Source organism: Hymenobacter telluris (genome assembly GCF_017313265.1).
Taxonomy (GTDB): Bacteria; Bacteroidota; Bacteroidia; order Cytophagales; family Hymenobacteraceae; genus Hymenobacter; species Hymenobacter telluris.
In genome coordinates this window covers 230,686-663,320 of the sequence record NZ_JAFLQZ010000001.1, presented here as the reverse complement: position 1 = coordinate 663,320, position 432,635 = coordinate 230,686, and the positions used below count along the sequence as shown (strand labels likewise).

The 432,635-nt window shown below is 58.8% G+C and carries 286 protein-coding genes, 3 tRNA genes, 1 other RNA gene, 2 pseudogenes and 2 riboswitches; of the genes and pseudogenes, 169 read left to right on the top strand and 123 right to left on the bottom strand.

The features are described from left to right. Positions 1-1,520, bottom strand: a 1,520-nt coding sequence (locus J0X19_RS02405; protein WP_242581844.1) for a HAMP domain-containing protein, incomplete at its 3' end; no start/stop codon positions are given. 313 nt (positions 1,521-1,833) lie between these two features. Here J0X19_RS02405 and topA point away from each other — a divergent pair. The 6 genes from topA to J0X19_RS02375 all read left to right on the top strand — a co-directional run bounded on the left by topA (position 1,834) and on the right by J0X19_RS02375 (position 11,797). Then, positions 1,834-4,338, top strand: a complete 2,505-nt coding sequence (gene topA / locus J0X19_RS02400; RefSeq protein WP_206980430.1) for a type I DNA topoisomerase — start codon at positions 1,834-1,836, stop codon at positions 4,336-4,338. Positions 4,339-4,706: 368 nt separating this feature from the next. Next, positions 4,707-5,432, top strand: coding sequence for a DUF4846 domain-containing protein (locus J0X19_RS02395; protein WP_206980428.1), 726 nt, complete (start codon positions 4,707-4,709; stop codon positions 5,430-5,432). A gap of 108 nt (positions 5,433-5,540) precedes the next feature. Then, a complete protein-coding gene (locus J0X19_RS02390) occupies positions 5,541-6,239 on the top strand; it encodes an SIR2 family NAD-dependent protein deacylase (RefSeq protein WP_206980426.1) in 699 nt (232 codons plus the stop codon). A 42-nt stretch (positions 6,240-6,281) separates the two neighbouring features. Then, on the top strand, positions 6,282-6,821 hold the full coding sequence (locus tag J0X19_RS25205; protein WP_206980423.1) for a metal-dependent hydrolase: 540 nt from the start codon (positions 6,282-6,284) through the stop codon (positions 6,819-6,821). A 95-nt stretch (positions 6,822-6,916) separates the two neighbouring features. Then, the gene (locus J0X19_RS02380; RefSeq protein ID WP_206980421.1) at positions 6,917-10,648 is read left to right on the top strand and encodes a hypothetical protein; all 3,732 of its coding nucleotides are present in this window, start codon (positions 6,917-6,919) and stop codon (positions 10,646-10,648) included. 117 nt (positions 10,649-10,765) lie between these two features. Next, complete coding sequence (locus J0X19_RS02375; protein ID WP_317194732.1) at positions 10,766-11,797, top strand: Ppx/GppA phosphatase family protein; 1,032 nt, start codon at positions 10,766-10,768, stop codon at positions 11,795-11,797. A 97-nt stretch (positions 11,798-11,894) separates the two neighbouring features. Here the strand turns inward: J0X19_RS02375 and ppk1 are convergent, their stop codons facing one another. The 3 genes from ppk1 to J0X19_RS02360 form a co-directional block, all read right to left on the bottom strand. After that, positions 11,895-14,228 (bottom strand): polyphosphate kinase 1, encoded by a 2,334-nt coding sequence (gene ppk1 / locus J0X19_RS02370; protein ID WP_242581842.1) that lies wholly within the window; start codon positions 14,226-14,228, stop codon positions 11,895-11,897. A gap of 236 nt (positions 14,229-14,464) precedes the next feature. After that, complete coding sequence (gene gyrB / locus J0X19_RS02365) at positions 14,465-16,447, bottom strand: DNA topoisomerase (ATP-hydrolyzing) subunit B (RefSeq protein WP_206980420.1); 1,983 nt, start codon at positions 16,445-16,447, stop codon at positions 14,465-14,467. A gap of 484 nt (positions 16,448-16,931) precedes the next feature. After that, positions 16,932-18,329 carry a T9SS type A sorting domain-containing protein gene (locus tag J0X19_RS02360; RefSeq protein WP_206980418.1) on the bottom strand — a complete coding sequence of 466 codons (1,398 nt, stop codon included), beginning with the start codon at positions 18,327-18,329 and terminating at the stop codon, positions 16,932-16,934. Positions 18,330-19,508: 1,179 nt separating this feature from the next. On the opposite strand from J0X19_RS02360, the gene J0X19_RS02355 reads away from it, so the two are divergent. The 4 genes from J0X19_RS02355 (at position 19,509) to J0X19_RS02340 (ending at position 25,651) form a co-directional block, all read left to right on the top strand. Then, positions 19,509-19,814 carry a hypothetical protein gene (locus J0X19_RS02355; protein WP_206980409.1) on the top strand — a complete coding sequence of 102 codons (306 nt, stop codon included), beginning with the start codon at positions 19,509-19,511 and terminating at the stop codon, positions 19,812-19,814. Between the two features lie 399 nt (positions 19,815-20,213). Further along, positions 20,214-21,158 carry a helix-turn-helix domain-containing protein gene (locus tag J0X19_RS02350; protein WP_206980400.1) on the top strand — a complete coding sequence of 315 codons (945 nt, stop codon included), beginning with the start codon at positions 20,214-20,216 and terminating at the stop codon, positions 21,156-21,158. 92 nt (positions 21,159-21,250) lie between these two features. Next, entirely contained in the window at positions 21,251-22,003 is a 753-nt protein-coding gene (locus J0X19_RS02345; protein WP_206980398.1) for an SDR family NAD(P)-dependent oxidoreductase, read from the top strand. 1,023 nt (positions 22,004-23,026) lie between these two features. Next, a complete protein-coding gene (locus tag J0X19_RS02340; RefSeq protein ID WP_206980396.1) occupies positions 23,027-25,651 on the top strand; it encodes an endo-1,4-beta-xylanase in 2,625 nt (874 codons plus the stop codon). A gap of 103 nt (positions 25,652-25,754) precedes the next feature. On the opposite strand, the gene J0X19_RS02335 is transcribed toward J0X19_RS02340, so the two are convergent. Continuing rightward, the gene (locus J0X19_RS02335; RefSeq protein ID WP_206980394.1) at positions 25,755-29,921 is read right to left on the bottom strand and encodes a hybrid sensor histidine kinase/response regulator transcription factor; all 4,167 of its coding nucleotides are present in this window, start codon (positions 29,919-29,921) and stop codon (positions 25,755-25,757) included. Positions 29,922-30,899: 978 nt separating this feature from the next. Between J0X19_RS02335 and J0X19_RS02330 the strand changes: the two genes are divergently transcribed. The 12 genes from J0X19_RS02330 to J0X19_RS02275 all read left to right on the top strand — a co-directional run bounded on the left by J0X19_RS02330 (position 30,900) and on the right by J0X19_RS02275 (position 54,425). Continuing rightward, positions 30,900-34,034: a SusC/RagA family TonB-linked outer membrane protein gene (locus J0X19_RS02330; RefSeq protein ID WP_206980392.1), complete on the top strand. Its 3,135-nt coding sequence runs from the start codon at positions 30,900-30,902 to the stop codon at positions 34,032-34,034. Positions 34,035-34,199: 165 nt separating this feature from the next. Continuing rightward, positions 34,200-35,999, top strand: coding sequence for a RagB/SusD family nutrient uptake outer membrane protein (locus J0X19_RS02325; protein ID WP_242581840.1), 1,800 nt, complete (start codon positions 34,200-34,202; stop codon positions 35,997-35,999). Between the two features lie 444 nt (positions 36,000-36,443). Further along, on the top strand, positions 36,444-37,565 hold the full coding sequence (locus tag J0X19_RS02320) for an endo-1,4-beta-xylanase (RefSeq protein ID WP_206980388.1): 1,122 nt from the start codon (positions 36,444-36,446) through the stop codon (positions 37,563-37,565). A 147-nt stretch (positions 37,566-37,712) separates the two neighbouring features. Next, a complete protein-coding gene (locus J0X19_RS02315; protein ID WP_206980386.1) occupies positions 37,713-39,401 on the top strand; it encodes a glycoside hydrolase family 43 protein in 1,689 nt (562 codons plus the stop codon). Between the two features lie 155 nt (positions 39,402-39,556). Further along, on the top strand, positions 39,557-41,989 hold the full coding sequence (locus J0X19_RS02310) for a glycoside hydrolase family 95 protein (protein ID WP_317194731.1): 2,433 nt from the start codon (positions 39,557-39,559) through the stop codon (positions 41,987-41,989). Between the two features lie 46 nt (positions 41,990-42,035). Beyond that, on the top strand, positions 42,036-43,001 hold the full coding sequence (locus J0X19_RS02305; RefSeq protein ID WP_206980382.1) for a glycoside hydrolase family 43 protein: 966 nt from the start codon (positions 42,036-42,038) through the stop codon (positions 42,999-43,001). 44 nt (positions 43,002-43,045) lie between these two features. Next, positions 43,046-45,133 carry an alpha-glucuronidase gene (locus J0X19_RS02300; protein WP_206980380.1) on the top strand — a complete coding sequence of 696 codons (2,088 nt, stop codon included), beginning with the start codon at positions 43,046-43,048 and terminating at the stop codon, positions 45,131-45,133. Positions 45,134-45,197: 64 nt separating this feature from the next. Beyond that, entirely contained in the window at positions 45,198-46,490 is a 1,293-nt protein-coding gene (locus tag J0X19_RS02295) for a glycosyl hydrolase family 8 (protein ID WP_206980378.1), read from the top strand. Between the two features lie 16 nt (positions 46,491-46,506). Beyond that, positions 46,507-48,081, top strand: a complete 1,575-nt coding sequence (locus J0X19_RS02290) for a glycoside hydrolase family 43 protein (protein ID WP_206980376.1) — start codon at positions 46,507-46,509, stop codon at positions 48,079-48,081. Positions 48,082-48,235: 154 nt separating this feature from the next. Further along, the gene (locus J0X19_RS02285; RefSeq protein WP_206980374.1) at positions 48,236-49,585 is read left to right on the top strand and encodes a family 43 glycosylhydrolase; all 1,350 of its coding nucleotides are present in this window, start codon (positions 48,236-48,238) and stop codon (positions 49,583-49,585) included. Positions 49,586-49,717: 132 nt separating this feature from the next. Next, positions 49,718-52,381: a glycoside hydrolase family 3 C-terminal domain-containing protein gene (locus J0X19_RS02280; protein ID WP_206980372.1), complete on the top strand. Its 2,664-nt coding sequence runs from the start codon at positions 49,718-49,720 to the stop codon at positions 52,379-52,381. Between the two features lie 109 nt (positions 52,382-52,490). Further along, positions 52,491-54,425, top strand: coding sequence for an alpha/beta hydrolase-fold protein (locus J0X19_RS02275; RefSeq protein ID WP_206980370.1), 1,935 nt, complete (start codon positions 52,491-52,493; stop codon positions 54,423-54,425). Positions 54,426-54,914: 489 nt separating this feature from the next. On the opposite strand, the gene J0X19_RS02270 is transcribed toward J0X19_RS02275, so the two are convergent. The 3 genes from J0X19_RS02270 to J0X19_RS02260 form a co-directional block, all read right to left on the bottom strand. Then, a tRNA-Arg gene (locus tag J0X19_RS02270) sits at positions 54,915-54,988 on the bottom strand. Between the two features lie 41 nt (positions 54,989-55,029). After that, positions 55,030-55,103 (bottom strand) — tRNA-Pro (locus tag J0X19_RS02265). Positions 55,104-55,182: 79 nt separating this feature from the next. Beyond that, positions 55,183-55,270, bottom strand: a tRNA-Ser gene (locus tag J0X19_RS02260). A gap of 200 nt (positions 55,271-55,470) precedes the next feature. Between J0X19_RS02260 and J0X19_RS02255 the strand changes: the two genes are divergently transcribed. From J0X19_RS02255 to J0X19_RS02230, 6 genes are all read left to right on the top strand, one after another. Further along, positions 55,471-56,442 carry a vWA domain-containing protein gene (locus tag J0X19_RS02255; RefSeq protein ID WP_206980368.1) on the top strand — a complete coding sequence of 324 codons (972 nt, stop codon included), beginning with the start codon at positions 55,471-55,473 and terminating at the stop codon, positions 56,440-56,442. Then, positions 56,439-57,434 carry a tetratricopeptide repeat protein gene (locus J0X19_RS02250; RefSeq protein ID WP_206980365.1) on the top strand — a complete coding sequence of 332 codons (996 nt, stop codon included), beginning with the start codon at positions 56,439-56,441 and terminating at the stop codon, positions 57,432-57,434. The genes J0X19_RS02255 and J0X19_RS02250 overlap by 4 nt, the downstream gene beginning before the upstream one ends. A gap of 129 nt (positions 57,435-57,563) precedes the next feature. After that, positions 57,564-58,748, top strand: a complete 1,185-nt coding sequence (locus J0X19_RS02245; RefSeq protein WP_242581838.1) for an acetyl-CoA C-acyltransferase — start codon at positions 57,564-57,566, stop codon at positions 58,746-58,748. Between the two features lie 255 nt (positions 58,749-59,003). After that, the gene (gltB, locus tag J0X19_RS02240; protein ID WP_242581837.1) at positions 59,004-63,530 is read left to right on the top strand and encodes a glutamate synthase large subunit; all 4,527 of its coding nucleotides are present in this window, start codon (positions 59,004-59,006) and stop codon (positions 63,528-63,530) included. Between the two features lie 134 nt (positions 63,531-63,664). Further along, positions 63,665-65,134 (top strand): glutamate synthase subunit beta, encoded by a 1,470-nt coding sequence (locus J0X19_RS02235; RefSeq protein WP_206980363.1) that lies wholly within the window; start codon positions 63,665-63,667, stop codon positions 65,132-65,134. Between the two features lie 198 nt (positions 65,135-65,332). Continuing rightward, positions 65,333-66,781, top strand: coding sequence for a toxin-antitoxin system YwqK family antitoxin (locus tag J0X19_RS02230; protein WP_206980361.1), 1,449 nt, complete (start codon positions 65,333-65,335; stop codon positions 66,779-66,781). Between the two features lie 159 nt (positions 66,782-66,940). Here J0X19_RS02230 and J0X19_RS02225 read toward each other — a convergent pair whose 3' ends face one another. The 6 genes from J0X19_RS02225 to J0X19_RS02200 form a co-directional block, all read right to left on the bottom strand. Then, on the bottom strand, positions 66,941-68,239 hold the full coding sequence (locus tag J0X19_RS02225; protein WP_206980359.1) for a sensor histidine kinase: 1,299 nt from the start codon (positions 68,237-68,239) through the stop codon (positions 66,941-66,943). Between the two features lie 200 nt (positions 68,240-68,439). Then, positions 68,440-69,822, bottom strand: a complete 1,383-nt coding sequence (locus tag J0X19_RS02220) for a sigma-54-dependent transcriptional regulator (protein WP_206980358.1) — start codon at positions 69,820-69,822, stop codon at positions 68,440-68,442. Positions 69,823-70,014: 192 nt separating this feature from the next. Then, positions 70,015-71,208, bottom strand: a complete 1,194-nt coding sequence (locus J0X19_RS02215; protein WP_206980356.1) for an ABC transporter permease — start codon at positions 71,206-71,208, stop codon at positions 70,015-70,017. A 107-nt stretch (positions 71,209-71,315) separates the two neighbouring features. Then, on the bottom strand, positions 71,316-72,566 hold the full coding sequence (locus J0X19_RS02210) for an ABC transporter permease (RefSeq protein WP_206980347.1): 1,251 nt from the start codon (positions 72,564-72,566) through the stop codon (positions 71,316-71,318). After that, positions 72,556-73,170, bottom strand: a complete 615-nt coding sequence (locus tag J0X19_RS02205; RefSeq protein ID WP_206980336.1) for an RNA polymerase sigma factor — start codon at positions 73,168-73,170, stop codon at positions 72,556-72,558. Before J0X19_RS02205 ends, J0X19_RS02210 begins: the two co-directional genes overlap by 11 nt. A gap of 101 nt (positions 73,171-73,271) precedes the next feature. Then, positions 73,272-74,018, bottom strand: coding sequence for an ABC transporter ATP-binding protein (locus J0X19_RS02200; protein WP_206980335.1), 747 nt, complete (start codon positions 74,016-74,018; stop codon positions 73,272-73,274). A 509-nt stretch (positions 74,019-74,527) separates the two neighbouring features. On the opposite strand from J0X19_RS02200, the gene J0X19_RS02195 reads away from it, so the two are divergent. After that, positions 74,528-74,899 (top strand): hypothetical protein, encoded by a 372-nt coding sequence (locus J0X19_RS02195; RefSeq protein WP_206980333.1) that lies wholly within the window; start codon positions 74,528-74,530, stop codon positions 74,897-74,899. Positions 74,900-74,907: 8 nt separating this feature from the next. Here J0X19_RS02195 and J0X19_RS02190 read toward each other — a convergent pair whose 3' ends face one another. From J0X19_RS02190 to J0X19_RS02175, 4 genes are all read right to left on the bottom strand, one after another. After that, positions 74,908-76,356, bottom strand: a complete 1,449-nt coding sequence (locus tag J0X19_RS02190) for a TolC family protein (protein WP_206980331.1) — start codon at positions 76,354-76,356, stop codon at positions 74,908-74,910. Positions 76,357-76,367: 11 nt separating this feature from the next. Next, on the bottom strand, positions 76,368-77,615 hold the full coding sequence (locus J0X19_RS02185) for an efflux RND transporter periplasmic adaptor subunit (protein WP_206980329.1): 1,248 nt from the start codon (positions 77,613-77,615) through the stop codon (positions 76,368-76,370). 277 nt (positions 77,616-77,892) lie between these two features. Then, on the bottom strand, positions 77,893-79,452 hold the full coding sequence (locus J0X19_RS25085; protein ID WP_317194728.1) for a family 43 glycosylhydrolase: 1,560 nt from the start codon (positions 79,450-79,452) through the stop codon (positions 77,893-77,895). A gap of 145 nt (positions 79,453-79,597) precedes the next feature. Continuing rightward, positions 79,598-79,744: a hypothetical protein gene (locus J0X19_RS02175; protein WP_206980327.1), complete on the bottom strand. Its 147-nt coding sequence runs from the start codon at positions 79,742-79,744 to the stop codon at positions 79,598-79,600. Positions 79,745-80,782: 1,038 nt separating this feature from the next. Here J0X19_RS02175 and J0X19_RS02170 point away from each other — a divergent pair. The 7 genes from J0X19_RS02170 to J0X19_RS02140 all read left to right on the top strand — a co-directional run bounded on the left by J0X19_RS02170 (position 80,783) and on the right by J0X19_RS02140 (position 92,901). Then, positions 80,783-83,302: a TonB-dependent receptor domain-containing protein gene (locus J0X19_RS02170; protein ID WP_206980326.1), complete on the top strand. Its 2,520-nt coding sequence runs from the start codon at positions 80,783-80,785 to the stop codon at positions 83,300-83,302. A 473-nt stretch (positions 83,303-83,775) separates the two neighbouring features. After that, positions 83,776-84,156: a hypothetical protein gene (locus J0X19_RS02165; protein WP_206980317.1), complete on the top strand. Its 381-nt coding sequence runs from the start codon at positions 83,776-83,778 to the stop codon at positions 84,154-84,156. A 416-nt stretch (positions 84,157-84,572) separates the two neighbouring features. Further along, positions 84,573-84,923, top strand: coding sequence for an STAS domain-containing protein (locus J0X19_RS02160; protein WP_206980315.1), 351 nt, complete (start codon positions 84,573-84,575; stop codon positions 84,921-84,923). Positions 84,924-85,054: 131 nt separating this feature from the next. Next, on the top strand, positions 85,055-86,476 hold the full coding sequence (hisS, locus tag J0X19_RS02155) for a histidine--tRNA ligase (RefSeq protein ID WP_206980299.1): 1,422 nt from the start codon (positions 85,055-85,057) through the stop codon (positions 86,474-86,476). 125 nt (positions 86,477-86,601) lie between these two features. Next, positions 86,602-88,098 (top strand): histidine ammonia-lyase, encoded by a 1,497-nt coding sequence (hutH, locus tag J0X19_RS02150; protein ID WP_206980297.1) that lies wholly within the window; start codon positions 86,602-86,604, stop codon positions 88,096-88,098. Positions 88,099-88,224: 126 nt separating this feature from the next. Beyond that, positions 88,225-90,177: a T9SS type B sorting domain-containing protein gene (locus J0X19_RS02145; protein ID WP_206980295.1), complete on the top strand. Its 1,953-nt coding sequence runs from the start codon at positions 88,225-88,227 to the stop codon at positions 90,175-90,177. A gap of 321 nt (positions 90,178-90,498) precedes the next feature. Beyond that, the gene (locus J0X19_RS02140; protein ID WP_206980293.1) at positions 90,499-92,901 is read left to right on the top strand and encodes a PAS domain-containing hybrid sensor histidine kinase/response regulator; all 2,403 of its coding nucleotides are present in this window, start codon (positions 90,499-90,501) and stop codon (positions 92,899-92,901) included. Positions 92,902-93,020: 119 nt separating this feature from the next. On the opposite strand, the gene J0X19_RS02135 is transcribed toward J0X19_RS02140, so the two are convergent. Then, positions 93,021-94,253, bottom strand: coding sequence for an isocitrate dehydrogenase (NADP(+)) (locus tag J0X19_RS02135; RefSeq protein ID WP_206980283.1), 1,233 nt, complete (start codon positions 94,251-94,253; stop codon positions 93,021-93,023). A gap of 327 nt (positions 94,254-94,580) precedes the next feature. Here J0X19_RS02135 and J0X19_RS02130 point away from each other — a divergent pair, with 327 nt between their 5' ends. Then, complete coding sequence (locus tag J0X19_RS02130; RefSeq protein WP_022822788.1) at positions 94,581-94,910, top strand: YbaB/EbfC family nucleoid-associated protein; 330 nt, start codon at positions 94,581-94,583, stop codon at positions 94,908-94,910. Beyond that, positions 94,900-95,982 (top strand): glycosyltransferase family 2 protein, encoded by a 1,083-nt coding sequence (locus tag J0X19_RS02125; RefSeq protein WP_242581835.1) that lies wholly within the window; start codon positions 94,900-94,902, stop codon positions 95,980-95,982. The genes J0X19_RS02130 and J0X19_RS02125 overlap by 11 nt, the downstream gene beginning before the upstream one ends. 107 nt (positions 95,983-96,089) lie before the next feature. On the opposite strand, the gene J0X19_RS02120 is transcribed toward J0X19_RS02125, so the two are convergent. Beyond that, entirely contained in the window at positions 96,090-96,308 is a 219-nt protein-coding gene (locus tag J0X19_RS02120) for a PspC domain-containing protein (protein WP_206980281.1), read from the bottom strand. 153 nt (positions 96,309-96,461) lie between these two features. Here J0X19_RS02120 and J0X19_RS02115 point away from each other — a divergent pair, with 153 nt between their 5' ends. The 10 genes from J0X19_RS02115 (at position 96,462) to J0X19_RS02070 (ending at position 109,441) form a co-directional block, all read left to right on the top strand. Beyond that, complete coding sequence (locus J0X19_RS02115; protein WP_206980279.1) at positions 96,462-98,270, top strand: tetratricopeptide repeat protein; 1,809 nt, start codon at positions 96,462-96,464, stop codon at positions 98,268-98,270. A gap of 203 nt (positions 98,271-98,473) precedes the next feature. Then, entirely contained in the window at positions 98,474-99,148 is a 675-nt protein-coding gene (locus tag J0X19_RS02110; RefSeq protein ID WP_206980277.1) for a response regulator transcription factor, read from the top strand. 65 nt (positions 99,149-99,213) lie between these two features. Then, positions 99,214-100,596: a sensor histidine kinase gene (locus J0X19_RS02105; RefSeq protein ID WP_206980276.1), complete on the top strand. Its 1,383-nt coding sequence runs from the start codon at positions 99,214-99,216 to the stop codon at positions 100,594-100,596. Between the two features lie 188 nt (positions 100,597-100,784). Then, a complete protein-coding gene (locus J0X19_RS02100; RefSeq protein WP_206980274.1) occupies positions 100,785-101,018 on the top strand; it encodes a hypothetical protein in 234 nt (77 codons plus the stop codon). 116 nt (positions 101,019-101,134) lie between these two features. After that, entirely contained in the window at positions 101,135-102,226 is a 1,092-nt protein-coding gene (locus J0X19_RS02095) for an efflux RND transporter periplasmic adaptor subunit (RefSeq protein ID WP_317194727.1), read from the top strand. A 119-nt stretch (positions 102,227-102,345) separates the two neighbouring features. Continuing rightward, positions 102,346-105,519 (top strand): efflux RND transporter permease subunit, encoded by a 3,174-nt coding sequence (locus tag J0X19_RS02090; RefSeq protein ID WP_206980269.1) that lies wholly within the window; start codon positions 102,346-102,348, stop codon positions 105,517-105,519. Positions 105,520-105,573: 54 nt separating this feature from the next. Continuing rightward, positions 105,574-107,034 carry an efflux transporter outer membrane subunit gene (locus tag J0X19_RS02085; protein ID WP_206980260.1) on the top strand — a complete coding sequence of 487 codons (1,461 nt, stop codon included), beginning with the start codon at positions 105,574-105,576 and terminating at the stop codon, positions 107,032-107,034. Positions 107,035-107,376: 342 nt separating this feature from the next. Then, a complete protein-coding gene (rnk, locus tag J0X19_RS02080; protein WP_206980258.1) occupies positions 107,377-107,781 on the top strand; it encodes a nucleoside diphosphate kinase regulator in 405 nt (134 codons plus the stop codon). 135 nt (positions 107,782-107,916) lie between these two features. Further along, positions 107,917-108,678 carry a TerC family protein gene (locus J0X19_RS02075; RefSeq protein WP_206980256.1) on the top strand — a complete coding sequence of 254 codons (762 nt, stop codon included), beginning with the start codon at positions 107,917-107,919 and terminating at the stop codon, positions 108,676-108,678. A gap of 286 nt (positions 108,679-108,964) precedes the next feature. Next, a complete protein-coding gene (locus tag J0X19_RS02070) occupies positions 108,965-109,441 on the top strand; it encodes a DUF4199 domain-containing protein (protein WP_206980254.1) in 477 nt (158 codons plus the stop codon). A 71-nt stretch (positions 109,442-109,512) separates the two neighbouring features. On the opposite strand, the pseudogene J0X19_RS02065 reads toward J0X19_RS02070, so the two are convergent. Next, positions 109,513-110,029, bottom strand: a pseudogene (locus J0X19_RS02065) (IS1595 family transposase); the annotation flags it as partial. Positions 110,030-110,441: 412 nt separating this feature from the next. Here J0X19_RS02065 and J0X19_RS02060 point away from each other — a divergent pair. The 8 genes from J0X19_RS02060 (at position 110,442) to J0X19_RS02025 (ending at position 124,375) form a co-directional block, all read left to right on the top strand. Further along, entirely contained in the window at positions 110,442-111,056 is a 615-nt protein-coding gene (locus J0X19_RS02060; protein WP_206980250.1) for an RNA polymerase sigma factor, read from the top strand. 106 nt (positions 111,057-111,162) lie between these two features. Next, the gene (locus J0X19_RS02055) at positions 111,163-112,227 is read left to right on the top strand and encodes a FecR family protein (protein WP_206980248.1); all 1,065 of its coding nucleotides are present in this window, start codon (positions 111,163-111,165) and stop codon (positions 112,225-112,227) included. 53 nt (positions 112,228-112,280) lie between these two features. Continuing rightward, positions 112,281-115,739 (top strand): SusC/RagA family TonB-linked outer membrane protein, encoded by a 3,459-nt coding sequence (locus tag J0X19_RS02050; protein ID WP_206980247.1) that lies wholly within the window; start codon positions 112,281-112,283, stop codon positions 115,737-115,739. A 26-nt stretch (positions 115,740-115,765) separates the two neighbouring features. Then, positions 115,766-117,376, top strand: coding sequence for a RagB/SusD family nutrient uptake outer membrane protein (locus tag J0X19_RS02045; protein WP_206980244.1), 1,611 nt, complete (start codon positions 115,766-115,768; stop codon positions 117,374-117,376). 49 nt (positions 117,377-117,425) lie between these two features. Continuing rightward, positions 117,426-118,568, top strand: a complete 1,143-nt coding sequence (locus J0X19_RS02040) for a SusE domain-containing protein (RefSeq protein WP_206980241.1) — start codon at positions 117,426-117,428, stop codon at positions 118,566-118,568. A 182-nt stretch (positions 118,569-118,750) separates the two neighbouring features. Continuing rightward, the gene (locus tag J0X19_RS02035) at positions 118,751-119,911 is read left to right on the top strand and encodes a glycoside hydrolase family 76 protein (RefSeq protein ID WP_206980240.1); all 1,161 of its coding nucleotides are present in this window, start codon (positions 118,751-118,753) and stop codon (positions 119,909-119,911) included. A gap of 450 nt (positions 119,912-120,361) precedes the next feature. Beyond that, positions 120,362-121,621 carry an L-fucose:H+ symporter permease gene (fucP, locus tag J0X19_RS02030; RefSeq protein ID WP_206980238.1) on the top strand — a complete coding sequence of 420 codons (1,260 nt, stop codon included), beginning with the start codon at positions 120,362-120,364 and terminating at the stop codon, positions 121,619-121,621. Positions 121,622-121,882: 261 nt separating this feature from the next. Then, positions 121,883-124,375, top strand: coding sequence for a glutaminase family protein (locus tag J0X19_RS02025; RefSeq protein ID WP_206980509.1), 2,493 nt, complete (start codon positions 121,883-121,885; stop codon positions 124,373-124,375). A gap of 150 nt (positions 124,376-124,525) precedes the next feature. Here J0X19_RS02025 and J0X19_RS02020 read toward each other — a convergent pair whose 3' ends face one another. After that, entirely contained in the window at positions 124,526-125,377 is an 852-nt protein-coding gene (locus tag J0X19_RS02020; protein ID WP_206980236.1) for an N-acetylglucosamine kinase, read from the bottom strand. A gap of 274 nt (positions 125,378-125,651) precedes the next feature. On the opposite strand from J0X19_RS02020, the gene J0X19_RS02015 reads away from it, so the two are divergent. The 9 genes and pseudogenes from J0X19_RS02015 (at position 125,652) to J0X19_RS01975 (ending at position 136,418) form a co-directional block, all read left to right on the top strand. After that, positions 125,652-127,427, top strand: coding sequence for a class I mannose-6-phosphate isomerase (locus tag J0X19_RS02015; protein ID WP_206980234.1), 1,776 nt, complete (start codon positions 125,652-125,654; stop codon positions 127,425-127,427). Between the two features lie 63 nt (positions 127,428-127,490). Then, positions 127,491-128,294 (top strand): DeoR/GlpR family DNA-binding transcription regulator, encoded by an 804-nt coding sequence (locus J0X19_RS02010; protein ID WP_206980232.1) that lies wholly within the window; start codon positions 127,491-127,493, stop codon positions 128,292-128,294. A gap of 153 nt (positions 128,295-128,447) precedes the next feature. Continuing rightward, on the top strand, positions 128,448-129,848 hold the full coding sequence (locus J0X19_RS02005) for a sugar porter family MFS transporter (RefSeq protein ID WP_206980230.1): 1,401 nt from the start codon (positions 128,448-128,450) through the stop codon (positions 129,846-129,848). Positions 129,849-129,950: 102 nt separating this feature from the next. Further along, positions 129,951-130,502 (top strand): RNA polymerase sigma factor, encoded by a 552-nt coding sequence (locus J0X19_RS02000; RefSeq protein ID WP_206980228.1) that lies wholly within the window; start codon positions 129,951-129,953, stop codon positions 130,500-130,502. Positions 130,503-130,803: 301 nt separating this feature from the next. Then, positions 130,804-131,958: a glycoside hydrolase family 76 protein gene (locus J0X19_RS01995; RefSeq protein WP_206980226.1), complete on the top strand. Its 1,155-nt coding sequence runs from the start codon at positions 130,804-130,806 to the stop codon at positions 131,956-131,958. A 156-nt stretch (positions 131,959-132,114) separates the two neighbouring features. Beyond that, positions 132,115-134,535 carry a GH92 family glycosyl hydrolase gene (locus J0X19_RS01990; RefSeq protein WP_242581831.1) on the top strand — a complete coding sequence of 807 codons (2,421 nt, stop codon included), beginning with the start codon at positions 132,115-132,117 and terminating at the stop codon, positions 134,533-134,535. Between the two features lie 136 nt (positions 134,536-134,671). Then, positions 134,672-134,905: pseudogene (locus tag J0X19_RS01985) on the top strand (TPR end-of-group domain-containing protein); the annotation flags it as partial. A 2-nt stretch (positions 134,906-134,907) separates the two neighbouring features. Beyond that, complete coding sequence (locus J0X19_RS01980; protein ID WP_206980217.1) at positions 134,908-135,333, top strand: hypothetical protein; 426 nt, start codon at positions 134,908-134,910, stop codon at positions 135,331-135,333. Positions 135,334-135,434: 101 nt separating this feature from the next. Further along, on the top strand, positions 135,435-136,418 hold the full coding sequence (locus J0X19_RS01975; RefSeq protein WP_022822783.1) for a pyruvate dehydrogenase complex E1 component subunit beta: 984 nt from the start codon (positions 135,435-135,437) through the stop codon (positions 136,416-136,418). A gap of 147 nt (positions 136,419-136,565) precedes the next feature. On the opposite strand, the gene J0X19_RS01970 is transcribed toward J0X19_RS01975, so the two are convergent. Continuing rightward, positions 136,566-137,966 carry a hypothetical protein gene (locus J0X19_RS01970; RefSeq protein WP_206980215.1) on the bottom strand — a complete coding sequence of 467 codons (1,401 nt, stop codon included), beginning with the start codon at positions 137,964-137,966 and terminating at the stop codon, positions 136,566-136,568. Between the two features lie 199 nt (positions 137,967-138,165). After that, positions 138,166-139,614: a hypothetical protein gene (locus J0X19_RS01965; RefSeq protein ID WP_206980213.1), complete on the bottom strand. Its 1,449-nt coding sequence runs from the start codon at positions 139,612-139,614 to the stop codon at positions 138,166-138,168. Between the two features lie 142 nt (positions 139,615-139,756). On the opposite strand from J0X19_RS01965, the gene J0X19_RS01960 reads away from it, so the two are divergent. Continuing rightward, entirely contained in the window at positions 139,757-140,305 is a 549-nt protein-coding gene (locus tag J0X19_RS01960; protein WP_206980211.1) for a DinB family protein, read from the top strand. Between the two features lie 74 nt (positions 140,306-140,379). On the opposite strand, the gene J0X19_RS01955 is transcribed toward J0X19_RS01960, so the two are convergent. After that, positions 140,380-140,829: an acyl-CoA thioesterase gene (locus J0X19_RS01955; RefSeq protein ID WP_206980209.1), complete on the bottom strand. Its 450-nt coding sequence runs from the start codon at positions 140,827-140,829 to the stop codon at positions 140,380-140,382. A 108-nt stretch (positions 140,830-140,937) separates the two neighbouring features. Further along, positions 140,938-141,663 carry a class I SAM-dependent methyltransferase gene (locus J0X19_RS01950; RefSeq protein WP_206980206.1) on the bottom strand — a complete coding sequence of 242 codons (726 nt, stop codon included), beginning with the start codon at positions 141,661-141,663 and terminating at the stop codon, positions 140,938-140,940. Positions 141,664-141,896: 233 nt separating this feature from the next. On the opposite strand from J0X19_RS01950, the gene J0X19_RS01945 reads away from it, so the two are divergent. The 16 genes from J0X19_RS01945 (at position 141,897) to J0X19_RS01865 (ending at position 171,801) form a co-directional block, all read left to right on the top strand. Further along, positions 141,897-142,289 (top strand): hypothetical protein, encoded by a 393-nt coding sequence (locus J0X19_RS01945; protein ID WP_206980203.1) that lies wholly within the window; start codon positions 141,897-141,899, stop codon positions 142,287-142,289. Between the two features lie 518 nt (positions 142,290-142,807). Continuing rightward, positions 142,808-145,627, top strand: coding sequence for a family 78 glycoside hydrolase catalytic domain (locus tag J0X19_RS01940; protein WP_206980201.1), 2,820 nt, complete (start codon positions 142,808-142,810; stop codon positions 145,625-145,627). A gap of 131 nt (positions 145,628-145,758) precedes the next feature. Further along, positions 145,759-146,901, top strand: a complete 1,143-nt coding sequence (locus tag J0X19_RS01935) for a glycoside hydrolase family protein (protein ID WP_206980192.1) — start codon at positions 145,759-145,761, stop codon at positions 146,899-146,901. A gap of 166 nt (positions 146,902-147,067) precedes the next feature. Beyond that, positions 147,068-149,491, top strand: coding sequence for a beta-galactosidase GalB (gene galB, locus J0X19_RS01930; RefSeq protein ID WP_206980191.1), 2,424 nt, complete (start codon positions 147,068-147,070; stop codon positions 149,489-149,491). A gap of 224 nt (positions 149,492-149,715) precedes the next feature. Further along, positions 149,716-153,033 carry a glycoside hydrolase family 2 TIM barrel-domain containing protein gene (locus J0X19_RS01925; RefSeq protein ID WP_317194726.1) on the top strand — a complete coding sequence of 1,106 codons (3,318 nt, stop codon included), beginning with the start codon at positions 149,716-149,718 and terminating at the stop codon, positions 153,031-153,033. A 167-nt stretch (positions 153,034-153,200) separates the two neighbouring features. Then, on the top strand, positions 153,201-154,361 hold the full coding sequence (locus J0X19_RS01920; RefSeq protein WP_206980187.1) for an ABC transporter substrate-binding protein: 1,161 nt from the start codon (positions 153,201-153,203) through the stop codon (positions 154,359-154,361). 153 nt (positions 154,362-154,514) lie between these two features. Further along, entirely contained in the window at positions 154,515-156,959 is a 2,445-nt protein-coding gene (locus J0X19_RS24725; RefSeq protein WP_242581827.1) for a CaiB/BaiF CoA transferase family protein, read from the top strand. Next, positions 156,949-158,190, top strand: a complete 1,242-nt coding sequence (locus J0X19_RS01905) for an ABC transporter substrate-binding protein (RefSeq protein WP_206980184.1) — start codon at positions 156,949-156,951, stop codon at positions 158,188-158,190. The genes J0X19_RS24725 and J0X19_RS01905 overlap by 11 nt, the downstream gene beginning before the upstream one ends. After that, positions 158,183-159,268: a Gfo/Idh/MocA family protein gene (locus tag J0X19_RS01900; RefSeq protein ID WP_206980182.1), complete on the top strand. Its 1,086-nt coding sequence runs from the start codon at positions 158,183-158,185 to the stop codon at positions 159,266-159,268. The genes J0X19_RS01905 and J0X19_RS01900 overlap by 8 nt, the downstream gene beginning before the upstream one ends. Positions 159,269-159,520: 252 nt before the next feature. Continuing rightward, positions 159,521-159,973 (top strand): MaoC/PaaZ C-terminal domain-containing protein, encoded by a 453-nt coding sequence (locus J0X19_RS01895; RefSeq protein ID WP_206980181.1) that lies wholly within the window; start codon positions 159,521-159,523, stop codon positions 159,971-159,973. A gap of 143 nt (positions 159,974-160,116) precedes the next feature. Next, complete coding sequence (gene fucP / locus J0X19_RS01890; RefSeq protein ID WP_206980180.1) at positions 160,117-161,415, top strand: L-fucose:H+ symporter permease; 1,299 nt, start codon at positions 160,117-160,119, stop codon at positions 161,413-161,415. 188 nt (positions 161,416-161,603) lie between these two features. Next, positions 161,604-165,113, top strand: a complete 3,510-nt coding sequence (locus J0X19_RS01885) for a glycosyl hydrolase (protein WP_206980179.1) — start codon at positions 161,604-161,606, stop codon at positions 165,111-165,113. Between the two features lie 6 nt (positions 165,114-165,119). Further along, positions 165,120-167,297: an aceric acid hydrolase gene (locus J0X19_RS01880; RefSeq protein ID WP_242581825.1), complete on the top strand. Its 2,178-nt coding sequence runs from the start codon at positions 165,120-165,122 to the stop codon at positions 167,295-167,297. Positions 167,298-167,538: 241 nt separating this feature from the next. Then, positions 167,539-168,963, top strand: a complete 1,425-nt coding sequence (locus tag J0X19_RS01875; protein ID WP_317194725.1) for a sialate O-acetylesterase — start codon at positions 167,539-167,541, stop codon at positions 168,961-168,963. 140 nt (positions 168,964-169,103) lie between these two features. Further along, on the top strand, positions 169,104-171,428 hold the full coding sequence (locus J0X19_RS01870; RefSeq protein WP_206980178.1) for a DUF5703 domain-containing protein: 2,325 nt from the start codon (positions 169,104-169,106) through the stop codon (positions 171,426-171,428). Between the two features lie 103 nt (positions 171,429-171,531). After that, a complete protein-coding gene (locus J0X19_RS01865) occupies positions 171,532-171,801 on the top strand; it encodes a hypothetical protein (protein ID WP_206980177.1) in 270 nt (89 codons plus the stop codon). A 10-nt stretch (positions 171,802-171,811) separates the two neighbouring features. Here the strand turns inward: J0X19_RS01865 and J0X19_RS01860 are convergent, their stop codons facing one another. The 22 genes from J0X19_RS01860 to J0X19_RS01755 form a co-directional block, all read right to left on the bottom strand. Then, positions 171,812-173,401, bottom strand: a complete 1,590-nt coding sequence (locus J0X19_RS01860; RefSeq protein WP_206980176.1) for a sodium:solute symporter family transporter — start codon at positions 173,399-173,401, stop codon at positions 171,812-171,814. Between the two features lie 269 nt (positions 173,402-173,670). Further along, positions 173,671-174,735 carry a Gfo/Idh/MocA family protein gene (locus J0X19_RS01855; protein ID WP_206980175.1) on the bottom strand — a complete coding sequence of 355 codons (1,065 nt, stop codon included), beginning with the start codon at positions 174,733-174,735 and terminating at the stop codon, positions 173,671-173,673. Beyond that, on the bottom strand, positions 174,736-175,494 hold the full coding sequence (locus tag J0X19_RS01850; protein WP_206980174.1) for an L-rhamnose mutarotase: 759 nt from the start codon (positions 175,492-175,494) through the stop codon (positions 174,736-174,738). It abuts the gene before it with no gap. 65 nt (positions 175,495-175,559) lie between these two features. Continuing rightward, positions 175,560-177,803, bottom strand: a complete 2,244-nt coding sequence (locus tag J0X19_RS01845) for an alpha-L-rhamnosidase-related protein (RefSeq protein WP_206980173.1) — start codon at positions 177,801-177,803, stop codon at positions 175,560-175,562. Between the two features lie 78 nt (positions 177,804-177,881). Next, positions 177,882-179,759: a right-handed parallel beta-helix repeat-containing protein gene (locus J0X19_RS01840; RefSeq protein WP_206980172.1), complete on the bottom strand. Its 1,878-nt coding sequence runs from the start codon at positions 179,757-179,759 to the stop codon at positions 177,882-177,884. A gap of 199 nt (positions 179,760-179,958) precedes the next feature. Continuing rightward, positions 179,959-181,377, bottom strand: coding sequence for an alpha/beta hydrolase family protein (locus J0X19_RS01835; RefSeq protein WP_206980171.1), 1,419 nt, complete (start codon positions 181,375-181,377; stop codon positions 179,959-179,961). A gap of 157 nt (positions 181,378-181,534) precedes the next feature. Beyond that, positions 181,535-182,689: a sialidase family protein gene (locus J0X19_RS01830; protein ID WP_206980170.1), complete on the bottom strand. Its 1,155-nt coding sequence runs from the start codon at positions 182,687-182,689 to the stop codon at positions 181,535-181,537. Between the two features lie 197 nt (positions 182,690-182,886). Beyond that, positions 182,887-185,610 carry an alpha-L-rhamnosidase gene (locus tag J0X19_RS01825; protein ID WP_242581822.1) on the bottom strand — a complete coding sequence of 908 codons (2,724 nt, stop codon included), beginning with the start codon at positions 185,608-185,610 and terminating at the stop codon, positions 182,887-182,889. 317 nt (positions 185,611-185,927) lie between these two features. Next, on the bottom strand, positions 185,928-186,863 hold the full coding sequence (locus J0X19_RS01820; RefSeq protein WP_206980168.1) for a hypothetical protein: 936 nt from the start codon (positions 186,861-186,863) through the stop codon (positions 185,928-185,930). A gap of 67 nt (positions 186,864-186,930) precedes the next feature. Further along, positions 186,931-187,077 carry a hypothetical protein gene (locus tag J0X19_RS01815; RefSeq protein ID WP_206980167.1) on the bottom strand — a complete coding sequence of 49 codons (147 nt, stop codon included), beginning with the start codon at positions 187,075-187,077 and terminating at the stop codon, positions 186,931-186,933. A gap of 57 nt (positions 187,078-187,134) precedes the next feature. Continuing rightward, positions 187,135-187,641 (bottom strand): hypothetical protein, encoded by a 507-nt coding sequence (locus J0X19_RS01810; RefSeq protein ID WP_206980166.1) that lies wholly within the window; start codon positions 187,639-187,641, stop codon positions 187,135-187,137. After that, entirely contained in the window at positions 187,631-187,822 is a 192-nt protein-coding gene (locus J0X19_RS01805) for a hypothetical protein (protein WP_206980165.1), read from the bottom strand. The genes J0X19_RS01810 and J0X19_RS01805 overlap by 11 nt, the downstream gene beginning before the upstream one ends. A gap of 120 nt (positions 187,823-187,942) precedes the next feature. After that, positions 187,943-188,296: a DUF5713 family protein gene (locus J0X19_RS01800; protein WP_206980164.1), complete on the bottom strand. Its 354-nt coding sequence runs from the start codon at positions 188,294-188,296 to the stop codon at positions 187,943-187,945. A gap of 120 nt (positions 188,297-188,416) precedes the next feature. Continuing rightward, positions 188,417-191,239 (bottom strand): glycoside hydrolase family 2 protein, encoded by a 2,823-nt coding sequence (locus tag J0X19_RS01795; RefSeq protein WP_206980163.1) that lies wholly within the window; start codon positions 191,237-191,239, stop codon positions 188,417-188,419. 101 nt (positions 191,240-191,340) lie between these two features. Further along, positions 191,341-191,772 (bottom strand): endonuclease domain-containing protein, encoded by a 432-nt coding sequence (locus J0X19_RS01790; protein ID WP_242581816.1) that lies wholly within the window; start codon positions 191,770-191,772, stop codon positions 191,341-191,343. Between the two features lie 208 nt (positions 191,773-191,980). After that, a complete protein-coding gene (locus J0X19_RS01785; RefSeq protein ID WP_242581814.1) occupies positions 191,981-193,966 on the bottom strand; it encodes an exo-alpha-sialidase in 1,986 nt (661 codons plus the stop codon). Further along, positions 193,959-194,927 carry a glycoside hydrolase family 43 protein gene (locus J0X19_RS01780; RefSeq protein ID WP_206980162.1) on the bottom strand — a complete coding sequence of 323 codons (969 nt, stop codon included), beginning with the start codon at positions 194,925-194,927 and terminating at the stop codon, positions 193,959-193,961. Before J0X19_RS01780 ends, J0X19_RS01785 begins: the two co-directional genes overlap by 8 nt. A 198-nt stretch (positions 194,928-195,125) precedes the next feature. Then, positions 195,126-196,484, bottom strand: coding sequence for a glycoside hydrolase family 140 protein (locus J0X19_RS01775; RefSeq protein ID WP_242581812.1), 1,359 nt, complete (start codon positions 196,482-196,484; stop codon positions 195,126-195,128). Positions 196,485-196,708: 224 nt separating this feature from the next. Further along, positions 196,709-198,364: a pectate lyase family protein gene (locus J0X19_RS01770; RefSeq protein WP_206980160.1), complete on the bottom strand. Its 1,656-nt coding sequence runs from the start codon at positions 198,362-198,364 to the stop codon at positions 196,709-196,711. A 164-nt stretch (positions 198,365-198,528) separates the two neighbouring features. Next, a complete protein-coding gene (locus tag J0X19_RS01765) occupies positions 198,529-200,268 on the bottom strand; it encodes a RagB/SusD family nutrient uptake outer membrane protein (protein WP_206980159.1) in 1,740 nt (579 codons plus the stop codon). A 15-nt stretch (positions 200,269-200,283) separates the two neighbouring features. Next, positions 200,284-203,277 carry a SusC/RagA family TonB-linked outer membrane protein gene (locus J0X19_RS01760; protein WP_206980158.1) on the bottom strand — a complete coding sequence of 998 codons (2,994 nt, stop codon included), beginning with the start codon at positions 203,275-203,277 and terminating at the stop codon, positions 200,284-200,286. A 53-nt stretch (positions 203,278-203,330) separates the two neighbouring features. Further along, positions 203,331-204,998, bottom strand: coding sequence for a fucose isomerase (locus tag J0X19_RS01755; RefSeq protein ID WP_206980157.1), 1,668 nt, complete (start codon positions 204,996-204,998; stop codon positions 203,331-203,333). 639 nt (positions 204,999-205,637) lie between these two features. On the opposite strand from J0X19_RS01755, the gene J0X19_RS01750 reads away from it, so the two are divergent. Next, complete coding sequence (locus J0X19_RS01750; protein WP_206980156.1) at positions 205,638-206,531, top strand: AraC family transcriptional regulator; 894 nt, start codon at positions 205,638-205,640, stop codon at positions 206,529-206,531. A gap of 181 nt (positions 206,532-206,712) precedes the next feature. On the opposite strand, the gene J0X19_RS01745 is transcribed toward J0X19_RS01750, so the two are convergent. The 7 genes from J0X19_RS01745 to J0X19_RS01715 all read right to left on the bottom strand — a co-directional run bounded on the left by J0X19_RS01745 (position 206,713) and on the right by J0X19_RS01715 (position 222,813). Continuing rightward, positions 206,713-207,642, bottom strand: coding sequence for a dihydrodipicolinate synthase family protein (locus J0X19_RS01745; RefSeq protein WP_206980155.1), 930 nt, complete (start codon positions 207,640-207,642; stop codon positions 206,713-206,715). Positions 207,643-207,824: 182 nt separating this feature from the next. After that, positions 207,825-209,420 (bottom strand): sodium:solute symporter, encoded by a 1,596-nt coding sequence (locus J0X19_RS01740; RefSeq protein WP_206980154.1) that lies wholly within the window; start codon positions 209,418-209,420, stop codon positions 207,825-207,827. Positions 209,421-209,761: 341 nt separating this feature from the next. Further along, positions 209,762-213,391, bottom strand: coding sequence for a malectin domain-containing carbohydrate-binding protein (locus J0X19_RS01735; protein WP_206980153.1), 3,630 nt, complete (start codon positions 213,389-213,391; stop codon positions 209,762-209,764). A 151-nt stretch (positions 213,392-213,542) separates the two neighbouring features. Then, positions 213,543-216,368 carry a glycoside hydrolase family 95 protein gene (locus tag J0X19_RS01730; RefSeq protein ID WP_206980152.1) on the bottom strand — a complete coding sequence of 942 codons (2,826 nt, stop codon included), beginning with the start codon at positions 216,366-216,368 and terminating at the stop codon, positions 213,543-213,545. 166 nt (positions 216,369-216,534) lie between these two features. Next, complete coding sequence (locus J0X19_RS01725) at positions 216,535-218,088, bottom strand: glycoside hydrolase family 28 protein (RefSeq protein WP_206980151.1); 1,554 nt, start codon at positions 218,086-218,088, stop codon at positions 216,535-216,537. A 173-nt stretch (positions 218,089-218,261) separates the two neighbouring features. Then, entirely contained in the window at positions 218,262-219,827 is a 1,566-nt protein-coding gene (locus tag J0X19_RS01720; protein WP_206980150.1) for an MGH1-like glycoside hydrolase domain-containing protein, read from the bottom strand. A 205-nt stretch (positions 219,828-220,032) separates the two neighbouring features. Beyond that, a complete protein-coding gene (locus tag J0X19_RS01715) occupies positions 220,033-222,813 on the bottom strand; it encodes an alpha-d-galacturonidase (protein WP_206980149.1) in 2,781 nt (926 codons plus the stop codon). A 452-nt stretch (positions 222,814-223,265) separates the two neighbouring features. Between J0X19_RS01715 and J0X19_RS01710 the strand changes: the two genes are divergently transcribed. The 8 genes from J0X19_RS01710 (at position 223,266) to J0X19_RS01675 (ending at position 237,688) form a co-directional block, all read left to right on the top strand. Continuing rightward, positions 223,266-224,903, top strand: coding sequence for a pectate lyase family protein (locus J0X19_RS01710; protein WP_206980148.1), 1,638 nt, complete (start codon positions 223,266-223,268; stop codon positions 224,901-224,903). A 245-nt stretch (positions 224,904-225,148) separates the two neighbouring features. Continuing rightward, positions 225,149-228,295 (top strand): DUF6298 domain-containing protein, encoded by a 3,147-nt coding sequence (locus tag J0X19_RS01705; RefSeq protein WP_206980147.1) that lies wholly within the window; start codon positions 225,149-225,151, stop codon positions 228,293-228,295. A 118-nt stretch (positions 228,296-228,413) separates the two neighbouring features. Next, entirely contained in the window at positions 228,414-229,883 is a 1,470-nt protein-coding gene (locus J0X19_RS01700) for a sialate O-acetylesterase (protein ID WP_206980146.1), read from the top strand. 88 nt (positions 229,884-229,971) lie between these two features. Beyond that, positions 229,972-230,874 (top strand): sugar phosphate isomerase/epimerase family protein, encoded by a 903-nt coding sequence (locus tag J0X19_RS01695; RefSeq protein ID WP_206980145.1) that lies wholly within the window; start codon positions 229,972-229,974, stop codon positions 230,872-230,874. Positions 230,875-231,142: 268 nt separating this feature from the next. Continuing rightward, positions 231,143-231,841, top strand: coding sequence for a DUF3826 domain-containing protein (locus J0X19_RS01690; RefSeq protein WP_206980144.1), 699 nt, complete (start codon positions 231,143-231,145; stop codon positions 231,839-231,841). Between the two features lie 43 nt (positions 231,842-231,884). Beyond that, complete coding sequence (locus tag J0X19_RS01685; protein ID WP_206980143.1) at positions 231,885-235,127, top strand: SusC/RagA family TonB-linked outer membrane protein; 3,243 nt, start codon at positions 231,885-231,887, stop codon at positions 235,125-235,127. Between the two features lie 14 nt (positions 235,128-235,141). Continuing rightward, positions 235,142-236,950 carry a RagB/SusD family nutrient uptake outer membrane protein gene (locus J0X19_RS01680; RefSeq protein WP_206980142.1) on the top strand — a complete coding sequence of 603 codons (1,809 nt, stop codon included), beginning with the start codon at positions 235,142-235,144 and terminating at the stop codon, positions 236,948-236,950. 144 nt (positions 236,951-237,094) lie between these two features. Next, positions 237,095-237,688 (top strand): glutathione peroxidase, encoded by a 594-nt coding sequence (locus J0X19_RS01675; RefSeq protein ID WP_242581809.1) that lies wholly within the window; start codon positions 237,095-237,097, stop codon positions 237,686-237,688. Positions 237,689-237,898: 210 nt separating this feature from the next. Here J0X19_RS01675 and J0X19_RS01670 read toward each other — a convergent pair whose 3' ends face one another. Beyond that, positions 237,899-238,624, bottom strand: a complete 726-nt coding sequence (locus tag J0X19_RS01670; protein WP_206980141.1) for a DUF92 domain-containing protein — start codon at positions 238,622-238,624, stop codon at positions 237,899-237,901. Between the two features lie 83 nt (positions 238,625-238,707). Further along, positions 238,708-239,925: a DUF4861 domain-containing protein gene (locus J0X19_RS01665; RefSeq protein ID WP_206980140.1), complete on the bottom strand. Its 1,218-nt coding sequence runs from the start codon at positions 239,923-239,925 to the stop codon at positions 238,708-238,710. A gap of 513 nt (positions 239,926-240,438) precedes the next feature. Between J0X19_RS01665 and J0X19_RS25080 the strand changes: the two genes are divergently transcribed. Beyond that, positions 240,439-242,955 (top strand): T9SS type A sorting domain-containing protein, encoded by a 2,517-nt coding sequence (locus J0X19_RS25080; RefSeq protein WP_206980139.1) that lies wholly within the window; start codon positions 240,439-240,441, stop codon positions 242,953-242,955. A 37-nt stretch (positions 242,956-242,992) separates the two neighbouring features. On the opposite strand, the gene J0X19_RS01655 is transcribed toward J0X19_RS25080, so the two are convergent. Continuing rightward, positions 242,993-244,291, bottom strand: a complete 1,299-nt coding sequence (locus J0X19_RS01655) for a sensor histidine kinase (protein ID WP_206980138.1) — start codon at positions 244,289-244,291, stop codon at positions 242,993-242,995. Positions 244,292-244,311: 20 nt separating this feature from the next. Continuing rightward, positions 244,312-244,995, bottom strand: a complete 684-nt coding sequence (locus tag J0X19_RS01650; protein ID WP_206980137.1) for a response regulator transcription factor — start codon at positions 244,993-244,995, stop codon at positions 244,312-244,314. A gap of 253 nt (positions 244,996-245,248) precedes the next feature. Between J0X19_RS01650 and J0X19_RS01645 the strand changes: the two genes are divergently transcribed. From J0X19_RS01645 to J0X19_RS01615, 7 genes are all read left to right on the top strand, one after another. After that, complete coding sequence (locus tag J0X19_RS01645) at positions 245,249-246,544, top strand: CitMHS family transporter (protein ID WP_206980136.1); 1,296 nt, start codon at positions 245,249-245,251, stop codon at positions 246,542-246,544. 105 nt (positions 246,545-246,649) lie between these two features. Further along, positions 246,650-247,372: a DUF2490 domain-containing protein gene (locus J0X19_RS01640; RefSeq protein WP_206980135.1), complete on the top strand. Its 723-nt coding sequence runs from the start codon at positions 246,650-246,652 to the stop codon at positions 247,370-247,372. Between the two features lie 18 nt (positions 247,373-247,390). Further along, positions 247,391-248,152 carry a DUF475 domain-containing protein gene (locus J0X19_RS01635; RefSeq protein ID WP_206980134.1) on the top strand — a complete coding sequence of 254 codons (762 nt, stop codon included), beginning with the start codon at positions 247,391-247,393 and terminating at the stop codon, positions 248,150-248,152. 698 nt (positions 248,153-248,850) lie between these two features. Beyond that, complete coding sequence (locus J0X19_RS01630; RefSeq protein WP_206980133.1) at positions 248,851-249,906, top strand: glycoside hydrolase family 43 protein; 1,056 nt, start codon at positions 248,851-248,853, stop codon at positions 249,904-249,906. A 94-nt stretch (positions 249,907-250,000) separates the two neighbouring features. Continuing rightward, complete coding sequence (locus J0X19_RS01625; RefSeq protein ID WP_206980132.1) at positions 250,001-252,364, top strand: glycoside hydrolase family 127 protein; 2,364 nt, start codon at positions 250,001-250,003, stop codon at positions 252,362-252,364. 263 nt (positions 252,365-252,627) lie between these two features. Continuing rightward, positions 252,628-254,703, top strand: coding sequence for a glycoside hydrolase family 43 protein (locus J0X19_RS01620; RefSeq protein WP_206980131.1), 2,076 nt, complete (start codon positions 252,628-252,630; stop codon positions 254,701-254,703). Between the two features lie 18 nt (positions 254,704-254,721). Beyond that, positions 254,722-258,381, top strand: coding sequence for a family 78 glycoside hydrolase catalytic domain (locus J0X19_RS01615; protein WP_242581804.1), 3,660 nt, complete (start codon positions 254,722-254,724; stop codon positions 258,379-258,381). A gap of 127 nt (positions 258,382-258,508) precedes the next feature. On the opposite strand, the gene J0X19_RS01610 is transcribed toward J0X19_RS01615, so the two are convergent. Both J0X19_RS01610 and J0X19_RS01605 read right to left on the bottom strand, forming a co-directional pair. Further along, positions 258,509-258,844, bottom strand: a complete 336-nt coding sequence (locus tag J0X19_RS01610; RefSeq protein ID WP_242581802.1) for a Dabb family protein — start codon at positions 258,842-258,844, stop codon at positions 258,509-258,511. Between the two features lie 500 nt (positions 258,845-259,344). Continuing rightward, positions 259,345-261,231, bottom strand: coding sequence for a CHRD domain-containing protein (locus J0X19_RS01605; RefSeq protein ID WP_206980129.1), 1,887 nt, complete (start codon positions 261,229-261,231; stop codon positions 259,345-259,347). A gap of 215 nt (positions 261,232-261,446) precedes the next feature. Here J0X19_RS01605 and J0X19_RS01600 point away from each other — a divergent pair, with 215 nt between their 5' ends. Beyond that, on the top strand, positions 261,447-261,923 hold the full coding sequence (locus J0X19_RS01600; protein ID WP_206980128.1) for a nucleoside deaminase: 477 nt from the start codon (positions 261,447-261,449) through the stop codon (positions 261,921-261,923). Positions 261,924-262,278: 355 nt separating this feature from the next. Beyond that, positions 262,279-266,472: an Ig-like domain-containing protein gene (locus J0X19_RS01595; protein ID WP_206980127.1), complete on the top strand. Its 4,194-nt coding sequence runs from the start codon at positions 262,279-262,281 to the stop codon at positions 266,470-266,472. 156 nt (positions 266,473-266,628) lie between these two features. Here the strand turns inward: J0X19_RS01595 and ffh are convergent, their stop codons facing one another. Then, entirely contained in the window at positions 266,629-267,987 is a 1,359-nt protein-coding gene (gene ffh / locus J0X19_RS01590) for a signal recognition particle protein (RefSeq protein ID WP_206980126.1), read from the bottom strand. A gap of 50 nt (positions 267,988-268,037) precedes the next feature. Beyond that, positions 268,038-268,484 carry a hypothetical protein gene (locus J0X19_RS01585; RefSeq protein ID WP_206980125.1) on the bottom strand — a complete coding sequence of 149 codons (447 nt, stop codon included), beginning with the start codon at positions 268,482-268,484 and terminating at the stop codon, positions 268,038-268,040. 108 nt (positions 268,485-268,592) lie between these two features. Between J0X19_RS01585 and J0X19_RS01580 the strand changes: the two genes are divergently transcribed. Together J0X19_RS01580 and pseB are read left to right on the top strand one after the other, a co-directional pair. Beyond that, entirely contained in the window at positions 268,593-269,906 is a 1,314-nt protein-coding gene (locus J0X19_RS01580; protein ID WP_317194723.1) for a glycosyltransferase family 4 protein, read from the top strand. A 144-nt stretch (positions 269,907-270,050) separates the two neighbouring features. After that, positions 270,051-271,070 carry a UDP-N-acetylglucosamine 4,6-dehydratase (inverting) gene (pseB, locus tag J0X19_RS01575; RefSeq protein ID WP_206980124.1) on the top strand — a complete coding sequence of 340 codons (1,020 nt, stop codon included), beginning with the start codon at positions 270,051-270,053 and terminating at the stop codon, positions 271,068-271,070. Between the two features lie 84 nt (positions 271,071-271,154). On the opposite strand, the gene J0X19_RS01570 is transcribed toward pseB, so the two are convergent. Next, complete coding sequence (locus J0X19_RS01570; RefSeq protein ID WP_206980123.1) at positions 271,155-272,666, bottom strand: T9SS type B sorting domain-containing protein; 1,512 nt, start codon at positions 272,664-272,666, stop codon at positions 271,155-271,157. A gap of 723 nt (positions 272,667-273,389) precedes the next feature. Here J0X19_RS01570 and pseC point away from each other — a divergent pair. The 18 genes from pseC (at position 273,390) to J0X19_RS25075 (ending at position 297,108) form a co-directional block, all read left to right on the top strand. Further along, positions 273,390-274,556 carry a UDP-4-amino-4,6-dideoxy-N-acetyl-beta-L-altrosamine transaminase gene (pseC, locus tag J0X19_RS01565; RefSeq protein WP_206980122.1) on the top strand — a complete coding sequence of 389 codons (1,167 nt, stop codon included), beginning with the start codon at positions 273,390-273,392 and terminating at the stop codon, positions 274,554-274,556. Continuing rightward, a complete protein-coding gene (locus J0X19_RS01560; RefSeq protein ID WP_206980121.1) occupies positions 274,549-275,289 on the top strand; it encodes a cytidylyltransferase domain-containing protein in 741 nt (246 codons plus the stop codon). The genes pseC and J0X19_RS01560 overlap by 8 nt, the downstream gene beginning before the upstream one ends. Before the next feature lie 11 nt (positions 275,290-275,300). Further along, positions 275,301-276,317, top strand: a complete 1,017-nt coding sequence (gene pseG, locus J0X19_RS01555) for a UDP-2,4-diacetamido-2,4,6-trideoxy-beta-L-altropyranose hydrolase (RefSeq protein WP_206980120.1) — start codon at positions 275,301-275,303, stop codon at positions 276,315-276,317. 107 nt (positions 276,318-276,424) lie between these two features. Next, the gene (gene pseH / locus J0X19_RS01550) at positions 276,425-276,970 is read left to right on the top strand and encodes a UDP-4-amino-4,6-dideoxy-N-acetyl-beta-L-altrosamine N-acetyltransferase (protein WP_206980119.1); all 546 of its coding nucleotides are present in this window, start codon (positions 276,425-276,427) and stop codon (positions 276,968-276,970) included. Positions 276,971-276,983: 13 nt separating this feature from the next. After that, positions 276,984-277,382, top strand: a complete 399-nt coding sequence (locus tag J0X19_RS01545) for a MaoC family dehydratase (RefSeq protein ID WP_206980118.1) — start codon at positions 276,984-276,986, stop codon at positions 277,380-277,382. A 135-nt stretch (positions 277,383-277,517) separates the two neighbouring features. Further along, on the top strand, positions 277,518-278,216 hold the full coding sequence (locus J0X19_RS01540) for a DUF4328 domain-containing protein (RefSeq protein ID WP_206980117.1): 699 nt from the start codon (positions 277,518-277,520) through the stop codon (positions 278,214-278,216). Between the two features lie 30 nt (positions 278,217-278,246). Further along, complete coding sequence (gene pseI / locus J0X19_RS01535) at positions 278,247-279,281, top strand: pseudaminic acid synthase (protein ID WP_206980116.1); 1,035 nt, start codon at positions 278,247-278,249, stop codon at positions 279,279-279,281. A gap of 7 nt (positions 279,282-279,288) precedes the next feature. Beyond that, complete coding sequence (locus tag J0X19_RS01530; protein ID WP_242581800.1) at positions 279,289-280,593, top strand: glycosyltransferase family protein; 1,305 nt, start codon at positions 279,289-279,291, stop codon at positions 280,591-280,593. Positions 280,594-280,624: 31 nt separating this feature from the next. Beyond that, positions 280,625-281,995 carry a DUF7033 domain-containing protein gene (locus J0X19_RS01525; RefSeq protein WP_206980115.1) on the top strand — a complete coding sequence of 457 codons (1,371 nt, stop codon included), beginning with the start codon at positions 280,625-280,627 and terminating at the stop codon, positions 281,993-281,995. Positions 281,996-282,096: 101 nt separating this feature from the next. Then, on the top strand, positions 282,097-283,587 hold the full coding sequence (locus tag J0X19_RS01520; protein WP_206980114.1) for a lipopolysaccharide biosynthesis protein: 1,491 nt from the start codon (positions 282,097-282,099) through the stop codon (positions 283,585-283,587). A gap of 322 nt (positions 283,588-283,909) precedes the next feature. Further along, positions 283,910-284,001: riboswitch (SAM riboswitch) on the top strand. Between the two features lie 323 nt (positions 284,002-284,324). Then, on the top strand, positions 284,325-285,098 hold the full coding sequence (locus J0X19_RS01515; RefSeq protein WP_206980113.1) for a phosphoadenylyl-sulfate reductase: 774 nt from the start codon (positions 284,325-284,327) through the stop codon (positions 285,096-285,098). A 126-nt stretch (positions 285,099-285,224) separates the two neighbouring features. Further along, on the top strand, positions 285,225-286,136 hold the full coding sequence (gene cysD, locus J0X19_RS01510) for a sulfate adenylyltransferase subunit CysD (RefSeq protein ID WP_206980112.1): 912 nt from the start codon (positions 285,225-285,227) through the stop codon (positions 286,134-286,136). 139 nt (positions 286,137-286,275) lie between these two features. Further along, positions 286,276-287,565 (top strand): sulfate adenylyltransferase subunit 1, encoded by a 1,290-nt coding sequence (locus tag J0X19_RS01505; protein WP_206980111.1) that lies wholly within the window; start codon positions 286,276-286,278, stop codon positions 287,563-287,565. Positions 287,566-287,656: 91 nt separating this feature from the next. Further along, entirely contained in the window at positions 287,657-288,460 is an 804-nt protein-coding gene (cobA, locus tag J0X19_RS01500; protein WP_206980110.1) for a uroporphyrinogen-III C-methyltransferase, read from the top strand. 132 nt (positions 288,461-288,592) lie between these two features. Further along, entirely contained in the window at positions 288,593-290,503 is a 1,911-nt protein-coding gene (locus J0X19_RS01495) for an assimilatory sulfite reductase (NADPH) flavoprotein subunit (protein WP_206980109.1), read from the top strand. A gap of 224 nt (positions 290,504-290,727) precedes the next feature. Beyond that, positions 290,728-293,637 carry a TonB-dependent receptor gene (locus J0X19_RS01490; protein WP_206980108.1) on the top strand — a complete coding sequence of 970 codons (2,910 nt, stop codon included), beginning with the start codon at positions 290,728-290,730 and terminating at the stop codon, positions 293,635-293,637. Between the two features lie 120 nt (positions 293,638-293,757). Next, positions 293,758-295,470 carry an NADPH-dependent assimilatory sulfite reductase hemoprotein subunit gene (locus J0X19_RS01485; protein ID WP_206980107.1) on the top strand — a complete coding sequence of 571 codons (1,713 nt, stop codon included), beginning with the start codon at positions 293,758-293,760 and terminating at the stop codon, positions 295,468-295,470. A gap of 126 nt (positions 295,471-295,596) precedes the next feature. Beyond that, positions 295,597-297,108 (top strand): TSUP family transporter, encoded by a 1,512-nt coding sequence (locus J0X19_RS25075; RefSeq protein ID WP_206980106.1) that lies wholly within the window; start codon positions 295,597-295,599, stop codon positions 297,106-297,108. 223 nt (positions 297,109-297,331) lie between these two features. Here the strand turns inward: J0X19_RS25075 and J0X19_RS01475 are convergent, their stop codons facing one another. The 9 genes from J0X19_RS01475 to J0X19_RS01435 form a co-directional block, all read right to left on the bottom strand. Next, complete coding sequence (locus tag J0X19_RS01475; RefSeq protein WP_206980105.1) at positions 297,332-298,777, bottom strand: amino acid permease; 1,446 nt, start codon at positions 298,775-298,777, stop codon at positions 297,332-297,334. A gap of 297 nt (positions 298,778-299,074) precedes the next feature. Further along, positions 299,075-299,166, bottom strand: a riboswitch (SAM riboswitch). 223 nt (positions 299,167-299,389) lie between these two features. Beyond that, complete coding sequence (locus J0X19_RS01470) at positions 299,390-300,139, bottom strand: EcsC family protein (protein ID WP_206980104.1); 750 nt, start codon at positions 300,137-300,139, stop codon at positions 299,390-299,392. 159 nt (positions 300,140-300,298) lie between these two features. Then, positions 300,299-301,159: an SDR family oxidoreductase gene (locus J0X19_RS01465; RefSeq protein ID WP_206980103.1), complete on the bottom strand. Its 861-nt coding sequence runs from the start codon at positions 301,157-301,159 to the stop codon at positions 300,299-300,301. Between the two features lie 153 nt (positions 301,160-301,312). Then, entirely contained in the window at positions 301,313-302,200 is an 888-nt protein-coding gene (locus tag J0X19_RS01460) for an AraC family transcriptional regulator (RefSeq protein ID WP_206980102.1), read from the bottom strand. A gap of 115 nt (positions 302,201-302,315) precedes the next feature. Continuing rightward, positions 302,316-302,729: a type II toxin-antitoxin system VapC family toxin gene (locus tag J0X19_RS01455; RefSeq protein WP_206980101.1), complete on the bottom strand. Its 414-nt coding sequence runs from the start codon at positions 302,727-302,729 to the stop codon at positions 302,316-302,318. Continuing rightward, positions 302,722-302,928 (bottom strand): hypothetical protein, encoded by a 207-nt coding sequence (locus tag J0X19_RS01450; protein WP_206980100.1) that lies wholly within the window; start codon positions 302,926-302,928, stop codon positions 302,722-302,724. The genes J0X19_RS01455 and J0X19_RS01450 overlap by 8 nt, the downstream gene beginning before the upstream one ends. A gap of 365 nt (positions 302,929-303,293) precedes the next feature. Then, a complete protein-coding gene (locus J0X19_RS01445; RefSeq protein ID WP_242581798.1) occupies positions 303,294-304,319 on the bottom strand; it encodes a Gfo/Idh/MocA family protein in 1,026 nt (341 codons plus the stop codon). A gap of 159 nt (positions 304,320-304,478) precedes the next feature. Further along, a complete protein-coding gene (locus J0X19_RS01440) occupies positions 304,479-305,285 on the bottom strand; it encodes a M48 family metalloprotease (RefSeq protein ID WP_206980099.1) in 807 nt (268 codons plus the stop codon). A 146-nt stretch (positions 305,286-305,431) separates the two neighbouring features. Continuing rightward, positions 305,432-306,589: a DegT/DnrJ/EryC1/StrS family aminotransferase gene (locus J0X19_RS01435; protein ID WP_317194722.1), complete on the bottom strand. Its 1,158-nt coding sequence runs from the start codon at positions 306,587-306,589 to the stop codon at positions 305,432-305,434. A 161-nt stretch (positions 306,590-306,750) separates the two neighbouring features. On the opposite strand from J0X19_RS01435, the gene J0X19_RS01430 reads away from it, so the two are divergent. Next, positions 306,751-307,671 (top strand): hypothetical protein, encoded by a 921-nt coding sequence (locus J0X19_RS01430; protein ID WP_206980097.1) that lies wholly within the window; start codon positions 306,751-306,753, stop codon positions 307,669-307,671. 58 nt (positions 307,672-307,729) lie between these two features. Here the strand turns inward: J0X19_RS01430 and J0X19_RS01425 are convergent, their stop codons facing one another. The 6 genes from J0X19_RS01425 to J0X19_RS01400 all read right to left on the bottom strand — a co-directional run bounded on the left by J0X19_RS01425 (position 307,730) and on the right by J0X19_RS01400 (position 311,362). Next, a complete protein-coding gene (locus tag J0X19_RS01425) occupies positions 307,730-308,653 on the bottom strand; it encodes a glycosyltransferase family 2 protein (protein ID WP_206980096.1) in 924 nt (307 codons plus the stop codon). Positions 308,654-308,705: 52 nt separating this feature from the next. After that, on the bottom strand, positions 308,706-309,398 hold the full coding sequence (locus J0X19_RS01420) for a cell division ATP-binding protein FtsE (protein WP_206980095.1): 693 nt from the start codon (positions 309,396-309,398) through the stop codon (positions 308,706-308,708). A gap of 113 nt (positions 309,399-309,511) precedes the next feature. Beyond that, positions 309,512-309,715, bottom strand: a complete 204-nt coding sequence (locus tag J0X19_RS01415; RefSeq protein ID WP_206980094.1) for a fructose-6-phosphate aldolase — start codon at positions 309,713-309,715, stop codon at positions 309,512-309,514. A gap of 112 nt (positions 309,716-309,827) precedes the next feature. Next, positions 309,828-310,484: a fructose-6-phosphate aldolase gene (fsa, locus tag J0X19_RS01410; RefSeq protein ID WP_206980093.1), complete on the bottom strand. Its 657-nt coding sequence runs from the start codon at positions 310,482-310,484 to the stop codon at positions 309,828-309,830. Positions 310,485-310,699: 215 nt separating this feature from the next. After that, an RNA gene (ffs, locus tag J0X19_RS01405) (signal recognition particle sRNA small type) lies at positions 310,700-310,796 on the bottom strand. Between the two features lie 212 nt (positions 310,797-311,008). Beyond that, complete coding sequence (locus J0X19_RS01400; RefSeq protein WP_206980092.1) at positions 311,009-311,362, bottom strand: carboxypeptidase-like regulatory domain-containing protein; 354 nt, start codon at positions 311,360-311,362, stop codon at positions 311,009-311,011. Positions 311,363-311,730: 368 nt separating this feature from the next. Between J0X19_RS01400 and guaA the strand changes: the two genes are divergently transcribed. Continuing rightward, positions 311,731-313,263: a glutamine-hydrolyzing GMP synthase gene (gene guaA, locus J0X19_RS01395; protein WP_206980091.1), complete on the top strand. Its 1,533-nt coding sequence runs from the start codon at positions 311,731-311,733 to the stop codon at positions 313,261-313,263. 70 nt (positions 313,264-313,333) lie between these two features. Here guaA and J0X19_RS01390 read toward each other — a convergent pair whose 3' ends face one another. Beyond that, on the bottom strand, positions 313,334-315,211 hold the full coding sequence (locus tag J0X19_RS01390) for a DUF4153 domain-containing protein (protein ID WP_206980090.1): 1,878 nt from the start codon (positions 315,209-315,211) through the stop codon (positions 313,334-313,336). Positions 315,212-315,435: 224 nt separating this feature from the next. After that, positions 315,436-315,759 (bottom strand): DUF6686 family protein, encoded by a 324-nt coding sequence (locus tag J0X19_RS01385; RefSeq protein WP_206980089.1) that lies wholly within the window; start codon positions 315,757-315,759, stop codon positions 315,436-315,438. 201 nt (positions 315,760-315,960) lie between these two features. Between J0X19_RS01385 and J0X19_RS01380 the strand changes: the two genes are divergently transcribed. Both J0X19_RS01380 and J0X19_RS01375 read left to right on the top strand, forming a co-directional pair. After that, positions 315,961-319,191: an AsmA-like C-terminal region-containing protein gene (locus tag J0X19_RS01380; RefSeq protein ID WP_206980088.1), complete on the top strand. Its 3,231-nt coding sequence runs from the start codon at positions 315,961-315,963 to the stop codon at positions 319,189-319,191. 149 nt (positions 319,192-319,340) lie between these two features. Beyond that, the gene (locus J0X19_RS01375; RefSeq protein WP_206980087.1) at positions 319,341-320,054 is read left to right on the top strand and encodes a GAF domain-containing protein; all 714 of its coding nucleotides are present in this window, start codon (positions 319,341-319,343) and stop codon (positions 320,052-320,054) included. Between the two features lie 41 nt (positions 320,055-320,095). Here the strand turns inward: J0X19_RS01375 and J0X19_RS01370 are convergent, their stop codons facing one another. From J0X19_RS01370 to J0X19_RS01355, 4 genes are all read right to left on the bottom strand, one after another. Next, positions 320,096-322,195 (bottom strand): tetratricopeptide repeat protein, encoded by a 2,100-nt coding sequence (locus J0X19_RS01370; RefSeq protein WP_206980086.1) that lies wholly within the window; start codon positions 322,193-322,195, stop codon positions 320,096-320,098. A gap of 88 nt (positions 322,196-322,283) precedes the next feature. After that, positions 322,284-323,696 carry a dGTP triphosphohydrolase gene (dgt, locus tag J0X19_RS01365; RefSeq protein WP_206980085.1) on the bottom strand — a complete coding sequence of 471 codons (1,413 nt, stop codon included), beginning with the start codon at positions 323,694-323,696 and terminating at the stop codon, positions 322,284-322,286. A 116-nt stretch (positions 323,697-323,812) separates the two neighbouring features. Beyond that, complete coding sequence (locus tag J0X19_RS01360; protein ID WP_206980084.1) at positions 323,813-324,496, bottom strand: DUF1361 domain-containing protein; 684 nt, start codon at positions 324,494-324,496, stop codon at positions 323,813-323,815. Between the two features lie 132 nt (positions 324,497-324,628). Then, positions 324,629-324,769 carry a hypothetical protein gene (locus J0X19_RS01355; protein ID WP_206980083.1) on the bottom strand — a complete coding sequence of 47 codons (141 nt, stop codon included), beginning with the start codon at positions 324,767-324,769 and terminating at the stop codon, positions 324,629-324,631. 325 nt (positions 324,770-325,094) lie between these two features. Between J0X19_RS01355 and J0X19_RS01350 the strand changes: the two genes are divergently transcribed. Both J0X19_RS01350 and hemL read left to right on the top strand, forming a co-directional pair. Further along, positions 325,095-327,107, top strand: a complete 2,013-nt coding sequence (locus J0X19_RS01350; protein WP_206980082.1) for an ABC transporter substrate-binding protein — start codon at positions 325,095-325,097, stop codon at positions 327,105-327,107. A 106-nt stretch (positions 327,108-327,213) separates the two neighbouring features. Next, positions 327,214-328,539 (top strand): glutamate-1-semialdehyde 2,1-aminomutase, encoded by a 1,326-nt coding sequence (gene hemL, locus J0X19_RS01345; RefSeq protein WP_206980081.1) that lies wholly within the window; start codon positions 327,214-327,216, stop codon positions 328,537-328,539. An 80-nt stretch (positions 328,540-328,619) separates the two neighbouring features. On the opposite strand, the gene J0X19_RS01340 is transcribed toward hemL, so the two are convergent. After that, positions 328,620-333,728, bottom strand: coding sequence for a cellulose binding domain-containing protein (locus J0X19_RS01340; RefSeq protein ID WP_206980080.1), 5,109 nt, complete (start codon positions 333,726-333,728; stop codon positions 328,620-328,622). Between the two features lie 52 nt (positions 333,729-333,780). Then, complete coding sequence (locus J0X19_RS01335) at positions 333,781-335,061, bottom strand: DNA/RNA non-specific endonuclease (protein ID WP_242581794.1); 1,281 nt, start codon at positions 335,059-335,061, stop codon at positions 333,781-333,783. A 733-nt stretch (positions 335,062-335,794) separates the two neighbouring features. Between J0X19_RS01335 and J0X19_RS01330 the strand changes: the two genes are divergently transcribed. The 3 genes from J0X19_RS01330 to J0X19_RS01320 all read left to right on the top strand — a co-directional run bounded on the left by J0X19_RS01330 (position 335,795) and on the right by J0X19_RS01320 (position 337,926). After that, positions 335,795-336,598, top strand: coding sequence for a hypothetical protein (locus J0X19_RS01330; RefSeq protein ID WP_206980079.1), 804 nt, complete (start codon positions 335,795-335,797; stop codon positions 336,596-336,598). A 19-nt stretch (positions 336,599-336,617) separates the two neighbouring features. Further along, entirely contained in the window at positions 336,618-337,154 is a 537-nt protein-coding gene (gene dcd / locus J0X19_RS01325) for a dCTP deaminase (protein ID WP_206980078.1), read from the top strand. Between the two features lie 235 nt (positions 337,155-337,389). Beyond that, positions 337,390-337,926 carry a hypothetical protein gene (locus tag J0X19_RS01320; protein WP_206980077.1) on the top strand — a complete coding sequence of 179 codons (537 nt, stop codon included), beginning with the start codon at positions 337,390-337,392 and terminating at the stop codon, positions 337,924-337,926. Between the two features lie 80 nt (positions 337,927-338,006). On the opposite strand, the gene gldC is transcribed toward J0X19_RS01320, so the two are convergent. From gldC to J0X19_RS01280, 8 genes are all read right to left on the bottom strand, one after another. Beyond that, complete coding sequence (gene gldC, locus J0X19_RS01315; RefSeq protein WP_206980076.1) at positions 338,007-338,345, bottom strand: gliding motility protein GldC; 339 nt, start codon at positions 338,343-338,345, stop codon at positions 338,007-338,009. Between the two features lie 134 nt (positions 338,346-338,479). Next, positions 338,480-339,604: a DNA polymerase III subunit beta gene (dnaN, locus tag J0X19_RS01310; protein WP_022823582.1), complete on the bottom strand. Its 1,125-nt coding sequence runs from the start codon at positions 339,602-339,604 to the stop codon at positions 338,480-338,482. Positions 339,605-340,037: 433 nt separating this feature from the next. Further along, the gene (gene gldG / locus J0X19_RS01305) at positions 340,038-341,735 is read right to left on the bottom strand and encodes a gliding motility-associated ABC transporter substrate-binding protein GldG (RefSeq protein WP_206980075.1); all 1,698 of its coding nucleotides are present in this window, start codon (positions 341,733-341,735) and stop codon (positions 340,038-340,040) included. A 21-nt stretch (positions 341,736-341,756) separates the two neighbouring features. Then, positions 341,757-342,482 (bottom strand): gliding motility-associated ABC transporter permease subunit GldF, encoded by a 726-nt coding sequence (gene gldF, locus J0X19_RS01300; RefSeq protein ID WP_206980074.1) that lies wholly within the window; start codon positions 342,480-342,482, stop codon positions 341,757-341,759. Positions 342,483-342,491: 9 nt separating this feature from the next. Beyond that, a complete protein-coding gene (locus tag J0X19_RS01295; protein WP_206980073.1) occupies positions 342,492-342,839 on the bottom strand; it encodes a hypothetical protein in 348 nt (115 codons plus the stop codon). A gap of 9 nt (positions 342,840-342,848) precedes the next feature. Then, the gene (gldA, locus tag J0X19_RS01290; RefSeq protein WP_206980462.1) at positions 342,849-343,760 is read right to left on the bottom strand and encodes a gliding motility-associated ABC transporter ATP-binding subunit GldA; all 912 of its coding nucleotides are present in this window, start codon (positions 343,758-343,760) and stop codon (positions 342,849-342,851) included. A 47-nt stretch (positions 343,761-343,807) separates the two neighbouring features. Next, positions 343,808-344,179 carry a four helix bundle protein gene (locus J0X19_RS01285; RefSeq protein WP_206980461.1) on the bottom strand — a complete coding sequence of 124 codons (372 nt, stop codon included), beginning with the start codon at positions 344,177-344,179 and terminating at the stop codon, positions 343,808-343,810. Positions 344,180-344,248: 69 nt separating this feature from the next. Further along, the gene (locus tag J0X19_RS01280; protein WP_206980072.1) at positions 344,249-344,941 is read right to left on the bottom strand and encodes an SDR family oxidoreductase; all 693 of its coding nucleotides are present in this window, start codon (positions 344,939-344,941) and stop codon (positions 344,249-344,251) included. A gap of 66 nt (positions 344,942-345,007) precedes the next feature. Between J0X19_RS01280 and J0X19_RS01275 the strand changes: the two genes are divergently transcribed. After that, on the top strand, positions 345,008-345,727 hold the full coding sequence (locus tag J0X19_RS01275; protein WP_206980071.1) for a GIN domain-containing protein: 720 nt from the start codon (positions 345,008-345,010) through the stop codon (positions 345,725-345,727). 102 nt (positions 345,728-345,829) lie between these two features. Here J0X19_RS01275 and J0X19_RS01270 read toward each other — a convergent pair whose 3' ends face one another. Next, complete coding sequence (locus J0X19_RS01270) at positions 345,830-346,543, bottom strand: SDR family oxidoreductase (RefSeq protein WP_206980070.1); 714 nt, start codon at positions 346,541-346,543, stop codon at positions 345,830-345,832. A 103-nt stretch (positions 346,544-346,646) separates the two neighbouring features. Between J0X19_RS01270 and J0X19_RS01265 the strand changes: the two genes are divergently transcribed. Both J0X19_RS01265 and J0X19_RS01260 read left to right on the top strand, forming a co-directional pair. Next, complete coding sequence (locus J0X19_RS01265) at positions 346,647-347,378, top strand: MlaE family ABC transporter permease (protein ID WP_206980069.1); 732 nt, start codon at positions 346,647-346,649, stop codon at positions 347,376-347,378. Positions 347,379-347,508: 130 nt separating this feature from the next. After that, complete coding sequence (locus tag J0X19_RS01260; protein ID WP_206980068.1) at positions 347,509-348,318, top strand: ABC transporter ATP-binding protein; 810 nt, start codon at positions 347,509-347,511, stop codon at positions 348,316-348,318. Between the two features lie 134 nt (positions 348,319-348,452). Here J0X19_RS01260 and J0X19_RS01255 read toward each other — a convergent pair whose 3' ends face one another. The 4 genes from J0X19_RS01255 to J0X19_RS01240 form a co-directional block, all read right to left on the bottom strand. Beyond that, entirely contained in the window at positions 348,453-348,995 is a 543-nt protein-coding gene (locus J0X19_RS01255) for a YfiT family bacillithiol transferase (RefSeq protein WP_206980067.1), read from the bottom strand. Positions 348,996-349,181: 186 nt separating this feature from the next. Then, a complete protein-coding gene (locus tag J0X19_RS01250) occupies positions 349,182-349,805 on the bottom strand; it encodes a bifunctional nuclease family protein (RefSeq protein ID WP_206980066.1) in 624 nt (207 codons plus the stop codon). Positions 349,806-349,963: 158 nt separating this feature from the next. Then, entirely contained in the window at positions 349,964-350,941 is a 978-nt protein-coding gene (locus J0X19_RS01245) for an electron transfer flavoprotein subunit alpha/FixB family protein (protein WP_206980065.1), read from the bottom strand. Between the two features lie 105 nt (positions 350,942-351,046). Continuing rightward, entirely contained in the window at positions 351,047-351,787 is a 741-nt protein-coding gene (locus tag J0X19_RS01240; RefSeq protein WP_206980064.1) for an electron transfer flavoprotein subunit beta/FixA family protein, read from the bottom strand. A gap of 84 nt (positions 351,788-351,871) precedes the next feature. Here J0X19_RS01240 and J0X19_RS01235 point away from each other — a divergent pair, with 84 nt between their 5' ends. The 7 genes from J0X19_RS01235 to J0X19_RS01205 all read left to right on the top strand — a co-directional run bounded on the left by J0X19_RS01235 (position 351,872) and on the right by J0X19_RS01205 (position 361,814). Beyond that, a complete protein-coding gene (locus J0X19_RS01235) occupies positions 351,872-352,210 on the top strand; it encodes a tetratricopeptide repeat protein (protein ID WP_206980063.1) in 339 nt (112 codons plus the stop codon). A gap of 170 nt (positions 352,211-352,380) precedes the next feature. After that, on the top strand, positions 352,381-353,055 hold the full coding sequence (locus tag J0X19_RS01230; protein WP_206980062.1) for a response regulator: 675 nt from the start codon (positions 352,381-352,383) through the stop codon (positions 353,053-353,055). A 74-nt stretch (positions 353,056-353,129) separates the two neighbouring features. After that, positions 353,130-354,479 (top strand): sensor histidine kinase, encoded by a 1,350-nt coding sequence (locus J0X19_RS01225; protein ID WP_206980061.1) that lies wholly within the window; start codon positions 353,130-353,132, stop codon positions 354,477-354,479. A 121-nt stretch (positions 354,480-354,600) separates the two neighbouring features. Continuing rightward, on the top strand, positions 354,601-355,692 hold the full coding sequence (locus tag J0X19_RS01220) for an efflux RND transporter periplasmic adaptor subunit (protein ID WP_206980060.1): 1,092 nt from the start codon (positions 354,601-354,603) through the stop codon (positions 355,690-355,692). A gap of 235 nt (positions 355,693-355,927) precedes the next feature. Beyond that, entirely contained in the window at positions 355,928-357,205 is a 1,278-nt protein-coding gene (locus tag J0X19_RS01215; RefSeq protein WP_206980059.1) for a TolC family protein, read from the top strand. 120 nt (positions 357,206-357,325) lie between these two features. Next, a complete protein-coding gene (locus tag J0X19_RS01210) occupies positions 357,326-358,429 on the top strand; it encodes an efflux RND transporter periplasmic adaptor subunit (protein WP_206980058.1) in 1,104 nt (367 codons plus the stop codon). Between the two features lie 220 nt (positions 358,430-358,649). Further along, the gene (locus J0X19_RS01205) at positions 358,650-361,814 is read left to right on the top strand and encodes an efflux RND transporter permease subunit (protein WP_206980057.1); all 3,165 of its coding nucleotides are present in this window, start codon (positions 358,650-358,652) and stop codon (positions 361,812-361,814) included. Between the two features lie 134 nt (positions 361,815-361,948). On the opposite strand, the gene J0X19_RS01200 is transcribed toward J0X19_RS01205, so the two are convergent. Next, on the bottom strand, positions 361,949-362,821 hold the full coding sequence (locus tag J0X19_RS01200; protein ID WP_206980056.1) for an alpha/beta hydrolase: 873 nt from the start codon (positions 362,819-362,821) through the stop codon (positions 361,949-361,951). 710 nt (positions 362,822-363,531) lie between these two features. Between J0X19_RS01200 and J0X19_RS01195 the strand changes: the two genes are divergently transcribed. Further along, positions 363,532-365,445 (top strand): ATP-binding protein, encoded by a 1,914-nt coding sequence (locus J0X19_RS01195; protein WP_206980055.1) that lies wholly within the window; start codon positions 363,532-363,534, stop codon positions 365,443-365,445. Between the two features lie 36 nt (positions 365,446-365,481). On the opposite strand, the gene J0X19_RS01190 is transcribed toward J0X19_RS01195, so the two are convergent. Further along, on the bottom strand, positions 365,482-366,840 hold the full coding sequence (locus J0X19_RS01190; protein WP_206980054.1) for a M20/M25/M40 family metallo-hydrolase: 1,359 nt from the start codon (positions 366,838-366,840) through the stop codon (positions 365,482-365,484). Positions 366,841-366,927: 87 nt separating this feature from the next. Here J0X19_RS01190 and J0X19_RS01185 point away from each other — a divergent pair, with 87 nt between their 5' ends. Continuing rightward, positions 366,928-367,392: an META domain-containing protein gene (locus tag J0X19_RS01185; RefSeq protein WP_206980053.1), complete on the top strand. Its 465-nt coding sequence runs from the start codon at positions 366,928-366,930 to the stop codon at positions 367,390-367,392. Positions 367,393-367,531: 139 nt separating this feature from the next. On the opposite strand, the gene J0X19_RS01180 is transcribed toward J0X19_RS01185, so the two are convergent. Next, positions 367,532-368,263 carry a hypothetical protein gene (locus J0X19_RS01180; protein ID WP_206980052.1) on the bottom strand — a complete coding sequence of 244 codons (732 nt, stop codon included), beginning with the start codon at positions 368,261-368,263 and terminating at the stop codon, positions 367,532-367,534. Positions 368,264-368,371: 108 nt separating this feature from the next. Continuing rightward, positions 368,372-371,821: a pyruvate carboxylase gene (locus tag J0X19_RS01175; RefSeq protein WP_206980051.1), complete on the bottom strand. Its 3,450-nt coding sequence runs from the start codon at positions 371,819-371,821 to the stop codon at positions 368,372-368,374. Between the two features lie 273 nt (positions 371,822-372,094). Between J0X19_RS01175 and J0X19_RS01170 the strand changes: the two genes are divergently transcribed. The 5 genes from J0X19_RS01170 (at position 372,095) to J0X19_RS01150 (ending at position 377,470) form a co-directional block, all read left to right on the top strand. Then, complete coding sequence (locus J0X19_RS01170; protein ID WP_206980050.1) at positions 372,095-372,808, top strand: SDR family NAD(P)-dependent oxidoreductase; 714 nt, start codon at positions 372,095-372,097, stop codon at positions 372,806-372,808. A 125-nt stretch (positions 372,809-372,933) separates the two neighbouring features. After that, positions 372,934-374,256 (top strand): cryptochrome/photolyase family protein, encoded by a 1,323-nt coding sequence (locus J0X19_RS01165; protein ID WP_206980049.1) that lies wholly within the window; start codon positions 372,934-372,936, stop codon positions 374,254-374,256. A gap of 93 nt (positions 374,257-374,349) precedes the next feature. After that, positions 374,350-375,033 carry a TetR/AcrR family transcriptional regulator gene (locus tag J0X19_RS01160; RefSeq protein WP_206980048.1) on the top strand — a complete coding sequence of 228 codons (684 nt, stop codon included), beginning with the start codon at positions 374,350-374,352 and terminating at the stop codon, positions 375,031-375,033. A 135-nt stretch (positions 375,034-375,168) separates the two neighbouring features. Further along, complete coding sequence (locus tag J0X19_RS01155) at positions 375,169-376,485, top strand: ABC1 kinase family protein (protein ID WP_206980047.1); 1,317 nt, start codon at positions 375,169-375,171, stop codon at positions 376,483-376,485. Positions 376,486-376,606: 121 nt separating this feature from the next. Beyond that, on the top strand, positions 376,607-377,470 hold the full coding sequence (locus J0X19_RS01150; protein ID WP_206980046.1) for a dienelactone hydrolase family protein: 864 nt from the start codon (positions 376,607-376,609) through the stop codon (positions 377,468-377,470). A gap of 244 nt (positions 377,471-377,714) precedes the next feature. Here the strand turns inward: J0X19_RS01150 and J0X19_RS01145 are convergent, their stop codons facing one another. The 13 genes from J0X19_RS01145 to J0X19_RS01085 form a co-directional block, all read right to left on the bottom strand. Further along, entirely contained in the window at positions 377,715-378,479 is a 765-nt protein-coding gene (locus J0X19_RS01145; RefSeq protein ID WP_206980045.1) for a phenylalanine 4-monooxygenase, read from the bottom strand. Between the two features lie 394 nt (positions 378,480-378,873). Then, a complete protein-coding gene (locus tag J0X19_RS01140) occupies positions 378,874-379,923 on the bottom strand; it encodes a DoxX family protein (protein WP_206980044.1) in 1,050 nt (349 codons plus the stop codon). 48 nt (positions 379,924-379,971) lie between these two features. Next, positions 379,972-380,358, bottom strand: a complete 387-nt coding sequence (locus J0X19_RS01135) for a hypothetical protein (RefSeq protein WP_206980043.1) — start codon at positions 380,356-380,358, stop codon at positions 379,972-379,974. 93 nt (positions 380,359-380,451) lie between these two features. Further along, a complete protein-coding gene (locus J0X19_RS01130; RefSeq protein ID WP_206980042.1) occupies positions 380,452-381,759 on the bottom strand; it encodes a helix-turn-helix domain-containing protein in 1,308 nt (435 codons plus the stop codon). Positions 381,760-381,879: 120 nt separating this feature from the next. Next, complete coding sequence (aroF, locus tag J0X19_RS01125; RefSeq protein ID WP_206980041.1) at positions 381,880-382,893, bottom strand: 3-deoxy-7-phosphoheptulonate synthase; 1,014 nt, start codon at positions 382,891-382,893, stop codon at positions 381,880-381,882. Between the two features lie 66 nt (positions 382,894-382,959). Next, positions 382,960-383,736 carry a tryptophan synthase subunit alpha gene (trpA, locus tag J0X19_RS01120; RefSeq protein ID WP_206980040.1) on the bottom strand — a complete coding sequence of 259 codons (777 nt, stop codon included), beginning with the start codon at positions 383,734-383,736 and terminating at the stop codon, positions 382,960-382,962. 101 nt (positions 383,737-383,837) lie between these two features. Beyond that, the gene (trpB, locus tag J0X19_RS01115) at positions 383,838-385,037 is read right to left on the bottom strand and encodes a tryptophan synthase subunit beta (protein ID WP_206980039.1); all 1,200 of its coding nucleotides are present in this window, start codon (positions 385,035-385,037) and stop codon (positions 383,838-383,840) included. A gap of 109 nt (positions 385,038-385,146) precedes the next feature. Then, entirely contained in the window at positions 385,147-385,785 is a 639-nt protein-coding gene (locus J0X19_RS01110; RefSeq protein ID WP_206980038.1) for a phosphoribosylanthranilate isomerase, read from the bottom strand. Between the two features lie 42 nt (positions 385,786-385,827). Further along, complete coding sequence (gene trpC / locus J0X19_RS01105) at positions 385,828-386,643, bottom strand: indole-3-glycerol phosphate synthase TrpC (RefSeq protein WP_206980037.1); 816 nt, start codon at positions 386,641-386,643, stop codon at positions 385,828-385,830. Between the two features lie 147 nt (positions 386,644-386,790). After that, complete coding sequence (gene trpD, locus J0X19_RS01100; RefSeq protein ID WP_206980036.1) at positions 386,791-387,804, bottom strand: anthranilate phosphoribosyltransferase; 1,014 nt, start codon at positions 387,802-387,804, stop codon at positions 386,791-386,793. A gap of 159 nt (positions 387,805-387,963) precedes the next feature. Further along, on the bottom strand, positions 387,964-388,530 hold the full coding sequence (locus J0X19_RS01095) for an anthranilate synthase component II (protein WP_206980035.1): 567 nt from the start codon (positions 388,528-388,530) through the stop codon (positions 387,964-387,966). 74 nt (positions 388,531-388,604) lie between these two features. Beyond that, positions 388,605-390,020, bottom strand: a complete 1,416-nt coding sequence (locus J0X19_RS01090; RefSeq protein WP_206980034.1) for an anthranilate synthase component I family protein — start codon at positions 390,018-390,020, stop codon at positions 388,605-388,607. Between the two features lie 323 nt (positions 390,021-390,343). Further along, positions 390,344-391,531 carry an alpha/beta hydrolase-fold protein gene (locus J0X19_RS01085; RefSeq protein ID WP_206980033.1) on the bottom strand — a complete coding sequence of 396 codons (1,188 nt, stop codon included), beginning with the start codon at positions 391,529-391,531 and terminating at the stop codon, positions 390,344-390,346. 671 nt (positions 391,532-392,202) lie between these two features. Here J0X19_RS01085 and J0X19_RS01080 point away from each other — a divergent pair. The 7 genes from J0X19_RS01080 (at position 392,203) to J0X19_RS01050 (ending at position 405,498) form a co-directional block, all read left to right on the top strand. Next, positions 392,203-394,824, top strand: coding sequence for a cellulase family glycosylhydrolase (locus tag J0X19_RS01080; RefSeq protein WP_206980032.1), 2,622 nt, complete (start codon positions 392,203-392,205; stop codon positions 394,822-394,824). A 58-nt stretch (positions 394,825-394,882) separates the two neighbouring features. After that, complete coding sequence (locus J0X19_RS01075; RefSeq protein WP_206980031.1) at positions 394,883-396,628, top strand: glycosyl hydrolase 53 family protein; 1,746 nt, start codon at positions 394,883-394,885, stop codon at positions 396,626-396,628. Between the two features lie 180 nt (positions 396,629-396,808). Next, positions 396,809-397,909 (top strand): T9SS type A sorting domain-containing protein, encoded by a 1,101-nt coding sequence (locus J0X19_RS01070; protein WP_206980030.1) that lies wholly within the window; start codon positions 396,809-396,811, stop codon positions 397,907-397,909. Positions 397,910-398,889: 980 nt separating this feature from the next. Then, the gene (locus J0X19_RS01065) at positions 398,890-401,934 is read left to right on the top strand and encodes a SusC/RagA family TonB-linked outer membrane protein (RefSeq protein ID WP_206980029.1); all 3,045 of its coding nucleotides are present in this window, start codon (positions 398,890-398,892) and stop codon (positions 401,932-401,934) included. A gap of 19 nt (positions 401,935-401,953) precedes the next feature. After that, entirely contained in the window at positions 401,954-403,567 is a 1,614-nt protein-coding gene (locus tag J0X19_RS01060; protein ID WP_206980028.1) for a RagB/SusD family nutrient uptake outer membrane protein, read from the top strand. A gap of 97 nt (positions 403,568-403,664) precedes the next feature. Then, the gene (locus J0X19_RS01055; protein ID WP_206980027.1) at positions 403,665-404,459 is read left to right on the top strand and encodes a SusE domain-containing protein; all 795 of its coding nucleotides are present in this window, start codon (positions 403,665-403,667) and stop codon (positions 404,457-404,459) included. Positions 404,460-404,649: 190 nt separating this feature from the next. Then, the gene (locus J0X19_RS01050; protein WP_206980026.1) at positions 404,650-405,498 is read left to right on the top strand and encodes an N-acetylglucosamine kinase; all 849 of its coding nucleotides are present in this window, start codon (positions 404,650-404,652) and stop codon (positions 405,496-405,498) included. Positions 405,499-405,755: 257 nt separating this feature from the next. Here the strand turns inward: J0X19_RS01050 and J0X19_RS01045 are convergent, their stop codons facing one another. Beyond that, a complete protein-coding gene (locus J0X19_RS01045; protein ID WP_206980025.1) occupies positions 405,756-408,584 on the bottom strand; it encodes a DUF4961 domain-containing protein in 2,829 nt (942 codons plus the stop codon). Between the two features lie 179 nt (positions 408,585-408,763). Between J0X19_RS01045 and J0X19_RS01040 the strand changes: the two genes are divergently transcribed. From J0X19_RS01040 to J0X19_RS01015, 6 genes are all read left to right on the top strand, one after another. Then, positions 408,764-409,714 (top strand): DUF2279 domain-containing protein, encoded by a 951-nt coding sequence (locus J0X19_RS01040; protein ID WP_242581787.1) that lies wholly within the window; start codon positions 408,764-408,766, stop codon positions 409,712-409,714. A gap of 205 nt (positions 409,715-409,919) precedes the next feature. Next, a complete protein-coding gene (locus J0X19_RS01035) occupies positions 409,920-411,029 on the top strand; it encodes a Smr/MutS family protein (protein ID WP_206980024.1) in 1,110 nt (369 codons plus the stop codon). Between the two features lie 180 nt (positions 411,030-411,209). Next, complete coding sequence (locus J0X19_RS01030) at positions 411,210-412,124, top strand: metallophosphoesterase (protein WP_206980023.1); 915 nt, start codon at positions 411,210-411,212, stop codon at positions 412,122-412,124. 151 nt (positions 412,125-412,275) lie between these two features. Continuing rightward, positions 412,276-414,147: a M1 family metallopeptidase gene (locus J0X19_RS01025; protein WP_206980022.1), complete on the top strand. Its 1,872-nt coding sequence runs from the start codon at positions 412,276-412,278 to the stop codon at positions 414,145-414,147. Positions 414,148-414,309: 162 nt separating this feature from the next. Beyond that, positions 414,310-414,801 (top strand): MarR family winged helix-turn-helix transcriptional regulator, encoded by a 492-nt coding sequence (locus J0X19_RS01020; protein WP_206980021.1) that lies wholly within the window; start codon positions 414,310-414,312, stop codon positions 414,799-414,801. A gap of 237 nt (positions 414,802-415,038) precedes the next feature. Then, the gene (locus tag J0X19_RS01015) at positions 415,039-417,531 is read left to right on the top strand and encodes a TonB-dependent receptor (protein ID WP_206980020.1); all 2,493 of its coding nucleotides are present in this window, start codon (positions 415,039-415,041) and stop codon (positions 417,529-417,531) included. 120 nt (positions 417,532-417,651) lie between these two features. On the opposite strand, the gene J0X19_RS01010 is transcribed toward J0X19_RS01015, so the two are convergent. Continuing rightward, positions 417,652-418,134, bottom strand: coding sequence for a hypothetical protein (locus tag J0X19_RS01010; RefSeq protein WP_206980019.1), 483 nt, complete (start codon positions 418,132-418,134; stop codon positions 417,652-417,654). A gap of 139 nt (positions 418,135-418,273) precedes the next feature. Next, a complete protein-coding gene (gene porX / locus J0X19_RS01005) occupies positions 418,274-419,842 on the bottom strand; it encodes a T9SS response regulator signal transducer PorX (RefSeq protein ID WP_206980018.1) in 1,569 nt (522 codons plus the stop codon). A 711-nt stretch (positions 419,843-420,553) separates the two neighbouring features. Here porX and J0X19_RS01000 point away from each other — a divergent pair. From J0X19_RS01000 to J0X19_RS00970, 7 genes are all read left to right on the top strand, one after another. Continuing rightward, positions 420,554-421,783, top strand: coding sequence for an HD domain-containing protein (locus J0X19_RS01000; RefSeq protein WP_206980017.1), 1,230 nt, complete (start codon positions 420,554-420,556; stop codon positions 421,781-421,783). A gap of 158 nt (positions 421,784-421,941) precedes the next feature. Then, positions 421,942-422,982, top strand: coding sequence for a UDP-3-O-(3-hydroxymyristoyl)glucosamine N-acyltransferase (gene lpxD, locus J0X19_RS00995; RefSeq protein ID WP_206980016.1), 1,041 nt, complete (start codon positions 421,942-421,944; stop codon positions 422,980-422,982). Between the two features lie 136 nt (positions 422,983-423,118). After that, positions 423,119-424,513, top strand: a complete 1,395-nt coding sequence (locus J0X19_RS00990; RefSeq protein WP_206980015.1) for a bifunctional UDP-3-O-[3-hydroxymyristoyl] N-acetylglucosamine deacetylase/3-hydroxyacyl-ACP dehydratase — start codon at positions 423,119-423,121, stop codon at positions 424,511-424,513. 107 nt (positions 424,514-424,620) lie between these two features. Continuing rightward, on the top strand, positions 424,621-425,418 hold the full coding sequence (gene lpxA / locus J0X19_RS00985; RefSeq protein WP_206980014.1) for an acyl-ACP--UDP-N-acetylglucosamine O-acyltransferase: 798 nt from the start codon (positions 424,621-424,623) through the stop codon (positions 425,416-425,418). Further along, the gene (locus tag J0X19_RS00980) at positions 425,408-426,040 is read left to right on the top strand and encodes an ABC transporter ATP-binding protein (RefSeq protein ID WP_206980013.1); all 633 of its coding nucleotides are present in this window, start codon (positions 425,408-425,410) and stop codon (positions 426,038-426,040) included. Before lpxA ends, J0X19_RS00980 begins: the two co-directional genes overlap by 11 nt. Positions 426,041-426,087: 47 nt before the next feature. Beyond that, complete coding sequence (locus J0X19_RS00975; RefSeq protein WP_206980012.1) at positions 426,088-426,663, top strand: Uma2 family endonuclease; 576 nt, start codon at positions 426,088-426,090, stop codon at positions 426,661-426,663. Positions 426,664-426,792: 129 nt separating this feature from the next. Then, positions 426,793-427,140 (top strand): hypothetical protein, encoded by a 348-nt coding sequence (locus J0X19_RS00970; RefSeq protein ID WP_206980011.1) that lies wholly within the window; start codon positions 426,793-426,795, stop codon positions 427,138-427,140. A 195-nt stretch (positions 427,141-427,335) separates the two neighbouring features. Here J0X19_RS00970 and J0X19_RS00965 read toward each other — a convergent pair whose 3' ends face one another. Beyond that, positions 427,336-428,094 (bottom strand): DUF4197 domain-containing protein, encoded by a 759-nt coding sequence (locus J0X19_RS00965; protein ID WP_206980010.1) that lies wholly within the window; start codon positions 428,092-428,094, stop codon positions 427,336-427,338. A 132-nt stretch (positions 428,095-428,226) separates the two neighbouring features. Further along, positions 428,227-429,057 carry a DUF4197 domain-containing protein gene (locus J0X19_RS00960; RefSeq protein WP_206980009.1) on the bottom strand — a complete coding sequence of 277 codons (831 nt, stop codon included), beginning with the start codon at positions 429,055-429,057 and terminating at the stop codon, positions 428,227-428,229. Between the two features lie 97 nt (positions 429,058-429,154). On the opposite strand from J0X19_RS00960, the gene J0X19_RS00955 reads away from it, so the two are divergent. Continuing rightward, positions 429,155-430,423, top strand: a complete 1,269-nt coding sequence (locus J0X19_RS00955; protein WP_206980008.1) for a competence/damage-inducible protein A — start codon at positions 429,155-429,157, stop codon at positions 430,421-430,423. Between the two features lie 161 nt (positions 430,424-430,584). Next, positions 430,585-432,024 (top strand): dihydrolipoamide acetyltransferase family protein, encoded by a 1,440-nt coding sequence (locus J0X19_RS00950; RefSeq protein WP_206980007.1) that lies wholly within the window; start codon positions 430,585-430,587, stop codon positions 432,022-432,024. Between the two features lie 140 nt (positions 432,025-432,164). Here the strand turns inward: J0X19_RS00950 and J0X19_RS00945 are convergent, their stop codons facing one another. Beyond that, on the bottom strand, positions 432,165-432,584 hold the full coding sequence (locus tag J0X19_RS00945; RefSeq protein WP_206980006.1) for a hypothetical protein: 420 nt from the start codon (positions 432,582-432,584) through the stop codon (positions 432,165-432,167). Positions 432,585-432,635: the final 51 nt, after the last annotated feature.

Genomic DNA, 432,635 nt, shown 5'->3' with positions numbered 1-432,635 from the left:
CCACCCAACTTACCTTCGGTACCTACCTCCAGGGCCACGCGGGTTACTTCGCCAGCAAACAGGTTCAGCGAGTCCACCATCTGGTTCAGGTTCTGCTTCAAGTCCAGCAGTTCCCCTTTCAACTCCACCGTCACTTTCTGGCTTAAGTCGCCTTTAGCTACGGCGGTAGCCACGTTGGCAATGTCGCGCACCTGCAACGTGAGGCTGGACGCCATGAAGTTCACGTTGTCGGTCAGGTCCTTCCACACGCCGGCCACATTCGGCACAGACGCCTGACCACCCAACTTACCTTCGGTACCTACCTCCAGGGCCACGCGGGTTACTTCGCCAGCAAACAGGTTCAGCGAGTCCACCATCTGGTTCAGGTTCTGCTTCAAGTCCAGCAACTCGCCGCGTACGTCCACGGTCATCTTCTGGGTCAGGTCGCCTTTAGCTACGGCGTTGGCTACGTTGGCAATGTCGCGCACCTGACTGGTCAGGTTCGACGCCATGTAGTTCACGTTGTCGGTCAGGTCTTTCCAAGTGCCGCGCACGTTGGGCACGGAGGCCTGGCCCCCGAGTTTGCCTTCGGTGCCTACTTCCAAAGCCACACGGGTTACTTCGTCGCCGAAGATGTTGAGCGAGTCCACCATCTGATTGAGGATGTTCTTCAGCTCCAGCACCTCGCCCTTCACGTCCACGGTCATCTTCTGGCTCAGGTCGCCTTTGGCTACGGCGGTAGCCACGTTGGCAATGTCACGCACCTGCGAGGTCAGGTTCGAGGCCATGGTATTCACGTTGTCGGTCAGGTCTTTCCACACCCCGCCGACGTTCGGTACCGACGCCTGGCCGCCCAATTTGCCTTCGGTACCTACTTCCTGCGCCACGCGGGTTACTTCGCCGGCAAACAGGTTGAGGTTGTCGATGGTCTTGTTGATAGTTTCGGCCATCACCTTGAAGTCGCCAGAAACCGGAATCTGGAAGGTTTCGTCGAGGTTGCCTTTGCTGATGTTCTTGAGCACCTTGCCCACTTCCAGCACCGGCACAGCAATGCTGTCCACGAGGCCATTGATATTATTAATCATGTCGCGCCAGAAACCGGCGGCGTTGTCGGCCGAGGCCCGGGCTTTCAGGTTGCCTTCCACCCCGGCCACTTTCGAAATGCGCGACACTTCGCCCCCTACCCCGCCTATCATCTCCACCATCGAGTTGTAGGCTTCGGCTATTTCGGCGAAAATATCGTCGGTTTGCTTGGTGAGCCGCACCGACACGTCGCCTTTTTTGAAGGCATCCAACGCAAACAGCACCCGGTTGAGTTGGTCGTTTACATAGGCCGGGTTTTGCACAGCCTCGTTGCGGCGGCTGCTCCGGCTAGCGGCGCTTTTGCGGCTACTTTCTCCGTTGGGTGCAGTTGTGGTAACCTGGTCAGGCTCAGCAGCAGCGGTGGAAGTATCTGCGGGTGTGGCGCGACGGGCGGATGGGGTGGTGGTCTTACCTGATGCCAGAAAGTAGGAGTAGCGAGGCCCGTGGAAAGTGGGCAAAGCAAACAAGAGCGGGCCAAAAAGGGGCTTACCCTTACTTGGCAAAGGTAACGAATACGGTTGTTTCGCCGCACAGGATTATGGCCTTGGTGAAGCAGGAAGAAAAGATTTATGTGAACCTCTTCACTTTAATCCGTTGTTGCCATCGAACCGTATTACTAAGGAGATGTGGCAGAGTTATTGTGCGCCAGAGAATGGGACACCAGATTATTCCATCATCTTTGCGGCAAAATTCAACTTCCCACTCGCCGAATCGTTTTCTAATTAAGTTTTCTCTTAGTTAGCTGTCTACTGCTGCCACTACTACCGCCCAATGGTTAAAAATTTAGTCATCGTCGAATCACCCGCCAAAGCCAAAACCATTGAAGGGTATTTGGGTAAGGACTATATCGTAAAAAGCTCTTTCGGCCACGTACGTGACCTTCCGAAAGACAATAATGCCATTGATATTGCCAACGGCTTCAAGCCTACCTATGTAGTATCGGCGGATAAGCGCGAAATAATTGCGCAGCTGAAAAAGCTGTCGAAGGAAGCGGAAACGGTATGGTTGGCAAGTGACGATGACCGGGAAGGAGAAGCCATTTCGTGGCACTTGGCGGAAACGCTCAACCTAAGTGGCAGCGACAAAACCCGCCGCATCGTGTTCCGGGAAATCACCAAAAGCGCCATCCTCACGGCCATCGACAACCCGCGCGAAATCGACCTGAACCTGGTAAATGCCCAGCAGGCCCGCCGCGTCCTCGACCGGTTGGTGGGTTTCGAGCTGAGCCCGGTGCTCTGGAAGAAAGTGAAAGCCGGCCTCTCGGCGGGCCGGGTGCAAAGCGTAGCGGTGCGGATTGTGGTGGAGCGGGAGCGGGAAATCAACCAGTTTAAAGTTTCGTCGGCGTACCGCATTACCGCTCGTTTCGATGCCGGCCGCGGGGCGGTGCTGGAAGCGGAGCTGCCGAAGCGCTTCACGGCGCGGGAAGATGCCGAGGCATTTCTGACGCGGTGCGTAGGCGCGGAGTACCGGATTGAGAACCTCGAAAAGAAACCCGGTAAGCGCAGCCCTGCGCCGCCATTCACTACCTCTACGCTGCAACAGGAAGCGTCGCGCAAGTTGGGCTTCTCGGTGGCGCAGACCATGAGCGTGGCGCAGAAGCTTTACGAAGCCGGTAAAATCAGCTACATGCGGACCGACTCGGTGAACCTGTCGCAGGATGCCTTGGCCGCTGCCAAAGACGAAATCAGCCGGGCTTATGGCCCCGAGTACGCTCAAACCCGGGTGTACAAAACCAAATCGGCCTCGGCGCAGGAGGCGCACGAAGCCATTCGGCCTACCGATTTCGCGCTGGTGAAAGCCGGCTCCGACTCGCAGGAGCAGCGCCTCTACGACCTGATTCGGAAGCGGGCTATGGGCTCTCAGATGGCCGACGCGGTAATTGAGCGCACGGTAGCTACTATTGGCATCAGCACCCAGCCCGGCGTCACGCTGACGGCTACGGGGGAGGTCATTACCTTCGAAGGCTTTCTAAAGGCGTATGCCGAGAGCAAAGACGAGGAAGAGCAGGACGAAGCAACCAACGCGGATTCGTCGTTTTCGCGGGGGCTGCCGCCGCTTACAGTGGGCCAGCAGTTGCCGTTGCAGCTGTTGCGCGCCCTGGAGCGGTTTGCGTCGCCGCCGGCGCGCTACACGGAGGCTTCGTTGGTGAAGAAACTGGAAGAAATGGGCATCGGCCGGCCTTCCACTTACGCCCCTACCATCAGCACTATTCAGAAGCGCGGCTACGTGGAAAAAGACTCTCGCGAAGGCAAGGAACGCAAGTTTCATGTGCTGACGCTGGAGGGCAGCGAGGTGAAAACGGAAGTGAAAACCGAAACCTACGGGGCCGACAAAGCCAAGCTCTTCCCAACGGATACTGCTATGGTAGTCAACGACTTCCTGGTGGAGCACTTCCCGGTTATCGTGGATTTCCAGTTCACGGCCAAAGTGGAAGACGAATTCGACCAGATTGCCAACGGCCACGAACAGTGGACCGATATGCTGGCGGGCTTCTACGGCACTTTCCACGAAACCGTGGAGCGCGGCCAGGACATCGAGCGGAGTACGCTCAGTAGCACCCGCGTGATTGGGGTGCATCCGGAAACCGGCCAGAAACTAACGGCCCGCTTGGGCCGCTATGGCCCGTACGTGCAGATCGAGCCGAAAGAAGGGGCGCCCGAAGACGAAAAAGCGGTGTACGCCAGCTTGCGCAAAGGCCAGTTCATCGAGAATATCACGCTGGAAGAAGCCCTCGACCTGTTCAAGCTGCCGCGTATTGTCGGTGAGTTCGAGGACAAGTCGATGACGGCGGCGCTGGGTCGTTTCGGGCCGTACATCCGCCACGACAGCAAGTTCTATTCGCTCACTAAGGAGCAGGACCCGCACACCATTACGGCTCAGGAAGCCATTGACCTGATTGAGAACAAGCGCAAAACCGATGCCGAGCGCCTCATTAAGGAGTTCCCGGAAAACCCGGATGTTCAGGTACTGAATGGTCGGTTTGGGCCCTACATTGTGGCCGGCAAAAAGAACGTGAAGATTCCGAAAGGTGAAGAACCCGCCGGCCTCACGCTGGAACGCTGCCTGGAACTAGCCGCCGCCACCCCCGACAAGCCTGCTAAAGGCGGCCGTTTCGCCAAGAAAGCCGCTCCGGCAGCCGACGCAGAAGCAACGGCTGATAAGCCCGCTAAGAAAAAACCGGCCGCAACTACCAAGAAGCCGGCAGCTAAAAAGCCAGCGGCCAAGAAGGCTGCCGGCACCACTGCCACTAAAAAGGCAACCGCCAAGGCGAAATAACCTTTCTGCACATCCTTACAATAAGCCAAGCGGCCCACCGGACATACTCGGTGGGCCGCTTGCTTTTAAGTGAGGCCGTAGCTGGAATTTGCGCTGGGGCATGGTGTAGCAACACAAAATCAGTGGGCTTTTGCGCTACTGCTTGCATACTGAGGGCGGCGCATACAGCGTTAATGAATTTCTAGCCGCCGCTGTATATGCTAACTTGTTTTCCGCTTGCTGTAGCGGCCTTGCTGTCTGCTTTTCACTGCACGCCCCCTGTTGCTACAACCCAGAAGCCTGCCAATAACCAGCAAGGAACCCCTGCTCCGTCGGGCCCAAACCGCTACGCTTGGCTACCGGCTGGCTCCTATAAAACTCAACACAGCTTGGCCGCACGGTTTGCGCCGCCGCCGGGTTGCCGCCGGGTAGCACTTACTCCGGGCTCTTTCGGGCACTGGCTGCGTTATTTGCCGCTGCTGCCGGCTGGCACGGCAGTCCATCTGTTTAATGGCCGGCTGAAAGACCCGCAAAACGTACATGCGGCCGTGCTGAACATTGACGTGGGCAGCCGGGATTTGCAGCAGTGTGCCGACGCCGTAATTCGGTTACGCGGCGAGTACGAGTATTCCCGCCAGCCCAATCAAGTGCATTTCCACCTGACCAGTGGCGACGATATTCGGTTTGCTGACTGGTACCGCGGCCGAGGGTTCCAGGTGCGCGACAACGCAGTAGTTGCCGCCCCCAAAGCCGTGGAACAGCCCACCCACACCGTATTCCGCCGCTACCTCGACCAGATTTTCACGTACGCTGGCACCTTGTCATTGGCCCGTGAGCTGACCCCGACCCCGTTGGCCAGCGTGCAGCCCGGCGACGTATTCATCCGGGGCGGCTCGCCGGGCCACGCGGTGTTGGTGCTGGATGTAGCCGAACTGCCGGCTACGGGCCAGCGCTACGTGCTGCTGGCCCAAAGCTATATGCCGGCCCAGCAAATACACGTGCTACGGGATGCGGCGGCAGCAAGAGGCGTATGGTTTGCCGTGAATCCGAACAATGCGCGGTTTGATACGCCGGAATGGACGTTTGGTAGGGAGGAACTGCGGCGGTTCGATTAATGCGTAACCAAGGCAACTTGCGCGTTATTTCGCCGGTTACCCCATTGTGAATCTGTGGTTTCAGCAGCAGCTTTGCGTGAGTTATTGCACCCTATCGACCGTACTATCATGACTAATAAAAAGAAACTAGTAGCCCTCACCGGGGCGGGCATCAGCGCCGAAAGTGGCTTGGCAACCTTTCGGGGCTCCGATGGACTGTGGGAAGGACACCGGGTGGAAGACGTAGCCTCGCCGGAAGGCTGGGCCCGCAACCCCGAGCTAGTGCTGGATTTCTACAACCAACGGCGTACGGCGGCGCGGGCCGCGCAGCCCAATGCAGGCCATCTGGCTTTGGCGGCGCTGGAGCAGGATTTCGACGTGGTTATCGTAACGCAGAACGTGGATGATTTGCACGAGCGGGCAGGCTCCACAAACGTCATGCACCTGCACGGCAAGCTGTTTGAGTCGCGCAGCTCGTTGCATGAGGAACTGGTATACCCCATGGATTCAGACCGGATTGAACTGGGCGAACTGTGCGAAAAAGGCCACCAACTCCGCCCGAACATTGTGTGGTTTGGGGAGCAGGTGCCCTTGATGGAACTGGCCATGGATGAAGCTGCCACGGCCGATATTTTTCTGGTTGTGGGCACGTCGTTGCAAGTGTACCCGGCTGCTAATCTGGTGCATTACGCCCCTGGCGCCTGCCCCATTTACGTCATCGACCCGCAGCAACCCCCGCTCCTACGCCGGCCGAACTTGCACTTCATCACCGAGCCTGCCAGCACGGGCGTACCGCGGGTGGCAGCCGAGCTTATCAGAGCGTTGTAGCGAATCGTATAGCGGCTTAGAACTAGAACTTTCGGCCTACCTATGGCTTCTGTATTCGGACACACGTTGCTAGGGGCCACGATAGGCGCCGTGATACTGCCAGAGCGACGGTATTGGCGCTGGTGGTTGCTAGCGGCGGCGTGTGCCTTTCTGCCCGATGCCGATGTTATCGGCTTCAAATTTCATGTGTCATACGCCAGCCTCTGGGGTCACCGGGGTCTTACCCATTCGATACTAGCGGCGGCCGTAGTGGCCACGGCGCTTGTTGGTGTGGCCAGGCTACTGCGCTCTGGCCACCGGCCGCCACTGGCGCGGCTATGGCTGTTGTTATTCCTGGCTACAACCTCGCATGGTGTGCTTGATGCCATGACTACGGGCGGGCTGGGCGTAGCATTTTTCAGCCCCTTCAACCAGCACCGCTACTTTTTTTCGTTCCGCCCAATTCAGGTTTCCCCCATCGGAATCCGAAATTTTATAGGGGTAAGAGGCTTGCGCGTACTCGGCAGTGAGGCCTTGTGGGTAGGGTTGCCGTGCCTCTGCGTTTGGTTGACACACCGGGCACTGCGTCGTCGCTCCTATTGACTAGGGCGCATCGGAACGTAGGAACAATAACAAGATTAATTTTAATTTAATCTTGTTATTCAATACTGCGTAAGCAGGTACCTAGCTCGTATTATATGCCCTCACCTTTCCGCAGCCTGTTGCTAGCCACACTTGGCCTAGCTACTTCTCCCCTTCTGGCTCAGACCACTTCCTCCCCAGCCACCCACACGGTTTACCTGCTCGGCAACACCGCCACCGCCGACTTACCCACTGCGCACCTAAAAGCCTTGCGCAAGAGCCTGGAAGCGCAGCCCGGCACGTTCACGGTAGTACACTTAGGTGATATTGTAGGTCCGCAGGGCCTGGGCACCAAAAACGACTCAACCAGGGGCAACGAAACGGCCCGCGTGGATGCTCTGCTGGCGCTGGTGCAGGGCCTGCCCAATGGCAAAATCTACTTTGTGCCCGGCGACCGGGACTGGGCTAACTCCGGCCGGGACGGGCTCAAGCGCGTGCGGCGGCTGGAAGACTATATCGAGAAGCGTCTGCCGGGCCAGAATGCGTTTGTGCCCACCGGCGGCTGCCCCGGCCCCGAAGTGGTGGACGTAGCACCCAACGTGCGCCTGGTCGCCCTTAACTCGCCGTGGTTTACGCACCCCTTCCGCCGCCCCGAGGCCCCCGACACCGACTGCAAAACCCTGACGCAGCAGGAGTTCCGGGAGCAGCTGCAAGACCTGCTCGACGATACCAAAGACAAGAACGTGCTGCTACTGGGGCATCAGCCGGTTATCAGCAACGGCGTGTACGGCGGCAAGCAGCCCCTGAGCCGCCACCTGCTGCCGCCGGTGTTCGGCACGATATACGCCGCCTACCGCCAGAACGTGGGCACCCCGCGCGACCTGGCCAATCCGGCGTATCAGGAGTTCAGCAAGGAGTTGCTCAACACCCTGCGCGACCATCCCGGCGCCGTGTACGCCGCCGCCCACGACTACAGCCTGCAACTCAACCGCCGCGACGACAACTACCACCTTATTGCCGGCTCCTTCGCTGAAAAGCAGCACGTAGGCGCGGGCGGCAAGGCGTTGTACAACAAGTCGGAAGAAGGCTTTTCCAAGCTCGAATACTTTGCCGACGGCACCGTAAAGGCCCATTTCTACACGTTCGATGCGGCCGGCACCACGGCGCAGGAGTCGTACGCGGGCACTCTGTTTCAGTCGGCGTGCCAGCAGCCGCGGCTGCCGGGCGTACCCGTCAACAGCTTCATTCCCGAGTGTCCTTCGGCGCCGAAAGGCGTGGCTGAGTTCAAGCCCGATGCGCCTTTTCAGGCCACCCAAACGGTAGCGGCCGGGCCGCAGTATGGCGGCTCAGCTTCTTCGCGGTTTTTTCTGGGGCCGGTGTACCGCACCTCCTGGACCCAGCCGGTGCGGGTGCGCACGCTCAACCTCGCCACCGAGAAAGGCGGGCTCCGGCCGTTTGGGCGCGGCGGCGGCCGCCAAACCACTTCACTCAAGGTTATTGCCGCCGACTCGTCGGAGTACGTGTTTCGCTCGGTTGACAAAGACGTAACCAAGATTCTGCCGCCGGAGCTGCAAAAGTCGGTGGCGGCCGACGTGCTGCGCGGTATTACGCCCACGGCGCACCCATATTCGGCGTTGGTTATCAGCTCAATGCTCGACAAAACCGACATTCTGCACGCCCGGCCGCGCCTGTTTGCGCTGCCCGACAACAACCAGCTAGGCGCCTACCGCGCCGATTATTCCGGCATGCTGGGCACCCTCGAAGACAGCCCCAAAGACCCTAAACCCAACCTGCCCGGTTTTGGAGGGGCCGATGAGGTGCGCCGCTCGTTCAGCTTTTTCCGCCAGCTCTACAAGGATAACGACAACCGCATTGATGCCGAGGCCTTTGGGCGGGCCCGCGCCTTTGATATGCTGGTGGCCGACTTCGGCAAGCACGAAGACAACTGGAAATGGGCCGGCTACAAGCAAGGCAAGAAAACCATCTACAAACCCATTCCGCGCGACCGGGACCAGGCCTTCACGCTTTGGAACGGCCTGCTGACTTACCTGGCCAACCGCGAATGGGCGGTGGGCAGCATCGAGGACTTTCAAACGGAATTTCACGACCTCAAAAGCCTGAACTGGCCCGCCAAAGACCTGGACCGGTTTCTGCTGCAAAGCCTGACGCGGGAGCAGTGGCAGGAAATTGGGCGCTACCTCCAGCAGCGCATCACGCCGGCCGCCATTGATGAAGCCACGGCCCAGCTTCCGCCCGAGCTGATGCCGCTGTCAGGCAACGAACTGAACCGCAAGCTCAAAGCCCGCATTCAGGAGCTGCCCAAAGTGCTGGACGAGTACTACCTCATGCTGGCGAAGCGCGTGGACGTGGTGGGCTCCAACAAGAACGAGGTGTTTGAAGTGACCCGCCTGGCCGACGGTAACGTGCGGGTGCAGCTATTCAAGAAAGACAAGGAAGACGGTACTGCCAAAGGGGAACCGCTGTTTGAGCGCACGTTCAAGCGCGACGAAACTGAGGAAATCTGCCTGTATGGGCTCGACGGCAAAGACGTGTTCAACGTAACGGGCACGGCCGGCAAGAGCGTGCTGGTGCGCATTATCGGGGGCGAGGGCAAAGACCAGATAACCGACAACTCCCGCGCCGGGGGCTTGCGGGCCCTCACCAAAATCTACGACGTGCCGGATACCCAGCTCCAGCTCGGCCCCGAAAGTGACAACCGCACGTCTCTGCGCCCCGATGTAAACCGCTACGAACGGGAATCCTTTCAGTACAACGGCTACACCCCAAGCGCCACCTTAATCTACAACCGCAACGACGGTTTTGGAGCGGGCGTAGGCATCAACTTCAACCGCCAGGGCTTCCGCAAACCGGGCTACCGCAACCTCTACACGTTCAATCTGCGCGGCTCCACGGGCGGCAATTTTCAGGTAGGGCTGGCCTCTCGGTACCGGTATGCCTTTGGGCGCTGGGACGTGGGCGCGGCCATAGACTACGGCGCCTATTTCCCGTTTTACAACTTCTTCGGCCTCGGCAACGACACCCAGAAAGACGAAGCCCGCTTCGACAACAACTATTACCGCGCCCGCTACAAAGGCTACACCATAAACGTGTTTACCGAGCGGGTTTTCCTGCGGCGCAGCGTGTTGCGCGTGGGTCCGTCGTTCGAGCAGTACACGTCGGACTTTGCGGGCAACAGCTACCTGGGAGAACTGCTAAACGGCCAGCTACCCGGCACCGACGACCGGCGCCCCAACACCAGCAAGCAGCAGTTGCTAGGCTTAAACGGATTATTCGACCTCGATTTGCGCGACCGGCAGAACTTTGCGCGGCGCGGCGTGCGCCTAGTGGCTCGCCACAACACGTATTATCAGCTCAACCAGGGCCAAGAGTTGTTTGGGCTCACCCAGGGCTTCGCAGAGTACTACGGCACGGCCCGCCTGGGCATTCCGGTTACGCTGGTGGTGAAAGGTGGCGGCGGCAAAAACTACGGCCCCGACGACGAAATACCGTTCTACAAATTCACCAGCCTGGGCCTCAACGAAAACCTGCGCGGCTACTACCGCAACCGCTTCACCGGCGACGCCAGCCTCTACCTGAACACGGAGCTGCGCCTGGCGCTGGGCCGGGTACAAAAGGCATTTCTGCCCTTTTCCTACGGCGTATTCGGGTTCTACGACCGGGGCCGGGTGTACTATAAAGGCTCGTCGCCGGGCGGCTGGCACGAGGGCTATGGCGCGGGCTTCTACCTGGCCCCGGTTTCCGACCAGTACGCCTTGTCTTTCTCCTACCAACAGTCGCCGGAAAACGGCCTGATTCGGTTTGGCGTGGGCTTCCGGATTGACAACTAACCTGCTCTCTTCGACTCTGCCAGCCAAGTGAAGTTGACGACTTTGCTTGGCTGGCTGGCAGTAGTACGTGGGTGGTTTCTTACTAAAAGCTAGTCCAGTCTGCGCAAACGGCTATCTTTGGCCGAAATCTCAACTTTACCTGCCTTCCTGATGGAGTATCCGCTACTGAAACTGGCCGCTATTGATATAGGCTCTAACGCCGTCCGTTGCCAGATTTCAGCAGTGCTCCACTACGGCGACCGGTACCGCCTCAAGCGGGTGGAATATGTGCGCTACCCCTTGCGGCTGGGCGAAGATGTGTTTGCCACCGGCACCATTTCCGACAAAAAGCAGGAGAAGTTCATCAAGTTTCTGCACGCCCTCAAGCTGCTGATGGAAGTGCATGATGTGGCCCCCAACCACTATTTGGTTTGCGCCACCTCGGCGATGCGCACTGCCGCTAATGGCGCCGAAGTAGCGGCCCGTATTGAACGGGAGCTGGGCATGAAGGTGCTGGTAATTGATGGCCAGGATGAAGCCGCCTACATCAACCGCGTAATCGAGCATTTGCTGGAAGACAAAAAGCACTACCTGCACATTGATGTAGGCGGCGGCAGCACCGAGTTCAACATCTACCACGACCGGCGCAAAGTAGCTTCACAGTCGTTTGAAATCGGCTCGATTCGGCGGATGCAGCAAGAAGAAAGCGGCCTGGCATCTACTGCGGCCCAGAACGACCTGTGGCAGCGCATGGAGGAATGGGTGAAAGAAAACGCCCGTCGCTACCACGTGACGCGCGCCATTGGCACCGGCGGCAACATCAACAAGCTCTACAGCATTGCGCAGCCGCAGCAACTCGATAAGTCGGTGACGCGCCGCCGCATTGCCACCGTGCTGCACAACCTCACCAGCATGAGCATGGATGAGCGGGTGAACGTGGCCATGCTCAACCCCGACCGCGCCGACGTCATTGTGCCGGCTGGCCACATCTACCTATCAGCTATGGAATGGGCCAACGTGCACCAGATGATTGTGCCCGATATCGGCCTGAAAGACGGCATGCTCCAAACGCTGTTCGAGGAACATTTCGATGAAATCCGGGCCCGCGAAGACCATTCGCTTACGGTACCCTTCCCCACCCCGCAAAGCCGCCCAACGGAAGTAGAATAGCAGTACACCTGAAAAACAAAGTAGGGAGTAAGGACCAGATAGTCTGGTTCTTACTCCCCACTTTGTTTACCTGCTTTTCCAGTGGTCAGCTGGCTTTTTACACGTTAGGCAAGCTGGCTTCGCCTTCGTATTTCTCTATAACTGCGGCCGGATAAGCAAACTGTTCTTCCCCTTCGGCTGCTTCGCTACCCGTGGCATCCGCTTCACTGCCGAGCACTTCACCTTCCAGTTCCGCGCTACCTGGCTCATCGTCAACCACTGGCACGTCGGATACTTCGCTCCGAGAGGTTTGCTTGCTTAGCAGTGCCAGTAGCTTCTCGGGCGTAGCCGCCGCCAGGCGCTCTTCGTCGCGGCGGTAGAAGTCCCGGTGCACGTTTACGATGGGTTCGTCGGGCGTGGGCTGCCGCCGGATGTAGGCGCCATCTTCACGCATGATGTAGGCGTTCTGGTTGTCCAGCAGGTTAAGCATCAGAATGCTGATGGCCTCCCGCTTCAGCTGCGGATTCACAATCAGGAACAGCGCCTCAATACGCCGGTCGAAGGAGCGCACCATTACGTCGGCCGAGCCGGCGTACACTTTGGGCTGGCCGGCTTGGTGGAAATAGAACAGCCGGGAGTGTTCCAGCAGGTCGCCCACGATGCTGCGCACCTCGATGTTCTCGCTCAGCCCTGGCCGGCCCGGCCGCAGGCAGCAAATGCCGCGCACAATAAAGCGGATGGGCACGCCGGCCTTGGAAGCCCGGTACATCTCGTCAATCATCTCCTTGTCTTCCAAGGAGTTCATTTTCATGATGATGCCACTTGGCAAGCCTTTTTTGGCATTGCGCACTTCCTCCCGAATCAGGTGGATCAGCTGCTGGCGCATGTCTTTGGGCGCCGTAATCAAATACTCGTAGTCGTCGGGCTGCGAGTGGCCGGTGATGACGTTGAAGAATTCCGACACGTCGTGGCCGTACACGTCGTTGGTGGTGAGCATGCTCACGTCGGTGTAGAGCTTGCTGGTTTGCTCGTTGTAGTTGCCCGAGCCGATGTGCACGTAGCGCGTTACCTTTTCGCCTTCCTTGCGGATAATCATTAGCATCTTGGTGTGTGTCTTGTACTTGCTCACCCCATAGATGACAAAGCAGCCGGCCTTTTCCAGCCGCGCCCCCTCCCGAATATTGCGCTCCTCATCGAAACGGGCCTTGATTTCAAACAGCACCGATACGTGCTTGCCGTTTTCCGCCGCCTTCAGCAACGCCGCCGACACCCGCGAATCTTCGGCCAGGCGGTAGATGGTTTGCTTGATCCCCAGCACCTGCGGGTCCTCGGCGGCCTGTTCCAGCAGGCGCACCATGGGCTCGATGCTGTTGTAGGGGTGGTGCAGCAGCACGTCGTGGTGCTTGAGGTACTCGAACAGGTTTTCGTCGGCCCCTTCCGGCAAGCTTAGCGGCGCCACCGGCGAAGGCAGCTTCGACCCCCTACCCCGGAAATTCGGGTGTTTCAGAATTTGCAGCAGCCCTTTCAAATCCACCAACGAGCTGATAACAAACACATTGCCGTTATCAATCTTCCACCGCTCTTTCAGCACCGCCATGAGCAGCGGCGAGGCATCGGGCTCCACTTCCAGCCGCACCACCCGGCCCCGCTTACGGGTTTTAAGGCCCTGCTGAAGCTCCTTAATAAAGTCGGTATCAATATCTTCCGACTCTTCCAGCGTGAAGTCACCGTTGCGGGTGATGCGGAACAGGTTGGCCGATTCGATGCTGACGTTGCGGAACAGCTTCGGCAGGTTTTCGCGCACAATGTCCTCAATGGGCACGAACATTACCTTGTCTTTGCGGCTTAGCTCAAAGAAGCGCGACAGGTTCTGCGGAATCTGCACGAACGTAATGCGCTCCTGCCCTTTCTCGGTTTCCAGGTCGCCGCTACCAGTGCGCGTCACCACGCCCAGCACCAGCATCTGGTTGACCATCAGTGGGAAACCGTGGTACGAATCGTACACCATGGGCGTGAGCAGCGGGAAGATGGTGTTCTTGAAATAGCCATCCACCTTCTTCAGCTCCACTTCCGTCAAATCACTCACCTTCAATATATTGAAGCCGTTCTTCTCGAACAGGGGCTTCAGTTCGTTGAGGTAGGTCATCGACTGGTCATTCACGAAGCGGTGCGCGAAGTCGAGCAGTTTGCGCCGGAAGGGCATCTCCCGCAACCCCGAGTAGTCCACCCGCTCCTTGCCGTAGTCGAGGTAGTTGTATAACGACCCCACCCGAATCATGAAGAACTCGTCGAGGTTGGACGAGGTAATGCTCAGGAACCGCATCCGGTCAAACAGCGTCCGGCCGGGGTCTTTGGCTTGGTCGAGGACGCGGTAATTGAAGCGCAGCCAGCTTAAGTCGCGGCTGATGTACTTGCTTTTACGGATGAGGTCGGCAGATTTGAAGAGTTTCATAGGGCAAGGCAGCAAAGCGCGGATACGCCGGCTTACGCTGATTTAGGCAACGGGTGGCAGTAGACGGGCAAGATAGTGGCTTAACGCGGTTCAGTGAGAATTACCTAGTAAAAGATAACGCCCTTGTAACGCAGAAATGATACGTTTTACCGCGCAAGACGGACCGTTATGTCAGCAATTCATACAACAAAAAAGCCCGCATGCAGCGGGCTTTTTTGTTGTGGTAGGAAACGGAGCTAAACGTCCAGCTTAGCGTACTTAGCGTTTTTCTCGATAAAGTCGCGGCGAGGCGGTACTTCGTCACCCATCAGCATCGAGAACAGGTGGTCGGCTTCGGCGGCCGATTCCACGTCTACGCGCTTGAGGGAGCGGGTCATGGGTTGCATGGTAGTGGTCCAGAGCTGCTCGGCGTTCATCTCGCCCAGTCCTTTGTAGCGCTGCACATTCACGGTTTCCGGCTTGCCGCGGCCCATTTCGTCCTGGGCCTGCTGGCGTTCGGCTTCGGTCCAGCAGTAGCGCTCCTCTTTGCCACGCTTCACGAGGTAGAGCGGTGGCAAGGCAATGTAGATGTAGCCTTTGTCCACCAAATCCCGCATGTAGCGGAAGAAGAACGTCAAAATCAGGGTCCGGATGTGCGAGCCGTCGATGTCGGCGTCGGTCATGATGATGATTTTGTGGTAGCGGAGCTTGTCCAGATTCAGGAACCGGCTGCTGCTGCCGTCTTCGTCGTCGGTGCGGGTTTCGAAGCTCACGCCGAGGGCCGTAATCATGTTCCGGATTTCCTCGTTCTCGTAGATGCGGTGCTCCTGCGCCTTCTCCACGTTCAGAATCTTACCCCGCAGCGGCAGAATGGCCTGGAACGCGCGGTTACGGCCTTGCTTGGCCGTTCCGCCCGCCGAGTCACCTTCCACCAGGTACAGCTCACAGATGGAGGGGTCTGATTCCGAGCAGTCGGCCAGCTTACCGGGCAACGAGTTGGACCCCAGCACCGACTTGCGCTGCACCATTTCGCGGGCTTTGCGGGCGGCTACCCGGGCTTTGGCCGCCAGAATCACCTTATCAACGATGACGCGGGCCTCCTTGGGGTTTTCCTCCAGGTATTGGTTCAGGATTTCGCCTACCACCTGGTTTACAGCGCCGCTTACTTCGGAGTTACCGAGCTTGCCTTTGGTCTGGCCTTCAAACTTGGGCTCAGCCACTTTCACCGAAATAATGGCGGTGAGGCCTTCCCGGAAGTCGTCGCCCTGGATTTCCACCTTGGCTTTGGCCACTTCCCCCGACTTTTCGGCGTAGGCTTTCAGCACCCGCGTAATAGCCGAGCGGAAACCGGCTACGTGCGTGCCGCCCTCGTGGGTGTTGATGTTGTTGACGTAGGAGAAAATGTGCTCCTGATACGAATCGTTGTACTGGAAGGCCACTTCCACCGGAATACCGCGCTCCGTAGCCACGTACACGGGCGTAGTCATCAATACGGTACGGCTGTTGTCGAGGTACTGCACGTATTCGGCCAGACCGCCTTGCGAGTAAAACTCTTCCCGGGTAGCGCCTTCGCCATTCTCATCGGCTTCGCGCAAATCGGTGAGGACAATGCGCACACCGCGGTTCAGGTAGGACAGCTCGCGCAGACGCGTAGCAATCCGCTCGAAGGAATACTCGGTGGTTTCGTCGAAAATGGTGGCGTCGGGCTGGAACCACACGCGGGTGCCCCGCTCGGTGGTGTCGCCCACCTGGCGCACGTCGTACTGCGGCACCCCGATGGTGTACTCCTGCTCGTAGATGTGGCCGTCGCGCTTGACGGTTACGTGGGTGTGGGTGCTAAGCGCATTCACGCAGGACACGCCCACGCCGTGCAGACCACCGGAGGTTTTGTAGCTGTTTTTATCGAATTTGCCGCCCGCGTGAAGCATGGTCAGGGCAATTTCGAGGGCTGATTTGCCGAATTTCTGGTTGATGCCCACGGGGATTCCGCGGCCGTTGTCTTGTACGGATATGGCGTTGCCGGGATGGATGTAGACCTCAATATGGTCGCACTGCCCGGCAAGGGCTTCGTCAATGGAATTGTCCACTACTTCCCACACCAAGTGGTGCAGGCCTTTTACACCGGTGTCGCCGATGTACATGGAAGGGCGCTTGCGCACAGCTTCCAATCCTTCCAGTACCTGAATGCTATCGGCAGAGTACTGTTCTTCGGCGGCTATTTTCTCTTTCGTTTCGCTCATGTTTCGGGCGTAGATTTAGCGGTTGTGCTATCCTACAAAAGTACCGATTTTTCTGCGTTTTTGCCAGCTTTCACCTAAATCATCCTAGGCAAGTGCCCATTAAAATCGCACATTTTTCCGGGCCCGAAAAAGCCCTCTTTTCACACTGAAAAGAGGGCTTTTTTACAAGTTTTTCCGCTTGATTTTCGGCGACTTACTGTACTACCAGTTTCTGGCGGGCTGGGCCTTCCGTGGTGCTTAGTTCCAGCACGTATATTTCCGCTGGCCGGCCATGCAAATCTACCTGTAGCGGGGATGCTGCCGGGCTTGGCCACCCCTGTTGCAGCACTGTCCTTTTGCCAGGGTTACATCCACTCAGTAGCACGATCTTGCGCTACATAGCCTTTTGCTATTCAATCAGTTACCCGCTACGCCGTCCAGGATGGCAGTATGCAAAAAAAGCCCTCATCTTTCCAGATGAGGGCTTTTTTAATTACAAAACAAACTATTCTACAACCAGCTTCTGCTGTGCCACACCAGCTTCGGTGCGCAGTTCCAAGGTGTAGATACCAGCCTTCTCTTTGCTCAGGTCGATGGTTGTTGACTTGGCGGCAAGAGCTGTGGCGTTCAGTTGCTGCGACGCAACCTGACGGCCTACTACGTCAACTACCCGCACCGTAGCCCCTGATTTCAGGCCCGAAGCCAGCTGCACCGTGAAGACACCGTTGCTGCTTGGGTTAGGATATACGGCCAGTGTTTTTTGCAACTCAGCGTTGCGGTTAGACAGGATGTTAGCCCCCGTGTACTTGCCGATACCGCCGCCGCCAGCCGTGCCAGAGAAGCCCCCAGCCCAGCCTACTGTACCCGAAGCAAAGCTAACCGACAGGTATTGCGCACGGTTATCGATGGTCGTCCAGGTAGCGCCATAGTCGCGGCTGATAGAAGTTCCGATGTCGGCAGCAGTTGGAGAAGCTACCCGAGCATCCAAACCAACAGCTACGTACGTGTTGCCGCCAGGTATAGACGTTACATCAGAATCACGGAAAGGCGTGGTGTACGACTGGGTGGCCCAGGAGGTACCGCCGTTGGTGGTAACGCTGACGTTCTCGGCGTTCCAGAGCAAGCCGTTGTTAGCGTTGGCAAATACAATGCCCGACACTCGGTTAGGTATGTTGCTGGCCGAGTTGGTCCAGGTCAGGCCACGGTCAGTGGATTTGAATACGCGCGCCGACGACAGGATGGTTTCCGGGTCATACAGAGTGGAAAACCAGATGGTATTACCCACCACATGATATTGGTTGGTTACACCGTATTCGTTGCCGTTGCTAATCAAACCAGAAGTACGCGGGGTGCGCGTCCAGGTGGTACCACCATTGGTGGTAGTATAAATCTCAAAGAACGATACCGAACTGGTTGAGGTCCGGTTTGGGTCGCCCATGCAAACGCCATTGTTGGCATCCCAGAAATACACCCAGTTAGCGAAGCCAGCAGGCGCTGCAAACTGGTAAGCGCCCGTTGTGGAAGGATCGGTTTGTGCCGTCCAGGTAGAACCACCGTTGGTGGTTTTAACAATAATACCATTGCTGGCACCAGCACTGAACATAGCAGCCCAGGCTGTGGTAGCATTCAATGCAAACAGGTTGCCGGCTACGTAGCCTGTGAAGCCCGAAGGCGCAATAATGCCGTTGGTCCAGGTAGTGCCGCCATTGGTAGTGCGCAGGTAAGTGTTGGCGTCAATACTTGTGCCCGCCGCATTCAGCGTACCCGACAGCCCCCAGGCCGTGTTAGCATCAATAGCCTGAATACCAACAATACGATAGTCAGGAGCCAGAGAATTAGTTTGGGCCGTAAAGGAAGTAATGGCAGGTGTACCCTGACTATATCCTTGTAAACCAAGACCCATTAAAAAAGAAAGAGCGAGTAAGCTTTTTTTCATGTGGAAAGCACTTAGAAGTTTGGGTGACGGGTGACAAAACTGGGTTTTCAGACGCCAATGTAATATTTTTCCTACGTTTCCGGCAAGTGTAGCCAAAAAAAGTCCTGTTTAGCCTTTTATTGTACAAGCCAACGTAGCTAAGTATTACATGCTGCTACAGCATTAGCTGCCTTGCGAAAGGCCTGTATCCTGCATTGCAGAGTGCCCACTTACCATAGCAAGGGGTGTGCGTTTTCTCTGCCGCTCGTTTCTACTCAACAGGGCCCGTTTCGGTTACGCTATCCAACTGATTTATCTGGCAGTTACGCAAAGCATTACCACCGCTGTCGGCGCTGGCTTATTAGAAGCACTGTAATAAAGAGCAGTAGCAATAACCAAAAAGCGCCAACAAGCAGGTACAGCATAACCCAAGTAGTAAAAGATTAACTTCTAACTACATAGACAGGCGCTTATCTGAAAAGGCTTCTTCAAGGCAGTAGCCTCATTGCGTATTTCCAGGCAATCTGCGCACAGCCAGTTCTTGCCCGCGCCTTTTTTACGCCCTTATCCTTTTGCCCGCGCCTTGTTTTGGCTGGTGGCGCAGCCATTTACAATGGTGTCCATAATTTAATTATGTTAATTTTTAGCCTCATCTATCAAGAATACAGCAATTTTTTCCTTAAAAAGTAACCTTTTTGTGAGGACTCTTGTCTGGCGTTCTGGATACTGCAAGCCAGTTTTTCTGCTGGTGTAAGTATCATCTGTTCTGCTCCCCGCTCCTGCCCACCTCCGTCAATTCCCATGTTGCTTACGTACTCACAGTTCCAAAAGCTGGCCTATAGTCAGCAAGACCAGTTTGTGCGCATATATGGCCAACTAGTGGCCCAACGCTGGCACGAAAACTATAGCATCGAATTATATGATTTAGGCGTATTCTATTGCGAGCTATGGTTGGAACAAGAGTGCTTGCAATGGCCTTGCTACTACGCCTTTGCCACCAATGCTTGCCTGGAGCAATACACCACGCAAGCACAACCAGCTCATTATTAACCAACTGATTCAACCTCTCTGAGTTTGCTCAGCCTAAAGCAAGACAAAACGTTGCTTTTGTTAAAGCAAATTCGCCCAACCAATCAGATAGGTTGTTACCGGCTAATTTTTACTCCCATGACGGAAACCGAAAAACAAGAAATCCTGCGCAGTTTCAGCGTAGTAATCGACTACCTAACTCAGCAGCGCGACACTGAAGAAACCGACGCTATTCAAAATACTTTACTGTATAATCTTACCTCAGCCTCGGCCGATGGCTTTAGTATGCCGGTGATGCCCTTTCCCTATGTAGCACCTTCTACTATTGCAGAGCGGGAAACTCAACTCACCCACCTTACGCAAACGGCTGAATACGTTAGCAATACGGAGGCATCTGCGTTGACGGACGAAAGTATCCGCAGTTTCGCTCAGGCCTTGCAGTAGGTTGTTAAGCACCTACTTGTTTCTTTTTGTCAGCGCTATAGCAGCCTTGTATTAAAGAAGTCTTTGCTTGATTTGCTACTTATATAACGCCTTGTGCGCTATATCCTATTAGCCTATATAATCCTTGAAAACCGGATGAGTAGGATAAGCTTATGGCTGGGCCCACCTTATGCTTGGCGTGGGTACCAGCTGCTACCTGCATACTCTTACAGTATGCTTTCTTATTAGTTATTTGTAAGCTGCCTCTGTTCGATGCCCGGCGCCCACTTTGCAGTGATACTCTAGAAGGGCCGGCGTTTTATTTTACCGGTTTGCCCTGCGAATATCGGCTCCGTACTAACAAACATTTTCACTCTGTAGCAGGTTGCCGTGGCTTTGAATTCTACAAGCAACGCTGCCATGACCACCACCACGCTGACTGACCTTTATCAAGAGCTAGCTCCCTGCACCGGGCTCGATCTGAGTGCGTTGCTTCCGGTGGGCATCCAGCGCGAAGTCGGCCATTTCAACGTGTTTGACTTAACTGACCTTTGGGATTCCACCCAGCTGCAACCTGCTACGCCTTACCCCTGCCGTTCCTTCTACAAAATCAGCTTGTTGCGCAGCCGCAGCCGCACCGAATACGCCCGCCAAACTATTGCTATTGAACCCGATGCTCTGGTGTTTTCGACGCCCAAGGTGCCGTTTCAGTGGTTGCCCGACGAGCCACAGCGGGGGTACTTTTGTCTTTTCACGGCCGAGTTTCTGCTGCCGGTTCTCGGCGGCCTTACCCCCGACGAGCTGCCCCTGTTTCAGGCCGATGGCTACCCTGTTTTCCAACTGACTCCTGCTGAAGCCGCGCAGGCGGAAACTATTTTCGCCAAGATGCACGGGGAACTACCCTCCGACTACGCCCATAAGTACGACCTACTGCGGGCTTACGTGTTGGAGCTGTTGCACCTGGGCCAGAAGCGGCAGCCAACCACCACCCTCCACCCCGCCCATTCGGCAGCGGCCCGGCTTTCGTCGCGCTTCGTAGAGCTGCTGGAACGGCAGTTTCCGCTCACCACGCCCCAGCAGCGCGTGCCGTTGCGCACGGCCAAGGCCTTTGCCGACCACCTAGCCGTGCACGTCAACCATCTCAACAAAGTGCTTAAGGACAGCACCGGCCGCACCACTACCGACCTTATTGGGGGGCGGCTGGCGCAGGAGGCCAAGGTGCTGCTGCGCCAGACCGACTGGACCCTTTGGGAAATTGCCGACAGCCTGGGCTTCGTGGATGTGGCCCATTTCTCGCACTTCTTCCGGCGCTACGCTCCTATCAGCCCCGGCGCGTTCCGCACCCTGGACACGGTACCGGTTTGATTTCTACAACAAGTGGATTGGCGGCTACAACACCGCGGCCAGCCAGCCGAAGGACCTTTGTCGTGTTCAATTAACACACAAACGCACTTCGTATGAGTACTTCCAAAATAGCCCTGGTCACTGGCGGCAGCCGGGGCCTGGGCAAAGACATGGCTCTCAAACTAGCCCAGCAAGGCCTCGACGTTATCCTGACCTACCGCAGCCAGCAAACCGAAGCCGCCGCCGTAGTAGCTGAAATTGAAGCCCTGGGGCGCCGGGCCGTGGCCCTGCCGCTCAATGCCGCTGACCTGAGCACGTTCGACACGTTCTTCGACCAGGTAATAACAGCGCTGCACGATACCTTCAGCACCGACCGTTTCGAGTTTTTGGTTAACAACGCTGGCACCAGCCTGAATGCGTCCATTGCCGAAACCACCGAGGCGCAGTTTGATGAAATGCTCAACATCCATTTCAAAGGCGTGTATTTCCTCACCCAGAAAGCGCTGCCCCTACTGCGCGACGGGGGCCGCATCATCAACGTTTCCTCGGCTACCACGCGCAGTTCGTTTGCGGGCGCATCAGCTTATGCCACCATGAAAGGTGCGGTGGAAGTATTCACGCGCTATTTGGCCCTGGAGCTAGGCCCGAGGGGTATTGCGGCCAACGTGGTGGCGCCCGGTGCCGTGTTTGGCGGTGGCGCCATGACCGACTCACCCGAAATCCGGACCTGGGTGGCCCAGATGACGGCCCTGGGCCGCGTGGCGGAGCCCGACGACATCGGCGGCATTGTGGCCTTCCTCTGCACCGACGCCGCCCGCTGGCTCAATGGCCAGCGCATTGAGGCAACTGGCGGCATGGGTTTATAAGAATACTGACAAGCACTTTAGCCTATTTACGCGCAGGAAGCCCGGCCAGTAGCCGGGCTTCTTTTTTTTGGTGTGGTACAGCGTAGTCAAGAGTAAGTATACTTCAGGAACGACGGCCCCGCCCGCTACTGCGGCGCCGAAACGAACGAGCAATGGCTGGTGCCCGGCTCCAAGCCTCGCCTTGGCACCATTACCGTCGAAACCTGGTAGGCCAATCAGCCCCAGCCCGCTTAGGCAAGCCACTTTACGTACAAAAGCACTTCATCAAATCCGGCAAGCAAACCGTCGTATGAACGGTGCCTACCCAACCCGCCAAAGTTGGTTTCGACCCGCGCAATCTGTTAATCGACTGGAAGCTTACTGGTAATCACAAAGCGTGAAGCCAGAAGAGTAAGCCATTTAGTCTGGAATACTTAGTTACTGCTATGCTCCTTCGACAGGTCAGTTATCAGCACACTATCAACTAACTGTCACGACCTAAATTAGATTATCCAAATTTCTAAGCCGCCTTCCATTCAATTAGCGGAAGGTACAAGAACAAAGTCTCCACATACAGAAAACATATAAGTTTTTTGACGATAAATCATATAACAATCGTTTGTGCAAACGATTACGATACTATTTCTTCTTTCTATCACAATACTTGTGCTTGCTCTGTTTTAAGACGCTGTTATATTCAAAATAAAGGCTTTCTGACGCGAACAATCGTATGCGTGAAAAAATAAAGGTGCATTTGCAGTTGGCAAGCTTACGATTGAACTATTCTTATAATTCACTCTGGCCATAACATCATGCATCAATGCCAGTTACGTGGCTTTGTAAATGCTAGGGTCAGCAATATTCTAGCTACTCCACTGGCACTTTACGCCGTCTGGGTAGGCTGTTCTTCACACAACCGCTGACTCTACAAACGGCCGGATAATCGGCAGCTAGCCTGTATGCTACCACAACTGGTTTGCCTGGCTTTGCCCATACTTGATTTCAGTTCTTTTCCGCTTATCTACCAAACCCACTTGTAAGCCTATGAAAAACAGTAGACTCATCCTTTTAGGACTGGGGCTGGGGCTCTGCAGCTTCACGCTGCAAGCCCAGGACCTACCCATTCCGCAACAGGCCGAAACGGGCACCATAGGTGCCGATTGGAACACGCTCGACGACACGGGCGTGCGCTACGTTTCGATTAAGCCAACCAGCACCATCAACTCGCAGAACCCGGGCACGCCGGCGCGGATTATCACCTACTCCATTACATTTCCTGCGGCGGGTAGCTACAGCCTCTACGCTCGGGTGCGGGTAGGGCCGGCTGGCGCCAACGACGACAGTTTCTATTATGGTAACGGCTTCGGGACAAAATCACCCACCAACGACAACGACTGGATTACAGTTAATGGCCTCAACGTGGCGGGCTTCACGGCGCCCACTGACGTAGTAACCGGAGCCGGAACAGCCACAACCGGGGTCTGGAAGTGGATCAACCTTTCGCGGCTCAACTTAGTGAACAGTGGCAGCGAATCACCCATCCGGTTTACAGTAAACGCCAATGCCCTCACGCAGACCATCCAGATTGGTGCCCGTGAGGACGGCCTCGACATCGATCAGCTTGCTTTTGGCACTTCAAACACCACGTTTACCGTTGAGAACCTAAACCTAGGGCAAGCCGGCATTACGCCGCCCCCACCCCCGCCCTACACGCCCACCGGGCCACCGCTGGCTACTGGCAAGTCCAAGTATTTTGGGGGTATCTGGAGCCCGGCGCAACTCACCAACTTCACAAACTACTGGAACATGGTGGTGCCGAGCAACGTGGGCAAGTGGGGCTCAGTGGAAGGCACCCGCGACGTATTCAACTGGACCAGCTTGGATGCGGCGTATCGGTTGGCCAAGGACAACGGCTTCCCTTTCCGCCTGCACGTGCTGATTTGGGGCAACCAGCAGCCGACCTGGATTGAAACCTTGCCTCCGGCCGAGCAGCTGGAGGAAATCAAAGAATGGTTTGCGGCCGTGGCGCAGCGCTATCCGGACATCGACATGCTGGAAGTGGTGAACGAGCCGCTGCATGACCCACCCGGAACCCCCGGCAACGGCGGCGGCAACTACGTTAACGCCCTGGGTGGCAATGGCGTAACTGGCTGGGATTGGGTGATCAATGCCTTCAAGCTAGCGCGGGAGTATTTCCCCAATACTCGGCTTATGCTCAACGATTACAGCGTGGAAAACTCGGTGGCCAATGCCACCAGCTACCGCAACATCATCACGCTGCTGCAACAGCGGCAGCTCATTGATGCCATCGGCATTCAGGGGCACTCGTTTTCCACCCGCCCTACTTCTTCGGCAGTGCTGAGAAGCAGCCTGGACGTGCTAGCCGCCACTGGCCTGCCGCTTTACATCACGGAGCTCGACGTGAATGGCACGGAGGATGACACGCAACTATCGGAGTACCAGCGGATTTTCCCCATCTTCTGGGAGCACCCCGCCGTGAAGGGTGTATCGCACTTTGGTTGGCTGCCGGGCGCTGATGCCGAAGCCTATCTGGCTTATTCCAACGGGGCCGAGCGGCCGGCGTTGGTGTGGCTGAAAAACTACGTGCGCAACACGGTACTGCCCTGCAACGTGAGCACCACCGCCCGCATTACCAACTCGCTGGCATGTAAGGGCAATGACGGCGTTATCAACCTGACGGCGCAGGGCGGCGGCACGGCCACCTACACCTATAGCTGGACCGGCCCGAATAATTTCACAGCCACGACGGAAGACCTGGTAGGCGTGGCTCCCGGCACCTACACGGTAACGGTAACGGCCCCGAGCAGCAGTTGCAGCACCACAAGCTCGTACACCGTTGGCAGCGAAGCCGATACGCAGGCTCCTAGCATCTTGGCGGCGGGCTTTATTGTTGGTTTGGAAGCCAATGGCACGCGCACCATCGAGGCCGCCGACATCGACTACGGCAGCACCGATAACTGCGGTATTGCCTCCATGACCATTAGCCCGCGCACGTTTACCTGCGCCAACATCGGCCCTAATCAAGTGACTATCACCGTAACTGATAATGCCGGCAACGTAGCCACCCAAACTGTAACCGTGCTGGTAGTGGATAACACCGCGCCGATGGTAATGGCGGCAGGCTTTGCCGTCACTCTAAACAACGGCACGCGCACGATTGAGGCCAACGACGTGGACTACGGCAGCACCGACAATTGCGGCATTGCCTCCATGACCATCAGCCCGCGTACGTTTACCTGCGCCAACATCGGCCCGAACCCCGTAACGCTCACCGTGCGCGACAACGCGGGCAACGTGACCACGCAAACCGTAACGGTAGTAGTGTCTGGCGACGCCAGCTGCACCACGGCGCGTAGCGCCAGCAACAACCGCGCAGGCAGCGCCCAGGTAGCAGAGCTGCAAGCCTACCCAAACCCAGCCACCGATCAGGCTACGCTGAACTTCCGAACGGCCGCCGCCGGCTTGGCGCAAGTGCGGGTATATAACTCGCTCGGCCGCCTGGTAGCCACCATCTATGATGGGCCGGTTATGGCCGGCGGGCAGTACCAAGCCACCCTCGACAGCCACAAGCTGGTGGCCGGCGTGTACACCTGCCAGCTGCTCGCTCCCGGCACGGCCGTTACTACGCGGCTCATCATCACCAAGTAAGCGGTAAAATGCTGATTGTCTGTTAAAAAGGAGCCCCCGCCTGGTGCCAGGCGGGGGCTCCTTTTTTGCAAGGTAGCTGAAGGACTCGCCTTGGTCAACTACCTCACGGCTTCTTGCTCTTTCGATAGTCGGAAGGCAAGATATTGAACTTGGCTTTGAAGGACTTGGTGAAATAGTGCGGAGTGGCAAAGCCAGCCTGGTAGGCCACTTCCGAGATGGTCAGGTCACTTTCCTGCAAGAGCACGGCGGCCCGGTCTAGCTTGAGGGAACGGATGAATTCCACGGGCGGCATGCCCGTCAGCTCCAGGATCTTGTTGTACATCGACCCCCGGCTCATTCCAAATTGCTCGCTCAGTTCCTCCACCGAGAAGTTGGTGTTTTTGAGGTTCCGCTCGATGTAGAGTACCACGTTGTTGAGAAACTTCTCACTGCTCGACTCGATTTCCACCGGGCTCGGCACCACCTGTAGCTGCTTGGTGTAGGTTGTTTTCAGGGTGCGGTTCAGCTCCAGCAGGTTCTTGATCCTGACGTGCAGAATATCGAAGTTGAAGGGTTTGGAGAGGTAGTCGTTGGCCCCGGATTCCAGCCCTTTCAGGTGCTCTTCCTCGCGGGTCAGGCCCGTGAGCAGGATGATGGGGATGTGGCTGGTGCGCTTGTCGGATTTCAGCTTGCGGCTGAGCGCAATACCATCCATGTAGGGCATGGTGATGTCACTAACAATCAGGTCGGGGTGGCAGGAAAGGGCTTTGTACCAGCCGTCTTTGCCGTTGAGCACATCCGTAATTTTGTAGTGGTCCTTGAGGTTGTCTTTCAGGTAGTAGCGGAAATCGTCATCGTCTTCCACAATCAGCAAGTGCGGCAACTCTCCGGCTTTCGGCTTTTTCGGCGGCTTCGGCGGCTTTTTGCGGTCCTGAACTGTCGGCCGCGTTTCAGAATCGTCGGTGCTGCCGTTTTCGGTGAGTGGTGCATACAACTCCAGCGGCAGCAGCACCGTGAACCTTGCCCCCTTGCCCAGCTCACTTTCCACCGCAATGGAGCCGCCGTGCAACTCCACAAATTCCTTGGTGATGGACAGCCCGATGCCGTTACTCTGGTTGAGCACGGAAGAGAGTTCGTGGCCCTGGAAGAACCGCTCGAAAATGAGTTCCTGCTGGCTAGCCTCAATTCCGCTGCCGGTATCAGCAATGCGGAGGCGGATTATTTTTTCCGGCGCATCAGGCACGGCGGAATGAGCGGAGAGTTCCACGCTGACTTTCCCGCCTTCGGGAGTGAATTTGAAGGCGTTGGACAACAGGTTGACCATGATGCGCTCCACCTTGTCGTAGTCGAAACGCACGTACAGCTTCTCGGGCGCGAGCTGGATGGACAGGTCGATTTTCTTGATTTCCGCTAAATCCTGAAAAGAAGAGGCCACTTCCTGCACGAAGCCGGTCAGCTCGCCCGCCGACAATTGCAGGTGCAGTTCGTGCTCCTCCATTTTCCGCGAATCCAGCAGCTGATTAACCAAGTGCAGCAGCCGGTGCGCATTGCGCCGAATCACCCGCAACTGCCCCGCGCTCTGCGGATCTTTCTGCTGGGCGAGCAGCTTGGCCGTCGGGGCCAGAATCAGGGAAATAGGCGTGCGGAATTCGTGACTAAGGTTGGTCAAGAACTTGATTTTCAGCAAATCCAACTTGCGGATTCGCTCGGCTTCCTCGCGCTCCTGCTGCTGCTCGAACTCCTCTTTCAGCTTCCTGATGCCACGGTAGCGACTGTAGAACAGCGCGGCACCCACCACGCCCGCGTACAGGACATAGGCGTAGATAGTTTTCCAGAACGGCGGCTGAATGATAATCCGGACGCGGGTGCCGGTGGTGTTCCAGATACCATCGTTGTTGCTGGCTTTCACCACAAAGTCGTACTCCCCAGGGTCGAGGTTGGTGTAGTACGCGCTGGTGGCGGTGCCCACGTAGTTCCAATCCTTATCGAAGCCCACCAGCTTGTAGGCATAGTGGTTTTTCTGGGGAAGCGTGTAGTTCAGCGCGGCATACGACAACGCGAAGTTCTGCTTGTAATTCAGATGGATTTCCTTGGCAACAGTTATGTGCTGCCGCAACGGCGACTGTTCGCCTAGCACCACGGGCTTGTTGTCCACCCGCAGGTCGGTAAGCACAACCGGGGGCACGTTACGGTTGATTTTCAGGCGCGACGGTGAGAAGTAGTTGAAGCCTTCAATCCCCCCAAAAAACAGGGTTCCGTCGGCGGCTTTAATGCCCGAGTTGTTCAGAAAAGCCTTGTTCTGGAGCCCGTTTTCCTGCGAGTAATTCGTGAATTTTCCTTGCTTGGTATCCAGGCGGCTGATGCCCCGGTTGGTGCTTATCCAGATAGCGCCGGTGTTGTCTTCCAGAATCTTATGGATGTAGCCATCCGGCAGTTTTTCCCGGCTCGATAACGTGGCGAATTTCTTGGTGCGCGCATCGAATTGGTACAAGCCATTCCCGATGGTTCCCATCCACATCGTGCCCCGCCGGTCCTTGGCAATGGTGGTGATATGGTCGAGGTTCAGCCCGGTTTTCGCAAAATTATAAACGGTGAATTGCTTGCTGCCAGGGTGGTAAACCGCAATTCCGCCGCCAACGGACCCAATCCAGATATTGCCGGCCGCGTCTTCTTCGAGGCCCCGGATGTAGTTGTTGATTGGCAATTTCTTGTCCGCAGAATCTTTCGGCGCATCAGTAAACTTGGTAATTACGCCGGTCTTGGGGTCGTACATATTCACTCCGCCCCCGTTGGTACCAATCCAGATGTGGCCGGCGCGGTCTTCTTTCAGGCAATAGATTTGGTTGTTATTCAGCTGTCGTTTGCCCGGCCCCCGAAGCCGCTGCTCGTAGGCGCCCGTTTTGGTGTCAAGCACGAAAAGTCCGTGGTCGAAGGTGCCCATCCATAGCTGCTCGTGCCGGTCCAGCAGCAAACTCTGGATGGGCAGCCCGGCCAGATTGACGCGCTTCTTGCTCTTGATGTCGAGGTGGCTGAACAAGCCCGTTTTCACGTGATACACGTTCAGGCCGCCCCCGTCCGTACCTACGTACAGGTCGCCGTTGCGCTTTTCGGCGAAGGATGTTACCAAGGGTGAGTTGAGCCCCAACGGGTCCAGCTCGTTGTTGCGCCGACTGTCGAACAAGGTCAGGTTCTGGTCGTGCTTGCTGACGCCGCCCTTGTACGTTCCTATCCAGTTGATGCCCTGCGGGTCGAGCAGGATACTACGCACCGACTTGCTGTTCAGGCTGTATGCGTCGCGACTGTTGTGCGCGTAGCGCGTAGCCTGCCCCGATTGCACATTGATAATGTCGAGGCCGCCTTCCGTGCCCACCCACACCGTGCCATCGCGCCCCGCAGCCAGCGTAAAGATGAAATTGCTGCCAATGGTGTGCGGGTCGTTGTACTTGAATTTGAAGGTATCGAAGCCGCGTTCATCGGTTGCCAGCCGGCTCAGGCCATTGGTGGTGCCTACCCACAGCTGGCCGTTTCGGTCCTGGGTTATGGCATTGATGGTGTCGCCGGCCAGGCCCTGCGGACCCGCTTTTCCCGGCGCAAACGGCTCCAGCATGCGCGTAGCCGGGTTATAGCGGAATAAGCCACTATTTGTACCCAGCCAGGTGCGCTGTTTCTTGTCGGTGTAGATGCACTGCGGAGCTATCGAGCGCGCCGGGCCGCCCGCTTGCGCAAAGGGCACGGGCGTAACGCGGGCCGTCTTGGGGTTTATGCGCCTGACTTCACCCGCAGCCACTGTCCAGATGTTACCCAGCGCATCGCTGCTTACCTGCTTGATGAATCTGTTGTCCTGCATGCCCGCCGCGAGGCGTCCATCATACGCCACGAAGGTATCGAGGGCCCGGTTGTAGAGGTGGAGTCCCCGGCCCATTGTGCCTACCCACAGCCGGCCGGCCTGGTCTTCGTGCAGGGATGAAATATCAACGGCCTGGAAATTCGAGGTTTTACGAGGCCCTAAATGGTACAAGCTGAACCGGTAGCCGTCGTACTTCCGCAATCCTTCATCCGAAGCAATCCAGAGCAGCCCATACCGGTCTTTGAGAATAGCATAAACGGTGTTGGAAGCTAGGCCATCTTTGGAAGCCAAAGCGGTGAACTTGACATCCGATGGTTGCGCCGCGGCTGATTTGCCTACTATCAGCAAGCCGCAAAGCAGCAGCACAACAGCCACGCCCCGGTTAATAACCGCGTACCTAGTGAGCTGGCCCGCACTGCGCAGGGCAACAATCAGGCTGTACATGGCCTTCTGCTTCGGGCATGGTTACCATCAAATTGTTTTGTACTGAACAAGTAGCCCAGCCGTGGGGTGCTTGCATCAGGCCATGTATGTGGCGGCAAATACTGTGCGGTAGTCATATTGCAATCTGGAAAGTTTGGGTGGGAGGCGGAGCAGTTGCGGTTATAGGTACTAGGAACTACTCAGCGAGCATTGGTTCCAAAGGAAGTCGAGGGTTCGGCAGTATAGCGAAAAGTCAGGCCACTTAGAAGAGCAGTCGCGCATGCAATTCAGGCGCAGCCTTCTACAATGCCGCCATTCTCACCATAAAAAGTAGCCCCCATTGTAACCTCACAAATCTGAAACGTTTGCGATACATCAATATCGTTCGCACAAATGATTCTGCAAGTTTTTCTCACGATATGTGGTACAATATCCATGATGGAATAGATAATTCAACGCCATTATAGACTTCAACCGAAAGCCAACTTATGTGCAATACAGTACAACTAATGTATGCAAATAATGCCATTAAAGCCATTTACAATCAGTTTCTAGCAATGCAAACCCCGTCCGTGCCCTTGACATCTGTTGTAATAATATGCGCATTCCTGCGCTTCACATCCCAATACCTTTGGATTATCAGCATTACTAGGTTTGGCTGGTAGTTGGGCCTGTATACACAAACGATTAAGTGGTTAGACAGCCTGACTTAAAGCAACCTGTCTCATCGATTATTCCTGTCCAATTACTGCTCCCATATCTCTGCTATCGGCCTTACCGCAACAGCAAAATCAAGAGGCACTTGTATTCTATGTGCAGGCAACAAAAAGCAAGCAGGTATACAAGCAATGATGAAGCAGAACAGCGGTTCTAGCATTTCACCCGTTCCCACGCAAGCCAGTCAACTTGCATTAATCAATGATTAGTACAATGACTCTTGCCTTGGGCATCACGATTTTTCAGAGTACGCATTCATACCCATTCAAATTCCTACACTCTATGAACACACCACTACGCAAAACGGCCTTGGGCCTGAGCTTGCCGCTGTTTGCGGCAGTAGGGCTGCCCAGCGCCAGCCTGTTCTTACCAACCACACAAGCGCTGGCGCAAGCTGCGCAAACGATTTCCGGTCGGGTTGTCAGCGCAGAAGGCAACGAGGGTCTGCCGGGCGTCACGGTGCTCGTAAAAGGCACCACCAACGGGGTTTCAACCAACGGTGACGGCGGATTTACGTTGTCGGCCCCGGTGGGGAGCACGCTGGTATTCAGCGCTATTGGCTTCGTTAGCCAAGAGGTAGTTGTTTCTGGCACTGCGGTAAACGTCAGGCTGGCTACCAACACCAAGGCCCTGGATGAGGTAGTGGTGGTGGGCTACGGCACGCAGCGGGCCGAAGCGGTGACGGGTTCGGTAGCTTCTATTAGTGGCGAGACTTTGCGCGAAGTACCTACGGCGAACATCTCGCAGGCCCTGCAAGGCCGGTTGCCGGGGGTACAAATTTCCCAAACCTCCTCCCAGCCTGGTGCCACCACCCAAATCCGCATCCGCGGCACCCGCTCTCTTAACGCCTCCAACGACCCCCTAATCGTGCTGGACGGGATTCCCTTCCCAGGTTCCATCGGCGACATCAACCCCAACGATATCCAGAGCGTCGACATCCTGAAAGATGCCTCGGCTACGGCCATCTACGGGTCGCGGGGAGCCAATGGAGTGGTGCTGGTAACCACCAAAGGGGGTAAGAAAGGGCAAAAGGCCCAACTGACCTACGATGGGTTTGTGGGCGCGAAAACCCTTTTCGCCCCCTACCCCATGATGAACGGGCCAGAGTTTGCGGCGCTTCGCAAAGCAACGGGCTTATATAATAATGGGCAGCCCTTGTACAGTAACACTCTAGACGAATCCGATGACGTCGATACCGATTGGCAGAAGCAATTGTACCGAACCGGCATTCAATCCAACCACAACGTAGGGGTAACTGGTGGTACGGAGAACGGGCGGTACAATTTCAACGCGGGGTATTATCAGGAAGAGGGCGTAATTCCTACCCAGCAGTACACCCGCTATTCGGTTCGTGGCTCGCTTGACCAGGGCGTTGGTAAATATGTCCGCTTGGGCTTCACAACCAACAACACCTATAGCCTAACGGAAGGCTCCAACGTGGGGGTGTATGGTGCCTTAACTTCCTCACCACTCGCCAGCCCGTACAATGCGGATGGGACGCTGAGAAGAACCATCAGAATGCCCTTGGATGAGCAGTGGGTAGCTACCAAGGCTGTGGTAGAAGATAATGCAGACAGATGGCTGAGTCAATCGAGAAACTTTGCCAGCTACAACTCGCTCTTCGGTGAATTCAGTATGCCCGGAGTCGAGGGGTTGAAATACCGCCTCAACCTGGGGGTAAATTATCGGCAGGGCCAGGGTGGTAGCTACACGGGAGAGGGCATCAACTCGGCTCTCGCTACTAATCCTTCTACGGCCTCCACCAGCAACTCGCTGACCACGGACTACACCGTTGAAAACATCTTGTCCTACGACCGTACCTTAGGCGGGAAGCACAATATCAATGCGTTAGCCTTGTATTCTGCCTCCAGCAACACGTTCAATCGGTCGCAGATTAATGCCCGGGATATTCCGGCCGACGCCTTCCAGTTCTATAATCTGGGCCGGGCAGCCGGCGAAATCATCGTAAACCCCAACGACCAGCAGTATACAAAAACCGGGCTGTTGTCGTACATGGGCCGGTTGATGTACTCCTACGATGACCGGTACCTGCTCTCCGCTACGGTCCGTTCGGACGGCTCCTCCCGGCTGGCCCCCGGCTACCAATGGAATACCTACCCGGCCGTTTCGGTCGGCTGGAATATCGCCAAAGAATCATTCATGCAGAGTGTTTCGGCCGTAAACATGATGAAGCTGCGGGTTGGCTACGGTATAACGTCAAACCAAGCCGTTGCCCCCTATTCTACCCTGGGCCGCCTGGACGCCCGACCCTACAATTTCGGCCCTACCGGCTACCAGACGGGCTTATTTGTGAGTGTGGCGCCCAACCCTACCCTGGGCTGGGAATTCTCTAAAACCTGGAACTACGCGTTGGATTTCGCGGTCCTGAAAAACCGTCTTTCGGGTACCGTGGAGTATTACGTCACCAACACCGAAGACCTGCTGCTGGGCGTGGCCTTGCCTCCCACTACCGGGGTGGGTAGCTTCACCAACAACATTGGCTCTACGCAAAACAAAGGCATAGAGCTTTCTTTGAACGGGTTGATTTTGGACAATGTCAACGGCTGGACCTGGGAAGCGGGCTTCAACTTGTATGCCAACCGCAACAAGATTACGTCACTGGCAGGGGAGCAAGACCGGGACGAAGGAAGCTGGTGGTTTGTGGGCAAACCGATCAATGTAGTCTTCGATTACGAAAGAATAGGGCTGTGGCAAGAAGAAGACCCCTACAGAGCCATTCTGGAGCCATCTACCAACCCTAATTCCACCATTGGGATGATTAAGGTGAAATACACCGGTACGTACAACGATGATGGTACCCCCACCCGCCCCATTGGCGTGCAGGACCGTCAGATTCTGGACGTAAACCCCGACTTCCTAGGCGGTTTGAACACCCGGGTGGCCTACAAAGGCTTTGACCTGTCCGTCGTAGGAGCCTTCCAAAGCGGTGGCCTGCTCAACAGTACGATTTACGGTTCGGGCGGTTACCTCAACTTGCTGAATGGCCGTCGGGGGAACGTAAAAGTGGATTACTGGACGCCGGAAAACACGGATGCCAAATACCCCCGGCCAGGTTCCCTGGCGAGCGGCGACAACCCAAAGTACGCCTCTACACTGGGCTATTTCGATGCTTCCTACCTGAAGGTTCGCTCCATTTCGCTAGGCTATAATTTCAACAATATGGCGTGGTTGAAGAATGTCGGCGTTAACCGCCTGCGGCTGTACGCAACGGCACAAAACCCCTTTGTCTTTTTCTCGCCTTACAAAAAGGAATCGGGCATGGACCCGGAGACTAACTCGTTTGGCGACCAAAACGCGGCTGTGCCCCTGTCCGGCAGCCTTAGTCGCATCCTGACGCTGGGCACCAACGCCCCGGCAACCCGCGCCTTCATCGCAGGGCTCAACCTTACCTTCTAAGAAAAGATCAACATGAAAGCCTTTAACATAAAATTCTTTATTGGAGCGGCCGTCATCTCTATGTCTGCCGCGGGGTGCACGGATCTTTTAGAGGAAGAACCCCGAGGCCTTTACACACCCAGCTACTTTCAAACCGAAAGAGGGGTTGCTGGGGGGTTAACCTCGATGTATGCGCACTTGCGCAACATCTACGGCAACGCGTACTACTATAATGCGACGCTGACCGGAACCGACGAGGCAACCTACGGCCGGGATGCCGATGAGAACTTTCTGGCCATGGACCTCTCCGGCCGAGCGCCGCTCAACGCCAATAACAGCCGGGCCGATGCGCTGTGGGGAGCGGCTTTTCCGAATATCAACACGGCCAGTGGTATTATCGAGAATGCCACCGCCGTCGGCACCATTTCGCCGGCGTTGATTGCCGAGGCGAGATTCTTCCGCGCCTTCGATTACTTCATGCTGGTCCAAACGTTTGGCGGAGTGCCCCTGGATTTGGGCTCGGGAGAGTTGAAGTTCAACATCAATGCTATCAGAACCTCGGTCCGCAACACGGTGCCTGAGGTGTATACCAAAGCCGTTTTTCCTGATCTGCTGCAAGCCATTACGGATTTGCCGGCTCAACCACGGGTGGTCGGAGGTGCTACCAAAACGCTGGCCCGCCTGTATCTGGCCAAAGCGTACCTGACCTACGCCTGGTGGCTGGAGAACCCCAATAACATTCCCACCTATCCGGCGGCGCAAAGAACAGACCCGGCCGGCCGTACCGCTCAGTATTATTATCAGCAGGCCTACGATGTGGCCACGGCCGGTATTGATAGCCCAGGTCCGTTCCGTTTGCAGCCCACGTACTACGATGTAAACGTAGGCACGAATGACCGCAACTCGGAAATGCTGATGTTCGCGGACCACACTGAATCCAGCGAATTATACAATGGCGGCAGCATCAGCTTTGGTAGTGGTGGTGCCCCTGACAACTTTGCCGGCTGGATGATGACGTGGAACTATACCAACATCCGAAGCTACACCAATGCGAATGGCACAGGGGGCGTAAATTCAGTGCAGCGGGAAGCCGTTCAGGCGTTGGGCCGTCCTTGGAACCGGATGGCTCCGACCATTGGGGCCGTTGAGAACACCTTTGCCGACAAAACCAATGATTCGCGCTACGATGGCACTTTTACCACTACGTACCGTGGCAACTGGCCTAAGGCAGGAGTCACTAACGCCACCTTATACAACGCCAACAACCTGCCGGTGACCCCAGGTGGTGCCATTCTGACGTTCCTGGATACAGAACCTGCGACTGCCATTACGTACCCCGCCGGAGTTGGCGCGAGCAACGTAGGAGCAGGTACATTGCCCGGCAGAGCGGACTATGTGATTTCGCCGCGCGGGATAAGCCGGATTGTGTATCCGGGCCTGTGGAAGCTTGGTCCTTACCGGACGGATAACGGTACGGGCTTAGGCCAGCCGAATGCCGGCAGCACGCGGCCATTCAACGTGGCCAAGTTCTCGGAGCTGTACTTCGTGGCGGCTGAAGCCGCCGTAAAAGGAGCCACTACTAAATCTGGTCAGAGTGCCCGGGAATTAATTAATGTCATTCGGGCCCGGGCCGGTAAGTGGCGTTTCGACCAGAACGGCAATGTGGCCAAAGTGCAGGATAACAGCGCGGCCATGGTTGCGGCCACGCCGACCACTATTGACATCAACTACATTCTGGCCGAACGTTCGCGCGAATACTACGCGGAAGGGTATCGTTGGTTTGACTTGGTGCGCACTCAAAAATGGAACGAGTTAGCCGCTACCTATCGTATCGGGGGCACTAACTACGGAGACCATACTCCGCTAACCGTTACGCGCACCATCCAACCGTACCACTACCTGCGTCCTATCCCGCAGTTCCAGCTCGAGCGTTTGGATGTGTCCGCGGATGTGAAAGCCACTTATCAGAACCCCGGCTACCAATAGGCTAATAAGAAAGGACCAAGAGAGTGGCGGTGTAGTACGAGCAGCCACTCTCGCTCCGCTTTTTCACACAATTCACGGAACTCAGTATCCTTATTTGAACAGTAAACAACCAACCCGGCTGGTCTTTACAGGGCGTAGGAACCCTCGGAATGAGACCAGCTGGGAAGGTTTTGCTGCGTAAAAACAAGTGGAAAATTATACACCAGACGAGACGCTTAATCGAGCAATAAAACCGACCCAGCTGGCCTGAGCAAGGTGTGGGAACCTAATGGGGAGGGCCAGTTGGGAAGGTTTTATTGCTCGATTAAATTATTGTCCGGCACGCCCTTTTGCAGCAGGTACGTATTCTGCTAGCCTTGTGAAAAGCCGGAAAGCAAGCCTGCTTCTGACGCCTGCCCCCACCTACTCCTCTCCCGTCTCCTTTTCTGAACTAATCCTCTTCTTTTGAAAATTCAAACTAAAAAAGCACTGCTCTACCTCGCTTTGGCTAGCGTGGTGGCTGGCTTCGGGCAGAAAGCTGAGCCCACGCTGAAGGCTACATTCAAGAGGGATTTTTACGTTGGAGCAGCCCTCAATTACCAACAAAGCAGTGGCCAGGATGCAAAATCAACTGCTCTTATCACGCAGCAGTTCAATACCATCAGCCCCGAAAATCTGCTGAAGTGGGGACCGGTACACCCACGTCCGGACGCCTACAACTTCAAACCCGCCGACGAATACGTGGCCTTCGGGCAGCAGCACAAGATGTTTATTATAGGGCACACGCTGCTCTGGCACCAGCAAACGCCCAAGTGGGTGTTTGAGGATGCCGCCGGCCAGCCGGTTAGCCGTGAGGTGTTGCTCAAGCGCCTGCAAGACCATATCAACACGGTAGTAGGCCGCTACAAAGGCAAAATTGGCGGTTGGGACGTGGTGAATGAAGCCATTGACGACCAGCAGGGCGACCTGCGCAAAACCAAGTGGCTGGAGATTCTGGGGGAAGACTTTGCGGCCAAAGCCTTCGAATACGCCCACCAGGCCGACCCCCAAGCCGAGCTTTATTACAACGACTACAGCCTCTACCGCCCCGAGAAGCGCGAAGGAGTGATTAAGCTCGTGAAAAGCTTGCAGGCCAAGGGCATTAACGTAACGGCCGTGGGCATGCAGGGCCACTACGGTCTTACCAAGCCGAGTCTGGCAGAAGTGGAAGCCAGTATCGTGGCGTTTTCCAAGCTGGGCGTACACGTCAACTTCACGGAACTTGATATCGACGTGCTGCCCAACCCCAGCCGCCGCCAGGGCGCCGACATTGCCGAAACGTTCGGCGCCGATGCCAAATACAATATCTACAAGGCCGGCCTACCCGACTCGGTGCAGCAAAAGCTGGCCAAGCGTTACGCCGACTTGTTTGCCCTGTTTCATAAGCACCGCGACGTTATCGACCGGGTAACCCTGTGGGGCGTCACCGACGCCGACTCCTGGCTCAACAACTGGCCCATCAGAGGCCGCACGAGCTACCCGCTACTCTTCGGCCGCGACTACCAGCCGAAGCCCGCTTTCCGGGCCGTAGTACAAGCCGCGAAGTGAAGGCCATAACGAAGGGCAGAAAAACGCCTGATGGACGGTGGTTATCTTGGTGGCGGCCCGCTCGGGGTCCCGCAGCCAGGATTTTCCCGTGTTGATGGTTCCCGTTTCCGGCTGGTGTATTGAAGACCTCCATTTATTTCGATTTGCATGAAAGTAACACGCGTAAGCTCAACCCTCGTCCTCTTCACCACCTTGTTGCTGCAACACACAACCGGGCTATTTGCGCAATCAATTGAGCTGGTCAACCCCATCATGACCGGCTTCTACCCCGACCCCAGCATTGTGAAAGTGGGGCCGGACTATTACCTGGTCAATTCCACGTTTTCCTACTTCCCCGGCATCCCGGTGATGCACAGCCGGGACCTGAAAAACTGGAAGCAGGTAGGCAATGTCATCAGCCGGCCTTCGCAAATGACTTTCATGGGCGACCGGATGACTCGGGGCTTGTTTGCGCCCGCCATTGAGTACCACAACGGCACGTATTACGTCACGTGCACGCTCATCGACCACAAAGGCAACTTCGTGGTGACGGCCAAAAACCCCGCCGGCCCCTGGAGCGACCCCACGTTCCTGCCCCAGGTGCGCGGCATCGACCCTTCGCTGTACTTCGAGGGCGACAAGGCCTACGTCATCTACAACAGCGACCCGCCCGACAACAAGCCGCTTTACGATGGCCACCGCTCCATCAAGATGATTGAGCTGAACCCGCAAACGCTGCAAACCGTGGGTGAAGCCAAAATTGTGGTGAATGGCGGCGTGGACCTCAGCAAGAAGCCAGTCTGGATTGAGGGCCCGCACCTGATGAAGCGCAACGACTGGTACTACCTCTACGCGGCCGAAGGTGGCACATCGGTCAACCATACGGAGGTGGTGTTCCGCAGCAAGGAGCCGCTGGGGCCGTTTGTGCCCTACGAGAAAAACCCCATTCTCTCGCAGCGCGAACTGCCCAAAGACCGCAAAGATCCCATCACCTCGGCGGGGCACGCGCAGTTTGTGGAAGGCCCCGATGGCAAGACCTACGCTATTTTCCTGGCGGTGCGGCCCTACGAGGGCAACTTCTACAACACCGGCCGCGAGACGTTCATCGTGCCCGTAACCTGGAAAGACGAGTGGCCGGTGATGGAGCCGGGGCCCAACGGAGTGCAGTACAGCTACAAGGCCAATTTCCCGGAGGTGAAGCAGCCCGGCGCCCGGCCCCAAAGCGGCAACTTCAGCTACACCCTCACCTTCGAGAAGCAGCTCGACCCTGCACTGCTATTTCTGCGCACCGTGGATAGCAGCAACTTCTCGCTCAGCAAAGCCAAGGGCCTCACCCTGAAGCTGAAGCCCGAAACGGTGGCGGAAACCGGCAACCCGGCTTTCATTGGCAAGCGCCAGCAGCACATGTACTGCACCACCGAAACCGAGCTGACCTTCGCGCCGAAAACGGCCAACGAGAAGGCGGGCTTAGTTATTTTCCAGGACGAGAAGCACTTCTACTACCTCTGCAAGTCCGTGGAAAACGGCAAGCCGCTGCTCCAACTCTTCAAGAGCACTGCCGATGTAAAGCAGCCGGAACTGCTAGCCCAAGCGCCGCTTAAGTTGGCAACGGCCAGCGTGCAGCTGCGCATTCAGGCCCAAGGCGACACCTACAGCTTCCACTTCTCGGAGAACGGCAAAACCTGGACGGTGCTCAAGGACAAAGTGGATGGCAAGTTCCTGAGCACGCAGGTGGCCGGGGGTTTCATCGGCTGTTTGTTCGGCATGTATGCCACATCCTCGGGCCAGCCCACTACCAACACGGCCGCTTTCAAGTGGCTGAAATACGAGGGCAACGACCCCATGTATAAGAAATAAAGCGCCGCTCGGCATTCCGGCTCTCCATTGCCCTGCTGCTGGCACAGTCACGCGTCGCCACCCCGACTATCCTGCCAGCTGTGTTGCCCGCCCCCTCACGCATGCGTCATTGTCTCGTTAGATTTTGCTTATTCCTGCTCTGCTGGCCGAGCACCGTGGCCAGTTATGGTGCTGATAAACCCAAGCCTACGCCCCTGCGGCTGTGGTATGACCGCCCCGCAACTAATTGGAACGAGGCGCTGCCCCTCGGCAACGGCCGCCTGGGGGTTATGGTGTTTGGCGCGCCAGAACGGGAGCGGCTTCAGCTAAATGAAGAAACCATTTGGGCCGGCGGCCCCAATAACAACGTGAAGCCCAACGCCCTGCCGGTGGTGCAACAGTTGCGCACGCAGCTGTTGGCCGGCCAGTTGGTAGAAGCCCAGGCCCTGGCACAAACCCAGATGCAGCCCGCCGGCAACAGCGGCATGCCCTACCAGATGGCGGCCAACGTGTACCTGCGCTTTCCCGGCCACGAGCAGGCCACCAACTACCAGCGCGACCTGGACATCAGCCGCGCCGTGGCCTCGGTCAGCTACCAGCTTGGGGGCGTGCGCTACCTGCGCGAGGTGTTCAGCTCCCTGACCGACCAAGTAATTATTGTGCGCCTCACGGCCAGCCAGCCCGGCCGGATCAGCTGCCAGCTCAGCCAGGAAAGTTTGATGCAGCACACCCAGCGCACCGAAAACAACCAGCTGGTGCTCGATGGCCGCGGCAGTGAGCACGAAGGCCAACCCGGCCAGATTCGCTTTCAGCTGCGGGGCCAGGCTGTAACCGACGGCGGCACCGTGCAAACTACCGCCGCGGGCATCCGGATTGAAAAGGCCAACAGCGCCACGCTCTACTTTTCGATTGGCACCAACTTCGTTAACTACCACGACGTGAGTGGTAACGCTGCGGCGCGGGCCATGGCCTATCTAAACCAGGCCGTGGGGAAGAAGTACGAAACAGCTCGGGCGGGTCACACGACGGCTTACCAGCGCTACTTCAACCGCGTGACCCTGAACCTAGGCGTGACGCCTGCCGCTGAGTTGCCCACCAATAAGCGCCTCGAAAACTTTGCCAACGGCCACGACCCGGCCCTGGCGGCCTTGTATTTCCAGTACGGGCGCTACCTGCTCATTTCCTGCTCGCAGCCGGGTGGGCAGCCGGCCAACCTGCAAGGCATCTGGAACGAGCACCTCAAGGGCCCCTGGGACAGCAAGTACACGGTGAACATCAACACCGAAATGAACTACTGGCCGGCCGAAGTCACCAACCTGACCGAGTTGCACGAACCGTTGTTCGGGATGATAAAGGACCTGAGCGTAACCGGGCAGCAAAGCGCCCGCCAGCTATACGGCGCCCGCGGCTGGATGCTGCACCACAACACCGACATCTGGCGCATTACGGGGCAGGTTGATCCGCCGCAGTACGGGCTCTGGCCCATGGGCGGCGCCTGGCTCGCGCAGCACCTCTGGGACCATTACCAGTTCACCGGCGACCAGCAGTTTCTGCGCGAGTATTACCCGGTGCTGAAAGGCGCGGCTACTTACCTTGTAGATGCCTTAGAGGAAGAGCCTACCCATCAGTGGTTGGTGGTAGCGCCCTCCGTGTCGCCCGAAAACACCTATTCGCTTCAGGGTAAAAACATTGCCATCGTGGCCGGCACTACGATGGATAATCAGCTGGTGTTCGACCTGTTCTCGAAAACCATCCGGGCTGCCGAGCTTCTTCAGCTTGATAAGCCCTTTGCGGATAGCCTGCGCACCCTGCGTGAGCGGCTCCCCCCCATGCAGATTGGCCAGTATGGGCAGTTGCAGGAGTGGCTGCAAGACGTAGACAACCCCACAGACCAGCACCGCCACATCTCGCACCTCTACGGACTGTACCCGAGCGGCCAGATTTCACCGTACCGCACGCCGGCTTTGTTCGAGGCTGCCCGTACCACCCTCACCCAGCGCGGCGACGTGTCCACGGGCTGGTCGATGGGCTGGAAGGTGAACTTCTGGGCCCGCATGCAGGACGGCAACCACGCCTACCAGCTACTCACCGAGCAATTGCACCTCCGCTCCGGCGCGGGCGGCAACTCAGGTGAAGGCGGCGGTACCTACCCCAACCTGCTGGATGCACACCCCCCGTTTCAGATTGACGGCAACTTTGGCTGCACAGCGGGTTTGGCCGAACTGCTTGTGCAGAGCTATGATGGTGCCATTGACCTGCTGCCGGCCCTACCCGACGCCTGGCCAACGGGCGAGGTAACCGGCCTGGTGGCCCGCGGCGGCTACGTGGTGGACCTAGCCTGGAAGCAAGGCAACATCACGCGCGTGCGTATTACCTCGCGGCTCGGGGGCAACTGCCGGGTGCGGGTACACAGCCCCATGGTGGCCGCCGGCCGCCTCAGGTTGCGCCCGGCCCAGGGCAACAATAGTAACCCGTTCTTTGAAACCCCGGTGGTGCCGCCGCCGCTGGTGTCTGCCCAAGCAGCCGCTAAGCAGCCCACGCTGGCTCCATCGGTGGTCTATGACTTCCCGACCACAGCCGGTAAGACTTACGAATTGAAAGCGCAGTAATTTCTGTGCTTCCCCGCTCCTGCTTCTATCTGCCAAGATCAACTACATGAAAAACAGCTTTTTCACCCTGCTCGTAGCGCTGGCCGCCTGGGGAACTGACACCGACTTGCGGGCTCAGAACCCGATTATCAAGGATGTATTCACGGCTGACCCGGCGCCCCTGGTGTACCGCGACACGCTGTTTCTCTACACCGGGCACGACACGGCTTCGGTGCAGGAAACCAACTACAAAATGCCCGACTGGCGCATCTATTCCACCACCGATATGGTGCACTGGAAAGACTACGGCACCCGCCTCTCCCCCAAAACCTTTGCATGGGCCACCGGGGATGCCTACGCGGCGCAGTGCGTCTACCACAAAGGCAAGTTCTACTGGTTTGTGTCCACGTTTCACAAGAAAAACGACCAGAGCCAGGGCGGCGCGGCCATTGGCGTGGCCGTGTCGGATAGGCCTACCGGGCCGTTCAGGGATGCTATTGGCAAGGCGCTCATCGTCAACGAAATGACCAAAGACAAGCCGCACGCCTGGGACGACATCGACCCGACAGTTTTCGTGGACGACGACAAGCAGGTGTACCTGTACTGGGGCAACTTAAGCTGCCGCTACGTAAAGCTCAAAGACAACCTGACCGAGCTGGCTGGCCCCATCACGGTGCTGAATATCAAAAACTACATTGAAGGCCCCTGGGTGTACAAGCGCAAAAAGCTGTACTACTTGGTGTACGCCAGCGCCGGTACCAAGCCTGAAATGATAGAGTACTGCACCGCGCCCAGCGCCGCCGGGCCGTGGACCTACCGCGGCATCATTCAGGAAAACGTGCCCAACAGCTTCACCACCCACCCCGGCATCATCGACTACAAGGGCAAGAGCTACTTCTTCTACCACAACGGCGCCTTGCCCACTGGCGGCAGCTACCGGCGCTCCATCTGCGTGGACGAGATGTACTACAATCCCGACGGCACCATCAAACCTATCGTGCAGACCACCAAGGGTGTCGCTCCGGTGAAGTAACCGCTGAGGTGCCTATCAGCCAAAATATCCCACCCATCCCACCCATGAAGCAACTTCTCATCCCGATATTTTTCCTGAGCACAAGTTTGGGGCTGCGCGCCGAAGACGGCCACCAGCTCTGGTTGCGGCCGCACGCCGCGGTGCCGGTTACGGTGGTGGCGCCTGCCAAAAATTCGGTTCTGCTCGCTACGGCCAAGCAGGAATTGCAGCAGGGCTGGCAGGGCACCGCCGGGGCCACCGTTACGCTGACGCTCAAAAAGAACAAGGCCATCAAGTACGACGGGTTTCAACTGAGTGCACAAGGAGTGCAAGCATCTACTGAGCGAGGCATCTTGTACGGAGTGTTCGAGCTGTTGCGGCGCCAGCAAACCGGCCAACCGACAACCAATGAAGTTTCCAATCCCTCGTACGAGCTTCGCTTGCTCAACCACTGGGACAATCCCGATGGGTCGGTGGAGCGCGGATACGCCGGCAAATCCATCTTCTGGCGCAAAGACAGCGCCTTGGTGGTGACCAGCCGCGACAAGCAGCTGTGGCAGGAATATGCCCGGGCTAATGCGTCTATCGGCATCAACAGCAGCGTGCTCAACAACGTGAATGCCTCACCGATGATACTCTCCACTGAGTACCTGGGCCGGGTGAAAGCCATTGCCGACGTGCTGCGGCCTTATGGGGTAAAGACCTACCTCTCGGTGAAGTTTTCCTCGCCGGTGCTGCTGGGTGGCCTCAAAACCGCCGACCCACTGGACCCGGCCGTGGTGAAATGGTGGCGCGGCAAGGTGCAGGAAATCTACCGGCAGGTGCCGGACTTTGGCGGCTTTTTGGTGAAAGCCAGCAGCGAAGGGCAGCCCGGCCCGCAGGACTACGGCCGCACCCACGCCGACGGGGCCAATATGCTGGCCGATGCCCTTAAGCCCTACGGCGGCCTGGTGATGTGGCGCGCCTTCGTGTACAGCCCCAACGATAAGGACCGCGCCAAGCAAGCCTACAACGAGTTTGTGCCGCTCGACGGCAAATTCCGCAACAACGTCATCATTCAGGTGAAAAACGGGCCGGTTGACTTTCAGCCCCGGGAGCCGTTTAGCCCGCTGTTTGGGGCGCTGAAAAAGACGGCCGTCATGCCTGAGTTTCAGATAACCCAGGAGTACCTCGGGCACAACATCGACCTGGCGTATCTGGCGCCGATGTGGGAAGAGTGCCTGCAAAGTGACACCTACCAGGCCGGCCCTGGCAGCACCGTGGCCCGCTGCACCAACGGCAGCGTGTACCGCCAGGCGCACTCGGCCATGGCCGGCGTCTCCAACGTGGGCCTCGATACCAACTGGACCGGCCACGACTTTGCGCAAGCCAACTGGTACGCCTTCGGGCGGCTGGCCTGGAACAGCAGCGCCAAAAGCGCCCAGCTGGCCGATGAGTGGCTGAAATTGACTTTCCAGAACGCCGCCGGTGGCGCCACGCAACCAGCCGCCGCAGCCGATTGGAACGCCAAGTTTCTGGCCCCGGTAACGCAATTGATGCTGGCCAGCCGCGAGGCTATTGTTGATTACTCCATGCCCTTAGGCTTGCACCACATTATGTCGGCCACGCACGACCACTACGGCCCCGGCCCGTGGTGGGCACCGCCCAAAATGCGCGCCGACTGGACCCCGCCTTACTACCACCAAGCCGCGGCCAACGGTGTAGGCTTCGACCGCACAAAAACGGGCAGCGACGCCGTGAGCCAGTACAACGAGCCGCTGGCTTCGCAGCTCAACAACCCCGCCACCTGCCCCGACGAGTACCTCCTGTGGTTTCATCACCTGCCCTGGACTTTCCAGATGAAAAGCGGCCGCACCCTCTGGGACGAGCTGGCTTTGCACTACGACCAGGGCGTGCAGCAAGTGCGGCAGTTTCAGCGCACCTGGGACCAGGCCCGGCCCTACGTGGACGCCGAGCGGTTTGGGGCCGTGCAAAACAAGCTGCGCACCCAAAGCGGCAACGCGGTGCTCTGGAAAGACGCCTGCCTGCTGTACTTCCAGCAGTTCAGCCACCTGCCCATTCCGGCCGCCGTGGAGCCGCCCATGCACACGCTGGAGGCCATCATTACATACGACACGCCGCCGCGGCCGCCGCGTGCACCCCGGCAGCCTTAGGTGCTTTTGCTTACCTGGGCGGCCATTCAAGGCTGCTTGCTTTATCGTTTTTCACCTTGCATGTATGCGTAAGTCCTTTCTCCGCGTGTTCCTATTCTCGGCAGCACTTGGGCTAACCGCCACCGCATTGCCTAGCTATGGCCAGCGCCCTAGTCCCTCGAAGAAGCCAACAAGCACCGCGGCTTTTTACACCAACAAGTACCCCAACCTGCTGCGGGAAGCCGGCTACCGCCAGGCCGACATCGACCGGAAAGTAGCCCAGGCGTACCACGACGTGTTTGAGGGCCCCAGCAAGGTGTACTTCGCGGTAGGCGACTCGATGGCCTACGTGTCGGATGTGAAAAACGAGGATGCCCGCACCGAAGGCATGTCCTACGGCATGATGGTGGCCGTGCAGCTCAACAAAAAGGAGGTGTTTGACCGGCTGTGGCGCTGGTCGAAGAAGTACTTGCAGCACCAAAGCGGCCCGCTGGAAGGCTATTTCGCCTGGAGCATCAACACGGCCACCATGAAGCGCAACTCGGAAGGGCCGGCCTCGGATGGCGAGCTGTACTTCGTGACCAGCCTGCTGTTTGCCTCGAACCGCTGGGGCAACACCGCCGGCATCAACTACTACCAGGAAGCGCGCCGCATTCTGGATGCCTCCTGGAAAAAAGACGGTACCGGCGGCGTGCATAACCTTTTCAACACCCAGCACAAGCAGATAAGCTTCGTGCCGACCGGCGACATGTACACCTGGACCGACCCTTCGTACCACGTGCCGGCGTTTCTGGAGGTGTGGGCCGAGTACGCCAAGGACGGGCACGAGCAGTTCTACCGCGCCTGCGCCGATACCTCGCGCGTGTTTCTGCGCCGCGCCTGCGCCGCCCCCACCGGCCTCAACTACGACTACACCGAGTTCAGCGGCCAGCCCCACGCCACCCGCTGGGCGCCCGCCGCGTTTCGCTACGACTCCTGGCGCGTGCCCATGAACCTGGCCATGGACTACGTGTGGTTCGGCAAGGACCGGGCCTGGCAGCAGCAGTACGCCCAGCGCTTCCAGGGCTTTCTGCGCAGCAAAGGCCTGAATACCTTCGAAGACCAGTTCAACGTGGATGGCTCACGGCCCGACTTTATTCTGCCGGCCGGCAAGGTGAAGAAGCTGCGCCACTCGCTGGGCTTGGTGGCTACGTCGGCGGCGGCCTCGCTCATGCGCCCGGCCCCGCCGCAGCTGGATTTCGTGCACGCCCTCTGGAATGCCAAGCTGGCGCCCTACGACGACGGTTATTTCGACCCGTACTATGACGGCCTGCTGTACCTGTTTAGCTTGATGCACCTGAGCGGCAAGTACCAGGCCATCAAGCCCCAAACCCACTAAGCGCCAAGGCTATCCTATGAAAACGTATTTATTGCTGCTGCTAACCGGGCTGAGTGTGTTGGGGCTGCGGCCGGCAGCTCGGGCCCAGGCCCGCAACCCCGTAGTGCATGCCGATGTGCCCGACCTGTCCATGATTCGGGTGGGCAAAACCTACTACATGAGCAGCACCACCATGCACATGAGCCCCGGCGTGCCCATCATGAAATCGACGGATTTGGTGAACTGGCAGCTGGTAAGCTACGCCTACGACACCCTGGCCAGCAACGACGCCATGACGCTTGCCAACGGCAAAAGCACCTACGGGCGCGGCTCCTGGGCCAGCAGCTTGCGCTACCACCAGGGCACGTACTACGTCAGCACGTTTGCCCAAACTACCGGCAAAACTCACGTCTACTCCACCAAGAACATCGAGAAAGGCCCTTGGAAAGCGGTGTCCTTCCGGCCGAGCCTGCACGACCACTCGTTGTTTTTCGACGACGATGGCCGGGTGTACATGCTGTACGGGGCGGGCAAAATCCAGCTGGTGGAACTCACGGCCGACGTGTCGGGCCTGAAGCCCGGTACCGCGCCGCAAACCATCATCGAAAATGCCAGCGCCCCCGCCGGCCCGCCCAGCGCCATCAACCTGGTGGCCGAAGGCTCGCAGTTGTTCAAGGTGAAGGGCAAATATTACCTGTTCAACATCACCTGGCCCAAGGGCGGCATGCGCACCGTGGTGGTGCACCGCGCCGACAAAATAACCGGCCCCTACGAAGGCCGGGTGGCCCTGCAAGACCTGGGCGTGGCTCAGGGCGGCCTCATCGACACGCCCGACGGCCAGTGGTACGCCTACCTGTTCCGCGACTATGGCGCGGTGGGCCGCATTCCGTACCTGGTGCCGGTGCAGTGGGCCGACGGCTGGCCGGTGCTGGGCAGCCCGGCGGGTAAGGTACCCGAAACGCTGCCCCTGCCCGCCAACAAAAGCCTGATTCCAAGCCTGGTGGCGTCCGACGAGTTTACGCGCCGCAAGGGCGAGCCGGCCCTGCCGCTGGTGTGGCAGTGGAACCACAACCCCGACAACAAGCTGTGGTCGGTGAGTGAGCGTCCCGGCTACCTGCGCCTCACCACCGGCCGGGTCGATACGTCGTTTCTGCTGGCCCGCAACACCCTCACGCAGCGCACCATCGGGCCGGTGTGCGCCGGTACCACGGCCCTGGACGTGTCGCATTTGAAAACGGGTGATTTTGCCGGGCTTGGAGTATTGCAGCGGCGCTACGGGCTGGTGGGCGTGCAGGCCACCGCGGGCGGCAAAGCCATTGTGATGGTCAGCGCCGAATCGGAGAAACCGGTGGAATTGCAGCGCCTGCCCCTGGCGCAGGACAAGGTGTACTTTAAAATCGAGTGCAACTTCCAGGACCGCAAGGACGTGGCCACCTTCTTCTATAGCCTCGATGGCAACACCTGGCAGCCCGTAGGCAAGCCCCTCAAAATGGCCTATACCCTGCCACACTTCATGGGCTACCGGTTTAGCCTGTTCAACTACGCCACCCAAACCGCGGGCGGCTACGCCGATTTCGACTACTTCCGCATCACCGACAAGCCAACTAAGTAGCTTTTCAACGAGGCGCCTCCCCCCCGGCCCCTCTCCGAAAAGGAGAGGGGAGCCAGTCGACAAATAGTGCCCACAGCTATTCGTCTCCCCCTCTCCCCTAGGAGAGGGGGCCGGGGGGTGAGGCCCCACCAGCACGAATACCATTGCCCATCCTATGATACAGAACCTGAAACCCTGGCTACCAGCAGCACTTCTCCTCGTTGGCCTTGCGCCCGCTCACGCCCAAAACCCCTTCATTACTAATCAGTTCACCGCCGACCCCACGGCCCGCGTGTTCAACAACCGGGTGTACGTGTACCCCTCGCACGATATTCCGGCTGCCCCAGGGCGCGGGCGGGCCGGCTGGTTTGTGATGGAAGACTATCACGTTTTCTCCTCCGCCAACCTCACCGACTGGACCGACCACGGCGTCATCGTCACCCAAAACAAGGTGCCCTGGGTGAAGCCCAACAGCTACAGCATGTGGGCGCCCGACTGCGTTGAGCGCAACGGCAAGTACTACTTCTACTTCCCCACCACCCCCAAAGACACAACCGTTAGCAAGGGCTTCACCATCGGGGTGGCCGTGGCCGACAAACCCACCGGTCCGTTTGTGCCGCAACCACTGCCCATCAAGGGCGTACGCGGCATCGACCCCAACGTGCTCCTCGACAAAGACGGGCAGGCTTACCTCTATTGGTCGCAGGGCAACATCTACGGGGCCAAGCTGAAAAGCAACCTGCTGGAGCTAGCCGAAGAGCCCAAAACCCTCGGCGAGCTGCCTACCAAAGGCCTGAAGGAAGGCCCGTACGTGTTTGAGCGCAAGGGCATTTATTACCTCACGTATCCGCACGTCGAGAACAAGACCGAGCGCCTCGAATACGCCACCAGCACCAGCCCGCTCGGGCCGTTTACCGTGAAGGGCGTGATTATGGACGAGTCGCCGACCGGCTGCTGGACCAACCACCACTCCCTGCTGCAACTCAACAACCAGTGGTACCTATTCTACCACCACAACGATTTGTCGCCGAAGTTCGACAAGAACCGCTCCGTCCGAATCGACAGCTTATCGTTTGCCGCCGACGGGTCCATCAACAAAGTGAAACCTACCCTGCGCGGCGTGGGCCTGACCGATGCCCGGCAGAAAATCCAGCTGGACCGCTACAGCCACCTGAGCAAGCAGGGCGCGGCCATTGCCTTCCTGGACACGGCCAACACGTTCCAGGGCTGGAAAACCGTTTTCACAAGCGGCGCGGGTTGGGTGCAATACAACGGGGTAGCTTTCGGGAAGCAAAAGCCGAAATCCGTTACGCTCCGCGGAACATCTACTGCGGGGGCCACGGTGCAAATTCGGCTCGATAACGCTACGGGGCCAGTGGTGGCGGAAGTTGCCGTGCCGAAAGGCTCCGCCTGGCAGGACGTGAAAGCCCCGGTTCTGGCCTTCAAACCCGGCACGCACGCGCTGTATGTCATGCCAAAGTCTTCTGCGGCGGCCGTAGAAGTGGACTGGGTGCGCTTCGAATAACGATGTAGCGGCGGGGCTTGTCCCCGCCCGGACGCTGGCGCCGTCCCAACGATTCCGTTCAACGACGGGCAGGGGCAAGCCCTGCCCCTACATCGCTCAGATGTAATTACAACTTCACTTTGCCAATATATTATGAAGCTTGCTACTGCTTTACTAGGTCTGCTCTTACTTACCAGCGGGGCGCAGCCGGCGGCCACCACCTCGGCTCCGGTTGCAGAATTCCCCTTCCAGAATCCCGACCTGCCCATCGACCAGCGGGTCAATGACTTGGTGGGCCGCCTGACTTTGCCCGAGAAGGTGTCGCAGATGCTCAACGCCTCCCCGGCCATCGACCGGCTGGGTATTCCGGCCTACAACTGGTGGAACGAGGCCCTGCACGGCGTGGCCCGCACCAGCCTGAAAACCACGGTGTTTCCGCAGGCCATCGGCATGGCCGCCACCTTCAACACCGACGCCATGCTGCAAATGGCCACCATCACCTCCGACGAGGCGCGGGCGGTGCACCAGGAGTTTGTGCGGCGCGGCGAGCGGGGCATCTACCAGGGCCTCACGTTCTGGACGCCCAACATCAACATCTTCCGTGACCCGCGCTGGGGCCGCGGCCAGGAAACCTACGGCGAAGACCCCTACCTGACCGGCCAGTTGGGCGCGGCGCTGGTAAAAGGCTTCCAGGGCGACGACCCGAAATACCTGAAAATCACGGCCTGCGCCAAGCACTTCGCCGTGCACAGCGGCCCCGAGTCGTCGCGCCACGAGTTCAACGCCCAAATCAGCGACTACGACCTCTGGGACACCTACTTACCCGCTTTTCGCGACCTGATTGTGGATGCTAAAGTGGCCGGGGTGATGTGCGCCTACAACGCCTACGCCGGCCAGCCCTGCTGTGGTAGTGACAAGCTGATGAACGAGATTCTCTACGACAAGTGGAAGTTCAAAGGCTACGTCACCTCCGACTGCGACGGCATCAACGACTTCTGGCAGCACCACAAAACCGACCCCGACGCCGCCACCGCCGCCGCCAACGCCGTGCTGCACGGCACCGATATCGAGTGCGCCACTGGCAAGCTCTTCACCTATAACTCACTGCTGGAATCGGTGCAGAAAAAGCTGATTACCGAGCAGCAGCTTGATGTATCGGTGAAGCGGCTGTATAAAATCCGCTTCCAGCTGGGCATGTTCGACCCGGTGGAGCGCGTGAAATACGCCCGGATTCCGCTGAGCGTGGTGGAAAGCGCCCCGCATAAAGCCCACGCCCTACGCATGGCCCGCGAGTCGGTGGTGCTGCTCAAAAACGAGAAGAACACCTTGCCGCTGCGCAAAAACCTGAAGAAGATTGTGGTGCTCGGCCCCAACGCCGACAACGAAAGCGTGCAGCTCGGCAACTACAACGGCTTCCCCACCGACATCGTGACGCCGCTCGAAGGCATCCGGGCCAAGGTGGGCCAAGGCACCGAGGTGGTGTACATGCAGGGCGTGGACTACGCCAGCAACACTGTGTACGAGCCACTCGATATCAACAAGCAGCTGGCCTACAATGGCAAGCCGGGCTTCCAGGCCGAATATTTCAAGGGCACCAACCTGGAGGGCGCGCCCGTAGTTACCCGCCAGGAAGAGGGGCTGGACCGCTACCTGGCCAACGTGAAAATGGAGGTGGCCCCCGGCCTGCCCGCCGAGAACTTCTCGGCCCGCTACCAGGCCACGTTCACGCCCACCAAAACCGAAGAGCTGGCCCTGCAAATCAACGGCGACGACGGCTACCGGCTGTTTGTCGACGACAAGCTGGTGCTGGACGCCTGGGCCGGGCGCGGCTTCTCCACCAAGCAGCACGTGCTGAACGTAACGGCGGGCCAGCCGCTAAAGCTGCGCCTGGAATACCTGCAAACCGACCGCCGCACCATCCTCAAATTCACCGGCGCGAAAGTGGTGCCCATGAACGCCGCCAACATCTTGGCCAAGGTGAAGGACGCCGACGCCATTGTGTTTGTGGGCGGCATTTCGCCCAAGCTGGAAGGCGAGGAAATGAACGTGAAAGTGCCCGGCTTCAGCGGCGGCGACCGGACCACCATTGGTCTGCCCCAGGTGCAAACCGAGTTGCTGAAGGTGCTGCACAGCTCCGGCAAGCCGGTGGTCTTTACCATGATGTCGGGCAGCGCGCTAGCTACTCCGTGGGAAGCCGCCAACCTACCGGCCCTGCTCACCACCTGGTACGGCGGCCAATCGGCCGGCACCGCCCTGGCCGACGTGCTCTTTGGCGACTACAACCCCGCCGGCCGCCTGCCCGTGACGTTCTACAAGTCGGAAACCCAGCTGCCCGCCTTCGACGACTACAGCATGGCCGGCCGCACCTACCGCTACTTCACCGGCGAGCCGCTGTATCCGTTCGGCCACGGCCTGAGCTACACCACCTTCCAGTACAGCAACGCCAAGGTGCTGTCGAAACCCGTTACCGGGCAGCCCATCAGCGTGAGCGTGCAGGTGCAGAACACCGGCCAGCGCCCCGGCGACGAAGTGGTGCAGCTGTATGTGCGCCACCCCGGCGCCTCGGGCCGCGTGGCGCAGCACGCCCTGGAAGGCTTCCGACGCGTAAATCTGAAAGCCGGTGAGAAGAAAACGGTGACGTTCACCCTGACGCCACGGCAACTCTCGCGCCTCGATGCGCAAGCCCGCCGCGTAGAGCAAGCCGGCAAAGTGCAGGTGTTTGTGGGCGGCGGCCAGCCCCTGGCGGCGGCGGTGAAAGCCGGCCGCGTGCAGCAAACCGACCTTGTGCTGACCGGCGCCACCAAAACGATTGACTAGCCTTGTGTGTGCGCTGATGTGCTGACACTTAGACGGTCATGCTGAGCGCAGTCGAAGCATGACCGTTCTTTTCTACTTCAACGATTACAAACCCACCCATTCTCGACTTATGAGAAAAATATTCCCTTTGCTGACCAGCCTCGTGCTGCTGGCCACTGCTACTTTGCAGGCCCAGCCCACGGTGAAGGAAGCTCCCAAAGGATTCGACCAGCCCAAAGCGGGCATTGCCACCGGCCGGCTCGACAGCATCAGCTACCCCTCCGCCACCGTGGGCACAACCCGGAAGGCGCTGGTATACACCCCGCCGGGCTACTCTAAAGGCAAAAAGTACCCGGTGCTGTACTTGCTGCACGGCATTGGCGGCGACGAAAAAGAGTGGCTGAAGGGCGGCCGGCCGCAAGTAATTCTGGATAACCTCTACGCCGAGGGCAAACTCAAACCCATGCTGGTGGTGATGCCCAACGGCCGGGCCCTGAAAGACGACCGGGCGGTGGGCAACATCTACAGCCCCGAGAAAGTGGCCGGCTTTGCCAACTTCGAAAAAGACTTGCTGACCGACCTGATTCCCTTCATCGAGAAGAAATACAAGGTGCTGAAAGACCGGGACAACCGGGCCATTGCGGGCCTCTCGATGGGCGGCGGCCAGTCGTTGAACTTCGGGCTGGGCAACCTGGACAAGTTTGCCTGGGTGGGCGGGTTTTCCTCGGCGCCCAACACCAAAAAGCCTGAAGAGCTGGTGCCCGACCCCGCCAAAGCCACCAGGCAGCTCAAGCTACTCTGGATTTCGTGCGGCGACGCCGACGGCCTGCTCTCCGTCAGTCAGCGCACCCACGATTACCTGTACCAGCAGGGCGTACCGCACATCTACTACCTCGAAGCGGGCGGCCACGACTTCAAGGTCTGGAAGAATGGGCTGTATATGTTCTCGCAGTTCCTGTTCAAGCCCGTCAATACAGCCTCGTTCCCGACGTACACCGTGCTCGGCACGCCGGCCACTACCAACGTGCGCAACGCCAAATACCCCCAGATTCTGCCCGACAACCGGGTGGTGTTCCGCCTGAAAGCCCCCGCCGCCCAGCAAGTACAGGTGGACCTGGGCCGCAAATACGACCTGCAGAAAGACAGCAGCGGCACCTGGACCGTCACGACGGATACCATTAGCCGGGGCATCCACTACTACTCCCTGCTCCTCGACGGGCTGCCCGTGGCCGACCCCGCCAGCGACACCTTCTACGGCATGGGCCGCATGGCCAGCGGTATCGAAATCCCCAACCGCAACGGTGGCTTTTACGCCATGAAGAACGTACCTCACGGCGACATCCGGCTGAAGCGCTACTACTCCAACGTCACCAACACCTGGCGGCAGGCCTACATCTACGCGCCGCCCGGCTACGACGCCGCCAACTCCACCGAGAAGTACCCGGTGCTGTACCTGCTGCACGGCGGCGGCGAAGACGAAAGCGGCTGGGCCAAGCAAGGCAAAACCGATTTGATACTGGATAATCTGCTGGCTGAAAAGAAGATAAAACCCATGCTGGTGGTGATGCTGGACGGCAACATGGGCGGCCCCGGCGGTATAGCCGGCTTCTCGGAGAATACCTTGCAAACCTTCGAGCGGGAGCTAAAGCAAACGGTTATTCCATTCGTGGAAAGCAATTTTCGGGTGGCCCCCGGTGCCAACAACCGCGCGTTGGCGGGCCTCTCGATGGGCGGGCTGCAAACGCTGTATGCCGGCGTCCGCAACACCGATATGTTTTCGTCTTTGGGGGTGTTCAGCTCAGGCTTTTTCGCCAACAACGCCAAGCTGTCGGACCCGCAGTATAGCTACATGCAGCAGAACGCCGGTACCATCAACCAGAACCTGAAACACCTATGGCTATCCATGGGCGGGCCGGAAGACATTGCCCACGCCAACAACAAAATCATGCGCGCCAAATTCGACGAGTTGGGCATCAAGTACGCCTACAGCGAATACCCCGGCGGCCACACCTGGCCCGTATGGCGGCACGACCTGTATCTGTTTGCGCCGCTGTTGTTCCGGTAATGAGGTAGCGCGTGTCCATAAGAAGCTGTTTCCTTACGCCCGCAACTGCTCTGCTATGTCCGTAAGCTCACCAGTGGTAATTGATGCGGAACAGCTGGCAGTGCTCGATAATGCCGCCGCAGTAGATGCCTGGCTTCCGGTCGGCTGGCCAGGTAGTATTCCGCTTGAAAGCTGAAGCCTATAGTTGCCGAGATGTTGACAAGATGACCAGCCAACCACTCCGCACGGTGGCCTGAGTGCTGAACAGGATGCGTAACCAACTGCAACAGATGCTGCGGCCGCTGCTGGAGATGTGAGACTAACGCAAAAGGCCCGCTCTTATCAGACGGATAAGGGTAGGCCTTTATCATTCCTGGGCAAGCTGGCCGCCACTCTGGGGTGGCAAATCCAAGTAAAAAAACAGCCCGCAGAGAAGAGCAAGCAACTAGTTGTTAGCCCCGAACATAAAAAAACCACTTAGCAATTACGCTAAGTGGTTGATTCTGAGAGTGGCCCCGATGTGATTCGAACACATGACCGGCTGCTTAGAAGGCAGCTGCTCTATCCAGCTGAGCTACGGGGTCTGAAGCCATGGGCTCCGGCCCGGCGGCTGGGGTTACTTATGTCGGGGTGGCAAGATTCGAACTTGCGGCCTCCTGCTCCCAAAGCAGGCGCGATACCGGGCTACGCTACACCCCGAAAAAATAAATTTCAAATGTTGAAGGCTAGGTGATGGTCAGGTAACCTTCAACACTTGAAATTCAACAGACTGAAAAAGTAGAGAGAGGGGGATTCGAACCCCCGGTAACCTTTAGAGCTACGGCAGTTTAGCAAACTACTGGTTTAAGCCACTCACCCATCTCTCTTTTTCTGCTCCCTTCCGGCTGAAGAGTGTGCAAATATACAAGTCAATTCTACATACAACCGCTTTTTAGTAAAAATTTATTGGTTGGCGGCCTGTCAGAAGCCGTATGCCACCGCCGGGCCAGACCGTATATTTGTCGCCTGCCGACGACTGCCAAATCCGTTTCTATATGATTCTCATTTCGTTGCCTTATCTGATTCTATGCTGAACTGGGCTTATCCCGTAGCCTGGCCCGAGCTATTGGCACTGAGTTTTTTTTTCGTGCTGTACGTGGGATTCGCGCTGCGGACCCGCCGACTGGCCGCGCCGCTGGGCCAGCGGGGCTGGCGCTTGGGCTGGAAGCTGGCCTTGCGCCTGCTGTATTTCGGCTTGCTGGGTGTGGCGCTGCTTGGACCGGCGTACGGCGTGACGCAACGCCCGGTCCGGACTACGGGCAAGGATGTGTGGTTGCTAGTGGATGTGTCGCGCTCCATGGATGCGCCTGATGTGGCTCCTACGCGGCTGCAAAAAGCCAAAGCTGAGTTGGCTACTCTTATCAACCGGTTTCAGGCCGACCGAATTGGGTTGATTGTATTCGGGGCCGACGCTTACGTACAGTGCCCGCTCACCTATGACCAAGGCGCGCTTCAGCTTTTCCTGAGCACTTTGCAAACCAGCTTACTGCCGCCGGGAGCTACCGATTTTGCGCCGCCTTTGGAAATTGCCCTCGACCGGCTGGCGAAGCTCCCTCCTACGGCTACGCCGCGCGCCACGGCGCTGGTAGTGGTGAGCGACGGAGAAGATTTTGGCGAAAACCTGGAGCCGACTTTGCGGATACTGGCGCGGTCGGGGGTGCGGCTATTTGCGCTGGGCGTTGGCACGCTGGAAGGCAGCCGCTTACCGAAACCCAGAGGCGGCTACCTGCGCGACGCCCGGGGCCGCGACGCCGTGACCCGCCTCACTCCCGCTCCGCTTCAGCGGCTGGCAGAGCAAACCGGCGGGCAGTATTTCGAGTTATCGGAGCGGCGCGACGAATTTGCTTTGCTGGTAAACGCCCTGAACCGTTTGGAGGGACAAACCGAGCAAGTTCGGTCGGTATCAGTGGCTGATAACCGCTACCGATACCCGCTGGCGCTGGCACTGGCGCTATTGGTGTTCGACATTATTGTTACGGTACGAGTAATCAAACCATGAAAACGGGCTTCTTACTTATTTTCCTGGCTTTTTGGGGCGGCTGGCACGGCTTGAGTGGCATTCATGACCGGAATGAGTCTATCCGGAAAGCCCAAGCGGCGTATCAGCAGGGCAATTACCTGGTAGCAGCTACTTATTACAAGGAGGCTGTAGAAAAGCTGGGCGCTACCGATGAAGCCGTGCTGCTAAACTGGGGCCATGCCAGTGTACGGGCAGGCCAGCCAGGCACCGCCCGTACCGCTTATGGCCGGCTGCTGACCAGCCGCCAACCACAGATGCGCAGCGTAGCCCGGCAGCAATTGGGAGTATTGGCAGCAAGCAAAGGCGAGTATGCCCAAGCTTTACGCTTGCTGAAGCAGGCGCTGGTAGCCAATCCGGCGAATGCCGTAGCCCGCTACGACTATGAGCTGATTAGTGACTATTTAAGGCGGCGGCGCGACGACCCGAGCGTGCCACCCCCAGTACCGGCCGGGGCACCACCCACCCCGGAAAACCGCAAAGACCAGCAGCAGGACCCCGCCAGCCAGCCCCCACCCCGTCCTGGCCAGGATAAAGAAGGCGAGCTAAACGACCCAAAGCAGCCCGACAACCCGCAGAACCCGCCGCAAAACCGCCCCGACCAGAACGGTCAGCGTGACCCAAACCGCCCGTCGGGGACGCCGGGCAGTACGGCCAACGGTAGCCTGCAACCGGGCCAAGGGCAGGAACGCAATATGGCGCAGGGCTCAGAACCAGGCACCACACACGGGCTGAGCAACGACGAAACTGGTACGGAGGCAAGCACTGGAACTAGTAAACGGGCGGGCACCGAAACCGCTGCGCTAGACGAAACCCAGATGCAAACCCAACGGGCCCGGCTGCAACAAATGAACCTGAGCACCGGACAGGCCAAGCAGGTATTGCAGGCGCTGGATGCCGCCGAGCAACAATACTTGCAGCAGCTACCACGCAAGAGCACCCGCAAACCTGACTCCGGTAAGCCAACTTGGTAGCTTCTTAGCCCTCGGTCCACTCTCAGCCTAGCCAGCCGCCAAGCTGCCCTGGCAACAACCGGCGGCAGTTCACAACTTCACCCGTTACCTTTACCTCACAAATTCCACCACATTCCCACCCCTGCATTTATGCAAATCAAAGAAGTAGTAATAGTAGCCGCCGTTCGTACTCCTATCGGCTCGTTTGGCGGCAGTTTGGCCTCGTTGTCGGCCACGGAACTGGGAGCCATTGCTTTGAAAGGCGCGCTGGAAAAAGCGGGCGTTGCTCCTGAAGAAGTGGACCAGGTAATTATGGGCAACGTTATTTCAGCCAACTTGGGCCAGGCCCCGGCCCGGCAAGCGGCTAAGAAAGCGGGCCTGCCCGACACCGTGGAGTGTACCACCGTCAACAAAGTATGCGCCTCGGGTACCAAGGCCATTATGTTCGGGGCCCAGGCCATCATGCTTGGGCAAGCCGAGGTGATTTTGGCTGGTGGCATGGAAAGCATGAGCAATGTGCCCTATTACCTCGACAAAGCCCGTTTCGGCGCGAAATACGGCCACGGCCAGATGATTGACGGTCTGGTGCGCGACGGCCTCTGGGACCCTTACCACGACTACGCCATGGGCAACGCGGCCGAGAATACGGCCAAGGAAATGGGCATCACTCGCGAGCAGCAGGATGCTTTTGCCATTGAATCATACACCCGGAGTGCTGCCGCTGCCAAGGCGGGCAAGAAGAAAGATGAAATAGTGCCCGTAACCATCGAAAGCCGCGGCAAAGTGACGGTGATTGAAGACGACGAAGAATATCTGAAGGTGGATTTCGCCAAAGTGCCGGGCCTCAAGCCGGCCTTCCTGAAAGATGGCGGCACCGTAACGGCGGCCAACGCCTCTACCCTCAACGATGGCGCCGCCGCCGTGCTGCTGATGAGCCGCGAAAAAGCCGATGCGTTGGGCATCAAGCCGCTGGCGCTTATCCGGGGCTTTGCCGATGCCGAGCAGGCGCCCGAGTGGTTCACGACTTCGCCGGCCCTGGCCATTCCGAAGGCGTTGAAACATGCCGGTCTGGAAGCCAAGGATGTGGATTTCTACGAAATCAATGAGGCGTTTTCGGTGGTATCGTTGGCAAACAACAAGCTGCTAAGCCTGGAGGGTACCAAGGTAAACGTGTACGGCGGCGCCGTATCGTTGGGGCACCCGCTGGGCGCTTCGGGCGCGCGCATCATCACTACGCTGGTGAACGTGCTGCACAACGAAGGCGGCAAAATTGGGGTAGCCGGCATCTGCAATGGGGGTGGCGGCGCCAGCAGCATTGTGGTAGAAAAGCTGTAGGACAGTTTTTAGAAATAATTTTGAGCGCAGCTTTTTCAGAAGACGAAAAGCCGTTTTAAAGCACGTAGGCGCGCTTTTCTCCTTTCAGCAGCAGAAGTTAGAAATAACGAGTGAAGCTCCGGTCCTTTTTTGGGCCGGAGCTTTTTATTTGATATTACAACCTCTGCCCAATTGGTATTGCCACTGCCTATACCGTTGGCTTGGCCTCTCTACTGACCATCGTGCTACGCGCCGTTGGTTCTCACTCTCTTCGCTATGGACATGTTAACTTCCGGTCAACCCGTGGGCCTCTACCGCCCCGAGTTCGAGCACGACTCCTGCGGCACGGGCTTCGTCACCAGCATCCACGGCCGCCGCTCGCATCAAACCATTCCTGATGCGCTGACTATTCTGGAAAATATGGAACACCGCGGCGCCTGCGGCTGCGACGCCGACTCCGGCGACGGTGCGGGCATTCTGTTCCAGATTCCGCACGAATTCTTCATGGAGGAATGCCTGACCCTGGAAACGCACCTGCCCGAACCCGGCTACTACGGTGTGGGCATGGCCTTCCTGCCCAAGCGCATTGCCGCCAAAGCCGCCTGCCACACGCTCATCAATAAAGCTGCCGAGCAGCTGGGGCTGCGCGTGCTGGGGTACCGCCGCGTGCCCGTCAACCAAACGGGTATTGGGGCTACGGCGCTGGCTGGCGAGCCGGACATCGAGCAGGTGTTTGTGGCCAAGCCGGCGGGCATGGCCGTGGGCGAAGACTTTGAGCGCAAGCTGTTTGTGCTGCGCCGGCTCATCACTAAAACCGCCAAGGAAACCCTCAAAGACGAAGGACAGGAGTTCTACTTCGCCTCGCTTTCCAGCCGCGTTATCGTGTACAAGGGCCAGCTCACCTCGATGCAGGTGCGCGGCTACTTCCCCGATTTAAGCGACGAACGGGTGAAATCGGCCTTTGGCATGGTGCACTCGCGCTTTTCCACCAACACGTTTCCGAGCTGGAAGCTGGCCCAGCCGTTTCGGATGCTGGCGCACAACGGTGAAATCAACACCCTGACCGGCAACCTGAACTGGTTTTACTCGGGCCTCCGCTCCTACGCTTCGCCGTATTTCACGGCCGAGGAAATGGAAATGTTGCTGCCCGTTATCGACGATGGGCAGTCGGATTCGGCGTGCCTCGACAACATCATTGAGGTGCTGGTGCATTCGGGCCGCTCGTTGCCGCACGTGATGATGATGCTGGTACCCGAAGCCTGGGACGGCAACGAGCAGATGGATCCGCTCAAAAAGGCGTTCTACGAGTTCCATGCCACGTTCATGGCACCCTGGGACGGCCCCGCGGCCCTCACTTTCACCGATGGCCGCATCATTGGGGCCATGCTGGACCGTAACGGACTGCGGCCCCTGCGCTACGTCATCACCGACGACGGGCGCGTGATTATGGCCTCCGAGGCGGGCGTGCTGGCCATTCCCGAGAAAACCGTATTGCAGAAAGGCCGCTTGCAACCCGGCAAGATGTTCTTGGTGGACACCGTGGCCGGCCAAATCATCACCGACGAGGAAATCAAGGCCGATTTGGCGGGCCGGCAACCATATGGGCAGTGGCTGGAAAACTACAAGATTCGGCTGGAGGAGCTGCCCGAGCCGCGGCAGGTATTCACCGACCTCGCCGCCGATTCGGTGTTCAAGTACCAGCAGGTATTCGGCTACTCCCGCGAAGACATCGAAACCATTCTGAAGCCGATGGCGCTGGAAGGCAAGGAGCCAGTGGGCTCGATGGGTACCGACGTGCCCCTGGCCGTGCTGTCCGACCAGCCGCAGCACCTGAGCAGCTACTTCAAGCAGTTCTTCGCGCAAGTCACCAACCCGCCCATCGACCCGATTCGGGAGCGGCTGGTGATGAGCCTGGCCACGTTTATCGGCAACAGCGGCAACACCTTCGACGAAAACAAGATGCACTGCCACTGCGTGGCGCTGCGCCAGCCGGTGCTTACCAACCACGAGCTGGAAAAGCTTCGTAGCATCGATACGGGCCTGTTTCACGCCAAAACTCTGCAAACTTATTTCAAGGCCGATGGGCAGCCGGGCTCGTTGCAGAACGGCCTGGAGCGCCTGTGCCGCTACGCCGAAGATGCGGTGTACGACAAGTTCGAGGTGCTGATTCTGTCGGACCGCGCCATTGATTCCGAGCACGCCCCGATTCCGTCGTTGCTGGCCGCTTCGGCGGTGCATCACCACCTGGTGAAGAAGGGGTTGCGAGGCGAAGTAGGGCTGGTGGTAGAAGCCGGCGACGTGTGGGAAGTGCACCATTTTGCGTGCTTACTGGCATTTGGGGCCACGGCCATCAACCCGTATCTGGCGCTGGCCAGCTTGCGCACCATGCACGAAGCCGGCAAGATGGAAACCCACCTGGACTACGCGGCCCTCACCAAAAACTACCTGAAAGCGGTGTGCGACGGGCTGCTGAAGATCTTCTCGAAGATGGGCATTTCCACGTTGCAGTCGTACCACGGGGCGCAGGTGTTCGAGATACTGGGCATCAACCAAAGCGTGGTGAGCCGCTACTTCACTGGCGCCGTGACGCGCATTGGCGGGCTGGGCCTCGATGAAATTGCCCGCGAAACACTCTACAAGCACTTCAAAGGCTTCGGCAGCACCAAAAACGACGCGCCGCTGCTGCCCGAGGGCGGCGTGTATCAGTGGAAGCGGCGGGGCGAGGCGCACTTGTTCAACCCTGAAACGGTGCATTTGCTGCAACTGGCTACCCGCACCAGCAACTACGCCACCTACCAGCGCTACGCCCGCCTCGTAAACGAGCAGGCCGATAAGCTGTTCACCATCCGGGGGCTGCTCACGTTTGCCCGCCACCGCGAAGCCGTGCCGCTGGAAGAAGTGGAGCCGGCCAGCAGCATCATGAAGCGGTTTGCCACCGGCGCTATGTCGTTTGGCTCGATTTCGCACGAGGCGCACAGCACCCTGGCCATTGCCATGAACCGCATCGGGGGCAAGAGCAACACCGGCGAAGGCGGCGAAGACCCGTTGCGCTACGAGAAAATGGCCAACGGCGACTCCATGCGCTCGGCCATCAAACAGGTAGCTTCCGCCCGCTTCGGCGTAACAGCCAATTACTTAACCAACGCCGACGAGCTGCAAATCAAGATGGCGCAGGGTGCCAAGCCGGGTGAAGGCGGGCAGCTGCCAGGCCACAAAGTGGACGAGTGGATTGCGAAAGTGCGCCACGCCACGCCCGGCGTCGGTCTTATTTCGCCCCCACCCCACCACGACATCTACTCGATTGAAGACCTCGCGCAGCTGATTTTCGACCTAAAAAACGCCAACCGCACCGCCCGCATCAACGTGAAGCTGGTGAGCAAGGCTGGCGTGGGCACCATTGCAGCCGGGGTAGCCAAAGCCCACGCCGACGTGATTCTGGTGGCGGGCTTCGATGGTGGCACCGGCGCGTCGCCGCTCAGCTCCATCAAGCACGCGGGGTTGCCCTGGGAGTTGGGCTTGGCCGAAGCGCACCAGACGCTGGTGCGCAACGGCCTGCGTAGCCGCGTGATTCTGCAAACCGATGGGCAAATGAAAACCGGCAAGGACCTGGCCGTAGCGGCCTTGCTGGGGGCCGAAGAATGGGGCGTAGCCACGGCGGCCCTCATTGCGGGCGGCTGCATTATGATGCGCAAATGCCACCTCAACACCTGCCCCGTGGGCGTGGCCACCCAAGACCCCGAGCTGCGCAAGCTGTTCAGCGGGCAGCCCGAGCACATTGTGGCGCTGTTCCAGTTCATGGCCGAAGACCTGCGCGAAATCATGGCGCAGCTGGGTTTCCGGACTGTAAATGAAATGATTGGCAAGGCCCAGTTCCTGAAGGTGCGCGAAGACGTGCAGCACTGGAAAGCCAGCCACGTTGACCTAAGCGGCATGCTGCACCCTGCGCCTATTGCGGCCGGCACTACGGCCTACAACAGCGAGGAGCAGGACCACGGCCTAAGCAACGTGCTGGACTGGCAGCTGCTGGCCGCCGCCCAACCGGCCTTGGAAGAAGCCACCACGGTTTCCGGGCGCTTCGAGGTGCAAAACACCGACCGTAGCATTGGCGCGCTGCTGTCCAACGAAATCTGCAAGAAGTACGGCGCGCCCGGCCTGCCCGACAACACCATCAACTACCACTTCCGCGGCTCGGCGGGCCAGAGCTTCGGCGCGTTCTGCGCCAACGGCCTGACCTTTAGCCTGGAAGGTGAGGCCAACGACTACGTGGGCAAAGGCCTGTCGGGGGCGAAGCTGGTTATTTTTCCGGCCGCTGAAAGCCGCTACGAGCCCGACCAGAACATCATCATCGGCAACGTGGCCTTATACGGGGCTACCTCCGGCGAGCTGTTTGTGCGGGGGCAGGCCGGCGAACGGTTTGCGGTGCGCAATTCCGGGGCTACGGCCGTGGTAGAAGGCATCGGCGACCATGGCTGCGAGTACATGACCGGCGGCCGCACCCTGATTTTGGGCGAAACGGGCCGCAACTTCGCGGCTGGTATGAGCGGCGGCCTGGCCTGGGTGTACGACCCGCACGGCACGTTCCCAATGAATTGCAACCAGGAAATGGTGGAGTTGGAAGGGCTGGAGGAAGAGGATGAAACCGTTATCCGGCAGCTGCTGCACCGTCACGCGCAGCTTACGCAAAGCCGCCGGGCCAGCTTCCTGCTCGACAACTGGGCCACCGAAGCCGGCAAGTTCGTCAAGGTTTTCCCCATTGAATACAAGCGGGTGCTGCAAGCCGCGCAGAAGGTGGCCGTGCAGTAACGATGCCGCCAACTATGTAGAGACGCGACACTTCGCGTCTCGCGGCGGGGCGACCAATACCGCGCAGTCATAACAACATCAGCAACGCGGAGACGCGAAGTATCGCGTCTCTACAGTAATAGCACTTTCAAGTCATGGCCCACATAACTGGATTCAAACAATTCGAGCGGGAGCTGCCGGCCAAGGCGGATCCGCAGGAGCGCGTAACCCACAACCACGAGTTTGTGCAGATGTACGGCGAGGAGCAGCTGCAAAAACAGGCCGCCCGGTGTATGGACTGCGGCATCCCGTTCTGTCATTCGGGCTGCCCGCTGGGCAACATCATCCCCGAGTTCAACGACGCGGTGTATGCGCAGCAGTGGGAGGAAGCCTATCATATCCTGAGTTCAACCAACAATTTCCCGGAGTTTACCGGCCGGATTTGCCCCGCCCCCTGCGAGTCGGCGTGCGTGCTCAGCATCCATAGCTCGCCGGTGGCCATCGAGGAAATCGAGAAGCACATCATTGAAATTGCCTTCAGCAAGGGCTACGTACAGCCCGCGGCTCCGCTGTTAAAATCGGGTAAAACGGTGGCAGTGGTGGGCTCGGGGCCGGCGGGGCTGGCGGCGGCAGCCCAGCTGGCCAAGGCCGGGCACGCCGTTACGGTGTTTGAGCGCGACGACCGGCCCGGCGGCCTGCTTCGCTACGGCATTCCTGATTTCAAGCTCGATAAGTGGGTAATCGACCGGCGCCTCAAGCTGCTGGAAGAAGACGGGATTGTGTTCCGCTGCAACGTGGAAGTGGGCAAAGACATTCCGGCCCAGGAGCTAACCGCTTCGTTTGATGCGGTGGTACTGGCCGGCGGCGCCACCGTACCGCGCGACCTGCCCATTCCGGGCCGGGACCTGCCAGGCATCCATTTCGCCATGGATTACCTCACCCAGCACAACCGCCGGGTGAGCGAGCTGCCCATTCCGGATGATGCCATTTGGGTGGCCGGCGAAGACGTGGTAGTAATCGGGGGCGGCGACACCGGTTCCGACTGCGTGGGCACGGCCAACCGCCAGCAGGCTCGGTCCGTTACGCAGTTTGCCCTCATGCATCAGCCTTCGGCCGAGCGGCCCGCCTACGCCCCCTGGCCCCACTACCCCACCGTGTTCCGGACCAGCACCTCGCACGAAGAAGGCTGCCACCGCTACTGGGGCATTAATACCAAGGAGTTTCTGGCCGATGAGAACGGCCAGTTGCGCGCCCTGCTCGTAACCGACGTAACCTGGGAAACCGACGTGCTGGGTCGCCGCATCAAGTTCGAGGAGGTGCCGGATTCTGCCCGCGAAATTCCGTGCCAGCGGGTGATGCTGGCGTTGGGCTTCACCTCGCCTCAGTACGAAGGCCTGCTCAAGCAGCTGGGCGTAGCGCTGGATGAGCGCGGCAACGTGCGCGCCACCGACCACGCCTATCAAACCACGGTGCCCAACGTTTTCGTGGCCGGCGACATGCGCCGCGGGCAGTCGTTGGTGGTGTGGGCCATTTCGGAAGGCCGGGAAGCCGCCCGCAAAGTGGACCTGCTGCTGTCGGGCAAAACCGCTCTTCCTAGTAAAGACGCCGAAAAGATGTTTGTGTAAGTGTGGGGTGACACGCAGTTGTAGAGCGAAGCCTTTGCTTCGCGTATGGTTGAACGACTGGCGCATGCTGCGGCCATCAGCAACGAGACGCGAAGCAAAGGCTTCACGCTACAGCGAGCGTATCAATCCGAAGACGGTTCTATCATAGATGACATAGGCTGCTTGCACTATCCGGCGGTTTCCTGCGTTCTTGCCGTCATGAAACGAATTACGCTTGCCCTGCTCCTGCTTTCCACCGCTACGCATGCCCAAAAGCTGCGGCGCTTCACCACCTACTTCGACTCCACCAACACGCACAAGCGCGAAATATATTCGGCGGTGGTAGCGGGTGATACCGTGATGGAAGGCCCGTACAAGCGGTTTTACTACTCCGGCAAGCTGGAAGCTCAAACCCGCTACGCGGCCGGTAAGCGCGACTCGCTGTACGTGGAGTTCCACCCCAACGGCGGGCGGCGGCTGGAAGTGACCTACAACCAGGGCGTGCGCCAGGGCCCGTTCAAAACCTACTACGACACCGGCAAACCCGCCCAAGAAGGCACCTACGAAAACGACCAGCCCACCGGCACCCTGCGTTATTTCCACCCCGATGGCAAGGTGAAGCTGGAAACGACGCTTACCAACGGCCAACCCGTAGGCGCCGTGCGGGAAGTGTACCCATCGGGCAAAACCAAGGCGGAAATCACCTACCTGAATGGCCAAGCCAACGGTCCGGTGAAGACCTTCTACGAAAACGGCCAGGTGCAAAGTGAGGCCACCTTTGCCAAGGGCCTGCTGGCCGGCCCCTACAAAACCTACTACGACAACGGCCAGGTGGAAACCGAGGTACTGGCCGACAAAACCGGCAAAGGCAGCTACCGCAGCTACTACCGCTCCGGCAAGCTGCGCACCGAAGGCACCTACGTGGCGGCCAATTTCACGGGCCGCGCCGTGAAAAACCCGCTCGGCGACGACCTTACCAAGCAGGCCCGCAACCTCACCGGCGGCAGCTCCAACCTTGAAGGCCCCGCCAAAGCCTACTACGAAAGCGGCGCCCTGAAAAGCAAGATGAACTACCGCCAGGGCGTACTAACGGGCACCCAGGAGGATTTCTACGAATCAGGGAAGCCAGAGCAGAAAACCGAGTACGCCAACCAGGCCCGCGACCGGAAAGTGACCAGCTACTTCGAGGACGGCCTAGTGCGCGAAGAACAGCAGTTCAAGAACAACCAGCCGACGGGCGTGTGGCGCAAGTTTCACGCGGGCAGCAAGCAGCCCGCCAGCCAGGAAACCTACGTAAATGGCCGCCTGGCCGGCGAGAAACTGACCTACTCCCCCACCGGCACGGTACTCAGCAAGGTGCTCTACGAGAACGGCAAACCCACCGGCCTCGGCCAGGACTTCTACCCCTCAGGCAAGCTAAAAGCGGAAACCACCTACGTCAAAGGCCTGAAAACCGGCACCTTCCGGCAGCTTCACGAAGACGGCACGCCCGAAGTCACCGGATTCTTCCGTAACGGCAAGGAGTCGGGCGTGTGGACCTACTTCGAGGCCGATGGCAAGACCGTAAAGGAGAAAAAGACCTTCCGCAACGGCCAAGTAGTAGCGGAAGGCGCCGCTGCCCCCGCCAGCAAACCCGCCCCGGTCCGCAAGCCACCGGTGAAGAAGTAGTAGGTACTGCTAAAAAAGCTAAAAACTAGTTCCCCTCCTTTTTAAGGAGGGGTTAGGGGTGGTTAACTAGAGCTAGTTATCGTTCTGCCAGTTTTACCACCCCTAGCCCCTCTTTAAAAAAGGAGGGGAACTAGTTTTTAGCTTTTTTTAGCTTTCTAACTAAAACCGGATAGTAAACGCGGTGCGGCCGTTTTCCTGGGTGGCTAGGCTGAACGTGAAATGGTGTTGCAGCAGAATGTCGCGGATGAGGGTGAGGCCGATGCCTTGGCCGTCGCGCTTGGTGCTGAAGAAAGGCGTGAACAGGCGGCGCTGCACGTCGGGGGCAATGGCCGGGCCGTCGTTTTCAATAACGAGCTGCGGCGGATTCTGGCTGGTGCGCACCCAGATGTTGCCGTTTTCGCCAATGGCTTCGAGGGCGTTTTTGCAGATGTTGAGCAGGGCTTGTTCCAGTTGTTGCGCGTCCAGATCTATCAGCAAAGTACCGGGCGCAAGTTCCTGATGCCACTGAATCTGGCGGCGGGTGGCCTGCACGTGTAATAGCCGCTCGGTGGTGCGCAGCAGTTCGTGCACGTCGGTGGGCTGGCGCGCGGGGGCTGGCAGGCGCACCAGATTGGCGAAGTTGGCAATGAAGTTGGCCAAATGAGTGTTGCGGCCGATGGATACGTCGAGAGCTTCGGTGAAGTCGGGCTGGTCGTCGGGGGTGAGTTGGGGGGCGTAGTAGTGGAAGCTTTGCAGGATGGAGTTGATGGCACCGATGGAGTTGTTGATTTCGTGCGACATCATGCGGATCAGCTTCTCGTAGGCCTGCTTTTCCTGCCGAATGAGGTCCTGCGTCAATTCTTCCAGCACAATAAAATGGCGCGTGAAGCCCCGGTCTACGAAGTGTGAGCAATGCGCCCGATACGTTTGGATGCCGGAGAGGCGCACCACCTGCGGCTCCTGCTTGGAAAGGTTGCTAAGCGTCAGGCCCCAGTCGCCGGGCAAATCCAGGGGTTTGGTGCCCAATAGTTGCCCCGAAGTCAGCCCCAGCATCCGTTCGGCGGCGGGGTTCACACCTTCAATATGGCCCTCAAACGAAAGCAGCAGCACCCCGGCCGGCGACGCCTGAATCAGGCTTTCCAGCAGGTAGCTTTTCTCGTGCTGTGTAACTCGCTCCTTGCGTAGCTCGTCAATCATGTGGTTGTACACGTCAATCAGCTGGTCCATTTCGCGCTGCCCCACCGGCACAAACTTCATAGAGAAGTCCTTGGCCCGAATGGCCTCAGTGCCCGCCGCAATGAGGTGAAACGGCCGTACGAAGCCCTTGTAGAGCTGCACCGTAAGAACAACACTCACCAGCAACAGCCCTTCCAGCCCTACAAACAACGGCGCGTTGGTGCGCACCACCTGCGCCGCCAGCACTATTAGCACGGCGTGGATGATGACCACAAACAGAATAAACTTGACGCGCAGGGACATGCAGAAGAGGTAGTGAATTAGCGTCTAAGCTAAAACTAGAAACTAAAAGCTCCCCTCCTTTTTTCAAGGAGGGGTGGCCGCAGGCCGGGGTGGTTTACTAGAACTAGAGAACTAAAGCTAGTTATCGTTCTGACGGTTTTACCACCCCTAGCCCCTCCTTGAAAAGAGGGGAGTTAATTTTTTAGCTTCTAGCCCCTCTTCTACTCGGCATCAAACGGAATGGCGTATTTCTCCAGGCGGCGGTAGAGGGCGCCGCGGCTGAGGCCCAGAGCTTTAGCCACGCGGCTAATGTTGCCGTTGTAGTGCTCCAAGGTGCGCCGGATCATTTGGGCTTCCAGCTCGTCGAGGGTCATGGTGCCGGGCTCGGGCAGTTCGCCGGTTTCGGCGGGGCGCGGGGGTAGGCGCTGGGACTGGGCCTGGAAGTCCTCGGGGCCTAGCTCGTCTTTGCCCGATACCAGCACGGCCCGCTCCACCAGGTTTTTCAGCTCCCGGATGTTGCCCGGCAGCAATTGCTCCTGTAGCCAATGTTGGGCGCGGGTACCCACTTTCAAAGCGGGGCGGTTGTAGGTGGTGCGCAGGCCATCCACGAAGTGCTGCACCAGCAGCGGAATATCCTGGGGCCGCTCGCGCAGGGCGGGCAGGCGCACGGTAATCAGGTTGATGCGGTAAAACAAATCCTCCCGGAAGCGGCCCTGCTGCACCATCTCGGCCAGGTTGCGGTTGGTGGCGCAAATCACCCGGATGTCGAGGCGGCGCGGCTTACTGTCGCCGAGCACCTCGTAGGTACGGTCTTGCAGCACGCGGAGTAGTTTCACCTGGCTGCCGAGGTCCAGCTCCCCAATTTCGTCGAGGAAGATGGTGCCGCCGTTGGCCAGCTCGAAGCGGCCGACCCGGTCGGTTTTGGCGTCGGTGAAGGAGCCGCGGCGGTGCCCGAACATCTCACTCTCGAACAACGACGTGGACACGCCCCCCAGGTTCACCTTCACGAAGGGCTGGCGGCGGCGGTGGCTGTTCTGGTGCACGGCTTCGGCAATCAGCTCCTTGCCGGTGCCGCTTTCGCCCTCAATCAGCACCGAGGCATCGGTAGCAGCCACTTGGCCCACGTTGCGCAGCACGTGCAGCAGGCGCGCATCCTGGCCCACTATGCCCTGGAAGTTGTACTGCTTATCGAGCTGGCGGCGGGTGAGCGTACCAGCTTCCGCCTCGGGTTCCGGCTCCTGCAAGCTGAGGATGGTGCGTACCGTTTGCAGCAGGGCGTCGTTGTTCCAGGGCTTGGTCACGAACTCCGCGGCGCCGGCTTTCATGCCTTCCACCGCCAGCGTGATGGAGCCCCAGCCGGTAATCAGGATGACGGGCACTTGCGGGGCCATCTGCTTCACCTGGCCCAGCAGGCGCAGCCCATCCTGCCCGGACGTGTCCAGCGAATAGTTCATGTCCATCAGCAGCAGGCGTGGCGGGGTTTCCTGCACAATGCGCAAGGCGTCTTCGGGCGTGGCTACGCTTTTGGTGGGGTAGCCGGCCTGTTTCAGCAGCAGCCCCAGCGATGTGCGCACGGCTATATCGTCGTCAATAATGAGAATCATAGGGAATAGAAACAACGAAGGTAAGCGGGTTCTGCCGGGAGACCTCACCCCCTAACCCCCTCTCCAAAAGAGAGGGGGAACTAGTTCTAGCTGCCAAACTTCTAAAGTTGTTCGATGAGCTAGTTCTAAAATCTAAAAACTAGTCCCCCCTCTCTTTCGGAAAGGGGCTAGGGGGTGAGGTCCCCCGTATACCTACTCCTCCCGCAGGGCCACGGCGGGCCGGACGCTGGCGGCCAACTGACTGGGATACAGGGCGCAAATGGCAGTCAGCACGTAAATCAGTACGGTGGCCAGGCCCATGCTAGCCAGATATACCGGCAGCCGGATGCCCATCACGCCCAGCAGCGGGAACTGTGCCGCCACCAGCAGCCCGAAGGCCAGCCCGAACGTGGTAACCACCATTACTTCGCCCAGAAACTGCGCGCTGATGCGGCTGCCGGTGGCGCCAATGGCCCGGCGCAACCCAATTTCGGCGCGGCGCTGGCTGATGTTGTACCACAGCACCCCGAACAGCCCAAGGGCTACGTTGAAAATCAGGAAGCCGCACACCAGCGCCATGCCGCCCATAGGCGCCAGCGCAAATTTCATGCGGGTGGTGCGCTGCTCGGGCAGGGTGGTAACGGTGGTTTTCCAGCCGCCCGTCACGGCTGCAATTTCCTTGGTCATCCGCTGTTCCAGCTCGGCGGTGGCGGTAGGCTGCACCCGAATCAGCAGCCGGGGCCGGTCGAAGTTGGCGGAATCCTTGGGGTCTACCAGGCTTTCACTGCGCTGAAAAATGGCGGGTTCAAGCTCCTGAAATTCGCCCCGGCCCCGGTAAGACGACGCCAGCACGCCGACTATCTGGAATTCCTTGTCGTCCATGGTCCGCACGATTTTACCCACGGCTGGCCCATCGGCAAATAAGGCCTGGCGGGCCTCCTGCGAGATAACCAGCGGGGGCCGCGCAGCCGCTTCGTCGTGCCGGTTGAACCAGCGGCCTTCCGCCAGCTCCAGGCTCAGCACGTCCTGCATGTCGTCGCCGGCGCTGTAAATGTCGCTGCCGGTTGATTTGCTGCCGGCTTTAAATTCTGTGCTACTGTCGCTGAAGGAGAAGGGCGTATTGGAGCGGGTGGAAGCCACGCTACGCACGCCGGGCACGGATTTGAGGTGCTGAATCAGGCGCTCAAACGTGGCATCCTGCCGGCTGATGGGCTGGCCATTGGGGTCCATATCTACCTGCCACACATACTCGTAGCTGTAGCCCAGCGGGGCAGTGTATTTACGGTAGCTGTCAACCAGCAAGCTGCCCAGCACGAACAGCACCACGAAGGCAAAGAATATTTCGGCAACCAGCAGAAAGTTAGCCCGCTTGCGGTTCCAGATCAGGGTAAACAGATGGCGTATCATAAGGTTGAGGCAGCAGCGCGAAGCCTTTGCCTCGCGGGTTGATGGTAGTTAGTGGTGTGGGCGCGAAGCAAAGGCTTCGCGCTACCTGAGTTTGGCAGGCCGGTGCTCTAATTACGGCCGCCTTTCAAGGCCTGCACGGCCTGAAGCTTCGACATTTTGTAGGCCGGATACACGCCCGACAGCACCCCGAACAGCAAGCTCAGCAGCAGCCCACCCGCGAAAATGCGGGGGTTGAGCGTGAGCGTAGTATAGGGAATGAAGCCGCTGCTATCAATAATATGCAGCACCACGCTAGCCAGCACCAGCCCCAGCACCCCGCCCAGTAAGGTCAGAAACACATTCTCCACCAGAAACTGCCGGATAAGTGTGCCCGAGGTGGCACCAAACGCCTTCCGCACCCCGATTTCCGAAGAGCGCTCCAGAATGCGGCTCACGTTCACATTAATAAGATTGAGGGCCGGCAGCAGCATAAACAGCAGGGTTACGAGGGCCACTTTGCCCATGAGGGCAGCCACGCCGTCGTCGGGTTTGCTGTTGTTGTTGAACCAGCGCACCGTGGAGGACAGCAGGGTGCCGGCGTACACGTGTACTTTCGCGTGCTTTTTGGGGTCGGGCACGGGCACTTGGTCCACTACCCGGCTGAACTCGGCCTGCACGGCAGGTAGATCAGCGGGGGTGCGAGCCTGTATAATGGCCATACAGTCGCCGAAGTAGCCGGGGTCTTTGGCGTCCTGGGTGCTGGTGCTGATGGGCACCCACATATCGGCGTAGGAGTTGAAGCGCATACCGGGCACGTCCTTCACCACCCCTATCACTTGGTAGCGCACCCGGTCGGTTTCGATGGTTTTGCCGAGCACGCCGCTGGTGGCACCAAAATAGGCGCGGCAGGTTCGCTCGTTGAGTACGGCTACGTGGGCGCCGCTTTGCACCTCGCTCAGGGTGTAGGGCCGGCCTTCCACGAAGTCGAAATCCAGCACTTGCCAGAACTGGCCGTCGGTGTATTTCAGGTCCACATCCAGCTTCTGGTTGCCCACGTAGGCCGCAGTGGAGCTGAAATACGTGCTGATGGAAATTTTTTCGGGGGTGCGCAAGGGCCGCACATAGCGCTCCAGGAAACTGTAGCTGATGGTGCCGTTGTTGCTGCCATTGCCCTCTTTATAGGATACGGTGGCGCGGTTGACGAACAGCAGCCGATCCACCTTTTTCTCGGGCGTGTGCGGCCCCACGGTGTGGTCGTAGAAGGCATACACCACCAGCAGAATCATCAGGGTGAAGCTGATGCCGAACAGGCTGATGAAGGTGAAGAACTTGCGGCGCAGCAGGACTTTCCAGGCAATTTTGAGGTAGCTAAGCAACATGAGCGTGGGCGTAGGAAGACGATGAATAAGAAGAATGCAGGGCTATTACCTGCCGCTGCAATACGGCGCGGGCCTTGCTGAGCTGCGACTTGCTGGTTCCTTCCGATATGCCCAGCAGCCCGGCCACCTCAGGGTGCGAATAGCCTTCCAGCGCGCACAGGTTGAACACGGCCCGGTAGCCCGCCGGCAAGTCCTGCACCAGCCGGAGCAAATCGGCGGCTTGCAGCTCCACGTCGGCGGCGGGCAGGTCGGCGGCCAGGTGGCCGGTGTAGCAGTCCTCGATGCTGAGCGTGAGTGATTCCCGGCGGCGCAGCACACTCAGGGACTCATGCACCATGATGCGGCGCACCCACCCTTCCAGGCTGCCCTTGCCCTCGAACTGATGCAGGCAGCGGAACACCTTCACGAAGCCACGAGCCAGGGCATCCTCGGCGTCGAACTCGTGGCGCATATAGCGCAAACACAAGGCCAGCATCTTGGGGGCAAAGCGGCTATACAGTTGCTCCTGGGCAGCAGCGTTGCCTTGGCGGCAGGCGGCAACTAAAGCAGCATCAGTGGTTTTAGTGCTTGGTGCATAGTGCTTGGTGCTTAGTAGGTAAGGCATAGGGTTTCGAGCAATTGATAAATGAGCGTAACAGGATGCGAGTATTAGGTAACTAGGCCCTATGCACTAAGCACTGTGCACTGTGCACTAAGCACCAAGCACTAACTAACCTGGCTGCCATCGAAGAAGCGGATGAGGCGCTGCGTTTTCAGGGCCTGCTGCTCGTCGTGCGTGACCATTACAATGGTGGTTCCCTCCTGCCGGTTGAGGCCCAGCAGCAAGTCCATAATTTCCTCTCCCATCACCGAGTCGAGGTTGCCGGTGGGCTCATCGGCCAGAATGATTTCGGGGCGGCCGGCCAGGGCGCGGGCAATAGCTACGCGCTGGCGCTGCCCGCCGGAAAGCTGACTGGGGAAGTGGTTGGTGCGGGCCCCGAGTCCTACTTTTTCGAGGGCGGCATAGGCCCGCTCGCGCCGCTCTTTGCCCCCTACGCCGGGCCGGTAAAGTAGCGGCAGCTCCACGTTGTCGAGCACCGAGAGGTCGTTGATGAGGTGGTAGCTCTGGAAAACGAACCCGATTTTGTGGTTGCGCAACGAAGCCAGCTCCTTATCGGAGTACGACTGCACCGGCCGGCCATCCAGCGCTATCGTGCCGCCCGTGGGCTCGTCGAGCAGCCCCATGATGCTGAGCAGCGTGGACTTCCCGCAGCCCGAAGGCCCCATAATCGACACGAACTCGCCCTTGTTGATGGTCAGGTTCACGCGGTTCAGGGCTACGGTTTCGATGGTTTTGGTTTGGTACACCTTCTCGATGTCGCGCAGCTGAATAACGGGCTGGCTGGCGGCGGCGCGTGCTGCTTCGGTGGTTGCCTGGGGCCGGGCGGTAGTTTGGGTGAGGATGTTTTCCATGAGAAGTTGAAAGCAGAATAGGAAGGATGACGAAGGAAGTGTCCGGTTTCAAGCAGTCCGGCGCTGGGTTCCTGGCAGTATAGCCAAGCGCCGTGCCATATTCATATCAATTTGAAAAACAGATACTTATCAAACAAAACCGGTTTACACCAGCTATAAATCCTGTCCGAAAACGGACAGTGTGTTCGGTAATAAATGATGAATGGACACGTTAGTATTTAGAGTAGTATTCGCAGCAACTGATGCTATCTTGCTTTGCATCTACCAGCCAGGCATCTATGCCAATGAAATTAATTCTGCTACTGTGGCTGCTATGCCCGTTTCCGCTGCTGGCCGACTCCTGGCCCCTACCCCGTACAAAACGGTACTACTCTCCTGACAGCACCTACTTCGCGGAGATAGTGCCACTAAAAATCCCAACGAAATACGCTGCCTGGAGAGACGCTAAACCGAAGAGAAAACACAAGTTCTCGGCCGCCGATACAACCCTGGTCCCATGCCACGCCATTATGTTCCGGATTATCAATCAGGATACCATCAAGGTTTGGGAAGCCCCGCTTAGCAACTGGACGGCCCCCACAACTGCTGTGGTTACTAATGGCGGCAGCTATCTGGTTACCCTCGATAATTGGGCGAGCCTGGGCTACGGCGACAACGTTTTCGTTGTGTATAGCCAGCAAGGACACTTGCTCAAGCAGTATGCGCTAGCTGATTTTTCGCCGTTTCCAATCGACGCCTACCGCCGAAGCATCTCGTCCTTGTGGTGGTGCTGTGGCATTAAACCAACCACTTCGCAGCAAATCCAGCTCTGTTTCTACGACGAAGAGAAGAATCAGAAGACCGGACGCTACAATCTAAGCACGTTGCAATTTGAATTCTAGGGTCGTTGCTACTTTGCTGCCAGCGGCGTCTGGCGCTCGAAGTCGTAGAGTGTGAGGGCGCGCAGGCGGTAATGGGCCACCCAGGCGGCGCGCAAGGCCAGAATATAGGCGCGGCGGGCCTGGTCTTTTTCGGCTACGGCAATGGTGAGGTCGGTGAGGCTGATGCGGCCGACTTTGTAGGTGGCCTGCGCAATGGCATAGCGCTGCTGGGCCAGAGAGTCGCCTAGCGCTGCTAATGACAGTTGCTCGGCGAGGGTGCTGAGTTGGCCGGCTTGTACCTGTACGGTTTGCTCGAAGGTTACTTCTTCCTGGCTGACATCTACTTGCACTTGGCGGCGGGTTAGCTCGGCGGTTTTCACAATGGCCTTCTGGCGGCCCCAGTCCACGAGGGGCAGCGCAAACGTAAGCTGCACCTGCTGCTGGTTTTGCAAGGCCGCGTAGGTGTCCCAGAGGTTGGGGGCCTGGTTTACGTAGCCCAGGTTGGCCGAAAGCGTAGCCTGGAAGCCAGTGGTCCCGCGCGCCTTGGCCACCACTTGCTCGGCCTCCAACAGGCGGCGGCTGAATGCCAGCACCGCGCTGCGGTTTTGCCGGGCTTCTGCCAGAGCCTGCCCCGCTGGCACCACGAGGCGCGGCGCGGCGGCCGGCACGGTCAGGCGGAGCGTTTGGGGGCGCACGCCGGTGTAGCTCTGCAAGCTGACCGCCGCATTCTGGGCATCGAGCTGGCCTTGGGCCAATGCTTGGCGGGCGTTGAGCAGGTTCAGCTCCAGCCGCAGCAAGTCGCTCTGGGAAAGCTGGCCGAGTTGGTACCGCTCCTTGCCGAGGCGTAGCAGCTCCTGGTTGGCTTGCACGTTCTGGTTGGCTACTTCGGCGTTTACCTGCTGCTGCAACACATCAAAATACAGCTCCGTGATGCGTTGGGCAATGGTTTCGCGTTCTTCTACGTACAGCCGCTGGCTTTCCTGATAGCGCAACGGCTCTATGCGCCGCGCCCAGCGTAACGCGTTGAACCGGCCAATCGGCTGGGTGAGGCCAATGGCCACGGGCTGGTTGTTGTAGCGCTTCAAGCTGCGGTTGAAATCATCGAAGCGCTGCACTTCGGAGGCAATGAATACCTGCCCGCCCGTCAGGCCGATGTTCTGGCTGGCAGTCAGGGCCAGGTTGGAGTTGTTGATGCGCACGGCCCGGAAATCGGTGGTACCGTCGGGCTGCACAACCGGCGTTACGGCCCGGCTGAAACCGGGCACCACCCCTTGCAAACCCAGTTGCGGCTTGTAGTCGGCTTGGTAGCTGCGCCACTGCCAGTAGCTTTGGTCGCGGCTGGTTTGGGTTTGCCGGGCCACCGCCGACTGCGCCAAGGCCAGCTCAATTACTTGGTTCAGGGTCAGGCTGCTGGTTTGGGTTTGTGCCACGGCGGGGCCGCCGGCCAGCAACAGCAGGAAGGAAAATATCCGTTTCATGGGCTTGGCGGCTAGTTGTTGAGGGTGAGTTCGGGCGTTTCGAGGTGCTCCTTCATATCCGACACCACTACCTCTTCGCCGGGGCGCAGGCCCCCAATGATTTCCACGAAATCCAGGTTACTGTCGCCGAACTGCACCACGCGCCGCATGGCCTTGCCGCCCTGCACCACAAACACCGGCTGCTCTTTACCGCCCTGGTAGAACGGCCCGTTCTTCACGCGCACCACGTTATGATGCGCTTTCGTCACCACAAACACATCGGCCCGCAGGTTGGAGCGCAGGGCCGGGTGGTGGTCCTCGGCCAAAGTAGCGTAGAAGGTTACCACGCCTTTATCCACGGCGGGGCTGATGGTGCTCACGGTGCCGCGCAAATCGGTGTCGTTGATGCGGATTACCACCGGGTCGCCGAGGTGCAGGGCGTCGGCGTAAGCGTCGGAAATGGTGGCCCGCACCCGGAAGCGGCTCAGGTCGGCTACGCGGGCCAGCGGGTCGCCGGCCTGCACGGTGGAGCCGAGGTCCTCGTTCACCCAGGTAAGCACGCCGGGCTGCTGGCTGCTGATGTTGGCCTGGGCCAGCTTGCCGGCCAGCTCGGTAATGTTGCGGTCCTGAATCTGCATGGTGAAGCCTAGCTCCCGCACGTCGGCGCCGTTGGCGGCGCGCTGGTTCCGGATTTGCTCGCCCAAGCGTTTCAATTCCAGCTGCGCAATTTTCAGGTTAAGCTCGGCCTGGCGCACACTTTCCGCGGTGCCGCCCCCAATCTTCAGCAAATACTGCTCGTCGCGTAGCGCCGACTGCAAGCTGCGCACCCGCACCAGCTGTACCTGCTCCTGCGAGCGAAGGTCGTTCAGGGCTTTTTCCAGGCTGAGCTGGAGCTGGCTGTTTTTGTTGCGGTTCTGCTGCTGCTCGTCTTGCAGCTTGGCCAGCGCCGAGGTGGTTTGTTCTTTGTCGAGTTCCAGAATGGTCTGGCCCGGCAGCACCTTGCTACCCACGGCCACCGTCACCTGCCGGATAGTGCTTTGGATGGGGCTGGTAATGACTGCCTCGTGCGCCGGAATCACCACTCCGGCCGCAGTGAGGGAGGCTTCCACGTCGCCCGTTTCCACTTTGGCAGTCAGGATGGCGTTGCGCTCCAACGTAGGCTTGAGCATGTTGCGGAATGCAAACAAGCAAGCGGCTAGCAGCAAAAGCGCCCCCGCACTCAGCAGCCACATGCGGCGCTGGCGGCGGTTCTGGGTGGATGTTGAAATAGCTCTGTCCATTTTCGTACAGCAAGGAATAGTAGGTCCCTACTGTCAGCCAATGGCCGTGCCACATTCATAAACTACTATCAATCATAAACTTACACCGAACACGCACCAGTTATCATAGAACTAATATGTCCACAAATGGACAACGTGTTCGGCTGTGAAAAGCAAAGAGCCCGGCAACATGTGTTGCCGGGCTCTTTACTGCTCTATAATGCCCTGATAATAATACGCCCTTGCCTACCAGTACGCCACCTATATCCTAACCTAATTACTCTTTTGAAACTCGTCGTTAGCGGTGGTTGCGAATGGTGAAGTGGTTGAAAGCCACCGTTGAAGTAGCGGGTCCCTGGGCCAGCAGCCCCACCCGGATGCCCCGGTCCCAAGGCGGCAGGTAGGTGCCGTTGAGCGCGAAGCTGTCGAGCACAACCGGCTGCCAGGTGCTGCCATCCACGTTATAAGTGAAGCGGAAACGCTGCCCGCCCCAGGCCTCGAGGCGCAGATGCAGGGTTTTGCCGGCTGGCAACTCCACCTTGGTGATGCACTCATGCTGCCCACCCTTCACCGACCATACCTGCACGGTACCGTCGCCGGCTACCAGGGCCAGGGCGTTGTTGGGGTCGCCAATGGCCGAAAGGCCGGCGAAAGTGGCGGGCGGCAACGAGTTCAACTCCACTGCGGTAGTTACCTTGTAAGTAGCTGTGAAGGTGCGCTGCGCTACCAACGAGCCTACGCCGTCGGGGCTGGCGGTGAGCAGCAGCTGCCCGTCGCTTACGCCCACCCGCGGCTGGCGGCCAATGGGCCATTGCCAGGTACCAGCCAGGCAGTTACCCTCGAAATTGTCGGCTACGTTTAGGATGCTTACATCGTGCAGCGCGGCAGCCTGGGGGCTTTTGCCTTCAAATTCCGGCCAGCCTTCCTCGTTCCAGGTGAACTCGCTCAGCATGCCTTGCCGACCCACAAACTCGTGGCTTTGCACATGGTAGGCGTGGTGTAGCAGGAACCAGCGGCCTTCAAACTCAGCTACGGTGCCGTGGCCGGGGCATTTCCAGGTGGTGTTTTTCTTGAGGATCGGGTTTTCCGGGCATTTCTCCCAAGGGCCCAGCAAACTCTTGGCGCGGGCTACGCCGGTGGCGTAGGTGCAGCACTTGCCGCAACAGCCGTTGCCGGCATAAAACATATAGAAGTAGCTGTTGTGCCGCACAATGGCCGAGCCTTCCACCAGGCAGCCTTCCCAAGGGGCATCGTTGCGGAACAGCTCCACTTGCTCCCCAAGCAGCGCGGTATGCGTGTCGTTGATGCGCTGGGCCCAAATGGGCGTCGGGGCCTGAAAAGCATTGCCGTCTTCCTTCCACACCAGATACAGGTCGCCGTGCTCGTCGCGCATTGGGAAGCCGTCGATGGAGCCGTGGGGCTGCGCTACCAGCGGGCCGTGGTCGGTGTAGGGGCCGGCGGGGTTGTCGGCGGAGGCTACGCCGATGGCCAGCGGGCCGCCTTTCTTACGCGCCGTGTAGTAAATGTAGGTTGTGCCGTTTTCGTGGAAAATCTCGGGGGCCCAGAAATTGGCTTCCGTCCATTCCGGCAGCGAATCATTAGTAGGGAAAACGTGGCTCACCAGCTGCCAATCCACCAGGTTAGTGGACTTAAACAACGGGAAAACCGGGCCCCACTCGGCCGAAGTAGCGCTGGCCCAGTACGTATCCCCGATTTTGGCAATCGTAGGGTCGGGAAAGTCGCCGGGCAGTACGACGTTGGCATAGGAGGTAACAGGAGCCGTGGCTACGGCCGGAGCCGCGCTGATTGCGGTATTGGTAGCGGAAGCCGGCGCGCAATCCGAGGAAGAATCAGCCACAGGAGCTACCGTCTGACCTGATGTTTCTGATTGAAGAACCACAACAGAAAATGCAAAGGGTGAAAGGAAGAGAAGTAGTAGACAGCTTGTAAGGAAGCCACTTGTTTCGCAGCTATTTCCTTGCGCCGGAGCAAAGAGTGTAGGATTAGGCCCAGGCCATGGCGGGCGCCCACACCGTATCGAGTGTGGAGGTTAGCAGGAACACGCCATTGGGGCGGGCTACTACGAAGAACTTGTTCACGCAAGTGAAAGCGCTCCAATTGATTTCGATTTCTTCTGCAATTCTAACCACGGCCGTAAAGTAAAAGTTAGATTTTTCCTCAAAACACCACGCAACCATTCCGGTACTCAGCCCTCGTCTTCAACCGCCTCGTTACTGATAGTCAAAGGTAGAGAATTACCCAGAATACCCTAATCAGTGCCTGTAGCAGCGTATTTACTTGTCACGAGCACCATTCAGCCTAAGCCGAAGCAGCACCCGGTAATCAACTTATAAAAAATTGTACTATTACTTATAAAATCATCCGTATACAGCCTTACTGTTGAGCTAGCACCCGGCTTTCTGTTAGAAGGCGAGGCATGTGAGCGGCAAAGGCACTTACTGAATGCAGGGAAGTAGCAAGTGAGAAGCCATTTATTCTAGGTGAATGAATAGCCACTACTACCGTTTCGGGGCGGCTTATATACTGTGCGCGTTGCTCCTCAAGGCGAACTACCAGAAGCTACAGTGAGCCTGCGGGCTGCCACTACAAGGGCTTCACAACCTACTCCCGATTATTTGGGGTTGCCAGGCAACGGTTTATTGTCCGGCTTCATCTGCCAGATAGGCCCGCAAAGGAACTCAACGCACCTGTTGTTGAAAGTCTATATAGAAAATTTCAATTCTGTTGCGAGGCACGAGTGCAATTTGCGGACTGTGAAAAACGGAATAAGGTGGCTTCTCAAACCAAAAAGTTCAATCAGTAGACTTCGCTAGCTTAGAAGGGATAAATATTTATCGAAGGTACCTTGCGTTACATAGTACCTTCTGTTACCTTTGGAACATCAACTAGAGAAACTCTCTGCCGCGCCGCTGCTCCCAACCGGGGAGTTGCCCCGGCCGACGCCAGACACCACCGCGCCAGCCGGGCCGGTTGCCGGGCAGCCCAGCACGAAACCAAGGTTTCGGCTTGCTGCTCACCGTGTTATGGCCGCTTGATGCGCTACTTTTAGGGTAGCGTCATCCGTGTTTTCTATGCCTGAATTTCTAGCAAACAGCCACCCAGCGGAACCGCGGCCGCCTGGAACGGCACCTCTTTGCCTGATTTGTTGATCTAACTCTCCTATCCCGATGACTTCCTTTCCAACCACTCAGGCCCTCCGGTGCCTGGGGCTCCTTGCCGCGTCTACACTTTCTTTGTCTGCCCTGGACTTACAGGCCCAGAACGCACTACCCCAAAGCGCAGCCAAAAGCATAGCCGCCGGCAGCATTTCCGGCACTTTACTGGACAGCAAAACCGGCCAGCCGCTTTCCTTTGCCAGTGTGGTGCTGCTCCGGGCCAATGCCGACAGCAGCTTTGTGGCCGGCGCTCAAACCGCCGAAAATGGTGCGTTTGAGCTGACGAAAGTAGCGGCCGGGCAGTATCTGCTGCGGGTTACGGTGCTGGGTTACAAACCTCTGCGGCAGGCCGTTACGCTTTCGGGTGCCGCTGGCACGGCGCGGCTAGGCGCTTTGCGGCTGACGCCTACTGCCACCCAGCTGGCTGGTGTAACGGTGCAGGGTGAGCGGGCGGCGGTGGAAGAAAGCCTTGATAAGAAGGTAATCAACGTGGAAAAGGACTTGAGCAGCGTGGGCGGTACGGCCGTAAACGTGCTGCAAAACGTGCCCTCCGTGGCGGTGTCGCCCGATGGCACGGTGAGCATGCGGGGCAGCAGCAACATCACCATTCTTATTGATGGCAAACCCAGCCAGGCGGCCAACAGCGGCGCCGGCGGCAACCGCCTGGAACAGATACCGGCCAGCGCTATTGAGAAGGTGGAAGTGGTAACCAACCCTTCGGCCCGCTACGATGCGGCTGGCAGCGGCGGGGTCATCAACATCATCCTGAAAAAGCAGAAAAAAGACGGCTGGAACGGGCAAGCCACCCTCAACCTGGGCACCCGCGACAAATACAACACCAGCCTGAGCTTGAACCGGCGCGCCGGCAAAATGAACTGGTTTGGCTCGTACGACTTCCGCGACGACCGGTACCGCAGCCGCATGAACACCCAGCAAACCACCCTGCTGGAAGGCCGGGAGCTGCGCCTTTTGCAGGACGGCACCAACCGGCGCCACAACGTTTCGCACTCGGCCCGCCTGGGCTTCGATTATACCATCTCGCCCGAGCAAAGCCTGACGGTGACCGTGGAACCCAACAAAAACAACGGTATCAATTCGGGTACGCAGCTGGCCACGCTCACGGCCCCCGACGGTACTACCCGCATTGGCAGCACGTTTCAGGTGCGCGAGAATGTGATGAACACCGAAGGCTCGGTGGATTACCGCCGCACCTGGGAAGCCCACAAAGGCCGTGAGTGGACTACCAGCGTGGCCTACACCAACCTGGACGCCAACGTGGTGATTGGGCAGCGCAACACCGAAGGCACCACCGACCTGCGCGAGTGGAAACAGGACCTGCACGTGGACTTGAACGCCGCCTCCTACCAAACCGACTACGTGCATCCGCTGGGTGAGAAAAGCCGCCTGGAAACGGGGCTGAAGGGCCAGCTGATGCTGAACGACGGCACCGACGACTTCCTCCGCCAAAACGCCGACGGCCCCAACTTCGAGCGCCAGGCCGACCGGTCGTTTGCCTACAACTTCCGCGAGTACACCCAGGCCGGCTACGCCACCGCCCAGCACGAGCTAGGCAAGTGGCGCGTGCAAGGCGGCCTCCGGGCCGAGTACACCAACACCAGCGGCCAGGTAGACGGCGGCACCGGCAAGTTCAAGCTCAGCTACCTGAACCTGTTTCCCTCGGCTACTGTCGTGAAAACGCTGCCTACTGCCGACCAGCGCGTGCAACTCAGCTACTCGCGCCGCCTCAACCGGCCGGGATTCATGCAGCTGCTGGCTTTCCCGCTCTACCAGGATCAGCGCAGCTACCGCATCGGCGACCCGACGCTGCGGCCCGAGTATATCAATGCCTTCGAGCTGGGCCACCAGGTAACGGTAGGTAAGGCCACCGTCAGCTCCACGTTGTTCTACCGCCAAACCACCAACGCCATTCAGCGGCTGGTGCGGGTAGATACCACCGCCACCCGCCTCTACGGCAACGGCGCCGTGGTGACGGCCACCTACGCCGACAACTTCGGGCAAGCTACCAGCCTCGGGGCCGAAGTATCCTTGAACCAGCAGCTTGCCAACTGGTGGCGGGTTGCGGCCAGCGGCTCGTTGTTCCAGAGCAGCGTAACGGCCGCCACCGGCAACGAATCCAGCCGGACTACGGTGTCGGGCACGGCGCGGCTGATGAACAGCTTCACGCCCACCCCCAAGCTGGATGTGCAGCTGACCGGCAACTACCGCGCCGCGGCCCTCACCACGCAGGGCCGGCTGGCCCCGGTGGGCTCGGTGGATGTGGCCTTGCGCCAGCGCCTCTTCAACGACCGGGCGGCCCTCACGCTCCGCGTCAGTGACTTGTTTAACACCCAGCGCAACCTCACCAACGTGTACACCACCGATGCCGCCGGCAACAACTTCCAGGCCCGCTACTACAATAAGTGGGAATCACGGGTGGGCTACCTGGGCTTCTCGTGGTACCTGGGCTCCAACAAGCCACCCAAGAAGCTCGACAGCCAGCCTCAGGGCGGCGGCGGGGGCTTCGGAGGCTAAGGAAATCAGGCACTTACCTGCAACCGAAAATAAATCCCCTGGTCTTTGTAACGTCTCCCCGGTAAGGCGGTATTCACTTCCGAAACCAGCCTTCTTGTTCACCTGCTGAGGCAGGAAACCACCGCAGCGCCCCCGAAATTATTGTTTCGTTATGCCTGCTGCCCTGCCTCCCGCCGCTCTGCACTATCCACTAGTTTTGCCCCCGCAAAGAAGCTAGCACTTTGCTTTCCGCTCCTGCTTCGCTAGGCGGCGACTTCCACTCGGGAAGTCAGGCCACCCGCCCACCGAAGATTCTTCGCCCAGCCGGGGCGGAGCGTTGTATCCGCCGCCCGGCGCGGCCTTTCGCCTCTCCTTTTCTGAATCCTGCTTTTTCCGGTAGCCCTTTGGCTTGCCTGCTGGCTACTGCCTTGTCTTCTCTTTCCGTCTTTTCCTTTCCATTCTTCTGTTTCTCACCTTCTTACTTATAACGCGTCATGAAATCTTCCCTGCTTTCCCGCCTCAGTGTTGCCTGCCTGTTCGTAGTTGCTTCCGTTACCGGGGCTATGGCTCAGAAAGAAGTGTACAGCGAGCAGCCCGTGGTGGCTACTTCCGGCTATTGGACCCTGGAAACCGATAAAAGCGTCCGCGACTATACCGTGGTAAGCTTCTACAACGACCAGCACGAACTGCTGTATCAGGAACGCCTAAACGGGGTTTGCCTTGCTCCTTGCAAAAGCGCCGCCTCCCACCGGCGCATGGCCCGCATGCTGGGCACCACGTTGCAGCAAGTGCAGCGGCTGCAAGCCAACTCCCTGGTATCAACCCGGCTGATGGCCTCGAACCGCGTGGTACAGCGTGCTTACGCCGCCCGATAACTACTCAAGGCCTAAGGCTTTACCTACTATCAATCCACGGGCTTAACTAAGCCGTTTCAGACTTCTCCGCTCTTAAACCCAAGAGGACGCACAAGCCACCGTAGGCTATGCGTCCTCTTGCGTTTTGTAGTGCAACTCATAGTCTACAGCCTGGCGTTTGAACAATCTCGGCAGCAGGAGATAAGCAATAAATAATATCCTATTTCTAATACGCTGAAAATTAAAATTGATTTGTGACGACAAAAAGTATAAATCCTATCAGAACCTTGCTGTATCAGACAACCTAACGCCTTCATACCCGGTAAAGTCCTTGCCGTAGCTTACAGCAACGGCAGTCAGCTGAAAACCCAGTTTCCCGGCTGATTCAATAAGCTGATTTTGCGTGGTCCTTACCGTAAGTCCTGTCTGCCCAGTTTATGCTCGATGTATACAGAGAAATATTGCCTGATGGGTTCTTATTAATTCTCTCTTCTGATATTGCCGATTTGAATGGCGAAGTGAACCTTTCCCGCGCCTTGCACCGAGCCAGCCGCAGCGAAAAACGAGCGGTACTGATTGATTGCAGCCTAGTGGAAAGCCTCTCCGACGAAGCCGTGGAGCTACTCCTGGCCTACTCCTTCATCTTGCGGGCCCAAAGCCGCCGGTTGGTACTCTGCCACGTTCCCAGCGCGGTGCGCTACCACTTTCTCGACCTCGACCCCGCCTCACAGCCTCTACTGGTATCGTCGTTGCTGGAAGCCGTTGACGAAATCAAAATTTCATATTAGAGTAGGTAGCGCGGGAATGATGCTTGCGCCGCACTTAATTGCTTGACACAACTTACCCTGTACTTTAAGTTGTAGCAGCGGCGTACGGGCGGGCCGTTGTACCTTCGCGGCATCATTCTGCATTGTTTCCGATGAGCGCCCAAAAACCCAGCATCCCGCAAGGCACCCGCGACTTTGGCCCGGCCGTAGTGGCTCGCCGCAACTATATCTTCGGCGTTATCCGCCGCACCTTCGAGAAATTCGGTTATGCCCCGCTCGAAACGCCGACTCTGGAGAACCTGTCGGTATTGACTGGCAAATACGGCGAAGAAGGCGACCAGCTACTGTTTAAAGTGTTGAACTCGGGTAACTTCCTGAAAAAACAGAAGGGCGAGGTTGTCAAGGACGAAGTAACGCCCGACGACCTGCAAGCGGGCCCGCGCGCCGTACTGCCTAAGATTGCCGAGAAAGGCTTGCGCTACGACCTGACCGTGCCGTTTGCGCGCTACGTAGTGATGAACCGCGGCACGCTCACCTTCCCGTTCAAACGCTACCAGATTCAGCCGGTATGGCGCGCCGACCGGCCCCAGCGCGGCCGGTACCGCGAGTTCTACCAGTGCGACGCCGACGTGGTAGGCACCGATTCGTTGCTGTGCGAGGCCGAAATCGTGCTGATGATGTGCGAGGTGCTCAACGGCATCGGCCTCACTGACTTCACCATCAAAATCAACCACCGCCGCGTATTGGGCGCCATTTACCAGGCCCTGGGCGGCGAGGGTACCGAAATGGATTTGTTCACCGCCATCGACAAGCTCGACAAGATTGGGCGCGACGGGGTGGAAAAGGAGCTGGCTGAACGGGGCTTCTCCCCCGATGCCACCGACAGGCTGTTTGCCCTGCTGGGCGTGGAAGGCAGCTTCGAGGAAAAGCTGGAGCGCCTGCTGGCCGGTTTCGTAACGGCCGGCGTGGACGCCGACAACGCCACCGCCGACGGCTACAAAGGCCTGCAAGACCTGCGCCGGGTGTACGAGTACCTCCAGGAATTCGGTTTCGCGCAGTTCGACCACCTCGATTTCGACGTGACGCTGGCCCGCGGCCTAAGCTACTACACCGGCTGCATCTTCGAAATCAAAATCAACAACGTGAACATGGGCAGCGTGAGCGGCGGTGGCCGCTACGACAACCTCACCGGCGCGTTCGGGCTGCCGGGCGTGTCGGGCGTGGGCTTCTCGTTCGGCGTGGACCGGCTCTACGACTGCCTGGAAGAGCTGAATTTGTTTCCGGCGGCCGTGGCCACCACCACCCGCTGCCTGGTGGCCAATTTCGATGCTGATGCCGAGCGGGCCGTGCTGCCGGTACTGCGCCAGCTGCGCGAAGCCGGGGTGGCCAGTGAGCTGTACCCGGAACCCGGCAAGCTGGCCCGGCAGTTCAAGTACGCCGACGCCAAGGGCATTCCGTTTGTGCTGCTGCAAGGCTCCGAAGAACGCGCCGCCGGTCAGTTCAAGCTGAAAACCCTGAGCACCGGCGAGGAACGGGTACTGTCGTTGGAGCAGGTACTGGCCGAGCTAGCGTAGTAGCCCCTTGTTGCTTGAAACAAAAAGACCATTATGCTTCCGCGTGATGGTCTTTTTGTTTCAAGCGGAAAAGTCTCACTTTTGGCGCTTCACCCCGGCCCCACCCGCCGCTTTGCCACCCTCCCATGTCCGACGATTTCGCCCTTACCCCGTCCATTCCGCTGAGCCTGACCACCCTGCGGAAACTGCTGCACCACAGCCCCCGCGTGGTACTCAGCCCCGAAGCCCGCCAGCGCATTGAGCACTGCCACCAGTACCTGCACGAGCGGCTCACCCACTCCGACGCGCCAGTGTACGGCATCAACACCGGCTTTGGGGCGCTCTGTGATACCAGCATTTCGCCCCAGGACCGGGGCCAGTTGCAAACCAACCTGATGATGTCGCACGCCTGCGGGACGGGCGCGGAGGTGCCGCCGGAGCTGGTGCGGCTGATGTTGCTGCTGAAGGCCCAAAGCTTAAGCTACGGCCACAGCGGCGTGCAACCGGCCACCGTGCAGCGCCTGCTGGATATGTTCAACCGCGACATGCTGCCCGTGGTGTACCAGCAGGGCTCATTGGGGGCCAGCGGCGACCTGGCCCCACTGGCGCACTTATGCTTGCCGCTGCTGGGGCTAGGCGAGGTGAACTACCAGGGCTACCGCCTGGCCGCCGCCGATGCCCTGAGCTTGTTTAGCTGGGCGCCCCTCACGCTGCAAGCCAAAGAAGGACTGGCGCTGCTCAACGGCACCCAGTTTATGCTGGCCTATGGGGTGCATTGCCTGTTGCGCGTACAGCAGCTCCTCGATGCGGCCGACGTCATCGGGGCGCTGTCGTTGGAGGCGTTTGACGGGCGTACCGAGCCGTTTGATGAGCGGCTGCACCGCATCCGGCCCCACGCCGGGCAGTTGTGGGTGGCGGCGCGTTTGCGCACCTTGCTGGCGGGCAGCGAGTTGCAGCAGCAACCCAAAACCGCCGTGCAGGACCCTTACTCGTTCCGCTGCATGCCCCAGGTGCACGGGGCCTCCCGCGACGCCGTGGCGTACGTGACCCAAACCGTGGAAATTGAGTGCAACGCCGTAACCGACAACCCCAACATCTTCCCCGACGACGACCTGATTCTGAGCGGCGGCAACTTCCACGGGCAGCCGTTGGCGCTGGCGCTGGATATGCTGGCTGTTGCCACCGCCGAAATTGGCAGCATCTCGCAGCAGCGTACCACCCAGCTCATTGGCGGTCAGCGCGGATTGCCGCCGTTTCTGGTGGCCGAGCCGGGGCTGAATTCCGGCTTTATGATTCCGCAATACACCGCCGCCGGCATCGTCAGCCAAAACAAGCAGCTCTGTACGCCAGCTTCGGTGGATAGCATTGTGAGCAGCAACGGGCAGGAAGACCACGTGAGCATGGGGGCCAACGCCGCTACCAAGGCGTTGCGGGTAGTGGAGAACGTAGAGCAGATTTTGGGCATCGAGCTGCTGAATGCGGTGCAGGCGCTGGCATTCCGGCGGCCCGCCCAAACCTCGCCGCAGCTAGAGCAAGTGGTAGCTGCTTTCCGTGAGAAAGTGAACTTCGTAAGCCGGGACCGGGTGCTCTACCCCGACCTGCACGCGGCAGCCGCTTTTGTACGCAGCTACGATTGGATGTAACTTGGCAGTTGAACGCAACAGCGGTAACCATCCGCTGATGTGCGATTTGCCTGCATTGCTTCGTTAAGACAACGTGACTTTGCTGCGTTGCTGCGCACCTTTTCGTATCCGCTTGCCACTACCTACATGCCTGCAAAAACGTTACTCTCCTGGTTGCTGCTGATTTTTGGGATGTTGCTGGCGAGCAATGGGCAGGCACAGGCTCAGCCCTGCCCCGTTACGCCCAACGCACCAGCCTGCACCTTCCGGGCTATTGATGTAGCAACCGGTACCCCTTCCGCCAAGCTCTGCGTTGGCCGGGCGGTACGTTTTGAATACTGTTCTAACCGCGACCCTGCCTTAACCTATACATACCTGGTAAACAATGGCAGCGGCGTGCTTCCGAATCCGTGTGGCCCCTTTCTACCAGCTACCACTACCTACACCCCTACCGCCGCCGGCTTTGTCACGGTAACTGAAAACGCAAGTTCTTCCAGACCTGGAGTTCTTCCTACCATCTATTTCATCACGTTTCAGGTGTACGACAGCCCAGCGCCGGCATTCACGCTGGCGGCTTGTGCGCCGGGTTCCGTGCAGGTGACCTTGCCCAGCGCCCCCTACGACAGCTACACCGTGCAGATTGGTACGGGGGCACCGGTTGCCGCGGCTTCCGGCCAGGTAGTAACGTACCCGGTACCCACGGGGGCTACCTCCGTAACGGTAGTTGGGCGCTACAACGACAACTCTTTATGCACTAATTCGGCCACGCAGCCACTGGCACAGCTGGCGCCACTTGGTCCGCTGGCTATTCAGCGCGTTGCTCTTAGCGGTACTACTACGCAACTGGATGTGGCACCACTGACTACCGGCTACCGCTACACCGTGGAGCGGGCCGATGCCAGCAACGTATACCAAACCGTACCAGCCGCCGTCCAAACCAGCACCACCTCGTTTACGGTCCCCAGCACAACGCCTAGCCGCTACCGCCTCCGGGCCACCGACGTGTGCGGCAACTCGTTCCCGCCTTCGGCGGCCGTGTCAACGCTCAGCCTTGCCGCCACGCCTGCCGAGCGGCGCAACGAGCTTTCCTGGCAGTTGTTCGACAACCCGGTTTCCTACGAGCTAACCCGCGACAATACTCCCTTGGCCGCACCGCTGGCCCCGTCGGCCCGCACCTACACCGATACATCGGTAGCGTGTGGGGTGCAGTACACCTACCGGCTCACGGCGCGTTATGCGGGCGGGGTTTCATCGGTTTCCGATGTGGTATCGGTGCGCGCTACGGCCACCCAGCCCCCCGCTACGCCACGCTTGTTTGCCACCTTCGATTTGCGCAACCGTGTGCAGCTAACGGCCAGCGTGGCCCGGTTTCCGGCCACCGGCCAGCTTACCTACCTCACCGGAGGCCGCATTCTGGCTGCCACCACCAGCCGCACCCTCACCGATTCAACTACCACCCGTTTCGTGCCGGGCACGGGGCCGTGCTACCAGGCCCGTTTCGTGGACGACTGCGCCAACCGCTCCGCCGATAGTGCGCCCTTCTGCCCCGCCGTACTGGCCGCCGAGCTGGCCGACAGCCGGGGCTCGTCGGTGCGCCTGACGTGGTCGGGCCTGCGCGGGGCGCCCACCACCGACACGCTCAGTTACCGCCTGCTGGTGCTCGATGCCGGCAATGCCGTACTGCGCAGCGTATCGGTGAGCAAGCAGACCACTTACCTCGACCTCACGCCCCCCGACACCCAGCAGCAGGTGCGCTACCGCCTAGAAGTGCGCGGCGGGGGCCTGCCGGGTTCCAGCTACTCCAATATTGCCACCGCTACCCGCCGCCTCGAAGCCTACGTACCCACTGCCTTCACCCCCAACGGCGACGGCCTGAATGATGTACTGGAAGTGAAGGGCCGTTTCCTGAAAACCTTTCGCTTCGTGATTGTGGACCGCAACGGCCAGGAAGTGTTCCGGGGCACCAACCGTAGCCAGACCTGGGACGGCCGCGTCCGGAACGAGCCACCGGTGCCCGGCGCTTTTGTCTGGCGCTTTGAGGCCGTGGATGATGCCGGCCAAACCGTAGTGCAGCACGGTACGGTTACCATCCTGAAGTAGGCCGGCTAAAAACCCGACACCGCTACTGCGCCGGCCACGCATCAGGTTCTTATAGCTTATAGTTTAGCTCAAGCAGAGCGGAGCCCGAAGCTTTTCAGCTGGGGCCCGCTCTGTTTGCTTAATCCCGATTATTATCTTGTTACTTCAACATTGAAAAGCTACCTCCCACACCGCGTAGGCTCCTGCCGGTGCCAGGGCTGCCTACCGTACCCCGGCAGCCAGTTGCTTTATGGTATATGACCTGCCAGCCGGGTGGTCCTGCTCGTCGGAAAATCCTTCGGTAGCCAATTCCTTTATAGTACATGAACCCGTTTGCGCTACATGCCTATCGATGATTTCCCACTCTTTTCGGAAGAGGCCGCCCGCCGTGCCGTAAGCGAAGCCCAGGCTGCGTTGGCGGCTGCCCAGGCGCGTGTTGCGGCGCTGGAGATGCAGCTAGCCGACCAGCATGCCTACGAAAGTTCAATTCGCGCCCTGGCTCTGATTCCGCAGCAAAACCCCAATGCCATTGTGCGGCTATCGGCGGCAGGCGAGGTACTGTATGCAAACCCAGCGGCGGCGGACATCCTGCGGGTTCTGGAAACCAATACCCCTGAGGCTACTGGCGGCTTCCGGGCTCAGTTGCTTGCGTTAGTACCCAAGGCGCTGCACACCAAGGAGCAACACCAGCAGGCCGTAACTGTGGCTGAACACCACTACCTGCTTACGGTTGTAGCCCAACCCGAAGAAGCCTACGCCACGCTGTACCTGACCAACATCACTGCGCGCCAGCAGGCCGAGCAGAAGCTCGCCGAGCAACGGCTTTTCTACGAAGACATCCTGGACCAGGTACCGATGGGCGTGGTAGTGCTCGATACCAACGCCCGCTATTTATTTGTGAACCCTGAATCAGAGCCCGACCCCACAGCCCGGACCTGGATGATAGGCAAGAACAATGCGGAAGCCGGGTTTCACCGCCAGATTCCGGCCGACGTAGTAGAGCGCCGAAAGCAGTTTTTCGATGAGGCACTCCGTGAGCAGCGGGAAGTAAGCTGGGAAGAGGCTACAACCAAAGACGGCCAGCAGCAATTCACTCTGTATCAGCTGCGGCCCATCATCGAGCCTGACGGCCAGATTCGGCGCCTCGTGGGGTCCCGCACCGACCTAACCGCCCGCAAGCAGGCCGAGGAGCGCCAGCGCCAAAGCGAGGCCCTGGTGCAGGAGCGCGACAACTTTATCCGCCTCATTGTAGATGCGCTGCCCAACGTAGTGTACGTAGCCGACGCCCACGACGTGGTATTGTTCCGGAACGCAGCATTTGAAGCCTTGGCGGCCCGCAGTGAGCACATGTATTCTGTACACAAAAGCCAAGCGGTGCAGGACCAGCTGCGTCAAATCAAAGCCTGGCGCCGACAAGTGCTGGCTACGGGCGCCCCTCTGACTGTGGAGCTGCCCCTAACCATGCACGCCAACGAAACCTGCCACTTGCACGTGCACATGCGCCCGTTGCGCCGGGCCAGCGGCCAGGTTGACGTGCTAATAGTGAGTACCGACATCACCGCTCTCAAGCAAGCACAGCAGCAGGCCGAAGAGAATGCACGCGCCAAAGAGGCATTCCTTTCCCGCATGAGCCATGAAATCCGCACGCCCCTCAACGGGGTACTGGGCCTGGCGCACCTCTTGGGAAAGACGCCGCTTGTTCCTTTGCAGCAAGAGTACTTGGCGGCTATGCAGCAGGCAGGCCAGCACTTGCTAGCCTTGGTAAACGATGTGCTCGATCTGGCCAAAATAACCACGCAGCCCCTCCAGCTCACCTGCGCGGCCTTCGACCTGAATTGCGCATTGCAGGAAGCTGGCAAAACAGTTGCCGCGCTGGCCACCCAGAAAGGGCTGCTGCTGACCATAGAACCGGCCACTACCTCTTTGCCGGTGTTAGGCGACGCCCACCGGCTGCATCAGGTACTGCTGAACCTGTTGGGTAACGCCCTCAAATTCACCGAATGTGGCTCCGTTCAGCTAGGCGTTGCTGTTGTACACCAAACTACCACCGATGTTACGCTCCGGTTCTGGGTGCAGGATACCGGCCCAGGTATTGCGGCGGCAGAGCAAGAGCGCATATTTGAGGCTTTCACCCAAGTTACCACCGATACCAATTCCTCGTTTGTTGGAACGGGCTTAGGCTTATCTATCAGTGAGCAGCTTGTTAGCCGTATGGGCGGGGTGCTGCGCGTGTGCAGCGAAGTTGGTCAGGGCACCACTTTCTCGTTCACTATAACGCTACCCTTAGCCCCCGACGCGCTAACGCCCGCGCCTAATACCCCCTCTGCGCTAACTGAGCTGAACTATGAAGAACTGCGGGGGTTGCGGGTGCTCCTTGCCGAAGACAACGCTGTAAATCAGTGGATTGCCACAGTGGTACTGCAACACTGGAACGTGGTAGTAGAGGCCGTGAGCAATGGCACCGACGCCTTAGCTGCCCTCACCACTACCACCTACGATGCTGCGCTGCTCGATATCAGAATGCCAGGTCTCAGTGGCGTGGAAGTTACGCGGGCCCTGCGCCAGCACCCTGACCCAAGCCGCGCGCAGCTGCCGGTTATTGCCTTAACTGCCAACGCTTTCGAGGCCGACCAAATCAGCTACCTGGCTGCCGGCCTGGATGCCTGCGTCAATAAACCGTTCGAGGAGGTGGACCTCTGCCGGACAATACTCCAGGTCATCCGCCGCAAGAACGGCACCCCGTAAGGCCTTCCATTTCCGCTACTACCTCAGCAGGTTAGCGTAGAACAGCAGGAAACAAACGCAAAAAGCCCCGTCCCTGAATCAGGGACGGGGCTTTTTTACGCTGGCTGAAACCTAGCAGACTATTTGCCTAGCTTGGCTTTCAGGTTTTCGTCCAGCGCTTCCAGGAACTCCTCGGTGTAGAGGTAGTCGCGGCCGTGCTCCACTTTGTTGCCGTGAATGCAAACGGCCAAATCTTTGGTCATTTTGCCGCTTTCTACGGTTTCCACGCACACTTCTTCCAAGGCTTTGCAGAAGTTGATAAGCTCCTGGTTGCCGTCGAGGATGCCGCGGAACTCCAGGCCGCGCGTCCACGCAAAGATGGAGGCAATGGGGTTGGTGCTCGTCGGCTTGCCTTTCTGATGGTCGCGGTAGTGGCGCGTTACGGTGCCGTGGGCGGCTTCGGCTTCCATCGTCTTGCCGTCGGGCGTTACCAGCGTAGAGGTCATCAAACCCAGCGAGCCGAAACCTTGGGCTACCGTGTCGCTCTGCACGTCGCCGTCGTAGTTTTTGCAGGCCCACACGAAGTTACCGTTCCACTTCAGCGCCGAGGCCACCATGTCGTCAATCAGACGGTGCTCGTAGGTGATGCCGGCGGCTTTGAACTTCTCAACGTAATCCTGCTCGTAAATCTCCTGGAAGATGTCCTTGAACCGGCCATCGTACTTCTTCAGGATGGTGTTTTTGGTGCTCAAATACAGCGGCCAGCCTTTCATCAGGGCCTGGTTGAAGCAGGCGTGCGCAAACCCCCGAATCGACTCGTCGGTGTTGTACATGGCCAGCGCCACCCCGTCGCTCTTGAAGTTGAACACCTCAAACGACTGCTCTTCGCCGCCGTCTTCGGGGGTGAAGGTAATTTTGAGCTTGCCTTTGCCTTTAGTTACGAAGTCGGTAGCGCGGTACTGGTCGCCGAAAGCGTGACGGCCGATGCAGATGGGGGCCGTCCAGTTGGGCACGAGGCGCGGCACGTTGCTGGTCACAATCGGCTCACGGAACACGGTGCCATCCAGGATGTTACGGATAGTGCCGTTCGGCGACTTCCACATTTGCTTGAGGTTGAACTCCTTCACGCGTTCCTCGTCGGGCGTGATGGTAGCGCACTTGATACCCACGCCGTACTGCTTGATGGCATTGGCGGCATCAATCGTTACCTGGTCGTTGGTTTCGTCGCGGTACTCGATGCCCAAGTCGTAATACTTGATGTCGAGTTCCAGGTACGGCGTGATGAGCTTGTCTTTGATGAATTTCCAGATGATGCGCGTCATTTCGTCGCCATCCAGCTCTACTACGGGGTTTGCTACTTTAATTTTTGCCATTACTGCTTGGGGGTTAGAGCGGTTGTGTGCATCAGACCCGGCACGCGCAGCCGCGTGCGGTGGGTTTGCGGACAACAGGCCGGGGCCGTTTCCGGCGCCAATGTTAAGCGAGTTTTGTTGATTTACGGCACTTTTTCCGCAGGATTGTACTACGTGCCCTAATTTTGCTCTTTGCGCAGCCCTGCCAGCGCGAACAATGAAGCCGCCGGCAGCTTTACGTAAGGGAGGTTGGCCGGCGCACCAATTCACAGGAATGCCAATGCCTCTACCGGCCGGCACCACCCAATTTTACACCTTGTTTAAACGCTCTCAGAGCACGTTTGGCTTATGTTCGATATGATGGGAATGATGGGCAAGATGAAGGAACTGCAAGAGAAAATGCAGAAAGCCCAGCAGGAAATGCAGTTTGTAACGGCCACCGGCGAAGCCGGCGGCGGCTTGGTGCGGGCTACGGCCAACGGCCAGCACCGCCTCGTAAAGCTGGAAATCGACGAGTCGCTGCTCTCGGACCAGGAGATGCTGTCGGACTTAGTGGTGGCCGCCGTGAACAAGGCCCTCACCGAAGCCGGCGAAAAGGCCAAGGAGGAGCTGAAAAGCAAAACCAGCGGCCTGATTCCCAACATTCCCGGCCTCGACCTCGGCGGTTTTGGCCTTTGATTTTAACGCCCCCCCTCTTAACGCCTGCGCCGATGTGGCGGTGGTTATTTTGAACTGGAACGGGGCGCTGTTTCTGCGGCAGTTTCTGCCCGCTGTGCTGGCCCACTCCACCGGCGCGCACGTGGTAGTGGTGGATAATGCGTCCTTCGACGATTCGGTGGCTGTAGTGGCCGCCGAATTTCCGACGGTGGAAATCATCCGGCACGCCACCAATCTTGGCTTCTGCGAGGGTTACAACCAAGCCCTGCGGCAGCTATCAGCTCGGTTTCGCTACTACGTGCTACTGAACTCCGATGTGGAAGTGACGCCGGGCTGGCTGCTACCGCTACGGCAACTGCTGGAGGAACGCTCTGAGGTGGCCGCTGTGCAGCCCAAAATCCGCCAATACAGCTCCGACCCGGCGCAGCGGCAGCTGTTTGAGTATGCCGGGGCCGGTGGCGGCTACCTCGACCGGCTGGGCTACCCCTTCTGCCGCGGCCGCCTATTCGACACCATCGAAGCAGACCACGGCCAGTACGACGACCCGCGGCCCGTGGCCTGGGCAACTGGCGCCTGCCTACTGGTGCGCGCCGAAGCCTGGCACGCTCTGGGCGGACTGGAAACGCGCTTTTTCGCCCACATGGAGGAAATAGACTTGTGCTGGCGGCTCTGGAACCACGGCCACGAAGTCTGGTACCACGGCGGCAGCACAGTGTTCCACGTAGGCGGCGGCACGCTGCACAAGTCCAACCCGCGCAAAACCTACCTTAACTTCCGCAACGGCTTGGCTTTGGTCTATAAAAACACCGCCGCGCCGGAACTGATGGGCGTACTTGGTACCCGCCTATTACTTGATTGGGTGGCGGCCCTGCGCCTGCTGCTGCAAGGCGAAACTGCTGATACCAAGGCCATTCTGCGGGCCCACCTGCACTTCTACCAGGAACTAGCTCATTGGAAGCAGGTGCGGCGGCAACACCCGCCCCGCCTGCTAGCGGCCCAGCGGCCCGGCGTGTACCAAGGCAGCCTCGTGTGGGCGTATTTCGCGAAAGGCCAGCGCAAGTTCTCGGAGTTAAAGGCTACTCTTCTACGTTAGCCCACTGCGAACCTCTGCGCTTTTCCTCTGCGGACCTCTGCGAGAAATACCGCATAAAAAAAGCCTGCCCTAAAAAGAGCAGGCGCTAAAGCATACAAAGCGTATTCTTACAAGTCCCAAACGGTACTGCGCTGCCGGCGCATGGCCCGCCGCACGTTCATCCAGAAAGCCAACGCGAAGTAAAGTACAATGGGTGAGCCAAACGTGAAAAACGAAGCGTACACGAAAGACAACCGGACACTGCCCGAAGAAAACCCCAGCCGATTGCCCACAGCATTGCAGACGCCGAAGCTCTGCTTTTCGATATAGTCGGTTAGTTTTTTCATAGCTATTTCCCGTTTCAATCTGTGGCTAACTCGGTACAAAATAACAAGATACAGTTGCGGAAGCAAGCCCAACCAGTACAAATCCCATCCAAGATACGTCGGTGGCGGCTGGTTTTTCGTTTGCTTGCTGAAATTCCCCCGCCCCTATTGCCTATGAGAAGCTCGCTGCCCCTGATTTCGTTTGCGTTGCTGGTTGCCGGAACCAGCGTATTATCCGGTTGTACGTTGCCCCGGATGCTGAAGGTTGCGCAGGCCGGCCAACAAATAAGCGTGCAGCCCTCGGTGCTGGAAACCAACGGCGAAAACGTGCTTTTCGAAGTAACGGCCCGTGTGCCCGCCAAGCACCTGAAAAAAGGCGCCGCCTTCAGCTTGAACATGCGCTACCGCTACGACAACGAGCTGCGCGAAGACACGCTGGGCCGCCTCTCGTTCCAGTCGGGCGAGTACACCTACGACGAAAACCAGAAAGATCAGCTGGTGATTACCAAGCAACTATCGTTTCCGTACGCGCCCAACAAGAGCCCCGGCGAGCTGCTGGCCCAGGCCGAAGTGCGCCAGCTAAAGCCCAACGGTAAGCGCCTGAAAGGCCAGGAAACCCGCGTGGCGCGCGGCATCGTGAGCACCGGCCAACTGGTGGTCCGTCAGGATTCCACTATTGCCCTGCTTCCCGAGGTGGCCGACAACAACATGAGCGGTACCCGCGTGTTGCCCTTCTACTTCGACAACGGCAAAGCCGAAATCCGCAATTTCCTGGGCACCAACGTAGCGGCGCTGGAAGATTTCATTGAGGCCAACCAGCACACCACCAAGGTGATGATAGTAGCCGGCCACTCCCCCGACTCCATCGACTCGCGCGACACCCGCCTGGCCAATAAGCGGGTGCAGGCGCTGCTCAAGTACTACAAAAAGCGCGTCGACACGGATTCTTACCTCAACAAAGTCAGCGCCATCGACTTCGAGACGGAAACCTACGTCCGCCGCTGGGACCTGTTTCTGAGCAAAGTACAGCAGTCGGCGCTGAAGCCCGCGCAGATTGATTCGGTGCTGCTGCTCGTCAACGACACACCGGGCAGCTACGCCCAAAAGGAAAAGAGCCTGCACCGGCTTTCGTATTTCGACTACCTGGAGCAGTACATCTACCCGGTGATGCGCTTCGGCACGGTGGCCGTGCAGTACACGGCCCCCAAGCGCTACGATTCCGAGATTTATCTGCTTTCGAAAAAGATAGTGGACAAGCAGCTGGAAACCGATGCCCTCACGCCCGAGGAGCTGCGCTACTCCGCCACGCTCACCCCACTACTGGCCGAAAAACAGCGCATCTACGAAACGGCCGTGGCGGCTACCGGCAACTGGGAGGCCTACCACAACCTGGCCGTAGTGCTGCTGCAACGCTCCGAGAAAGAAGTGAGCGACAAAGTGCGCCGGGCCTATCTGCGGCGCGCGGCCGTCAACTTCACGCTGGCGGCGCACCGCAACCCCACGGCCACCCTGTTTTACCGCGTGGCCACTGCCTACCACCGCGCCGGCGACAAGCTCGAAGCCCTTCAGAGCTACGATTACGCCATCAAGCTCGGTGGCCCGCGCCCGGTCCTCGACAAGGTATTTGCCGACAAAGCCGCCCTGGAAATCGAAGTCGGCCAGCTTGATGATGCGTTGAGCAGCCTCAGCTACAGCTCGAAAAGCTACCAGAACACCATGAACCGGGCCCTGATTTACCTGCTGAAAAGCAATTACGACGGAGCCGCCGGCATCTACCAGGAGGCCCTCACCCTCCAGCCCAACGACCCGCTGGCCTACTACTGCCTGGCCGTAGTGGCCGCCCGCCAGAAAGATGAAGCCCGCATGGGCGAAAACCTGCGCCGCGCCGTGCAGCTGGACCGCAAGTTCGCCCAACGTGCCGTTGAGGACCTGGAGTTCATGGACATGGCCCGCACCAAGACGTTTGTAGAAGTGCTGCGATAAGCCTGATTAACATATTAAAGCACACTGCCTTGGCACTGAAAAGGATTTGCCCCACGTGGGCCGGCCGCCTCGAAGATGGGCTGGCAGACAATCTACGAAGGCACCTAGCCGCTGGGAGTTCTACAACATCGACCATGATATGCTGGGCCTCTATCATGTCCTCAAACTGTGCGTTATTGTAGACCAACTCTATTCACTTTTGCATGAAAATTCTGCTCGTCGAGGATGATCCGCATGTGGCGTCTTTTGTCAGGAAAGGGTTCGAGCACGAAGGGTACGAGCTAACCATTGCCTACGATGGCCGCTCGGGCTGGTCACTGTACCAGCAACAACCCTACGACATGGTGATCCTCGACGTGAACCTGCCCTACCTCAACGGCGTGGAGCTGTGCCACCGCATCCGTGGGGCCGGGCCCCGTGTGCCCGTGCTGCTGCTCACCGCCCTCGACAGCCTCGCCGACAAGGAAATAGGCTTCGAGGCTGGGGCCGACGACTACCTGGTGAAGCCTTTTGCGTTTCGGGAACTGCTGCTGCGGGTGCGGGCCCTAACCAAGCGCTACGCAGAAACCAGCACCCCGCAGCTGCTGCAACTTGCCGACTTGCAGCTAAACCTGGACTCCAAGATTGTGACGCGCGCTGGCCAACGCATCGACTTAACCAGCCGGGAGTATTCGCTACTCGAACACCTGCTGCTTAATCAGGGCCGTATCGTCTCGCGGGTGGACATTGCCGAGCGGGTCTGGGAAGTGGATTTCGATACCACCACCAACATCATTGACGTGTACGTGGGCTACTTGCGCAAGAAAATAGACCGGGACTACTCGCCTAAGCTAATTCACACGGTGGTTGGAATGGGCTACGTGATGCGGGCCGAGTGAGTACCTTGCCTGGCTTCTAAAGTATTGCAAGCCCACAAAGCAGTGCCTAACCAGTTGATATATACATGCTGATTCGCAACAAGCTGACGCTTCGCTTTACGCTGCTGGTGCTTGGCATTCAACTCGGCTTCTCCGCGTTTATCTATTATTTCAGCGCCCACACCCGGGCCCAACGCTTCGAGTTTCGGCTGGCCAATAGCGGTACGGTGGCGGGGCGGGTGCTGATGCGTACCCATAAACTGGAGGCGGGCATGCTCGGCAGCTTGCGCCGCAGCGACCTACTAACGCTGCCCCGCGAGCAAATCAGCATCTACGGGCCCGACAACACGCTCCGCTACAGCTCGGCCGACAGCATCAACCAGATGGCAAACCGGGCACGGCTACGCAAGCTGGTGCCGGGTCGGCTGGTGTCCTTTCCTCGGGAAGGCCAGCGCGAAACCGTGGGACTGGTATTTTCGGAGCCCACCAGCCCCGACCAGTACCGCATTCTGGTGTCGGCGGAGGATCGGGCGGGCTGGGCGCAGTTGCGGCAGTTAGGGCTGCTGCTGGCGCTGAGCAATGTGGGGGCACTGGCCGTCACGGTGCTGGCGGGATGGTTGTTCGCGGGCTCGGCTTTGCGGCCCGTAGCGCGCATTAGCCGGCAAGCGGGGCGCATTTCGGCAACCAATCTGGGGCGGCGGCTGTCCGAGAGCAATGGGCGCGATGAACTCGCTCAGCTTGCCCAGGTCATCAATACCATGCTGGCCGGGCTAGAGCAGGCCTTTGAGGCGCAGAAAAGCTTTCTTTCGCACGCCTCCCACGAGCTACGCACGCCCCTTACCACGCTAACCGGCACCCTGGAAACGGCCCTCGCCTACGATACTACCTTACCTGAAGCCCGACAGAGCATTACCCAGAGTCTGGAGGCGGCCCGCCGCCTGACTGATCTTACCAACAGCTTGTTGAACCTGGCCAAGGTAGATGGGGCACTGCCCGCCTTTGTGCCCGTGCGCCTTGATGAGTGCGTAAACGAGGCCTTAATCCTGATGCGAAGCCGATACCCCGGCCGGGAGTGGCGCTTGGCATTTAAAGAAATACCCACCGATACCGAGGCCGACTTGTTTATGCTGGCTGGCAATGCCGATTTGCTGACCACCGCCTTACTCAACCTGCTCGACAACGCCGGCAAGTATTCCACGGGGCCAGTGCGCACGGAAATAACGTACGCGGCCAGCAACTGGCTGCAAATAAGCATCACCGACGCGGGGCCTGGCCTTTCGCCCGAGGAGCTGCACCAGATTTACGAGCCTTTGTACCGGGCGGCGGGAGCTATGGGCCGGCCAGGCTACGGCCTGGGGTTGCCGCTCACCCGGCGCATTGTGCTGCGCCATGGAGGCCGGCTGGAAATCACCTCGGCCCCTGGCCAGGGCACTACGGCCACGGTATTGCTGCCTGCCGCTCCTCTGTAGCACGCTTGCTTGAAACAAGATGAGAGGGCCGGTTACTGCTGTTTGCACGCGGTAATCGGCCCTCTCATCTGTTTTCATTCTATTCTCATCTCATTCTTAAGTCGGCGCAAGTCCTTTGTTGGACTTTCCACCTAGCTCCCGCTACCCCGACTTCCATGCGCTGGCATTCCCGTTCACCCTCCCTGCTCATGCTGCTGCTCGCCGTCGGCCTGGCGCTTTCGCTGGGGCTCAACGGGCTGCTGCTGACGTCCCGGCTGGAGTTCTTTCCGGCCGAGCACATCGAGGAGCTAGCCGAGGCAACGGCCGATTTGCACCTCACGCAGCAGCAGCTAGCCCATTGTCAGATCCAACAGCAGCAGCAAGATAGCCTGCTGCTGATCCTACGCCACCAAGAACGCAGCCAGGTGCTGGCTGACCGCTAATTCACCCCCTGTCCATGAGCCTATCATTTTTCAAGCCGCTCCCTAGGCTTCCATTCGTTTTTTCCCAAGGGGTACTGGGTGGCCCTTTGCGCCGGGCGTTGCTCGCCGCAACTTGCGTGGCAGGCGTCAGCGGCTGTTCGGTTGATGGCAAGGAACGGGGCCGTGTTGCCGCCCCGGACGTGCGGCCCGTAGTAGCGCTGAAACCCGTGGAGCAAGACCTGTTTCATGATTACGTAGCCGACGTGCAAGCCGTGCGCAACGTGGAAGTGCGGGCCCAGGTAGCGGGGTTTCTGGAGCGCATTTATGTGGATGAGGGCCGTCCGGTGAAGAAAGGCCAGCCGTTGTTTCAACTCAATGCCAGCGTCTACCGCAACCAACTCAGCCAGGCCCAGGCGGCCCTGGCCAGCGCGCAAGCCCAAGCCGGCGCGGCCGACGTGGAGCGTGAGCGGGTGCAATTGCTGGCCGACAAAAACATCGTGGCCAAAACCGAACTGACGCTGGCCGCCAACAAGGTGAAGGATGCCCGGGCCCAGATAGCCCAGGCGCAAGCCGGAGTGGCCGCGGCCCGCCTCAACTTAAGCTACACGCTGGTGCGGGCCCCCTTCGACGGCGTCATTGACCGTATCCCGCTGAAGATGGGCAGCCTGGTGGAAGAAGGCACCTTGCTGACCACCGTTTCCGATTTGCACGAAGTGTACGCCTACTTCAACGTGGGCGAGGGAGAATACTTGCAGTACCTGAAGGCCCGGCAGCAGTATCCCGACCGGCACTCCGATTCGGTGCAGCTGACGCTGGCCGACAACTCGTTGTACCCGCAGGCGGGCCACATCGAAACCACCGAAAGCGAGTTCAATCCCAACACTGGCTCGCTGGCGTTCCGGGCGCGGTTTGCCAACCCGCAGCGGACACTCAAGCACGGTGCCTCGGGCCGGATTCGCCTGACGACCACCCTGCCGGCGGCGCTGCTGCTGCCGCAAAGAGCGGTGTTTGAAATTCAGGACAAAAACTACGTGTACGTGGTGGACCAAGCCAATGCCGTGCACATGCGCAACTTCGTGCCCCAAACCCGAACCGGGGATTTTTACGTGGTGAAAGAAGGCTTGAAGCCCGGTGAGCGAATCGTGTACGAAGGCGCGAACAGCCTCAAGAACGGCCAGCAGATCAAGCCCCGCCCCGTTTCCCTCGACTCGCTGCTGGCGGCGCGCTAACGTCCCCGTTCGGTATGGGCTGGGAGGCTGCCAGCCGGCTTTTGCTGGTGCTGACCGCCCCGCCCGCCTACTCCTTTCCACCTATTTGCAGACCGCCTGGCGCGTCGGCTCGCTGCCTTATGTTCGATATCTTCATTCGCCGGCCCATCCTGTCGCTGGTTATTTCGGTGTTTCTGGTGCTGCTGGGCTTGCTGGCCCTCTTTACGCTGCCCATCACCCAATTTCCCGACATCGTGCCGCCCTCCGTAACCGTGACGGCCAAGTACACCGGCGCCAACGCCGAAGTGTGCGCTAAGGCCGTGGCCACGCCCCTGGAGCGCGCCATCAACGGCGTGCCGGGCATGACCTACATGAACTCGGTAAGCTCCAACAACGGCGTCACGCTGATTACCGTGTTTTTCCAGGTGGGCACCGACCCCGACCTGGCCGCCGTGGGCGTGCAGAACCGGGTAACCACCATTCTCGACGAGCTGCCGGAAGAAGTTATCAAGGCCGGCGTAACCACCGAGAAAGAGGTAAACTCGATGCTGCTTTACCTCAACATCACCAGCGACGACAAGGCGGCGGGCGAAAAGTTCATCTACAACTTCGCCGATATCAATGTATTGCAGGAGCTCAAACGCATTGATGGGGTGGGCTTCGCCGAAATCATGGGCTCCCGCGAGTACTCGATGCGGGTGTGGCTCAAGCCCGACCGCATGGCCGCCTACGAGGTAGGCACCGACGAAATTGTGGAGGCCATCCGCAGCCAGAACGTGGAGGCGGCCCCCGGCAAATCCGGCGAAAGCTCGGGCTCGAACACGCCCCACGCCATGCAGTACGTGCTGCGCTACTCCGGCAAGTTTTTCGAGCCCGAGCAGTACCGCAACCTGGTGGTGCGCGCCAACGCCGACGGCTCGGTGCTGCGCCTGCGCGAGGTGGCCGACGTGGAGTTTGGCTCGCTCACCTACAGCATGGCCTCGAAAACCGACGGCAAGCCCTCGGCGGCTATCATGCTCAAGCAGCGCCCCGGCTCCAACGCCTCCGAAGTAATTGCCAACGTGAAAACGCGCATGGCCGAGTTGCAGGAAACCAGCTTTCCGCCCGGCATGAAGTACAGCATCGCCTACGACGTGTCGCGCTTTCTCGACGCCAGTATCCACGAGGTGCTGCGCACTTTGGTGGAGGCTTTCCTGCTGGTATTCGTGATTGTGTACCTGTTTTTGCAGGACTGGCGCTCCACCCTTATTCCGGCCCTGGCCGTGCCCGTGGCGCTGATTGGCACGCTGTTTTTCATGCAGACTCTGGGCTTCAGCATCAACCTGCTCACGCTGTTTGCCTTGGTGCTGGCCATCGGCATTGTGGTCGATAACGCCATTGTGGTGGTGGAAGCCGTGCACGCCAAAATGCAGGAGAAGCACCTGCCGGCGCGAGCCGCCACGTTCGAGGCCATGGGCGAAATCAGCTCCTCGCTGATTGCCATTACCCTGGTGATGTCGGCGGTGTTCATCCCGGTTTCCTTCATGGACGGGCCAGTGGGCGTGTTTTACCGCCAGTTCTCCCTGACCCTGGCCATTGCCATTGTGATTTCGGGCGTAAATGCCGTGACGCTCACCCCGGCCTTGTGCGCGTTGCTGCTCAAGCACGATGCCAACGCTCCGCGCCAGGGGCTGCTGGGCCGCTTCTTCGCGGGCTTCAACCGCCGCTACGAGGCCCTGTCCGGCGGCTACCAACGCTTGCTTACGGTGGTGGCTGGGCGCCGCATGATTACGCTTTTGGTGTTGGCGGGCTTTTTCGCGGCCACCTGGGGCGTAAGCCGGGTGCTGCCCGCGGGCTTTATTCCAACCGAAGACCAGGGCATGGTGTACGTGAACGTCACAACCCCCGCCGGGGCCACCGTGGAGCGCACCGAAGCCGTGCTCGACGAAGTGCAGCGCATTGCCAGTGCCCTCAAACCCGTGGAATCGGTATCGACGCTGGCCGGCTATAGCCTCGTGAACGAGGTGGCGGGCGCTAGCTACGGCATGGGCATGATCAACCTCAAAGCCTGGGACGAACGAGAGCAGTCGGTGGCCAGCTTCATTGCCGAGCTGGAAGAGAAAACCAAGAACATCAGCGACGCCGACATTCAGTTTCTGCCGCCGCCTACGGTGCCCGGCTTCGGTAACTCCAGCGGCTTCGAGCTGCGCCTGCTCGACAAGTCGGGCACCGGCGACCTGCAAAAAACCGCCGAAGTGTCGCAAACCTTCCTGACGGCGCTGCGTGCGGATGCGGCCATTGGCGGGGCCTTCACCAGCTTCGACCCCAACTTCCCGCAGTACCTGATTCATGTGGACCAGGACATGGCGGCCAAGAAGGGCGTGACCATTGACAAGGCCATGAGCACGCTGCAAACCCTGATGGGCAGCTACTACGCCTCCAACTTCATCCGCTTCGGGCAGATGTACAAGGTGATGCTGCAAGCCGGCCCCGAGTACCGCGGGCGGCCCGAGGATTTGCTGGCCCTGCACGTGAAAAACGACCGGGGCGAGATGGTGCCTTTCTCCACCTTCGTGCGCCTGGAGCGGGTGTTCGGCCCCGACCAGCTGACCCGCTACAACATGTACACCTCAGCCATGCTCAACGGCGACTCGGCCCCCGGCTTCAGCTCCGGCGACGCCATTACGGCCATCGAGAAAGTGGCCGCCGAGGTGCTGCCCCGCGGCTACGACTACGAGTGGAGCGGCATGACCCGTGAGCAGATTCTGAGCGGTGACCAGGCCCTATACGTGTTCGGCGTGGTGCTGATTTTCGTGTACCTGTTGCTGGCCGCGCAGTATGAAAGTTTGCTGCTGCCGCTGCCCGTGCTGCTGAGTCTGCCCACCGGCATATTCGGCGCGTTTCTTAGTCTCAAGCTGCTGGGGCTGGAAAACAACATCTACGCGCAGGTGGCCCTGGTAATGTTGGTGGGCTTGCTGGGGAAGAACGCCATCCTGGTCATCGAGTTTGCTGAGCAGCGCCGCCGGGCCGGCGCTACGGTGCTGGCCGCCGCCGTGGAAGGCGCCGTCTCGCGTTTGCGCCCCATCCTGATGACCTCGTTTGCCTTCGTGGCGGGCTTGATTCCGCTGGTTGTGGCCAGTGGGGCCGGGGCGTTGGGCAACCGTTCCATCGGGACGGCGGCGGCGGGCGGTATGCTGGTGGGCACCTTGTTCGGCATGGTTCTGATTCCGGGCTTGTATGTGCTGTTCGCCTCGTTCGAGAAACCCAAAAACCTCGCGCCCGCGGAAAAACCAGTGCCTCCCAAGGCCAAGAAAGCGGAATTGGTGGCGCACTAGCGGCCCCTGATTCCGCCCGGTTTTCCCACGTCTTCATCTAACTTCTCCTCGCTTATGCGTTTGCTCTTGTATGTGCTGACTGGTACGCTGCTGCTGGCTACCAGCTGCCGCGTAGCCGCGCCCGACCAGCCCGCGGCCAGCCCGGCCCTGCCTTCTTCTTTCCATTCCTCCGCCAAGGTGAGTTCCCAACCCGCGCCCTCCGACACGCTCGACGCCGGGCGGCAGACCTGGCGGCAGTTCTTTCAGGACCCCGCCCTCACGGCGCTAATCGACACGGCCCTGCGGCAAAACCTGGATGTGCGGGTGGCGTTGCAACGGGTGGAAGTGGCACGCGCCCAGTACCTGGCCCGGCGCGGGGCGCTGCTGCCGGTTGTGTCGGGGGCGGCTTCGGCCGGAGTTGACCGGTTCGGCCGCTACACCCTCAACGGCGTGGGCAACTACGATACCAACCTCTCCCCCAACATCGAGGGCCGGCAGCGCATTCCGGGGCCCGTAACGCCGGACTTGTTTGTGGGTTTGCGCAGCTCCTGGGAGCTGGATATCTGGGGCAAGCTGCGCCAGCGCCGCCGGGCCGCGTACCTGCGGGTGCTCGGTTCCGAGCAGGGCCGTAACCTAGTGGCAACCACCGTGGTGGCCGAAGTAGCCCGCCTCTACTACGAACTCCTTACGGCCGACAACCAGCGGGCCGTGCTTGAGCGTAACCTGGCCTTGCAGCGCGAAGCCCTGGGGCTGATTCGGGTGCAGAAACAGGCCGGCCGGGCCACCGAGCTGGCCGTGCAGCAGTTTGCCGCGCAGCTGGAACGCACCGAAAGCCTTTCTTCCGAAGCCCGGCAGCGCGTAACGGAAGCAGAAACCAGCCTCAACCAGCTGCTCGGGCGCTACGCTCAACCCATTACCCGCGGGCGGGCCCTGCCGGCCCAAACGCTGCCTTCCCGGCTTGGGGCGGGCGTGCCGTCCACGGCCCTGCTGCGCCGCCCTGATGTGCGCGAAGCCGAGCTGACGCTGCAAGCCACCCGCGCCGACGTGGATGCCGCTCGGGCCGCCTTTCTGCCCTCGCTCACGCTCACGCCTTATGTTGGCTTTCACGCGTTCCGGCCCGAGGCGCTGTTCAACCCGGCCTCGCTGGCCTACGGGGCGCTGGCCGGCTTAACGGGGCCGCTGCTGAACCGGGCGCAATTCAAAGCCGAATACCGCCAAGCTGTAGCCGGTAATTACGAAGCGTACTACCGCTACCACCAAGCGTTGCAAACGGGTTTCCGCGAGGTAGTAACGGGCTTGCAGGGGCTGGAAAACTACCGCGCCGCCGCCGCCGCGCGCCAGCGGGAAGTGAATCTGCTGACGGGAGCCGTGGCTACTTCGCGGGAGTTGTTTGTGGCTGGCTACGCTACGTATTTGGAAGTAATTACCGCCCAACGCAGCGTGCTCGAGGCCGAGCTGAGTTTGGCCGAGGCCCGCCAGGCGCAGCTGCTGCAAAGCGTGGCGCTGTACCGCGCACTCGGCGGCGGCTGGCAGTAAGTTGAAACCAGCTGGCTCAGTTCCTGCCTGCGGCCTGCATTGGCAACGAAAACAGAAGCAGCGCCCTTGGTACCCCACGTGGACTGGACGGATTTAGCTGCGTCCGGTCCGCGTGGGGGCTTACGCCATTGCGGGTGTGCGGAAGGCAAGAACGGGCGCAGATGACTCGGGTAGTGGGACGCTCATCATTTCTCATTTCCTTCTCATCTCATTCTCATGCGCGGGTCGGTTCTTTACTAAACCCGAGCAGCATGGTGCTGCACGCCAGCGGAGTAGCAGCACGCTGCTTGCTTGATGCTGGTGCTCGGTTTCCGTTCCTTCCACCTTCTACCCCCTTTTGCCATGAACACGATTTGGGTAACCAACGCCGATTACGCCCGCTTGCACCTGCTGGTGCTTTCGCACCGCTTGCAGTTCGGCAATGGGCCGGTGGAAGCCTTAAACCACGAGCTGCGCCGGGCCGAACGGGTTGCCGCCACCGACATCCTGCCCGACGTGGTGACGATGAACTCCCGGGTGCGGCTGCGCGACTTGCACAGTGATGCCCAGCTGGAAATCACGCTGGTGTACCCGCAGTACGCCGACGTGAAGGCCGGCAAAATCTCGATTCTGGCTCCCGTAGCAACAGCTGTGCTCGGCTGCCGCGTCGGCGACAAGGTGACGTGGCCTCTACCCAAAGGAAAGGCCACGTACTGGCTAGAGGCCATCCTGTATCAGCCCGAAGCCATCGGCGACTTTTCCAGCTAACTACCAACACCTTATCGCCACCTACCACCGGTCTTAACGGGGGCAGCCGCGGCGCCCCCTTTTTAATTGCCGCGCTACGCCGGTTGCACTTGCTGCCGGCGCGCCAACTGTCTTTCACCTCTCCTCGTTTTCCCCATGTACGGTTTAGAAGCCTTTTCGCACGTCGACACCTGGGTTAGTCTGCTGACCCTGACGCTGATGGAAATCGTGTTGGGCATCGACAACATCATCTTCATCTCCATCATGGTCAACCGCCTGCCCGTGGCCGAGCAGAAACGGGGACGCACGATTGGGCTGCTGCTGGCCTTGGTGTTTCGTATTGGGTTGCTGCTGAGTATTTCCTGGATTGTAAGCCTGCGGGCCGCCCTGTTCACCCTGACGCTGCCGTGGCTGAGCGCCCCCTTCCCGGTCAGCGGCCGCGACTTGATTTTGCTGGCCGGCGGCCTATTCCTGATCTACAAGAGTACCACCGAGATTCACACCAAGCTGCAAGGCGAAGAGGAGCTGGCACAGATGGGGGGCAACGCCACCAAGGCCCTTTCGCAGGTGATTTTGCAAATCATCATCATCGATTTGGTGTTCAGCTTCGACTCCATTCTCACGGCCGTTGGTCTGGTGGATAACGTGCTGGTAATGATGATTGCCGTTGTGGTTTCGATGGGTATTATGCTGGCCTTCAGCGGCGTAGTGGCCGACTTCGTCAACCGCCACCCGACGGTTAAGATGCTGGCCCTCTCCTTTTTGATTATGATTGGGATGATGCTGGTGATGGAAGCGGCGCATCAGCACCTCGACAAAGGCTACCTCTACTTTGCCATGGCCTTTTCGCTGCTGGTCGAGATGCTCAACATCCGGCTGCGGCGCAAGGCCAAGGCCCCGCCGGTGCACGGGAGGTAGGTGGGGGTGGCCCCGTAGCGCAACGCTGTTTTTCGCTTGCCGCTGCTGCCCTCTTAATTGGCACTGGGTCCGGTAACCCGGCGTCGGCACCGTATTCCCCGGCCGACTATACTTACGGGGAGTGGCTGCGCCAAATAACTGACTACGCTTTCGGGGCCGGGCCGCCCGGTACCACCTCTGACATAGGTAAACAGAAAAGCCCGTACCAACTTGCCATGTTTACTGCGGCCCTCCCGTCCCTCGGTTTGCCCGCCAACTATTCTCCCAATTTACACTTCTGCACTCAATGACAACCGACGCTTCAGTTTCCAGGTTAAGCCTCTTGTACGGCATCCTTGCTTTCGCATGTATGTGCTTCTATTTCTTTCTAATCTACGCACTAGATTTACACAGAAGCCAGCTGGTGCGCTTTGGTAGTCATGCGTTTACGGTAGTGGTGGTTGTTCTGGCTGTGCGGGCTTTCAAAGCGCAAACAGATAACCCCATTTCCTATTTATCAGGGTTGAAGCTAGGTTTTTTGGTTTCCTTGGTTGGGTCGGTGCTCTTCGCGGCATTCATTTTCCTTTATGCCAGCTTTCTGCATCCAGCCTTTCACCGAGAGTTAAACAATGAAATTTATTTCAACCAACATCTCAGCCCCTTCGTGCTTGCCGGCTCGATTATCCTGCTCGGCACCATTATCGGCAGCCTGACCAGCGGCATCCTGATGATGTTGGATGGCACCGCTGGCAAGAGCCATAGTAGCCTGACCAGCAACAAGTAACCGCACTACTCACCATTGTCGCCTGCTTCAGGAAGAACGAGAATAACAAGGGGCTTAGGAAGTAAACCTAGCTAAAGGGGCTGTTGTCGGAGCAATTTAAGCAGGAGCTTGTAGAGGTTTTGGTGGCGGTGGTTGAAGCGAAATTCGCACTCTTTTAAGTGCAGTTCGACAGTGTATTTGGCCACGCCGCGGAAAGGCTGCAGACGAGCTTTGGCGAAGCGCCAAAAGGACTCGATGCCGTTGCTGTGGGACGCGCCCCGAACGAATTCATCCTGGCCGTGGCGCACGCGGAAGTGGCGGTCAACTCCCACATCCACCAGCCCGTTATACCCGCGCCAGCCATCGGTATTGACCATCGCTGCCACATCAGTTTTCCCCCGAATAATGGCCTGCAAGGTTTCTTTCTGGCAATTCAGGACGATTTCGGTGTAGACCTGGCCGTCCTGTTTGCCCAAGCCGAAGACGATGGTTTTGCCGCCCGCGCCACGGCCCCGCTTGCCGCGCACCCGGCCCGAAGTACAATTCATCTAACTCAGCGGCTCCCTGCAGGTCTGCTGGTGCGGGGCAGAGTTGCTGGAGCCAGCGGCGTAGGCGCAGGGACAAGCCGTTCAACCTCAAGTTTTAGACATCTTTGTTTGGCGGGACTCAGAGCTATGAAGTGCGAGTTGGCTCGCCATGGCACGTCACATGATATAGCAACTCAGTGCAGTTAATTGCCTTAATTGTTATATACTTGTCTTCCTGCCAAGCGCAGCTTAATCGTTTTGGCAATTCTGTATCCTCACCGTTACAGCGCAATCTGAAAACCTTGTATTAGCAGCACCCGCATAGTGCCAAATGATGCCGCAGTTTTGAGAGTGCCAGGCTTAACACTTAATCCGCACGTTGGCCGGAACGTTATCCGAACAGACCAGCCTCCACCAGTTGGAGGTAGTTTATACCAACTTCGGTATCGTAGATTGTTACTGTTTCTTCCGATTATCCTTCAACTAGCTCGTTTATGTCTTCGTCCAATGCCTCGCTGTGGGATGACTTCCGGGCAGGCAGTGAACAAGCATTCGAGCGCATTTTTCTGGCTTACTACGACGGCTTGTACAGCTACGGGATGCGGCTGAGCCGTGACGAGGAACTAACGAAAGACGCCATTCAAAACCTGTTTCAGCGCCTTTGGCAACGCCGGTCGCAGCTGGGGGCCGTAGCGGTACTGAAGCCCTACCTGTTTAAGGCGCTACGCCACCAGGTAACCGACGATCTGACGGCCGCGCAACGCCACAGCCAGCTGCCGGCCGACTACGAAGCCGAGTTCAAAATTCAGTATTCGCCCGAAGACTTCCTGGTTGCTCAACAGCTTTCGGGTGAGCGGCAGGAGCAGCTGATGACAGCCATTAGCCAACTCAACAACCGCCAGCGCGAAGCCTTGCACCTGAAGTTCTTCGATGGGTTTGCCTACGACCGGATTGCGGATATTATGGCCTTGCATCCGCAGTCGGTGCGCAACCTGATTCATCAGGCCATTACGCGGTTGCGGCAAGCCCTGCCCCCCTTGGCTGTAGTGGGGCTGGCAGGGCAGTGGGCATTTGCGCATAAGCTGGAAATACTAAAATTATTTCTCTGATAATCAGTTAATTACAAATAATTTTAAAAAAATCACAACTAAATACGAGTATAAAAAGGCCCGCCGGGAGTGGTTGAGATAAAGCAGACACTTTCTCCCCGAGGTTATGGATTTTATACGTTACGCTGTCGATGATTTCGTGCTCGATGAGTCGTTCCAAGAATTCGTGGCCGATGCTGACTCCGAAGCCGGAATCTTCTGGCAAGCCTGGCTAAAGGAGCACCCCCAGCAGCAAGAAGCTGCCCGCGAAGCCTACGCGCTGGTGAAGGGCCTGGGCCCGGCACAGCACAACCTGGTGCCGGCAGGTGTAAAGCAGCAGGAACTCATCCGGCTGCGCAAGCGCTTGCAGCATGCGCCAGTAGCGCGGCCCCGGTTGCGGAGCCAGCGGCGCGCTGGTTTGTTATGGCTCAGCACCCTGATGCTGGCCCTGCTTGCCGTAGTTGGGTGGTGGCAGTGGGTCGGGCCGGGCAAGGAAGCCGCCACAATGGTTCGCTACACAACCGCCAACGGACAGCGGCGCACCGTGGTGCTGCCCGACAATTCGGTTGTGACCCTCAACGCCAACTCCACCCTGACCACTACGGGCCAATGGACTGCCAGCACCCCGCGCGAAGTGTGGCTCACGGGCGAAGCCTATTTCCAGGTCACTCACCGGGCCGCGCAGCCGGTCAGCAACATTCAGGCGGCTCCGGCTCACGTCAAGTTTGTGGTACACGCCGGCGAGTTGGCAGTTTCGGTGGTAGGTACGCAGTTCGATGTAAACAGCCGGGCCGGGGCCACCAAAGTGGTGCTGCGGTCGGGCAAGGTGATAGTAGACCGGAAGGCGGGGCTGACCCGCGAAAATATGGCCATGCAGCCCGGCGACTTGGTTGAAACCAGCACGGCCCGCCCGGCCCTGACGCGACGCCGGGTGAAGCCCGACCTGTACTCAGCCTGGACCCAGGACCAGCTGCGGTTTCAGGATACGCCGGTTCGCGAAATCGTGCAGCTGCTGCGCCGCTCTTACCATTTGCAGGTAGAGGTCAGCGACCCTGCCATTCTGAACCAGGAAATCACGGGCGACGTGCCCGCCAACTCGCTTGATGTGCTATTGCCGGCGCTGGCGAAAGCGCTGGACATCCAAGTTACACGGACTGGAAACGTAGTGCGCTTTCGTTCAATAACGCGCTGATTAACAGAATTTTGCTGACAGACCTTACCTAAAATCCCACCTTCCTTTCTTTTATGGCAAACTTCACTCGTTATGTATGCCAAGCGTTGCTGCTAGGCGTTGTAACCGGCGGCGCAAGTCGAGCCCAGGGGGCCCTGGCCCTGGCTTCGCAAGACCCGGCCGGCCCCTCTCCCCGGGCCGTCAGGCACGCTAATATGGAAGCGCTGGACGATTTTTTGCAGGAGCTGAAAGCCACGTACAAAGTGACTTTCCTGTACCGCAGCCAGCTAACAGTTGGCAAAACGCTGCCCCGGTACGACCTAAGCGCGGCCCCGCTCGCTCGGGCGCTACGCCACGCTACCAAGCACAGCGGACTGCGCTTCGAGCAGCTCGAAGGGGGCGTTTACGTTATCGTTCCGGAAAGCGCAGCCAGTCAGGCCCTTGAGCCAGTACCGACGGCCGTCGCGGTTCCGCAATCGTTTCCGCAACCCACACTCCCGCGCCCAACCCGTGCCAATAGCTCGGCAGCGGCGGCCGACGTGCTAGTGTCTGGGCGGGTGACCAGCGACACGGGCGAAGGCCTGCCGGGCGTAACCATTGTTGTGAAGGGTACGAGCCAAGGGCAGAGCACCAACCCCGACGGCAGCTTCTCGCTGACGGTGCCGGAGGGCAGCGTGTTGGTATTCAGCTCGGTGGGCATGATTAACCGCGAAATAACCATCACGGGCCCGGTTGCGAATCTTGCCGTTCGCCTCGAAACCGATGCGAAAACCCTGAACGAGGTGGTGGTGGTGGCGTATGGCACGCAGCAGAAAGCCAACGTGACGGGCGCCATCAATACGGTATCGGCGGCGACGCTGGAAAACCGGCCGGTAACGACCGTGGCGCAGGCCTTGCAGGGCTCGGCCCCGAACCTGACCATTCAGCAGAGCAGTGCCGAGCCGGGGGCCGGGCTCAACATCAACATTAGGGGGGTCGGAACGTTGGGCAATGCCTCGCCACTCATCATTGTAGATGGCATTGCTGGGTCGCTCAATGCGCTCAACCCCAACGATATTGAGAGCATAACGGTCCTCAAGGATGCCTCGTCGGCTGCTATTTACGGCTCGCGCGGGGCCAACGGGGTGCTGCTGGTGACCACCAAGCAGGGTGCGCTGAACCAGAAGCCCGTGCTTAACTACAACACGCTCATCGGCGTGCAGGCGCCGAACTTCCAGCGCAAGCCGGTGAGCGGCCTGGAGTTTATGCAGCTCAAAAACGAGGCGCTGGTCAACTCCGGGCAGGCCCCACAGTTCTCGCCCCAGGCCATGCGCGACTTCGCTGAGCGCGGCGACTACGAGTGGCACCTGGACCGCGTGCTGCGGGAGGAAGCGTTGCAGCAAAACCACAACCTGAGCCTGAGCGGCAGTTCGGGCCAGACGCGCTACTTAATTTCGCTGGGCTACGTAGACCAAAACAGCCTGTTCTATGGTGACAACTACGGCTTCAAACGCCTCAACACCCGCCTCAACCTCACCACGCAGGTAACGGACCGGCTCAAGGTAGGCGGCATCTTCTCCTACGCCCACGTGGGAATCCGGGAACACGCCTACGATTCGCAGTGGATTATCAGCGACGCGGCCCGCATTCCGCGCATTTATCCGGTGCAGGACGAGAATGGCAACTTCGTGACGCCGGCTACCTCCACCAGCAACTCGGCCAACCGCCTGCTCAACGGCGGCCTGCGCACCAACTCCAACGACAACGGCTACGCCAACCTGAACGCCGAATTTGAGCTAGTGAAAGGCCTGAAGCTGCGCGGTTTGGCCGGGGGCGACCTGTGGAACTACCAGATGGACGAGTTCCGGCGCAGCCTGGAATACGTGACGCTCGACGGCTCGGCCACGGCCGGCGGCGACGGCAACAACGCCGTGCGCAACAACCACGAGCGCACGCTGCTCACCAACTACCAGGCCACGCTGAACTACGACCTGAACCTGTTTGAAAAACACGCGGTGCAGGCGTTGGTGGGGTATTCTTCGGAAGATTTCACCGTGGCGCGCGCCGGCATCAGCGTGTTGAACGTGCCAGGCAACAACTTCGGGGTGGTGAGCAACGGCACCGCTTTTGCCGGCAACGGCGTGTACGGCAACAACGAAGAGTGGGCCCTGAACTCGGCATTCGGACGCCTCAATTACGCTTTCGACGAAAAGTATCTGGTGGAAGCCAGCTTCCGCTACGATGGCTCGTCGCGCTTCGCCAAGGAAAGCCGCTGGGGCTTTTTCCCGTCGGTTTCATTGGGTTGGCGCCCGCTGCAAGAGAAGTTTCTCGACTTCATTCAGCCCGTATTCTCCGACCTGAAGCTGCGCGCTTCCATCGGGCAGCTGGGCAACCAGAACATCGGCCTGTACCGCTACCTGAGCACCATCAGCCTTGCGCCCGGCATCTACTCTTTCAACGGGCAGCCCGTACCCGGCAACTTCTTCAACACCGCCAACCGCGACATCACCTGGGAAACGTCTACGATGGGTAACGCCGGTATCGACGCCAGTTTCCTGCAGAACGCGCTGACGGTGAGCGTAGATGCTTTCGATAAGCGCACCAACGACATTCTTATTGACCTGCCCGTGGCCGGCGTTTTCGGGGCCGGGGCCCCCACGCAGAATGCAGCCAGCGTGCGCAACCAGGGCTGGGAAGTGTCCGTGACCTACCGGCAGCGCACCGAGCGTGGCTACAACCACAGCCTGACCCTGAACGCGGCCGACAGCCGCAACACCGTAACCAACACCCGGGGCGTGGAAACCATCCGCGGCGGCGATGCCACCAACATCATCCGTGAGGGTTTCCCCATCAACTCGTACTTCGGGTTGCGCTCCGACGGCCTTTACCAGACGCCCGAGGAAGTGGCCGCAGGACCTGTGCCCGACTTTGTGGCGCCCGGCTCGGTGCGGCCCGGCGACATTCGCTACGTGGACCGCAACGGCGACGGCCGCATCAATCAGGACGACCGGTTTATCCTCGGCAACCCGTTTCCGCGCTACACTTTCGGGGCCACCTATTCCGCCGACTACAAGGGCTTCGACCTGCTGGTGTTCGTGCAGGGCGTGGGCAAGCGCAGCCTCTACATTCGCGGCGAGGGCGTGGAAGCCTTCCACAACAACTGGGAGAATGTGTACACCCAGCACCTGGACCGCTGGACGCCCACCAACGCCGACGCCTCGTACCCTCGCCTGACCATCGGCACGGCCTCCACCAACAACATCCAGGGCTCCGATTACTGGTTGCGCGACGCGGCCTATGCCCGCCTCAAGAACGTGCAGCTCGGCTACTCGCTGCCCACCACCCTGACCCGCAAAGTGGGCATTCAGCGGCTGCGAATCTTTGCCTCGGGCCAGGATTTGTTCACCATCAGCCACTTAAAGAAAATTGGGTTCGACCCTGAAGTTTCGGAGTTCAGTGAAAGCATTGGCTTCGGTGGCGGTGGCGGCAGCAGCAGCGGCCGGGTGTATCCGGCCGTGCGGGTTGTGTCTGCCGGCCTCGACGTTTCCTTCTAACTCTCCATCCTCCCCCCCCTTCCGATATGAACCGTGTATTTCGCTACTCGCTGTGGCTGGGCTTAGGGTTGGGCTTCGGCCTGTCGGCCTGCCAGGAGCTGGACATAGCCCCCACCGACCGGCCCACCGACGCCTCGTTCTGGACCCAGCCGGCCGACGCCACCAACGTGCTGGCCACCGCCTACGAGAACCTCTACAACAGCGAGTACTTCTTCTTCAACGAAGTGCTGTCTGATAACGCCTTCAACGTCAGTGACGTGAACGGCTCAAATTCGCGCAACATTGCCCAGGGCGCCTACGGCACCAACCAGCAGCGCGTCACCAACGAGTGGGGATACCACTACACCGGTATCCGCAAGTCCAACGTGTTGCTGGCCAACATCGACAAGATCAGCAGCCTCGACGCCGCCCTCAAGGCGCGCTACATTGGCGAGGCCCGCGCCCTGCGCGCTTTCCACTACTTCCAGCTTTTGACCTGGTACGGCGACGTGCCGCTGGTAACCACTGAAATCGGGGTCAATGAGTCGCAGCAGATTGGGCGCACGCCCCGGGCCCAGGTGCTGGATTTCGTGCTGCAAGAGCTGGACGAAGCCGCGGCCGCGCTGCCCGTCAACACCGCTTACGACGCCGCCGACCGGGGGCGCTTCACCAAGGGCGCGGCCCTGGCCCTGAAGGCCCGGGTGCTCCTTTACGAGGGGCGCTGGACCGATGTGGCAGCCGTAACCGAGCAGATTATGGGCGGCACGGTGGGCACGTATAGCCTGTTTCCCAGCTACGCGGGCGTGTTTTCACCCAGCAACGAGGGCAATAGCGAGGTGATGCTGGACTTGCAATACCTGGTTCCGACCCGCACGCACTCCGAGCAGCGCCTGTTTATTCCGCGCACGGAGGGCAAGCTCATCACCGCCATAGCGCCCACGCAGGAGCTGGTGAACAGCTACGTGACAACAAATGGCCAGGCCATTACGGAGGCGGGCTCCGGCTACAGCGAAGCCACCCCCTACACCGGCCGCGACCCCCGCTTCGCGGCGACCATCGTGTACGATGGCTACGCGTGGCGGCGGCCCGATGGCTCCACCTTCACCATTCGCACGCTGCCCGGCACCGGCGACAACTCCGTGACCCGCTCCGATGCCAGCCCAACCGGCTATTACTCGGCCAAGTACTTCGACCCCACTGCCGATGCCAACCTCAACTCCGGCCTGAACCTGATTTTGATTCGCTACGCCGACGTGCTGCTCATGCACGCCGAAGCCAAAACCGAGTTGAACCAGCTTACGACGGCAGAATGGGACCGCACCATCGGGGCGCTGCGGCGCCGGGCCGGCTTCACCAACACCGCGGCGCTGACGTTTCCGGGCGGCAGCCAGACGAGCCTGCGCACCATTGTGCGGCGTGAGCGGCGTACTGAGCTGGCCATGGAAGGGTTGCACATCTTCGATATCCGCCGCTGGCGCACCGCCGAAACCGTGCTCAACGGCTTTGCGCACGGCATCAAGGCCGGGGACCCAAGCGTGGACAACGGCTACCTGCGTGTAGACCAGCGCACCTTCGACCCGGCCCGGCACTACCTCTGGCCGATACCCCAGCGCGAGCGTGACATCAACGCCAACCTCAGTCAAAATCCGGGCTGGTAGGCTGGCCCTGATTCTTTTCCCATCTCTTTACTTGTCCGCTTCTTTCCCAATGAAAAAGCTATTCCACCCCTTGCTGTTCTTGTGTATACTGGTTGGCACTTTGCTTTCTGGCTGCGAGAATGACGATGACGCCCTGGACGGCACCATCACGCCAGTATCAAATTACATCTCGCCCAACGACAACGCCTTCGTTCGGCTCGACCCCGCCTCCAACGCCGCTATTACGTTTGAGTGGAGCCAGGCCCGCGCGGCCGACGGCACGCTGGTGCTCTACGAAGTGGTGTTCGATAAGGAAAGCGGCGACTTCTCCGCCCCAATCTACACCAGCGTTTCGGGCACCAATGGCCAGGAAACCAAGCTGGTGCTAACCCACGGCGACCTTAACCGCATTGCCAACCTGGCCGGCATCGTGCCGCAGAGCCGGGGCAAGCTGAAGTGGACCGTGAATGCGTCTAAAGGCACCAACGTACTGCCCGCAACGGCCGTGCGCACCCTGGAAGTGGAGCGGCCAGCCGGCTTCTCCACCATCCCAGGCAACCTGTTCATCACCGGCTCGGGCACGGAAGCGGGCACCGACATGAGCAGAGCAATACCCTTTAAGCGCATCTCGGCGGGCATATTCGAGTTGTATACCCGCCTCAGCCCCGGCGAGGTGAAGCTGATTGACCAGACCACCGGTACGCCCACGGCCTACTACATCGACGGCGCCAACCTGCGCGAAGGGGCGCAGGCCACCAGTCCGGCCGCCACGCCCACAGTGTACCGCATTCAGCTCGACTTCAACAATTCCTCGGCTACGCTGAGTGAAGTGGTGTCGGTTGGGCTGTGGGTGGCAGCCGAAAACAGCGTAAAAGTGACGCTGCCCTACATCGGCCGTGGCGTTTGGAAAATACAGAACACGCCAATTGAGTTCTTCCAGGAAAGCTGGGGCCGCGATGAGCGCTACAAGTTTCAGCTAACGGAGAAGAATATGGCGGGCGTAACCAGCAGGCGCTACATGGGCAGCGTGAACGTGGACAACCAGCGCCCCACCTCCAGCAGCCCGCCGGCTTACTTCTACCTGGTACCCACCACCGACAACCGCTACGACAATACCTTCAAGTTTCAGTCGGATGCCGACCGGCGAAACGTGGACATCACGGTTCTGCTTCAGCCCGAAGCCCCGTACACACACCAGGTAAGAATAATCTAAGGTGTAGCACGGAACTCCTTTTCGCGACGAGCACAGCCGGGGCCACGGCGCTAGTAGCAGACGCTACTGCCTGAAACTGGCGGCGCTCGTTGTGAAAGGGAGTTCCGGCGTTCATCCAGCCAACTGAAAAAAGCAACTACTAAGCCACCATTAGCCCTTTGCGGCACTATTTGGTTTCCATCATGATTCACTCGAAAATCTCCCACAGCATGGGTGCGCTGCTGAGCCTGCTGCTGCTGTGCTCCTGCAAAGAGCCGGTAGACGATGCTATTACCAAGCCCCCTACGCCGCCGGTGGTGGCTGCCCCCGCCAACTGGGCCGCCCGAGCCGACTCGGCGCAGGCGGCGCTACGGCAGGGCTTCTTCACCGCTAGCCAGTACTACAGCAAGAACAACGCCGGCGATAATAGCTTCAATTACTGGTGGCAGGCGCACGGCCTCGATGTGCTGCTCGACGGCTACAAGCGCACCAATCATGCCGACTACCTGCAACAGGCGAATCAGCTGCAAGTAGGGGCCAAAGCCCAGAATGGCAACACCTACCTGAACGAGTACTACGATGATATGGAGTGGCAGGCGCTGGCGTGCTTGCGCGCTTTCGAGCTGACCCGCGACCCGGCCTACAAAGCCACCGCCACGCTGCTCTGGACCGACATCAAGACCGGGTGGAACGAGCAGCAGGGAGGCGGTATTGCCTGGAAGAAAACCCAGCGCGACTACAAAAACACGCCTGCTAATGCCCCGGCCGCCATCCTGGCGGCCCGCCTGTACCTGCTTGACCGCAACCCCGATGATTTGCTTTGGGCCGAGAAGATCTACCGCTGGCAGAAAGCAACGCTAGTGGACCCGAACACCGGTCTGGTGTGGGACGGCATCAACCGCACCGGCGACGGGCAGGTAGATAGAAACTGGCGCTTCACGTATTGCCAGGGCGTGTACATCGGCGCGGGTCTGGCGCTGTACCAAGCCACGAATCGGCAGGAGTACCTGACTGACGCCACCCGCACGGCCAACTTTGTGCTCGGCGACGCGGACATGGCACCCGGCGGCATACTTAAAAACGAGAATGCTGGCGACGGCGGCCTATTCAAGGGCATTCTGGTGCGCTACCTGGGCCTGCTGGCCGTGGAGCCCAACGTGAGTGCTACCAACCGCACGAGCTACATCAACTTTCTGAAATTCAACGGCGAAGCGGCTTGGAAGCGCGGTGCCCGCCGCCCACCGGGCCTCTTCAATACCAACTGGACCAGCCTGCCCCAGGGCCCGGTGGAATCGTCGACCCAGATGAGCGGCGTGATGCTGCTGGAAGTGCTGGCTTCTCTGCAAGTGCGCAACCTGCTGTAAACACGTTGCTCCATACAACTCTTCAGGCCCCGCCCGGCCTGGAGGTGGGAAGCGGACTTTGTGGGAATAGTCCGCTTGTGGTGCCCCGGCTCCGGGGCCGGGGTACCATTCCCTGCCGATACTGTACCTCAGCCCCCTTCGGTGGCTGAGTGCCGAGCAACTCTTTACTGGGGCCACCAACGAGCTGCGGCCTTCTTACAGCCCCCCGCAGACTACCGGGCTATGGGCCTGAAACCGATGGCCTATGCCCGCACCAGCCTGTGCAAGACGCCGAGTGGCATTGTGCCGGATGCAGGACGAAGACGGCGTGTCGATGATGCGGAATCAGTACCGCTTCCGCCAGAGTATTCGCGCGCCCAACCCAGGCTGTTCGGTGGCTGCTTGCCCTTGACAATTTCACGTCAACTGACTGACAAACCGGCATTTATTTCTTTCTCGCTACTTTCTCGCATGCCCGCTACTGCTCCTGTTGTCTCAGCTGCCCGGCCCGCTTTCACCGAGCGGCGCTTTGTACTTACGTTCGTCTTTGTGGCCTTGCTGTTTCTGCTTTGGGGAGTGGCTATTACGATGGGCGACGTGCTCAACCGCCACTTCCAGAGCGTACTGCACGTAAGCAAAGCCGACTCCGGCCTGGTCCAGTTTTCCATCTTCGGGGCCTACGCGCTGATGGGGGTTCCGGCGGGGCTGTTCATGCAGCGGTTCGGGTACAAAAGCGGGGTGCTGCTGGGGCTGGCGCTGTACGCGGCGGGGGCGTTTCTGTTTATTCCGGCCGCTGATGCCGGCTCTTTCCTGTTTTTCCGGGGGGCGCTATTTGTGCTAGCCTGTGGGTTAGCTACCCTCGAAACCGTTGCGCACCCGTTCATTGCCGCCCTCGGCGACCAGCGCAGCAGCGACCAGCGCATCAACTTTGCCCAATCCTTCAATGGGTTGGGGGCCGTTATCGGGCCGCTTATCGGCGGCTACTTTATTCTGCGGGCCAGCCAGGGCGGCGCACAGGAAGGCTTGCAGGCCGTTAAAACCCTGTATTTCGTTATTGGAAGCGTTATTCTGGCAGTGGCCGTAGGCTTTGCGCTGGTGCGGGTGCCGCCCCTGCCTACCGACCCGCACGCCGCCGAGCTAGCCCCCGGCGAGCTACCAGCGTTGGCTGCCGATACGCCCTCGCTCTTCAGCCGGCGCCACTTTCGCTGGGCCGTGGCGGCGCAGTTTTTCAACGCCGCCGCCCAAGGTGGCACCTGGGCTTTCTTCATCAACTACGGGGTCGAGAAAATGGGCTTGAGCGCCGAGCGGGCCGCGTATTTCTTTGCCTTCAGCATGGTGCTGATGATGGTGGGCCGCTTTATCGGCACGGCGCTGATGCGCGTGATTGCGCCGGCCCGCCTGCTGGCCATTGCGGCGGCGGCCAACATTGTGCTCTGCCTCATCATTGCCCAGGGCTGGGGGGCGGTATCGTTCGGGGCGCTTTTGCTGCTCAATTTCTTTTTCAGCATCATGTTCCCGACGGTTTTCAGCCTGGGCCTTAAAGACCTGGGGCCGCGCACCCAGCAGGGCTCCTCTTTCATCATCACGGGGGTGGTGGGCGCGGCGGTTTTCCCCTACCTTATGGGCCAGGTGGCCAACCACAACATTGCGGCGGCCTACTACCTGCCCATTATCTGCTACGCCGTGATTCTATTGTTCGGGGCCAAGTACTACAAAGTGCAGCCCCGCTAACTACCAAGCACCTTACCGGCTCCGCCAGTAACCGGGGCTTGCTCTCATCTGCGGAAACTGGCCCGCCGCAGAAGCTTCCGTGCTACCCTCCAAAGGCCGCCCCAAAGTTTGCTGCTGTGCCGGGCGGCCTTGCTTTCACTACTTTTAATGAGCTACCACCCGACCATTGACGCCGCGCCGGCCCCCCTGGCCCGCAATTCCTCAACCGCTCGTCGCCGCCTGAAGCAGTTGGGATTCCTCTTGTCGTTGAGCCTGGGCTGGATGAGTCTGGGAATCAGTAGCTCTCAGGCGCAGACGCTACGGCCGCCGGCCTACCCACTCATCACCCACGACCCTTACTTCAGCGTCTGGTCGTTGCAGGATACGCTCAGCGCCGGCCCTACCCGGCACTGGACCGGTGAGGCGCAGCCGCTGGAAGGCGTAGTGCGCGTTGATGGCCGGTCGTATCAATTGCTGGGGCAGTCTGCCGCGCCGCTGCGGGCCCTTATTCCCGTTGCGGCGGAAACACCTTATTCGGCCCGCTACACCTTCGGGGCACCAGCCGCAGGCTGGGAGCAACCTGTTTTCGGGCCCGCAGCCAGCTGGCAGACCGGCTTGGCCCCGTTCACCAACAACCCCAGCCAGGCCGGCACGCAATGGACCAGCCGCGACGTGTGGGTGCGCCGCAGTGTGAAGCTGAGCGGGCCACTGCCCACCAGTAAGCTGGTGTTGCTGCTGCTGCACGACGACGATGCCGAAGTGTACCTCAACGGGGTGCTCCTGCTGAAACAAACCGGCGCCAACGGCAGCTACCAGCGGTTTGCCTTACCCGACGCGGCCCGCGCCGCGTTGCGCCCCGGCGACAACCTGCTGGCCATGCACTGTGCTAATCCCCAGGGCGGCGCCCACCTCGATGCCGGCCTTTACGAGGCCACCCCGGCCCCGGCCCCGCTGCCGGTTGCTTCCCAAACCGGCATCACGCTCACGGCCACTCAAACCACTTATGCCTTTGAGGCGGGTCCGGTACGATTGACGGCGCAGTTCCTCTCGCCGCTGCTGCTCAACGACTTGGAAACCCTGGCCCGCCCCATCAGCTACCTCACTTTCCGGGCGCAGAGCACCGACGGCAAACCCCATCAGGTGCAGGTGCAACTGACGGCCAGCAGCTCGTTGGCTACCAACACGCCCTATCAGCGCGTGACTACGCAAGCCGGCGGAGCTGGGGCGCTGGCCTGGCAGGCCGTGGGCACCACCACGCAGGCAGTGCTGGGCCAGGCCGGCGATAATGCGCGCATCGACTGGGGACAGGCGTATCTGACTGTGCCCAGGGGCTCGGCTCGGGTTGGCGCCGGTACGCCGCAGGTGCTGCAAACCGCTTTCACGGAAACCGGCGCATTGCCCGCTGCCGGCGCTGCCCCGTCCGCGGCGGGCACGCCGGCCCAAAACACCGCGCTGGCCGCAGTACTGGAGTTAGGTCCGGTCAATCAGCCAACCGAGCGGCACCTGCTGCTGGCCTACGACGCGCCCTACGCCGTGCAGTACTTCGGCCAGAACCTGCGCCCGTGGTGGCGCCGCGCCCCGGCCATGACCATGGCCAAAGCCCTGCAAGCCGCCGAAGCCGACTACCCCCGCGTGCGCCAGCAGTGCGCGGCCTTCGATAAGAAACTGTACGCCGATGCCCAAGCCGCAGGAGGCCGGGAGTACGCCGACCTCTGCCAGCTGGCGTACCGCCAGGCCGTGGCGGCGCACGCCATCGTGGCGGGGCCGAAAGGTGAGCTGCTGCTGCTTTCGAAAGAGAACTTCTCGGGCGGCTTCATCGGGACCGTGGACGTGACGTATCCGTCGGCACCGCTGTTTTTGCTCTACAACAACGAGTTGGCCAAGGGGCTGCTGCGCGGCATTTTCGACTACAGCGAATCGGGCCGCTGGCAAAAGGATTTCCCCGCTCACGACCTGGGCGTGTACCCCCTGGCCAACGGCCAGAAGTACGGCGAAGACATGCCGGTGGAAGAAGCCGGCAACATGCTGATTCTGACGGCCGCTGTGGTGAAACGGGACGGCAAGCCCGATTTCGCCCGCCAGCATTGGCCCACACTCACTAAGTGGGTGGAATTCCTCAAGCGCGACGGTTTCGACCCGACCAACCAGCTCTGCACCGACGACTTTGCCGGCCACCTGGCCCGCAACGCCAACCTCTCGGTGAAAGCCATTATGGGCATTGCCTGCTACGGCCAGCTCGCCCAGCAGCTCGGCGACCAGCAAACGGCCACCGAATACACCACCCTGGCCCGTAACCTGGCCCAGCGCTGGCAGCATATGGCCCAGGACGGCAACCACTATGCCCTGACCTTCGACAAAACGCCGGGCTCGTGGAGCCAGAAGTACAACCTGGTTTGGGACAAGCTGCTGGAGCTGAACATATTTCCCCGGAACGTTGCGCAGCAGGAGCTGGCTTATTACCTCACCCGGCAGCAGCGCTACGGCCTGCCCCTGGACAGCCGCAAAACCTACACCAAATCGGACTGGATTATGTGGACGGCCACCCTGGCCGAGCGCGACGCCGATTTTCAAGCGTTGGTACACCCCCTTTGGCTGTATGCCAACGAAACCCCGAGCCGGGTGCCCCTCGGCGACTGGCACGAAACCACCGATGCGCGGCAGGTCGGCTTCCAGGCCCGCTCGGTCGTGGGCGGCTACTTCATCAAGATGCTGCAAAAGCAGCTGGCTGCTTCTCCCCAACCAGCGCCTGAAGGCCGTTCCACGCAACCCAAATAAAGGCCTGTTGGGTTTCCAGCCGATTCTTAAGCTCACAGGCTTCGTTTACTTGGATGGCCGCGCAGTTGCCACAGTGAGGCTTTTGCTTGGCGCGACATACCCAGCTGCGGCCTTGCAAACCAGCCGCCTAGTCCGGTGCTTGACTGATAGTCAAGCGGGGGACGTATCCAAATGGTAGGTAACCAGGTCGTCGATGGGCGAGCAAATGATTTTGCCGACCGTCATGCCGTGGGCCGTGGCTACCTGCGTCAGCGCCTCGCGAAAGTTATACGCCACCGACCCTACGCAATTGAAGGTGTGAGCCTGATAGTCAGGGTATTTTACGATGATGTTTCGGAAGAACAGCTCGAAAGCCTCCGCTACCAGCTGCTGGCAATAGCGCGCACTGTTGTGGTCGTAGGCAAACTTGGCGAAGCTGGCGATGAAGCGGTTGGGAAACGGCTTGTTGTATAGCTGGTCGAAAATAGCTTCCCGCTCCAGGCCGTAAGTGCTGAGGAAGCTGGCTTCCACCGCAGCGGGCATCTGGCCGCGCAGGTAGTCGCGCAGTAGCGCCTTGCCGATGAAGGCCCCGCTGCCTTCGTCGCCCAAAAAGTACCCCAGCGAATCCACGTTGTGCGCAACCTGTTCGCCATCGTACACGCACGAATTGGTGCCCGTGCCCAGAATGGCCGCAAACCCTGGCCGCCGGCCCAGCAGCGCCCGCGCCGCCGCCAGCAAATCGTGGCCCACGAACACGCGGGCTTGCGAAAACACGGCCTGCATGGCATCGGCAACGGTGGCAACCTGCGGTGGCGAAACCACACTCGCCCCGTAATAATACACCTCCGTAATAGCCGCCGTAACCAGCGTGCGGGGCAGGCTTTGCAGGAGCGAGGCAATAATGCCCGCCGAGTTGATGAATTCGGGATTGTAGCCTTCCGTGTGGAAAAGCGAGCGGGTGGCTTGGGCATCAACCAGGCACCATGTGGTCTTGGTCGAGCCGCCGTCGGCTATTAGAATCATGAGGATGGGATGGAAAAAGAACGAGTGCTGGCGTAAGCCAAGCTCGCATCTGACCGAAATGCGTGCGGTAATCACCAGCAAAGTAAGCTGCCGACCTAGGAAATATAAAAATTATTTTGCTCGTTTAAGCACTAAACAATCATTTTAATGTCAATATTTACCAAGCGAACGGTAAAATAGCTCGTTGACGGCGGGAGCCAGTGGGTGGCAATTTGGCTTATTCAGCTGGCAAAATATTGGCTTTCAGTTTATTATCTTCTCAGCTACCCCCTATATGCGCGCTTCCAATTACGACAAGTTTCCTTTCGTGCCGGTGACAGCGGACAACGATGCTTGCCAGGTAGGGTGGTCGGCCATTGCCGGCGCGCTGCGGGCGGCGCTGGCCACCCGGCCGGCCGCCGCCGGCCGGCCGCGGGTGTTGGCGGTGGAATGTTATCCGGGTACCGACCTCCGGCAGCTGCAGCACGAGCTGACGCAGGCCTTGCAGCCAGCCCGGTGTCTGGTAGCGGATGACCTGTATTATTCGGCTACCGAAATCGACCGGCTGGTAGCCGGCCCCCTCACCGACGACCCGGTTTTTGGCCGGTTCAATGGGCTGACGGTGGCTGATTTTTTCAACCCACAACGCCTACAGGCCACCCAGGCAGCACTGGCCACGGACGCTGGCCGGTTGGTCATACTTATAGGTACCGGGGCCACGCTCGTGTGCCCCACCCCTACGCTGGTTGTCTACGCTGACCTGGCCCGTTGGGAAATTCAGTTGCGGCAGCGGCGCGGCGAAATTGCCAACCTGGGCACCAACAATTTCCGCGAAAAAGCCAGCCTCAAGTACAAGCGCGCGTTTTTTGTGGACTGGAGGGCGGCTGACCGGCTCAAGAAGCAGGTGCTGCCCCGCGCCGACTTTCTACTGGATACCAACGACCCGGCCACCCCCAAGCTGGTCAGCGGCACTGATTTGCGGGCCGGGCTGGCCGCGGCCGTGCGCCGGCCGTTTCGGGTGGTACCGTTTTTCGACCCTGGCCCTTGGGGTGGACAGTGGATGCGCGAGGTGTGCGACCTGCCCGACGGCCCGCCCAACTACGCCTGGTGCTTCGACTGCGTGCCGGAAGAGAATAGCCTGCTGCTGGGCTTTGGTGCGGCGCGGGTCGAGGTTCCCAGCCTCGACCTGGTATTTGCTCATCCCCGCGAATTGCTCGGGGAGGCCGTGCACGGGCGTTTCGGCACGGAATTTCCCATTCGCTTCGACTTTCTTGATACCATGGGCGGCGGCAACCTCTCGCTGCAAGTACACCCGCTCACCGAGTACGCGCAGGACAAGTTCGGCCTAACTTACACCCAGGACGAGAGCTACTACCTGCTGGCCGCCGAACCGGGCGCGGTGGTGTACCTGGGGCTACAGGAAAACGCTGATTTTCCGGCTATGCTGGCCGACTTACAGCGCGCGCAGCACGACCCGGCGGCCCCGTTTCCGGCGGACCGATACATCAACGCGTTTCCGGCCCGGGCGCACGACCATTTTCTGATTCCGGCGGGTACCATTCACTGTTCCGGAGCGGGCAGTATGGTGCTGGAAATTTCGGCAACCCCCTACATTTTCACTTTCAAGCTCTGGGATTGGGAACGGCTCGGCCTCGATGGCCAGCCCCGGCCCATTCATCTGGCGCACGGCGCGGCCAACATTCAGCCGGACCGCACCACCAGCTGGGTAACCGCGCAACTCGTCAACCAAGTAACGCCCGTGGCCAGCGGCCCCGACTGGCGCGAAGAGCGCACCGGCCTGCACGAGCGCGAATTCATTGAAACCCGCCGCCACTGGTTTACGGGCACCGTGCCGCACAACACCCACGGCGGCGTGAACGTGCTCAACCTGGTGCAGGGCACCGAGGCCGTTGTGGAGAGCCCGACCGGAGCATTCGAGCCATTTGTGGTGCACTACGCCGAAACGTTTATCGTGCCGGCGGCCGTGGGGGATTATACCATCCGGCCCCACGGCCCGGCGGTGGGCACCGAGTGCGCTACCCTAAAAGCATACGTGCGCACCCAGCCGTAGCGCAAACCGGCCCCGTTTGGCAGCCAACTTTGCCGCTGAAATCAATCTCTAAAATGACAGCCCATGACACCTGACTTAGTAACTCCCGACAACGCGGCGGCGGTCCGCGCCCAAACCATCGTTGAAAAGCTGCTGCACACCGGCACCGTGGCCGTCGATGAACTGGCCGCCCAGTTCGGCGTATCGGTGGCCACCGTGCGGCGCGACCTGGTGGACCTGGAGCAGCGCGGGCGGCTGCGGCGCACCTACGGCGGGGCTGTACCCGTCGAGCCGCTGCTCTACGAGCCGTTCCGCTACGATTCCAGCTTTCACGAGCAGATAGACCGCAACCTAGCCGAAAAGCGCCGCATTGGGCTGGCCGCCGCCGCCCTCATTCAGCCGGGCGAAACCATCTCGCTGACGGCCGGCACCACCACCACCCAGGTAACGCGCAGCCTGCGGCCGGGCGCCAACGTGACCGTCGTGACCAACACGGTGAACGTGGCCATGGAGCTGAGCCACCGCACCGACGTGCGGGTGTTCGTGACGGGCGGCTTCCTGACGGGCGGCTGGTTTTCGCTGGTAGGGCCCGCCACGGCGCAGGCGCTAAGCCAGTTTTTCGTTGACAAAGTATTCATTGGGGTCAACGGCATCGACGCCGAGCGGGGCCTGACCTCGCTGCACCCCGAGGAAGCCGCCGTCATTCAGCTGATGCTGCGGCAAGCCAAGCGCCGCATTGTGGTAGCCGACCACACCAAACTCGGCGTGGTGGCTACCTCGCTCATCTGCCCCAGCGCCGAAGTGCACCAGCTCATTACAGACACCGGCGCCTCCGAAGCGCAGCTAGCCCCCTTCCGGCAACTAGGCATCGAGGTGCTGCTGGCCTGAAAATCCGGATTTCTACCATCCCGGCCCAATACCCCAATCAACCCGCTGATTAAGCCGGCCAAGCGAAACGGAGGCAGCGGAGCCTGGTTGACTTTCGCTCTGCCGTCGTCGCAGCAGCAGCAGCAGTTCTCACTTCTAACACTCCCACCCGTAATGCCCCCTTTCCGCGCCCCTGCCCCGCTGTTTCGCGAACCTGCCGGCTCGCCTACCGCCACTACGGCCCTTGCCCCGGACGGCAGCACGAGCTACGTGTATCTGATTGCAACGGTGGCGGCGCTGGGAGGGCTGTTGTTCGGCTTCGATACGGCCATCATCAATGGCGCCCTGATTTTCCTGAAGAAAGACTTCCAGCTCAGCGACTCCGAAACCGAGTGGGCGGCGAGCAGCATCCTGTTTGGGGCGGTAATCGGGGCGGCGTTGGCCGGCTGGCTCACCGACCGTTACGGCCGGCGGCGGCTGCTATTCGCGGCGGCGGCGCTGTTTACCGCCTCGGCGCTGGCAGCGGCAGTGCCGCGCACGCTCACCGAGTTTGTGCTGGCCCGGCTGGCGGGTGGCTTAGCCATCGGCCTGGCCTCACTGCTGGTCCCGCTCTACATTGCCGAAATCGCGCCGGCCCGCATCCGCGGCCGGCTCGTAACGCTCAATCAGCTCGCCATTGTCACGGGCATTCTCCTGGCTTACGTGGCCAGCTATTTCCTGGCCGATTTGGGGCTGAACTCGTGGCGCTGGATGTTTGCCTCGGCGGCGCTGCCCTCCTTGTTGTTTATGCTGACGTTGCTGCTGGTACCCGAAAGCCCGCGCTGGCAGTTGGGCCAGGGCCGCGAGGCCGCGGCGCGGCGCACCCTCACCCGCCTCAACGGCCCGGTCGCGGCCGCTGCTGAAGCCGAGGAGATTCAGGGCGCGCTGGCGGCCGAGCGCGGCGAGGAGGCCCGCCTGCGCCAGCCGCGCCTGCGCCAGCCGCTGCGCATTGCCGTGGTGCTGGCCGTGTTGCAGCAAATCACCGGCATCAACACCATTCTCTACTACGGCTCCATCATTTTCACCGAGCACAGCGGGCAAAGCGCCGCGTCGGCCATCGGGGCCAACGCCCTAATTGGGGGCATCAACTTCGTCGGCACCGTGGTGGCGTTGTTCGTAATCGACCGGATAGGGCGCAAGCCGCTGCTGCTGCTGGCTTCGGGCGGCATGGCCCTGGCGCTGGGGGCGCTGGTGGTGGCTTTGCAGCTGCACGCATCGGGCCCCTGGCTGCTAGGCCTGATTATGCTGTACGTGGCCTGTTTTGCGGTGGGGCTGGGGCCGGGGGTGTGGGTGGTCATCACCGAAATATTTCCCAATGCCGTGCGCGGCCGGGCCGCTTCACTGGCCACGGTGGCCCTATGGATAGCGTGCACGCTCATCTCGTTTACGTTTCTGTCGCTGGTGAAGGCGGCGGGGCTAAGCGGGGCGTTCGGGCTCTACGCGGGGTTGTCAGCGCTTACGTTCGTGTTTGTGTGGCGGGCTGTGCCCGAAACCAAGGAGCGCACTCTGGAGGAAATTGAGCGCACCTGGCAATAGTTGGGCCGGGCAGCGCCTTGCCGCCGGCTCAACCTGGTTGGCTGCTTGCCAACCTTTACTACCTGTTACACTTCCCACCCTTGTTATTTCTTTCCCCACCCTATGCCCGAGCTCAGTGCCTCTGTTTGGGATGAGTTTCGGGCGGGAAGCGAACGGGCTTTCGAACGCATTTTCCTGACCTATTACGACCCGCTCTATGGCTATGGAATGCGCTTGGCCAACAACCAGGAACTAGTCAAAGACTGCCTACAGTCACTATTTCACCGCTTGTGGCAGCGCCGGGACAAGCTGGGGGCCGTTGAGGAGGTGCGGCCCTACCTGTTCAAAGCCCTGCGCAACGAGGTGGCTGCGGAGCTACAGGCCCAGCGGCGGCGCACCGAGCTGCATCAAAGCAGCTCCCTGGAGTTTACCGTGCAGTTTTCGGTGGAAGACTTCCTGGTTGCGCAGCAACTCACGACGGAACAGCACGCCCACCTTCTGGCGGGCCTGAGCCAGCTCAACAACCGCCAGCGCGAGGCGGTCCACCTGCGGTTTTTCAATGGCTTTGCCTACGAGCGGATTGCCGAGATTATGGAGCTACAGCCCCAGTCCGTACGCAACCTGCTGCATCAGAGCATCAAGCGCCTGCGCTCGGCCTGGCCCCTGCCGGCGTAACGATTGCTCTGCCAGAAACCGGTTTATCGGTTCGGGGACAACCGGCAAGCCCTCGAAATCAATTAGCCTGTTTGTCAGCAGCTTATAAAATAATATCACAAAAACGCCTTCCTAAACGAGTATAAATTTCACAATCGGGCCTGGTAAAGATGATACTCTCATCCTGGCCCGCGGCACTGGTTTGCCAGGTGCGCCCTGCTCATGGGCCCCGTGGCCGCGCAGACCTGGCCGCGCACCTGCCCGTTTTGATTAGTAGAGGACCAAAGCTAAGCTCCTGCCCTTTCCCTTTAATCCCCCGCTCATGTTTTCCCTGCTTTTTCTCCGGAACGGCGCCGCCCTGCTTGGCGGGCTGCTGCTATCAGCCTGCCAAGAGCCAACCGACGACGCAGTAGCGCCCCCCAAACCCACCCCGCCCGTGGTAGCAGTAGCCAACTGGGCCGCCCGGGCTGACTCGGCGCAAGCGGCCCTGCAACAATACTACTGGGCACCCACGGGCCAGTACTACTGGCAGAATAATCTTGGCCGGCCCGATTTCAACTACTGGTGGCAGGCGCACGGGCTGGATATTCTGCTTGATGGCTATCAGCGGACCAACAAGGCCGAATTTCTGACGCGCATCCAGAATTTGCAGCAGGGCACCAAGGCCCGAAATGGCAACACCTGGCTCAACAACTGGTACGATGACATGGCCTGGCACGCGGTGGCCAACCTGCGCGCCTTCCAGCTCACGCAGGACCCAGCCTACAAGGCCATTGCCCTACTGCTCTGGGCTGACCTCAAAACCGGCTGGAATGAGCTCCAAGGCGGGGGTATTGCCTGGAAAAAAGACCAGCTGTACTACAAAACCACGCCCTCGACGGCCCCCTCGATTATTCTGGCGGCCCGGCTGTACCAGCTCGACCGCAACCCCGACGATTTAACTTGGGCCCGGAGAATGTACGACTGGCAGAAAAACACGCTGGTGGAACCCAACGGCATGGTCTGGGACGGCATCAACGACGAGGGCACCGGCAACAAGAAATACCACTTCAGCTACTCACAGGGCGTCTTTATCGGGGCCGGCCTGGAGATGTACCGCGCCACCCGGCAAACCAGCTACCTCGACGACGCGAACCGCACGGCCAGCTACGTGCTCAACGACAGCCAGCTTTCCCCGGGCGGCGTCGTTGGCAACGAGGGCGGCGGCGACGGCGGCCTGTTCAAGGGCATCCTGGTGCGCTACCTGAGTTTGCTGGCCACCGAGCCCGCCGTGAGTGCCAGCACCCGCGCCAGCTACGTCAACTTCCTCCGCTTCAACGGCGAGAGCCTGTACCGGCGCGGGACCAGCCGCCCCCAGTACCTGTTCAATACCAACTGGACCAGCCCGCCCGGCGCTACCGTGGATGGCTCAACCCAGATGAGCGGCGTGATGATGTTCGAGGTAATGGCCGACTTGCAGGCTCGCAAGCTTTTTTAAAAGATTCTGCGGGGAAACCTGCAAGTGGGAAGCAGACGAGGTGAGACGAGTCCGCAGGTAGTGCCCCAGCTTTCCAGTCTGGGCACTATTCTCCACTAATTGAATGGCAGCACCCGGCCAGCAGCAGTTGATTGACTGAAAAAATCACGAATTTCTATGAGAATACCTTTTCCGACCGTTGGCTTGTTGCTGGCCGCGCTGTGGAGCAGCGGCATGGCACAAGCCCAGCATTCCCCTAAATCCAGCGCCGCCCCGGCTACCGCAACTTCGGACGTACTGCGCTACGTCAACCCCAACATCGGCACGGCCCATAGCCGCTGGTTTTTCTATACCCCGGCCGCCGTGCCCTACGGCATGGCCAAGTTGGCACCCTCCACCAACGGGCACTACGGCAACCCCTCAGGCTGGGAAGCAGTGGGCTACGACACCCGCCAGAACTCCATCGAAGGCTTCGTGCATTTCCACGAGTGGCAGGTGGGCGGCGTGAGCTTCATGCCCACCACCGGCGAGTTGCGCGTCAAGCCCGGCGAACTAGACGGGCCAGCCACCGGCTACCGCTCGCGCTTCGACCGGAAAAACCAGGTGGCCGAGCCGGGCTACTACCGGGTGCTGCTCGACGACTACAACATCAGGGCTGAGCTCACGGCCACCAAGCGGGTCGGGTTCCACCGCTACACCTTCCCGCAGAGCGAGCAAGCGCACATTTTGCTTGACATTGGCAACAAGCAGGGCGAGAGCAGCGACGTTACCGATGCCAGCATCCGGATGCTCGACGCCACCCACTTCGAGGGCTACGTGAGCACCTACCCCAAGTACGTACAGACCTACGACCCCACGGGCAAGGTAAACATGTACTTTGCTGGCGAAATCAGCCGGCCCCCGGCCAGCGTCGGCGCATTCACGGCAGCCGGGGTGCAGCTCAATACGCAGTCGGCCCAGGGCAAAGGTGCCGGGCTGGTGCTGAACTATAAAACTGCTGCGAACGAGAAGATTGAGCTGAAAGTGGGCCTCTCCTACACCTCAACCGCCAATGCCCTGGCCAACCTGCGGGCCGAGGCGGCCACCCTTTCCTTCGACCAGGCCCGCGCCCAGGCCCAGGCCACTTGGCGCCGCGAGCTGGGCAAGCTGGCCGTGGAAGGTCCCGACGAAGCCAGCAAAACCAAGTTCTATACCGGTCTGTTTCACGCGCTGCTCGGCCGCGGCGTTGCCAGCGACGTGAGCGGCGCCTACCCCCGCCACGGCGGCCAGGTAGGCCAGCTGCCCCAGCCGACAACCGGGCAAGCCAGGGCCGAATTCATCAACACCGACGCCATCTGGGGCGGCTACTGGAACCTGACCCAGCTCTGGGCCCTGAGCTACCCCGAGTGGTACGGCAGCTTCGTGAACACCCAATTGCAGGTGTACAAAGACAAAGGATGGTTTGGCGACGGCCTGGCCAACAGCGAGTACGTATCGGGCGTGGGCACCAACATGGTAGGCCTCGCCGTAGCCGCCGCCTACCAGGCCGGCATCCGCAACTACGATGTAAACCTGGCCTACGAGGCTGTGCGGGCCAACGAGCTGAACTGGCGGAACCGTGCGTTTGGCTCGGGCAAGATGGACACCAAAGCGTTTGTGGAGCGCGGCTATGTACCGTTCCGCGACGAGTATAAGCAATACAAGGGCGAGTGGTTCAAAACCGACTCCACAGGCTCCTATTTTGCTAATTCTCACACGCTCGAATACAGCTTTAGCGCCTTTGCCGCGGCCCAGATGGCCAAGGCGCTCAACAAGCCGGCCGACTACGCCCAGCTGCTGAAGCTTTCCAACGGTTGGAAGCTGATTTACAACCCGCAAACCAAGCTCATGCAGCCCAAGCTGGCTGATGGCATGTTTGCTCCGAATTTCAATCCGTCCGAGCCCTGGCGCGGCTTTCAGGAAGGCAACGCCCTGCAGTACACGTTTTTCGTACCCCAAAACCCAGCCGGGCTGGTGGCCGCCCTTGGCAAGGCGCGGTTCAACAGCCGGCTGGACAGCATCTTCACCGTTTCCGAAAAGAACGGCTTCGGCGGGGGCAAGGAAATTGACGCTTTTGCCGGCATCAAGTCGATTTACAACCACGGCAACCAGCCCAACCTGCACATCAGCTGGCTGTTCAACTTCTCGGGCCAGCCCTGGCTGACGCAGAAGTGGACCCGGCGCATCTGCGACGAGTTCTATGGCACCGAGCCTATTCACGGCTACGGCTACGGGCAGGACGAAGACCAAGGCCAGCTCGGCTCCTGGTACGTCATTACGGCGCTGGGTTTGTTCGATGTAAAGGGATTCACCGACGCCCGACCCATTGTGCAGCTGAGCAGCCCGATTTTCCGGCGCGCTACCATTGCCCTGGCGGGCCATAAAAAACTGGTGATTGAGGCGCCCGCAGCTTCCAAAACCAACTGCTACATCCAGTCGGCCCAGTTTAACGGGAAGCCGCTGGCCAACTGCTGGCTCTACCGCGACGAGCTGATGCAGGGCGGCAAATTGGTTTTTGTGATGGGCAGCCAGCCCAATAAAGCCTGGGGTACCCAGGTGCCGCCGCCCTCGGCCCAGTAGGTGCGGCGGCACGCTGCCCCAAATCGAGCGTCAGTCGGCAGGTAGAGAAAGGCGTACCTTTCACTACCTGCCGACTGACAAATGAAAAAGGGACGATTCAGCGAGGCTTAGATGGTGGCCATTCTCCAACAGCAACTACGACGGAGCCGCCGGCATCTACCAGGAGGCCCTCACCCTCCAGCCCAACGACCCGCTGGCCTACTACTGCCTGGCCGTAGTGGCCGCCCGCCAGAAAGATGAAGCCCGCATGGGCGAAAACCTGCGCCGCGCCGTGCAGCTGGACCGCAAGTTCGCCCAACGTGCCGTTGAGGACCTGGAGTTCATGGACATGGCCCGCACCAAGACGTTTGTAGAAGTGCTGAAGCAATAGATATGGAACTTGTCAACTTTGCAATTGGAGGCAATTACATCGATTTAGAGTGGCCTAATGGTGGCTATGCCGACTTGCATAACGACTACGATTTCAGCCAGCTTACTTATGTACCAGCAGAAGCCAGACTAATTCTTTCTTGGCAAAAATCGTCGGGCGAATGGGCAAAAAATGCCTCTGTGCAAGCTTTACACCTGCTATTTGAGGGAGTCAGCTACATGCAAGTAAAGGCGCGGGACCCAGACTATCCAACTAGTGAAGATGACTGCCTACGGGATATTTGCCGCACGCCACCTGAAGAACGAGCCGATTTTGACAATCTATGGGAGGACAGGAGCCCTCCAACAGATTACGATTTGCAGCTAGTGTTCCAGAGCGAATGGGGCATCAAAGTCAACGCCGATACTGTGCGGCTGCAACTTGAATAACGAACCAGCTTGCCCAACCCGGCTTGCCGTTGTAGCTTTACGCGCCGGCCCGAGCCGGTTTTTGCTGTTTTCACTTTTCGATTTTCTGCTAATCAACATCTATGCGGACCATTCAATTCCGGGAAGCCCTGCGTGAAGCGCTGTCCGAAGAAATGCGGCGCGACCCACGCGTGTTTCTGATGGGCGAAGAAGTAGCCGAGTACAACGGGGCCTACAAAGTAAGCCAGGGCATGCTCGACGAATTCGGCCCGGAGCGTGTGATTGACACCCCGATTGCCGAGCTGGGTTTTGCCGGTATCGGCGTGGGCGCGGCCATCAACGGCCTGATTCCGGTTATCGAGTTCATGACCTTCAACTTCTCGTTGGTGGCTATCGACCAGGTTATCAACTCGGCCGCCAAGATTTATTCGATGTCGGGCGGGCAGTACTCCTGCCCCATCGTGTTCCGCGGGCCAACCGGCAGCGCCGGTATGCTTTCCAGCCAGCACTCGCAGAACTTCGAGAACTGGTACGCCAACACGCCCGGCCTGAAAGTGGTGGTTCCAAGTAACCCGTATGATGCCAAAGGCTTGCTGAAAGCCGCCATCCGCGACCCAGACCCAGTGATTTTTATGGAGTCGGAGCAGATGTACGGCGACAAGGGCGAGGTGCCCGAGGAAGAGTACCTGCTGGAAATCGGCAAAGCCAACGTGGTGCGCGAAGGCAAGTCGGTAACGCTGGTGAGCTTCGGCAAGATGATGAAAGTGGCGTTGGCCGCCGCCGACGAGCTGGCCAAAGACGGTATCGAAGCCGAGGTTATCGACCTGCGCTCAGTACGCCCAATCGACTACGATACGCTGGTGGCTTCGGTGAAAAAAACCAACCGCATGGTGGTAGTAGAAGAAGCCTGGCCACTGGCCAGCATCAGCTCGGAGCTGGCCTACATCGTGCAGCGCCGCGCCTTCGACTACATGGATGCGCCCGTAGTGCGCGTGACCTGCATGGACGTGCCGCTGCCCTACGCTCCTACCCTCATCGAAGCCTCGCTGCCGAACGTTGCCCGCACCGTACAGGCCGTGAAGGAAGTAACCTATCAGAAAGCCTAAATCACGGATTCTATAGATCATCAAAACACCCCGTCGGCAGATGCCGGCGGGGTGTTTTTTGTGGGTTACTACGCCGCAGAGAACAGTCATGCTGAGCTTGTTGAGGCATGATTGTTCATATATGTTTTTAAGAGGAATACAGACGCACTACCACAAAGCGCGGGGCCCAAATTCCAATGTGGCTTGCGCCGCCGCCGAAGCATAGAAGCACAGCGCCACAAACACGAGGTATGCAGTGGCCACAATCAGCAGTTGGCGGCGGCTGATGTTTCTGGGGCGCCACTGAGTGGGCCAGCCGAAGCAAAGCGTGGCGTAGAGCAGCAGGTGTAGCGGCAGCAGAAAGCGGCATTCCATGCTCATGGGTAGCATGGGCAGGCAGGGCACCAGCAGCACGGCCAGCACCAGCCACTGCCGTAGCGGCCAGCGCCGGAACCGGGCGCGCCCCATTACCAGCAGGGCCCCGAACCACACCGTATAGTTCAGCCAGGCCAGCCCCAGCGTGGAAACATAGATTTGGCGGATATAAGGTGTGGGATACTGTACATCGAGGCCGTTGAAAAGGCGCTGGGCGTACATCTTGCTGAAAAGAAACGGGTGGCGCAGCACCAGCCGGAAATAGTCGGCGTAGGAATCAAACCAGGTGATGTGCTCGTCGCGGATCAGCTGCTCGCCGGCCACGTCGCGGAAGATCATCATCGGGTCGGAGTAGCTACGGTCGAGGGTGGTTTCCAGCTTCTGGTGCAGCAGGCCCCACTTCATTTTTTCGCGGTAGAGGTTATTGGTTTTCAACACCTTAATATACGACAATACCATAGGCGTATTCTGCCCGAACTGGCGGCGGTTGATGGCCCACTGTGGAGCCAGCACCAGCGCCACACCCAAGGCCAGCGCCGCCGCACCCATGAGCCGCTGCCGGGCGTTACTGTAGGAAGTCAGCAGCTGAACTCCCAGAAAAAACGGCGCGGCAATCAGGTAGCTGGGGCGGATGTTGTAGGCGGCGGCCATGCACATTCCGGCCACTACCGTCCAGCCCAGCCCCCGGAACCGATGCAGCAGCAGCACCCCCAACCCCAGCGCCCACAGCGCCGGGAAATCGGAAAGGGTGAAGTTGAAATAGTCGCGCCACAGGGCGAAACCCAGCGCCGCAAAAGCCAGCCGGCGCGGCCAGGCCAAGGGCTCAGAGCAACCCCTTACCACCTGCCAAAGCGCCGGGCCCAGCCAGCCGAACCCCAGCGCCGCCGACGCGGCCCCGAGTATGCGCCCGAATACGATGGGCGGCACGTCGGTGTAGAACTGGATAATGCGGAATGGGAACAGCAGTAACGGCAGCAGGTAGCCCCGCAGGCTGTTGTGGTAGTTCAGTAGGGAAATACTGCCCTTGTGGTGGAAGTAGATGGAAATAAACCAGTAATCCAGCGCGTCATAGTACATCTTGGCGTAGCCTGAAAATGGCAGGTACACGAGATACACCACCAGAATCAACAGCGTCATCGGCCAGTAGGCGCGCAGGGAGTGGCCAGCCAGGCGCGGTGAACTAGATTGAAGCAAGGAGAAAACGTTTTGATAGAAGCTGCACGGCTTGGTAAGCAAATGAAGGTAGTAGGACTATCGAGAGCTATAAACACAAGCTTTGTCATGCCGACCGGCGGGAGGAATCTGAGTGAAATTTATTACGCATTCCAACCCAGATTCCTCCCGCCGGTCGGCATGACACGTTCTTATTCTATGATCTGCTCAGCTAGTTTTCCTAGTCGTCAACCAGGGTCTTGCCTCGGTCGGGCTGTAAGGTGCGGGCAGTGGTGTTTGATAGCCAGAAGCAGCCGCTCAGCCACAGTCCGGCCACCGTTACAATAGCTAATCGTTGCCAGGGCAGGCGCCAACGCATCAGCGTCTGACGGGGGCTGAATCGGAAAGCAGCTCCGGCCAGCAGCAGCAAATGCAGCGGCAGCAGAAAGCGCGTTTCCATAGCCGTAGGAATGGCAATCAGGCAGGGCAATAGCAGCGCCAGCAGCACCCAGGCGCGTGGCCAACTCAGCCAGCGTGCCGGGCGTGCCAGCAGCAATACACTCAGGCCCACCCCTAACGCAGTGTAGTTGAGCAGTTGCACCCAGAACCGGGCCGGACTATATTCCTGTAGCGGGTACGGCGCGGGCTGCCACACGTCGAGGCCGTTGAAGAGGTGCCGCACGTACCGCCAGCCGTAGTTGAATGGGTGGTGCAGGGCAATGCGCAGGAACTGGCCGTATGAAGTGTATTCCCTGACTCCTTCCTGATGCAGGACTGCCAAGCCGGCTGAATCGGCGTAGATGAGGCGCTGGTGCAGGTTGGTATCATAGCGCAGCACGCGGGTACCCCACGTGAGCTGTTTGAGGTAGAGCGGCGTGGTTTGCTGGCTGGATACGCGCGCCAATACCAACGGGCTGTTGCTGTTGAAATGCAGGCGGTTGATGGCCAGCTGCGGAGCCAATGCCACCCCAACACCCAGCCCCACTGCCAGCCACCGCACCCAAGTTATTTCTCTATGCTGTTTGCTGTACCAACCAGCTAGCAGCAACGCAGGCAATACGGCCGCCAGATACATAGGGCGGCTGTTCAGGGAGGCGGCCAAACTTAGCCCGGCCACCAGCCACCAGCCTATACCGGCCCGGCTTACGGCCCACAACGCCAGTAGCAGCAGGGCCAGCGCGGGCATGTCGGTGGTGGTAAAGCTGAAAAAGTCGCGCCAGAAGCTGAAGGCCAGCAGCACCAGCAGCAGCCACCGGCCACCGCTCACTTGCCGGCCGCTTACACTGCGCCACAGCTCCGGAATCAGGAAGGCGAAAAGCAATGTGGCCCAGCCGGTACCCGCCACTTTGGCGGCGGTGGGCATCGAGCAATGGGTAAGGAAACGCACCACCAGGGCCGGAAACTGAAGCAACGCCGCCAGGTAGCCACGGGTAGGATCGTGGAAGTTGAGCAACGAAAACGACTGGTGCTGCCTCTGAAACCCCACGGCCAATTCCCAATAATGCCCGGCGTCATAAGGCATCCGCTCACCCTGCAAGCCGCCGCCCAGCAGAAAGTACCCGCCATATAACCCCAGCACCACCAAGGCCCGCATCCATACCGGCCACGGCCGGGCCAGGGTGCGCTGCCCCTGCGCCGAGCGAGCAACGGGCGGAGTCAGCTGAGGATGGGAAGTGGAATGATTGGGCATTCAGAGCGGCTTGTGAACCAAAGAACAAACTAGGCACCAGAACCCTACGTCAGGCTCCGGCCCTCAGCCCGACCATAGGCTGGTATTCTACGTACCTTTCACCCAAAGCTACGCCGCTTCTCTCCCACCGCCACTTCTCTCCATGAATCATCGTTTGCACCTCCGCTTCGAGCAGCTCGAACGGGCCACCAACCACTTGTTGCAGAGCGCTGAAGCGTTGGGCAACCGGGCGCATCAGTCACCGGGCGCGGGGCAGTGGTCGGCAGCCCAGGTGGTGCATCACCTGCTGATATCCGAAACGGGCATCAACCACTACATCGACAAAAAGCTGCGGAGCACCGAGGAATTGCAGAAAGCCGGCCTGCCTCACAAGCTGAAATCGATGCTGCTGCGGGTATTGCTACGGTTGCCGGGCATCAAATTCAAGGCTCCGCCCAAGCTCAAAGCCCTTACGCCCGAGCAGATGCCGCCGCTACCCGAGTTGCGGCACGAATGGGAATCGGTGCGCCGCAGCCTGGAGCAAATCCTCAACGAGTACCCCGGCAATTTGCTGAACCGCGCCATCTTCAAGCACCCCCGGTCCGGCATGCTCACCATCTATCAAACGCTGGATTTCATGCTCGACCACATCCTGCACCACCAGCGCCAACTCAACCGGATTGCAAAAACCCTACGAGGAGTAACTGAGTAGCGGAGTAACGGAGTAATTGTTCTAACAGTGCAGCTAGGCAACCAGAACGATTACTCCGTTACTCCGCTACTCAGTTACTCTTTCCGCTCCCGGATGATGTCGGCGTAGCTGGTGTGGCGCGTGATGTCGTTGAAGGCCGCCGTGAGTTCGGCGGGTGGGATGGTGAGTTTGCGCTTGCTCAAATCCAGCCAGGCACCGTCTACGGCTACCACGGCGGCTTCCTGCCCATCGGCTTTGTAGATGGTGTGGATAATGCGCCAACGGGAGCCGTCTTCGTTCACGCCACCCAGCTCGGCCGTCACGCGGATGGTTTCGCTCAGGCCAATTTCCTTGAGAAACCGGGTGTCTTCGCGGAACAGAATCGGGCCGATGTTGAGGCGGGCAAACTCCTGCATGGGGTAGCCCCGGTCGGCCAGAAACTCCAGGCGCACCTGCGCGGCGTAGTCGGTGTAGGCGGAGTGGCGCATGTGGCGGTTGGGGTCCATGTCGGCCCAGCGGGCGGTGAAGGTCTTTTCGTAGGCCATGTTAAATTATATGATGATTGTTGAATTGTTAATTGTTGAATGGCTGCATTGTTAAATAGTGGATGGCAGTACACGAGCCAACTATTAAGCAATGCAGCCATTCAACAATCAACCCTTAAATGTCAGCCGCACCAAGTACTGTTGCTGCTCGTCTTCGCCCAAGAACTCCACCTCGTAGCCGGCTTGCTCGGCGTAGTCCTGTAGGATGCTGGCGTCGGCAAACAGCCAGTGAAATACGTGGCCGGTTTGGGTGCCGTAGCTCATGGTGTATTCCACCTCGCCGTAGTACGGGCCGTTCAGGTCGAACACCAGGGCCCCGTCCTCGTCTTCGTAGAGGTAGCTGATGTCGGAGGAGGTAGCCAGAATCTGGCCGCCGGGGGCCAGCAGGGTTTTGGCGTACGCCAGAAATTTCTCTAGGCCTTCCAGCGTACCCACCAGCCCCAAGCCGTTCATGAGCATGAGCAGCGTGTCGTACTTGCCAGCCTCGGGCTTCACCTCGAAGATGTTGTGCAGGGCTACTTCCCGCACACCACGGGCCTGCATCACCCGCACCGCTCCTTCCGATACGTCGATGGACTTCACCTGGAAGCCCCGCTGCTGCAACTCCAGCGCGTGGCACCCGGCGCCACCGCCTAAGTCGAGCACGTAGCCGCGGCACTCTTCCAGGGCCTCGCGCTCCAGCTCGGGCATCTCCCACAAGCTGCGGAAAAAGTAGCTGGCCGGCAGCGGCTCTTCTTCGGCCACGTTGCTGGAAACGGTAATGGTGGCATCAAGCCGGCCCTGCTGGTAATCAAGCAAAGCATGACCCAAGGGGTCGGGGTGGGAAACTGACATAAGCGAAATACAAACGGAAAGGCCAACACCGCGTCGGCGGCGCAAGGTACGGACGGTGAAATGGTGAGGTGGTGAAGTGGTGAGTTTGATGTTCTGAAAGTGCAAGGCTGCGCAAGTGGCGCAACCGAAACGTCAAACTCACCATTTCACCACCTCACCATTTCACCGCATGTATCCTTCCACGGCTGGGCTGCGTTGTGGGTTACAGACCACATCCTTTTCGCTCTGCCCTTATGTCCAGCAACCTCGACTACCTCAACCCCAGCCTGCAACCGCTCGAAGACAAAATAGCGTCTTACCTCGCCGCTGAAAAGGAGCTGCAACGCGCCGAAGTGCAGGTTTCCAACTTACCCGTGCAGGAAGCCGACGAAAAAGCATCGGCCGATTCTTTCGAGCAGCGCCCACCCACCGGCAGCTTCGAGCAGCACCCCGATGAGGTGCACAACGAGCTGCTTAACCTGCGCGACGACCTGACGCTGCTGCGCCGCGAAATTATTGCAATGCTGCCCGTGCGCGACGAATGGGTGAAAGTGAACCTGGGCTACGGCCCCAGCCGCGTGGGCGCGTTCCGCACCGCCGATTCTTCTGAGGCAGAGCCGGAATACGAGCTGCGCATCGTGCATTAGCCTGCCGCTCAACTCCTGACTACTTACTGAGGCCGACCCTAGCGTATGGGGTCGGCCTCGGTGCGTTAGCAGGGCCCGGCGGCAGTATCTAACCTGCGTTGCAGACTACCATCTTGCACCAGCTTCTGTAAGATATTAGCATAAGCTCCTACGGAAGCGGCCAGTGCATGACGGCAGCTTGCGCAGCATTATGGCTGGGCGCTGCGAGTTGGTGGCGCGGGAAATGCAGCAACCCAATGCGCCGGAATTTCGGGGTACGCTAAAAGTGGTTGTGCAGGGGCCGGAAACTGGCTTTCCTTGCGGCAGGTGCGGGTTTCTCGGGTTTTGGCGGCTATGCTAACATCCTACAACAACATGCCAAAGAGAAGGACAGCCACGCTAACAGGAACTCTAAATTTGCAGATACCACTACTTACTTGCCTTATCGCTCTGCTATTCCTCAACTAGTTCCAGCTATTCGCCGCTTACTTACGCCCGCCAACTACCACTTCCCACCCACTCCCACGAAACGTAAAGCAATGCAAATCAGTTGTTTTCTACGTTTTAGCAAGAGCCTCGCAGTATCGATAGTTGCGGCTATACTCGCAACGCATTACCAGCCGGCCAACGCCCAACGGCTAGCGGTAACCAACCTGAAGTGCGCGTACCAAGCGCAGCCGCTGGGTGTCCAAACCCAGAAGCCCACGCTTAGCTGGCAGCTGACTTCTGAGCAGCGCAACACCACCCAAACGGCCTATCGTATTCTGGTAGCCGACAGCGAGAAGAGCCTCGCCAAGAACGTTGGCACCATCTGGGATTCGCAGAAAGTAACGTCCGGCGCTTCCATTCAGGTGCCCTACGCCGGCCCGACTTTGCAGGCCACCAAACCTTACTATTGGAAGGTGATGACCTGGGACAACCACGGCCACGCCTCCACGTGGAGCCAGCCGGCCCGCTGGCAGATGGGCTTGCTCTCGGCCGCTGATTGGCAGGGGGCGAAGTGGATAGCCTACGAGGAACTGCCCGCCGAGCGGGTGAACGTGCTGCCCGTGGACGGCAAAAAGGACGACTACCTCGGCAACAACGTGTTGCCCCTGTTGCGCAAGGATTTCACGGTGCCCAGGAAGCTACAACGCGCTACGGCGTATGTATGCGGGCTGGGCCAGTTTGAGCTGCACCTGAACGGGCAGAAAGTCGGCAACCACTTCCTCGACCCGGCCTGGACTAAGTTCGACAAACAGGCCCAGTACGTAACCTTCGACGTAACCGAGCAGCTGCGCAAGGGCACCAACACGGTAGGTGTACTGCTGGGCAACGGCTTCTACTACGTGCCGCCGGTGAAAAACCGCTTCCGCAAGCTCAAATCCTCTTTCGGCTACCCCAAGCTGCTGTGCCGCGTGGTGCTTGATTACCGGGACGGCACCTCGGAAAGTGTAGTGAGTGACGCCAGTTGGAAAACCACCGCGGGCCCGGTCACTTTCAGCAGTATTTACGGCGGCGAGGACTACAACGCCAGCCTGGAACAGCCCGGCTGGGATGCCCCGCGCTTCAACGATACCGCCTGGAAACCAGTAGTGCTGACGAGTGGCCCTACCGAGCTGAACGCGCAAATGTCCGAGCCGCTGAAGGTGCACGAAACCTTCGCCAGCCAGACAATCACGCCGGCTCAGCCCGGCAAGTGGGTGTACGACTTCGGGCAAAACGCCTCGGGCATCATCGAGCTGCAAGTGCAGGGCCGCGCCGGCGACACGGTGCGCATCACGCCGGCCGAGCTGCTGGCTCCCGATGGCACCGTGAACCAGAAGAACAGCGGCCGGCCTTACTACTTCACCTACGTGCTGCGCGGCAGCGGCGTGGAAACCTGGCGGCCCCGCTTCAGCTACTATGGTTTCCGGTACGCCCAGCTGGAAGGCGGCGTACCGCAGGGCCAGGCCAACCCCACCAATCGGCCGGTGGTACTCAATCTCACCAGCCTGCACACCCGCAACGCCGCACCGTTTGTGGGGGATTTTGCGTGTTCCAACGACCTGTTCAACCGCACCAACACCCTGATTGACTGGTCGATTAAGAGCAACCTGGCCAGCGTATTTACCGACTGTCCGCACCGCGAGAAGTTGGGCTGGCTGGAGGAAACCCACCTGATGGGCGCCTCCATCCGCTACCGCTACGATATTGCCACGCTCTGCCGCAAAACCATTGCCGACATGCAGGCCTCGCAGCTACCCAACGGGCTGGTACCGGAAATTGCGCCCGAGTACGTGAAGTTTGAATGGGGCGGCGACATGTTCCGCGATTCGCCAGAGTGGGGCAGCGCCAGCATCATCTTGCCCTGGTACGTGTACCAATGGTACGGCGACCAGCAGGTACTCGAAAGCAGTTACCCCATGATGCAGCGCTACGTCGCCTACCTCGGCACCAAGGCCCAGGGCCACATCCTCAGCCAGGGCCTCGGCGACTGGTACGACCTGGGCCCCAAGCCGCCGGGCACCTCGCAGCAGACGCCCATGGGCGTAACCGGCACCGCCACCTACTACTACGACCTCACCATTCTGAGTGAAGTAGCGCGCCTGCTCGGCAAGCCCCAAGAGGCCGCTGCGTATGAGCAGCTGGCGGCTGAAGTCCGGACGGCGTTCAACCAGAAATTCTTCAACCCCAGCACCAAGCAGTACGCCACCGGCAGCCAGGCCGCCAACGCCATGGCCGTGTACATGGGCCTCGTAGAGCCCGCCCACAAGGCCGCCGTAGTGGAGAACATTGTGCAGGATATCCGCAGCCGCAACAACGCCCTCACGGCCGGCGACATTGGGTACCGCTACCTGCTGCGCGTGCTGGAAGACGCCGGCCGCTCCGACGTTGTCTTCGCCATGAACAACCGCACCGACGTGCCCGGCTACGGCTACCAGCTAACCCAGGGCGCCACGGCCCTCACCGAATCGTGGGCGGCACTGCCCACGGTATCCAACAACCACTTGATGCTGGGCCACTTGCAGGAATGGTTTTATGGGGCACTGGCGGGTATTCGGCCCGCTAAGGAAGCCGTGGCGTTCAACAAGATTGACGTTCGACCCGAGCCGGTGGGAGACGTGGCCAGCGCCAAAGCCAGCCATACCTCGCCCTACGGCTTGATTGCCAGCGAGTGGAAAAAAACCGCTACTAGCTTCGAGCTGACGACCACCATCCCAGCCAACACCACGGCTACCATCTACCTACCGGCCACGGCTGCCTCAACCATTCTGGAAGGCAAGCAGCCGCTGGCACGCTACCCAGAGCTTAAGTTGCTGAGCATTGAAAACGGCAAAGCCCGCATCCAAACGGGTTCGGGGACTTATCATTTCACGGTTACTCAACAGCTAGAATAGAACGTCATGCTGAGCTTGTCGAAGCATCTCTACCACAATACTATATGATTTACTTTGGCGGTAGAGATGCTTCGACAAGCTCAGCATGACAACCTTATTTACCCGACTTCAATCTTGCTTTCACTTCTCGCATGAAACTAAAATCCGCCTGCTACTTGCTGCTTGCCTGCCTCAGCCAGACATACGCCCAGGCGCAATCCGGCAGGCCCAAAGAGGTGCCGGCCGCCGTGATGCAGAAGGTGTACGAGGAAGTGAAAACCCCGCACAAGTACGGGCTGGTGCTGGTGACGGACGACAACAAGAAGAAGATGGACTGCCCGAGCGTATTTCGCAAAAACGGGCAGTGGTGGATGACCTACATCATCTACGATGGGCGCGGCTACGAAACCTGGCTGGCGCAAAGCAAGGACCTGCTGAAGTGGGAAACCAGAGGCAAAATCATGGCCTTCACCGACACCACCGACTGGGACACCAACCAGAAAGCCGGCTACGTGGCCCTCCAGGACTATAAATGGGGCGGCAGCTACGAGTGGCAGCCCTACCAGGGCAAATACTGGATGTCGTATTTCGGGGGCAAGTCGCGGGGCTACGAGAAGGGGCTGCTCTCCATTGGCATGGCCTACACCGACCAGGACCCGACCACCGTGCACCAGTGGCAGCGCCTGCCCCAGCCCGTGCTGCGCCCCGACGACAAGGACGTGCGCTGGTGGGAAAACCACACCATCTACAAAAGCTCCGTCATCTGGGACAAGAGCAAGCGCACCGGCCACCCTTTCGTGATGTACTACAATGCCAACGGCGACTCGCTGGACACCAAGCGGGGCGCGGAGCGCATCGGCATGGCCGTGTCGGACGACATGAAGAACTGGAGCCGCTACCTGCGCAACCCGGTGCTCAACCACCACAAAGGCATCACCGGCGACGCCTACATCCAGCAATTGGACCAAGTGGACAAGGGCCTGTATATAATGTTCTATTTCGGCGCCTTCTACCCCGGCGTATCGGGCGCCGTGAACCGCTTCGCCTGCTCCTACGACCTGCAAACCTGGACCGACTGGACCGGCGCCAACCTCATAGAGCCCTCCGAACCATACGACGAGCTGTTCGCCCATAAGTCGTTCGTGGTGAAGCACAAAGGCGTGGTGTATCACTATTACTGCGCCGTAAACAAGCCCGATCAGCGCGGCATTGCCGTGGCCACTTCCAAGGACCTGGGCAAAAGCAAGCTCACGTTCATCGCTCCACCCGTGAAGAAACCGAAAGAAGCGAAGTAGCGCAGACGAGGGGCCTCACCCCCCGGCCCCCTCTCCTAGGGGAGAGGGGGAGCCTGACGATTAGAACGAAGATTTCAATTAAAAGCCAGTACCCGCGCCGCCGTGGCTCCCCCTCTCCCCTAGGAGAGGGGGCCGGGGGGTGAGGCCCACCGCAAGAACGACCACCATGCCCCGTTTCCTCCCCTTCCTTCTGCTGCTGTTATTGCTCGGTACCCGGCCAGCGGCCGACGCCAAGCCGCGGCCAGCCGGGCGGGTGGTAGCGGAGTTCAACAAGGGCTGGAAGTTCTTGCTCGGCGACGAGGCGCAGGCCAAAGAAGCGGCCTTCAACGATGCCAGCTGGCGGCAGCTGACCTTGCCGCACGATTGGAGCATCGAGGGCAAATTCGATGAGAAGAACCCCGCCAAGCCCGAAGGCGGCGGCCTGCCCACCGGTATCGGCTGGTACCGCAAAACGTTCACGCTGCCCGCTACCAAGGACAAGCGCGTCTACATCGAGTTTGATGGGGTGTACCAGCACAGCGACGTGTGGGTGAATGGCCACCTGCTGGGGCACCGCCCCAACGGCTATATTTCCTTCCGCTACGACCTGACGCCCCACCTGCGCCCCGCCGGGCAGCCCAACGTGCTGGCCGTGCGCGTCGATAACTCGGCGCAGCCAAACTCGCGCTGGTACTCCGGCTCGGGCATCTACCGCAACGTGCGGCTGGTCACTACCAACGCCGTAGCCGTAGACCACTGGGGCACCTTCGTGACGACGCCGCAGATTAGCGCCGCCGCTGCCACGGTGGCCGTGCAAACCCAATTGCGCAACACCACGGGCACAACCCAACAGGTGACTTTGGAGACAGTACTACTGGATGCGCAGGGTAAGGAAGTGACCCGCGACCTACCAACCACCGTGCAGCTGCATGATTCTGTTACTACTGTTCCGCAAAAGCTCCATCTGTCGAATCCGCATCTTTGGTCGGTGACGCAGCCCTACCTGTACCGGGTGAAAACCACCGTTCGGCGCGGCAAAAAAGTGGTGGACACTTACGAAACGCCGCTGGGCGTGCGTACGGCCGTATTCGGGCCGCAGGGCTTTTTGCTGAACGGGCAAGTGCTGCGCATTCAGGGTGTCAATCAGCACCACGATTTGGGGGCGCTGGGGGCGGCTTTCAACGTGCGGGCTGCCGAGCGGCAACTGGAAATCCTGCGGGCTATGGGCTGCAACGCCATCCGGATGTCGCACAACCCGCCCGCGCCCGAACTGCTCGACCTGTGCGACCGGATGGGCTTTCTGGTTATGGATGAGGCCTTTGACATGTGGCAGAAAAAGAAGAACGGCAAAGACTACCACCTCGACTTCCCGCAGTGGCACCGCCGCGACCTGGAAGACCTGGTGCTCCGCGACCGGAACCACCCGAGCATCTTTATCTGGAGCATCGGCAACGAAATCCGGGAGCAGTTCGACAGCACCGGCACGCGCCTAGCCAAGGAGCTGACGGGCATTGTGAAACGCCTCGACTCCACCCGCCCCGTCACGTCGGCCCTCACGGAGCAGGAGCCCGACAAGAACTTTATCAGTCAGGCCGGCGTGCTCGACGTGCTGAGCTTCAACTACAAGCACGCGGAATACCCCAAGCTGCCCCAGCGTTTTCCCGGCCAAATCTTCCTGGCCACCGAAACCGCCGCCGCCTTCGAAACCCGCGGGCACTACGACCTGCCCTCCGACAGTGTCCGCGTCTGGCCCCTGGATGGCAAAACCAAGCTCACCACCGGCAACCCCGACTTCACGGCTTCCAGCTACGACAACGCCCGGCCCTACTGGGGCGCCACCCACGAGGCCGCCTGGGGCGCCCTCAAGCAGAACCCGCACCTCACCGGCACCTTCGTGTGGAGCGGCTTCGACTACCTCGGCGAGCCGCTGCCCTACCCCTGGCCGGCCCGCAGCTCCTATTTCGGGGTTATCGACCTGGCTGGCTTCCCCAAGGACGCTTACTACCTCTACCAGAGCGAGTGGACCACCCAGCCTGTGCTGCACCTGCTGCCCCACTGGAACTGGCGCCCCGGCCAAACCGTGGACGTGTGGGCCTACTACAACCAAGCCGATGAAGTGGAGCTGTTCTTGAACGGTAAGTCGCTCGGCACCAAAGAGAAAGTCCCCAACGACCTGCACGTACTGTGGCGTGTGCCCTACGCCCCCGGCACGCTCCAAGCCGTGTCGCGCAAAGCCGGCCAAACCGTACTAACACGCACCATCAGCACCGCCGGCCCCGCCGCCAAAATCGAGCTGACCGCCGACCGCACCAAGCTGCAAGCCGATGGCAAAGACCTTTCCTTCCTGACGGTGCGGGTGCTGGATGCCGCCGGCAACCTGGTGCCCGACGCCGCCAACCTGGTAAAGTTCGCCGTCAGCGGCCCCGGCTCGGTGGCGGGCGTGGACAACGGCTATCAGGCCAGCCTCGAACCCTTCAAAGCCGACTCCCGCAAAGCCTACAACGGCATGTGCCTGGCCATCATCCAAACCACCGAAAAAGGCGGCACCATTACCATCCAAGCCACGGCGGAGGGGCTGGCACCGGCTACCGTGACCCTGACGAGCCGGTAGTAGGGCACCTCACCTCCCGGCCCCCTCTCCTCAGGGAGAGGGGGAGCCTAACGAATTCAGAATTGAAAAAGAAAAAATAGATGAGCTTTCCTATAGAAAATAATACCACTACCCCGCGCCGTCAGGCTCCCCCTCTCCCCGAGGAGAGGGGGCCGGGGGATGAGGTCCGCCACTGTGGCTCCCCCTCTTCGTTGAGGAGAGGGGGCCAGCCCCGGAGGGGTCCCGTGAGGCCCCTCGTCTGGGCGTTTCTGCTGCTGTTTCCCACGTTGCTCCACGCCCAGGAAGCCAGCGTGTACTTCTTTCCCGGCGTTTCCAACCCGCCCAAAATATACGCGGGCCCCGAGGGCGACGCCTGGGAAATTCCGCAAATCACGGAGCTGAACCGGGACCGGACGCGGGCTACGGCCTACTCCTTCCCCACCGAGAAAGACGCTTTGCTTGGTGACCGGACTAAGACGCCGCGCCTGCTGAATTTGAACGGCAACTGGGACTTCAGCTTCGCCATCAAACCCGCTGATGCGCCCAAGGACTTTTACAAAAGCCGCGTGAATGGCTGGAAGCAACTGGCCGTGCCTGCCAACTGGGAGATGAACGGCTACGATTTGCCGATTTACAAAAGCGCCAAGTACCCGTTTCGGCCCGTGAATCCGCCTTTCGTGCCGCAGGACTACAACGGCGTGGGCTCTTACCAGCGCACCTTCACGGTGCCCGCCGGCTGGCAAAATCAGAACGTGACCTTGCACTTTGGCGGCGTTAGCTCGGCGTTTAAGGTGTGGGTGAATGGCAAGTTTCTTGGCTACGGCGAAGACAGCTGTTTGCCCTCCGAGTTCAACGTGACGCCCTACCTGCAAGCCGGCGAAAACGTGGTGTCGGTGCAGGTAATTCGCTGGTCGGATGGCTCGTACCTGGAAGACCAGGACCACTGGCGCCTCAGCGGCATCTACCGGGAAGTGCTGCTACTAGCTGAGCCGAAAATGCGCCTGGCCGATTTCCATTGGCAAGCCAGGCTCGACAAACAGTACAAGGACGCGGTGCTGAGTATCCGGCCGCGCCTGGAAAACCTGACCGGCAACAACGACCTGAGCGGCTACCAGGTAGCGGCCCAGCTCTACGATAAAACTGGCAAGGCAGTATTAGAAAAACCCTTGCAGCGCACCGCCGAAAGCATCATCAACGAGCCCTACCCGCGCCTCGACAACGCCAAGTTCGGGTTGCTGGAAACCACCGTGCGCAACCCGTTGAAGTGGAGCGACGAGGCGCCCAACCTCTATACGCTGGTGCTCACGCTCACCGACAAAACCGGCGCGGTACTGGAAGCTAAGAGCTGCAAAGTGGGCTTCCGCAGCATCGAGTTTTCCAAGGACAACGGCAAGCTGTTGATTAACGGCAAGCAAACCTACCTCTACGGCGTCAACCGCCACGACCACCACCCCACTAAGGGCATGGCCGTGTCGCGAGAGGATATTCGGGACGATGTACGCACGCTGAAGCAGTTCAATTTCAACTGCATCCGCACCAGCCACTACCCCAACGACCCGTATTTCTACGACCTCTGCGACGAGTATGGCATCCTAGTAATCGATGAAGCCAACCTGGAAACGCACGGCTTGGGCTCTAAACTCAGCAACGACCCAGCCTGGACGGCCGCCTATCAGGAACGCAGCATGCGCATGGCCCTGCGCGACAAAAACCACCCCAGCATCATCTTCTGGAGCCTCGGCAACGAGTCGGGGCGCGGACCGAACCACGCGGCCATGGCGGCCTGGCTGCACGATTTCGACATCACCCGGCCCATCCACTACGAGCCCGCCATGGGCGACCCGCACGTGGAAGGCTACATCGACCCCAACGACCCCGCCTACCCCAAAAACCACGCCTACCGCATCCAAACGCCCCGCGACCAGGCCTACGTGGACATGGTGAGCCGCATGTACCCCGGCTTGTTCACGGGCGAACTGCTGGCCAACCAGCAAAACGGCGACAACCGGCCCATTTTCTTCTGCGAATACGCCCACTCAATGGGCAACGCCACCGGCAACATGAAGGAGTTCTGGGACGGCTGGCGGGCCACCAAGCGCGTGATTGGCGGCTGCATCTGGGAGTTCAAGGACCAAGGCTTGCAGAAGCGCGACTCCACCGGCACCACCTTCTACGCCTACGGCGGCGACTTTCAGGAGAAATACTACGACGACTTCACCATCAAGGGCATTGTGGCTTCGGATGGCAAGCCCCACGCCGCCATTTACGAGTGCAAGCGGGTGTATCAGCCCCTGGAATGCACGCTGACTGATGCCGGCAGAAGCTTGATGAAAGTCGAGAACCGGCACGCCATGAAGTCGGCCGTTGACTACGCGGCGGCGCTGGTGGTGCGTGAAGATGGCCGGGTGGTGAGCACCAAGCAGCTGCCCCGGCTGCGGCTGGCCGCCGGCCGCGACACTGTCCTCAACCTCAAGCCCTACCTGCCGAAGATGAAGGCCGGCGCCGAGTATCTGGCCACGATTTCCTTCACTTTGCCCGAGGCCACCAACTGGGCTCCGAAAGACCACGAGGTAGCCAGCAACCAGTTCGCCCTGAGCGGTTTGGCCCAGCCGCAAATCAAAATCGCCAAGTACCCAGTCGTAGCGGTGCGCGACGAAGCCGCCGCCTACACGTTGAGCGGCAAGGATTTCCAGGTGACCATCGACAAGACCACCGGCGCGCTGACCTCCTACCGCCACCGCGGCACCGAGCAGCTAGCCACCCCGCTGCTGCCCCACTTCACCCGCCCCCTCACCGACAACGACCGGCGCGGCTGGAAGGCCGACAAGAAGCTCAAGGAGTGGTTTGCCACGGAACCCAAGCTGCAAAACCTGACCCTCGATAAGTCGAACCCCAGCCAGCCGAGCCTCACCAGCACCTACTCGCTCATCGACGGCAAAACCACGATGCGCGTGGCGTACACCGTGAACGGCGACGGCACTTTGAAAGTAGATTACGCCCTCACGCCCGCCGCCGGTCTGCCCAACATTCCGCGGGTGGGCATGCAGGTCGGCATCAAGCGCGCCTACGACAACATCAGTTTCTACGGCCGTGGGCCCCTGGAAAACTACATCGACCGGCGCTACGGCTTCGACGCGGGCATCTACAGCCAGCCACTCAGCGAGTTTGCCGATTCCTACGTGGTGCCCATGGAGTACGCCAACCGCACCGACGTGCGCTGGATGCACCTCGCCGACAAGCAAAACACCGGCCTGCTGGTAGTGGCCGACAGCCTGCTGAGCATGAGCGCCTGGCCCCACACCGAGCAGAACATCCAGAAAGCCCGCCACACCAACAAGCTCCAGGACGCCGGTTTCGTCACCCTCAACATCGACCTGGCCCAAATGGGCGTCGGGGGCAACACCAGTTGGGACGCCCAAGCCGCCCCCATCGACAAGTACCAACTGCCTGCCAAGCCCTATAGCTACAGCTTCTACCTGCTGCCCACCGTCGGCAGGAAAGACGCCTCCGCGCTGGCCCGCACCATCCGATTCAACAGTCAAGCGAAACGCAATACTCAGTAAATCAGACCGTCAGACCTCACCCCTGGCCCCTCTTCTCGGGGAGAGGGGTGCGTTCTAACGAATCATTCGAATGTCGTCTGGCACCCCTCTCCCCGAGGAGAGGGGCCGGGGGTGAGGTCCCACGGCTGCGCTCTGCATGACACTTTCTAAATAGAAGTTTACTACCAATGCCAACTGAACCCATTCACTTAAAAGGAATTACCTGGAACCACAGCCGCGGCTTCGTGCCGATGGCGGCTACTGCGCAACGCTTTTCGGAGCTGAACCCGCACGTGAGCATCAGCTGGGAGAAACGCTCGTTACAGCAGTTTGCCGACGAGTCGATTCAGCAGCTGGCCGAGCGGTTTGACTTGCTGGTGATTGACCATCCGTGGGCCGGTTTCGCGGCCCGCACCGGCTCTATCCTGCCTTTGGATGAACACCTGCCAGCCGAATTTCTGGCCGACCAGCAAGCCAACACCGTGGGCCATTCCTTCGAAAGCTACAGTTTCAACGGCCATCAGTGGGCTTTGCCCATCGACGCGGCCACGCCCGTAGCCGCCAGCCGCCCCGACCTGATGGCCCAGCACGGCCTGGCCTTCCCCGAAACCTTCGCCGACCTGCTGGCCCTGGCCGACCGCGGCCTGGTGGCCTTCTCGCTCATCCCCATCGACACGCTGATGAGCTTCTACATGTTCTGCTGCTCGCTGGGCGAAGACCCCTGCCAGCGCGAAGACGAGGTAGTGAGCGAAGTGGTGGGCGTGCAGGCGCTCCAGCTGTTCCGCCAACTCGCCAGCAAGGTAGACCCGGCCTGCTTTCACCGCAACCCCATTCAGGTGTACGAGGCCATGACCCAGACCGACACGCTGGCCTACTGCCCCTTCGCCTACGGTTACTCCAACTACGCTCGCCGCGGCTACGCCCGCCGCCTGCTGCACTTCCACGATATGGTGGCTCTCACGCCCGGTGGCACCCGCCTGCGCAGCACGCTCGGCGGCACCGGCCTAGCTATTTCCGCCAAGTGCACCCAAGTGGAAACCGCCGTCCGCTACGCCGAATTCGTGGCCTCGCCCGCCTGCCAGCAAACCCTGTATTTCGACAACGGCGGCCAGCCCGGCCACCTCACCGCCTGGCAGGACGAGCACGTCAATCAACAGAGCAGCCACTACTTCGCGGCTACGCTACCCGCTTTGCAGCGCGCTTTCCTGCGCCCCCGCTACCACGGCCACATGTTCTTCCAGGACCACGCCGGCGAGCCAGTGCGCCAGTACCTGATGACCGGCGGCGACGAAAAGGCCTTATTGCAGGAATTGAACACCTTGTATTTGAAATCCAGAGCAATGGCCTAGCCTAACGGGGTGCCTCACCCCTAGCCCCTCTCCGGAAAGGAGAGGGGAACTAGACTTAGATTCTAGATTTAGAAACTAGAAAGCTAGTTCCCCCTCTCTTTCGGAGAGGGGGCTAGGGGGTGAGGTCCCCCGCCAGAACAAACCCTACCCACCATGTCCCTTCCTCTATCCGGTCTTTTAGTAATCGAGTTTTGTCAGTTTCTGGCGGGGCCGTCGGCGGGCTTGCGGCTGGCCGATTTAGGGGCGCGCGTCATCAAGATTGAGCGGCCGGGCTCGGGTGAAGCGGGCCGGCAGATTGCCATCAAGAACCTATTTGTTGATGGCAGCAGCCTGGTATTCCACACCATCAACCGCAACAAAGAATCCTACGCCGCCGACCTCAAGAACCCCGCCGACCTGGCGTGCGTGAAGCAACTCCTGGCCCAGGCCGACGTGATGACCCACAACTTCCGGCCGGGCATCATGGAGAAAATCGGGCTGGATTACGACGCGGTGCGCGCCCTGAACCCGCGCATTGTGTACGGCGTGGTAACCGGCTACGGCCCCACCGGCCCCTGGGCCGCCAAGCCGGGCCAGGACCTACTCATCCAGTCGCTCTCGGGTCTGACCTACCTCTCCGGCAACCGCGACGCTGGCCCGACGCCCTTCGGCATTGCCGTGGCCGACATCATCTGCGGCTCCCATTTCACGCAGGGTATTCTGGCGGCGCTGCTCAAGCGCAACCAAACCAAGCAAAGCGTGCTGGTAGAAGTGAGCCTGCTGGAATCGGTGCTCGACATGCAATTCGAGCTGCTGACCACCCACTTCAACGACGGCGGCCAGCTCCCCCAGCGCAGCACTGCCCGCGGCACCGCCCACGCCTACCTGAGCGCCCCCTACGGCGTTTACCAAACCCAGGACGGCTACCTGGCCCTGGCCATGGGCAACCTCGACAAACTCGACGCCACCCTGAACTGCGGCATCCTAGCCGATTACCCCACCGCTAGCTCCTGGTTTGAAGGCCGCGACGATATTGCCGCCCGCCTCGCCTTTGCCCTGCGCGAAAAGCCCACCGCCACCTGGCTAACCGAGTTGGAACCCCAGGGCATCTGGTGCGCCGAAGTGCTCAACTACCAGCAAGCCACTACCAGCCCCGGCTACCAAGCGCTGGGCATGCAGCAGTTTGTGGAGCTGCCCACCGGCCAGCAACTTCCCACCACTCGCTGCCCCATCCGCATTGACGGCGAGAAGCTGTACTCCACTAAAGCCGCCCCCCGCCCTGGCCAGCACACAAGCGCCATTGCGGAGGAGTTTCGGCTGGATGCGCAGGCGGGGACCTCACCCCCTAGCCCCCTCTCCGAAAGAGAGGGGGAACTAGACTTAGATTCTAGCTCTAAAAAGCTAAAAACTAGTCCCCCCTCTCTTTTGGAGAGGGGGTTAGGGGGTGAGGTCCCCCGTCCGCTAGAAAACTACTTGGTCGTTGATTTCAGCCAGTTCCTCTCCGGCCCTTCCGCGGCCTTACGACTTGCCGATTTGGGGGCGCGCGTTATCAAGATTGAACGGCCCGAAACCGGTGACATCTGCCGGCACCTGTACACGTCGAACGTTATTATGAATGGCGAGTCGTCGGTGTTTCACGCCATCAACCGCAACAAGGAAAGCTTCGCCGCCGACCTCAAAAACGAGCTAGACCGGGAACAGGTGCGCGAGTTGGTACGGCAAGCCGATGTGGTGATGCACAATTACCGTCCCGGCGTGATGGAGCGCCTCGGCTTCGACTACGCCAGCGTGAAAGCGCTGAACCCCAACGTGGTGTACGGCGAAATATCCGGCTACGGCCCCGAAGGCCCCTGGCGCGACAAGCCCGGCCAGGACCTGCTGCTGCAATCCGTTTCGGGCCTAACGTGGCTGAGCGGCAACGCCGACGCCGGCCCGGTACCGATGGGCTTATCCATTGTGGATATGCTGGCGGGCGCGCATTTGGCGCAGGGCCTGCTGGCCTGCCTGGTGCGGCGCAGCACCAGCGGCGAAGGTGGGCTGGTGCAGGTGAGCATGCTGGAATCGGCGTTTGACTTCCAGTTCGAAACCATCACCACCTTCTTCAACGACGGCGGCCAGCTGCCTGAGCGCACCCAGCACAACAACGCCCACGCCTACCTCGGCGCGCCCTACGGCATCTACCAGACCCAAAACGGCTACCTGGCCCTGGCTATGGGCTCGATTCCGGTGCTGGGCAAGCTACTGAGCTGCGAGGCACTGCTGGCCTACCCCGAGCCGGCCCAGGCCTTCGCACAACGCGACGAAATCAAGGCTACGCTGGCCAACCACCTGCGAACCGACACCACCGAAGCCTGGCTGGCTGTCCTGGAACCCGCCGACATCTGGTGCGCCAACGTGCTGAGCTGGGACAAGTTAATGGCGCACGAAGGCTTCAAAGCCCTCGACATGGTGCAGGACGTGCGCATGGTGGACGGCTACCAATACCAAACCACCCGCTGCCCCATCCGGCTCGATGGTGAGCTGCTGACCTCTTCGAAAGGTTCACCCAAGCTGGGACAAGACAACGAGGCCATACTTCAGGAAATAGCCAACATAACTGCCTTCCGCCATGGCGTCTAACCCATCCACTTTCCGCATTGCGGTCCGCAAGTTCGGCCCCTTCGAAAGTGCCTTGGCGAAGCTATGGGCCAGCTACTGCCAGCACTCCGGCTGCCAGCTGGCCGTGGAAATGGTGCCCATGGATTTGCACGAGCTACACGCCAGCTTACTGACCGACAAGGGCTTGCTGCACGGCAACTGGGACGTGGCGCACATCAACACCGACTGGCTGCTGGAAGCACACAGCAGCGGCGCGCTGGAAAACCTGACGCCGTACATCGAAGCCAACCCGCCGGCTGCTTTTCCGCACGGCTGGAGTCCGTCGTTGCGGACGATGCAGCAGTACGGCGACGCGGTGGTGGGCTTGCCGTTTCATGACGGGCCCGAGTGCCTGATTTACCGCAAAGACCTGTTCGACAGCCCCCAAGAGCAAGCCGCCTTCCAGCAACAGCACGGCCGCCCGTTGCGGGTGCCCGAAACCTGGGAGGAGTTGCAGACCGTGGCGCGCTTCTTCCACCGCCCCACCGACAACCTCTACGGCCTCGTGGCGGCCGGCTACCCCGACGGGCACAACACGGTGTTCGATTTCTGCCTGCACCTCTGGACCCGCGGCGGCCAGCTCGTGGATGAAGCGGGCCGCGTGACCATCAACTCCCAGGCGGCCATCGACGGCCTGATCTACTACCGCGCGCTGCTCAACGACACCACGGCCGTGCACCCCCAGTCCGGGAGCTACGAATCGGTGGCGGCGGGGCAGGCGTTTGCGCGGGGCGAGGCGGCCATGACCATCAACTGGTTCGGGTTTGCGGCCGTCTGCGACGTGGACGCTGCCTGCCCGGTGCGCGGCAAGGTGGATATCACCGCCATTCCGCGGGGCGCGGGCGGGCAGTCTACTTCCCTGAATGTGTACTGGCTGTACGCCATCGGGGCCGGCAGCCGCCACAAGGACGTAGCCTACGACTTCATCCGCTTCGCTGTCAGTGCCCCCAACGACAAGCTGCTGACGCTGGAAGGCGGAATCGGCTGCCGCATTTCTACGTGGCACGATGCGGAAATCAACGCCTTGGTGCCCTACTACCACAAGCTGGAAATGCTGCATCAGCAAGCCAACAGCTTGCCGCAGAAAGCGAATTGGGCCGCCATTGCCGCCATCCTTGATGAGGTGGTGCTGCGGGCCATCCATTCCGATACGCCCGTGGCGGAACTGCTTGCCGAGGGCCAACGCCAACTCACTCTACTCGACCATGTTTAAAATTCAGGACACGCCCATTCCCTACCTGCCGGTGCTGCCCCAGCAACCGTTGCCCATCATCATTGTGGGCGCGGGCGGCATTGTGGGCGATGCGCACTTGCCGGCCTACCGCAAGGCGGGTTTTGAGGTGGTGGGCATCACCAACCGCACCCGCGCCCGGGCCGAGAAGCTGGCCGCCACCTGGGGCATTCCGCACGTCTACGATTCGGTGGCCGACGCCGTGGCCCACGCGCCCGCCAACGCCGTCTACGACATCACCATCATGCCCGAGCAGTTTGTGGAAACGCTCAACCAGCTGCCTGATGGCTGCGGGGTGCTGATTCAGAAGCCGATGGGCGACTATTTCTGGCAGAGCCAGGAAATACTGGCGGTGTGCCGCCGCAAAAACCTGACGGCCGCCATCAATTGCCAGCTGCGGTTTGCCCCCTATGTAAGCGCCGCCCGCGAGATGATTCAACAGGGCCTCATTGGCGAGCTGTACGATATGGAAGTGCGCGTGACGCTGGAAACGCCGTGGGAGCTGTTTCCGCACGTAATGGTGCACCCGCGCCTGGAAATCCAGTACCACAGCATCCACTACATCGACCTGATTCGCAGCTTCCTCGGCGACCCGAACAGTGTGCTGGCCAAGACGCTGAAGCACCCGGCCAAGGCGCTGTCGTCGTCGCGCTCCACCATCCTGTTCGACTACGGCGACACGCTGCACGCCGTCATCAACACCAACCACGACCACGCCTTCGGCCCCGAAAACCAGGAGAGCTTCATCAAATGGGAAGGCACGAAAGGCGCCATCAAAGCCCGCATGGGCCTGCTGATGAACTACCCCCACGGCGTCCCCGACAAGTTCGAGTATTGCCTGCTGCGCGACGGGGAGCAACCCACCTGGCACACTGTGGACCTGGAAGGCTCCTGGTTCCCCGATGCGTTTATGGGCACAATGGGCACCCTGATGCAATACAAAAACGGCGAAATCAGCACCTTGCCTACTAGCGTGGAAGACGTTATCAACACCATGGCCGTAGTGGAAGCCGCCTACGCGTCGAGTGACGGGGCCTCACCCCCCGGCCCCCTCTCCTAGGGGAGAGGGGGAGCCAGACGAGGCGCCGCCGCCGCCGCTTCGGCTACCGCCTCCGCAACTGCTACCAAGAAGCAGTAGACAGCAGGACACCTCCCGAACCACAAACCAGTTTCTTGAACTATCAATAACTCCTCAACCACCACCCGGTAGCATTGACGAAGGCGGCAGCCGAAGTAGATGCGCCGCTGACGCCAGGCTCCCCCTCTCCCCTAGGAGAGGGGGCCGGGGGGTGAGGCTCACTCAGAACAACTCATGTATTTTAAATCCACCTTCTTCGAAGACTACACCCTTGGCGAAAAGCGCGTGACCCTTGGCCGCACCATCACCGAAACGGACTTCGTGGTGCACGCCGGGCACACCGGCGACTTTTTCCCGCATCACTTGGATGCCGAGTGGTGCAAAACCCAGCCCTTCGGCCAGCGGATTGCGCACGGCACCATGATTTTCAGCATCGGCATCGGCCTCACGGCTTCCGAAATCAACCCCGAGGCGTTTTCCAAGGGCTACGACCGGCTGCGGTTCGTGAAGCCCGTGTTCATCGGCAACACCATCCACTCGGAAGTCACGATTTCCAATAAAGAGGAAGGCAAGAAGCCCGGCTACGGTACCGTGACCGAACACGTGGAAGTTGTCAACGAGCACGGTGAAGTGGTGCTGGCCTGCGACCATCTGCTGGTGGTGAAGCTGCGCGGCACCAATGGCTAAACCGTCATGCTTATCTGTCGTCCGCTTGCCGAAGCATCTCTACCGCCAAACTAACTTTCTGATGTGAGAACGAACCAGTAGAGATGCTTCGGCAAGCTCAGCATGACCGTTCTTTACTATATTATCTCTAACAAATCCCGCCCATGGCCCTCCCCACCACTGCTGCCCCCGTTGCCGTCGCTACTGCCGACCAGAACCGGAATTACTTGTTCCCGTTCATCCTGGTGGTGGGCGTATTCTTTCTGTGGGGCATGGCGCACAGCCTGGATTCCATCCTGATTCCGCACCTCCAGAAAGCCTGCCAGCTCAACAACCGGCAGTCAACGTTGGTGGATACGGCCGTGTTCCTGGCCTACTTCCTGATGGCCATTCCGGCCGGAATCCTGCTGAAGCGGCTGGGCTATAAGGCAACCATCATTCTGGGCCTGCTGGCTTTTGCGGGCGGGGCCTTCCTGTTCGTACCCGCCGCTGATGCCCGCTCCTACGGTTTGTTCCTGACCGCGCTGTTCATCATCGGCTGCGGCCTGACCACGCTGGAAACCGCCGCCAACCCCTACGCCGCCGTGCTCGGCCCGCCCGAATCCTCCACGAGCCGGCTGAACCTGGCCGCTTCGTTCAACGGGCTGGCCGTGTTCGTGGCGCCCATCATTGGGGCCAACATGATTTTGTCGGGCAAGGAATACAGCAAGGAGCAGCTGGCGGCTATGACCGACGCGGTGCGCATCGCCTACCTCAACCACGAAGCCGCCGCCGTGAAGCTGCCGTACATCGTGCTGGGGAGCGTGTTGGTGGCCGTAGCGGTACTGTTCTTTTTCAGCAAGCTGCCCGAAGTGAAGGCCGCCGAAGCCGAGCCCTCGGAAGGTGGTGGCTTCTTCGCGGTGCTGAAGCATAAGCACCTGACCTGGGCCGTGGTGGCGCAGTTTTTCTACGTGGGGGCGCAGGTATGCGTAACCAGCTTCTTTATCCGGATGGCCAAGCAGGGCGCCGGTGTTGATGAGAAAACGGCCGGTTACTACCTGGCCGTGTACGGGCTATTGTTCATGGTGGGGCGCTTCATTGGCACTGCCTTGCTGAAGTACATTGCCTCGCAAAAGCTGCTCTCCATTTACGCCATCATTGCTATGGCCTTATGCGCGGTGGCCGTGTTCGGCGACGGGGCCTACGTCATCTACGCGCTGGGCGGGCTGGGCTTCTTCATGAGCATCATGTTCCCCACCATCTTCGCCCTGGGCATTGCCGGCCTCGGCGACGACACCAAACCCGGCTCATCGTGGCTGGTGATGTCGATTGTGGGCGGCGCCATCATGCCCTATCTAATGGGCTCCCTCATCGACCTGCGCGGCGACAATATCCAAGTCGGCTACCTTGTCCCGCTGGTTTGCTACCTGGTGGTGCTGCTGTTTGGGCTGTACGGCTACCGAATCAAAGGGCGGCTGGTGTAAACCTCACGTGGGGCCTCACCCCCCGGCCCCCTCTCCGAAAAGGAGAGGGGGAGTCAGCCGCTAGGAACACTACTGCCAAAGCATAATCAAGAGAGAATACTGAATACCCACCTATACCCGCGCCGCCGTGGCTCCCCCTCTCCTTTTCGGAGAGGGGGCCGGGGGGTGAGGCGAACCGTCAGAACAACATGAAAACCCGCTTGCTTCCTAAGGCCCTCCTATTGCTCGCGCTGCCGTTTTGTGGCGGATTGCCGGCTCCGGTGTGCGCCCAGCAAGCACCTGCGGTTGACCTGCAAGCGGCTTTTCAGAACCCTCCCGAGGCCGCCAAGCCGTGGGTGTTCTGGTACTGGATGAACGCCGCCGTAACGCCCGAGGGCATTACCGCCGACCTGGAAGCCATGCGCGAGGCCGGCATCGGCGGCGCCTACCTCATGCCGATTAAGGGCGTGGAAAATCCGCCGGCCATTACACCGCCGGCCGTGCAACTCTCGCCGCGCTGGTGGCAGATGGTGAAGCACGCCATGACCGAAGCCGACCGCCTCCACCTGAAGCTGGCCATGCACGTCAGCGACGGGTTTGCGCTGGCCGGCGGCCCCTGGATTACGCCGGAGCTTTCCATGCAGAAGGTGGTGTACACCCAAACCCAGGTGCAAGGCGGCCGGCGCATCAGCCAGATGCTGCCGCAAGCCACCACCGTGCAGAATTACTACCGCGACATTGCGGTGTACGCCTACCCTACCCCAACTGGGGCAACTACCAGCGCCAAGCCGCAGGTGACGAGCAGTATAGCCGGCACTAAGCCGGAGCTGCTGGCCGTGGCGGGCAACAAGGAAGGCTTCAAAACCAGTGAGCCGGGCTGGATTCAGTACGCCTACGCCCAGCCGTTTACCTGCCGCTCCATCCGCATCCGGTCAACGGGCTATAACTACCAGGCCAACCGCCTGCGGGTGGAAGCCAGCACTGACGGCCGCACCTTCCGGCCCATCCTGCAATTGACGCCGCCCCGCAGCGGCTGGCAGGATAGCAGCGCCGTGACGCACGCCCTGCCGGCCACTACAGCGCGGTTTTTCCGCTTCGTGTACGACCCCGCCGGCTCGGAACCGGGTGCCGAGGACCTCGACGCGGCCAAGTGGAAACAGTCGTTGAAAGTGACGGAAATCCGGTTGTCGGGCGAGGCGCGCATCAACCACTACGAAGGCAAAAACGGCGAAGTGTGGCGCGTGAGTCCGCGCACCACCGCCCAGCAACTCCCCGATTCGCTGTGCGTGCCACTCAACAAGGTCGTTAACCTGACCGGCAAGATGGACACCAACGGCCGCCTAACCTGGCAGGCCCCGCCCGGCAACTGGACGGTGCTGCGCGTCGGGCACGGCTCCACGGGCCAAATCAATACCACCGGCGGCGGGGCCCGCGGCCTGGAGTGCGACAAGTTCAACCCCGCGGCCGTGAAGCTGCAATTCGACAGCTGGTTTGGCGAGGCCATCCGGCAGGGCGGGCCGGAGTTGGCGGCGCGGGTGCTGAAGATGTTCCATGTAGACAGCTGGGAGTGTGGCTCGCAGAACTGGTCGACCAACTTTGCCACCGAGTTCCGTCAGCGCCGCGGCTACGATTTGCTGCCCTACCTGCCGGTGCTGGCCGGGGTGCCGCTGCAAAGCGCCGACGTGTCGGAGCGGGTGCTGTTTGACGTGCGCCAAACCATTGCCGAGCTGGTGAACGACAAGTTCTACGTGACGCTGAAAGAGCAGGCGCACGCCAAAGGCTGCACGTTTTCGGCCGAGGCCATTGCCCCTACGATGGTGAGCGACGGCCTGCTGCACTACCAGCACGCCGACGTGCCGATGGGCGAATTCTGGCTGCGCAGCCCCACCCACGACAAGCCCAACGACATGCTCGACGCCGTTTCGGGCGCGCATATCTACGGCAAAAGCATCGTGCAGGCCGAGGCCTTTACCGAGCTGAAACTGGCCTGGGACGAGCACCCCGGTATGCTGAAGGCCTTGCAGGACCGCAACTACGCGCTGGGCGTCAACCGGATGGTGTACCACGTGTTCGTGCACAACCCCTGGCTAGACCGCCAGCCGGGCATGACGCTGAGCGGCATTGGCCTGTTCTTCCAGCGCGACCAAACCTGGTGGAAGCCCGGCCGCGCCTGGGTGGACTACGCCCGCCGCTGCCAGGCCCTGCTGCAACTCGGCCATCCCGTAACCGACGTTGCAGTATTTACCGGCGAGGAAACCCCGCGCCGCGCCATTCTGCCCAACAAGCTGGTTTCCGACCTGCCGGGCATTTTCGGGCCGCAGGCAGTGGCCGCCGAACAGCAGCGCCTCGCCAATGTGGGTTTGCCCATGCGTGAGCAGCCGGAAAAAGTCTCGGCTTCGGCCAACATGGAAACTGCCGATATGCTGGTAGACCCATTGCACGGCTACCAATACGATTCGTTCAATAAAGACGCGCTGCTGCGTTTGGCAAAGGTTAGCTATGGGGATATCACATTGCCAGGCGGAGCAAGATACCAGGTGCTTGTGGTACCAGGCGTTCAAAAAATGAGTCCTGATAATAGCGCTATGTCTCCTGAAGTGGCGAAGAAACTACGGGAGTTGGTACAGGCTGGGGCTACTATTCTAATCAACCGCCAGCCTAATCATTCACCTAGCTTGAGCGACTTTCCTAACGCTGACAAAATTGTGCAGCATGAGTCATACCAAATATTGAAGCTAGCTGGCTTGCCGACAGATTCAATGGTGACTAACCAACCCGTAGAACTTGTTTCTACCAGCAGGCATAGGCTTGAACCTTTCGTCAATCCTAATAAGATTAGGGTGATGCACGGCCCTTTCACTGCCGATTCATTTCAGGCATTGGGCTTAGAACGTGACTTCACAGCTAGCACGGCCAGCGGCCAGCGTGCTAATGGTGTTGCATGGTGCCATCGTACCGGAGGCAACTTCAATATTTACTTCGTTTCCAACCAATTAGACTCCGCGCGCACTATCAATCTGAGCTTTCGTATAAATGGTCGCCAGCCGGAACTGTGGGATGCCGTTACAGGCGAAACTCGTCTGGCTACAGAATGGAGGATTGAAAATGGCCGCACTCTGCTGCCGTTATATTTAGACCGCAATGGCTCGGTGTTCGTGGTATTCCGGGAGCCAACCGCGCAAACCGCTGCTTCAGCCGGTTCCAACTGGACGACGGTGAAGCCGGTGCAAACCGTAGCGGGGCCGTGGCAGGTCAGCTTCGACAGCAAGCAGCGCGGCCCGGCGCAGCCCGTCACGTTCAACCAGCTCACCGACTGGAGCCAGCATTCCAACGACGCCATCCGCCACTATTCCGGCACCGCCGAATACACCCACACCTTCCGCTGGAAGGGCAAGAAACGGCCCCAGCAGCGCGTGTGGTTGGAACTAGGCCAGGTGGCCAACCTGGCCGAAGTGCAGCTCAACGGCAAGCCCGTCGGTACCGCTTGGACTGCTCCCTACCGACTCGACATCACCGACGCCGTGCGCAAAGGCGACAACCAGCTCCGCATCCTCGCAACCAACACCTGGGCCAACCGCCTCACCGGCGACCAGGCCCTCCCCGCCGACCAACGTCCCACCTGGACGCCCGCACCCTCCCCCTCCCCCGCCGCCACCAAGCCCCTGCTGCCCGCCGGCCTGCTAGGCCCGGTGACCATCGGCGTTTCCACTGAAAAATAACTTAGTATGAAAAGTCTGCTCAGCTACCTGGCCCCATTCACCTCACCCCCCGCCCCTCTCTCCTCGGGGAGAGGGGGAGCCAGTCGTAAATTAATGCAGGTAGACGTCAGCAGACGTTCGGCTCCCCCTCTCCCCGAGGAGAGGGGGCCGGGGGGTGAGGTCCGCCGCCTCCTGACTCTGCTCCTTTTAGCCACTGCCGCTCCGGCAGTGGCTCAGCAAAAGGCCCTGACCAACACGTCCGCCAGCACCCATGCCAAGCTCAGCAGCGTGGACATGGGCGCCGCCACCTGGACCACCGGCTTCTGGGCCGAGCGGTTCGATGTGTGCCAGAAGTCCATGATTCCGACCATGTGGGAACTGTACCACTCCGACCGGAACCACGCGTACAAGAACTTTGAAATTGCGGCCGGCCTGGCGAAAGGCGAGCACAAAGGCCCACCCTTCCACGACGGCGACTTTTTCAAGCTGCTGGAAGCCCTAGCCGCTTCCTACGCCGTCACCCACGACCCCAAGCTCGATAAGCAGCTCGACGAGGCCATTGCATTGATTGCCAAGGTACAGCGGGCCGATGGGTACATCAGCACGCACAGCACCATTGCCGAGCTGAACAATCCAGGGCAGAAGGCGGCTTTCAAGGACCGGCTGAACTTCGAGACCTACAACCTGGGCCACCTGATGACGGCGGCCTGCGTGCACTACCGCGCCACCGGCAAGACCTCTATGCTGGACCTGGCGAAGAAGTCGACAGATTACCTCTACAACTTCTACAAAAGAGCCTCGCCGGAGCTGGCGCGCAATGCCATCTGCCCCGCGCACTACATGGGCGTGGTGGAAATGTACCGCACCACCCGCGACCCGCGCTACCTGGAACTGGCCCAGAGCCTGATTAATATCCGGGGCCTAGCGGCCGACATTGGCACCGATGACAACCAGGACCGGGTGCCGTTTCGGCAGATGCAGAAAGCCGGCGGCCACGCGGTACGGGCCAACTACCTCTTCGCGGGGGCGGCCGACGTGTACGCCGAAACCGGCGACAAAACCCTGCTCACTACCCTGGACCGGATGTGGGACGACGTGACCCAGCACAAACTATACGTCACCGGCGCCTGTGGAGCCCTTTACGACGGCGTATCGCCGGACGGCACGGCCTACAAGCCCGACACGGTGCAGAAAATCCACCAGGCTTACGGGCGCGACTACCAGTTGCCCAACCACACGGCCCACGGCGAAACCTGCGCTAACATCGGCAACGTGCTCTGGAACTGGCGGATGCTGCAAGTAACCGCCGACGCCAAGTACGCCGACGTGCTCGAAACGGCCCTCTACAACAGCGTGCTGTCGGGTATCAGTCTGGATGGGCAGCGGTTCCTGTACACCAACCCGCTGGCGTACTCGGCGGCGCTGCCGTTTTCGCAGCGGTGGTCGAAGGAGCGGGTGGACTACATCAGCCTCTCCAACTGCTGCCCGCCCAACGTGGTGCGCACCATTGCGGAGGTCAACAACTACCTCTACAGCGTGTCGGATAAAGGCTTGTGGCTGAACCTGTACGGCGGCAACAACCTCAACACCAAGCTCAAAGACGGTTCCCTCGTTAAGCTCACTGAGGAAACCAACTACCCCTGGGATGGCGCCGTGAAACTGACGCTAAGCGAGGCGCCGAAGAAACCGTTTTCGTTGTTCCTACGGGTACCGGGCTGGTGCGAAGGTGCTACGCTGCTCGTAAACGGCAAGCCGGAATCAGTAACGTTGAAGCCCAGCACTTACGCCGAAGTGAACCGCCGCTGGAAAGCCGGCGACAAGGTGGAGCTGAACCTTCCGATGCCCGCACAACTCGTTGAAACCAACCCGCTGGTAGAGGAAAACCGCAACCAGGTAGCCGTGAAGCGTGGCCCCGTGGTCTACTGCCTCGAAGCCAACGACCTGCCCGCTGGCAAACCCCTGAGCGGCCTGCTCATACCCGCCAACGCCACCCTCACCCCGCGCCACACAACAGTAGCCGGCTCCGATATCGTCTGGCTGGAAGGCCAGGGCGAGTTCGTGGACAACTCGGCTTGGAAAGGCCAGCTCTACCACCCCATTGCTAGAGAAAAGCCTGCCACCGTACCCTTCAAGCTGGTTCCCTACTACGCCTGGGGCAACCGCGGCTTAGGCGATATGCAGGTGTGGCTCCCGGTGAGCCGGTAGGGACCTCACCCCCCGGCCCCCTCTCCTCAGGGAGAGGGGGAGCCACAACGAACAAAATCTTTGAATTAAGAAAGAAATGACTCCATCTTCTATATATCTCAACACTACTTATCCAAATTATCAGGCTCCCCCTCTCCCTGAGGAGAGGGGGCCGGGGGGTGAGGTGTGCCGCCGTGTTACCCCCTCTCCTTTTCATGTCGCGCATCAAGCGAGTGTAGGGGGCCGGCCCCGGAGGGGTCCCGTGAGGCCTCTCGTCTGCACGATACTTCTTTTTCTCGCTCCGCTCCTGCTCTGGGCCGAAGTCAAGCTGCCTTCCCTTTTCACCGACAACATGGTGTTTCAGCAGCAGGCCGAATGCGCCGTGTGGGGCTGGGCCAAGGCGGGCAGCACCGTGACAGTGGCACCCAGTTGGGGCAAGCAGAAATACACTGCGAAGGTGGACGCGGCTGGTACGTGGCGGCTGAAGGTGAAGACCCCAACGGCTGGCGGGCCTTACGAGCTGACCGTTAGTGACGGTACGCCGGTGAAGCTGAAGAACGTGCTGGTAGGGGAAGTCTGGTTGTGCGGCGGGCAGTCGAACATGGAGATGCCTATGAAGGGCTTCAAGGGCCAGCCCATTCTGGGTTCCAACGAGGCCATTCTGCACTCGAAAAACGACCAGCTTCGCCTCTATACCGTGCCCCGCTCCTCGGTGACGGAGCCGCAGGAAAACAGCAAACCCTCGCCCTGGCGGCTGGCTGAGCCGGAGGCTGTATCCAATTTCAGCGCTACCGGCTACTACTTCGGGCGGCTGCTGCAGGAGCAGTTGCAGGTGCCAGTGGGTTTGATTCATTGCAGCTACAGCGGCTCCTACATTGAAGCCTGGATGGACGCCGAGAACCTGCGGCAGTTTGCGGGCGTGAAGATTCCAGCTAAAGGCGACACCATCAAGCAGGTCAGCCGCACGCCTACTACGCTCTACAACGGCATGTTGCACCCCATTGAAGGCTACGGCATTAAAGGCGCCATCTGGTACCAGGGCGAATCCAACTACGACCGGCCCGACGAGTACGCCAAGCTGTTTACGGCTATGGTGAAGCAGTGGCGCACCAAGTGGGGCATGGGTGACTTCCCGTTTTACTACGCCCAGATTGCGCCCTTCGACTACACCCGCACTTCCACCAACAAGGGCGGCAAGTACAACTCGGCTTTCATCCGGGATACGCAGCGCAAGTTGCAGGACCAGGTGCCCAACACCGCCATGGCCGTTCTGCTGGATATTGGCGAGGAAACCAGCATCCACCCGATGCGCAAAGAGCCCGGCGGCACCCGCCTGGCCTTGCTGGCCCTATCTCAAACCTATGGGCGAAAAGGCTTCGGTGCCCTAAGTCCAACCTACGAGTCGATGACGGTGAAGGACAATTCGGTAGCCGTCCGCTTCAAGAATTCGCCGAATGGCATGACTAGCTTCGGGCAGGAGCTAACCGGCTTTGAAGTAGCCGGCGACGACCAGAAGTTCTACCCCGCCAAAGCCACCATCAACGGCAGCAGCATCACCGTCTCATCCGACGCAGTGAAGGCACCCGTAGCCGTACGCTACGCCTTCCACGACTTCACCCGCGCCACGTTGTTCAGCACCGAGGGCCTGCCGGTTTCGTCGTTCCGCACCGACGATTGGGCGCAATGAGGATGTTCTACCGTGCGCCTCACGGGACCCCTCCGGGGCCGGCCCCCTCTCCCGTGGAGAGTGGGTGCCAGACGATTCAAAACCGCGCCGCCGTAGCTCCCCCTCTCCACGGGAGAGGGGGCCGGCCCCGGAGGGGTCCCGTGAGGCCCCTTGTCTGCACAATCCTGGCACTCCTCCCCTTCCTCACTACTGCCCAAAAGCCCACGGCTGAAAACCCCGAGCTAGCCACCAATAATATCATCTGGACCAGCCCGAGCAAACACAGCGGCGAATCGATGCCGTGCGGGGGCGGCGACATCGGGCTGAACGTGTGGAGCGAGGGCGGCGACGTGCTGTTTTACGTGGCCCGCAGTGGCACTTTCGATGAGAACAACAGCCTGCTGAAACTGGGCCGGGTGCGCTTGCGCCTGAGCCCAAATCCGTTCGAAGGCGGCCCCTTCAAGCAGCAGCTCAACCTGCAAACCGGCGACGTAACCCTAACCGGCACGGCCGGTAGCCGCTCGGCGCAGGTACACATTTGGGTGGATGTGTTTCGGCCGGTGGTGCACGTGGAAGTGAGCAGCACCGAGAAGCTGACGGCCACGGCCAGCTACGAAAGCTGGCGCTTTCAGGATCGGGTACTGAAAGGCAAGGAAAACAACCAGAACTCTTATAAGTGGGCGCCGCAGGGCGAGGTAAAAACCCGCCACGACAGCATCAGCTTCCGAAGCCAAACCGTCGAGTTTTTCCACCAGAACCGCCTGCAAACCGTCTTCGATGTAACGGTGCAGCAGCAGGGCTTAGCGGCGGTGAAAACGCAGCTGTTCAACCCGTTGCAAAACCTGATTTTTGGTGGGGCACTGCAAGGACCGAACATGGTGCCGGCCGGTACCACCGACGGCCAGTACCTGCGCACGCCCTACCGCAGCTGGGCGCTGAAAAGCCGCCAACCGGCCCGCTTTCACTCCCTCACACTGGCCCTGCACACCACCGTCGCCCCGGCGGTGGCGCAGTGGCAGCAGGAGCTACAGCAAACCCAGAAGGCAGCCCGGCAGAACCAGAAAGCGAACCGCACGCGCACCGTGGCGTGGTGGCGCGAGTTCTGGAGCCGCAGCTTCATCCACATTCAGCCCGAAAAAGCGGCGACCAACGCGCCCGAATGGCAGGCGGGCCGCAACTACCAGCTGATGCGCTACCTGCTGGGCTGCAACGCGTTTGGGCAGTATCCCACCAAGTTCAACGGCGGCCTGTTCACTTACGACCCCGCCCTGACCGACTCCACCCTCAAGTTCACGCCCGACTTCCGTAACTGGGGCGGCGGCACCCACACCGCCCAAAACCAGCGCCTCGTGTACTGGCCCCTGCTCAAAAGCGGCGACGCGGCCCTGCTGAAACCACAGTTCGATTTCTACCTCCGCCTCCTACGCAACGCTGAGCTGCGCACCCACACCTACTGGAACCACCCCGGCGCCTGCTTCACCGAGCAGCTCGAAAACTTCGGCCTACCCAACCCCGCCGAGTACAACTGGAAACGCCCTGCCGATTTCGATAAAGGCATGGAACACAACGCCTGGCTGGAATACGAATGGGACACCGTGCTGGAATTCTGTTTGATGATGCTCGACGCCGAGCAGTACGCCGGCCAGGATGCCACGCCGTATTTGCCCTTCATCGAAAGCTGCCTCACCTTCTTCGACCAGCACTACCAGTACCTCGCCCGCCAGCGCGGCGCCAAAGCCCTCGACGGGGAAGGCCACCTGGTGCTCTACCCCGGCTCGGGGGCCGAGACCTACAAGATGGCCTACAATTCCACCGCCACCATTGCCGGCCTGCGCACCATGCTAACCCGTCTGCTGGCCCTACCTAGCACATACGGTACGCCCGAGCAGCGCCAGCAATGGACTGCCATGCTGGGCCGGATTCCGGAAATCAGCCTGCGGACCGTGGAAGGCCACCAGCTGCTGGCCCCGGCCAAACTGTGGGAACGGGTCAACAACACGGAGAGTCCGCAGCTGTACCCGGTGTTTCCGTGGGGCATCTACGGCATCGGGAAGCCCGACCTGGCCACGGCCGTCAACACCTACCGCTACGACCCCGATGTGCAGAAATTCCGCAGCCACGTGGGCTGGAAGCAGCACAACATCTTCGCCGCCCGCCTCGGCCTCACCGAAGAAGCCGCCGAGCTGACGGTGAAGAAGCTGCAAGATTCCGGCCGCCGCTTCCCCGCGTTCTGGGGCCCCGGCTACGACTGGACGCCCGACCACAACTGGGGCGGCTCCGGCATGATTGGCTTGCAGGAAATGCTCCTGCAAACTGATGGTCGCCGCATCTTCCTGCTCCCCGCCTGGCCCCGCGACTGGGACGTGCATTTCAAGCTCCACGCCCCTTACCAAACCACTGTGGAAGCTGTGGTGAAAGATGGAAAAGTGCAGGTGCTGAAAGTAACGCCGGAGTCGCGGCGCAAGGATGTAGTGGTCGAGGAATAGATAATTTTCAAGCTCTTACAACCACACGTAGACAATAAGGATGCATCTATGTGTGACTGTAAGAGCTTTTGCTAGTTTGAATAGCTACCTTGAAAACTTGATTATGAACATTGACCTATCTAACGAATTCATTCAAGACGCTACGGGCTTTTTAGCTCTATTTACTCCAATAATTCTACTTGTAAGAAGCATTAATGCTGTTAGAGATAAGTCCCGTAGAACTCCCCATAAAGTACTCATCATTGGGCTGTTACTGATAGCTACGGTTATTATCTATACGATTGGACTTGAAATTCATCAGGCAATATTTCTAGGAATTATGTCTCTATTTATATTCGGTTTAGTGCTGATTATAGACTTGATTGATAAATAACAGTCGTTTCCTAATGCCCGTTGAACACGATGTACAGCCCAACCATCACCACGGCCAGCGCGGCCCACAGCAGGCGCACTCGCGGGGTGGGCTTGGCCAGCACGCCGTAGTCCACGGCTTGGCGGGCGGCCTGGCCGGCGGGGTCGGTGAGGGAAACCAGCACGGCGGCCACGAATAGTGCGGCGAAGACAAGGAACGACAGCACCAGATAATGCGGCCAGAAGCTGTACTCACTGGGTGGCAGCACCCACAAATACATCACGCCCACCCCCAGGCTAAACGCCGAGCCCACTGATAAAATCCCGTTCACGGCCCGCTGAGTGGTGCGCCGCCAGAACACCGTGAGCAAAAACACCACGGCCAGCGGCGGCGCAATAAACCCAAGCACCGCCTGAAATACATCGAACAGATTGAGGCCTTTCACCGAGTCGATAGCCAGGGCCACGAGCACGGCGAAGGCACAGCCCACCAGCACCGTCAGGCGGCCGACGCGCACCACGTCTTTCTCAGTGGCCTGGGGGTTGATGTTGCGGGCGTACACGTCCATGGCAAACACGGTGCTTAGCGCGTTCAATGACGAGCTGATGGTACCCACCAGCACCGCAATCAGCACCACGATAACCAAGCCTTTCATACCGGCCGGAAACAGGGTGGTGACCATGGTCATGTAGGCCTGGTCGGGGCTGGCGAGGTGGGGGAACAGCACGAAGCAGACAACGCCGGTGAGGATGAACAGCGGCAACGACAGGATTTTCAGCCAGCCGATGAAGTTCACGCCCAACTGCCCCTGCTCCAGGCTCTTGGCCCCCAGCACCGACTGCACCATGGCTTGGTCGGTGCAGAAAAACGCCACCGCCGACACCGGGTAGCCCAGCAGAATGGCGTACCACGGGTATTTCGGGTCGGAGGCGGGCTGCACGAGGTTCCAGTAGTGGCTCGGTACGCTGTGCCAGAGTGTGCTCAGGCCACCCACTTTCAGCACCCCAATAACGGTGAGCGTGAGCGAAACGCCGATAAGCAACAGCATCTGAAACACGTTCACCTTGGCAATGGCTTTCAGGCCGCCGGCAAACGTGAAGAAGCCCGCAAACAAGACCAGCACAATCACCGACTGCCACATGGGAATTCCCAGAATCTGGCGCACCAGCACCCCGCCTGAGAACAGGCCCAACGACAGCCACGAAATCAGAATCTTGATGAGGGCGTACCACGCTAAGATGTTTTGCGTGGAGTCGCCGAACTGCCGGCCCATAAAGCCGGGCATGGTACTGACGTTGGCAGCCAAATAGCGCGGCGCAAACACCACCGCCAGCAGAAACAAAAACACAAAAGCATACCACTCGAAATTCACCGCCACAATGCCCGTACTGTACCCAATACTGGCAAACGCCAGCAGCATCGACGGCCCCACATTCGTGCCCCACATATTGAACCCAATACTGGCCCACCCCAACGATTTATTCGCCAGAAACAACGATTCCTCGGTTTTCTCTTTCTTCGAGAAGCTAGCCCGGTAGCCAATGGCGAACAAAATAACGAGGTACGCCGCCACAATGGCGTAGTCCCAGATGGTAAGCCGGCCAAGTAGATTATTGCCCATATAAGTACGTTCTGACGTGTGCCTCACCCCCCGGCCCCCTCTCCTAGGGGAGAGGGGGAGCCAGACGATGCCGCGCAGCCGCTTTGGCTTGCGCCTGCATGACTGCTACCATGTTGTGAGAAATTGTGGTGGTTTTTGGAAGTATGCAGGCTGTTGAAAGTGGCTTTCATAGCCGCTCGGTAGCAGTTGCGGAGGCGCAAGCCAAAGCGGCTGCGCTACTTCGTCTGGCTCCCCCCCGCCCTTAGGAGAGGGGGCCGGGGGGTGAGGCCCTACAGCCCATTCTCAGCTAGAATATCCTGCACTTTCACGGGCTGGCCAGTGGTGAGGGCGCGGTCCATGGCTTGGAGCAGCGCCACGGTGCCGATGCCTTCGCGGATGTCGGGGTAGGCGGTGAAGTTCTGGTTGATGGAATCGGCGAAGTAGTCGAGGTAGTTTTGGTATTCGCCGGCGTGGTGGCTTTTGCCCTCGAAGCGGAAGTAGTGCTTCAACTTATGCTCCCAGGTGATGAGGCGCTCCTCCCCTGTTTTGTCGGTAATGGCGTAGCGCAGGTCCATGTAGTCGCCTTGGCTGGCGCCCTCGGTGCCGCGCAGGATGCAGCTCATTTCCGAGTCGCGCTGCACGGGCTGCACGGGGCCGGTGTAGCAGCCGCTCACGCGGGCCACGCGGCCGTCGGTGGCCTTGAAGATGAAGTGCATGGTGTCGGGGTTTTTGAGGCCGCCCTCCCGCCCGTTGGAGCTGAGCATGCCGTAGCCCATTACTTCCTCGATGTTGGGCAAGTACCAGCGGATAAAATCCACGGGGTGACTGAGGCCGCCGTAGAGCCATTTGAAGCTGTTTTCCAGGGACCAACCTTTGGCCAGAAACCAGCGGTGGTCGGCGTGGTAGTAGCTCTCGATGCTGATTAGCTCGCCAATCAGGCCCGCCTCGTAGTCGGCACGCTGGCGCTTCATCGGCTCGAAAAACCGGGAGCTTTGGCCGATAAATACCTTTTTGCCCGATTGCTCGGCCAGCGCCAACAGCTCGTTGGCCTTGGACAGGTCGTCGATAAACGGCTTGGTACAAACCACGTGCTTACCGGCGCGCAACGCCTGCGCCACGTGCTCGGCGTGCAGGTGGTCGGGCGTATAGATGGCCACGGCGTCGATTTCCGGGTCGTCGAGCATGTCTTGGTACTGCGCCGTGACCTGCCCCATAAACTGAAACTCGTCGACCCGCTGGCGGCACAATTCCTCGTTTCGGTCGCAAATCGTTTTGAGCGTCCAGTTGGGGCTGCTCAGCGCGGCCGACATGGTGCTACGGCCTTCGCCCAGGCCCAATATTCCTAGGTTCAACATCTATTTTTTGGTTTGTGGAATGGTCGTTTTGGTCCGGAGCTGCACGGCCGGCGCAACGGGCTGCAAGAATACCCAGGCCTCGCCGGGTTTGGTGCCGGGCAGGCCGGTTTGATATTGCTTCATCAGCGCGTTCCAGTCGTTGACCCGCGGGTTGTTCAGGGTCGTGCGGGGGTTCAACTCGTCGAGGCTCTGGCCTTTTGGGATGCTGATAACCAGCATCAGTTGCCGGCCCTGGCGGAACACAAGTAGCTGCTGGAATCTGGCATTGCAGAAGCCGGTGGCGACTTCCGGCCACTGCTCGAACTGGGTGGCGTGGTACTGCATGTACTCCTGCTGTTTGGCTTTGTCCTCCACCAGGTTGCAGGTCAGCAGGATGTTGTCCCACTGCTTGGCCGTGGCTTTGTTGGGGCAGCGGCTACGGTCGAATTTGTAGAACGGCGCGTCGTAGACCTTTATATTGGCGCTGGTGTAGGCTTTTTTCAGCACGGGCACCAACTGCCGGATTTGCGTCGTCGGGCCGTAGGCTACCAAGTGATTTTGCCAGCGGTATGCACCCACCCCGGCATAGGCTTTTTGCTGGCAGATGGCTTGCAGCTTGTTCGGCAACAGCTTCTGGCCCGTCAACTCCACTACCGAAGTGCTACCAGTTTGGGCTTTGACCGTAGTGCCCGCTAAGACAAGCAGCAACACCAGCAACGCCCGGTGTAGAGACGCATACTTGCGTCTCGTCGTCCGCGCCGCCTGGGCAAAATCGTTCAACGATGCGGATGACGAGACGCAAGTATGCGTCTCTACACCGTCCGAATAAATAAATACCGCCCCCATCACACTGCCTGATAAGTCACGACGTACTCACGGCCTTTTTCCAGCTGCAATTCGTACTGCCCGTTGCCTTTCGCCTGGATTTTTGCGCCTTTGCAGCTCGGCTTGGTCTTGCTGGCAAAACGCAGCGTACCGGTACCAACAGCGCCCTTCACTTTCAGCTGCTTGGGCGTGGCGCGCACCGAAATATCGCCCTGGGGCGTGGGTACGGCGCCTTCCATCCATTGCAGGCCGCCGAGGTTGGGCACCACTTCGTAGGTGGCATAGCCAGCCGACAGGGGCTTCACGCCGAGGTAGTATTTGCCCAGCAAATAAATCGGGCTGGCGCCCCAGGCGTGGCACAGGCTCTTGCCGAAGGGCCGGCCGTACATGCTCAGGTGCTCGGTGCCCTTCTTAGCGGGGTCGTATTCCTCCCAGAAAGACGTGGCGCCTTCATTCAGCATACCGCCCCAATAGCTCTTCATTTCCTTGAGCACGTAGGGCTGCTCGCCCAGCGCGCACAGGGCTTCCAGCTCATAAAAGCGCATGTAGGGCGTGGTGATTTTGGCCACCTGCGGGTTCAGCAGCACCGACTTCTTCACCTGCTGCTCCTGCTCGTTGTTGAGGTAGTCGAAGAAGATGGCGAACATGTTGGCGTAGCGCGTCACGTTGTCGGTGGGCTGGCCGTTCACGCAGCTGTGCACCAGCGCGCCTTTATTCTGGTTCCAGTAGGTAGCGAAGATTTTCGCCTTGAGGTCGGTGGCGAGCTGCTGGTACTTCTGGGCGCCGGCCTGGTCGTTTACCAGATTGGCGCACAGGGCCATGCTTTCCAAACTGCGGCACAGCAGCAACTGCTCGAAGCTTACTTCTCCCTTTTTGCTCAGGCCGTCGGCCCAGTCGATAAATACCCAGTCGCCGGCCAGGCCTTCCATCAGGCCGTCTTTGTTGCGGCGCGCGAGGCAGTAGTCCATCAGGCTTTGCATGCGCGGGTAGAGCTGGGTCACCACGGTTTTGTCGCCGGTGTACTGGTAGGCGTCGTAGATGCCGATAAACCAGTAGAAGGTGTAGTCCATGATGGTGTTGACGTGGCTGGTCACGGGGTCTTTGCCGCGCAGCGCGAAGGTGGTGCGGTTCACCGTGGGCGTATCGAAATACAGGTAGTAGTTCATCAGGTAGCTCTGGTAGGCGTCGCCCGACCATACCCACCGGTCCCGCTTGATGCCGTCGATGAAGAACTCCCGCGTGTTCAGGTGCATGGTGTAGGCCGCCACGTCCCAAATCTTGTTCAGCTGGTCATCGGAGCACCGAAACCGGCCCCGCTCCACCACCGGCGCGTACTCGTACAGCATCGACACCGAATCCAAGGTCACGCCCGCCTCCGGTTGGATGTTCACGAACCGAAACGCCTTCGACAGCGAAGTCAGCTTCTCGCCTTTCTGCGGCTGATTCACGTCCAGGCGCTCCAGCGTTTCGCAGCCCTCGGTGCTCAGTGCCTCCTCCTTGGATTCGCCGAAGTACAGCGTGGTTTGGCCCTTGCCTTGCAGCCCATGCAGGCGCACGTAGCCAAAGGTTTCGCGCCCGAAATCCACCAGCAGGCCGCCGCCCGCGGTGCGCGTGACGCTAGCCGCACGTTGCGGTTCGGTCCTGAGCTTGAAGGCGGAAGGCAACGCCTGCGCCTCATTGAAGTTCCAGCTACCAGCCGTCAGCCACGTCGTCCCCGACTGGTCCGACACCTTGCCCGACGCGTCAATCCACTCCTTGTCCTCATAGGTCACCAGCCAGCTGCCATCCGTGCCGATGGTTTTGCCGCGCACGAACACCGTCGGCACGTTGGCTTGGTTGTAGACCTTGATGTTGAGCCGGTGCTTGCCCGCCGGCACCGTCAGACGCGTAGGTGAGCCCGACAGCAGCTTGCCATCGAGTTTCACGTTGTACTGGCCCTCGGCGCGCAGCTCCACTTCCTCGGGCGCTTTCAGCTCGAAATCCTGGTGAAAATCGATAAGTGGATAATGGCTATCCAGCCGCCAGAACGGCGGGAAAAACGTGCCCCGCTCGGTGCGGCGGTTCTGCATCTGGTTGCTCAGCCAGATTTCGTAGTCGCCGGGATACCAAATCCAAGTGGCCTTGGCGGCTTGCTGGGCCTCGGCGGGGATGGTTAGAAGGAGCAGGAACGCCCAGACGAGGGGCCTCACCCCCCGGCCCCCTCTCCGAAAAGGAGAGGGGGTGCCAGGCGTATTTGTTACAGTATGGTTATTGTTTTCTTTCATAGAATCAAAGACTTACTTCTTTTTAGTCGTTTGGCTTCCCCTCTCCACGGGAGAGGGGGCCGGGGGGTGAGGCGCACGTCAGGGCTTCTCCCGCAACTCCCGATACTTTGGTTCCAGGCCGGCGGCTTGCTTGATGGCGTCGGACACCATCGGGCCGTTGTTTTTCCAGACGTTGCCGGGGCCGTTGGCATTGGCCAGGAACTTCTCGGCGGGGCACCAATTGTCTTGCACCGTAATGTTCGAGGAGCCCTCATCGAGGTAGAGGTAAAACCAATGGTCGGGGTCGTGGACGTAGGGCGCGTGGGCAATATCCTCCACCCGGTTTTCGGTGATGGTAGTGCCGGGCTGCGCCGAGAGGGTGTAGACGCCGGCCACGTCGTAGGTGTGCTGGGCGTAGTGGTGGATGTAGTTGGCCGTCACGCGGTTGTCGCGCATGGCGTTGGCCGTTTTGGTCCAGCCCCAGCCCACACTGATGCCGGTGTAGGGCACCTCACTTATTTCGTTGTGGCGGATGGTGGTCTGGCGCACGAAGCCGGCGGCAATGCCCACGGCACCCCAGTCCTCGTTGCCGCAGTCGGTAAGGAAGTTGTTTTCCAGCAATTCATTGGAGCAGATTTCCCGCTCGTCCTTGGGGTTGTAGGGCAGGTGCGTTTCCACGCTTTCATCGGAGAATTTGCCTATTTGAATACCATTCACGGCCACGTCGCGGAAGGTGCAACCGACTACCGCATCATCGTGGGTGCCGCTTTGGTAGTCCAGCGCCGTGGCGCCCATGTGCAGGAACTGGCACCGCTCGAAGCGGGTGTGGTGCGCGCCCTGCAGCTCCACCCCCGCCGGCGGCCGGCCAATCCAGGCCTGGTTTTCGAGGCCGGCTTTGTCGGGGGTGCCGGGTTTAGCCAGCGAATAGCCATCGAGCAGATACATACCGGCCTGCAACGGCACGTGGCCCTGCTGCGAGGGACGCAGCCAGGTGGTGTACGCGAAGGTCAGGCCCTTGAACTGCACGTGGCTCACGGGTTGGTCGAGGGTGCCTTCCACGCGCAGTACCGTTTCCAGTGCCGGCGCTACCACTTGGGCGGTGCTCAGGTTTTCGCCGGGGCGGGGCCAGTACAGCACCTGCCCGCGGGCGGCATCGTAGTACCACTCGCCGGGCTGGTCGAGTAGCTCGATGGCGTTGGTGAGGTAGAAGGCCGAGCTGCCGTTTTTGCCGTTGATGATGGGGCGCGGCCACGGGTGCTCGAACTGAATCCGGCTTTCGGGCTCCTGAAACGTCACGCGGACTTTGTCGGCTTGCACGGTCAGGGTTTTCACGCGCAGCACGTTCACGGCCCACATCTGGTGCAGCACCATTTCCAGCTGGCCGGGCTGCTTCACGCCGCTCAAAGCAGCGGCGGGTATCGTGGTTTCGCGCTTGTCGGTGTCCCAGGAAAGCAGGCGGGGCAGGTTGTCATTGTTGGGGGTGCGGGCGCGCACGGCTTTGCGGCCGTTCACCCACAGCTGGCGAAAATCCAGCTGCCGGCCACCTACCAGCGGCGCATCGGCCACCCATACCTGCCCCTGCGCCGCCCTGGGCAGCCCGGCCGGCGCGGCAGTCAGCTTGCGCCAGCCCTTCACCGACACGCCCCCACTCAGCACCGGCTGTTCGCCGGGCGCCGCCTCTACTATCGTCGGGCTTTCAGCCGTGCCGGAATCTTCGGGCCGAAAAAACCACGGTTCCGTTAGCCGGTACTCCCCCCCCCGCACCCAGATGTGCACGCCGTTATTCACCGAAGCATCGTGCAAGCGGCGCAGGTCACGGGCCTGCCGCAGGGCCATGTTCAGCGTGGCCAGCGGCTTGTCGGCGGTGCCGGGGTTGCGGTCCGAGCCATTGGGTGCCACCCAGATGTCAGCCGCCTGCGTGCTGGCCGCCAGCAGATTGAGCGCAAAGAGCAGAGCGTACGTACTTGATTTTCTCATCAACTGCTTTGAAGATTCTCGTCTTAGCTAGAAATCTAGTTTCCCTCCTTTTTTCAAGGAGGGGTGGCCGGAGGCCGGGGTGGTTAAGCTAGGGTTAGAAGACTAGAGCTAGTTGTCGTTCTGGCGGGTTTACCCCCCCGCCCTCCGGGCACCCCTCCTTGAAAAAGGAGGGGAACTAGAACTCTATAGTTTTTTAGCTCTAGTTTTTTGCTTCTCCTATAGGGGTGGCAGGTGCGGTTTTGTTGAATAGGGCCTGCAATTCCTCGAAGCTGTGCATGGCGTTGGCGGGCAGCAACTCGCCTTTGGCACCGAATACCTTTTGGGCTTCTTCCTTTTCGATAGTCACTTTCGATTCGTCCAGCTTGCCGGTGGCGTCTTCGGCGGCGGACAGGTTCAGGGCGAGGTGTTGGGCCAGGAATTTGTACATGGCTTGGCGCTTCGAGGGGCCGTAATCATGGCCTTCTTTCGGAAAATGGGCGTTTTGTACGAGGTCGGTTTTGCCGTAGTAGCCGTAGAGGTTTTGGAGGTAAGGATAGGCTACTTCAGGGGTTTGGGCGGTCCAGTCGCCGCCGTCGGTGATGGCTAGTTGGGGGCGCGGGGCGGCCATGGCGGCTAGTTCGGCGTTGTTGGTGCCGCCGCCGCAGAGGTGCACTGGCTGGCCACTTTCGCAGGGGCAGCCCCCGCTGTGGTAGGTGGAAAGCATCACCACTGGCACGCTCACTTTGATGCGGTCATCGAGGGCCGTGAGCAGCATGGTTTGGCTGCCGCCGCCCGAACCGCCGGTGATGGCCACGCGGGTTTTGTCGGCGTTTTTCAACGACAGCAAGTAGTCCAAAGCCCGCTCGCCGTTCAGGGCCTGCACCGTCATGGCGAGGCTGCGGCGGTGGTCCTCGCCCTTGAATTGCAGCAATGACTCGCCCCAGGCAAACAAATCGTAGCTGTACACCATGGCGCCCATGCGGGCCAGCGTGGCGCAGCGTTTCTGGGCATCGGCCCGGTAGCGCCCATCGCCAAAGTGCCCGTCGGGACTAATGATGACCGGCACTTTGCCTTTCGCTTTCAGCGGCTTGTACACCGAACCCGTCATATAGAGGCCGGGTAAGGTTTCCAGCGCCACGTTCTCCACGGTGTAGCCGTCATACTGCCGCTTGTTGGTGATGATGGGCTTGCTGGCGGGCTTAGCCGGCATGGGCGACAAGCGAAGCGCCTGCCACATGCAACTGCGCAATTCGGCTTTGCGCTTTTCCCAGGTGGCGGCGTCGTGGTACTGGCTGGCGAGGTAGGCTAGCTGCGCGGCACCTTCCTCGGGGGTTTTCAGGTGATATTGGAAAGTTTTGAGCTTGTAGGCTTTGTCGCCGGTTTTGGTGACTTGCAAATCGAACGGTGCCAGCACGTTTTTCAACGTCTCGTCCACATCCGGCCGGAAGCGCCACTCAGCATACGTCACCCACTTATCCTTCACCATGGCCGCGTCGGGCCTGATTTTCACGCCGTAGCGCTGCTGAATCTGGTCGAGCACCGTTTGCAGCGGCTCCCGGTACTGGTCGTCAGAGTTCTGCGCCCAGGCCGTGGTGGTTAGCAGCAGGAAAGCAAGAAGGATACGGAGGGTTCGGAGCATGGGTGGGTGGGTTTTCGTGCTGGTTGGGGGGACCTCACCCCCTAGCCCCCTCTCCTCAGGGAGAGGGGGAACTAGATTTAGACTTTAGCTTTCTAGAACTAGGAGCTAGTCTCCCCTCTCCCTGAGGAGAGGGGGCTAGGGGGTGAGGTTACGCCTTCTAATCCTGCGTAATCTCAGCCGTGGAGGATGGGGCTTTGTAGCCTTTTAGGGCGGGCCACTGGCCGTTTTCAATCTTCACCAGCTTCACCTTTTTCAGGTCTAGCACGGCGTGCTTGATACTCTTACGGCGCCAGGTGTACACGAAATGCACCTTGCCGTCCTTGGTTTGAATCACCGAGGGGTAGGAATACTGGCTGATGGGCGAGTCTTCCAGAATAGCCGCCGCGTACCACTCCTTGCCGTCCTTGGAAATCGAGACGTTCAGCGGGGTGCGCGGGCCTTTGGCCAGGGTGCCGGGCGGCAGCACGTGGTTGTAGACCAGCAGCTGGCGGCCGTCCTGTAAGGTCACGGCGTCGGTGCCGGAGTTGTTGCCGGGGAGGGTGGTTTTGGCCAGCGGCGTCCAGGTTTTGCCATGGTCCTCCGACCACGACTCCAGGATGGCCCGGTCGCGGCTGCGGCAGAGCAGTTGGAGCTTGCCGTCTTTGTGCTTCAGGATGCTGGGCTGAATGGCGCCTTTGGTGTCGCCGTTGGCAATTGGCCCGATCATGCTCCAGGTTTTGCCGAAGTCGGTGCTGGCTTCCAGATGCACGCGCCAGCCGTCGTTGCCCTCGGTGCTGGTGGGGCAGAGCAGGGTGCCGTTGGAAAGCAGCACCGGCTTGTTTTTTACCGGCCCAATGTAGCCCTCCGGCAAGGCCTGCGCTGCCGACCACGTCCGGCCATTGTCCGAGGAGCGGCGCATCCAGCCTTTCCAATCCGACGGCTTCGGCCCGATTTTATAGAACAGCAGCAGCTCACCGCCGGGCACCTGATACAGCACCGGGTTCCAGGTAGGATAGCGCAGGGTTTCGTTCACCACGCCGTTGGCCACTTCCACCGGCGCGGTCCACTTACCGTTTTCCTGCCGGCTCACCCAGATGCCCACGTCGGGGTTGCGTTCCTTGGTGCCGCCAAACCATGAGGCCACGAGGCCCGCGGGCGTTTCGGCCAGGGTAGCGGCGTGGCTTTCCGGGAAGGGCATCTTCTCCAAGATGAACTCGTTGGTAGTCACGGCACGCTGCCAGGGGTTGGGCTGAGGCTTGGCAGCCGGAGTTTGCGCTACTGAGCAGCCAGTAGTCAGGCAAGTGGCGAGTAAAAGGGCGAGGGTATGCTTCATATGCTTGAGGTGGTTCTCTGCTGTAGAGACGCGACACTTCGCGTCTCGTCGTTGCTGATGTTGTTTACTGCATATAGTTCGAGCGGCGCGGACGCTGAGACGCGAAGTGTCGCGTCTCTACATCGTTCTAGTAGTCTGACGTCAGCACGCGAGATGCTTCGGCTGCGCTCAGCATGACGTACTTTTTGATTCAGTTTCTATTTCACTTCAAAAGCATAGTCCCCGGAGCCGACCTCGAACACGGCTCGGTCGCCTTCCTGGCGCACGAAATTCACGCCGGTGGCGCTGCTGGCTTTCTTGCCGCTTTCCTGCACGTCTTTCGCATTTTTGGCGGGGATGTAGACGAGGGCCTTGGTGTTGCCGGGCACGGTGAGGTTCCAGGTGAAGCGCTTGGGCTCCTGTTTCCAGCTGCTTTTTACCAGGCCGCGCACCGAGCGGTACGACGCCTGCACCGAGGTGAGGCCGGGGGTGGGCGTGGGCTTCATTTCCAGGCGCTGGAAGCCGGGGGCGTCGGGGGCGGACTTGATGCCGGCCAGGTTTTCGTAGTACCACACCAGCAGGTCGCCGAGCAGCATCACGTGGTTTTGGGAGTTCATGGCGGGGTCGGCGGTGTTGCCGTTCCACAGCTCCCAGATAGTGGTAGCACCGTTGGCGGCCATGTAGCCCCAGCTTGGGTAGTCGCGGTTGGTGGCTAGGCGCAGAGCAATATCGGGGCGGCCGTGCTCGGTGAGGCCGCGCATCAGCCATTGCGTCCCGATGACGCCGGTGCTGATGTGGCCCTTGTTTTCCACCAGAATCTTGTCGGCAATGTTCTGGAACACCTTGCCCTGGTCTTCCTCGGGCACCATGCCGTAGGCCAGCGGCAGCAGGTTGGCCGTGACGGTGCCATTGCTGTACTGGCAGGTTTCCTTGTTCAGGAATTTCTGGTTGAAGGCGGTTTTCATCTCGGCAGCCAGCGCAGCAAACTCCTGCGCATCCTGCGGCTTATCGAGCACCTTGGCAAAGCCCTGCATCAAGCCCAGCAGGTGGTAGTAGGTGCTGCTGGCAATGAGGGCGCCGTCGGTATTGCGGGCGGGGTCTTTGGAGTGAATCAGTTCTTTCGACTCGGGTGGTACGCACCAGTCGCCGTACTTGTCTTTCGTGACAAGGCCGTTTTCCGAGTAGTTCTGGCGCATGTAGGTCAGCCAGCGCTTCATGGAGTCGTAGTGGCGGGTGAGCGGGGCGGCGTCGCCGTACTGCCGGTAGAGCATGTCGGCAATGGTGAGGTAAGTGCCGGGCCAGGTCACGTTGTCGCCGTAGTAGCGCCAGAACGCGGGAGCCACGTCGGGGATGCTGCCGTCCACTTTTTGGGCCTGCTCGATGTCGCGGAGCCACTTGGCGTAGAGGCGCGAATTGTCGAACACGAAACTTTCGCCGTAGGCCCCGGTGGTCCTATCCCCGAGCCAGGGCTGCCGCTCGTTGCGCTGCGGGCAGTCGATGGGCATGCCTTTGTAGTTGCCGCGGATGCCCCAGTAGGCGTTTTTGTACACCTGGTTGATGGTGGCGTCGGAGGTGGTGAATTCGCCGGTGGTGGCAATGTCGTCGTACACGATGCGGCCATCAAAATCGGCGACGGTGGGCGCGCTGCCGGGCCAGCCACTGATTTCCACGTAGCGGAAGCCGTGGAAAACGAAGGTTGGCTCCCAGGTTTCGCGCCCACCGCCTTTGAGCGTGTACACATCGGTTACGCGGGCGTCGCGCAGGTTGGCCACGTACAGCTCGCCGCTTTTCTGCAAGGTTTCGGCGAAGCGCAAGGTCACCTTCTGGCCTTTCGGGCCGCTGGTGCGCAGCCGCAGCCAGCCCACCATGTTCTGGCCCATGTCCAGGATGTACTTGCCGCCGGCCAGGGGCTTGATGGAAACCGGCTTGATGGTTTCCATCACCTTCATGTTTTCGTTCATCTGCGCCTCAAACGTGCCGCCGGGCTCCTGCACCATCTCGGCTTTCAACCACTTTTTGGCGTCGAAGCCGGCGGTGCTCCAACCGGGCATTTCCTTGGTGGCGTCGTATTCCTCGCCGTCGTACTCGTTGTTGGTGCGGATGGGGCCGTCGGCGGTGCCCTGCCAGGTTTCGTCGGTTTTGATGACGTCGCGGGTGCCGTCGGCGTAGGTTAATTCCAGTTGCATGAGCAGCTTGGGGTAGCCGAAGGTCTTGATTTTGTAGGGCTTGTAGTTCTGGCGCATGGCGTAGAACCGGCCGTTGCCGAGCACGGTGCCCAGCGCGTTGGGGCCCTGCTTGAGGAGCGGCGTCACGTCGTAGGTGTTGTACTTCACGCCCTTGGTATAGTCGGTGGGGCCGGGTGCCAGTACCTGCTCCCCTACCCGCTGCCCGTTCACGTACAGCTCGTACAGCCCCAGCCCGATGATGTAGGCCGTGGCTTGCTTGATGGGCTTTTCGGTTTTGAACTCCTTGCGGAAGTAGCGCGCCGACAGCCGGGCGTGGGTGGTCTCATCGTCCCAGGCAAAGGCCCGGTCGAAGCCAATCCAGCGGCCTTTCCAGTCGAGGTAGTTCAGCAAGCCCACGCTCCAGCGGGCCGGCGTGCTCCAGGCGGTTTCGCCCTGGTTGGTCCAGGTGCGTACTTTCCAATAGCACTGCGCCCGGCTCCGCAGCGGCGTGCCCGCATACGCCACGTGCACCGACTGCCCCGAATTCACCTTGCCCGAGTTCCACAGGTCGCCTTCGTCGGCGGCCAGCTTCTCCGGCGTGGAGGCCACCAGCACCTGGTAGGCGGTTTGTTCCAGGTTGCGCTCCGGGCTGCCAACCTCCCAGCTCAGCCGCGGCGCAGTTACGTCGATGCCTTCGGGGTTGGTGAGCAGCTCACAACGCAGGCGCTGAAGTTGCACGGCGGCGGGCCGGGGTTCCCGGAAGGCCGTGAGTAGCAAGATCGTACAAAGAAAGGCGAGCAGGCGGTTTGCGTTCATGGGGCAGGGCCTCACCCCCGGTTCCCGCCGTTTTCAGGAGCAGGAATGCCTACCGATTGGCAGGCGTGGGACGCGGGGTTGTGCAGAGTACTTTTGGCGTCCCATAGTTCACCAATTTTTCGGCCAGTTCATTCTACGATCTTAGCAAGATGCTTTAGGATTTGGGCATGGTGGGGAGTTTAAATAGAATTTGCTCCTTCTGCCCTCCGCTCAAGTTGACAAGCGTCACACTTTGAGCAACCAACTGGAAATATATTCGATATTAAAAATATAATCCTTTACTCGTAAGGATGCTGCCACTTAAGTAGCTCTGTCTTATTATAGATATTTAGCTTGTTATCAAATGAGTAATTATGGTAGTAAGTATATTCATCATTTTGGCGTAAAAGCACACCACTAACTCTTGTCATTACTTGCTCTGAAGAATAGTATAGAGCATTTTCAATTAGATGAGAAAAGCTTTTAATTGGCCCCACATGCTCAGTCGAAAGCCCGTACAGAGCTTGATATAGGTCGTCTTTTCTGAACCATGCATGAGTATCTATACAAATACAAACTATGTAAGGCAAGCCATACTTTTCGATAATAGAGGTGTATTTCTTAGCCTTATTTACTAAAGCGCTTTTTTCCGAACTCAGTCTTCGATAATCAAATTTTATAGCTCCTCCCTCCATGATTAGACAAGCATGACAGAGGTCCTCTTTAAGATAAACCAATACGATTTTTATGCTACCAAATAGAACGAGCACTCTATTTTCAACCGGATTATCTCTTAACCAATTTTCAATTAAAACTTTACAAGCATCAATATCAATATTATCTATATCAAGTAAATTCTTATCGTATTTAAAGTTTAAACAGCATCCGATTTCTATAGCTCTTATTTTACTTTCAAATTCATCACAGAAGTCAAGAAATCTTTGTTCCGCTACGGAAGGATTAAGTCTCAACACTTCTGCAATAATACTTTGACCGTTAAGCTCTATTGCCCAATCTGGCGTATAATTATCGTATATTTTCTCGTAACTTATTTGGCTATTCAAATTATCGAAAAAGAGTCCAAAATTGATTTCAGAAATCTTCGAAAGAAATTGGCTTTGGTTGTCTTCTTGAGAAAGTTGACTCAAAACTCTTAGCTGATGTTTGGCATCGAAGGCCTTGTATTGATTGTAAAGCTCAATCCTACCATCAAAAAACTTGTCAAAAAAAGTCATGTTACAGTTTATAATCTGATAGTAAGCACTACGAAATGCCAGCTTATCGCATTGACCTACAGTTAATCTATACCATCAATCTATTCACAGTAATAAGCTTTTCTCCTACCGCTGCAGGAGTTATCTGCTTACCAGTGAAATCGAAGTAGAGGGTGATTTCCTTGGCGTACGAGGGGTCTTTGCTGTAGTCGTAGTACATGTTGGTTTTGCCCATCGGGCCCATGTTCTCGGCTTTCTGCGACTTGGTGCCGATGGGCGTGATGCCGTATTCTTAAGTTTCGTCAGGTGTCCGCCTAGCCTTCAATTGGCTGATATCTACTACGTCCTTCGGCCTAGCGTTTGCTGCTTTATCAACGAGCAAATCATCGAAGCTGATGAACGGAATATCCACTTCGCTCAAAGCAATAGTTTCGCGGCTTCTAAAAGATGCACCAAACTTCAGTGGTGCTTTCAACTCCGGCAGAAGATCAAGCGTGAATTGCTCGAATTCGTATCTGAAGAAGGATTTTCTAGGATTTGGGGCCTGCTCTTCTTTGAACTTCGTGACATCTTGCCCCAACTCTTCTAATGCCTGTAGTAGTTTGAAGTAGTTAGTATAGGTCGGGTTATACCATATATCTAAATCGGGCTTATCCGCAATTGCGCCAGCTGCATTCATTGACTGTCTGTAGTAGCCGTGCAAAGCAACCGCAGTACCTCCAACAACGAGGTATTCAACACCGTGCTCGTTGAGAATGCAACAGACAGCGAGGATGCTACCCACCAGATTATCGTTCATCAGCAGATTGCACCTTCTTTTTGGCGGCTAGTTCACGTTGCAGAATCTTTACAAACTCCTCGAATTCCGCGTGTGCTTTGTCGCGCGCCGCTGGGGTTGCTTTAGCTTCCTCAGCATCCGACTTCAGCGCTTCGAAGCTTGTGAATCGTGTCAGCTTTGCCATGATATTATTTGCTTTCAATAGTTGGAAAGATAACAGCGGGGCTCACCAATTACTTTACACATGCTATCAGTACGTTAGCATGTGTAAAGGTGGTTCCCCTACCGCGGCATCTAGTTGTTGTTAGTCAAGAATGTCCTCTTACCACTCTCTGGTTGCTATCAACTCCTCCCCATCAGCTTCGAAGTCATAAGACTTTGCGATAAAATCAAAATCTGCTGCGATACATTCCCTAGCACCCGTTTCTATCTCACTTTCACCATCAAGAAATTCTTCCTGCAAGTCGTTGAACTTGTCGGTGGCGGCGTGCGTCAGTTCGTACAATTCATCTAACGATTCAGGCTGTTCCTGTTCGATTTTGAAGCACAAGTCTACCAAGATGGCTTTGCCCTTGTCTACCAGATTACTGGGGAAATACGAGTCTTCGTACATCTCTTTTAGGAAAGAATAGCTTCTAACCGATTCGTTTTTAAGGTCTTCTTGCTTTTTGGCCATCTTGATAGTTTTGAAATTTATAACTGTGTCCCAATAACGAGCTTCTACCCTCAGCACACAAACAGCGGGTAGCAAACCTCATTGGCTTACTACCCGCTGCTGCCTTCTAACGCTTCTCTCCTACCGCTTGCCTACCGCCGCAGGAGTAGCTTGCTGGCCGGTAAAATCGAAGTAGAGGGTGATTTCCTTGGCGTACGAGGGGTCTTTGCTGTAGTCATAGTACATGTTGGTTTTGCCCATCGGGCCCATGTTCTCGGCTTTCTGCGACTTGGTGCCGATGGGCGTGATGCCGTGCATGAAGGAGATGCTGCCATTCGGGAAAGCCGGGGCCGTGTTGTAGGGCGTGGCCGAGAAGCGCGGCGTGAACAGGCGCAGGTACACGTCTTCCTGGTCGCAGACTACCGTGAAGGGCTGGCCGGTGGTTTGGAGCGTGAGCCAGTAGAAGTTGGAGTAGTAGCCCTTGAACTCGGGGTACTCGGGGCCGCGGGTGCCTTCCATTTCGCCGGTGCTGGTGTTGTTGTAGGCCTTGGTCCAGACGCCGAGGTTGGTGCCCTTTATCCGGTCTTTCCACACGCGGTAGGGACCGTCGCCGCGCCACTGGGCGCCTTTTACCTCTTTTTCGGGGTAGGTGAAGCTCAGGCCGGCCAGCGCGAAATCGTAGTCTTTGGGGAAGTACTTGGCGCTCATGCGCACCCAGCCCGAGGGGTACACCGTCCACTGCAACGACTGGTAGCGGCTCTGCTTGGCGAACTTGGCTTCGATAACCACGTTCTGGCCGTCCTGGCGCTGGGTCAGGCCTTCAAACGCCGTTTCGCCCTCGGCCAGCACGGGGCCGTTGGTGAGCGGGATAACGCCTTTGGCGTTGCGCACGGTGCGCAACACGCCCGATTTACGGCCGAACGTCAGCTCCACACCGTTAGCGGCTACGGTGTACAGCGAGTCGGTTTCGGTGAGGCGGGCGGCGCTGGGGCCGTCCACTCGGATCAGCTGTTTCGCCACGGCGTCGGGGCGGGCAATGGGCCAGCTCCAGGTGTAGATTTCGCGGCCGGCGGGGTCCTGGGCGGTGATGTAGAGCACGTCGTGCTGCTGCCAGTCGGTGGGCAGATCGAGCTTGAGGGTGCCGTAGGTGCCGTTCGGTGTTACGGACGGAGCTGCCACGGGGCCGGTTTTAGTAACGGGTGCGGCTTTGCTGCCAGGGCCAGGCAGCTGCGCTAGCTTCCAGGTGAACTTACACTGGTTGAGGTTGGTGTAGTGGAAGCGGTTCTGCACCCGGAACGAGCCATCGAAGGCCGGCGTTATTTCGCGGCGCTCGAAGAATACGGGGCTCCACACTTCCTTGATGGTGAAGTAGCTGCCCTCCTTCTCGCGGTACGGCCCCAGGATGCCGTCGGCGCCGTGGTTGCCGTCGGTGTCGAGGATGCCGCCCTTGTCGGTGCGCACTACGCCGGCGTCGGAGAAGTCCCAGAGGAAACCGCCCGCCGAGCGGGGGTGCGCCCACATCTGCTCCCAGTAGTCTTCGAGGCCGGCGCCGTGGCCGCCGTCGTAGAGGCCGTGCAGAAACTCGGTGGGGAACACCACGTTGTGGCCCTGCAAGTGGGTGCCGTTGCCGTAGTCGTAGTTGATGTAGTGCTGGGTATCGGTGCCGCGGAACACCTGCCAGGCGTGAATGACGGGGCGCTTTTGCAGGTCCATCCGGTCGAGCACCGGGTCGAGGTCGAAGTTGTGGCCGCCTTCGTTGCCGTTCACCCACACCACAATGCTGGGGTGGGTTTCGTCTTTGCGTACCATTTCCTCGGTGAGCTTGGTGCCGGTGGGCGTGTCGTAGCTGCCGTGCCAGCCAGCCACTTCGTCGAGCACCATGAGGCCCAGGGAGTCGCAGGCGGCCAGGAAATGGTCGTCGGGCGGGTAGTGCGACATGCGCACGGCGTTCATGTTCATGTCCTTCATCAGGTTCACGTCCAGGATGCTGAGCGCCTTGCTGGTGGTGCGGCCCGAGGTCGGCCAGAACGAGTGCCGGTTGACGCCTTTGAACTTGATTTTGGCACCGTTGACGTAGATACCGTCCCGCTCGCGCAGCTCCACCGTCCGGAAACCAATGCGCTTGTCCACGGTATGTACCGGCTGCCCGCCCTTGCGCAACGTGAAAGCCACGCGGTACAGATTCGGGCTTTCGGGAGTCCAGAGCTTGGCCTGGCTGAGCGTGGTTTGCAGGCGCGTAGCCGCGCCGCCGGCCGCTACGGCGCTGCGGAATTCGGAGCCGGCTTTCTGCCCATCGAGGGTGTAGAGCTGGCCTACCACTTCATCGGCGGCGGTGCCCTGGGTGTACACATCGGCCTTGAAGCTGCCATCGGCTTTGGCGTCCACGGCTACGCGGTTGATGTGCGTGGTGGGCAGCGCCTCCAGAAACACCGGCCGGAAGATGCCGCCGAACAGCCAGAAGTCACCGCGCCGCTCGGCATCGTTGACGGATTCGTTGGCGGAATGCTTGGCTACGGTGGCTTCGAGCAGGTTGGTTTTGCCGGGCTTCAGCAGCCTGGTGATGTCGTACTTGAAGCGGTAGTAGGAGCCCTGGTGCATAGCCCCCGCCGACTGCCCGTTGATCTTCACCTCAGTATCCGACATCGAGCCGTCGAACACGATGTTCACCGTCTTGCCTTCCCAGTTCTTGGGCACTTTGAACTCGTACTTGTAGAGGCCCTTCTCCTTGCCGCGGTCCGGGTCTTTGTCGTGGCCGTAGTTGTACTTGCCGAAGCCTTGCAGCTCCCAGTTCGAGGGCACCGGAATGGTGGTCCACTTGCCGGAGTTGCGCCCGGCTGTGCAGTAGAACTTCCACTTCTTGGTGTGGTCTTTATCGGTGCCGGACAGGAATTGGGTTTCCGTTTGCTGGGCGTGAAGGCGGAGCGGAAGGAAGGCCAGAAGGGCGAGTAGGAGACGTTTAGGCATATTGTGCTGGCGGTAGACCTCACCCCCCGGCCCCCTCTCCTCAGGGAGAGGGGGAGCCACGGCGGCGCGGGCGCTATTGTGGTTGGAGTCGTGTAGTTGTGCTATCCTTTGGTTGGGAGGAGCGTATGTAGGTGCTTAGTAATGGTTTGTAGGACAGCTGATGTGCTGTGTAACACTTCTTCGTTGGTGAAGCGCAGAACCAGGAAACCGGCTTCCTGTAAATTATGGGTGCGCCCGCCGTCGTATTCCGCTTGGCTGGCGTCGGCATGGATGCTGCCATCTACCTCAATAATCAGCCATGCCTCCAGGCACACGAAATCCACAATAAACTGCTGAATGGCATGCTGGCGGCTGAATCGTACGCCCAGCCGATTATTGCGGAGTTCTTGCCACAGGTGATTTTCAGCTTCGGTAGGCTGCTTACGATTGGCACGAGCGTAGTCTTTCAGCGTCTTATTCCAGCGGGCTGCGTCGGTGGTGTACATGCGGTAGTCAACCTCACCCCCCGGCCCCCGCAAATGCTTGATGCGCATTACCTCAGGGAGAGGGGGAGCCTGACGATTCTCGTTTATTCCTTCTCCATCTGGATCAGGATGTGTATCAGTAGTATCAGTATTCACGAGAAGGAATAGTCAGCATCAGAACAATAGTGTATGCACCATGACGCGCCGCCGTGGCTCCCCCTCTCCCCGAGGTAATGCGCATCAAGCATTTGCGGGGGCCGGGGGGTGAGGTCCACCGTCAGGGCGTCACCACTCCCGGCACCGACGTTTTCAACGACTTCAGGTAGAACGTTGCCAGCGGCTCCGACTCGCCGGCTTTGGGCAGGTCGTAGGTCTGGTCGGCGGGGGTGTCGGGCGTGGGGAAGTGGCGGGCCGGGCCGGTGCGCAGCATGATCCGCTCGAAGGCGGCTACCGGGGCGTAGAAAATGAACGTGCTGGTTTTGCCGCCGTTTACTGCCACGGTGCAGGTGCGGTTGGGGGCGTCTAGGGTTACGCGCAGGTCGAGTTGCTGGCCGGCGGTGTACTTGGTGACGCCCTTGAAGCGGGCCCCGGCTTTGTAGCTGAGCGTGCCGGTAGAGTCGAAGGAAAGCTGCACGGCGGGTTGGCCTTTGGCATCCTGAAACTCGATTTGCAGCAGGCCGTGGTCGTTCTGGCCGGGTATCACCGACAGCTCGGCTACCAGCTGCTTGCTTTCGGGAATCACCCGCTCGGCCTTGCCGTAGTCGAACCGGTCGGAATCCTTGAACACGAGTCCTTTGGAGCCATCGGGCAGCTTACCGATTTCCACGGGGGCCTGCACCAAACTGTAGGTGTTCCACTGCTCTAGCTCCTGGCCGGCGGGGAGCTGGGCAAATACGTCGTTGGCGTGGCTGGCGGCGGTGGCGCGCACGGGCACGGGCACCGAGGCCACCCACAAATCCTCCTTGTTCACGCTGTAGCTCACCCACAGCTTTTTGTCGGGCGGCGTACCGTCACCTTCCTGGATGCCGCGCACGTACTGCGGACCGTAGCTCTTGTAGTTACCGCCGTAGCGCATGGGCGTAATTTCACCGTGCACCAGCCACAAATCGGTGTAGTCGAGGCCGTTCGGACTGGTGGAAATAGCCAGCGGCCAGCGGAATTCCGAGGGGTTATACACCGTGGCATAACGACCATCGGAGGTGCGCTGCCCCCAGATTTTGGCGTTACTGTTCACGAAGTGCGGCGCCCGAATCACGGGGTTGGGCCAGGTTTTGCCACCGTCGGGGCTGATGCTGGTAAGGGCGTGCTTCCAGAGGCCCACCACCCGATTACCATCAGGCAAGTGGTAGTAGCTGAAGGCCTTGTAGTCTTTCTTGATGGGAATCAACGGGTCGTTGCGGTCCTGCTCCTCCACCATTTGCTGCATCATCAGCGGCGAGGCCAGAATTTCCTCGCAGGCCGCCACGAAGCCTTTGTCTTTGCTGCTGGTATAAAACGGGTACGTGGACTTCGACTTATCCCACGTCGAGTTGTTCCGCAGAAAGTAAATCGGGCCGAATTTGCCGCCCGGCAGCACCTCCCGCACCACCCGGCCGATGCCCTGCCCGTCGTTGGGGTCGTCTTTGGCATCGAGGGCCACGCCGTAGTAGCCCAGGGTCAGCAGGCGGTTTTTCTTGGACACGTAGAAACCCACCCGCTGGTGCATCACGGCCTCCAGGTTCTTGGCCACCTTGCCGGGCTGGTCAGGCTTGGTGAAGCCGTCGGGCACCTTGTAAGGCGGGAAGATGACGGTGGGGTTGGTCCAGGTGTTGCCGTCCTTGCTGGTCAGCAGCAGCGTGCGGCCCGGCGGAATATGCTCGCCCGCCGGGTTGCTGAGGTACTGATAATAGAACTGACCGTTCCAGTAGGCCAGCATGGGCGCGTGGTTGTAGGTCCACCCCTCCCCGTTCGAGGCATCCGGATGCTCCCGGTTGGCCCGCAGCACCTGCCGCGCATGCGTCCCGATGGCCGGCCGCAGCTGCCCGTGGTGGTAGTCCACGTTGCTGAGCGTGGTGCCGGTGTAACGGATGGTTTCGGGAGTTGTTTGGGCGTGGGCTGCGAGGCTGAAGAGTAGGGCGGCGGCTATTGGCGTGAACGTGCGCCTCACCCCCCGGCCCCCTCTCCGAAAAGGAGAGGGGGTGCCAGACGTAAGAATTGTTGAACGCACCCCCTCTCCTTTTCGGAGAGGGGGCCGGGGGGTGAGGCCCTTCGTTGGCTTACTCATGAGTTCCGCTCGTTGAGGTTGCGGCAGTACCCGCCGGGGCGCTACGCAACAGGTTCTTCAATGTCTTGGCCGGCACCGTAAACACCGTGCCGTGCTTGTGCCCCTGCGGCACGCTGGTTTGCGCCGATACGTCGGTGAAGGTCTTGAAGTCCGAGGTTTTCATCACGCCGTAGCGCTTTTCCTTGTAGGCGTCGTAGTAAATCAGCCACTCCTTATGGGGCAGGGCCAGCACGCTCGGCCCCTCGGTGAAGTTGCCGGTAAACGGCTCCGACACGTTCGGGAACGGCCCTAGCGCCGTGGGCCCGAAGGCTACTTTGATGTTGCGGTTGGGCCGGGTGTTATCCTTCACCACCAGCACGTAATCCTGGGGCCCGCGCGGCACCACTACCGCGTCAATCGAGCTGAAACCGGGGTCGATGAACAGCTTGGCGGGCGTGAAGGTCTGAAAATCCTGGGTGGTGGTGTAGTACAACCGGTGGTTGTTGTCCTCATCTTCGATACCCCGCGCAAAGCGGAACGGGATGGTGCTGGCCCAGATGATGAGGTACTGCTTGGTGGGCGCATCGTAGAAGATTTCGGGGGCCCACACATTCACGGTGGTCGGTTCCTGGCTCATCACGTCGATGAAGCGCTGCGCCGACCAGTGCACCAAATCCTTGGAACTGGCGTAGCCGAAGCCCTTGTCGCCCTTCCAGCCGCAGGTCCAGACGAGGTGGTAGGTGCCATCCGGGCCGCGGGAAATGCTTGGGTCGCGCATCAGCTTGCTCGGCCCCACCTGCGGGGCCAGAAAGATGCGGTTCAGGTCCGTCCATTTGTAGCCGTCGTGGCTGTAGAGCAGCCGCAGCCCCTCGTTGGCCGGCTCATGAAACGACGTGAACATGTACACGTCCTTCGAGCACGAAGCCAGCAGCGCGGCACCAAGCAGCAGCGGCAAGAAGCGTATGGGTTTAGGTTTGAACATGAATTGAATGTTCTGGAACGTCATTCCGAGCTTGCGAGGAATCTCGCGTGCTGATGTTGCCAAGGTACATGTCATGCTGAGCGCAGCCGAAGCATCTCGCGTGCTGACTCAGGATTACTAACCCAACCTCAGCACGCGAGATGCTTCGGCTGCGCTCAGCATGACGTTCTTTTATTCTTATCTCTCGTTCATAAAGGGCTACACCGCATCCAGCACCAGCACCCAGTCGTTGCCGTCTTTCTGTTCGCCGGGTGGGTTGAAGTCTTGCGTGCCTTTGTTGGGGAAGGTGCCGATGGTGGTGGTTTTACCGTCGCGGGGGCTGAACCAGGCGGCTTTCACGTTGGCGCCGCTGATTTTGCCCATGTTCACCTTGATGTTGCGGCCGTTGTAGGTGTACACGAAAGCGTAGTTTTTGCCCCGCGTGCCGAACTGGCGGTTGTACTTCTCCCCCACTTCCCCGGCAATCAAACTCTGGTCCGGCACCCGCTCGAAAAACGGCCGGGAAAGCATCAGCTGCTTCAGATACTGCATCTGGGCCGCCCCCGGCGCATTAATGGCCGACGACCACAGCTCCGACGAACCATAGGCGCTGCCCTTGTCGAAGGAGCTGTGCATCTGCATCACCGAGTTCTGCCCGTAGGTGTAGCCAAACGCCCCCGCAAAAACCGACCAGTAGCCGTAGCGGCGCACGTCGGCATCGTTCCAGCGGGGCTGCGTAATGTCGTGCAAACCCTGCGGGATGCCTTCATAGGATGGCTCGCCATCTATTGAAGGCTTGGTGGGCGTCAGCTTGTTGTCTACCAGCTGGTAGCGCCAGTTGTCTTCGCCGTAGAGCTTCTTCTCGTTGCGCGAGGTATCCTGGGCGTAGCGCCGGTGTCCCGACTGATACATGTTGAAATCCAGCCACTTCGCTTGGTGAAACCAGTCGGAGGACTGCGTGCGGCCGCGCGGGTGGTACGTGACGAGGTGGTTGGGGTCAACGGCTTTGAGCGTGCTGCCAATCGTGTTCCACACCTTCAAGGAGTCGGAGCCGGCAATGTCGCCGCCGTTCAGCCAGATGATGTTTGGGCGGTTTTTGTAGCGCTCGGCCAGGAAGGTGGCGTAGGTTTTGGCTTGCTGATGGTTCACCTTGCCGGCCTTCACGTTGGTACCCCACACCGGCACCAGGCCCATGTAGAGGCCCTTTTTGGCCGCCAAGTCCACGATGTAGTCGACATGGTCCCAGAAGTCGTACTTGGCGGCGTCGGTGGGCGTGCTGCCGGGCGTGGTCAGGGGCCGGGCCACGTTGCCGCGCACCAGCGCCGAGTCGCCGTACACGTTAACGCTGGGCACTTGGTGCAGCACCATCACCTGAATGACGTTGAAGCCTTTTTTGCGCCGGTCTTCGAGGTAGGTTTCCGCTTCTTCGCGCTTCAACTTATTGAACAGCAGCCACCCGGTGTCGCCGAGCCAGAAGAACGGCTTGCCGCGCTCCGTCATCAGGTAGCGGCCATTATCCGACACCTTCAGCTTACCAGTAGGCTCCGCAGCCGGAGCCCAGGCCGCGAGTGACAGCAACAGAGGGAAAAGAAAATTCCGGGGCTTTATGAGCATTTAGTTAATAGTGTGTTTTGAAAAGAGCCTGCTTACGGAATGTGGCGTAGCAACCAAATCGTATGTCATGCTGAGCGGAGCCGAAGCATCTCGCGTGCTGACGCTGGATTAGTAACTCAACATCAGCACGCGAGATGCTTCGGCTCCGCTCAGCATGACGTTCCATTTGAGTGTTTATGCTGTGTGGCTCAGGACTTGCTTTTGCCAGCGGCGGGACGCACGTTTTGCAGCGGCACCACGCTGTTGAGGTATTCTTCGATGTTGGCATAGCCGTCTTTGTCCCGGTCCTGGGTGGCGTCGGCGGCGCTTTTGGGGTTCAGGCCGTGGGCTTTCTCCCAGGCATCGGGCATGCCGTCGTTGTCGGCGTCGGCGTAGGGCTTGCCGGCGTACACGGGGTAGCCTCCTACCTGCGCGGGGTCAGTGATGATGCCTTGCTTATAGGAATCGGCGGGCAGGCGGCGCTTGATGTAGGGGCTGGGCGGCGTCGGCTGGGCGTTTTTAGCGACGGTGATTTTACCGGTGCGCACGTCTCCTACGATGCGCGCATCCACGGCGTCGCGCTTGGGCAACGTACAGCCGGCGTTGGCAAGCACGTACTGAAAAGCCTCCTGGGCAGACAGCACCGTGCCCATGTTGGGCAGCGTGAACGGCTTGTCGGCTTTGATTCCGGCCACAATCTTATCGGCTTCGGGCACGTCTTCCACCTGCACGCCGCCGGCCCAGTTGTCCTGGGTTACTTTCTCGTTGCCGGCCACCACGTTGCCAGCCACATACGCCTTGCCGAATAGGTTTTTCGCGTCTTTGTCGCGGCCCGATTCGGGTTTCAGAATCCGGTAGCTGATGGGCTCCCCGACGGGCGTGATGGGGCCGGGCTTGTAGTAGTTGTTCACGAAGTTGTACTCCGACTTGTTGTCGCCGCCATCCGCCGAGCGGTTCCACCAGTTGAACACCACGTTGTTGGCGAAGTTGAAGTCGCCGTACATGCCCACCGAGGGGTTGCGGGCAATATTGTTGGCCCACAGGTTGCGCGTAAACAGGCTGTTGAGCCCGCCGATGGTGCTGCCAAACGCGTGGTTATAGGTGTCCAGCCCTTCCGAGAAAATCGAGTTCTGAATGGTCACGTTCACCGTCGGCAGCTTGTCGGCCTTGCCGGTTTCGGGGTTCTGGTACACGTGCCGGTAGATGGACATGTTCTCATCCAGCCCCCAGCTCGCCGACACGTGGTCGATGATGATGTTGCCCACCGGATTGCCGCCCAGGCCGTCGTCGCGGCGGGCTACGTCGGTGGCGCCGCGCCGGAAGCGCAGGTAGCGCACCACCACGTCATGGGTGTTAATCCAGATGGATTCACCGGCCACGCAGATACCGTCGCCGGGGGCCGTTTGGCCCGCAATAGTCACGTAGGGCGCCCGGATGATGATGGGGCTTTGCAGCTTGATGATGCCCGCCACGTTGAACACAATGATGCGGGCTCCTCCCTGCTCCAGCGCTTCCCGCAGGGTGCCGGGGCCGCTGTCGGCCAGACTCTTCACTACGTACACCTTGCCGCCCTGGCCCCCAAACACGTGCGCTCCGCCGCCTTCCGCACCCGGAAACGCCAGCCGGCTCGACTGCGGTAAATCCGAAGGCTTCGCCGCCCACGGCACGTAGGGCTTGCCGGCTTTGGCTTCGGCTTCGATGATGGGCAGGGCCTTTTTCCAGGCTTCGTCCGAACGTTTCTCGGCTTCGGCCAGCGCCGCATCGGCCTTGGCCTGCACTTCCGGCGGAATCTTGGGGTATTGCGCCAGCGCGGGCCGGGCGGCGGCAGAAGCAAGAACGGAAAGGAAAAGAAGGCGCTTGTTCATGTGTGCTTAGTGAAGGTTGTTCTGGCGTCGGGGCCTCACCCCCAGCCCCTCTCCGAAAAGGAGAGGGGTGCGTTCAATGATGCAGGCATCTGTTTTCCTGCAAATCATTAGGCTCCCCCTCTCCTTTTCGGAGAGGGGCCGGGGGTGAGGCCCCACACCAGAACTTAATACCCTGGATTCTGCGGGAAATCCGGCTTGTTGGTTACGGCGTCGATGTCGCTCTGCGGGATGGGGCGCAAGGCGTGGAAATCCTGGATGCTGGAGCGGGCGTCGGGGTTATAGAGGCGTACCCGCTCGGTGAGTTTACCAGTGCGCTTCAGGTCCAGCCAGCGCACTTGCTCGCCGGCCAGCTCGCGGGCCCGCTCATCCAGCACGAAGTCGAGGGTCATCTGGCTGGCCGTCACCTGCATGGCGGCAGTGCGGCCGGGCAGCGCGGCGCGGGTGCGCACCTGGTTCACGTAGTACGCCGCCGAATCGGGGCGGTTGAGGCGGACCTGGGCTTCGGCACCGATGAGCATAATGTCGCCGAGGCGCAGCATGAAGGCGTCGCGGGAGCTTTCCGTAACGGTAGCGGTGGCGCGGGTGGGGTCGTCGAACTTGCGCAACGAGGGGTAGTAGCGGCGCTCCCCTTTCAACGAACCATCGGCGTTGTAGAGGTCGTCGATGTCGTAGGTTTTGTAACGGTAGCGGCGGCTGTACTGCTGGTCGAAGTTCGGGATGCTGCGCTTGCTGGTGAATACGGCCGTGTCGCCAACCGCAAACTTAGGCTGGTTCAGGAACGGGGCCAACGCGGCATTCTGGGCTACTTCAGCAGCACTCCAGCGCGGAATGTTGGTGGCGCTATTGGCAATCCAGGCCTGCTTGAACGAGCCCAGGTAACGCGCGTCGTTCTGCTCGTTGTAGAGGTCGAGCAGGAAGCGGGTGGGCATGTAGCGCACACCGGGTAGGCCGTTGGCTACGTCGCGCACCATGCCGGGCTGGTCGTCGTACTTCATCAGAAACCACTGATGGCCGGTGTGGCTGCCCGCGTTGAAGGTCAGGTTGGTGGAGTAGTTCACCGCCCACAGCACCTCGGAGTTGCGCTGGTTGGCAATGTCCCAGAGACTGGCGTAGCTGGTCACCAGCCGGATGCCTTGCCCGGTGTACTGGGTGGTTACCTTACGGGCCAAGCTAGCCGCCCGCTGGTACTGCCCGCCCGACAAATACGCCTTGGCGGCAAAAGCCTCCGCCGCGGGCCGCGTGATGCGGCCGTAGTCGTTGGCTGTAACCGGGGCCGGATAGGTGGCCAGCGTTACCGGCAGGTTAGGCAAGGCGAAAGTCAGGTCGTCGAAAATCTGGGCGTACACTTCCTGCACCGGGGTGCGGGTAGAGGTGTTCACCACGCCTTCGGTGGGCTCCAGGCGCAGCGGCACCGGTCCGAAGCTTTCCACCAAGTGGTAGTAGTACCAAGCCCGCATGAAGCGCAGCTCGGCCTCGGCCGAAGCACGCCGCACCGACGACAGCCCGGCCGTATTGATGTATTTCAGGGCTTGGTTGATGAGGTTGATACCAGCGTAGCAGGGCGTCCAGAGGTTGTTTTTCACCCACACGTTGTCGGTGGTCAGGCCTTGGTAGTTCATCAATGGCGGCTGCGGAACCGTGTTACTGGCGGCCGTCTGACCGTTGCTCTGCGCGGCGGTCCAGATGTCGGTACCCATTTCCAGCAGCGCGTAGCCCGACTCCTTGCCGTAGATGGTGCGGTTGTAAGTGTAGGCGCCGTTGATGGCGGTTTCAAAGCCTTCGGGCGTGGTAAATACGGCTTCGGCGGTAGCGCCGCTGGGATTGTATTCTTCTAGGGTTTCCTCGCAGGCCGTGGCAGCTATGGTCAGCAGGGCCAGCGCAAGGGGACGAATGATTTTGTGCATGACGGTCTGGTCGAGTTAGAAGCCTACATTAATGCCTACCACGTAAGCACGGTTCAGCGGCCGGTCAATTACGCCCTCCCCCTCAGGGTCGAAGTCGTCGATGTTGCTGAGCGTGTAGAGGTTGCGGCCCGACACGTACACCCGCACGTTGTCGATTCTGGCCTTGCCCACCACGCTCTTCGGGATGGTGTAGCCCAGGGTCACGTTGCGGACTTTAGCCCACGAGGCCTCCCGCTCGGTAAGCGTGGTGATGTAGCTCAGTGCGCGGGTGGCATGGGGGCGTGGGTATTCGTTGGTGGGGTTTTCCGGCGTCCAGTAATCTACCACGGCGCCGTTGTTTTGGCCGGTGCGGGTGTACTTAGCGTAGTAGTCGGAGCTGATCCACTGGCCCACGCGGGCTACCAGCAACACGTTCAGGTCGAAGGCCTTGTAGCGCAGGTCGTTGCTGAGGCCACCCGTCCATTTCGGTACGCGTGAGCCGATAACCTGCCGGTCGGCGGCGGTGATGCGCCCATCAGGCACGCCATCGGGCCCCGAAATGTCAGCCACCTTGATGTCGCCGGGGATAAACTGGCCGGGCGTACCGTAGGAGGTGGCTTCGGCTTCCTCACCCAGCTGCCAAATTCCGATTTTCTTGTAGTCGTAGTACACCTGCGCCGGCTGGCCCACAATCAGCGAGTTGCGGTAGTCGTCGGCAATAACGTTGCCATTGGGCAGTTCCACAATGGTTTCCTTGTTACGAGCATACGTCAGCGTAGTCGACCACGTAAGGCTTTCCCCGCGCAGGTTCTGCGAGGTCAACGACACTTCCCAACCGCGGTTGCGGGTGCGCCCGATGTTGCGGTTCACGGTAGTTACCCCCGTAAAGGCCGGCAAGTTGTAGGGGAAGATCAGGTCGCTGGTTTTGGCATCGTAATAGTCCGCGGTGCCCGTCAGGCGGTTATCCAGCACCCCGAAATCCACGCCGAAGTCGGTGGTAGTGGTCCGCTCCCAGGTCAGGTTCTGGTTGCCAATAAGCGGCGACACGGTATAGGTTGGCGAGGCGTTGGTGTCGCCGTAGGAAAACTGAGTGGCCGTCAGCGAGTTCTGGGTAGCGTAGGGGTTGATGCCGTCGTTGCCCGATACGCCGTAGCTGCCACGTAGCTTCAACTCGGTCAGGAACTTCAGGTTTTGCATGAATGATTCCTCGATGATGCGCCAGCCCAAGCCGACCGAGGGGAATAAGCTCCATTTGTTGCCGGTGGCAAGCTTCGAAGAACCATCGTAGCGGCTGGTAGCCGTGAGCAGGTAGCGGCCTTTCCAACTGTAGTTGATGCGCCCGGCAAAGGACACCAGGTCGTTGCGTGAGTAGCCCGAGCCCAAGAAGATGTTTTGGTTGGCCGCGCCCAGGTTGTAGAACGACTGCGAAGGCAGTACCTGGTTCTGGCCGCCCGCAAAGCTGTTGGTATTCACGAACACCAAATGGCTGGCCACGCCGGTTACGGTCAACGAATGGTCACCAATATCCTTGCGGTACGTGAGCACATTTTCCCAGTTCAGGTTGCGGCTCTGGGTGTTGGTAATGGACGACTGGGAACGGTTGCCAGCCCCATCAATCGTGTTTATGCCGTAGAAGTTGCCGGCCTCGGCAGTGGCGTAGTTAGCCCCGAAGGTGGAGCGCAAGCTCAACCCATCGAGCGGCGTTATTTCCACGTAGGCGGCGGCACTGAGGCGGTTGGTTTTGGTGTTGCGGTCGTACACGCCGGGCTGCTCATCGGCCAGCGGGTTGATTTGGGTGCTGCCCAGCAACCGGAAGTTCAGCCGGCCCTCATCATCATACACGCGGCCCAGCGGTACGGCCTGAGAGGCCAGGTTGAATGGGTCGCGGCGGATATCGTTGTTGATGTACGCCAGCTGAGACTGCACGCCCACTTTCAGCCACTTGTTCACCGTCTGGTCGATGTTGGCGCGGGTGGTGTAGCGCTTGAACCGGTCCAGCTTCATCAAGCCTTTCTCATCGTAGTAGCCCAGCGAGAAATACACCTTGGTGTTCTCCGAGCCACCTGAAAGGCCCACTTGGTAGTTTTGCTGCATCCCGGTGTGCAGCAGCTGGTCGGGCCAGTTCACGTACTCTTGGTTGGCAATGGCCTCCCGTTGCGCCGGGTTGAAGGCCACGGCATCATCGGCGGGCGAGTTCCAGGTACCCGCGGCCCGGAAGGCTTCGCGGCGGAAATCAATCCACTGCGGCCCGCTCATAAACTCGCCGTAGCCCGCCACTTTCGTGATGCCGGAGTAGGCGTTGAAGTTGATTTTGGGCTTACCCGTGCTGCCGCGCTTGGTGGTGATGATAATTACGCCGTTGGCGCCCCGCGAACCATAGATAGAAGTCGAGGAAGCATCTTTCAGCACCTCAATGCTCTGCACGTCGTTCGGGTCGATGTCGGCGGCATTCACGTTTTGCACCCCATCCACAATGTAGAGCACGTTGTTAGACGAGCCGGGGTTGGCAATGGAACGGTTGCCGCGGATACGGATGGAGGCGCCCTGCCCCGCGTAGCCGTTGGCCCGGCTGATATCCGCCCCCGGAATCTTGCCCTGCAAGGCCTCGGTGATGGTAGTAACCGGCAGCTTGGTTACCTCCTCCCCTTTCACCGACGTAACGGCCCCGGTCAGGTCGCGCTTGCGCACCGTACCGTAGCCAATCACCACCACGTCGTCTAGTTCGGCGCTGGCCGGAGCCAGCTTCACCTCCAAGCGTGTTTGGTCGGGCTTAACCAATAGTTCCTGGTTGGTGTAGCCGATGTAGGACAGCACCAGCGTAACGTCCTGCTTGTCGGGAATTTGCAGCGTGAAGCGGCCTTCCACATCGGTAGAAGCACCGTTGGTGGTGCCTTTCACCAGCACGGTTACACCCGGCAGCGCCTCGGCTTTGCCACTGTCAACCACCTGGCCCGTAATGGTGCGCGTTTGGGCTTGGGCAGCCCCCGCGCACAGCAGCGTGGCAGTGAGGATAGGTAAGTAGGGTTTCATAGAAGGTGTGGGATTAGAAGGAACGGAGAGCAACGGTCGGCCACCAAGCGAGGCTAGCCGGGTAGCACGGCCTGTTTCATTTGGCTATGCACCGCATCGGGCACGAGGCCTTTCACGTCGCCGCAGAAGTGCACTTCGATGCCCAGCTCGGCCAGCGCCGCCGCCTTGATGCGGCAGGCCTGGTGGGCTTTGGCTTCGTAGGGCGCGTACACCACCTGGATGTGGTTGGCTTTGTGGCGGGCCATCATCTGGTTGCGATTCACGCCGCGCAATACAGCGTGCATGATGGGCCACTCGGGAGTAGTTTCCTGCCAGCGGCGCTGGGTTTCGGCGGCGGGCAGCGCCACGGCTTCGCCCACACCTAAGTCGCAGTGCAGCTTGCCGTCCATTACGTACACCCGGCTCCACACCAGGCAGCCCGGCCGGCTCACGCCCTTAAGGCTGCCGCCGCCCAAGCGGAAATACATAGGAGGCTGCCGCTCACTGCTAGCACCTTCGTAGCCACCCACAAAGTGCGCCGGCGGGGCTGCCCCGGAAATCAGAAATACCCACACAAACTCCTCGCCGTCACCGGTGTCGAACAGCTGCCCCCAGCGCAAATCGTGCAGGGTGGTTTCGCCGGATAGGCCCAGCTCGTTCCAGAGGCGGTAGGTCAGCAACGCATCCAGGCCGGCACACTCGTCTACTTCGTTGAAGTGCGGCAGCGCCTGACCGGCGTACAGTTCCTCGCCGGTTTTCGAGTAGACCGGGGGCCGGTCGGTGTTGTTGAGCAGACCTTCCACCAGGTCACTAGCAACGGTCAAATCCTTGAGGCCCTGCTGGTACTGAATGCCGATGGTGTCGCAGCCGAAATCGGCCGAGATGCGCACGGCGGCAATGTACATCTTGCACTGCTCCAGCGTCTGGTTCCTGGTGAGCTGGGTGGCTTCGTTGGTGCCCCAGTTGAACTTCATGCCGCGAGCCAGCAGCCAGTCGAGCACTTGCTGGGCTTCGGCGTCGGTTACGTCGCGCATGGCGGCGTAGAGGCTGGCCTGGCTGAGGCGCTCCTTGAAGATACCGGTGGCGTGCAGCAGCTCGTCGGGCACAATGGCGTTGTACATGCCCATGCAGCCTTCGTCGAACACGCCCATGATGGCCTTATTCTGCTGGAAACGTTTGCCGAAAGCCCGACCCGTTTGTTCGTCGGCGGCGGGCAGCGTGGCGGCGCTGAAGCTCTTAACGTGGCTGTAGTCCTGGGTGACGCGGCCTTCAGTGAGCCACTGGTGCAGGCCGGCCTCAAAAAAAGCATCGGTGAAATCCTCGCTCCACAGCGTGCTGTAGGCCACGCCGGCTTTGGTGAGGCAGCCGTTCAGATTCAGCATGCCCACCAGGCCGGGCCACTGCCCACTCCAGTTGGCCACCGTCAGAATCGGGCCTTGGTGGGTGGTGAGGCCGGCCAGCACGTGGTGCGAGTATTGCCACACGCTTTCGGCCACGATGAGCGGCTGGTGCGGGTCGAGGGTGCGGAACACGTCGATGCCCATCTTCTGCGAATCGAGGAAGCCGTGCTGCTTTTCGGGGTCGTAGGGGTGGGCGCGCTTCACGCGCCAGCCCTGCCGGGCCAGGGCCGCGCCCAATTGCTCTTCCATGGCGTGCTGGGCTGGCCAGCAGTTTTGGTTGGCGGCGAGGCGCAAATCCCCGCTGGCGAGTAACAATACTTCTCTGGTGGTGTCGGTAGTCACTGCTTGCTGCTGGTTATGAGGTTCACGGAAAAGCAGGTCTGGGTTGCCTCCCTCCGGCTCGGTGAGCACCCGCTTGGGGCGGCCAGCACCCGAAGGCGTTCGGCAGATGGATGCCAGAGGATATTCCTAAAGCAAATATGCCAGCGGATTGAGCCGGGTATCTATTTGTTATTGCCTACTTAGTATAGGATGTTAGCATAGGCACCCGCAAAGCTTTGCGGGCCTCTAATTCGCCATGAGGCATTATTTTACTCCTTATATTCTAACCGGTCTTGGATTCGTCCGAAATTTCCAGCTCAACCAGTAGACTACAGGAGAGTGCAATCGATGGCACAATCTAAATTGCTAGTCATATCCGGAAGTACTCCTACCGGTTTTCGTTTTGCGACAACCAGCCGTTAGGATAAGATCATATAGTTACAGCGCATCTGCTCCTTCCTCCTACCCTGCACCAGACGGGCGCAGGCCGTCCATTCAGCCTGCTGATTACTGGAACAATCCGGTGGCAGCCTGCATGTAACTAAGGCACTTTTTTAGGTGGAAAATGGTATACTGGTAGATTCCATTCAACCGTTTTCCGGCAGTTGAATGGATTTTCGCCCCTGCCCTTTTCTAATTCCCACTCTCACTCCTTCCCACATGAAAGCCCAGTTTCACAAAGTCCCGGTAAGCACGCAAAGCTCGTTCAGCATTCGCCACGACCGTAAGCCCAACTTCGGAACTGTCTGGCACTATCACCCGGAGTTGGAGCTGCACTATGTGATTAAGGGCGAAGGCGTACGCCTGGTGGGCGACAACATCAACAACTTCTCGTCGGGCGAGATTATCCTGCTTGGCGCCAACCTACCCCACACCTGGCGCTGCAACGAGCAGTACTTCCAAAACGACCCCGATATGGAAGTGGAAGCCATTGTGATTCAGTTCCTGCCCGAGTGCCTGGGCCGTTATCTGCTGGGGTTGCCTGAGGCCTATCTGATTCCGAAGCTGTTCGAGAGAGCCAAAAGCGGCCTCATCATTGAGGGGGAAGCTAAAGCACGCCTGGCCCCGCTGATGCACGCCGCCGTGCACGCCACCGACCTGGACCGCATCATCATCTTCCTGTCCATTCTGAAAATCATTTCCGAAACGTCGGAAATTCAAACGATTGCTGCCGAGCACCACGCCTTCAAGCAGTCCAACGAGTCGGACGTGCAGCGCATCAATAAGGTGTGCAACTACACGCTGTCCAACTACAAAAAGGAAATCACGCTCGATGAAATTGCCTCTATCAGCAACCTGAGCGTTACGTCGTTCTGCCGCTATTTCAAGCTCATTACCAAGAAAACGTATTACGATTTCCTGATTGAAATCCGCATCAGTCAGGCCTGCCGACTGCTCATCGAGGACAAGCTCCCCACCGAGGTTATCTGCTTTGAGTGCGGCTTCAACAACGTATCCAATTTCTACCGGCACTTCAAGAAAATCACCAAAATGACGCCGCTGGAATACAAGCGCAAGTACCTGCACAGCTACAAAGAACTAGTTGCCGCGTAGGTTAGCTGGGAGGTATGATACAAGCAAAACAAGGGGAAAAACTATAGTTCTTCCCCTCGTTTTGCTTGTATCATACCTCCCAATATTGTCATTCCGACGCAGGAGGAATCTGGGTAAAGTCGTTCAACGGTTTCATCCAGATTCCTCCTGCGTCGAAATGACAACACTGGTCGGATAGGGACTAAGCTGGCACTATCTCCAGGTGGTGGCTCAGCTTGCTGTAGTCGCCGTAGAGAGCTTCTACACCTTGGCGCACAGTGCTGGTGAAGGTCCCTACTTTACGGCGCGTGAAGGTGGAAATGTCCATGCCGCGCTGTTTGAGTGAGTACTTGGCCACGATGGGGTACACGTTGTGCATTACGTCCATGTTCTGGATGAAGAACTGCTGCACCTGCTGTACTTCATTGGCTAACAGCGGGTTGTCGTAGTTTTCGCACAGCCACACAATCAGTTCGGGGAAGAAGTTGCCCTGAATGCAGGAGAGTCCGGCCGCCCCCGCCCGCAACGACTCCACGGCGTGGCCCATGTAGGCATCGTAAAGGCCGAAGGAATGGCCGTGCGCAGCGGCTATTTTGTCTTGCACCTGTTTGATATCCAGGCAGGTGTCTTTGTGATACGTGACGCGGTCGGTAGCCACAAACTGCCCCAGCTGCTCGGCCGACAGCAGCCGCTTGTACGGCACCGGGCACTCGTAGAAGCCCAGCGGAATACCCGGCGTCCAGTCGATGAGGCGCATCACCCGCTCGTTGAACACGGCATCCGACTCTTCCTCGGCAGCCAGCAAGCCCGTAATGACGATGACAGCCTCGGTGCCGGCATCGTACACTTTCTTCACGAAGTTGGCTTGCTCGGTGAGGTTGCCGGCGAAGGTACCCGTGGCTACCACCGGCACCGCACCGCCCACCACATCTACCACGTGTTGAATGGTTTGCAGCCGTTCCTCGGCGCTCAGCTCGAACATCTCGCTGGACAGGCAGTTGGCGAAGAGGCCGGCCGCGCCTGCCTTTAAGTACAATTCGGTGAGGCGCGTGAGGGCGGGATAATCAACTTGCCCATCGTTCTGAAAGGGCATGAGCATCACGGGGATAAATCCCTTGGGCGAATTTTTCATTGGGCTCGGCGAGGTAGTTGTGTGGTGGGGAGCTAGAAGCTAGAAGTTGGAAGCTAGAAGACAGTAGGTAGAAGCTGGGAGCTAAAAGGGAAACGATAGAAACAGAAATCTTACAAGTACAATCATCTTATTTTCAATGCACTATCATCCTAGCTCCTAACTTCTAACTCCTATCTTCTTTACTAAGCTGTTTGCTGGACCTCATTGTGAGTTGCGCCCACAGCCAGGCGGTTGCGGCGCAGCCTGGTGAGCAGCAAGCCCAGCAGGAAAATGGTGAGCGTGCCCACCACGATAATCATGCTCTTGTGCAGCGGGTTACGCAGCACAACCAGGTTGTCGGGGAGACTGGCAGAAAACGTCATCCAAAGAATGACCAGCACCCCGATGATGGTAGCGGTAAGGGCCTCGTGGTTGCTGGTTTGGCGGCTGATAACGGCCAGCAAAAACAAGCCCAGCATACCCGCGGCAAAGATGCCCGACAGCTCCCACCATACATCCAGCACGCTCTTGATACCAATCATGGCAATGCCGGTGCCCATGCCCAGCAGCCCGACTACCACCGTGCCCAGGTGCAGGGCACGCATCATCTGGCGGCCGGTGAGCTTGGTGTTCCAGTACCGCTCGTAGATGTCGGCGGTGAAGACGGTGGCCGAGGCGTTCATGCCCGAGCTAATTGTGCTCATGGCCGCGGAGAGGATGGCCGACACGATGAGCCCCACAAACCCCGTCGGGATTTTGGTCACCATGAAGTGGGGCATCACCTTGTCGCCGTAATCGGAAGGCAGGAGTTGGGAGGCGGTTTGACTGATTTGGGCGGCAGTGGCCGTGAGCGGCAGCCGCTCGGCAGCCACTTTCAGCTTCACGGCCTCAATCAGCTCAGGGTGCACCTGGTAGTAGGCAAACAGCGCCGAACCAATGACAAAGAACAGCAACGAGGCCGGCAGATACAGCCATACGCACAGCCAGATAGACTTGGCCGCCTGCTTGGCCGAGGTGGCCGTGTGGTAGCGCTGCACGTAGTTTTGGTCGACGCCGAAGTTGTTGAGGTTGATGAAGAAGCCGTAGAGCAGTACCACCCAAAACGTGGATTGCGTGAAGTCGGGCGCGAAACCGCCAAGGCTGAACTTGCCATTTTGCTGCCCGATTTCCACCACCTTCCCTACCCCGCCGGGCATGTTCTCGATAATCAGATAGAGAATCAGCAGCGCGCCAAACGTCTTAATAACGCCTTGCACCACTTCGGTCCAGATAACGGCTTCGATGCCGCCCAGCACCGTGTAGATGATGATGCACACGCCAGTCACCAGCATAATCATCTCCATCGAGAAGCCCGTAAGGGCCTGCAAGGTGAGGGCAATACCGAAGAAAATGGAACCGATGCGGGCCAGTTGCGTCAGCAGAAAGCACACCACCGCATAGGTGCGGGCCCAGCTTCCGAACCGCTTTTCGAGGTGCGTGTAGGCTGATATTTCGCCGGTGCTACGGTAAAATGGTACAAAGTAGCGGGCCGCCACCCACGCCGCCAGCGGCATGGAAATACTAAACACAAAGGCGTTCCAGTTGGTCCCGAAGGCCTTGCCGGGCACGCCCAGGAAGGTGTTGCTGCTCAGAAACGTGGCGTAGATAGACAGGCCAATGGCCCACCCTGGAATGGTGCCGGAAGCACTGGAATACTGCTCGGGATTCTTGTTTTTGCGGGCAAAGTACACGCCCACGGCAATCATGGCTACCAGGTAGAGGGCAATAATGGCAAGGTCGAGAAGTCGCAAATTGTTCATGGGACAAACTTCACTGAAATGCCGCGAATCTTCGCCTACACCGGTAAGTTGAGTATGTACAAATTTACCTTCAGCCGGCCCCGCGTCCGTGTATGATTTTCCCTTCCTATTGTAGCATCTTGGCTTACGTCAGATTTCGGCCGGTTGATTACAACACACTAACAACTAAACGGTCATGCTGAGCTTGCCGAAGCATCTCTACCGCTTCGTCCTTATAGCAGGATATACTATTGCGGTAGAGATGCTTCGGCAAGCTCAGCATGACAGGTAGTTTGGCAACGGCGGTACGCGAGATGCTTCAGCTGCGCCTTTGTATGACGTTTTTTGTCAAATCAGTCACGTTACTGCACCTCCAGACCCGACACGCTGAGGCCGGCGGCATCTAGGGCGGTGAGCTTGACGGTGTAGCTGCCGGCGTTAATCATGGAGCCGGTTGAGGACGCTAGGTAGTTCCACTTGCCGGGCTTGGAGGGCACTAGCTCCACGGTTTCCTCTTTGAGTACGGTACCATCGCCCAGGGCCACGCTGAGCTTGGCGGTCAGGGGTTTGGTGAGTTGGTTGGCGTAGCGCATGGTGAGCGAATAGGTATCAGCTACACCAACTTGGATGGTCCATTCCACCGCACTGCCGGTGGGCTCCTTGAACGTGATACTCTCCTTGGTATTAACGGTTTCGCGCACCAGGCCGGGGCCGGAAGTTCGGGCGGTGGCGGGCTTGTAGCCGGTTATGGCCTTGAGGTCGTAAGCCGGCTCGATGGAGCTGGCGCGGTTAACCGCTACGATGTAAGGCCGCGTATTGGGCGTGCTGCTATTCGGGCCCAGTTGTACGGTAGCACCGGCCGCGAACCGCTGGCGGTACACCCGGAAAATGCGGCCCCCAGCCTCGTTGGTTTCGAGCGTGGTTTTGGTGTCTTCGTACTGCTTGAGCCAAGCAGGAGGCGCGGCCTTAGCATCAAGCCCTATATACACATCAGCTACTGTACTCACTTGGAAGGTGGCACGAGGTGGGACCTCACGGGACCCCTCAGGGGCCGACTCCCTCTCCAAAAGAGAGGGGGAGCCAGCCGACTTTTGTTTAGGCAGTTGAGGGTTGTTGGATGGCATTCGCAACCACTCGGCCCCATACAGCGCAGAAGGCAGGCTACTGAATGCAAACGGCGAATCGGTGTAGGGTTGGTTGCCGGTATCGAGCCACGTTTCAATTGTCCACTGCCGGGCCGCGGCTGCTTCGGCAACTTGCAGCCCGCTAATAACGGGCTGGGGTGCTGGGGCGGACTTGGCAGCAGCGTCGGAAGTAGCAATGGCAATAGCCGAAATTAAGGCCTGGCCGGAGGCTACGCGGGGGAAGGACACCTCCAGTTGGCCGCCGGTTACGTGCGCCTTCACCGTCTTTTTCAGGGCTTGGTCGTGGCCCACTTCCTTCCAAATGTCAAGGTCTTTGAGCACAGTAGCACCGTTGATGGCTACGTCGAACAGGCGCCAGCCGGTGCAGTCGAGGCCACCGCCGGTACCCAGCCAGGGTTCCGTGAAGTACAGCTCCACTTGGTAGTCGCCATCGGGCACCGGGAAGGTGTAGCGTAGCTTCTCGCGGCCGTAGCGGAAACTCTGGAACAGCGGCCAATCGGTGGTGCCCTGGATGGGGTCGAAGGTGCGGCGCTGGCTGGCAAAGAACGGCGAGACACCCGGAAACTCCCGCGTCCACGACTCAGAACCCCAGGTTTCGGGGCTGGTGCGGGGCTGGTCGGGGAGCCACTGGCTGCCGTGACGGTCCGTATAGGCGGGGCCGCCGCAGTTCACGCGGTACAGGTAGTTGAGGCCCGGCTGCGGCGCGGTAACAGGCTGGGCGCCAGCCAGCAGCTTCTCGAAGCCGGGGGCTTTGGGCAGATGGTGGAGCACGATGTAGTCCTTGGCCACCGCCTTGCCGCCCACGTAGCCCACGGCGTAGAGCACGTTGTACTGGATGTTGGCTTTGTCCCACTGGAAATGGGTGCCGATGCCGGCGCGGGTTTTGCGGCCCAGGGAAGTGGCATTTACGTCGTTGAACAGCTCCACTTCGTCGCAGTTCGAATACACCGCAATGCTGTCTTTGAGGCCAGGTTTCAGCCACCGGTCGGGCCAGGTGTGCGAGGCCAGGTACACCATTGGCTCCTTGTCCTTAGGAGCGTAGTTGGCGCGGAACATATAGAAGGCGTCGGTGGGCTCCTCCCAGGGCGTGAGCAGGCCTTTGTAGTTGACGGGGCCAATCCGGTCCAACTCGCGCTGGCCTTCCCCGCCCTGCACCCGGCCGGGGTTGTCGTGGGAAGTTAGCAGCCAGAAGAAATGGCCGGCGGTTTTGTCTTTGGCCGATTCCGCCAGCTTCACTTTCAGCTCCATGAGCTGGGTGAACCGATCCTCGCTGAAGGGGCCGCTGTTGAATACGGGCGGGCCTTCGGAATGCAAATCGAGGGTGCGCCAGGCGCCGTACTCCCCGATGAGCACCTGCCGTTCCACGTCGGCGCCGTAGGTGTTGGGGTCGCCGCCGTAGGTGCCGGTCCAGTTCTGGGGCACGTCCCAGTCGGTGCCTTTGCCGCCGTTGCAGGTCGTGACCTTGCGCTGCCGCGAGGCCGTGGGGTCGAGCTGACGGATGAGGGCGGTGCATTCCTTGGCGAAGTCTTCGGGCAGGGTGCTTTCGTTTTCCAGCCCCCACAGCACCACCGACGGGCTATTGCGCCGCTCCTTGATCCAATCAACCAGCAGCGTTTTGAAGTTCTGGCGAAACTGGGGCGTGTCGTACCACACGTGGGCCGCCAGCTGGGGCCACCACAGCCAACCCAGCGAGTCCCAGTTAGCCTGGTAACGCAGGTTGTGCGGCTGGTGGGCGTCGCGGAAGGCGTTGAAGCCAGCCGCTTTCATCTGTTGCACCCGCGTTTGAATCTGCTCCGGCGTGAAGGCGTGGCTCTGGCCCAGCAGATGTTCGTATTCGGCAATACCGTTGATGAATACCGGCTTATCGTTCAGCAGAAACTGTTTCTGCCCCGCCGCGGCAGCTGTACCAATCGGCCAGCTGATCCACCGAATGCCGTAGGGTGTTTCCAGCTCATCGAGCAGCTTGCTACCGGCCTGCACGCGGGTTACGAGGCGGTACAAGTACGGGTCCTGAACGGACCACAAATGCGGCTGCTTGAGTTGTGGCAGCTGCTGGTGCAGCTCCACCGTTCCGCTGGCCGCCAGCTTGCGCTTCATCTTGGTTTCGGCCACCACTTTTCCCTGCCGGTCCAGCAGTTGGTTGAGCACCGTCAGGGTTTGCGCCTTACGACTGTAGTTCTTGATTTCCGTGGCTACGTGCAGTTGTGCGGCCTGCGCCGTGAGCGTGGAGTCGGCCCAGATGTGCACGCCGAAGGGCTGGATGCGCACCGGGTTGGTAATCACCAGCTGCACCGGCCGGAAGATGCCCAGCGGCTGCGAGCCTTCGGAAAAGCCTCGCTCTTCGGAGCAGCCCCCGCACACCCACAGCAAATCCTGAATGCCGGCCGGGTGGTCGGCGCGCACGGCCAGCACGTTGGCGCGGCCATCCAGGCGAATAGCGTCGGTGACGTCCAGCGTGAACGTGGTGCGGCCGCCGGCGTGCTGGCCCACGGGCTTGCCGTTCAGCCACACGGTAGCATAAGAGCCAACCCCTTCAAAGAACAGGAAGTACTGCTGGCCGCTTTTCGGAGGCGTCACCGTGAAGGTTTTGCGGTACCAGGCGTAGCCGTGCAGGTTGCCGTGGCGCTGGCGGCGGTAGCCTTCGTAGGCGTCCCAGTTGTGCGGTACGGCCACCGCTTTCCAGGTTCGGTCGTTGAAATCCGCCTGCTCGAAGCCGGGGTGCGCCTGCTGGTTTTTCTCGTCTACGGTGGTGCGCCAGTTGTTCAGCAGCGGTATTTCCGTGCGGGTTTGGGCACGGGCGCTCAGCAGCGGGACTAGGCAGAGAAGCAGAAGAAGGACGTTTCGCATGGTATCGTGCTGGCGGGGAACCTCACCCCCTAGCCCCCTCTCCTCGGGGAGAGGGGGGACTAGTTTCTAATTTTTAATTCTAAATGTGTATTTGCTGCCTTTTGCTTTAGAAAGCTAAAAGCTAGTTCCCCCTCTCCCCGAGGAGAGGGGGCTAGGGGGTGAGGTCCCCCGTTAGCTTATACACCTTCCCCTTCTTAGCATTGATTTTCAATTCCTTACTTCCATACTTCACCACGCACTCGCCATCGGTTTCCGACTGGATTTCCACTTGCTGCAACTTGCGTTGCTGCCACATCAGGTTGACTACGAAGCCGCCGCGGGCGCGCAGGCCGCGCACCGAGCCGGTGGCCCAGGCAGTGGGCAGAGCCGGCAGCAGGTCGAGGGAGCCAGCGTGGCTTTGCAGCAGCATTTCGGCCATGCCGGCCGCGCCGCCGAAGTTGCCATCAATCTGGAAGGGCGGGTGGGCGTCGAACAGGTTGTTATAGACGCCACCCCGCTCACTGCCCGAGGCGCCTTCGGCGGAAGAAAGCAGCTTTTCGAGGATGCGCAGGGCATGGTCACCGTCGCGGAAACGAGCCCACAGGTTCACCTTCCAAGCTAAGCTCCACCCGGTGCCGTCGTCGCCGCGCTGGAGTAGCGAGGTGCGGGCGGCTTGCGTGGTTTTCGGGTCACTCCAGGGGATATCGGTGCCGGGGAACACGCCCCACAAGTGCGACACGTGGCGGTGGGTATCGGCGGGGTCGTCTTTATCTTCCAGCCACTCCTGCAACTGCCCGTGCTTACCGATTTGGTTGGGGGCTAGTTGCTGCGCTTTGGCGGTGAGTTCCTGCCGTAACTCGGCATCGACGCCCAATACCTGCGCGGCGGCGCTGGTCGTGCGGAACAACTCCCGAATGATTTGGTGGTCCATAGTGGGGCCGGCAACCAGGCCGCCGTGCTCGGGTGAGTTGGAAGGCGTGCTGATCAGCCAGCCAGTGCGCGGTTCCTTTACTAGAAAATCAAGGAAAAACTCCGCCGCCTGCTTCATCATCGGGTACTCACGGCGCAGAAACTCCCGGTCCTGGGTGAACTGGTAATGCTCCCAGATGTGCTGACTCAGCCACGCGCCCCCCGTCACCCAGATGCCGTGGTTGGAGGCGTTGATGGGGGCCGTACCGCGCCACAGGTCGGTGTTGTGGTGCAACACCCAGCCGCGGGCGTTGTAGTGCTGCTTGGCCGTGGTTTTGCCGGCCTCGGCGGCTTCATCAAGCAGTTGAAAAAACGGGGCAGTGCAGGCCGAGAGGTTCAGCAACTCCGCCGGCCAGTAGTTCATTTGCAGGTTGATGTTGGTGGTGTACTTGCTGCCCCACGACGGCGTCAACGACTCGTTCCAGAGGCCCTGTAGGTTGGCTGCCGGCCCACCCTGCCGCGACGACGAAATCAGCAAATACCGGCCATATTGCTGGTACAGCACCAGCAGCGCCGGGTCGGCGGCGGGGCTGAACTGCTTGATTCGCTCGTCGGTGGGCAACCGTTCGTTCGGCGTGTGGCCCAAGTCAACGGAGTAGGTATTGAACAGCTGCTGGTAGTCGCGCACGTGCTCTTTTTCCAGCGCCTCATACGACTTGCCGCTGACGTTGCGCAACGCCTGCGCCGCCAGCTTCTCCGGGTCAGCCGATACGTCCTGGTAGTTCTTGAAATTGGTAGCGGCCGTCAGGTAGAGCGTCGCCTCGTCGGCTCCTATTATCTGGATTTGGTTGTCGGTGACGGTCACTTTGCCGCCTTTGGTTTTCACCCGCAGGTAGCTTACGCCCCGCAGCACTCCGTCACGCACCTGCACGGCTAAAGCCAGCGTATGGTCGTCGAGGCGGTAGATTTTCTGGTTTTTGTGGGGGCTTTGCAGGCGGGCATTCAGGCTGATACGCCCCCCCATACCAGCACTCAACCGGCATACTACAGCGTTACGCGGAGCACTAGCAAAATAATCGCGCATGTACACCACCCCGTTTTGCACGTAATTCGTGTGAGCAACAGCACGGCTAATGTCTAGTTTGCGCAGATAGTAGGTCGCGGCATTCGTTTGCGCGAAATCCAGCAGCACGTCTCCAAATGGCTGATACGATGCCTGGTAGCTCGGGAACAGCGGCGGCTGGTCGTTTTGCACCCAGTACTGCCACGCCGGGTTCAGCGGCACGCCGGTAGCGGGGTCGGCGCCCTCGGGGTACACTACAAATACCGGCTGCTTTTCCTTCACCCCAATCAGGCCGCCTTTGTCGTAGTAGTTTATAACCTGAATGGCCAGCTCGTTGCGGCCGGGGCGCAGCACGGCGGCCGGCACCGTGTAGCGGCGCTTCTTGCTGATGCCCTCGTCGGTACCTACCTGCTGGCCGTTCACGAAGGTTACGTCCGCGTCGCGGATGCGGCCCAGGCTGAGCGTGAGGGGTTTGCCGGCCCAGGCTGCAGGCAACTCGAACGTCGTTTTGAACCACACCACGCCATCCAGACCGTCCAGGCCCAGTCCGGCGCTTTCCCAGCCGTTGGGCATGTTCAGCGTGAGCGGCTTCCAGGAGTTGCTGGCTGCCGTGGCCTGGGCCACCGTGACGGCCTGCACCTGCCGGAGCCAGGCGGCTTGCTCCGCTTTGTAGGTTTCTTCGTGGTCTTGCTGGCCCATGAAGTGCTGCGCGGCCAACGCTTCGGCCTCGGCCTGCTTGCCGGCGGCTAGCAGCTGCCGAATCTGGGGTAGATACTGCGCCGCGCCGGGGCGGGCGTAGGGGCGCGGCCGGCCGGTCCAGAGCGTTGCTTCGTTGAACTGAATTCGCTCCTGCTCCACCCCACCAAACACCATAGCCCCCAGCCGCCCGTTACCCAGTGGCAGCGCATCAGTCCATTTCTCGGCAGGCTTGGTGTACCAGAGCCGCAAGGGTTGCTGCTGCCCCACGCAGGCGCCGGCTGTGAGCCAGCTTAGCAGAAGAAACAGGATGAAGCGTGGGTGGAGCATGGGCGAAATTTTAGAAGCTAGTTCCCCTCCTTTTTTCAAGGAGGGGTGCCCGGAGGGCGGGGTGGTTCAACTAGAGTTAGAAAACTAGAGCTAGATGCCGTTCAACGATTTTACCACCCCTAACCCCTCCTTAAAAAGGAGGGGAACTAGCTCTAGCTTTTACAATCTAGTTCACTATCACCTTTTCCTTCACTTCCGCTTCTTGGCTAACTGGCGCTTTCACGTACTTGAAGTTGTTGTTCTGGAGCACGATGTTGCGGGTTTTGGCGCCTTTCAGCTTCAGGAAGTTCTCGGTGCCGGCGGCGGGGAAGGTGTTGTAGATGAAGGCGTCTTCGGTGTTGGTTAGCTCCACGAGCGGCGTGGTGGCCGTGGGCATGGTGCTACGGAGGCCGTCGAGGCGGAGCTGCTGCACGTTTTCGGCGCGCACGGCGGGGCCGATTTGCGGGTTCACCTGCACGTTGTGGAAGGCAATGTTGCGCGCTTCCTTCACCGTGAAGCCCTGCTTGGCGTCGATGTTGAGGTTGCTGAAGGTCACGTTTTCGATGGGCATTTCGGCCAGGCCGTTGAGGTAGCCGGCCTGGTTGCCCTCGGCGGTGATGTTGCTGAAATGGATGTTGCGGAAGCGCGGCGTGCGCTCCGACACGGGCTCTTCCTTGCTTTTGGCGTATTGCATGTCCAGCACAATCACCTGCTCACGGATGTTCTTCATCACCACGTTGTCCACCCGAATATCCTCTACTACCCCACCCCGCCCGCGGGCGGTTTTGATGCGGATGCCCCGGTCGGTGCCATCGAAGATGCAGTTGGAAATCGTGATTTTCTTCACCCCGCCCGACATCTCGCTGCCAATCACCACGCCGCCGTGCCCGCTGAGCATGGTGCAGTTGGTGATGGTGTAGTTCTCGGCCGGCACGTTCATCTGGCGCCCCGCCCGGTCCTTGCCCGACTTAATGGTAATGCAGTCGTCGCCGACGCTGATGTGGCAGTTGCTGATGTGCACGTTGCGGCACGATTCGGGGTTGATGCCGTCGGTGTTCGGCGACTTGGGGTTGTTGATAGTGACGCCCATGACGGTCACGTTTTCGCAGAACTCGGGGTTCACCGTCCAGAACGGGGAGTTGCGAATGGTGATGCCTTCGATGCGGACGTTTTTGCAGTACATCGGCTGGATGAACGGCGGGCGCATGAAGCCGCGCTCAATCACGCCGGGCTCGTCGGGCTTAATGATGTCTTTGTTGAGGCGGAAGAACTCCTGCTGCCACTTGGAATCCTGACTGGCCCGCGACTTACCTTCCGCAAAATCCCACCACTTTTTGCCCTGCCCGTCAATAATACCGCGGCCCTTGATGGTAATGTTCTCGGCCTTGTAGGCATAAAACAGCGGCGAGAAGCTGGTAATGTCGATGCCCTCGTAGCGGCTGGGCACCATGGGCAGGTAGTCGTCGAAGTTGTCGCTGAAGTAGAGGATGGCACCGGCGTCGATGTCGATGGTGATGTTGCTTTTCAGGTGGATGGCGCCAGTGCGGTACTTGCCCGCCGGGAAGTACACTGTGCCCCCGCCCGCCTTGCTAGCCGCCGCAATAGCCTTTTTGATTGCCTCAGTGGAAAGCTTCGTGCTGTCGTTGCGGGCCCCGTATTTGAGCACGTTGTAGTACTGCTGGGCCTGGGTGGCGGTGCTGAGCAGGAGGAAAATTCCCAGGAAGAACATTAAAACCTTCATACTTATAGCGAATTACCAGCGGCGGCTTGTAGAGACGCATACTTGCGTCTCAATCGTTGCTGAGGTTATTTATTCTGCGTTTTACTTGGGTTGGTGGTTCGACGCACACCGGCCGGAGCCAGCCGTTCAACAACAAGACGCAAGTATGCGTCTCTACACCGTTCGCCCCCCTGTTACAGCTTCGCCGTTACGCGCTTCAGTTCGTCGGCGTGGCCGATTTCCTTGCCGTCGGCGAAGATGCGCAGGCCCTGGCCTTTGTTGTACTTGGTGCCGGTTTTGTCCCAGAGCACGGTGAGCAGGCGGCCGTGGTAGCGCACCTGGTCGAGGCAGAAGTAGTCCCACTTGCCGGCGGGCACAAGGGGGAATACTTCTACCACGTTATCGGGGCGGGGCTTGAGGCCGACCAGGCCGGTGATGATGAGGTCGGCGAAACCGGAGTGGTTGTAGTAGCTGCTGCGCGGGTTGTCGCCTTTCAGCCACTCGCCGTTCTTTTCATCCTGGTACTCCCCGAGGTACGGCTCCCCGTTCTTCTGGTGCGAGGCGGCGTACTTGCGCAGCTCATCGTAGTAGATTTGAGCACTCATGCCATCCTGATTCCTGTACTCAGTGAGCAGGTTGGCGAGGCCTTTCAGGGTTTGGGTGGTGGCGTAGGGCCACACGGCACCATCCCACTCGCAGCCGTGGCCGGAGCCGTGCGTGCGGAAACCGGGGGCGCGCCGCTCGGCCGTGGTGATGCCCCAGGGCGCCTTGAAACCGGCTTCATCGGTGAGTTGAGTCCACTGGTTGGCGTACTTCGGCTCATCGGGGGGCAGCGAGAAGTACCACGGAATGTAGCCCAACTCCTCGCGCCACTCGCAGAGGCCGCCTTTCTCGTACTGCACTTTGTAGAAAGCGGCCTTGTTGTCCCAGAGCGTGGTGTTTACCAGCTGGCGGAGCTGCTCGGCTTTTTGGGCGTATTTGCGTTCCAGGGTGTCGTTTTTGGTGAGTTGGGCCATGGCTGCCAAAGCCTTGGCGTTGCCGTACATGTAGCTGTTGATGGTGGGGCGCACGTTCTTTTCCTTGCGCCCGCCGCTGATGGATTCCTCCATGGCGTCCTTCACATCATACTGCCAAAACATGCCGTTGGGTAGCATCCGCTCCTTTTCCCACAAGCGGTAGTCGGCGGTGAGGGCGGGCAGCACCTCCTGCACGAAGCCCTTGTCGGTCTGCACCTTGTACAGCTCATACACGGCGTCTTGCAGCCAGCTACTGAAGCCGTGCAGCTTGGGCGCGGTGCGTTTGGAGTCCACGTAGAGCCAGAATTTGGTGTACTGGTTCACGTACTGCGGGTCGTGGAGCCAGCGGCCTTCGTTGAGGTGGTGGCCGAGCGCGCTGCTGATGGTGTTGTGGGTGCCGGCGTGCTTCATCGGGGTGATAAACTCCGTAAACACATAGCCGTCAGGGGTTTGCTTGAGATGCTTGCGCATGGTCCACCACCGGTAGTAGTAGGTTTGCTGCAACACCGAATCAGGGCACTCAAACAGCGGTACTTGCGCGGCCATCCAGTCGGCCGTTTGGGCGTTGGGCACCAGGTTGATGACGTCTTCCTTATCCAGCGCGTTGAAACGGGCCACGCTGGCGCGGAGGCCATCGGTAGTTAAAACCGGACGGGCAGACGTGGTTTGGGTGGTTGGCTTCGTGGAGTTGCAGCCGCCCAGCAAGCCCAGCAGCACCAAAAAAGAAGGGATTCGCAGTTGCATAGTCAGTTGGATTTTGGAGGCACTTACGTCACGGCTGTTGTTCTAGCGGGGGGACCTCACCCCCTAGCCCCCTCTCCAAAAGAGAGGGGGAACTAGATTTAGACTTTAGTTTTCTTAAAGCTAGAAGCTAGTCTCCCCTCTCCCCGAGGAGAGGGGGCTAGGGGGTGAGGTCCCCCGCTAGAACAGCTTGGTTGTGTAGCATCTATTACTGAAACAGCCAGTCGATTTCCTTGGCTTGTTCGCCGCTGCTACCCAGGCCTGCGTTGTAGGCCGGCAACGGCTGGCTGGCGTCCACAAAGCCTAGAATCAGGCAGGCACCGCGGCTGAGGTTGAGGGTGTGCGTGCCGGCTTTAAAGGTATAGGCGTGCACATTCACGGGTGGCTGGCCGGCTACCACCAGGCCGTTGGCAATCTTCACGTCGGCCTGGCCGTAGTCGTTGGCGGTGGCGTCGATTTCCAGCTGCGGCGCGGGCAAGTAACGCGGACTTTTCTGGTTGAAATAGCCTACCAGTACCTGTACCGGCTTGGTGGTCGTGAAGCGTAGCTCCGTGCCGTTTTTGCGCTGCTGATTGGCACTCAGCCGCACACCCTTCAGGCCGGCCAGCTCCGGCGCGAGGGCCGTAATCTGCGCTGTGGTATCCGCGAAAACCGCCTGCCCGGCCACTACTGAGTAGGTGCCGGCTTTCGTGAGCAAGGTCACGGGGGCGTTGCGCAGCACTACCAACTTCTGCGAGGCGGGCAGCGCCTTCACGGCTTTCAAGGAGTCGATGCTGTGGCGCAGGTTGGTTAGCTCCCGCTGATACACGGGCAGCATCTCGGCCCAGGTGATGTAGGTGGCATCCACGCCACGCATCGGGATTTTGCGCTGGGCGGTTTGCATGCTGTTGGCGTAGAGGTAGGTGTCTTTGGTGAGGTCCACCATCTTCTGCCAGTGCTGCACGCTGCGTTCCAGCGCGGGCACGGCGGCTTCCAGGTCGGTTACGTTCTTGCTGTACTTGTAGCGCAGCACCTGCAAGGCGGCGCGCACTTTTTCGGCGTAGAAATCGGCCAGCACGGCCTGGCAGTACATGTCGTTTTTGACGCGCGCAAACTCCGCCTGGTTTTTGGTAACCGATGGGGCAGCGCGCTCAATGGCGGCCACAGCGGCTTTGCCGTGCGCCTGCACTTCGTCGGCCACTTGGGGCGGGGTTTCGCCGATGTGCTTCTGCCCTTTGGCTTCCTTTTCGGCATACTCGATAATCATCTCGCCCTCCGGCGCTTCCGACTCATAGAGCAGCGTGAACAGGCCGTAGCGCTTGGGGTTGATGAGCTGGCCCATGAGCATGCCCAAGGTCAGGGTTTGGCGGTTGCCGTCGGTGATGCCGTAGCGGCGCAGCAGTTTCGGCTCGATTTCGCCGGCTTGCTCGTAGGCTTCCAGCACTTGCTTGCCGGCGGCTTCATCGGTGCCGAACAGCTGGCCCAACTCCCGGCCCCAGTAGCTCACCTCGGCCGGCCGGGGGCGGTCGGCTTTCCAGGCGTAGCGCGACCAGGCCTTGTACCACATCCAGTCCCGGTCGATTTGCAGCAGGCGCTCCGGGGCTTTATCGGCCGTGTAGGGCCAGTCCCAGTACGAGGCTTGCGGGTACAAGTGCAGCCCATTGGCGCCGTAGATGCTGTGCATGGCCTGCACCGATTTCTGGATGAAATCGGCCGAACCGTAGCGGAACGGCTCCAGGTTGGCCAGAATGTGCACATTCTCGATGTGCACCGAGTTCATGCCGCTGAGCGTGCGGTGCAGCTCGGCCCAGGAGCCGCGCGGGGTGTAGGTGGTGAGGGCCTCGCCGTTGAACTTAGCTTCGGTGTAGAGGTTCTTATACAGCGGCAGCGCGGCGTTGATTACGCGGGGCGCGTCGGTGTCGTGGGCGCGCAGCACGATGGGCGGCAGCTCGGTTTGACCGGAAGCTTTCAGGCCGTCGAGCACGCCCGGAATGATGGTTTTGTTGAACCAGTCCACGTCATCCTGGCCCACGCCTTCCATGGCCTCGCCCAGCGCCACCATGAGGCCTACGTTGGGATATTTCTCCACGAAGGCGGCAATGGACTTGCGGGTGTAATCGGCAATGAGCGGCACGATGGGCCGGGCGCGGTCCTGGGTTTTGATGTTGTGGTGCTCGGCAAAGGGCTTGGACACGATGATGTTGTAGAACATCTGAATCACCCAGATACCGCGCTTATCGGCTTCCTCGGTCAGGAAGCGGTACATCTCCTCGTTCTTTTTGAAGGTGGCATCGTCCACTTCCACCGCGTAGGGGTAGTCCTTGAGGCGCACCAGGGAGGCAAACGGGTGGCCGTTCCAGAGGTAGAGCGAGTTCATGCGGTTGTCGGCCAGCATGTCGAGGTACTTCACCCACAGGGCTTTATCGTAGAGCCACGGGAACACCTCGGGCGTGTACGGGTACTCGTACACCGTGCGACCGGGCAGGTAATACGGCTTTTGAATGCCGATGCAGGCGCCGCGCATCACCATTTCGGGCTGCTCTTTCAAACTCAGCTTCTCCCCTATTTTGCCTTGGGCTTTCACTTGCTCGGCCAGCTCCAGGCAGCCGTAGAGCACGCCGGAATTATCGGTGCCGCTAATCAGCACGGTGTTTTTGTCGGCTGAGGTGATGGTGAAGCCTTCCTTGCCGGGTGCCTGGCCGGGCGTGGCGTGGTAGGCGGTGGCGGCCTGCGTCAGCAGCGCGTCGGTGGCGCGGCCGATGAGTATCTGGTTGCTTTTGCCGCTGGCTTTGTCCTGCTCGGTGATGCTCACTTTGTAGCCGGCCGCTTGCAGGGCCGCTTGCAGCCGCTCGGCGCCGTAGCGCAGGCGCACGTGGGCCATTTTGGGCAGCACGATGGTGCGCGCCTGGGCGGGCTTCGCGGGAGCGGCCGACGCGCCGAGGGCGGAAAGCAGCAGGCAGCCAAGTAAGAAACAACTAGTTGCAAGGCACTTCCACAGGCTCCAGCGCATCGGCAGATTTTTTCAGTGAAGAGAGTTTTTACCTCATCAAAGGTATACCGCCACCCCAGGCCGGCCTTATATCATCTTCTCTGCCTCTTATAGCATATTGCCACGGCCCCCGGCCCTCCCAAACCCGCTCCTGACGGCGCATTTCAAGCAATTCAGGGCGGCTCCGCAGCAATTTAGCGGTGGCATTACGAAGGCAGTTTCTTCCTTATATAGAAGACAGCCATGCGGCATGGCGCCCCAATAATATGCCGCTTGCAGAATATATTCGTGTAGCTGGGGGCTTGCTGTGCCCTGCAACTACCGCTAAAAAATTGGGTAAGTAGCACCAAACCGCGCCCGGTTTGCGAGCAGTTGCGCCGAATGATAACATCCTACACAGGGTCGAAAAAATGGTATAGGTAGCGCCGCCTTTTGTTTTGCTACTTGGCTGCCATTAAACTCCTTCCCACCTTATGAAAAAATACGCTCGTCCTCTTCTCGGTTTGGCCGTGTCTTTTGCCACGCAACAGGCCGCTCTGGCGCAGTATCCGCAGATTCCGGCTGATGTCCAGAAAGCCACCAACGACATGATGAAAGAGGCCCAGCGGCAATCCGATATTGCCTGGGCCAAGGCGCTGCCCATCATTGAGCGCGACAACAAGAACGGCAAGCCCTACATTCCGTGGGCTGCCCGCCCCATTGATTTGCCCCAGTCGCCGATACCGGCATTTCCGGGTGCGGAAGGTGGCGGGGCGTACTCGTTCGGGGGCCGTGGTGGCAAGGTGTACGTGGTAACCAGCCTGGCCGACAGCGGCCCCGGCTCGTTGCGCGAGGCTTGTGAGCAAGGCGGCGCCCGCATGGTAGTGTTCAACGTGGCGGGCATCATCCGGCTGAAAACGCCACTCATCATTCGGGCGCCCTACATCACCATTGCGGGCCAGACCGCGCCCGGCGACGGGGTGTGCGTGGCCGGCGAATCGGTGTGGCTGAACACCCACGACGTGGTGATTCGCTACATGCGCTTCCGCCGCGGCGAAACCAACGTGGGCCGCCGCGACGATGCCATCGGGGGCAACCCGGTCGGCAACATCATGATTGACCATGTATCGGCTAGCTGGGGCTTGGACGAGAACATGTCGATGTACCGCCACATGTACAACGACAGCACCGGCATTGCCGAGCAGAAGCTGGGCACCGTCAACATCACCATTCAGAACTCCATCTTCTCGGAGGCGCTGGACACCTGGAACCACGCCTTTGGCAGCACGCTGGGCGGCGAGAACTGCACGTTCATGCGCAACCTGTGGGCCGACAACGCCGGCCGGAACCCGTCTATTGGCTGGAACGGGGTGTTCAACTTCGCCAACAATGTGATGTTCAACTGGGTGCACCGCTCCACCGACGGCGGCGACTACCGGGCCATGTACAACATCATCAACAATTACTACAAGCCCGGTCCGCTCACGCCCAAAGATTCGCCGGTGGGCCACCGGATTCTGAAACCCGAATCGGGCCGCAGCAAATTGCCCTATCAGGTGTACGGCCGCGCCTACGTGAACGGCAACATCATGGAAGGCAACGAGAAGGTAACCAAAGACAACTGGAACGGCGGCGTGCAGGTAGAGGAAATGGCCGACGCTGGCAAGTACACCGCCGATATGAAGGTAAACTCGCCGCTGCCCATGCCGCAGATTACCATCATCCCCACCGAAAAAGCCTACAGCTACGTGCTGGAAAACGCCGGTGCCAACCTGCCCAAGCGTGACCCGGTGGACACCCGCATTCTAAAGCAGGTGCGCACCGGCAAAATCGAGTACCTGGAAGGCGTGAAGCTGCCCGACACCCAGTTCAAGCACCGCCGCCTGCCCATCGACTCCTACAAGCAGGGCATCATCACCGACATCAGCCAGGTGGGCGGCTACCCCACCTACGCCGGCCAGCCCTACCAGGACTCCGACAAGGACGGCATGCCCGACGCCTACGAAAAGAAAAACAAGCTGAACCCCAACGACGCCTCCGACGCCACCAAGGTAGCCGGCAAAGACGGCTACACCAACATCGAGGTGTACCTGAACAGCGTGGTACCCGTGAAGGAGGTGAAGCCGTCGTAAGGACTGTATTCGATTTTAGAACGTCATGCTGAGCTTGCCGAAGCATCTCTACCGCAGTGGTAATCAGATTTACTTTGGCGGTAGAGATGCTTCGGCAAGCTCAGCATGACGTTCTTATAGTTTTACTATGCGTGGGGCACCCCGTACAAAACCCCCACTCGTCTGGCTCCCCCTCTCCTTTTTCGGAGAGGGGGCCGGGGGGTGAGGCGCCCCACCAGAACAATATCACTCCCCCGTTGCCCATCGTGCCCACACCACGTTTCCTGCCTGCTCTTTTCATTGTACTAGCCGCCAGCGCTGCGCCAGCGCTGGCGCAAAGCAAGCCGCCCAAAAAGCCGGTGCCACCGCCACCCGTTGCGGCCGATAAAGACGGCAAGCTGGTGTACGCGCCCGACTCGCTGGGCAACCGGGTACCCGACTTTTCCTACTGCGGCTACCGGGCGGGCGAGCAGGCTATTCCAATGGTGAGCATTCGGGTGCTGGTACCTGTGCAGACTGGTGATGCCACCGCTCGCATTCAGGCGGCGTTGGATTACGTGGCCGGGTTACCGCTGGGCAAGGATGGATTTCGGGGGGCAGTGTTGCTGGGCAAAGGCAAGCACGAAGTAGCCGGCCGGCTGCTGATACGAGCCTCGGGTGTGGTGCTGCGCGGCAGCGGCATGGGCGACGATGGCACCACCCTCGTCGGCACCGGTTACTCGCGCGACAACCTGATTACCTTGGCCGGCCGCAACGACCGGAAGCTGGAAACCGCGCAGCCCGTTACCGACAATTACGTGCCCGTAAATGCCCGCACCGTGCGGGTAGCCAATACCACCGGGTTCAAAGTCGGGGACCGGGTGCGCATCCAGCGCCCTTCCACCGCGGCCTGGATTCAAACGCTCGGCACTCAGAGCTTCGGCGGGGGCGAATCGGCGCTGGGCTGGAAACCCGGCCAGCGCGACTTGTTCTGGGACCGGCAAGTGGTGGCTGTTGATGCCAACGGCCTCACCCTGGACGCGCCCATCACCACGGCCCTTGATAAAACCTACGGCGGGGGCGCCGTGGCCCGCTACACCTGGCCGGGCCTGCTCACGCAGGTTGGCGTGGAGAATCTGCGGCTAGAATCGACGGTGGACGCCGTGAATCCCAAGGACGAGGACCACCGCTGGATGGCCGTGGTCCTCGACAACGTGCAGGATGCCTGGGTGCGGCAGGTGGCGTTTCGGCACTTTGCGGGCTCGGCGGTGTTGGCCCACGAAACCGCCCGCCGCGTGACGGTGGAGGACTGCATTTCCACCGAGCCGGTATCGGAAATCGGCGGCGAGCGGCGCAACACCTTCCTGACCAAGGGCCAGCAAACCCTGTTCCAGCGGCTCTACGCGCAGTCGGGCTACCACGATTTTGCCGTGGGCTACTGCGCCGCCGGCCCCAATGCCTTTGTGCAATGCGAGGCCGAAGACGCCAACAGTTTCAGCGGCGCCATCGACAGCTGGGCTTCGGGCACCTTGTTCGACATCGTGAAAGAATACGGCCAGGCCCTGCGCTTCGGCAACCGGGAGCAGGATGGCCAAGGCGCCGGCTGGGCCGCGGCCAACAGCGTGTTCTGGCAGTGCACCGCCGCCCGCGTCGATTGTTACCAGCCCCCAACGGCCCAGAACTGGGCGTTTGGCACCTGGGCCCAATTTGCCGGCAACGGCCACTGGGAACAGTCCAACGAACATATCCGCCCCCGCAGCCTCTACTACGCGCAGCTCCAGGACCGCCTCGGGGCCTCGGTGGCCAGCCGCGCCGTGCTCCTGCCGATTTCCACCGAAGCCTCCAGCAGTCCGCCCGTATCGGTGGCGCAGGAGCTGACGAAACTATCGGTGGAGGCCGCCCCTACTGTGTTGGCGTTCATCCAGGCCGCCCCGAGCCGGCAGCTCATTGCCACCCAAACTACTGCGCCGAGCATCGACAAGCTGAAGGTGAAACCCGCCGCCAAGCCCACGTATGCTGCCCCGCTGCAAGTGACGCGCGGCGTACTAACCCGCGGCAATGCCCTCGTGACGGGCCGCCGGCTGGACGTGCCGTGGTGGAATGGCAGCGCCCGGCCCTACGGCTTGCGCAACCCCAAGCCCCACGTCACGCGCTTCGTGCCCGGTATGACGGGCGCCGGCCTCACCGACGAGCTGCCGGAGATGACGGACTCGATGCGGGTGCAAAACGTGGTGGCCCTCAGCCACAACTACGGCCTGTGGTACGACCGGCGCCGCGACGACCACGAGCGGGTGAAGCGCATGGATGGCGAAGTATGGCCGCCGTTCTACGAGCTGCCCTTTGCCCGCAGTGGCCAGGGCACCGCCTGGGACGGCCTCAGCCGCTACGACCTCACCAAGTACAACCACTGGTACTGGAACCGCCTGGCCGAATTTGCCGACCTCGCCGACCAAAAAGGCCTCGTACTACTCAACCAGCACTATTTCCAGCACAACATCATCGAGGCCGGCGCCCACTACGCCGATTTCCCCTGGCGCCCGGTCAACAACCTCAACAACACCGGTTTCCCTGAGCCTGCCCCCTACGCCGGCGACAAGCGCATCTTCATGGCCGAGCAGTTCTACGACGTGACGGACGCCACCCGCCGGCCGCTGCACCGGGCCTACATCCGGCAGTGCCTCAACAACTTCGTGGGCAAAACCGGCGTCATTCACTTGATTGGGGCCGAATTCACGGGTCCGCTGGCCTTCGTGCAGTTCTGGCTGGATACCATTAAGGAGTGGGAAACGGAAACCGGCCAGCAAGCCACCATTGCCCTCAGCACCACCAAAGACGTACAGGATGCCATTCTGGCTGACCCCGCCCGCGCCGCCGTGGTTGACGTCATCGACATCAACTACTGGCACTACCAGTTCGACGGCAGCACCTACGCCCCGGCTGGCGGCCAGAACCTGGCCCCGCGCCAGCACGCCCGGTTGCTGAAGCCCAAGCGCAGCTCGTTCGAGCAGGTGTACCGGGCCGTGCGCGAGTACCGCCAGCAGTTCCCCACCAAAGCCGTGCTCTACTCCGCCGACAACTACGACACTTTCGGGTGGGCCGTGCTGCTAGCCGGCGGCTCCTTGGCCAGCGTGCCGCGCGTAGAGGATGCGCGTTTTGCCGCTGCCGTAGCAGCCATGACGCCGGTGGCGCTACCCGGCAAGCCTGCCGGCCAGTGGGCCCTGAGTGACGGCAAAACAGGCTTTGTGGTCTACCGTGAGGGTACCGCGCCCGTGCAGCTGGATTTGTCGGCCCTGAAAGGCTCGTTCACCGTCCGCCACATCAACCCGAAAACGGGTCAGGTAATTGCCTCCAAGGAAACGGTGAAAGGCGGGCAGTCGGTGACGCTGAACAGCCCTGCTACCGGCGCTGATGTGGTGTGGCTCGTTAAGAAATAAGGAAATGCAGCTTCTACAACACCTTCGTACGCTATGTAGAGACGCGATACTTCGCGTCTCGTCGTTGAACGACTGTGACCATGCAGTTATAACAACATCAGCAACGCGGAGACGCGAGGTGTCGCGTCTCTACACCGTATCAATTACGGCGCTGCTAGGTTTGCTAGCCTCCGCCCCGGCCCAAGCCGACGTGGTGCTGCCCCGCATCCTCGGGCATAATATGGTATTGCAGCGCAACAAGCCGCTGCCCATTTGGGGCACGGCCACGCCGGGCGAAGCAGTGACGGTGCAGTTTGGCCGCCAGCAGCAGCGTACTACCACCGATGCAGCGGGTCATTGGCAAGTAACCTTACAGCCGCTAACGGCCTCAGCGAAGCCAGCGGAGCTGGTGATTACAGGGCGCAACACCATTCGGCTGCACGATATTCTGGTGGGGGAAGTGTGGCTGGCCTCGGGGCAGTCGAACATGGAGTACACCATGCGCAAAAACAGCAAGGTGACGATTCCGGCCACCGAGGATGCCAGCCCGCTCACGGAACTGGACCGCGCCCACAACCCGGCCATCCGGATTTTTCTGGTGAACCGCAAAGAGCTGGTGAAGCCTGAGCCCCAGCATAAGGGCTGGAGCATCGCGCAGGATTCGGCCTTACGGTCATTTTCGGCCCCGGCCTATTTCTTCGCCAAGGAGCTGTACGACCATCTGAAAGTGCCCATCGGGGTTATTTCCTCCGCTATTCCGGGCAGCCGCATCGAGCCCTGGATTGCCGAAGAAGCTTTTGCGCAGGACCCGTACTACGCCAGCCAGAAAGTGGACGGTGACCCTGGCAAATTCTACGAGCCGATGATCCGGCCACTGGCGCCGCTGGCCTTGCGCGGGTTCCTGTGGTACCAGGGCGAATCCAACTGCTTTCTGAGCGAAACAACCAGCTACACGCACAAGCTGAACACCTTAATCGGCAACTGGCGCACCGCCTGGCACGACCCAACGCTGCCCTTCTACTATGTACAACTGGCCCCGTTCAAGTACTCGGAATCCAAGGACACCAAGGTGCCGCTGAACCGTGAAACGCTACCCAGGTTCCGGGAGGCGCAGGAAGCCGTACTGCAAACGCCGCACACCGGCCTGATTGTCACGACGGACCTGGTAACCAAGCTCGACGATATTCACCCGCCGTACAAGTGGAAAATCGGCCGGAGGCTAGCCTGGCTGGCCCTCGCCGACACGTATAAGCAGAAAAGCGTAGCCGCCGCCGGCCCCGTATTCGACCAGCTACAAATGAAAGGAGCCACGGTGGTAATATCCTACAAGCCGCTGAAAAGCCGCCTCATCAGCAATGACGGGCAGCCGCTCACCGACTTCGAAGTAGCCGGGTCCGATGGCGTATTTCGGCCGGCCCAGGCCCGCATTAAGGGCAAGCGCGTGCTGGTTTCGGCGCCCGAGGTGCCGCAGCCGCTGGCCGTACGCTTCGGCTGGGACGAAGTGGCCAAGCCCAATCTGTTTTCCAAAGCCGGATTGCCCGCCCGGCCTTTTCGCACCAGCACCTCGGCTACAGGTACCACCACAGCCACTACAGAAGCGGGCAAGTAGCGCCCTGCCTGACAAAGGAACCCGCCTGGAACCGGCTCCTGCTTAGCCTCTAGAATAGTATCAGTAAGTATTTACTAACTGCTCCGCCATGCACCCAAACCCACTCAATCGTCGGGAATTTCTGAAAGCCGGCTCTTTGCTCACGGCTGGCTTGCTCTTGCCCTGGGCCACTTCTTCGGCTAGCAGCAAGAAGCTGACCTACAAAATTGCCGTGGTGGACCTGATGATTCTGAAGCGGCAGAAGTTGGGGGCCTTGCAGCTTACTAAGGACATCGGGGCCGACGGCGTGGAAATTGATATGGGTGGCTTAGGCCAGCGCGAAACCTTTGATAACCAGCTAGCCAAGCCGGAAATCAGGCAGCAGTTTCTTGATAAAGCTAAGGAACTGAACCTGGAAATCTGCTCGTTGGCCATGACGGGCTTCTACGCCCAGTCCTTCGCCACCCGCCCCACCTACCAGCGCATGGTGCAGGACTGCCTCGACACCATGAAGGCCATGAACGTGAAGGTGGCTTTCCTGCCGCTCGGCACCCAGGGCGACCTAGTGAAGAACCCGGAGCTGCGCCCCGCCATTGTGGAGCGCCTGAAAGTAGTAGGCAAGATGGCCCAGAAAGCCGGTGTGGTAGTCGGCATCGAAACCTCCCTGGATGCCAAAGGCGAGGTGGAGCTGCTGCGCGAAATAGGCTCCAGGCACATCCAAATCTATTTCAACTTCTCGAACCCGCTCAAGGAAGGCCGCGACCTGCATCAAGAACTCAAGATTCTGGGCCGCAAGCGTATCTGCCAGATGCACGCCACCGACGAAGACGGCGTGTGGCTGGAAAACAACACCCGCCTCGACATGCGCAAAGTCAAGCAGACATTAGCTGAAATGGGCTGGGAAGGTTGGCTGGTGATTGAACGCTCACGCGACGCCAACGACGCCCGCAACGTGAAAAGAAATTTCGGAGCCAATACGGCATATTTGAAGTCGATTTTTCAAGCCAGTTAGGAGGAAAAACAGCTCAATTCCGCTTGGAAATAGTAACTATATTGTATATACAATACAAACGATTGGCTGAGTCATCACTTACCAGCACAATTATGTGCTTGACCTCGAACTATTTCTCGTGAATTAGTGCTTTGGTAATCCTGAAAGCGGGTTTTTAGCCCGTACCGGAAGCCACATGATAATATCGTATAACAAGTTGCCTAAAAGGTGCATAGCTGCCTCTTGGGGAGGGTGTAACTTGCTGCTGTACTGAAGCCACTCCTCAATTATGCACCACACCTTTCGCAGCTATCTATTTGCCGGGGTTTTATCTGTTACCGCTGTGGTTTCAGCTGCCGCTCAAACCACCCCGCCAACGGAAACCAAAGAGGCAGCTTATACGCGCACCATCAACGAGCGAGCCGACAAGATTGTGGCAACGCTAGGTTCTTTGAACGCCAAAACCAGCGGTCAGGTTCGGGATATTATTGCCGGCCAGTACCGGGCGCTCAACGAGATTCACGAAAAGCAGAAAGCCCAGGTAACCGCTATCAAGGCAAAACCACAGGACGAAGCCACCAAGGCTGAGCTGGAGAAGTCGGAAGCGGCCACGAATGCCGCCCTCGATAAGCTTCACGCGCAATACCTCAAAAAATTGGAGCGCCACCTTACGGCCGCCCAGGTTGAGAAAGTGAAAGACGGCATGACTTACAGCGTGGCTCCCAACACGATGCGCGCTTACAATGATATGCTGCCCAACCTAACCGAGGCGCAGAAAGCACAGATGCTGGCCTGGTTGGTAGAAGCCCGGGAGCACGCCATGGATGCTAGCACCTCGGAAAAAAAGCACGCGTGGTTTGGCAAATACAAAGGCAAGATCAACAACTACCTCTCGGCGGCGGGTATCGACATGAACCAGGCCGGCAAGGACTGGCAGGCCCGCATAGCCGAGCGTAAGGCAGCCGAAGCCACTCAACCCGCAAAATAAAAATTCCCCCACACAGCATGTGTTTTCCCACAAATCAACTGCTATGACCCGTTTTGTACCCCTACTTCCTCCCCGCCCGCTTAGCACCAGCCAACAGGCTGCGTATGCCATGTTAGCCGGCTTTTTGCTTAGCGCTGGCGTAGCCAGCGCCGCTGTGGCCAGCCCGGCTGTAGGCTCTGCACCCACCGTGTCTTCCGCAGCCTTTATCAACCTGACCGGCACGGTGCGGGATGCCAAAGGCGAAGGCATACCAGGGGTTAGCGTGGTCATTAAAGGCACCACTACGGGCACCGCTACCGATGCCAAAGGTGTGTTCCGCCTCAACGTGCCCACCGGCAACGAAACGCTGGTTATCAGCTCCATTGGCTTCAAAAAGCAGGAAGTAGCCATTGGCGGCCGCTCCAGCCTTGATGTGGTGCTGGTTGATGATGCGGCTGCCTTGGATGAGGTAGTGGTAGTAGCCTACGGCACTCAGTCTAAAGTGAGCCTCACAGGAGCCGTAGCTACTGTGGATATGAAGGCCATTGAGGAGTTGCCAGTAGGCAGCCTCTCCACCGCCATTGCCGGCCAAAACCCCGGCGTGGGCGTGAGCGGCGGCACTGCCCGCCCCGGCGAGAAAGGCCAGATTACGGTTCGTAACCCGGTTGTTCTCTCCAAAGACGGCGGTACTACTCGCCCACTCTATGTAATTGACAATGTGGTGCGCACGGAGGAAGACTTCAACCTGCTCGACCAGTCGGAGGTAGAGGCTATATCGGTGCTTAAGGATGCGGCGGCGGCCATCTACGGGGCGCGCTCCAACCAGGGCGTAGTGGTGGTGGCCACCAAGCGCGGCAAAGCCGGCCCAGCCAAATTCTCCTATAGTGGCTCGGTGGGGATGTCAGATGCGCGCCTGCCTACCATGATGAGCGGTGTGGAACACGCCACTTACCTCAACGACCTGAACTTCTACCGGGGCCGTCCCGCTACGGACCCGCTGATTTACACGCCCGACGAGCTGGAGTACTTCGCCAACAACAGCACCAACTGGCTGGAGCAGGCCTGGAAGCCCTCGACCCTGACCCGTAACGCGCTGAACGTGAGCGGCGGCAGCGACAGGGCTACGTATTTCGCGGGTGTGTCGTACAACCGCCAGAATGGCAACTTCGACAATATCAATTCCGATAAGTGGACGTTCCGGGCCAGCACCGACGTAACGGTGGCTACCGGCCTGAAAGCGGGCCTCTCGCTGAGCGGCGACTTGTACAAGTCGCAGACGTATTACTTCAAGCAGGGCACCGAAAGCCCGGACAACGACATGAGGTCGTTGCTCTTTACGCCTAAGTTCGGGGCCTTCTACATTGACGGCAAGCCGGCGTACTCGGCGCCGGGTTTCGGCAATACCAACAGCGTGGATGCCACTCACTTCTTTGAAGTGCAAAAATCCAACAACTATACCTCGCAACGCAACACCGGCCTGAACCTGACGGCCAACATCGACTACGACATTCCGTTTCTGAAGGGCTTGAAGGCGCGGGTGCTCTACAGCCGTACCCTCGACAACAACTTCGGCAAGCAGTTTGGTACCAGCTACGTAGTAACCGAATACCGAGGCCTGGGCACGAACCGGCACATTCCGGGGGGCGACGTGGTGCAGCAGCGCACGCTACGCAACGGTGACATTGTGCGGGTGGTACCCAGCTACAACGACACCTACCAGTTCAACGGCTACCTGAACTACGAGCAGCAGTTCGGCCAGCACCACGTTTCGGCGCTGGCGTTCTTCGAGCAGGCCGAGACAAAATTCGACCAGACGGCTAGTTACAAGACCGGCATCGTACCGGGGGGCCTCGATAACATGCGCTTCGCTACGGGCGACATGGTAACCGAGGAAAGCACTTCGGAATCGGGCATCCTCTCCTACGCCGGCCGCATCAACTACAACTTCGCCAACAAGTACTTTGTGGAGCTGGCCATGCGCTACGACGGCTCCACCAACTTTGCGCCGGAGCATCGCTGGGGCCTGTTCCCTTCTTTGTCGGCGGGCTGGGTACTTTCCGAGGAAAGATTCTTCCCGAAAGGCAACGGCGTTAATTTCCTGAAAATCCGCGGCTCGGTGGGCTTGCTGGGCGGGGACGCCACCCGCGCCTACAACTGGCAGGAAAACTACCGCTTCGAGATTGGCAAAGGCGCGGTATTTGGCGGCAACGCCGACCGCACCCTCACCGTGTCGCCGAACAACGCGCTGGCCAACCGCAACGCGCAGTGGGATGAGAACCGGAAGTACAACGCTGGTATCGACGCTCGGTTCCTGAATAACCGCCTCTCCGTCAGCGCCGATGGCTTCCTCGACCAGCGCCGGAACATGCTTACGTCGATTACCTCTTCGGCCCCGCTGCTGATTGGCGCACCGCTGCCCTCAGAAAACTACGCGGCTATTGATGGGTTCGGCTACGAACTGTCGGTGGGCTACGGCGACAAAATCACCAACGATTTATCGTACCGGGTGAATACGTTCCTGTCGTGGAACGACGACAAGCAAATCAGAGTGGACGTGGAGCGAGGCAAACTTGGGCAGTTTGATGACCCAACCGGCCGCTCACGGGACCAGGGCGTACTTGGCTACAAGTATCTGGGCATGTTCCGGACCCAGGAAGACATTGATGCCTTCTTCCAGGCCAACCCGCAGCTCAACCCCACAACCTTCACTCAGTTCGGCGACAAGCCGGCGCCGGGGATGCTGTACTACGAAGACATCCGCGGCCCCAAAGACGCCTCTGGTAACTACACGGAGCGTGATGGTAAAATCACGGAGGACGACGTAACATTTCTGAACAGGAAGGCCAGCAACCACTACAGTATTGGTCTCAACCCCAGCGTGTCGTATAAGGGCCTCACCGTTCAGATAACTATGGGCATGTCGTTTGGGGGCCAGGCGCTGGTAGAAGGAGTTGCCCGCACCGTGGCCACGCCTACCGCCAACCGGCCGGAGTTCTGGGCCGACCACTGGGCACCCGACAATACGGATGCGAAGTACCCATCACCGGGCACCGCCAACACTTATAACCGCACTTCCGAGTTCTGGTACCGCAGCTCCCTGACGGCCAGCATGCGCAACGCCACTGTTTCTTATACCCTGCCTACCGCCTTCGTAAGTCGGGCCAATATCAGCAGCGTGAAAGTATTCTTTGTGGCAGTTAACCCTATCAACTTCTACAACCCCTACAGCTACAAAACCTACTCGGGTAGCTACGATGCCTACCCCACGCTCCGGTCGTTGTCGCTGGGTTTGAACGTTGGCTTCTAATTTTCTCTGCACTCATGAAATTCACTCGCATAGCTGCCCTTCTCGCTTTTTCGGCTTCCGCGCTGACCATTGCGGGCTGCAAAGACACGCTGGACAAGATTGACCTTTCCGCCGCCAGCGAAGAGCTGGTGTTCCAGAACGAAACCATTGCGTTTCTCAACCTGAGCTACATCTACGACCAGAACCTACCCACTTGGTTCGGCCAGACGGGTGTGGGGCTGGGCAGCCAGAACCCCAGCGGCCTGTCAGAAGAAGCGGCCTCCGACAACGACTACCTCCGCGGCGTGGTAACGCAGAACACTGTAACGGATTTTGGCACGGCGCTGGCGGCCAACAACAACTACGGTAAGATCCGGACCATCAACATGTTTATCCGGGGCCTCGAACGGTCGCCGATTCCAACCCAGCCGCGCAACCTGCTCAAAGGCGAGGCGCTGTTCTTCCGCGCGTACCGCTATTTCGACTTGGTACGCATATACGGCGGGGTACCCTTGGTGCTCACGCCACAGCAGGCAGTAGGTCCGGAAGCGCGTGATGCCGCCTACCTACCGCGCAATACCACCACTGAGTGCTTCAACCAGATTGTTGCCGACTTGGATTCTGCTATTGCCTACCTGCCGGGCAAGTGGACTGCCAGCGGCAGCTGGGGCCGCATCACGAGCGGTGCCGCTGCTGCCTTTAAAGCTCGCGCTCTGCTTTACGCCGCCAGCCCGCAGTTCAACCCTTCTGATGATGCCACCAAATGGCAGCGGGCCTTTGCCGCCAGCCAGCAGGCCCGGACGCTACTGAGTGCCAACGGCTTTGGCTTGCACGCCTCGTTCGACCAATTGTGGTTTCAGGAGGCAAACAACCCCGAGGCCGTGCTGGTAACGGGCTACAACACCACCGCCAACGGCACCCAGAACGCCAAGAACAACCAATACGACAATGCCACCCGGCCTTCGTACACGGGTACGGGCGGCGGCTCCAACCGGCCTACCTGGGATTTGGCCAAGGCCTTCCCGATGCTCGACGGCAAGAAGCCCGGCGAATCGACCAAATACGCTTACAGTACGCAGCTGTTCTACAAAAACCGGGACCCCCGGTTCGGCAAGACCATTGCCTACAACGGCGCCAACTGGCCTCTGAACGGCAACGCCAACTACAAGCTCTGGACGTATCTGCGGGGTACTACCAGCGTGGAGCCCTCCGGCGCTACCCCTACCAGCTTCTACCTGCGTAAAGCCATTAACCCTACGGTAGCAGCCAACACGGTAAACATCGTCGGAACCGACTGGATTGAGATTCGCTATGCCGAGGTGCTGCTGAACCTGGCCGAAGCTGCCTGCGGGGTGGGTAACCTCACGGAGGCCTACACCCAGCTCCGGGCCATTCGGGCGCGGGCCGGCATCGAAGCCGGCACCGGCGACTATGGTTTGCAAGCGGGCATGAGCCGGGCACAAATGTTCGACGCCATCCTGTATGAGCGGCAAATTGAGCTGGCTTTCGAAGGCAAGCGGTTCTGGGATTTGCGCCGCTGGAAAAAGTTTGAAACCACTCTCAACGGCAAGCGCCGTGAGGGCCTGATCATCACACTGAAAACCACTGGCGTACCCACCGATTTCGCCACCACTCGCGACAACCTCGACATCGACCAGGTGTATACCAACTACTTCACCATCACGACTCGGGTACTGGATGGGACGACAGCGGCAACCTACCCCGATGGCATCAAGTGGAAGCCGGAGTATTACTTCTTCGCGCTACCCCAGCAGTCCATCGACAACAACCCGCAGCTGATTCAGAACAACACCTGGGGCGGCGCTTTCGACCCGCTGCAATAGCCAGTAGTTGATTAGATCAGCTTACTACTACAACCAACCGCCCCCTGACTAGTTAGTTGGGGGGCGGTTGGCTTTAAAGGTAATTAGTAGCCATTGTGCGGCGCATTTACGTACAGGCCTCATCTTTGTGTCTAACCCAATCGTATGGCCACCTTTCGCCAGAAATTTCTGAAGCTGCTGTATCCACTCATTATGCGCTTGTCGGGCTCGGGCAGCCGGGGGCAGGTGCTGGAAAACAAGCAGGCTAAACCAGCTACTACTCCCTTTTATAACCTGACCGGGCAACTCAACAACGGCCAGGATTTACCGTTCGGGAACCTAAAAGGCAAAAAGGTGCTGCTGGTGAATACGGCCTCTAATTGCGGCTACACCAACCAGTACGAGGAACTCCAGCAGCTTTCCGAACAATATGCCGATCAACTGGTGGTGCTGGGCTTTCCGGCCAATGACTTTGCGGAGCAGGAAAAGGCCAACGACCATGCCATTCAGGAATTCTGCCAGGTGAACTTCGGGGTGTCGTTTCCGCTGATGAAGAAAAGCGTGGTAGTGAAAGCCAACGAACAAAACCCGGTGTACCGCTGGCTTTCTGAAACCAAGCAGAACGGCTGGAACGAGCAGGCACCGGTCTGGAACTTCGCCAAGTACCTCGTTGATGAAAACGGCCGCCTGACTCACTACTTCGGTCCGGCCGTTTCACCGCTCAGCGACGCCGTTACGCAACACATAGCGCGTCGTTAACCCACTTATTTGTTGGTTCTGGCGGCTGACCTGCTGGCTTATTTCGCTATGCTGAATACTTCGCTATTAGTCAACTTGTAGCAACTAAGGCTTGTTTGCTGGCTGCATTAGGCTGTCCGGAGTTGGCTGTTGCCGCAACGTCAGTCTACAAGATTTCTCGGCTAGATTCAAGTTGTGGTCCGCTAGAAGTTGTGTCCGGTCTATATAGCTTCAAGCTAACAGGCTGAGACGTAGCGCTGCGGCCGTGCCGGCTCCAGCTAGGGTGTTGAGCAAGTTCACAGTGTTATTCGACAATAAGCCCCGCCGCTCAAGAGTGGCACCGAGCAAAGAATCCACTAGGTTCCCGGCTGTGCCAGCCACCAGCAGCCACCAGAGCCACGGCCCCCACCCATAGCTCAGGCAGTAGGCCACCGCTATTACACCACTGCCAGCTACCCCCAGCAAGGTGCCTTCCACGCTTACAACTCCGTTTTCGCCTCGTTTATCTGGGCGGAAAGTGAGGATATTCACGTACCGGCTACCGTAAATATTGCCCAATTCCGAAGCCAGCGTATCGGCGGTGGCAGCTGCAAAACTGCCGGCCAGCATCAGGATAGCAAGAGGGGCAAAAGCCGGATACGGCCAGCTCAGCAGCGCCAAGCCCCCCGCTACCCCAGCGTTGGCCACCACCTGCCCGGCCGTACGGCGGCCCCGGTTTTCCTCGGCCAGCCCCAGCCGGCGCTTATCAGCCACGCGCCATGCCGAAGCCGCCGTGCCGAGCCCGAAAAACAGCCCCAGCAACCCCAGCCCCAGATACCCGGCTCCTAGAAAAATAAGCAACCCCAGGCCACCTCCCACCCACACCCCAGCCGGCGTGAGTTTGCGGGCCCGGCTGCTGTACCCCATTCCCACCCCAAGCAGCAACAACACCGGGGCCACATGCAAAACAAGTCTCATGGCAGGAAGATAAAGCCCGCCTTACTGGCGGCGAAGGTTTCACTGCCTCGGGCAGCAGGCATAGTCCCCTGATTACGAATATTTTAATACGTCACCTCCAATGGCGAAGCCAGCCGCTTAGCGTACGTAGCCAGATATTGGTCCCACTCAGCAGCCGTTTTGAACTGGTTGCTCTTGGTCCAGCCGAAGCCGGCGTAATACACCAGCTTGTTGGCCTGGGGCGTAGCTATTACCAACAGGTGGCTTTGCTCTTTGGCTTTGGTGCGGTGGTCTTTCCAGTTTTGCACCTGGCCGGGCGCTAGCACCACGCCGGTTCCCACAAAGGCATCGTCCATGGGCTCCCAGTAGCGGAACCAGCCTTGCTGCGGTTCGCCTTTCACTTCGCCCCGCACGCCCTTGGGCTCGGCGTGCAACGTGGTGCCAATAGTGACGTTGGGCAGCGGCTTGTCGGCGGAAATGTGCTCCTCGAAACGGGTTAGGTTGGAGCCCAGGTCGATGCTCAGGATTTTCTTTTCCGTAACGGTGCGGCCACCCGCTTGCCAAGGGGCGTAGCTCAGCTCGAACAGCGTGCGAATGGGGCCGTTGGCTAGCGTTTTAGTGCCAGTGAAGTTGCGCGAAACGTACAGCGAATCGTTTTCCCAGATACCAATACCCGCAAAGCCGCGGCTGTCGCCCACATGGTAAGGGTCGTAGCCTTCGCCACGGTCTTTGTGGTAGAAGCCGGCTTCCTTCACGTGGCCGGCGTACCATTTGTCGATGATGGGATAGGGTACGCGCTTCAGCCAGCAGTCCATGCCGCTGGTGAGCGTGCCGCCGGGCTGCTTGGCCACTACCAGGCGCTCGGCCTCGGGGCCGTAGGTACGAAATGCCACCCGGTCGTTTTCCCAGGTGTAGTCGTCGGTGCGCTCGGGCACGAGGCGGGCAAACGTGGTGTAAGGGCTTTTCGGTTGCTGAGCGGCAGCATTAGCCGCGCCGGTTATCGTAAACTTCTGGCTGGCATTGGCCTTGATGTCGGTTTGAAACAGCAGCTCGTCCACGGTACCGTCACCGTTGTTGTCTACGGCCTGGCTGACAATGGCCTTGCCGCTGGCATCCTTCACCAGCAGGTTTTTAGCGCCGTATTTTTTCACCAAAACAGCCAGGCGGCTGGCCGGAATACTGATGGTTTCCGCTGAGCGGTTGATGTTCAGCTTATTGCGGACCGTAACCGTTTGGGTATTGGGGGCTGGGGATACGGCGCCCAAAAGCGAGGCAGACAACAGCAACGCGGGTACGGCTCCGGGGTGGAAAGGAAAGCGCATGAGCAGAAAAATTGTAGCGTAGATGAGGCGCAAAGTAGAAGGTAACTTTCAACTAACCTTGCCTTCTCTGCCAATTGTTCAGCTTTCCTTATTTCAATCAAGCCGCCTTCGCACACCTTCGTTGAGCTACTTTTGCTTTGTATACGGGCTAGCCATTGAACTCTCGGTAGAGCTAAATACCAACAGAAACCCACGAACTGCTTCACAACAAAGTAGTGCCACACTATAGCGTGTTTGGGTTTCTTGCCGGCTAGCCACCCTATGCTTGGGCCAACGGTGGAACGCGCCGTAAGTAATGCTGCAAAAGTGCACTTGCGCTACACCATAAAAGCTATTTGAACCGCTCGAACGTGCTGCTGGCCTAGGCTGCCATAACCAGTAATTGAGAAGTTCAATGGAATTAAAATAATAATATGCTAGGAAAACTGAATTATTTCAAGCTAACTTTAGACTTCTCTTCTATCTGCGCTGGAGTTATCTGCTTCTGTTTCTCACCTGTTGCTATTTTATTTCGTGGCTGATTCTACTAACGTTTCGCTTACCGCCTCGTGGCGGCTGGGTTTGTTGTTGTTACTACTAGCAAACTCTCACCTGGGCTGGGGCCAAACTTCCTCTTCCGGTGCGGCTCCTGTTGTTGTAACGGCCCGGTACCGGCAGCTCCCGGCCACAACGGACGTCCACTTCGAGGACTTGAAGTACGGCAAGACAGCCGGCTTTATTTTCACCAAAGACGATGGGGAAGCCACGGATACCAGTGCTGTGATGCCCGTGCTCAACGGGGGTACCGCAGCCAATGGCATTACTTATCCAGGCGCTTATTACACCGATGGCGCCGGGCTGCCCGTGAAGTTTCACTACACTTTTGCCGTTAATACCGCCACCATCAATAATAATTGGCGCTCATACACCAAGGCGCTGGCCAAGGGGGATAACCTGGCGAACCACTCTCACTTGCACGATAACGCCTACAACGCGTGGCGGGCTATCAAAGACCCCGAACAGGCCGCTTACGATAAGCTGGGAGTTCGGATGCGGACCTTGGTTATCCCAGCCGACTTTGCCGGCTACACCGCCAACTCGCTTTATCTGGGCTACAAATTCATTGGGTCTACGTTTGCGCCCAATGCTATTGATGGCTACGCGTCCGACATTCAGTGGAACGACAAGCTGCGGATTGCAACTTTCAACCCGAACCGTATTCTGGCCAGCCGGGCCAACCTGGACGGCAAATGGATGGAAGCCGGGCAGCCAACCATCCGGTTTTTCATCGACGATTTGCTGGCCCAAAGCTCGAATGGCGTTAAGCTGATTGGCCATGCATTTTCCCACGGCCCCGGCAACTCGGAAATCGACGGCTTCAAACGCTTTGTTGATTACCTGCTAACGCACCCCAACAACAACGACCGAGTGTGGCTGGCCGGGCAGCAGGAAGTAATGGAGTACTACGAAGTCCGCGACTATTTCCTGACCAACCCCAGCCGGATAACGAAAGCCGTGGCCGGCAACGTAGTAACTTATACGTTCGATGCCTCGGGCTTGCCAGCCGAGGGACTACTGCGCGACTTTTGCCTGCGCCTGCCCGCTACCAACCTAACCAGCGTAACCGTCAGCGGTGCCGATACGGCTTCCTACAACCTAAGCACTGGGTTAGTGAACGTGTATCTGAAAAATGCGGCCGTCAAGGACCCTCGTACCGACACTGCCCCGCCCCAGATTCTTACTGCACTAGTCTCCCCTACCAACCCGAAAGTCATTGACTTGGTGTACAGTAAGAACGTAACCCAAACGGAGGCGGGCTTTTCGGTGGCGGGCAACACCTTGGTGCAGCTTACGGGCAGCGGCCAGCGGTGGCAGCTGCACCTGCTCAACGACTGGCTCCCCACCCAAACGGTGACGTACCTCTTGCAAACCGGCGACGCAACGGAAACCGGCAATGCTACGAATAAGGTGTGCAGCCACCTCAGCTATCTGGTATCGCGCGAGGAAATAGATGCAGATTCTACGGATAATACCCGGCCGCTGCATTTCCGAAATTACCTCTGGCAAAACCTGGATGGCACGTACACCAACCGGGGTACCGCTCCCTACCAGCAAACCATTGCCACTGAAACCATAGCCGCCGGGCAAGAAGCGCGCATATTCTGGCGCAAAACGGCAACCGACGGTATGGCGTTAGGCTTTGCTACCACCGATGCCGCGCACGAGGCCCTGGGCATGGCGGGCATTGAGGCGGGCATCATGTTCTCCAGCGACAACCTTCGCCTGATTAATCAAGGAGTTGATAGCTACAATGGCTCGCCCATTGCCGCTTACTACGGGCTGTTGCGCATGGCCGATGGCACCATTGTTCTGCAAAGCAGCCCAAACGGCGTAACCTGGACGAATGGCCCAGCTTTCTCCCTGGCTTCCACGGCCAAGCTCTACGTGATAACCACCATGCGGGGCAACCTAAGTGCCTCGCCCCTAACGCAGCCCAGAATCGAGTTGCTGGGGCCCATCGTGGCCATGCCGCTGCCCGTTACGCTCAGCAGCTTTACCGCCACACGACACGCAGATGGCGGTGTAGCCGTGCGCTGGAGCACAGCCACGGAAACCAACAATGCCTACTTCGAAGTTCAGCATGCGGCCGCTGAACAAGCTTTCCGGACGGTAGCCAAAGTGCCCGGCCAGGGCCAAAGCACCCGAACCCACACTTACGCCGTGCAACACCGACCGGCGGCCGGCCTGAATTACTACCGTCTTCGGCAGGTAGATGCCGATGGCACTGCTACGTTTTCTCCGGTGGTGGCCGTGGCGTCCGCTCAGGAGCTAAGCCTCTACCCTAATCCGGCCCATACGCAGCTAACCCTGGTGGCTCCAACCGGTGCTACCAGCTACCGGGTGCGCAACATGCTGGGCGAGGTGCTGTTACAAGGCACTATTTCGGCGGGCCCGGTGCTGCTGGAGGTGAGTCAGTTGCCGAATAGCATCTATCAAGTGGAGGTGCTTTCAGCCGCCGAACGTACCACTTGTAAGTTCGTCAAAGAATAACCCCCTATTTCGCCACCGAGGTAAGTCTGGGTCCCTTCTACCCTTCCTCACTGCTTAAGCGGAGTTGCACTTGCTGCCGATGCCGACCCGGCGCTACGTAGGTGTAGCGCAGTGGCAGGCCGCAGTTCGAGCAGATTTGTAGCACCAGCGCCAAACCCAAGCCAGCACTTTCGGCGGGGCTGTCGGTGGCTTTGTGAAAACGGCCGAAGAGGCCCGCGTCCTGTAAGGACTGCGCTTGGCCGGTATTTTCCACCGTCAGAGCTTCCGGCGTCAGGCGCACCACCAAGTCCCCTTGTGCCACGTTGTGGCGGATGGCATTAACCAGTAGGTTGCTGACCAGCACTTCCAGCAGGCCCCGGTGAATGCGCATGGGCACGCTACCCGCAATTTCCGTTTCCAGCCGGATACTGCGGGCTGCTAGTTGGTGTTGGAGCTGGGCAAGTTGGGTGCGCACAGTGGCCGCCACGTCCACGGTTTCGGCTGGGAAGTACAGGTGGTTGTCGAGCTGGGCCAGCAGCAGCAGGCTTTTGGTGAGGTGAGTGAGCCGCTGCGTTACGCCCATCAGGTTTTCAATGTAGCCGGCTTGCTCCTCGGTGAGGCCGGGCGCCTGCACCAGCAGGTCGAGGTGGGTGCGCATGATGGCCAGCGGCGTCTGGATTTCGTGAGCGGCATTTTCCGTGAATTCTTTCTGATACCGGTACACCCGCTGGTTTTGCCGCAGCAGCAACTGCACCGCCTCGTGCAGCTCCCGAAACTCCCGCACCGGCGTGGCAGGCAGCGTAATGGATTGGTTGCGGTTGAGCTTGTACTGCTGCAACTGCTCGAGCAGCGTGTAGAACGGCTGCCACAGCCGCCGGTTCAGCACCAGTTGCAACCCGAACATGCCCAGCCCCAGCACCCCGAAAAGGCCCGCTCCCGCCACCACAATGCGCAGCAGCAACGACTGCGTATCCAGCAACGACAACCGGATTTGCAGCTCATACGGCCGCTGCTGAAACACCACGGGCACCGCCAGTTGCCGGTAGGGCTGCTGCTGGCCGGTTAGCTCATTGAACATGGGGCGGATACTGAACTGGTCGGAGCGGCGGGCGGGCAACGCCCGGAGCGGCACAAATTCCACGTTGTGGTCGAGTTGGTGCCAGTACGCCAGGTCGGTGGGACTGTGCAGATACAGGCGCAATGCCTTCTGCACCCGCAGCTTGCGCCGGCTCAGCGTGCGGTCTACGTAGGCATAGTACAGCTTATGAATCAGCGAGTAATACACAAACGATCCTACGCCCGCTACTACGCTGGCGTACAGCAAAAAAATCAGCGTGGTGCGGGTCAGGAGTTTCATGGGAGCAAGGAAGCGCCGAGCTACGCCAGGTCGGCGTCGAAGCGGTAGCCCAGGCCGTACACCATCCGAATGTAGTTGGGCGCGCCAGCTTCGGTGAGCTTGCGCTTCAGGTTTTTGACGTGCGCGTACACCGTTTCGTAGGTATCAAACTGCTCGGCAGCATCGCCGGAGAGGTGCTCGGCAATGGCGCCCTTGCTGATTACCCGCCCCTGGTTGGCGAGCAGCAACAGCAGCAAATCCAGCTCAGTACGCGTGAGATTCAGCGGCTGGCCGCCCTGCGTAGCCACCCGCGCCGCTATGTCCACCGTCAGTTGGCCCACCTGCACCATATTGGCCCCGTTGTAGCGGCGGCGGCGCACAATAGCGGCCACGCGGGCACTGAGTTCCGGCAAGTGAAAGGGTTTGGGCAGGTAATCATCGGCCCCCAGCTGCAAACCCGCAATTCGGTCGTCCACGGCGTTGCGGGCCGACGTGATAATCACGCCCGCCTCGGGCCGCTGCTGCTTTAGCTCGCGTAGCAGCGCCAGGCCGTCGCCGCCGGGCAAGGTGAGGTCCAGCAGAATGCAGTCGTAGTCGTAGAGCAGCATTTTTTCCTGCGCCTGATCGAAGGTGGCAGCTAGCTCGCACACGAAATGCTGCCCGCGTAGGTAGCTGCCGAGGCCAGCCGCCAACTCGGGCTCATCTTCAACGATCAGTAGTTTCATGGAGGGAGGCAGAAAGGAGAAGGAACGGTAAAGGTAAAGCAGTTTCGAGTGCCACTGTAGCGCAAGCAAGCGGATTGCGCGGGTGCCTTGCCAGCCAAGGCAGGCAACTGAAGGAGCATGAGTGACTCATCACTTTTTATTGGCGTGAGGCGGGCATCTTCCAAATGTATTCTAAATCCACTGGTAGTATCGCCATACGTTTCGGCGTGCCGCTGCTCTTGTGCTTCTCTTTCCCCACCCCAATCCTCTGCTTATGCTTTCGCTGCTAGGTTTTCTGATGATCAGTACGTTTATGTACCTGATCATGTCCAAGCGCATGTTTGCCATGACGGCGCTGATCCTCATCCCGATTGTGTTTGCGCTGATTGGCGGATTTCGGGCCGAAATCGGCGACATGATGCTGGAAGGGGTCAAGAAGATTGCGCCTACCGGCGTGATGCTCATTTTCGCCATCATGTACTTCGGCATCATGACCGATGCGGGCTTGTTCGACCCCATTGTGGCCAAGATTCTGAAAGTAGTGGGCGGCGACCCGCTGAAAGTAGTTATCGGCACGGCTGTTCTGGCCTTGTCCGTTTCACTTGATGGCGACGGCACCACTACCTACATCATTGTGGTGGCGGCCATGCTGCCGCTATACCGTCGCCTCCGCATGAACCCGCTGGTGCTTACTGCCACTGCCTTTCTGTCGAGTGCCGTGATGAACATTCTGCCCTGGGGCGGCCCTACGGCCCGGGTGCTGTCGGCCCTGCACCTGGATAGCTCGCAGGTGTTTACGCCCCTGATTCCGGCCATGATTGTAGCGGCGGGGTGGGTGCTGTTCGTGGCCTACATTTTCGGTAAGCGCGAGCGGGCCCGGCTGGGCATCACCGTCATTACCGAAGGCGCTACGGCGCTGGTAGCCGAGGCCAACGACGAAGAGCTGAGCTTGCGCCGCCCCAAATTGCTGTGGCTGAACGCCCTGCTCACGCTGGCACTACTGGTAGGCCTGTTCATGGATATCGTGCCGCTGCCGGTGCTGTTCATGACGGCTTTTGCCCTCGGCATGCTCATCAACTATCCGCGCCTGGGCGAGCAGCGCAGCCGCCTGAACGCCCACGCTGGCAACGCCGTCATTGTGGCCGGGATGGTGTTTGCGGCCGGCATTTTCACTGGTATTCTGGCGGGTACCAAAATGGTAGATGCCATGTCCCTGACCATCGTGACGCTGATTCCGGACCTGCTGGGGCCACATTTGCCGGTGCTGACGGGTATCACCAGTGCGCCGTTCACCTTCTTCATGAGCAACGACGCCTACTACTTCGGCATTCTGCCGCTGGTTACGAAGGCGGCCACCCAGTTTGGGGTGAGCGTGGTGGATATGGGTCGGGCTTCGCTGCTCGGGCAATCGGTGCACTTGCTGAGCCCCCTGGTGCCTTCCACTTACCTGCTTGCTGGCCTGGCCGAAGTGGATTTTGGCGACCATCAGCGCTTCACGCTCAAATGGGCCTGCGGAACGGTCATCGTGATGCTCATTACCTGCTTGGTGCTGGGCGTGGTACCGCTGTAACAGGCTGACGGCTAGCCTAAAGCTGAGTCTGAAAGCTCCAATCCATTTACAACCCAACCTCCCACCCGCTGCCCTGCCCAGGTCGGCATTCTCATCGGCTATTCCATGAAAAAGACGTTTCTCTTTTTTGCCTTGCTCGTGCTGCTGGCTGCTGGGCCGGCGCTGGGCCAAAACCGCGGCAAGTACAACGGCTGGCTGCAATACACGGGCACGTACTCACTCAATCAGCGCTTCGACGTGAACCTGGGGGCGCAGTACCGGGCCTACAGCGGCCTCACCGACAAGCGCCTGCTGCTGGGCCTAGCCAATCTGCAATACAACCTCAAGAGCCTGCCCATGTCGGTGGCGGCGGGGTACATGTATTTGCAGCTGCAACCCTACTCCAACCCCGAGCAAACCGAAAAATTCGATAACCGCGAGAACCGGCTGTACCAGCAAGTTATTGTCAACAACAAGCTGGGGCGGGCGCGGCTGTTGCACCGCTACCGCATTGAGGAGCGCTGGACTCCCGGCGACTTCCGGCTCCGCTTTCGGTACCTGGCTTCGTTGCGCCTGCCGCTTGGGCCCCGTTCGTTGGAAAGCCCGAAGTGGTACGCCACCATCAAGGACGAAATCCGCCTCAGCGACCAGCTTAACCCCTTCGACAGCAACCGGGTATGGGGTGGCGTGGGCTACATTCTCAACAAACATCTGGGCGGCGAACTGCTCTGGATGACGCAGTTCAACGGTGGCCCCGACCGGTCTAATTACGTAGCCTTCATCCTGCGCCACGACTTCGGCTGGTCGGCCGACAAACCGGAACGCCGCCCACGCTTCCTGCCGCAGTAACTACCCTATTTCTTCCGCATGAACGAACACCTGCAACAAATCATAGACAATCCGCTGGCCGCACTGGCCATTGTGGGCAACCTAGTCATCATTGAAAGCCTGCTGTCGGTGGATAACGCGGCGGTGCTGGCCACCATGGTGGGCGACTTGCCCAAGGAGCAGCGCCAGAAAGCTCTGCGCTACGGCATCATCGGGGCCTACGTGTTTCGGGGGTTGTGCATTCTGTTCGCCTCGTTCCTGATTGAGTTCTGGTTTCTCAAACCCCTCGGCGGCCTCTATTTGCTGTACCTGGCCTACGACCATTTCAAGCCCAAAGGCGGCGGTTCCGAAACGGACGAGGAAGGCGTGGACAAGCAGCAAAGCTGGCTGTACCGCCGCACGCTGGGGCTGTTTGGTAAGTTTTGGGCTACCGTGGCCTTGATTGAGCTAATGGACCTGGCCTTCTCCATCGACAACGTGTTTGCCGTGGTGGCCTTCACCGACAACCTGATTCTGATTTGTTTGGGCGTGTTTATTGGTATTCTGGCTATGCGGCTGGTGGCGCAGGTTTTTGTGGTAATGATGGCCAAGTACCCGTTTCTGGAAACGGCGGCTTTCGTGGTGATTGGCATCCTGGGGCTGAAGCTCTTTCTGTCTTTGTTTGAGCACTACTTTCCCATGCACCCCGTCAGCCGCTTCCTTGGCAGTGAAGCCGCCGATGCCGGTCTTACCGTGCTGACCGTCGCCGTGTTTGCGGTACCCTTATTCGCGTCGTGGGTGCGGCAGCAAGTGGCTAGGTAGCACCTCCGCTGGCTTAACGCTTGGTTCTACGGGTTGGGGCGAAGATGGTAAGTACGCTTTTCAGCTAGCTTCTCCCCTTTCAGTTGCTTGCCAACTTACTATAACGCCCTGCCTTGGCTCCACTCTGGGTTAGCAGCTGAAGTAGCTGTAAAACGGACGTGCATACAGCAAGTCCAACAAAGCGTTGGCAGTTAACCGTAAGGATAACTACACAAAGCTTTGTGTTTTGGTGCGTGCTTTCACCTCAGCCATATGGTTTTATAGGCACTATCTACTGGCTACTGAATTCAATTATATTATCAACTGAAAATCAACACCTAACTATATATAACAGGAAAATACCCGCTCTTACTTCTAACAGACAAGAAAGAGTCCTCCTCCACTCTGCTGGACTATGACCTGATAATATTTTGAATTATCAGGAAGGCCCTTGCAAGTTTACACAAACGTTTGTGTAAACTTGCAAGGGCCTTCCCTCTGGTTGAAGTTCTAATCTTAGCCGGGTTTGCCAGTTGCCACACACGCCCACCGGGTGCCCGCCTGACTATGTATTCACGGGCACATGCTGCTCACCTATTCATTGGCTCATGGCAACTACGGAACGCAGCCTGATTACCAGCACATCAACTTAGACTTCCGCTCCAGCCACCACCTCCCGCCTTGTTCTGCTGCCAACCCCGACACCTCGTTCCTGCCCTATGAAGTCGCGCTTCCGTTCACACTCCAATTTTGTACGCTTGCTGGCTTACGGCGGCCTGCTGCTAGTCCTGCCCGGCCAAGCGTTGGCCCAGACGCCCGCGGCCCCAGCCACGCCCGGCAACCCCGACCAGCCCGTGAACGTGACCGTACCCACGCCGCTGCCGGTGTACGGCAACCCCATTATCCGCGACAAATACACCGCCGACCCCGCCGCACTGGTGGTGGGCAACACGGTGTACCTCTATACCGGCCACGACAACCCGCCCCCCGGCAAGGAGTGGTACTTCATGAAGCAGTGGCTATGCTACTCTTCGCAGGATATGGTGCACTGGACCGAGCACCCCTCGCCGCTCAACGTGCAGGCCTTTGCCTGGGCCAAAGCCGACGCCTGGGCCTCTCAAGTTATTGCGCGCGACGGAAAATACTACTGGTACGCAGCCGTGGAGCACGGCAGCATCGGCGGCAAAGCCATCGGCGTGGCCGTGTCGGATAGCCCTACCGGCCCCTTCAAGGATGCGCGGGGTTCGGCACTCGTCACCAACGACATGACCACTGCCACCAAAATCAGCTGGGACGACATCGACCCTACCGCGTATATCGACGAGAAGGGCCAGGCCTACCTGTATTGGGGCAACACGGTGTGCTACTGGGCGAAACTCAAGCCCAACATGACCGAGCTGGACGGCCCCATCCACCCGATTACCACACTGCCGCGCTTCACGGAGGCGCCGTGGCTGCACAAGCGCAAAGACTGGTACTACCTAAGCTACGCCACCGAGTTTCCGGAGAAGATAGCCTACGCCATGAGCCGCAGCCTGGAAGGCCCCTGGGAATACAAAGGCATCCTCAATGAAGTGGCCGGCAACTCCAACACCAATCACCAGTCTATCATTGAGTTCAACAAGCAGTGGTACTTCATCTACCACAATGGCACGGTGAATACGCATGGCAGCAGCTTCCACCGCTCGGTGTGCATCGACCGGCTGTACTACAACAAGAACGGGACGCTCAAGCGGGTGCAAATGACCACCGAAGGCCTGGCACCGCAGCCGTAACAGGAAGCTGCCACCCGCCTAAAATCCGCCGCAACTCTCTACTCATCACCTACTTAGCGTCAATTACCAAGACGATACGCTCCCACCCACTCTCATGAAAAAGCGCTTTTTATTGCTTTGGTGCGCCTGCGTGCTGCCACTGGCTGGCTTCGGTCAGCAGGCTGCCTTGCAGAGCTTTCCCTTGTCGGCGGTACAGTTGCTCGACAGCCCTTTTCTGGTAGCTCAACAAACCGACAAAACCTACCTGCTGGCCCTCGACCCTGACCGGCTGCTGGCGCCGTACCTAGCCGAGGCGGGCCTGCCCACCAAGGCCGAGCGCTACGGCAACTGGGAGAATACCGGCCTCGACGGGCACATAGGCGGGCACTACCTCTCGGCCCTGGCGTATATGTACGCCGCTACCGGCGACGCGCAAGTGCAACAGCGGCTCACTTATTCGGTTGAGCAGCTTGCCCGCTGCCAGCAGCGCAGCGGCGACGGGTACGTGGGCGGTATTCCGGGTGGGCGCGCCATGTGGCAGCAAGTGAAAGCCGGGCAGCTTGAGGTGGGCGGCTTTTCGCTGAACAAGAAATGGGTGCCACTCTACAACCTGCACAAAACCTACGCCGGCCTGCGCGACGCCTACCTGTTTGCTGGCAACGAGCAGGCCCGCACGGTGCTCGTTAAACTGGCCGACTGGGCCGTGGACCTCACTGCCAACCTCACTGACGCGCAAGTTCAGCAACTACTTATCAGTGAGCATGGTGGCCTGAACGAAGTGTTTGCCGACGTGGCCCAGCTCACCCACGAACCCAAATACCTGCGCCTGGCCCAGCGCTTTTCGCAGCGTACCACCCTGGAGCCGCTGCTCGCGGGCAAGGACGTGCTAACCGGCCAGCACGCCAACACCCAGATACCGAAAGTCATTGGCTTTAAGCGCGTAGCGGAAGTAGGCGGGGATACGACTTGGGCACGAGCGGCGGCGTTTTTCTGGCAGACGGTGGTGCAGAACCGCACGGTTTCCATTGGCGGCAACAGCGTGAGTGAGCATTTCAACCCGGTCGGCAACTTCACCTCTATGCTGGAGGGGCGCGAAGGGCCGGAAACGTGCAACACCTACAACATGCTCAAGCTCACCAAGCAGCTTTACCTAACCAGTGCCGCTACCAGCTACCTCGACTACTACGAACGAGCCCTCTACAACCACATTCTGTCGTCGCAGCACCCCAACCAGGGCGGATTCGTGTATTTCACGCCCATTCGGCCGCGGCACTACCGCGTGTACTCGCAGCCGCAGGAAAGCTTCTGGTGCTGCGTGGGCTCGGGCCTGGAAAACCACGGCAAATACGGCGAGCTGGTATACGCGCACCAAGGCACCAACGAGCTGCTGGTCAACCTGTTTCTTCCCTCGCAGCTGTCGTGGCCGGAAGCCGGTCTGACTCTGCGCCAAACCACCCGCTTCCCCTACGAAGAAAAAACGGCCGTGCAGCTTACGTTGCGCAAGCCGCGCCAGATGGCCTTGAGCGTCCGGCGGCCGGTGTGGGTGCGGCCCGAGCAGTTTCAGCTAACCGTAAACGGGCGGGCCGTGCCCCAGAGTACCAGCCGCGCCGGCTACGTTACCATCCGCCGCAAGTGGCGCTCCGGCGACGTGGTAGCCGTAGCGCTGCCCATGCACACCCAAGCCGAATACCTGCCCGACCATTCGCCCTGGGTGTCGTTCGTGCACGGCCCCATTGTGCTGGCCGCCCGCACCGATACCACCGGCCTGGTAGGATTGCGGGCCGATGGCAGCCGCATGGGCCACGTGGCGCGCGGGCCGCTTTACTCCATTGAGGAAGCCCCAATACTAGTGGCCTCTTCGGCCGCCGAGCTACCCCAGGGCTTGCAACCCGTGCCCGGCAAGCCCCTTACCTTTTCGGCGGCGCGTTTGGTTGACAGCGAGGCATTCCGCAACGTGGAGCTGGTGCCGTTTTACCAGATTCATGATGCGCGCTACATGCTATACTGGCCGGTAGCCACGCCCCAGGAGCTTACAGCTCGCAAAGAGGCGTTGCGGCAGAAAGACGCCATCCGGCGGGCCCTGGCCGCCCGCACCATTGATCAGGTGGCGCCGGGCGAGCAGCAACCCGAATCCGACCACGGCTTTGAGGGCGAGAAAACGCAGGCCGGCACCTTTCGTGACCGGCACTGGCGCGATGCTGCTCACTGGTTCAGCTACAACCTGCAAAACCCCAAGCGCGAGGCCAAAACGTTGCGCATCACCTACTTCGGAGGCGACAAAAACCGCTATTTCTCTATCCTAGTCAATGGCAAGCAACTCACGCAGGTGAAGCTAGATGGCCGCCAAGGCGACGCCTTTTTCGAGGCCGATTACGAGCTGCCCGAGTCAGCCCGCACGGCCCTAACCCTGAACGTGAAGTTTGCGGCCGCGCCGGGCTCTACAGCCGGCGGCATCTACGACGTCTTGCTGCTGAAATAACAGCTCCCAGCGCACCAACCAAGCCCTGCTGTTTTTTGCCGCTCACCATCCACTCTGGCGTTAAGCAGCACCGTGGGCCGGTACCCTATTGGCGGGCACCGCGGGCTGCTTGCCGGCACCAGCCAAGCGGTACTGGCCGCTACTCTCGTGGGCTTTTCGGAACGTGCTAAGCGCCTTGCCTTGCAGCTAAAAATCATTGACAATCAATAAGCTAACTACTTATGAACGTAGCGTGTCTACTCAGAAAAATCTGCTGTGCTGGCTTGCTGCTGGCAACTGGGCTGCCTGCTGTTGCGCAGAAAAAAGCTCCCGGCTTTCTATCCGCTCCTACCTGGACGTCGGATAACGGCAACGGCACCTACACCAACCCGCTGTTCTACGACGAGTTTTCCGACCCCGACCTTATCCGCGTTGGCACCGACTATTACCTCACCGGCACCACCATGCACGCCATGCCCGGCCTGCCCGTGCTGCACTCCAAAGACCTGGTGAACTGGGAATTTCTGACTTACGCGGCGGGCACGCTCGACTTTGGCCCCGCTTACCGGCTGGAAGAGGGCAAGAGTGTTTATGGGCAGGGCATCTGGGCCCCGAGCTTCCGCTACCACAACGGTACGTTCTACATCTTCACCAACGTGAACGGGCGCAAAACCCAGCTTTACACCGCCACCAACCCCAAGGGCCCCTGGAAGCACACCGAGCTAAAACAGTCGTTTCACGACCTGTCGGTGCTGTTTGATGACGATGGCAAAGTGTACGTGGTGTGGGGCTACGAAGACTTGCACCTGGCCGAGCTGACCGCCGACCTCACCGATATCCGGCCCGGCTCAGAGCAGATTATCGTGACCAAGGGCAGCGGCGCGGGCGAGGGTTGCCACATCTACAAGATCAACGGCAAGTACTACATCACCAACACCCTCTACGACCCGCTCTGTTATCAGGTGTGTTTGCGGGCCGACAGCCCCCGCGGCCCGTACCAGGTGCAGGTGATAAGCGCCGAAGAAAACCTGGGCTTTGGCACTGGCTACATGCTGGCCGGCGGGAACCAGCCGCCGTTTAAGCTCACGCCGCCTGTGCCCAACTTGGTGCGCAGCATTACGCTGCACCAAGGCGGACTGGTGGAAACCCCATCGGGCGAGTGGTGGGGCTGGTCGATGATGGACCACAACTCGGTGGGCCGCCTGACTTGCCTCTCGCCCGTTACCTGGCAAAACGGTTGGCCCTATTTCGGCTTGCCCGGCAACCTTACCCGCACGCCAGGTACGTGGGTGAAGCCCAACACCGACGCCACCGTTACGCCCCACGCACCCTACCGCCGCAGCGACGACTTCGCGGCTGCCGCCCTGCAACCCGTGTGGCAGTGGAACCACGCCCCGGTGGCCGGTAAGTGGTCTTTGGCTGAGCGCAAAGGGCACCTGCGCCTGCATTCTTTGCCGTCTGCTGATTTCTGGCAGGCCCGCAACACGCTCACGCAGCGCGCCATCGGCCCCGAGTCGGTGGTGACGACGGAAGTGAACCTAAGCAAGCTGCAACCCGGCGATGTGGCGGGCTTGGCGTTGCTGAACTGGCCGTATTCGTGGCTGGGCGCGGCCCGTGAGGCCAACGGGCTGGAGCTACGCCAGTACGACCACGTAACCGGCCAAACCACCCGCCAGCCTCTGGCAGCTTCCCACCTGTGGCTACGCACCAGCTGCAACTTCGACACCGAAAAAGCCCGCTTCAGCTACAGCCTCGACGGGCGTACGTTTACTGAGCTAGGGCCGGAATGCACCATGGTATTTCAGCTGCGCACGTTTCAGGGGGTACGCTACGGACTGTTCAACTATAACACCTTGAACAAGGACGGCGGCTACGCCGATTTCAACACCTTCGAGGTGGCCGAGCCTCGCCCCCGGGGCCTCACGCGGCATATCCCCTACGGCCAGGAAATCAAGCTCACGAGCCTCGCCGACAGCGCCGTGCTGGTAAGCTGGAAGAACTTCGTGCGCCCGGTGGCGGCCCGCGACAAACTGGCCGCGGATGGCTCTACCAGCCGCTTCCGGGTGGTTGATAAAGGCCAGGGGCGCGTGGCGTTGCAGTCGGTGGCTACCGGCGGCTGGGTGACAGTACGCGGCCTGGGCGGCATGGCCGAAGTGCGGCTCGAAAAAGAACAGCAAGGCGACGCCTCACTTTTCCAGTGGCAGGACATGCAACGCGGCGACCTGATGCTACAGTCGCTGCTCACCCACCGTTATCTTTTCGCCGACCCCAAAGCTGGCAGCCTGTGCTCGGCCGATGCCCCCGGTACCCGCCCCGACCGCCGCGACGGTGCCTGCTTTGCCTGGACAGTTACGAACTGATGTTGCCTTCCTTGATTCATGCCTTCCTCTTCTGCTGCTACTTCACTTGACTTGCAAACGCCCCGTGCTAGGGCCCTGCTAGCCGATTTCAAGAATGACTGCTTTGGAATGGCTGCTCGAAGCTGGCTTTTCGGGCTACTGTTACTGCTGCCCGGTGCGCTGCGGGCCGCCGACCTGCGCATTGTCAATCTGCAAGTGGAGTACACCCAAACTCCGCTGGGTATGGATGTGGAGGCCCCCCGCTTTAGCTGGCAACTAGCTGCGGCGCCTAGTCAGCCACGCGGCTGCCGCCAGACGGCCTATCAGGTGCGCGTCAGCAACGAGGCGGGCGAGTTGGTCTGGGACTCCCGAAAGGTAGCCCGCAGTGCTTCGCTGAACATCTTGTACGCTGGCCAACCACTAGCCCCCACCACCCGCTACACCTGGGTGGTGGAGGTGTGGGACCAGCAAAACGAAAAGCACACGGCCGCGTCTTGGTTTGAAACCGGCTTGCTCAACCCTGACCCTCAGCTAACGGCTTGGAGCGGCGCCAAGTGGATTGGTGGCGGCGACGAGGATATGGTGTTGTACTCCCCTTACCTGCCGGTGTTCAAGCTAGGCTACACCGTGCAACTAGATGCCGCCTCCAAGAGCACCCGCGCCAGTTTCCTGTACGGAGCCAACGACCCGCGCCTGCTTGATAAGCATAAGAATCTCTACCATCTGCAAAACCAACTCGACGAGTCGTACCTGCGGCTGGAGCTGGATATTGCACCCTTAGCTAAACAAAGTAAGGCTCAATTACATATCTACCGGGCGGGGTATCATCCCACTGATAAGAAAGATACGCCGTTCAAGAGCTACGCTATTCCCACCGCACTCCTCAACCAGGCAACTAAGTACGCCAAGCATACCATTGAGTTAACCTCGGACCTGGGACTTACGCGCATTTACCTCGATGGCAATCAGCAGGAAAACCAGGTGGCCGAAGTCAACTTGAACCCACTGGGCCAGGGCGGCGACTTTATTGCTTTTCCGGTGGTAGCCGACATTGGCTTTGCCGTACCACCGGGCCAATCGGCCGCCTTTTCCAACGTGGAATTGCGCAACTTCCGCAGCCCCTCGAACGTGGTATTTAGCGAGCAACTCACGGCCCAACCTTACACTGGTATCTTTTCGGCTACCAGCACTGTGCGCGTCCGCAACGGGGCGTACCAGGTGCGCGGCGGGGCTACGGGCGCTTTGGTACTCGGCAACCCGAGCCGCAATGCCACCCCCATGCTACGCACCACTTTCGCGGCGGCCGCGGCCAAGATTGCTAAGGCCCGTCTCTACGTTACCGCCCGGGGCATCTACGACGTGTACCTGAACGGCCGCCGCCTCGACAGTGCCTACTTCAACCCCGGCCTGACGCAGTACCCCAAAACCCATCTCTACCAAACCTACGACGTCACGGCGCAGGTGCGCCCCGGCTCGAACGCGCTAGGCGCCATCCTGGCCGAGGGCTGGTGGAGCGGCGGGGCTACCTACATGGGCGGGTTCTGGAATTTCTTCGGCGACCGGCAATCCTTGCTGGCCAAGCTGGTCGTTACGTATGTGAATGGCAATCAAGACGTAATAGTGAGCAACCCGGCTACTTGGTCGTACTTCAACGGTGGCCCGACAGTGTACGGCAGCTTCTTCCAGGGCGAAGTATATGATGCCACCCAAGAGGCGCGGATAGCGCAGTGGAGCTTGCCCACCTACCCGGCTAGCGGCTGGAAACCAGTGCAGGAAGTGGGCCTAATGCAGCACGTGAGCCGCGACCGGGCCGAGTGGGCCAACATGCCCGCCGTAGACGATTACTCGCAGGCAAAGCTGGTTGGGCAATTTGGCCAGACTGTGCGCCCCATAGCCGAGCTAACGGCCAAGTCGGTGGAAGAGGTGCGCCCCGGGGTGTTCGTGTATGACATGGGCCAGAACATGGTGGGCGTGCCCCGCATCACGCTAACGGGCATGCGGGCGGGCCAACGAATTGTGCTGCGCTACGCCGAAGTGCAGTATCCTAACCTACCCGAATACAAAGGCCAGGAAGGGATGCTCATGCTGGAAAACATTCGCGCCGCCATGGCCCAGGACATCTATCTGGCCAAGGGGGGCACCGAAACCATTGCCCCGCGCTTCACTTACCACGGCTACCGCTTCGTGGAAATTACCGGCATCGAGCGGGCATTGCCCGTGGCGGCTGTGAAAGGCACCGTTCTTAGCTCACTCGATAAACTGGCCTCGCATTACGAATCATCGAACCCGCTGGTAAACAAGCTGTGGGAGAATATCACCTGGTCGATGCGGGGCAATTTTCTGTCTATCCCCACTGACTGCCCGCAACGCAATGAGCGCCTGGGCTGGAGTGGCGACATTTCGGTTTTCTCGCGCACAGCCACCTATTTAGGGTATGTGCCGCAGTTCCTGCGCCGCCATATGCAGGCCATGCGCGATGTACAGCGCCCCGACGGTCGTTTCTCGGACGTGGCCCCGCTGGGCGGTGGTTTTGGGGGTACCTTGTGGGGCAGCGCTGGTATCACCGTGGCCTGGGAAAGCTACCAGCAGTACGGCGACCAGCAACTGCTGGCTGAGCACTACGACGCCATGAAGAGCTACATCACCTACCTGCGCCACAAACTCGACCCGAAAACCGGGGTGCTAAACGACGGTCCGCTGGGCGACTGGCTGGGGCCTGAGCAGAACCGCAACGATAATACGCTGCTCTGGGAAGCCTACTTTCTTTTCGACCTGGATATCATGCAGAAAGTAGCCACGGCATTAGGTAAAACCGCCGACGCCCAAGAGTTTGCCACGCTTCATCAGCAACGCAAGCAATTCTTCAATGCCACGTATGTGGAGAAGCAAACCAAGCGCACCATACACTCGGGTTTCAAGCAGCACCACAACACCAACCCCACCTCCGGCGACTTGGTCGATACGCAGGCTTCCTATGTGCTGCCGCTGGCTTTGGGCGGGTACGCCCCGGAAAACCATGCTCAGGCCGTAGCCAACCTGCTGACCACCATTACGCGGCAAAACAAGCTCGATACTGGCGGCATGGCTCCCCCTTACTCGCTGCTGACCGGTTTTATTGGTACCGCCTGGATTTCCAGGGCCTTATCGGAAAACGGGCACGCTGACGTGGCGTACCGCTTGTTGCAGCAGACCACCTACCCCTCGTGGCTATATTCGGTTGAGCAGGGCGCCACCACTATTTGGGAGCGGCTGAACTCGTATACGCACACCGAAGGCTTCGGCGGCAACAACCGCATGAACTCCTTCAATCATTACTCGTTCGGGGCCGTGGGCGCGTGGCTCTATGATACGTCACTGGGCATTGCCCGCGACGAAAACTCGCCGGGTTTTCAGCATTTCATCCTGCAACCCACCCCCGACCCCACCGGCGCCATGACCTTTGCCAACGGCTACTACGACTCAATGTACGGCCGTATTGAAAGCAGCTGGCAGAAAACCGGGGCCACGTACCAGTATCGGTTGGTGGTGCCCGCCAACACGACGGCCACCCTGTATTTGCCAGCTCAGAAAGAGCGTGACGTAACCGAAGGTGGCCGGCGAGCAGCCAAAGCGGCGGGCGTACAGTTTTTGCGCCTGGAACACGGCAAAGCAGTGTACGAGGTGCGTTCTGGCAATTACTTATTCACAACCACCCAATAAAAACTGGCCAGGCTTCCTATTCTCTCTGCTAACCAACTACCTCTTCCACAACAGGTTTGGCGAAGGCTGGACTCATTATGCTGAATACTGATTAGCAGCGGAACCGGTAGTTTCTGAGCCCTACCGGCTAGCTCAAGCTGGGGCCAATAGCATCATATATCACGACTTTCTCCCAGTAACGGGCGTACTGGTTGCGGAACTCGTCGTGAATGGGATGTTGCTGATACTCTTCTTCTTGCTCGGCATTATCGAACAGGCAGAGCCAGGAATACGTGTAGGTGCGCTCTATTACGTCGCGGTTGGTTGGGGCGGGCGTACCGATGTGCGCCATTTTAATGGAAGGAATGCGCGCGAGCTTATGCAGCCCTTCCAAAAGAGTTTGCTTATCTGCCTCGCTGGCGCCGGCCGGGGTGTAAAACAAGACGTGGTGTACAAAAAGCGCGGGGACGGAGGATGTAGTCATAAGCCGTAAACGCATAAGCGAAAGAAACGATTAGAAGGCATCACTACCGCTTCAGTAGCTTCTGCACAACTCGGCCGGGCCCATGCGTGAGTATGTGGGGTGCCAATTGCCTCACTCGCTGGGCCTATTGCGCGCTAATTACAGCACGGCATTCACAAACCGGCGGTTGTCGCGCCCACGCCTCCACTTGTGCCTTCCCGGTCCGGCAGCAGCGGTGCGCATTGTTTCTGCCCCCAATCAATAACCTCTGTTACCAACTCCTAGTCCACTCTTATCAAAGCAAGAAGAGCGTATAAGTAGCTGGTCGTCAGCCATAAAAAAAGGCGACTCAACGAGCCGCCTCTTTTCCACAACCAAAACACCTAAAAAAGTATTCTTTCTACTAAAACGCGTACAACTACCGCGCCAAAAGCACTGGATACAATAGAACAAAGGAACTTTATTTGGAATACCCAGCTGGTTTAGGCAGCTGGGTATTCCGCTAGGCGTTGACTGGATTGCTACTCTTTCACTAATCGGCTTACCAGCCGAGAGCCTGCAATTTCTATTGTAACCAAATAAACGCCGGGCGCTACACCAGCTAAATCAAGCTGCGGCTGATTAGCTCCGGCTTTCACCGCCAATGGCCGTGTAACTACAGTACGGCCCACCAAATCAGCCACCTTAACAGAGGCGGTACCTGCTACCCGCGAATCAAAAGACAGGGTAACGGCATCGTGGAAGGGGTTTGGATAGTAGCCAAACGATTCGGCAACGAGTACCGCCGGCTGGGTACTGAGCACGATGGCCAGGTCGCGGGCACCGCGAAATACCTGGCCCCGGATTTCGCCGGCCGGATAAAGCGCGGTGTGAATATTGGCGTAGATACTGTCGCGGCGGAACTGGAGGGCGCGGCGAGCGGTAAACGGCGCGGCTGCATTGGGGGCTGCGTTGCCGGTAGGCTGCCAGAACCCTTCGGCCGAAATGGCGGTATTGCCAGCAGGCGTGTAAAATGGGCTAAGTTCAAACACCACTGGGCCGCCCTGGTTGCGCAGGCCCGTGTGGAAATGCCCGCCCGTAACCGGACCACTCAATCCTCCCCAGGCCAAGCTGAAGTGCACATTGCTCTGGTCACGGTCCATGCTCACAAAGCCGGACCCGTAGGCAGTGCTGGCATTGGGCGTGGGGCGCTCCTGGCTGCCATTCATGGAGAAGGTATACCCCTCACGCGCCAACCGGTACACCTGCCCCCGGATTTCGCCGTTGGGATTGGCTGCCGTGTTGAGCACGAAATTTACCCCGCCCGTCAGAAACAGATTAACCGCTGCCGACGATAAGCCGGTGAAGCTCACGCTGAAAGCAGCCGGGGCTCCTGTTAATGAAACAGTGCTAATCAAATCGGCAGCAGTGTTGGCCTGTCCTAGCTCTTTGGCAAAGACGGTGAGGCTAGTTGGGGAGGCACTGAGGCCGGTGTGGGCCAAGAACACCTGCAAGGTGTCGAAGGTGGCGTTGAGCCGCCCGAAGGCCACAGCTTTGGCAGTTGTGGTTACAGCGGGTACCATCTGCGCGCCATCCAGGCGCGCATCGTGGCCGAGGTGGCGCACTTGCCGCACCAGTTGGCCCCGGATTTCGCCGCCGGGATTAGCGGCCGTATGAATATTGATGTACACTTGGCCGCTGGCCAGCGCCGCCAGCACCGTTGCGTCAGGCGTCAGCTCACCTTCAATTACGTTGCCGCTTACGTACGTTAGGAGGCTTTGAATAACGCCGCCGGCTACGCCAGGCAGCCCCTGGTGAAAATGCGCGTCGGTAATGGCCCCACTAAGCCCGGTGGCCACCACCCGAAATTTCATCTTGTCCTGGGCTTGAGCCAAGCTGAATGTGCCAATACCCACGGCCGAAGTTGTAACGGGAGGTACCTCGTTGGCGCCCGAAAGTACCGCTATGTAGTGTTCGTCTTTTTCCAGCTCAATCTGCCCCCGGATTTCGCCGCTGGGGTTGGCCGCCGTGTGCACGTTCAGGTAGTAGCCACCGCGCAGGTAGCGGTCCAGCTTGCCCCGGTCGATGTCGGTGCCGGTGAGGAAGCCCTGAATGCGGTTGCCCCGGATGAAGCGGAATAAATCAGTTACCACCGGCCCCGATACTCCGCGGAATCCCAAGTGCGTATGCGCCATGGTAATGGGCCCACTCAAGCCACTGAAAGCCCCGGAAATAAATAGCGTGTCCCGCGTGGCATTCACGGTGAAGCTCACGGCACCGCGCGCTGCCGTCGTGACGGCCGGTACCTCTTGGCTGCCAGTAAGGGTGGCACCCAGCAGTAGGTGCGCCCGTAGATGGTCGGCTTGCGAAGGAAGGCTGAACAGCAGGATCAACAAGCCGGCCAGCAAATGCGTAAGTTTTTGATGCATACTACTATGAGGATGGGAGTTAGAAATACTGCCGGATTTTCGCCCAGCAGCTAAACAGTACCCTCTTACTACTCCTACTCCCTAAATATGTTCAGAGAAGTATATTTTCTTTTTGTCTCCACCCCAAAATCAATTACCGTGGCTGCCGGCTATGGGCTGTACCTTGCGGCTTTGTCCATACTGCCACTTGTTTCTCACCTCATTCCCTGATCAGCATGGAAGCACCCAACCCCGACTTCATGCGCGAAGCTATTCGCCTTTCCATTGAAAAAATGCAGGCCGGCCACGGCGGTCCGTTTGGAGCCGTTGTAGTGAAAGACGGCGTCATCATTGCCCGTGGCTTCAACCAAGTAACCAGCACCAACGACCCTACCTGCCACGCCGAGGTAGATGCCATCCGAAAGGCGTGCACTACGCTCGGCACGTTTCAGTTGGACGGCTGCGACCTATACACTTCCTGTGAGCCCTGCCCGATGTGCCTCGGCGCTATTTACTGGGCCCGGCCCCGCCGCGTGTTCTATGGCAACACCAAACAGGATGCCGCCGCCGCCGGCTTCGACGACCAGTTCATCTACGATGAGATTCAGAAGCCACTGGAGCAACGCAGAATCCGTATGATAGAATTATTACGAGACGAATCTAAACAAGGCTTTGAAGCCTGGGCAGCGCACGAAACTAAGACAAACTACTAAGCATAACACAATACATACAAATCCCCTGCTACTGTTCAGCTACTCGAACAGCAGCAGGGGATTTGTGTTTGCACATAGCTACAGTTATCATTTTTGGTTTATTTAAAACTTAATAGGACTTAACTATTGTCTTTTTTTGTTTTAGAATCTTTCTTACAGCGAATCAACAGATTTGATTTGAAATCATAAAGTACAATTTGCAAGCCAATGACAGGCTTCTATATTTGCCCTGAAGGTTAGTGTTGCTGCTGCTATTATGTAGATTAGAGGGGAAAGATAAAATTGAACAATTCTCCGCACAAAGAGCACACTAGCTCGAACTTCTATCCGCGTTACAAATCCAACCTACACTACAATGAAAACAATTCTCCCCTCTTTACGCCAGGCTGGCATTCGGCTAATAAAGCCCGTTCGATTACTGTTACCGGCAACACTTCTGTTTGGTGCTACCCAGCAGGCGTATGCGCAGTTTCCGCGAAACGAAACCTTCAAAAATGCCTCGGCCCCTAATTTTACTATCAGCGGAGCAGCCCGCCTGACCGGCACTGGCCAAACAGGCAATGATGCAGTTGGTCAAGGCTACCTACGGCTAACCAGCGCCGCCACCGACCAAGCGGGTTCCATCATCGATAATGTAGGCTTTGATGCACCGGATGGATTTACTATTTCCTTTGAATTTTTTGCCTACGGTGGTAGCGGAGCAGATGGCTTCAGTGTATTTCTGGTAGACGAAGCCGGTCAGCCAGCCAGCGGCTTCCGCATTGGCGCATCGGGCGGCTCGTTGGGCTACGCCCAGAAAACCAATGCCCCGGCGGCGCCAGGGGTTTCCCGCGGCTACATCGGTATTGGTATCGATGAGTTCGGCAACTTCGCCAACCCTACCGAAGGCCGCAACGGCGGACCCGGTTTCACCCCGGATGCTATTTCCATCCGGGGAGCTGGCGACGGGTCCAGCGCCACTGACTATCCTTACTTAACGGGCACGGCACTCAACCAACTCGGGTTCAGCCTGGATGTGCCCACCGCTCGTGCCCAAAGCGGCTCCGCTGACTATCGGCGGGCATTTATCGACGTGGTACCTACCGGCTCTGGCAGCACCCGCACCTACCGTATAACGGTACGCGTACAGCATGGCAGCGTAGTTACCACCACTGTTGATAACGTAACGGTTAGCACGCCGCCTGACCGGCTCCGGCTAGGCTTTTCGGGCTCGACGGGCAGTCTGACCAACGTGCACGAAATCCGCAACCTGAATATCGTGCAGGCCCCGTTTGCCAACGACGACCTAGCAGCCACGCGCTACGACCAGCCGGTTACGCTCAATGCCATCAGTAACGACATATTTCCGGGCACTGGTTTTCAGCCCAATTCTCTGGATTTGGATTTTGGCACTCCTGGTATTCAAAATACGCTCACAGTTCCGGGTAAGGGCACTTTTACTGTAGACCCAATGGGGCAAGTAACGTTTCAGCCTACTGGAAATTTCGCGGGTACCGTTACTATTCCATATACCGTCAACGACATCCTTAACCAAACAACTTCCACCTCTAGTCCGGCCAACATCACAATTATCGTGCAGGGCGCTGATGTGGCAACCAGCATTACGGGGCCTGCTACTGCCAATCCGGGGGCCCGCATTACTTACAACCTGAGCACCACTAATCTGGGCTCCGTTACGGCCCAGAACGTGACGGCTACGTTACAACTTGCGCCTCGGCTGCCAGCCGGCAGTGTCACGCCATCCAGCGGAAGTTATGACGCCGCTACCGGCTTGGTTACGTTTGCCCCCGTTGCCAGCCTAGCCAGCGGCGCGCCCCCCATTGCAAACTCTGTGAGTATTGTGGTACCAGCCAGCGGCACGATAACCGGCACCGCCGTTTCCGGCAATTCCATCCCCGACCCCGTTACGGCCAACAACACAGCAACTATTACTACCACAGTCAGTGGTATTGCCAACGTAAGCACGGCCTGCGCCACTCCCGGCAAAGATGGCCCGTTCACTGTCAGTGGCACCAATCAAATCCTAAACACCTACTATGCTGGCAACCAAACAGTAGCAGCAGGCAACAATACTATACGCGTAAGTACCGCCACGCGCGGTGCAACCAACGCTCTTGCTGTTGGCGATGTGGTGTTGATTATGCAAATGCAGGGAGCCGATCTGAATACGACTAACTCGGATGCCTACGGTGATGGAGTTGCCGGTGGGGAAGCCAGTGGAAACTTAACCACAAACTTCACCGCCGGGCATTACGAGTATGCTAGTGTTAAAAGCATTACCACTTCAGGCGGCAACCTAACTATTACTCTTAATAAAGGGCTAGCATACGGATACGAAACTGTTGATTATGCCAACATTTCGGGCACGCAAACGGGGCAGCGTCGTTTCCAGGTTATTCGGGTTCCTCAGTACGCAACCCTCACTTTCGCGGCTGGCAGCACCGTAACCGGTCCTGCCTGGGATGGTAGCACAGGTGGTGTATTAGTGCTGGATGTAGCAGGTAAAACCATTTTCAATGGCAGCGGCTCTTCTCTGTCTATGACGGCGAAAGGGTTCCGGGGCGGCGGCGCAAAAGGCTACGATGGTATGACCGCCGCCTCCGCCTTCCGTAATGTGGCAGCCACTACACGTGCGGGAGCACACGGCTCGAAGGGCGAAGGCACGGCCGGTACCCCTCGGTATGTGTATGAAGGCGGCACGACGATAGTAAACACAGGTAGCGAAGGCTATGTGAACGGTAGTACCGCGCAAGGAGCCCCCGGTAATGCAGGCGGCGGCTCCACTTCTTCCACTCCCACCAACAACAATGGTAACGCAGGCGGCGGCGGTGGTAGCAATGCTGGCAAAGGCGGAATTGGTGGCTGGGGAGCAAGCACTGGTACTGAAACAACTGGTAGTGGGGCCCGGGCATCGGGCGGCGTAGTCTTTTCTGGTAGCTCTGAGCGCCTCATAATGGGCGGCGGCGGTGGAGCCGGCTCTACCAATGCAACTTCGGCCAATGAGTACCTAAGCAGTGGGGGTACCGGAGGAGGCATCATTTTGTTGCGCACTGGATCTGTAACTGGTACTGCCACTGTAGAAGCAAGCGGCGGTGCGGCACCTAGCGCCGGCGCCTTACCCGAAGGCGGCGGCGGTGGTGGAGCAGGCGGCACTGTACTGCTGATGGCCTCGCCTCCGAGTGGAGTAGCGTCAGGCTTGAATGGGTTGACCGTGCGTGCTGACGGTGGCCGAGGCGGCGATGCACGAACTAATGCTACTGCTTCTGTAGGACCCGGCGGCGGCGGCGGCGGTGGCTTCATTTATGCTAGCTCGGCCTTAGCTTCTGCCTCTACAGCGGCTGGTGCCCGGGGTGGCACTAATACTGACAGCCGCGCTTTTGGCGCAGCGGCCGGCAACACTGGCAGCAGCAGCACTACTACAAGCACCGCTACTGCCAACACGATAGCCGGAGCAGGCGGTTGCCTACCAATGCTGACTGTTGCCTTGCGCACAGAAACTCCAAACCGCAACAGAGTAGGCGCGCCGGGCAGTGCCGTCTATCCGGCTATGTATACTCTCACCATTTCCAACACGGGAGGCGTGGCCGATGACTTAAACATCTTTGCAAGCCTTGCAAACAACGTTTTTAGCTTCGACGATTCCTTTACCCCCGAAGTAACACTGATTCTGGCCGATAATACATCAAGCACGCCTATCGACTTTGCAGTTAGCAGCGGCGGTAGCACTCCTTCGTTCAGCCTGGGCGCGCTTCCAGCAGGGGCATCGGTAAGCATCGTCTTCCGCGCGACTATTGCGGCCACGGCCAACGACAACGTTGCGTATCAGGCTAGTGCCGGCGTAAGCTACACCAATCCGTTACGTATTACAGCTGGTTCCACTATCCAGCCCGGCGGCAACTATTACTCAAACGACGCCAATTACGGAGCCGCTGGCGGCAGCAACTATACGGGCACTAACCCTGGCAATACCTACGAGGATGTAATGATTGCCCGACCATTACCGGTGGAGCTGAAAAGCTTCGAGGCTGCGGCTGTGAATCAAAATACTGTACTGAATTGGGTAACGGCCAGCGAACTGCAAAACGACCATTTCGACGTGGAGCGCAGCCTAGACGGCCGCAGCTTCGAGCAGATTGGCGCGGTGCAGGGCCAGGGCACTACCACCCGCGAAACCACTTACCGCTACATCGACCAAGGCGCAGCTCGCCTGTCGCTGAAGCCGATTTACTACCGCCTGCGGCAAGTGGACCGCGACGGCACCAGCAGCTACTCCCCGGTTCGGATGGTACGGTTCGTGCGCGACGCAAAAGCCGCCATTGCCCTCTACCCCAACCCGCACACCGGCAGCGCCACCCTCGACCTGACAGGCCTGCCTGTAGCCGACTACCACGTAGAGGTACTGGACCTGGCCGGGCGTCAGCTCGGAAAGTTTGAGCTAAAAGGCGGCCTTCAGCATCCGCTGGAATTGCACACGCTGCCACTCGGCTCTTATCTACTGCGAGTACGTGGTGCCGAAACAGTTATCACGCTGCCAATGATCCGCAACTAACGTTTGCTTCCTTAACTCCTTCATACAAAACGCTCCCGCAAGTAGTTGCGGGAGCGTTTTGTATTATATAGCAGTCATAGGTATGCCTTAAAAAGCAATCGGCCCGGACACTGTGGGAGCGTCCGGGCCGATTGCTTTTTCAGCGCAGGATAAGGGCTAGAACTTACCGCCGGCTTTGCCCATGCCGCCCATCATGCGGGCCATTTGCTGCATACCGCCTTTGGTCTGGCTCATCTTGTTCATGGTGCGCATCATTTTGCGCATGTCCTCGAACTGCTTCATCAGGTTGTTGACCTGCTGAATATCGGTGCCGGAGCCTTTGGCGAGGCGCTTGCGGCGGGAGCCATTGAGCACATCGGGGTTGGCGCGCTCGAAAGGGGTCATGCTCTTGATAATGCTTTCGATAGGCTTGAAGGCATCATCGTCGATTTCCACGTCTTTGATGGCCTTGCTCATGCCGGGAATCATGCCCACCAAGTCTTTCAGGTTGCCCATCTTCTTGATCTGCTCCAGCTGCGAGAGGAAGTCATCGAAGTTGAATTGGTTTTTGCGGATTTTCTGGTTGATGCGCTTGGCTTCGTCCTCATCAAACTGCTGCTGCGCGCGCTCTACCAGCGAAATTACGTCGCCCATGCCCAGGATCCGCTGCGCCATCCGGTCGGGATAGAACATGTCCAGCGCTTCCATCTTCTCACCGGTCGAGATGAACTTGATGGGCTTTTCCACCACGGCCCGGATGCTGAGCGCCGCACCGCCGCGGGCGTCACCATCAAGCTTGGTGAGTACTACGCCATCAAAGTTCAGCCGGTCGTTGAAGGTTTTGGCGGTATTTACGGCGTCCTGGCCGGTCATCGAGTCCACCACGAACAGCGTTTCGCTCGGGTTGATGGCCCGCTTCACCGCTTCAATTTCAGTCATCATCTGCTCGTCCACGGCCAGGCGGCCGGCGGTGTCGATGATAACCACCTTCTTGTTGTTTTTGCGGGCGTACTCAATGGCATTGCGCGAAATGTCCACCGGGTTTTTGTTTTCCACCTCGGCGTACACTTCCACCCCAATCTGCTCGCCCAGCACTTGCAGCTGGTTGATAGCCGCCGGACGGTACACGTCGCAGGCCACCAACAGCACGGTGCGGTTTTGCTTCTTGATAAAGGAAGCCAGCTTGCCGGCAAACGTGGTTTTGCCCGAGCCTTGCAGGCCCGAGAGCAGCACCACGGCCGGGTCACCTTTGATAACAATGTCCTTTTTGTCGCCGCCCATGAGCTGGGTTAGCTCATCATAGACGATTTTGGTCATGAGCTGGCCCGGCGACACGGTAGTTAGCACGTCGCGGCCCATGGCCTCGTCCTTAATTTTGTCGGTGACTTCCTTGGCCACCTTGTAGTTTACGTCGGCGTCAACGAGGGCGCGGCGGATTTCCTTGATGGTGGCCGCCACGTTGATTTCGGTGATGCTGCCCTGGCCTTTAAGGGTTTTAAAGGCTTTGTCGAGCTTGGTACTGAGGTTATCAAACATCGGTTGATGCGCTGCTTATGTAAAATGTTGCTGCGTTGTTTTCTGGCTCGCTAAGAAGCCTTATTCAACACTATATTTTCCAGAACTTCCAGCCGCCGAATCACGTCAACCACAGTGGGTTGAGTTACTTCCACGCGAGCCAGCCGCTGGTCTATTTGCTGCACGTCGTGGCGCAGCTCCGTAACTTCCTGCTTGACGCCGGCTACTTCGTCTTTCACCCCGGCCACTTCTTTTTTCAAGTCGGCTACCTCTTGCTTGACGCCGGCCACTTCGTCTTTTACGCCGTCAATTTTCTTTTCCATCCGGATGAAGCCGTCGGCTACGGCCGTGGCAAACCGGTCGAAGATGGCCTCGAAGCGGGCATTGGTTTCCTGGGCGGTTTGGCGCATTTCCGTGCGCAGCTCCCCAATGGCGCGGGTAGTGGTTTCCGTCTGCCGGTCAGTGGCGCGAAGCAGGTCGGCCAGGAGAGCCAAAATTTCGGAGTTGTCGGGAGCCATGCGAGGGTATACGAGCTGAAAACGGGTCCAGCCTTCAAAAGTAACCAGAAAACCCCGAAAGGCCGCATCTGCGTACCTTCGCACTTTCACGCCTCCTGTTCTGCTCCCGTGCCCGACCGTCCGCTCCGCCTGCTCGTCATTACGTATTACTGGCCGCCATCCGGAGGGGCGGGTGTGCAACGAAGCTTGAAATTTGTGAAGCACCTGCCCGCGCTGGGCGTTGAGCCCACGGTGATTACCGTGGACCCGGAGCGCGGCGCGTACCCAGTGCTCGACCATTCTTTAGCCGCCGAAATACCCGCCAGCGTCCGGGTGCTTCGGACGGGTACTTCCGAGCCCTTTGGGAGCTACAAGAAACTGACCGGACGGCAGCAAATACCCTACGGCGGCTTCGCCAACGAAAGCAAGACCAGCCTGGTGCAGCGGGCCTTCAAGTTTGTGCGGGGCAACCTGTTTATTCCGGATGCCCGGCGCGGCTGGAACGCTCACGCCTTGCAGGCCGTAGCCGACCTGGTGGCGCAAGGGGAGCAGTTTGACGCCGTGCTGACCAGCTCACCGCCGCACTCCTCGCAGCTGATTGGGCTGGAGCTGAAACGCCGCTACGGCTGGCGCTGGCTGGCCGACCTGCGCGACCCTTGGACCGACATTTACTACAAGGCCGAGCTAAACCAAACCGCGCCAGCCCGCTGGCTCGACGCCCGCTACGAGCGGCAGGTACTGGAGCAGGCCGACATTGTGCTGACGACCAGCGCCGATACCAAACGGCTGTTCCTGGGCAAATCGGGCAAGCTGCACGACAGTAAATTTCATGTACTGCCCAACGGCTACGACGAGAGTGACTTCCTGCTTCCCTCCTCCCCGCCCACCGATGCGCTGCTGATTACGCATACGGGCACCATTTCCGAAACTTACCATATCGAGCTGCTGCTGAGCGCCGTAGCGGAGTGCCGCCGCCGCCACCCCGAGGTGCCGCTCCGGCTGCGCTTCGTGGGCAAAGTAGCCGAGGGCGTGCAGCGCCAGCTTACTGCCGCCGGCCTCAACGACGCTACCGAGCTGCTGCCGTTCGTACCGCACGACGAATCGGTGGGGTTTCTGCTGCGCTCCACCGTGCTGCTGATGGCCATTCCGGATGTGGCCCACAACTTCGGTATCCTGCCGGGCAAAGTGTTCGAGTACCTGGCCGCCAACAAGCCCATCATCTGCGTGGGGCCCACCGGCTCCGATGCCGACAACCTGCTGCAAGAGTGCGGCGCCGGCCGCGCCTGGCCCTACGACGCCTACGAGGACATGCTGGAGTGCCTGGAAACGCTCGTGGCCCAGTGGCGCGTTAATCCCAACCTCGACCTACCGGCCCTAAGCCACGCCCGCTACTCCCGCCGCTCCCTTACCGAGCAGCTGGTGAAGCTGGTGAAGAGAAGCTAGGAGCTCGAAGTTAGGAGCAGGGAGTCAGGAGCCATATTTTCTCCTTCGTATCCCATCTTTCCGCACTACCCAAGTACCCTTACCTTTGCGCCTCCTCTCCTGTCTCCTACTAGCTCCTGGCTTCTAACTCCTGGCTTCTTTTTAATGGCTCTCGACCTCAATCATAAATCTATTCTGGTAACCGGCGGCACCGGTTCGTTCGGCAAACAGTTTGTGCAGACTGTGTTCGATAAGTTTCCGCAGGTGCGACGGCTGGTAGTGTACTCGCGCGACGAGTTGAAGCAGTACGAAATGTCGCAGACGTTTCCGCAGAGCAAGTATCCGGCTATCCGCTATTTTATTGGCGACGTGCGGGATGCGGACCGGCTGAAACGGGCTTGCGAAGGGGTAGACATTATTGTGCACGCTGCCGCCCTCAAGCAAGTGCCCGCCGCCGAGTATAACCCCATGGAGTGCATCAAAACCAACATCTTCGGGGCCGAAAACGTGATAAACGCCGCGCTGGACTGTGGCGTGAAAGAAGTGGTAGCGCTGAGCACTGATAAAGCTGCCGCCCCCATCAACCTGTACGGCGCCACCAAGCTCTGCTCCGATAAGCTGTTTGTGGCTGCCAACAATATGAAAGGCGCCCGTGACCTGCGCTTTTCGGTGGTGCGCTACGGCAACGTAATTGGCTCCCGCGGGTCGGTGGTGCCGTTTTTCCTGCAACAGCGCCACTCCGGCGTGTTGCCCATCACCCACCCCGACATGACACGCTTCAACATCTCCTTGGAAGAAGGCGTGGATTTAGTGCTGTATGCGCTGGAGCACAGCTGGGGCGGCGAGATTTTCGTACCAAAGATTCCGAGCTACAAAATCACGGAAGTAGCCGAAGCCATCGGCCCAAACTGCCGGCAGGAAATCGTGGGGATTCGCCCTGGCGAGAAGCTGCACGAGGAAATGATAACCGAAACCGACGCGCTAAGCACTATCGAGCTCGACAGGTATTACGTCATTCTGCCGTCTACGCCGCAATGGAGCGTAGATGAATTCATAGCGCATTTCGGTGGCAAACGCATGCCGCTGGGCTTCCATTACGATTCCGCTAACAACGACCATTGGCTGTCTGCCGAGCAGATCCGCGAGGAAATCCGGCTGCACGTAGACGCAGATTTTGAAGTGTAATACCACCACAATTAATAAGAAAAAGCCCACTGCATTCATTGAACGCAGTGGGCTTTTTCTTGATTGCAGGCCTATCCGTTTCTGTTAGCGTATCACTTCCACCCAGCCTTTGTAGTGCTGACCGGTCTGTGCATTGTGGAGCATGTAGTAGTATATACCCGCAGACTGCCCGGCCGCGTTCCAGGAGTTATCATAAGCAGCCGTTTGGTACACGCGGCGGCCCCAACGATTGTAAATTTCGATGCTCCAGTTTCGTGGATTCAATCCTTTCAGCGCGAAGGCATCGTTTTTAGTATCTCCGTTGGGCGTGATAATATTAGGAATCTTGAACGGGCACTGCGCGTCACGCACTACAATTTCGTCGCGCCCTGTGCAACCGCCTGACAACGTTACTTCCACTGCGTAAGTACCCGCAGCTTGCACCATAAATGTGCTGTTAGTTGAGTTGTCTTGCCACCGATAGGTAGCTCCCGCCGGCTGCGCATTAGCCCGTAATACCAAAGGCGCACTCAAGCAGGCGGTGGTATCGGCCCCAAGGCGCACTGTGGGCGCTGCCTGCAAAGAAATTGTGGTAGTTGCCTGAGCAGAGCAGCCTTGCGGCGACGTTACCGTTACTGAATAAATACCAGGCTGCGTGACCACCAAAGAAGTACCGGTAGAAGCATCCTGCCACCGGAACGTACTCCCTGTTGGCTGCGTACTGGTTGTGAGCACTAGCGTTTGGCCAGGGCAAATAGATTGTGCCGGCGCCCCTATTGAAACAACGGGCAGTTGATTGACAGTTACCGTCTGAGTGGTGATAATAGGACTAGCATTTCCTGGCAAGGTTGTCGTGACGGTAACCGTATAGGTACCAGCGGCTGCGTAGGTGTGGGTTGGAGTGGCACCAGTACCCGTATTAGCCGCCCCTGAACTCGGGTCACCAAAATTCCAAACGTGCGTAGCTACTGGCGTAACAGGCGACAGCGCAACGGAGAAAGAACTTGCTGCGCCCACGCAAACTGCTGGCGCCGAAACAGTAGCCGTTGTTATCTGCTGAGAAAAGCTATTAGGAAAGTTGGGCAAACCTACTTGACACAGGCCACCTGCTACCACAGAACCAGTTGTATAGCCGCAGGCTAGCCCAAGGGCATTAGGATTGGCAATTACCCCCATTGTAGGACTTTGAAGCAATGCCACATAAATACGGCCGTCGGGGCCAAGTTGTAAGGCACTAGTAGGATAGCCGAATAATGAGCCGATGTTTTGCCGCGTTGAAGCCGGAGTAGCGCTGCTCAAATTGTACTGATAGATTCCGTTTGCCAGGTCGGTAGTGTACAGCTTGGTGTTATCAGGAGAAAAGGCTACTCCATACGTTCTATCAAATGTACTACCCGTGTAGAGCTGGCGGGCATTGCTGACTTGCCCGGTGGAATTATTGAAATTAAACAGCTCTAGGCCGGCGTCGCGGGTTGCTACACCCAGCAGGCTCCCATCGGGAGACGCCTTCATGTACCCCACGGAATTAGCGTTGCCGAACGTGCCACCACCGCCTTGGTGCACCGTACCAACCCGGCTCACTACGGCGGTGCCAGCAATACCAGTTGGGCTTACCAAGAAGGCGAAAAAGCCATTGCCCTGCCACTCGTGCACCAACACCCACGTATCCCGGCCGTTAGCGTGTTGTATAGCTGTTAATTTTTCGGTGAGCCTACCGTTTGCTGATGGAGTAGGAACCGTTGTATTAAGAGGCAGCACTACTCCTCCTGCTCCATTCCGTAAGCTTACATCAACAAACGAGTAATGAAGGCCACCAACCAGTAGATTATCACAAGCATCTACGGTAAATACATAATAGCGCGTACTGCTGCCCGGCTCACGCACAATAAGAGCACCTTGAGTGGCAGACGTGTGCCCCATCAGGGTGGTGCTGCTCGGCATTAGCACATGGTTTTTATCCCAAATTGCTTCAGCATTAGTATAGAACAACAGATTTCCGCTGGCATCAGAAATTGAGGCACAAGCCTCGTAACTGCTCAACTGACCTGTAGTTAACGCAACAGGATTGCTTCCACCAAAGCGGAGGCCGCAATTTGAACCAAACAACCAATTTTGAGCTTCCCGTTGGCTATAGGCGGTAAGGCTGAGCAAGCAGCCAAGCAGAGTAAAAATTCTTTTCACGCTAAGTTGGATTATTAAACACTACAATATCCAGAATGACCTAAAAATCACGCTTAAATTGAACATTGCCGCCGCAAGTTATACAGATATCAGGTCAGGTTCAGCAAACCGCCATAGCAACTGCTCAGATATTTACCTTTGTCGAAACTCAATAATTGCATGCTCTTCTCCCCCACTCACCCCATTGCCTACGGCCGCCAGCACATCACCGAAGCCGACGTGCAAGCCGTGGTGGAAACCCTGCATTCCGACTACCTCACGCAAGGCCCGAAAGTGGGCGAATTTGAAGAGAAGTTTGCCGCCTATATTGGAGTAAAGTATGCCGTGGCGGTTAGCAACGGCACGGCGGCGCTGCATCTGTGCGCGCTGGCGCTGGGGGTGCAACCGGGCCAACGAGTTATTACTACGCCCATCACCTTTGCGGCATCGGCCAACTGTGTGCGTTACTGCGGTGGAGAGGTCTATTTCGCTGATATTGACCCAAATACAGCTTTAATTGACTTAAAGGCTGTACGCCAGTTGCTGGAAAGCCACCCGAAAGGCCACTTTCACGGCCTGATTCCGGTGGATTTTGCCGGATTGCCAGTGAATCTGGAAGAAGCGCGCAAGCTGGCCGACGAGTTCGGACTCTGGATTATCGAGGATGCTTGCCACGCGCCGGGCGGCTTCTTTACGGATTCTCAAGGGCAGGAGCAGCGGTGCGGCAACGGGCAGTTTGCCGATTTGGCCATCTTTAGCTTCCACCCCGTCAAGCACATTGCCACCGGCGAAGGCGGCATGATTACCACCAACCGCGAAGATCTGTACCAGGAACTGCTAAAGCTTCGCACGCACGGCATCACCAAAGACCCCGCCCAGATGCACCGCAACGAAGGTGGCTGGTACATGGAAATGCAGGAACTCGGCTACAATTACCGCATGCCCGACATGCTATGCGCCCTGGGTATCAGCCAACTCAACCGCGCCGAAGAGGGCCTGGCGCGCCGCCGTACGTTGGCCGCGCGCTACGACGCAGCTTTTGCCGGCCTGGCCTCCATCCGCCCCCTGGCAGGTGCCCCCGGCCACGCGTATCACTTGTACGTCATTCAGGTGGAAAACCGCAAAGGGCTCTATGATGCGTTGCGAGCTAAAAACATCTACGCGCAGGTGCACTACATTCCGGTGCATACCATGCCGTATTACCAGGGACTGGGCTGGCAGCCAGGCGACTTCCCATTGGCCGAGCAGTATTACGCACACTGCCTGAGTATTCCGCTTTTCCCTTCGCTCACCGATGCCGAGCAGGAATACGTTATTGCCTGCATCAAGGAGTTTTGCCATGCATAGTCCTCGTATTGGCATCATCACCCAGGCCCGGATGGGGAGCACGCGTCTACCCGGCAAAGTACTGCGCACCATCCGCGGCACTTCTATCTTGGAATACCATGTGCGCCGGCTTGAAACCAGTGGGCTGCCGGTCTATATTGCTACCACCACCCTCCCCGCCGACGACGCCATTGTGGAACTGGCGCGCCAACTGAACATACCCTGTTTTCGGGGCGAGGTAGATGACGTACTAAGCCGCTACTTTGCTACGGCAACGCACTTCGGACTGGATGTGGTGGTGCGCGTCACGTCGGACTGCCCTTTGTTGGATGGGCGCTTGATTGGTGCGGAAGTGCAGCGCTACGTAGCCGCCGCCGACTCACACCTTTACCTCTCCAACGGCTTAATCCGGACGTTTCCGCGCGGGCTCGATTTTGAAGTGTTCTCGTATGCGCTATTGGCTGAGGCGCAGCAGCACGCTACCAGCGCCTCCGACCGGGAGCATGTGACGCCCTACATTCACCAGAATCGGTCTGGCCAGGTCCATTTCGCGCACGCCGTACGGGAGCCCGATGCCAGTCGTTTCCGCGTAACGCTGGACACAGCCGAAGACTTCCAGTTGCTAGAGGTGCTATTAGCGCAATATCACGCCGATGCCCTGTCGGCGGATGAGTTGATTGCGCTGCTGGAAGCCCACCCGGAAGTGGCGGCCATCAATGCCCAAATCGAGCAGAAGAAATACGATTTTTCCTAAGCAGCGTTCTGATGCGTATTATTTTTCGGGCTGATGGCAATGCCCAGATTGGGCTGGGCCACGTGGTTCGGTCGTTGGCGTTGGCAGCAGTGGTAGAAGCAGTTGGCCCGTGCTATTTCGCGGTGCAGCAGCCAACGGCAGCGGTACGAAACCTGCTGGCGCAGGCGGGAGTAACGCTCATTGAATTACCCGAACAGCCGTGGCTTGCGGAGGCGCATTATCTGAGCAGTTCGGTGCTTCAAGCCTCCGACATTGTGGTACTGGACGGTTACCACTTCGACCGTGCGTATCAAGAAATCATCAAAAATGCGGGCTGCCGGTTGGTTTGCATTGATGACTTGCACGCTACCTCTTTTGTTGCCGACCTGATCATCAACCACTCCCCTGGCGTAACGCCCTGTAACTATTCGGCGCTGCCTGGCACGCGTTACTGCCTGGGGCCTGGCTTCTCTTTGCTTCGCCCGGCTTTTTTGCGGCACGCTTTGGCGCCTACGGCCGCCCCGGTTCCCATTAGCAACGTACTTTTATGCTTTGGCGGTGCTGACCCTCAGCAAGTTACCACCCGTATGCTCACGGCATTGCTAGCCTTGCCAGCTATTCAGCAGATTGGAGTAGTGCTGGGTGGCGCTTTCAATGAACAAGCTGCGCTAACTGAAATTCTAGCTCAACATACCACTGGCCGCATTGAAGTGCATCGGAATATTCCGGCCGAAGCTCTTGTAACCTTGCTGCTGCGCTACCAGGTGGTGGTTTGCCCCGCCAGCACAGTCCTGATTGAAAGCCTGATACTGGGCCGCGCTGCTCTGACGGGGTATTACGTGGAAAACCAGCGCCACCTAGCCGACTACGTACACGCGCATCAACAGGCCTTTTCGCTGGGCGACCTAACGCAACTCCCCAATGCCGCCTTGCCCGCTACCTTGCAGCAGGGCCTACATTTTCACGAAGCCACTTTGCGCGCGCCTTACGCTCTTGAACTTGCTCACTCTCAACTACAAGCCGAGTTTCGGCGGTTGGCTGGGCAGTAGTTCAACTTGGTTTTCAACCAGACAGCAGAAGTCCACCCGGTGCAACCGTCTCACAAATGAGTAGGTTGTCTTACTTTGCGTTGCTGTCTTTCTCACGTTTGTTGCTCATGTCCTCTGAAATTCTTCGCCCTTTACTTGCCGACGACTTGGAAATGGTTCGCACGTGGCGCAACTCCGAAGCCGTAGCGCGCTATATGTACAACGACGAGCCGATTACAGAGGCGCAGCAGCAGGCCTGGTTTGCCAGCGTGAGTCAGGACTCGTCCAAGCAATACTGGGTTATCACGCACCAGGGCCGCGCCATAGGAGTTGCCAACCTGTACGCCATTAACCGCACGTTCAACTCCTGCTATTGGGCCTTTTATATTGCCGACCAGGATGTACGTGGAGCAGGTATTGGGGCCAAGGTGGAATTCTCAGTACTTGAATACGTCTTCGAAACCCTGAAGCTCAACAAGTTACTCTGTGAGGTTTTTGTTGATAACGACAAGGTGATTACCATGCACGAGAAGTTTGGCTTCCGCCGAGAGTCCTATTTCCGGGAACATATCCGCAAAAACGGCGCCTACAAAGACGTGGTAGGGCTGGCCCTGCTCCGGCGCGAATGGAGCCAGCTCCGCGAGGGAATGCGCGCTAAAATCTACCGCTCTTAACGGCCTTCTGCTCATGCCCTTATCAGTAGGCGACACCGCCAGCCTGCGCAAATTTATGCTGGACGCCGATGTGCGCCTGTTCGCGCAATTGTCGCTTGATACCAACCCGGTTCACCTCAACGACGAGTTTGCCGCACAAACCCGTTTCGGGCAGCGCATCTGTCCGGGTATGCTCTACAGCTCCCTGATTAGCGCTGTTATTGGCACCCAACTGCCAGGGCCAGGCACTATCTATGTGAAACAGACCTTGCGCTTTTTGAAACCAGTCTATATCGGAGACGAGGTTACGGCGGTAGTCACGGTGGCGAAGCTGCTACCGGCTCGGCAAATGGCCATTCTCACCACCGAATGCTTCAACCAGCAGCAGGTTGCCGTTATCCGTGGCGAGGCCGTGGTACTCCTGCCCGCGTGACGCATCAACAGTTTTGCATGAGCCCATACTATACAGCCTGCCTGCTACAAAGATAGTGGCACATGCTGCGTAAGGGTTATATTTCAATATCCGTATCCTGTTGCAATTTCAGCTTCTCTCCTTTTTTATCCTTATATGCTGCGCAATAACGCTGACCGCGCCCGACAAGCTATTGTTACTTTTTACTCTATTGCGGGTGTTTCATTGGGCACAGCAGTGCTGGATTTGCTTTATATAAACCGCTTAAGCCACGCCGGTAGTGAGGCTTCCACACTTGATTCCCTGCTGGACATTAGCCAGGGCTTGGTGAGTCTGGTACAATTGGCACTGATTGTGGCGGGCTTTGTGGTGCTTATCCGCTGGTTACGCCGGGCATACGTCAACCTGCAATTGGCTGGGCAGAGTACCGACTACTCGGATGGCTGGGCCGCCGGGGCCTGGTTTGTCCCTTTTCTTAATCTGTTCCGGCCTTATTCCATTGTGCGGGAAGTATGGCGGGGAACTCAGTTGCAGGCTTTCAACCGCGTACAGCCCCACAAACTCCTTCGAGTATGGTGGGTGGTGCACATTCTGGACAGCTTTCTAGGCAATGCGGCTGGCCGGGTTGCTTTCAGGGCCGAAACGCTGCCAGAACTGGAAAACAGCACCTGGCTCAGCTTTTTTTCCAACCTGCTTGGTATTGTAGCAGCCATACTTACTGCGTTGGTCGTGCAGCGCATCGCGCACTTCGAGGAGCAAATGCAGCTACAGACTCAAGTACAGGAACTCGGCAAGCCCCAACCGGAAGCTACCGAGTTTCTGCCTACTGATTTGGCCGGAGAGCAGTACTTTTAGAGCACTTTTCGTGCCTTCCTCTTCTTCACTATGCAACTTGGCTCCCGCCTTATCGGCCCCGACCAACCGCCGCTTATTATTGCCGAGCTCAGCGGTAACCACAACCAGGACCTGAATCGGGGCTTGGCTATTGTAGATGCTATGGCCGCCGCCGGTGCCCACGCCATCAAGCTCCAAACCTACACCGCCGATACCATGACGCTGCCCGGCGCCCACCGCATCGACGACCCTAACTCGTTGTGGTACGGCCGGGAGCTGCACGAGCTGTATCAAGAAGCCCATACGCCCTGGGAGTGGCATCGGCCGCTGTTCGAGCGGGCCCGGCAGCACGGCATGCTGGCCTTCAGCTCGCCATTCGACGAGTCGGCCGTGGATTTTCTGGAAGCGCTCGATGTGCCGGCCTATAAAATTGCCTCGTTTGAGAATACCGACTGGCCGCTGCTGCGCCGGGTAGCGGCCACCGGCAAGCCCGTCATTATGAGTACCGGCGCCAGCCAACTGTCGGAAGTGGCGGAGGCCGTGCAGGTGCTGCGCGAAGCCGGCTGCCGCGACTTGGTGCTGCTGAAATGCACCAGCACCTACCCGGCTACGCCCCAAAACACCAATCTGCGTACAATTCCGCATTTCCAGCAGCTGTTCCCCGATTGTCTGGTGGGCCTTTCCGACCATACCGCTGGGGTTGGCGCCTCAGTAGCGGCCGTAGCCTTGGGTGCCTGCGTAATTGAAAAACACGTAACCCTGCGCCGCGCCGATGGGGGCGTGGATTCGGCGTTTTCCTTGGAGCCCGAAGAAGTAGCCAGTTTAGTGACGGAAACCGAGCGTGCCTGGCAGGCCCTGGGCGAAGTGCAGTACGGTGTGCAACGCGCCGAAGAAAAAAGCCGCCTCTACAAACGGTCAGTCTACGTGGCTCAGGATATCAAGGCGGGCGAAGTTTTCACTAAGGAAAACCTGCGCGTGGTACGTCCCGGCGACGGTTTGGCGCCCCGTTATTTCGACCAACTCCTAGGCAAGCCCGCCCGGCAGGACCTCGGTGCGGGCACTCCCCTCACCTGGCAGGCGCTGTAACGGCGGTATGGGTAAATCTGCTGTTCCAAGCACCGTTACCGCCCGTCTGCGCGACATACTGCAACTGCGGTTCACCGACCTGTTTGCCGCGTTGCCGGCGCGGGTACTAGAATCCATTTCCCCAGCCAATCCGCTCAAGCGGCTCGGGAAAATAGCAGGATACACGACGTTACGATTGGTTGGCAATATATTCCAGCCCATCCGCAACGCCGAGCCGCTACACGGCAAGGTGTGGCTGTACGTGGTTAGCCAGAACAATTACGACTCCTTGCACTTCCTGCGCGAAACTCGGTCTGATGCGGTGTTGGTGGCTGGGCAAAGCAAGCAGATTGGCCGGTACCAGGCGCAGGTAAATCGGCTTTCCCTACGGCGCAAGCTACTCTACTACTGGCAGTTTCCGTTGGCATTGCTTGGGTTACTGGGCACAGCAGGTCACCGGGCCTGGCGGTTTTTCGATTTGATTTTCAACGCCATTGGTTACTACGAGGTGTACCGCCGGGCCCTGCGCCACTACCAACCCAAAGCCGTGGTATTTGCCAACGACCACAACGACGATGCCCGCGCCCTGCTCTTGGCCTGCCGCGCCGAGGGTGTACCAACTGCCTACGTACAGCACGCCAGCGTAAGTGCCAACTTCCCGCCCTTGGGCTTTGACCTAAGCCTGCTGGAAGGCCAGGACGCCCTGGATAAATACCGCCAATGTGGCCCAGTACACGGCCACGTAGAACTGGTGGGTATGCCGAAAGCCGACGAGTTTCTGCGCCGGAAAAACCTAAGCCCAGTAGTGAGGCGTGTGGGTATTGCCTGCAATGTACTCGATGAAACTACTGCCCTAACCACTACCCTCTCCTACCTGCTCGCGCAGTTTCCGGCCCTCACGTTCACCTTCCGCCCCCACCCCGGCGATGCGCGCAACTTCCGGTTTCTGCAAGAGCAGCATCCGCAGTTGCTGTTCTCCGATGCCCGGCAGGAAAGCGTGTTCGAGTTTCTTACCAAACAGGATGCGCTGATTGCCGCTGACACCAGCACCCACCTCGAAGCCACGCTACTCAATATCGTGAGCCTCTATTACCGCTTCAATGCCCACGCCACCACCGACGACTACTACGGCTATGTGGCCCGGGGCTTGGCAGAAAGAGCCCGCACTTTGCCGGAACTGGGGACGCTGCTCACCCGATACACCCAGCATAAACCCACCGACCTATACCGCCGCGCGGTGTATTACAACGCCACGCTGGGCACTTCCGAAGAAGGCCACAGCCAAGAGCGCGCCGCCCGCCTGCTTGCTGAATGGCTGGAATCCGTAGCGTAAGCAGTAGCTTGGGTTTCTGTTGGTTTGAACTATGCTTCCTCCTTTACCTCTAACAGCCCCGGTTACTGCCGAAACCCGGCTAGCGTATGTGCTACACCATTTCCGGCAGGCGTATGAGGCAATGCCAGCCGTAACCATCGGCTACGCTGACCAACGGCCACAGGTGGAAATAGTGGATTGCGCCGGGAGCTTTTTCACAGAGCAACGCCCTTATCCAGCCGATCCAAACATGCGCGAGTGGCAGGGCCGACAACTACCGGTATTCTTTGATTCTCATCCGGAAAAACCGCTGTTGGAACTATCAGCCCCAGGGCGCGCGCGCATCAACGCCGACGTAGTTTCGGCGGCTTTCTATCTGTTGAGCGGCTGGCAGGAATTCTTCAGCAACGAGCGGGACCGGCACGGGCGCTTCCCCTTTTCGGCCAGTGTTCAGCACCGTTACGGTTTTGTGGCGGTGCCGGTAGTGAATTACTACTTCGATGTGCTGAAAACCGCCGTGGAACACGTAACCAGCCAAGTAATACAGCCACGCCGCTGGGTGAATGATGCACCGTTTGCCACCTTCGTCACCCACGACATCGACCAACTGTACAGCGCCTGGAAAGCACCAGCCAAGGCCGCCTTGCGCAATAGAAACCTGCTGCAATTTGGGCGGCAGCTGTGGCGCCACTTCACCCAGCCCGACGCTTGGGACAACCTGGAGCAGGTGCAGCAGACCGTAGCCAGTTACGGTGCCAAAAGCACGTTCTTCTTTCTGCCTGAACACCGCAAATCAGCCGACGGCACGCCAAACGCCGACTACAATATCCGGCAGAAATGGCTGAAATTAGCCGCTGCTATTGGTGAATCAGAAGTTGGACTACACGCTAGCTTGGGTACGGCTCTGCATGGCGGTCAGTTCAAGCAGGACGAACACCGCTTGCAGCACTTGCGCAATGGTGTGAAGGCCTACGGTATCCGTTTTCACTACTTGCAATGGGAGCCACGCATCACTCCTACTCTTCTTTGCACGCTACGGTACGAGTACGATTCCACTTTGGGGTTTGCCGAGCATTATGGCTTTCGAAACAGCTACTGCCTGCCCTTCCAGCTTTTCGATTTTACGACTGGCAAAAGCTACGATTTCCTGGAAATCCCGCTCAACGTAATGGACGCCACGCTGCATCACCCCAACTATCTGCAACTGGCTCCCCACGAAATCCTACCGGCGCTGCAACCCATGTTCCAGGAAATCGAGCGGTTCGGGGGCGTCTGCACGCTGCTCTGGCACAACGACCACTTCGACCCGGCCAACGAAACCACCGGCCCCCGCCAGTTCGCCGAGCTGATGCAGTACCTTCGCAGCCGCAACACGGCCTTCGTCAATGGCACAGACATTTGTGGTGAGATGGTGAAATGGTGAGTTTGACGTTCTACCGGCGCAGGCTATGCTGGTAGAACGTCAAACTCACCATTTCCTAGAACATCAAACTCACCATTTCACCATTTCACAAGTTCACCTATTTGGGCATCGTTCAGCGGCAGGGGCTGCGCAATACTATCATTTCGTACGCCGGGCTAGGGCTGGGCTTTGTGAATACAGTGCTGGTGCTGCCCAAAATTCTGGAGCCCCAGCAAATTGGCCTGACCGGCGTACTAGCGGCTATTGCCACCATGCTGGCCCAAATAGCCGCCTTCGGGTTCGGCAATATGGGCGTGCGGTTTTTCCCCTATTTCCGCAAGCCTGAAGCTGGTCATCAGGGTTTCCTGCCGTTTCTGCTGAGTGTGCCGCTGCTGGGATTTGCGCTGGTAGCCGTGCTCTACCTGGCCGGCAAGCCGCTGGTCATGAGCTGGTACGCCGACGAAGCCACGGACATGGTGCTCCTCGACCAGTACTATTTCTGGGGCTTGGTGCTGGCGCTGTTTGTTCTGCTCATCAACCTCTGGGACGCCTACTTAAAAGGCCTATACCACACGGCCTTTTCGTCGTTCACTCAGGAAATTGTGCTCCGGCTGCTTATCACGGGTGGGGCGCTACTGTTTGCCGCCGGCTACCTCGATTTTCACGGCTACGTGCTCTGGTACATTGGGGCGAGTAGCGGAGTGGCAGTCTTGCTGATTGCCTACACCGCCTTTGTGGGCGAATTGCACCTGCGGCCAGCTTCGGTAGCAAGCGTGCGGCCGTTGCGCGAGATGCTGAGTTTTGGAGCGTTTGCGCTGCTTGGCAACGTCTCGGGCGTAGTTATTTCCAGCATCGATTCCTTGATGGTGAGCTCTAAAGTGGACCTGGATGCCGCGGGTATCTATGGCACCGCCTTCTTTATCAGCACGGCGCTGGTGCTGCCGTTTCGGGCGCTCTACAAGATTGCCTTTCCACTGCTGGCCGACTATTGGAAAAGCAACGACCTGCCCCGCATGGCCGACTTCTACCAGCGCACCACTCGTCTCAACACCATGCTGGGCTGCTACTTAGCGTTGGGTATTGCCCTAAACCTGGATTTCATCTATGCCCAGATGAAGCCTGCCTACGCCGCCGGCTCAGCCACGGTACTTATCCTGCTGGCCGCCCGCCTCTTCGATGGTATTACCGGTGTCAACGGCCTCATCGTTGTAACCTCGCCCCGCTACCGCTACGACCTGATTTTCAATGCTTCACTGGCCTTGGCAACGGTGCTGCTAAACCTGCTGCTCATTCCGCACTTGGGCCTGACGGGCGCCGCCGTAGCGGCTGCTATTGCGCTGGTGTGCATCAACTTGGCCCGCACCTGGTTTGTCTGGTACAGCTTTGGGTTACAGCCTTTCGACCGACGTGTACCGCTCATTCTGCTGCTAGCCGCTGTGGCAGGCGGCGCGGCGTGGCTAGTGCCTTTTGTGCATTCGCTGCTGGTTACTATGCTGCTTCGCTCCACACTCCTGACCGTACTGTACGGCGGATTACTGCTGGCAACCAACGCCGAGCCGCAGGTGCGCGAAACGCTGCAAAAGCTGCTCCGCCGGAGCCGTTCAAGCCGCTAAATTCCACTGCTACTTTTATTGGTATACCGAAGCTGCACTCAAAATATCTGTGCGAATACAACTATTTGTTGAGTGGTGTGCAGCTTAATTCGCTACAATTTCTATTGCCATACCGACAAGGGATAATCCGCTCTAGAGTCAACTGAGGGTTGCATTGCACTGACGAGCACACTTATTTCTTACACTAAGAAAGGGCCTCAACGAACTTGTATTGAAAACACAATAGCTTGGTTATCTGTATTGGATGCTATAAATAAATTTGGAAGTGTAAAATTTCGCCCACTACCTTTGTAGCATCAATTCTTTACCCCCAAAAGGATTGTTTTTATACAGAGGCGTGGAGAGACAGGCTCGACGAAGCGCCGGCAACCCTCGGATAATCCGAAACGGTGCCAAGTCCTGACCATATAAAAACAACAGCACCGTGAAACTCTTCACCATCACCGCCGCCAATTCCGCTACCCTTTCTGCTGTACAGCATGGGTGTTGTGGCATGGCTAGCCCCGTCTGTATGACCGTGGCTTTTGGGTGCTGTTGCTAGAGGTTACGCTACTCCCCTTTTTTCCTGGTTCGTGCGCTGAGTTCAGCTTGCTGATGCGTTGTTACGCATAGCCCTACGGCATTTCCGCACGTCCCGATTTTCGCCCACGGCTGGTTTCTCGCGCTGTTGCGCCACGCCAACGGGGCTATCCTTCGGCCCGATGTTGCCTACGCGGCAGCGTCTCCCTCTCTCGCCTATGTCCGCAGTTTCTGCCGCCCCGGCCGTCCCCAATCTGGACGCCCTGCGCCTTCAGCTACCAGCCGTTTCCGCTTTGGAGCGGTTGCGCCTCGTAGCTACCCACTTCCCCGGAAAAGCCGTGTTTTCCACTTCTTTCGGCTTGGAAGACCAGATTATCAGCCACTTGATTTTCGAGCACGAACTGCCCATCAAGGTGTTCACCCTCGATACCGGCCGCAACTTCCAGGAAACTTACTCCACCTGGAACAAGACGCTGCTCAAGTACGGGCAGTTGATTGAGGTATTCCATCCGCAGCGGGAAAGCGTGGAAGAGTTGATGCGCGCCAAAGGCCCCAACAGCTTCTACGAAAGCATCGACAACCGCAAGGAGTGCTGCTACATCCGCAAAGTGGAACCCCTGAACCGCGCCCTGGCCGGCCAGGACGCTTGGGTGACCGGCATCCGGGCCGAACAGTCGCAGAACCGCCAAACCATGGACCCCGTGGAATGGGATGCGGCCCACCACCTCACCAAGATTCACCCCCTCTTCGACTGGACCTGGGAACAGGCCGTGGAGTTTGCCCAGGCCAACGGCATTCCGGTGAACCCGCTGCACCAGCAAGGCTTCGTGAGCATCGGGTGCGCCCCCTGCACCCGCGCCATCAAGCCCGGCGAGGATTTCCGGGCCGGCCGCTGGTGGTGGGAAGACCTGTCGGCCAAGGAGTGCGGCCTGCATTCCACCGCCCGCCACGACGGTCCCGACCCGGTGGTAGAGCCGGTTGGCACGCTGTAGAGACGCGTATTCGCGCCTCCCGCCAGAACGACCGAAACCGCGCCGACCAAACAACATCAGCACGCGCCCAGACGCGAATACGCGTCTCTACACCCGCCCCAACATCGAACTGACATTCAGATCAATATGAGCACCCCAAAATTCGATTACCTCGACCGACTGGAAGCCGAAGCCATTCATATTCTGCGCGAAGTAGCCGGGCAGTTTGAACGGCCTGCGCTGCTGTTTTCGGGCGGCAAAGATTCCATTGTGCTGACCCGGTTGGCAGAAAAAGCGTTTCGGCCCGGCCGCTTCCCGTTCCCGCTGGTGCACGTAGATACCGGCCACAACTTCCCGGAAGTGCTGGCCTACCGCGACCAGCTGGCGGCTGAGCTGGGCGAAAAACTGATCGTGCGCAGCGTGGTGGATACCATCAAGCGGCAGCGCCTGCGGGAGCCGGGCGGCAAATTCCCGAGCCGTAACCCGCTCCAGACCTACACTTTGCTGGAGGTAATCGAGGAATTCGAGTTTGACGCGTGTATTGGTGGAGCCCGCCGCGACGAGGAGAAGGCCCGCGCCAAGGAGCGCATCTTTTCGGTGCGCGACGAGTTCGGCCAGTGGGACCCCAAGCGCCAGCGCCCCGAGCTGTGGAACGTGTACAACGGCCGCATTCAAAAAGGCGAAAACGTGCGCGTGTTCCCCATTTCCAACTGGACCGAGCTGGACGTGTGGCGCTACATCCAGCGCGAAAACATCCAGCTGCCCGACATCTACTTCGGCCACGAGCGCACCTGCGTGGTGCTGCCCAGCGGCCAGTTGCTGGGGCTTTCCGAGCACTTGCAGCTCGATGAGGAAGATGAAATAGTGACCCGGCAGGTGCGCTACCGCACCGTAGGCGACTCCACCTGCACGGCCGCCGTGGAAAGCGACGCCAGCACCGTGGAAGACATCATCCAGGACCTGCTGCTGGCCAAAGTGAGCGAGCGGGGCGCCACCCGCCTCGACGACAACATCTCAGAAGCCGGCATGGAAGACCGCAAACGCAATGGCTATTTCTAAGTGGTGAAATAGTGAGATGGTGAACTGGTGAGTTAGAGGTTTCCTTGGCGCGAATAGCGCATTTGAAACGCCAACCCCAGCATTCAGCATCTCACGTGAACCTTAAACTCACCATCTCACCACTTCACAATTTCACCTCATGGACTTACTTCGTTTTATCACCTGCGGCAGCGTTGATGACGGCAAAAGCACGTTGATTGGCCGCCTGCTGTACGACTCTGATTCGGTGTCGCTGGACGTGCTGGCGGCCCTGGAAAACCGCCCGACGGTGCACGGCGCCGTGGATTTGGCGTTGCTGACTGACGGCTTGCGGGCCGAGCGTGAGCAGGGCATCACCATTGATGTTGCCTACAAATACTTCACCACGCCGCGCCGCAAATTCATCATTACCGATGCGCCGGGCCACGTGCAATACACCCGCAACATGGTAACCGGGGCCAGCAACGCCGATTTAGCCATTGTGCTGGTGGATGCGCGCCAGGGCGTGATTGAGCAAACCCGCCGCCACACGCTGATTGCCGCGCTGCTGGGCATCCGCCACTTTGTGCTGGCTGTGAACAAGCTGGATCTGGTGGGCTTCGACGAGAACATCTTCAACCAGATTGCCGCTGACTACGCTGCCCTCACCGACCACTTCCAGCTGCCCACCGCTACCGCCATTCCGCTCAGCGCCCTGCACGGCGACAACGTGGTAAGCCGATCCAACCGCATTGCCTGGTACACCGGCCCGAGCTTGCTGGAACACCTGGAAAGCGTACCGGCCGCCGTGGAAGCCGCCAATGCCGAACCTCGCTTCCAGGTGCAGTATGTGATTCGCCCTCAGACCGATGCGCTGCCTGATTACCGCGGCTACGCCGGCCAAATCCAGAGCGGGCAGTACCGCCGCGGCGACCGGGTGAAGGTGCTGCCGTCGGGGCTGGAATCGGTGATTGAAGCTATTGAAGTCAACCAGCAGGAAGTGGAATCGGCCGTGGCTCCGCAGGCCGTGGTGCTGCGCCTCACCGACGACGTGGACATCAGCCGCGGCGACTCCATTATCCCCGTGAGCCACGTGCCGACGCTCACACGCGAGCTGGAAGCCACGGTGTGCTGGATGAGCGAGCAGCCCCTGCTGCCCGGCCGCAAGCTGCTGTTGCAGCACCATTCAGCAGTGGTGAAAGCCGCCGTGCCCACCATTCTGCACAAAGTGAACGTGCAAACCTTCGACCGCGCCGACGCCGAATCGGCCCAGCTCAACGACATCGTGCGGATACGCATCAAAACCGCCGTGCCACTGGCCGTGGACAATTACCACGAAAACCGCGTGACGGGCGCCTTCATCCTGGTAGACGAGCAAAGCGGCGACACGCTGGCCGCCGGCCTGATTGGCGCCGCCAACGCCGACTACTTCACCGCCCCAGTTACGCCGCCGGTAGCCTTCTCTATTTAGAAATGAGATAGGAGAGCTTAGAACTTAGATTCTGTTTTCCATAGCCTAATGCATTTCTAAATTCTTCTATCTCACTTCTAAGCTCTAAAATATGTCACTCTCCAAAGCCCCTCGTCTTACCGTACTAGGTGCCGGCCCCGGCGACCCGGAGTTGCTGACGCTAAAAGGCGCGCGGGTATTGGGCGAGGCCGACGTCATTCTGTATGATGCGCTGGCCAACAACGACTTGCTCGCCCACGCCCGCCCCGATGCCGTGACGGTATTTGTGGGCAAGCGGCGCGGCTTGCGCAGCCACAGCCAGGACGAAATCAACGCCCTGATTGTGGACTACGCCCGCCAGTACGGCCACGTGGTGCGCCTGAAAGGCGGCGACCCATTCGTGTTTGGACGGGGCCGGGAGGAAATGCTCTACGCCGAAGAGCACGGCCTCCTAACCGATTATATCCCAGGCATTAGCAGCGCCGTTGCAGCGGCGGGCAGTGTGGGTATTCCGGTTACGCACCGCGGGGCCAGCGAGGGGTTTCGGGTGATAACTGCCACCACGGCCACCGGCGAGTTGTCGGGGAGTGTGAGTGAGGCGGCCAGCACGCGCACCACCACGGTTATTCTGATGGGCCTGGGCGAGTTGAAGCGTATTACGGCGCTGTATTGCCAGCACGGGCAAGCCAATACGCCGGCGGCCATTATCCAGAACGGCACCTTGCCCAATGCCCGGCTCGTGACCGGTACCGTGGCTGAGCTGCCGGCCCGCGCCGCTGCCGCCGGTATTGGCGCGCCCGCCATCATCGTTATCGGCGAAGTGGTGCGGCTGGCTACCAGTCCGGCCGAAGTAACCGATCTGCTGCCTGGCTTATCATTCCCGGCTTTCGCCGCCGCTTACGCCGAAGTAGCCTAGTTGAACTGTCATTCCGACATTCCACGCATCAAGTGGAGAAAGGAATCTGAGTTATCCTTCTGCCAATCTCCAGATTACTCCTGCGTCGGAACAACAGTTCCGACGCAGCCCACCGCTTCAACTTCGTTTCTGATGTCTATTTCTTCTTCTTCTGGGCTGCCGCTGGGGCTCGATGATCAGGCGCTCAACAACCTGACTTCCAACCTGAACAGCCAGCAATTGGTGTGGCTGAGCGGCTACCTCTACGGCCGTGCCGCCGATGCTACGCAAGGCAGCGCCGTGGCAGCTTTAACCCAGCAAGCAGCAGCCCCGGCACCAGCCGCCGCAACGCCGGCTGCTACCCCAGCGGCACCAGCACGCCTCACCATTCTTTACGGTTCTCAAACTGGCAACAGCAAGAAAGTGGCGCTGCAAACCGCCGAGGCGGCCCGCCAGCGCGGCCTCGAACCCACGGTGCGCGACATGAACGAGTACCCGACCCGTGCCCTGGCCTCGGAGCAGCAACTGTTGGTAATTACCAGCACCCAAGGCGAAGGCGAGCCCCCTATTGCGGCCGAAGACCTGCACAAGTTCCTGCTGGGCCCCCGGGCCCCCAAGCTCCCGGCGCTGCGCTACTCGGTGCTGGCCCTTGGCGACAAAAGCTACGTGCAATTCTGCCAGACCGGCATTGAGTTCGATGAGCGGCTGGCCGCTTTGGGCGCCCAGCGCCTAACCGAACGGGTGGACTGTGACGTGGCCTACCAGGAATCGGCGGCGCAGTGGGCGGAGCGGGTGCTGGACGTGTTGGCGCAGGAAGCGGAAACTGCCGCGCCGCAGACTGGCCCGAGCACCGGAGCTACGCTGGCGCAAGCCGCGGCTTCGGGCTCCAATGGTGGCAGCCAGGCCGATTTATCGGCGTTTCGGGTGGCGCCGGCGGCTACGCCCGCAGTGCAGCACGAGGAAACCCCGATTGAAGCCACGCTGCTGGAGAAAATCCAGCTTAACGGCCGCGGCTCAGCCAAGGAAACCTACCACCTCGAATTCTCGCTGGAAGGTTCCGGCCTGCACTACGAGCCCGGCGACGCGCTGATGGTGCAGCCCCACAACCGCCCCGAGCTGGTAGCCGATGTGCTGCAAGCCGGCCGCTTTGATTCTCTGACGCCAGTGCAATTCAAGGACGAAGAGCTGGACCTGAATACCGCCCTGACCGAGCGGCTGGAGCTGTCGGTGCTGACCCGCGACGTGCTGGAACGCTACGCCGCCCTCGCGCCCCAGCACCCAGCGCTGCACGAGGCCTTGGCCGGCACGCCCCAACTGCAAGCCTTCCTCTACGGCCGCGACGTGGTGGATTTGCTCACCCAGTTTCCCGCCGACGTATCGGCGCAGCAGCTGGCCACGGTATTGCGGCCGTTGCCGGCGCGGGCCTACTCCATTGCCAGCAGCCTGTCGACTTACCCCGATGAGGTGCACCTGACGGTTAGTGCGGTGCGCTACGAAACCAACGGCCGCCAGAAACACGGCGCCTGCTCGGTGTATCAGGCTGACCACCTGAACATTGGCGACACGGCGCGGGTGTGGGTGGACCGCAACGAATACTTCAAGCTGCCGCAAACCCCCGCTACCGACATTATTATGGTGGGGCCGGGTACCGGCGTGGCGCCATTCCGCGCCTTCGTGCAGGAACGGGCCGAAACGGGCGCAACGGGCCGCAACTGGCTGGTGTTCGGCAACCCCGAATTCACCACCGATTTCCTGTACCAAACCGAGTGGCAGCAGCACCTCAAGCAAGGCACCCTGCACCGCTTGGACTTGGCGTTTTCGCGCGACCAGGCCGAGAAAATCTACGTGCAGCACCGTTTGCTGGAGCAAGCCCCGCAGGTATTTAAGTGGCTGGAAGATGGAGCCCACTTCTACGTGTGCGGCGACAAAACCCGCATGGCCGCCGACGTGCGCAAAGCCCTGCTCACCATCATTCAGCAGCAAAGCGGCCAGGATTCTGAGTACGCCACTGAATACCTCAAGCAGCTCAAAAAACAGCGCCGCTACCTGGAGGACGTGTATTAGCAGAACTGTCATTCCGACCGAAGGGAGGAATCTGAGTGAAATCGGTGAACGACTGTACCCAGATTCCTCCCTTCGGTCGGAATGACAAGCACACTTACCAAACAGGCCGTTGTGCTTCTGTCATTCACGTGACAGCCTCTTGGTTGCGCCTCGGTTGAAACCTGCACTTCTTCCCAGCAATCGAGTTAAGTCTCTCCCTTCCAGATAAATAGAACTCTATTCCAATGAAAGCACGTTACGCTGCTTTAGCTATTGTTCCTGCCTTGGCGCTGGTAACTCCGGCACGGGCCCAAACCGAGCTGATTGCCATCAGCGGGGAGGTGCGCGAGAAAAGCACCAACGAGCCGCTGCCCGGCGTGAGCGTAAGCGTGAAGGGCGGCACCATCGGCACGCAAACCGATGCGGAAGGCAAATTTGAGTTGCAAGCCAAGCTGCAATACCCATTCGTGCTGGTGTTCAACGCCTTGGGCCACGACAAGCGCGAAATCGAAATTGCGCGCGGCAGCCGGCGCATTGCCGTGTCGCTGGACTCGCGCGAAATCATCACCAACGAGGTGGTGGTATCGGCCTCGCGGGTGGAAGAAAGCCGGTTGAAGTCGCCGGTGGCTATTGAGAAGCTGGATATCCGGGCCATCAAAGAAACGCCCGCGCCAAGCTTCTACGACGCGCTGGAAAACGTGAAGGGCGTGCAGATGACCACCAGCAGCCTCACGTTCAAAGTGCCCAACACCCGCGGCTTCAACATCCCGAACAATTTCCGCTTCATGCAACTCGTGGATGGCGTGGACATGCAGGCGGCTACCCTGGGCGTACCGCTCGGCAACGCCATCGGCCCCACCGAGCTGGACGTGGCCAGCGTGGAAATTACGCCGGGCGCGGCCTCGGCGCTGTATGGCATGAACGCCATCAACGGCATGGCCAACCTCACCACCAAAAGCCCCTTCACGTACCAAGGGCTGAGCGTGTACCAGAAGGTGGGCGTCAACCACGTGGATGGCATCGACCGGGACCCGAGCGTGCTGACGGAAACGGCCGTGCGGTACGCGCAGGCCTTCAACAACAAGTTTGCCTTCAAGGTGAACGGTAGTTTCATGCGCGGTACCGACTGGCTGGCCAACACCCAAATCGACCAGAACCCGCAGAACGCCAGCTCGGCCAACCCACGCTTCCCGGAACTGAGCGGCGCCGATAACCCCGCCGCCGACCTCTGGAACCGCTACGGCGACGACAACGCCGGCAACGTGGCCATCACCATCCCCTACAACGGCCGCAACGAAACCTTCAACGTGCGCCGCACCGGCTACTACGAGCGGGACCTCACCAACCCCATCGTGCGCAACATCAAGGCCGATGCCAGCCTGCACTACAAGCTCACCGACAAGCTGGAATTGAGCTACGGCTACCGGTTCGGGCTGATGGATGGCGTGTTTCAGCGCGGCAACAAGATTCAGCTGGACGGCGTGACCGTGCAGAACCACAAGGTGGAGCTGAAAAGCGACCAGCTGACGGTGCGCGGCTACATGCTGATTGAAGACACCGGCGACTCGTACAACCTCAACCCGCTGGCCCTCAACCTCGACCTGCAAAACGGCGCTACCGGCCTCACCGCCGCCGGCACCAGCTGGGGCGACAAGTTTCGGCGGGAGCTGCTGAGCCAGGTGAACGGTGGGGCTTCCCTGCCCGTGGCCATGCAGCAAGCCCGCGCCGCCGCCGATGCGGGCCGCGCCGTGCCCGGCACTGCCGCTTTCAACACGCTGAAAAACACCATCGTGCACACCAACAACTGGGACAGCGGCGTGAACGTGCCCGGCGCGCCCATTCCGGGCGGGGCGGCCCTCACCCAGCGTAGCCACACCTACCACGGCGAAACGCTCTGGAACGTGGGCCCGCGCATCACGTTTGCCGATGTGCTGCTGGGCGCCGATGCCCGCGTGTACGAGGTGATTCCGGATGGCAACAACTTCGTGGATTTCAGCCGGCCCTTGGGCGAACGGACGCAGCCCGGCGGCAACAATCAGTATTACAAGAAGTTCGGCGGCTTTGTGCAGGCCACGCGGCTCTTGCTGGCCGACCGGCTGAAGATTACCGCCTCCTTGCGCGCCGACTACAACCCCGAATTCGACCCCAAGCTGAACCCGCGGGTGGCGGCTGTCTATACCTTGGCCGAGAAGCACAACTTCCGGGCTTCGTACCAGAACGGCTGGCGCTTCCCGTCGTTGTTTGAGGCGCTGTCGTTTGTGAACAACGGCAACGTGCGCCGCGTGGGCGGTTTGGCCCGCGTAAACGAAGGCCTCAACTACCTCGACAACTCCTACACCCTGGCTTCGATTTCCACCTTCAACGCAGCGGTGAATGCCTACGTGGCGGCCAATGCCGGCACCACGGCTTCGCAGGCCGCCGTGCGGCCCGAAATCCGCAGCTTGCTGCAAGTGGGTAACCTGCCTACCGAGCAGCCCGAGCAAATCAACGCCTACGAGGTGGGCTACCGCAGCGTGCTGTTCGACAACCGCCTGTCGGTTGACGCCGACGCGTACTACAACATCTACTCCGGCTTCCTGGGCCAGGTGGAGGTGAGCGTGCCCAAAAACGCCGCCGGCCAGCAGGTGCCGGTTGGTTCCGATGATGCCGTACTGGCCGCGCTGGCCGCCAACCGCTCCGCCCGCCAAGACCGGTACCGGGTGTACACCAATGCCCTCAACAACTACCACAGCTACGGCTCCACGCTGGGTGTCACCTACAATTTCTTCCAGAAGTACACCATCGGCGGCAACGTCAACTACAACAACATTTCCGCCAACGACCAGTCCGACATCTTCGTGACGGGCTTCAACACCCCGAAATGGGCCACCAACCTGAGCTTCGGCAACCGCGAAGTGGCGCGCAACCTGGGCTTCAACGTGGTGTGGCGCCGCCAGAGCAGCTTCCTCTGGGAAAGCCCGCTGGCTAATGGCCGGGTGCCCGCCTACCAGACCGTGGATGCCCAAGTGAATTTGCGTGTGCCCACGTTGAAAACGACCATCAAGCTGGGCGGCGCGAACCTGTTCAACAACCGTTACATCCAGTACGCCGCCGGCCCCACCATCGGCGGCCTATACTACGTGGCTCTCACCTTCGATAACACGGTAATCCGCTGAGGTGTAGCGCGAAGCCTTTGCTTCGTGCATTGCAGAGGATTGTCCGCTTGTTTTCTGAAACACTCTTTTATTCCGATAACATTACGCGAAGCAAAGGCTTCGCGCTACTTCCTGCCCATCATGGCTGATACCCCTAAGCTTTCCGAAGTCGAACTCATCAAGACCGCCAGCAACTACCTGCGCGGTACCTTGGCCGATAGCCTCGCCAACCCGATTACGGGCGCCCTCCACCCCGACGACACCCAGCTCATCAAGTTCCACGGCTCCTACCAGCAAACCGACCGGGACCTGGACTCGGAGCGGAAACGCCAGAAGCTGGAGCCGCTGTACTCGCTGATGATTCGGGTGCGGGTGCCGGGCGGCATTGCCACGCCCACCCAATGGCTGCGCATGGATGAGCTGGCCGAGCAGTACGGCAACAACACGCTCAAGCTCACCACCCGCCAGACGTTTCAGCTGCACGGCGTGCTCAAGCGCAACCTCAAAAAAACCATCCACGGCTTCAATCAGGTGTTGATGGACAGCATTGCGGGCTGCGGCGACGTAAACCGCAACGTAATGTGCAACCCCAACCCCCACCAGTCGGAGGTGCACGAGCAGGTGTACGCGGCTTCCAGGCGCATCAGCTCGCACCTCACGCCGCGTACCTCGGCGTATTGGGAGCTGTGGCTGGATGGCGAGCAGCAGCACATCAGCGCCCCCGCCGAAGGGGTGGAAGACGACGAGCCGATTTATGGCCGCACCTACCTGCCGCGCAAGTTCAAGATTGCGCTGGCCATTCCGCCGCACAACGACACCGACATCTTTTCCAACGACTTAGGGCTGATTGCCATTGAGGAAGACGGCGTACTGCTGGGCTTCAACGTGGCCATCGGCGGCGGCATGGGCATGACGTTCGGCATGCCCGATACCTACCCGCGCCTGGCCGACGTCATCGGCTTTGTGCCCACCGACAAGGTGGTGGACCTCTGCGAGAAAGTGGTAACCATTCAGCGCGACTGGGGCAACCGCGAAAACCGCAAGTTCTCGCGCCTCAAGTACACCCTCGACCGGGTAGGCCTGAATACGTTTACTGCCGAGCTGAACCAGCGCCTGGGCTACGACCTGGAGCCCGCCCGCGCCTACGAGTTCAAGAGCAGCGGCGACGCTTTCGGGTGGACCACCGGCACCGATAACTCCCAGCACCTCACGCTGTTCATCGAAGGCGGCCGGGTAGCCGACCGGCCGGGCCACGCCCTCAAAACCGCTCTGCGCGAAATTGCCGCCTTCCACACCGGCGACTTCCGGCTCACCGGCAACCAGAACCTTATCATTGCCAACGTAGCCCCCGAGCACGTCCTTAGCGTGCAGGCCACCTTGGTGAAGCACGGCATCGAGGTAGCCGGCAGCAACCTCTCCGGCCTGCGGCGTGGGGCGCTGGCCTGCGTGGCCCTGAATACCTGCTCGTTAGCATTTGCCGAAGCCGAGCGCTATCTTCCCCAGCTTCTGACTAGATTGGAGGAAAGCCTGAAAACCTATAACTTAACTGAAGACGACATTGTGCTGCGCGTGACGGGTTGCCCTAACGGCTGCGCCCGGCCTTACCTCGGCGAGATTGGGCTGGTGGGGCGTTCGGTGGGGCGCTACAACCTGTACCTGGGGGCCAGCTTCAACGGCGACCGGCTCAACAAGCTCTACAAGGAAATGCTGGACGAAGACGGCCTAATCGAAACGCTGAACCCCATTTTTGCCGACTACGCCGAAAACCGGGAGCCTGGTGAGCGGTTTGGAGATTTCACCATCCGCAAGGGCTACGTGCAAGCCACCACCCACGGCCAGAACTTTCACGCATAGCTTTATTTTAGTGCTTAGTGCCTCGTGCTTGGTGCTTAGGTAGTTCATTCTGAATCATAATTAGAACGGCCTAAGCACCAAGCACGAGGCACTAAGCACTAATAACTAAGCACTAAGCACTAATTCATGTCTCTTTCCAATGACCCTGCGACGCAGCCCCGCCCCGAGCCGTTACCGTCTGGAGCGAACCGACTGTTTCCAGTTTTCCTGAAGCTAGAGCAACTACACGTGCTGCTGGTTGGGGGCGGAAACGTGGGCCTGGAGAAGCTGTCGGCCATTCTCAACAACAGCCCGGCTGCGGCCGTGACGGTGGTAGCCACGCGTTTTTTGCCGGAGCTACGCGAGTTGGCCGCCCGCCATCCGGCCGTGCAGCTGCGCGAAGGTCCCTACCAGATTACCGACCTAGTGGGCCACGACCTAGTGATTGTCGCCACCGACGACAAAGTCCTGAACCTGAGCATCAAGGCCGATTCGACGCGCCAACGCCTACTCTGCAACGTGGCCGACACGCCCGATGCCTGCGACTTTTACCTGGGCTCCATCGTGCAGAAAGGCGACCTGAAAATTGCCATCAGCACCAACGGCAAGTCGCCGACCGTGGCTAAGCGGATCCGGGAGATGCTCACCAGCGCCATCCCCGACGAGTTGAACGACGTGCTGCAACGCATGTCGAAAATCCGGGAGCTGGTAGGCGGCGACTTTGCCAACAAGGTAAAGTCGCTGAATGCCGTAACGGCCGAGCTGACCGGCGGCCCGGCCTATGAGTCGCCGGCGGCGGCTATGTGGCGGCGGCGCGCTACCATGGCGCTGCTGGCCTTTACGGGCCTGATTGCACTCAACATCCTGTCCTACTATATCACCTGGGACAAGGCGGTGCAAATAGCCACCAACGCCGATACGTTCTATATTTTCGTGGCTATCGGCTTCGGCGCGCAGCTTGTTGATGGACTGCTGGGCATGGGCTACGGTGTGGTAACGGCCATCAGTTTGATGAGTTTGAACATTGCCCCGGCGGCGGTCAGTGCCAGCATCCACACCGCCGAAATGTTTGCCAGCGGAGCTTCCGGCTACCATCATTACCGCTTCGGCAACGTGAACAAGAAGCTGTTTAAGGTGCTCTTGATTCCGGGGGTGCTGGGGGCCGTAACGGGAGCGTATCTGCTGGCAACGTTTGGCGAAGAGTACGCCAAGTACGTGAAGCCGTTTCTGGCGGTGTACCTGCTGCTGCTGGGTATCCGCATCATTTCCAAGGCTTTCACAAAACCCGGCCCGCGCAAAAAGCACAAGAAACTAGGGTTCTTGGCCGCAGCCGGCGGCTTCCTCGATTCGTTTGGCGGGGGCGGCTGGGGGCCTTTGGTGACTAGCACGCTCATTGCCGGGGGCCGCACGCCGCAGTACGTTATCGGCTCGGTGAGCGTGACGGAGTTCTTCGTCACGTTTGCTAGCGCCGTTACGTTTTTCGCCACGCTGGGCATTTCGCACTGGCAGATTATCCTGGGTTTGATTGTAGGCGGGGTGGCCGCGTCGCCCTTCGCCGCCCGCCTGGCCGGCCGCATTCCCACCCGCTGGATGTTCGTGGGCGTGGGCCTGATGGTCATCGTGTGGAGTTTGTGGGCGCTGCGGAAGGTGTTTATGTAGCGTAAGGCTTTAGCTGATTTATAGAAACACAAACGCCCCGACCAGTATTGGCCAGGGCGTTTACATTTGGTGTAATGCAATACTGTTCTAGTGGGCGCCTCACCCCCCGGCCCCCTCTCCGAAAAGGAGAGGGGGAGCCAGACGATTTGCAGATGTAAGCATCGTTGAACGCACCCCTCTCCTTTTCGGAGAGGGGCCGGGGGTGAGGCGCCTGGCAGCACAACTACTCTTGCTGCGCCTGCCGCAGCTTGCTGTGCTTTTTGCCGTAGCCGTAGTAGATAGCCAGGCCGATAGCCAGCCACACGCCCAAGCGCAGCCACGTTTCCCACGGCAACGACACCATCATTACGAGGCAAGTCAGGATACCGAGGATGGGCACCAAAGGTACCCAGGGCGTGCGGAAGCCGCGCGGCGCGTTGGGTTCTTTTTTGCGCATGATCAGGATGCCCAGGCACACCATCACGAAGGCCAGCAACGTACCGATGCTGGTCATTTCGCCCACCACCGAAATTGGGACGAAGCCGGCAAATACAGCAATGAACAAGCCCAGCAGCAAGTTGGACTGCATGGGCGTGCGGAACTTGGGGTGAATCTTGCCGAATACGGGCGGTAGCAGCCCGTCCTTGGCCATCGAGAAAAAAACCCGGCTCTGGCCCAGCAAATCCACCAGAATAACCGAGGTGTAGCCGATGATAATGGCCAGAATAACCGCCGCCGACAGCCACGCGTACGGCGTTTTCTCGATGGCAATGGCTACTGGCGCGGCGCTGTTCTTGAACTCGGTGTAGTTGGCCAAACCCGTCATGACGTGCCCGAACAGCACGAACAGCACGGTGCAGATCAGCAACGAGCCGATGATGCCAATGGGCATATTGCGCTGCGGATTCTTGGTTTCCTGGGCCATGGTGGCCACAATATCAAAGCCGATGAACACGAAGAAGATAACGCCCGCGCCCCGCAGAATGCCGCTTAGGCCAAACTCGCCAAATGTGCCGGTATTGGCCGGAATGTAGGGTTGGTAATTGGCCGGATCAATGTACTGCCAGCCCAGCGCAATAAACACCAGCACCACCGACACCTTCAGCGTGACTACCAGCGCGTTGAACCACGCCGAGCCCTCGGTGCCTCGCACAATAATGGCCGTAATAGCCAGCACAATCAGCATGGCCGGCACGTTCACGAAGCCGTGCACGGAGGTACCATCCGCCAGCTGGGAAACCTCAAAGGGCGAGGTGACCAGCTGCGCCGGAATATGCAGGTTGTACTTGGCCAGAAACTTCACCAGATACTGCGACCAACTGATGGCTACCGTGGCAGCCCCCACCGAATATTCCAGCACCAAATCCCAGCCAATTATCCAGGCAAACAACTCGCCCATGGTGGCATAGGCGTAGGTGTACGCCGAGCCCGAAACGGGTACCATGGAGGCAAACTCGGCGTAGCACAGCGCCGAAAACGCGCAGCCAATGGCGGCCACCACAAACGAGAGCGTAACGGCGGGGCCGGTATTATTAGCGGCGGCAATACCGGTGAGCGAGAACAGGCCCGCCCCAATAATTACCCCAATGCCAATGGTAATGAGGTTGAAGCCGTTCAGACTTCGTTTCAGCGTGTGCGAACCAGTTTCGGCGGCCTCCAGCCGCAGCAACTCCAAAGATTTTTTAAGCATACTAGCGTGTAGCGCAAAGCGGTGCTTTGCGGGGCGGTGAACAACATTCTGCCTTGCCAGCGTGCAGCGCCAACCCTGTTAGGCCTGGGTGCAGCAACTGGCGGCAGCGTTGGAAATAGAAAAAAGCGGGAAAGAGAAATGAGCTGCTGCTGCTTTACGTTGCCGTTGCTTTTTCAGCTCAGTGGTAAGCGCGGTGCGTTAGCAACAACAACAACCCACGCCCCAACAAATGGTGCAAACAGCAGAAAAAGCGGCAATAGGAAAGCAGGAATCAAGCAAACAGGCCACGGCAACTTGTTTTTATATGGTCAGGAGTTGGCACCGTTCCGCGGGATGCGGGGGTTGCCGGCGCTTCGTCGAGCCTGTCTCTCAGCGCCTCTGTATAAAAACAATCCTTCGTCGGTAAAGAATTGGTACGGCAAAGGTACGCCCGGCCTGCGCGCATTGCCAAATACGCCTCTACCTCACCGAAAGAAAAGCCGGCCACGCGTTTCCAATACACCAAGGCTACTTTGCGCACCCATAAGATGAATCGGCCACTGCCCCCGCCGGCGCTATCAATACGCCGGCGGGGGTAGTGGCCGATTGGTTTTGGAGTGGAAGCAGCGGCTATCAGGCGGGCCGGGGCGCCGGGGTGCTGGTGGTTGCCGCAAAATACCGCAGGCGGTAGCAGTTCATGGCCGTTTCGCCGAGCTGTTCCAGCAGCCGGTAGTTGGCAACGGCCCCTACGGCCGCGCCAATAACCGGGAGCAACTGCGCCAGCTTGGCCAGGTCAATATAGTCGCGGTACTCTTGCTGGAACGTGCGCCAGTCGAAGGTATTGACATTGGTGGGCAAGGTTTGCCGGTAATTTTCCCAGTCGGCTAGGCGGCGGTAAATGTCGTTGCGCGTGTGCTGACTGCTAAACGTGAGCTGGAAAATGTAGAGCAGATACAGTCGCTCGGAATAGTCTTTCACATCGTGGCCGTAGAGGGCGGCTACATCGAAGAGGAGCTTGAGCTTGATGCCAAGCAGCAACGGAAAGTCGGCGAGGCCCAGAAAAAAGCCGCCGGCTCCGGTTACAGCTCCTTCGGCCGTGGCGGCATTGCGGTAGTGCCGGATGCGGGTTTGCACCGCCGCTTCTCGCTCAGCCAGCGGCATGTCGGCCACGGGCTGGCGCGTAGTGTACACCGAGCCGAAGAGCACGGCCTGCACCATCTGTTTGATGGTAGCGGTAATGGCGACGTGCACCTTTTCGGGCAGCAAAGCATTGAGGCGGGCCTGCACCCGGCGGGCCACCCGGTTCAGCAAGGAAGGGCGCTGCTGCATCCGCCGCTGCCAGTGTAGGAGTTGCGCGTATGCCTGTTCTTCCTCGGGAGTCATACTTGAAAGCTAGCCAGCGTTAAGAATTTCACCTTACAAATCAACTTTTTATGTAGTGCTGCGCTTTGCTCGTACGCCGAGCCAAAGCGCAGCGCTACATAAAACGTTCATCACCTCATTTAATGAATGGGCACATCAATGTAGGGCCGGCCGGCGAGCCTACAACTTATACACGGTCTTTATTCCCTCCGCGAGAGAAACCGGTTGCCGGCCCAAAGCAGTTGCCAGGTCTGAGCTTACTTCGGCTTCCTGGCCGTGGCTGATATCGGTCATGAACCCGATGGTGCGCTCAATGGCTACTGCTGGCACTCCGCGCTGTTGCATATTGGCGGCAAAAGCAGCGGGCTCCGCAGCGGTATAGCGCACTTCCTTGCCGGTTAGGCTCGTCAGGGCGGCCGCTACGTCATCGAACGAATACGCTTCAGAACCGGTGAAGTGGTAGGTGCGGTTCACGCAATCCGCCTGCAAGAGCACGTTGGCCATGGCTTCCCCCATTTCACTACGCAGGGCGTAGGCCACTTTCCCCTGCCCTGCCGGTAGCCGGATGCCCGTTTCCAGCACGTTCGGGCCCGTAAACAACGGCAGCGTATCCAGGTACAGAATATTACGGAAGAAAATGTAGGCCAGCCCGCTCGCTTGAATGTAGTCTTCGGTTTGGAAGTGGCGGACCATCAGTTGGTTGGCGAGGGCACTGGGGTCTTTGAGGGCCCGGCTGGTGTACGCCAGGCATTGTACACCCGCTCGTTTGGCCGCATCCACTACGTTGTAATGCTGTTGCAGCGCGTCGTCTTCGCCCCCGCCCGAAATCAGCAGCACTTTATTGATGCCCTGCATGGCTCGGTCCAGTGAAGCCAGGTCGTTGTAGCTGCCGAGGCGCAGGCTTACGCCCTGCGCTTGCAGGTCGGCGGCTTTGTGCTCGTCGCGCACCAGGGCGGCCAACTGCGAGGCGCTGGTTTTCTGCAAAAGGGTTTGCAGGACGGCGGTTCCTAAGTGGCCGGTGGCCCCCGTTATCAGAATCATAAAATGGCATTTTGCGTGAGAAATCAACCGGCTTCAGATGGCGCGAATCCTGCCCTGGATTCTCTGAAGCAACGGCTGCAAAATTCCGCGCTACGGCGCGGCCACGGAATGGCCGGATGGCGGCAGCTTGTGGCCGAAAGGCGGTAGCTGCGCTTAACCAGCCTGCCGGTATGCCGTGGGCGAAAGCCCCGTGCTTTTCTTGAAAAACCGACTGAATGCAAACTGGTCGGTGAACTGGAGGCTGGCGGCCACCTCCTGCACGGGCAGGGCGTGGTTTTGCAGCAAGGCTTTGGCTTCGAGCACCACGGCCTCGGCTATCCAGTCGCTGGCGGTGCGGCCGGTGGCGGCTTTCACCAGCTCCGTGAGGTATTTGGGGGTGATGCACAGCGTAGCGGCGTAGAACTGCACGCTTCGCATGGAAATGCAATGCGTTTGTACCAGTTGCCGGAAGGCATCGGTTAGCAATTGGCTTCTGGTGGTAGTAGCCACCGCCGGAAGTGTAGGAGGCTGCTGGTCGTAGAGAGCCCCTATTTCGTAGAGCAGACTCGCAATGATATTCTTTAAAATATTGGTGCGCTGGGTGTTAGGCGTGCCGTATTTCTGTTGCAGAAACCGAAAGGAAGCGGCAATACTGGCCGCCTCCGTAGCGGAAAGCGGCAGCACATGCACTGGCGGCGCCACAAAAAAGCGCAGCTTTCCCGTGGTGGCATTATTAGCTGTAATGAAGTCTTTGGTGAAAAAGACCGACAACGTTTCGTAGTCCTCGGCAACGTACAGCCACTGTTTGATTACCTCCGGCGTTGCCAGAATCAGGCAGCCTGGCGTGACAACGTACGTTTCCAGATTCACTTTCAGCTCGGCTTTACCCCGCAGGCAGATACTGATTTTGTAGTAGTCGCCCCGGTACGAAAGGTTGAGCGGAATCTTCGGTTTTGAGCCCGCGTAGTCAGGGAAGTACACCTCTGAGCGGGTGCTTTCGTCTCCGGAAAACGCCTGCAGTTGATAGGTTGGAATATGCTCGCTCATAGAAAAGGCAGCCATACTTGCTAGCCATAGCCAAACTACCACGCGCTACGTTCAGCCCCCCCGCAACAACCACCTTTTCAGTGAAAGAGTTGGCGCGCCAGCTTAGCTGGCAGCAGGCCACCGGTACAAGCTACAGCTCGGCTACCACCAGCACCTGTATCTCGCGGATATCTTTCAGGCCTTTGTCGTTGGTCAGAAATACGTCGCAGCCGGAGTTGACGGCAGTGGCCACCTGCATGGCGTCCACCCCTTTCAGGCCCGAGTAGCGCGCTTGCAACTGATACGCCAAGGTGGCGGTAGCCAGGTTGATTTCGCGCATCTGAAAGTCGAAATCCCGCAGCAAATCGTCGAAATCAAGTAGCAAATCGGGGCGGCCTAGCTGTTCGGGCTTGGCGCAGAACTCGGTGTAAGTCAGCACACTGGTTTCCAGCAGGGCGTTATCGGTCAATGACTGAGTTAAGTAGTCAGCCACTTTCTGGTAATAGCTCGAGTGGTTTTCAACCAAATAAATGAACGGCGCGGTGTCAAAGAAGATTTTAGCCACGCGTATCCTGGCGCAATTGCTTCACATAGTCCTGAGCATCCATCGACCAAATGCCGCGGCCTTTGCCCCGGTATTTGGCCAGCAGCTTGGTGGCGCGGCTGATGTTGCTCATGCGCCGGGCTACTTCCTGGTAAATCACCTCCAGCTCGGTGGGAGGGAGTAAATCAATTTCCTGAATGATTTGCTCTGTTAAGCTCATAAACTTCCGTGAAAGTGGTTTTCCTGTACCGAATGGGTGGTTGATGCAGGTTGTCCTATCGGCAAGATACACATCTTTCCAATATCCTGTTCATTCATTGGTTACTGCAAAAAATAAATAAAAGGATATAAATCCTCTACGTAACACAATTATTACGCGGCTTCATGACCTACTGTTGTGCTTACCACCAGTTTATACTTGGTTTACTAAGAGAACAGCACCACAGCAAGTTCTACTAATCAACCGGTTATCTTTTTCCGCTTCCCCTGCACCACTCTCACTCTGCGTTTTTCAGGGCTTCTACCCTACGGCAAAGCCCTCTGCACTCTATAACGAGGCAGCCACTTATTTTGGTATGCTTCAGCTTATTTTAAGCTGTAAATACGCTCGATAATTTCCACCACTTTCAGGCCTTCCAGAGCATTGGTAGTGGCAAAGCTGCGTTTCTGTACCGTATCCACCACGTTTTCGATTACCTGCACGTGGTTGGCGGCACTGCCTTGATAGGGGCCATAATCGTTGGCGGGGTTGGTGGGCGGCAGTTGCGGCATGGTGTAGTCGCGCAGATGGCAGTACTCCACTTTATCCATGTACTGGCCGCCGAGGCGCAAGCTGCCGTGTTCGGCTACCACCGTAAGGCTGCTTTCCAGGTTTCGGTCCCACACGGCGGTGCTGTATTGCAAGGTGCCGCTGCCGCCGCGCACCAAATCAAACGTCACTAAGCCGCTGTCCTCGAAATCGGTGAGGCCAGCGTGATTGAAGTTGCGGAAGCGGGCGGCCACGTTGGTGATGTCGCCGAACACCCAATAGAGCAGGTCGATGAAGTGGCTGAACTGGGTGAAGAGCGTGCCGCCGTCCTGTGCCTGGGTGCCTTTCCAGTTGCCCGGCTTGTAATAGCGCGCGTCGCGGTTCCAGAAGCAATTGAACTGCACCAGATAAATTTCGCCCAATCGGCCTTCCTCATACACCTGCTTCAGCCAAGCGGCTGGCGGCGAGTAGCGGTTTTGCATCACCCCAAACACCAAGCGCCCCGTCTGCAATGCGGTGTGCACCACGGCTTCGGCATCGGTCTTACGCAGGGCAACGGGCTTCTCGATAACTACGTGCAAACCATGCTGTAAACCAACTATAGCTTGAGGCGCGTGCTGGTAATTTGGTGTAGCTATTGTGAGCACATCGGCCGTAGAGGCACTTTTTACGTATTCTTCGAGCGAAGAAAAGAACGGAACCCCTGGATGTTCCACGGCTAGCTCGGCCGCCAATTCAGTTCGAATATCGATGAGGGCAACCAGCTGAGCGCCGGGGTGCCGGGACACCAGCGAGGCGTGGCGGCGACCGATGTGGCCCACGCCGCAGATAGCAAAACGAACAGGAGAAAGAGAATCAGCCAACGGCGTAAAGGTGCAGAGCCAGGAAAGAGCGGCAAGCTGCGAAAAAACCGGCTTGTTTCATCTATCCACCTTTGCCCTTGGCGCAAACAAAAACAGCGTCCCGGCGCATGGAAGAACTTTCCACGCGCCGGGACGCTGTTTCAATCTGGTAGCTTACGCCTACAGAATCCGCTTCAGCTCTTCGAAGTTTTTGTTGCTGACGGTGCGGCCAGTGCATCCCAGCTGCTGCGCGCTTTTTTGGATGTTGGTAACGCGGGAGCCTGGGTTGGGGTGCGTACTCAGGAACTCAGGGGTGCCGCCCCCTCCTTGCTTTTCGGCTTTGATGAAGAAGCCCGCCGCCCCGTCGCAGGCGTAGTAGCGGGTGCCGTTGAGGTAGATGGTGGAGTATTTGTCGGCCTCGACTTCGTAGGTCCGGCTGAATTTCAACTGCCCGATGCCGGAAGCCAGCTGCACCAATTGGTTGGGGTTGTTGCCGAGCACAATGCTGGTGAGCAGGCCAATACCGTATTGCTTTTGCATCAGCTGCGAGCTGTGGCGCCGGTCGGCGTGGGCAATTTCGTGGCCCAGCACCCCAGCCAGCTGGTTTTCGTTATCAAGAAATTTAATCAGGCCCGAAAACACGTAGATGTGGCCGCCGGGCGTGGCAAAGGCGTTTTGGGTGGCATCGTCCTTGATAATCTGCACGTCCCACGGAAACTGGGTGCGGTACTTCAGGTTGCCATTATCAAGCACGCGCTTCACTACACCATCGAGCAGCTGATAGGCTCGGGCGTTGCTGGAACGAGCCAGCAGCTGGCCCTTGGCCCGGTACAGCGAATCGGTTTGGCGGGCCACCTGCGCCCCCAGGTCAATGTCCTGCTGCACGGAGAAGAGAATGAAGCCTTGGTTGGGTTTGGTAACGGCGGCAGTGGTGAGGACAGCTACAGCCGCAAGGGGCAGCAACAGCTTAAGAAACGGACGGCGCATAGGAAAATATAGAGCTTGAAAAAGGTGTCATACGGCGGAAAAGAAAAAACAGTGCCAATCCGGCATCGTTGCATTTCAAAGTGCCCGCCCCGTGAGGTTGCAGCACGTTGCATTCACGTAAGCTCGGGCACACCTACGCTATTCACTTAACCAACCATTCCGCTACGCACGGTTTCTGCCACGTAGGCTACCTGCTCGTCATCCAGCGTAGGATGGATGGGGATGGACAGCACGGTGCGGCACAGCTGCTCGGCCACCGGAAACTGCCCCGGCTGATAGCCTAAATACTGATAAGCGGGTTGCAGGTGGTTGGGCAGCGGATAATATACCATGCTGGGCACCCCACGCTGCTGCAAGTACTGCCGCAACGCCTCCCGCCGCCCCGGCTCGTCGGCCACCGTGAGGGTGTACTGGTGGAATACGTGCGTGCTCCGCGGGTCCCGGGCCGGCACAGTCAGCCCCGGAATATTGGTTAGGGCCGCATCATAACCGGCCGCAACACGCTGGCGGGCCGCAGTCCACTGCGGTAGGTGGCGCAGCTTCACGCGCAATAAGGCCGCCTGAAGGGTATCGAGGCGGGAGTTGAGGCCGATGTGCGCGTGGTGGTATTTCTGAGTCTGGCCGTGGTTGGCGAGCTGGCGCAGGTAAGTAGCGCGGGCTGGATCTTGGGTGAACAGGGCGCCCCCGTCGCCCATGGCCCCCAGGTTTTTGCTGGGAAAGAACGACGTGGTGCCCACCTCCCCCACCGTACCCGCTACCCAGGTTGCGTCGGAACTGGCGGTGAAAGTGGCCCCAATGGCCTGCGCGTTGTCTTCAATCAGCGCCACGCCGTGCCGGGCAGTTACTTGGCGTAGCGCCTCCAAATCGGCACATTGCCCGAACAAGTGCACCACCACCACCGCACCAGTGCGGGGCGTGAGGGCCGCTTCCACGGCGGCGGGGTCGAGGTTGAAGGTATCGGGGCGGACATCGGCGGGTACGGGTACCAAGCCGAGCACGGCAGCCGCTTCCAGCGTGGCCACGTACGTGAAGGCCGGTACAATTACCTCCGTCCCGATGGGCAGCTTCAAACTCATCAGGGCCAGTTGCAGGGCGTCGGTACCGTTGGCGCAGGGCACCACGTGCGGGCCACCCAGGTAGGCGCTCAGCTCGGCGGCAAACTGCCCCACGGCCGGCCCCTGAATGAAGGCTGCTTCCTGCACGCTGTGCTGCCAGGCGGCGTCCAGCTCCTGGTGAATGGCAGCGTGCTGAGCGCGCAGGTCCAGCAGATGAATAGGCGCACAAGGAAGAGGCAAATCAGGCACAGGCAACAGCGGAAAAAGGCAAGTCTCAAAGATAGAAACCAACCCGACACTCCGGCCGGTAAGCGCAACCCGAAGTGAAACCATTCCGTTAGCGACCCAATAGGCACCTGCTGATGTTTAGCTGCCTCCCGGTTTGTTCTCTCCCTCAATATACCATTGCCATGTTCAGAAAAACACTCACTATCAACGCGCTGTCGGCTATTATGCTGATGGGGGGCGTTGCCTTCACGCAAACCAGCTGTTCGCAGGCTGACAAGAAAGAGGTAGCCGGTGAAAGCGACCAGGCCTACCAGGATTTCCAGACGTTTGTTTCGGACACCGAAGCCAAAGCTGATGCTGTTGCCAGCGAAACCGAAGCCGACTACGAGCGGGAAACCGCACAACTGAAAGCCGACTTCGACGCCAAAGTAGCGGCCGTTGATAAGTATGCCGACCAGTACGACGATGCCCGCCGCCAGGAAGTAGAAGCCCTGCGCACGCGCTACACCTCCGCCTACGACAAGCGCGAAGCCGCCTGGAACAGCCGTTCGGCCACTGCCAGCACCGCTACCGGCACCGACGCTACTGGTATGGCCACCAGTACGGCGGCCACGAAACCCGGCAAATATTACAAGCCCATGACCCCGGCGGCCCAGCTGACTGCTGCTAATGCCCGCACAACCTACGAGAAGTTCGTGCAGAACATCAAGCAGAACGAGGACCGCTACGACATCGACGATTGGCGCTACATCAACACCGAATGGCGCGCCTTGGATGAAGCCTACGATAAAGTAAAAGGCGACATTCCAGCAAAAGACCTAGCTGAAATCCAGAAGGAAAAGCTGAAGTACGCTGCCTTTAAATCCTTCGATAAGGCCGAAGCCCGCGCTGCCCAAGGTGCTGATGCCGTAAGCGGCGAAGCCAAAGAAGTATCGGCCGAGACGGCCGACGAGCGTAGCAAGGTGGCTCGTGCCGCCAGCAACACCGCTTCCGATGTAAAGGAAGCAGGTAAGGACGTTGGCCAAGGTGCAGCCAAAGTCGGCAAGAAAGTCGGCGGTGCGGTAAAAGACGTATTCGACGGCAAAGACGACAAGAAGAACTAGGTTTTCCCCACCCGGACTACCGAGCCGGCTCCTGACGCCCTGCGTTGGAGCCGGCTTTTTATTTGCTGCGCGTAGCCGATGATGGTTTGAAACTAGCCAGTTCCGTTAGTATCCAGTACAGCTTCAGCGCATCAAGTTGGCGCAAACTAGGGCGCTTGGAAAGCAGATTGCGACGGACCTGGGCCTGCCGCAGCCGGAAAGCTGCGCGCACCGCCTCGGCCAACCCCCAGCGGCGTAGCTGCAAGGCAGCTTTTAGCAGCTTGGTATCACTGCCTAAGCCTTCGGCCCGGTAGAGCAGTGCTAGGTTGCGCACAGCTTCGTGGCTTTTGTGCAGAAACTGAGTAGCTGGCTCTAAGCCGTCGTGCAGGACGGGGTTGTCGAGGTGGCAGACTGCAATACCGGCTTGGCGCAACAGCCACCCGAATTTGGTGTCCTCGTGGCCGTAGCGCGTGAGTTGCTCGTCTAGCCCAAAGCGGCGGAACACCTTGGCTTGCACCAGCATATTGTTGAGGGTGAGCTGGCCGTGTGGAGCGTGTTGCCGCACCGCCGCCGGCCTAGCCTCCCGCTGCCGTCCATACAACCAACGCAAATAGAGCTCAGGTAAAGCGGGTGCTGTGTGCTCATACGTGGTGCCGCCCACTAGCACCGGCGCCTGCGCACGGGCCGCCGCGTAACGCGCCAAAAAATGAGAATCGGGCAGCAAACTGTCGTTGTCGAGCAGCAGTAGCCACTCGTGGCGGGCGGCGTGGGCCAGGCGGTTACGAATAGCGGCCCGGCCTACGTTGTGCGGCAATTCCTGGTAGGAAACCCCCGGCAAAGCGGCCAGTGGCCGGTTGGGCACTTGAAACTCTTCCCGGCTCCCATCGTCCAGACACAGAATTTCCACCGGCCCGTCCCAGTCGGCAGCTTGCGCCTGCAACGCTAGCACCAGCGGCGTCACGTTGCGGTTGAACACCGGAATCAGAATGGAGAGTCCGGACATTTATAACACAGGAATTAGGAAGTAACTAACTGCAAGCCAGGCACCAGAGAAATCAGTCTTTCAGCTGAAACGGCGTAGTGGCCGAATCAACCAGCTGGCCTTGCTCACACTTCAGTACCCGATTAGGATATTGCCTGATGATCTGGTAGTTGTGCGTAGCCATCAGCACGGCCGTACCCGAGTTGTTGATTTCCACGAACAAGCGCATAATACTGTCCGCTACGTCGGGGTCGAGGTTGCCAGTGGGCTCGTCGGCGAGCAGGAGCAGCGGCTCGTTGAGCAGGGCCCGCGCAATTACCACGCGCTGCTGCTCGCCACCCGAAAGTTGGTGCGGCATTTTGCCGGCTACGTTGGCCAGCCCTACCCGCATTAGCACTTCGGAAATGCGCTGCTGCTTGCGGGCCTTCCCGCTCCAACCCGTAGCATTAAGCACAAACAACAGGTTTTCCGCCACCGTCCGGTCGAAGAGCAGCTGAAAATCCTGGAAAATGATACCCAGCTTGCGGCGCAAATAGGGCACTTTGCCGCTGTTCCCAATCTTGGGCAGGTTGAAGCCAGCCACCGTTCCCGTTCCGGAACCCAGGTCGAGGTCGGCGTACAGGGTTTTCAGCAACGAGCTTTTTCCGGAGCCCGTTCGGCCCACCAAATACACAAACTCGCCTTTTTCCAGCGTAAACGTGACCTTCTGCAAGATGGTATTCACATCCTGCATGATATACGCGTCGTGCAGCTCAATAACGGCCATGTTTTTTAGTGCTTGGTGCTTGGTGCTTAGTAGTTAAGAGCCAGAGTGCCAATTGCTTTTTTTAAAGACAACCAAACACTTCAAGCACTCAGCACTATGCACCATGCATTAAACTAGATTTCCAGTTTCTGCAGCTTGCCAAAAGCAAGGCCTTCAATAACGGCTGCCAGAGCAGTTTCCTTGTTTTCGAGGCCGTAGCGGTGCAAATCCTTCAAAGGCCGGTCGGCGCGGAAATACGCAATCAGCACGAAGTTTTCGTCCCGCAGTTGAATGTAGTCCGGAATCTTGGCCTTGCCTTTTACTTTGATGATGTACATCTCTTCGAGTTATGAGATATGAGTTAAAAGTTAGGAGTTATGAGTTGGGATTATGAGCGGAGTAGCAATCGGCCAAGAACTCATAACTCCTAACTTTTAACTCATAACTCAATTACGAATTAACCTTCTTGTGGTCGGCCAGGAAGGTGGCGAGGCCTTTGTCGGTGAGGGGGTGGTTGAGCAGGCCGGTAATAACGTTGAGCGGGCAGGTAACCACATCAGCCCCCAGTTCGGCGCACTGAATTAAGTGCGGAATGTGGCGCACTGAGGCGGCCAGTACCTGCGTGGGGTATCCGTAATTCGAGAAGATATCCACGATTTGCTGAATCAGCTGCATGCCGTCGGCTCCAATATCATCAAGCCGGCCCACAAACGGCGACACGTAGGTAGCGCCGGCTTTGGCAGCTAGCAGCGCCTGCCCAGCCGAAAAAATCAGGGTGCAGTTGGTTTTAATGCCTTTATCGGTGAAGTAGCGAATGGCTTTCACCCCGTCCCGAATCATGGGCACTTTCACTACAATATTGGGGTGCAATTCGGCCAACGCCTCCCCTTCCCGAATGATGCCTTCGTAATCGGTGGCAATTACCTCGGCCGATACGTCACCGTCTACCAGTTCGCAAATTTGCTTGTAATGCGCCATCACCGCATCAGTGCCCTTAATGCCTTCTTTGGCCATCAAGGAAGGATTGGTGGTAACGCCGTCGAGCACACCCAGCTCCACGGCTTCCTGAATGTCTTTCAGGTTGGCGGTATCAATGAAAAATTTCATGCGGCAGCAACATCAAGTAAAAACAACAATGCCCAAAGCTACTCACTGATTCAGCGGATTCTTCGGATTGCACAGATTTTGTACTTCCAACTACAAGTCCGGCAGGAAGTATCACCCTTTAAGAATGCGAAAAGCGGCTGATAGAGCCGCTTTTGTTTGGAAACAGGGGGCTTCGCGGAGCCCTGAAATCTGTAAACCCGTTGGGGTATGGGCAAAAAAAAGCGAGCCAAAATCGCACCGCTCAACCGTTTACCCTTGCTACCTTCCGGTCCTGGGGGAGTTCAACAGGAGCTGGTCGTTCTGACTCGCCGGGTGCAAAGATACACACGTTTTGCGCGGCTGGTACTGATGTGCCTGCTTTTTTTGCGTTTGCAGCATCTACACGCAGATAATCAGGCGCTTTTATTTCGCTTACCGGTTGCGCTGGCTTGTAGTAGTCCCGCAGTACACATGAAAGTGCCGCGTTATGTCTCCACACTTGGGGCTGAATAACGCGGCACTTCAGTAGATAATTAGCTTGCTACTTAGTTGCGCCAGGCTTTTTCGGCCGTTTTGGTTTGCTTTTTCAGCTTCCGCTCGTAGTTATCGATAAACTCCATCTGGAACGTTATGGGGTGGCCGTACACCGCTTTCTGCTGAATGTCGTTGCAGCCAGCGTAGGTTACCAGCAACACCGGTGATGTGCTTGTAGATGTAATAACGTACTCTCCCTCGGCATTGGTAGTGGTGGTGGTGCTGAACTGGTTGTTCCCAGCAATTACCGATACCACCGCGCCGGCAAGCGGCTCTCCCAACTCGTCAACAACAGTTCCTTTGAAATCTTTAGCTTCCAGAACTTCGGCTTTTGCGTCCAGGCTTGGGGCCGTCCGCGTATTCATAGCAAGTGTATTCTTCGGCAAGGCTTTGCCCGAAGACAGGGAAGCGGTTTGCTGGGCCATAGCCGCAGTCGACAAGAAAAGGCTGGTCGCGCCTAGAGTAAGGAGTAGAGAGAGTTGCATGCAAGTAGGAGTGTAAGGTAAGAGGGCGGCCCAACTTGGTGGTACTGAAACTTGTTTCGGTTATCAACCAGTAGTTAGTGTTACAAATATATATGGCATAATTATATAATCAATGTATAAGACAATTATTTTTTAAACTAATCCAATGCGCTTGAACATTTTTTATATTATTTAAAGGACAGGTTGGGAAATGGCATTGTAACACGGCGGTTATTTTGTGCTCCTGCCGCTCGTGCTTACCTTTGCCTATGCCTCAACAGATTCTGATTCTCGATTTTGGGTCGCAGTACACGCAGTTAATTGCCCGGCGCATTCGGGAATTGAATGTGTACTGCGAAATTCACCCTTATACGCACGCCCCGGCCCTCACTGAGGATATCCGGGGCGTTGTGCTTTCCGGTTCGCCCTGCTCCGTGCGCGACGCCGAATCGCCCAACCCCGACCTTTCCAACTACTTAGGCCAGGTGCCGGTGCTGGGGGTGTGCTACGGCGCGCAGCTGCTGGCGCACCAGCAAGGCGGCGAGGTGCTGCCCGCTACCATCCGCGAGTATGGCCGGGCCCGGCTGGCCCACGTGAACCACGAGAGCCCCCTGTTGCACGGCGTACCCACCGAGTCGCAGGTGTGGATGTCGCATGGTGATACCATCAAGCACCTGCCCGCGGGCTTCGACATTATTGCCAGCACTCCGGAAGTAGACGTAGCCGCATTCAAGATTGAGGGGCAGCCGACCTACGGCATTCAGTTCCACCCCGAGGTAACGCACAGCACCGACGGCAAAACCCTGCTCCAGAACTTTGTGGTAAACATCTGCGGCCTCGACCAAAGCTGGACCCCGGAGCACTTCGTGGACAGCATGGTGGCTACGCTGCAACGCACCATCGGCGAGCAGGACCAGGTGATACTGGGCTTGTCGGGTGGGGTGGATTCTTCGGTGGCGGCGCTGCTGCTGCACAAGGCCGTTGGCACGCGGCTGCACGGCATTTTCGTGAACAACGGGCTGCTGCGCAAAGACGAGTACGAAGATGTGCTGCACTCCTACAAGGACCTGGGTTTGAACGTGCGCGGCGTGGATGCCTCGCAGGAGTTCTATACTGCCTTGGCTGGCCTCACCGACCCCGAACTGAAGCGCAAAGCCATTGGCCGCACCTTTATTGAGGTGTTTGATAGAGAAGCGCAGAAAGTAGACGGCGCCCGCTGGCTGGCCCAGGGCACCATTTACCCCGATGTAATTGAGTCGGTGTCGGTGAAGGGCCCGGCCGTAACCATCAAGAGCCACCACAACGTGGGCGGGCTGCCCGAGAAAATGAACCTGCGGATTGTGGAGCCGCTGCGGGCTTTGTTCAAGGATGAGGTGCGCGAAGTAGGCCACACGCTGGGCTTGCCCACCAACATCCTACACCGCCACCCCTTCCCCGGCCCCGGCCTGGGCATCCGCATCCTCGGCGACATCACGCCCGCCAAAGTGGATTTGCTTCAGCGTGCCGACGCCATCTTCATCAACGGCCTGAAAGCCCACAACCTCTACGACAAAACCTGGCAGGCCGGCGTAATGCTGCTCCCCATCCAGAGCGTGGGCGTAATGGGCGACGAGCGCACCTACGAGCAGGTGGTAGCTCTGCGCGCCGTAACCAGCGTGGACGGCATGACCGCCGACTGGGCCCACCTCCCTTACGAGTTCCTGGCCGAAATCAGCAACAAAATCATCAACCAAGTGCGCGGCATCAACCGCGTGGTGTACGACATCAGCTCCAAGCCCCCGGCAACTATCGAGTGGGAATAGAGAGTAACTGAGTAGCTGAGTGAAAAGGGCCGCTGGCATTACGCTGGCGGCCCTTTATGCTTTAGCTGGTTTATTTAGGTTGCGGGTGAAGTTCAAGCAGCGCGTTTCCTTCAAAACTGTAGAATATCGTATCGTGTTCCTCTCGGCGGGTTAACTCACGCAGGTACACTTGCAGCGTAGCTCCAGGAATAGCGGTTCGTAGCGTCAGCCTTTCTGTTGGCAATTCTACAACATCTTCCGGGTCGCGGCCGTGCTTGCGTATTAGTGAATCGGCTATTGTACCGGGGGATACGCTCAGCTGGCGTTGCCACGTGCTGTCGGCACGCAGTTGTTCCAACCAGATGTCGTACCCGTGGTTAGCCGCGCGTAGCCGGAACGTGCCTTCTTGGGCGGAAACCTCTGTAAGTACATTAGCAATAGTATCATATCGGTACAAATCAACTCCTGGCAACCAGTACCGGCCGCCGCCCAGCGCCTCATATTTCAAGCGAGGAGTTTGAAAGGTGGCTGCTACTTCGTTTTCCTCTCCTGAATCGTACCGGTTCCAGCGCGGAATGCCACTTACCTCGTACAATCGGTCATCCATCCAACTTCGCTGTTCCCACTCCTTCTTAGTACGCATTGAATCAGGCTTTGCCAGGCTGGCCGCGAAAAACGGCTGCAACCGTTGCATGGCGTCACGCTCGGCGAAGAATCCAAACACTGAAGCCACCCGCTGCTTCACTCGTTTAGAAAGTTTCGGCAGCCGTTTGCCCACGCCGTCGAGCTTGCCGTTTTGCAGCAGGTTGTACTGCGCGGCCAGTTCGCGCAGTTGGTTGAGCTGGCTCCGTTCGGCCACGGCAAAGGCACTCCACGGGCCAGCCGCCGCCAGAAAGGCTATAAGTGCCAGGGAAGCCGGAATCCAGATGATGCCCCGGCCCTGCCGCAGCAAGAAGTAGGTGGCCATAATGGCCAGCCACGCCGCCAGCACCAGCACAAAATACCGCTCCTCGGTGATGCCGTACGCCCGGATGCGGGTGCCAATAGCCACAGCCAGCAGCCCCAGCAACGGAAACAGCGCCCGGTAAAACCAGCGCGCAAACGTGCGAATCCAGGTGTTGTCGGCATCGTCGCGGACGGGGTGGATGAGCAGCAGCGCGAAGATACCCGCCACCGACAACGCCAACACCAGCAACGACACCCAACCTTTGGGTAGGGTTTGCAGCACCAGAATGCGGGTCAGGTAGGCGTACAGAATAGCTAAGTACAGCACCACCAGCGGCAGCAGCACAAACTGCGTGAACAGCTTCAGCGCCTTGGGGTACGGCGCGTCCTGCTCCAACGCCTTGAAATCGTGCGGCACACCGGCCAGGAAAAACCAGGTATTAAATACCGTAGCCAGCACCACAAACAGGTAGCCGTACAGATGATTGTCCAGCTTTACATCGAATAGATTGTTGATGGCCGTTAAGGCCAACGCACATCCCACATACAGCACCCCGGAATAGATTCCGGCCGTGAGGATGCGCAGAAACAGCGTTTCGTTGTAGCGCCAGAAACCGGACGTATCGGCGCGGCGGCGCAATTCGGGTAGGTAGGGCACCACGGCTACCAGCAGGTGCAAGCCCAGCAGCAGTAACACCAGGCGCAAGCCCCAGGTTTGGTTTGGTTCAAGTGGGCACAGCCAATACCAGACGCCCACTAGTGCCACTGCCCCTACCTGCACTAACAAGCGCACCCACCTCGGCCACTGGTACCGTTCGCCCGCCAATGCCACACTCAAAGTAAGGGTAAGCCCTAGCCCCCCAGCCGACAACAGTGGAAACAGCCAGTCGTAGGCGTCTTTTTCGTTGCGAATAGCGTGGATACCCGTCACGCACAGCACCAGCGCGCACAACAGGGTGAGTGGGAACCGGCGAACTACGCGGGCGGCTTCAACCGCTACACGGCTCAGGGAAGGAAGTTGCATAGAAACAGCGGATAGGAGTAGCAGCCTTCAAGGAAGGCAAAAAACGCTGCTTCACCTAAAGCCCGACGGTTGCTGAATGCGGGCGGCTATTTTCAGAAGTTCTGCTAGATTATGTGGACACTCAACAACTAACAAGGCCTATAACCGAAAGGCTGTCATTGCTCAACTGCGCTTGGAATGCCGGCGCCTTTTATGGGGTTGCGTTTATACAGCCTGGTTTTCGGCTAATCGGTTTGTGGGGTCAGTAATTGCTCTACTTCCAGCAACAATGCCGTGTTTTCCAGAATGTCGCTGAGTTGGGTGAGTTCTACCAGCGAGAAAACCAGCGCCAGGTGCGGAGCCGGCGTGCGCAAGGCAATGCAGCGAGCCTCTGGGTCGTGGGTGCGCAGGCAATGATACTGCCACGTATCCGTAACAATGCGGCGGAACTCGGCAAACTCAGTGGGCGTGGCAGCTAGAGCAACGTTGCCAAAGCAAACGTGCAAATGGCAAGTACGCGGACAACGGGCGCAGTACCCGAAGTCGTTGTGGTGAAAGAATTGCGCCATGGCAAGAAGTAGCTCAAGAGGTGGAAGGATGCCAAAAGTAAAACTATTTAGAATTTGTCTAAATATATTTTATCGTCAAATAAGCTCGCCCTTAGGATTCCCAGATTCTAATAGCGTACGGCGCGTACCACAACAGTAGTTTTTGCGTAAAAACTGCATCCGCCTCTTACTTACTACGTTGCCTACGCCCTACTTCACCGCATGAAACGCCCTTCTATTCGTCAGCTGCTGGGCTTTTCGTTGCTAGGAGTGGTGGTTATTGCGCTGGGAGCGTTGCTTTTACTGAGTTCCGGCTGGGGCCGCCAACGAGTAGCGCACCTGATTCGGGAACGGCTGGCCCGCAACTCTGACCTAGTGCTGGCGCCGTTTGAGGTGGATTTCTCGCCCTTCCGCGACTTTCCGGATTTCACTGTTTCGCTGCGGCATTTCTACCTCACCGATACCACCGCCCGCGGCAATGTGCCCGTGTTGCGCATTGAGCGTGCCGATGCCCGCCTTCAGCTTAGTGAGCTGCTGTACGGCCGGGTGAAAGTGAACCACCTCACGCTACACAACACCGAGTTCCGGCAGCTTACCGACTCCACCGGCCAGGACTGGGGCCTGCACGGCAAGGGGCCCCGGCGTAGTTCCGCCAGCTCCCCGCCCGATTTCGACCTCGACTCCCTTACCCTAATAAACTTCCGCGTAACCGACCGCAACGACTTTCAGCGCAGTGGTTTCGAGGCGTTTGTATACCGGGCGCGGTTGCGGGCACGGGGGCGGGCGGGCATTGCGCAAGTCCGCGGCCTACTCGATGGGCAGCTGGTATTTTTGCGCAGTGGGCGGGGCAATTTGTTTGAGCGGGAGCCGGTACGGGCGCAGGTCAGCTACCAGTACGATTTCAAGCAGCGCAAAGGCACCTTCCTGCGCACCCGCGCCACCCTCAACGGCGACACGGTAGTTATCAGAGGAACCCATCAGGCACCACCGCCCGGCCAGCCGCGCGGCACCCGGCTCGACTTGCGCATGGTGGGGGCGCAGCCTCTGCTGGAGGTGCTCCACGTAGCGTTGCCGCCGGGGTTGCATCAATACCTGGAAGGAGCCCGTAGCCCCAGCCACGCCCGCATCTGGTACACTATCAAAGGGTTCAGCGGGCCATCGGCTCGGCCGCGCACCATCTTGAAATTTCAACTGCGAAACGCTCAAATTCAATGGGCCGACTCCACCCGGCGCATTCGCCGCTGGGATGCCCGTGGCACCTTCGACAACGGCCCCGAACACGATTCGCGTACTACTTCACTCACCTTCACCCAGTGCCGGCTGTACTCCACGGCCGGCGAACTTGATGCGGCCCTCACAGCGCGTAACTTTCTGCGGCCAATACTCACTGGGCGAGTACGTGGCCGCACTGAGCTGCAAACCCTGGCCGCTGTGGTAGCGCCGGGCCTCTGGCAGGCCCGGCAAGGCATTGCCACCCTCAACATCCGGTTCAATGGCCCCCTACCAGAAATTCCGGCGCGGGCTACCCGGCGGGCACTACGCGCCAGCAACACCGAACTGCCTCCTTTGGCAGTGCGCGGTACTATCACGCTAGAAAACGCTTCGTTTCGGGTGCCCAGCCGCGGCGCCGATATGTCGGGGCTGAACGTGAAGCTGGGCTTGCGCGACAGTTTGTGGCAGCTGGAAAACCTCACGGGCCGCCTCAACGGCATGCAGGTGAAGGCCAATGCCAGCACCACGTATCTGCTGTCATACTTCAACGGGCAGCACCCGGTTACGATGGTCAGGGGCACATTTGCCGTGGATGAGCTACGGCTGGACCGGCTGCGGCAGTTGCTGGCCCCGCCCGCCGGCCAGCCGCACCGGGCACCCCGGCCGCGCAAACCCGGCCGCACCCGTAACCAGGAATTGGCAGCTCGGGCAATGAACCTCTTACCGGCGGGTTTACGGCTGAACATCCGGCTTGCGTGCGGGCGGCTGGTACTGCCCGCCGATACCTTATACCAACTGGCAGCCACCGTGCAGCACAATGGCCGCTACGTGCAGCTCACCAACCTGCAAACCCGCGTGTGGGGGGGCCAGGCCAGCGGCGCCGTAAGCTGGCCCACCGATACACTGCATCTGCAGCCAGTGGCTATGCGGCTGGCGTTACGCTTCAACACCATTGAGTACCGCCGCCTGCTGGCCCTTCTCGACCGGGAACCGCGCCGTACCGCCGCAACGCCCACCGACCCAAGCCTGCGCGAAGTGGTGCTGGCGGCCAACGGCCAGATAGTGGCCACCGTGCAAACACTTACCCTGCCAGCCGGTGAAAACCTAACCAACGTACGCCTGCGGCTCGACAAGAATGGCCCCGCTTTTCGGCTGCCTTATCTGAACTTTGAAACCAGCGCCGGGGGCTTTGGGCGCGTAAGCGCCACAGCTCAACTTCGCAAAGGCAAGCTGGCGGCGGCTACCGCCAACATCAATTTGCGCTATGCTCTCCTTGATGTGCAGCGGCTCCTGCAACTTTTGGCCGCGTTGAGCCCCCCTCCTTCCGAAAACAAGTTCGCCTCGGCTGGCAAGCTGCGGCCCGTTACATCGCCGCTTATCGATGGCACCGTGACGGCCCAGGTGCGCGTTGCGGCCGACCAGGTGCGCTACGGCCTGCTACGGGGCCGCAATTTCCGCCTTGTCAGCCACTTAGAACCCGGCGGTGCCCGGCTGGAAAACTGTTCGTTGCAGGCATTTGGCGGCTCTATTTCGTTGCAGGGCCGCATGCAAACCGATGCCGGCCCCGACCACCACCCATTACGGGCCCAGATGCGGCTCCAACATATCGAGCTACCGACATTGTTTCAACTGGCGGAGGCCTTGCAGTTTGAGGTGCTGCGGGCCGACAACGTGCGAGGCACCATGCAGTGCGAGGCCGATGTGCACACCGACCTCGATGCCACCTTCCTACCAAACCTCAACCGGACGCACGCTTACTTGAAAACCGATTTGCGTGACTTGGAACTGCTGGATGTGGATGCCTTGGCCCAGGCTCTAAAGTTTCTGAACGACAAGAAAACCAGCCATTTGTATTTCGAGCCCGTTAGCCCACGCTTTATTCTGGACGGCAACCGAGTGCTGGTACCCAGCCTGCACATGAACAGCAACCTAACCGACCTAGCAGTAAGCGGTGAGTATTACCTAAACGGACAAGCCAACCTGTATGTGGGCCTCAGTCCTATGCAGGCATTGTTTGGCAACAATGAAAAACGGGTAGAGCGTATCCAGAGCGGCGAGGCCACCCGCCGCCCCAGCCGGGGCCTTGTGTATGTGCATTTGAGCCGCGCGCCCGGCACCAAATACAAGGTGCGGCTTTTTAAAAAGCAGGAGCAGCGCCAGCAACAAGAACGCCTGCGCCAACAGTACCGGGCCTTGCTGCGCACCCAGCGGCTAGACACTACGCTACGGCTACTTCGCTAAGCCCTCAATCTTTGTATATGAACAATTAAAGAAATAATATATCCTTACAAAGAACTGTCATTTAGGTGTTTGATCTTGCCTTATTATACAGCAAATTGCTTAGCGTATTAGGTTCTTATCCAGTTAATTTAATATAAATGTCACATCGTATGGCTTCAGCTGCTCAACTACTGATACCAGCCGACGAAGTCCAGCGCCTGGGCTCCATACGGCATTATGATGTGGCTCAATCGTTGCAGGAGCCTATTTTCAGCGAGTTTGTATCGTTGACGGCTCGCATCTTCAGCTTGCCTATCTCGCTGATTGCTCTTGTTGAAGAAGAGCAGGTGCATTATATGGCCAATTTCGGGTTGCCAAACGTAAAATTGCAGCCTCGTGTAGAAGCCTTGTGCTCCACGGCTATTCTGAACAATAAGGCGGTGATTTACTCTGATTTAGCCAGTGATACCTCCCCGCTCATTACTCCCGAAGCCGCTCACGCCGCCCACAACAAAGGCCTACGCTTTTATGCTGCGGCTCCCCTGTGCATGCCCAACGAGCGCCGCTTTGGCTCACTGTGCGTCATAGACCGGCAACCCCGTTCTTTCAGCCCCGACGAACAGGCACTTTTAGAACGCATAGCCAACCTGATTAGCCAGATGATTACCGTTCGGTATTGCTGCCTAGCCACTCCTGGCTTAGGGCTGGCGCAGTGGCAGCTCATGCGCGAACAGATTCAGGAAGAAATACAGGGTCTGGCGGCCCTGGTCCGCTACCTCATCACGCGGCACGGCACCCAGATTCCGGTTTCGCAAGACATGCTGACTCTGATTACTCGGCGCCTCGAAGATATAAGCGCCGTACTGGACCAGTACGAAATCTAGGTTTCCAGTTGCCTGTTAGCTCGGGGCGGCTGCGGCGCTAATCAGGCCGGCAGCAGGATGGTGAATTCGGTGAACTTGCCGGCCTTGGTTTCCACCTGAATAGTACCGCCGTGGCCCTTGGTAATGGTATCGTGCGCCAACGACAACCCGAGGCCTGTTCCTTTCCCAAGCGGCTTGGTAGTGAAAAACGGCTGAAAAATCTGCTGCTTGGTTTCTTCCGCCATACCCGTGCCATTATCGTGAATCCGGATGGCTACCTGCCCGTTGATTCGCTCGGTGCTTACTCGTAGAACCGGCTGATAATTTGCCTCGGCTTGGCTGTAGCGGGTTTCCAGTGCGTGCAGCGCATTAGTGAACAAATTGAGCAGCCCCCGCCCTATTTCCGCTGGCACTACGGTCACTTGTCCTGCCGCCGCATCAAAGGTGGTATGAACCGTGGCCTGAAACGGCGGCTCCTTACTCAAGGCAATCTGCTGAGCTAGTTGCAGGTTCTCTTCTACCAAAACATTGATATATATTGACTCGCGTTGGGCGCTGCCGGTCCGAGCGTGCGCCAGCATATCGGCAATGATGGAGGAAGCACGCTGCCCGTGCTGGCTGATTTCCTGAAGGTTCTGCTTGAGACCCGCCACAATTTCCTGCTGCAACTCCGCCGATGCCGTGTCGGAGGGGGGCGCCGTATGGCTGTCGTGGTCGAGGAGGGCGACGCTCACTTCGGCGAATTTCTTCATGAAGTGGAGCGGGTTTTGCAGCTCGTGCGCAATACCAGCCGATACTTCCCCCACAAACGCCCATTTTTCGGCCGCCACCAGTTGCTTTTGAGTGGCCAGCAACTCGGTCTGCTGCTTTTCCAGTAAGGCGTACGCCCGCTGTTTTTGGGTGTTGCTGCGCCACAATATCACGCTTAGTGCTCCTACCAGCAACAGCCCCGCCAACGAAACTAGCAGCAACCATTGCTGCTGCCGGTTTTTCTGCTGAATTAGCTGCTGGGTGCGGGTGAGCTGCTTGATGCGGGCCTGCTTACGGTCTAGCTCGTAGCCGTACTGCAAGGCCGCAATGCGCCGGATAAGGTCGCGGCTGCTAAGGCTGTCCTGATAGATGGTGAACAGGCGCTGGTAGCGGTACGCCGCTGCCATGTTGCCGGTTGTGGCGCTGGCTTGAGTGAGCACCTCACTCACGTCGCGGATATTTTCTTTGGTTCCGCTTCGCAGGCTGGCTTGCAGACTGGCTTTCCCATAATACAGGGCACTATCGGGGCGGTTGGTGTGGAGGTGGGCGCGCGCCAGTACCAAGTGCGTCCAGGGCAGGTAACCCACTACATCGAGTTGCCGCAGCTGCCGCAGCACTTGGTAGCAATAGGTGAATACCTCGCGGTAATGGCCTTGGTGTTCGGCCATATCGGCCACGTTCATTTCCTCTACCGAGGCTCCTGGTTTATCCCCGAGGCGGCGCGCCAGCAGCATGTCCTGTTCGTAGTAGCGGCGCGCAATTGTCCATTTCTCTTGGGTGCGGTACAGGTCGCCGAGGCCGCGCAGACCTTGCGAAACGCCGGATTGGTTGTGGTGCTGGCGGGCCAGCCGCAGGCATTGCTCCAGGTACAGGCGCGCCTTGCTGTATTCTCCTACTTCGGTACTGATAATACCCAGCTGGGCATTCATCAGCACCAGCCAATGCGGATCATTCAGCTTTTCGGCCAGCTGCAACCCCTGCTGCGAGTAATCCAAGGCCTGCGTGTAGTTGCCTTGCCCGAAGTAGATATAGGCGAGGTTGTAGGTGCAGGCTAGTAGGTTACGTTGGTCGGGCAGGCGCTCGAACAGCACACGGGCCTGCTCGGTATGCAGTTGGGCCGGGCTGTACTCGTTGCGCTTGCGGTAGTAAAAGCCCAGCCCCAGTAGCGCTTTGGCAGTGCCCAGAGAGTAATTGAGTTGCCGAGCCAGTGCCAGCGCCTCTTCAAAACTGGCCCGTGAAGCGCGCGGAACCGTAGAGCGTTGCTCGAAAGCCAACGCATTCAGCAAGTTAACCCGCGCTGTATCGGCTTGTGGATGCGCCTGTACCTGAGCCTGTAACCGATCTACTGCCGGCGAGTTTGCCCACGCTGCCGAACTCAGCAACAGGAGTAATAGCAATAACCAAGGTTTCAAGGCGAATGGCAGAGGCAAAAGCAGGACAGAATTGCACAAAGCTAACCATATTTCGCACCGGCTTGTTGCCCCCAGCAACAGTTATTCGCTAGAATACTTTAGGCAAACTCACGCCCCGGATAGTGCGGAATAAGTTGGAGGCGTTTTGGTCGGTAAGGCCACCCAAGTAGTCGGTTAGCAAGATGATTTGCTCGTAAGCCGACAGGCCTTCCTGCGGTCCAACGGCCCGGAACTGGGTTGGCAGCAGCTGCTGCAACTTGCGCGACTGAGTGCTGCCGTACGGGTCGAAGGTGGCGTGCAGAAAAGCATCGAGCAGGCCCGCCATTACTTCAAAGCCAGCGGCTTCAATTTCCAGCACCGGCCGGCTTTGGTAGAGGTGCTCCACGGTCAGGGCATTCATATGCTGTAGCTGCTCCCAGCAGTCGAGGTGCTGCACCAGGGGCTCGTCGGCGCGGCCGTGCAGGAAGGCGGCGGCACGGTCAGCAAAAAGGCGGGCGGTTTGCTGCACCAGCCGGTTGATGAGGCGGGCGCGCAGGTAACCTAGCTCCTCGCGCCAGTCGCGCCACTCCACCGAGCCACGCCGGTCGGGCGCATCGCCCAGGATGTCGCGCATCAACCCCAAGCCGGCTTCGCAGGGAATTAAGCCTAGCTTGAGGCCGTCTTCGAAGTCGATGATACGGTAGCAGATGTCGTCGGCAGCTTCTACGAGGAAGGCCAGCGGGTGCCGGTGGTAGAAGCCCGCTGCGGCACCGGGTGGCTTGGCCAGCAAGCCCAGTTCCTGCGCCACCTCCTGAAAACGAGCGGCTTCTGTTTGAAAATAGCCGTGCTTTTTCTCGCTGGTGCCGTGGGTGCCGCCGGTTTCATCGAACACCGAAGGGCGCGGGTACTTCGTGAAGGCGCCTAGTGTGGCGTACGTCAGCCCTAGCCCGGCCGAGCCGCTGCTGTGGGCCGCGTAAGTGTGGGTGAGCACCCGAAACCCAGCCGCATTGCCTTCAAAGCGTTGCAAGTCGGCGCGCTGGGCGGCATCCAGCACCCGCACGAACGGCTCGGCAGCGGCACTCCGGAAATAAGTGGAAATGGCGTCTTCGCCGGAGTGCCCGAAGGGCGGATTGCCGATGTCGTGGGCCAAGCAGGCGGCCGCTACAATGTCGCCGAAGTCGGAATCCAGATGCGGCAGAGTTTGCACCAAGCCTTCGGTTTCTTCGAGCAGCAGCCGGCCACCCAGCCGGCCCAAGGAGCGGCCAACGGAAGCAGTTTCCAGGGAGTGGGTGAGGCGGGTGTGCACGAAGTCGGTTTCGGGCTGCGGCATCACCTGCGTTTTGCGCTGCAACCGCCGAAACGCCGAGCTGAACACCACCCGGTCGTAGTCGGCAATGAAGGCGCCGCGCACGGGCGGGGCATCCGTCACAACGTGCAGTTGCGGTTGGGCGGGGTAGCGGCGGCGGCTGAGCAGCCGCTCCCAGGTCATGGCGGGCGTATCGGTGGGCGTCAGGTGCATCATGGGCCGGCAAGGTAAAACGAAGGCATGGAACTACCTGCCTTCCGCTCACTACGAGGCCTCGCGCCTGCTCTTTTGGTGCGTTACCAGCGTTCTGCTCTTGCGCCCGTTGTTACTGGCTATTCTTCTGCTTCCTGCATGCGGCCCAGCAACCGCACGGTGACGTAGCCCAGCAGCAGAAACACACCGTAGAGCAGCGTCACGCCCCAGGTAGCGGGGTGGGCAAACGGGTGCAGCAAGCGGGTGATGATGTCGAAGAACAGCGTGAGCGGGTTGGTGATGATGTCCCAGGAGTTGAAGCGCAGGTAGCGGCCCAGGTACACGCCAAACGAACTGAGTAGCAGGGACACCGTCACGAAGCCCCAGCTGGCCAGCCAACCCAGCCGGCGGGCTACCAGGGCCTGCATGTCGGTGAGGGAAGCGTAGGCCAGCATCAGACCGTTCCAGGCGCAGCTCAGAATAAGGGCCAGGTCATACCAGTAGGGCACTCCGATGCGCGGTTCGAGGTGAAACAAGTCGGTGAGGATGTAGGGGGCATTGGGAAAAAACAGCAGCCACACCAGCCCCACCGGCAGCAGCACCCGCGCCTGCAAGCGCCCGGCCGAGAGACTCAGCATAGTGCTCAACCCGAACGGAATAAGCGCCAGAAACAGATTCCAGAGCAGGAAGACGAACGTAAATTGGTGCGTAAAAAACACCCGTAGCGTAATCAATACAACGCTCAATACAAGCGAGGCGCCCAACACCAACACCAGGTTGAGGCGCTGGCGCAGTTGAGGTAGGGCGAGCGTAGCAGCAGACATGGGCATAAACACAAGTTCGGAAATTTCAGGCTCGCAAACGATAGAACCCCGGCTATATTGTAACGACCGGCACCAGAATTCCAAGCACTGCGAACTGCTACCCACTGGAAAGCAGCCCGCAGCGCTATTCAATTACTTGCTGTAGAACCAGGAATACGCCAGCCACAGCACCGCTATGATGGCCATAATATACCAGCCCCATTTGCCGGGGTCGCGCGGATTTTCGTCGCTGTAGGTTCGGGGTCTGCGTTTTAAGCCGGGTACCAACGCCATAAAATCAAGAAGTTAGCTTACGAATAAAATAGTAGCCTGAAAGTAGCAATACGCTATCCGCTGGTTTTGGTGCTGGGTGCCATCGGCTGGCTGCGTTACACCACCAGTGCTACTGCGCTACTACTCTATGAAACTATAGAAGCGGAATAAAGATTTCCTGCGTTGCAGGCCGTAACCAGCGGCTACGTGGCGCAGAATGGCCGGCAAATTGCGGGGTGGCATCTTCCCCACGGTTCCTACGTACTTTTGCAGGGCCGCCCGGTTTGGCATCGTCAGGCTGGGCTTGCGCCTGCACTCACTCTTCGTCTTCTCTCCGCTGCCCGTTATGAGGCATTTCTCTGCCCAACGATTTCCCGCCTTTTGCTTGCTGTTTGGCTGGCTGCTGGCTGCTCCCGTAGTGGCGCAGCAACCGGCTACTCCGCGCCCTACTACCCCAGCCACCACGCCCACCCGCAAACCAGCCGCCACGGCCCCAGCAAAAGCAACCAAACCGGCCCCCCTAGCGCCGGCTACTTCCACAACCGGCAAGCCCACGCCCACCACTTCTGCCAGGCCTGGCACAGCTCCTACTAAAGCTACTCCTGCCGCCACCGGCACCAAGCCCGCCGCTACCGGCACCACAACCAAGCCGGCGGCACCTGCCACAGCTAAACCCGCCGCTACTGCCCCGCCCAAGCCCACTGGCCCGCCCCTGCCCGCCAACCTCAACTCCACCGATTTCACTACCCGCTACAAAAACGGCAAAACGCTCATCACCCAGACGCGCTACGACTTGGCAATGACCGAGCTGGAACCGCTGACCGCACCCGCCAACAAATTCGCGCAGGCTCCTGAAGCCGCATACTTATATGCCGTGGCCGCCAGCCGGGCCAAGAAGTGGGCCGAAGCCGAGCAGATGCTGAACCTGTTGCGCAACGAGTATGCCCAATGGCTCAGCATGCCCGAAGCCCTGTTTCTGCAAGGCCAGATATCATTCGAGCAAAACGACTTCGACAATGCCCTGCGGGTGCTGGCTCAGCTGCCGGCCGGTCAGTTGCAGCAAGAGCGGGAGAACATGAAGGCCACGTATCTGCCGCGCATCAAAGACAAAGCCACCTTCCAGAACCTGCTGAAAACGTATCCGCAGGAGCTGACGCTGGCCCGCGCCTACGCCGATAAGCTGGCCAACGGCGGCTGGTACACCGACGCCGACAAAGGCCAGCTCGACCAGCTTATTACCCAGTTTGCCCTGGACCGCACCCGCTACACGCCCCGCCCGCGTGCCGTCAGGAAAAGCACCTACAACATCGGCGTGCTGCTGCCTTTCGAGTTCAACGACCCCAGTTGGGAGACGCGCCGCAAAAACCAGTTCGTGACGGACCTGTACGCAGGCCTGCGGATTGCCCAGGATTCGTTGCAGCGCGAAGGCCGGCCGGTGCAGCTTTTCGCCTACGATACCGGCGCCGATACGCTCCAGCTCAAGCAGGTGCTGGCGCTGCCGGAGCTGGCCGGTATGGACCTGATTATCGGGCCGGTGTATAAGTCGGGCAGCAAGATTCTGGCCCGTTACGGGCAGCAAAAGCAGATTGTGTGCGTGAATCCCCTCTCGCAGGACGGCGACCTGGTGCTTGACAATCCTTGGCATTACCTGTACCAGTCGAGCACGGCCACGCAGGCCCAGCAGGCGGCGCAGTTTGCGTACTCCCGCCTGGGGGGCGCGCGCACGGCGGTGGTGCTCTACGAGGACACCAAGGACGAAGCCGCTTTCGGAGTGGCGTATAAGCAGGCCTACGAGGCCCTGGGCGGCCGGGTGGTGCAGCTACGGCGCATCGACTCCGACGTAGACGAATCGTTGAGCGCCGGATTCGGAGGCTTCGACCTGAAGAGCATCGGGCACTTGGTGGTAGCTTCGGAGTCCAAGAAAATCGGGCCGTACACGTTTAGCGCGCTGAAAGCCCAGGATGCCCGCCTGCCCCTGATTACCTACTCTTCCTGGCTCGACAACAACCGCATCGGCTTGTACCAGCTGGACGCCCGCGACGTGTACTTCCTGCACCCCAAGTACCTGGACCGCAACAACTTTGGTGTGCGCCGTTTCCGCCAGCTGTACATGCAGCGCCAGAACCAGCCGCCTTCGGTTTTCGCTTTCACTGGCTTCGAGCTGCTGTACTTCTTTGCCTCGCAGCTGCACCAGAATGGCCCGGCGTTTCAGCAGCAGCTTAGCACCGCCGGCCCCATATCGGGCTCGGTGTTCCAAGGCATCGGCTACCCCGGCGGCGCCCACGACAACCAGTATGTGCCCATCACTAAGTTGGAGCGCTTGGAAGTGGAAGTACTGAACCCGGTGGGCATTCGGTAGGTTGTATTTAGTAGTGAGTAATGGGTATTGAGTAGTGAGATACTCACCCTTCCATGTCGCTATTCTACTTTTCATTTCACTGCACGTCTTCCTCAGCTTTCCTTTCATGTCCCAATACCAACTACCAACTACCAACTACCTTCTAACCACCAGCGAAACGCTGTTTGAGCGCGCTAAAAACCACATTCCGGGCGGTGTAAACTCGCCGGTGCGGGCTTTCCGGGCCGTGGGCGGGCACCCGGTGTTCATGCAGTCGGCTAAAGGCGCCTGGCTGACCGATGTGGACGGTAATAAGTACCTGGATTTCATCAACTCCTGGGGCCCAATGATTCTGGGGCACGCGCCGGAAATCGTGCTCGACGCCGTGCAGGCTGCTATTCCGGCCTCATTGTCGTTTGGGGCTCCCACGCGCCGCGAGGTGGAAATGGCCGAGCTCATCAAGCAAATGGTGCCCAGCATCGAGAAAGTGCGGCTGGTAAACTCGGGCACTGAGGCCACGATGTCGGCTATCCGGGTGGCACGGGGCTACACGGGGCGCAACAAAATCATCAAGTTCGAGGGCTGCTACCACGGCCACGGCGACTCGTTTCTGATTGCGGCCGGCTCGGGCGCCCTCACCCTCGGCACCCCCGATTCGCCGGGTGTAACCGAAGGCGTGGCGCAGGACACCCTCACGGTGCCCTATAACGACTTGGCGGCCGTGCAGCAGATTATCGAGGTAAACGAAGGCCAGGTGGCGGCGCTGATTCTGGAGCCGGTGGTTGGCAACATGGGCCTGGTGGCGCCCGAGGAAGGCTACCTGCAAGGCCTGCGCGACATGTGCACTCAGCACGGCATCGTGCTCATTTTTGATGAGGTAATGACCGGGTTCCGGCTGGCCCGCGGCGGCGCGCAGGAGCTGTACGGCATCACGCCCGACATGACCACGCTCGGTAAAATCATTGGGGGCGGTATGCCGGTTGGGGCCTACGGCGGCCGCCAGGATATCATGGACAACGTGGCCCCGGCTGGCAAGGTCTACCAGGCGGGCACGCTCTCCGGCAACCCCATTGCCACCGCCGCCGGCATTGCCCAGCTCACTTACCTGCAAGAGCACCCCGAGCTGTACGACGAGCTAAACCGCATCACCACCCGCCTCGCCGACGGCACCCGCCAGATTGCCGCCGAGCTGGGCTTGAACTACACCGTCAACCAGGTCGGCTCGATGTTCAGCGTGTTCTTCACCGACCAGCCCGTGCGCAACCTCGCCGACGCCAAGCACTCCGACACCGAAGCCTTCGGCCGCTATTTCCGGGCCATGCTGCACCGCGGTGTCTACCTGGCACCGGCGCAGTACGAGGCCCTGTTCGTGAGCACGGCCATTACCGATGAGTTGGTGGACGTGTACCTCACGGCCTGCCGCGAAGCTATGCGCGAAGCGCACGGCTTGTAGCAGCCAGGAATATTCAACTGGAAGCCATTAAAAAAGGCGGGCCGTGTGGCCCGCCTTTTTTGTGCGTGGTGGTTGCGGGTTTATTGCCGCACCAGCTTCAGCTGCTGCACCGTGCTACCGGTGGTCAGGCGGGCCATATACACCCCAGGGCGTACGTCCGTAGCCTGCCATTCCACCTGCACCACTTGTCCGGCCTGCGCATTGCCAGCCTTCAGGCGCTGCACCAATCGGCCGTTCATATCAAAGATATCCAGCTGATACTCCGACGACTGCGCTGCGGTGAAGGTAATGGTAGTGCTACCGGTGAACGGGTTCGGGTAGCTGGTAGCAGCGGCCTTGCTGGGAGCCTCGGTGGCCGCAGGCGTAGACGACGGGGTTGCCGCTACACCGCGGGCCGCCGTAGCGGCACCGGCTGGCTCCTGCCCGTACACCAGTTGTCCCTGCACATAGGCGGTGATGTTCGGGTTGGCCGCCAACGCGGAGGCGGCAACCTGGTACGAGAAGTCGTTGGCCTGATTGAAGTTCGACCAGTTGGACTTGGCCAAACGATACTGCACGTTGCCGGTGCTGCTGAGCGGCGAGAAGGTGCCCAGCGCGGCCGCAAACCGCAGTTCCGCATACGTTTCGGTGCCGGCCTGCCCAAAGCTGATGTTCACGTTATTGGTGCCCAGCTGCGCGTAATCCACAAACGCGTTGAGAGGCTGCGGGCCGTCGGGGCTGAACCAGTAGCGCACTGTCAGGTCTTGGTAAGCCACGGGCGTATTGCCGTCGTTGCGCACTTGCAGGTAGGTGCTGATGGTGTTGGAAACCGGCTTGTTGGCGCGGTTTTGCGACAACACTGTGAAGCGCGGCACCGCAGCTACCGGCGCGGGCTCCGTTCCGCCCACCAGCACACCGTTGCGGTAGATGGTGATGCGGCCGTTCTGCTGGTACGTATTGTTGGTAGCGTATGAGTAGTCGTCGGCTTCGTTGAAGTTGGTATAGGTCTGCTTGTTGATGCGCGACTGAATCGGGCCGGAGTTGGCACCAGCCGACAAGCTGCCCGCAGCGGCCGTAAACGAGTATTCCACGTAGCCAAAAGCCCCCTGCACCGGCTGCGTGAGGGCCACGTACCGCGCCCGCACGGCGTTGGTGCCCAGTTGCGCCCAGTCGATGGTAGCTACAGTGGCGGCAAAGTCTTCCACCGTCAGCCAGTAGCGCACCGTGAGCTGCTGGTACGGAATGGCGGCGGCACTCAGGTTCACGAGTTGCAGATTGGGCTTGATGGCATTGTTGGTAGGCGAGTTATCAGCATTCTGATGCAGCACTGCCAGGCTGGCCACGGTAGCCTGCACCGTCACCGGGAAAGTCTCGGTCACGGTGCCGCAGTCGTTAATCGCCGTAGCCGTTACGGTAGTAGTACCCACCGCGAAGTTGTATGGTGAGGTAATTGGGGTTACCACTCCATTGCGCACCACCGAATACGTTACCGCAGGAGCTGGCGTACCAGTGGCCGTTGCCTCGAAGCTCACCGACGCCGTCGTCTGTCCGTAGGCTGCCGTAGCAGTTGGCACGGTAGGCACCGTAACCACGGGCGGCGTATTCACCGTTACCGTGGCCGTACCCGTCAGGGCCGTTGCCGTGCAGTTGGCATCCGTTACACTCACCAGGCTGTAGATAGTGGTGGCGGTGGGGCTTACCGACAGGCTGTAGTTGCCGTCAGCTGTCAACTCGGCGGCTGTTACGGGCAGTGCCACAGCAGTAGCGCCGCCGTCAGTGGAGTAGCGCACCTGCCAGGGGGCTTCCCCGGTCAGGTGCAGCGTGAGGGCCGTGCTGGTACCGGTGCAGATGGTGGCCGTACCGCTGAGTGTGGCCGTAGGCAGCGCCCGTACCGTTACCGGCCGGCTGTAGGTGGTTGTGCAGGTGCCTTGCGCAATGGTGAGGGTGGCGGTGTAGGTTCCGGCGGCGGTGTACGTATGGCTGAAACCACCTTTGGTGGTGTAGTCCACCGTGCCATTACCGTCCACGTCCCAGGCGTAGCGGGCGTTGGCCTCCACTACCGCCGACGAATCAACAAAGACGGTGGGCGTACCGGCGCAGACGGGGGCGGCGGCAAAGGCCGGCGCAGGCTCCAGGCAAGTCAGGCCGGTGCGCACCACGCGGTACGTGGTACCCACCCGAATGCCGTCCAGCACCAGGTTGGGGGTGCTGCTGCCCTGGCGGAGTGCCACCGTACCAATGCTGGTTGGCGCGCCCGTGGTTTCAAGGCTGGTAGCGGCGGCCACGGTCGGCTCCACGTCCACCGGCGGATTCACGAACAGCTGGCTGGTGCTACCCGTTTCATCGAACGTGTATTTCAGCACCAGCAGGTAGGTTTCGCCCACGTTGTACTCCTGGTTGGTGTCGTAGATGATGCTGGTAGCCATACCGTTGCCGCTGATGCCAAACTGCACCTTACTGGCCGTGCTGCCCCGGCGGGCATACACCCGGTTCTTGAAGGTGGAGCCAATGGTAGCCGGACCCAAATGGAAGAAGTAGTCGGCCGTGCCGGCGCTGGCTACTCTCACCAGCAACGACACGTACACCGGCGTGCGGGCATACACCGGCGCAAATGCCCGGTTCACGTCCTGGCCCGTGGTAGTGAGGGCCGCGGCATTACCCGTGGCGGCGCTGTAGCCCGAGAAACTCAACCCAGGGATTACCACTTTCACCGGATTCGTAGTACCGCTGTGCGCCGCCCAACCATTGGCCGTCAGGTCATCGCCAGCAGTATACGCAAAGTTTTCTTCCAGCAGCAACGTAGCCGGCAAAGCCTGCGTGGTGCTGGTTAAGAGGCCCGGCGCGGTGGTCAGGTAGTTTTCTGCGAAGAGCGTATTGTTGTCGTTGTAATCGAAAACGGCAAACGAGTACGTGCTATTCGGGCGCAGGCCCGTTACCCGCACCGTATCGGCGGTGCCGGCATACAGCACGTAGCTGCTTGCCAGGCGGGCACCCAAGCCAAACGCCGTACTGTCGCGGTAGGTGGTGGCATCTACGGGCAGGCCATCCACAGTGCTGCCACTTTGCACCAACACCAAACGCTTGGCACCATTGCCGCCACCCAGGGTCAGCAGCAACGACGTGCCGGTAATCTGGCTGGCCGCAGGTGTAGCCGATTGAGTAGGCTCGGCAGCCAGCGGCACTACTTCAGTGGTCAGCGTCAGCTCGTCGCCGTAGGTGGTGCCCACGCCGTTGGTGGCGTAGGCCCGCACGTAATACGTAGTGCCGGGCGTCAGGCCCGTGATGGTGCTGCTGAATGTGCCGGTACTATCGGCATCAGCAGTTTGCTGCGCACCCAGCACGGGGTTGGGCGTGCTGCCCCATACCACGCCTTGGGCAATAACCGCGCTGCCGCCGGTGGTGATAATAGTGCCGCCGGTGGTGGCGCTGGTTGGGGTGATGTTGGTGAGGGCCGCGGTGCTCAACGTAGCCGGGTACACTGGCGCCACGCTGGTACCACTCACGGCTACAGACTGCGCCGCCAACCCGGTACTACTCACCGGAATAGTGGCCTGATACGCCTGCACCGCCGTAGGCGCAAAGCGCACCTCAATAGTCGTGGTGCCAATGGTTCCGCCGTTGGGCTGCAACTCAATCACGCAGCAGGAAAACGGCTGCGTACCCGTCCGGATTTCAAAGCCAGCCGGGGGCGTAATCAATAGCGGCGCTGTCAGGCCACTGCCGCTCACCGTGAAGCTTTTGGCCGCCGAAGCCGCGTCGGTTGTCAAGCTCCCAAAATCGGGAACAACCGCCTGGGAAACCACTACCTGCGGAGTTGGAGCCGTGATGGTAACAGCCACCGGCGCACTCTGCCCCGTAACCGGGTTGCAAGCGCCAATGCTGGTCGCCTGGGCCACCACGTAATAGGTACCCGCCCCACCGAAATCAACGGCACGGGGCTGATACGTAGCAGCAGTGGCTCCTGCAATGCCTGTTAAAAACGGACCAGTACTGCTGGTGCTATACTGCCAGGTGTAAGTGGAAGTCGTAGTGGCCGTGGCTGTAATGGTGGTGCCGCTGCCGGTAACGGCAAACGTCTGCGGGGCAGTTGGGCTTACCGTCACGGGGTTGCTGGCCGGGGCCAGATTCACGGTGAGGCTGGTACCGTTGTTGGAGCCGTAAGTAACCGGCGCATCATTCAGCACCCGTACCCGGTAACCGGTGCCGCTGGGTGTACCCGCCGGAATGCTGGCGCTGATAGGCGAAGCGCTGCCGCTGCCAATAATGTTGTCGGTGGTGTTGGTCGGGAAAGCTCCCATTGCATCAGACAGCTGCACTTTGAAGGTCCCCGTGAAACTGCCCGTGGTGGTGTATGCCACATCGAACGGGGCGCTACCCGCGGCAGCCGTTACGCAATACGGACTGTTGAAAGTGGAAGCCGTGGTGGCAATGGTGGCAGTTGGCGTGGGAGTACCGGTGCCGAGCGTGGGCGTCAGCACCACGTCGTCAAGTCCTAAGCCCTGGCCGCCAACCGGGCCGCCGATGTGGCTCCAGCGCAGATAGAAAACCCCACCCGCTGCCAGGTTGATATTGGCAATAGTGACGGTTTCGGAGGTAACAGTTGCCGGATTTACTACCGCAATAGCAGTGCTAGCGGGGAATGTCTGGTCGCCATCCGTTTGCGCAACCCAGGTAGCATCGTCGCTGCTGCTGTAAAACTTCCAGTCGAAAGCGGCGGTGCCCGTCCGGTATTTCTCAATCGAGAAGTCAACCTTCAGGTCTTTGATAACCGCACCCGTTGTATTCTCGATTTTCAGGAGAATGTGCCGTGGCGAAGTGGCCGCGGCGTTGCTGCTGGTAAGGAAGCCAAGGGCCCGGTCGGTGGAGGTAGCCGTTACCCCGTCAGCAAAGTTGTAGTCGCCGCCACCTGAGTTGCCAGACAGCGCGCCTGTACCCGACGTGCCACCTGCCCGAACAGTAGCCGACGTGTTGGCTGGGTTGCCGTACGCAATGCCAGTGGTACCAGTGGCCAGCCGAAAACCGGCTGGCACGGCAGCCGTAGCGCTGGATCCCATACCATTGAAATTTTCGGTTTTGGGAGTGGCGCTGGTTAATACCAATTGGGCCTGGGCCCCGAGCGGCGCCAACCAGGCGCACGACAAAAAGGCTATCAGCTGCTTAACGGACCGCAGGGGCCGCGAAGAGCACAATAGATTAGAAGTTTGATTCATATAGGAGATGATGACAGCAACGCTGTGAAAACCAATAAGAAAGAAGCAGGAATTACTGAGTCGGGCCGTTATCCACCTGGGCCTCTAGCACATCCTGCACCGCCACTGGCAGGTTCGACAGAATATCGTAGCCGGTAGCCGCTTCAATGGCATCCACCGAGGTGCGGAACGTGCTCCAGTCGGTGCTGATTCCCTGCTGGTTGGGCGTATTAATGGCAATAACGCGGGTGCTGGCGTTGATGCGCGACACGTCGTTGTTGCCCACCGGCAGCACCACAATCACCTTCCAGCAGTAGGCCGGCACCGTAACGCGGCCCTGGTCGATGGTGTTGGTCACGCCGCCGTTGCTGCCAGTGCCACCCACGCCGTAGCTGCCGCAAATCACATACACCTCATTATTGGGCAGGAAGGTGCGGGTGTAGTTTTCCAGGCTGGCCCAGGCTTGCTGGTTGTTGTTGGGGGCCTGGGGCATCATGTTGGTCATCAGGAAGGTAGCCGAGTTGTCTTCCCTCGTGGCAGTCCGGTCGGCGCTGGGGCAGTTGTGGCCCCTGTCAAATCCGGAGCCGCTGTAGCTAGTCGACTGCACCTGGTACCAGCCGGCGGGCAAAGCGGTATCGTTACGAAAGTCGTCCTGGCGGCCAGCGGAGCCTGTGTCGGCAGCGTCGAGGTGCCAGCTCACCCAGTTGGGCTTGCCCTGGTCACGATTATAGCCGATAGTGAATTGCGGCTTCGGCAGCAGATAGTTGTTGGGGCTGCTCACATCGGCCACGGCGCCGCTGGGGTTGCCCAGCGCCAAGTGGTCGTTGTCGATGGATGGCTGCGTGGTGCCATACTCGGTTACGGTGAAATCGTCGAGGTTGAGTTGCGCCGCGCCACCCGACACTTTGCGAATCTCGAACTTCACCGGGCCCGGAATATTCACGGTGAAAGCCGCCGCCTGCAACGTGGCCGAAGTAGTAAGCACCGTGGCCCCCACTTTCGTCCATTTGGTGCAGTTGCATGCCTGGGGTTGCGCGTATAGCTCCCAGCTGCTGCTGGCATCGGTGCCATACACGGCGTGCTGCACCGTCACGGTACCGGCTCCCGCTGGCAGGAAGAAGCTCATGGTCAGCTTGCCATTCTGCTGCAAGCGTACGGCTTGGTTGCCATTTTTGTGGTCGGCGGCCGTGTTGCCCAGCACACCATCGTTGAGCACCCAAGTACCACTGCTCAGCGCCACCGAATCGGTAGGATAGGTGGCCTTTGTACCGGTTTCGAAAGCTTCCTGTGTGTTGGCAGCGAAAGGTGCCAGCCAAGCCAGGGGGCTATCCACACTCGTTGGGTAGAAGGCCATACAGGGCAGCAACAACAGCAAACTGGTGCTATACCTTAGTAATTTTCTGTTCATTTAAACGTAAAATCTACTACAAGTGAGTTGAAAATGGGGTGACATGAAAAAGCCGGTGTTTTACCAACTACAAAATTACAGACAGAGTATTCTGGGGCACTAAGCCTGATGTTAAGTTTATAGTTCAATATAAAATTTACATTCACGATTATATCAAATAATTCAATCATAATAATAAAATACAATTATTATTCATCACCATTTCTAATCCAATATGATACTGGACACCATCTAACGCATCAATCTTTGGTTCATATTTATAAATTACTGATAAACAGCATTATAACTTCATTATATAAGTTGATTTACAACGCAAAACCTAATAGCGTACTGCCTTAAATATTTATAAATAATACCTTAATCTGTGGACATTGCAGGCACACAACTATATAGCAGAATGCGCCATATCATGGCAGCTACTTCCTTGTTTAACTATCCTTGCGTATTCATTCAAGTCATTTATCTATCAGATCAGAAAATTCAATTTCGCAAATGATAAATTATCGGATTTATACCACTTCTCACGCTCTGTTTACCTTTCAGCAAAGACTTCTGTTAGCAGAATTCAACTACATATTCCCTTCGAAGTAAGGGTGTGAGTAGATTCCGGATTAAAGAGCGGTTACCTTTGCGCAGAAACCGCTCTGCTGTTATGCCTCGACTTTTATTATCGATATGCTTGGTTCTCGGGCTTCTGCTGCCCGTTGCCGGTTCGGCCCAAGGCCCGGCGGCGGCCAACAAGCGCCTTTTCGACCGGACTGTAGAAGAGTTGAACTTCCGCACCATGGAAACCGTGTACGACAAATCGTTTACGCGGCGCAAATTCCCGGTCTCGCTACGCACCGCCAAGGCCCGCAAGGATTTCAACGACTTCGACGGCCGCGCCGATTTGCAGAAGCTATTTCAGAACTACAATGGCGTGTCGGAGCGCTACAAAAACCGCTTCGGGCAGGGCCGCACCGATCTGGCGCAATTCGAGAAGCAGCTGCGTAGCATCTTGGTTGATAAGAACTTCGAGTTTTTTATTCGGGTGCTGCCCCGCGACGAGCGGGTATCCCTGATCCGGGGCTTGGAGCGTTACATTCAGCAAAGCGCGGCGCAGTTTAATGCGTCGGAGGACGCCGCTCCCGAAGAGCTAGCCGCCGATGGCGCGGCCGTGCCTCCCGCCGACGTAGACGCGCCCCTCACCAGTTCGCCACCTGAAGAAAGCCCCTCACTGACTGCTGCTGCCACTACTCCCACCGCTCCCTTGCGCAGCATCGATACGGCCGTGCAGCACGATTGGGTTGATTACCTAACCCTGCTGCTGTCGGGTGCCTCCACCCTGCTGCTGCTTTTCGTGGTTACCAGCGTGCTACCCGAACTGCGCAACCGCCTCGATACCGTCACCGACGAGCTAGACCGCCAGCAAGGTGCCACTGTAGCGCGCCGCCAAGCCAACACGCTACCCGAGGACCGCTACGACGACGAAGACGAAAATTAATTCAGAACTCAACAACCCCATGATCCTGACCGACCAGCAGATTCTCGCCGAAATTGAGCGGGGCAACATCATTATCGAGCCCTACGACCGCAGCTGCCTCGGTACCAACTCTTACGATGTGCACCTGGGCCGCTACCTGGCCACCTACCGCGACGCCGTGCTGGACGCCCGCAAGCACAACGAAATCGAGACGTTTGAAATACCCGCCGAAGGCTTCGTGCTGCAACCCGGTGTGCTGTACCTGGGCGTAACCGATGAGTACACCGAGAGCCACGCCCACGTGCCGTTTCTGGAAGGCAAGAGCAGCGTCGGCCGTCTCGGCATTGATATTCACGCCACCGCCGGCAAAGGCGACATCGGTTTCTGCAACCATTGGACGCTGGAAATCAGCGTGTCGATGCCGGTGCGGGTGTACCACGGCATGCCGGTGGGCCAGCTCATCTACTTCACGGTACAAGGCGACGTGGGAACCTTCTACAACCGCAAAGCCAACGCCAAATACAACGACCGAACCGACAAGCCAGTGGAGTCGATGATGTGGAAAAACTCGTTCTAAAACAACTTCCCGGCTTATTGCTTAGGCACTGATTACTAGTTAGTTGGTCGATACCAAGCCATTGCCAGCAGTCGTAATAATCAGCAATTCAACTATTTAACAATCATCAATTTTATTGCTCATCATAAACTCCTTGGCATAATTTTTCGTTAGAAAGAACCATACGGCACTTTTCGTTTCGTTGAAAAGGCGCTGATACCTAGTAGTTTTCAACTTCCTACCGATATTCCTACCGATGAGAAAGCAACTTGCTACCGCCTCTCTGCTGCTCGCCGCCACGCTGGCCGCCAACGCGCAGACGCCTGGTACCAGACCTGAACGCCAAGGAATCGTTGTAAAACAAGATAAAACCCAGGAGTCGCCGCGCCTGAACCCAGTGCAGGAGCGTGCCAAACGCCTCTCCGACCAGATGGCCCGCGACCTGCGCCTGAACGGCTACCAAACTGCGCGCCTGCGGGCCATCAACGACGATAAAGTGGCCAAGATGGCGGCCATTGAGCAGCGCCATGCGGGCAACCAGAAGCTCATCAACGAGCAGTGCGACGCTGTGTGTAAGGAGCGGGACAAGGAACTGCAAGCTGTACTCTCCAACGACCAGTACAGCGACTATTACGATTCGCGCTCCACGTTCCGCAAGTACGACCGGGACTACGCATCCCGCTCAAGCCAAGTGAATTCTGATTTTGTAAAGTCGGTGCAGAACCCTTCCCCGGCCAGTAGCGGGGCCACTATTGCTCCCAGCCGTACTACCTCGGCCAAATCAGGACGCTAAGGTAGAATTAGATAGTAACAGAAAGCCCCGCCAACACTACGTTGGCGGGGCTTTCTGTTGCTGCTTGCTAGCAGAGCTACCTACCGCTGCTGGCCTTCTTCGGCGTTGAGGTGGTCGGTTAGCTCTTTGCAGAGGCTGCGGATTTTGGTGGCCATCAGTGAGTCGTTGGTGGCGGTGATGAGGCTTTCGGCCATGGCACCCATGGTGTCCACGTAGAAGCGCTTCATTTCGTCAACGGGCATTTCCTTGGTCCACAGGTCGATTTTCATGGTGCCGCGCTCGTCCCGGTCCCAGAGGGCAATATTGATGGCCTTGGCAAAGTGAATGTCGGGGCCGGCATCGGTAGCCGTCCAGCTGATGGCCTCGGGCACTTTCTGGTCGTCGAGGGCAATGCTGAAGCGGATTTCGGATTTCTTCATGATTGAATTGTTGAATTGTTGAATGGCTACATGGTTAAGCTAGAGCCACCCAAAGGAAAAGGCAGAACGACTGCATAAGAAAAATGGTCAGCCGTGAGAACGGCCAACCATTTAGCTATTAATCAATTAAGCCATTAAACGTAGTTGTTCAGCATCACTGGCATTACCAGCATCAGGATGCTTTCGTTGTCGTCGGCGAGGGTGGGCATGAGCAGGCCGGCGCGGTTGGGCGTGCTCAGCTCCAGCGTGATTTCCTCGGAGTCGATGTTGGACAGCATTTCCTGCAGGAACTTGGCGTTGAAGCCGATTTCCATGTCCTCCCCGTCGTACTGGCAGGGCAGCTTCTCGTTGGCCTCGTTGCTGAAGTCCAGGTCTTCGGCCGAAACTGTCAGCTCGGAACCCGCGAGGCGCAGCCGCACCTGGTGAGTGGTCTTGTTGGAGTAGATGCTGATGCGCTTCACCGAGTTCAGGATTTCCTGGCGGCTGATGATGAGCTTGTTGGGGTTGCTCACCGGAATTACGTTTTCGTAGTCCGGGTACCGCTCGTCAATCAGGCGGCACACGAGGCGCATCTGGTTGAAGCTGAAGAAGGCGTTGGAGTTGTTGAACTCCACTTTCACCGGCGTGGCTTCGGAAGGCAACGCGCCTTTCAGCAAATTGAAAGCTTTGCGCGGGATGATGAGGTTGGCGGTCTGGCCGGCGCCTACATCGGAACGGCGGTAGCGCAACAGGCGGTGGCCGTCGGTAGCCACGAAGGTTACCTGATTATCAGCCAGCTGCACCAAAATACCGGTCATAGCCGGGCGCAGCTCGTCGGTGCTTACCGCAAAGATGGTTTTGTTGATGGCGCGGGCCAACGACGACGATGGAATTTCAATCGGCGTGGAGCCTTTCACCACCGGTACGCGCGGGAAGTCGGTGGCGTTTTCGCCGGCCAGCTTGTAGCGGCCGTTGCTGCTGGCAATTTCGATGGTGTAAGTTTCCTCGTCCAGCGTGAAGGTCACGGGCTGGTCGGGCAGGTTCTTGAGGGTATCAAGCAGGATGCGGGCGGGAGCGGCAATGCGGCCAGCCTCACGGGCTTCAACGGGCAGCTCCGTCATCATGCTCGTTTCCAGGTCGGAGGCCGTAATGGTGAGCTTGCCTTCCTCGATTTCAAAGAGGAAGTTCTCCAGAATCGGCACCACGGGGTTGTTCGTTACCACGCCATTAATGCTCTGTAGCTGCTTGAGCAAGGCGGAAGACGAGACGATAAACTTCATATCAGGGTTGGGTTGTGGTGCTTGGTTGGGTAGAGGGCAAAGATAGGAAACCAGCGCGGGGTTTTCTAGTGCATGGAGTACGGGTTTTGGTAGTCAGATTACCATATCAAAGCCCTAGAGAGACAGTACAACTATCTATGAATCCAGCCGAGTACAGCAACACCTATCCAAAGCGTTAGCAATAGCAAAACGCCTAGAATTTGCATCAGCTTGGTTGTTACCGCTTCTCCAGCATTGGCGTACCGGTTGCCATACTGTTCAATCAATATTATTTGTACTCGTTGCGGCTGCCAATAGCGGCCATATAGATATATGAAACCCGTTATAGTCAGAAAACAACGCCAAACTGCACCAATTACTATCTCTCCTATAGCCTCACCCAATATCTCGCCAAGCATAGCTGTTATCTTTAATTTCTATAAATATTTAGGCGCTAAAACGACGCATACCGACGCTTCCGCCGCCAAGCACGCACAGCCCCGAACACGCCTAGCAATACCAGCGGCGCTACCAAGTTCAGCAGTTGCCAGCGGCTGCGCTGCTCGATTACTTTTAGCTTATCTAGCGGGCGAAGGGTGATTTGCTTGCCCCGGACGCTGATGAGGCCGGTTTCGTCGAGCATGTAGTCTACGGCGTTGAGCACCAGTTCCCGGTTGGCAAATTCGGTGTTGGCGAGCCGGTCGAAGCCGAGGCGGAAGGGCTGGCCGGTTTTGGGGTCTAGCTCGGAACGCACAAAGTCACCATCGGACACCACTAGCACCTTAGCCGGCTTGGCCTGGGGCGACGTAGCGGGCTGAAACCGGGTGGTGCCGGGCTCGGCGCGGTTGGCGTAGAGCGAGCTGAACTGGCCTTCAAGCAGGTAGGCTACCGGCTTGAACTTGTCTTTGTAGAGCTTGCGGTCCGGCTCCAAGCGGGCGTCGTTCAGGTTGACGGGCACCGGCGACGGTAGCACCCGGGAGTAGCGCGAGGTGAAGAACAGCGGGGTTTTGCGGATACCCGTGGCCTTCACCGTGTCCAGGGTGCTCACGAATTTGGTGTACACCGCATCGAGGTTGCGGGTGATTGGGTGCGTGCTGAAGTTGTTGATGAGCGGGTAGAACTGCCACGGCATAGGCTCCACTTTGGGCTTGTTGCCTTCCATGCCGGTCACGAGCGGAATCACGCCCGAATTCAAATCCAGCACCAAATCGGCGTTTACCCGCACCCCGTACTTGAACAGCAGGTCATCGAGGCCAACGGGTTGCGGGAAGGACAGCATGCCGGTGCGGGCGGCGCTATCTAGGTTCACGCGCATGGCATCCACGAAGAACAGCGCGTTGCCGCCCTGGGTGATGAACTGGTCGAGCTTGAACTTCTCGATTTCGCTGTACGCCGTGGCCGGCTTGGCCACGATTACGGCGTTGAGGGCCCGCAGGTCGCGCACCTTACTCAGGTCAACGCGGTACACGTCGTAGAACTGGCTGAGCGAGCCAATCAGGTCCCCGGCTTCGGCGTTGCTTAGCTCGCCGTGACCTTCCACCACCCCAATCAGCTTGCGCTTGCCGGGGCTGAGCTTGCGGATGGCGCTGGCCAGCTCGTATTCCAGTCCTTCAATGCTTTGGTTGAGGCGCACATCGGAAGGGGCGGCCTGGTTGCCGCGCAACAGCAGCACCCGTTGCTCCTTGCCCCCCGCCGATACGGTGGCCCAGGGGAAGATGATCTTCTCGACCCGCTTGCCGTTCTCATTGGCTCCCAGGTTGGTGGGCGAAAGGCCTTTCTTGAACAGTGTCTGGTAGTACTCGTTGCGGGCCTTCTCGGTGCTGGCCGCCGAGGGGTCGATGAACACGTATTTCAGGTTGCTGCCGCCGTACACCTGCATTTCGTTCAGCGTCTCGCGCACCGACTGCTGCAAGCGGCGGAACGGCGGCGGAAAGTCGCCGTCCAAATACACCGTCACCGTGACGGGCTGCTTGAGGTTGGTGAGCAGCTGCCGGGTGGCCGCCGACATGGTGTAGCGCTTTTCCTGGGTGAGGTCGAGGCGGAAAAAGAACTGCTGGCCAATGAAATTGACGAGCAGTAATCCGGCAACAACCGCCAGGAAAGTCAGCAGGTCGCGGCGTTTGCGGGATGGGTTGGGAAGTTGTTCGGGCATGTTATGTCAGGAGCTAAGCAACTACCAATTACGGCTTTGCAGCACCACTCTGGTTGCCAGCAGCAGGCCGGCAATCAAGCTAAAGAAATAGAGTAAGTCGCGGGAATCGACGAGGCCTTTGCTGATGTCGCGGTAGTGCGCGGCAATGCCGAGTTGGCTGATGTAGTAGGCCGGTGTCCCCTCGAAAACCGAAGCCAGCGAATCGAAGCCGGAGTACACCAGAAAGCAGCCGACCACGGCCACCAGAAAGGCAATAATTTGGTCGCGGGTGATGGCGCTGGCGAAGATGCCGATGGCCGCAAACACCGCCGCCAGCAGCACCAGCCCCAGATACGAACCCACCGTAGCCGCCGAATCGATGTTGCCTTCGGGGTTGCCAAGTTTGTACACCGAGTAGTAGTAGAGCAGCGTGGGCAGCAGCGCCAGCAGGGCCAATAACAAGCACGCCAGGTACTTCCCTCCTATTATCTGGCCGTCGGTGAGGGGCCGGGTAAGCAGCAGCTCCATGGTGCCGGCCTTTTTCTCTTCGGCAAAGGTGCGCATGGTAATGGCCGGAATCAGGAACAGGAAAATCCAGGGAGCGGTGTTGAACAGCGTCTGCAAATCGGCAAAGCCGTAATCCAGCACGCTGCTGTCGGGAAACACCCACACGAACAAGCCGGTAGCCACCAGAAACACCCCAATAACCACATAGGCCACGGGTGAGTTGAGGAAGGAATTGAATTCTTTGCGAAGTATGGCGTACACAGGAAAAGTCTATTCTAAGTATTGAATATCATCCAAAAGGGTCAACTCTGGCATAGTGCCCAAAACCTGCTTCACATATAAAGTCCGTGCTTCTTTGTCAACATTTTTACCTCTGAGGTTTGATATTTCAACTAAAACGGAATATTCTCTGAATTTCTCTCGCACTATTTCTTGATTGACTTCATTAGGTACTATTCTTAAAGTATCGGCCTGGGAACCAACGCAATTGACATAAGCACCTGCATATAAGCTTTCTCGCAATTCAAATTGCATACCTAAGGCCGAGGCAATACGCTGACCAAGCTCATCGACACCTACATCGTTAGTCCCGTATGTTAAGAAGAAGCTCTTTACCACGGAATGGACTTATTTGGTCAGCGCCTGAAACACCTGCTCCAACGACTGTTCTTCCTGCCGCAGACCCAGTAGCACCCAGCCTTGCTGGGCCGCCAGCCGCGAAATAGCGCCGCGCTGGTCGGTGCCGGCGGTGGCTCGGATGCGGTAGGTGTGGCCGGTTTCCACTTCCACGCGGCTGATGCCGGGCAGGTTTTGCAGCAACGCCGTGTCAATGGCCTGCTCGAACTCGGCGCGAATAATCGTTTCACTGGCCTTACCCGCGCCCAGTTCCGACACCGGCGAATCGGCTACCAGCTGGCCCCGGTTGATGATGACAGCGCGGCTACATAAGGCGGTTACCTCGGGCAAAATGTGGGTGCTGAAGATGACCGTTTTGTCTTCGCCCAGCTCCCGAATCAAGCTGCGGATTTCGCCAATTTGGTTGGGGTCGAGGCCGGTGGTGGGCTCGTCGAGGATGAGTACGCCGGGGTCGTGGATGAGGGCCTGCGCCAGCCCTACCCGCTGCCGATAGCCTTTCGAGAGGGCCCCGATTTGCTTGTTCTGCTCCCGGCCCAGCCCAACCCGCTCTACCAGCTGCCGTACGCGGCGGCGCAGTGCTTCCCCGCTCAAGCCGTGCACTGAGCCAATAAATTCCAGGTACTCATGCACGTACATATCCAGGTACAACGGGTTGTGCTCGGGCAGGTAGCCCACCCGGCGGCGCACTTCCAGCGGAGCCGTCAGTACGTCGAAACCGTCGATGAGTACGGTACCGGCCGAAGGCGGCAAATACCCCGTAGCCATCTTCATAGTTGTGGATTTGCCGGCACCATTCGGCCCCAGAAAGCCCAGAATTTCGCCCTTGCCCACCGTGAAGCTAATGTTGTTCACGGCCGTTTGGGTGCCGAAGGTCTTGGTCAGATGTTGAACTTCTACCATAATTGAGTTACCAGTTGTCGGTTATCAGTTGCCAGTTATATGAAAATGGGCTACTGGTTGCTCGATGGTAGACCTTGAAAATAAGAAATGAACCCGCTCAGCAGTCGACGACACTCAATTAATTGACTCATTGAGTTGTTGAAAGCCTCCTGCGTCAGATAGGACTGATCGAGTGCAAGATAAAACTGAGTTTCCAACTCGTATAACGAGCCACGTGCAATGAAAAAAAACTGCAAAGAATCACGCGCATGGTTTCGGCCACATCCTTCCGCTAAGTTAGAAGGTATTGAAATTGCACAGCGCCGCATCTGATTGGTTAGAGCGAAAAGCTCGTCTTTAGGAAAACCACGCGTCACCTCGTACACGCTATTGGTCAACAGCCGGGCCTTCTGCCAGACTTTAAGCTCTGTATACTCTTTCATCAAAGAAACTCATCGAGTCTGTTCGCTTGCGCCGCATAGACTGGTAACCGGCAACTGGTAACTCACAACTCATTTCGGCTGCGTGGGGCGCATTTGCAGCTCGGAAATCATAACGGGTTGCGGGGCTTCCAGCGCGTGCACAATGGCGGCGGCAATGTCTTCGGGCTGCATCTTGTGCGGGTCGGGCTCCTGGCCAGGCTCGGCACCGTTGAAGTTGGTTTCCACCGAGCCGGGCATCACGCACGTTACGCGTACACCATCGGGCCGCACTTCCTTGAACAGGGCGTCGGAGAAGCCGCGCACGGCGTATTTGGTGGCGCAGTAGCCAGCCAGCTTGGCCGTACCGGCTGTGCCCGCCAACGAGGCTACGTTGATGATGTGGCCTTCCTGCTGCTTTTTCATTTCCGGCAGTACCGCCCGCGTGCAGTAGAACAGGCCGTGCACGTTGGTGTCGAACATGGCGTGCCAGTCCTCGGACGAAAACCCGTCAATCGGCCCGAAATTGCCAATACCGGCGTTGTTGACCAGCACGTGCACGGCCGGCCCCAGCTCCCGCAAAGTGTTGGTGTATGCCTCTTTCACTGATACTTCGTCGCGGATGTCGCACTCGAAAAACTGGAACCGTTCGTTGGCGAGGCCTTCCGGCGCGGTACGGCCCCAGCCGGCCACTACAGCTCCTTTCGCCAGCAACGCCTCGGCCGTAGCCCGCCCAATGCCTTTGCTGACGCCTGTGATAATGGCTACCTTGCCGCTTAGTTCCATAGCTGTAAGATGATGATTCGGATTGGAGTTGCGCCGCAAGTTAGCGGCCTACGGCGGGTTTTACGTTTGCTTTCACTGTTCGGTCTATCCACCAGCCTATTAGCTTCCTGCCAAGACAACGACTGCCTGAAAAGTGCCGGCGACGTAACCACTGAGCGGCGCGACTTGCCCGCCTTCGAAGAACTCACGGCCCTCGACAATGTGAACATCACGCTGGTACAGGATGCCGACACGTACGCCGAGGTACGCACTGGCGCAAACCTGCAATCCGACCTGAAGCTGGAAGTACGCGGCAACCGCCTTGAAATCAGTAACGAAAGCACTTGCAACTGGGCCCGCAGCTACTCCGTGCCGCATGAGGTAACGCTCCACGTTCCCAAGCTCACCGATATTGCGCTTAACGGCCAAGGCAACATCACCGGACAAGGCCAGTTCCAGGCTGATACCCTGTATTTACACCTAAAGGGCGCTGGCGACTACGACCTGGACCTCCGCAGTCAGTACCTCTGGATAGACCAATATGAGTTAGGCGACTACCGCCTGCGGGGCCAAACCGACCAGCTACTACTGAGTGGTGGTGGTTTAGGCCGCTTCTTTGGCACCGATTTGCGCACAAATTCCTGCTACGTAGGCCTCTCCCCTTATGCCGACGGCGCCATCCATATTAACGCGGCCAGTAGCTTCACCGGCATCCACGCAGGCACCAGCACCATTTACTACTCCGGTAACCCCGCCACCATCGAAGTTCAGATAACCGGCCGGGGCAAGCTGGTGAGAATCAATTAAAAATTGAGAATTAAAAATTAAGAGTTGGTCGTTCACTTAGTCGTTAAACAGCCAATTCTTAATTTTTAATTCTTAATTTTTAATTCTTAATTTTTAATTGACTCAAATGTCTCCCAATTGCGGGCGGATGAGCAGCTCTTCGATGACGGCTTGCGGCGAGAGGCTGTAGGCAGAAAATACGGCTTCGGCCACATCCTCGGGCTTAATGAACCGCTCGGCGGGTAAGTCCACGCCTTCCCAGCTGGCTGTGAGGGTAGCACCGGGCAGCACGGCCGTCACTCGCACGTTGTGCTCTTTGAGTTCTTCGCGCAGGTTGCGGGTGAGGCCGTAAAGGGCATGTTTGGCAATGCCGTAGGAGCCACCGTTGGGGTACGCCGTAATGCTGGCCGTAGAGCAAATAGTGAAAATATGGCCCGTCCGCCGCGCAATCAGGCCGGGTAGCAGCGGCAGCGTCACGTCGTAGGCGCTGAGCAGGTTGGCGGCCAGCATTTGGCGGAGCTGCGAGTGGTCGGTGGGCTCGTCCTGCAACCTTCCGGGCAGAAAAGCGCCCGTATTGTTTACCAGCACCTCCACGTCTCCCCCCAAACCCAGCACGAAATCAGTGAACCGACGGCAGTCTTCCCATGTGCTCAAATCGGCGGGCAGCGTGTGCAACACGGCACCGGGAACTTCCTGGCGGCTATCTGTTTGCAACTGGGCCAAGTCGGTGGCGGAGCGGGCACAGGTGACTACCGGCAGGCCAGCGCGCAGAAAACGCAGCACAATGGCCCGCCCAATTCCTTTCGTTCCGCCCGTTACTACCACATATTTTTCCATTCCTATGATTGTTGTTGCGCTTTTTACGTAAGAGTTTGCAGCCGTTTGAACATGTAGCGGCGTACGGCCGCAAGTTTCTGCTTTTCCTCTCACTTCTCTCCTTATGGTCAAAACTTTCGGCTCATTTCTGATTTTTATGCAGAGCATGCTGGTTCGGAAAGAACGACTCGCGGTGCTCTGGAAACGGACCATCGACGAGTGCGTGCTCATTGGTACCGATTCTGTGTTTATCGTATCGGTGGTGGCCGCTTTTATCGGGGCCGTTACCTGCGTCCAGATTTCTTATAACCTCATCAGCCCGCTCATTCCGAAATCCACTATCGGGTATATGGTGCGCGAAATGACCATTCTGGAGTTGGCTCCCACCATTACCAGCATTGTGCTGGCGGGCAAGGTCGGTTCCAGCATTGCGGGCGGCTTGGGTACTATGCGCATTACCGAGCAGGTATCGGCGCTGGAAGTTATGGGCATCAATTCGGCCTCTTATTTGGTACTACCGCGCATTGTAGCCTCCATCCTGATGTTTCCGCTGCTGGTTATCTTGGCTATGCTGCTGTCAATTCTGGGCGGGTATTTGGCCGGTACGCTTACCGGCGCCATTTCTGCCTCGGAATATATCGAGGGCATCCGTAGCGACTTTATTCCTTACAACATCACCTTCGCGCTTATCAAGTCGGTGGTATTTGCCTTTCTGGTGTCGTCTATTTCGGCTTTCAAAGGCTATTACACCGAAGGCGGCGCCCTGGAAGTAGGGGCAGCCAGCACCGGCGCGGTTACCAACTCCATTATTGCCATTCTGCTCGCCGACTTCGTTTTGGCGGCGGTACTTCTGTAAGAGAGTGAATGAGTGAATGAGTGAATGAGTGAAGTGGGTTTTGGTGTACATGGCGCCCATACCTGTAATATCAAAGCAGACTTCGCTCATTCACTCATCCACTCATTCACTCATTCACTCCACAAAGTGTATGATTGAAATTCATAACGTTCAGAAATCATTTAACGGCAATGCCGTTCTGAAAGGCATCAACTGCACTTTCGAGACGGGCAAGTGCAACCTGCTGCTTGGCGGCTCAGGTACCGGCAAAAGCGTGCTGTTGCAGTGCATTGTGGGTTTGATGAAACCCGACCTCGGCAGCATCACCTTCGATGGCACGGTGTTTACCAACAACAAGGTGGACATCCGGCAGGAAATCCGGCGCAAAATCGGGATGCTGTTCCAGGGTTCGGCGCTGTTCGACTCGATGACGGTGTACGAAAACACCGAGTTTCCGCTGAAGATGCTGACGCCGGAAATGAGCAAGGAAGAGCGGCGCGACCGGGTGGAATTCTGCCTGAAGCGCGTGGGCCTCGAAAACGCCGGCAACAAGATGCCCTCTGAAATATCGGGCGGGATGAAGAAGCGGGTAGGTATTGCCCGCGCCATTGCGCCCAACTGCACCTACCTCTTCTGCGACGAACCCAACTCCGGCCTCGACCCCGCCACCAGCATCAAGATTGACGAGTTGATTCACGAAATAACCCATGAGTACGGCATCACCACCGTCGTCATCACCCACGACATGAACTCGGTGGTGGAAATCGGGGACCATATCATCTTTCTGCACAAAGGCGAAAAGCTCTGGGACGGCAACAAAGACCAGATCCTCACCGCTAAAGTGCCGGAGCTACGCGAGTTCATCTTCAGTAGCAGCCTCGTACGCGCCGCCAAACGTGTAGACGAAGAATCGGAAGGTGGCCTGGAAGCCTTGGCCAACGAGCCGCTTTCAGAGGTATAATTCTTCTAAGGCTTGCACTTGATTTCAAGTGATATTCTAACAAAAAAGCCCCTGCTATTCATCCGGATAGCAGGGGCTTTTTTGTTTACAGCAAGTTACGAGTCGGTCTGTTTATTGGCTGCAAGCCGACACACCTACCACCCTAGCCGCTGGCGAAGCTGCGTAATATGCGCCAGATGGTGCCGGCCGTGCCACGCGTATAGCACCAGCACTTGGTCGAGGGTGAACTGTTTTTGTGAGCCGGGATGGTAGAAGGTACGTTGCCACTGCTCGGCGCTCAGGTTGCGCAGCAGCAGCGTCCAACGGATGTGCAAGGCTTCCAGCAAGGCCAACGATACGGCGGGCGGCGTGGCGGCTATGTCGGGCAGCTCGGCCCAGGCGGCTTCATCGTAGGGGCTGATGGTCGGATTGTCTTCGGTGAGGGCCAGCTTGAACCGGGTGTAGGCGTTGAGATGCGAATCGGGCAGGTGATGGATTACCTGGCGCACGGTCCAGCCGTCGGGCCGATAGGGCGTGGCGAGCTGGTTGGCATTCAGGCCGGTAACGGCGGCCCGCAGCTGGTCGGGCAGCAAGGCAATGTGGGCAATATACGCGGTGCGAGCCCCGGCCTCTAAGGGGCCGGTTGGTAATACGGGGTGGCCGATGGGAAAGCGCAAATCAGCAGTGGCGTCTGGCATAGGATAAGCAGTTCTGTAGGCAAGGCGAGTGGCCGCCAAGACAGTGCAATGCTACGCATTTGCTGGTTTTTGATTGATACAGAGCAGGTAGTTCAGTTGCGCGAAAGCCCTTATTCCAGACGCAGCATAAAGCAAAAAGCCACTCCATTGGGAGTGGCTTTTTCAAGAATATAGCTTTTCGGTCGATTAACCGCGCTTATTTAGCTCGTCGCGGATTTTAGCGGCTTTCTCGTAATCCTCGCGCTCCAGAGCCTGGGCCAGCATTTTGGTCAACTCGTCGAGCGACACTTGGCCGCTTGGCTCACGGGGCGTGGGCTCCGGCTTGCTGGGGTTGTCGCCGGAGGTATCGTCATCCTCATCGTCGTCATCGTCGTCCGAATCTTCGGCGTTTTCGTCGAGTTCCGACAGGATGATACCCGCTTCGCTCAGCACGCTTTCCACCGTGAAGATAGGCACCCCGAACCGCAGGCCAATTGCAATGGCATCGGAAGGCCGGGAGTCCAGCTCGAAGGTGGTAGCCCCGTCGGAGCACACGATTTTCGAGTAGAACACGCCTTCCTTCAGGTCGGAGATTATCACCTCCAGCACGGCTACGTGCACATGCTCGGCGAAGCTCTTGAACAAGTCGTGGGTGAGCGGCCGGTTCGGATTTATTTTTTCAATCTGAATGGCAATGCTCTGTGCCTCGAACATGCCGATGATGATGGGCAGGCGACGGTTGCCGGTTTTTTCGCCCAGGATGAGGGCAAAAGAGCCGGACTGCGACTGGCTGGAGGAAAGGCCGAGGATTTCGAGCGGTATTTTTTTCAAGGGTCTTGGTGACTTTGGGGCTTGGAGACGTGGATTTCGGCCTTACTACGTGCAAAGAAAACAAAGGCTTCCGGCTCGTACTAACAGAAATGAAAAAAGACTTGGAACCTCGGCCGTGGGTACTACCCAACACGGCGGGCTCCAAGTCTGTTTCTTTCTTAGCCTAACTCCTTGACAGCCTGGGTCAGTTTAGGCAACACATCAAATACGTCACCGACGATACCATAGTCGGCGGCTTTGAAGAACGGGGCTTCGGGGTCTTTATTGATGACCACAATCACCTTGCTGGAGTTGACGCCGGCCAGGTGCTGGATAGCGCCCGAAATGCCGCAGGCAATGTACAGGTTCGGCGACACGGTAATGCCGGTTTGGCCCACGTGCTCGTGGTGAGGACGCCAATCGACGTCGGAAACGGGCTTGGAGCAAGCCGTGGCCGCGCCAATAGCTTTGGCCAGGTCTTCAATCAGGTGCCAGTTTTCAGGGCCTTTCATGCCGCGGCCACCCGATACCACTTTGTCGGCTTCGGGTAGTAGAATACCGCCGGCCTGGTCCTGCATTACCACCTGCTTGGGAGCATCAGTGAAGTCAGCGTCCGACAGTTGGGCCGAGAAGCTTTCCACTTGCGCGGTTTTGCCGGCTTCGTGCAGGGCTTCGATGGAGTTCTTTTTAACGGCAATGATTTTCCGTTCGCCTTCCAGCTTTACATCGGCCAGGGCTTTGCCCGAGAAGGCACCGCGCTTCACCGTGAAGCTGCCGCCATCGGTTTTAGGCAGCTCTACCACGTTGGTAGCCAAGCTGGCCTGCAAGCGCACCGAGAGGCGTGAGCCCACCGAAGCTCCAATGTTGGAGTTGGCCAGCACCAGCACTTTAGCATCTTCCTGCTGGGCTGCTGCCGCAATCAGCTTGGTGTAGGCACCGTTTACAAAATCTTTGAGGCGGGGTTCCGCATCATACAGCACTTTGCTGATGCCCTGCTCACCAAGCTTGGCCAAATTGGCTTCGGTAGCTTCGCCTACGGCCACGGCCGTAGCCGTCGTGCCGAGCAGCTGGGCTACCTGGCTGCCATAGGAAGCCACTTCCAGCGAGGATTTCTTTACCTCGCCACCGTCACATTCAACAACAACTAATACAGACATTTTCTTGAGTTATGAATTAAAAGTTATGAGTTGTGAGTTGCTAGCTAGAGTTTGAATCAGCCTGTTGCCAACTCATAACTCATAACTTTTAACTCATAACTCCACTTAAATCACTTTCGCCTCGTTGCGCAGCAGCTTGATCAGCTCACCGGCGTTTTCGGCCGGGATGAGCTTTACGCCCTGCTTTTTGGGTGGCAACGCGTACTCGGCTACTACGGTGCGAGGTGCATCGGTGGTAGGCTCTACCACTTTCAGCGGCTTGGTGCGGGCCGTCATGATACCGCGCATGTTCGGAATGCGGGGCTCGCACATCGGCTGCTGGCACGAGGCCACGAAGGGCGTATTTACCTCCACTATTTCCTTGCCGCCTTCAATTTCGCGCTCCAGCGTGGCGGTGTTGCCGCTCATATCCAGCTTCATGGCCGGGGCTACGGTAGGAATGCCGAGCAGCTCGCCCACCATGCCGTGTACTTGGAAACCATTGTAGTCGATGCTTTCCTTGCCCATCAAAATCACGTCGTAGCCGCCTTCCTTGGCCACGCTGGCAATCTGCTGCGCCACGAAGAAAGCGTCTTTGGGGGCGGCGTTTACCCGGATGGCATCATCGGCCCCGATGGCCAAGGCCTTGCGGATGTTGGGCTCGGTATCGGCTTCGCCCACGTTGAGCACCGTTACGGTACCGCTGCCTTGGGCTTCTTTGAGCTCAATGGCGCGCGTAAGGGCGTATTCATCCCAGGGATTAATCACGAATTGAACACCTGCCTTGTTGAACTCCTTGTTATCGGGCGTGAAGGTGATTTTGGTGGTCGTGTCGGGTACGTTGCTGATGCAAACGAGAAACTTCATCTACGGCTGCTTGAGTGGGAAGATAGAGGATATACTACGGGAAAGCCCCAAATTTGGGGCAAAGATACTGAAAACTACTGCCTGATGGAAACCCAACCCAGCCGCCTGCAACAACTGCTAGCCTTCTACCGCGACGAGCCCAACGACCCGTTCACGATATACGCGCTGGCCACCGAATACAAAGCCACGGAGCCCCTGCGGGCCTTGGAATACTTCCAGATCCTGCTGACCGAGCACCCTGATTACGTGGGGACGTATTACCACGCCGGCAAGCTACTCGAACAACTTCAGAAGCCAGATGAGGCTGAAAAAGTTTACCGCGAAGGATTACGCGTGAGCCGCCGAGCCGGCCAGATGCACGCCGCCAGTGAGCTACAGCAAGCCCTGAACCAGTGTCTCGGGCTGGATTACGAGGACGACTAAAATCAGCGGTTTTCAACGGAAATACGTCACACGCCAAAAAGTTAAATCCTTGTCTGCACCTTTATAAAGCTGCCCCCCCCGTTGACAGCATAGCAGCCCCTCATTGCCATTCACAGTCTTATACAGCCTTATAATAAGGTGTATACTTGCCTTCACTGATTCGAAAGTTTATGAAAATCCTCCTGGTTGAAGATGAGCCCAAGGTTTCGGCCTTTATCCGGCGGGGGCTGGAAGAAGAAGGCTTTACCGTGGACACGGCTTTCGATGGCGACATGGGAGCCCGGCTGGCGGTGGCCCAGGCGTACAGCCTAGTGATTTTAGATGTGATTCTGCCGCTGCGCAACGGCTACGAAGTGCTGCAAGCCATCCGGACCCACGACCAGCAAGTGCCCGTATTGATGCTCACGGCCCTGGGCACCACCCAGGACAAGCTGCGCGGCTTTGATGGCGGCGCCGACGACTACTTGGTGAAGCCTTTTGATTTTCCGGAGCTGCTGGCGCGCGTGCGGGCCCTCACGCGCCGCCGCGGCCAGGAAACGAAAGGCGCTCAGCTCACCCTCGCCGACCTTACGCTGGATACTGCCGCCAAAACCGTGACCCGCGCCGGGCAGCCCATCAAGCTCACGGCCCGCGAATTCAACCTGCTGGAACTGTTCATGCGCCACGCCGGCCGCGTGCTAAGCCGCGCCGAAATTGCCGGGGATGTGTGGGAAGACTCGTTCGATGCTGGCTCCAACGTGGTGGACGTGTATGTAAACTACCTGCGCAACAAAGTGGATAAAGGCTTCTCCCAGAAGCTGATCCATACCGTAGTGGGCATGGGCTACGTGCTGCGGGTGGAGTAGTGAGTTGCCGGTTGTCAGTTGCGAGTTACCAGTATCAACCGACAACTGACAACTCATAACTAACAACTGAAATTATGACGATTCGGAACCGGCTGACGTGGCTGTTTACGGGGTTGGTGGCCGTGCTGCTGCTGGCGGTGATGACTACCATTTACATCCTGCAAGCCGATTACACGCACGAGGAGTTTCACCAGCGCCTGCGCGACCGGGCCGAGGTGACGGGCTACGTGTTTCTGGAACAGGACGAGCTGCGGGCCGAGGCGTTTCGGGAATTTCAGCGGCGCTACCTCCGCACGCTTACCGGCGAGGTTCTTCAGATTTATGACAGCAAGCTGGAGCCGCGCTTTATTGAGGAAGACCAACGAATTCAGATTCCGGAGAGCATACTCACCCGCATCGTAGCCGAAAAGCTGGTGTACTTCGACTTGGGGCCGCGGCAGGCGGTGGGGCTGTTTTATAGCGACAACCAGGGCCAGTTTATCATTGTGGCCGCCGCCCAAAACCACTCCGGTGCCGCCCGGTTGGAGCACCTCACCATGATTCTGGCGGGCATTTTTGTGGTGAGCCTGGTGGTGATATACGTAGCCGGCCGGGTGTTTGCGGGCAAGGCCCTGGCGCCCATTGCCGCCGTCAATGACCAGGTGGACCGCATTACTACGCAGGACTTGCACTTGCGCGTGAACGAAGGCATCAGCCACGAGCAAGACGAAATACGCCGCCTAGCCCGCACCTTCAACCGCATGCTGGAACGGCTGGAAGACGGCTTCGAAACCCAGCGCACCTTCGTCAGCAATGCCTCGCACGAGCTCCGTACGCCACTCACGGCTACTATTGGGGAGTTGCAGGTGCTGCTGAACCGGGACCGGGACCCGGCCGCGTACCGGGAAGGAGTGGCCTCGGTGCTGCACGAGTTGCAGCAACTCAAGCAGCTCATCAACAACCTGCTGGATTTAACCCAAACCACTTCTGGCAATACCGAGGATATTCGGCTGGACGAGTTGCTGTGGGAGGTACGGGAGGCAGTGGCACCCGACCAGCGCCCCCGGGTGCACATCACGCTGGGCACCTTACCTGAAGATGCCGAGCAGTTGGAAATCAAGGGCAACCGCCAGCTCCTGACCCGGGCGCTGGTGAATTTGCTTGACAACGCGCTGAAGTATTCACCTGACAATCAGCTGGTGGAAGTGCAGTTCAATTACCAGCGCGGGCAGCGGCAGATTCGGGTGCAGGACCACGGCATCGGCATTGGGGACAAGGAGCTACCTCAGATTTTCCAGCCGTTTTTCCGGGCCGATAATGCCCGCGCCGTTACGGGGCATGGCGTGGGGCTGCCGCTGGCCCGCAAAATTGTGCAGCTGCACGGCGGCGAGTTGCGCATCAGCTCCCAACTGGGCGCGGGTACCTTGGCCGAGGTGGTTTTCTAGCTGTTTACGGGCGTTTGTGTTCTAAAATTCACAGAAACTTCACTTTCTAATCGGTTTCTAATCTACCTCTAACCCGGGGCTAATACCGAGGGCGTAAGCTTGCATCTTACCAGTTACGCCTATGAACCGTTTATTTCATTTTTCCTCTCTCCTGCTGCTGCCTACTAGCCTGTGCCTGAGCAGCTGCACCGAAGAAGCTACCGAACAACTCCCCCACCCCGACTCCCGCCTGCTGCCCGCTGCCACCGTGGCCGCGCTGCAAACCGATAGTGTGCAGCTCGCCCCCATTCAAACGGAACTACGCCTGGAAGGCCGTATAACGCCCAATGCCGACCGCCTGACGCCCGTGTATACCTTGGCTGGCGGAGTGGTAGAGCAAGCGCCCGTAGCCCTCGGCGACGTGGTAACGGCGGGGCAGCCGCTGGCCGTTTTGCGTAGCGCTCAGATAGTGGGCCTGGCTCAGCAGCGCACCGAAGCCACCGTAAACCTGGGCACGGCCCGCGTGCAACTGGAGGCCATTAGTGAAATGCACGCCGACGGTATGGCCTCCGACCAGGATTTGAGCATGGCCCGCGCCGCCCTGCAAAAAGCCCAGGCCGAAGTTACCCGCCTCCGCAAGCAAACCGACGTGTACGGCACCGCCCCCGACCACTACACCCTGCGCGCCCCCCAGGCCGGCACCGTCATTGAAAAGCACCTCACGGAAGGGCAGCAGTTCGACCCTGGCCAGGTGGGCAGCCTGTTCACGGTAGCCAACCTGGATGAAGTGTGGGTGCTGGCGGATGTGTTTCAGTCGGACATTGAGAAGGTGCAGGCGGGCCTGCCGGTGGAAGTGCACACCCTGAGCTACCCCGACCGGCAGTTTGCGGGCCGCGTGGATAAGGTGTTCAACGTGTTGGACCCGGAACGAAAAACCCTCCAGGTCCGGGTGCGGCTCGCCAACCCCGACCACCTTCTCAAGCCCGGCATGTTTGCGCGCATCCACCTCACCCAAACCAGTACTACGCAACTGCCGGCGGTGCCTTCGGCGAGTTTGGTGTTTGCCAACGGCCGCCGCTACGCACTGGTAGTGAAAAACAACGCCGTGGAAACCCGCCCGGTGGCCGTGCAACACGCCGGCCAGGGCGTGAGCTACGTGAGCAGCGGCCTGGCGCCCGGCGAACAGGTGGTAACCCGCAATGCGTTGCTGTATTACAAGGAGCTCAATGATTAGCCCCCGCACCTCCCGGCACTGGGTTCGGCACGCCATGGCTACGGCCGAGCGGGAGTTGCTGGCGCCGTCTTCGGCGGCAATTTCTTTGCCTGTTGGTGATGTTGAAAAAGCCTTTCCAGTGGAAAGAATGGCCTTTCTGAAAAAAATATTTCGTTCTAATCCGTTTCTAATTTACCTCTAATTCGCCCCTAATACGGGGGGCGTACTCTTGCATATCTCAACACCGAATCCGGATATGCAACGCCTCTTTTTCCTGCTACCGTTGGCCCTGCTGCTGCACTTCAGCACCCACGCTACTGCCGCGCCGCTTGCCGGCGACACCCTGACGCTCACGCTACCCCAGGCCGAGCAGCAGTTTGTACAAAACAACCTACTGCTGCTCGCCCAGCGCTACAATGTGTCGGCGGCGGAGGCTCAGATTTTGCAGGCCCGGCTCTGGGACAACCCTACCATTTCCATCGAGCAGAACACCTATAACCCGCAGACGCGCAAGGTGCTCGACGTAACCAAAACCGGCAACTCCATTGTGCAGGTGCAGCAGCTGTTTGCCCTGGCCGGCCGCCGCAAAGCCGCTGCCAACGTGGCCCAGCAGAACACCTTGGTGGAGCAATTCACCTTCCAGGATTTGCTGCGCACCCTGCGCTACCAGCTCCGCAGCACCTTCTACGACCTGTACTACAAGCAGCAGAGCGTGGGCGTGTACGACAAGGAAGTGGCCAGCTTTCAGCGCACCGTAAGCCTGTACCAGGGCCAGTACGAGAAAGGAAATATTGCCCTGAAAGAGGTGATTCGGCTGAAAGCCTTCCTGTTTCAACTTCGCAATGAGCGGCAGGCTTTGCTCAACGACATTGCCACTGAGCAAGCCGACCTCCGCACGCTGATGCGCGACACCAGCGGCGCCTACTACGTTCCCACCGCCGACGGCAACCGCCTCCGGGCCCTCAGCTTAGCTGACCGCACCGAAGCGCAGCTCATCGACTCGGCGCAGGTGAACCGCGCCGACCTGAAAGCCCGCCAGGCCGCCGTGCAGCAGCAAACCCAGAACCTGCGCCTGCAACGCGCCCTGGCCACGCCTGACCTGGCCGTGGGCTACGTGTACGACCGGGCCGGCAACTACATCCAGAATTACAACGCCCTCACGCTGGGCGTGGCCGTGCCCATCTTCAACCGCAACCAGGGCAACATCCGCACCGCGCAAAACCAGATTGAGGTCAGCAAGGCGCAGCTCAGCCAGCAGCAGCTGCAAGTGCAGAACGACGTGCAGGAAGCCTGGCGCCTGGCCCGCCAAAACGACCAGCTCTACCAAGGCACCGCCCGCGAAACCTCGGACTTCGACCGCCTCATGAAAGGCATTGATGAGAGCTACGCCAAGCGCAACCTCACCATTGTGGAGTTCCTGGATTTCTACGAGAGCTACAAGAACAACCTGGTGCAGCTCAACAACCTGCGCGCCAACCGGGTGCGTGCCTTCGAACAACTCAACTACGCCGTGGGCCGCCCCATTTTCAATTAGTGCCTGGTGCGCAGTGCTTCGTGCTTAGGCTGTTCGGCCAAACAACAGACACGAAGTATCTAGCAAAACCAGCCACAACCAGCTAAGCACCAAGCACTACCAACTAAGCACTAAAATAAGATGAAACGCTTTGCCACCCTGGCCACCTCGTTGGCCCTTCCGCTTGCCCTGGGACTGGCGAGCTGCTCGAAATCCGAAGAAACGAACGCACCGCAGAAGGCCGAAGCCGGCTTCTCGATGTCGGATCAGATGCTGCGGGAACTGAAGATTGACACCGTGCGCCGGGAGCCGGTGCGCGACGAGCTAAGCCTCTCGGGCCAGATTGCCACCGACGGCGACAAAACCGTGAAAGTGTACCCGCTCGTGGGCGGCGTGGTCGAGCAGCTTTCGGTGGAGCTGGGCGACCATGTAACCAAGGGCCAGGTGCTGGCCGTCATCAAGAGCGGCGAAATTGCCGACCTCCAGAACCAGAGCAGCACCGCCGGCACCGACCTCGACATTGCCCGCAAAAACCTCTCGGTGCTGGAAGACCAGTATAAGGCCGGCCTGGCCTCGGAGCGCGACGTAAGCCTGGCCCGCCAGGAGCTGCGCAAGGCCCAGAGCAACGTGGGCAAAAGCCGCAAACAGTTGGGCGTGTACGGCGTGTCGGCTGACGGCACTTACACGCTGCGGGCTCCCATTTCGGGCTTCATCACCGAAAAGAACGTGACCGACCACATGCAGTTCAACGCCGACAACGTGGGCAACCTGTTCACGGTAAGCAACCTCGACGACGTGTGGATTATGGCCAACGTGTTCGAGTCGGACATCAGCAAGGTGAAGGAAGGCTACGCCGCCGACGTGACGACCCTCTCCTACCCCGACAAGCACTTCACCGGCCGCATCGATAAGGTGTTCAACGTGCTGGACCCCGATTCCAAGGTGATGAAAGTGCGCGTGAAGCTCAACAACCCCGGCTACCTGCTCAAGCCCGAAATGTACGCCCAGGTGAAGGTGCTCAACACCGAAAACCAGCAGATGCTGGCCGTGCCCGCCCAGTGCGTGGTCTTCGACAAGGACCGCAACTTCGTGATGGTGTTCAAGGACCGGCACCACGTGGAAACCCGCGAGGTCAAAATCGCCAAAACCGTCGGCGACGTGAGCTACGTGCAAACCGGCCTTAAAAACGGGGAGCACATCATCGCCCAAAACCAGCTCCTGGTCTACGACGAGCTGAATGACTAATAGAACGTCATGCAGAGGCGCAGCCGAAGCATCTCGCCCGAAGCTAACTGTCATGCTGAGCTTGTCGAAGCATCTCTACCGCTTCGTTGCAATGCTTAGTGAGTAGCCAGAGGTACTTCGAAAAGCTCAGCATGACAGTGCCTTCTACAAACGTCAGCACGCGAGACGCTTCGGCTACGCCTCTGCATGACATCCAATATCAAGTCAGCACCGACTTACCATGAACAAATTCATCCAGGGCATTATTGCCTTTTCGCTCAAAAACCGGGGGTTCGTATTCCTGATGACGTTTGCCGTCGTGGTGGCCGGGGTTATCAGCTACCGGAACACGCCAATTGAGGCCTTCCCGGACGTTACGAACACCGAAATTACCATCATCACGCAATGGCCCGGCCGCTCGGCCGAGGAGATTGAGAAGTTCGTGACGGCGCCCATCGAAATTGCGCTGAACCCGGTGCAGAAGAAAACCAGCATCCGCAGCACCACCCTGTTTGGTCTGTCGGTGGTGAAGGTGATTTTTGATGATGGTGTGGACGATGCCTTTGCCCGCGTGCAGGTGAACAACCTGCTCAGCCAGGCTGACCTGCCCGAAGGCGCCGACCCCGACGTGCAGCCGCCCTACGGCCCCACCGGCGAAATCTTCCGCTACACCCTGCAAAGCAAGGAAAAGACCACCCGCGAGTTGAAAACCTTGCAGGATTGGGTGGTGGAGCGCAACCTGAAAGCCGTGCCCGGCGTGGCCGACGTGAACAGCTTCGGCGGCGAGGTGAAGGACTACGAAATTTCGGTGAACCCCGGCAAGCTCCAGGACCTCGGCCTCACGCCCCTCGACCTCTACAACGCCATCCAGCGCAGCAACATCAACGTGGGCGGCGACGTGATAAACGAGGGCCAGCAGAACTACGTGGTGCGCGGCATCGGCCTGCTCAACAACATCAACGACATCAACAACACGGTCATCAAGAACGTGAACGGGGCGCCCATTCTGGTGAAGGACGTGGCTATTGTGCACGAGTCGGCGCTGCCACGGCTGGGCCGGGTGGGCCGCGGCCTGAACGACGACGTGCTGGAAGGCATTGTGGTGATGCGCAAGGGCGAAAACCCCTCCGAAGTCATTGCCCGCCTCAAAGACAAAGTGGCCGACCTCAACGACAAGATTCTGCCTTCGGACGTGAAAATCAAAACCTTCTACGACCGGCAGCAGCTCATCGACTTCTCCACCGAAACCGTGATTCACAACCTGCTGGAAGGCATTGTGTTGGTGACGGTGATTGTGTTCGTGTTCATGGCCGACTGGCGCACGACGGTGGTGGTGAGCGTGATTATCCCGCTGGCCTTGCTGTTTGCCTTCATTTGCTTGCGGCTCAAGGGCATGTCGGCCAACCTGCTGAGTATGGGTGCCATCGACTTCGGGATTATTATTGATGGGGCCGTGGTGATGGTGGAAGGGCTCTTTGTGGCCCTCGACCACAAGGCCCACAAAATGGGCATGGAGCGGTTCAACAAAGTTGCCAAGCTCGGCCTCATCAAGAAAACCGGCCGCGACATGGGCAAGGCTATTTTCTTCTCCAAGGCCATCATTATCACGGCGTTGCTGCCCATCTTCTCTTTCGAGAAAGTGGAAGGCAAGGTGTTCAGTCCGCTGGCCTGGACGCTGGGTTTTGCTCTGCTCGGTGCGCTCATCTTCACGCTCACGCTGGTGCCGGTGCTCACCTCTATTCTGCTCAAGAAGAACGTGGTGGAGAAGGACAACTTCTTCGTGCGCGGCATCAATAAGGGCGCGCAGCGGTTCTTTTCCTTCACCTACGCCCGCAAAACCGCCAGCTTGCTGGTTGCCACCGTGGCCGTGGTGCTGGGCATGGGCGCCTTCCACTTCCTGGGTTCCGAGTTCCTGCCCGAGCTGAACGAAGGCTCCATCTACGTGCGGGCCCAGCTGCCGCTGAGCATTTCGCTGGATGAATCGAACAAGCTCTGCAACGAGATGCGCCGGGTGTTCCTGAGCTTCCCCGAAGTAGGCGACGTGGTGAGCCAGACCGGCCGCCCCAACGACGGCACCGACCCCACCGGCTTCTACAACAACGAGTTTCTGGTGCAGCTCAAGCACACGCCCGAGGTGGAGGCCGAAATGAAGCACAAAGACAAGCGCGAAGCCCTGATTGAGCACATGAAGGAGAAGCTGAACCGCTTCCCTGGCGTGGATTTCAACTTCTCCCAGCCCATCACCGACAACGTGGAGGAAGCCGCTTCGGGCGTGAAAGGCTCCATTGCGGTGAAAATCTACGGCACCGACCTCAAGCTGATGGAGGAAAAAGGCCGCCAGGTGTACGGCATCCTCAGGAACATCAAGGGCATTGATGATTTGGGCGTGTTGCGCAATATCGGCCAGCCCGAGCTGCACGTGGACCTGGATGAGCAGCGCATGGCCCAATACGGCGTAAGCAAAGCCGACGCCAACGCGGTGCTGGAAATGGCCGTGGGCGGCAAGCAGGCCTCGCAGATGTACGAGGGCGAGCGGAAATTCCCCATCCGGGTGCGCTATCAGGAACAGTTCCGCCAGACGCCCCAGGAAATTGCGGCCCTCATGGTGCCCACCCAAAACGGTACTACCATTCCCCTCTCCGAAATTGCCACCATCGGCGACGTAAACGGCCCCTCCCTCATCTACCGCGACGATAATCAGCGCTTCGCCGCCGTGAAGTTCAGCATCCGCGGCCGCGACATGGGCAGCACGATTGAGGAGGCCCAGAAAAAGGTAAACGCCGTGGTAAGCCTGCCCAAAGGCTACACCATGAAGTGGACCGGTGACTTCGAAAACCAGCGCCGTGCCACCCAGCGCCTCACGCAGGTAGTCCCCGTGTCACTGGGGCTGATTTTCTTCATCCTGTTCATTTTGTTCGGTAACCTCAAGGACGCCGGACTAGTGCTGCTGAACGTGCCGTTTGCCATCATCGGCGGCATTGCGGCCCTGCTCCTCACGCACACCAACTTCAGCATTTCGGCCGGCATCGGGTTCATTGCCCTGTTCGGTATCTGCATCCAGAACGGCGTAATTCTGATATCGGTGTTCAAGCAGAACATGGTGCGCAAGATGAGCCTCGACAGCAGCATCCACGACGGCGTAACCAGCCGGGTCCGCCCCGTGGTGATGACGGCCCTCATGGCTACCATCGGCCTGCTGCCCGCCGCCCTCAGCACTGGCATTGGCTCCGAAACCTCTAAGCCACTGGCTATTGTGGTAATTGGTGGCCTCATCACCGGCACCATTCTCACCCTGTTTATCTTCCCCCTGATTTTCGAAAAAGCCTACCGCGCCGAGCACACTCACTACGGCGACGACCCAGCGCTGCACGCCGAGCGGCATGAGCAGGCGGTGCTAGTGCATTAACCACAAAGCAAAAGGCCCGGTCAATGACCGGGCCTTTTGCTTTGTGGTTGTCATTCCGAGCGGAGCGAGGAATCTGGGTTACCATCAGTAGATAACCCAGATTCCTCGCTCCGCTCGGAATGACAGACGTCTGCTTATTTCACCGCTACCCCACCCTTTTCCAACACCTGCTGAAAGAACTGCACGTGGTAAGGCAGCGCGTTTTGCCAGTACTCCCACGTGTGGGCGCCGGGCCGTTCGGTGTAGTCGTGGGGCGTGTGGTTGTAGATAAGGCGGCGGTGCACTTCGCGGTTGATTTCGATGAGGAAGTCATCCACGCCGCAGTCGATGATGAGGGGCAGGCCGTTGGTGTAGAGCTTATCGGTCATACCAACCACCGAGTTGGCGTCGTACAGGTTGGGGTGTGGGCCTTCGGGTCCCAGAATAGGTTCGAACAGAGCACGGCGGTTCTTGTCCTCTTCGGGGTTTAGGCGGCGGTTGGAAACTGAAATATCCAGGGCGCCGCTCATGCTACCGGCCGCCGCAAACAGCTCCGGGTGCCGCCCCGAGAGGTACAAAGCCCCATGCCCGCCCATTGAGAGGCCTGAAATAACCCGGCCTTCCTTGCGGGCTACGGTGCGGTAGGTCTGGTCTATTTTCTCGATAACTTCCTTGGTAATGTACGTTTCAAACTGGCTGGCCTTGTTTACCGGCGAATCGAGATAGAAGCTAAACGTCTCGCCTTCAGGCATAACGATAATGAGATTGTACTGGTCGGCGAGGCGGTGGATGAGGGTTTTATCGGGCGTGCTACGGCTCCAGTCGGCGAAGTGGCCGTAAGCGCCATGCAGCAGATACAACACTGGGTAGCGGGCTTTCTTGTTTTTGATGTAGCTGGCCGGCACTGCTACCGCCGCCTTGTACGTGCGCTGCATGGCCGCGCTAGGAATAGCCAGGGTATCGACTTTGGCCGCAAACGCTACGGTGGAATTTAGCAGCAGCAAGAGCAGAAAACGGAATAAGTTCATAGGAGCAGCAGTGAAAAGGAGCAGATGCAGCTAAGATACACCTCTGGCAGTACCAGAACGCTCTCTTATTTAGCACTGTGTTCCTGCTACTACTACTCACCAGGCCCAAATTCAAGCACCTGTATTGCCAGCTTACGCTGTACCATATGCCAATTTGTTGGCGTTCATTCCGCCAAGCATATAGTTGAATAATTACGTGTTGCGAATCAAAAATCAACAGGAATAATTTTCACTATTGTTTCTTGCAAAAGGAATGTTTATGCTCAGAATAATGAGTCGACCCTTATGTAATCATTCCTATTTCTTACTTCAAGCATAGCTACAATTATAAGATGTGGAGTGTCTTGCCTGACACGACTCTGTATGGTTATAATTGATTTTTGATGAAAAAATAACTTGATAACCCATTTTTCAACTACCAGTATCCAAAGTGCCATTATCCTATAATAAGCTAAAATATACTTTGCTCATGATCATCAGTTAATTATTATAATTATTTCAATTTAACATAACTATTATAATATAAGTGATTTTACGTAAAGCTTCAATTGTATAGACTTATATGTAGATTTGAGTGAAAGTCAGTAAGTAGGGTTTGATAAGCTATTGTGAAAACATTTTTACTCATTTGGGTTCTGTGCGGCTTAGTAATTTCAAGTACTGTAGGGCAAAGCGCTGACCCTGCGGTTATTGATAGCCTACAAAAGCGGTTGGCTCGTACCTCTTCCAGTGACACCTTGCGCGTATCGTTGCTGGGGGCCTTATGCTGGAATTTGAGCCGCTCGAATTTGCCGCAGGCGCGCCGCTACGCCGAACAAGGAATTACGCTTGCCCGCCGGCTTCATTACCCAGCCGGAGAAGCACTTTGTATCAACAATTTGGGCACCTGCCTCGCACTGGCAGGCAGTGCCGATGAAGCCCTGAGCAAGCACATGGCTGCTCTGCGGATTTTCCAGTCGCTGAATGACCATAAGTCGATGGCGCATGCCTACAATGGCATTGCCAATTGCCACAACCTGCACCAGAATTTCTCTACGGCGGCCACGTTCTACCAAAAGGCACTGCACCTAGCCGAAAAGCGCCACGACGCGGCAGACCAAGCCCTGTTTCTGAGCAACCTTGCCGATCTGGCTTCCAAACAAAACCAGCCCGCCCACGCCAACACGTACATTCGGCGGGCATTACGCCTTTACACCTCCCTCGATAATCTTCCCGGCCAAGCCAACAGCCTCTTCACCCTTGGCACGGTCCAGTCTCAGCAGCAGCTACCCGATTCTGCCCAGGAAAACCTACTGGACGCGCTGCTCCTCTACCGGGTTTTAGGTGACGAATACGGTCTTTCCGGTGCATACACAACGCTGTCGGAGGTTATGGTAGCTCAGAAAAGCTTGCTTCCTGGCTTAGAAGCGGCCCAACTTGGTATGCGCTACGCCAAGCACGTTGGCTCGTCGGAGCGCACTCAGAATGCTTATCAGCAGCTTGCCGCTACTTACGCAATGCTGGGCGAATACAAGCAGGCCTACGCTATGCAGCAACGCTTTCAGCAACTGCGCGACAGTTTGGTAACGGATGTAAACACTCGCGCCATGGCCGCGCTGCAAAGCCGGTTCAACACTCAAGACCAGGAAAACCGCATCCGGCTGCTTACGCACCGCCAAAACGTGACGCAGCTCCACGCCGACCGGGACGCGGACCGAGTGCGGCTGTTGGCGGTGGCCGTGGGCGGTTTGCTGTTGCTGATAGTGGTTGGTGGTGTACTATACGGCCAACTATTGCGGGGCCGCAAAGAACTAGCGGCGCAACACCAACTGGTAGCCGACAAGAACGTGGCCTTGGAAAGCGCCGCGCAGCAACTACACCAACTAGCAGACTCCAAGGCGCGCCTCTACGCCATCATTGCGCACGACCTCCGCGGACCGGTTATGGCCTTTACCGGCGTCACAGAGCTGATTCAGTTCTACCAACGCACCAACGACCAAGAAGGCTTACGCCACTTGCCGGAGTTGGTGCGAGAATCGGCCCAAAGCCTCAATGGCCTGCTCGATAACCTGCTGAACTGGGCCGTAAGTGAAACCGGTGAGCTGAGCTGCCACCCCGAACGGGTATCTGTTCGGGAATTGCTTTCGGAGTGCTACGAGTTGTTTCAAACCACCGCGCACTCCAACCAAATCAGCTTGCAATACGAGGCACCGTCGCACCTGGCCCTGTACGCCGACCCCAACATGGTGCGCACTATTTTGCGCAACCTTGTAAGCAACGCCCTCAAGTTCACCCCGAACGGGGGTACCATCCGGTTGCAGGCCACCCCGGATACCACCGACCCAACCCAAATCTGTATTTCGGTGACGGACACTGGCCCGGGTATGCCCGTCGACAAACTGAAGCAGGTGTTGCAGCCAGAAGCCGGGCAGCTACGCGCCACCGATTCGGGCCGTCCTACCCAAGGCACCGGCCTGGGTTTGCAGCTGTGCCGAACATTTGCCGAGTGCCACGGCGGCACGCTAGGTATGGGCGCCGGGCCGGAAGGGGGAGCCATGGTTTGGGTGACGCTGCCAGCCGCCGGACAGTCGATAATGGTTGCCACCCCGCCCAACGCCGGTTTTCAATCCCCGTCCGCAGCTTAGTTTACCATAGCACTGCTTGCTTGCAGTCCTAAAAGCTTAAGGCTTCTGCTTAGCAGGTGTTTCGGGCGCAATACGAGTAGGTGTTTGCTGGCCCGATATGATGCCGCTAGCACTGCGGGCAATGGCCGTTATTACGGCCGTCATGTTGGGTAGATTCAGGCTTTCCACCTCGTCATCGACGGAATGATAGAGCTTGTCGGTCGGAATCTGGTCGGTGCTGATGCTATGCGCGGGCACTCCCAAACGGGCCAGGGTGGCGTTGTCGGAGCGGTAGAACAGGTTTTGGGCGGGGTACGGATCCGGCTCGAAGCGAAATGGCGTGTCTTTGAGATTCGCCTGAAGCAGCGGGCCAAAATCCGACCGCTCGAAGCCCGTAATAAATGCCGTGTTCGGTCCGAACTGAGCAAGCTTGCCAATCATTTCGATGTTGAACATGGCCACAATCTTGGCTGGATCGAGCTGTTTGGAAAAATACTGTGAGCCGAAACCGCCTATTTCTTCGGCGGTGAAAGCTACAAACACCAATGTGCGGGCGTTGTCGTTTTTCTTTTTGAAATACTCAGCTAGCGCCACCACGGCAGTAGTGCCGCTGGCGTCATCGTCGGCGCCATTGGCAATAGAGTCGCCGGCAATGGGGGGCAGCGCGCCAAGGTGGTCATAGTGCGCGGAAAAGACAACCTGCTCGGCTTTGCGGGCTGCATCTTTGCCGGGCAATACTCCTACTACGTTGCGTAGCGTGAGGGTGCGGGCCGTATTAGTAGCGGCCACTTTGAAAGGCACTTTGCTGGTAACCGAGCCCGCAGTCAGCACTACCACACTAGAGAAGGAACTACTGCTGGGCTCTTCCGTGCGCAAGCTACTGTGGCTAAGGCGGTCGGCCAGACGCTTGAATATGACGGTATGCGCGGTATCAAGCAGCACCAGTAGGTTCTCGCGTGGTCTAACAATGTCGCGCAGGTACTGCTGCGGGTTGTCTTGCGCTCCTATTACTACTACACGCGTTGCGGGCACATTGGCACTGGTCCAATTCAGGCTTGGCTGGGTGGAAAGCAGTAGCGCTTTGTCTTTGGCTACCGGCGTATTGTTAAGTGTTACCGAAAACGAAGTGACGCTCGACTCGTAGGCCGGGAACGTCTGCTCGTAGCTGGTTAGGCCTGGCATGGTTTTTAAGCCGATGCGCTTGAACTCGGCAGCCAGAAACTGAGCGGCTCGGTCGCCGCTGGGTTTACCAGTTGCTCGGCCCTGCATGTCGTCGGCAGCCAGCGCCCGCACTACCCGCCCCACCGTCACGGCCGAAACGCCAGGATCGGGGGCGGTGGTAGAAGGTTTGCGTTGAGCTTGAAGCTGAGATGCAACTAAAAAAACCAGTGAGAAGGAGAGGAATACAGTACGCATAACACAAAATAAACCTTTTACAGCCCGTTCAGTACATCTCGACAGTTGCCTCTTCGCATTTTTCCTTGAAATTTTTCCATTTCCATTATGCTTTTGTCTTTCCGCAACGCCCTTAGTTTGCTGCCGCTGCTGTTAGCGGCCTGCCAGACTACCGCTCCGGCTACCACAGAAACAGCCGCTCAAGCACCAACCACGCCAACCGCCCCACTACGCAATACCCGCTGGGTACTACGGACTCTGAACAGCCAGCCTGTGGCAGTGCCTGGTAGTGGAGAAGCATATCTGCTGTTGCGCACCGGCGAGCAACAAGCTGAAGGCAACGGCGGCTGCAACCGGTTTCGCGGCACGTTCGAGCAACCCGCAGAGGGGCAGCTGAAATTTGGGCCACTGATGTCCACCAAAATGGCCTGCCCCGACCTGCAAACTGAATCTGGCTTTATGAGTGCGCTCCAATCTGCGCGCACCTACCAAATCAGTGGCGACACGCTGCGGTTATTCGGTGACGCTATGGCGCAGCCTTCAGCTGTATTTCATGCCGTGTACTTGCGGTGAAACCCCAGCGTAACGAGTCGGCTAACTTATTGCCAGCTAGTTGCCAAGCTAAAATAAATAGCCCCACCTGAAGTGTCTGCTTGTTGCATCTGACACACCTCAGGTGGGGCTATTTGCTTGTTCCAGCTGCTGGCTGGTTCTATTTAGAATCAATAGCTTCAAGCACGGCCACCCACTCCGCGTCGGTTTTAGCTGTTTTAGCTGCTGCCGACTCTTTTAGTGCTTTAGCTAATCCGGGTGCTGCCGCCTGTAGAGCCTTATTATTCAGCTTAATAGGCATTACAGTGGCATCAGGTGAGCGTAGGTAGTACGTATTTTTATCTTCCAGTTCATCGTAGCGTACTTCGACATTGTAAGGCCCCGGGTTGGCTTTGCGCAGTACCTTATTGTAGTGCTTCAGCAATGAGTAACGGCCTTCGTGCAATACCTCGACGTAGCTGACCCGCTGCCTGGGTTCGGGGGCCTCCTCGAAACGACGAAAAACGCGTCTCTTTTTACCCTGCAAGCCAGTGTTAGGCTCTTCCAGTTCAAACCGAACGACGCGTTGATCGTCTAATTGCAGCGAATCATTCGGCCGGGTAATCGGGCGCATCAGCAGACGCCGGTTCAATACGTCGTATTTAAGTGGTATCGGCGCTAAAGGCACCTTGTTGGACAGCGTGATATAAGCAGGCAGCCAACGGTTATCAACGTATGGTGAGCCTATTACCCCTTCAGATCCACCCCGCGGAACTACAGTAGGCGAGCCTGCTACCAACGCATCAAGATTAGATTGAGCTGCCATACCCGTCTGAGAAATAGCGGGTTGCTGCCCATTTGCATTTCGCACCGACAGAACCAAAATAGCAACAGCAAGTGCGCGTAAAGTCATGATGTTGTTGAGTTTATTAGGCAGATAGTTGGTCAGGCGCCATTCAAAAGAGGGTACCCACCAAGCTATGCATACAAAATAGGCAGTAAAACTCTTCGTTACCAGTTTCTACCCCAGCGTGAGCACCAAATCGTCGGCGTTGACGAGGGTGCCTTCGGGTAGGTGCAGGCTTTGCACGGTGGTATCGTCGGGGGCGGTGATGGTGGTTTCCATCTTCATGGCTTCGATGATGAAAAGCGGCGCGTTGCGTTTCACGGCTTCGCCGTCCTTTACCAGCACTTTCGAGAGCAAGCCTTGCAGCGGCGCACCTACTTGCTTGGGGTTTACTTTATCGGCTTTCTGGTTCTGCACGCGCTTCACTTCCACGCTTTGGTCGCGCACTTCCACTTTGCGGGTCTGGCCGTTGAGGTTGAAGAAGATGGTGCGGTTGCCGTCCTCATTCACGGTGCCAATGGACTGCAAGCTTACAATGATGCTTTTGCCCCGGGCAATATCAATGATGGTTTCGTCGCCGGGTTGCAGGCCGTAGTAGAACACGGGGGTGGGCACAATGCCGGCCTCACCGTACTGCACCAGATGCGCCCAATACTGCTCGAACACCTTGGGGTAGAGCAGCCACGACAGCAAATCGGTGAACTTGGCGCTGGGGCCAAATTTCTCCTCGAATTTGCGCCACTCTGCATCGAAGTCGATGGGGGCCAGGTGCTCGTTGGGCCGGTCGGTGAAGGGCTGCTCGTCTTTGAGAATCAGCTTCTGTACCTCGGCAGGCCAGCCACCTTCGGGCTGCCCAATGTCGCCGCGGAACAGGTCCCGCACCGATTCGGGGAAGTTCAGGCTGGCGCCTTTGTCCAGCACGTCCTGCGTGGTGAGGTTGTTGGAAACCAGGAACAAGGCCATATCCCCCACCACTTTCGAGGACGGCGTTACTTTGGGAATGTCGCCGAACAGCAGATTCACATCGGCGAAGGTGTGCTTGATGGTTTCGAACTTATCGAGCAAGCCCAAAGAAGCCGCCTGGGGCCGCAGGTTACTGTACTGCCCGCCCGGAATTTCGTGCTGGAATACCTCGGAGTTGCCCGCTTTCAAACCCGACTCAAACGGGTAGTAGTACTCCCGCACCGTTTCCCAATAGTTGCTGAACTCGTTAAGCGAGGCTTGGTCGAACTCGCGGTGCCGGGGCTGGCCGCGCAGCATTTCCACCACGGAGTTGAAGTTGGGCTGCGAGGTAAGCCCCGACAAGCTACCCAACGCCACGTCAATTACGTCGACGCCAGCTTCCACCGCTTTCAAATAGGTAGCGGCCTGCAAGCTGCTCGTGTCGTGGGTGTGCAGATGAATGGGCAGACTGATGGTGTCGCGCAGAGCGGTAATCAGCTCGGTGGCGGCATAAGGCTTCAGCAGCCCGGCCATGTCCTTGATGCACAGGATGTGGGCACCGGCGTCTTCAATCTGCTTGGCCAGGCGCAGGTAATACTCCAGGTTGTATTTCTGGTTGCGCTTGGGGTCCAGAATGTCGCCGGTGTAGCAGATGCTGGCTTCGGCGAGCCGGTCGGTTTTGTTGCGCACAAAGTTGATGCACGATTCCATGCCCGGCATCCAGTTCAACGAATCGAAAATGCGGAACACGTCGATGCCGGTTTCGGCGGCCTGCTGCACAAACCGCTCGGTCAGGTTGTCGGGGTACGCCTTGTACCCCACCCCATTGGCCCCCCGAATCAGCATTTGCAGCAGGATATTTGGAATGGCGGCGCGCAGCTTGGCCAGCCGGGCCCAGGGGTCTTCGTGCAGAAAGCGCAAGGCCACGTCGAACGTTGCGCCGCCCCAGCACTCCAGCGAGAAGGTTTGGGGGTGCTGGTGGGCGTAGCGGGCCGCCACCTTCATCATATCCGAAGTCCGCATGCGGGTAGCCAGCAGGCTTTGGTGCGAGTCGCGCAGGGTGGTGTCGGTGTAATGAATCTGCTTGTCATCGCGCAGCCACTTGGCAAATCCCTCGGGGCCCAGCTCGGTGAGCTTGTCTTTGGTGCCGGGTTGCAGGGGCGCGTCGGGGTTGTAGTAGGGCAGGTCGGGCTTGCGCAGCTCCCGGTTCTTGTCCACTAGGCCTTTCACATCGGGGTTGCCGTTCACAATCACCTCCCCCAGGAAGTTGAGCACCTTGGTGGCGCGGTCTTGGCGGGTTTTGAATTTGAACAGCTCCGCGTGGTCTTTGATGAAGTCCACGTTGGCCTCCCCGCTTTTGAAAACCGGGTGCGCAATGATGTTTTGCAGGAACTGGATGTTGGTTTGCACCCCGCGCACCCGAAACTCGTCGAGGGTGCGGGCCATTTTGGTGGCCGCTTCCAACAACGTAGGCGCGTGGGTGGACACCTTCACCAGCAAGGAGTCAAAGAACGGCGACACTTTCACGCCGGTGTACACCGAGCCCTGGTCGAGGCGGATACCGAAGCCGCCGGCCGCCCGGTAGGCCGTGATGGTGCCGTAGTCGGGCTTGAAGTCGCTCGTTGGGTCTTCGGTGGTGATGCGGCACTGGATGGCGTAGCCGTTTTTGAGGGGCTTCACGTCGGGGCCCAGCCCAATTTCCGGGTCGGTGAGGCGCTTGCCGTCGGCAATGTGGAGCTGGGTTTTGATGAGGTCCACGCCGGTTATCATCTCCGTAACGGTGTGCTCCACCTGAATGCGCGGGTTCACCTCAATGAAGTAAATCCGGTCCTGCTCGGGATTCACCAGGAATTCCACGGTGCCCACGTTGTTGTATTTCACGGCTCGGCCCAGGCGCAGCGCGTACTCGTATAAGAGGTGGCGCATGTGGTCGGGCAGGTTCAGCGAGGGAGCTACTTCCACCACTTTCTGGTAGCGCCGCTGCACCGAACAGTCCCGCTCGTAGAGGTGCACCAGCCCGCCGTGGTTGTCGGCTACCAGCTGCACCTCAATGTGCTTGGGGCGCTCCACGTACTTCTCCAGAAACACGGTATCGTCGCCAAAGGCCTTGAGCGCCTCGTTGCGGGCCTCGAAAAAGCCCCGCTCCAGTTGCTCGTCGTCGCGGATGACGCGCATGCCGCGGCCGCCCCCGCCCGAAGCGGCTTTCAGCATCACGGGATACCCGATGCGGTGCGCTTCCTCCAGCGCAATGGGCAGGTCATTGAGGTCCTGCACACTGCTTTCGATAATGGGCACCTGACACTCCACGGCCACTTTTTTGGCGGCCACTTTGTCGCCCAGGGCGTCCATTACCTCGGGGCGGGGGCCGACGAAGATTATGTTGGACTCGGCACAACGGCGGGCCAGGGTGGCGTTTTCGCTCAGGAAGCCGTAGCCGGGGTGAATGGCATCTACGCCGTTTTCCTTGGCCACCCGAATCAGGCCTTCAATGTCCAAGTACGGCTTCAGCGGCTCGTCGTCGCGCCCGATTTGGTAGGCTTCGTCGGCTTTGTAGCGGTGCAGCGAGTATCGGTCTTCGTAGGTGTACACCGCTACTGTTGTAATGCCTAGCTCGGTGGCGGCACGCATGACACGAATGGCAATTTCACCTCGGTTGGCAACAAGCAGCTTGCGGATGTTCATTTTGGAAAGCAGTATGTGAATGGAAAAGAAATGCGCGTAGCAAGCTAGTAAAGAAGTTGATAAAGAATAGCGAAAATTCGCTATTCTTTATTTGGGCTTTCAATCCTTCACTAGTCGCGCCCAAAATATGGCAGGCACAGGTAGTACCATTTTCCGAAAATCAGGAATCTACGATTTCTAACCACTGAATTTTACGGTACCTACCCGCTGCCACGCGCAAACCTTACCCGCACCGTTGAGTTGTAAGGGCGTCTTTTCCTCCCAACTTTCCACATGGAATTCGCCAACAAAAACATCCTGCTCGTCGGGGCCTCCTCGGGTATCGGGCTGGCTACAACTCAGCTGCTGCAAAAGCTTAACTGCAACCTCTACACGGCTTCGCGCTACCTTTCGCCAGAGTTGGCTGAGCTGGGCACCACCTTCGTGGAGCTGGACGCCACCCAACCGATTGGCGCCGCCCTGGACGGGTTGCCCGACGAATTGCACGGCGTGGTATACTGCCCTGGCAGCATCAAGCTGCGGCCCTTCGAGCGGATTCCGGTGGATGATTTTCGGGCTGATTTCGAGCTGAACGTGTTGGGTGCCGTGCAGGTGCTGCAAGCCACCATGAAGCGCCTGAAAAAAGCCAATGGGGCCTCCGTAGTGCTGTTCAGCACGGTAGCCGCCGACACGGGCATGAGCTTCCACGCCAGCATTGCCACTGCCAAAGCGGCCCTAGAAGGCCTCACCCGCGCCCTGGCCGCCGAGTACGCCGCCAGCAACATCCGCGTGAATGCCGTGGCTCCGTCCCTGACCGATACGCCGCTGGCCGCCGCCCTGCTCAACACGCCCGAAAAAGCGGAAGCCGGGGCCAAACGCCACCCGTTGCAGCGCATCGGTCAGCCCCAGGACCTCGCCTATATGACCTCTTTCCTGCTCTCCGACCATAGCTCGTTTATCACCGGCCAGGTGATGCCGGTAGATGGCGGTATGGGCCGGTTGAAGTAATTTAGTGCCTAGTTGTTGGTGCCTGGTGCTTAGTAGTTGGTAGCTGGGTTGTTTCAACCTACGCAGCAATTCTGCACATTAGTGCATAAGCAACTATGCACCAAGCACCAACAACTAAGCACTACATGAAAATTACGCTCTTCTGGCACCGGCGCGACCTACGCATCCACGACAATGCCGGCCTGACGGCTGCTTTGCAAAGTGGCTTTCCGGTGGTGCCGCTTTTTATCTACGACCGGGAAATTCTGGATTTATTGCCCAGCCGCCAAGATGCGCGGGTGACCTTTATTTACGAAGAGGTGGAGCGAGTAGGGCGTAAAACGGCCCAGTCGGGGGGCCAGCTGCTGGCGTTCTACGGGCGGCCGCTGGAGGTGTTCCAGCAGCTGCTAACCACTTATGAAGTAGCCGCAGTATACACCAACGAAGACTACGAGCCCTACGCCACGGAGCGCGACACGGCCGTAGCCAACTTGTGCCAGCAGCACGGCGCCGAGTTTCACGCGCTGAAAGACCAGGTGATTTTCGCCAAAAACGAGTTGCTTGGAAAATCGGGCAAGCCGGCCAAGGTGTTTGGGGCCTACCGCAAAGCCTGGCTGGAAGCTGTGCGCGACGAGCAGCTTCAACCCTACCCTTCCGCCGCACTGTTCAGGCCCGAAACGCTGGCCAAGCTGCCCAATGCCCCGCGCCGGCCCACGCTGGCCGACATGGGGTTTCAGGAGTGCCACCAATTTGTGCCTGCTGCCGAACTGCCCGCCGAAGAACTGGTGCGCAACTACCACCTCACGCGCGACAAGCCCGGCCGGGTAGATAGCAGCACGCGCCGTTCGGTGCACCTGCGGTTCGGGACGCTGAGCGTGCGGGAACTGATGCTACAGGCCAAAACGCTGAACCCCAAGCTGCTGGCCGAGCTGATCTGGCGCGACTACTTCATGATGTTGCTCTGGCATTACCCCAACACCGCCACCGAAAGCTACGCGCCCCGCCTGCGCCACGTGCCGTACCGCAACAACGAAGACGAGTTCCGAGCCTGGTGCGAAGGCCGTACGGGCTATCCGCTGGTAGATGCGGGCATGCGGGAGCTAAACAAAACCGGCTACATGCCCAACCGCGCCCGCATTGCCACGGCGGGTTTTCTGGTAAAGCACTTGCTGATTGACTGGCGCTGGGGCGACCGGTATTTTTCCGACAAGCTCCTCGACTACGATATGAGCCAGAACGTGGGCAACTGGCAGTGGATGGCGGGTACCGGGGTAGTGGCCGCCCCGTGGTTCCGGGTGTATAGCCCCGAAAGCCAGCTCAAGCAGTACGACCCCGACTTAGCTTACGTGAAGAAATGGGTACCTGAGTACGGTACGAGCACCTACCCAGCGCCCATCGTAGACCACAAGTTTGCGCGCGAACGGGCCATCAGCACCTTACGGGCAGCCTTTCAAGCCGCGGCAGGATAAGCGGCGGACAGCAATACATAATTTTTGGCTCGGGGGCTACTCTACTGGCAGTAAGCTCAACTTATTGGCTGCTTGCGTGGTTATACCACTACTATGGAACAGCAACCTTCGCCCCAAGTAGCCCCCGAAACGGCCGCCTCTCCGAAAGCCCGAATCAAACAAGCCTACCTCGACTACGTGTTGAACAAAGGCCGCACGCCAGCTTCGGTGTACAAGCTTACCCAGAAGCTGGGTTTGCCCGAGCAGGAGTTCTACCTGCACTACGCCAACTTCGATGCCATTGACCGGGAGCTGTGGGCCGATTTTGGCCGCGAGGCGCGGGCCACGGCGGCCAAGGAGCCGGTGTGGGAGCAATACGGCGCCCGCGAAAAGCTTCTGGCTTTCTACTATACGCTCATCGAAATTCTGAAGCGCAACCGCAGCTACGCCCTCAATGCCCTGCGCCGCTCCCTCTCGCGCATGCCCGGCATCACGCCCCGCGTCCTCGACGATTTCCGGCAGGAGTTTGAAGACTTCGTGGATGAAATTCTGCGCGAAGGCCGCCGTACCGACGAAATAGCTACCCGCCAGCTTATTCAGGATGGTTACCCGCGCTTCTTCTGGCAGCAGCAGCTATTCGTGCTCGGCTTCTTCGCCAAAGACGACAGCATCAACTTCGAGCAGACTGATGCCGCCATCGAAAAAGCCGTAACGCTGAGCTTTGATTTGGTTGGCCGCAACACGCTGGATTCCGCCACCGATTTCGTGCGGTTCCTGCTGCACCGTCGGCGGCGCTAGCGCACCGCTTATTTTCAAGTTACCGTTGCCCGTCATGCTGAGCGCAGCCGAAGCATCTCTCCCGCCAAAGTAAATCACATACTAGCGCGGTAGAGACGCTTCGACGAGCTTAGCATGACTTGTTTATATTCCTCCATGTCCGAACTCACCGAAAGCAATGCCCTTTCCTCGCTGCCCACCACCAAAGTAGCGCGGGCGGCTCGTTTCGCGCGCACTGGCCTGAATGTGGGAGCCAACTACGTGAAGCACTACGCCAAGCGCGCCGTAGGCGCTGAAAGCACCACCGAGAATCTGCACGCAGCCAACGCAGCCGAGCTATACGGCACACTGAGCGAGATGAAAGGCTCGGTGCTGAAGGTAGCCCAGATGCTGGCTATGGAGAAAAACCTGCTGCCTACTGCCTACGCCGACCAGTTCGCCCAGGCCCAGTACCAGACGCCGCCGCTGTCGGGGCCGCTGGTGGTGAAGGCGTTCCGGGATGCGTTTGGCAAGTCGCCGTTTGAGGTGTTCGAGGAGTTCGACATCAACGCCCGGCAGGCGGCCAGCATCGGGCAGGTACATTTCGCGCGCAAAGAGGGTAAGGCGCTGGCTGTGAAGGTACAATACCCCGGTGTGGCCGACAGTATCCGCTCGGATATTCGGCTGGTGAAGCCTATTGCCTTGCGGGTGCTGGGGCTGGATGAAGCCACCGTGCGGCCGTATTTGCAGGAAGTGGAAACGCGGCTCATCGAGGAAACCGACTACGCCCTGGAACTACGGCGCGGCCAAGCCATTGCTGCGCAGTGCGCCGCGCTGCCCCATCTGGAATTTGCCACGTATTACCCGGCTTTGTCGTCGTCGCGCATCCTGAGCATGGACTGGCTGCCCGGCCAGCACCTCAAGGAGTTCTTGCTAACTGCCCCCGCCCAGGAAGTACGTAACCAGCTCGGGCAAGCCCTGTGGGACTTCTACATGTTCCAGCTCAACGAGTTGCGCATGGTCCACGCCGACCCGCACCCCGGCAACTTCCTGCTGCGCACCGAAGCCGGTGGCACAGTTGGCGTACTGGATTTCGGCTGCGTGAAGGAAATACCCGCCGATGTGCACCGCCTCTTCACCGACCTGCTCACCCCCGAAACCCTCGCCAACCGCACCCGCCTTACAGAGCTGCTCACCGAAGCCGGTATTCTGCGCCCCGAGGATGAAACTTCCCGGCAGGATTTCTACGTGAATACCATGCAGGCCTCGCTGGAATTGGTAGGCCGCCCGTTCCGGCAACCGGTGTTCGACTTCGGCGACCCTTCGTACATGCAGGCCCTCTACGCCCTCGGCGACGACCTGATGCAACAGCCCGAGTTGCGGCAACAACGGGAGCCGCGCGGTTCCGAGCACTTCATTTACCTGAACCGCACGTACGTGGGCCTCTACGCGTTGCTTACGGAACTGCGGGCCGTGGTGCGCACGGCTTCCTAATTGCGGTTGGCACCAAACTATTGCTTGGTTTGCCAGTTACTGACTCCCGGTTACCATCGACTTGTGTTACTACCGCAGTCAGGTAATCGGGCGTTTTGCTTTTACCCTTCTCTCCTTTCTCATGAAAAAACTCTGGACTCTTTGCGCGGCATTGCTAAGCGCTGTTACCGTGGCTTCGGCCCAAACGACCATGAGCTGCTGCGCCAAGCCAGCCGGCCCGAATGCCACGGAGGCTTTTGCCATGCTCGCCACCAACGAGGATTTCTCGGGTGGCCATGATGCGCCCTTGCCCTTTACGTACGCGGGTGAAGGACAAACTATTGAATTCAAAACCACCGATGGCAAAACCGGCAAAGGATTTGAAATCAAGAGTGCTACCAAATCCAACAAGTATCTGTTTGTGATTCACGAGTGGTGGGGCCTGAACGATTACATCAAGCAGGAAGCCGCCCAATTCGCCAAAGACCTCCCCGGCGTCAACGTTATTGCCCTCGACCTTTATGATGGCCAGGTAGCCACCACCCCCGACGAAGCCGGCAAGTACATGCAAGCCGTAAAAACCGACCGGGCGCAGGCCATTGTGAAAGGTGCCGTGCAATATGCTGGCCCGCAGGCCCAGGTGGCTAGTATTGGCTGGTGCTTTGGCGGCGGCTGGAGCTTGCAAACCGCACTACTGGCCGGCAAGCAGGCCGTGGGCTGCGTGATGTACTACGGCATGCCCGAAAAGGACGTAACCAAGCTCAAAACGCTTAATACCGATGTGTTAGGCATCTTTGCCACTCAAGACAAGTGGATCAACCCCGAAGTGGTAGCCCAGTTCCAGAAGGATATGGCCGCCGCCAAGAAGAAGGTTACCATCAAAAGCTACGATGCCGACCACGCCTTTGCCAACCCATCTAACCCCAAGTACAACAAAGCCTTCGGCGACGATGCGCACGCACTATCCGTGGCGTACCTGAAAAAGAATTTCAAGCTAAAAAGCTAAGCTTTCAACTTCCGTTGCAGCTTTTTTCCAGCAACAAAAACGCCCGTTGGCCTAAACCAACGGGCGTTTTTGTTGCTGCATTTGCTACGGCATACCCCTATACCGTAGCAGCAGACAGAGCAGAAGTCAAGCCAGCGGGCGGGTTACTGCACCCTCGACCTGCATGCAACATCAGTAATAGTATCCCCCCTCCTGCTGCCACACTTTCAGTTCAACAACGCCGCCCACCGGCTTGGCTCTGCTATTACTTGTTATTTCGTGGGATTTCAACCAGTTGCTTTCCCGGCTTTAGTTCATAGTCAGAGGCCAACAAAGCAGCTAGTTCGGCTACGCTGCCCGTGAGCTGCTCCCAATTAGGCAGCACGAAGTACTGCTCTTGTAGGTGTTCTTCACTGTAAGGCGTATCGAGCACCGTACCCAAATCGAAGGGGCGGCGGGTGCTGGCATCGGCAATGCAGTGGTGAATCTCGCCCGACGACGACAGCAAACCGGCGCCGTACATGCGGGTGCTGCCGTTTTCCTCTACCAGCCCGAACTGAACTGTGAAACCATACAGCCGTTCCAGCCGCTTCAAAGCCACTGCATCGTCGAGGTGCTGCGCTGCCACGTGCCCGAGGAAGTGCAGAAAATCGGCAAAGGCCTTGTCCATCAGCAGCGGCACGTGCCCGAATACGCCGTGAAACAGGTCGGGTTCCTCAATGAAGTCGAACTGCTCCATAGAGCGAATCCAGACGGTAGCGGGGAACTTGCGTTGCGCCAGCAGTCCGAAAAATTCGGCATCGTTAAGCATACCCGCTACGGGCTCCAGCTGCCAACCGGTGGCTTTGCGCAGCCGCTCACTGGTTTCCTCGAAGTTGGGAATGGCGTTGCGGTGGAACCCAATGCGCTGCAAACCGTCGGCGAAGGCCTGGCAGGCCCGCTTGTGGAGCAGAGCGGTTTGGCGGTCGAACAATACTTTCCAAACCAGCTGGTCTTGGGTGGTGTACCGGTCGTAGTGTTGCTGTAACATGGATAGTAGGAAGAAAAAAGCCCGGCTCCTTGTTGAAGGAGTCGGGCTTTATAAGGTTTCAGAGGATAAGTAGCATTTCGCTGTTAGCTCCCGTACCGGCAAAGTAGCCCGACTCCGTCCCGCGCGGGACGAATATTAAATAGGCAGACTTGCTTCATTAGCTGGTGCGACATCATGTTGGCAAATATATAGGTTTTAACAAACAAGCTGCATTTGGCGTACCTATATTTTTTACCCCTAAACCAAAATATTACACATTACATTCAACAGCAACCTATTCAAAAAGATGGTAGTTGCCATAAAATATCAGCCTTTTCCATATTACCCCCTATCAATTAGCAGGCTTCTGCAATTATTACTCTTTGTTGTAGCTATCTGAGTGGCTGTTTCGCTTCTATTGCTGTTTTTGTTGAAAGGCGTATGTATTCCGTGTGATAAAACCTTCATTATTATCGTATTTAACTTCCTTTACGATAGTAAACTGTCTTACCCCTAGCATAACGGTCTTTCTGATCAAGCAATCTTTGTTATCATCACGGCCTCGGCCTTCGAGCACCAGTTTCAGCTCTTGGTTAGGAAGTCGGGTTTTACGCACGATGCGCATTGGTATTCCGTCCCAGGTCACACTCAATCCATCGGCGGCTAGCTGCACTTTATCGTAGCCTTTCACTTGGCCGCCTTCGGGCTCCCGGTAAATAAAGTCCAGCACCAACTCCCGCGGTTTAGACTGCATTCCGTTCAGGGTAGTTACCAGCGAGACTTGCTTTTGAGTTTTGTAGTCGAGGTACGTTAGGGTGCCATCCCACTGCTGCACAACGGCTTGCAGCTCTGGCATAGTTACCTTGTTGGAAGCCGTTGGCGTTTGGGCAGCCACCGAACCACCCAGTACAACCAGGAGCATCGTTACCACCTGAACTGGTGCATGGCCCACCAACCGATTCAGGAAACGGGAACTACCACTGCCGCGCAACCACCAATAGTCCAGCGAGTACCGGCCACCACCAACTACTGTCACCAGCACGAACGCCCAGAAAAGCAACTGCTGATAATACATGCCCAAAACAGGCTCGGGGGCTTCGTACCATACAAAGGCAATAACCAGAAACTGCACGGCCAGTTGCAGGCTGGCCCAGCGCGTAAGCAGCCCCAGCGCCACCAATAGGCCGCCCGCAAACTCGCCCCAGGCGGCCAGCCACGCCCACATATATGGTGACGGATACGTAAACCCCAGGTTGGCAACCTGCTGCACAAACCAGTCGGGCGGACCTAACGGGGCAGAGCCAGTGGCTAGTTTAGCCGCTTCGTGCGTGGTGGTAAGGTTGACGAGCTTCGACCAGCCGGCCCCAATGGCAATGGACAGGCCGAGGTGCAAACGGAACAAAAGCCAGGCAGCATCTGCCAGATAAGACGGGAAGGGCTGGGCGGCAAACAATAGCTTTTTCATGACGGGCTGGATATAAACAGGTAAAAGAATACAGGTGGCAACCGCCATTTATTTCCGAGTATTCTCGGTGCTCATATTCAGGCCCGTCGGGCCGGTGATGCGCAGGTTGAGGTTGGCCTTGGTGCTAGTAGTGTTGCGCAGCACGGCCGCAGATCCAGCAGCAAAACGTAGCGTAGTTTTCTGCTTGGGCAGGAGCGTTCCTTTGTTGGTAACAGTGCCGTCAGCCGCTCGTTCCCGCACTTCCACTGCCGCCTGCCCCACGTTGCGGGCAGCCACCTGAAAAATGCCCGGCTGCCCACCGCCCAGCACAAACTGCTGGCCCGGCTCAATAAATAAATCAGAATAAACAGTCCCCCGGCTCGCACCAGTGAGCAAGAGCAAACCAGCCAAGAAAGCCACCGAGGCCTGAAAACGAACTACACCAGAAGTACGCATTGGAAGAAGGGGTTGGGTTGGTGAAACAATAACCCAAAGGAACCCTCCCCCCCTACCCCAAGCGCCCCGAATTACCTTCCGGGACGTGCCAAATTATGGTTTGAGCCCAGTTGCCACTTCGCTGGGGGTGGCTCCACGCAGTTTTTTGAACACCCGGTTGAACGTGGACTTCGAGTTGAACCCCGATTCCAGCGCTACGGCCAGCAAGGTGTACTGCTGGTACCGAGGGTCGCGGAGGAGGCGCTCGGCTTCGCGCACCCGGTACTCATTCACATAGTCGTTGAAGTTCTGCCCGAAGCCCGTATTGATAACCCGCGAGAGCACCGAAGTATTGGTGCCTACTTGGGCGGCCAGTTGCGGCAAAGTCAGCTCGGGGGCCAGGTACGGACGGTCGGTGTCCATGAGTTTGGTTAGCCGAGCAACCCAGCGGGCCAAATCCGGGTCGGCAGCATCGGTGGCGGATACCGGCTCAGGTATCAGCGCGGGGGAAGGGGCATCAACTGCGCCCTCGGCAACGGACGGCACGCCAGCTGTTTCAGGCGGCGGTACTTGCTGAGGCACTTGCGCTATGGTAACGGCTAGCGACTCTGCTGGGGCAGAAGCAGGCCAAAACTGAAGGGGAACGGCCAGCCGGTCGTTGGTGAGCAGGCCGGCAATGCTAAGAAAGTAAATGAGGATGCCGGTAGCCAGGAACTCGTACCACGCCTGGTAATAATTGAGTGGCAGCACGCTCACGTCCACCACCGAGAACAGGAAGGTAATACCCACCCCTAGCAGCATGGCCACCAGCAAGTTGCGCAGCCACACAAACCGAATCTGTTCGGTATCCGAGAAGTAGTTGTTGATGTAGCGGCGGTACTGCCAATATTCGCGTAGCGTCAGCCAGGCATACCACGCCACCGATACGGAGCCCACAACTTCCACCCAGAAGCTAAGCCCCTCCTGCATGGCTGCCAACTGCCCTTTCGTGCCGAAATGGTACGGATACGGCAACCCGCGCACACCATGCGCCCATACCACATCTACCCCCACCGCCACCAGCCGCCACGCCAGATACAGTAGTGCCGGCAAAAAATGCAGCAAATGGCGGCCACTAAATTGGAATTCCTGGTTGGTTAGGCTGCGGAAATAGAAGTACAGCGCGGGGCCTAGCGCCAGCCAGTTGCTGAACGGAAAATAGAACATGAACGTCGACAGCGCATTGTGCGCGTCGTACCAGCCCGCAAACCCCAGCATCCATTGCGCCAGCCGCACCGTGTGCAGCAGCAACAGCAACGCCAGCCACCCATCGGCCGTGGAACCGTGCCGCCGGCCGCGCGTCAGTAGCACCACGCTCACCACTATTCCTTGCAGGAAAAATGGCAGCAGCAGGCTACTGTATGCGCTAAAGGTGAAAGTCATGGTTCGTTTTTCGTTGTTGGTTTTTCGTTGTTCGGCTTTGGTATTCAGCCATAAAACAAGGACCGTTGGTACGCGGAGTATTGCCCACGAATAACGAAAAACCAACAACGAAAAACCACCCTATTCCAACTCCTGGCGCAGGGCGTACACCTTGCGCAGGTTACGAATCAGGCGCGCCGACTCCTCGAAATTCAAGGTTTGGGCGCCGTCGGAAGCAGCTTCTTCGGGCTTCTCGTGCGCTTCGTAGATGATGCCGTCGGCGCCGGCCATCAGGCCCGCCAGGGCCATAGTGGGCACGTACTCCCGAATGCCGATGCCGTGCGAGGGGTCCACGATGACGGGCAAGTGGGTTTTCTCCTTAAGAATGGGCACGGCGTTCAGGTCGAGGGTGTTGCGGCTGGCGGTTTCGAAGGTTCGGATGCCCCGCTCGCACAGAATCAGCTTTTCGTTGCCGCCCGAAAACACGTACTCCGCCGACGACAGCAACTCTTCCAGCGTACCGGAAATACCACGCTTAATCATCACCGGCTTATCTACACCGCCCAGTGCATCGAGCAGGTTAAAGTTCTGGGTGTTGCGCGCGCCCACCTGAAACACGTCCACGTAGTCGTGCATTTCCTCTACCTGCGACACCTGCATCACCTCGGTAATGATTTTGATGCCGCGGGCCCGGGCCATCTGGTGGAACAGCTTCAGCCCATCCATGCCCAGCCCCCGAAACGCATACGGCGACGACCGGGGCTTGAATACGCCGCCCCGCATGATGCGCACGTCGTTATCAAGCAGATGCTGCATCATCAGCTCCATTTGGGCTTCGTTTTCGATGCTGCACGGGCCGGCGGCCAGCGTCAGGTTGCCTTCCCCGATGCGCACTCCCTCGCCGAGGTCAAGCACGGTGGGGCGCACGCGCCATTTGCGGCTCACCAGCTTATAAGGGTCGGATACCCGGTGAATGTCGAGGATGCCGGGCAGTTGGCCGATGGTGCGCAGGTCGAAATCGGCTTTGCCGATGGCCACCAGATAGTGCGCCCGTTGGGTGGTGACGTCGGTGGCTTGGTATTTCAGCGCCTTGATGTGGGCCAGAATATCCGCTTTAGCGGTTTCAGTGATGTGAGGGTCGAGTTGGATAACCATGTGGTGGGGTTTAACTAAAGAACGTCATGCTGAGCTTGTCGAAGCATGACCGTTTTCTTGTCTCAGTTAATTCAAGACGGAAGAAACGAATCGGGCGGCGGCGGCGGGGGCATCATCGGCTCCATCCAGCGCCTTAATCAGGGCCGAACCGATGATGGCGCCTTCCGCGTACTGGCAGGCTTGCTGGAAAGAGGCTTTGTCGGCAATGCCGAACCCGATGAGGCGGGGGTTGCGGAGTTGCATGGCCTCGATGCGCTGGAAATAGGCCTCCTGCACGCCGACCGCCTGGGTGTTGGCGCCACCCGTAGTACCGGGCCCGGATACCAGATACAGAAACGAATCCGTCAGCTCGTCGATGCGGCGGATGCGGGCTTCGGCGGTTTGCGGCGTAATCAGAAACACCGGTTTCAGGTTGTACCGCCGAAACGTTTCCTGGTACTCGTCCACGTAGTCATCGAGCGGCAAATCGGGCAGAATCACGCCATCCACGCCCGCGGCGGCAGCTTCGCGGCAGAAGTTTTCCACCCCAAACTGCATCACCGGGTTTAGGTAGCCCATCAGTAAAATTGGCGTTTCGGGCACTTCCTGGCGGATGTCTTTCAGCTGCGTGAATAGCACGCGCATGTTCATGCCGTTCTGCAAGGCCACCGTACTGCTCTGCTGAATCACCGGGCCATCAGCCAGCGGGTCGGAAAAGGGCATCCCGATTTCGATGAGGTCGGCGCCGGCCTTCGACAGGGCTTTCAACATCGGCACCGTGGAGTCGAGGGCGGGGTAGCCTGCCGTGAAGTAGATATTGAGCAGCTTGCCTTCCTTTTCGAAGGCTTGTTGAATACGATTCATGAGGTGTTTCTCGCAGAGGCTCGCAGAGGGTTACGCAGAGGTTCGCGGAGGTCGTTCTTCTGCGAACCTCTGCGTAACCCTCTGCGGACCTCTGCGAGAAATTAGTGAATAGTGTCGGCGTATTTCATGTACGTTTCCAGGTCTTTGTCGCCGCGGCCGGAGAGGTTGATAACCACCACGTCGTCGGGGCCGGCGCCGAGCTGCCCGAGGGCTGCCAGCGCGTGTGCGGTTTCCAGGGCCGGAATGATGCCTTCCAGCCGGCTGCATTCCGCCACGGCACGTAGCGCCTGCTCGTCCTCAATCGAAATGAACTGCGCCCGACCTTCCGCCGCCAGATACGCATGCAACGGCCCAATACCCGGATAATCCAGCCCCGCCGACAGGGAATAGGGCTCGGTAATCTGGCCGTCTTCGTCCTGCATGAGCAAGGTGCGCGAACCGTGAATGATGCCCGGCTTGCCCAGCACCGATGTGGCCGCCGAATGCCCTGAGGTGATGCCGTGCCCGGCCGCTTCCACCGCCACCAGCTTCACCGAAGGCTCGTCGAGGAAGTGGTAGAACGCGCCGGCCGCATTGGAGCCGCCACCCACGCAGGCCACCACGTACTGCGGCAGCTCGGAGCCGGTTTTTTCCAGCAGCTGCTTGCGCATTTCCTCACTGATGATGGCCTGTAGGCGCGCCACCAAATCGGGGTATGGGTGCGGGCCCACCACCGAGCCGATGATGTAGTGCGTGTCAACGGGGTTGGAAATCCAGTCCCGGATGGCTTCGTTGGTGGCGTCTTTCAGGGTTTGGCTGCCGCTGGTGGCGGGGCGCACTTCGGCCCCGAGCAGGCGCATGCGCTCCACATTGGGCCGCTGCCGCTCCATATCCACTGAGCCCATATACACGATGCACTCCATCCCCATCAGGGCGCACACGGTGGCCGTGGCTACGCCGTGCTGGCCGGCCCCGGTTTCGGCAATAATGCGGGTTTTGCCGAGCCGCTGGGCCAGCAGAATCTGCCCCACCGTGTTGTTGACTTTGTGCGCACCGGTGTGGCACAGGTCTTCGCGCTTCAGGAAAATGCGCGTGTTGTACTTCTTAGACAACCGCTTGGCCTCAAACAGCGGCGTGGGCCGCCCTACAAAATCGCGCAGGAGCTGCTGATACTCGCGCTGAAACTCGGGGTCGGCGAGGATGGTGAGGTAGGTGGAGCGCAGCTCTTCCACGTTGGGATAGAGCATTTCGGGGATGAAGGCACCGCCGAATTGGCCGTAGTAGCCGCGAGCAGTGGGTTCTTTATAGGTGGTAGGAGTCATAACTCGCAGGGTTTCGCAGGGTAAGGCGCAGAGTTTCGCAGGGTTTTGTATCCGTCAGTGCACTGCGCAACCCTGCGCCTTACCCTGCGAAACCCTGCGAGAACCTACGTCAGGTTCGTAAACTAGTAAACATCTGTTTCAACAGTCCGGCATCTTTTACGCCGGGCTCAATTTCAAAGCGGCTGTTCAGGTCCAGGGCAAACAAGCCCGGCAGGCGCAGGTTCCGCAACGCCTCTGCTTCCTTTAGGCCAAGGCCGCCCGCCAGGAAATACGGTACCGGTAAGTCGTAAGTGGCCAGCAAGTTCCAGTTGAAGGTGGTGCCGTTGCCGCCAGGCTGCGCGCCTTTGGTGTCGAAAAGAAAGTAATCAACGTGGCCTACGTACGGTTGCAGCACCTCGAAATTGAACTCCTCCCCCACCGAAAACGCCTTGATAACCGATACGCCAGCGGCTTGCAGCCGGGCGCATTCGGTGGGCGTTTCCTGCCCGTGGAGTTGCACCAAGTCCAGCCCGAATTCCACTACTCGCGCCAGCACCGTGTCCACGGTTTCATTCACGAACACGCCTACCTTCCGAATTCCGGCTGGCAGCGCGGCCAAATCCACTTGGCTTAGCTGGGTGCCCACGTAGCGGCTGGACTTCGGATAGAAGATAAACCCCAGAAAGTCGGGTTGCAGGGCCGCCACGGCCGCCAGATTTTCCGGCAGCCGCATTCCGCAGACTTTCAAATAGGGAGTTACTGGGTTCATGACTAGGCTGAGCAAACGGTGACTTTGGCGCTACAATTCGCTTTATAACAACGTTATGGCTTCGGTGGTACGGAGCTGCTGCACGAGGGCAGCACAGGCTTTTTCGGGGCGGCTATGGCGCATGAATGTTTCGCCGATGAGGAACCCACGGTACCCGACGGCGCGCAACGCCTCAATGTCGGTGGCGGAGCTTAGGCCGCTTTCCGTCACTTTCACGTAGTCGGTGGGGATGCGCTGGGCCAGCTCGCCGGACGTATCGAGGCTGACGGAGAAGTCGTGGAGGTTGCGGTTGTTGACGCCGACGAGGCTCACGGCATCAGGGTGCAGCGTCTTGTCCAGTTCCTCGGCGTTGTGGATTTCGAGGAGCACTTCCAGGCCCAGGCTTTTGGCAAAACGACCCAAGCGCAGCACTTCTTCGCCCGTCAGCACGGCCGCAATGAGCAGCACGGCGTCGGCCCCGATGCTCTTGGCTTCCAGAATCTGGTACTCGTCTACCACGAAATCCTTGCGCAGAATCGGGCAGAAATTATAGCGCCGCGCTACGGTCAGGTCTTCGTTCTTACCGCCAAAAAACTCACTATCCGTCAGCACCGACAGGGCGGAAGCACCCGCCTGCATGTAGCCGAGCGTGGTGCGTTCCACTGGCGCGTGGGCATTGATAACACCCTTGCTCGGCGACTTGCGCTTGAACTCGGCAATGATGCCGCTGAGGTCGTCGCGCAGCAGGTATTGCCGCAGGCTGAGCGGCTGCGCATCCATGTACAGGCTCTTTTCCAGCAGTTTCACGGGCACCAGCGCCTGGCGGTCCAGCACTTCCTGGCGCTTATGGGTGATGATTTTATCGAGGATGGTGGGCATTTCAGTTTAGGTGTACCGCCAGACGTTTGCCGGGGCAGTGAGTGAACAGGTATTGATAGTTTGTCATTACGAGTGAAGCAAGGAATCTGAGTTGAACCAGTGAACGGCCTTACTCAGATTCCTCACTCCGTTCGGAATGACAGTTACTTACACAGACACGGCTTTGCTGGGCGTAGCGGCCAGCAACTGCCGCAGCGCCGTCCGGGCCCGCCCGGAATCCAACGATTCCTGGGCAGCGGCCAGGGCTTCGGCAAAACCAAAACCGGGTTCCAGGCACCGGATGGCCAGGGCAGCATTGGCGGTTACTACGTCGCGCTGGGGGCGGGTGGCTTTGCCTTCCAGCACATTCAGGAACAGTTGGGCCGATTCGGTAGGTGTGCGGCCGCCGGCTAATTCCTGGGGTGTAGTAGCGGCCAGTTTAAAATCGGCGGCCGTTACCAATTGCTCGCCTTCGGGGGTGGCTAGCTTGGCCGCGCCGGTGAGCGAAAGTTCGTCGTAGCCATCGAGGGCGTGCACCACGGTGTAGCAAGCCGAAGTTTGTTGCAGCAGGTAATGGTAAAGGCGCAGCAGCTCCAAACTAAACGTGCCGGCCACCTGGTAGCGGGGCCGGGCCGGATTCACGAGCGGCCCCAGAATATTGAAGAAGGTGCGCACGCCCAACTCGCGGCGCACGGGTCCGGCGTGGCGCATGGCCGGGTGAAACGAGGGCGCGTGCAGAAAGCAAATGTTGGCCTGCTCCAACTGCCGCTTCAGCACGTCGTTGCTGGCCGCAAAGTCAACCCCCAATTGCGCCAACACATCCGAAGAGCCGCATACCGACGACACCCCGATGTTGCCGTGCTTGGTCACCTTATAGCCTGCGCCCGCCACCACAAAGCAAGCCAACGTGCTGATATTGAGCGTGTCCTTGCCGTCGCCGCCGGTGCCTACTATATCCACCGTGTCGTGGGTGCCTAGCTCCGGGTCGCGGCTGAGGCTGAGCAGCGCCTCCCGGAAACCGGCTAGTTCGGGCACTGAGATGGGCCGCATCCGGTACACGGCCATAAAGGCGGCCATTTCTGCCGGATTGGCCTCGCCCTGCCCGATTTGCAGCATAGCCTCCCGCGCCTCGGCATGAGAGAGTAGCTGTTGCTCGAATAGGATATTAAGTAATTGCTTCACAGGTGCTTATTTTCGCTGATTAAGCCGACTTTTTATTTATGAATCCTGTCATGCTGAGCTGGCCGAAGCATCTCTACCGAAGCAGTATTCAATATTACCTTGGCAACGAAGCGGTAGAGATGCTTCGGCCAGCTCAGCATGACGCTCTTAGTTACTCGGCTAGGCCAGCCAGTTGCGCAGCATTTGGTGGCCATGCTCCGTTAGGATAGACTCGGGGTGGAACTGCACTCCGCGCACGTCATAGGTGCGGTGGCGGAAGGCCAGCACCTGGCCGTTGGCATCGAGGGCAGTTACTTCCAGCTCAGCTGGCACCGACTCAGGGCGCACGCTCCAGGAGTGGTAGCGGCCCACCTGAAACTGCACGGGCAGGCCGTTGAACAGCCGGTCTTCGGCAGTTACATCGGCCTGGGTAGCAATGCCGTGCAGCACATCGGGCAGGTTATACAGTTCGCCACCGAAGCTCTCTGCCAGCCCCTGATGGCCCAGGCACACCCCCAGAATACGCTTGGTGGGCGCATAGCGGCGAATGATTTCCGGCATTAGCCCCGCCTCGGAAGGCAAGCCCGGCCCCGGCGACAAAAGCACGGCATCGTAGGCTTCTACGTCGTCAACGGTCAGCTTATCGTTGCGGATAACGGTGGTATCATCGCCGTGGCCTAGCTCCCGCAACACCTGCACGAGGTTGTAGGTGAAGGAGTCGTAATTATCAAGAACGAGGATTTTCATGGGGTGTGGGTATTAGGCAATAGGGCTCAGACTGTAGGGTCTGGTTTTTTCGCGGGAGGTTGCAGCCCAACCGGCTATACTGCTTCGGCCTCTTTCAAAGCTTTGCGCAAAGCGGCTAGTTTGTGGTGCACCTCGTTTAGCTCGGAATTGATGTCGGAAGCAGCTACCACGCCGGCGCCGGCCTGGTAGTACAACTGGTTGGCACTGCTCAAGAACGAACGAATCATGATGGCGTGGTTGAAGTCGCCGTTGAAGCCGAGGTGACCGATGGCACCGCCGTAGTAGCCGCGGGCAGTGGGTTCCAGCTCGTCGATGAGCTGCATAGCGCGGTGCTTGGGAGCCCCGGAAAGCGTGCCGGCCGGGAATGTGTCGGCTACCACTTGCAACGGGCTGGCCGACGGGGCCAAGGTGGCATTTACCTCGCTCACCAAGTGAATGACGTGCGAGTAGAACTGAATTTCGCGGAAGGTTTTCACGCGCACGTTGTCGGCGTGGCGGGCCAGGTCGTTGCGGGCCAGGTCCACGAGCATGGTGTGCTCGGCGTTTTCCTTGGGGTCGTCGGCTAGCTTCTGGGCCAAGGCAGCATCTTCGGCGTCGTGGCCGGTGCGGCGGAAGGTGCCGGCAATCGGGAACAGGCTGGCTTCGCGCCCCTTGATGAGCAGTTGGGTTTCGGGCGAGGAGCCGAAGATTTTGAAGTTGCCGTAGTCAAAATAGAACAGGTACGGCGACGGGTTGATGGAGCGCAACGCCCGGTACACGTTGAACTCGTCGCCGGTGAAGCCCTGCTGAAAGCGGCGCGACAGCACAATCTGAAATACGTTGCCGTGGCGGCAATGCTGCTGCCCCGCGGCCAGCACTTTCAGAAATTCCTCATCGGTCTGGTTGGTCGTTTCCTCTCCTACGGCCGTGAATTTGTAGTCGGGCAACGACGGATTCCGCACCAAATTCACCAGCCGCGTCAGGCCTTCGGGGTCGGTTTCTTCGCCGGCCAGCGTGTGCTCGAACACGTACAGCTCATTGCGGAAATGATTGACGGCAATAACGTAGCGGTACGTGCCGTACAGGATGCTCGGAATCTGACCGGCGGCCTGCTTGCTGGCGTTCAGCTCCAAATCCTCGAAGTACTGCACGCCCTCGTAGCCAATATAGCCGAACAAGCCCCCCGTAATAAAGTCGTGGCCGGTGGGCTCGGTTTCGAAGCAGCCGGCAAACTCCTGCAAGCGGGTCAGGGCCAACCGGGGCTCCGTTAGGGTCTCGGTTTCGGTGGTATCGTCGGGGAAGGTGAGCTTCAACTCATTGCCGCTCAGCTCGAACCGAGCCAGTGGGTCGAAGGCGAGGTAGCTGAAGGCGTTTTGCTGGCCGTGGTAGTCGGAGCTTTCCAGCAACAGGCAGTTCGGATACCGGTCGCGCAGGCGCAGGTACAGGCCTACAGGCGTGATGGTGTCGGCAAGGGCGCGGAGGAAGCGAGTATGGAGCTTGAACTGTTTCATGGGAGGCGTGTCGGGAGAAGCTGAGCGCCGGGCAATAAAAAAGCCCGGCGAGGCGGCCGGGCTTTCTGTAGAGTCGTTGCGGAGAGGAGTTTCAAGAGCCTTAACGCACGCACAGGATGTCCCGTCCGGAATTTCCGAGGGGCCACCACCAGCCTTGCTGCATCATTGAAACGGTCATTGCCAGGAGTCGTTTAGGGCGTTGAGTGGCACAAAGGTACGGCAGACATTTTATCGAGCAAGCAAAATGTTGGTTTTCTTGTTGAAGCAATGGCAATAATCCAGGCATGTAGTTGCTATAATAGCAAAGCCAGTTACGCATTTCGCTATTTCCTGCTTTTCACCCTCTCCTCTGCCGGTGCCGACAGCCAACGATAGGCCGCTGGAAACTCACGCCGCCAGAACCACTCAGAATGCTGCCCATCGGTGCGCGGGTTGAAGCTCAGGTTGGCGGCCGGTATGCCACCGCGCAGCAGTGCATCGTGCACGGTTTGCATGAAGGGCACCATACTTTGGCCTTCGGTGGTGCCACACACAAAATAAAAGCGCGTATCAGGGTTGGCGGGGTGGCGGCGCATGTATTCCATCAAGGAATCCTTAGCAAACCAGAATGCCGGCGAAAACACGCCTACTTTGCTGTACACCATGGGGTACTTCAGGGCGGCGTAAGTGGAAATGAGGCCGCCCATGCTGCTGCCGGCAATGCCCGTAAACTCGCGGCCGGTGAGGGTGCGGTAGTTGGCGTCGATGTAGGGCTTGAGGGTTTGCACCAGAAAGTCCACGTACTGGTCGCCCTGGCCGCCGCCGAGCTTGAGGTTGCGCCAGGGCGAAAGTTCGTTGAGCCGTTCGGTGCCGCCGTGGTCTACGGCCACCACAATGGAGCCGGTAGCATCGAGGCCCTGCTTTTGTAGCTCGCTCAGCGTTTCATCTACGTCCCACTCGCCGGCAAAGCTGGTGCAGGCATCAAACACGTTCTGGCCGTCGTGCATGTAGAGCACGGGGTAGCGTTTGGCGGCGCTGGCGGCGTAGTCGTTGGGCAGGTACACCCAGATGCGGCGAGTACGTTTGAGCTGCGGTATGTTGAACGTGGTGCTGATTATCTGCACGTTGGGTTGCAGGGCGGTGCTTTCACAGGGCTTGTTGCTGCCGCCGAAATCCTGCCAGTTCTCTACCTGCATTTCCACTATGGCCCGGCCGCTACCCACAGTGAAGCGGTGGTTCTCGATGCCCTCGTGTTTCGCATTAGTTTCCGCCGAAGCCCAGGTGCCGCGCGTGATTTTGTATTCGACAGGACCTTTCACCGTAGGGGGCAATATGAATTGATAGGTGCCATCGGGGCGGCGGGTAAAAGCGTAGGCGGTACTGCCCGGGTCCCGGTTGTTGAAAGAGCCTGCTATATACAGCACAGCATCGGCCGGCGTAGTGGCTGGCACCCGCACTATACTAATCGTGGTTTGCGCCGATAAGCGCTCCGCCCATATTAACAGCCCAACCAGCAACAACAGGATACGCATAGAAGTTAAGTGAGTTAAGAAGAGTTCGGAAGGTAGGCGCTAAAAAGCTAGTTCCCCTCTTTCAAATTCTGCGCATTAAAGAGGTGTGGGTTATGGGTGATTAATTAGAACCAGGAAATAGAGCTAGTTGTCGTTCTAACGATTTTACCACCCCGGCCTCTAGCCACCCTTCCTTAAAAAAGGAGGGGAACCGGCTTGCTAGCTCACAGTCTCTGCTCCTGCCACACGGCTACGCTACCGGGCTCCAGTTATTTGGTGCCGACTACCAGCTTTGCGCCTGAGCGGTTCAGCAGGATCAAGCGTTGCTGTCGATGCTTGATTTTTAGTACTTATCCGGAAGGAAATAGTGATTTTTTTTGAGCTGCAAAAATGAACATACTGCTTACAAAACGCAAACGAATGCGTAAAAGCAAGCCACTGCATTGTTGGGGGTGCACCCCCTTCTGCGAAATCAGAAAAGCACATAAAACTGTCTTGCTATCTAAATTCCAGAAGCCTTTCCTTTGTTTCGTATCCTAAATGGAAGGCAGGTTAGGCAACTGAATTTGTGGCTTGCGGAATTCTCTAGTTTTAAGTGGATTAATGCAAACGTTTGTCTGTAGTAGCTTTAAGGGCTACCTTTCAGCCCGTTTTCACAAAACGACGGCAGATTTTCATCTAATTACCACTTCATGCTTACCCGTTTACTCACGCTTTTCGTTGCCCTTGCTTGCTGCGCTACTCTTCCCACAGCAACCAGAGCGCAGACCACTCCTGCACATCCCAAAGGCGACGTTTTTGTGGACAAGCAGGGCGTGTTGCGCTGGCAGCAGGGTAAAAAGGAAGTGGCGCTGTTCGGCGTGAACTATACCATGCCGTTTGCCTACTCCTACCGGGCACACCAAGGCTATAACAAGCTGTCAGGAATATTGCACGAGCAGGCCATCCGGGAGGATGTGTACCACCTTTCGCGGCTGGGGGTGGATGCGTTTCGGGTGCACGTCTGGGACGTGGAAATAACGGATACGCTGGGCAATTTGCAGCAGAACGAGCACCTGAAACTGCTTGATTTTCTGGTGGCCGAGCTCAAGCAGCGCGGCATCAAAATCATCCTGACACCCATTGCCTACTGGAACAACGGCTACCCCGAGCCCGACACCGGCACGGGCTTTTCCAGCATCTACTCGAAAACCCAGGCCTACACCAACCCGCGTGCCATTCTGGCGCAGGAGAAGTACCTGACGCAGTTCCTCAACCACCGCAACCCTTACACCAAGCAGCTTATTCGCGAAGACCAGGACATTATTGCCTTTGAGGTGTGCAACGAGCCGCGCTACCACAAGCCCGAGGCGCAGGTAACCAGCTTTGCCAACCGCATGGCCGAGGCCATTCGGGCCACGGGCTGCCGCAAGCCGGTGTTCTACAACGTGTCGGAAAACCCCGACGTGTACGAGGCCATCCTGAATGCCAAGGTGGACGGCCTAACGTTCCAATGGTACCCGCAGGGCTTGGTGGCCGGGCACGAGCTGCGCGGCAATTTCCTGCCCTTCGTGGACCAGTACCCGATTCCGTTCCGTACCGATAAGCGCTTCACCAGCAAGGCCCGTATGATTTACGAGTTCGAGTCGGCCGATATTATTCAGCCGGTGATGTACCCGTTTATGGCGCGCAGCTTCCGCGAGGCCGGCTTTCAGTGGGCCACCCAGTTTGCCTACGACCCGATGTCCATTGCGTACGCCAACACCGAGTACCAGACCCACTACCTGAACTTGGCCTACACGCCGGCCAAGGCCCTCAGCTTGCTGATTGCCTCGAAAGTGTTCCATCAGGTGAAGCGCGGACAGTCGTTCGGGCGCTACCCGCAGGATTCGGTGTTTGGCGCGTTTCGGGTAAGCTACCGGCAGCAGCTGAGTGAGATGAACACGCCGGAGGAGTTCTACTACACCGCCAACACCAGCACCCAGCCCAGGCAACCCGCCAAGTTGCAGCACCTGGCCGGCGTGGGCTCGTCGCCGGTGGTGCGCTACGGTGGCACCGGCGCCTATTTCCTGGATAAGCTGGCCCCCGGCGTGTGGCGCCTGGAGGTGATGCCCGATGCCGTTCCTGTTAAGGACCCGTTTGAAAAAGCCTCGCTCAGCAAGCCCGTTACCCTGATTTTTTGGAACGAGCAGCCACTGCAAATAACGCTGCCCGACGTCGGTCCTGGCTTTTCGCTGCGCCCCCTAGATGATATTTGGGGCACCCGGGTTCAAACCACCGATGGCCGTACCACTGTGAAGCCGGGGGTGTACGTGCTGGCCGCTAACGGCAAATCCACGGATGCTTTCATACCCCGTACTCCTTTCAACGGCGGCGAATTACGGGATTTCCACGCGCCAAGATTGGTCGATTTTCCTGAAGGAATTTTGCAGCAGATACGCCACACGCCGCCAGTTCAGGCCGCAGTAGGGCAGCCGCTACGCATCACTGCTACTATCACCAACCTTGACCCACAGGACAGTGTGTATCTGGTGGCCCAGCACTACTACGGCCGTACCCTTACGCTGCCCACAACCAGCCCCAAATACGCCACCGTGGAAGCCACTGTGCCTGCCGAGTTGCTGTACGCTGGTGAATTGCGCTATTGGTTTGTGGTGCGCAAAGGCATACACAAGTACCCTATTACGTTCCCAGGCGGCTTCCCCGGCCAGCCCCGCGACTGGAACTACTACCACCCCGAGCACTATGCCACTCCCATTGTAGCCCCGAGTGCTCCGCTCCCGCTGTTCCAGGCCCGCTACGACCAGGAACGGGTAGAGGCCCGCGGCCTGGCCAGCACCGCCTGGACCGACTACGTTACCACCCCGGCCGGCGACCTGGCCTTGCGCCTCGTGCAAGGTGCGCCCCGCGTTGGTCAGTCGCAGCCCGCTGCTACGGTGGGGCCGGCGGCCGTTTTGCGCGCCTATTTTGCTGATAAGCTGGTGGGCCGTACTACGGATTTAGCGGGTTTCAAGGAAGTGGTAGTAAAAGGCCGCGCCAGTGAGGCTACTACCGTAAAAGTGGTACTCACAACCAAAGACGCCACTGCCTACTCCGCTACGGTGCAGCTAGGGCCCGAAGTGCAAACCCAACGGATTCCGTTGTCGGCGTTCCAGGCTGATGCGCTGCTGTTGGTACCTCGCCCCTACCCTGGTTTCTTGCCGCTCACGTATAAGCCTAACGCTCAACCCGCTCTGCGCCTCCCCGAAGCCGAAGTACTGCAAGTGGTATTCGATGCACCAGCTCCTGCCACGGGTCAGCGCCACCTCGACCTCGAATCGGTTTCGTTGCAGTAAGCAGCCGCGCCACTTGCTTCTCTCGTTCTTATCTACTCCTAAAAATACCCACCGTCCCATGAAAAAAATTCTACAGCTTATTGGCTTGGTTGCGGCCTTATGCAGCGGGCCTGTGGCGAAGGCCCAAACGCCAGTTTTCGCCAAAGGAGCTGATGTTGGCTGGGTTACGGAGATGGAAGCGGCCGGCTACCAGTTCTACAACAACGCCGGCACGCAGCAGGATTTGTTTCAGATTCTGCGCGGCAAGGATATGAACACCATCCGGCTGCGGGTGTGGGTGAACCCCACGGGCGGCTGGAACGGCAAAGCCGACGTGGTAGCCAAAGCCATCCGGGCCCGCAACGCCGGTTTCCGCCTCCTGATTGACTTCCACTACAGCGACTCCTGGGCCGACCCTGGTCAGCAAACCAAGCCCGCGGCCTGGCAGAACCTGACCTTCGCGCAGCTGAAAACCGCCCTCTACAACCACACCTACGACGTCCTCGACTCGCTCAAGGACAACAATATTGTACCGGAGTGGGTGCAGGTTGGCAACGAAACCAACGACGGCATGCTGTGGCCCGACGGCCGGGCTTCCACCAACATGGCCAATTTCGCACAGCTGGTAGACCAAGGATATGCGGCCGTGAAAGCCGTGAATCCCACCAGCAAGGTGATTGTGCACATCTCCAACGGCTTCAACAACAACTTGTTCCGCTACATCTTCGATGGGTTGCGCAACAACGCGGCCCGCTGGGATGTCATGGGCATGTCGCTTTACCCCACGGCCGTCAACTGGCCGACCCTTACGGCGCAGTGCCTCACCAACATGAACGACATGGTGACGCGCTACCCTGGCAAGGAGGTGATGGTAGTGGAAACCGGCATGCCGGTTGGCGCCGTCATTCCCACCCAGCAAATGCTGCTCGACCTCATGGCCAAAGTACAGTCGGTGCCCGGCAACAAAGGCTTGGGCGTATTGTACTGGGAACCGCAGGCTTACAACTGGCGCGGCTACGGCCTGGGGGCCTGGAGCGGCAACGGCCAACCCACAGCCGCGCTGGACGCTTTTCTGAATACGCCGCCAGCCCGGGGCCTGGTGTATAATCCCGGCTTCGAGTACACGGGCCCTACCCAGCAGCCCTTGGGCTGGACCACTACCACGTCTACCAGCGACGACAACGCCGATTTCACCCAGAACTATGGCCAGGCCAGCCTGTATCAGCTGACCCATTCCAAGGCTACTGCTTATCAGGTGCGCACGTCACAGGTGGTAACCAACCTGCCCAACGGCACCTATACCTTGCGGGCCTGGGCGCAGAGCAGCGGCGGCCAGAACGTGTGCGAGCTATATGCCAACGGCTTCGGCGGTGCTGAGCGCACCACGGCCATTCCCGCCGACCCCAACTGGGTGCAGGTGCAGATAACCGGCATCAACGTCACGAACGGGCAGTGCGAAATTGGGCTGCGCTCCAATGCCAACGCGGGCAATACCTGCGGCCTCGACGATGTGGAACTGGTTCCAACTCAGGTAATGGCTACAACTGGCCCCGCCGCCCACGCTGGCTCCAGCGCCTCTGTCTTCCCAAATCCTGCCCACCGAAACTTCACCGTAGAATACGCGCTACCCCAAGACGAAACCGTCCAGATTTCGCTGCATACCCTTACCGGGCAGCTAGTGCAGATGCTACGTACGCCGCGCCTTGTACGCAAAGGCCTTCTGCAAGAGTCATTTGTTGTCCCAGCCGCACTAACTCCGGGAGTATACCTTCTGAAAATAGTACATGGTGATGCCACTATTTTGAAGAGAATTTCTTTGCTTTAGTAGGCTTACAGCGTATCTAAATTTCAAAAAGTGAGTACTTACGTTACGACAACGTTTGTACTTTCGTCTTTGCCTTAGTGATTCAACAAACTCCCACCGGTTTCTACCCTGTAAGGGCAAGTTGTCTTGGCGATAGGCGCACAGTGCTTTTCTTCTATTATCCCCAAAACTCCCTCTTTTATGAAAAAACTTTTTACTCTTGCTGCAATTGGCGCGTTAGCTGCAACGTCGCTCAATGCAAACGCGCAATTCACAGTGGACGGCACGGCTTCCGCTGCTGAAATTGGTACTGGTATTGGCAAATACCAGTTGGCGGCTAGCTACACCAATACTCACTCTGAGGCCGATAGAGGCCTGAAGGCGCTGTATGTGGGCTACACTGCTACCACACTCAATGTGCTGGTAACTGGCTCCGCGGAATCAGCTTCGGGCAACTACCGTGCGCTTATCCTGTACCTGAACACGCCAGGCCGGACAGGCGCTCCGGCTGGGGTGCAGCTTGCCGGTGGCAGTGATGCACCGTCGCCGCTCAAGCACCGCCCTACGCTGGACATGCAGGTTGATTACGGGTTCCGAGCCTCGGTAGGCCCAACTTCGGCTACCAGTTCGGATGTATATTTCAGCCGCGTATCGTACGTGACTGGCACTAGCGTAGCTGTTGGCAACGACACGTATATTGGACAGGGCAGCAAAGCTGGCGCAGTAGTTACCGCACCAAGTACCCTCGACCTGGCGGGCAGCAAATTCGCGTACTTGAACACGGCCACCCTCACGGCCAATACCAACAATGCCGGCTGGGAAATCGAGATTCCCCTCTCCACACTGGGCACGGGCGTAACCGTTGGTAGCCGCTTGGATATGTTCGTAGCCTTCACCGATGGTGATGGGGTATTTACAACGGATATTATTCCTCAAGTGGCTGGTCGCACCACGGTATTCGGAGCTGACCCGAACTTCACTACTATTGCCGGCACCCAGTCGTTGGCTTACGTTATTGGCACGGGTGTTCTGAGCAGCCGCAATCCGGTAGCCGCCGAACTTGGCTTCCAGGTGTATCCTAACCCCGCCCAAGCCGCAACCACTGTTGCTTATAAAGTAAACGGTCAGCAGAATGTATCGTTGGCCGTTTATAACTCTATGGGTCAGCTGGTACGCTCCCTCGCCAACGAACAACAGGCTGGCAACAAGCAGTACACCCTCAGCAACTTAGCTGCTGGCTCCTACTTGGTGAAGTTGAAAGTTGGGGACCAGGCTACCAGCCAGAAAGTTATTGTCGAGTAGCGCCATTCCATTTCTAATCAGCTATGCGGCCAGGCAACTAATATGTCTGGCCGCATAACTAGGCCACCGCAGCTTCAATCAGGAGGCGCCCCGCTTGTCTTCCCGCATATACGAAGCGCCGGATTGCCAGCAATACTCCGCTGCGGCACATATTACTGGTAACGAAATATCAGCACCCCCTCTTTTACGTTGAAAAAAAATAATTGTATTTTTTCTTTCCCAACGAGCAGAACGCTGTTTATTCAGCACGTTTGGAATGCAACTATTTATTGCTTTTTGGCTGCTACACAGCCTCTATTGCAAGTGAGTAACGGGTGAAAAATCATGCCGTAACAGGGTTTAGATTTGCTGTTTTTTGCGGATTTACCAAGAGCGTACCTACCCACAACAAGGGGGTTTTATTCTGCTCCTCTTGGATTTCGATTGTTGCTGCCACTTTATAATTCAGCACATATACCCTCTAAAAACAGGCCAATTAGCTAAGTAAATGTTTATTTCTATGGTTTTGAGCCCCCTGTTTCAAGGCTTTGCTATCTAACTTACCTACAGCATTCATACCGAGTCTATAATCCTGAACTTATCAGCACTGACACAGTGCGAGTTCATATTCTGCACAGCAGACACTGAAAAGCTGTAATCAAATTTGGAGCAGCCTGTACTGCCACCTCTGCTAGTAAATAAATACTGTAGCCGTTCTCCAGGCATCATTAGGCCAAGCTTTGCTTACGAAAGCGAAATTTCGCAATAAAGTGGAATTAGTGCTATTCCTATAGAGCAACCGCAAACGTTTCCGATGTCCGCATGAAACAAGTAACTTGCGTGTCCATTTACCGGGTTACTGTTGCAAAAACATGATTGTAGAAGTCTTACCTGAAGTTGCCTGACGTTTGTCAAGGCGGCTTGATTACGTGCGCGCCGCCGCACAAATTCCCACTCCGGCCAAGCCGGAAAAACCCATTTCCATTCTTAACATTTTTCCAATGAAACACCCCTACCTGGCAAAACTATTGTTTTTGCTATTGTTTGTGTGTGCCGGTTTCACGGGCGCTTTCGCCCAAACTGGCTCCGTAAGTGGCCGCGTCGTCGATGAGAAGGGCGAAGGACTGCCCGGCGTTACCACTCTCATTGAAGGCACCACGCTTGGCAATTCAACCAACATGGATGGCACCTTCTCTATTCAGAATATTCCAGCGGGTCCGCACGTGCTGGTAATATCCTACGTCGGCTTCACCACTACCCGTCAGCCCTTTACCACGGTAAGCGGCCAAAACGCAGCGCTGGGCAACGTTACCCTGAACGAGAATACCACTCTGCTCAATGAAGCCGTAGTAATCGGGTACGGTACGCAGCGGCGGCAGGACGTAACCGGCTCTTTGACCACGGTATCGTCGAAAGATTTCGTGCAAGGCCAGGTTACCAACCCAGAGCAATTGATTCAGGGCAAAGTAGCTGGTGTGCAAATCACCACCGGCGGTGGCCAGCCCGGTGCCGCTACTACCATCCGTATCCGGGGGGGCTCGTCGCTCAACGCCAGCAACGACCCACTCATTGTAATTGATGGTGTGCCCGTTGATAACGCGGCGGTTCGTGGCTCGGCTAACCCGCTCAGCCTCATCAACCCCAATGACATCGAAACCTACACCGTTCTGAAAGATGCCTCGGCTACTGCCATTTACGGGTCGCGCGCTTCCAACGGGGTTATCCTGATTACCACCAAAAAAGGGGTATCAGGCGAGAAATTAACGGTAGGTGTGAACTCGCAGACTTCCCTTTCGCGTCGCTACAACTCAGTGGATGTGTTGTCGGCCGATGAGTTCCGCGCAACCGTAGGCCGGATTGCCCCTAGCAAAACCAGCCTGCTTGGCTCGGCCAACACCAACTGGCAGGACGAAATTTTCCGGTCGGCCATGAGCTACGACAACACCGTGAGCTTGACTGGTGCGGTAGGTAAACTGCCGTTCCGGGCATCGTATGGCAACTTGTCGCAGCAGGGTTTGCTGCTCACCAACCGCCTCATCCGGAACACTGGCTCGCTGAGCTTGAACCCCGTGCTGCTCAACAACACCTTGCGCGTAAACCTGAACGTGAAAGGCTCGTGGATCGACAACAACTTTGCTGACGCCGGCGCTATTGGCTCTGCTCTGGCCTTCGACCCAACCCAGCCGGTATTCAACAACAACGAAGCTCTGAACGGCGGCTACTTCGAGTACCTGCAAAGCGCAGGTGGCGTACCGCAGCAGAACGTACCCCGCAACCCGCTGGCCCTGCTCAACCTGGTGCGCGACCGTAGCACGGTAAAGCGCAGCATCGGTAACCTTCAGCTCGATTACGCTCTGCCGTTCCTCACCGATCTGCACGCCAACGTGAACGTGGGCTACGACATCACGCGTAGCAATGGCTCCAAGTTTGTTGATGCCAACGCTGCCAGCGCCTACTTCAACGTTCCTCTCGATCCTAGAAACACCACCTCCCGCGGTGGCTCGTTCAATCAGTACGCACAAAATAGCGACAACAAGCTGTTGGAAACGTATTTGAACTATACCAAGCAGTTGGGCACGGCTACCCGTCTGGAATTGCTGGCTGGTTATTCGTACCAGGATTTCCAGCGTGAAGAACCTGCTTACGCTACTTTCCTGGCTGATGGCTCGTTGTTCCGGGCTGCTGCTGCCAACCCATTCTACACGCAGTACACCATTCTCTCGTACTACGGCCGCGCCAACCTCACGCTCAAAGACCGGTATATCTTCACCGGTACACTGCGTAACGACGCTTCTTCGCGCTTCTCCCCCGACAACCGCAACGCCCTGTTCCCGGCTGGCTCGTTTGCCTGGCGCCTCAAGGAAGAGTCTTTCCTGAAAGACAACTCCACTTTCTCGGACCTGAAACTGCGCGTAGGCTACGGCATCACCGGCCAGCAGGACGTAGTAGCCGCTGCCGGTAGCGACTATCCTTACATTCAGCGCTATGCGCTGAACGTGCCAACCGCTCAGTACAGCTACTTTAACCGCACTTCGGGTGCTTATGAGTATTACTCGCCTTACTCGCCCCAGGGCTTCAACCGCAACCTGAAGTGGGAACAAACTACCACCTATAACGCTGGTATCGACTTCGGTTTCCTGGATGGCAAGCTCAACGGCTCGGTGGATGCTTACTACCGTAAGACCAAAGATCTGCTGGCTGTTATTCCAATTCCGCTGCTCACCAACTACACCAACCAGCTCGTATCCAACGTAGGCTCGCTGGAGAACAAGGGTATTGAAGTGAACCTAAACGCCAGCCCAATTCAAGGGGAGCGTTTCAAGTGGGATTTGAATGCCAACGGCACCTACAATATCAATAAAGTACTGTCGCTGGGCCGTCAGGCTCCTGGCTTCGCAGGCATCGAAAACACGGGCATTTCGGGTGGTACCGGCACCAACATCGGTATCTACAGCATCGGCGCACCTTCGTCGGCGTTCTATGTATACAAGCAGGTATACGACGAGAACGGTAAGCCTTTGCAGGATGTGTACGCTGATGTCAACGGCGACGGTCTTGTGAACAACAACGACCGCACGCTCTTCAAGCAGTCGGCTCCTAAAGTCATTCTTGGCTTCAGCTCCAACATGTCGTACGACAAGTTCAACCTGAGCTTCACGCTGCGTAGCCTACTCGGCAACTACGTGTACAACAACGTAAATTCGGGCAACGGTAACTATCAGGGTATCAACGGTTCGACCAACTTTGTTTCCAACGTAACGACCGACGCCAACTTCACTGGTTTCTCGAACACCACGCAGGAGCGCTACTCGTCCAACTACTACATCCAGAACGGTTCTTTCCTACGTATGGAAAACGTAACACTGGGCTACAACGTGGGCAGCATCTTCCAAGACAAAGGCACGCTGCGGCTGACGTTTGCTGTACAGAATGCTTTCCTGGCAACCAAGTACACCGGCCTCGACCCCGAGATTTTCAACGGTGTTGACAACAACGTATATCCTCGGCCGCGCACCTTCTCTTTCGGCCTCAACATAGGCCTGTAAAAGTCCCATCTTTAGTTATATGAAAAAGAAGAACATTACGGGCCGTATGCTGGCCCTAGCATTGGTTTCTTCGTCGTTGGCGGCCACTACTTCCTGCACCGACGACCTGGACCGTGTTCCTAAATACGACCTCAGCACGGCTACCGTGTACAAAGACCGGGCGGGCTACGAAGCAGTAGCCGCTAAGGTATACAGTGGTTTCGCCGTAACGGGCGGCCAGGGCCCCGATGCTACTACCGGTGACATCCAGGGTATCGACCAAGGTACTTCCGACTATATCCGTCAGTTGTGGAGCGCCCAGGAACTCACCACCGACGAAGCGGTAATCCAGTGGGGTGACCCTGGCGTGCAGGACTGGCACCTGATGAACTGGACTCCGAGCGGGGTGCTGATCCGGGGCCTTTACAGCCGTATTCTGTACGAAGTAACGCTGTGCAACGGCTTCCTGGCCGAAGCTACCGACGCCAAACTCAGTGAGCGGGGCATTACCGGCGCCGATGCTGATGCAGTGAAAGCCTACCGGGCCGAGGTGCGCTTCCTGCGGGCTTTGTCGTACTACCACGCGCTGGACTTGTACGGCAACGTACCTTTCGCTACTGAAAACGACGAAATTGGGGGCACTACACCACCCCGGCAAACCAACCGCGCCGAGCTATTTGCCTACATCGAGTCGGAGCTGAAAGCCATTGACGGCGAACTACTGGCTCCCGGCCAGAACCGCTACGGTCGTGCCGACCAAGCTGCCGCCTGGACCTTGCTGGCCAAGCTGTATCTGAATGCCCAGGTGTACACGGGTACGGCTCGCTACAACGACTGCGCCACCTACGCCAAGCGTATCATCGATAATGGTTTCTATTCTCTGACGCCACAGTATGCCAACCTGTTCCGGACCAACAACAACACCAGCCGGGAAATTATCTTCCCGATTGTGTACGATGGCAAGAACACCCAAACCTATGGTGGCACTACCTTCCTGACGCACGCGGCTGTGGCTGGCACCGCCGATGCCAACTGGAACCCGGCGCGCTACGGCATCAACGGTGGCTGGGGCGGTATCCGCACCACGTCTAGCCTGTGGCGCCAGTTCCCGGATACGGCTGCTGACACCCGTGGCAAGTTTGTAACGGGTGGCCAGACGCTGGAAATTGCTTCCTTGACTACGTTCTCGAATGGCTACGTGCCTATCAAGTTCAAGAACGTTTCTTCGACGGGTGTAACTGGCACCGACCTGACTTTTGTGGACACCGACTTCCCGATGTTCCGTTTGGCTGACGTGTACCTGATGTACGCCGAAGCAGCACTGCGGGGCGGCGGCGACCAGAACCTGGCGCTGACCTACGTGAACTTGGTACGCACGCGCGCCTTCAAAAACACCCCGGCTGGCAACATCACCGCTGCGCAACTTACGCTGGACTTCCTACTCAACGAACGTTCCCGCGAGTTGTTCTGGGAAGCTACCCGCCGCACCGACCTTATCCGGTACGGCCGCTTCACCACGTCGGCTTACCTGTGGCCCTGGAAAGGTGGGGTAGCAGCCGGCCGTGCCGTAGACAACTCCCGCAACCTGTTCCCGATTCCGGTTGCCGACATCAGCGTTAACCCGAACCTGGTACAGAACCCCGGTTACAACTAACAGAGAGTGAGTAGCTGCCTTTCCGGGTTGCCGTTGAGCTAATCGGAAGGGCAGCTCAATTTTCTTGATTCCCACCTTCCCAACAGATTTTTTAGTCATGAAAAAGTGGTTCACTCAGGCTGCCGCGGGTTTGTTCGCGCTGGCTGCCATCACGCTGACGTCTTGCGATAAAGACGAGGATCAGGTAACCCTGACGCCTGCCAACCTGCCTACGCTTAGCGCTTCTACCAACACGGTAGTATTGCAGCAGGCCAACAGCGCCCAAACGGCCGTCACCTACACCTGGACCCCGGTTTCGTCTTTCAACTGGCAGAATACCGACAATCCATACGCACCAACCGTGAGCTACGTGCTCCAGGTTTCTACGCCGGATAACAGCTTTGGGGCTCCGGCTTCAATTCCGGCTGGTAACGGCCCTACCACCGCCGTAACAGTAGAACAGCTTAACACGGCTCTTACCACTATTGGCGTAACGCCCGGAACAGCTACTCCCGTTCAGGTGCGCCTGGCTACCGTAATCAACTCTGGTAGCAACAATTCTTTCACTTCGGCCCCCGTAGCACTTACTGCAACTGGTTACACAGTATGCTTGCCCCCAAACTCTGACCGGTGGTCTATCATTGGTCCTGCCGGCGTTGATTGGAACACAGACGTTCCACTCACCTACAACTGCGACTCGAGAACCTATAAAGTGACGCGCGTCCTGAATGCCGGTGAATTTAAATTTCGCCTCAACAACGACTGGGGCACCAACTACGGATCCAACACCGCCCGCAATGCCAGCGGTACTGGTCCGTTGAACTCCGGTGGCAACAACATTACGGTGCCAACGACCGGCACCTATACAATTACGCTGAACCTGGCTACCATGACTTACACGTTGAGTCAGTAAACGGTTACGAGTAAACTTCTTGAAAAAGGCCACTGCTTCGTAGTGGCCTTTTTTATGCTATGCTTCGTAGCAGCACTGTCTGCCGACTATAGTTGCGAAAGTGCGCACATCCTGTACTTTCGCGCAGCATCCTCTTCAGCTTCTCTAGAGTAAAGCTGGTTGTTTGTCTCACCCTTTTCTTCCCACGCTCATGATTCTAATTGCCGACGGCGGCTCGACTAAAACCAACTGGTGCCAACTTGATGGAACCGGAAACCGGGTGTTTTTTAATACCGAAGGGTACAACCCCGATTTTGTAGGCACCGAAACCATTGCGGCGTCGCTCGATAAAAATCTGCCTGATACGCTCCCGCGTGAGGAAGTAACGCAAGTATATTACTATGGTGCGGGCGTATCGAATGCGGAGAAGGCCGAACGGGTAGCCGCGGCCATGCGCCAAGTTTTTCCGAACTGCAAAGCCCAAGTGGCCGAAGACCTGCTGGCCGCAGCTCACGCCTTACTCGGCGACAAGCCCGGCTTTGCGGCCATCCTGGGTACTGGCACCAACTCCTGCCTTTACGACGGCGAAAAAATCACGTATAACGTGGATTCATTGGGCTACTTCCTCGGCGACGAAGGTTCAGGCTCGTTTATTGGCAAGCGCCTGCTGCGCGACTATCTGCGCGGTTTGCTACCTGATGGCTTGCAGGAAATCTTCAAGCAGGAATTCAACCTCACCCGCGAAGACGTTATCGACCGGCTTTACAACCAGCCGCTGCCGAACCGCTTTCTGGCCAGCTTCGCCAAGTTCGCCTACGACCACAACAACATCAGCTACTGCCGCGAAATTGTGCTGCAAGGCTTCGAAACCTTCTTCGACAACCTGGTAGTGCATTATCCCGACTACCAGCAGTACACTTTCAACTGCATCGGCTCGGTGGGCTACAACTTCCGCGACGCGCTGGCCCAGGCGGCCCGCAACCACGGTATGGAAGTCGGCAAAATCATCCGCTCCCCTATCGACGACCTGGTATCGTACCACGAAAGCAAGCTGGCTTAGTGCTTAGTGCTTAGTGCTTAGTAGGCTACTTTGCTCTGATATTGATTGTTAAAGAAAAGGCCCAATTCCTGATGGAATTGGGCCTTTTTGTATTTACAGCCTTTGTCTGAACGATGTAGAGACGCGACACTTCGCGTCTCGGCGTCTGCGCCATTTGGATAACCAGGGTAAACAACCTCAGCAACACTGAGACGCGAAGTGTCGCGTCTCTACATCGTTCGGGTAATGACTATTGCCAGTTTTCTAAGCACTAAAACTTAGTGCTGCACGACCAAGCGGGTGGTTTGGGTGAGCGGGCCGGCATTCAGGCGAATGAGATACACGCCGTTGGCTAGGTCCCGGACAGGCAGATTCAGTTCGTGCTGGCCGGTGGCCTGGCGCGTACCCACCTTGATGGTCCGTAGCGTGCTACCCAATAGGTTTTGCACGGTAACTGTAACGGTGGCCGGCGCGGTTAGCTCGTAGTGGAGCAAGGCGGTAGTGCTGCTGGGGTTGGGCGCGGCCGTGAGGCGCAGGGCGTCTGTGGCACGAGCCTTTGTGCCTAGCACGGTGCTTTTCTTGATGAGGCGCGAGGTATATACAGCGTATTGGCCGGGCTGCAACGTAAGCGGAGCCGTAGCATTAGCTACCGTGATACTGTCGCCGGTGAGGTAGTTGTACCACTTGCCGGTGCGCTGGAATTCGGGGTTGATGGGCTGAGCTACCACGTCGAAGTTGCCGATGACCGTCACGCTCAGGTTCGGGTCGGTGAGGTGGATGGACTTGGTGGCACCACCTACTTGCTGGGTGAACGTACCGGTTTTGAACACCGGCTGGGTTTTGCGCAACGCAATCAGCTCGCGGTACACGTTGAACAGTTTGCGGCGGTTAGCCTCCTGGTAATAGTTCCAGCGGATGGGCTTCTGGCCGGTCCGGCCGTTGAAGTTGATGTCCACATCATAGCCCACTTCCCCGAATTGCCACACCATTTTCGGGCCGGGCACCGTGAAGAAGAAGGCCGCCGCCGCTTCCTGCCGGGCCAGCGCGGTAGCCTGGTTGCGCACATCGTAGGCTGGCGCGCCCGCCTGGTTGCCGAAGGTGATGTTCTTGTACATCGTCCGCTCCTCGTCGTGGCTTTCCATGTAGGTAACCAGGTGCGGGAACTGCCAGTTACGGGCGCCAAAGTAGCCGCTGCTGAAGTTGGAATTGGTGTTGTAGCCCATTGAAGCCTCGTTGTAGGGGCCGTTCGAATTTCCCCAAATCATGAGGCCGGCGTTGGCCAGCACGGTTTCCTCGCTGTTGTCGGCAAAGTGCTCCAGAATGGGGTACAGCGTTGGGCTAACGGAAACCAGGTGGTTGTAGTAGTCCAGCCAGATGTTGATGCGCGACTGGTCGTAGGCGGCCATCAGGGCTTCATTGGAACCGGAATTGAATTGGGTGAAGCCCTTGCTTAGATCAAACCGGTAGCCATCAATGCGGTATTCCTGCAACCAGAACGTCATCACCTGCTTGCTGAAATATTTGGTAAACGGACTTTCGTGGTTGAAGTCGTAGCACACGTTGTAGGGGTGCGTGGCAGTGCGGTTGAACCACGGCGACGTGGTGGACGGGTTGCCGTTGTCGAAGTACATCTGCACCATCGGGCTCTGGCCGCAGCTGTGGTTTAGCACCATGTCGAGCACCACGGCCATACCGCGGCGGTGGGCTTCGTCGATGAAGTTTTTCAGGGCGTCCTTGGTGCCGTAGTACTTATCGGGGGCGAAGTAGAACGAGGGGTTGTAGCCCCAGGAGTCGTTGCCTTCAAACTCATTCACCGGCATCAGCTCGATGCAGTTCACGCCCAGGCGCTGGAGGTAGCCCAGCGTATCGCGCAGGGTTTGGTAGTCGTGGCGGGCAATGAAGTCGCGCAGGTGCAGCTCGTACACCACTAAATCGGTGCGCGCCGGCTTCTGGAAGTTATTTACCTGCCACTGATAGGGCGTCTGGTTGGTTTGCAACACCGATACAATGCCCGTGGTGCCAGCGGGATACGCGCGCAGGTTGGGGTAGGTAATGGCCGGAATAAATCGGTCGTTGCTGGGGTCCAGCACCTTCTCGCAGTACGGGTCGGCTACGCGCAGGGCGCCGTCGATTTCGTACTGGTAGGCATACTCCTGGCCCGGCGTGAGGCCATTGATTTGCACCCACCAGCGGCCATTGGCGGCGTCGGTATCGGCGGTGCGGTTCATGAAGCCGGCACTGGTTTGCTGCCAGTTGTTGAATTCGCCGAGGACGTACACAAACTGCTTGTTGGGCGCCGTAAGGCTCAGAATAACGGAAGTACCGCCGTTCAGGTAGGTGATGCCGTCCTTTTTAGCCCCAGCTGGTAAGGCCGCCACATTTACGGTGGGCCGCACCAGCACAATCAAAGAGTCCGATACGGTGGTTGTGCCGCTCACGGCCGTGAAGCGTACCACGTTGCGGCCAGCCTGCGTGAGCGTAACCGGCGTGCTGAGCGTGGTAGCGGAAGCTTGCTGCGCTACCTGGGTGCCGTTGAGCCGAAACGTAAGCTGCGCGGCCGTCGAGGCCTCACCCGTTACGTTGACCGTAGCACCCGGCGCCACTACCTGCGTTGCGCCGCCCGCGGCGGGCGTTACAATGCGGGCACCCAAGCCCCCTTGAAATACATCCACAAAAATGTCGCTGCCGTTGGGGCCGCGGCCGACGGTACTGCCATCGGCATTCTTGAAAATCATGGCCAGCTTCAGCATCTGCTCGGTGGCCGGCACTCCGTAAAACGTGCGGGGCGTGAACGTGATGCGGTAGAGGTTGGGGTTGGTGGCGTCGCGCGTCATCAGAGCGGCCGGGTCGGCGGTACCGAACGACGGGCTTTTCACGTATTTCCAGTCGGAAGGTGAGGTGCTGAGGTTGGTGATAACGCCGGTCCAGATGTATACCGGGCCCGTGAAATTGGCCAGCGCGGCGTTGCCCTGGCTGGCATCGAAGGTGAGCGTGACAGGGGTGTTGTCTTGAAAGAAGGTGGGCTGGGCCGTGACAACTTGGGCCTGCGCCAGCCACGGGGTGAGCAGTAATAGCCAAAGGCTACCTAAAAGTCGAAGTGCTTTCATGAAAAAAAGTGAGTGGGAATTGGGAAAAGCTGAACGGGAATTCAGCCACAGAAAAAATGCAGTAAAAGCCAGTAAAGGTACTCAATCTGCCCTTTCAGCTGACAAGCCGGCCGGTGCTTTTGTTCGTAGCTTTGGCGGTCTACTTCAACTTTGCCGTGTTCTGTCTGGTTCAGCTTGCTTTGCGCCTCTCCCCTAGCCCACTCCGTCGGTGGCTGGGCTTGTTGCTGGCAAGTAGCTTACTGCCGCTACACGCTCTGGCCCAACCGCCCGTTCCCGACTCACTAACCACTGCGGGGGCGCCTGCTGCTGATACCACTGCTGCGCGCCTCAACCGCCGCTTGCCACTGCTGGTAGGGGGCTTGGCCGTCACGTACACCGGCCTTGTGTATGCGCTGAGCGAGGCGTGGTACACCGGCGAGAAAACCAAGCTCCACTGGTTCAACGACTTGCCGGAGTGGAAGCAGATGGACAAGGCGGGCCACTTCTGGGGCGCTTTTCACCAGAGCCGCGGCGCCGTGGATATGCTGCGCTGGGCCGGCGTACCCGACCGGCGGGCCCTCTGGTACGGCGGCTTTGTGGGGTTTCTGCTGCAAAGTCCCATCGAGCTGCTCGACGGCCGGGACCCCGCCTACGGCGCGTCGGCCTCTGACTTGGCGGCCAACTTTCTGGGGTCAGCGGGTTTGATTGGGCAGCAACTGGCCTGGGGCGAGGTACGCATCATGCCCAAATACTCGTTTCATACCACGCCCTACGCTGCCCGCCGGCCCAACGTGCTGGGCCGGAGCCTGGCCGAGCAGCACCTGAAAGACTACAACGGCCAAACCTACTGGCTGTGTGCCGACGTGGGGGCCTGGCTACCTGCTACTTCGCGCTGGCCCCGCTGGCTGCAACCGGCCGTGGGCTACGGCGCCCAGCAAATGGTGTTCAACGACCCCGCCACCAACGCCGCCGCCGGCCTGCACGCCTACCGGCAGTACTACCTCACGCTGGACGTAGACCTGCGCCGTATCCCCACCCGTAGCAAGCTGCTACGGCGGGTATTCTACGTGGCCAGCATCTTCCATCTGCCCGCCCCAGCGCTGGAATGGAACAAGCGGCGCGGTTTCGTGGCGCACGGCCTATATTATTGAGAAACGGCCGTGAGCAGCCGCGCCGGGTTGGCTGTATGCAGGATGCGCACGTTTTATAATGGCCACTGCCTGCGTCTGGGCCGTATTTTCCAGCCTGGGCCCAGTGCCGACTTTTTCTTTCCGACTTTTGCTTTGTTGGAAGCAAGCGCGCCCACCTTTCCTGGGAATGCGCGTAATCCGATACACCTGTTTAAATCTGTGATTCATGAACGTAGGAGATAGAGTACGCCTGTTAACCGGCCGTGAGCAAGGCATCATTACCCGCCTGCTCAGCGACGAGCTGGTGGAAGTGGCCATCGACAATGATTTTACCATTCCGGTGCTGCGCCGCGAGGTGGTGGTAATAGCCGCCGACGAGCAAAAGGCATTCGGCACTTCTTCCCAAGGCCCCGTAGCCCCGCGCGACGTAGCCAAAGCCGCGAAGGCCGCCAAATCGGCGAAGGCAGCACAGCCTAAAATGCCGCAGCCAGGTGCGTCTGCCCAGAGCAAAGCTGAACAGCCTACGCCGCCCAAGGCCACGGTGGCGCAGCCGGCCCCCAAAGGCCTGTATTTGGCGCTTACCCACCAGTCGCCGGAATTACTGTCGGTGCACGTCATCAACAATACCGATACCGATGTGCTGTTCACCTACGGCGAGGAGCGGCGCGAGCAATACCGCGGCCTGACTTCCGACAAGCTCGGCCCGAAAGCCGTTAGTGCGGCGCTGGGGCACTTCCACCTTAAGGATTTCGACCAGTGGCCGGCCTTGGTGGTGCAGTTGCTGCCGCACCAGGTAAACGGCAACACGGCCTATGAGCTACTAACCAAACGCACCCAGTTCCGGGCCGGCAGCTTCTACACCAGCCGCCGCGAGGCGCCGGTGCTCAAGCAAGATGCCTACCTGTTTCAGCTGGATGAGAAGCCCGCCGCCCCGGTGGCCATTGCCCCCGACAAGCTAGCTGAAACCTTAAAAGCGCAGCTCAGTGGCAATGCGCCCGCCAAACCCGCCGCCGTAGCCCCCGCTCCGGAGCCCGCCAAAGCCATAGTGGCGCCGCCCCACGAGGTGGACCTGCACCTGGAAGCCCTCCAGCCCGAAGGCGCTCAGGAGCTTTCCAACACGGCCATCCTGAAGCTGCAAATAGAAGCGTTTGAAGATGCCTTGAGCCGCGCTTTGGCCACCAACATGCACGAAATTGTGTTCATCCACGGCTCGGGCAGCGGCACGCTCCGCAAGGAAATCCACAAGCTGCTGAGCCGCAACAAGGACATCAAATTCTTCGAGGACTCCCGCAAAGAGAAGTTCGGCTACGGCGCCACGCTGGTCCGCCTGAAGTAAAACTAAAAACCAGTTCCCCTCCTTAGCTGAGGAGGGGTTAGAGGTGGTTGAACAACCATTGAACGAGTACTAGCCTTAGCTTTTTAGCTCTAGTTCTTCAACCACCCCTAGCCCCTCAGCTAAGGAGGGGAACTAGTTTTTAGAATCATTTGGTAGTGAATACCCTAGATCAACAAACCCATGTACGACATCATCGGTGACATTCACGGGCACGCCCACGAGCTGCGCGCCATGCTGGCCAAGCTTGGCTATACGCTGGAACAAGGCGTGTACCGGCACCCCAACCGGCAGGTGATTTTCGTGGGTGACTTTATTGACCGGGGGCCGAACATTCGGGAAACGCTGGAAATTGTGCGCGGTATGGTGGACGGTGGCGCGGCCCTGGCGGTGATGGGCAACCACGAGTACAACGCCATCTGCTTCCACGAAAAGCACCCGCAGGGCGGCCATCTGCGGCCCCACATGGCGCGCAACATTATGCAGCACTACAAAACGCTGGAAGCCTTCAGCACCCGGGAAGGCTGGGCGCAGTGGCAGGACTATATTGAGTGGTTCAAGACGTTACCGCTGTTTCTGGAGTTGCCGGGCTTGCGCGTGGTGCACGCCTGCTGGGACCCGCGCCACATCGAATATCTGCGCCAACAGTTGCCCGACGCCCGCCTCACCGATGCCTTTCTGCTGCGTAGCTCCCAGCGCGGCACGCCCGAATATCAGGCCGTGGAAGACACGCTCAAAGGCAAGGAAGTCAACCTCCCTCCCGCCGTTTCCTTTCACGACAAAGACGGCCACGCCCGCACCAAAATGCGCACCCGCTGGTGGCGCGACCCGCAGCAGTGCACCTATCAGGAGTACTACCTGGAGCCCATCGAGTCCCTGAACCCACTGCCCGTTGACTACGCTGCCCTCACCGATGCCTGGCACTACCAGGACGATACACCTGTATTCTTCGGCCATTATTGGCTGCGCGGCACGCCCCAGGTACTAGGCCCCCACGCCGTCTGCCTGGATTACAGCGTGGCGAAAGGCGGCGAGTTGGTGGCCTACCGCTGGCACGGCGAGCAGGAGCTGACGCCCGCCGGGTTGGTAAGCGTGTAGCAGTACCGAGCAGCAAGCACTTCAAGTAAACCTACCGACATAAAAGACGTCAGGCTCCCCCTCTCTTTTGGAGAGGGGGCTGGGGGGTGAGGTCCGCCTCCCGCCCAGCCCCACTGGACTATGGTTACTTTTGTAGAAATATTCTTTCCGCATGAAGTTCCCCACTATCCTGCCTGCCGTACTGGCCCTTGCTGCCACATTACCCAGCCTCGGCCAGCAGCTACCCGTTCCGCTCGATCTGCAAGCCACGTACACGAAAGGCACCCGCTCTGTTACCGGCGCGCCGGGCCCCCGGTACTGGCAAAATTCCGCCGAGTACGACCTCAACGTCAGCTTCGACCCAGCTACGCGCAAAGTGGCGGGCACCGTGGACATCGTGTACCGCAACGCCAGCCCCGATTCGCTCCGGCTGCTGCAATTTCGGCTCTATCCCAATCTTTACCAGAAAGGCGCCCCGCGCGTCAACCGCATCAGCCCCGAGGATGTGAGTGAAGGAGTGCAAGTTGAAGCGCTCAGCCTGGGCGGGCAGGCGCAGGATGTGCGCAAACTGACCATTCAGGCCACCAACATGCCCGTGAAGCTGCCGAAACCGTTGGCACCGGGTGGCAGCCTGCCGGTGCGCGTAGCGTACTCCTACGTCCTCAACAAAGGCTCCCACATCCGCACCGGCGAAATAGAGCCGGGCGCGGCTTTTGTGGCGTATTTCTTCCCGCGCATTGCCGTGTACGACGACCTCGACGGCTGGAACACCACGGATTACAACGGCTCCCAGGAGTTCTACAACGACTTTTGCACCTTCCGGGCCGCCATTACGGTACCGCGCAACTTTGTGGTGTGGGCCACTGGTGATTTAAAAAACACCAGCCAGGTCTTGGCCCCAAAATACGTGCAACGCCTGCAGCAAGCCGAGCAGCAAGACGGCATCAGCACCATCATCGGCCCCGACGACCTTAAGCGCCAAGACATTACCGCCGCTAGTCCTCAGAACACCTGGCGCTTTGAAGCGCAGGACGTAACGGATTTTGTGTTTGCCACCGCCGACCATTACGTGTGGCAGGCCAGTAGCCTCGTGGTGGATGCCGCCACCAAGCGCCGTACCCGCGTCGATGCCGTGTACAATCCCAAACACAAGGATTTCGAGGAAGTGGTGCAGTTCACGCGCCAGACTGTGGAAGCCATGAGCTACACCTTTCCGAAGTGGCCCTTCCCCTACGCCCACGAAACCGTGTTCGACGGCCTCGACCAGATGGAGTACCCCATGATGGTGAACGACAACCCCGTGGCCACCCGCGACGACGCCATTACCCTCACCGACCACGAGGTATTCCACACCATGTTTCCGTTCTACATGGGCACCAACGAAACCAAGTACGGCTGGATGGACGAGGGCTGGGCTACCATTGGCGAGTGGATTGTGTCCGGCCTCATCAAGCCCGGTTTCGAGGACGACTACGGGGTGGAGCCCTACGCCCGCGGCTCGGCGCAGGAATTCGATGTGCCCGTCACCACGCTCAGCACCCTCCAAAACGGCACCGCGTTCTTCCTGAATTCCTACCCCAAGCCGGCCCTGGGCTACCTCTACGTGAAGGATTTGCTCGGTGACGAGCTATTCACCAAGGCCCTGCACACCTACATCCGTAACTGGCACGGCAAGCACCCCATGCCCTATGATTTCTTCAACTCGATGAACACGGGGGCTGGCCAAAACCTGAACTGGTTCTGGCAGCGCTGGTTTTTCGACGACGGCTACCCCGACCTGTCCATTACCAGCGTCAGCAAAACCAGCACCGGCTACAACGTGCTGGTAACCGCCAAAGGCACCAAACCCGTCCCGGTGGACCTGACCGTAACTTTTGCCGATGGCAAAACCGAGAAAATCCACCGCACCGTAGCCGTGTGGCAGGCCGGTAACACCACCGTAACCGTGCCGGTAGCCACCAAACAAACCGTACGCAAAGTGGTCCTGGGCAGCACCTACGTCCCCGACAAGCACAAGGCCGATAACACGTTTGAAGTGAAATAGGTAATTCTTATAGACTCTAGTCTCCCCATCTCCTTTTTCGGAGAGGGGGCCGGGGGGGTGAGGCCCCACATCTGCGCCGCCGAAAAAATATTTCTTACTTCAGGCAACTTCAATGATATATCATACATCTTTACAGTAACAATCTATTTAATACCAACACGCATGCTATCCAGCATCATCTTCTATTCGCTCGACAAGGCCATCCGTCAGTACCGCAAGATGGCTCAGGCCAACATCGACCGGGCGGGCATTGCCATTACCATCGACCAATGGCTGGTGCTGCGCGTGATTCAGGAACACGACGACCTCACCCAAACCGACATTGCCGAGCGGGTTTTCAAAGACCAGGCTTCGGTGGCCCGCATGATTAGCCTGATGCTCAAAAGTGGCTTGCTGGCTGCGGAGCCGCTCCCCCATGATGGCCGCCGGAACCGGTTACGGGTGTCGGAGAAGGGGTTGCGCACCCTGGATGCCGTGCAGCCCGTGGTGCTCAGCAACCGGCAGGTGGCGCTGGAAGGCCTTTCGGAAGCGGATTTAGCTGTTATGCGCCCACTGCTCGAACGAATTTATAGCAACTGCCTCGCGGGCGCCGAACCTACCCCGGAGCCAATTCAGAATAGAACCGCGCTAAACGCTACAACTCAACCACAATAGCTTCAAAGAAAAACTCGTCAACCTATTGCATCTACGAAACTATTCGTATTTATTTGTACGAACAGTTTCGTAGAACAAGAATATAGCCCTGTATCCATCTGCACCCTGAGCTATGGCCTACGCTCAGGATGCCGCCGGCTGGTAGCTACTATGGCTACTGCCATGCCTTGCGCGCTCATAATCAGGATGTAGCAAGCAAATTCATTCGGTTTCTCCTTCCCTTCGACTTTATCACCCATGAACAAGAATTTCTTCATGCGGCTACGTGCGTCCTTGTCCGCCGGACTTCTGGTTGCCGCAATTCTCATTTCCGCCCGAGCTGCCACTGCGCAACAAGTTGGTGCTGTGAGCGGCTCAGTACACGAAACTTCAGGCCGGGCGGTGCCATTTGCCACGCTCACCCTGCACCGCGCCACTGATTCTGTAGTTGTAAAATCCGACTTCAGCGACGACAAAGGTGCCTTTCGGCTGACAACCGTATCACCCGGCCGCTATGTGGTGTTGGCCTCGCAAGTGGGGTTCGTGCGGCAGTGGAGTGCGCCGTTTGAGGTGGCTGCCACGGAGGTGAAGCTGCCGGCCTTTACGCTGCAAGCCAGCAAGGCCACCAACCTGCAAGAAGTCACCGTAGTAGGTCAGAAACCGATGTTCGAGCGCCTCGCCGACCGGACCATTGTGAACGTGGAAGGCAGCACCTTGGCTGCCGGGGCCAGCTCGCTGGAAGTGCTGGGCCGGGCGCCGGGCGTCACCGTGGACGGCAACGACAACCTGGCCCTTAAAGGCCGCCAGGGCGTGCTGGTGCTCATCGACGGCAAGCGCCAGCCCATGACGGGTTCCGAACTGGCAGACTACCTGCGTGCCCTGCCCGCCGACCAAGTGAAAAATATCGAGCTGATTACCAACCCGCCTGCCAAGTACGATGCGCAGGGCGGGGCCGGCATCATTGCCATCAACCTCAAGAAAGACCAGCGCCAAGGCACCAACGGCACCCTGAATGCCAGCTACGGCCTGAGCCGCTTCAACAACAGCAATAACGGCAAGTACGTGACGGGCTTGTCCGTGAACCATCGGCACCAAAAGCTGAACCTGTTCGGGAGCTACTCCTACGCCGACCGCGAAAACGCCAGTGCCCTGAACATCAACCGTAGCTTCTTCAGCTACTCCGATCAGCAGAAGCTTTTTGCAGGCAGTACGCTCCAAGAAAACTTCTCGCACAACCAAGGCCGCTCCCACACCTGGAAAGCCGGGCTCGACTATACCCTCGGCGAGCATACGGTGGTGGGAGGCACCGTGAACGGGCAGCAATACAACACCGTGCAGGACGGCACCAATTACACCGAGCAGTTCAACGCCCTCAGCAACCCGCTGGCCCGCTACCGCTCCACCAACGACCGTAGCTACATCACCTCCAACATTGCCGGTAACCTCAACCTGCGCCACACCTTCGCCTCCGACTCGGCGGGCCCGCGCGAGCTAACCGCCGATGCCGACTACGCCTACTACGATACGCGCCGCCTGCAACAGCTCAACACGCTGTATTTCTTGCCCAAAGACTCCACTGATTTGCTGGACGGCAACCAGCAAGGCGGCCTCACCATTCAGTCGGTGAAGGTTGATTACACCCACCCCGTCAGCAAGCAGCTGCGCCTGGAAGCGGGCGGCAAAGTGAGTTGGGTACGCTCCGATAATGACGTACTGTTTCGGGTTCCGGGCACCGATGGCGTCGGGCTGGTCCGGGACCCGCGCCGCTCCAATCATTTCATTTATGATGAGAACATCAATGCGGGCTACGTCAATGTGAACTACACCCTACCCGGCTGGAACCTGCAAGGCGGCCTGCGCGGCGAGCAAACCAACGTTACGGGCCGCCCCGAAAACCCAGCCGAAGGCTTCGACCGCAACTACTTTCAGTTTTTCCCTAGCGCCGCCATCAAACGCACGTTCACGCCCAAGCAAGAAACCTCGCTGTCGTTGAGCCGCCGCATCGACCGGCCTTCGTACGGGCAGCTGAACCCGTTCCGCTCGTACATTGACGCTACCACGTACGGCGCCGGCAACCCCAACCTGCGCCCCCAAACCAGCTACAACTTCGAGCTGACGCACACCTACCTTCAAAAGTACAGCCTCGGCGTGAGCTACAGCCTTACGTCCGACCCCATCATCAACACGGTGCAGCCCGCCGACGACAGCACCCGCGCCATTGTATCAACCAACCAGAACCTGGGCCAGCAGCACTACGTGGCCCTCACGCTGAACGCGCCGCTGGAACTTGCCAAGTGGTGGACCATGAATAACAACGCAGTGCTGTATTACAACCGCTTCAGGGGCTCCTTAGCCGGTACCGACCTCAACGCGGGCAAAGCGGCCTACAGCATCACCTCCAACAGCTCCTTCACGCTTGGCAAAGGGTGGAGTGCTGATTTGAGCGCCCGGTACCAATCGGCGGAGGTGTATGGTTTCTTCCGGCTGCGGCCCCAGGGCGAGGTTACGGCGGGCATTCAAAAGTCGGCCTGGGACCGGAAGGGCACCTTCAAGCTCAACGTCACCGACATTTTCTTTACCAGCGTTACGCGGGCCACGTCCACCTACAACAACTACGCCGAGCGGTTCTACCAAAGCCGCGACTCCCGCGTAGCTACCTTATCGTTCTCCTACCGCTTCGGCAACGACAAAGTAGCCCCCACTCGCCGCCGCCAGGGCGGTGCCGAGGACGAGAAGCGCCGGGCGGGATAAGAATAACAATGTTATAAACTCGCTAAACCGTACGCGAAGTAGTTATAGGCAGCACCTACATACTCGACAAGTACAAAGCGGTAACGTATGGGAGGGAAAACAGCATTACACAAGCCCTACTCATATAGGTTTAATTTCATGCACCTCTACTTGGCTGGTACTTCTAAAACGGAGTGAAAAATTTCCCTGCTTTGTTTTCAAGGTATAGTTATATATTTCGTTGTTGACAGGATAAATATCTAGGGTATCTGATAAGGTGATACTTACTGGAATGATAAATCTATCATTCAAGCCACAATCCCAACAATGAACGTCTCTTTCAATCGGGTCATTCGTTGTTAGGGTTACGGTCTTTTCTTTAAAAGGGCTTTGCACTTGACCATATGTGGTTGGCCTGATGAGCCTATACCATTCGCTAGTTGAAAAGCTTAATCCAACCTCAGCTTTTCGTAAAGAAGCTAGAATATCAGTTGTATCTAGTTGGCAGACCGGGAAAAACTTCATCGAGTAGCTACCGTCTTGCCCCTGCCCTCTTTGGAGAACTATTATTCCTTTACCGGTAAATTTGGTACCAGGTATAATTTCGCAACTGGGTTTAGACACACAGCCACTCAACAAACACAAGGCGTATATCCAGAAAATCCTACTTCTCATATGAAAGTGTAATGTAACTAGTAGATGGTGAATGAATAAAAAAGGCTAACTCATACGAGTTAGCCTTTTTTGTTCGCTTTGGATTCCGTTACCCTTTCGGTGTCAGTGTGATGTACGGAATGATGCACTCTTCCAGGGAGATGCCGCCGTGCTGGAACGTGTCCTTGTAGTAGTTCACGTAGTAGTTGTAGTTGTTGGGGTAGGCGAAGAAGTAGTCACCGACCGTGAAGACGTAGGCGGTGCTCACGTTTTCGCGGGGCAGGAAAATGCGCTCCGGCTTACGCACGGTGTACACGTCTTTGCTGTCGTCGAAGCCCAGGTTTTTGCCGTGCTTGTAGCGCAGGTTGGTATTGGTGTTCCGGTCGCCCACAATCTTGTAGGGGCGCTTCACCCGAATGGTGCCGTGGTCGGTGGTAATAACCAACTTGCCTTTGCGCTCGGCAATCTGCTGCAACATTTCATACAGCGGCGAGTGCACAAACCACGAGCGGGTGATGCTGCGGTACGCCGACTCATCGGCGGCCAACTCCCGAATCATGGCCATGTCGGTGCGGGCGTGGCTGAGCATGTCCACGAAGTTGTAGACGATGATGTTCAGCTTGTTGTTGTTGTGCAGGTTGGCCATTTTGCCCAGCAAATCTTTACCGGCTTGCAGGTTGGTCACCTTGTTGTAGCTGAACTTCTGCTTCTGGCCGGCCTTCTGGAAGTTGATTTCCACCAGCTCGGCTTCGTGTAGGTTTTTGCCTTCGTCGTCGTCGTCCCACACCCACAGGTTGGGGTATTTCTTCTGAATATCACCGGGCATCATACCCGCGAAAATGGCGTTGCGGGCGTAGGCCGTGGTGGTGGGCAGGATGGAGTAGTACATTTCCTCCTGGTCCACGGTGAACAGCTCAGCAATAATGGGCTCCAGAATCTTCCACTGGTCGTAGCGCAGGTTGTCGATGAGCACGAAGTACACGGGCGTGTCGCCGGTGGACTTCATCAGCGGAAACACCCGCTCCTTGAACAACTGGTGCGACATAAGCGGGGCGTCCTTATCGTCGCCGTTCACCCAGTCCTCGTAGTCCTCGGTGATAAAGCGGCCGAAGTACGTATTAGCCTCGTCTTTCTGCATGTTGAAGACGTCGGCCATGCTTTTGCCTTCCGTCTCGTTGATTTCCAACTCCCAGTACACCAGCTTCTTGTACACATCGGCCCACTCGCTGGGGCTGAGGCGGTCGGAGAGCTGCATGCCCAGTTGGCGGAAGTCGCGCTGGTAGCCTGAGTTGGTTTTCTCGGACACCAGGCGCTTGTTGTCGAGCACCTTTTTCACCGACAGCAGAATCTGGCTGGGGTTAACGGGCTTGATGAGGTAATCGGCAATTTTGGAGCCGATGGCGTCCTCCATAATGTGCTCTTCCTCGCTCTTGGTAATCATGATGACGGGAAGCGTGGGCTTGGCCGCCTTGATTTCGGTGAGCGTTTCGAGGCCGGTGAGGCCGGGCATATTTTCGTCGAGGAACACGATGTCGTAGTTCTGCTCCTGCACTTGCTCGATGGCGTCGGCACCGGAGTTGACGCCGGTTACGTCGTAGCCTTTTTCCTGCAAAAAGAGAATGTGCGGCTTGAGCAGGTCGATTTCATCATCGGCCCAGAGTATGCTGTAACGTTGCATTGAGTGGGGTCTTAGGTGTAAAGCCAACTGTAAAATTGGCGCGGCAATAAACGAGCTTCTTGCAGTAGTTTACCATTTGTAGCAACGTTGGATTCCAAAGAACCTAACGGGCTTAAAAGGGTTGCAACTGAAGTTTCGTAAGTAGCTTTACTCCCAATCCTTGGTTTTTGATTTAAAAAATTATCGCCAACAGATATTCCCGCCAAACTCTGCCGTAAAGAAGCGGAAAAATTGTTAGTATCTATTTCGCTTCAACTTTACTGGCTTTACCGGATTGTACGGGCCCGAACTGCATACCATGCAACACCAAGGAACCCGACTGCCACGGGCACGCACAACGCTATAACTACATAGCGTCCATTTGGATCAGCATACGCCGTATCGTTTAACAAGCCGTAGGAAACCAGCAACAAGAGGCTCGCAAGAACCAGCCCCGTAATCCGCACTGCTAGAACCTTGGGATTGAGAGTCATAATCATTGTTGACGCACTAACTACCAGCACACCCAAACGCAGTAACATTACAGCAAACGTAATCATGGAGCCCTCGTCAAGCAGCAAAACCTCTATCATCTTTTAGGCTATGAAAATCACTATATAGTATTGCGCTGGAAAGTACAACAAATTGAAGGAAACCTCTGGGTTACGATGTAGTACAGTATTCAGAATTCTTCATTCATGGCGGCTTCATGCTGTCAACACCAATTGTCCCTTGAACAAAAAGAAAATCTTCAACGACCCGGTGTATGGCTTTGTTACCATCCCTACCGAGTTGTTGTTCGACCTGATTGAGCACTCGTATTTCCAGCGGCTGCGGCGAATTCAGCAGCTGGGGCTCACCATGTTCGTGTATCCGGGGGCGCTGCATACCCGCTTCCACCACGCGCTGGGCGCCATGCACCTGATGTCGTTGGCGCTACGCACGCTCAAAGACAAGGGCGTGGCTATTACTGCCCGTGAAGGCGAAGCTGCCCAAGCCGCCATCCTGCTCCACGACATCGGCCACGGCCCCCTCTCCCACGCCTTGGAGCGCAGTATTTTCCACGGCGTCGACCACGAGCAAATCAGCTTGCACCTGATGCGCAAGCTGAACGCCGAGTTTGATGGCGCGCTGGATTTGGCCATCGAAATCTTCCAGGGCACCTACCACCGGCCGTTCTTTCACCAGCTCGTCAGCAGCCAGCTCGACATGGACCGGCTCGACTACCTCAACCGGGACTCATTCTATACCGGCGTGCAGGAGGGCCGCCCCGGCGCCGACCGCCTCATTAAAATGCTAACCGTGGTGGACGAGAAGCTGGTGCTGGAAGAAAAAGCGGTGTACAGCATCGAGAACTTTCTGGTGAGCCGGCGGCTGATGTACTGGCAGGTGTACCTGCACAAAACCGTTACCAGCGCCGAGCAGATGATTATCCGCATCATGCAGCGTGCCCAGGAACTGACCCGTGCCGGCCACAAGGTACCGGCCTCCCCAGCTCTGCACTTCTTCCTGGCCAAAGCCGTAACCCAGGTGGATTTCGAAACCGACGACGCCATCCTGCGCCGCTTCACCCGCCTCGACGATACCGACGTGTGGAGCGCCGTCAAGCTCTGGGCCGACCACCCCGACAAGGTGTTGAACTACCTCTCCCAAAGCATTCTGGACCGGCACCTGTTCAAAATCAGCCTCCAAACCGAGCCGTTTGATGCTGACTTCCAGATTGGCATTGTGGAGCTGATTGCCGAGCGGTTCGGCCTTACTCACACCGACGCCGCCCAGCTCATGATTGCCGGCCGCATCAGCAACAACGCCTACGACGCCGACGGCCAGGACACCATCGACGTGCTAACCAAGCGCGGCCGGGTAGTAAACGTAGCCGAAGCCTCCGACCTGCCCAACATCAAAGCCCTCGGCCAGCGCGTAGAAAAGCACTATATCTGCTACCCCAAGGAAATCCTGTGATGTAGTGCGTAGTGCTTGGTGCCTAGTGCTTAGGTTGTTCCGCTACTACTGATAGAACAACCTAAGCACTAGGCACCAAGCACTATTCCCTAGCTCCTAAACGACCTAGGCACTAGGCACGAGGCACTACGCACTAAACTTTTCTCTACTTTTGCCCGATGGAATTTACGGTAGGTCAGATAGCCGAAGTGCTGCACGGCACAGTGGAAGGCGACGCAGCACAGCCCATCAACCGGCTGGCAAAAATCGAAGAAGCTCAGGCTGGGGCCTTGTCTTTCCTGGCCAATCTTAAATACGAAGCCCACCTCTACACAACGGGCGCTTCGGCCGTTATTGTGAGCCGTACGCTGGAGCTGCGGCACCCGGTAAGCACGGCGCTCATCCGGGTCGACGACCCGTATTCCAGCTTCACCACCCTGCTTGAGTTCTATCAGCAAGCTACCCGCACCGGGCGGCGCGGCGTGGAGGAACCCAGCTTTCTGGGCGCTAACTCCAGCATCGGCGGCAACCACTACCGCGGGGCCTTTTCCTATGTGGGGGAGAACTGCGAAATCGGCGACGATGTGGTGATATTTCCGCACGTTTTCATTGGTGACCGGTGCAAGATTGGCAGCGGCACTATCCTGTACGCCGGCGCCAAAATCTACGCCGAAACCGTTATTGGCGAGCGGTGCACCATTCATGCCGGGGCCGTAGTAGGTTCCGATGGGTTTGGGTTTGCGCCGCAGCCCGATGGCTCCTACCGCACCATTCCGCAGATTGGCAACGTGGTGCTGCAAGACAACGTCAGCATCGGCGCCAATGCCACCATCGACTGCGCCACCATGGGCTCGACCATCATCCGGGAAGGCGCCAAAATCGACAACCTGGTGCAGATTGCCCACAACGTGGAAATCGGGCGCCATACGGTAGTGGCCTCGCAGAGCGGCATTTCCGGCTCCACCAAAGTTGGCGACTTCTGCGTGCTGGCGGGCCAGGTAGGCTTGGCCGGGCATCTCACGCTGGCCAACCGCACCACCGTTACGGCCCAGTCGGGCGTGGGCAAATCCATCAAGGAAGAAGGTGTATTCCTGCAAGGAGCCCCGGCCTTCAACCTGCGCGACAGTTTGCGGGCTCAGGCCGTTTTCCGGCACCTACCCGAGCTGGAGCGCCGCATCACCGACCTGGAACGCCGCACAAACCCGACAGAAAAGCCCTAGCTTTGCGACTCAGAAGTTAGAAGACAGGAGCTGGAAGCTAGAAGGCAACCGCAACGCTTCGGTTCTTCTAGCTTCTCTTTTTTACCTTCTCTTTAGTCCCTTCTAGCTCCTAGCTTCTGGCTTCTAGCTTCTGTAGATGAACGACAAGCAACACACCATCAAGGCCCCCGTTACGGTAAGCGGCATCGGGCTCCACACCGGCGTTCAAGCCACCATGACGTTCTGCCCGGCCCCGGTTGGCCACGGCTACCAGTTCCAGCGCATGGACCTGCCCGACAAGCCCATCGTAGTGGCCGATGTCGACAACGTAGTGGACCTGTCGCGCGGTACTACTATCGAGCAGAACGGCGCCCGCGTAAACACGGTGGAGCACACGCTGGCGGCTTTGGTGGGCTTACAGATTGATAACGTGTTGATTAAGCTGGATGGCCCCGAGCCCCCCATCATGGATGGGTCCAGCTACCAGTTCATTCAGGCGCTGGAAGATGCCGGCCTGGAAGAACAGAATGCGCTACGCAACTTCTACGAAATTCCCTCGGAAATCCGTTTTGTGGACAACGGCCGCGCCGTGGAGCTGGCGGCCCTGCCGCTCAACGATTACCGCCTGACGGTAATGGTGGATTATAACTCGCCGGTATTGGGCTCGCAGCACGCCTCGCTCACCGATATCAGCCAGTTCAAGCACGATATTTCCAGCTCCCGCACCTTCTGCTTCTTGCATGAGCTAGAGGCCCTTTACAAGCAAAACCTCATCAAAGGCGGCGACTTGAGCAATGCCATTGTGGTGGTAGACCGGGTGGTAAGCGAGGACGAGCTGACTGAGTTGGCCACCATGCTGGGCAAGCCTAAAGTGGCGGTGAAAAAGGAAGGCATCCTCAACAACGTAGACCTGCGCTACAAAAACGAGCCCGCCCGCCACAAGCTCCTCGACCTGGTAGGCGACCTGGCGCTGGTAGGCCGGCCGCTGAAAGGCCAGATTCTGGCGGCCCGCCCTGGCCACGCAGCCAACGTAGCGTTTGCTAAGAAGATCAAGAAGAAGATGATGGAGGCCAACTCCTCCCCCGTGCCGCACTACGACCCCACCCGGGAGCCGGTCATGGACATCAACCAAATCATGCAGGTGTTGCCGCACCGCTACCCGTTCCTGCTGATCGACAAAGTGATACACCTCGACGACACGTCGGTGGCGAGCATCAAGAACGTGACTATCAACGAGCCGTTCTTTGTGGGGCACTACCCCGGCAACCCCGTATTCCCGGGTGTGTTGCAGGTGGAAGCCATGGCCCAAACAGGTGGCATTTTGGTGCTAAATACTGTACCAGATCCAGAGAATTATACCCCTTACTTTGTGGGCATCGAGAACTGCCGTTTCCGCCGCATGGTAAAGCCCGGCGACACGGTAGTGTTCAAGTGCTGGCTGCTGGCGCCCGTCAAGCGCGGCATTGCCAAAATGCGCGGCCAGGCCTTTGTGAACGGCAAAGTGGTGATGGAAGCCGAAATGAGTGCCGCCATCGTACGTAAAGACGCCTAAAATCAATTAAAAATTAAAAATGAAGAATTAAAAATGCCCGTGACCGTTCAGATGGGGCCATCTGCTTCAATTTTTAATTTTTAATTCTTCATTTTTAATTGATTAGAATGAACCAGCCGCTCGCCTACATTCACCCCGAAGCCAAGATTGCGCAAAACGTAGTAGTGGAGCCTTTCACAACCATTGACAAGGATGTGGAAGTCGGGGAAGGCACCTGGATTGGCCCGAACGTAACTATCATGGCGGGGGCCCGCATCGGCAAGAACTGCAAGATTTTTCCGGGCGCCGTAATTGCCGCCGTGCCCCAGGATTTGAAGTTCGCCGGCGAAAAAACCACCGTCCACATCGGCGACTACACCGTGATTCGGGAGTGCGTGACGGTAAACCGTGGCACTGTGGACCGCATGAAAACTGTAGTGGGTGCTAATTGCCTGCTGATGGCTTACGTGCACGTAGCCCACGACTGCATCATCGGAAATCATTGCGTATTAGCTAACGGCGTACAGTTGGCGGGCCACGTGGAAATCGGGGACCACGCCATTATTGGGGGCACTTCGGCGGTGCACCAGTTTGTGAAGGTGGGCCAGCACGCCATGGTATCGGGTGGTTCGTTGGTGCGCAAGGATGTGCCGCCGTTCGTGAAGGCCGGGCGCGAGCCGCTTACCTACGCTGGCATCAACAGCATCGGTCTGCGCCGCCGCGGCTACTCCGACCAGAAGATTTCCGAGATTCAGCAGCTGTACCGGCTGCTCTTTTTGGGCGGCATGAACAACAACGAAGCCCTCGACAAGATTGAGTTGGAATTGGCCCCCTCACCGGAGCGCGACGAAGTGGTGAATTTCGTGCGTAACTCGGGCCGGGGCGTTATCAAGGGCTACTCGCGCAACGGCAGCGGTGCAGATTGAGGCAACCGGGCTCGGCAAGCGGTACGCGCGCGAATGGATTTTCCGGGGCCTGACGCACACGTTTCAGTCTGGGTCCGCCACGGCTATTTTGGGGCCTAACGGAGCAGGAAAAAGCACGCTGCTCAACACCCTTTCCGGGCAGCAGCTCCCCACCACTGGCACGCTGCGCTACCAGCACCAGGGCCACGGCGTGCTGGTGGAAGACGTACCAAAGCAGCTGGCCTACGCGGCGCCCTACCTGGAGCTGATTGAGGAGCTGACGCTCACTGAGCTGCTACACTTTCACACCCGCTTCAAGCCCCTCAGGCCCGGCCTGACTCCGCCGCGCCTCATCGAACTAATGTACCTTTCAACCTCGCGCCATAAGCTGGTGCGCGACTTTTCTTCGGGTATGAAGCAGCGCCTCAAGCTGGCCCTGGCTCTTTACGCCGATACCCCTCTGCTCCTGCTCGACGAGCCCACCACCAACCTCGACCGCGCCGGCGTGGCCTGGTATCAGGAACACGTACAAGCTACGTTGGCGGGGCGCACCGTGCTGGTTTCCAGCAACGTACCGGAGGAATACGCGTTTTGTACCGACCAGCTTAACATCACGGATTTTGGGGCACAGGCGGCTCGGTAACCGTTGTTTTACGTTGGTTTGCGTAGCTTCGAGTAAACCTCACGCGAATGTCTGCTCGTCCTGGAATTTACGTCACCGCTGAAGAGTACTTGGCTGCCGAGCGCGAAGCCGAGTTCAAGAGCGAGTATTACGACGGCGAAGTATTCGCTATGTCGGGCGCCAGCCGGGCCCACAACCTGTTGGTTTCCAACCTAATTACTGGTTTGGGAAACCGCCTTGGTGATACCTGCAACGTGTTTCCTAGTGATATGCGCGTGCACATTCCGGCCAATGGGCTCTACACGTTTCCGGATGTATCGGTGGTGTGCGGGGAGGAACAGTACCTGGACGATGCACATTTGGATACGCTGCTGAATCCGGTGGTGCTGCTGGAAGTTATTTCAATAAGCACTGGTAAAAACGACCGGGGCAGCAAGTTCATGTTCTACAAAAGCATTGCCAGCCTGCAACACTACGTGCTGGTTGACAGCCAACGGGTTGTGGTAGGCATGCACTCCCGCACTTCTGATGGCGCGTGGCTGTATCAGGAAGTAGAAGGCCTGGCGACTACGCTGCTATTGCCAGCGCTGAACGTGGCGTTGCCCTTGGCAGAGCTGTACCGTAAAGTGGCTCTGCCAAGCTGAAAGGCACTTTTTAGCAGCAAAACTTTTCGCACCGGCGAACTTGAAGCCTTCCGTCACGTATCTTCGCAACGGTAACCTTGCCATTACGCGCCTAATCTTTTATCAACTCCCCTAGCCCCTGACAAGGCCATGAGACAATACGACGACCTCGACGACGACGACCTGGATGACGACGAACTGGATAGCTTCGCCAAAACCGGCGGCAGCAAAACCCGTGGTTCATCCGAAGATCAACTTTCCGCTAAGTACGCCGACTATCTGATGTGGCGCGACACGGGCTCCTCGCACGACGAAGCCCTGGATTTGGCGAGCATGACCGAAGAAGAATACACCACGGCCGAAGCCGCCGAAGACCCCGACGGCAGCCGCGGCTTCAGCAGCCTCGACGATGACGACGACTTCGACGACGATGACGACGATGACCTGGGCGGCTCGTCCCGCGGCCGTCGCAGCAGCTTCGACGACGACGATTTTTAATGCGCGGATTATTGATGGGTTGATATGCTGAGGAAACTTCGCAAACCTTACGCTTAACTCATTAAAAAGGCCCCGTTCTGAATTAGAACGGGGCCTTTTGCATTGTAATCCATACAACAGAAGCACATCAACCCATCAACAATCCGCACATTAAAAATCGGTAATTAGCACATCAACAAATCAGCACATCAGCAATCAACTCTTGCGGCCGAAAACACGCTTGAGCAGGTCGGTGGTGCGGGCCACGGGGTTTTCCCGGATGTTGGCCTCCTCTTGGGCAATGAGGGTGAACAGGCCGTCGATGGCTTTGCCGGTGGCGTACTGGTTGAGGTCGGTTTGCACGGGCGTTACCAGCGGAATCTTGTTGTAGCGCGTACTGAGGTCGGTGTAGTAGCGGGTGGCGCCCACTTTGTCGAGGCTTTGCTGGATGATAGGTTTAAAGGCCGTAGTGAGTTGCGCCGTGGTGGTCCGTTGCAAGTACTGCGTGGCAGCGTTTTTCTCGCCGGTCAGGATATTCCATACGTCGTTGAACGTGAGGCTCTTAATAGCCGACAAAAAGATGGGCTTGGCACTCTTGGCCGCATCTTCGGCGCCCCGGTTCAACGACAGCTCAAACCGATCCACCTGACTGCCCAAACCCAGGGTGCGCAGAGTGTTGGCTACGCGCTGGGCGTCAGGTGGGAAGGGAATACGAATCAGCTTGTTGAGGTTGAAGCCGTCGGTTTGGGATGCCTGGTCGGCGCCTTTGCTGACGCCTTGGACGAGGGCTTCCTTAAGGCCGTTGGCGGCTTCGGTATTGGTGAGGCCGCCCTGGCTGGTGCTGGTAGTGGTTCTGCCTTTGGTGGTTGGCAGCTTGATGGTACCGATTTTAGGTAGGCTGAACGTCTGAGCAGAAGCACTGAGTTGGAGTCCTAATACAGCCAATGGCAGAAATAGAAAGCGGCGGTAGTTCATGGCAGAAAGAAACGAGGTACTTGGTTGTAAGCGGCATTTGCAGAAACCGGACCAACTTGAAAAAAGTGTAGCGCCCAGTTGAAACCAGACGCTACAATTCTTTGATTCAGAAACTACCGTGCTGGTAAAGTATTACTTCCCGAATACCCGCTTCAGCAGCTCACTGCCGCGGGCGGCGGGGTTGGCTCTGATTTTAGCTTCTTCGGCCGCTACCAGCGTGAACAGGCCATCCACGGTTTTTTGCGAGGCGTAGGGCGTCAGCTGCGGCTCCAGCTTGGTGACCAACGGAATCTTGTTGTAGCGGGCTACCATTTCGGCGTAGAGCTTGGTGGCACCCGTTTGCTCCAACGACTGCTGAATGATGGGCTGGAACGCCGTTTTAAGCTGGTCGGCGGTTTTGCCGTACAGAAAGGTGGTGGCGGCATCTTCCTCTTTGCTGGTGGCCAGGCCCAGCGCATCCTGAAAGCTGATATTCTGCACCGCCCCCAGGAAGATGGGCGCCGCTTCCTTGGCCGCTGATTCGGCACTCCGATTTAGGGCTACCTCGAAATTGTCGACCAAGGCGCCCAGCCGCAGCTTGCGCATGGTGGCGGCTACCAGTTCGGCCTCGGGCGGAAACGGGATGCGGATGTCGGTGTTGGCGTTGAACCCGTCGGTGGCGGAGGCCTGCTCGATGCTGCGGTTGATGCTCTGCGTCAGGGCTTCCTTCAGGCCGTTGTTGGCTTCGGCATCGGTGAGCGGGGTTTTGACAACGGCGGCGGCCGCAGCGGCTACGGCCGTTTTGGCCGTGGTAGTTTTGGTGGTTGTGGTGGTTTTTGCCGCTGGTTTCTTGGCCGTAGTAGTCGTGGCTTTCTTGGTCGTGGTGGTGGTTTTCTTGGCCGTGGTTTTGGTTTGCGCCTGTACGGCCAGCGGGGTGGCCATGCCCAGCGTTAATGCTAAGGTCAGGATTCGAAAAGTAGACATAAATAGAAAAGACGAAAACCAGACGGCCCTTGTGGCGGTCTTACGCGTCGGAGCCCCAAATTGCACCCATTCCCCCTGCCATCCTAACCGCTGCTGTATGTCCCTGCTTCCCGACGTTGAAATTATGACTATTGGCGACGAGCTGCTCTACGGGCAGGTTATCGATACCAACTCGGCCTTTATGGGGCAGGAGCTAGCCAAAATCGGGCTGCGCGTGCGGCAGATTTCCAGCGTCTCCGACCGGGCCGATGAAATTGTGGCCGCCCTCGACCAGGCCCGGCAACGCGCCCGCGTGGTGCTCATCACCGGCGGCCTCGGCCCCACCAAAGACGACCTCACCAAGCACGTGCTGGCCCGCTACTTCCACAGTGAGTTGGTATTGCACGAGCCCACGCTGGCGCACGTGGAAGGCATCTTTAAGCGCTACAACCGCCCCATGCTCGACGTAAACCGGCAGCAGGCACTGGTACCGGCCAACTGCGAGGTGCTGTTCAATGCCGTCGGCACAGCCCCCGGCATGTGGTTCGACGACCAAGGCACCGTGTTTGTGAGCATGCCCGGCGTGCCCCACGAAATGAAGTACCTGATGAACGAACAGGTGCTGCCGCGGCTGCAAACCCGCTTCCAGGTGCCACCCATCGAGCACGTAGTGGTGCAGACGGTAGGGCTGGGCGAGTCGTTTCTGGCCGAGAAGATTGCCGCTTGGGAAACCGCCTTGCCCGCCAACGTCAAGCTGGCGTACCTGCCCTACCTGGGGGGCGTCCGGCTGCGCCTCACTGGGTATTCCGATGGCCAACCCGACCTGCGGCAGCGCATGCAGGCCTTGCTGCCGGAGCTACATGCGGCCATTGGCGAGTACATTTTTGCCGAAGGTGAAGTGAAGCTGGAAGCCGCCATCGGCCCACTGCTGCTGGCACGCAACCTCACGCTGGGCACCGCCGAAAGCTGCACGGGCGGGTTGCTGGCCCACAAAATAACCAGCGTACCGGGCAGTTCCGCTTATTTCCGAGGCAGCATCGTGGCGTACCACAACGACATTAAAGTGCAGGAGCTGGGTGTGAATCCGGAGACGCTGGCTGCCCACGGCGCCGTGAGTGAGGCCACCGTGCGCGAAATGGCCGAAGGTGCCCGCCGCCGCTTAGGCGTAGACGTAGCCCTGGCCACCAGCGGTATTGCCGGCCCGGGCGGCGGCACCGAAACCAAGCCCGTTGGCACCATTTGCCTAGCCTACGCCGATGCCCACCAAACCGTCAGCCGCCAGTTTTCGTTTGACCGGGGCCGCCAGCTCAACGTGGAATACACCGTAACCATGGCCCTGAACCTACTGCGCCAGAACCTGCCGGCGGGGGAAGTGGTGAAATTGTGAGATGGTGAAATAGTGAGTTTGACGTTTTACTTGCGCCATTTGCGCGGTTATAACGTCAAACTCACAATTTCACCATCTCACAATTTCACCACTTCACTATTCCCTACCTTTGGCCCTGAAATTCCCCCACCCCAATAACCCAACCCCTATTCCTATACCGCATGGCACGAGTGGAAATGGTGATGCCCAAAATGGGCGAAAGCATTATGGAAGGCACCGTCCTGAAATGGCTCAAGCAAGTCGGCGACACGATTGAGCAGGACGAATCAGTGCTGGAAGTGGCTACCGACAAAGTAGATACCGAAGTACCCGCCATTCATGCCGGCGTATTGCAGGAGATATTAGCGCAGGAAGGCCAGGTAGTGGCCGTAGGTGCCCCCATAGCCGTGGTGGAAACCGACGTGGCCGCCGCCCAGAGCACCACGCCGCCGGCCGCCGCGCCCGAAGCAGCTTCAGCCCCGGAAACCCCCGTCCCCGCCGACCAAGGCGTGGCCGAAGTACCCTACGTACCGGAAGCTGCCGCCGCTCCGGCTGCTCAGCCCCAGCCCGGCCGCTTCTACTCGCCGCTGGTGCTCAGCATTGCCCGCGAAGAAGGTATTTCGATGGCCGACCTGGAGTATTTGCCCGGCACCGGCAGCGAAAACCGCGTCACCAAGAAAGACATTCTCGACTACGTAGCGGCCGGTAAAAAGCCCCTGACCCCGCAAGCCCAAACTGCGCCCGCTGCTCCGGCCGCGCCCGTTGCCCCGGCTCCGGCCGCCACACCGGCTCCGGCCGCCGCGCCAGCCCCGGCTGCAAAACCAGCCGCGCCCGTTGCCCAAGCCGCACCGCAAGCCCAGCAACCAGCAGCCAACAACCAGCAACCAACCAAAGCTGTGCCTTCCATCAGCGGTGGGCAGGAGCTGGTGGAGATGGACCGCATGCGCAAAATGATTGCCCAGCGCATGGTGGACTCCAAGCGCATTGCGCCGCACGTTACCTCCTTCGTGGAGGCCGACGTGACGGACATCGTGAACTGGCGCAACAAGCACAAGGATGCCTACAAAAAGCGCGAAGGCGAAAACCTCACCTTCACGCCCATCTTCATCCAGGCCATTGCCCGCGCCATCCAGGACTTCCCCAACATCAACGTATCGGTGGATGGCGACTACATCATCAAGAAGCGCGACATCAACATTGGGGTGGCGGTGGCGTTGCCCAGCGGCAACCTGATTGTGCCGGTCATTCACAACGCCGACCAGCTCAACCTCAACGGCCTCAGCAAGAAGGTGAACGACCTCGCCAACCGGGCCCGCATCAACAAGCTCACCCCCGGCGACCTGGAAGGCGGCACCTACACCGTGAGCAACGTGGGCTCGTTCGGCAACGTGATGGGCACGCCCATCATCATGCAGCCGCAGGTAGCCATTATGGCCGTGGGCGCCATCAAGAAGAAGCCCGCCGTTATTGAAACCCCGCAGGGCGACCTGATTGGCGTGCGGCACTTCATGTTCCTGAGCCACAGCTACGACCACCGCGTGGTCGACGGCTCGCTCGGCGGCATGTTCGTGCGCCGCGTAGCCGACTACCTCGAGCAGTTCGACCCGAATACGACTATTTAATAATTGCTTGACCGTCATGCTCATCTGGCGTCCGCGCAGCCGAAGCACGACGGTCAAGCAACCATTAAATAGCATTTCATAAAGAAAAGGCCCGCCGGATAATCCGGCGGGCCTTTCTGTTGGCCGTTACAAGCAGCTTGCTAAGCGGGCAGGGTAGCGCGGTGGGTGGTTACCTGCGTTTGGGCTTCTGTGAGCACATCTACCTGGGCCTGCACCTGCTGGGTATCTACGGCTGCCAGCAAGCGGCTGGCCGCACTCCGGGAGCTGCCCGTGTCGGTGAGGTTGTCGCGCCGGTCGTTGGCGCGGCGCAGCTTGGTTTCGTTTTGCTTGCGCATAGTGGCCGTAATATCGGGTGAAGCCAGGATGGCAGTGTAGGCGGCTATTTCGGCTTCTACACCCGCCAGCTGCCCGGCGGCGTCGGCCTGGGAGCGGCTGGTCCGGCGGTCGGCAAATTCGAGGTTGCTGGTGCGCTGCTGGTAGCCATCCAGCTCGGCGGCCAGGTCGTCGAGCACTTCGTCGCACTCGGCGCGGGTAGTTAATACGGTTACATCAAGAGCCATAAAAGTAAAGGGGTTAGAGGATGAGATATGCCCCAAGATAGCCGGGCTGGC

What these genes read in the sequence shown, in the direction of transcription:
- J0X19_RS01585 (WP_206980125.1), bottom strand. Translation starts at nt 268,484, where the DNA reads ATGGCTCCCGACAACTCCGAAATTTTGGCTCTCCTGGCCGACCTGCTT.
- J0X19_RS02305 (WP_206980382.1), top strand. Translation starts at nt 42,036, where the DNA reads ATGAAAAACAGCTTTTTCACCCTGCTCGTAGCGCTGGCCGCCTGGGGA.
- J0X19_RS01240 (WP_206980064.1), bottom strand. Translation starts at nt 351,787, where the DNA reads ATGAAGTTTCTCGTTTGCATCAGCAACGTACCCGACACGACCACCAAA.
- J0X19_RS01375 (WP_206980087.1), top strand. Translation starts at nt 319,341, where the DNA reads ATGGCTTCAGCTGCTCAACTACTGATACCAGCCGACGAAGTCCAGCGC.
- J0X19_RS02295 (WP_206980378.1), top strand. Translation starts at nt 45,198, where the DNA reads ATGCGTAAGTCCTTTCTCCGCGTGTTCCTATTCTCGGCAGCACTTGGG.
- J0X19_RS02315 (WP_206980386.1), top strand. Translation starts at nt 37,713, where the DNA reads ATGAAAGTAACACGCGTAAGCTCAACCCTCGTCCTCTTCACCACCTTG.
- J0X19_RS01645 (WP_206980136.1), top strand. Translation starts at nt 245,249, where the DNA reads ATGCTTTCGCTGCTAGGTTTTCTGATGATCAGTACGTTTATGTACCTG.
- J0X19_RS01865 (WP_206980177.1), top strand. Translation starts at nt 171,532, where the DNA reads ATGAACATTGACCTATCTAACGAATTCATTCAAGACGCTACGGGCTTT.
- J0X19_RS02075 (WP_206980256.1), top strand. Translation starts at nt 107,917, where the DNA reads ATGTACGGTTTAGAAGCCTTTTCGCACGTCGACACCTGGGTTAGTCTG.
- J0X19_RS02380 (WP_206980421.1), top strand. Translation starts at nt 6,917, where the DNA reads ATGCCCTCACCTTTCCGCAGCCTGTTGCTAGCCACACTTGGCCTAGCT.
- J0X19_RS00970 (WP_206980011.1), top strand. Translation starts at nt 426,793, where the DNA reads ATGAGACAATACGACGACCTCGACGACGACGACCTGGATGACGACGAA.
- J0X19_RS02060 (WP_206980250.1), top strand. Translation starts at nt 110,442, where the DNA reads ATGTCTTCGTCCAATGCCTCGCTGTGGGATGACTTCCGGGCAGGCAGT.
- J0X19_RS02010 (WP_206980232.1), top strand. Translation starts at nt 127,491, where the DNA reads ATGACACCTGACTTAGTAACTCCCGACAACGCGGCGGCGGTCCGCGCC.
- J0X19_RS01055 (WP_206980027.1), top strand. Translation starts at nt 403,665, where the DNA reads ATGAAAAAGTGGTTCACTCAGGCTGCCGCGGGTTTGTTCGCGCTGGCT.
- J0X19_RS02025 (WP_206980509.1), top strand. Translation starts at nt 121,883, where the DNA reads ATGAGTCTGGGAATCAGTAGCTCTCAGGCGCAGACGCTACGGCCGCCG.
- J0X19_RS01695 (WP_206980145.1), top strand. Translation starts at nt 229,972, where the DNA reads ATGCACCCAAACCCACTCAATCGTCGGGAATTTCTGAAAGCCGGCTCT.
- dgt (WP_206980085.1), bottom strand. Translation starts at nt 323,696, where the DNA reads ATGATGCACCTGACGCCCACCGATACGCCCGCCATGACCTGGGAGCGG.
- J0X19_RS01650 (WP_206980137.1), bottom strand. Translation starts at nt 244,995, where the DNA reads ATGAAACTACTGATCGTTGAAGATGAGCCCGAGTTGGCGGCTGGCCTC.
- J0X19_RS01255 (WP_206980067.1), bottom strand. Translation starts at nt 348,995, where the DNA reads ATGCCAGACGCCACTGCTGATTTGCGCTTTCCCATCGGCCACCCCGTA.
- J0X19_RS02215 (WP_206980356.1), bottom strand. Translation starts at nt 71,208, where the DNA reads ATGATACGCCATCTGTTTACCCTGATCTGGAACCGCAAGCGGGCTAAC.
- J0X19_RS01245 (WP_206980065.1), bottom strand. Translation starts at nt 350,941, where the DNA reads ATGTCTGTATTAGTTGTTGTTGAATGTGACGGTGGCGAGGTAAAGAAA.
- J0X19_RS01355 (WP_206980083.1), bottom strand. Translation starts at nt 324,769, where the DNA reads ATGGCGTTGGTACCCGGCTTAAAACGCAGACCCCGAACCTACAGCGAC.
- J0X19_RS01950 (WP_206980206.1), bottom strand. Translation starts at nt 141,663, where the DNA reads ATGTCAGTTTCCCACCCCGACCCCTTGGGTCATGCTTTGCTTGATTAC.
- J0X19_RS01505 (WP_206980111.1), top strand. Translation starts at nt 286,276, where the DNA reads ATGGACTTACTTCGTTTTATCACCTGCGGCAGCGTTGATGACGGCAAA.
- J0X19_RS02090 (WP_206980269.1), top strand. Translation starts at nt 102,346, where the DNA reads ATGTTCGATATCTTCATTCGCCGGCCCATCCTGTCGCTGGTTATTTCG.
- trpB (WP_206980039.1), bottom strand. Translation starts at nt 385,037, where the DNA reads ATGACTCCTACCACCTATAAAGAACCCACTGCTCGCGGCTACTACGGC.
- J0X19_RS01155 (WP_206980047.1), top strand. Translation starts at nt 375,169, where the DNA reads ATGTCCGAACTCACCGAAAGCAATGCCCTTTCCTCGCTGCCCACCACC.
- cobA (WP_206980110.1), top strand. Translation starts at nt 287,657, where the DNA reads ATGTCACTCTCCAAAGCCCCTCGTCTTACCGTACTAGGTGCCGGCCCC.
- J0X19_RS01020 (WP_206980021.1), top strand. Translation starts at nt 414,310, where the DNA reads ATGCTATCCAGCATCATCTTCTATTCGCTCGACAAGGCCATCCGTCAG.
- J0X19_RS00955 (WP_206980008.1), top strand. Translation starts at nt 429,155, where the DNA reads ATGTCCCTGCTTCCCGACGTTGAAATTATGACTATTGGCGACGAGCTG.
- J0X19_RS01750 (WP_206980156.1), top strand. Translation starts at nt 205,638, where the DNA reads ATGAAAGCCCAGTTTCACAAAGTCCCGGTAAGCACGCAAAGCTCGTTC.
- J0X19_RS02360 (WP_206980418.1), bottom strand. Translation starts at nt 18,329, where the DNA reads ATGGGTCTTGGTTTACAAGGATATAGTCAGGGTACACCTGCCATTACT.
- J0X19_RS02255 (WP_206980368.1), top strand. Translation starts at nt 55,471, where the DNA reads ATGCTGAACTGGGCTTATCCCGTAGCCTGGCCCGAGCTATTGGCACTG.
- J0X19_RS01990 (WP_242581831.1), top strand. Translation starts at nt 132,115, where the DNA reads ATGAGAATACCTTTTCCGACCGTTGGCTTGTTGCTGGCCGCGCTGTGG.
- J0X19_RS02325 (WP_242581840.1), top strand. Translation starts at nt 34,200, where the DNA reads ATGTATGCGCACTTGCGCAACATCTACGGCAACGCGTACTACTATAAT.
- J0X19_RS02350 (WP_206980400.1), top strand. Translation starts at nt 20,214, where the DNA reads ATGACCACCACCACGCTGACTGACCTTTATCAAGAGCTAGCTCCCTGC.
- J0X19_RS01425 (WP_206980096.1), bottom strand. Translation starts at nt 308,653, where the DNA reads ATGTCCGGACTCTCCATTCTGATTCCGGTGTTCAACCGCAACGTGACG.
- dcd (WP_206980078.1), top strand. Translation starts at nt 336,618, where the DNA reads ATGATCCTGACCGACCAGCAGATTCTCGCCGAAATTGAGCGGGGCAAC.
- J0X19_RS01730 (WP_206980152.1), bottom strand. Translation starts at nt 216,368, where the DNA reads ATGCTCCACCCACGCTTCATCCTGTTTCTTCTGCTAAGCTGGCTCACA.
- J0X19_RS01545 (WP_206980118.1), top strand. Translation starts at nt 276,984, where the DNA reads ATGCCCTTATCAGTAGGCGACACCGCCAGCCTGCGCAAATTTATGCTG.
- J0X19_RS02230 (WP_206980361.1), top strand. Translation starts at nt 65,333, where the DNA reads ATGAAACGAATTACGCTTGCCCTGCTCCTGCTTTCCACCGCTACGCAT.
- J0X19_RS01690 (WP_206980144.1), top strand. Translation starts at nt 231,143, where the DNA reads ATGCACCACACCTTTCGCAGCTATCTATTTGCCGGGGTTTTATCTGTT.
- J0X19_RS01170 (WP_206980050.1), top strand. Translation starts at nt 372,095, where the DNA reads ATGGAATTCGCCAACAAAAACATCCTGCTCGTCGGGGCCTCCTCGGGT.
- J0X19_RS01475 (WP_206980105.1), bottom strand. Translation starts at nt 298,777, where the DNA reads ATGCTTAAAAAATCTTTGGAGTTGCTGCGGCTGGAGGCCGCCGAAACT.
- J0X19_RS01440 (WP_206980099.1), bottom strand. Translation starts at nt 305,285, where the DNA reads ATGCGCCGTCCGTTTCTTAAGCTGTTGCTGCCCCTTGCGGCTGTAGCT.
- gldC (WP_206980076.1), bottom strand. Translation starts at nt 338,345, where the DNA reads ATGAAGAAATCCGAAATCCGCTTCAGCATTGCCCTCGACGACCAGAAA.
- J0X19_RS01615 (WP_242581804.1), top strand. Translation starts at nt 254,722, where the DNA reads ATGCCTTCCTCTTCTGCTGCTACTTCACTTGACTTGCAAACGCCCCGT.
- J0X19_RS01745 (WP_206980155.1), bottom strand. Translation starts at nt 207,642, where the DNA reads ATGAAAAATTCGCCCAAGGGATTTATCCCCGTGATGCTCATGCCCTTT.
- J0X19_RS01855 (WP_206980175.1), bottom strand. Translation starts at nt 174,735, where the DNA reads ATGTTGAACCTAGGAATATTGGGCCTGGGCGAAGGCCGTAGCACCATG.
- J0X19_RS01460 (WP_206980102.1), bottom strand. Translation starts at nt 302,200, where the DNA reads ATGGCTGCCTTTTCTATGAGCGAGCATATTCCAACCTATCAACTGCAG.
- J0X19_RS01400 (WP_206980092.1), bottom strand. Translation starts at nt 311,362, where the DNA reads ATGAATACGCGGACGGCCCCAAGCCTGGACGCAAAAGCCGAAGTTCTG.
- J0X19_RS01205 (WP_206980057.1), top strand. Translation starts at nt 358,650, where the DNA reads ATGAACAAATTCATCCAGGGCATTATTGCCTTTTCGCTCAAAAACCGG.
- J0X19_RS02015 (WP_206980234.1), top strand. Translation starts at nt 125,652, where the DNA reads ATGCGCGCTTCCAATTACGACAAGTTTCCTTTCGTGCCGGTGACAGCG.
- J0X19_RS02035 (WP_206980240.1), top strand. Translation starts at nt 118,751, where the DNA reads ATGATTCACTCGAAAATCTCCCACAGCATGGGTGCGCTGCTGAGCCTG.
- J0X19_RS02345 (WP_206980398.1), top strand. Translation starts at nt 21,251, where the DNA reads ATGAGTACTTCCAAAATAGCCCTGGTCACTGGCGGCAGCCGGGGCCTG.
- J0X19_RS02100 (WP_206980274.1), top strand. Translation starts at nt 100,785, where the DNA reads ATGCTGCTGCTCGCCGTCGGCCTGGCGCTTTCGCTGGGGCTCAACGGG.
- J0X19_RS00965 (WP_206980010.1), bottom strand. Translation starts at nt 428,094, where the DNA reads ATGAACTACCGCCGCTTTCTATTTCTGCCATTGGCTGTATTAGGACTC.
- J0X19_RS01165 (WP_206980049.1), top strand. Translation starts at nt 372,934, where the DNA reads ATGAAAATTACGCTCTTCTGGCACCGGCGCGACCTACGCATCCACGAC.
- hemL (WP_206980081.1), top strand. Translation starts at nt 327,214, where the DNA reads ATGTCCCAATACCAACTACCAACTACCAACTACCTTCTAACCACCAGC.
- J0X19_RS01895 (WP_206980181.1), top strand. Translation starts at nt 159,521, where the DNA reads ATGTATTTTAAATCCACCTTCTTCGAAGACTACACCCTTGGCGAAAAG.
- J0X19_RS02185 (WP_206980329.1), bottom strand. Translation starts at nt 77,615, where the DNA reads ATGGACAGAGCTATTTCAACATCCACCCAGAACCGCCGCCAGCGCCGC.
- gyrB (WP_206980420.1), bottom strand. Translation starts at nt 16,447, where the DNA reads ATGAGCGAAACGAAAGAGAAAATAGCCGCCGAAGAACAGTACTCTGCC.
- J0X19_RS01060 (WP_206980028.1), top strand. Translation starts at nt 401,954, where the DNA reads ATGAAAAAGAAGAACATTACGGGCCGTATGCTGGCCCTAGCATTGGTT.
- J0X19_RS01030 (WP_206980023.1), top strand. Translation starts at nt 411,210, where the DNA reads ATGTACGACATCATCGGTGACATTCACGGGCACGCCCACGAGCTGCGC.
- J0X19_RS02170 (WP_206980326.1), top strand. Translation starts at nt 80,783, where the DNA reads ATGACTTCCTTTCCAACCACTCAGGCCCTCCGGTGCCTGGGGCTCCTT.
- J0X19_RS25075 (WP_206980106.1), top strand. Translation starts at nt 295,597, where the DNA reads ATGTCTCTTTCCAATGACCCTGCGACGCAGCCCCGCCCCGAGCCGTTA.
- J0X19_RS01230 (WP_206980062.1), top strand. Translation starts at nt 352,381, where the DNA reads ATGAAAATCCTCCTGGTTGAAGATGAGCCCAAGGTTTCGGCCTTTATC.
- J0X19_RS01490 (WP_206980108.1), top strand. Translation starts at nt 290,728, where the DNA reads ATGAAAGCACGTTACGCTGCTTTAGCTATTGTTCCTGCCTTGGCGCTG.
- J0X19_RS01715 (WP_206980149.1), bottom strand. Translation starts at nt 222,813, where the DNA reads ATGCGCTGGAGCCTGTGGAAGTGCCTTGCAACTAGTTGTTTCTTACTT.
- J0X19_RS02085 (WP_206980260.1), top strand. Translation starts at nt 105,574, where the DNA reads ATGCGTTTGCTCTTGTATGTGCTGACTGGTACGCTGCTGCTGGCTACC.
- J0X19_RS01810 (WP_206980166.1), bottom strand. Translation starts at nt 187,641, where the DNA reads ATGAACGATAATCTGGTGGGTAGCATCCTCGCTGTCTGTTGCATTCTC.
- J0X19_RS02135 (WP_206980283.1), bottom strand. Translation starts at nt 94,253, where the DNA reads ATGGCAAAAATTAAAGTAGCAAACCCCGTAGTAGAGCTGGATGGCGAC.
- J0X19_RS01720 (WP_206980150.1), bottom strand. Translation starts at nt 219,827, where the DNA reads ATGCAACTGCGAATCCCTTCTTTTTTGGTGCTGCTGGGCTTGCTGGGC.
- J0X19_RS01285 (WP_206980461.1), bottom strand. Translation starts at nt 344,179, where the DNA reads ATGAAAGAGTATACAGAGCTTAAAGTCTGGCAGAAGGCCCGGCTGTTG.
- J0X19_RS01560 (WP_206980121.1), top strand. Translation starts at nt 274,549, where the DNA reads ATGCATAGTCCTCGTATTGGCATCATCACCCAGGCCCGGATGGGGAGC.
- J0X19_RS01485 (WP_206980107.1), top strand. Translation starts at nt 293,758, where the DNA reads ATGGCTGATACCCCTAAGCTTTCCGAAGTCGAACTCATCAAGACCGCC.
- gltB (WP_242581837.1), top strand. Translation starts at nt 59,004, where the DNA reads ATGGACATGTTAACTTCCGGTCAACCCGTGGGCCTCTACCGCCCCGAG.
- J0X19_RS01190 (WP_206980054.1), bottom strand. Translation starts at nt 366,840, where the DNA reads ATGCGTACTGTATTCCTCTCCTTCTCACTGGTTTTTTTAGTTGCATCT.
- lpxD (WP_206980016.1), top strand. Translation starts at nt 421,942, where the DNA reads ATGGAATTTACGGTAGGTCAGATAGCCGAAGTGCTGCACGGCACAGTG.
- J0X19_RS02190 (WP_206980331.1), bottom strand. Translation starts at nt 76,356, where the DNA reads ATGAAACGGATATTTTCCTTCCTGCTGTTGCTGGCCGGCGGCCCCGCC.
- J0X19_RS01450 (WP_206980100.1), bottom strand. Translation starts at nt 302,928, where the DNA reads ATGAGCTTAACAGAGCAAATCATTCAGGAAATTGATTTACTCCCTCCC.
- fucP (WP_206980238.1), top strand. Translation starts at nt 120,362, where the DNA reads ATGCCCGCTACTGCTCCTGTTGTCTCAGCTGCCCGGCCCGCTTTCACC.
- J0X19_RS02250 (WP_206980365.1), top strand. Translation starts at nt 56,439, where the DNA reads ATGAAAACGGGCTTCTTACTTATTTTCCTGGCTTTTTGGGGCGGCTGG.
- J0X19_RS01820 (WP_206980168.1), bottom strand. Translation starts at nt 186,863, where the DNA reads ATGACTTTTTTTGACAAGTTTTTTGATGGTAGGATTGAGCTTTACAAT.
- J0X19_RS02330 (WP_206980392.1), top strand. Translation starts at nt 30,900, where the DNA reads ATGAACACACCACTACGCAAAACGGCCTTGGGCCTGAGCTTGCCGCTG.
- J0X19_RS01340 (WP_206980080.1), bottom strand. Translation starts at nt 333,728, where the DNA reads ATGAATCAAACTTCTAATCTATTGTGCTCTTCGCGGCCCCTGCGGTCC.
- J0X19_RS01540 (WP_206980117.1), top strand. Translation starts at nt 277,518, where the DNA reads ATGCTGCGCAATAACGCTGACCGCGCCCGACAAGCTATTGTTACTTTT.
- J0X19_RS02275 (WP_206980370.1), top strand. Translation starts at nt 52,491, where the DNA reads ATGAGAAAAATATTCCCTTTGCTGACCAGCCTCGTGCTGCTGGCCACT.
- J0X19_RS24725 (WP_242581827.1), top strand. Translation starts at nt 154,515, where the DNA reads ATGTCCCTTCCTCTATCCGGTCTTTTAGTAATCGAGTTTTGTCAGTTT.
- J0X19_RS01920 (WP_206980187.1), top strand. Translation starts at nt 153,201, where the DNA reads ATGCCAACTGAACCCATTCACTTAAAAGGAATTACCTGGAACCACAGC.
- J0X19_RS01135 (WP_206980043.1), bottom strand. Translation starts at nt 380,358, where the DNA reads ATGCGTACTTCTGGTGTAGTTCGTTTTCAGGCCTCGGTGGCTTTCTTG.
- J0X19_RS00960 (WP_206980009.1), bottom strand. Translation starts at nt 429,057, where the DNA reads ATGTCTACTTTTCGAATCCTGACCTTAGCATTAACGCTGGGCATGGCC.
- trpA (WP_206980040.1), bottom strand. Translation starts at nt 383,736, where the DNA reads ATGAATCGTATTCAACAAGCCTTCGAAAAGGAAGGCAAGCTGCTCAAT.
- J0X19_RS02340 (WP_206980396.1), top strand. Translation starts at nt 23,027, where the DNA reads ATGAAAAACAGTAGACTCATCCTTTTAGGACTGGGGCTGGGGCTCTGC.
- J0X19_RS01955 (WP_206980209.1), bottom strand. Translation starts at nt 140,829, where the DNA reads ATGGCCTACGAAAAGACCTTCACCGCCCGCTGGGCCGACATGGACCCC.
- J0X19_RS01420 (WP_206980095.1), bottom strand. Translation starts at nt 309,398, where the DNA reads ATGGCCGTTATTGAGCTGCACGACGCGTATATCATGCAGGATGTGAAT.
- J0X19_RS01385 (WP_206980089.1), bottom strand. Translation starts at nt 315,759, where the DNA reads ATGGCGCAATTCTTTCACCACAACGACTTCGGGTACTGCGCCCGTTGT.
- J0X19_RS01470 (WP_206980104.1), bottom strand. Translation starts at nt 300,139, where the DNA reads ATGACTCCCGAGGAAGAACAGGCATACGCGCAACTCCTACACTGGCAG.
- J0X19_RS01150 (WP_206980046.1), top strand. Translation starts at nt 376,607, where the DNA reads ATGAAAAAACTCTGGACTCTTTGCGCGGCATTGCTAAGCGCTGTTACC.
- J0X19_RS01045 (WP_206980025.1), bottom strand. Translation starts at nt 408,584, where the DNA reads ATGAAAGCACTTCGACTTTTAGGTAGCCTTTGGCTATTACTGCTCACC.
- J0X19_RS02390 (WP_206980426.1), top strand. Translation starts at nt 5,541, where the DNA reads ATGACTAATAAAAAGAAACTAGTAGCCCTCACCGGGGCGGGCATCAGC.
- J0X19_RS01635 (WP_206980134.1), top strand. Translation starts at nt 247,391, where the DNA reads ATGAACGAACACCTGCAACAAATCATAGACAATCCGCTGGCCGCACTG.
- J0X19_RS02335 (WP_206980394.1), bottom strand. Translation starts at nt 29,921, where the DNA reads ATGTACAGCCTGATTGTTGCCCTGCGCAGTGCGGGCCAGCTCACTAGG.
- J0X19_RS02045 (WP_206980244.1), top strand. Translation starts at nt 115,766, where the DNA reads ATGAACCGTGTATTTCGCTACTCGCTGTGGCTGGGCTTAGGGTTGGGC.
- J0X19_RS01710 (WP_206980148.1), top strand. Translation starts at nt 223,266, where the DNA reads ATGAAAAAATACGCTCGTCCTCTTCTCGGTTTGGCCGTGTCTTTTGCC.
- J0X19_RS02165 (WP_206980317.1), top strand. Translation starts at nt 83,776, where the DNA reads ATGAAATCTTCCCTGCTTTCCCGCCTCAGTGTTGCCTGCCTGTTCGTA.
- J0X19_RS01965 (WP_206980213.1), bottom strand. Translation starts at nt 139,614, where the DNA reads ATGCCCAATCATTCCACTTCCCATCCTCAGCTGACTCCGCCCGTTGCT.
- J0X19_RS00945 (WP_206980006.1), bottom strand. Translation starts at nt 432,584, where the DNA reads ATGGCTCTTGATGTAACCGTATTAACTACCCGCGCCGAGTGCGACGAA.
- J0X19_RS01885 (WP_206980179.1), top strand. Translation starts at nt 161,604, where the DNA reads ATGAAAACCCGCTTGCTTCCTAAGGCCCTCCTATTGCTCGCGCTGCCG.
- J0X19_RS01795 (WP_206980163.1), bottom strand. Translation starts at nt 191,239, where the DNA reads ATGCCTAAACGTCTCCTACTCGCCCTTCTGGCCTTCCTTCCGCTCCGC.
- J0X19_RS02285 (WP_206980374.1), top strand. Translation starts at nt 48,236, where the DNA reads ATGATACAGAACCTGAAACCCTGGCTACCAGCAGCACTTCTCCTCGTT.
- fsa (WP_206980093.1), bottom strand. Translation starts at nt 310,484, where the DNA reads ATGAAATTTTTCATTGATACCGCCAACCTGAAAGACATTCAGGAAGCC.
- J0X19_RS02130 (WP_022822788.1), top strand. Translation starts at nt 94,581, where the DNA reads ATGTTCGATATGATGGGAATGATGGGCAAGATGAAGGAACTGCAAGAG.
- J0X19_RS01625 (WP_206980132.1), top strand. Translation starts at nt 250,001, where the DNA reads ATGAAAAAGCGCTTTTTATTGCTTTGGTGCGCCTGCGTGCTGCCACTG.
- J0X19_RS01980 (WP_206980217.1), top strand. Translation starts at nt 134,908, where the DNA reads ATGGAACTTGTCAACTTTGCAATTGGAGGCAATTACATCGATTTAGAG.
- J0X19_RS02220 (WP_206980358.1), bottom strand. Translation starts at nt 69,822, where the DNA reads ATGATTCTCATTATTGACGACGATATAGCCGTGCGCACATCGCTGGGG.
- galB (WP_206980191.1), top strand. Translation starts at nt 147,068, where the DNA reads ATGCCCCGTTTCCTCCCCTTCCTTCTGCTGCTGTTATTGCTCGGTACC.
- J0X19_RS01685 (WP_206980143.1), top strand. Translation starts at nt 231,885, where the DNA reads ATGACCCGTTTTGTACCCCTACTTCCTCCCCGCCCGCTTAGCACCAGC.
- J0X19_RS02120 (WP_206980281.1), bottom strand. Translation starts at nt 96,308, where the DNA reads ATGAAAAAACTAACCGACTATATCGAAAAGCAGAGCTTCGGCGTCTGC.
- J0X19_RS01160 (WP_206980048.1), top strand. Translation starts at nt 374,350, where the DNA reads ATGGAACAGCAACCTTCGCCCCAAGTAGCCCCCGAAACGGCCGCCTCT.
- J0X19_RS02105 (WP_206980276.1), top strand. Translation starts at nt 99,214, where the DNA reads ATGCTGATTCGCAACAAGCTGACGCTTCGCTTTACGCTGCTGGTGCTT.
- J0X19_RS01840 (WP_206980172.1), bottom strand. Translation starts at nt 179,759, where the DNA reads ATGAGAAAATCAAGTACGTACGCTCTGCTCTTTGCGCTCAATCTGCTG.
- J0X19_RS02055 (WP_206980248.1), top strand. Translation starts at nt 111,163, where the DNA reads ATGGATTTTATACGTTACGCTGTCGATGATTTCGTGCTCGATGAGTCG.
- J0X19_RS02140 (WP_206980293.1), top strand. Translation starts at nt 90,499, where the DNA reads ATGCCTATCGATGATTTCCCACTCTTTTCGGAAGAGGCCGCCCGCCGT.
- J0X19_RS01350 (WP_206980082.1), top strand. Translation starts at nt 325,095, where the DNA reads ATGAGGCATTTCTCTGCCCAACGATTTCCCGCCTTTTGCTTGCTGTTT.
- J0X19_RS02235 (WP_206980363.1), top strand. Translation starts at nt 63,665, where the DNA reads ATGGCCCACATAACTGGATTCAAACAATTCGAGCGGGAGCTGCCGGCC.
- pseI (WP_206980116.1), top strand. Translation starts at nt 278,247, where the DNA reads ATGCAACTTGGCTCCCGCCTTATCGGCCCCGACCAACCGCCGCTTATT.
- J0X19_RS01390 (WP_206980090.1), bottom strand. Translation starts at nt 315,211, where the DNA reads ATGCAACTTCCTTCCCTGAGCCGTGTAGCGGTTGAAGCCGCCCGCGTA.
- J0X19_RS01880 (WP_242581825.1), top strand. Translation starts at nt 165,120, where the DNA reads ATGAAAAGTCTGCTCAGCTACCTGGCCCCATTCACCTCACCCCCCGCC.
- J0X19_RS01960 (WP_206980211.1), top strand. Translation starts at nt 139,757, where the DNA reads ATGAATCATCGTTTGCACCTCCGCTTCGAGCAGCTCGAACGGGCCACC.
- J0X19_RS25205 (WP_206980423.1), top strand. Translation starts at nt 6,282, where the DNA reads ATGGCTTCTGTATTCGGACACACGTTGCTAGGGGCCACGATAGGCGCC.
- J0X19_RS02160 (WP_206980315.1), top strand. Translation starts at nt 84,573, where the DNA reads ATGCTCGATGTATACAGAGAAATATTGCCTGATGGGTTCTTATTAATT.
- pseB (WP_206980124.1), top strand. Translation starts at nt 270,051, where the DNA reads ATGGCTCTCGACCTCAATCATAAATCTATTCTGGTAACCGGCGGCACC.
- J0X19_RS02070 (WP_206980254.1), top strand. Translation starts at nt 108,965, where the DNA reads ATGACAACCGACGCTTCAGTTTCCAGGTTAAGCCTCTTGTACGGCATC.
- J0X19_RS01220 (WP_206980060.1), top strand. Translation starts at nt 354,601, where the DNA reads ATGAACCGTTTATTTCATTTTTCCTCTCTCCTGCTGCTGCCTACTAGC.
- J0X19_RS01070 (WP_206980030.1), top strand. Translation starts at nt 396,809, where the DNA reads ATGAAAAAACTTTTTACTCTTGCTGCAATTGGCGCGTTAGCTGCAACG.
- J0X19_RS01200 (WP_206980056.1), bottom strand. Translation starts at nt 362,821, where the DNA reads ATGAACTTATTCCGTTTTCTGCTCTTGCTGCTGCTAAATTCCACCGTA.
- J0X19_RS02115 (WP_206980279.1), top strand. Translation starts at nt 96,462, where the DNA reads ATGAGAAGCTCGCTGCCCCTGATTTCGTTTGCGTTGCTGGTTGCCGGA.
- rnk (WP_206980258.1), top strand. Translation starts at nt 107,377, where the DNA reads ATGAACACGATTTGGGTAACCAACGCCGATTACGCCCGCTTGCACCTG.
- J0X19_RS01860 (WP_206980176.1), bottom strand. Translation starts at nt 173,401, where the DNA reads ATGGGCAATAATCTACTTGGCCGGCTTACCATCTGGGACTACGCCATT.
- J0X19_RS01975 (WP_022822783.1), top strand. Translation starts at nt 135,435, where the DNA reads ATGCGGACCATTCAATTCCGGGAAGCCCTGCGTGAAGCGCTGTCCGAA.
- J0X19_RS01515 (WP_206980113.1), top strand. Translation starts at nt 284,325, where the DNA reads ATGTCCGCAGTTTCTGCCGCCCCGGCCGTCCCCAATCTGGACGCCCTG.
- J0X19_RS02290 (WP_206980376.1), top strand. Translation starts at nt 46,507, where the DNA reads ATGAAAACGTATTTATTGCTGCTGCTAACCGGGCTGAGTGTGTTGGGG.
- J0X19_RS01495 (WP_206980109.1), top strand. Translation starts at nt 288,593, where the DNA reads ATGTCTATTTCTTCTTCTTCTGGGCTGCCGCTGGGGCTCGATGATCAG.
- J0X19_RS01180 (WP_206980052.1), bottom strand. Translation starts at nt 368,263, where the DNA reads ATGACTTTACGCGCACTTGCTGTTGCTATTTTGGTTCTGTCGGTGCGA.
- J0X19_RS01675 (WP_242581809.1), top strand. Translation starts at nt 237,095, where the DNA reads ATGGCCACCTTTCGCCAGAAATTTCTGAAGCTGCTGTATCCACTCATT.
- J0X19_RS01280 (WP_206980072.1), bottom strand. Translation starts at nt 344,941, where the DNA reads ATGGAACTAAGCGGCAAGGTAGCCATTATCACAGGCGTCAGCAAAGGC.
- J0X19_RS01815 (WP_206980167.1), bottom strand. Translation starts at nt 187,077, where the DNA reads ATGGGCAAAACCAACATGTACTACGACTACAGCAAAGACCCCTCGTAC.
- J0X19_RS00950 (WP_206980007.1), top strand. Translation starts at nt 430,585, where the DNA reads ATGGCACGAGTGGAAATGGTGATGCCCAAAATGGGCGAAAGCATTATG.
- J0X19_RS01935 (WP_206980192.1), top strand. Translation starts at nt 145,759, where the DNA reads ATGAAACTAAAATCCGCCTGCTACTTGCTGCTTGCCTGCCTCAGCCAG.
- J0X19_RS00975 (WP_206980012.1), top strand. Translation starts at nt 426,088, where the DNA reads ATGTCTGCTCGTCCTGGAATTTACGTCACCGCTGAAGAGTACTTGGCT.
- pseH (WP_206980119.1), top strand. Translation starts at nt 276,425, where the DNA reads ATGTCCTCTGAAATTCTTCGCCCTTTACTTGCCGACGACTTGGAAATG.
- lpxA (WP_206980014.1), top strand. Translation starts at nt 424,621, where the DNA reads ATGAACCAGCCGCTCGCCTACATTCACCCCGAAGCCAAGATTGCGCAA.
- hisS (WP_206980299.1), top strand. Translation starts at nt 85,055, where the DNA reads ATGAGCGCCCAAAAACCCAGCATCCCGCAAGGCACCCGCGACTTTGGC.
- ppk1 (WP_242581842.1), bottom strand. Translation starts at nt 14,228, where the DNA reads ATGAAACTCTTCAAATCTGCCGACCTCATCCGTAAAAGCAAGTACATC.
- J0X19_RS01335 (WP_242581794.1), bottom strand. Translation starts at nt 335,061, where the DNA reads ATGGCCTTCTACCCAACGAGTGTGGATAGCCCCCTGGCTTGGCTGGCA.
- J0X19_RS01270 (WP_206980070.1), bottom strand. Translation starts at nt 346,543, where the DNA reads ATGGAAAAATATGTGGTAGTAACGGGCGGAACGAAAGGAATTGGGCGG.
- J0X19_RS01360 (WP_206980084.1), bottom strand. Translation starts at nt 324,496, where the DNA reads ATGTCTGCTGCTACGCTCGCCCTACCTCAACTGCGCCAGCGCCTCAAC.
- J0X19_RS01940 (WP_206980201.1), top strand. Translation starts at nt 142,808, where the DNA reads ATGCAAATCAGTTGTTTTCTACGTTTTAGCAAGAGCCTCGCAGTATCG.
- J0X19_RS02245 (WP_242581838.1), top strand. Translation starts at nt 57,564, where the DNA reads ATGCAAATCAAAGAAGTAGTAATAGTAGCCGCCGTTCGTACTCCTATC.
- J0X19_RS01260 (WP_206980068.1), top strand. Translation starts at nt 347,509, where the DNA reads ATGATTGAAATTCATAACGTTCAGAAATCATTTAACGGCAATGCCGTT.
- J0X19_RS01265 (WP_206980069.1), top strand. Translation starts at nt 346,647, where the DNA reads ATGGTCAAAACTTTCGGCTCATTTCTGATTTTTATGCAGAGCATGCTG.
- J0X19_RS01655 (WP_206980138.1), bottom strand. Translation starts at nt 244,291, where the DNA reads ATGAAACTCCTGACCCGCACCACGCTGATTTTTTTGCTGTACGCCAGC.
- J0X19_RS01080 (WP_206980032.1), top strand. Translation starts at nt 392,203, where the DNA reads ATGCTTACCCGTTTACTCACGCTTTTCGTTGCCCTTGCTTGCTGCGCT.
- J0X19_RS01670 (WP_206980141.1), bottom strand. Translation starts at nt 238,624, where the DNA reads ATGAGACTTGTTTTGCATGTGGCCCCGGTGTTGTTGCTGCTTGGGGTG.
- cysD (WP_206980112.1), top strand. Translation starts at nt 285,225, where the DNA reads ATGAGCACCCCAAAATTCGATTACCTCGACCGACTGGAAGCCGAAGCC.
- aroF (WP_206980041.1), bottom strand. Translation starts at nt 382,893, where the DNA reads ATGGTTATCCAACTCGACCCTCACATCACTGAAACCGCTAAAGCGGAT.
- J0X19_RS02000 (WP_206980228.1), top strand. Translation starts at nt 129,951, where the DNA reads ATGCCCGAGCTCAGTGCCTCTGTTTGGGATGAGTTTCGGGCGGGAAGC.
- J0X19_RS01140 (WP_206980044.1), bottom strand. Translation starts at nt 379,923, where the DNA reads ATGAAAAAGCTATTGTTTGCCGCCCAGCCCTTCCCGTCTTATCTGGCA.
- trpC (WP_206980037.1), bottom strand. Translation starts at nt 386,643, where the DNA reads ATGCCCACCATCCTCGATAAAATCATCACCCATAAGCGCCAGGAAGTG.
- J0X19_RS01900 (WP_206980182.1), top strand. Translation starts at nt 158,183, where the DNA reads ATGTTTAAAATTCAGGACACGCCCATTCCCTACCTGCCGGTGCTGCCC.
- J0X19_RS01735 (WP_206980153.1), bottom strand. Translation starts at nt 213,391, where the DNA reads ATGCGAAACGTCCTTCTTCTGCTTCTCTGCCTAGTCCCGCTGCTGAGC.
- dnaN (WP_022823582.1), bottom strand. Translation starts at nt 339,604, where the DNA reads ATGAAGTTTATCGTCTCGTCTTCCGCCTTGCTCAAGCAGCTACAGAGC.
- J0X19_RS01790 (WP_242581816.1), bottom strand. Translation starts at nt 191,772, where the DNA reads ATGCGCATCAAGCATTTGCGGGGGCCGGGGGGTGAGGTTGACTACCGC.
- J0X19_RS01760 (WP_206980158.1), bottom strand. Translation starts at nt 203,277, where the DNA reads ATGAAACCCTACTTACCTATCCTCACTGCCACGCTGCTGTGCGCGGGG.
- pseG (WP_206980120.1), top strand. Translation starts at nt 275,301, where the DNA reads ATGCGTATTATTTTTCGGGCTGATGGCAATGCCCAGATTGGGCTGGGC.
- J0X19_RS02205 (WP_206980336.1), bottom strand. Translation starts at nt 73,170, where the DNA reads ATGCCTTACCTACTAAGCACCAAGCACTATGCACCAAGCACTAAAACC.
- J0X19_RS01600 (WP_206980128.1), top strand. Translation starts at nt 261,447, where the DNA reads ATGGAAGCACCCAACCCCGACTTCATGCGCGAAGCTATTCGCCTTTCC.
- J0X19_RS02200 (WP_206980335.1), bottom strand. Translation starts at nt 74,018, where the DNA reads ATGGAAAACATCCTCACCCAAACTACCGCCCGGCCCCAGGCAACCACC.
- J0X19_RS01835 (WP_206980171.1), bottom strand. Translation starts at nt 181,377, where the DNA reads ATGCTCCGAACCCTCCGTATCCTTCTTGCTTTCCTGCTGCTAACCACC.
- J0X19_RS01770 (WP_206980160.1), bottom strand. Translation starts at nt 198,364, where the DNA reads ATGAACAAGCGCCTTCTTTTCCTTTCCGTTCTTGCTTCTGCCGCCGCC.
- topA (WP_206980430.1), top strand. Translation starts at nt 1,834, where the DNA reads ATGGTTAAAAATTTAGTCATCGTCGAATCACCCGCCAAAGCCAAAACC.
- gldG (WP_206980075.1), bottom strand. Translation starts at nt 341,735, where the DNA reads ATGCCCGAACAACTTCCCAACCCATCCCGCAAACGCCGCGACCTGCTG.
- J0X19_RS00990 (WP_206980015.1), top strand. Translation starts at nt 423,119, where the DNA reads ATGAACGACAAGCAACACACCATCAAGGCCCCCGTTACGGTAAGCGGC.
- J0X19_RS01015 (WP_206980020.1), top strand. Translation starts at nt 415,039, where the DNA reads ATGAACAAGAATTTCTTCATGCGGCTACGTGCGTCCTTGTCCGCCGGA.
- J0X19_RS01085 (WP_206980033.1), bottom strand. Translation starts at nt 391,531, where the DNA reads ATGCGTATCCTGTTGTTGCTGGTTGGGCTGTTAATATGGGCGGAGCGC.
- J0X19_RS02020 (WP_206980236.1), bottom strand. Translation starts at nt 125,377, where the DNA reads ATGATTCTAATAGCCGACGGCGGCTCGACCAAGACCACATGGTGCCTG.
- J0X19_RS02210 (WP_206980347.1), bottom strand. Translation starts at nt 72,566, where the DNA reads ATGTTGCTTAGCTACCTCAAAATTGCCTGGAAAGTCCTGCTGCGCCGC.
- J0X19_RS02280 (WP_206980372.1), top strand. Translation starts at nt 49,718, where the DNA reads ATGAAGCTTGCTACTGCTTTACTAGGTCTGCTCTTACTTACCAGCGGG.
- J0X19_RS01090 (WP_206980034.1), bottom strand. Translation starts at nt 390,020, where the DNA reads ATGAAACAGTTCAAGCTCCATACTCGCTTCCTCCGCGCCCTTGCCGAC.
- J0X19_RS01025 (WP_206980022.1), top strand. Translation starts at nt 412,276, where the DNA reads ATGAAGTTCCCCACTATCCTGCCTGCCGTACTGGCCCTTGCTGCCACA.
- J0X19_RS01185 (WP_206980053.1), top strand. Translation starts at nt 366,928, where the DNA reads ATGCTTTTGTCTTTCCGCAACGCCCTTAGTTTGCTGCCGCTGCTGTTA.
- J0X19_RS02005 (WP_206980230.1), top strand. Translation starts at nt 128,448, where the DNA reads ATGCCCCCTTTCCGCGCCCCTGCCCCGCTGTTTCGCGAACCTGCCGGC.
- fucP (WP_206980180.1), top strand. Translation starts at nt 160,117, where the DNA reads ATGGCCCTCCCCACCACTGCTGCCCCCGTTGCCGTCGCTACTGCCGAC.
- J0X19_RS01465 (WP_206980103.1), bottom strand. Translation starts at nt 301,159, where the DNA reads ATGATTCTGATAACGGGGGCCACCGGCCACTTAGGAACCGCCGTCCTG.
- J0X19_RS01765 (WP_206980159.1), bottom strand. Translation starts at nt 200,268, where the DNA reads ATGCACAAAATCATTCGTCCCCTTGCGCTGGCCCTGCTGACCATAGCT.
- J0X19_RS02195 (WP_206980333.1), top strand. Translation starts at nt 74,528, where the DNA reads ATGTTCCGGATTATCAATCAGGATACCATCAAGGTTTGGGAAGCCCCG.
- J0X19_RS01610 (WP_242581802.1), bottom strand. Translation starts at nt 258,844, where the DNA reads ATGACTACATCCTCCGTCCCCGCGCTTTTTGTACACCACGTCTTGTTT.
- J0X19_RS01235 (WP_206980063.1), top strand. Translation starts at nt 351,872, where the DNA reads ATGGAAACCCAACCCAGCCGCCTGCAACAACTGCTAGCCTTCTACCGC.
- J0X19_RS01640 (WP_206980135.1), top strand. Translation starts at nt 246,650, where the DNA reads ATGAAAAAGACGTTTCTCTTTTTTGCCTTGCTCGTGCTGCTGGCTGCT.
- J0X19_RS02110 (WP_206980277.1), top strand. Translation starts at nt 98,474, where the DNA reads ATGAAAATTCTGCTCGTCGAGGATGATCCGCATGTGGCGTCTTTTGTC.
- J0X19_RS01415 (WP_206980094.1), bottom strand. Translation starts at nt 309,715, where the DNA reads ATGTACATCATCAAAGTAAAAGGCAAGGCCAAGATTCCGGACTACATT.
- J0X19_RS01680 (WP_206980142.1), top strand. Translation starts at nt 235,142, where the DNA reads ATGAAATTCACTCGCATAGCTGCCCTTCTCGCTTTTTCGGCTTCCGCG.
- J0X19_RS01740 (WP_206980154.1), bottom strand. Translation starts at nt 209,420, where the DNA reads ATGAACAATTTGCGACTTCTCGACCTTGCCATTATTGCCCTCTACCTG.
- J0X19_RS02225 (WP_206980359.1), bottom strand. Translation starts at nt 68,239, where the DNA reads ATGTCCCTGCGCGTCAAGTTTATTCTGTTTGTGGTCATCATCCACGCC.
- J0X19_RS01905 (WP_206980184.1), top strand. Translation starts at nt 156,949, where the DNA reads ATGGCGTCTAACCCATCCACTTTCCGCATTGCGGTCCGCAAGTTCGGC.
- hutH (WP_206980297.1), top strand. Translation starts at nt 86,602, where the DNA reads ATGTCCGACGATTTCGCCCTTACCCCGTCCATTCCGCTGAGCCTGACC.
- J0X19_RS01845 (WP_206980173.1), bottom strand. Translation starts at nt 177,803, where the DNA reads ATGAAAGAAAACAATAACCATACTGTAACAAATACGCCTGGCACCCCC.
- J0X19_RS01800 (WP_206980164.1), bottom strand. Translation starts at nt 188,296, where the DNA reads ATGGCCAAAAAGCAAGAAGACCTTAAAAACGAATCGGTTAGAAGCTAT.
- J0X19_RS01225 (WP_206980061.1), top strand. Translation starts at nt 353,130, where the DNA reads ATGACGATTCGGAACCGGCTGACGTGGCTGTTTACGGGGTTGGTGGCC.
- J0X19_RS01035 (WP_206980024.1), top strand. Translation starts at nt 409,920, where the DNA reads ATGAACGTAGGAGATAGAGTACGCCTGTTAACCGGCCGTGAGCAAGGC.
- J0X19_RS01075 (WP_206980031.1), top strand. Translation starts at nt 394,883, where the DNA reads ATGAAAAAAATTCTACAGCTTATTGGCTTGGTTGCGGCCTTATGCAGC.
- J0X19_RS01145 (WP_206980045.1), bottom strand. Translation starts at nt 378,479, where the DNA reads ATGTTACAGCAACACTACGACCGGTACACCACCCAAGACCAGCTGGTT.
- guaA (WP_206980091.1), top strand. Translation starts at nt 311,731, where the DNA reads ATGCCTCAACAGATTCTGATTCTCGATTTTGGGTCGCAGTACACGCAG.
- J0X19_RS01210 (WP_206980058.1), top strand. Translation starts at nt 357,326, where the DNA reads ATGAAACGCTTTGCCACCCTGGCCACCTCGTTGGCCCTTCCGCTTGCC.
- J0X19_RS01630 (WP_206980133.1), top strand. Translation starts at nt 248,851, where the DNA reads ATGAAGTCGCGCTTCCGTTCACACTCCAATTTTGTACGCTTGCTGGCT.
- J0X19_RS01780 (WP_206980162.1), bottom strand. Translation starts at nt 194,927, where the DNA reads ATGTTCAAACCTAAACCCATACGCTTCTTGCCGCTGCTGCTTGGTGCC.
- J0X19_RS01830 (WP_206980170.1), bottom strand. Translation starts at nt 182,689, where the DNA reads ATGAAGCATACCCTCGCCCTTTTACTCGCCACTTGCCTGACTACTGGC.
- J0X19_RS01050 (WP_206980026.1), top strand. Translation starts at nt 404,650, where the DNA reads ATGATTCTAATTGCCGACGGCGGCTCGACTAAAACCAACTGGTGCCAA.
- J0X19_RS01215 (WP_206980059.1), top strand. Translation starts at nt 355,928, where the DNA reads ATGCAACGCCTCTTTTTCCTGCTACCGTTGGCCCTGCTGCTGCACTTC.
- J0X19_RS01785 (WP_242581814.1), bottom strand. Translation starts at nt 193,966, where the DNA reads ATGAGTAAGCCAACGAAGGGCCTCACCCCCCGGCCCCCTCTCCGAAAA.
- J0X19_RS02145 (WP_206980295.1), top strand. Translation starts at nt 88,225, where the DNA reads ATGCCTGCAAAAACGTTACTCTCCTGGTTGCTGCTGATTTTTGGGATG.
- J0X19_RS01110 (WP_206980038.1), bottom strand. Translation starts at nt 385,785, where the DNA reads ATGAACCCAGTAACTCCCTATTTGAAAGTCTGCGGAATGCGGCTGCCG.
- J0X19_RS02300 (WP_206980380.1), top strand. Translation starts at nt 43,046, where the DNA reads ATGAAGCAACTTCTCATCCCGATATTTTTCCTGAGCACAAGTTTGGGG.
- J0X19_RS01065 (WP_206980029.1), top strand. Translation starts at nt 398,890, where the DNA reads ATGAAACACCCCTACCTGGCAAAACTATTGTTTTTGCTATTGTTTGTG.
- J0X19_RS01430 (WP_206980097.1), top strand. Translation starts at nt 306,751, where the DNA reads ATGTTCAGAAAAACACTCACTATCAACGCGCTGTCGGCTATTATGCTG.
- J0X19_RS01175 (WP_206980051.1), bottom strand. Translation starts at nt 371,821, where the DNA reads ATGAACATCCGCAAGCTGCTTGTTGCCAACCGAGGTGAAATTGCCATT.
- porX (WP_206980018.1), bottom strand. Translation starts at nt 419,842, where the DNA reads ATGCAACGTTACAGCATACTCTGGGCCGATGATGAAATCGACCTGCTC.
- J0X19_RS01605 (WP_206980129.1), bottom strand. Translation starts at nt 261,231, where the DNA reads ATGCATCAAAAACTTACGCATTTGCTGGCCGGCTTGTTGATCCTGCTG.
- pseC (WP_206980122.1), top strand. Translation starts at nt 273,390, where the DNA reads ATGCTCTTCTCCCCCACTCACCCCATTGCCTACGGCCGCCAGCACATC.
- J0X19_RS02355 (WP_206980409.1), top strand. Translation starts at nt 19,509, where the DNA reads ATGACGGAAACCGAAAAACAAGAAATCCTGCGCAGTTTCAGCGTAGTA.
- J0X19_RS01525 (WP_206980115.1), top strand. Translation starts at nt 280,625, where the DNA reads ATGCTTCCTCCTTTACCTCTAACAGCCCCGGTTACTGCCGAAACCCGG.
- J0X19_RS01530 (WP_242581800.1), top strand. Translation starts at nt 279,289, where the DNA reads ATGGGTAAATCTGCTGTTCCAAGCACCGTTACCGCCCGTCTGCGCGAC.
- J0X19_RS01095 (WP_206980035.1), bottom strand. Translation starts at nt 388,530, where the DNA reads ATGAAAATCCTCGTTCTTGATAATTACGACTCCTTCACCTACAACCTC.
- J0X19_RS01995 (WP_206980226.1), top strand. Translation starts at nt 130,804, where the DNA reads ATGTTTTCCCTGCTTTTTCTCCGGAACGGCGCCGCCCTGCTTGGCGGG.
- J0X19_RS01665 (WP_206980140.1), bottom strand. Translation starts at nt 239,925, where the DNA reads ATGCGCTTTCCTTTCCACCCCGGAGCCGTACCCGCGTTGCTGTTGTCT.
- J0X19_RS01945 (WP_206980203.1), top strand. Translation starts at nt 141,897, where the DNA reads ATGTCCAGCAACCTCGACTACCTCAACCCCAGCCTGCAACCGCTCGAA.
- J0X19_RS01130 (WP_206980042.1), bottom strand. Translation starts at nt 381,759, where the DNA reads ATGACTTTCACCTTTAGCGCATACAGTAGCCTGCTGCTGCCATTTTTC.
- J0X19_RS02040 (WP_206980241.1), top strand. Translation starts at nt 117,426, where the DNA reads ATGAAAAAGCTATTCCACCCCTTGCTGTTCTTGTGTATACTGGTTGGC.
- J0X19_RS01725 (WP_206980151.1), bottom strand. Translation starts at nt 218,088, where the DNA reads ATGAAGGTTTTAATGTTCTTCCTGGGAATTTTCCTCCTGCTCAGCACC.
- J0X19_RS01320 (WP_206980077.1), top strand. Translation starts at nt 337,390, where the DNA reads ATGAGAAAGCAACTTGCTACCGCCTCTCTGCTGCTCGCCGCCACGCTG.
- J0X19_RS01380 (WP_206980088.1), top strand. Translation starts at nt 315,961, where the DNA reads ATGAAACGCCCTTCTATTCGTCAGCTGCTGGGCTTTTCGTTGCTAGGA.
- J0X19_RS02050 (WP_206980247.1), top strand. Translation starts at nt 112,281, where the DNA reads ATGGCAAACTTCACTCGTTATGTATGCCAAGCGTTGCTGCTAGGCGTT.
- J0X19_RS01595 (WP_206980127.1), top strand. Translation starts at nt 262,279, where the DNA reads ATGAAAACAATTCTCCCCTCTTTACGCCAGGCTGGCATTCGGCTAATA.
- ffh (WP_206980126.1), bottom strand. Translation starts at nt 267,987, where the DNA reads ATGTTTGATAACCTCAGTACCAAGCTCGACAAAGCCTTTAAAACCCTT.